The organism is Aciduliprofundum sp. MAR08-339, from assembly GCF_000327505.1.
GTDB lineage: Archaea > Thermoplasmatota > Thermoplasmata > Thermoplasmatales > Aciduliprofundaceae > Aciduliprofundum.
Genome location: NC_019942.1, coordinates 731,920 through 1,184,589 on the forward strand (window position 1 = coordinate 731,920; position 452,670 = coordinate 1,184,589).

At 44.6% G+C, this 452,670-nt stretch carries 479 protein-coding genes, 15 tRNA genes, 1 rRNA gene and 1 other RNA gene (2 of these 496 cut by a window edge); 284 read left to right on the plus strand and 212 right to left on the minus strand.

The window, feature by feature from the left end; all coding sequences use genetic code 11:
- A protein-coding gene (locus ACIM339_RS03990) for an Nre family DNA repair protein (protein WP_015283326.1) crosses the window boundary here: on the minus strand, positions 1-533 show its 5' end (the start). Its footprint begins 646 nt before the window's first position; the window shows 533 of its 1,179 coding nt (coding positions 1-533); it begins with the start codon at positions 531-533; its stop codon lies beyond the left edge, outside the window.
- 76 nt (positions 534-609) lie between these two features.
- Here ACIM339_RS03990 and ACIM339_RS03995 point away from each other — a divergent pair, with 76 nt between their 5' ends.
- The 4 genes from ACIM339_RS03995 to ACIM339_RS04010 all read left to right on the plus strand — a co-directional run bounded on the left by ACIM339_RS03995 (position 610) and on the right by ACIM339_RS04010 (position 2,515).
- Positions 610-777, plus strand: coding sequence for a preprotein translocase subunit Sec61beta (locus tag ACIM339_RS03995; protein ID WP_015283327.1), 168 nt, complete (start codon positions 610-612; stop codon positions 775-777).
- The gene (locus tag ACIM339_RS04000; protein ID WP_015283328.1) at positions 774-1,571 is read left to right on the plus strand and encodes a DNA-3-methyladenine glycosylase; all 798 of its coding nucleotides are present in this window, start codon (positions 774-776) and stop codon (positions 1,569-1,571) included. The genes ACIM339_RS03995 and ACIM339_RS04000 overlap by 4 nt, the downstream gene beginning before the upstream one ends.
- A gap of 67 nt (positions 1,572-1,638) precedes the next feature.
- The gene (locus ACIM339_RS04005) at positions 1,639-1,974 is read left to right on the plus strand and encodes a carboxymuconolactone decarboxylase family protein (RefSeq protein WP_015283329.1); all 336 of its coding nucleotides are present in this window, start codon (positions 1,639-1,641) and stop codon (positions 1,972-1,974) included.
- A 31-nt stretch (positions 1,975-2,005) separates the two neighbouring features.
- Positions 2,006-2,515: an HDIG domain-containing metalloprotein gene (locus ACIM339_RS04010; RefSeq protein WP_015283330.1), complete on the plus strand. Its 510-nt coding sequence runs from the start codon at positions 2,006-2,008 to the stop codon at positions 2,513-2,515.
- Here the strand turns inward: ACIM339_RS04010 and ACIM339_RS04015 are convergent.
- On the minus strand, positions 2,512-3,378 hold the full coding sequence (locus tag ACIM339_RS04015; RefSeq protein WP_015283331.1) for an alpha/beta hydrolase: 867 nt from the start codon (positions 3,376-3,378) through the stop codon (positions 2,512-2,514). The two genes, ACIM339_RS04010 and ACIM339_RS04015, sit on opposite strands and share 4 nt — an antisense overlap.
- 72 nt (positions 3,379-3,450) lie before the next feature.
- On the opposite strand from ACIM339_RS04015, the gene ACIM339_RS04020 reads away from it, so the two are divergent.
- A complete protein-coding gene (locus tag ACIM339_RS04020) occupies positions 3,451-4,086 on the plus strand; it encodes a protein-L-isoaspartate(D-aspartate) O-methyltransferase (protein WP_015283332.1) in 636 nt (211 codons plus the stop codon).
- On the opposite strand, the gene ACIM339_RS04025 is transcribed toward ACIM339_RS04020, so the two are convergent.
- The 3 genes from ACIM339_RS04025 to ACIM339_RS04035 are packed head-to-tail and all read right to left on the minus strand — an operon-like array spanning position 4,083 to position 6,034.
- Positions 4,083-4,703: an HAD family hydrolase gene (locus ACIM339_RS04025; RefSeq protein WP_015283333.1), complete on the minus strand. Its 621-nt coding sequence runs from the start codon at positions 4,701-4,703 to the stop codon at positions 4,083-4,085. The two genes, ACIM339_RS04020 and ACIM339_RS04025, sit on opposite strands and share 4 nt — an antisense overlap.
- Positions 4,704-4,737: 34 nt before the next feature.
- Positions 4,738-5,463, minus strand: a complete 726-nt coding sequence (locus ACIM339_RS04030) for an SDR family NAD(P)-dependent oxidoreductase (RefSeq protein ID WP_015283334.1) — start codon at positions 5,461-5,463, stop codon at positions 4,738-4,740.
- 13 nt (positions 5,464-5,476) lie between these two features.
- A complete protein-coding gene (locus ACIM339_RS04035; protein WP_015283335.1) occupies positions 5,477-6,034 on the minus strand; it encodes a CBS domain-containing protein in 558 nt (185 codons plus the stop codon).
- A gap of 99 nt (positions 6,035-6,133) precedes the next feature.
- Between ACIM339_RS04035 and ACIM339_RS04040 the strand changes: the two genes are divergently transcribed.
- On the plus strand, positions 6,134-6,667 hold the full coding sequence (locus tag ACIM339_RS04040) for a hypothetical protein (protein WP_015283336.1): 534 nt from the start codon (positions 6,134-6,136) through the stop codon (positions 6,665-6,667).
- Here the strand turns inward: ACIM339_RS04040 and ACIM339_RS04045 are convergent.
- The 3 genes from ACIM339_RS04045 to ACIM339_RS04055 are packed head-to-tail and all read right to left on the minus strand — an operon-like array spanning position 6,650 to position 9,427.
- Positions 6,650-6,967, minus strand: a complete 318-nt coding sequence (locus ACIM339_RS04045; protein ID WP_015283337.1) for an ASCH domain-containing protein — start codon at positions 6,965-6,967, stop codon at positions 6,650-6,652. The genes ACIM339_RS04040 and ACIM339_RS04045 overlap by 18 nt on opposite strands.
- Positions 6,924-9,134 carry a tRNA(Met) cytidine acetyltransferase TmcA gene (locus ACIM339_RS04050; RefSeq protein WP_015283338.1) on the minus strand — a complete coding sequence of 737 codons (2,211 nt, stop codon included), beginning with the start codon at positions 9,132-9,134 and terminating at the stop codon, positions 6,924-6,926. The genes ACIM339_RS04045 and ACIM339_RS04050 overlap by 44 nt, the downstream gene beginning before the upstream one ends.
- Positions 9,131-9,427, minus strand: a complete 297-nt coding sequence (locus tag ACIM339_RS04055) for a translation initiation factor (protein WP_015283339.1) — start codon at positions 9,425-9,427, stop codon at positions 9,131-9,133. The genes ACIM339_RS04050 and ACIM339_RS04055 overlap by 4 nt, the downstream gene beginning before the upstream one ends.
- A gap of 156 nt (positions 9,428-9,583) precedes the next feature.
- Between ACIM339_RS04055 and ACIM339_RS04060 the strand changes: the two genes are divergently transcribed.
- Genes ACIM339_RS04060 through ACIM339_RS04070 form a run of 3 tightly spaced genes read left to right on the plus strand, consistent with a single transcriptional unit; the run spans position 9,584 to position 12,183 of the window.
- Complete coding sequence (locus ACIM339_RS04060) at positions 9,584-10,297, plus strand: tRNA (adenine-N1)-methyltransferase (protein ID WP_015283340.1); 714 nt, start codon at positions 9,584-9,586, stop codon at positions 10,295-10,297.
- Between the two features lie 38 nt (positions 10,298-10,335).
- Entirely contained in the window at positions 10,336-11,109 is a 774-nt protein-coding gene (locus ACIM339_RS04065) for a cell division GTPase (protein WP_015283341.1), read from the plus strand.
- Between the two features lie 33 nt (positions 11,110-11,142).
- Positions 11,143-12,183: a dipeptide epimerase gene (locus ACIM339_RS04070; RefSeq protein ID WP_015283342.1), complete on the plus strand. Its 1,041-nt coding sequence runs from the start codon at positions 11,143-11,145 to the stop codon at positions 12,181-12,183.
- On the opposite strand, the gene ACIM339_RS04075 is transcribed toward ACIM339_RS04070, so the two are convergent.
- Positions 12,176-12,925 (minus strand): hypothetical protein, encoded by a 750-nt coding sequence (locus ACIM339_RS04075; RefSeq protein WP_015283343.1) that lies wholly within the window; start codon positions 12,923-12,925, stop codon positions 12,176-12,178. The two genes, ACIM339_RS04070 and ACIM339_RS04075, sit on opposite strands and share 8 nt — an antisense overlap.
- A 79-nt stretch (positions 12,926-13,004) precedes the next feature.
- On the opposite strand from ACIM339_RS04075, the gene ACIM339_RS04080 reads away from it, so the two are divergent.
- A complete protein-coding gene (locus ACIM339_RS04080; RefSeq protein WP_015283344.1) occupies positions 13,005-14,021 on the plus strand; it encodes a DUF1611 domain-containing protein in 1,017 nt (338 codons plus the stop codon).
- 112 nt (positions 14,022-14,133) lie between these two features.
- A complete protein-coding gene (locus ACIM339_RS04085; RefSeq protein WP_015283345.1) occupies positions 14,134-14,994 on the plus strand; it encodes a ribose-phosphate diphosphokinase in 861 nt (286 codons plus the stop codon).
- Positions 14,995-14,997: 3 nt separating this feature from the next.
- Here ACIM339_RS04085 and ACIM339_RS04090 read toward each other — a convergent pair whose 3' ends face one another.
- The gene (locus tag ACIM339_RS04090) at positions 14,998-15,696 is read right to left on the minus strand and encodes a hypothetical protein (protein WP_015283346.1); all 699 of its coding nucleotides are present in this window, start codon (positions 15,694-15,696) and stop codon (positions 14,998-15,000) included.
- A gap of 74 nt (positions 15,697-15,770) precedes the next feature.
- On the opposite strand from ACIM339_RS04090, the gene sdaAB reads away from it, so the two are divergent.
- Both sdaAB and sdaAA read left to right on the plus strand, forming a co-directional pair.
- Positions 15,771-16,433 carry an L-serine ammonia-lyase, iron-sulfur-dependent subunit beta gene (gene sdaAB, locus ACIM339_RS04095; protein WP_015283347.1) on the plus strand — a complete coding sequence of 221 codons (663 nt, stop codon included), beginning with the start codon at positions 15,771-15,773 and terminating at the stop codon, positions 16,431-16,433.
- Complete coding sequence (gene sdaAA, locus ACIM339_RS04100; protein ID WP_048103773.1) at positions 16,423-17,280, plus strand: L-serine ammonia-lyase, iron-sulfur-dependent, subunit alpha; 858 nt, start codon at positions 16,423-16,425, stop codon at positions 17,278-17,280. The genes sdaAB and sdaAA overlap by 11 nt, the downstream gene beginning before the upstream one ends.
- On the opposite strand, the gene ACIM339_RS04105 is transcribed toward sdaAA, so the two are convergent.
- On the minus strand, positions 17,274-19,688 hold the full coding sequence (locus ACIM339_RS04105) for a plasma-membrane proton-efflux P-type ATPase (protein ID WP_015283349.1): 2,415 nt from the start codon (positions 19,686-19,688) through the stop codon (positions 17,274-17,276). The genes sdaAA and ACIM339_RS04105 overlap by 7 nt on opposite strands.
- A 67-nt stretch (positions 19,689-19,755) precedes the next feature.
- Here ACIM339_RS04105 and ACIM339_RS04110 point away from each other — a divergent pair, with 67 nt between their 5' ends.
- On the plus strand, positions 19,756-20,493 hold the full coding sequence (locus ACIM339_RS04110; RefSeq protein ID WP_015283350.1) for an NAD-dependent deacylase: 738 nt from the start codon (positions 19,756-19,758) through the stop codon (positions 20,491-20,493).
- Here ACIM339_RS04110 and ACIM339_RS04115 read toward each other — a convergent pair.
- Both ACIM339_RS04115 and ACIM339_RS04120 read right to left on the minus strand, forming a co-directional pair.
- Positions 20,444-21,289, minus strand: a complete 846-nt coding sequence (locus tag ACIM339_RS04115; protein WP_015283351.1) for a DMT family transporter — start codon at positions 21,287-21,289, stop codon at positions 20,444-20,446. The genes ACIM339_RS04110 and ACIM339_RS04115 overlap by 50 nt on opposite strands.
- Positions 21,282-21,812, minus strand: coding sequence for a 3-isopropylmalate dehydratase small subunit (locus ACIM339_RS04120; RefSeq protein ID WP_015283352.1), 531 nt, complete (start codon positions 21,810-21,812; stop codon positions 21,282-21,284). The genes ACIM339_RS04115 and ACIM339_RS04120 overlap by 8 nt, the downstream gene beginning before the upstream one ends.
- A gap of 164 nt (positions 21,813-21,976) precedes the next feature.
- Between ACIM339_RS04120 and ACIM339_RS04125 the strand changes: the two genes are divergently transcribed.
- The gene (locus ACIM339_RS04125) at positions 21,977-27,043 is read left to right on the plus strand and encodes an ATP-dependent helicase (RefSeq protein WP_015283353.1); all 5,067 of its coding nucleotides are present in this window, start codon (positions 21,977-21,979) and stop codon (positions 27,041-27,043) included.
- A gap of 144 nt (positions 27,044-27,187) precedes the next feature.
- On the opposite strand, the gene ACIM339_RS04130 is transcribed toward ACIM339_RS04125, so the two are convergent.
- Positions 27,188-29,011 (minus strand): ATP-dependent DNA helicase, encoded by a 1,824-nt coding sequence (locus ACIM339_RS04130; RefSeq protein ID WP_015283354.1) that lies wholly within the window; start codon positions 29,009-29,011, stop codon positions 27,188-27,190.
- A 74-nt stretch (positions 29,012-29,085) separates the two neighbouring features.
- On the opposite strand from ACIM339_RS04130, the gene ACIM339_RS04135 reads away from it, so the two are divergent.
- The 4 genes from ACIM339_RS04135 to ACIM339_RS04150 are packed head-to-tail and all read left to right on the plus strand — an operon-like array spanning position 29,086 to position 31,826.
- Positions 29,086-29,835 carry a tetratricopeptide repeat protein gene (locus ACIM339_RS04135; protein WP_015283355.1) on the plus strand — a complete coding sequence of 250 codons (750 nt, stop codon included), beginning with the start codon at positions 29,086-29,088 and terminating at the stop codon, positions 29,833-29,835.
- Positions 29,825-30,313 carry a GtrA family protein gene (locus ACIM339_RS04140; protein WP_015283356.1) on the plus strand — a complete coding sequence of 163 codons (489 nt, stop codon included), beginning with the start codon at positions 29,825-29,827 and terminating at the stop codon, positions 30,311-30,313. The genes ACIM339_RS04135 and ACIM339_RS04140 overlap by 11 nt, the downstream gene beginning before the upstream one ends.
- Positions 30,243-31,091 carry a ketopantoate reductase family protein gene (locus ACIM339_RS04145; protein ID WP_048103775.1) on the plus strand — a complete coding sequence of 283 codons (849 nt, stop codon included), beginning with the start codon at positions 30,243-30,245 and terminating at the stop codon, positions 31,089-31,091. The genes ACIM339_RS04140 and ACIM339_RS04145 overlap by 71 nt, the downstream gene beginning before the upstream one ends.
- A gap of 36 nt (positions 31,092-31,127) precedes the next feature.
- Entirely contained in the window at positions 31,128-31,826 is a 699-nt protein-coding gene (locus ACIM339_RS04150; protein ID WP_015283358.1) for a GtrA family protein, read from the plus strand.
- Between the two features lie 2 nt (positions 31,827-31,828).
- Here ACIM339_RS04150 and ACIM339_RS04155 read toward each other — a convergent pair.
- From ACIM339_RS04155 to ACIM339_RS04165, 4 genes are all read right to left on the minus strand, one after another.
- Positions 31,829-31,910: transfer RNA gene (locus tag ACIM339_RS04155), tRNA-Ser, on the minus strand.
- Positions 31,911-31,976: 66 nt separating this feature from the next.
- A complete protein-coding gene (locus ACIM339_RS07830) occupies positions 31,977-32,219 on the minus strand; it encodes a DUF4405 domain-containing protein (protein WP_015283359.1) in 243 nt (80 codons plus the stop codon).
- A gap of 9 nt (positions 32,220-32,228) precedes the next feature.
- Positions 32,229-32,924: a DUF2202 domain-containing protein gene (locus ACIM339_RS04160; RefSeq protein WP_015283360.1), complete on the minus strand. Its 696-nt coding sequence runs from the start codon at positions 32,922-32,924 to the stop codon at positions 32,229-32,231.
- An 86-nt stretch (positions 32,925-33,010) separates the two neighbouring features.
- A tRNA-Thr gene (locus tag ACIM339_RS04165) sits at positions 33,011-33,138 on the minus strand.
- Between the two features lie 88 nt (positions 33,139-33,226).
- On the opposite strand from ACIM339_RS04165, the gene ACIM339_RS04170 reads away from it, so the two are divergent.
- Together ACIM339_RS04170 and ACIM339_RS04175 are read left to right on the plus strand one after the other, a co-directional pair.
- Positions 33,227-33,311, plus strand: a tRNA-Ser gene (locus ACIM339_RS04170).
- 52 nt (positions 33,312-33,363) lie between these two features.
- Positions 33,364-34,326, plus strand: coding sequence for a replication factor C small subunit (locus ACIM339_RS04175; RefSeq protein WP_015283361.1), 963 nt, complete (start codon positions 33,364-33,366; stop codon positions 34,324-34,326).
- Here ACIM339_RS04175 and ACIM339_RS04180 read toward each other — a convergent pair.
- Complete coding sequence (locus ACIM339_RS04180) at positions 34,295-35,629, minus strand: phosphomannomutase (RefSeq protein ID WP_015283362.1); 1,335 nt, start codon at positions 35,627-35,629, stop codon at positions 34,295-34,297. The two genes, ACIM339_RS04175 and ACIM339_RS04180, sit on opposite strands and share 32 nt — an antisense overlap.
- Before the next feature lie 46 nt (positions 35,630-35,675).
- Here ACIM339_RS04180 and ACIM339_RS04185 point away from each other — a divergent pair, with 46 nt between their 5' ends.
- From ACIM339_RS04185 to ACIM339_RS04220, 9 genes are all read left to right on the plus strand, one after another.
- Entirely contained in the window at positions 35,676-37,136 is a 1,461-nt protein-coding gene (locus ACIM339_RS04185; protein ID WP_015283363.1) for a phenylalanine--tRNA ligase subunit alpha, read from the plus strand.
- Between the two features lie 35 nt (positions 37,137-37,171).
- A tRNA-Tyr gene (locus ACIM339_RS07935) sits at positions 37,172-37,290 on the plus strand.
- Positions 37,291-37,358: 68 nt separating this feature from the next.
- Entirely contained in the window at positions 37,359-38,096 is a 738-nt protein-coding gene (gene psmA / locus ACIM339_RS04190; protein ID WP_015283364.1) for an archaeal proteasome endopeptidase complex subunit alpha, read from the plus strand.
- A gap of 2 nt (positions 38,097-38,098) precedes the next feature.
- Positions 38,099-38,797: a ribosome assembly factor SBDS gene (locus ACIM339_RS04195; RefSeq protein WP_015283365.1), complete on the plus strand. Its 699-nt coding sequence runs from the start codon at positions 38,099-38,101 to the stop codon at positions 38,795-38,797.
- 5 nt (positions 38,798-38,802) lie between these two features.
- Positions 38,803-39,495, plus strand: coding sequence for an exosome complex RNA-binding protein Rrp4 (gene rrp4, locus ACIM339_RS04200; RefSeq protein WP_015283366.1), 693 nt, complete (start codon positions 38,803-38,805; stop codon positions 39,493-39,495).
- A complete protein-coding gene (rrp41, locus tag ACIM339_RS04205; protein WP_048103779.1) occupies positions 39,476-40,219 on the plus strand; it encodes an exosome complex exonuclease Rrp41 in 744 nt (247 codons plus the stop codon). The genes rrp4 and rrp41 overlap by 20 nt, the downstream gene beginning before the upstream one ends.
- On the plus strand, positions 40,212-41,024 hold the full coding sequence (gene rrp42, locus ACIM339_RS04210; protein WP_015283368.1) for an exosome complex protein Rrp42: 813 nt from the start codon (positions 40,212-40,214) through the stop codon (positions 41,022-41,024). The genes rrp41 and rrp42 overlap by 8 nt, the downstream gene beginning before the upstream one ends.
- Positions 41,008-41,262, plus strand: a complete 255-nt coding sequence (locus ACIM339_RS04215; protein ID WP_015283369.1) for a 50S ribosomal protein L37ae — start codon at positions 41,008-41,010, stop codon at positions 41,260-41,262. Before rrp42 ends, ACIM339_RS04215 begins: the two co-directional genes overlap by 17 nt.
- Positions 41,255-41,386 (plus strand): DNA-directed RNA polymerase subunit P, encoded by a 132-nt coding sequence (locus ACIM339_RS04220; RefSeq protein WP_048103781.1) that lies wholly within the window; start codon positions 41,255-41,257, stop codon positions 41,384-41,386. The genes ACIM339_RS04215 and ACIM339_RS04220 overlap by 8 nt, the downstream gene beginning before the upstream one ends.
- On the opposite strand, the gene ACIM339_RS04225 is transcribed toward ACIM339_RS04220, so the two are convergent.
- Both ACIM339_RS04225 and ACIM339_RS04230 read right to left on the minus strand, forming a co-directional pair.
- The gene (locus ACIM339_RS04225; RefSeq protein ID WP_015283370.1) at positions 41,379-41,822 is read right to left on the minus strand and encodes a GNAT family N-acetyltransferase; all 444 of its coding nucleotides are present in this window, start codon (positions 41,820-41,822) and stop codon (positions 41,379-41,381) included. The two genes, ACIM339_RS04220 and ACIM339_RS04225, sit on opposite strands and share 8 nt — an antisense overlap.
- Positions 41,803-42,222, minus strand: a complete 420-nt coding sequence (locus ACIM339_RS04230; protein WP_015283371.1) for a helix-turn-helix transcriptional regulator — start codon at positions 42,220-42,222, stop codon at positions 41,803-41,805. The genes ACIM339_RS04225 and ACIM339_RS04230 overlap by 20 nt, the downstream gene beginning before the upstream one ends.
- A 120-nt stretch (positions 42,223-42,342) precedes the next feature.
- On the opposite strand from ACIM339_RS04230, the gene ACIM339_RS04235 reads away from it, so the two are divergent.
- From ACIM339_RS04235 to ACIM339_RS04265, 8 genes are all read left to right on the plus strand, one after another.
- A complete protein-coding gene (locus ACIM339_RS04235; RefSeq protein WP_015283372.1) occupies positions 42,343-43,230 on the plus strand; it encodes a hypothetical protein in 888 nt (295 codons plus the stop codon).
- Entirely contained in the window at positions 43,227-43,403 is a 177-nt protein-coding gene (locus ACIM339_RS07980) for a LiaI-LiaF-like domain-containing protein (RefSeq protein WP_015283373.1), read from the plus strand. The genes ACIM339_RS04235 and ACIM339_RS07980 overlap by 4 nt, the downstream gene beginning before the upstream one ends.
- A 155-nt stretch (positions 43,404-43,558) precedes the next feature.
- The gene (locus tag ACIM339_RS04240) at positions 43,559-44,542 is read left to right on the plus strand and encodes an arsenic resistance protein (protein ID WP_015283374.1); all 984 of its coding nucleotides are present in this window, start codon (positions 43,559-43,561) and stop codon (positions 44,540-44,542) included.
- A gap of 17 nt (positions 44,543-44,559) precedes the next feature.
- A complete protein-coding gene (locus ACIM339_RS04245) occupies positions 44,560-45,585 on the plus strand; it encodes a M20 family metallopeptidase (protein WP_015283375.1) in 1,026 nt (341 codons plus the stop codon).
- Positions 45,570-46,091, plus strand: coding sequence for an EbsA family protein (locus ACIM339_RS04250; RefSeq protein ID WP_162007686.1), 522 nt, complete (start codon positions 45,570-45,572; stop codon positions 46,089-46,091). The genes ACIM339_RS04245 and ACIM339_RS04250 overlap by 16 nt, the downstream gene beginning before the upstream one ends.
- Complete coding sequence (locus ACIM339_RS04255; RefSeq protein WP_337954310.1) at positions 46,075-46,656, plus strand: DUF4125 family protein; 582 nt, start codon at positions 46,075-46,077, stop codon at positions 46,654-46,656. Before ACIM339_RS04250 ends, ACIM339_RS04255 begins: the two co-directional genes overlap by 17 nt.
- Before the next feature lie 40 nt (positions 46,657-46,696).
- Positions 46,697-49,123: a trans-4-hydroxy-L-proline dehydratase gene (hypD, locus tag ACIM339_RS04260; protein WP_015283378.1), complete on the plus strand. Its 2,427-nt coding sequence runs from the start codon at positions 46,697-46,699 to the stop codon at positions 49,121-49,123.
- A complete protein-coding gene (locus tag ACIM339_RS04265; protein ID WP_015283379.1) occupies positions 49,120-50,031 on the plus strand; it encodes a glycyl-radical enzyme activating protein in 912 nt (303 codons plus the stop codon). The genes hypD (ACIM339_RS04260) and ACIM339_RS04265 overlap by 4 nt, the downstream gene beginning before the upstream one ends.
- 1 nt (position 50,032) lies before the next feature.
- On the opposite strand, the gene ACIM339_RS04270 is transcribed toward ACIM339_RS04265, so the two are convergent.
- Entirely contained in the window at positions 50,033-51,145 is a 1,113-nt protein-coding gene (locus ACIM339_RS04270; protein WP_015283380.1) for an isocitrate/isopropylmalate dehydrogenase family protein, read from the minus strand.
- 48 nt (positions 51,146-51,193) lie between these two features.
- Positions 51,194-52,504, minus strand: a complete 1,311-nt coding sequence (locus ACIM339_RS04275) for a transglutaminase-like domain-containing protein (protein WP_048103783.1) — start codon at positions 52,502-52,504, stop codon at positions 51,194-51,196.
- A gap of 70 nt (positions 52,505-52,574) precedes the next feature.
- Here ACIM339_RS04275 and ACIM339_RS04280 point away from each other — a divergent pair, with 70 nt between their 5' ends.
- Complete coding sequence (locus ACIM339_RS04280; RefSeq protein WP_015283382.1) at positions 52,575-53,429, plus strand: DUF89 domain-containing protein; 855 nt, start codon at positions 52,575-52,577, stop codon at positions 53,427-53,429.
- Positions 53,430-53,495: 66 nt separating this feature from the next.
- Positions 53,496-54,860: a hypothetical protein gene (locus ACIM339_RS04285; RefSeq protein ID WP_015283383.1), complete on the plus strand. Its 1,365-nt coding sequence runs from the start codon at positions 53,496-53,498 to the stop codon at positions 54,858-54,860.
- Here ACIM339_RS04285 and ACIM339_RS04290 read toward each other — a convergent pair.
- The 3 genes from ACIM339_RS04290 to ACIM339_RS04295 are packed head-to-tail and all read right to left on the minus strand — an operon-like array spanning position 54,857 to position 56,100.
- Entirely contained in the window at positions 54,857-55,570 is a 714-nt protein-coding gene (locus ACIM339_RS04290) for a creatininase family protein (protein ID WP_015283384.1), read from the minus strand. The genes ACIM339_RS04285 and ACIM339_RS04290 overlap by 4 nt on opposite strands.
- Positions 55,548-55,706, minus strand: a complete 159-nt coding sequence (locus tag ACIM339_RS07985; RefSeq protein ID WP_015283385.1) for a hypothetical protein — start codon at positions 55,704-55,706, stop codon at positions 55,548-55,550. Before ACIM339_RS07985 ends, ACIM339_RS04290 begins: the two co-directional genes overlap by 23 nt.
- A gap of 58 nt (positions 55,707-55,764) precedes the next feature.
- Positions 55,765-56,100, minus strand: coding sequence for a CopG family ribbon-helix-helix protein (locus tag ACIM339_RS04295; protein WP_015283386.1), 336 nt, complete (start codon positions 56,098-56,100; stop codon positions 55,765-55,767).
- 173 nt (positions 56,101-56,273) lie between these two features.
- Here ACIM339_RS04295 and ACIM339_RS07755 point away from each other — a divergent pair, with 173 nt between their 5' ends.
- From ACIM339_RS07755 to argF, 3 genes are all read left to right on the plus strand, one after another.
- Positions 56,274-56,717 carry a GNAT family N-acetyltransferase gene (locus ACIM339_RS07755; RefSeq protein WP_015283387.1) on the plus strand — a complete coding sequence of 148 codons (444 nt, stop codon included), beginning with the start codon at positions 56,274-56,276 and terminating at the stop codon, positions 56,715-56,717.
- Between the two features lie 28 nt (positions 56,718-56,745).
- Positions 56,746-57,056, plus strand: an RNA gene (ffs, locus tag ACIM339_RS07835) — signal recognition particle sRNA.
- Positions 57,057-57,118: 62 nt separating this feature from the next.
- Positions 57,119-58,039: an ornithine carbamoyltransferase gene (argF, locus tag ACIM339_RS04305; RefSeq protein ID WP_015283388.1), complete on the plus strand. Its 921-nt coding sequence runs from the start codon at positions 57,119-57,121 to the stop codon at positions 58,037-58,039.
- Here the strand turns inward: argF and mutL are convergent, their stop codons facing one another.
- A complete protein-coding gene (gene mutL, locus ACIM339_RS04310) occupies positions 58,040-59,719 on the minus strand; it encodes a DNA mismatch repair endonuclease MutL (protein WP_015283389.1) in 1,680 nt (559 codons plus the stop codon).
- Between the two features lie 76 nt (positions 59,720-59,795).
- Here mutL and deoC point away from each other — a divergent pair, with 76 nt between their 5' ends.
- From deoC to ACIM339_RS04330, 4 genes are all read left to right on the plus strand, one after another.
- Positions 59,796-60,461: a deoxyribose-phosphate aldolase gene (gene deoC / locus ACIM339_RS04315; protein ID WP_015283390.1), complete on the plus strand. Its 666-nt coding sequence runs from the start codon at positions 59,796-59,798 to the stop codon at positions 60,459-60,461.
- A 1-nt stretch (position 60,462) separates the two neighbouring features.
- The gene (locus ACIM339_RS04320) at positions 60,463-60,954 is read left to right on the plus strand and encodes a hypothetical protein (protein WP_015283391.1); all 492 of its coding nucleotides are present in this window, start codon (positions 60,463-60,465) and stop codon (positions 60,952-60,954) included.
- Positions 60,955-60,988: 34 nt separating this feature from the next.
- Positions 60,989-64,066, plus strand: coding sequence for an isoleucine--tRNA ligase (gene ileS / locus ACIM339_RS04325; RefSeq protein ID WP_015283392.1), 3,078 nt, complete (start codon positions 60,989-60,991; stop codon positions 64,064-64,066).
- Positions 64,067-64,165: 99 nt separating this feature from the next.
- Positions 64,166-65,497: a cyclic 2,3-diphosphoglycerate synthase gene (locus ACIM339_RS04330; protein ID WP_015283393.1), complete on the plus strand. Its 1,332-nt coding sequence runs from the start codon at positions 64,166-64,168 to the stop codon at positions 65,495-65,497.
- 4 nt (positions 65,498-65,501) lie between these two features.
- On the opposite strand, the gene trm14 is transcribed toward ACIM339_RS04330, so the two are convergent.
- The 5 genes from trm14 to ACIM339_RS07765 form a co-directional block, all read right to left on the minus strand.
- Entirely contained in the window at positions 65,502-66,572 is a 1,071-nt protein-coding gene (gene trm14 / locus ACIM339_RS04335) for a tRNA (guanine(6)-N2)-methyltransferase (protein ID WP_015283394.1), read from the minus strand.
- A gap of 415 nt (positions 66,573-66,987) precedes the next feature.
- Complete coding sequence (locus tag ACIM339_RS07990) at positions 66,988-67,137, minus strand: hypothetical protein (protein WP_015283395.1); 150 nt, start codon at positions 67,135-67,137, stop codon at positions 66,988-66,990.
- Positions 67,138-67,162: 25 nt separating this feature from the next.
- The gene (locus ACIM339_RS07760) at positions 67,163-67,552 is read right to left on the minus strand and encodes a hypothetical protein (RefSeq protein ID WP_015283396.1); all 390 of its coding nucleotides are present in this window, start codon (positions 67,550-67,552) and stop codon (positions 67,163-67,165) included.
- A 71-nt stretch (positions 67,553-67,623) separates the two neighbouring features.
- Positions 67,624-68,460, minus strand: a complete 837-nt coding sequence (locus tag ACIM339_RS04345) for a hypothetical protein (protein WP_015283397.1) — start codon at positions 68,458-68,460, stop codon at positions 67,624-67,626.
- Between the two features lie 365 nt (positions 68,461-68,825).
- Positions 68,826-69,335 (minus strand): CPBP family intramembrane glutamic endopeptidase, encoded by a 510-nt coding sequence (locus ACIM339_RS07765; RefSeq protein ID WP_015283399.1) that lies wholly within the window; start codon positions 69,333-69,335, stop codon positions 68,826-68,828.
- Between the two features lie 206 nt (positions 69,336-69,541).
- Between ACIM339_RS07765 and ACIM339_RS04355 the strand changes: the two genes are divergently transcribed.
- From ACIM339_RS04355 to ACIM339_RS04365, 3 genes are read left to right on the plus strand one after another with little or no spacing between them, the layout of a single operon-like run.
- Positions 69,542-70,177, plus strand: a complete 636-nt coding sequence (locus ACIM339_RS04355) for a fibrillarin-like rRNA/tRNA 2'-O-methyltransferase (protein ID WP_015283400.1) — start codon at positions 69,542-69,544, stop codon at positions 70,175-70,177.
- 5 nt (positions 70,178-70,182) lie between these two features.
- Positions 70,183-70,896 (plus strand): small multi-drug export protein, encoded by a 714-nt coding sequence (locus ACIM339_RS04360; protein ID WP_048104037.1) that lies wholly within the window; start codon positions 70,183-70,185, stop codon positions 70,894-70,896.
- Positions 70,844-71,803 carry an NAD-dependent epimerase/dehydratase family protein gene (locus tag ACIM339_RS04365; RefSeq protein ID WP_015283402.1) on the plus strand — a complete coding sequence of 320 codons (960 nt, stop codon included), beginning with the start codon at positions 70,844-70,846 and terminating at the stop codon, positions 71,801-71,803. The genes ACIM339_RS04360 and ACIM339_RS04365 overlap by 53 nt, the downstream gene beginning before the upstream one ends.
- Here the strand turns inward: ACIM339_RS04365 and ACIM339_RS04370 are convergent.
- Positions 71,786-72,094 (minus strand): helix-turn-helix domain-containing protein, encoded by a 309-nt coding sequence (locus ACIM339_RS04370; protein WP_337954311.1) that lies wholly within the window; start codon positions 72,092-72,094, stop codon positions 71,786-71,788. The genes ACIM339_RS04365 and ACIM339_RS04370 overlap by 18 nt on opposite strands.
- A gap of 227 nt (positions 72,095-72,321) precedes the next feature.
- Here ACIM339_RS04370 and ACIM339_RS04375 point away from each other — a divergent pair, with 227 nt between their 5' ends.
- From ACIM339_RS04375 to ACIM339_RS04390, 4 genes are all read left to right on the plus strand, one after another.
- A complete protein-coding gene (locus ACIM339_RS04375; protein WP_015283404.1) occupies positions 72,322-72,663 on the plus strand; it encodes a winged helix-turn-helix domain-containing protein in 342 nt (113 codons plus the stop codon).
- On the plus strand, positions 72,638-75,526 hold the full coding sequence (locus ACIM339_RS04380) for a hypothetical protein (RefSeq protein ID WP_162007687.1): 2,889 nt from the start codon (positions 72,638-72,640) through the stop codon (positions 75,524-75,526). The genes ACIM339_RS04375 and ACIM339_RS04380 overlap by 26 nt, the downstream gene beginning before the upstream one ends.
- A gap of 149 nt (positions 75,527-75,675) precedes the next feature.
- Positions 75,676-76,296 (plus strand): archaellin/type IV pilin N-terminal domain-containing protein, encoded by a 621-nt coding sequence (locus ACIM339_RS04385; RefSeq protein WP_015283406.1) that lies wholly within the window; start codon positions 75,676-75,678, stop codon positions 76,294-76,296.
- Between the two features lie 69 nt (positions 76,297-76,365).
- Positions 76,366-77,385, plus strand: coding sequence for a FlaD/FlaE family flagellar protein (locus tag ACIM339_RS04390; RefSeq protein ID WP_015283407.1), 1,020 nt, complete (start codon positions 76,366-76,368; stop codon positions 77,383-77,385).
- Between the two features lie 15 nt (positions 77,386-77,400).
- Here ACIM339_RS04390 and ACIM339_RS04395 read toward each other — a convergent pair whose 3' ends face one another.
- Together ACIM339_RS04395 and ACIM339_RS04400 are read right to left on the minus strand one after the other, a co-directional pair.
- A complete protein-coding gene (locus tag ACIM339_RS04395; protein WP_015283408.1) occupies positions 77,401-77,679 on the minus strand; it encodes a winged helix-turn-helix domain-containing protein in 279 nt (92 codons plus the stop codon).
- Positions 77,660-78,202: a hypothetical protein gene (locus tag ACIM339_RS04400; RefSeq protein WP_015283409.1), complete on the minus strand. Its 543-nt coding sequence runs from the start codon at positions 78,200-78,202 to the stop codon at positions 77,660-77,662. The genes ACIM339_RS04395 and ACIM339_RS04400 overlap by 20 nt, the downstream gene beginning before the upstream one ends.
- Positions 78,203-79,885: 1,683 nt before the next feature.
- On the opposite strand from ACIM339_RS04400, the gene ACIM339_RS07995 reads away from it, so the two are divergent.
- A complete protein-coding gene (locus ACIM339_RS07995; RefSeq protein ID WP_201764059.1) occupies positions 79,886-82,735 on the plus strand; it encodes a hypothetical protein in 2,850 nt (949 codons plus the stop codon).
- A 44-nt stretch (positions 82,736-82,779) separates the two neighbouring features.
- Here ACIM339_RS07995 and ACIM339_RS04410 read toward each other — a convergent pair whose 3' ends face one another.
- Together ACIM339_RS04410 and ACIM339_RS08000 are read right to left on the minus strand one after the other, a co-directional pair.
- Positions 82,780-84,729 (minus strand): hypothetical protein, encoded by a 1,950-nt coding sequence (locus ACIM339_RS04410; protein WP_015283411.1) that lies wholly within the window; start codon positions 84,727-84,729, stop codon positions 82,780-82,782.
- A 47-nt stretch (positions 84,730-84,776) separates the two neighbouring features.
- On the minus strand, positions 84,777-84,917 hold the full coding sequence (locus tag ACIM339_RS08000; RefSeq protein ID WP_201764060.1) for a hypothetical protein: 141 nt from the start codon (positions 84,915-84,917) through the stop codon (positions 84,777-84,779).
- 83 nt (positions 84,918-85,000) lie between these two features.
- Between ACIM339_RS08000 and ACIM339_RS04415 the strand changes: the two genes are divergently transcribed.
- Positions 85,001-85,579: a zinc ribbon domain-containing protein gene (locus ACIM339_RS04415; RefSeq protein WP_015283413.1), complete on the plus strand. Its 579-nt coding sequence runs from the start codon at positions 85,001-85,003 to the stop codon at positions 85,577-85,579.
- On the plus strand, positions 85,569-86,609 hold the full coding sequence (locus ACIM339_RS04420) for a zinc ribbon domain-containing protein (RefSeq protein ID WP_015283414.1): 1,041 nt from the start codon (positions 85,569-85,571) through the stop codon (positions 86,607-86,609). The genes ACIM339_RS04415 and ACIM339_RS04420 overlap by 11 nt, the downstream gene beginning before the upstream one ends.
- Position 86,610: 1 nt before the next feature.
- On the opposite strand, the gene ACIM339_RS04425 is transcribed toward ACIM339_RS04420, so the two are convergent.
- Positions 86,611-86,695: transfer RNA gene (locus ACIM339_RS04425), tRNA-Leu, on the minus strand.
- Positions 86,696-87,386: 691 nt separating this feature from the next.
- Positions 87,387-87,851 carry an NOB1 family endonuclease gene (locus ACIM339_RS04430; RefSeq protein ID WP_015283415.1) on the minus strand — a complete coding sequence of 155 codons (465 nt, stop codon included), beginning with the start codon at positions 87,849-87,851 and terminating at the stop codon, positions 87,387-87,389.
- A 78-nt stretch (positions 87,852-87,929) separates the two neighbouring features.
- Here ACIM339_RS04430 and ACIM339_RS04435 point away from each other — a divergent pair, with 78 nt between their 5' ends.
- Together ACIM339_RS04435 and ACIM339_RS04440 are read left to right on the plus strand one after the other, a co-directional pair.
- On the plus strand, positions 87,930-89,186 hold the full coding sequence (locus ACIM339_RS04435; protein WP_015283416.1) for a 3-isopropylmalate dehydratase large subunit: 1,257 nt from the start codon (positions 87,930-87,932) through the stop codon (positions 89,184-89,186).
- Positions 89,187-89,675: a 3-isopropylmalate dehydratase small subunit gene (locus tag ACIM339_RS04440; RefSeq protein WP_015283417.1), complete on the plus strand. Its 489-nt coding sequence runs from the start codon at positions 89,187-89,189 to the stop codon at positions 89,673-89,675. It begins immediately after the preceding gene.
- A 4-nt stretch (positions 89,676-89,679) separates the two neighbouring features.
- Here the strand turns inward: ACIM339_RS04440 and ACIM339_RS04445 are convergent, their stop codons facing one another.
- Complete coding sequence (locus tag ACIM339_RS04445; RefSeq protein ID WP_015283418.1) at positions 89,680-91,131, minus strand: phospholipase D-like domain-containing protein; 1,452 nt, start codon at positions 91,129-91,131, stop codon at positions 89,680-89,682.
- A 72-nt stretch (positions 91,132-91,203) separates the two neighbouring features.
- Between ACIM339_RS04445 and ACIM339_RS04450 the strand changes: the two genes are divergently transcribed.
- From ACIM339_RS04450 to ACIM339_RS04470, 5 genes are all read left to right on the plus strand, one after another.
- A complete protein-coding gene (locus ACIM339_RS04450) occupies positions 91,204-91,608 on the plus strand; it encodes a metal-dependent transcriptional regulator (protein WP_048104043.1) in 405 nt (134 codons plus the stop codon).
- Positions 91,605-92,354, plus strand: coding sequence for a metal ABC transporter ATP-binding protein (locus tag ACIM339_RS04455; RefSeq protein WP_015283420.1), 750 nt, complete (start codon positions 91,605-91,607; stop codon positions 92,352-92,354). The genes ACIM339_RS04450 and ACIM339_RS04455 overlap by 4 nt, the downstream gene beginning before the upstream one ends.
- Positions 92,344-93,138 carry a metal ABC transporter permease gene (locus tag ACIM339_RS04460; protein WP_015283421.1) on the plus strand — a complete coding sequence of 265 codons (795 nt, stop codon included), beginning with the start codon at positions 92,344-92,346 and terminating at the stop codon, positions 93,136-93,138. The genes ACIM339_RS04455 and ACIM339_RS04460 overlap by 11 nt, the downstream gene beginning before the upstream one ends.
- Positions 93,139-93,201: 63 nt before the next feature.
- Positions 93,202-93,834 (plus strand): archaeal proteasome endopeptidase complex subunit beta, encoded by a 633-nt coding sequence (gene psmB / locus ACIM339_RS04465; RefSeq protein ID WP_048104045.1) that lies wholly within the window; start codon positions 93,202-93,204, stop codon positions 93,832-93,834.
- A gap of 4 nt (positions 93,835-93,838) precedes the next feature.
- Positions 93,839-95,782 (plus strand): beta-CASP ribonuclease aCPSF1, encoded by a 1,944-nt coding sequence (locus ACIM339_RS04470; RefSeq protein WP_015283423.1) that lies wholly within the window; start codon positions 93,839-93,841, stop codon positions 95,780-95,782.
- Here ACIM339_RS04470 and ACIM339_RS04475 read toward each other — a convergent pair.
- The 5 genes from ACIM339_RS04475 to ACIM339_RS04495 form a co-directional block, all read right to left on the minus strand.
- Positions 95,775-96,677 (minus strand): class I SAM-dependent methyltransferase family protein, encoded by a 903-nt coding sequence (locus ACIM339_RS04475; RefSeq protein WP_337954312.1) that lies wholly within the window; start codon positions 96,675-96,677, stop codon positions 95,775-95,777. The two genes, ACIM339_RS04470 and ACIM339_RS04475, sit on opposite strands and share 8 nt — an antisense overlap.
- Before the next feature lie 23 nt (positions 96,678-96,700).
- The gene (locus tag ACIM339_RS04480) at positions 96,701-101,404 is read right to left on the minus strand and encodes a PAS domain S-box protein (protein ID WP_015283425.1); all 4,704 of its coding nucleotides are present in this window, start codon (positions 101,402-101,404) and stop codon (positions 96,701-96,703) included.
- 62 nt (positions 101,405-101,466) lie between these two features.
- Positions 101,467-102,048 carry a type-4 uracil-DNA glycosylase gene (gene udg / locus ACIM339_RS04485; protein ID WP_015283426.1) on the minus strand — a complete coding sequence of 194 codons (582 nt, stop codon included), beginning with the start codon at positions 102,046-102,048 and terminating at the stop codon, positions 101,467-101,469.
- Positions 102,049-102,087: 39 nt separating this feature from the next.
- Positions 102,088-102,387: a metal-sulfur cluster assembly factor gene (locus ACIM339_RS04490; RefSeq protein ID WP_015283427.1), complete on the minus strand. Its 300-nt coding sequence runs from the start codon at positions 102,385-102,387 to the stop codon at positions 102,088-102,090.
- Between the two features lie 57 nt (positions 102,388-102,444).
- On the minus strand, positions 102,445-103,191 hold the full coding sequence (locus tag ACIM339_RS04495; RefSeq protein ID WP_015283428.1) for a sulfite exporter TauE/SafE family protein: 747 nt from the start codon (positions 103,189-103,191) through the stop codon (positions 102,445-102,447).
- A 205-nt stretch (positions 103,192-103,396) separates the two neighbouring features.
- Here ACIM339_RS04495 and ACIM339_RS04500 point away from each other — a divergent pair, with 205 nt between their 5' ends.
- Genes ACIM339_RS04500 through ACIM339_RS04510 form a run of 3 tightly spaced genes read left to right on the plus strand, consistent with a single transcriptional unit; the run spans position 103,397 to position 107,778 of the window.
- Positions 103,397-104,713: a DUF438 domain-containing protein gene (locus ACIM339_RS04500; protein WP_015283429.1), complete on the plus strand. Its 1,317-nt coding sequence runs from the start codon at positions 103,397-103,399 to the stop codon at positions 104,711-104,713.
- A gap of 5 nt (positions 104,714-104,718) precedes the next feature.
- On the plus strand, positions 104,719-105,795 hold the full coding sequence (locus ACIM339_RS04505; protein ID WP_048104047.1) for a Xaa-Pro peptidase family protein: 1,077 nt from the start codon (positions 104,719-104,721) through the stop codon (positions 105,793-105,795).
- The gene (locus ACIM339_RS04510; protein WP_015283431.1) at positions 105,796-107,778 is read left to right on the plus strand and encodes a copper-translocating P-type ATPase; all 1,983 of its coding nucleotides are present in this window, start codon (positions 105,796-105,798) and stop codon (positions 107,776-107,778) included.
- Here ACIM339_RS04510 and ACIM339_RS04515 read toward each other — a convergent pair.
- From ACIM339_RS04515 to ACIM339_RS04530, 4 genes are read right to left on the minus strand one after another with little or no spacing between them, the layout of a single operon-like run.
- Entirely contained in the window at positions 107,753-108,781 is a 1,029-nt protein-coding gene (locus ACIM339_RS04515) for a hypothetical protein (RefSeq protein ID WP_015283432.1), read from the minus strand. The two genes, ACIM339_RS04510 and ACIM339_RS04515, sit on opposite strands and share 26 nt — an antisense overlap.
- 50 nt (positions 108,782-108,831) lie before the next feature.
- Complete coding sequence (locus ACIM339_RS04520) at positions 108,832-109,737, minus strand: cation diffusion facilitator family transporter (RefSeq protein ID WP_015283433.1); 906 nt, start codon at positions 109,735-109,737, stop codon at positions 108,832-108,834.
- Entirely contained in the window at positions 109,738-109,971 is a 234-nt protein-coding gene (locus ACIM339_RS04525; protein WP_015283434.1) for a MoaD/ThiS family protein, read from the minus strand.
- The gene (locus tag ACIM339_RS04530) at positions 109,968-110,618 is read right to left on the minus strand and encodes a HesA/MoeB/ThiF family protein (RefSeq protein WP_015283435.1); all 651 of its coding nucleotides are present in this window, start codon (positions 110,616-110,618) and stop codon (positions 109,968-109,970) included. Before ACIM339_RS04530 ends, ACIM339_RS04525 begins: the two co-directional genes overlap by 4 nt.
- Before the next feature lie 56 nt (positions 110,619-110,674).
- On the opposite strand from ACIM339_RS04530, the gene thiE reads away from it, so the two are divergent.
- Positions 110,675-111,295 carry a thiamine phosphate synthase gene (thiE, locus tag ACIM339_RS04535; protein WP_162007716.1) on the plus strand — a complete coding sequence of 207 codons (621 nt, stop codon included), beginning with the start codon at positions 110,675-110,677 and terminating at the stop codon, positions 111,293-111,295.
- Between the two features lies 1 nt (position 111,296).
- Here the strand turns inward: thiE and ACIM339_RS04540 are convergent, their stop codons facing one another.
- The 4 genes from ACIM339_RS04540 to ACIM339_RS04555 are packed head-to-tail and all read right to left on the minus strand — an operon-like array spanning position 111,297 to position 113,411.
- Positions 111,297-111,701, minus strand: a complete 405-nt coding sequence (locus ACIM339_RS04540; RefSeq protein ID WP_015283437.1) for an OsmC family protein — start codon at positions 111,699-111,701, stop codon at positions 111,297-111,299.
- Positions 111,702-111,738: 37 nt separating this feature from the next.
- Positions 111,739-112,101, minus strand: coding sequence for a molybdenum cofactor biosynthesis protein MoaE (locus tag ACIM339_RS04545; protein ID WP_015283438.1), 363 nt, complete (start codon positions 112,099-112,101; stop codon positions 111,739-111,741).
- On the minus strand, positions 112,070-112,891 hold the full coding sequence (locus ACIM339_RS04550; RefSeq protein WP_015283439.1) for an rRNA biogenesis protein: 822 nt from the start codon (positions 112,889-112,891) through the stop codon (positions 112,070-112,072). Before ACIM339_RS04550 ends, ACIM339_RS04545 begins: the two co-directional genes overlap by 32 nt.
- Positions 112,884-113,411 (minus strand): zinc ribbon domain-containing protein, encoded by a 528-nt coding sequence (locus tag ACIM339_RS04555; protein ID WP_015283440.1) that lies wholly within the window; start codon positions 113,409-113,411, stop codon positions 112,884-112,886. The genes ACIM339_RS04550 and ACIM339_RS04555 overlap by 8 nt, the downstream gene beginning before the upstream one ends.
- 463 nt (positions 113,412-113,874) lie before the next feature.
- Between ACIM339_RS04555 and ACIM339_RS04560 the strand changes: the two genes are divergently transcribed.
- Both ACIM339_RS04560 and ACIM339_RS04565 read left to right on the plus strand, forming a co-directional pair.
- Positions 113,875-114,318: a helix-turn-helix transcriptional regulator gene (locus ACIM339_RS04560; protein WP_015283441.1), complete on the plus strand. Its 444-nt coding sequence runs from the start codon at positions 113,875-113,877 to the stop codon at positions 114,316-114,318.
- A 5-nt stretch (positions 114,319-114,323) separates the two neighbouring features.
- Entirely contained in the window at positions 114,324-114,674 is a 351-nt protein-coding gene (locus ACIM339_RS04565) for a hypothetical protein (RefSeq protein WP_015283442.1), read from the plus strand.
- A gap of 203 nt (positions 114,675-114,877) precedes the next feature.
- On the opposite strand, the gene ACIM339_RS04575 is transcribed toward ACIM339_RS04565, so the two are convergent.
- The 3 genes from ACIM339_RS04575 to ACIM339_RS04585 are packed head-to-tail and all read right to left on the minus strand — an operon-like array spanning position 114,878 to position 117,396.
- The gene (locus ACIM339_RS04575) at positions 114,878-115,801 is read right to left on the minus strand and encodes a DNA methyltransferase (RefSeq protein WP_015283444.1); all 924 of its coding nucleotides are present in this window, start codon (positions 115,799-115,801) and stop codon (positions 114,878-114,880) included.
- Complete coding sequence (locus ACIM339_RS04580) at positions 115,798-116,616, minus strand: bifunctional 5,10-methylenetetrahydrofolate dehydrogenase/5,10-methenyltetrahydrofolate cyclohydrolase (protein WP_015283445.1); 819 nt, start codon at positions 116,614-116,616, stop codon at positions 115,798-115,800. The genes ACIM339_RS04575 and ACIM339_RS04580 overlap by 4 nt, the downstream gene beginning before the upstream one ends.
- A gap of 39 nt (positions 116,617-116,655) precedes the next feature.
- The gene (locus ACIM339_RS04585; protein ID WP_015283446.1) at positions 116,656-117,396 is read right to left on the minus strand and encodes a glycerophosphodiester phosphodiesterase family protein; all 741 of its coding nucleotides are present in this window, start codon (positions 117,394-117,396) and stop codon (positions 116,656-116,658) included.
- A gap of 88 nt (positions 117,397-117,484) precedes the next feature.
- Between ACIM339_RS04585 and ACIM339_RS04590 the strand changes: the two genes are divergently transcribed.
- On the plus strand, positions 117,485-118,618 hold the full coding sequence (locus ACIM339_RS04590; RefSeq protein ID WP_015283447.1) for a M48 family metallopeptidase: 1,134 nt from the start codon (positions 117,485-117,487) through the stop codon (positions 118,616-118,618).
- 1 nt (position 118,619) lies between these two features.
- Here the strand turns inward: ACIM339_RS04590 and ACIM339_RS04595 are convergent, their stop codons facing one another.
- Positions 118,620-119,126, minus strand: coding sequence for a CBS domain-containing protein (locus ACIM339_RS04595; protein WP_015283448.1), 507 nt, complete (start codon positions 119,124-119,126; stop codon positions 118,620-118,622).
- 82 nt (positions 119,127-119,208) lie between these two features.
- Between ACIM339_RS04595 and ACIM339_RS04600 the strand changes: the two genes are divergently transcribed.
- Positions 119,209-119,730, plus strand: coding sequence for a Holliday junction resolvase (locus ACIM339_RS04600; protein ID WP_048104053.1), 522 nt, complete (start codon positions 119,209-119,211; stop codon positions 119,728-119,730).
- On the opposite strand, the gene ACIM339_RS04605 is transcribed toward ACIM339_RS04600, so the two are convergent.
- Positions 119,721-120,725: a calcium/sodium antiporter gene (locus tag ACIM339_RS04605; RefSeq protein WP_015283450.1), complete on the minus strand. Its 1,005-nt coding sequence runs from the start codon at positions 120,723-120,725 to the stop codon at positions 119,721-119,723. The genes ACIM339_RS04600 and ACIM339_RS04605 overlap by 10 nt on opposite strands.
- Before the next feature lie 98 nt (positions 120,726-120,823).
- Here ACIM339_RS04605 and ACIM339_RS04610 point away from each other — a divergent pair, with 98 nt between their 5' ends.
- Positions 120,824-121,156, plus strand: coding sequence for a roadblock/LC7 domain-containing protein (locus ACIM339_RS04610; protein ID WP_015283451.1), 333 nt, complete (start codon positions 120,824-120,826; stop codon positions 121,154-121,156).
- Here ACIM339_RS04610 and ACIM339_RS04615 read toward each other — a convergent pair.
- Entirely contained in the window at positions 121,153-121,803 is a 651-nt protein-coding gene (locus ACIM339_RS04615) for a PHP domain-containing protein (RefSeq protein ID WP_015283452.1), read from the minus strand. The two genes, ACIM339_RS04610 and ACIM339_RS04615, sit on opposite strands and share 4 nt — an antisense overlap.
- A complete protein-coding gene (metG, locus tag ACIM339_RS04620) occupies positions 121,800-124,004 on the minus strand; it encodes a methionine--tRNA ligase (protein ID WP_015283453.1) in 2,205 nt (734 codons plus the stop codon). Before metG ends, ACIM339_RS04615 begins: the two co-directional genes overlap by 4 nt.
- A gap of 69 nt (positions 124,005-124,073) precedes the next feature.
- Between metG and ACIM339_RS04625 the strand changes: the two genes are divergently transcribed.
- Positions 124,074-125,027, plus strand: a complete 954-nt coding sequence (locus ACIM339_RS04625; protein WP_015283454.1) for a GTPase — start codon at positions 124,074-124,076, stop codon at positions 125,025-125,027.
- Between the two features lie 174 nt (positions 125,028-125,201).
- A complete protein-coding gene (locus tag ACIM339_RS04630; protein ID WP_015283455.1) occupies positions 125,202-126,875 on the plus strand; it encodes a glutamate--tRNA ligase in 1,674 nt (557 codons plus the stop codon).
- On the opposite strand, the gene ACIM339_RS04635 is transcribed toward ACIM339_RS04630, so the two are convergent.
- Positions 126,876-127,121 (minus strand): PRC-barrel domain-containing protein, encoded by a 246-nt coding sequence (locus tag ACIM339_RS04635; RefSeq protein WP_015283456.1) that lies wholly within the window; start codon positions 127,119-127,121, stop codon positions 126,876-126,878. It lies immediately after the preceding gene.
- Between the two features lie 112 nt (positions 127,122-127,233).
- On the opposite strand from ACIM339_RS04635, the gene ACIM339_RS04640 reads away from it, so the two are divergent.
- The 17 genes from ACIM339_RS04640 (at position 127,234) to ACIM339_RS04720 (ending at position 141,761) form a co-directional block, all read left to right on the plus strand.
- Complete coding sequence (locus ACIM339_RS04640) at positions 127,234-128,670, plus strand: FAD-dependent oxidoreductase (protein WP_015283457.1); 1,437 nt, start codon at positions 127,234-127,236, stop codon at positions 128,668-128,670.
- Positions 128,663-129,166: a 4Fe-4S dicluster domain-containing protein gene (locus tag ACIM339_RS04645; RefSeq protein WP_015283458.1), complete on the plus strand. Its 504-nt coding sequence runs from the start codon at positions 128,663-128,665 to the stop codon at positions 129,164-129,166. Before ACIM339_RS04640 ends, ACIM339_RS04645 begins: the two co-directional genes overlap by 8 nt.
- The gene (locus ACIM339_RS04650; RefSeq protein WP_015283459.1) at positions 129,163-129,444 is read left to right on the plus strand and encodes a (2Fe-2S)-binding protein; all 282 of its coding nucleotides are present in this window, start codon (positions 129,163-129,165) and stop codon (positions 129,442-129,444) included. Before ACIM339_RS04645 ends, ACIM339_RS04650 begins: the two co-directional genes overlap by 4 nt.
- Positions 129,431-130,585, plus strand: coding sequence for an FAD-binding oxidoreductase (locus ACIM339_RS04655; RefSeq protein WP_015283460.1), 1,155 nt, complete (start codon positions 129,431-129,433; stop codon positions 130,583-130,585). Before ACIM339_RS04650 ends, ACIM339_RS04655 begins: the two co-directional genes overlap by 14 nt.
- Before the next feature lie 111 nt (positions 130,586-130,696).
- On the plus strand, positions 130,697-131,554 hold the full coding sequence (locus tag ACIM339_RS04660) for a hypothetical protein (protein WP_015283461.1): 858 nt from the start codon (positions 130,697-130,699) through the stop codon (positions 131,552-131,554).
- Between the two features lie 38 nt (positions 131,555-131,592).
- On the plus strand, positions 131,593-132,027 hold the full coding sequence (locus ACIM339_RS04665; RefSeq protein WP_015283462.1) for a hypothetical protein: 435 nt from the start codon (positions 131,593-131,595) through the stop codon (positions 132,025-132,027).
- 83 nt (positions 132,028-132,110) lie between these two features.
- Positions 132,111-132,941, plus strand: a complete 831-nt coding sequence (locus ACIM339_RS04670; RefSeq protein ID WP_015283463.1) for a sulfide/dihydroorotate dehydrogenase-like FAD/NAD-binding protein — start codon at positions 132,111-132,113, stop codon at positions 132,939-132,941.
- Positions 132,942-134,372 carry an NADPH-dependent glutamate synthase gene (gltA, locus tag ACIM339_RS04675; protein WP_015283464.1) on the plus strand — a complete coding sequence of 477 codons (1,431 nt, stop codon included), beginning with the start codon at positions 132,942-132,944 and terminating at the stop codon, positions 134,370-134,372.
- 133 nt (positions 134,373-134,505) lie between these two features.
- On the plus strand, positions 134,506-135,525 hold the full coding sequence (locus ACIM339_RS04680) for a 4Fe-4S dicluster domain-containing protein (RefSeq protein ID WP_048103792.1): 1,020 nt from the start codon (positions 134,506-134,508) through the stop codon (positions 135,523-135,525).
- On the plus strand, positions 135,522-136,337 hold the full coding sequence (locus tag ACIM339_RS04685) for an FAD/NAD(P)-binding protein (protein WP_015283466.1): 816 nt from the start codon (positions 135,522-135,524) through the stop codon (positions 136,335-136,337). Before ACIM339_RS04680 ends, ACIM339_RS04685 begins: the two co-directional genes overlap by 4 nt.
- Positions 136,334-137,080 (plus strand): NADH:ubiquinone oxidoreductase, encoded by a 747-nt coding sequence (locus ACIM339_RS04690; RefSeq protein WP_048103794.1) that lies wholly within the window; start codon positions 136,334-136,336, stop codon positions 137,078-137,080. Before ACIM339_RS04685 ends, ACIM339_RS04690 begins: the two co-directional genes overlap by 4 nt.
- Positions 137,062-138,354 (plus strand): Ni/Fe hydrogenase subunit alpha, encoded by a 1,293-nt coding sequence (locus ACIM339_RS04695; RefSeq protein ID WP_015283468.1) that lies wholly within the window; start codon positions 137,062-137,064, stop codon positions 138,352-138,354. The genes ACIM339_RS04690 and ACIM339_RS04695 overlap by 19 nt, the downstream gene beginning before the upstream one ends.
- A 14-nt stretch (positions 138,355-138,368) precedes the next feature.
- Complete coding sequence (locus ACIM339_RS04700; protein ID WP_015283469.1) at positions 138,369-139,145, plus strand: inositol monophosphatase family protein; 777 nt, start codon at positions 138,369-138,371, stop codon at positions 139,143-139,145.
- On the plus strand, positions 139,145-139,933 hold the full coding sequence (locus tag ACIM339_RS04705) for an NAD(+) kinase (protein ID WP_015283470.1): 789 nt from the start codon (positions 139,145-139,147) through the stop codon (positions 139,931-139,933). The genes ACIM339_RS04700 and ACIM339_RS04705 overlap by 1 nt, the downstream gene beginning before the upstream one ends.
- The gene (locus ACIM339_RS04710; RefSeq protein WP_015283471.1) at positions 139,930-140,301 is read left to right on the plus strand and encodes a Mov34/MPN/PAD-1 family protein; all 372 of its coding nucleotides are present in this window, start codon (positions 139,930-139,932) and stop codon (positions 140,299-140,301) included. The genes ACIM339_RS04705 and ACIM339_RS04710 overlap by 4 nt, the downstream gene beginning before the upstream one ends.
- 26 nt (positions 140,302-140,327) lie before the next feature.
- Positions 140,328-140,939 (plus strand): RNA-binding protein, encoded by a 612-nt coding sequence (locus ACIM339_RS04715; RefSeq protein ID WP_015283472.1) that lies wholly within the window; start codon positions 140,328-140,330, stop codon positions 140,937-140,939.
- Positions 140,940-140,963: 24 nt separating this feature from the next.
- Positions 140,964-141,761 carry a DNA integrity scanning protein DisA nucleotide-binding domain protein gene (locus ACIM339_RS04720; RefSeq protein ID WP_015283473.1) on the plus strand — a complete coding sequence of 266 codons (798 nt, stop codon included), beginning with the start codon at positions 140,964-140,966 and terminating at the stop codon, positions 141,759-141,761.
- Here ACIM339_RS04720 and rpsJ read toward each other — a convergent pair.
- From rpsJ to ACIM339_RS04745, 5 genes are read right to left on the minus strand one after another with little or no spacing between them, the layout of a single operon-like run.
- Entirely contained in the window at positions 141,758-142,072 is a 315-nt protein-coding gene (rpsJ, locus tag ACIM339_RS04725; RefSeq protein ID WP_015283474.1) for a 30S ribosomal protein S10, read from the minus strand. The two genes, ACIM339_RS04720 and rpsJ, sit on opposite strands and share 4 nt — an antisense overlap.
- A 26-nt stretch (positions 142,073-142,098) precedes the next feature.
- On the minus strand, positions 142,099-143,373 hold the full coding sequence (tuf, locus tag ACIM339_RS04730; protein WP_015283475.1) for a translation elongation factor EF-1 subunit alpha: 1,275 nt from the start codon (positions 143,371-143,373) through the stop codon (positions 142,099-142,101).
- A gap of 55 nt (positions 143,374-143,428) precedes the next feature.
- A complete protein-coding gene (locus ACIM339_RS04735) occupies positions 143,429-145,633 on the minus strand; it encodes an elongation factor EF-2 (protein WP_015283476.1) in 2,205 nt (734 codons plus the stop codon).
- A gap of 11 nt (positions 145,634-145,644) precedes the next feature.
- A complete protein-coding gene (locus ACIM339_RS04740) occupies positions 145,645-146,208 on the minus strand; it encodes a 30S ribosomal protein S7 (RefSeq protein WP_015283477.1) in 564 nt (187 codons plus the stop codon).
- A gap of 5 nt (positions 146,209-146,213) precedes the next feature.
- Positions 146,214-146,642: a 30S ribosomal protein S12 gene (locus ACIM339_RS04745; protein WP_015283478.1), complete on the minus strand. Its 429-nt coding sequence runs from the start codon at positions 146,640-146,642 to the stop codon at positions 146,214-146,216.
- Positions 146,643-146,751: 109 nt separating this feature from the next.
- Here ACIM339_RS04745 and ACIM339_RS04750 point away from each other — a divergent pair, with 109 nt between their 5' ends.
- Both ACIM339_RS04750 and ACIM339_RS04755 read left to right on the plus strand, forming a co-directional pair.
- Positions 146,752-147,822 carry an RsmB/NOP family class I SAM-dependent RNA methyltransferase gene (locus tag ACIM339_RS04750; protein WP_015283479.1) on the plus strand — a complete coding sequence of 357 codons (1,071 nt, stop codon included), beginning with the start codon at positions 146,752-146,754 and terminating at the stop codon, positions 147,820-147,822.
- Positions 147,823-147,856: 34 nt separating this feature from the next.
- The gene (locus ACIM339_RS04755) at positions 147,857-148,444 is read left to right on the plus strand and encodes a DUF835 domain-containing protein (protein WP_015283480.1); all 588 of its coding nucleotides are present in this window, start codon (positions 147,857-147,859) and stop codon (positions 148,442-148,444) included.
- On the opposite strand, the gene ACIM339_RS04760 is transcribed toward ACIM339_RS04755, so the two are convergent.
- Positions 148,437-148,958, minus strand: a complete 522-nt coding sequence (locus tag ACIM339_RS04760; RefSeq protein ID WP_015283481.1) for a 50S ribosomal protein L16 — start codon at positions 148,956-148,958, stop codon at positions 148,437-148,439. The genes ACIM339_RS04755 and ACIM339_RS04760 overlap by 8 nt on opposite strands.
- Positions 148,959-149,046: 88 nt before the next feature.
- Here ACIM339_RS04760 and ACIM339_RS04765 point away from each other — a divergent pair, with 88 nt between their 5' ends.
- Together ACIM339_RS04765 and ACIM339_RS04770 are read left to right on the plus strand one after the other, a co-directional pair.
- Positions 149,047-149,511 (plus strand): GbsR/MarR family transcriptional regulator, encoded by a 465-nt coding sequence (locus ACIM339_RS04765; RefSeq protein ID WP_015283482.1) that lies wholly within the window; start codon positions 149,047-149,049, stop codon positions 149,509-149,511.
- Positions 149,512-151,083 carry a radical SAM protein gene (locus ACIM339_RS04770; protein WP_015283483.1) on the plus strand — a complete coding sequence of 524 codons (1,572 nt, stop codon included), beginning with the start codon at positions 149,512-149,514 and terminating at the stop codon, positions 151,081-151,083. It abuts the gene before it with no gap.
- Here the strand turns inward: ACIM339_RS04770 and ACIM339_RS04775 are convergent.
- Positions 151,080-152,969, minus strand: a complete 1,890-nt coding sequence (locus tag ACIM339_RS04775; protein WP_015283484.1) for a molybdopterin-dependent oxidoreductase — start codon at positions 152,967-152,969, stop codon at positions 151,080-151,082. The two genes, ACIM339_RS04770 and ACIM339_RS04775, sit on opposite strands and share 4 nt — an antisense overlap.
- Positions 152,970-153,064: 95 nt before the next feature.
- On the opposite strand from ACIM339_RS04775, the gene ACIM339_RS04780 reads away from it, so the two are divergent.
- A complete protein-coding gene (locus tag ACIM339_RS04780; RefSeq protein WP_015283485.1) occupies positions 153,065-153,574 on the plus strand; it encodes a type 1 glutamine amidotransferase domain-containing protein in 510 nt (169 codons plus the stop codon).
- A gap of 29 nt (positions 153,575-153,603) precedes the next feature.
- Positions 153,604-154,908 carry a serine hydroxymethyltransferase gene (gene glyA / locus ACIM339_RS04785; protein WP_015283486.1) on the plus strand — a complete coding sequence of 435 codons (1,305 nt, stop codon included), beginning with the start codon at positions 153,604-153,606 and terminating at the stop codon, positions 154,906-154,908.
- Here glyA and ACIM339_RS04790 read toward each other — a convergent pair.
- The 5 genes from ACIM339_RS04790 to ACIM339_RS04810 all read right to left on the minus strand — a co-directional run bounded on the left by ACIM339_RS04790 (position 154,901) and on the right by ACIM339_RS04810 (position 157,888).
- Positions 154,901-155,461, minus strand: a complete 561-nt coding sequence (locus tag ACIM339_RS04790) for a 2-oxoacid:acceptor oxidoreductase family protein (protein WP_015283487.1) — start codon at positions 155,459-155,461, stop codon at positions 154,901-154,903. The two genes, glyA and ACIM339_RS04790, sit on opposite strands and share 8 nt — an antisense overlap.
- A complete protein-coding gene (locus ACIM339_RS04795; RefSeq protein ID WP_015283488.1) occupies positions 155,458-156,294 on the minus strand; it encodes a thiamine pyrophosphate-dependent enzyme in 837 nt (278 codons plus the stop codon). Before ACIM339_RS04795 ends, ACIM339_RS04790 begins: the two co-directional genes overlap by 4 nt.
- A complete protein-coding gene (locus ACIM339_RS04800) occupies positions 156,294-157,412 on the minus strand; it encodes a 2-oxoacid:acceptor oxidoreductase subunit alpha (RefSeq protein WP_015283489.1) in 1,119 nt (372 codons plus the stop codon). Before ACIM339_RS04800 ends, ACIM339_RS04795 begins: the two co-directional genes overlap by 1 nt.
- Complete coding sequence (locus ACIM339_RS04805; RefSeq protein WP_015283490.1) at positions 157,409-157,660, minus strand: 4Fe-4S dicluster domain-containing protein; 252 nt, start codon at positions 157,658-157,660, stop codon at positions 157,409-157,411. The genes ACIM339_RS04800 and ACIM339_RS04805 overlap by 4 nt, the downstream gene beginning before the upstream one ends.
- Before the next feature lie 154 nt (positions 157,661-157,814).
- Positions 157,815-157,888, minus strand: a tRNA-Val gene (locus tag ACIM339_RS04810).
- Between the two features lie 99 nt (positions 157,889-157,987).
- Here ACIM339_RS04810 and ACIM339_RS04815 point away from each other — a divergent pair.
- Positions 157,988-164,467, plus strand: a complete 6,480-nt coding sequence (locus tag ACIM339_RS04815) for a CARDB domain-containing protein (protein WP_015283491.1) — start codon at positions 157,988-157,990, stop codon at positions 164,465-164,467.
- 3 nt (positions 164,468-164,470) lie between these two features.
- Here the strand turns inward: ACIM339_RS04815 and pyk are convergent, their stop codons facing one another.
- From pyk to ACIM339_RS04845, 6 genes are read right to left on the minus strand one after another with little or no spacing between them, the layout of a single operon-like run.
- On the minus strand, positions 164,471-166,108 hold the full coding sequence (pyk, locus tag ACIM339_RS04820; protein ID WP_015283492.1) for a pyruvate kinase: 1,638 nt from the start codon (positions 166,106-166,108) through the stop codon (positions 164,471-164,473).
- 25 nt (positions 166,109-166,133) lie between these two features.
- Positions 166,134-166,388, minus strand: a complete 255-nt coding sequence (locus ACIM339_RS04825) for a hypothetical protein (RefSeq protein WP_015283493.1) — start codon at positions 166,386-166,388, stop codon at positions 166,134-166,136.
- A complete protein-coding gene (locus ACIM339_RS04830) occupies positions 166,385-167,071 on the minus strand; it encodes an amino acid ABC transporter permease (protein WP_015283494.1) in 687 nt (228 codons plus the stop codon). Before ACIM339_RS04830 ends, ACIM339_RS04825 begins: the two co-directional genes overlap by 4 nt.
- Positions 167,068-167,829 (minus strand): amino acid ABC transporter ATP-binding protein, encoded by a 762-nt coding sequence (locus ACIM339_RS04835; RefSeq protein WP_015283495.1) that lies wholly within the window; start codon positions 167,827-167,829, stop codon positions 167,068-167,070. The genes ACIM339_RS04830 and ACIM339_RS04835 overlap by 4 nt, the downstream gene beginning before the upstream one ends.
- Positions 167,822-168,493 carry an amino acid ABC transporter permease gene (locus ACIM339_RS04840; protein WP_015283496.1) on the minus strand — a complete coding sequence of 224 codons (672 nt, stop codon included), beginning with the start codon at positions 168,491-168,493 and terminating at the stop codon, positions 167,822-167,824. The genes ACIM339_RS04835 and ACIM339_RS04840 overlap by 8 nt, the downstream gene beginning before the upstream one ends.
- A gap of 14 nt (positions 168,494-168,507) precedes the next feature.
- Positions 168,508-169,287: a basic amino acid ABC transporter substrate-binding protein gene (locus tag ACIM339_RS04845; protein ID WP_015283497.1), complete on the minus strand. Its 780-nt coding sequence runs from the start codon at positions 169,285-169,287 to the stop codon at positions 168,508-168,510.
- A 100-nt stretch (positions 169,288-169,387) separates the two neighbouring features.
- On the opposite strand from ACIM339_RS04845, the gene ACIM339_RS04850 reads away from it, so the two are divergent.
- From ACIM339_RS04850 to ACIM339_RS04865, 4 genes are read left to right on the plus strand one after another with little or no spacing between them, the layout of a single operon-like run.
- Positions 169,388-170,245: a KaiC domain-containing protein gene (locus ACIM339_RS04850; RefSeq protein ID WP_015283498.1), complete on the plus strand. Its 858-nt coding sequence runs from the start codon at positions 169,388-169,390 to the stop codon at positions 170,243-170,245.
- A 1-nt stretch (position 170,246) separates the two neighbouring features.
- Positions 170,247-170,849: a regulatory domain protein gene (locus ACIM339_RS04855; protein ID WP_015283499.1), complete on the plus strand. Its 603-nt coding sequence runs from the start codon at positions 170,247-170,249 to the stop codon at positions 170,847-170,849.
- Positions 170,850-170,873: 24 nt separating this feature from the next.
- Positions 170,874-173,966: a reverse gyrase gene (rgy, locus tag ACIM339_RS04860; protein WP_015283500.1), complete on the plus strand. Its 3,093-nt coding sequence runs from the start codon at positions 170,874-170,876 to the stop codon at positions 173,964-173,966.
- Between the two features lie 27 nt (positions 173,967-173,993).
- Positions 173,994-174,416, plus strand: a complete 423-nt coding sequence (locus tag ACIM339_RS04865) for a hypothetical protein (protein ID WP_015283501.1) — start codon at positions 173,994-173,996, stop codon at positions 174,414-174,416.
- Here ACIM339_RS04865 and ACIM339_RS04870 read toward each other — a convergent pair.
- Genes ACIM339_RS04870 through rnhB form a run of 4 tightly spaced genes read right to left on the minus strand, consistent with a single transcriptional unit; the run spans position 174,413 to position 177,974 of the window.
- Complete coding sequence (locus ACIM339_RS04870) at positions 174,413-174,724, minus strand: transcription factor S (protein ID WP_048103797.1); 312 nt, start codon at positions 174,722-174,724, stop codon at positions 174,413-174,415. The genes ACIM339_RS04865 and ACIM339_RS04870 overlap by 4 nt on opposite strands.
- 27 nt (positions 174,725-174,751) lie before the next feature.
- On the minus strand, positions 174,752-175,366 hold the full coding sequence (locus tag ACIM339_RS04875; protein WP_015283503.1) for a class I SAM-dependent methyltransferase: 615 nt from the start codon (positions 175,364-175,366) through the stop codon (positions 174,752-174,754).
- Between the two features lie 2 nt (positions 175,367-175,368).
- On the minus strand, positions 175,369-177,336 hold the full coding sequence (locus tag ACIM339_RS04880) for an IGHMBP2 family helicase (RefSeq protein ID WP_048103798.1): 1,968 nt from the start codon (positions 177,334-177,336) through the stop codon (positions 175,369-175,371).
- On the minus strand, positions 177,333-177,974 hold the full coding sequence (rnhB, locus tag ACIM339_RS04885; protein WP_015283505.1) for a ribonuclease HII: 642 nt from the start codon (positions 177,972-177,974) through the stop codon (positions 177,333-177,335). The genes ACIM339_RS04880 and rnhB overlap by 4 nt, the downstream gene beginning before the upstream one ends.
- Positions 177,975-178,043: 69 nt before the next feature.
- Between rnhB and ACIM339_RS04890 the strand changes: the two genes are divergently transcribed.
- A complete protein-coding gene (locus tag ACIM339_RS04890; protein ID WP_015283506.1) occupies positions 178,044-178,706 on the plus strand; it encodes a class I SAM-dependent methyltransferase in 663 nt (220 codons plus the stop codon).
- Here the strand turns inward: ACIM339_RS04890 and ACIM339_RS04895 are convergent.
- Positions 178,689-179,834: a GTP-binding protein gene (locus ACIM339_RS04895; RefSeq protein ID WP_015283507.1), complete on the minus strand. Its 1,146-nt coding sequence runs from the start codon at positions 179,832-179,834 to the stop codon at positions 178,689-178,691. The genes ACIM339_RS04890 and ACIM339_RS04895 overlap by 18 nt on opposite strands.
- Positions 179,835-179,922: 88 nt before the next feature.
- Here ACIM339_RS04895 and ACIM339_RS04900 point away from each other — a divergent pair, with 88 nt between their 5' ends.
- Complete coding sequence (locus ACIM339_RS04900; RefSeq protein ID WP_015283508.1) at positions 179,923-181,203, plus strand: NAD(P)/FAD-dependent oxidoreductase; 1,281 nt, start codon at positions 179,923-179,925, stop codon at positions 181,201-181,203.
- Here ACIM339_RS04900 and ACIM339_RS04905 read toward each other — a convergent pair.
- Positions 181,200-181,445 carry a hypothetical protein gene (locus ACIM339_RS04905; protein WP_015283509.1) on the minus strand — a complete coding sequence of 82 codons (246 nt, stop codon included), beginning with the start codon at positions 181,443-181,445 and terminating at the stop codon, positions 181,200-181,202. The two genes, ACIM339_RS04900 and ACIM339_RS04905, sit on opposite strands and share 4 nt — an antisense overlap.
- 80 nt (positions 181,446-181,525) lie before the next feature.
- Between ACIM339_RS04905 and ACIM339_RS04910 the strand changes: the two genes are divergently transcribed.
- The gene (locus tag ACIM339_RS04910; protein WP_015283510.1) at positions 181,526-182,038 is read left to right on the plus strand and encodes a gamma carbonic anhydrase family protein; all 513 of its coding nucleotides are present in this window, start codon (positions 181,526-181,528) and stop codon (positions 182,036-182,038) included.
- Here the strand turns inward: ACIM339_RS04910 and ACIM339_RS04915 are convergent.
- Entirely contained in the window at positions 182,028-182,366 is a 339-nt protein-coding gene (locus ACIM339_RS04915) for a hypothetical protein (RefSeq protein ID WP_015283511.1), read from the minus strand. The genes ACIM339_RS04910 and ACIM339_RS04915 overlap by 11 nt on opposite strands.
- Positions 182,367-182,468: 102 nt before the next feature.
- Here ACIM339_RS04915 and ACIM339_RS04920 point away from each other — a divergent pair, with 102 nt between their 5' ends.
- The 5 genes from ACIM339_RS04920 (at position 182,469) to ACIM339_RS04940 (ending at position 187,862) form a co-directional block, all read left to right on the plus strand.
- Positions 182,469-183,233 (plus strand): sulfide-dependent adenosine diphosphate thiazole synthase, encoded by a 765-nt coding sequence (locus ACIM339_RS04920; protein ID WP_015283512.1) that lies wholly within the window; start codon positions 182,469-182,471, stop codon positions 183,231-183,233.
- Positions 183,234-183,309: 76 nt separating this feature from the next.
- Entirely contained in the window at positions 183,310-184,422 is a 1,113-nt protein-coding gene (gene ftsZ, locus ACIM339_RS04925; RefSeq protein ID WP_015283513.1) for a cell division protein FtsZ, read from the plus strand.
- Positions 184,409-185,035, plus strand: a complete 627-nt coding sequence (locus ACIM339_RS04930; RefSeq protein WP_015283514.1) for a DUF973 family protein — start codon at positions 184,409-184,411, stop codon at positions 185,033-185,035. Before ftsZ ends, ACIM339_RS04930 begins: the two co-directional genes overlap by 14 nt.
- Before the next feature lie 44 nt (positions 185,036-185,079).
- A complete protein-coding gene (locus tag ACIM339_RS04935) occupies positions 185,080-186,534 on the plus strand; it encodes an RtcB family protein (protein ID WP_015283515.1) in 1,455 nt (484 codons plus the stop codon).
- A gap of 116 nt (positions 186,535-186,650) precedes the next feature.
- Positions 186,651-187,862, plus strand: coding sequence for an ammonium transporter (locus ACIM339_RS04940; protein ID WP_015283516.1), 1,212 nt, complete (start codon positions 186,651-186,653; stop codon positions 187,860-187,862).
- Positions 187,863-187,890: 28 nt separating this feature from the next.
- On the opposite strand, the gene ACIM339_RS04945 is transcribed toward ACIM339_RS04940, so the two are convergent.
- Entirely contained in the window at positions 187,891-188,214 is a 324-nt protein-coding gene (locus ACIM339_RS04945; RefSeq protein WP_048103804.1) for a hypothetical protein, read from the minus strand.
- A 58-nt stretch (positions 188,215-188,272) separates the two neighbouring features.
- Here ACIM339_RS04945 and ACIM339_RS04950 point away from each other — a divergent pair, with 58 nt between their 5' ends.
- From ACIM339_RS04950 to citF, 3 genes are read left to right on the plus strand one after another with little or no spacing between them, the layout of a single operon-like run.
- Positions 188,273-188,518, plus strand: a complete 246-nt coding sequence (locus ACIM339_RS04950; protein WP_015283518.1) for a citrate lyase acyl carrier protein — start codon at positions 188,273-188,275, stop codon at positions 188,516-188,518.
- Positions 188,515-189,363, plus strand: coding sequence for a CoA ester lyase (locus tag ACIM339_RS04955; RefSeq protein WP_015283519.1), 849 nt, complete (start codon positions 188,515-188,517; stop codon positions 189,361-189,363). The genes ACIM339_RS04950 and ACIM339_RS04955 overlap by 4 nt, the downstream gene beginning before the upstream one ends.
- Positions 189,364-190,899, plus strand: coding sequence for a citrate lyase subunit alpha (gene citF / locus ACIM339_RS04960; protein ID WP_015283520.1), 1,536 nt, complete (start codon positions 189,364-189,366; stop codon positions 190,897-190,899).
- A 37-nt stretch (positions 190,900-190,936) separates the two neighbouring features.
- On the opposite strand, the gene rrf is transcribed toward citF, so the two are convergent.
- The 7 genes from rrf to ACIM339_RS04995 form a co-directional block, all read right to left on the minus strand.
- A 5S ribosomal RNA gene (gene rrf, locus ACIM339_RS04965) occupies positions 190,937-191,059 on the minus strand.
- Positions 191,060-191,096: 37 nt separating this feature from the next.
- Entirely contained in the window at positions 191,097-191,654 is a 558-nt protein-coding gene (locus ACIM339_RS04970) for a TATA-box-binding protein (protein WP_394295528.1), read from the minus strand.
- Positions 191,655-191,720: 66 nt separating this feature from the next.
- Positions 191,721-191,793: transfer RNA gene (locus ACIM339_RS04975), tRNA-Pro, on the minus strand.
- A gap of 9 nt (positions 191,794-191,802) precedes the next feature.
- Positions 191,803-192,024, minus strand: a complete 222-nt coding sequence (locus ACIM339_RS04980) for a DNA-directed RNA polymerase subunit N (protein WP_048103808.1) — start codon at positions 192,022-192,024, stop codon at positions 191,803-191,805.
- A gap of 5 nt (positions 192,025-192,029) precedes the next feature.
- Complete coding sequence (locus tag ACIM339_RS04985) at positions 192,030-192,428, minus strand: 30S ribosomal protein S9 (protein WP_015283523.1); 399 nt, start codon at positions 192,426-192,428, stop codon at positions 192,030-192,032.
- Between the two features lie 4 nt (positions 192,429-192,432).
- The gene (locus tag ACIM339_RS04990) at positions 192,433-192,849 is read right to left on the minus strand and encodes a 50S ribosomal protein L13 (RefSeq protein WP_048103809.1); all 417 of its coding nucleotides are present in this window, start codon (positions 192,847-192,849) and stop codon (positions 192,433-192,435) included.
- Positions 192,850-192,854: 5 nt separating this feature from the next.
- Positions 192,855-193,208: a 50S ribosomal protein L18e gene (locus tag ACIM339_RS04995; RefSeq protein WP_048104068.1), complete on the minus strand. Its 354-nt coding sequence runs from the start codon at positions 193,206-193,208 to the stop codon at positions 192,855-192,857.
- Positions 193,209-193,411: 203 nt separating this feature from the next.
- On the opposite strand from ACIM339_RS04995, the gene ACIM339_RS05000 reads away from it, so the two are divergent.
- The 4 genes from ACIM339_RS05000 to leuS are packed head-to-tail and all read left to right on the plus strand — an operon-like array spanning position 193,412 to position 200,247.
- Positions 193,412-194,461: a TAXI family TRAP transporter solute-binding subunit gene (locus tag ACIM339_RS05000; RefSeq protein ID WP_015283526.1), complete on the plus strand. Its 1,050-nt coding sequence runs from the start codon at positions 193,412-193,414 to the stop codon at positions 194,459-194,461.
- A 6-nt stretch (positions 194,462-194,467) separates the two neighbouring features.
- Positions 194,468-194,914, plus strand: coding sequence for a DUF1850 domain-containing protein (locus ACIM339_RS05005; RefSeq protein ID WP_015283527.1), 447 nt, complete (start codon positions 194,468-194,470; stop codon positions 194,912-194,914).
- A gap of 13 nt (positions 194,915-194,927) precedes the next feature.
- Positions 194,928-197,363: a TRAP transporter fused permease subunit gene (locus ACIM339_RS05010; RefSeq protein ID WP_015283528.1), complete on the plus strand. Its 2,436-nt coding sequence runs from the start codon at positions 194,928-194,930 to the stop codon at positions 197,361-197,363.
- Between the two features lie 58 nt (positions 197,364-197,421).
- Entirely contained in the window at positions 197,422-200,247 is a 2,826-nt protein-coding gene (gene leuS, locus ACIM339_RS05015) for a leucine--tRNA ligase (RefSeq protein WP_015283529.1), read from the plus strand.
- Between the two features lies 1 nt (position 200,248).
- On the opposite strand, the gene ACIM339_RS05020 is transcribed toward leuS, so the two are convergent.
- Positions 200,249-200,320: transfer RNA gene (locus tag ACIM339_RS05020), tRNA-Cys, on the minus strand.
- 83 nt (positions 200,321-200,403) lie between these two features.
- Between ACIM339_RS05020 and ACIM339_RS05025 the strand changes: the two genes are divergently transcribed.
- Positions 200,404-200,955, plus strand: coding sequence for an undecaprenyl-diphosphatase (locus ACIM339_RS05025; RefSeq protein WP_015283530.1), 552 nt, complete (start codon positions 200,404-200,406; stop codon positions 200,953-200,955).
- Here the strand turns inward: ACIM339_RS05025 and guaD are convergent.
- On the minus strand, positions 200,943-202,148 hold the full coding sequence (gene guaD, locus ACIM339_RS05030; RefSeq protein ID WP_015283531.1) for a guanine deaminase: 1,206 nt from the start codon (positions 202,146-202,148) through the stop codon (positions 200,943-200,945). The genes ACIM339_RS05025 and guaD overlap by 13 nt on opposite strands.
- A gap of 99 nt (positions 202,149-202,247) precedes the next feature.
- On the opposite strand from guaD, the gene ACIM339_RS05035 reads away from it, so the two are divergent.
- From ACIM339_RS05035 to ACIM339_RS05050, 4 genes are all read left to right on the plus strand, one after another.
- Positions 202,248-203,405, plus strand: coding sequence for a citrate/2-methylcitrate synthase (locus tag ACIM339_RS05035; protein ID WP_015283532.1), 1,158 nt, complete (start codon positions 202,248-202,250; stop codon positions 203,403-203,405).
- Positions 203,406-203,410: 5 nt separating this feature from the next.
- Complete coding sequence (locus tag ACIM339_RS05040; RefSeq protein ID WP_015283533.1) at positions 203,411-204,670, plus strand: 3-isopropylmalate dehydratase large subunit; 1,260 nt, start codon at positions 203,411-203,413, stop codon at positions 204,668-204,670.
- 19 nt (positions 204,671-204,689) lie between these two features.
- Positions 204,690-205,187, plus strand: a complete 498-nt coding sequence (locus ACIM339_RS05045) for a 3-isopropylmalate dehydratase small subunit (protein ID WP_048104075.1) — start codon at positions 204,690-204,692, stop codon at positions 205,185-205,187.
- A 66-nt stretch (positions 205,188-205,253) separates the two neighbouring features.
- Positions 205,254-205,886 carry a PLDc N-terminal domain-containing protein gene (locus tag ACIM339_RS05050; RefSeq protein ID WP_015283535.1) on the plus strand — a complete coding sequence of 211 codons (633 nt, stop codon included), beginning with the start codon at positions 205,254-205,256 and terminating at the stop codon, positions 205,884-205,886.
- Positions 205,887-205,908: 22 nt separating this feature from the next.
- On the opposite strand, the gene ACIM339_RS05055 is transcribed toward ACIM339_RS05050, so the two are convergent.
- Genes ACIM339_RS05055 through ACIM339_RS05065 form a run of 3 tightly spaced genes read right to left on the minus strand, consistent with a single transcriptional unit; the run spans position 205,909 to position 212,279 of the window.
- A complete protein-coding gene (locus ACIM339_RS05055; RefSeq protein ID WP_015283536.1) occupies positions 205,909-207,108 on the minus strand; it encodes an isocitrate/isopropylmalate dehydrogenase family protein in 1,200 nt (399 codons plus the stop codon).
- Between the two features lie 39 nt (positions 207,109-207,147).
- The gene (locus tag ACIM339_RS05060; RefSeq protein WP_015283537.1) at positions 207,148-208,083 is read right to left on the minus strand and encodes a hypothetical protein; all 936 of its coding nucleotides are present in this window, start codon (positions 208,081-208,083) and stop codon (positions 207,148-207,150) included.
- A 41-nt stretch (positions 208,084-208,124) separates the two neighbouring features.
- Entirely contained in the window at positions 208,125-212,279 is a 4,155-nt protein-coding gene (locus ACIM339_RS05065) for a protease pro-enzyme activation domain-containing protein (protein ID WP_015283538.1), read from the minus strand.
- A 94-nt stretch (positions 212,280-212,373) separates the two neighbouring features.
- Between ACIM339_RS05065 and ACIM339_RS05070 the strand changes: the two genes are divergently transcribed.
- The 3 genes from ACIM339_RS05070 to ACIM339_RS05080 are packed head-to-tail and all read left to right on the plus strand — an operon-like array spanning position 212,374 to position 214,942.
- A complete protein-coding gene (locus ACIM339_RS05070; RefSeq protein ID WP_015283539.1) occupies positions 212,374-213,639 on the plus strand; it encodes a hydroxymethylglutaryl-CoA reductase, degradative in 1,266 nt (421 codons plus the stop codon).
- Positions 213,629-214,159, plus strand: coding sequence for an NUDIX hydrolase (locus ACIM339_RS05075; protein WP_015283540.1), 531 nt, complete (start codon positions 213,629-213,631; stop codon positions 214,157-214,159). Before ACIM339_RS05070 ends, ACIM339_RS05075 begins: the two co-directional genes overlap by 11 nt.
- A 9-nt stretch (positions 214,160-214,168) precedes the next feature.
- Entirely contained in the window at positions 214,169-214,942 is a 774-nt protein-coding gene (locus tag ACIM339_RS05080; protein ID WP_162007689.1) for a tetratricopeptide repeat protein, read from the plus strand.
- Here ACIM339_RS05080 and ACIM339_RS05085 read toward each other — a convergent pair.
- Positions 214,937-215,404 (minus strand): DUF2240 family protein, encoded by a 468-nt coding sequence (locus tag ACIM339_RS05085; RefSeq protein ID WP_015283542.1) that lies wholly within the window; start codon positions 215,402-215,404, stop codon positions 214,937-214,939. The genes ACIM339_RS05080 and ACIM339_RS05085 overlap by 6 nt on opposite strands.
- Positions 215,392-215,847: a hypothetical protein gene (locus tag ACIM339_RS05090; protein ID WP_337954313.1), complete on the minus strand. Its 456-nt coding sequence runs from the start codon at positions 215,845-215,847 to the stop codon at positions 215,392-215,394. The genes ACIM339_RS05085 and ACIM339_RS05090 overlap by 13 nt, the downstream gene beginning before the upstream one ends.
- Before the next feature lie 58 nt (positions 215,848-215,905).
- Here ACIM339_RS05090 and ACIM339_RS05095 point away from each other — a divergent pair, with 58 nt between their 5' ends.
- From ACIM339_RS05095 to ACIM339_RS05105, 3 genes are read left to right on the plus strand one after another with little or no spacing between them, the layout of a single operon-like run.
- Positions 215,906-216,829 (plus strand): thiamine-monophosphate kinase, encoded by a 924-nt coding sequence (locus tag ACIM339_RS05095; protein WP_015283544.1) that lies wholly within the window; start codon positions 215,906-215,908, stop codon positions 216,827-216,829.
- Positions 216,786-217,787, plus strand: a complete 1,002-nt coding sequence (amrS, locus tag ACIM339_RS05100) for an AmmeMemoRadiSam system radical SAM enzyme (protein ID WP_015283545.1) — start codon at positions 216,786-216,788, stop codon at positions 217,785-217,787. Before ACIM339_RS05095 ends, amrS begins: the two co-directional genes overlap by 44 nt.
- A 49-nt stretch (positions 217,788-217,836) precedes the next feature.
- Positions 217,837-219,258 carry an MATE family efflux transporter gene (locus tag ACIM339_RS05105; protein WP_015283546.1) on the plus strand — a complete coding sequence of 474 codons (1,422 nt, stop codon included), beginning with the start codon at positions 217,837-217,839 and terminating at the stop codon, positions 219,256-219,258.
- Here the strand turns inward: ACIM339_RS05105 and ACIM339_RS05110 are convergent.
- From ACIM339_RS05110 to ACIM339_RS05120, 3 genes are read right to left on the minus strand one after another with little or no spacing between them, the layout of a single operon-like run.
- On the minus strand, positions 219,227-220,156 hold the full coding sequence (locus ACIM339_RS05110; RefSeq protein WP_015283547.1) for a Xaa-Pro peptidase family protein: 930 nt from the start codon (positions 220,154-220,156) through the stop codon (positions 219,227-219,229). The two genes, ACIM339_RS05105 and ACIM339_RS05110, sit on opposite strands and share 32 nt — an antisense overlap.
- The gene (locus tag ACIM339_RS05115; protein WP_015283548.1) at positions 220,146-221,162 is read right to left on the minus strand and encodes a PIN domain-containing protein; all 1,017 of its coding nucleotides are present in this window, start codon (positions 221,160-221,162) and stop codon (positions 220,146-220,148) included. The genes ACIM339_RS05110 and ACIM339_RS05115 overlap by 11 nt, the downstream gene beginning before the upstream one ends.
- Positions 221,159-221,578 (minus strand): hypothetical protein, encoded by a 420-nt coding sequence (locus ACIM339_RS05120; protein ID WP_015283549.1) that lies wholly within the window; start codon positions 221,576-221,578, stop codon positions 221,159-221,161. The genes ACIM339_RS05115 and ACIM339_RS05120 overlap by 4 nt, the downstream gene beginning before the upstream one ends.
- A 72-nt stretch (positions 221,579-221,650) precedes the next feature.
- Between ACIM339_RS05120 and ACIM339_RS05125 the strand changes: the two genes are divergently transcribed.
- The 5 genes from ACIM339_RS05125 to ACIM339_RS05145 are packed head-to-tail and all read left to right on the plus strand — an operon-like array spanning position 221,651 to position 228,401.
- A complete protein-coding gene (locus ACIM339_RS05125; protein ID WP_015283550.1) occupies positions 221,651-222,280 on the plus strand; it encodes a radical SAM protein in 630 nt (209 codons plus the stop codon).
- 1 nt (position 222,281) lies between these two features.
- Positions 222,282-222,887 carry a TIGR00296 family protein gene (locus ACIM339_RS05130; RefSeq protein WP_015283551.1) on the plus strand — a complete coding sequence of 202 codons (606 nt, stop codon included), beginning with the start codon at positions 222,282-222,284 and terminating at the stop codon, positions 222,885-222,887.
- Entirely contained in the window at positions 222,877-224,082 is a 1,206-nt protein-coding gene (locus ACIM339_RS05135) for a dihydroorotase (RefSeq protein WP_015283552.1), read from the plus strand. The genes ACIM339_RS05130 and ACIM339_RS05135 overlap by 11 nt, the downstream gene beginning before the upstream one ends.
- A gap of 24 nt (positions 224,083-224,106) precedes the next feature.
- Positions 224,107-226,749, plus strand: coding sequence for an alanine--tRNA ligase (gene alaS / locus ACIM339_RS05140; protein WP_015283553.1), 2,643 nt, complete (start codon positions 224,107-224,109; stop codon positions 226,747-226,749).
- The gene (locus tag ACIM339_RS05145; RefSeq protein ID WP_015283554.1) at positions 226,746-228,401 is read left to right on the plus strand and encodes a site-2 protease family protein; all 1,656 of its coding nucleotides are present in this window, start codon (positions 226,746-226,748) and stop codon (positions 228,399-228,401) included. Before alaS ends, ACIM339_RS05145 begins: the two co-directional genes overlap by 4 nt.
- On the opposite strand, the gene ACIM339_RS05150 is transcribed toward ACIM339_RS05145, so the two are convergent.
- The 5 genes from ACIM339_RS05150 to ACIM339_RS05170 are packed head-to-tail and all read right to left on the minus strand — an operon-like array spanning position 228,364 to position 234,137.
- Positions 228,364-229,062, minus strand: coding sequence for a DUF72 domain-containing protein (locus ACIM339_RS05150; protein WP_015283555.1), 699 nt, complete (start codon positions 229,060-229,062; stop codon positions 228,364-228,366). The genes ACIM339_RS05145 and ACIM339_RS05150 overlap by 38 nt on opposite strands.
- Positions 229,063-229,096: 34 nt before the next feature.
- Positions 229,097-230,797, minus strand: coding sequence for a DUF2070 family protein (locus ACIM339_RS05155; RefSeq protein ID WP_015283556.1), 1,701 nt, complete (start codon positions 230,795-230,797; stop codon positions 229,097-229,099).
- 23 nt (positions 230,798-230,820) lie between these two features.
- Positions 230,821-231,843, minus strand: a complete 1,023-nt coding sequence (locus tag ACIM339_RS05160) for a flippase-like domain-containing protein (RefSeq protein WP_015283557.1) — start codon at positions 231,841-231,843, stop codon at positions 230,821-230,823.
- Positions 231,834-232,892, minus strand: coding sequence for a glycosyltransferase (locus ACIM339_RS05165; RefSeq protein WP_015283558.1), 1,059 nt, complete (start codon positions 232,890-232,892; stop codon positions 231,834-231,836). Before ACIM339_RS05165 ends, ACIM339_RS05160 begins: the two co-directional genes overlap by 10 nt.
- A 36-nt stretch (positions 232,893-232,928) precedes the next feature.
- Positions 232,929-234,137 (minus strand): M20 family metallo-hydrolase, encoded by a 1,209-nt coding sequence (locus tag ACIM339_RS05170; RefSeq protein ID WP_015283559.1) that lies wholly within the window; start codon positions 234,135-234,137, stop codon positions 232,929-232,931.
- A gap of 79 nt (positions 234,138-234,216) precedes the next feature.
- Between ACIM339_RS05170 and ACIM339_RS05175 the strand changes: the two genes are divergently transcribed.
- From ACIM339_RS05175 to ACIM339_RS05190, 4 genes are read left to right on the plus strand one after another with little or no spacing between them, the layout of a single operon-like run.
- Positions 234,217-234,768, plus strand: a complete 552-nt coding sequence (locus ACIM339_RS05175; RefSeq protein ID WP_048104083.1) for a pyruvate ferredoxin oxidoreductase subunit gamma — start codon at positions 234,217-234,219, stop codon at positions 234,766-234,768.
- Between the two features lies 1 nt (position 234,769).
- Complete coding sequence (locus ACIM339_RS05180) at positions 234,770-235,087, plus strand: 4Fe-4S binding protein (RefSeq protein WP_015283561.1); 318 nt, start codon at positions 234,770-234,772, stop codon at positions 235,085-235,087.
- Positions 235,088-236,287 carry a pyruvate synthase subunit PorA gene (gene porA, locus ACIM339_RS05185; protein WP_015283562.1) on the plus strand — a complete coding sequence of 400 codons (1,200 nt, stop codon included), beginning with the start codon at positions 235,088-235,090 and terminating at the stop codon, positions 236,285-236,287. It abuts the gene before it with no gap.
- A complete protein-coding gene (locus ACIM339_RS05190) occupies positions 236,284-237,177 on the plus strand; it encodes a thiamine pyrophosphate-dependent enzyme (protein WP_015283563.1) in 894 nt (297 codons plus the stop codon). Before porA ends, ACIM339_RS05190 begins: the two co-directional genes overlap by 4 nt.
- On the opposite strand, the gene mfnA is transcribed toward ACIM339_RS05190, so the two are convergent.
- Both mfnA and glnA read right to left on the minus strand, forming a co-directional pair.
- The gene (mfnA, locus tag ACIM339_RS05195) at positions 237,165-238,286 is read right to left on the minus strand and encodes a tyrosine decarboxylase MfnA (protein WP_048104085.1); all 1,122 of its coding nucleotides are present in this window, start codon (positions 238,284-238,286) and stop codon (positions 237,165-237,167) included. The two genes, ACIM339_RS05190 and mfnA, sit on opposite strands and share 13 nt — an antisense overlap.
- 39 nt (positions 238,287-238,325) lie before the next feature.
- A complete protein-coding gene (gene glnA / locus ACIM339_RS05200) occupies positions 238,326-239,639 on the minus strand; it encodes a type I glutamate--ammonia ligase (RefSeq protein WP_015283565.1) in 1,314 nt (437 codons plus the stop codon).
- Between the two features lie 110 nt (positions 239,640-239,749).
- Here glnA and ACIM339_RS05205 point away from each other — a divergent pair, with 110 nt between their 5' ends.
- On the plus strand, positions 239,750-240,952 hold the full coding sequence (locus tag ACIM339_RS05205) for a PLP-dependent aminotransferase family protein (RefSeq protein ID WP_015283566.1): 1,203 nt from the start codon (positions 239,750-239,752) through the stop codon (positions 240,950-240,952).
- Here ACIM339_RS05205 and ACIM339_RS05210 read toward each other — a convergent pair.
- The 5 genes from ACIM339_RS05210 to glpK are packed head-to-tail and all read right to left on the minus strand — an operon-like array spanning position 240,949 to position 246,906.
- Positions 240,949-241,974, minus strand: coding sequence for a M42 family metallopeptidase (locus tag ACIM339_RS05210; protein ID WP_015283567.1), 1,026 nt, complete (start codon positions 241,972-241,974; stop codon positions 240,949-240,951). The two genes, ACIM339_RS05205 and ACIM339_RS05210, sit on opposite strands and share 4 nt — an antisense overlap.
- Positions 241,949-243,115: an alanyl-tRNA editing protein gene (locus ACIM339_RS05215; protein ID WP_015283568.1), complete on the minus strand. Its 1,167-nt coding sequence runs from the start codon at positions 243,113-243,115 to the stop codon at positions 241,949-241,951. The genes ACIM339_RS05210 and ACIM339_RS05215 overlap by 26 nt, the downstream gene beginning before the upstream one ends.
- A gap of 30 nt (positions 243,116-243,145) precedes the next feature.
- Positions 243,146-244,792, minus strand: coding sequence for a hypothetical protein (locus ACIM339_RS05220; RefSeq protein WP_015283569.1), 1,647 nt, complete (start codon positions 244,790-244,792; stop codon positions 243,146-243,148).
- Positions 244,793-244,845: 53 nt separating this feature from the next.
- Complete coding sequence (locus tag ACIM339_RS05225; protein WP_015283570.1) at positions 244,846-245,403, minus strand: V4R domain-containing protein; 558 nt, start codon at positions 245,401-245,403, stop codon at positions 244,846-244,848.
- Between the two features lie 45 nt (positions 245,404-245,448).
- A complete protein-coding gene (gene glpK, locus ACIM339_RS05230; RefSeq protein ID WP_015283571.1) occupies positions 245,449-246,906 on the minus strand; it encodes a glycerol kinase GlpK in 1,458 nt (485 codons plus the stop codon).
- A gap of 92 nt (positions 246,907-246,998) precedes the next feature.
- Between glpK and ACIM339_RS05235 the strand changes: the two genes are divergently transcribed.
- From ACIM339_RS05235 to ACIM339_RS05250, 4 genes are read left to right on the plus strand one after another with little or no spacing between them, the layout of a single operon-like run.
- Complete coding sequence (locus tag ACIM339_RS05235; RefSeq protein WP_048103815.1) at positions 246,999-247,490, plus strand: adenosine-specific kinase; 492 nt, start codon at positions 246,999-247,001, stop codon at positions 247,488-247,490.
- Positions 247,491-247,495: 5 nt separating this feature from the next.
- Complete coding sequence (locus ACIM339_RS05240; RefSeq protein WP_015283573.1) at positions 247,496-248,206, plus strand: class I SAM-dependent methyltransferase; 711 nt, start codon at positions 247,496-247,498, stop codon at positions 248,204-248,206.
- A 4-nt stretch (positions 248,207-248,210) separates the two neighbouring features.
- Complete coding sequence (locus ACIM339_RS05245) at positions 248,211-248,591, plus strand: toprim domain-containing protein (RefSeq protein WP_015283574.1); 381 nt, start codon at positions 248,211-248,213, stop codon at positions 248,589-248,591.
- Positions 248,592-248,624: 33 nt separating this feature from the next.
- The gene (locus tag ACIM339_RS05250) at positions 248,625-249,935 is read left to right on the plus strand and encodes a tryptophan--tRNA ligase (protein WP_015283575.1); all 1,311 of its coding nucleotides are present in this window, start codon (positions 248,625-248,627) and stop codon (positions 249,933-249,935) included.
- 173 nt (positions 249,936-250,108) lie between these two features.
- Here ACIM339_RS05250 and rnz read toward each other — a convergent pair whose 3' ends face one another.
- Both rnz and ACIM339_RS05260 read right to left on the minus strand, forming a co-directional pair.
- A complete protein-coding gene (rnz, locus tag ACIM339_RS05255; protein WP_015283577.1) occupies positions 250,109-251,026 on the minus strand; it encodes a ribonuclease Z in 918 nt (305 codons plus the stop codon).
- 38 nt (positions 251,027-251,064) lie between these two features.
- A complete protein-coding gene (locus tag ACIM339_RS05260; protein ID WP_015283578.1) occupies positions 251,065-251,847 on the minus strand; it encodes a DUF2268 domain-containing putative Zn-dependent protease in 783 nt (260 codons plus the stop codon).
- Between the two features lie 90 nt (positions 251,848-251,937).
- Between ACIM339_RS05260 and ACIM339_RS05265 the strand changes: the two genes are divergently transcribed.
- From ACIM339_RS05265 to ACIM339_RS05295, 7 genes are all read left to right on the plus strand, one after another.
- Positions 251,938-252,010 (plus strand) — tRNA-Val (locus ACIM339_RS05265).
- A gap of 96 nt (positions 252,011-252,106) precedes the next feature.
- Positions 252,107-253,588, plus strand: coding sequence for an NAD(P)/FAD-dependent oxidoreductase (locus ACIM339_RS05270; protein WP_015283579.1), 1,482 nt, complete (start codon positions 252,107-252,109; stop codon positions 253,586-253,588).
- Positions 253,585-254,817 (plus strand): NAD(P)/FAD-dependent oxidoreductase, encoded by a 1,233-nt coding sequence (locus tag ACIM339_RS05275; RefSeq protein ID WP_015283580.1) that lies wholly within the window; start codon positions 253,585-253,587, stop codon positions 254,815-254,817. The genes ACIM339_RS05270 and ACIM339_RS05275 overlap by 4 nt, the downstream gene beginning before the upstream one ends.
- Positions 254,814-255,179, plus strand: coding sequence for a DUF1667 domain-containing protein (locus ACIM339_RS05280; protein WP_015283581.1), 366 nt, complete (start codon positions 254,814-254,816; stop codon positions 255,177-255,179). Before ACIM339_RS05275 ends, ACIM339_RS05280 begins: the two co-directional genes overlap by 4 nt.
- A gap of 35 nt (positions 255,180-255,214) precedes the next feature.
- Entirely contained in the window at positions 255,215-257,068 is a 1,854-nt protein-coding gene (locus ACIM339_RS05285) for a S9 family peptidase (protein WP_015283582.1), read from the plus strand.
- Between the two features lie 32 nt (positions 257,069-257,100).
- On the plus strand, positions 257,101-257,340 hold the full coding sequence (locus tag ACIM339_RS05290) for a DUF3303 family protein (RefSeq protein ID WP_015283583.1): 240 nt from the start codon (positions 257,101-257,103) through the stop codon (positions 257,338-257,340).
- Complete coding sequence (locus ACIM339_RS05295; protein WP_015283584.1) at positions 257,337-257,753, plus strand: secondary thiamine-phosphate synthase enzyme YjbQ; 417 nt, start codon at positions 257,337-257,339, stop codon at positions 257,751-257,753. Before ACIM339_RS05290 ends, ACIM339_RS05295 begins: the two co-directional genes overlap by 4 nt.
- Here the strand turns inward: ACIM339_RS05295 and ACIM339_RS05300 are convergent.
- Positions 257,740-258,288 (minus strand): transcriptional regulator, encoded by a 549-nt coding sequence (locus tag ACIM339_RS05300; RefSeq protein WP_015283585.1) that lies wholly within the window; start codon positions 258,286-258,288, stop codon positions 257,740-257,742. The two genes, ACIM339_RS05295 and ACIM339_RS05300, sit on opposite strands and share 14 nt — an antisense overlap.
- 6 nt (positions 258,289-258,294) lie before the next feature.
- A complete protein-coding gene (locus ACIM339_RS05305; RefSeq protein ID WP_015283586.1) occupies positions 258,295-259,047 on the minus strand; it encodes a tRNA pseudouridine synthase A in 753 nt (250 codons plus the stop codon).
- Between the two features lie 46 nt (positions 259,048-259,093).
- On the opposite strand from ACIM339_RS05305, the gene ACIM339_RS05310 reads away from it, so the two are divergent.
- Positions 259,094-259,597: an HIT domain-containing protein gene (locus ACIM339_RS05310; protein ID WP_015283587.1), complete on the plus strand. Its 504-nt coding sequence runs from the start codon at positions 259,094-259,096 to the stop codon at positions 259,595-259,597.
- On the opposite strand, the gene ACIM339_RS05315 is transcribed toward ACIM339_RS05310, so the two are convergent.
- The gene (locus ACIM339_RS05315; RefSeq protein ID WP_048103819.1) at positions 259,572-259,793 is read right to left on the minus strand and encodes a YhbY family RNA-binding protein; all 222 of its coding nucleotides are present in this window, start codon (positions 259,791-259,793) and stop codon (positions 259,572-259,574) included. The genes ACIM339_RS05310 and ACIM339_RS05315 overlap by 26 nt on opposite strands.
- A 67-nt stretch (positions 259,794-259,860) precedes the next feature.
- On the opposite strand from ACIM339_RS05315, the gene hutU reads away from it, so the two are divergent.
- The 32 genes from hutU (at position 259,861) to ACIM339_RS07940 (ending at position 278,407) form a co-directional block, all read left to right on the plus strand.
- Entirely contained in the window at positions 259,861-261,513 is a 1,653-nt protein-coding gene (gene hutU / locus ACIM339_RS05320) for a urocanate hydratase (RefSeq protein WP_048103821.1), read from the plus strand.
- A gap of 40 nt (positions 261,514-261,553) precedes the next feature.
- Positions 261,554-262,126, plus strand: a complete 573-nt coding sequence (locus tag ACIM339_RS05325; protein WP_015283590.1) for a hypothetical protein — start codon at positions 261,554-261,556, stop codon at positions 262,124-262,126.
- Positions 262,127-262,296: 170 nt separating this feature from the next.
- Positions 262,297-263,319 (plus strand): 50S ribosomal protein L3, encoded by a 1,023-nt coding sequence (locus tag ACIM339_RS05330; RefSeq protein WP_015283591.1) that lies wholly within the window; start codon positions 262,297-262,299, stop codon positions 263,317-263,319.
- A gap of 3 nt (positions 263,320-263,322) precedes the next feature.
- The gene (rpl4p, locus tag ACIM339_RS05335; protein ID WP_015283592.1) at positions 263,323-264,087 is read left to right on the plus strand and encodes a 50S ribosomal protein L4; all 765 of its coding nucleotides are present in this window, start codon (positions 263,323-263,325) and stop codon (positions 264,085-264,087) included.
- Positions 264,084-264,347 carry a 50S ribosomal protein L23 gene (locus ACIM339_RS05340; protein ID WP_015283593.1) on the plus strand — a complete coding sequence of 88 codons (264 nt, stop codon included), beginning with the start codon at positions 264,084-264,086 and terminating at the stop codon, positions 264,345-264,347. Before rpl4p ends, ACIM339_RS05340 begins: the two co-directional genes overlap by 4 nt.
- A gap of 10 nt (positions 264,348-264,357) precedes the next feature.
- The gene (locus tag ACIM339_RS05345; protein WP_015283594.1) at positions 264,358-265,062 is read left to right on the plus strand and encodes a 50S ribosomal protein L2; all 705 of its coding nucleotides are present in this window, start codon (positions 264,358-264,360) and stop codon (positions 265,060-265,062) included.
- Between the two features lie 4 nt (positions 265,063-265,066).
- On the plus strand, positions 265,067-265,525 hold the full coding sequence (locus ACIM339_RS05350) for a 30S ribosomal protein S19 (RefSeq protein WP_015283595.1): 459 nt from the start codon (positions 265,067-265,069) through the stop codon (positions 265,523-265,525).
- A gap of 10 nt (positions 265,526-265,535) precedes the next feature.
- Positions 265,536-265,991 (plus strand): 50S ribosomal protein L22, encoded by a 456-nt coding sequence (locus tag ACIM339_RS05355; RefSeq protein WP_015283596.1) that lies wholly within the window; start codon positions 265,536-265,538, stop codon positions 265,989-265,991.
- Positions 265,992-265,993: 2 nt separating this feature from the next.
- Positions 265,994-266,713 carry a 30S ribosomal protein S3 gene (locus tag ACIM339_RS05360; RefSeq protein ID WP_015283597.1) on the plus strand — a complete coding sequence of 240 codons (720 nt, stop codon included), beginning with the start codon at positions 265,994-265,996 and terminating at the stop codon, positions 266,711-266,713.
- A complete protein-coding gene (rpmC, locus tag ACIM339_RS05365) occupies positions 266,667-266,861 on the plus strand; it encodes a 50S ribosomal protein L29 (RefSeq protein ID WP_015283598.1) in 195 nt (64 codons plus the stop codon). Before ACIM339_RS05360 ends, rpmC begins: the two co-directional genes overlap by 47 nt.
- Complete coding sequence (locus ACIM339_RS05370) at positions 266,858-267,139, plus strand: ribonuclease P protein subunit (RefSeq protein WP_015283599.1); 282 nt, start codon at positions 266,858-266,860, stop codon at positions 267,137-267,139. Before rpmC ends, ACIM339_RS05370 begins: the two co-directional genes overlap by 4 nt.
- Positions 267,136-267,462, plus strand: a complete 327-nt coding sequence (locus tag ACIM339_RS05375) for a 30S ribosomal protein S17 (RefSeq protein WP_015283600.1) — start codon at positions 267,136-267,138, stop codon at positions 267,460-267,462. The genes ACIM339_RS05370 and ACIM339_RS05375 overlap by 4 nt, the downstream gene beginning before the upstream one ends.
- Positions 267,463-267,467: 5 nt before the next feature.
- Positions 267,468-267,866, plus strand: a complete 399-nt coding sequence (locus ACIM339_RS05380; protein WP_015283601.1) for a 50S ribosomal protein L14 — start codon at positions 267,468-267,470, stop codon at positions 267,864-267,866.
- 10 nt (positions 267,867-267,876) lie between these two features.
- Entirely contained in the window at positions 267,877-268,362 is a 486-nt protein-coding gene (rplX, locus tag ACIM339_RS05385; RefSeq protein ID WP_015283602.1) for a 50S ribosomal protein L24, read from the plus strand.
- The gene (locus ACIM339_RS05390) at positions 268,355-269,065 is read left to right on the plus strand and encodes a 30S ribosomal protein S4e (RefSeq protein ID WP_015283603.1); all 711 of its coding nucleotides are present in this window, start codon (positions 268,355-268,357) and stop codon (positions 269,063-269,065) included. Before rplX ends, ACIM339_RS05390 begins: the two co-directional genes overlap by 8 nt.
- Positions 269,062-269,598: a 50S ribosomal protein L5 gene (locus ACIM339_RS05395; RefSeq protein ID WP_048103825.1), complete on the plus strand. Its 537-nt coding sequence runs from the start codon at positions 269,062-269,064 to the stop codon at positions 269,596-269,598. The genes ACIM339_RS05390 and ACIM339_RS05395 overlap by 4 nt, the downstream gene beginning before the upstream one ends.
- Entirely contained in the window at positions 269,598-269,759 is a 162-nt protein-coding gene (locus ACIM339_RS05400; protein WP_015283605.1) for a 30S ribosomal protein S14, read from the plus strand. Before ACIM339_RS05395 ends, ACIM339_RS05400 begins: the two co-directional genes overlap by 1 nt.
- Before the next feature lie 11 nt (positions 269,760-269,770).
- On the plus strand, positions 269,771-270,160 hold the full coding sequence (locus ACIM339_RS05405; RefSeq protein WP_015283606.1) for a 30S ribosomal protein S8: 390 nt from the start codon (positions 269,771-269,773) through the stop codon (positions 270,158-270,160).
- A gap of 10 nt (positions 270,161-270,170) precedes the next feature.
- Positions 270,171-270,707: a 50S ribosomal protein L6 gene (locus ACIM339_RS05410; protein WP_015283607.1), complete on the plus strand. Its 537-nt coding sequence runs from the start codon at positions 270,171-270,173 to the stop codon at positions 270,705-270,707.
- Positions 270,708-270,713: 6 nt separating this feature from the next.
- Positions 270,714-271,127, plus strand: coding sequence for a 50S ribosomal protein L32e (locus ACIM339_RS05415; RefSeq protein WP_015283608.1), 414 nt, complete (start codon positions 270,714-270,716; stop codon positions 271,125-271,127).
- 2 nt (positions 271,128-271,129) lie between these two features.
- Positions 271,130-271,582 (plus strand): 50S ribosomal protein L19e, encoded by a 453-nt coding sequence (locus ACIM339_RS05420; protein ID WP_015283609.1) that lies wholly within the window; start codon positions 271,130-271,132, stop codon positions 271,580-271,582.
- A 2-nt stretch (positions 271,583-271,584) separates the two neighbouring features.
- On the plus strand, positions 271,585-272,085 hold the full coding sequence (locus ACIM339_RS05425) for a 50S ribosomal protein L18 (protein WP_015283610.1): 501 nt from the start codon (positions 271,585-271,587) through the stop codon (positions 272,083-272,085).
- A gap of 2 nt (positions 272,086-272,087) precedes the next feature.
- Positions 272,088-272,741, plus strand: a complete 654-nt coding sequence (locus ACIM339_RS05430) for a 30S ribosomal protein S5 (protein WP_015283611.1) — start codon at positions 272,088-272,090, stop codon at positions 272,739-272,741.
- The gene (locus tag ACIM339_RS05435) at positions 272,719-273,195 is read left to right on the plus strand and encodes a 50S ribosomal protein L30 (protein ID WP_015283612.1); all 477 of its coding nucleotides are present in this window, start codon (positions 272,719-272,721) and stop codon (positions 273,193-273,195) included. The genes ACIM339_RS05430 and ACIM339_RS05435 overlap by 23 nt, the downstream gene beginning before the upstream one ends.
- Entirely contained in the window at positions 273,196-273,621 is a 426-nt protein-coding gene (locus ACIM339_RS05440; RefSeq protein ID WP_015283613.1) for an uL15m family ribosomal protein, read from the plus strand.
- Positions 273,614-275,410 carry a preprotein translocase subunit SecY gene (gene secY / locus ACIM339_RS05445; protein WP_015283614.1) on the plus strand — a complete coding sequence of 599 codons (1,797 nt, stop codon included), beginning with the start codon at positions 273,614-273,616 and terminating at the stop codon, positions 275,408-275,410. The genes ACIM339_RS05440 and secY overlap by 8 nt, the downstream gene beginning before the upstream one ends.
- A 5-nt stretch (positions 275,411-275,415) precedes the next feature.
- Positions 275,416-275,961: an adenylate kinase gene (locus tag ACIM339_RS05450; protein ID WP_015283615.1), complete on the plus strand. Its 546-nt coding sequence runs from the start codon at positions 275,416-275,418 to the stop codon at positions 275,959-275,961.
- Complete coding sequence (locus ACIM339_RS05455) at positions 275,958-276,638, plus strand: DUF106 domain-containing protein (protein WP_015283616.1); 681 nt, start codon at positions 275,958-275,960, stop codon at positions 276,636-276,638. The genes ACIM339_RS05450 and ACIM339_RS05455 overlap by 4 nt, the downstream gene beginning before the upstream one ends.
- Positions 276,635-277,174, plus strand: a complete 540-nt coding sequence (gene cmk, locus ACIM339_RS05460; RefSeq protein ID WP_015283617.1) for a (d)CMP kinase — start codon at positions 276,635-276,637, stop codon at positions 277,172-277,174. Before ACIM339_RS05455 ends, cmk begins: the two co-directional genes overlap by 4 nt.
- Entirely contained in the window at positions 277,158-278,042 is an 885-nt protein-coding gene (locus ACIM339_RS05465) for an RNA-guided pseudouridylation complex pseudouridine synthase subunit Cbf5 (protein ID WP_048104091.1), read from the plus strand. Before cmk ends, ACIM339_RS05465 begins: the two co-directional genes overlap by 17 nt.
- Positions 278,028-278,101 (plus strand) — tRNA-Arg (locus ACIM339_RS05470). Before ACIM339_RS05465 ends, ACIM339_RS05470 begins: the two co-directional genes overlap by 15 nt.
- Positions 278,102-278,257: 156 nt before the next feature.
- Complete coding sequence (locus ACIM339_RS07940; protein WP_162007691.1) at positions 278,258-278,407, plus strand: hypothetical protein; 150 nt, start codon at positions 278,258-278,260, stop codon at positions 278,405-278,407.
- Here ACIM339_RS07940 and ACIM339_RS05475 read toward each other — a convergent pair.
- The 6 genes from ACIM339_RS05475 to ACIM339_RS05500 all read right to left on the minus strand — a co-directional run bounded on the left by ACIM339_RS05475 (position 278,389) and on the right by ACIM339_RS05500 (position 281,530).
- Positions 278,389-278,461: transfer RNA gene (locus tag ACIM339_RS05475), tRNA-Gly, on the minus strand. The genes ACIM339_RS07940 and ACIM339_RS05475 overlap by 19 nt on opposite strands.
- Positions 278,462-278,489: 28 nt before the next feature.
- Positions 278,490-279,164 carry an aspartate/glutamate racemase family protein gene (locus ACIM339_RS05480; RefSeq protein ID WP_015283618.1) on the minus strand — a complete coding sequence of 225 codons (675 nt, stop codon included), beginning with the start codon at positions 279,162-279,164 and terminating at the stop codon, positions 278,490-278,492.
- Positions 279,165-279,252: 88 nt separating this feature from the next.
- Positions 279,253-279,336: transfer RNA gene (locus tag ACIM339_RS05485), tRNA-Ser, on the minus strand.
- Positions 279,337-279,385: 49 nt separating this feature from the next.
- The gene (locus ACIM339_RS05490; RefSeq protein ID WP_015283619.1) at positions 279,386-280,288 is read right to left on the minus strand and encodes a hypothetical protein; all 903 of its coding nucleotides are present in this window, start codon (positions 280,286-280,288) and stop codon (positions 279,386-279,388) included.
- 4 nt (positions 280,289-280,292) lie between these two features.
- A complete protein-coding gene (locus ACIM339_RS05495; protein WP_015283620.1) occupies positions 280,293-280,670 on the minus strand; it encodes a hypothetical protein in 378 nt (125 codons plus the stop codon).
- 35 nt (positions 280,671-280,705) lie between these two features.
- Complete coding sequence (locus tag ACIM339_RS05500; protein WP_015283621.1) at positions 280,706-281,530, minus strand: isoaspartyl peptidase/L-asparaginase; 825 nt, start codon at positions 281,528-281,530, stop codon at positions 280,706-280,708.
- 235 nt (positions 281,531-281,765) lie between these two features.
- Here ACIM339_RS05500 and ACIM339_RS05505 point away from each other — a divergent pair, with 235 nt between their 5' ends.
- The 15 genes from ACIM339_RS05505 to ACIM339_RS05575 all read left to right on the plus strand — a co-directional run bounded on the left by ACIM339_RS05505 (position 281,766) and on the right by ACIM339_RS05575 (position 300,059).
- Entirely contained in the window at positions 281,766-282,167 is a 402-nt protein-coding gene (locus tag ACIM339_RS05505) for a 4Fe-4S dicluster domain-containing protein (RefSeq protein WP_015283622.1), read from the plus strand.
- 9 nt (positions 282,168-282,176) lie between these two features.
- Positions 282,177-283,067: a CoB--CoM heterodisulfide reductase iron-sulfur subunit B family protein gene (locus ACIM339_RS05510; RefSeq protein WP_015283623.1), complete on the plus strand. Its 891-nt coding sequence runs from the start codon at positions 282,177-282,179 to the stop codon at positions 283,065-283,067.
- On the plus strand, positions 283,058-286,375 hold the full coding sequence (locus tag ACIM339_RS05515; RefSeq protein WP_015283624.1) for an FAD-dependent oxidoreductase: 3,318 nt from the start codon (positions 283,058-283,060) through the stop codon (positions 286,373-286,375). Before ACIM339_RS05510 ends, ACIM339_RS05515 begins: the two co-directional genes overlap by 10 nt.
- Positions 286,376-288,919, plus strand: coding sequence for a 4Fe-4S dicluster domain-containing protein (locus ACIM339_RS05520; protein ID WP_015283625.1), 2,544 nt, complete (start codon positions 286,376-286,378; stop codon positions 288,917-288,919). It abuts the gene before it with no gap.
- Positions 288,916-289,362 (plus strand): hydrogenase iron-sulfur subunit, encoded by a 447-nt coding sequence (locus ACIM339_RS05525; protein ID WP_015283626.1) that lies wholly within the window; start codon positions 288,916-288,918, stop codon positions 289,360-289,362. Before ACIM339_RS05520 ends, ACIM339_RS05525 begins: the two co-directional genes overlap by 4 nt.
- Positions 289,346-290,422 (plus strand): 4Fe-4S ferredoxin, encoded by a 1,077-nt coding sequence (locus tag ACIM339_RS05530; RefSeq protein WP_337954314.1) that lies wholly within the window; start codon positions 289,346-289,348, stop codon positions 290,420-290,422. Before ACIM339_RS05525 ends, ACIM339_RS05530 begins: the two co-directional genes overlap by 17 nt.
- Positions 290,422-291,243 carry a 4Fe-4S dicluster domain-containing protein gene (locus tag ACIM339_RS05535; RefSeq protein WP_015283628.1) on the plus strand — a complete coding sequence of 274 codons (822 nt, stop codon included), beginning with the start codon at positions 290,422-290,424 and terminating at the stop codon, positions 291,241-291,243. The genes ACIM339_RS05530 and ACIM339_RS05535 overlap by 1 nt, the downstream gene beginning before the upstream one ends.
- Before the next feature lies 1 nt (position 291,244).
- Positions 291,245-292,945 (plus strand): FAD-binding protein, encoded by a 1,701-nt coding sequence (locus ACIM339_RS05540; RefSeq protein ID WP_015283629.1) that lies wholly within the window; start codon positions 291,245-291,247, stop codon positions 292,943-292,945.
- Between the two features lie 5 nt (positions 292,946-292,950).
- Positions 292,951-293,724, plus strand: coding sequence for a (Fe-S)-binding protein (locus tag ACIM339_RS05545; RefSeq protein ID WP_015283630.1), 774 nt, complete (start codon positions 292,951-292,953; stop codon positions 293,722-293,724).
- Positions 293,725-295,008 carry an LUD domain-containing protein gene (locus ACIM339_RS05550; protein ID WP_015283631.1) on the plus strand — a complete coding sequence of 428 codons (1,284 nt, stop codon included), beginning with the start codon at positions 293,725-293,727 and terminating at the stop codon, positions 295,006-295,008.
- Positions 295,009-295,057: 49 nt separating this feature from the next.
- Complete coding sequence (locus ACIM339_RS05555) at positions 295,058-296,368, plus strand: NADP-dependent malic enzyme (protein WP_048103827.1); 1,311 nt, start codon at positions 295,058-295,060, stop codon at positions 296,366-296,368.
- A 2-nt stretch (positions 296,369-296,370) separates the two neighbouring features.
- Complete coding sequence (sucC, locus tag ACIM339_RS05560) at positions 296,371-297,477, plus strand: ADP-forming succinate--CoA ligase subunit beta (protein ID WP_015283633.1); 1,107 nt, start codon at positions 296,371-296,373, stop codon at positions 297,475-297,477.
- Positions 297,474-298,340 (plus strand): succinate--CoA ligase subunit alpha, encoded by an 867-nt coding sequence (gene sucD, locus ACIM339_RS05565; RefSeq protein WP_015283634.1) that lies wholly within the window; start codon positions 297,474-297,476, stop codon positions 298,338-298,340. The genes sucC and sucD overlap by 4 nt, the downstream gene beginning before the upstream one ends.
- A 294-nt stretch (positions 298,341-298,634) precedes the next feature.
- On the plus strand, positions 298,635-299,486 hold the full coding sequence (locus tag ACIM339_RS05570) for a fumarate hydratase (RefSeq protein ID WP_015283635.1): 852 nt from the start codon (positions 298,635-298,637) through the stop codon (positions 299,484-299,486).
- A complete protein-coding gene (locus tag ACIM339_RS05575) occupies positions 299,487-300,059 on the plus strand; it encodes a FumA C-terminus/TtdB family hydratase beta subunit (protein ID WP_015283636.1) in 573 nt (190 codons plus the stop codon).
- A gap of 13 nt (positions 300,060-300,072) precedes the next feature.
- On the opposite strand, the gene ACIM339_RS05580 is transcribed toward ACIM339_RS05575, so the two are convergent.
- From ACIM339_RS05580 to cbiM, 4 genes are read right to left on the minus strand one after another with little or no spacing between them, the layout of a single operon-like run.
- The gene (locus ACIM339_RS05580; protein ID WP_015283637.1) at positions 300,073-300,777 is read right to left on the minus strand and encodes an energy-coupling factor ABC transporter ATP-binding protein; all 705 of its coding nucleotides are present in this window, start codon (positions 300,775-300,777) and stop codon (positions 300,073-300,075) included.
- A complete protein-coding gene (gene cbiQ / locus ACIM339_RS05585) occupies positions 300,750-301,550 on the minus strand; it encodes a cobalt ECF transporter T component CbiQ (RefSeq protein ID WP_015283638.1) in 801 nt (266 codons plus the stop codon). The genes ACIM339_RS05580 and cbiQ overlap by 28 nt, the downstream gene beginning before the upstream one ends.
- Positions 301,525-301,851 carry a hypothetical protein gene (locus ACIM339_RS05590; protein WP_015283639.1) on the minus strand — a complete coding sequence of 109 codons (327 nt, stop codon included), beginning with the start codon at positions 301,849-301,851 and terminating at the stop codon, positions 301,525-301,527. Before ACIM339_RS05590 ends, cbiQ begins: the two co-directional genes overlap by 26 nt.
- Positions 301,835-302,533, minus strand: a complete 699-nt coding sequence (gene cbiM / locus ACIM339_RS05595) for a cobalt transporter CbiM (protein ID WP_015283640.1) — start codon at positions 302,531-302,533, stop codon at positions 301,835-301,837. Before cbiM ends, ACIM339_RS05590 begins: the two co-directional genes overlap by 17 nt.
- A gap of 137 nt (positions 302,534-302,670) precedes the next feature.
- Here cbiM and ACIM339_RS05600 point away from each other — a divergent pair, with 137 nt between their 5' ends.
- On the plus strand, positions 302,671-303,384 hold the full coding sequence (locus tag ACIM339_RS05600; RefSeq protein ID WP_048103829.1) for a hypothetical protein: 714 nt from the start codon (positions 302,671-302,673) through the stop codon (positions 303,382-303,384).
- Here ACIM339_RS05600 and nikR read toward each other — a convergent pair whose 3' ends face one another.
- Positions 303,385-303,789 carry a nickel-responsive transcriptional regulator NikR gene (gene nikR / locus ACIM339_RS05605; RefSeq protein WP_015283642.1) on the minus strand — a complete coding sequence of 135 codons (405 nt, stop codon included), beginning with the start codon at positions 303,787-303,789 and terminating at the stop codon, positions 303,385-303,387. It abuts the gene before it with no gap.
- 164 nt (positions 303,790-303,953) lie between these two features.
- Between nikR and ACIM339_RS05610 the strand changes: the two genes are divergently transcribed.
- The 14 genes from ACIM339_RS05610 to ACIM339_RS05675 are packed head-to-tail and all read left to right on the plus strand — an operon-like array spanning position 303,954 to position 312,002.
- Complete coding sequence (locus tag ACIM339_RS05610) at positions 303,954-304,478, plus strand: Na+/H+ antiporter subunit E (protein WP_015283643.1); 525 nt, start codon at positions 303,954-303,956, stop codon at positions 304,476-304,478.
- Positions 304,471-304,728: a cation:proton antiporter gene (locus ACIM339_RS05615; RefSeq protein WP_015283644.1), complete on the plus strand. Its 258-nt coding sequence runs from the start codon at positions 304,471-304,473 to the stop codon at positions 304,726-304,728. Before ACIM339_RS05610 ends, ACIM339_RS05615 begins: the two co-directional genes overlap by 8 nt.
- Positions 304,729-305,082, plus strand: a complete 354-nt coding sequence (gene mnhG, locus ACIM339_RS05620; RefSeq protein WP_015283645.1) for a monovalent cation/H(+) antiporter subunit G — start codon at positions 304,729-304,731, stop codon at positions 305,080-305,082.
- Positions 305,079-305,333, plus strand: coding sequence for a DUF4040 domain-containing protein (locus tag ACIM339_RS05625; RefSeq protein ID WP_015283646.1), 255 nt, complete (start codon positions 305,079-305,081; stop codon positions 305,331-305,333). The genes mnhG and ACIM339_RS05625 overlap by 4 nt, the downstream gene beginning before the upstream one ends.
- Positions 305,330-305,635 carry a hydrogen gas-evolving membrane-bound hydrogenase subunit E gene (mbhE, locus tag ACIM339_RS05630; protein WP_015283647.1) on the plus strand — a complete coding sequence of 102 codons (306 nt, stop codon included), beginning with the start codon at positions 305,330-305,332 and terminating at the stop codon, positions 305,633-305,635. Before ACIM339_RS05625 ends, mbhE begins: the two co-directional genes overlap by 4 nt.
- Positions 305,632-306,099 carry a Na(+)/H(+) antiporter subunit B gene (locus ACIM339_RS05635; protein WP_015283648.1) on the plus strand — a complete coding sequence of 156 codons (468 nt, stop codon included), beginning with the start codon at positions 305,632-305,634 and terminating at the stop codon, positions 306,097-306,099. The genes mbhE and ACIM339_RS05635 overlap by 4 nt, the downstream gene beginning before the upstream one ends.
- Positions 306,089-306,433, plus strand: a complete 345-nt coding sequence (locus ACIM339_RS05640) for a sodium:proton antiporter (protein ID WP_015283649.1) — start codon at positions 306,089-306,091, stop codon at positions 306,431-306,433. The genes ACIM339_RS05635 and ACIM339_RS05640 overlap by 11 nt, the downstream gene beginning before the upstream one ends.
- Entirely contained in the window at positions 306,430-308,007 is a 1,578-nt protein-coding gene (locus ACIM339_RS05645; RefSeq protein WP_015283650.1) for a proton-conducting transporter membrane subunit, read from the plus strand. Before ACIM339_RS05640 ends, ACIM339_RS05645 begins: the two co-directional genes overlap by 4 nt.
- Positions 308,004-308,354, plus strand: a complete 351-nt coding sequence (locus tag ACIM339_RS05650; RefSeq protein ID WP_015283651.1) for a hypothetical protein — start codon at positions 308,004-308,006, stop codon at positions 308,352-308,354. Before ACIM339_RS05645 ends, ACIM339_RS05650 begins: the two co-directional genes overlap by 4 nt.
- Positions 308,351-308,791 (plus strand): NADH-quinone oxidoreductase subunit B family protein, encoded by a 441-nt coding sequence (locus ACIM339_RS05655; RefSeq protein WP_015283652.1) that lies wholly within the window; start codon positions 308,351-308,353, stop codon positions 308,789-308,791. Before ACIM339_RS05650 ends, ACIM339_RS05655 begins: the two co-directional genes overlap by 4 nt.
- A complete protein-coding gene (locus ACIM339_RS05660) occupies positions 308,781-309,311 on the plus strand; it encodes an NADH-quinone oxidoreductase subunit C (RefSeq protein WP_015283653.1) in 531 nt (176 codons plus the stop codon). The genes ACIM339_RS05655 and ACIM339_RS05660 overlap by 11 nt, the downstream gene beginning before the upstream one ends.
- A complete protein-coding gene (locus ACIM339_RS05665; RefSeq protein WP_015283654.1) occupies positions 309,304-310,539 on the plus strand; it encodes a nickel-dependent hydrogenase large subunit in 1,236 nt (411 codons plus the stop codon). The genes ACIM339_RS05660 and ACIM339_RS05665 overlap by 8 nt, the downstream gene beginning before the upstream one ends.
- Positions 310,529-311,545, plus strand: coding sequence for a respiratory chain complex I subunit 1 family protein (locus ACIM339_RS05670; RefSeq protein ID WP_015283655.1), 1,017 nt, complete (start codon positions 310,529-310,531; stop codon positions 311,543-311,545). Before ACIM339_RS05665 ends, ACIM339_RS05670 begins: the two co-directional genes overlap by 11 nt.
- Positions 311,546-311,555: 10 nt before the next feature.
- Positions 311,556-312,002 carry a 4Fe-4S binding protein gene (locus ACIM339_RS05675; protein WP_015283656.1) on the plus strand — a complete coding sequence of 149 codons (447 nt, stop codon included), beginning with the start codon at positions 311,556-311,558 and terminating at the stop codon, positions 312,000-312,002.
- Here the strand turns inward: ACIM339_RS05675 and ACIM339_RS05680 are convergent.
- From ACIM339_RS05680 to ACIM339_RS05720, 9 genes are all read right to left on the minus strand, one after another.
- On the minus strand, positions 311,999-312,721 hold the full coding sequence (locus ACIM339_RS05680; protein ID WP_015283657.1) for an Mrp/NBP35 family ATP-binding protein: 723 nt from the start codon (positions 312,719-312,721) through the stop codon (positions 311,999-312,001). The two genes, ACIM339_RS05675 and ACIM339_RS05680, sit on opposite strands and share 4 nt — an antisense overlap.
- 2 nt (positions 312,722-312,723) lie before the next feature.
- Positions 312,724-313,131: a hydrogenase nickel incorporation protein HypA gene (gene hypA, locus ACIM339_RS05685; RefSeq protein ID WP_015283658.1), complete on the minus strand. Its 408-nt coding sequence runs from the start codon at positions 313,129-313,131 to the stop codon at positions 312,724-312,726.
- A gap of 11 nt (positions 313,132-313,142) precedes the next feature.
- Positions 313,143-314,162, minus strand: a complete 1,020-nt coding sequence (gene hypE / locus ACIM339_RS05690) for a hydrogenase expression/formation protein HypE (protein WP_162007692.1) — start codon at positions 314,160-314,162, stop codon at positions 313,143-313,145.
- Positions 314,149-316,440: a carbamoyltransferase HypF gene (hypF, locus tag ACIM339_RS05695; protein WP_015283660.1), complete on the minus strand. Its 2,292-nt coding sequence runs from the start codon at positions 316,438-316,440 to the stop codon at positions 314,149-314,151. Before hypF ends, hypE begins: the two co-directional genes overlap by 14 nt.
- 4 nt (positions 316,441-316,444) lie before the next feature.
- Positions 316,445-317,542, minus strand: a complete 1,098-nt coding sequence (gene hypD, locus ACIM339_RS05700; protein ID WP_015283661.1) for a hydrogenase formation protein HypD — start codon at positions 317,540-317,542, stop codon at positions 316,445-316,447.
- A complete protein-coding gene (locus ACIM339_RS05705; protein WP_015283662.1) occupies positions 317,490-317,729 on the minus strand; it encodes a HypC/HybG/HupF family hydrogenase formation chaperone in 240 nt (79 codons plus the stop codon). Before ACIM339_RS05705 ends, hypD (ACIM339_RS05700) begins: the two co-directional genes overlap by 53 nt.
- A 344-nt stretch (positions 317,730-318,073) precedes the next feature.
- The gene (gene hycI, locus ACIM339_RS05710; protein ID WP_015283663.1) at positions 318,074-318,511 is read right to left on the minus strand and encodes a hydrogenase maturation peptidase HycI; all 438 of its coding nucleotides are present in this window, start codon (positions 318,509-318,511) and stop codon (positions 318,074-318,076) included.
- Positions 318,512-318,515: 4 nt separating this feature from the next.
- Complete coding sequence (locus ACIM339_RS05715) at positions 318,516-319,427, minus strand: SufD family Fe-S cluster assembly protein (RefSeq protein WP_015283664.1); 912 nt, start codon at positions 319,425-319,427, stop codon at positions 318,516-318,518.
- Positions 319,408-320,103, minus strand: a complete 696-nt coding sequence (locus ACIM339_RS05720) for an ATP-binding cassette domain-containing protein (RefSeq protein ID WP_015283665.1) — start codon at positions 320,101-320,103, stop codon at positions 319,408-319,410. Before ACIM339_RS05720 ends, ACIM339_RS05715 begins: the two co-directional genes overlap by 20 nt.
- A gap of 148 nt (positions 320,104-320,251) precedes the next feature.
- Here ACIM339_RS05720 and ACIM339_RS05725 point away from each other — a divergent pair, with 148 nt between their 5' ends.
- The 8 genes from ACIM339_RS05725 to ACIM339_RS05760 all read left to right on the plus strand — a co-directional run bounded on the left by ACIM339_RS05725 (position 320,252) and on the right by ACIM339_RS05760 (position 327,499).
- On the plus strand, positions 320,252-320,635 hold the full coding sequence (locus tag ACIM339_RS05725) for a cobalamin B12-binding domain-containing protein (RefSeq protein ID WP_015283666.1): 384 nt from the start codon (positions 320,252-320,254) through the stop codon (positions 320,633-320,635).
- The gene (gene meaB, locus ACIM339_RS05730; protein ID WP_015283667.1) at positions 320,623-321,573 is read left to right on the plus strand and encodes a methylmalonyl Co-A mutase-associated GTPase MeaB; all 951 of its coding nucleotides are present in this window, start codon (positions 320,623-320,625) and stop codon (positions 321,571-321,573) included. The genes ACIM339_RS05725 and meaB overlap by 13 nt, the downstream gene beginning before the upstream one ends.
- On the plus strand, positions 321,557-321,946 hold the full coding sequence (mce, locus tag ACIM339_RS05735; RefSeq protein WP_015283668.1) for a methylmalonyl-CoA epimerase: 390 nt from the start codon (positions 321,557-321,559) through the stop codon (positions 321,944-321,946). The genes meaB and mce overlap by 17 nt, the downstream gene beginning before the upstream one ends.
- 2 nt (positions 321,947-321,948) lie before the next feature.
- Positions 321,949-323,628, plus strand: a complete 1,680-nt coding sequence (locus ACIM339_RS05740; RefSeq protein ID WP_015283669.1) for a methylmalonyl-CoA mutase — start codon at positions 321,949-321,951, stop codon at positions 323,626-323,628.
- 77 nt (positions 323,629-323,705) lie between these two features.
- The gene (locus ACIM339_RS05745; protein WP_015283670.1) at positions 323,706-325,232 is read left to right on the plus strand and encodes an acyl-CoA carboxylase subunit beta; all 1,527 of its coding nucleotides are present in this window, start codon (positions 323,706-323,708) and stop codon (positions 325,230-325,232) included.
- A gap of 8 nt (positions 325,233-325,240) precedes the next feature.
- A complete protein-coding gene (locus tag ACIM339_RS05750) occupies positions 325,241-326,005 on the plus strand; it encodes an OadG family protein (protein ID WP_052309860.1) in 765 nt (254 codons plus the stop codon).
- Positions 326,002-326,382 (plus strand): biotin/lipoyl-containing protein, encoded by a 381-nt coding sequence (locus ACIM339_RS05755; RefSeq protein WP_015283672.1) that lies wholly within the window; start codon positions 326,002-326,004, stop codon positions 326,380-326,382. The genes ACIM339_RS05750 and ACIM339_RS05755 overlap by 4 nt, the downstream gene beginning before the upstream one ends.
- A 7-nt stretch (positions 326,383-326,389) precedes the next feature.
- A complete protein-coding gene (locus ACIM339_RS05760) occupies positions 326,390-327,499 on the plus strand; it encodes a sodium ion-translocating decarboxylase subunit beta (RefSeq protein WP_015283673.1) in 1,110 nt (369 codons plus the stop codon).
- Here the strand turns inward: ACIM339_RS05760 and ACIM339_RS05765 are convergent.
- Complete coding sequence (locus ACIM339_RS05765; RefSeq protein ID WP_015283674.1) at positions 327,480-327,860, minus strand: YkgJ family cysteine cluster protein; 381 nt, start codon at positions 327,858-327,860, stop codon at positions 327,480-327,482. The genes ACIM339_RS05760 and ACIM339_RS05765 overlap by 20 nt on opposite strands.
- A gap of 72 nt (positions 327,861-327,932) precedes the next feature.
- Here ACIM339_RS05765 and ACIM339_RS05770 point away from each other — a divergent pair, with 72 nt between their 5' ends.
- Positions 327,933-328,556: a metallophosphoesterase gene (locus ACIM339_RS05770; protein WP_015283675.1), complete on the plus strand. Its 624-nt coding sequence runs from the start codon at positions 327,933-327,935 to the stop codon at positions 328,554-328,556.
- Positions 328,557-328,606: 50 nt separating this feature from the next.
- Positions 328,607-329,248, plus strand: coding sequence for a zinc ribbon domain-containing protein (locus ACIM339_RS05775; RefSeq protein WP_015283676.1), 642 nt, complete (start codon positions 328,607-328,609; stop codon positions 329,246-329,248).
- Here ACIM339_RS05775 and ACIM339_RS05780 read toward each other — a convergent pair.
- Genes ACIM339_RS05780 through ACIM339_RS05800 form a run of 5 tightly spaced genes read right to left on the minus strand, consistent with a single transcriptional unit; the run spans position 329,215 to position 333,211 of the window.
- Entirely contained in the window at positions 329,215-329,979 is a 765-nt protein-coding gene (locus tag ACIM339_RS05780; protein ID WP_015283677.1) for a 4-phosphopantoate--beta-alanine ligase, read from the minus strand. The genes ACIM339_RS05775 and ACIM339_RS05780 overlap by 34 nt on opposite strands.
- Positions 329,980-329,993: 14 nt before the next feature.
- Complete coding sequence (locus ACIM339_RS05785) at positions 329,994-331,265, minus strand: DHH family phosphoesterase (RefSeq protein ID WP_015283678.1); 1,272 nt, start codon at positions 331,263-331,265, stop codon at positions 329,994-329,996.
- Positions 331,265-331,720 (minus strand): 30S ribosomal protein S15, encoded by a 456-nt coding sequence (locus ACIM339_RS05790; RefSeq protein ID WP_015283679.1) that lies wholly within the window; start codon positions 331,718-331,720, stop codon positions 331,265-331,267. Before ACIM339_RS05790 ends, ACIM339_RS05785 begins: the two co-directional genes overlap by 1 nt.
- A 58-nt stretch (positions 331,721-331,778) precedes the next feature.
- The gene (locus ACIM339_RS05795; protein ID WP_015283680.1) at positions 331,779-332,282 is read right to left on the minus strand and encodes a DUF429 domain-containing protein; all 504 of its coding nucleotides are present in this window, start codon (positions 332,280-332,282) and stop codon (positions 331,779-331,781) included.
- Entirely contained in the window at positions 332,279-333,211 is a 933-nt protein-coding gene (locus ACIM339_RS05800; protein WP_015283681.1) for a hypothetical protein, read from the minus strand. Before ACIM339_RS05800 ends, ACIM339_RS05795 begins: the two co-directional genes overlap by 4 nt.
- A 207-nt stretch (positions 333,212-333,418) precedes the next feature.
- On the opposite strand from ACIM339_RS05800, the gene smc reads away from it, so the two are divergent.
- Positions 333,419-336,955 (plus strand): chromosome segregation protein SMC, encoded by a 3,537-nt coding sequence (gene smc, locus ACIM339_RS05805; protein ID WP_015283682.1) that lies wholly within the window; start codon positions 333,419-333,421, stop codon positions 336,953-336,955.
- Entirely contained in the window at positions 336,945-337,796 is an 852-nt protein-coding gene (locus ACIM339_RS05810) for a segregation/condensation protein A (protein WP_048103836.1), read from the plus strand. The genes smc and ACIM339_RS05810 overlap by 11 nt, the downstream gene beginning before the upstream one ends.
- Here the strand turns inward: ACIM339_RS05810 and ACIM339_RS05815 are convergent.
- Entirely contained in the window at positions 337,789-338,070 is a 282-nt protein-coding gene (locus ACIM339_RS05815) for a DNA-directed RNA polymerase subunit L (protein WP_015283684.1), read from the minus strand. The genes ACIM339_RS05810 and ACIM339_RS05815 overlap by 8 nt on opposite strands.
- Before the next feature lie 94 nt (positions 338,071-338,164).
- Here ACIM339_RS05815 and ACIM339_RS05820 point away from each other — a divergent pair, with 94 nt between their 5' ends.
- Genes ACIM339_RS05820 through ACIM339_RS05830 form a run of 3 tightly spaced genes read left to right on the plus strand, consistent with a single transcriptional unit; the run spans position 338,165 to position 341,192 of the window.
- A complete protein-coding gene (locus ACIM339_RS05820) occupies positions 338,165-339,352 on the plus strand; it encodes a proteasome-activating nucleotidase (RefSeq protein WP_015283685.1) in 1,188 nt (395 codons plus the stop codon).
- A 26-nt stretch (positions 339,353-339,378) separates the two neighbouring features.
- Complete coding sequence (locus ACIM339_RS05825; RefSeq protein ID WP_015283686.1) at positions 339,379-340,866, plus strand: ATP-binding protein; 1,488 nt, start codon at positions 339,379-339,381, stop codon at positions 340,864-340,866.
- A 38-nt stretch (positions 340,867-340,904) separates the two neighbouring features.
- Positions 340,905-341,192, plus strand: coding sequence for a DUF357 domain-containing protein (locus tag ACIM339_RS05830; RefSeq protein ID WP_015283687.1), 288 nt, complete (start codon positions 340,905-340,907; stop codon positions 341,190-341,192).
- Here the strand turns inward: ACIM339_RS05830 and ACIM339_RS05835 are convergent, their stop codons facing one another.
- From ACIM339_RS05835 to ACIM339_RS05850, 5 genes are read right to left on the minus strand one after another with little or no spacing between them, the layout of a single operon-like run.
- Entirely contained in the window at positions 341,193-342,587 is a 1,395-nt protein-coding gene (locus ACIM339_RS05835; protein WP_015283688.1) for a hypothetical protein, read from the minus strand. It lies immediately after the preceding gene.
- On the minus strand, positions 342,584-342,832 hold the full coding sequence (locus ACIM339_RS05840) for a hypothetical protein (RefSeq protein ID WP_015283689.1): 249 nt from the start codon (positions 342,830-342,832) through the stop codon (positions 342,584-342,586). The genes ACIM339_RS05835 and ACIM339_RS05840 overlap by 4 nt, the downstream gene beginning before the upstream one ends.
- Before the next feature lie 37 nt (positions 342,833-342,869).
- A complete protein-coding gene (gene purF, locus ACIM339_RS05845) occupies positions 342,870-344,279 on the minus strand; it encodes an amidophosphoribosyltransferase (protein ID WP_015283690.1) in 1,410 nt (469 codons plus the stop codon).
- Positions 344,254-344,421, minus strand: coding sequence for a 50S ribosomal protein L37e (locus ACIM339_RS07845; RefSeq protein WP_015283691.1), 168 nt, complete (start codon positions 344,419-344,421; stop codon positions 344,254-344,256). The genes purF and ACIM339_RS07845 overlap by 26 nt, the downstream gene beginning before the upstream one ends.
- Positions 344,422-344,432: 11 nt before the next feature.
- Positions 344,433-344,660: an LSM domain-containing protein gene (locus tag ACIM339_RS05850; protein ID WP_015283692.1), complete on the minus strand. Its 228-nt coding sequence runs from the start codon at positions 344,658-344,660 to the stop codon at positions 344,433-344,435.
- Positions 344,661-344,756: 96 nt separating this feature from the next.
- Between ACIM339_RS05850 and ACIM339_RS05855 the strand changes: the two genes are divergently transcribed.
- Positions 344,757-344,829 (plus strand) — tRNA-Gly (locus ACIM339_RS05855).
- 104 nt (positions 344,830-344,933) lie between these two features.
- Here ACIM339_RS05855 and ACIM339_RS05860 read toward each other — a convergent pair.
- On the minus strand, positions 344,934-345,356 hold the full coding sequence (locus tag ACIM339_RS05860) for an archease (RefSeq protein WP_015283693.1): 423 nt from the start codon (positions 345,354-345,356) through the stop codon (positions 344,934-344,936).
- A gap of 88 nt (positions 345,357-345,444) precedes the next feature.
- On the opposite strand from ACIM339_RS05860, the gene prf1 reads away from it, so the two are divergent.
- On the plus strand, positions 345,445-346,665 hold the full coding sequence (prf1, locus tag ACIM339_RS05865) for a peptide chain release factor aRF-1 (protein WP_015283694.1): 1,221 nt from the start codon (positions 345,445-345,447) through the stop codon (positions 346,663-346,665).
- Here prf1 and ACIM339_RS05870 read toward each other — a convergent pair whose 3' ends face one another.
- Genes ACIM339_RS05870 through ACIM339_RS05880 form a run of 3 tightly spaced genes read right to left on the minus strand, consistent with a single transcriptional unit; the run spans position 346,666 to position 349,841 of the window.
- Entirely contained in the window at positions 346,666-346,908 is a 243-nt protein-coding gene (locus tag ACIM339_RS05870) for a PRC-barrel domain-containing protein (protein WP_015283695.1), read from the minus strand.
- A gap of 9 nt (positions 346,909-346,917) precedes the next feature.
- A complete protein-coding gene (locus ACIM339_RS05875) occupies positions 346,918-349,134 on the minus strand; it encodes a CDC48 family AAA ATPase (protein ID WP_015283696.1) in 2,217 nt (738 codons plus the stop codon).
- Positions 349,135-349,169: 35 nt separating this feature from the next.
- Positions 349,170-349,841 carry a TIGR00266 family protein gene (locus ACIM339_RS05880; RefSeq protein ID WP_015283697.1) on the minus strand — a complete coding sequence of 224 codons (672 nt, stop codon included), beginning with the start codon at positions 349,839-349,841 and terminating at the stop codon, positions 349,170-349,172.
- A gap of 84 nt (positions 349,842-349,925) precedes the next feature.
- Here ACIM339_RS05880 and ACIM339_RS05885 point away from each other — a divergent pair, with 84 nt between their 5' ends.
- Positions 349,926-350,594, plus strand: a complete 669-nt coding sequence (locus tag ACIM339_RS05885) for a metallophosphoesterase (RefSeq protein WP_015283698.1) — start codon at positions 349,926-349,928, stop codon at positions 350,592-350,594.
- On the opposite strand, the gene ACIM339_RS05890 is transcribed toward ACIM339_RS05885, so the two are convergent.
- Both ACIM339_RS05890 and ACIM339_RS05895 read right to left on the minus strand, forming a co-directional pair.
- Positions 350,588-351,322: a hypothetical protein gene (locus ACIM339_RS05890; protein ID WP_015283699.1), complete on the minus strand. Its 735-nt coding sequence runs from the start codon at positions 351,320-351,322 to the stop codon at positions 350,588-350,590. The genes ACIM339_RS05885 and ACIM339_RS05890 overlap by 7 nt on opposite strands.
- Positions 351,323-351,354: 32 nt before the next feature.
- The gene (locus ACIM339_RS05895) at positions 351,355-351,915 is read right to left on the minus strand and encodes a CDP-2,3-bis-(O-geranylgeranyl)-sn-glycerol synthase (RefSeq protein WP_015283700.1); all 561 of its coding nucleotides are present in this window, start codon (positions 351,913-351,915) and stop codon (positions 351,355-351,357) included.
- Between the two features lie 71 nt (positions 351,916-351,986).
- On the opposite strand from ACIM339_RS05895, the gene ACIM339_RS05900 reads away from it, so the two are divergent.
- From ACIM339_RS05900 to ACIM339_RS05905, 3 genes are all read left to right on the plus strand, one after another.
- Positions 351,987-352,061 (plus strand) — tRNA-Arg (locus ACIM339_RS05900).
- 54 nt (positions 352,062-352,115) lie between these two features.
- Positions 352,116-352,223, plus strand: coding sequence for a 50S ribosomal protein L41e (locus ACIM339_RS07850; protein WP_081440616.1), 108 nt, complete (start codon positions 352,116-352,118; stop codon positions 352,221-352,223).
- Positions 352,224-352,305: 82 nt separating this feature from the next.
- Positions 352,306-352,443 (plus strand) — tRNA-Trp (locus ACIM339_RS05905).
- Between the two features lie 264 nt (positions 352,444-352,707).
- Here ACIM339_RS05905 and ACIM339_RS05910 read toward each other — a convergent pair.
- The 9 genes from ACIM339_RS05910 to ACIM339_RS05950 form a co-directional block, all read right to left on the minus strand.
- Positions 352,708-353,868 carry a hypothetical protein gene (locus ACIM339_RS05910; RefSeq protein WP_015283701.1) on the minus strand — a complete coding sequence of 387 codons (1,161 nt, stop codon included), beginning with the start codon at positions 353,866-353,868 and terminating at the stop codon, positions 352,708-352,710.
- Positions 353,869-354,853: 985 nt separating this feature from the next.
- On the minus strand, positions 354,854-358,078 hold the full coding sequence (locus ACIM339_RS05915) for a DEAD/DEAH box helicase family protein (protein WP_015283702.1): 3,225 nt from the start codon (positions 358,076-358,078) through the stop codon (positions 354,854-354,856).
- Positions 358,079-358,084: 6 nt separating this feature from the next.
- Positions 358,085-361,084 carry a DNA methyltransferase gene (locus ACIM339_RS08005; protein WP_015283703.1) on the minus strand — a complete coding sequence of 1,000 codons (3,000 nt, stop codon included), beginning with the start codon at positions 361,082-361,084 and terminating at the stop codon, positions 358,085-358,087.
- A 1-nt stretch (position 361,085) separates the two neighbouring features.
- Positions 361,086-363,860 carry an ATP-dependent DNA helicase gene (locus ACIM339_RS05925; protein ID WP_015283704.1) on the minus strand — a complete coding sequence of 925 codons (2,775 nt, stop codon included), beginning with the start codon at positions 363,858-363,860 and terminating at the stop codon, positions 361,086-361,088.
- 166 nt (positions 363,861-364,026) lie between these two features.
- Positions 364,027-364,317 (minus strand): hypothetical protein, encoded by a 291-nt coding sequence (locus ACIM339_RS05930; protein WP_015283705.1) that lies wholly within the window; start codon positions 364,315-364,317, stop codon positions 364,027-364,029.
- Positions 364,318-364,474: 157 nt separating this feature from the next.
- Entirely contained in the window at positions 364,475-366,058 is a 1,584-nt protein-coding gene (locus tag ACIM339_RS05935; RefSeq protein ID WP_015283707.1) for a DEAD/DEAH box helicase, read from the minus strand.
- Positions 366,055-367,344: a BREX system ATP-binding domain-containing protein gene (locus ACIM339_RS05940; protein ID WP_015283708.1), complete on the minus strand. Its 1,290-nt coding sequence runs from the start codon at positions 367,342-367,344 to the stop codon at positions 366,055-366,057. Before ACIM339_RS05940 ends, ACIM339_RS05935 begins: the two co-directional genes overlap by 4 nt.
- A gap of 9 nt (positions 367,345-367,353) precedes the next feature.
- Positions 367,354-368,583, minus strand: a complete 1,230-nt coding sequence (locus tag ACIM339_RS05945) for a BREX system ATP-binding domain-containing protein (protein ID WP_015283709.1) — start codon at positions 368,581-368,583, stop codon at positions 367,354-367,356.
- Positions 368,580-369,425 carry a hypothetical protein gene (locus ACIM339_RS05950; RefSeq protein ID WP_015283710.1) on the minus strand — a complete coding sequence of 282 codons (846 nt, stop codon included), beginning with the start codon at positions 369,423-369,425 and terminating at the stop codon, positions 368,580-368,582. Before ACIM339_RS05950 ends, ACIM339_RS05945 begins: the two co-directional genes overlap by 4 nt.
- A 271-nt stretch (positions 369,426-369,696) precedes the next feature.
- Between ACIM339_RS05950 and ACIM339_RS05955 the strand changes: the two genes are divergently transcribed.
- The 3 genes from ACIM339_RS05955 to ACIM339_RS05970 all read left to right on the plus strand — a co-directional run bounded on the left by ACIM339_RS05955 (position 369,697) and on the right by ACIM339_RS05970 (position 371,678).
- Positions 369,697-369,987, plus strand: a complete 291-nt coding sequence (locus tag ACIM339_RS05955; RefSeq protein WP_015283711.1) for a hypothetical protein — start codon at positions 369,697-369,699, stop codon at positions 369,985-369,987.
- Positions 369,984-370,301, plus strand: a complete 318-nt coding sequence (locus ACIM339_RS05960) for a hypothetical protein (protein ID WP_048103840.1) — start codon at positions 369,984-369,986, stop codon at positions 370,299-370,301. The genes ACIM339_RS05955 and ACIM339_RS05960 overlap by 4 nt, the downstream gene beginning before the upstream one ends.
- A gap of 873 nt (positions 370,302-371,174) precedes the next feature.
- Positions 371,175-371,678: a hypothetical protein gene (locus ACIM339_RS05970; protein WP_048103843.1), complete on the plus strand. Its 504-nt coding sequence runs from the start codon at positions 371,175-371,177 to the stop codon at positions 371,676-371,678.
- Between the two features lie 182 nt (positions 371,679-371,860).
- On the opposite strand, the gene ACIM339_RS05975 is transcribed toward ACIM339_RS05970, so the two are convergent.
- The gene (locus ACIM339_RS05975; protein ID WP_015283714.1) at positions 371,861-372,790 is read right to left on the minus strand and encodes a hypothetical protein; all 930 of its coding nucleotides are present in this window, start codon (positions 372,788-372,790) and stop codon (positions 371,861-371,863) included.
- Positions 372,791-372,940: 150 nt separating this feature from the next.
- On the opposite strand from ACIM339_RS05975, the gene ACIM339_RS05980 reads away from it, so the two are divergent.
- On the plus strand, positions 372,941-373,162 hold the full coding sequence (locus tag ACIM339_RS05980) for a hypothetical protein (protein WP_015283715.1): 222 nt from the start codon (positions 372,941-372,943) through the stop codon (positions 373,160-373,162).
- A 13-nt stretch (positions 373,163-373,175) separates the two neighbouring features.
- On the opposite strand, the gene ACIM339_RS05985 is transcribed toward ACIM339_RS05980, so the two are convergent.
- Positions 373,176-373,388: a hypothetical protein gene (locus ACIM339_RS05985; protein ID WP_015283716.1), complete on the minus strand. Its 213-nt coding sequence runs from the start codon at positions 373,386-373,388 to the stop codon at positions 373,176-373,178.
- A 54-nt stretch (positions 373,389-373,442) separates the two neighbouring features.
- On the minus strand, positions 373,443-374,165 hold the full coding sequence (locus tag ACIM339_RS05990) for an SDR family NAD(P)-dependent oxidoreductase (protein WP_015283717.1): 723 nt from the start codon (positions 374,163-374,165) through the stop codon (positions 373,443-373,445).
- A gap of 115 nt (positions 374,166-374,280) precedes the next feature.
- Here ACIM339_RS05990 and ACIM339_RS05995 point away from each other — a divergent pair, with 115 nt between their 5' ends.
- The 6 genes from ACIM339_RS05995 (at position 374,281) to ACIM339_RS06020 (ending at position 378,799) form a co-directional block, all read left to right on the plus strand.
- The gene (locus ACIM339_RS05995; RefSeq protein ID WP_048104103.1) at positions 374,281-374,931 is read left to right on the plus strand and encodes a thioredoxin family protein; all 651 of its coding nucleotides are present in this window, start codon (positions 374,281-374,283) and stop codon (positions 374,929-374,931) included.
- Between the two features lie 5 nt (positions 374,932-374,936).
- Positions 374,937-375,887 (plus strand): NAD(P)/FAD-dependent oxidoreductase, encoded by a 951-nt coding sequence (locus ACIM339_RS06000; RefSeq protein ID WP_015283719.1) that lies wholly within the window; start codon positions 374,937-374,939, stop codon positions 375,885-375,887.
- Between the two features lie 67 nt (positions 375,888-375,954).
- On the plus strand, positions 375,955-376,263 hold the full coding sequence (gene eif1A, locus ACIM339_RS06005) for a translation initiation factor eIF-1A (RefSeq protein ID WP_015283720.1): 309 nt from the start codon (positions 375,955-375,957) through the stop codon (positions 376,261-376,263).
- Entirely contained in the window at positions 376,260-377,024 is a 765-nt protein-coding gene (locus ACIM339_RS06010) for a serine protein kinase RIO (protein WP_015283721.1), read from the plus strand. Before eif1A ends, ACIM339_RS06010 begins: the two co-directional genes overlap by 4 nt.
- A complete protein-coding gene (locus ACIM339_RS06015; RefSeq protein ID WP_015283722.1) occupies positions 377,025-377,573 on the plus strand; it encodes a pre-rRNA-processing protein PNO1 in 549 nt (182 codons plus the stop codon).
- Positions 377,574-377,578: 5 nt separating this feature from the next.
- On the plus strand, positions 377,579-378,799 hold the full coding sequence (locus tag ACIM339_RS06020) for a cation:proton antiporter (protein WP_015283723.1): 1,221 nt from the start codon (positions 377,579-377,581) through the stop codon (positions 378,797-378,799).
- Here the strand turns inward: ACIM339_RS06020 and ACIM339_RS06025 are convergent.
- The 3 genes from ACIM339_RS06025 to ACIM339_RS06035 are packed head-to-tail and all read right to left on the minus strand — an operon-like array spanning position 378,783 to position 380,213.
- Positions 378,783-379,355, minus strand: a complete 573-nt coding sequence (locus ACIM339_RS06025) for a DUF99 family protein (protein ID WP_015283724.1) — start codon at positions 379,353-379,355, stop codon at positions 378,783-378,785. The genes ACIM339_RS06020 and ACIM339_RS06025 overlap by 17 nt on opposite strands.
- Entirely contained in the window at positions 379,352-379,705 is a 354-nt protein-coding gene (pth2, locus tag ACIM339_RS06030; protein WP_015283725.1) for a peptidyl-tRNA hydrolase Pth2, read from the minus strand. Before pth2 ends, ACIM339_RS06025 begins: the two co-directional genes overlap by 4 nt.
- Positions 379,695-380,213 (minus strand): DUF1616 domain-containing protein, encoded by a 519-nt coding sequence (locus ACIM339_RS06035; protein WP_015283726.1) that lies wholly within the window; start codon positions 380,211-380,213, stop codon positions 379,695-379,697. The genes pth2 and ACIM339_RS06035 overlap by 11 nt, the downstream gene beginning before the upstream one ends.
- 73 nt (positions 380,214-380,286) lie before the next feature.
- Between ACIM339_RS06035 and ACIM339_RS06040 the strand changes: the two genes are divergently transcribed.
- Both ACIM339_RS06040 and thsB read left to right on the plus strand, forming a co-directional pair.
- Complete coding sequence (locus ACIM339_RS06040) at positions 380,287-381,867, plus strand: radical SAM protein (protein WP_015283727.1); 1,581 nt, start codon at positions 380,287-380,289, stop codon at positions 381,865-381,867.
- Positions 381,868-381,917: 50 nt separating this feature from the next.
- Complete coding sequence (gene thsB, locus ACIM339_RS06045; RefSeq protein ID WP_015283728.1) at positions 381,918-383,579, plus strand: thermosome subunit beta; 1,662 nt, start codon at positions 381,918-381,920, stop codon at positions 383,577-383,579.
- Between the two features lie 23 nt (positions 383,580-383,602).
- Here the strand turns inward: thsB and ACIM339_RS06050 are convergent, their stop codons facing one another.
- From ACIM339_RS06050 to ACIM339_RS06060, 3 genes are read right to left on the minus strand one after another with little or no spacing between them, the layout of a single operon-like run.
- Positions 383,603-384,547 (minus strand): Fe-S-cluster redox enzyme, encoded by a 945-nt coding sequence (locus ACIM339_RS06050; protein ID WP_015283729.1) that lies wholly within the window; start codon positions 384,545-384,547, stop codon positions 383,603-383,605.
- On the minus strand, positions 384,522-385,328 hold the full coding sequence (locus ACIM339_RS06055; RefSeq protein WP_015283730.1) for an NAD(P)/FAD-dependent oxidoreductase: 807 nt from the start codon (positions 385,326-385,328) through the stop codon (positions 384,522-384,524). Before ACIM339_RS06055 ends, ACIM339_RS06050 begins: the two co-directional genes overlap by 26 nt.
- Positions 385,307-385,939, minus strand: coding sequence for an isochorismatase family protein (locus tag ACIM339_RS06060; RefSeq protein WP_015283731.1), 633 nt, complete (start codon positions 385,937-385,939; stop codon positions 385,307-385,309). Before ACIM339_RS06060 ends, ACIM339_RS06055 begins: the two co-directional genes overlap by 22 nt.
- 75 nt (positions 385,940-386,014) lie before the next feature.
- Here ACIM339_RS06060 and hutI point away from each other — a divergent pair, with 75 nt between their 5' ends.
- Positions 386,015-387,238, plus strand: a complete 1,224-nt coding sequence (gene hutI, locus ACIM339_RS06065) for an imidazolonepropionase (RefSeq protein ID WP_015283732.1) — start codon at positions 386,015-386,017, stop codon at positions 387,236-387,238.
- Entirely contained in the window at positions 387,219-387,653 is a 435-nt protein-coding gene (gene rimI / locus ACIM339_RS06070; protein ID WP_015283733.1) for a ribosomal protein S18-alanine N-acetyltransferase, read from the plus strand. Before hutI ends, rimI begins: the two co-directional genes overlap by 20 nt.
- Before the next feature lie 5 nt (positions 387,654-387,658).
- Here the strand turns inward: rimI and ACIM339_RS06075 are convergent, their stop codons facing one another.
- Positions 387,659-388,855: a methionine adenosyltransferase gene (locus tag ACIM339_RS06075; RefSeq protein WP_015283734.1), complete on the minus strand. Its 1,197-nt coding sequence runs from the start codon at positions 388,853-388,855 to the stop codon at positions 387,659-387,661.
- 49 nt (positions 388,856-388,904) lie between these two features.
- Positions 388,905-389,903, minus strand: a complete 999-nt coding sequence (queA, locus tag ACIM339_RS06080; RefSeq protein ID WP_015283735.1) for a tRNA preQ1(34) S-adenosylmethionine ribosyltransferase-isomerase QueA — start codon at positions 389,901-389,903, stop codon at positions 388,905-388,907.
- Between the two features lie 75 nt (positions 389,904-389,978).
- On the opposite strand from queA, the gene moaC reads away from it, so the two are divergent.
- Both moaC and ACIM339_RS06090 read left to right on the plus strand, forming a co-directional pair.
- Positions 389,979-390,413 (plus strand): cyclic pyranopterin monophosphate synthase MoaC, encoded by a 435-nt coding sequence (gene moaC, locus ACIM339_RS06085; protein WP_015283736.1) that lies wholly within the window; start codon positions 389,979-389,981, stop codon positions 390,411-390,413.
- A 1-nt stretch (position 390,414) separates the two neighbouring features.
- Positions 390,415-390,909 (plus strand): molybdenum cofactor biosynthesis protein B, encoded by a 495-nt coding sequence (locus ACIM339_RS06090; protein WP_015283737.1) that lies wholly within the window; start codon positions 390,415-390,417, stop codon positions 390,907-390,909.
- 4 nt (positions 390,910-390,913) lie between these two features.
- On the opposite strand, the gene ACIM339_RS06095 is transcribed toward ACIM339_RS06090, so the two are convergent.
- Genes ACIM339_RS06095 through ACIM339_RS06110 form a run of 4 tightly spaced genes read right to left on the minus strand, consistent with a single transcriptional unit; the run spans position 390,914 to position 395,004 of the window.
- Positions 390,914-392,329 (minus strand): aminopeptidase, encoded by a 1,416-nt coding sequence (locus ACIM339_RS06095; protein WP_083872016.1) that lies wholly within the window; start codon positions 392,327-392,329, stop codon positions 390,914-390,916.
- A 56-nt stretch (positions 392,330-392,385) separates the two neighbouring features.
- The gene (locus ACIM339_RS06100; protein ID WP_015283739.1) at positions 392,386-393,201 is read right to left on the minus strand and encodes an MEMO1 family protein; all 816 of its coding nucleotides are present in this window, start codon (positions 393,199-393,201) and stop codon (positions 392,386-392,388) included.
- Positions 393,198-393,797, minus strand: coding sequence for a 30S ribosomal protein S2 (gene rpsB / locus ACIM339_RS06105; RefSeq protein ID WP_015283740.1), 600 nt, complete (start codon positions 393,795-393,797; stop codon positions 393,198-393,200). The genes ACIM339_RS06100 and rpsB overlap by 4 nt, the downstream gene beginning before the upstream one ends.
- Position 393,798: 1 nt before the next feature.
- The gene (locus ACIM339_RS06110) at positions 393,799-395,004 is read right to left on the minus strand and encodes a phosphopyruvate hydratase (protein ID WP_048104109.1); all 1,206 of its coding nucleotides are present in this window, start codon (positions 395,002-395,004) and stop codon (positions 393,799-393,801) included.
- Positions 395,005-395,089: 85 nt separating this feature from the next.
- Between ACIM339_RS06110 and ACIM339_RS06115 the strand changes: the two genes are divergently transcribed.
- Complete coding sequence (locus ACIM339_RS06115) at positions 395,090-395,488, plus strand: hypothetical protein (RefSeq protein ID WP_015283742.1); 399 nt, start codon at positions 395,090-395,092, stop codon at positions 395,486-395,488.
- Here the strand turns inward: ACIM339_RS06115 and ACIM339_RS06120 are convergent.
- A complete protein-coding gene (locus tag ACIM339_RS06120; protein WP_015283743.1) occupies positions 395,481-397,319 on the minus strand; it encodes a threonine--tRNA ligase in 1,839 nt (612 codons plus the stop codon). The two genes, ACIM339_RS06115 and ACIM339_RS06120, sit on opposite strands and share 8 nt — an antisense overlap.
- 82 nt (positions 397,320-397,401) lie before the next feature.
- Between ACIM339_RS06120 and ACIM339_RS06125 the strand changes: the two genes are divergently transcribed.
- The 3 genes from ACIM339_RS06125 to ACIM339_RS06135 are packed head-to-tail and all read left to right on the plus strand — an operon-like array spanning position 397,402 to position 398,738.
- Entirely contained in the window at positions 397,402-397,845 is a 444-nt protein-coding gene (locus ACIM339_RS06125) for a DUF2721 domain-containing protein (protein ID WP_015283744.1), read from the plus strand.
- Between the two features lie 24 nt (positions 397,846-397,869).
- Positions 397,870-398,256 carry a hypothetical protein gene (locus ACIM339_RS06130; protein ID WP_015283745.1) on the plus strand — a complete coding sequence of 129 codons (387 nt, stop codon included), beginning with the start codon at positions 397,870-397,872 and terminating at the stop codon, positions 398,254-398,256.
- Entirely contained in the window at positions 398,253-398,738 is a 486-nt protein-coding gene (locus tag ACIM339_RS06135) for a CBS domain-containing protein (protein ID WP_015283746.1), read from the plus strand. Before ACIM339_RS06130 ends, ACIM339_RS06135 begins: the two co-directional genes overlap by 4 nt.
- On the opposite strand, the gene ACIM339_RS06140 is transcribed toward ACIM339_RS06135, so the two are convergent.
- Genes ACIM339_RS06140 through ACIM339_RS06150 form a run of 3 tightly spaced genes read right to left on the minus strand, consistent with a single transcriptional unit; the run spans position 398,718 to position 401,075 of the window.
- Complete coding sequence (locus ACIM339_RS06140) at positions 398,718-399,545, minus strand: A24 family peptidase C-terminal domain-containing protein (RefSeq protein WP_015283747.1); 828 nt, start codon at positions 399,543-399,545, stop codon at positions 398,718-398,720. The genes ACIM339_RS06135 and ACIM339_RS06140 overlap by 21 nt on opposite strands.
- A gap of 52 nt (positions 399,546-399,597) precedes the next feature.
- Positions 399,598-400,356 (minus strand): PD-(D/E)XK nuclease family protein, encoded by a 759-nt coding sequence (locus ACIM339_RS06145; RefSeq protein ID WP_083872017.1) that lies wholly within the window; start codon positions 400,354-400,356, stop codon positions 399,598-399,600.
- Complete coding sequence (locus tag ACIM339_RS06150) at positions 400,338-401,075, minus strand: hydroxymethylpyrimidine/phosphomethylpyrimidine kinase (RefSeq protein WP_015283749.1); 738 nt, start codon at positions 401,073-401,075, stop codon at positions 400,338-400,340. Before ACIM339_RS06150 ends, ACIM339_RS06145 begins: the two co-directional genes overlap by 19 nt.
- Positions 401,076-401,150: 75 nt before the next feature.
- On the opposite strand from ACIM339_RS06150, the gene ACIM339_RS07855 reads away from it, so the two are divergent.
- Positions 401,151-401,300 carry a 50S ribosomal protein L40e gene (locus tag ACIM339_RS07855; RefSeq protein WP_015283750.1) on the plus strand — a complete coding sequence of 50 codons (150 nt, stop codon included), beginning with the start codon at positions 401,151-401,153 and terminating at the stop codon, positions 401,298-401,300.
- On the opposite strand, the gene ACIM339_RS06155 is transcribed toward ACIM339_RS07855, so the two are convergent.
- From ACIM339_RS06155 to ACIM339_RS06215, 13 genes are all read right to left on the minus strand, one after another.
- Entirely contained in the window at positions 401,269-401,874 is a 606-nt protein-coding gene (locus tag ACIM339_RS06155) for a pyroglutamyl-peptidase I (protein WP_015283751.1), read from the minus strand. The genes ACIM339_RS07855 and ACIM339_RS06155 overlap by 32 nt on opposite strands.
- Positions 401,852-403,039 carry a nicotinate phosphoribosyltransferase gene (locus tag ACIM339_RS06160; protein ID WP_015283752.1) on the minus strand — a complete coding sequence of 396 codons (1,188 nt, stop codon included), beginning with the start codon at positions 403,037-403,039 and terminating at the stop codon, positions 401,852-401,854. Before ACIM339_RS06160 ends, ACIM339_RS06155 begins: the two co-directional genes overlap by 23 nt.
- Entirely contained in the window at positions 403,036-403,554 is a 519-nt protein-coding gene (locus ACIM339_RS06165) for a cysteine hydrolase family protein (protein ID WP_015283753.1), read from the minus strand. Before ACIM339_RS06165 ends, ACIM339_RS06160 begins: the two co-directional genes overlap by 4 nt.
- A gap of 35 nt (positions 403,555-403,589) precedes the next feature.
- Positions 403,590-404,003 carry a PPC domain-containing DNA-binding protein gene (locus tag ACIM339_RS06170; protein ID WP_015283754.1) on the minus strand — a complete coding sequence of 138 codons (414 nt, stop codon included), beginning with the start codon at positions 404,001-404,003 and terminating at the stop codon, positions 403,590-403,592.
- Between the two features lie 40 nt (positions 404,004-404,043).
- Positions 404,044-406,380, minus strand: a complete 2,337-nt coding sequence (locus tag ACIM339_RS06175) for a DNA-directed DNA polymerase (protein ID WP_015283755.1) — start codon at positions 406,378-406,380, stop codon at positions 404,044-404,046.
- Between the two features lie 37 nt (positions 406,381-406,417).
- The gene (gene flaJ / locus ACIM339_RS06180; RefSeq protein WP_015283756.1) at positions 406,418-408,082 is read right to left on the minus strand and encodes an archaellar assembly protein FlaJ; all 1,665 of its coding nucleotides are present in this window, start codon (positions 408,080-408,082) and stop codon (positions 406,418-406,420) included.
- Between the two features lie 5 nt (positions 408,083-408,087).
- A complete protein-coding gene (locus tag ACIM339_RS06185; protein WP_015283757.1) occupies positions 408,088-409,731 on the minus strand; it encodes a type II/IV secretion system ATPase subunit in 1,644 nt (547 codons plus the stop codon).
- Positions 409,732-409,741: 10 nt separating this feature from the next.
- On the minus strand, positions 409,742-410,431 hold the full coding sequence (locus ACIM339_RS06190; RefSeq protein ID WP_015283758.1) for an ATPase domain-containing protein: 690 nt from the start codon (positions 410,429-410,431) through the stop codon (positions 409,742-409,744).
- Positions 410,432-410,434: 3 nt separating this feature from the next.
- On the minus strand, positions 410,435-410,857 hold the full coding sequence (locus ACIM339_RS06195) for a flagellar protein G (protein ID WP_015283759.1): 423 nt from the start codon (positions 410,855-410,857) through the stop codon (positions 410,435-410,437).
- 9 nt (positions 410,858-410,866) lie between these two features.
- On the minus strand, positions 410,867-411,937 hold the full coding sequence (locus tag ACIM339_RS06200) for a flagellar protein F (RefSeq protein WP_015283760.1): 1,071 nt from the start codon (positions 411,935-411,937) through the stop codon (positions 410,867-410,869).
- The gene (locus ACIM339_RS06205; RefSeq protein WP_015283761.1) at positions 411,938-412,576 is read right to left on the minus strand and encodes a flagellin; all 639 of its coding nucleotides are present in this window, start codon (positions 412,574-412,576) and stop codon (positions 411,938-411,940) included.
- A 205-nt stretch (positions 412,577-412,781) separates the two neighbouring features.
- Complete coding sequence (mvk, locus tag ACIM339_RS06210; protein ID WP_015283762.1) at positions 412,782-413,711, minus strand: mevalonate kinase; 930 nt, start codon at positions 413,709-413,711, stop codon at positions 412,782-412,784.
- 37 nt (positions 413,712-413,748) lie between these two features.
- Positions 413,749-414,744 carry a M42 family peptidase gene (locus ACIM339_RS06215; protein WP_015283763.1) on the minus strand — a complete coding sequence of 332 codons (996 nt, stop codon included), beginning with the start codon at positions 414,742-414,744 and terminating at the stop codon, positions 413,749-413,751.
- An 82-nt stretch (positions 414,745-414,826) separates the two neighbouring features.
- Here ACIM339_RS06215 and ACIM339_RS06220 point away from each other — a divergent pair, with 82 nt between their 5' ends.
- Both ACIM339_RS06220 and ACIM339_RS06225 read left to right on the plus strand, forming a co-directional pair.
- Positions 414,827-415,270, plus strand: coding sequence for a helix-turn-helix domain-containing protein (locus ACIM339_RS06220; RefSeq protein WP_015283764.1), 444 nt, complete (start codon positions 414,827-414,829; stop codon positions 415,268-415,270).
- A complete protein-coding gene (locus tag ACIM339_RS06225; RefSeq protein WP_015283765.1) occupies positions 415,263-415,526 on the plus strand; it encodes a hypothetical protein in 264 nt (87 codons plus the stop codon). The genes ACIM339_RS06220 and ACIM339_RS06225 overlap by 8 nt, the downstream gene beginning before the upstream one ends.
- On the opposite strand, the gene thpR is transcribed toward ACIM339_RS06225, so the two are convergent.
- Positions 415,517-416,032 (minus strand): RNA 2',3'-cyclic phosphodiesterase, encoded by a 516-nt coding sequence (gene thpR / locus ACIM339_RS06230; RefSeq protein WP_015283766.1) that lies wholly within the window; start codon positions 416,030-416,032, stop codon positions 415,517-415,519. The two genes, ACIM339_RS06225 and thpR, sit on opposite strands and share 10 nt — an antisense overlap.
- Positions 416,033-416,115: 83 nt before the next feature.
- On the opposite strand from thpR, the gene gcvH reads away from it, so the two are divergent.
- Both gcvH and ACIM339_RS06240 read left to right on the plus strand, forming a co-directional pair.
- Entirely contained in the window at positions 416,116-416,499 is a 384-nt protein-coding gene (gcvH, locus tag ACIM339_RS06235; RefSeq protein WP_048103852.1) for a glycine cleavage system protein GcvH, read from the plus strand.
- Complete coding sequence (locus ACIM339_RS06240) at positions 416,496-417,083, plus strand: RlmE family RNA methyltransferase (RefSeq protein ID WP_015283768.1); 588 nt, start codon at positions 416,496-416,498, stop codon at positions 417,081-417,083. Before gcvH ends, ACIM339_RS06240 begins: the two co-directional genes overlap by 4 nt.
- Here ACIM339_RS06240 and ACIM339_RS06245 read toward each other — a convergent pair.
- The 6 genes from ACIM339_RS06245 to ACIM339_RS06270 all read right to left on the minus strand — a co-directional run bounded on the left by ACIM339_RS06245 (position 417,041) and on the right by ACIM339_RS06270 (position 423,909).
- Positions 417,041-417,682, minus strand: coding sequence for a hypothetical protein (locus ACIM339_RS06245; protein ID WP_015283769.1), 642 nt, complete (start codon positions 417,680-417,682; stop codon positions 417,041-417,043). The two genes, ACIM339_RS06240 and ACIM339_RS06245, sit on opposite strands and share 43 nt — an antisense overlap.
- On the minus strand, positions 417,679-418,605 hold the full coding sequence (locus ACIM339_RS06250) for a transcriptional regulator (protein WP_015283770.1): 927 nt from the start codon (positions 418,603-418,605) through the stop codon (positions 417,679-417,681). The genes ACIM339_RS06245 and ACIM339_RS06250 overlap by 4 nt, the downstream gene beginning before the upstream one ends.
- A 23-nt stretch (positions 418,606-418,628) precedes the next feature.
- Positions 418,629-419,591: a phosphoribulokinase gene (locus ACIM339_RS06255; protein ID WP_015283771.1), complete on the minus strand. Its 963-nt coding sequence runs from the start codon at positions 419,589-419,591 to the stop codon at positions 418,629-418,631.
- Positions 419,592-419,622: 31 nt separating this feature from the next.
- Positions 419,623-420,003, minus strand: a complete 381-nt coding sequence (locus ACIM339_RS06260; RefSeq protein WP_015283772.1) for a DUF61 family protein — start codon at positions 420,001-420,003, stop codon at positions 419,623-419,625.
- A complete protein-coding gene (gene pdxS / locus ACIM339_RS06265) occupies positions 419,997-421,007 on the minus strand; it encodes a pyridoxal 5'-phosphate synthase lyase subunit PdxS (protein WP_015283773.1) in 1,011 nt (336 codons plus the stop codon). The genes ACIM339_RS06260 and pdxS overlap by 7 nt, the downstream gene beginning before the upstream one ends.
- A 70-nt stretch (positions 421,008-421,077) precedes the next feature.
- Positions 421,078-423,909 carry a right-handed parallel beta-helix repeat-containing protein gene (locus ACIM339_RS06270; RefSeq protein WP_015283774.1) on the minus strand — a complete coding sequence of 944 codons (2,832 nt, stop codon included), beginning with the start codon at positions 423,907-423,909 and terminating at the stop codon, positions 421,078-421,080.
- Positions 423,910-424,010: 101 nt separating this feature from the next.
- On the opposite strand from ACIM339_RS06270, the gene ACIM339_RS06275 reads away from it, so the two are divergent.
- From ACIM339_RS06275 to dnaJ, 3 genes are read left to right on the plus strand one after another with little or no spacing between them, the layout of a single operon-like run.
- The gene (locus tag ACIM339_RS06275) at positions 424,011-424,535 is read left to right on the plus strand and encodes a nucleotide exchange factor GrpE (protein ID WP_015283775.1); all 525 of its coding nucleotides are present in this window, start codon (positions 424,011-424,013) and stop codon (positions 424,533-424,535) included.
- Positions 424,528-426,309, plus strand: a complete 1,782-nt coding sequence (gene dnaK, locus ACIM339_RS06280; protein ID WP_015283776.1) for a molecular chaperone DnaK — start codon at positions 424,528-424,530, stop codon at positions 426,307-426,309. Before ACIM339_RS06275 ends, dnaK begins: the two co-directional genes overlap by 8 nt.
- 5 nt (positions 426,310-426,314) lie before the next feature.
- A complete protein-coding gene (dnaJ, locus tag ACIM339_RS06285; protein WP_015283777.1) occupies positions 426,315-427,427 on the plus strand; it encodes a molecular chaperone DnaJ in 1,113 nt (370 codons plus the stop codon).
- A 20-nt stretch (positions 427,428-427,447) separates the two neighbouring features.
- On the opposite strand, the gene ACIM339_RS06290 is transcribed toward dnaJ, so the two are convergent.
- Positions 427,448-428,542, minus strand: a complete 1,095-nt coding sequence (locus ACIM339_RS06290; RefSeq protein WP_015283778.1) for an SLC13 family permease — start codon at positions 428,540-428,542, stop codon at positions 427,448-427,450.
- A gap of 79 nt (positions 428,543-428,621) precedes the next feature.
- Here ACIM339_RS06290 and ACIM339_RS06295 point away from each other — a divergent pair, with 79 nt between their 5' ends.
- The 12 genes from ACIM339_RS06295 (at position 428,622) to ACIM339_RS06355 (ending at position 441,684) form a co-directional block, all read left to right on the plus strand.
- Positions 428,622-429,188 (plus strand): aldolase, encoded by a 567-nt coding sequence (locus ACIM339_RS06295; RefSeq protein ID WP_015283779.1) that lies wholly within the window; start codon positions 428,622-428,624, stop codon positions 429,186-429,188.
- A 481-nt stretch (positions 429,189-429,669) separates the two neighbouring features.
- Positions 429,670-430,554 (plus strand): coiled-coil protein, encoded by an 885-nt coding sequence (locus ACIM339_RS06305; protein WP_015283781.1) that lies wholly within the window; start codon positions 429,670-429,672, stop codon positions 430,552-430,554.
- On the plus strand, positions 430,551-431,372 hold the full coding sequence (locus ACIM339_RS06310) for an MBL fold metallo-hydrolase (RefSeq protein WP_015283782.1): 822 nt from the start codon (positions 430,551-430,553) through the stop codon (positions 431,370-431,372). Before ACIM339_RS06305 ends, ACIM339_RS06310 begins: the two co-directional genes overlap by 4 nt.
- 227 nt (positions 431,373-431,599) lie before the next feature.
- Entirely contained in the window at positions 431,600-432,271 is a 672-nt protein-coding gene (locus ACIM339_RS06315; protein WP_048103854.1) for a YggS family pyridoxal phosphate-dependent enzyme, read from the plus strand.
- Positions 432,272-432,299: 28 nt separating this feature from the next.
- Positions 432,300-432,611 (plus strand): hypothetical protein, encoded by a 312-nt coding sequence (locus tag ACIM339_RS06320; protein WP_015283784.1) that lies wholly within the window; start codon positions 432,300-432,302, stop codon positions 432,609-432,611.
- Positions 432,612-432,616: 5 nt separating this feature from the next.
- On the plus strand, positions 432,617-434,758 hold the full coding sequence (locus ACIM339_RS06325; protein ID WP_015283785.1) for a V-type ATP synthase subunit I: 2,142 nt from the start codon (positions 432,617-432,619) through the stop codon (positions 434,756-434,758).
- Positions 434,758-436,569, plus strand: coding sequence for a F0F1-type ATP synthase subunit c/vacuolar-type H+-ATPase subunit K (locus ACIM339_RS06330; RefSeq protein ID WP_015283786.1), 1,812 nt, complete (start codon positions 434,758-434,760; stop codon positions 436,567-436,569). Before ACIM339_RS06325 ends, ACIM339_RS06330 begins: the two co-directional genes overlap by 1 nt.
- Positions 436,570-437,154, plus strand: a complete 585-nt coding sequence (locus tag ACIM339_RS06335; protein WP_015283787.1) for a V-type ATP synthase subunit E — start codon at positions 436,570-436,572, stop codon at positions 437,152-437,154.
- Positions 437,147-438,235 (plus strand): V-type ATPase subunit, encoded by a 1,089-nt coding sequence (locus tag ACIM339_RS06340; RefSeq protein WP_015283788.1) that lies wholly within the window; start codon positions 437,147-437,149, stop codon positions 438,233-438,235. The genes ACIM339_RS06335 and ACIM339_RS06340 overlap by 8 nt, the downstream gene beginning before the upstream one ends.
- Positions 438,232-438,549, plus strand: a complete 318-nt coding sequence (locus tag ACIM339_RS06345; RefSeq protein ID WP_015283789.1) for a V-type ATP synthase subunit F — start codon at positions 438,232-438,234, stop codon at positions 438,547-438,549. The genes ACIM339_RS06340 and ACIM339_RS06345 overlap by 4 nt, the downstream gene beginning before the upstream one ends.
- A 6-nt stretch (positions 438,550-438,555) precedes the next feature.
- Entirely contained in the window at positions 438,556-440,304 is a 1,749-nt protein-coding gene (locus ACIM339_RS06350) for an ATP synthase subunit A (RefSeq protein WP_015283790.1), read from the plus strand.
- The gene (locus ACIM339_RS06355; RefSeq protein WP_015283791.1) at positions 440,305-441,684 is read left to right on the plus strand and encodes a V-type ATP synthase subunit B; all 1,380 of its coding nucleotides are present in this window, start codon (positions 440,305-440,307) and stop codon (positions 441,682-441,684) included.
- Here the strand turns inward: ACIM339_RS06355 and ACIM339_RS06360 are convergent.
- From ACIM339_RS06360 to rpl18a, 4 genes are read right to left on the minus strand one after another with little or no spacing between them, the layout of a single operon-like run.
- Positions 441,674-442,555: a PLP-dependent cysteine synthase family protein gene (locus tag ACIM339_RS06360; protein WP_015283792.1), complete on the minus strand. Its 882-nt coding sequence runs from the start codon at positions 442,553-442,555 to the stop codon at positions 441,674-441,676. The genes ACIM339_RS06355 and ACIM339_RS06360 overlap by 11 nt on opposite strands.
- A 1-nt stretch (position 442,556) precedes the next feature.
- On the minus strand, positions 442,557-443,480 hold the full coding sequence (gene ftsY, locus ACIM339_RS06365; RefSeq protein ID WP_015283793.1) for a signal recognition particle-docking protein FtsY: 924 nt from the start codon (positions 443,478-443,480) through the stop codon (positions 442,557-442,559).
- On the minus strand, positions 443,464-443,898 hold the full coding sequence (gene pfdA / locus ACIM339_RS06370; RefSeq protein WP_015283794.1) for a prefoldin subunit alpha: 435 nt from the start codon (positions 443,896-443,898) through the stop codon (positions 443,464-443,466). Before pfdA ends, ftsY begins: the two co-directional genes overlap by 17 nt.
- A complete protein-coding gene (gene rpl18a / locus ACIM339_RS06375) occupies positions 443,891-444,127 on the minus strand; it encodes a 50S ribosomal protein L18Ae (RefSeq protein ID WP_015283795.1) in 237 nt (78 codons plus the stop codon). The genes pfdA and rpl18a overlap by 8 nt, the downstream gene beginning before the upstream one ends.
- 100 nt (positions 444,128-444,227) lie before the next feature.
- Here rpl18a and ACIM339_RS08010 point away from each other — a divergent pair, with 100 nt between their 5' ends.
- The 10 genes from ACIM339_RS08010 to ACIM339_RS06420 all read left to right on the plus strand — a co-directional run.
- The gene (locus ACIM339_RS08010; protein WP_015283796.1) at positions 444,228-444,389 is read left to right on the plus strand and encodes a hypothetical protein; all 162 of its coding nucleotides are present in this window, start codon (positions 444,228-444,230) and stop codon (positions 444,387-444,389) included.
- Between the two features lie 91 nt (positions 444,390-444,480).
- Positions 444,481-446,172 carry an ABC transporter substrate-binding protein gene (locus ACIM339_RS06380; RefSeq protein WP_015283797.1) on the plus strand — a complete coding sequence of 564 codons (1,692 nt, stop codon included), beginning with the start codon at positions 444,481-444,483 and terminating at the stop codon, positions 446,170-446,172.
- 56 nt (positions 446,173-446,228) lie between these two features.
- Positions 446,229-447,236 carry an ABC transporter permease gene (locus tag ACIM339_RS06385; RefSeq protein WP_015283798.1) on the plus strand — a complete coding sequence of 336 codons (1,008 nt, stop codon included), beginning with the start codon at positions 446,229-446,231 and terminating at the stop codon, positions 447,234-447,236.
- Between the two features lie 34 nt (positions 447,237-447,270).
- Positions 447,271-448,158 (plus strand): ABC transporter permease, encoded by an 888-nt coding sequence (locus ACIM339_RS06390; protein ID WP_162007722.1) that lies wholly within the window; start codon positions 447,271-447,273, stop codon positions 448,156-448,158.
- A 5-nt stretch (positions 448,159-448,163) separates the two neighbouring features.
- Positions 448,164-449,201 carry an ABC transporter ATP-binding protein gene (locus ACIM339_RS06395; protein WP_015283800.1) on the plus strand — a complete coding sequence of 346 codons (1,038 nt, stop codon included), beginning with the start codon at positions 448,164-448,166 and terminating at the stop codon, positions 449,199-449,201.
- Positions 449,194-450,264, plus strand: coding sequence for an ABC transporter ATP-binding protein (locus ACIM339_RS06400; protein ID WP_015283801.1), 1,071 nt, complete (start codon positions 449,194-449,196; stop codon positions 450,262-450,264). Before ACIM339_RS06395 ends, ACIM339_RS06400 begins: the two co-directional genes overlap by 8 nt.
- A gap of 4 nt (positions 450,265-450,268) precedes the next feature.
- Complete coding sequence (locus ACIM339_RS06405; RefSeq protein WP_048104112.1) at positions 450,269-450,703, plus strand: hypothetical protein; 435 nt, start codon at positions 450,269-450,271, stop codon at positions 450,701-450,703.
- Between the two features lie 123 nt (positions 450,704-450,826).
- Positions 450,827-451,957, plus strand: a complete 1,131-nt coding sequence (locus ACIM339_RS06410; protein WP_015283803.1) for a class I SAM-dependent methyltransferase — start codon at positions 450,827-450,829, stop codon at positions 451,955-451,957.
- A gap of 128 nt (positions 451,958-452,085) precedes the next feature.
- Positions 452,086-452,535 carry an OB-fold nucleic acid binding domain-containing protein gene (locus ACIM339_RS06415; RefSeq protein WP_015283804.1) on the plus strand — a complete coding sequence of 150 codons (450 nt, stop codon included), beginning with the start codon at positions 452,086-452,088 and terminating at the stop codon, positions 452,533-452,535.
- A gap of 43 nt (positions 452,536-452,578) precedes the next feature.
- Positions 452,579-452,670, plus strand: partial view of a hypothetical protein gene (locus ACIM339_RS06420; RefSeq protein WP_015283805.1) — the 5' end (the start) only. 487 nt of this gene lie beyond the right edge of the window; only the first 92 of its 579 coding nucleotides appear in the window; the start codon lies at positions 452,579-452,581; its stop codon lies off the right edge, out of view.

A 452,670-nucleotide genomic window follows, 5' to 3' on the forward strand; every position in this document is an offset into this window, starting at 1 on the left:
ATTGCCAGTTCTGCTTTTAGACGCTCTTCCACAACCATGTCCACCCTTTTAGGTATAGATGGGTTATCAACTATGTCAATTCTCCTGGGCTCAACTCTCGGTCCTGTGGGGTGGAAAAAATCGTCAAGATTGGCACCACCGTAGAATTTTTCAATCCAGATTTCTGTATCCACGGGCTTCTGGGACATGGCTATCTCCTGTGAAGTTTCCACAATCTTATCCACCCTTCTCACGTGGACCCTTCTTGATGTTCTCAAAAGGGTGGATGTTTGAGATATTATCTCATCAAGGCTCCTACCGTAGAGTTCACGAGTGGAGGAGAATACCTTGCCGTTCTCGGACACAAGGGGCCCCGCATATACGTTTGGATACCCAAACCTGCCCACAAATACGCTGGGTGGAGAGGGTCCAAAAATTGAGTCTGAACTGATTTTCAGTCTCGGCATTATGCTCTTTGCACTCTCGAGTATCGGGCATTTCGGCAACCCGCACCAAAGACGCCCCTTGCATCTAACGCACAGATCTCCGAACACATGGTGCTATAATCACCGCTGGATTTATTATTTTCCACACCGAAAACTTTAAGTTTATGCCAGAAATACGCAAAGCATGGCGAAGAAGAATAAGGGCTCAGGGTTTCAATCTGCAGCAGGTTTGATTCGTTATTTTGAAGAGGAAAAGACCAAGGGTCCCAAGATAGATCCCAAACTTGTGGTTTATATGGCCATAATTTTTGCCCTGATTGTTGAACTTGCCAAGGTGTACTGGCCAGCATGATATACATTCTGAATTCTCTGGATAGGTGGGAGAAACCCTACGGAATAGATACCGTTGTTGACTTTTCCAGTGGAACTCTGGATTTTGAGAAATTATTGCGTATGGATATGGAGTCTCGCATTGGTGTATTTCGTCCTTTAGATAAATTGATAAATGCGCTGCTTGACATAAACTACCCCATCATTTACCTTGGGGAGGATGAGCACCTTCATCCATCCTACAGATTTTTGCCTCTTCCCGAGGTTTTCTTTCAAAGAGATGCGAGGGATGTTGCCATTGATCTTCTCGGAAAGATCATTCTTCGCCGTGTAGATGGCAGGCTTCTTATGGGAAAAATTTTGGAGACGGAGGCGTATTATGGACCTGAGGATCCAGCCTCCCGGGCTTACAGGGGTATGAAGAATTACAACAGAGGAATGTGGCTTCCAGGTGGGCATATCTTTGTTTATATGGTGCATGCAAACTGGATGTTCAACATAACCACGGATAAGGGGGAGGCGCAGGCTGTGCTCATAAGGGCCGTTGAGCCTCTGATGGGGCTTGATTACATGTACAAAAGGCGTGGAAGAAAACTTAAGGAACTGTGCAACGGTCCAGGAAAATGGACCCAAGCGTTTGGGATAGTTAGAAAAATGAATGAAAAACCCCTGGGCGGGGAAATTGTGGTTGTTGAATCACCCTGGCGGGGATTTGATATCAAATCCTCACACAGAATCGGTGTGAGGGCTGATCTTGGTGAGCCCCTTCGATTTTTCATTCCCTCCAAGTTTGTATCGAATAACAAAATTTTTTAGTTGCAATCTTTCAAATTTTTACGAAAAACATAAATATTGTTTTTGCATATCGTTAAATGGTGATGGTATGGAACCGGAAAAAACTCTGGAGGAAATAAACGCGTATCTTGAGAAGTTGGCCAAGAATTATCCTCAGGAAACTGGTGCATTCATGTCCTTTTTGCGTCGCACAATTCAGGAAAAGGCCCTGGATTCAAAGACCAAGGAACTCATAGCCCTTGCCTTAGGCATAGCGGCTGGATGCGAGTGGTGTATAGTGCTCCATACAAAGAATGCTCTTGAGGCAGGAGCAAAGCCTGAAGAGCTCATAGAAGCAGGATATGTGGCTGTTCTCATGGCCGGTGGACCTGCGTTGATGCATCTCATACCGCTGATGAAGGCCATTGAGGAGTTCAAAAAGTAAATCCTTTTATCCCTCTTTTTTATTTACCACTATGAAAATTGAAGAGATTTTTCCAGAAGTGAACGAGATAAAGGATGCGGAGCTCAGGGAGAAGGTCATAAAGGTGTGGGAGTACGCAATTGAGCGTGGAGGATGGAAGGACTTTCCATTGGAGAATATTCCATTTACACTTCTAATAGAAACAGAGAGAAACCTGGTGGAGCATACACGCATGGTGACAAGGATGGCCATGGCCGTTGCCAGAGAGCGTGGAGATGTGCGAATGGATTACATAATTGCTGGTGGGCTCCTGCACGATGTGGCTAAACTTCTTGAATTTGAGCACCGAGATGGGAAAGTCGTGAAGAGTGAGTATGGGAAGAGGATAAGGCATCCTGTGGGAGGAGCAATGCTTGCGGAGAAATTTGATTTGCCATATGAGATTGCACATATAATCGCGGCCCACTCAAAGGAGGGAGAGTTCGTAACAAGAATTCCAGAAGCTGTGATAATACATCACTGCGATTTCATAGATTTCCACATTGAAAAGGGAAAACTCTAAAGGGCTCTCACGAAGCCCTCAATTTTTTGAAAGAGGGTTTCTTCGTATCCGTGAAAACTATGATCTCCGGGCATAATCTCGATTCTCAGATTCCTGCCTTTGTAGGCATTCCTCAATTTTGAGGCGTACCATTCCACACCTCTGGGAAAATATGGATCCTCAGTGCCAAGAAATATCTGCATGGGCAATTTGACCTGCGAGAATATTTCGAGACCCTCGTAGTTGAACATCCTTGCCTCATAATTTTCACGGGATGCAAAGCTAAGAAAGCGAGAGGCACTCCAGATCTCTCCTGTCTTCTCATAGAGGGGGATGAGCAGTTTATCTCCATCACCTTTGGATTGCATCTCCCATGCCATTTCAACAAATTTTTCAAAATCCTCTCCAAGGGAGTTTTTCCAAATTTCATAATCTTCGGCTGGGGATACGTGGATTAGGCTTTTGACCCTTGAATCCCCGCTTTTCCATGCGTAGTAAAGTATCTTCTGGCAGCCCGTACTGTGGCCTATGAGGTGGAAGCGTTTGAAACCGAGGGAACTCAGAAAGTCAATGGCTGCCCCGATATCCTTCTCCAAATCTTCAAATCTTTCAAATGCCGTGCCCATGGTGTGATGTTCCCCCCGCATATCTCTGAAATCCTTAACGATATCCGCCCCACGGATATTGAAGGAGAAAAATGATATACCCATTTTGGAGAGTTCTCTAGCACCTTTGAGGAAACCCATCTTGTAGAAATTCCCGCCCATTCCGTGAATGAAGAGCACGATATCGTCTTTTCCATATTCCATCAGGAATCCAGCAGTTTTCATATCGTCCCTCGTTTTGAAAAAAACCAGTTTTCCATCAAAGGTCTCAAGGCTCATACTGCCTAATTGGCTCCAAATATAATACATTTTGCGACGATAAGTTTTTTAGGTTTTTTCCCATTTATTCCTGTGAACAACGAGGCAATGGTTCATACACTGGAAATGCACGGATACATAAAGAGCAGGAGAGTGAAAGATGCATTTTTGAAAGTTGATAGAGCGAATTTTGTGCCTGAGGAGCACAGGAGCCACGCGTATTTTGACGATCCCATTCCCATAGGGCACGCTCAAACCATAAGTGCTCCCAGTATGGTGGCTGTTATGCTTGAACTTCTTGATGTGTTTGAAGGGGCAAAGGTTCTTGAAGTTGGTACAGGTTCAGGGTATAATGCCTGTCTTATGGGATGCATAGGTGCGGAGGTTTACAGCATTGAGAGAATACCCGAGTTAAGGAAGCTGGCAAAGAAAAATATGGAAAATTGCCCCTGCAAGGATAATGTGCATCTTCTGTTGGGAGATGGCTCTGTGGGTTACGAAGAGGAGGCACCCTATGACAGGATAATAGTTACCTGTGGTGCTCCTGACATTCCGGAACCACTAAAGGAGCAGTTAAAATGCGGAGGCATCATGGTTATACCCGTGGGTGGCACATTCTTTCAGGAGCTCTACGTGCTTAGAAAGGAGAGGCATGGATGGAGAAAAAGGGTTTGGGGTGATGTGGCCTTTGTGCCCCTGGTGGGAAGGTACGGGCACAGGTGGGCTTAATTTCCTTCCAAAATTCTTTTAAGTTCATCTGGGTTATGAACTATGTAATCTGGCTCATATCTTTCAAGAAATTCCTCGCTTCTGAATCCCCATGTGACCGCCACGCTATTAATTTTCGCATTTTTTGCGGCCATAATGTCCATTTCAGTATCACCCACCATGAACACCCTGTCCCTGCGTTTGCAGTCAGCCATATGAATGATTTTGAATATCCCCTCGGCGCAGGGTTTCTTTTTCTCAATGTCATCTGCACCCACGATTATTGGAAAATGCTCAAGCAATCCTAAATAAGATAGGTCGTAAATTGCGGTTTTTCTTTTCTTTGAGGTGAGTATTGCCCTTCTGAAATTTCCATTCAGGATGCCTTCCATTCCTGGAAACAGCCTTATCTTCCTCTCCCTATCGGAATAGTAAACTTTGGCAATTTCCCTTTCAACACGCTCATCGTACTCACCAAGCAATTTTTCAAGTAGTTCGCGAAGGGGAAGTCCTATGTACCTCTCCATGCGCTCCCTATCCAGTTTTAATCCTAGGTTTTCAAATGCCTTTGAGAAAACGGAAAATATCTCGTCCTTGGTGTCTATGAGGGTGCCGTCAAGATCAAATATCACGAGCATCGCTGGCTTATGTGGATTTAGTAATTAAACTCTTTCATCTCATGTAAAGCCCGCCATTAACATCAATAGTGGCCCCTGTTATGTAGGATGAATTCTCGCTGATCAGGAATGCAACGACCTCGGCGACCTCCTCAGGCCTGCCAATGCGTCCCAGTGGAATTTCATGTGCCCTTTCATTCAACTGTTCAGGGGTGTAATTTGAAATCATATCCGTTTCTATGGTGCCGGGTGCCACGGCGTTCACCCTTATCCCGGGGGCAAGTTGTAGTGCAAGGGAGTGCATGAGCCCAAGAATTCCCGCCTTGCTGGCACTGTAGGCAACGCTGCTGCTTGAGCCCTTGAACGCCAGTTGAGATGAGACAAAAACAATGGAGCCAGAGGACATGTGTGGAAGTGCCGCCTTGACGAGGTAGAATGCACCGTTCAGATTTATGTCCATTGTTTTCTGCCAGTCCTCAATGCCCATATCGTAAATCTTTCTTCTAATGTATATGCCGGCGTTGGCAACCAGTCCGTAGATGGGACCAAAACTTGATGTGAAATCCTCAATCATATTTCTGGTCTCTTCAAAGGAGGCAACATTGGCCTGGTAGGCGATTGCCTCACCCCTACCGGTGGAGTTTATTTGCTCAACCACCTGAAGAGCATCTCTCTCGGAATTGTTGTAATTTACCAGCACCCTATATCCTCTTTTTCCAAGTTCAAGCGCTATGGAGCGACCTATGCCCCTTGAAGCACCGGTGACAATCACATTCTTCATATGTATCCCCCAATCATTTCATGGAATCAAGGCACTCAGGACACACCAGCATACCGTTGTACATGGTTAGCCTCAGGGAGTACTGTCCGCACACCTCGCATTTTCCTGCGAGATACTCCTGTGTCCTTTCCTCATCGGAATTTTCGGAGTGTATCTTTGCGTATTCTTGGGCGAGGGCTATGAGATCTGGGGATATGCGCGTTATATCATTTTCTGATAGTATGCCCACTATTTTCTCCCCCTTTATGACCGGCAATTTTCTTATCTTTCTCTTCGTCATAATCTTCGCAGCATCCTCAAGACGCTCGTTATGTGGTATCATTATGACGGGGCTGCTCATTATCTCCCTGAGTTCTGTGTCTAGTGGCAGTCCTTCGGCCACAACCTTGGTAACAAAATCTCTATCCGTTACTATTCCCACAATTCTTTTATTCTCCTCGATTAACAGGGTGCTTATGGAGAGTTCACGTAGTATCCTTGCCCCCTCTTCAACGCTCAACTCTCCAGATACGATTTTTGGATTTTTGGACATTACCTCTTCAACTGTTATGCTCTTCATAGCCCTCGCCATGAAAATATAGGACTTTGTGGTTTAAATAATTTTTGAGCAAAATTCCATCACCGAGTTTTGAGCAGGAAAATTTATATTTCATAAGGTGCACCTTATCCTATGGACGGGAAAGTTGATGAGAAGATCCTGATAAAATACGGCCTCACAGCGATGGATTTTGCCTACCTTACCGATGAGCAGAAGGCCATATTTGAGATGGAAATCGCAAGGAAGAAGGTGAATTTGAGAGTTATGGCTATGCTCAAAAGGTTCGCCTCAGTGAGCAAGAGTGTTGAGGGAATAACCTCTTACTTGAAGGGATACGATATGGATACCCGCGCAATGCAATGGATAAGGGAGATGTACTCGGCCACACCACCATCCAGTGGGGAATACAAACTGATTGAGAGTGTGATTCTCAATTACACGAAGGTTCAGATATGGCTTGGAAATTTTTTCTCTCTGGTGAATTCTTTCAATCACAGCATGAATCTTCGTAGATTGAGTTCAGCTGAAAAAACCTTGAAGAAGATGGAACTGGAGATTGCTAAGGGAAGGAGAGTATTCAAGGAATTCAACGCATCTCTTAAGAATCTGAAAAACCACGTGATGGGTGAGCGGGAAGAGGAGAAGACCCTACTTTACTTCACTTAACTCAAAGATGATCTGGGTGAATATCTGCTCATCTTCAAATTTTCCGTAGAATTTTTCAAGGGCCATCCTCAATTCATCCCTGCTTTTGAACCCATCAATTTCCGTATCCTCCTCGCTTATCTCCCTGAACCTTTTGAAGTTCACATCCATTATGGTGGCCACTCCAATCTCCCTATCACCGCAGCGAATGATCACCTTCTCTCCTGGCCTGTAATCCTTAATGCCCAATCTCAATGTTGCCCTTTTCTCCCCTTTTCTAATTTTCTCCGTGAAATCTTCGCTGAAATTCAAGTACCTCATCTCTGTACCTCCCTCCAATGAATTTGCGCATTATCTCCCTCAACTCAATAACCACGTACGTGCCCCCCTTTCCAATAAGATGCCCGATTTCTTCCCAAGGCCTGTGTTGCAGAACCTTACCTGTGAGGATGATCTCCTGCTCCTCGTTCAATTTTGGTCTCTCTCTCAGGAAGAAATATGTGGCTGCAATTTTGTAAATAACGTCAATGGTGACCTCATAGTTTCCCGGGCCCCAAGAATAGACGATCAACCTGCGCCAATCCACATCATCAAGTTCAAGGTCCCTTGTTCTTGGGAGAGAGGTTAGAACCATTCTTGCTATGCTCGGTTCCATATTCCTGTGTATCTCGCTGAGACTGGCTATGAACTTCTCTCCGAACTTCTCCCTTGCCCTCAGCACAGATTCTTCCAGCACCTCATTTTTTGGATGTATTATCACTATGGAGTACTCTCCCGTGCTCTCGTTTATCTTGGGGGATATGTGAACCGGATAAAATTCGTTCTTTATCCAGAAATTCAGAAGTTTTTCGGTGGCTCCGAATGATGAGCCAATCCAGTCGGCCTGCTCTTCCTTGATGTGCCTGAGCATTGCACTTCCTATGCCCATGTTCATAAACCGTGGATGCGTGGCAATTCTCACAATCCTGTAGCCAAAGTACTTGCCAAAATCCTTCATTCTGTGGTGCTTTATCATCACGTCCGGAACTATATTGCCGGGGGGTGTCACTCCGAAGTACATCTCATCAGCAAAGTTCTCAATATTCCCCTCTCTGGCGAGTTGAACAGAGCATATAACATGGTCCTTGTATTCAAGAGTTCTTATTTCGTGGTTGGGGGCATCACAAAGTATGCCGAAATCATTGGGGTTATTTCTGTAATGGGCAAGCACGAATATCCCGTAGTACTCCCTGAGTTTTCTCTCATCCTTCATTAGGTCTTCAATGGTGTATTTTCTGTACTCCAATTTATCCAGTTCCACTTTTTCAAGGTCTGGGGGCTCAGAATCCAGAAGCAAAGTATCAAAGAGCCATCTCTCAATTGGATCGCCCTCTGCGTACCTTATAGGTTCTTGCATCTCAATGAGCATAAGGTTTCTAACTCTTTTTTTCACCGCATTCATGAACCTAATGGAGAAAGAACGCCCCGTGCCCTCGTACCCGTGTATTGTTGTGGAATATATGATCCTCTTTGCTTTGAGGTATCTTAAAAGGAGGGGCACTGGAATGCCCGCAGCTTCATCCACAATAAGCAAATCGTAATTCTTGGGCTCCACGTTTGCGGGTTCCACGTACTCAATTTTGAAGTCTCTACCAACAATGCTCTTTCTCCTCTTCCTGATCTTCAAATTTCTAACCCGGGTGGCCATTTCAAAGAATCTGAAGATTTCTCCCACGTTTGATAGGTCCGGTGCAGTCACACCTATTTTTTTGAATTTTCCCGCGAGGAATCCTGCGGTTATGCCAAGAACACTGCTCTTTCCCCTGCCCCTATCTGCCGTTATAACCATAACTCCGTGCTTTCCAAGTCTCTCTGCTCCCTGCAGCACCCTTATCTGATCCTGTGTCATGCACATCTCGTATGCCTCTATTGGCAATCTTGCGTTCTTTGGGATTTTAACCTCGCTCTTCCCTTTCTCGCACTTCAAATGCCCATATTTCCTTATCCTTCCATTCTCCACTATGGCTATGCCTTCGTGCTCTCTCAATTTTCTGATGACCCATCTGACGAAGTTGCCCTTCACATCATCCATTGTGTATGGGGGAGTAAGTATGACCTCGTGGAAGAAATTCTGTGTTCTGGGCCAGAGTTCAAAGGGCGGGGTGAGAAGCACAATAAGTCCACCTCCGTTCACGATTCCTACCAGTTTTCCAAGATCGTTGGGTATGAAGGAGTGGTGGAGATCAAGTGCCAGGAAATCGTAATTGGTGCCCATGTACCTGTCTGAATTTTTCAGTTCTTCAACCTCTGCAGGCACATGAAAATCGATGTTCTTTGTGAAAACTATCTTTGTGTCCACAGAAATATTTTCCAGGATTTTTCTCAAAATTTCAATGCCCCCCTCCCTGTCATCGGCCAGCACAAGAAGCCTTCTCTGATTGCATTTTCTTGCCTCGTCCAAAAGGGATAGGGCCAGATTTACGATCTCCTCCGTGTTTGCGGGATTCATTCTATGATCTCAACAACGTATCCCTGGGATTCTAAAAATTTCCTTGCCCTCTCTCGCTGGTCTCCCTGCAACTCAATGCGTCCGTCCTTCACAGTACCACCAGATGCGGTCTTCTTCCTCAAAGTCCTTGCCATCTCCTTCAGGTCCACATCCCTCGGATCAAACCCCTCTATTATGGTCACCGTTTTTCCGTATCTGCGCTTGTCCGTGTATATCTTTATCACTTGCTGCTCCTTGGAAATTTCCTCCAAGGCAAACAGCTCATCCGGAAGTCCAGTTATAACCTTTTTCATTACAAATCCTCAAAATGAAATCCCTTATTTATAAGTTTCGTCTGGAGGATTCGTGCTTTGTTATTTCCCAAATTACTTTGCACTCACATTTGCGCAATGGTTCCTTAAAAAATTTATGGAGAAACAAATTTAATTCTCGGTGCATATATCCTTCCCATGTACACGCTCCTAGACGGGAAGAGAAGGTATATTGCAAAAAAGAATGGAATGTACCACGTGGGAGATTTTGCCGTCCTGAAGGATTTGAATGAGGGGGAGATCAAGATAGGCACTAGAAAGTTCTATGTGCTCAGAAGTAATCTTTATGATTATGTTGAAACTATAAACAGGAAGGCGCAGATAATCTCGCTCAAAGATTCATCCTACATAATAGCCCGATGTGGGATACGCTCGGGTATGCGTGTGGTGGAAGCAGGTGCGGGATCTGGGGCCATGAGCATTGCCCTCCTTTACTTTGTCCATCCAGATGGAAAGGTGTACACCTACGAACTCCGCGAGGATTTTGCAAAAATTGCAAGGAAAAATGTGGAGCGTGTAGGTCTGGAGGAGAACTGGGAATTGAAGATTGGAGATGTGAGGTATGATGTTAAAGAGCGGAATTTGGATGCGTTCATTTTGGACATACCCGATCCTTGGAACGCGATTGACATGGCATACAGGAGTCTCCGGCCATCAGGATGTGTGACAGCGTATGTACCCACCTACAACCAGCTTGAAAGGGTTTATAGAGAGATGCTCTCACTGAATTTTGTGGATTTAGAGGCGTGTGAGATCATAAAGAGAAACATCGTTGTGGGAGAACTTGGAACTAGGCCGGATAACGTGGAGGTGGCTCATACGGGATTTATGGTATTTGCCCGAAAACTGTGAAAGGTTTAATACTTCAAATTCCATAAAGGTTGGTGGATATGCTTGCGTTGATTGGATGCGGCGGTGCAGGTTCAAAGTTTGCCTCCTACGTTGCCAGGTACACTGGGGTAAGGGCAACAACAATAAATGAGCATGCTGCAGACATTGTTGTGGACAAGAAAAAGGTGGAAGCCTATGCCACAGTGGATAAAAAACTGATAAGTATGGCCTTTCCATGGCTTGCCAGGATTAACAGCCCGTATATTTTTGTTCTTGCAGGGCTTGGAGGAAATCTGGGCACAAATCTTGTCAGAATTATTGGAAAAACGAAAAGAAGATCAAAGTTGATTGGGTTATTCACCTTGCCATTCTCCTCCGAGAACAGGGTCAGGAGAGAAACCGCGCAAGGTGTTCTTGCGGATATTGAAATGTATTACGATATGTACTTCGTGCTTGACAATGATGGCCTTGTGAATTACTATTCCAACATACCAATTACTGCGGCAATGAGCATACCCACGGAGGTTATGAGGCACATAGTTCTCGATTTCAGAAATATGCTCATAAAGAACATGATGAGCGTTCCCCTTAAAGGAAAACTGGGAATTGGAATAGGATTTGGAGCGGGAAAGAACAGGATGGAGGTTGCCATAGAGGATGCCCTTGACTCTCCTTGGATCGATGGGGGAAGGAGAATAATGCTGTTCAGTGGGGATATAGAACTTGAGGATGCAAAGGTTGCCTCAAGAAATTATAACCCCATATTTGTGGATGTGTATCGCACCCCTGAGTATGGTGATGAGGTTAAGGTCACCATTATGACCCTCCCATAGGAAAGTTTATCTTTTGCAAGCCCATGCATATTTATGGAAATAATAAGTTTGGATTGGAAAATTTTGGAAATTCCACTGAAAAAACCTTTTAAGATTGCCTTTGAAACGATGGACACATACAGGGGCGTGGTTGTGAAACTATGCACCGAGGAATTTTGTGGGTATGGAGAGGCAGTCCCTGCGCCCAGAATAACGGGGGATACCGTTGATTCTGTGGTTTCTGCCCTGAAAAGGTTCAAGCCCATTGTGATCGGGGAGGATGCGTCTGCCATTGGAAGAATAATGGATTCTCTAAACTCATCAATTCTTGGTTCACCCAGTGCCAAAGCAGCAATAGATTTTGCGCTTTTTGACATTATTTCGCAGAAAGCAGGTGTGCCATTGAAGAACCTTCTTGGAGGAAGAAGGGATAGGATTGAGACTTCCTTGACGGTGGATATTGGGGATCTGGAGTATACACTTGAACATGCCAGAAAACTCATTGATGAGGGAGCTAAAATTTTAAAGGTAAAAATTGGGCTCAATCCGAGGGAGGATGTTGAACGCATTCGTGCCTTACGCAAGATGACCGATGTTAAGATTCGTGTTGATGGAAATCAGGGCTATGATCTGAAAACAGCCATAAGGGTGCTCAGGGAGATAGAAAGGTACGAGATCGAGTTTGCGGAGCAGCCAATCCCCGCAAGCGAGGTTGAGAATCTTAAAATTCTTAGGGAGAGCGTTGAAATTCCTATAGTTGCCGATGAGAGTGTTCACAGGTCCAGGGATGTGCTTCGCCTTATCGGAAAGGTTGATGGCATAAATATAAAGTTGATGAAGAGTGGAGGCATTCTTGAAGCACTGAGGATGGCATCCATAGCCCGGGCGGCGGGGATGAAGATAATGGTTGGATGCATGATAGAGACCCAGGTGGGCATATCCGCAGGCACTCATTTTGCCCTTGGCATTGGGGCAGATTACGCAGATCTCGATGGGTACTGGGACCTTGCAAAGCAGCCCTACATTGGCATGGAGTATGAGGATGGGTACAACCTGGTTAGGGAGGTACCGGGTCTTGGCATAGAGGTCAGGTAATTTTTCTTCTCTTCATATGGTAGGAGTGGGGAATGAGCGGATTGGTTTTTGCCTCGTAGATGAATATGTGGGGGTGCCTTCCCTTGAGGTATTCCACGTAGGCCACCCATTCGTAAATGAGCAGGCGGTACAGTTTTTCAATGTCTCCTTTTATATCTTCGTAATCCTCTCGGGATAGATTTTCAAAATTTGAAATTCTACGAAGTTCTTCTGTTACGTGCAGAAGATTCCATAGAAGTTCGGTGAAGGTCTCGTGCTCAATTATTGCTGGATTATCCAGAAGGTTTATGGCAAAATCCTTGTTTTCCAGCAGAAATTTCCTTAGTTCGTAAAGGTTTATTTTCTCCAGTGCAATCTCAAATCTCTTATTTTCAAGTTTTTGTCTGATCCTATCAAAATCTTCGTTTCCGAAATTTTCAAGGTTCATCATCTCCCTGGCGATGCTCTCTATGCATTCATCGTACTTTGAGAGGTATCTCAGCAGATCTTTTCCTATTTCCGCAAAGAAACTTCCAACCACAATGTTGAGTTTTTCAATCCTCTCCGTTCTCTCTCTACGAACCATCAATTTGTTCAGTACCAGGGTGACCAGCAAAACGGATATGGGCAGGAATCCTAGTTGGGCCAGAAGGTACCTCTCTATGAAATTCAGATCCCTAAAAAGAAAATAGTTTAGCACGTAGAATCCAAGTGCACTTATGATCAGCAGAATGCCCAGTTTCGCTTCAAAACTCAAACGCATCCATGGACCATATTCAACCTTGTTTTTATAGTTTGCGAATGGGCAAATTCATTATATACCCGATACCCGATTATCCACCATGAGGCTGGCAATACTGGCCCACGATACCTTTGTGGGATATGGAGGGAAAACAGCGAGGGGTGTGTATTTTTACTCGCCCAATGAGATTGTTGCCATAGTTGACAGGAGCCATGCTGGTATGGATGCTGCCCAGTTGTTCCCTGGGAGAAGGCACGTGCCCATATACGCGAGTTTGAAGGAAGTTAAGGATGATTTTGACGTTCTCATCGTTGGCTACTCTCCCATCGGGGGCAAACTTCCAGAGTTTTTCAGGGAGGAGATAAGGATAGCTCTTGTGAGGGGCAAGACGGTGATTTCCGGGCTTCACGATTTCCTGAGCGAGGATCGGGAGTTTAGTAAACTTGCTGAGGAGTATGGGGCAAGGATATGGGACGTGCGCAAGCCCCCAGAGAATTTGCGTGTTGCAGATGGAAGTGGAAGAGGAGCACCAACGGTGCTCGTGGCGGGTACAGATTGCAGTGTGGGAAAAATGATAACCACCGTTGAACTATACAAGGAATCCAAGTTGCGAGGGTTGAACTCTGCCTTCGTTGCCACGGGTCAGACCGGCATAATGGTCGGCTGTGATGAAGGTGTTGTTATTGACAGGGTTCCCGGAGATTTTATGGCGGGTGCCGTGGAGGACATGGTGAACAGGCTACGTGATAGAGATTTGATATTCGTTGAGGGTCAGGCAGATTTGACCCATCCCGCTTACAGTGGAGTGACACTGGCAATACTGCATGGTTCCTATGCCAAGAAGATTATACTTGCCCATGACCCTACCAGAAGGGATCATCACCACTATGATGGATATCCAATCCAGCCCCTTGAGAGGAGCATAGAACTCTATGAGAAACTGGCAGAACCCATATCGGGGGGCAAGGTGATAGGGATAGCCATCGATGGGGAGCACATGAGTGATGAGGAGATTGAGACATACAAGGAGAAGGTTGAGAGCGAACTGGGTCTGCCTGCTGAAGACGTGCTGCGTTTTGGGGCAGGCGAGTTCTTTGATAAGATGTTCAAATTTTAATTCTTCTCCATTTTATGCCTGAAATGGGCGTAAAGGGCATCAAACTGTGCATTCTGCCCCCTATGCTCTGTTTTTGGAAAAATATTTTAAATTGAAGGTTCATAACCCCCATATGAAGGTTGTTGCAGGCAGTGCATCCCTGGGTCTTGGGGAAAAGGTTGCCCGTGAACTGGGTTTTGATTTTGTGAGACCCCACGTTGAGAGATTTCCTGATGGGGAGCTGTACGTGCGTATAGATGATGATCTTGATGATGAGGTTTTGCTGATACAAACAACACATCCAAATAAGAAAATAATAGAGTTATTTTTACTGCAGGATGCACTGAGGGAGATGGGAGTAAAGAGGATCATAACTGTAGTTCCATATTTTGGTTACTCTCGGCAGGACAAAATCTTCAGGCCTGGAGAGGCTATAAGTGCCCGGGTTATGGCAAGGCACATAGGTATGAATTCGGATTATTTCATAGGAATGGATCTTCACTCCGAGAACGTTTTGCAGTGGTTTGATATTCCCACCATGCACCTGCATGCAACCAAGCCAATTGCAGAGTGGCTCAAGTCAAAGGGTGTTGATATGGTCATATCCCCTGATAAGGGAGGATACAAGAGGGCCCGATACGTGGCCAATGAAATGGATGTGGAATTTGATTATCTTGAAAAAACACGATTGAGTGGCACGGAGGTTATCATAAAGCCTAAGAACTTGGATGCTGATGGAAAGACGGTGGGCATAGTGGATGACATAATATCTACGGGAGGCACCATAGCAAGGGCAGCCGAGCAACTTCGTGAGCAGGGGGCAAAGAGAATATACGCCGTCTGCACCCACGGGCTTTTCATAGGCCGTGCCATGGAGAATATGAAGAGAGTGAACGACTTTGCAGCCACGGATACAATTGAAAGTGTGCATAGTAAAATAACCGTTGCGAGTGTGATAGCAAAAGCCATTGGAAAACTCTCTTCAATGCAATAAACTCTATCCGAGTACGTCCACAAGTTTCATGATTTTCCTTACCTTATCCGCATTGGATTTTGTTATGCCCATAATTTTTACTGTGCCGGCTGTGCTGCGATAATTGGAGTTTGTTATTTTAATTTTTAATTGGCCCATTTCAACCATGCCCCTTCCCACCTGAGCATCTGGAAATTTGCTCTCCAATCTCCGTATGACCTCCCCTCTCAGATCAGGGATATCGTATATCCTTTTCACTCCCTTTTCAATGGTATAACCTCTGATTCTAAGGTGGAGAACGTAAAATCCAAATATAATTGAGCCCACTCCCGTGAAGTACAGGAAGATTTTTAAGCCCAGATAATTCATACCAGAAGCCCTATGGATGATCATTACTCCTAAAGCCATAAATTCTGCAGAGATGAAGTATGACAGGTACACTATGGCGTTTGTATGGTTGTCCGGTTTCCATCCCTCCAGTTTTCTCTCTTTAAAATATGGGTAGAGTAGGAGTAAATAGTAGAGGAGAAGAATTGCCCAGAAAGAATAATACTCCAAGGAGAGAGATGTGATGTATTCATCTGTTGTGATAAATAGCATAACGTAAGGAAACAGGAGGGCAAGGATAGCAGCGAAGAGTATCACCCTGAATTTCCAGGTGAAGTACCATAAATCCCTGTTTTCAATGGGCAGAGAATCCAGTAGCTCACCGTATGAATTCATCCCTCACCAATCTCCCTGATCGTTTATAATTTTTTTGGAAATAATTTTAATAGCCGGAAACCCTATGCACCCATATGTCCCTGCTGGATGTTGTGGGTCCCGTGATGGTTGGACCCTCAAGTTCCCACACCCTTGGAGCACTTCGCATTGCTAGATTTGTGCACAAGTTCGTGGGAGGTGTTCCCGATAGGGTCATCTTTCACCTTCACGGCTCCTTTGCAGATACCGGATTTGGACACGGAACCGATAAGGCCCTAATTGCTGGTATTATGGGTATGCGTCCAGACGATGAGAGGATAAGGAATGCCCTGGATATTGCAAGATCCATCGGTCTCAGGTATGAATTTGAGAGCAGCGACTTGGGTGATGTGCATCCAAACACCATTCTCATAACAACATTCAAGGATGGACATACGTGGGAGATAATGGGCTCATCCATAGGCGGTGGAGAAATAAGAATAACCAGGATAAATGATTGTGAGTGCTCCCTGTCTTGGGAGTACCACACCATGGTGATGGTCATAAGGGATCTCCCAGGAACAGTGGGGGGAATTCTGGAGGATTTGAAGGTCAATATTTCAAATCTTTACGTTAAGAGAACTGATGCCCTTCACAGGATCGCTGTGGCTATAATTGAAACAGATGAGGAACCATCTGAAAGGTGCAGGAGGGAGATTATGAGCAATCCGTATGTGCTTGAATTTTACTACATAGGTCGTGATGAAGATGCGTTTTGAAGATTTTGTGAAAAAATGGAAGGATGGCAGGGCCTTACCCGATGTAATACTTGAGCAGGAAATGATAGAGACCGGTGTGCCTGTGGAACTTCTGAGGGAGGAGATGAGGAAGCTTCTCAATGTGATGCTCGAGGAGGCTGAGAAGCAGTATGGTAAGAAGCAGAAAACCCTTGCAGGGCTAACGGGAGAGAACGGATTTAAGTTATCCCTTAGTTCTCCAAGGTTTGTGAGTGAATTTTCCCACACGGCGATGGTTGTTGCCCTGTCTCTGGCGGAAAGCAACGCCTCCATGGGCCGGGTTGTTGCCTGCCCCACAGGTGGTGCTTGTGGTGTTGTTCCTGGTATTCTCTATGCACTCAAAAAGCATCTTGGAGCCAGAGAAGAAGCCCTGTTAAATGCATTTATAGTGGGAGGGGGCGTTGGTTGGGTAATTGAAAAGAATGCCACCATCTCTGGTGCAGAGGGTGGATGCCAGGCGGAGATAGGGACCGCAGCGGCCATGGCATCCTCTGCTCTAACTTATTTTGTATCTCAGGATGCTGTGAAATGCTCCCATGCAGCCGCGTTAAGCATAAAATCCCTAATGGGATTGGTATGCGATCCGGTTGGGGGATTTGTTGAGGTACCCTGTGTAAAGCGCAATGGGGTTGCTGTTAATGTGGCAATATCCACCGCCGAGATGGCAATTGCAGGTATAGAAAGCGTGATTCCCTTTGATGAGGTTGTGGAAGCAATGCATCGTGTTGGAAAGAATCTTCCTGAGAGTTTGAGAGAAACGGGTATGGGAGGTATAGCCGCAACTCCAACCGCTAGGAGAATAATCAGGGAACTCAGTAAAAATCAGTAGAGGGTGTGAATGTATTTCAGGGTCCAGGCCTTAACCTGATCAAGAATGAACATCCACAGGAGGGCATAGCCCCATACGAGTCCTATGAGCCACCAGTTTATGGGCGTTATGAAGATGCCGAAGGCCGCAATGAGGGTGGCTATTGCCTTTGTGGCAACCGCTGACCAGAAAAGCAATCCTCCGGGATATGGTTTGCTCCACAGAAATTTCTCACTTCTCGTGATGAATATTGTGAGATGTCCAGCCACGGCTAATTTGAGAAATATGAACGTTTGAATTGCTCCCAACCCAAGCATAAGAACATCCTTGGCTATGTAAAATAGCAGGAATGAACTGATCACCCCTGTGAATCCTAGTACGGAGGAGAGGAATATGACCTTGTGCATATCCCATTTAACCGGCCTATTGTGCACATTCACGTTGTCGTAGGCAATTGCCAAAATGGGCACATCGTTTAGAAGGGCTATCAGAACTATCATAACTGCAGTTATTGGATAAAAATTGAAGACAAGGATGGATAGGGCTATGAAAAATAGAACTCGAACTGTCTCCGTTATTCTGTATACCACATAACTCTCCATCCTTGCGAATATCCTTCTTGCTTCCTTTATGGCATCTGCTATTACCATCAATCCCGGTTCGAGAAGTGCAACCGCCGCTGCCGCTCTTGCAGCGTCCGTTGCCCCAGAAACCGCTATACCGCAATCGGCCTTTTTTAGTGCAGGTGCATCATTAACACCATCTCCCGTCATCGCTACCAGGTGCCCCTCCTTTTGCAGGGCATTAACAATATCGTACTTGTCCTCCGGAAAAACCTCTGCAAATATGTCTGCCTTTTCTATGATGTGCCCTATCTCTCGTCCCTCCATCTTTTTCTTTCTGAGTTCCTCCATGGATATGGCATTTTTACCTATTCCAAGCATCTCCCCTATGTGTTTGGCTATGGAGGCATGGTCTCCCGTTACCATCTTCACCTTCACACCCAGAGCTTTTATGGTTTTTATTGCCCTGGGAGCATCGGGTCTCGGCGGGTCAAAGAGGGGTATTATTCCCACAAAATCCCAATGATCATTGAAATTTACAGCGACGCCCAGTGTTCTGAACCCGTGCTTTGCATAACCCTCAACTATTTTTTCCACCCTTTTCTTGTCCTCCTCATCCATTTTGCACAGGGAAATTATAACCTGGGGCGCACCTTTGGATACCTTGAAGTTTTTAACCCCTGAGATTTCAGCCTCGGTTCTCTTACTTACAGGGTCAAAGGGAACAAAGTTGCTCTGTCTGTAATCTTTGAACTTTTCTTCCAGTTTGTAATCCTTAAGAGCCTTGAGAATGGCAAGATCTATTGGATCCTGATCCTCCTCCCTGGAGGCCAGCGCTCCGTAAAATATGACATCCTCCCTTGAGTAATTTCCAAAGGCCACAGCCTTACCTGTGGTGAGGTTGTTCTTTGTTAGCGTGCCCGTTTTGTCTGAGCAGAGGATATCCACTCCAGCAAGTTCATCAATGGCTGTGAGTTTCCTTACGATGGCATGCTTTTTGGCCAGATTAAAAGCACCAACGGCCATGGTTATTGATAGTACGGCGGGCAACGCTGCGGGAATTGCCGCCACAGTGAGCACGAGGCTGAATCTTAGGGTATCCAGTATACTCTCCTGTCTGTAGAGTGCAACGAAGAATACAATGGACACCAGAATTATGGCGAGAAGTATGAGGTAGTTTCCAACGCGCAGTACCATTTTCTGGAAAGTGCTAACAGTCTTTGCCTCCTCAACGAGTTTTACGGTTTTACCAAAATAGGTGTGAAGCCCCGTGGCAACCACAATGCCCGTCATTTCTCCCTTTTTCACGAGGGAACTTGAAAATATTATGTCTCCCTTTTTCTTGGTTACGGGCAAAGATTCGCCTGTCAGGGCAGATTGGTCCACCGAGAGAAATGAACCTTCAATGAGCTTTATGTCTGCAGGTACTATATCACCCATCCTTATGCGCACCATGTCTCCGGGAACAAGGTACTTCCCGGGTATGACCTTCCACCTCCCATCCCGTAGTACGCGGGCTCTAACGGCCATTTTGTTCTGTAGGTACTTGATCACGTCTTCTGCCTTCTTCTCCTCCCAGAACCCCACAATAGCGTTCAGGATGAGCAGGGAAAAGATTATCCAGAAATCTTCCCAGTGATGCACCAAAATGGACAGGGCAGCCGCAATTTCAATCATCCAAGGAATCGGGCCCCAGAAGTACGAGAGAAATTTGATAATCGGGTTAACCCTTTTTTCCGGTATTTCGTTGAGTCCATATCTTTTTAACCTTCTCCTTGCCTCCTCCTCTGACAGTCCATTTTTTGATGTTTTCAATACATCCATTACCTTCTCAACATCCATTGATTTGTAATTAACATCGTGCATCCGCTCACCTTCCTAAATGCAATGTTCTCAAGGTTAATATTTTTAACGTTTGTGGAGATAGGGAATTATGTGTCACCAAGGGTTAATAGAGATTCTTCTGGATGCTAAAAAAATAGTTGCTCTGACAGGAGCGGGCATAAGTGCTGAGAGTGGCATACCAACCTTCCGTGGCTCTGGAGGGCTGTGGGAGGGCTATCCCGTGGAGAAGGTTGCAACGGTGGAGGGATTTGAGAGAGATCCTGAACTTGTTTGGAGATTCTACGATGAGATGAGGATCAACATAGCAAGGGCTGAGCCCAACGAGGCCCATATGGTTCTGGCAAAGATGGAGAATCACTACGATTTATGGGTCATAACTCAGAACATAGATGGTCTGCATACGAGGGCAGGAAGCAGAAATGTGATTGAACTGCATGGAAACATATGGCGCACAAAATGCACGGAGTGTGGGAGGGTTGATTACAATTATGATGTGCCTTTAAGGGAGATACCTCCAAAATGCGGGAAATGTGGAGGTTTATTGAGGCCTGATGTTGTTTGGTTCGGTGAGCCAGTCTACGATGCGGATAAAGCGTACAAACTATCGGAGGAGTGCGACGTGATGTTTGTCATAGGCACCTCCGCTCAGGTTTATCCGGCGGCTTACCTGCCACGGGTGGCCTGGAGTCATGGAGCCAAAATTGTTGAGATAAACTTAGAGAAAACACCCGTGAGCAGATACGCAGATTTTGTGATCCGCAAGCCTGCAACCGTGGCTATGAGGGAGATCTATCAAGGGCTACTAGGAGCATTCCAAGGAGAATGAGAATAGCTCCGACCATTCCCCGCGTTGTGAGTCCCTCCCCCAGTAAAATGTATGAAAAGATACCAGCAAAAACGGGCTCTGTTGTGTATATTATCGCAGCCTGGGATGAGGGTAAAACCCTCTGGGAGTGTGTTTGTGCCAGAATCGCAATGCCTGTTGCAAATATGCCCGTGAATATCACACCAAAGAGCATCAGTGGGCTCCACTCAATCTGAAATCCCTCAAGGCCCCACCCTCCCGCGGAAAACAGGGCCACAAATCCCAGTTCTATTATGGTCAGTTCCGTGGGATCGTGTAGTCTGCTGTACTTTGCAACCAGGACCACTTGCACGGCATAGGCGATGGCGCATAGGAGTGTCAGGAAATCCCCAAAGTTCATTCCACCACTCATGTTTGATAGCAGATAGAGTCCCAACAAAGAAAGAAGTATGGCCGCGGCAACCTTCAGTGATATTTTTTCCTTCAGCAGGAATATGGCAAAAATGGGTGTGAACACCACGTACAGACCCGTGATGAACCCGGAGTGGGATGAGGATGTGTACTTAAGCCCTATGGTTTGGAACATATAACCCAGAAAAAGGAATATGGAGAGTACTAATCCTGGGAGCAGTTCCTCCCTTTTTACCCTCAAATTCTTCAAAAGGAAAAGGGCAAGAAGCGCAAATCCCAAGAGAAATCTGAGGGTGATGAAACCCATTGGTGTTATGTATTCCAGGGAAGCCTTTACAAGGGGAAATGTGGCACCCCACACCACAGATACGAGGAAGAGAGATATTATGGCAGTGACTCTACGCATTTTCCAACCGCTTTCCGTACTCAAATATTCCTCCAGCGTCGTATATGTCCAGGGCCACCTTTGACATGGGTTTTGCCTTGAAAACGAGTTTTCCGTCCCTGAGTATCTCCCCCGTTTCCAGGTTTATCTCAACCGTATCTCCTGAGCTTAGACCCGAGTTGAATATTCCTGGGGCCTCTATGAGTGGCAGGCCTGAGTTTATCACGTTTCTCTTGTATATGGCTCCAAATGACTCTCCTATTATTGCCGATATTCCGAGGGCTATGAAACAATCCACAGCCTGCTGCCTTGAAGAGCCGGCTCCAAAATTGCGTCCAACCACTAGAATATCCCCCGGCTTCGCCTTCTTTGGAAAATCCTCCCATCCAGGTAGGTTTGAGAATGCGTAATTGCCCATCTCCTTCATGTCGGTGATGTAGAGATACCTGTTGTGGAAAATCATATCCGTGTCAATATTGTCAATCCTTTTTCCATCCTTGTCGGTGATGAGCCAGATTCTCCCTTTTATTTTTCTTGGTTTCATGGATAAGCAAATTCCCATCTTCTAAATAAATTTTCCTCAACCGAGATTTTTATTCCCATCATCAATCCAGTGCTCTCCCGGGACGATGGTTGCACCTCTTATTTCTTCCAACGGCAAAACTTATATGCCTTTATACGCTAATCCTAAAATTCTGAGGGTATCATATGCACAGGGCAGTTAAACAGTACAGTATGGAGGAGGTACTATCGCTTTTTGATCCCATTATTCGGGAGTGGTTCAGTTCAAAGTACACAACACTCACGGAGCCCCAGAGTTATGCAATACCTCTCATACACAGCGGTAAGAATGTTCTCGTATCAAGCCCCACTGGAAGCGGAAAAACCTTAACCGCGTTCATATCGGTAATCAACGAACTTTTTTTGCTTGCTAAGGATGATAAACTTGAGGATAAGGTCTACTGCGTGTACATATCACCACTGAAAGCCCTTGCAAACGACATACACAGAAATCTGGAAATTCCTCTTGCCGAGATAAATTCCCTTGCGAAGAGTAAGGGAATGAAGATTCCAAAGATTCGCGTTGCAGTGCGTTCAGGTGACACGAGCACATCAGAGAGGCAGAAGATGCTTCGCAAGCCACCCCACATATTCATCACCACTCCAGAATCCCTGGCTCTGGTTCTCACGGCTCCCAAATTCAGGGAGAGGTTCAGGGATGTGCGCTATGTGATTGTGGACGAGATTCACGAGCTGGCCAACAACAAAAGGGGGGTAATGCTCTCCCTAAACCTTGAGCGTCTGGGTTATCTCGCAGGAGAGTTTCAGCGCATAGGGTTGAGTGCAACTCAGGCACCAATTGAGGAGATTGCAAAGTTTCTGGGTGGCTATGCTGGAGATAAGCCAAGGGACGTGCATATTGTTGAAGTTGAGGCCAGAAAAAAACTGGATTTGAAGGTTCTCACTCCCGTGGAGGACCTGACCATGGTTCCCTACGAGGTTGCCAACGAGAAAATGTACGATATGCTTGTGGATATAATCAACAGGCATCGCACAACACTCATATTCACAAACACCAGGAGCGGCACAGAGCATGTTGCCTATAAACTGAAGGAGAGGGGGGTGGATAAACTTGAGGCACATCATGGCTCCCTGAGCAAGGAGACGAGACTGCGGGTCGAGAGGGCCCTTAAAAATGGGGAGTTGAAGGCGGTGATATCCTCCACATCTCTTGAACTGGGAATAGATATTGGCTACATTGATGTGGTTGTGCAAATAGGCTCGCCCAAGAGCATAGCCAAGGGACTGCAGAGAATCGGGCGCAGTGGTCATGCCTATGGAGCCACCGCCAAGGGCAGATTTCTCGTGTTTGACAATGATGATTTGATTGAATGCACTACCCTTGTAAAATGCGCCTACGATGGAAAGATTGACAGGGTTAGCATTCCGAAGAACTCACTTGATGTTCTGGCTCAGACCATTGTTGGAATGAGCATAGAGAAAAGGTGGAGTGTGGATGAAGCGTATCGACTAATCAGGGGCTCATACTGCTATCATGATTTATCCCTTGAGAAGTTTCTGGATGTGCTCAGGTACCTTGGGGGACATGTGCTTGGCGATACCGTTTACTCCAAGATCTGGTTTGATGAGGAGGACATGGTATTTGGACGCAAGAGGAGCAGTCGCATGATTTACTTCATGAACATGGGTACAATCCCCGATGAGGCGGATTACCTTGTTATGGATAATACCTCAAAGAGGTTGGGCACCCTCAGTGAGAAATTTGTGGAGCGCCTCAGAAAGGGTGATGTCTTTGTCCTCGGTGCGAGAAGTTATGAGGTTTTGAGCATACGCACGGGAAAGGTCATAGTCAAGGATGCAACCGGAAAGCGCCCAACGGTACCCTCCTGGGTGGGAGAGATGCTGCCCAGATCCTTTGATTTGAGCATTGAGGTTGGGAAATTCAGGGAGTTTGTGGAGAGGAGCATAAGGGATAATGGTGAGAGAAAAACCATTGAGATCCTTATGAAGGATTACTACCTCGATTACAAGGGTGCGAGAAGCGTGGTATCGTATATAAAGCAGGGTATGCACCACATCGTTCCCACCCATAGGAGGGTGGTCATAGAGGGTTATGTTGGCCTCTCAGGAAAGCACAACATAATATTTCATTATCCCTTTGGAAGGAGGGTTAACGATGCCCTCTCAAGGGCATACGCCTACAAACTCACGGAGAAATACGGGGTAAATGTGGGAATAAGCATAACGGACGATGCATTTATGCTGACCCTGAAGAGAAGGGTGAAACTTGATGAAATGAAGAGCATTTTGTCCTCCGATGAACTTGAGGATACCCTTCGCCGGGCTATATTCAACACGGAACTTTTCAAGCAGAGGTTCAGGCATGTGGCATCCCGTTCGTTTATGGTTCTTCGCCGTTACAAGGGCCGGGATATATCGGTGGCAAGGCAGCAGTTGAGAAGTGACAAAATTCTAAAACTTCTAAGCGAGATTGAGAAGTTCCCCGTGATGGAGGAAACATTTAACGAGATATTCAATATAGTCATGGATCTACCCAACGCTCTCAAAGTTCTGAAAGATATTGAAAATGGAAAAATTGAATTGGAGGTCATACCTTACAGTGATGCACCCAGTGTATTTGCCCATTCAATTATCCTGTCGGGTATCTCTGACATTGTGCTTATGGAGGATAGGAGCGCTCTGCTCAAGGAGCTGCACATGAAATTACTTGAAAGGGTCATTCCAAAGGAAGAACTTGCCTCCATGTTTGATGAGGCACAGGTGATGGCTCATTTTCAGAACAAGTTCAAGATCCGGACACCGGAAGATATCATTGAGTTCCTCAAACTTGCCCCAGGTGCGGATGTGCTGCGCCGCAGGGGCATCAATGTGTTTGAGTTCTCCGAAATGCAGGTTGATGAGTTGAGGAGTAAAATTGAAGAGTACATTTGGGATGGGAGCATTGTCTCAGTTTACACGACCCGTCTTCTCTGGACCACCGAGGAAAACTATCCTATATTTTCAACCCTTTACGCCAGGGAACCAAGGAGTACAATTGAGTTTGAGGGGATAAAAAGGGCCGAGGATATATCCAAGGAAAAAGGTCTCCGGGTACAGGAAGTTCTTGAGGTTTTGCACGATATGGAAAAGGCCTATTTGGTGGGAAGGAGAGTCCGTGGTAAGGAGACATGGTGGTACATGAGAGAGCCCCTGCAAATAAATAGAGAATACGCCCTTGAAATGCTTATAAAAAAACTCCTGTACTTCCGTGCGCCGCTCACATTTGAGGAGATTGTATACTCCTTGCACATCTCGGAGGATGAAGTTCAAAAGGCCTTGAAGTACCTTGTTGAGGAGGGTGAGGTTGTCAGGGGCAATTTCTTGATAGGCTATGGAGAGCAGTACATGCTTCGTGACGATTATGAGTCCCTTAGGAAAGAATCTGGAATGTGCAGAGAGGCTCTGCAATCATACAGATTTGGTAAAATTGTGAGGGATATGAGCCTTGATGAATTTTTTGACAGATTCTTGGTTGCATTTAGCGAAGATTCACTCAGAGCCCGGGGCTGCTATGATGATTTTCAGAATACCCTGCGTGAGGGAAAGGTGATTTATGGGAGATTCATGGGTGGCAAACTCTGCTATACGAATTTAAAGAATGCTCCTCTTTTGATCTCTGTTTACAGAAGGGAAAAATTGAGTGAAAATGAGGAGAAGGTGCTTTCCCAAATTGCATTGCTTGGAAGCAGGGCCACCTACGCCAAGATAAAGGAGATGAGCAATCTTTATCCCCACGAGGTTAAGAGGATAATTGAAAAATTGGAAAACAACCTTTACATTTACAGAAAGGTGGTCTTCAACAAGGCTCCCCAGTCCTATCCCTTTGGAATAATGAAAATGGATCCTCGGGGTGATGAATCCGAGTTCTTCCAGAGAATTGTGAGGGGATATGGGCCCTTGACTAAAAAGGATATTGAGAATCTCACCTTCCTGGATCCCAAGGACCATCTGGGCATGTTCAAGAAGGTAAGTTCGGATGGAAAACTGTACTACCATATGGATGATGATTTCTCGCTCCGGGGCAAAGGCTCTTGTATTTTACCTTCAACGGATCCCTACGTTTACACTAGATTGAACGAGATATACGATAGGTTCGGTGAGGTTTTGAGCAATGTTTACGTAAAGGATGGAAAAATACTATCAATTTTGGATATGAAGAGGCATGCCGATTTTATCCTTGTCAAGGAGACCTATGGGGATAAGGAACTTTACGAAAAATTGAGGGATGAGGGAATAGTGCTAACTTCTGAGAATCCTGAGAGCAGTGGGTACAGAAAGATAGGTGATTATTACATTTCAGGTGATGTTGATGCGCGGGTAATTGAACCTGAGAAGATGCTGAGGTACCTCCTCTGGAAGAATCGTGTTATTGCGGGAAGAAAATTGAAAACCACGCTGGACGTATCAAAACTACTTATGGGGCTTCACAACGATTTTGAAACAATTCGCGCCTACAGACCCATTTCCATTGATAAATATTTCCGCTCGGAATTGTTGTATGAGTCTGTGGATTTAATGGGGCATACAATTTATGCGGTTCCCGAGCATATATCCATATTTCAGGCCATAAGGCAGGAGGAGATCGATGAGGATATGCGCGTTGTTCTGAGCATATTGCAGAAGTTCAAGAAGATGAATTTCCAGAGTTTACTGGAGGAATCTCCCCTAGGGAGGGAGAGAACATCTAGAGCCGTTGACTCCCTCTACCATGCCAATTATGTGGCAAAATATCCTGGTGGTTATATTCTTGTGGAATCAAAATACTCAAGGGAGTATGCCATTGAGAAGTTCATAGATAACCTTATCAAGGCCTTTGGTCTAATAAGTCCAGAAATCGTTGAAATATTGAGTGCGAATCATATTTCCCCATGGGAGGCTGTTAAAGTTCTCGATAATCGCCCACTGGTAAAGGGTGCGTATCTCAACGATGGAAAGATCTACAGATTACCGGGCAACGATCTCCAGGAAATGGATTTTGTGGAGATATACGATAGCACAATAATTCTTGAGCCGAGGGATCCCCTGGTGCATATCCTGCAGCTGTTTCTTCCCATAGAATTTTCAGGATTCGTTGTCATAAAGGAGGGTAAATTTGCTGGGGTGGTTAAGGCAATTATGAGAAAAAAAGGCCCAAGGATTCAGAAATTCAGCAGTGATGATGCCAGAGATGCATTTTTGAGATTTTTCTCATAGCTGGGAAATTGTGAAAATAACGGCATTTGTTATCAAATAGCACGGCGAATGTTTTAAATACAACATACGCATATCCATTTACAGGTATACGAATTGTATACACTCATCAATCACATATCACGATGACGCCCCTCCTCCCCTTTTTCATTTCCTGAAAAAATTCTCAATTTCCTCTTTTATGTTCTCTGCCTTTTGCATGGGTATCTCCCTTCTGAAAGAGGCCGCTCTCTTATCCAGGATTATTGCGATTCCCCTGTCCTTTGGACCTCTTATTAAACGGCCAATTGCCTGTCTCATCTTTATCAAAGCAGGTGTTCTAAATGTGTATTCCCATCCGTTTCCAAATTTCGAATCGTAGTACATTTCAAGGGTCCTGAGTTTGGGGGTTGGTTTTGGATAGGGAATTCCCACTATTGCCACGATTTCAAGCTGCTCCCCTGGAAAATCGAGTCCCTCAAATACCCGTCCACCAATCACTGATAAAAGTGTTCCTCCCTCGCTCCTGAATTTCTCAATCATACCGTGCAATCTGTACGTTTTCATTCCCCTCTCTTCGGCCATAACCTCCATACCTATCAGTTCCCTTATCTTTGAGAGAATTGAATAGGAGGGGAAGAATATGGCGGTGTTTCTTCCCATGGATATTATTTCCTCAATGTATTCCGCGTACCTCTCGATGTGTTTTTCAACCTCTCCGTACTTTGTGGTCACGTCGTCCACATAAAGCACCTTTAAATTCTCCCTTGGAAAGGGCCAGGGGTACCTCTTAACCATGGTTTTCTCAGGAAGCCCCACAAGATTTCTGTACTCTTCAAGTTGCAGGGTGCCCGAAAGGTGAATGGAGGAATGCACCCCCAACAGAACCTCGGTAACCAGGCTAGGATCCATTGAATAAATTTCAAGGGAAGGATTGCTACTCCATCTAACGAGCCTTACGTATTCGTAGGAATAGCTTCTCTTCCAGAGGTGTAGAAATGAGCCTGCGTGGTGAATGTGGGATCTTGGAAGTTTCCTTTTTTTGATTCTCTCTTCCCTTACCATCTCTCCATAATAAATGAGGTTTTTTGCAAGTTCTTCAATACTGTTTATGCCCGTTCCAAGAAGCAGGGATAGCGAATCTTCAAATGCATAATCTGGTATTATCCCCTCCTCATCCTGCACGAATTTCTCCATGCTGTATATTGCCTCTTTCAAAAACTCGGCCAAGTCGGCGAGATTATGCCCAAGTACCTGGGGATTTCCGAACTCAAGGGCTTCCCTTTCCATACTCTCCAGCGATTTAACTGATAGTTCCATGCTCTGGAGTTCCCTTGCAAATTCAGGGATGTTGTGGGCCTCGTCCACGATCAGTATCATCTCCTGAAGGGAGACTCCCATCTTATCCAGTATGCTTCTTCTTATGAATGGGTAAAAAAAGTAGATGTAGGGAAAAACCACAACAGTGGCCTCCTGAATGGAATCCTTAAGGGCCTCATAGGGGCATATTTCCATCTCCTTTCCAATGAGGAAAATTTCCTCCGCAGGGTGCCCCTCCATTATTATTTTTCTAAGTTTTTCACCCCGCTCAATGTAGTTACTGAAATATGGGCATGCCTCATCTTTTCCGCTGAGAACATCCTTTTTAAGTTTGCCGCATAGTAAGGCGAGTTCCTCTGGAGTGCCGTCCTTCATATCTTCTCTTTCTCTTGATAGGGGGCATAGGTGGGATCTTCCCTGCATTGCCACAACACTAACTCCGAGTTTCTTTGCCTCTTTTATCACCTGCTGCTCCTGAGAATTTGTATGCACGAGATACAGTATCTTCATACCGTGTTTAAGGGCATATTTTACAGAGGGATATAGGGTTGCTATGGTTTTTCCGGAGCCTGTTGGAGCCTCGAAAACCATGTGAAAAGAATTCTCCAGTGCGTTTTCAATGTCCCTTACAATTGTGCGCTGCACTTTCCTGAACTCATATGGGAATTCCACAGAAAGAATAAAAAGATGGCGCTTATAAAACTTCCCCAGCAATACTTTTTTATGGGATTAGGTGATGTATCTTCATGGAGCAATGGGAAGAGGACGTTCAAAAATACCTTCAGATGGGGCTTTATCAGCCAGCGCTTGAACTCATAGAGGAAGTTCTGAAAAAGGGGCGGGATAAAAAGGCCCTCACCTACAAGGCCTATATATTAAGGTCCATGGACGATGACGAAGGGGCCCTTGAGATTGTGGATGAACTGCTTAAAGAGGGCGAGGATGAGGATCTCCTGCTTTTAAAGGGAATGATTCTCTTTGATAATGAGAACTACAAAGATGCGGCCAAGTACTTCCGCAGGGTGACTGAAATGGACCCTGAAAATATAGATGCATGGTACAATCTCGCATCCTGCTATGATGCCCAGGAAAAATATGACATTTCTGAGAAGTACTACTCAAAATTGGTGGAGATCAATCCGGAGGATGCCGAGGCATGGAACAACCTCGCGGTTTCCCAGCTCTTTCAGGAGAAGTACGAGAAAGCCCTTGAATCCGCAGAGCATGCGCTCCAAATTGAAGATGATTACGATAACGCTTGGTACAACAAGGGTCTGGCGTTACACTATCTTGAAAGGTATAAGGAGGCAATAAAAGCTTTTAAAAAATGCATAGATATTTCGGACGACCCGGATGCCTGGTACGCCATGGGTATTTCCTATGCCAATATGGATATGATTGAAGAGGCAAAGCGTGCCCTGAGGGAGGCGCTGAGAAGAAGTCCTGATGATGATGAGATTCGAGAAGCCCTAGAGGGTCTGGAGAATGGACAGTAAAAATGAATTGATCACCTTCATAAAATTTACCCTTGTGGGAATTTTAGGTGCAGGGGTTGGCTCGCTGATTATAATGGAGGCAACTCATAGATTACCTCCAGAGGCCAGTCCATACGCATTTATACTGCCTTATCTCCTGTCCGTGGAGGCCGGAATTTTGGTAACATTCTATCCCAATGATGTTTGGGTTTTCAGGAAAGAGAAATATAAACTGACCATGTGGCAGAGGTTGGTGGCATATCATATTGCACTTTTCGGCGGTTTTGTTGTTCAGACCCTTGTGTTTGGCGTATTGTTGATTCTATCCTTACCCATTAAAATTGCCTATTTTGGTGGAGTTGGTGGTGCAGCCCTGTGGAACTATCTGGTGAGCAGGAAGGCCGTGTTCGCTGAGGAGGGAGGTAGGGATGAAAATAGCGGTATTCGGAGCAGGATCTCTGGGAAGCGTCTTGGGAGCAATACTCTCCAGAAAAAATGATGTTCTTCTCATAACAAGAGGAGAGCATTTAAGGGCCATACAGGAGAATGGATTGCGGGTTGAGGGCATGGTCAATGATTTATTTCACATTGATGCACTGGACCATTACCCTGGTGGTTTTGATCTCCTCATTTTGACGGTAAAGGCCTACCAAACAGAGAGTGCGGCGGAGGAGATAAAAAAGCAGTATGATGGAGAGCCAGTGATAACATTTCAGAATGGTGTTGGTGTTGTTGATATTCTAAAAAAATATGGTTTTGATGTAATACCTGGAGTTACGACCATGGGCGCAACCAGAACCCTGCCAGGTGTGGTTATGTATGCCGGATACGGCGATACTTTTATTGGAGAGGAAAATGGAAGGTTTAGTGAGAGAGTTATTCATTTTGCTGAAAATTTTACAGAATGTGGGTTGAGGGTTGAGGTTGTTAACGATATAATGGAAAGAAGGTGGGTTAAAGCAGCCATAAACGCCTGTATAAATCCTTTAACCGCCATAATGCGTGTTCCCAACGGAAAACTTGCTGATAAAGAGCTTGTTGAGATAGTAAAATGCGTGGCTGATGAGTGCTCCGCAGTTCTTTCCGATATGGGCATTTATGCGGATGTGTTCTCGCTCGCCATGGATGTAATTGAAAAAACCGCTAAAAATCGGTCCAGTATGCTGCAGGATATTGAGATGGGTAGAAAGACGGAGATAGATTTTATCACCGGACCATTTATTCAGGGTATGTGCAATAAAATGCTTTACCACATGGTCAAATTTATGGAAAAATGATAAAAAATTATAAACCAAGGATCAATGTGGGATTAGATGGATATTGAAGATAAGGTCAGAAAAAAACTGGAAAATTGCGATCTTGTTCTGGTTTACAGGGAGAGTATCAAGAGCAGAATCATTATGATGCTCGTTAAAACAATTTTTCCAGGGATCCAGTACAATCCCCTATCTCCTGTCTTTGGGTATCACGGCGAGGTTTATGGCACCGAGAAGGATGAAAATCTAACAAAAATTTTGCTGGACGGGAAATTCAAAAATGTATGTGTGATTGATGAGAATGTAAAGGGAAACAAAAGGCGTGTGCGGGATTTTCTCAGGATGATGAGAGAGTATGGGGCATTTTTTGTGTTCGTAAAGTACGGTTTAACGGGAGTTTCAGGCGTTCTGATAAACATGGTGTTTTTCTTTTTGTTCTTCAAAATTTTGGATTTTCCCGATATACCCTCATTGGTCTTGGCCATTGAATTAAGCATCATAATTACCTTTCTTATGAACAATTACTGGGTATTTTCCAGCAGGATTTACTCGCGCTCTGTCTGGTGGAGGATGGCCGCCTACCATTTCACGCTTATTATGGGCATAATCATAAATGTGGGGACCTACTGGCTTCTCAAGACGATGGGCATACATTACATGCTCGCCGATTTTGTTGGCATAGTACTTGCAAGTTTGTGGAACTTCTATTTAACCAACGCCCATGTGTTCTTTGCAAAGTATCAGAAACAAAAGTGATGCGCGGGGAGGGGGATTCGAACCCCCGCGGGCAACAGCCCAATGGCTTAGCAGGCCATCGCCGTACCGCTCGGCCATCCCCGCCTGAGGGTAAATGTGGAATTTGGTATATTAAATTATTCTTTTCTTCTTCTTGCAAGGATTCTCATCTCACTTGCATACATTCCAAAATTTAAGGCAATGTGGATGAATATCAGAGCACTCATTATAAAGGCGGTGTATGTGTATAAGAGTGAGAGCATCCCTGGTTAATCCAAAAAATGACCACGAAGTCTCCCTTGCCAGCCTTCCGCTCGGAGAGATGTAAAGACCCACACCTGTGAAAAAGACAACAAAAAATGAAATGAAGAGGAAGGTGGATGTTGTTGCCCTCGCGTATACAATTTTTCCCATACTACCACCTCACGGATTTTCACCGCTAATTATTCTGTCGTACTCTTCCTTGCCCAGGTACACAGGTTGATACTCGTAGTTATACATCCTTTTCAATGTGGAAACGAACGCTCTCAGATGGTTCCCTGAGCCGTTGGTGAGGTTTGTGTAAACATATTTTATGTCCTGATTGTCCGTTTTATTGAGCCAGTGCTGTATATCCACTATATCAAGTTCTTCAATATTGGCACCCACTATAAGTGCACTCTTTTCAGATTCGTTTACCCTTTCCACAAGTTTCCAGTAGAGTGCCTGTATCGTTGAGTTTTTAAATACACCTTCTGGCTCGTTTTTTGCAGGATCAGTTATGTTGTACTTCTCAAGGAGCACAGAGACCATATATGTGTGAGTGCTCTCAGATTTGGCAATGTTCTTAAATATTCTCGTTCCATACTTGTGGTATGCATAAATGTACACATCATGGGCCATTTTTTCCTCTTCTCGCATGTACTGCAATCCCTGGATCTCCTCCTTGCTGAGATTCTGGTAAGGCAGGGAATATACATATTCTTTTATTGAGGTCCATTTATGCTCAGGAGTACCTCCGGAAGGATTGCTTTCCTGCGTATTCTCTGCACCAGGCTGTGAGATTACGTAGTATGCACCTGCCCCCACAGCAACTATTGCCAGAACAATGGCAATTCCGTACATCAAAGCCTTTTTCATTCGATCACCTGACAGAAAATCCAGAGGTATATATATGTCCTTTATGGTACAACAGTCGAAGAGTAGTACAATCATCGAATAATAAGAGCCACCGGGGGGATTCGAACCCCCGACCTGCTGATTTCCCGGTGCCCTCTCTTTCCGATGAAGCGCTTTCTCTTTAGAGAAAGGGCTCTTACAAGTCAGCCGCTCTTCCGGGCTAAGCTACGGTGGCACTGGGATAGGAGATATTTTTCTCATATTAAATTTTTCTTTTACACACTCCAGAAAAAATAAAATAAGGGAAGCGGATTTACCACGGGGCCGGGGTTGCCGAGTGGTAAGGCGCAGGCCTGGAGAGCCTGTACTCCGTTAAGGGGTGCGAGGGTTCAAATCCCTCCCCCGGCGTTTTTTGAACAACGGGCAAAATTATTTAATTTCCCAACCCATAACGGCAAATATGGAAGATGTTTGGGTTGAGAAGTACAGGCCCAAAAACCTTGATGAGGTTGTGGGGCAGAAGGAGATTGTAGAGCGTCTCAAATCCTATGTGAAGGCAAAGAGTATGCCCCATCTTCTTTTTGCAGGTCCTGCAGGAACGGGAAAAACTACGTGTGCAATAGCCCTCGCAAGGGAGTTGTTTGGGGATAACTGGAGGTCCAGTTTTCACGAGTTGAATGCAAGTGACGAGCGAGGCATAGGGATTGTCCGAACAAAGATAAAGGAGTACGCGAGAACTGCCGCGCCCAACGATGTTGGCTTTAAAATAATTTTTCTCGATGAGGCGGATGCCCTGACTCCTGACGCTCAGGCAGCCCTAAGGCGTACCATGGAAATGTACTCTCGCACCTGCCGTTTCATTCTCTCTTGCAATTACTCCTCAAAAATAATCGAGCCCATTCAATCCCGATGTGCCGTTTTCAGGTTCACACCTCTGAAGGCTGAGGATATAAAAAAGAGGTTGAGATACATAGCGGAGAACGAAGGCAAGGAAATCACGGATGATGCCCTTGATGCCATAGTTTACATTTCATCTGGGGATATGCGCAAGGCCATAAACATTCTCCAGATGTCCGCGGCCATATCGGATACCATCGATGAGGGTACAGTTTACAAGGCTACAGGCATTGCAAAGAGGGAGGATGTTGAGGAAGTGGTAAAAAAGGCATTGGGTGGGGATTTCATATCTGCCAGAAACAAGTTGAACAAACTCCTTGTGGAGCTGGGCCTCTCTGGAGAGGATGTAATAAAGCAGATTCACCGTGTGATTTACGATTTGCCCATTGATGACAGGCTCAAGGTTGAACTACTTGATAGAACGGGAGAGATAGAGTTCAGAATGGTTGAGGGGGCCAACGAGCGTATCCAGCTTGATGCTCTCCTGGCCTATTTCACCCTTGCAGGGAGAAGAGAAAATCTCTGACCAAGCGAAGCCCAAAGTTCACAAGTTCCCTTGCCCTCTCCTCTGATGAGGCATCGGAGAAAACCCGTATCACATCCTCAGTGCCTGATGCCCTTATGAGGAGCCAGGAATCTTCGTAAATAAGTTTAACTCCATCGATCCTTAGTATTTTTTCCACACCTATTGGCGGGTTCTTTTCAAGAAAATCACCTATTCTCTCAACGACTTTTCTCTTCATCTCCCTTTCAACTGGGAATTTTTCCTTTATCTGGTAATATCTCGGAAATTCCTGTAGAAGTGAATCCAGAGTTGAACCTGTTGAGTTCATAATCCTGAGAATCTTCAGGGTGGTCAGTACCGAATCACCCCATAGGGTTGAGGGAGGGAATATATATTTCCCGGTCTCCTCGTAGCCAAAATCTGCGTTGTATTGCAGTATGTGCTCTGCGATCTCAGGAGGCCCCACCGGGCAGTATATTACCTTAAAGCCTCTATCATTGGCCACTTTTTCAATGAGTTTGGATGAATTTATTGGAGTGACAATTTTTTTTCTTGCATAGTGCGAAGCCAGTAGTGCACCTATTGAATCCTCAGAATAAACATTACCTGAGGAGGCGAAGAGAACACGGTCTGCATCCACATCAGTTCCGATTGCCAGGTCAAAGTCATTGGATAATTTTGCCAACTCTACAAGATTTTCCCTTCTGGGCTCCGATGGTCTGTTGGGTACGGGCCTTCTATCGCAGTTTATGCATCTCACAGCAAAGCCCAGGTCCTCAAAAATTCTGTTTATGATACCAGCCCCCGCACCGTTGGCAGGATCAATAAGTATTTTGTATCCATCAAGCCCCCTTGCCTCCCCTTCCACGAACTTCATATAATTTTCAAGGGCATCATCGTAAATTGGCTCCTTTATCCTGTCCCACGGCACAAGTTTGTAATCCTTTCTTTCGTATATTTCTTCAATTTTTTTCGATTTGTCCCAGTACATATCTCTTCCAAGTTCGTCCACAGCCACAATTCCTATTATATGGGGTGGTGTGTGTGAGCCCGTGACTATGATTCCCCCGTCCATAAAATCTGCCACGTATCTTGCAAAGATGGGAAGGGGTATGATCCCAAGGAGGTGCACTTCCGCTCCTGCTCCAAGCAAACCAGATACCAGGGCGTCTTCAATCATCTTTGCTCCATAACGATTATCCCGGGCCACGGCAATCTTTCCCGAAAATGAAGAGCCATAGGCCAGCCCTATCTCAGCTGCCAGTTGTGGAGTTATGTCTTTATTTGTGACACCCCTTATCCCGGCAGTGCCGAAGAGTTTCATAGGTGGAGTATTGCAAATTATTTAAAGAAGTTGCCCATGCACTAGTATGGAACTCAGTAACCTCGAAAAGCGTGTTCTCCTTGCCATCAAAGAAGCGGGCAAAGATGAGGTAAGCACCGATGAAATATTGGAAATCGGAAAATTCTCGCAGATGGTTGAGGTTATGAACGCGCTCTCCTGGCTCAGGGTAAAGGGACTCGTTAAAATAAGGGAGAAGATGGATGTGGAGTACTGCCTCAACAGGGATGAGGAATTGCCAGAGGTTCAGATATATGAAATTCTGAAGGAGAGGAGGGAGTTAGAAATAAGGGAACTGTTCAAGATCCTTCCCAAGAACGTTGTGACCGTTGGAATGGGGCATCTAAGGAAAATGGGGATCCCTCTTGAAAATGGAAAACTCAAGTTTGTGAATGTTGATGATGAGATTGAGAAAAGGAAAAACCTTTTGAGCTTGCTGAGGGAGCGGTGCTTGAAGGAGGGTGAGGTTGACCTTGAGATAATTAAGGATCTTCTTCGCAGAAAGGGGCTTATAAAGAAGAAGGAGCGCATAATAAGGTACGTCTCTCTGACGAATCTCGGAAGGAAGATTCTGGATGAGGGAATTGAGATAAAGGAGGAAATCACGCAACTCACTCCTGAATTGATTCAGACGGGAAAATGGAGAGATTACGAGTTGAAGCGTTATGATGTGGGCCTATTCGCCCCGAGGATGTACTCTGCCAAGCCACATCCCCTAACGCAAATAATAGAGAAGATTCGCAGGATATTCCTTATGATGGGCTTTGACGAGGTTCAGGGTGAGTATGTGGTCAGTGCCTTCTGGGATATGGATGCCCTTTTCATTCCGCAGGACCATCCTGCCAGGGAGATGCAGGACACCTTCTACCTTAAGAAGCCTGCAAGGATTCCAATTGAGGATCGTGGATATATGCTCAAGGTAAAGGATATGCACGAAAATGGGGGAGGTATAAGCCGTGGCTGGCGGTATGAATGGAGTGAGGAAATTGCAGAGAGGGCAATGCTCCGTACCCATACAACGGTGAATTCCATAAGGTATCTTTACGAGCATCGCAAGCCTCCTGTGCGTATGTTCTCCATCGGACGGGTATTCCGAAGGGAGAATATGGACTCCACACATCTTCCCGAGTTCACCCAGATAGAGGGCATATACATGGACGAGGATGCCAATTTTCAGGTCCTTCTGGGCATTCTCAAGGAATTCTACTCCCTCATGGGCTTTCCAACCATAAGATTTCGTCCCTCCTATTTTCCCTATACGGAGCCCAGCCTTGAGGTGGAGGTGTATTACAACGACCAGTGGCTAGAACTGGGGGGTGCGGGCATATTTCGCCCGGAGGTCACAGAGCCCCTGGGCATAGAGTATCCTGTACTTGCATGGGGCCTCGGATTGGAGAGGCTGGCAATGATAATCCTTGGTCTCAAGGACATAAGGGACCTTTACATAAGTGACATTGACTGGCTACGCAATCAGCCCTTGCTAAGATAAAATCTTAAATACCCCTTTTTATTTCTCCCATTTGACCCGGCTTAGCTCAGTCTGGCTAGAGCGGCGGACTGTAGTTGGGATGCATCCGAGGGCGGATGCAAAACGCCGCTCAGCAGAGATCCGCAGGTCCCCGGTTCGAATCCGGGAGCCGGGACTTATATTTGGGCATAAAGTTTTATAATGAGTGCGTATATTCCATTCAAAGTTGAGAGGTGATAGAAGATGCAACCAGCGCAGATGGCGTATGATAGGGCAATAACAGTGTTTAGTCCCGATGGAAGATTGTTTCAGGTTGAGTATGCTCGAGCAGCCGTTAAGAGGGGTACCACCACTGTGGGATTGAAGTTCAAGGATGGGGTTATCCTGATGGCGGATAAGAGGATAAGAAGCAGACTGCTTGAGCCCAAGAGCATGGAGAAGATATTTGTGATTGATGACCATATCGGGTGTGCCACCTCCGGCTTGGTAGGGGATGCCAGAGTTCTCGTGGATTATGCCCGTTTAGTTGCTCAGATCGAGCGTGTAACCTATGGGGAGGGTATATCCGTTGAACACCTGGTAAAGCGCGTAAGTGATTACAAGCAGCAGTACACCCAATATGGTGGTGTGAGACCCTTCGGGGCATCCCTCCTGATAGCCGGTGTTGATGATAGGGGGATTTACCTTATGGAGACGGATCCAAGCGGCACCATAATGGGTTATAAGGCCGACTGTATTGGAGGAGGTCGCGAAACGGTGATGGAGTTATTTGAAAATGAGTATCGTGAGGATATGGATTTCCATGAAGCACTGATGCTCGGTCTTAAGGCCATAGACATGGTCAACGAGGAGGAGGTCAATCCCATAACGCTTGAAATCGGTTACATAAAGAAGGGTGAGAATTTTACTTTGATGAGCGATGATGAAGTTGCCAAATATGTTGAAGAGTATAAGAAGAGCAAGGAAAGTAAAGAGGAGTGAAAATGGTAAGGCTTGAGGATGCCATCATTGCACGTTACGAGCATGCCGGCCACAGATTTGAGATTCTTGTTGACCCGGATGCCATAGACGACATAAAATCGGGGAAGATAACAAACATCGTGGATTACATGGTCATAGATGAGATTTTTAAGGATGCGCATAAAGGAGATAGGGCAAGTGAGGAACTTGTGAAGGAGGTATTTGGCACCACCGATGTGAATGAGGTTGCAAGGCAGATAATACTAAAGGGTCAGGTGCAATTAACCACAGAGCAGAGACGCAAGATGCTTGAGGATAAGAAAAGGAGAATAATAATGGAAATTGCGAGAAATGCCATAAATCCGCAAACTGGAGCACCGCATCCTCCACAGCGTATTGAATTGGCCATGGAGGAGGCCAAGGTACATATAGATCCCCTCAAGTCTGTGGAAGCCCAAGTTCCTATTGTGTTGAAGGCCCTAAGGCCCATAATTCCAATTCGGTTTGAAAAATTAAAAATAGCCGTCAAGGTTAGTGGAGATATGTACGGAAAGATTTACGGTGAATTGAGCAAGATGGGTACCCTACTTCAAGAGGAGTGGCAGAAGGATGGTTCCTGGATAGGTGTGGTTGAGATACCCGCCGGCATGCAAGGAGAGTTTCTTGATATGCTTAATAAGAAAACCCATGGTAACGTTCAGACCAAGATTTTAAGGAGGTAATGAATATGGAAGGAAAGGTTGGAATACGAAAAATTGTTGTTCCGGGAGAGGAAATTGATGAGAATGGTAAGCCCGGCAACGGGGTTTTTGTGGAGAATGGCAAGATGTACTCTGCCTATCTGGGCATTGTGGATCTCCGTGCCGGGTATGTTAATGTTATACCTCTCTCTGGATGCTACATACCGAAAAAAGGAGACAAAGTGATAGGAAAGATAATAGACCTTGCGCCTATGAACTGGGTTGTGGATATAAACGCGCCCTACTACGCGCCTCTGCATGTTAATGATGTGCCGTGGCGTGTTGATTTTGGAGATACAGGGAGATACCTCAGCATAGGTGACGTTGTACTTGCAAAGGTCAGCAATGTGAACGAACTTGGACAGGTGTGGATAACCCTGAAAGAACCCGGATTGCGCAAACTGGAGGGGGGACACATAATAAAGATCTCTCCATTCAAGGTGCCTCGGGTGATAGGTAAGGGTGGTTCAATGATTCAGATGTTGAAGGAGTACACAGGGTGCCGCATATATGTTGGACAGAACGGAGTTATATGGATCTCCGGCTCTCCCGAGGGAATTGTAACAGTGATAAAGGCAATACGAATGATAGAGAGTGAAGCCCACACATACGGACTGACAGATCGTGTTAAAGAATTTTTGGAGGAAAATAGAGGTGATAATGATGGGAATGAAGAGTGATATCAGGCTCATAGATGATAATGGACTTCGCATAGATGGCAGACTACCCAATCAACTGCGCCCGATAAAGATGGAAGTTGGTGTGCTTGAAAGGGCTGATGGCTCCGCTTATATAGAGTGGGGTGGAAACAAGATAATGGCTGCCGTGTACGGGCCCCACGAGGCCTATCCAAAGCATGTTCAGGAGGCTGACAGAGCGATTGTGCGCGCAAGGTACAGTATGGCTCCATTTAGTGTGGACGAACGCAAGAGGCCGGGCCCTGACAGGAGGAGCATAGAATTAAGCAAGGTCATAAGTGAGGCACTTACAAGCGTAATCTTTGTGGAGAAATATCCGAGAACAAGCATAGATGTGTACATTGAAGTTCTTCAGGCGGACGCTGGTACGAGGGTCGCAGGCATAACTGTTGCCTCTCTTGCACTTGCAGATGCGGGCATTCCTATGCGAGATTTGATTGTTGGATGTGCTGCTGGCAAGGTGGATGATGTGGTTGTTCTTGATCTAAACAAGGAAGAGGACAATTACGGCCAGGCTGACGTTCCAATGGCCATTCTACCACGCACAGGAGAGATAGCACTTCTTCAGATGGATGGAGATCTGACATACGAGGAACTCACAACAGCCATGGAGATGGCAATGGATGCAGCCAAGAAGATACATGAGATGCAGGTTGAAGCGCTCAAGAGGAAGTATATAAACGAGGAGGTGAGTGATGATGAGTAACTCAAAATTCACCGCTGGTGTTGTGCCAGAGATGCAGAGAAAGTACATACACAAACTGGCATCACAGGGTACCCGTGTTGATGGGCGGAATTTTGACGAGATCAGAGAGTTAAAAATAGTTAGGGGTAAAATACCAAGAGCCGAAGGTTCAGCTCTTGTTGAGCTGGGACGTACCAAGGTTCTTGTTGGTGTTAAAATAGAGCCAGGTACTCCTTTTCCGGACACTCCTGCTCAGGGGATTCTCACGACCAATGCAGAACTTTCACCAATGGCCTCTCCCACATTTGAGCCGGGTCCCCCTGGAGAGGAGGCAATAGAACTCGCCCGTGTGGTGGATCGCGGTATTCGTGAGGGCCATGCCATTGATCTTGAGAAACTGGTTATAGAGGAAGGAGAGCAAGTATGGGTGGTGTTTATCGACATTCATGTGCTTGACTATGATGGAAATCTCTTTGATGCCTCAGGGTATGGAGCTTTAGCAGCACTTACCGAGGCCACAGTTCCAGCCGCGAAACACGAATTGGGTGAGGATTTCAAGTTGCCCGTGCAGCATTACCCCGTGCCGGTTACATTTGCAAAGATTGGAAACTGGCTTGTGGCGGATCCAAATCTGGATGAGGAGAGCATAGCATCCGCGAGATTGACAGTAACCACAAATGAAGAGGGCAAGATAAACGCCATGCAAAAGGGCCTGAGTGGGACATTCACCTACGAGGAGGTGCAGAAAGCTATAAATATGAGCATGGATATCGGCCGAAAGGTCAGGGATATAATTCTGGGTGATTCAAATGGCCAAGAGGACTAAGAAGGTTGGCATCGCGGGGCGCTTCGGCCCCAGGTACGGCATATCTTTGCGTTATAGATGGGCAGACATAATGAAGGAGAAGGAGAAAAAGCATCTATGCCCAAGATGTCATCGCTATTCAGTCAAGAGGCTCTCCACCGGAATATGGGTATGCACCCATTGTGGCTTGAAATTTGCTGGAGGTGCCTATACCCCTGATGTCTATAAGGAATGGAGAAGGGTGAGGGTTAATGTATAGGTGCATAAGATGTGGAAAGCCATTAACCAGCGAGTTGGGAGTGCAACAGCTGGAGTGTGAATGTGGAAGCAGGATGTTCTACAAAGAGCGCCCAAATATGAAAAAGGTTGTGTACGCTATTTAACCATTCTCACCCACTTTTCAGCTTTTTCTTTTCTTTTAAATCCCAATTTCTCGTAAAATTTTATCGCCTTCTCGTTCCCTTCTCCAACCCACAGTTCAATCCTTGAAGGTTTAAGTTCCTCCATTGCTCTCTCAATCAATTTTTTTCCTATGCCCTCATGTCTGTGTGTTGGAAGCACAACTATCTCGTGTATTGCCCCCACATGAGAATGCTCAAACTTGCTGTACCAGAACCTATTGCAGAAGATGAAGCCCACAATTTTATCATTATCCTCAGCTACGAAGAAGCATTCTGGATCCTCTTCGTACAGATCTTCAATGTACTTTCTGGCCCTATCTATGTCCCTCTCCCCGTATTCTTCAAGACCTTTGTAGGCTTCCATAAGTATTTGCGGCAGATACTGCAAATCTTCCCTCTTACCCTTCCTTATCTTCATTTTCGATCACCCAGGAGAACCTTTTCTCCATATCTTTTCTGGCTCTCAAGTACTCATTTTCAGTTATCTTTCCATCCACCAGCATCCTATCCAGGGTAAGCAACTCCTCCTTATATCTGTTTTTTATTGCCAATATGTGGTTCTCCACCAACTCTTCAAAATTTTGAAAGAAATCCTCCCCCTCTGAGGTGATGCGATAAAAAACCATGGGCCTTCTACCCATCTTTATTCTTTTGTCCACCATCCCGTATAGGTATAGTATTGAAAGATGCTTATCCACACCCTGCCTAGTTATACTCAACTTTTCTGCAATTTCCTCAGGATGCTTTTCCTCCCTTAACATTCTCAGAATCTTTATGCGCACTGGAGTGAGTACATCGGTAAATTGCTCCGTATTCATAGTTTTCCATAGGACAAAATCATATATCAACTTTTAAGTTGAAAAATCAAATACAAGGTGGAAGTTTTAACAAAAAACTTTTATAAAAATTATTAAATATCCTGAATTCATGGAGGTCTTATGGAAGATGAATTCATAAGAAAACTGAGGGAAAAATACGAGAGGGGCGAGATAAGCCGTGAGACCTATGAGGATATTTTGGCCAGATACGAGGAAGAGAGCGGAAAGGAGGAAGGGCCTGAAGAATCGCGCATCTTTTCTGAAGAGAGTGTGGCCGATATTGTGGACAGGGCCATGGAGACGGCAATGAAGGGCGTTGAATCTGCGATGAAAGATTTGGAAATGGATATGGAAAAAACTTCTTCTAGGAAAAAGGGAAACAGGAGTTATAAATGTGCAGGCTCCTGCGTTCTTGGTCCTGGTAGGTACGATTACATATCCGCTGCAGGGAGTTTGAAAATAACAGGAGATGTAATTGCCGAAAGGATCTCTGTATCTGGAGCGCTCAAGTCTGAGGGGAATATAGAGGCAGAGATGCTAAGGTGCTCTGGATCTGCAAATATAGAAGGATATGTTATCTCAGAAAATTTAAACGCTGCCGGTGTTTTTAAGGCAAAGGATTTATCGGGAGAGAATATAAAGATTTCAGGTAGTGTATCTTCTGGCAAATTAAAGGGCGAGAGCATTCGTATTGGGGGAGTCATAGATGCAGAACAGTTAGAGGGAGAGGAAATAAAGATAAAACTCAGTAAAAAGAAGAGTAGGATAGGAGAAATTTATGGAGAAGAGATAAGGATTGAATGCGAGCGCGGGTTCTTTAGAAAATGGTCCGGTAAGCTGGAAGTGAGAAAAATTGAAGGAGAAGAGATACACATTGAAAGTGTTGTGGCAGACCTTGTGAAAGGTGAGGAGGTTATTGTGGATGATGGCTGCGTCATTGAAACACTGGAAGCAAAGGAAATGAAGATAAGCAAGAACGCCAGGGTTAAAAATGTGGTGAGAAAATGATGCATGGCATTGATACGGGGAGAATAATTGGAGGAATTTTTCTGATTTTGATAGGTGTGCTCTGGCTTCTGGATATGCTCGGGTTTATCAAATTCAACATCTGCATAATCGGGCCATTGCTTCTAATCGCCTCAGGATTTGCCCTGCTTATCAAGAGAGATGATTGGTGGTGAGCATGAGCGTGGTTGCGAAAAATGTGGGATTTCACCGCAGATGATGCGGGTTATAATCGGAATAATCAGGTTCACCAAGACGATGAAATTGGGAATGGAGTGATGCACCATTTATGTCCAGAAATAATTAAATAAGAAGAAAAGAATGCGGTTTCATGCTGGAAATTCTGCTCCACATAAAGAAGCGACTTTACCTCTACGTTACCCTGATTTTTATTCTCGCCCTGATTGCAGGGCAGTTATGGGATTTCGAGCACATGAACATCATGCCCATAAGCATCCTGGCAGTTTTCATGATGCTCTACCCCATGCTCACGGGTATGGAGATAGAGAAGGTGAAAAAGGCGGGGAGAAATTATAAGTTGATAATCACCACGCTCATATTTGCATACTTCATAGCATCTCTAACCGCATTCTTTCTCTCCCGTACCGCGCTTGTTAATTATCCTGATTTAGCTCTTGCGCTGGTGCTGGTTGGCGCCATTCCATGCTCCAACATGCTGATAGGATGGAGCGGCATAGCGGATGCCAGCGTTCCAGACGCTCTCGTAATAGCTGTGGCAGGGCTTCTTCTCATTCCTTTCATCTCTCCCCTACTCATCTATATAAGCGGAGGAATCTTCGCAGAAATAAATCTCATGCAGCTCATAGTGATTCTCCTCCTCTACATACTCGTACCTCTCTTCTTTGGAGCATTTACGAGAAGGACAATAATAAAAAAACGTGGCAGGGAGTACTTCATGTCAATAAAAAAGTATCTTCCCGGGGTCTCTGCGCTTGGAATACTTCTCATCGTTTTCTTCTCAGTGGCAAAGGTTTCTCAGAAGGTCCTTGGGGAGCCACAGGTCTTTCTCCTTGTTTTAGGCACCCTGGTACTTTATTACATCATCCAGACAGCGCTTTCTGTGCTCGCAGCCAAGATGCTTCATCTCCATTATTCCCAGGGAATGATCCTTATTCTGGGTGCCACGGCGAGCTCGCAGGCCATCTCTCTCTCCCTCGCCGCAACGGTGTTTCCCTCGTTAACGGTATTTGCCCTTTCATTTAAGCCAATCATACAGGTATTTTACATTATGCTCCTGATATATGGATTGGGTCCATGGCTTCGTAGATTTTTGGGAGAAAAGGTTAAAGAATAGGATGGAGATACACACCTATGGATCTCAAAATTGAGGAACTCGTTGAGCTTGCAAAAATCAGAAGTGAGACGGGATACGAATCTAAAATTCTTGGGTTTATTGAGGAGAGACTGGATGCTATGGGCATGGAGTACGAGCGCATGCCCGTGGATGAGGAGAGGTACAACATAATAGTGAATCCTGAGGAAAAATTCATGGTGAATGCGCATGTTGATACTGTGGGCGATTACTTCCCGCCAGAGGTTGAAGGCACGATTCTATGGGGTAGAGGAGTTATGGATGACAAGGCAGGAGTTTTAATAATGCTCAAGCTAATTGAAGAATTCAGAGATAAGCTCCCAGTTTCTTACGTGTTCTTCGTGGACGAGGAAGAGGAGGGAAAGGGCTCAAAGAAATACGCTGAGAAGTACGCGCATGATTTCGCCATAACAATGGAGCCCACATCCCTGCGGGTTTGCACCGCTGAAGCGGGAAGCCTTGAGCTTGAGTTTGAGTTCTGGGGTGAGGCCATGCACGGCTCATGCGCGGAGGAGGATAAAAATGCAATATGGCACGGGGTGAATTTCCTCTCGTCTCTTCGGAGAATGAAGTTTTTGAAGGCGGAGCACACTCTTCTTGGCTCTCCCGCCATAAATGTTGAGATGTTCGATGGGGGTGATTATCTTTTAGCAGTGCCGGAAAGCGCCAAGGCACTGGTGGATTTCGTGTATCTTCCTGGTCAAACGGCGGTGGAGATAATTGACGAGGTGAACCGCCTGAGCAGGAAGTACAATGTGAATCACATGATTTACGATCTTTCGCCTCCATTTGAGATATCGTATAGGAACAGGAGAGTGAAAGAGTTTATGAAGTATGCTGAACTCGGGGGATTCAGGAGCTGGAGCGACGCTCAGAATTTAGTGGAGAAGGGCACGCCCACTGTGGTCTTTGGCCCGGGAGAGCTGAGAAACGCTCACACACAGAATGAGCATGTGGATATGAAAGATGTGGAGAAAGCGTATGAAATATTGGCGAAGGTGCTGAAAGATTGGAGCAGAGGATGAGCATGAATATTCAGGGAAATATCCTTCACGAGGAACGCATTCATTTTTATCTTGTGTCCCTTATTTTCATACCTTTGATTTTCATTTTCTCTGCAATTCTGCTCTATCAAATCTTTGTGGCTCCTATTGGTTCAAAGCCTGCTCCTAACTGGTTCTTTTTGCTAATGATAATAATTTTTCTCATATTTGAGCTAGGTTTTCATTCTTATTATTTGATAATCACATCAGATCAACTTATTGTAGGATTTCCTATGTATAAAAAATATATTCCATGGAATAAAATCAAAGATGCAAAAATAGACACAAAAAATGCATGGAGATATGGAGGTTATGGAATAAGGGTTGTGAGCAAAAAAGGTAAAAAAACCTTAGTAATAATTATACCCGGTACAAAAAAATTGACTCTCAAGTTAAAAGATTTAAAATGGGATTCCATAGTTGTCTCTGTGAAAAATGTAGATAATGCTCTTAATTATATAAGACAGGAGATTGAAATTCATAAATAAAAAAGGGTGTAAAACAGAAATGAATAAAGATGAGCTACTTGAAAAAATAGTAAAATTAGAATATCAAATGTTTGAGCAACTAAAAACTAATAATGAGGAATGCAAAAGAAAAAATACATTTTTTCTTATGAGAAAGGCTAGGTTTTATCCACTCTCTGAAAAAACTTTAAATATGTACCTTGAGGATTTGAAAGAGGCTGAAGTGAGGGGCGAGAATCCCTTACTTATGAAGTATAGGTGCATGGAGATGGGAATATTCAGAGCAGGAGAGATGATTGAAGATATTGTAAAAATTGAGAGTGAATGGATGGCGGAATTAATGAAAAAATATCCGCATGTATTTGCCAAAAGAATAGAGGATTTTGAGAGGTATCTTAGATGCGAACTTCTCACATTTTCCGTTGAAACCCTTAAGGGTTATTATGGAGATGTCAGAAATATGAAAAGGATGGGAGTGAACATGGCCGAATTGTCCTACGAATATCTTTTCAGAAAGATGGGATACGGGAGCATAAGGGAGGTGAATGAATCCAGAGAAAAAGGATTAAATAGTGGAGTTATATGAGATTTCTATATAAGGAGGTGTAGATTTGACAGAGGCAATAATGCAAGCATCGCCCCTTGCGAGGAGGGAAATGGAGAAAAGGAGGAAGGTTATAAAGCCCGTGAATGAGAGAATTGCAAGGCTGAGGGAGGAAAGTGTGAATTCGGAGGTAAGGATTTCCTCCGAGAGGGGCAGGTTAATAACAGAGTTTTATAAGAGGGGTATGGGTAAGGGGAAATCAATACCTGTTCAGCGGGCCATGGCATTTAGATACATTATGGAGAATGTGAGTTTGCCGGTGGAGGATGGGCAGCTAATTGTAGGTATTAGGGGCACGGGTCCCAATGAGGTGCCAACTTATCCTGAGATAAATGTGCATACCCTTGAGGATCTTGAAATTCTGGATAAGAGAGAAAATATGCCATATAAGGTTGATGAAAAAACTAAGAAATTGTACAAAGAAGAAATTATACCCTTCTGGAATGGAAGGGCCATGAGGGATATCATTTTTGATAATTTACCTGAAGAATGGATTGATGCATATGAATCTGGCATATGGACTGAGTTTATGGAGCAGCGCTCACCTGGGCATACAGCCGGGGGAGACAGGATATTCAAAATGGGTATTGAGGATATAAAGAGAGAGATAAAGGAAGTTATGGAGAATCTTGATCCCCATGCACCGGATTATTATGAGATGAGGGAAGAACTCAAGGCCATGGAAATAGTGGCTGATGCCATTGTTATTTATGCCCATCGCTATGCTGAGAAATTAGAGGATATGGCAAAGAAGGAGAAAAATGAGGAGAGAAAAAAAGAACTGGAGCGGATAGCGGAGATATGCAGATGGGTTCCTGAGCATGCTCCCAGGGATTTCTGGGAGGCTCTGCAACATTACTGGTTCATTCATGTTGGCATAACCTATGAGACAAACCCCTGGGATTCCTTCAGCCCTGGTAGGATAGATCAGAATCTCTATCCATTTTACAGTAAGGATTTGAAGGAGGGAAAGATAACAAGGGAGAGGGCCAAGGAACTTTTAGAGGCCCTATGGCTAAAATTCAACAACCAACCCGCGGTTCCCAAGGTTGGGGTAACGGCAGAGGAGAGTTTCACCTATAACGACTTCTCAAAATGGAACATTGGGGGCCTAAGGGAGGATGGCTCCGATGGCGTAAATGAACTATCCTATCTAATTCTGGAGATTCTCAACGAGATGAGAACCCTCCAACCAAATACATCGGTGCTCATAAGTGACAAAAATCCAGATAGGTTTCTTATTGAGGCCCTTAAGGTTGTGGGTCCTGGGTTTGGAGAGCCGCCCCTTTTCAATTACGATGAACTCATAGTGAGGCTTCTAAGACAGGGGAAGAGCCTGGAGGATGCTAGAAATGGAGGTGTTAGTGGATGCGTTGAAAGTGGTGCCTTTGGTAAGGAAGCCTACATTTTAACGGGTTATTTCAACCTTCCAAAGATATTAGAAATCACGCTTAACAACGGGTATGACCCGAGAACTGGAAAGAAGATAGGAATGGAAACTGGTGATCTAAAGAACTTCAGAACCTTTGAGGAACTATGGAATGCTTTCTTGAAGCAGATCAAATATTTCCTGGACATAAAGATGAGGGGTAACGATATTATAGAGAGCCTCTATGCAAGATATTTACCCGTGCCATTTTTATCTTTATGGATAGAGGACTGTGTGAAAAATGCCAGGGACTACAATGCAGGGGGGGCAAGATACAACACCCAGTACATCCAAGTTGTTGGTCTGGGCACAGTCACAGATTCCCTTGCATCCCTGAAGTACAATGTTTTTGATAATAGAATCTTCAATATGGATTCTGTTTTGAAAGCCTTAAAAAATAATTACGAGGGGTATGAGATAATGCGCCAGAGATTCCTGCATCGCACTCCCAAATATGGAAATGATGATGATTACGCCGATGAGATTGCAAAGAGAATAGTGGATGTTGTGGTTGATATGATAGAGAGTTATCCCCTTTCCCCTGTGAGAAAGGCATCTAGGAGAGCGTATTTTCTACCAACAACTGTCCATGTGTATTTTGGAAAGGTAACAGGAGCAACTCCAGATGGAAGATTGGCAGGTTACCCAGTTTCGGAGGGCATCTCTCCCGTACAGGGTATGGATAAGAAGGGCATAGTGGCAGTTTTCAGATCCGTTATCAAGTGTGATTGGGCTAAAACGGGAGGGGCACTTCTCAATCAAAAATTAACTGGAGACCTGCTCGAAAATGAGGAGAACATAAGGAAACTTGCCTATCTGATAAGAAACTTTTTCCGATGGGGAGGTCATCATGTTCAGTTCAATGTTGTGAGTAGTGAGGTGCTAAAAGAGGCTCAAGAAAGGCCAGTGGATTTTCAGGATCTGATGGTGAGGGTTGCAGGATACAGCGATTATTTTGTAAATCTCCCCGAAGGATTACAGGATGAAATAATAAAAAGGACGGAGCACGAGGATGTATGAAGAGCGTTGAGGGAATAATCTTTGATATTAAGAGATACGCCATTCATGATGGTCCAGGAATAAGAACAACGGTATTTATGAAGGGATGCCCGCTGAGATGCATATGGTGTCACAATCCTGAGAGTCAGAAAAAAGATTTTGAGATCATGTACTTTGAATACAAATGTATCCATTGTCATACCTGTCAGATGGTTTGCCCTGAAAGGGTCATATATTTTGATGAGAATGAGGTGCAACATTTTGACAGGGGAAAATGCACATACTGTGGCATATGTACTGATAACTGCCCCACCGGAGCACTTGAGTTTGTGGGAAGAATAATTACGGTTGATGAATTGATGATGGAAATTGAAAAGGATCTCACCATATTTGATTCATCAGGTGGAGGGGTGACATTTTCTGGAGGGGAACCCCTTATGCAGCCCGTATTCTTAAGAGAATCGCTTAAAAGGTTGAAGGAGATGCATGTGCATACCGCTTTAGATACCTCAGGGTATGCCTCCAGAGATATAATAGAATCCATAATGGATTATGTTGATGTTTTTCTCTACGATATCAAATTGTATCAGGATGAAGAGCACATAAAGTATACGAGCGTATCAAATAAAATAATAAAGGAAAACCTCAAATTCTTAGCCGAATCTGGAAAGAATGTAGTTCTCAGGTTTCCCGTAATTCCAACAATCACCGACAGGGAGGAGAATGTAGATGCCTGGATTGAGTTCATAAAGAATCTTCGAAGTATAAAGGAAATAGATCTTTTACCGTATCACGATGTTGCTGAAAAATTCAAAAGGCTTGGGAGGAAATATGAAATGGATGTCCATAATTCTCCTTCCCAAGAAACCATGGAGAAAATAAAAGAAAAATTTGAGGAAATTGGTTTATTTGTGAAGATAGGGGGATGAGTTACTGTTCTGCGTACTTCTTTGCTATCTCCCTTGCCATATCTAGGGTAGATGCATTTCCACCCATATCGTATGTCCTTACCTTTCCTTCTTCAACCACAATTTCAATCGCTCTTTCCAGCCGGGCGGCTTTTTCTTTCTCTCCGAGATAATCCAGCATCATTCGCACTGCTCGAATCGTGGCAATGGGATTCACCTTGTAAAGACCCGCGTATTTAGGCGCTGAGCCGTGCACAGGCTCAAACACTGCATAATTGTCTCCTATGTTGCCGGATGCAGCGAATCCTAAGCCCCCTACGAGCTGAGATGCCAGATCGGAGAGAACATCTCCGAATAGATTTGAGGTCACGATTACATCGTACTTCTCTGGATTCTTTATGAGCCACATGGCCTGCGCATCTATGTTAGTTTCCCACATTTCAATTTCAGGATACTCTTTATGTATTTCCCTTGCCACTCTCACAAACAGCCCGCTGGTCTCACGCAGCACATTCGGCTTCTCAGCCACGGTGACATTTTTCAGATTGTTCTCCTTTGCAAACTCAAATGCCGCTCTTATTATTCTCTCCGCTCCCTTTCTTGAGATTATGCGAAGGGATATCGCCTTATCCACGCCGATGAACTTCTGGTAGCGGGGATGCGTCTTGAATGCATTTTCAATCTCTTCAGGCACGGGATAGTACTCCACGCCGCTGTAAAGCCCCTCGGTGTTTTCCCTGAATACGGTAATATTTATCCCTTCTCTGTAATTGAGAGGATTGCCCTTGTACGCCTTTGCAGGACGCACATTGGCGTAGAGGTCAAACATCTGCCTCAGTTTCACAATGGGGCTGTAGTACTGCAATCCCTTGCCCTGCAACTCAGGTGCCAGTTCTTTTTGCGCCTCCTCTTTGGGTTTTGAGGTTATCGCTCCAAACAATGCGCAGTCAGTCTGCTTTAAAAGCTCCACGGTTCTATCAGGCAGTGGATTTCCCTCCCTGCGCCAGAACTCCCAGCCTATGTCTCCGTATAGATACTCTGCATCCAGAGCTATTTCATCAAGCACTATCATCGCCGCCTCAATAACTTCCTTTCCAACACCATCTCCGGGCAAAACGGCAATTTTGTAACTCATTTTTTCATCCTCCACCTAGTAATCGCAATGAAATATTTAAAGGGTATCTCATATCCTTCTGAACTCCTTAACGAAAATCTCCGTGGTGAACTCATCAAAGTAAATGTTCCTTCTTTTGTTCTCTATCTCTCCCCTCTGATTATCCACAGGATCAGATCTCCAGAAGTTCTTTTCAGGTGTGAACTCAACCATAAAATCATCGTTGGCAATCATACGAAATGCATCTAAATTTCCAAAGTAGAATTTGTTTCTCTTTCTACCATGTCTCCTGAAATTGCCAAAGGATGCATCCACAGGAAGCCAGGTATTATTCACATATACCTGAGCCCAATCATGGGGACTTGCGAATTTTGGAGTTATAAACCATCCACTCTGCCATTTTGCCGGGATTCCTACCGCTCTGCACAGGGTGATAAAAAGAAGGGCAAACATACCACAATCTCCACGCAGAGATGTGGCCACATATTCACCTATGTTATCATACATACAGTACTCTCTTACATAGGTGTAGTTGGTGTTTTTGGTAATCCACTCATATATTTTCAGTGCCTTCTCATAATCATCCTTGCACCCATCCACTATTTTCCATACAAGATCCCTTATGTACGGGGTAAATACCACATGTGGCAATTTTTCATTTTTATTCTTATCAATATTGGCATATCCTTCAATTCCCCCTTTCACTTCAGAAATTGTATATTCAAACTCCACAAAGAACTCTTTTTCATATCCTTCAAGGTATATGGTTCTCTGGGCTGCATCATTTTCCGCCAAATAATATTTTGGATGGGATGTCTTGATCAATCTCACCCTCTCTATTTGAAAATTCTCCTTGGGAAATGGGAGCCATACCCTGTAATTTCCTTTTCTTTTTACCTTGACCTTTATACCACCAACAATCTTGTATTTTCTCAAATCCCCATTCAAAATTCTTCCCATAGCTTCATCTATTATCATCCTTGCATATTTACTTGCATCATCCTTTATAATTCCTCTTCTGGCAATTTTGGGATTTAAGAAAAACAGGTTCTCCACGAATCTTTCATAGAACCTCTCTTCACCCTCCACATACGCTCTATCCACAATCCCCTCGCTTATCCATTCATCCAGCTCCTCCTCCCGGAACTCTTTAATTTTCTCACCCAAAATCTTCAGGGCATCCCCCCTATTCCATGGATAATCCTTTCTCATTCTTCTCATTCTCTCCAGTTCATATTCTAGGCGGAGTTTTAAGATGGGATGAATATCCCTTTTTTCGATTTCTCTTATTATCTTCTCAGCACCTTCATAATTACCAAGGGTAATTTCCTTTTTCACCTCCACTGGCAGGGGTACCACCAAAAAGGATAGGTCATTCATGAATAGCATATTCCATCATTCCTTTTTAACTCTTCCGCCAAATTTAATATGTGGAATGGCATGCCCATCCATGCGACCTCAGCCGGAATGCCTCGCCTGTATATTTCGCCGTGCAGTTTTTGAGGCAAATCTCGTGGATTCAGAGAAGGCCATGCCACTTGTCAAGTCTCTCCTAAATCTCCTATGCGAGGAATTTGATGAGAACAAGCCATCCATCAAGGTTTGGACCAAGGTGCATAAAAGGGTAAACGAAGTTCTCGGCACGGATGATCCCTATGGGGACCTGAAAAAAAGGGCAAATGAAATTGCCATGCAGCTTTTTCCCAGGGCCCTTGAATATTATGAAAACTCGGAGGATAAATTGAGAGCCGCAGAACTTCTGGCCATAATAGGCAATGTGCTTGATTTTGGAGTTGGTATAAACTCCCCGGAGGAATTCGAGGATGTGTTTAACAGATTAATTGAGGAAGGAATAGGATACGATAATACCGATGAACTTCGCAAATATCTTAAGGGACATGTGGTTTACATCACTGATAATTGTGGAGAAATTGTGTTTGACAAGATCCTCATAAGGGAGATAAGAAAATATGTGGATAAAATTACCCTCCTCGTTCGTGGCAAACCAATTCTATCGGATGCCACAAGGGAGGATGCCATTACCGTTGGATTGGATAAGGAAGTGGATGAAATCCGTGATACTGGGATGTTCGCTGTGGGTGTCGATATGGATCGAGCCTCAGACGAATTGAAGAATCTACTTTATTCTGCAGATTTGATAATAGCCAAGGGTATGGGAAATTATGAAGCTTTGAGCGAGAGCGATTTGAAGCCAATTGCATATTTGCTCCGCACAAAATGCGAACCGGTGGCGAGGGATATCGGTGTGCCCAAAGGGACGAATGTGGTAAAGGTTAAAGTGTGAATGCATTGGAATGCAATGAAATCTATAAATATGTTGAAAACCATAATCCTTTGGTGAGGTGAGTATATGAGGGGATTAAGATCGCCGGAAGGTTTTGTTGGAAATTCAAGAAGATGGGAAGGGAAAAAGGGCTCCAAGAAAATGTTTCTGACTGTTGCAGTTATTTCCATACTGCTCTTTGGATCTCTTGTGGTGTTTCTTGGAAGCTCTCTGTCCACAGCGAATAATGCGGGGTATGTGCCATTGAAGAATAGCGAGAAAATGCTTGGAAATGGAGGTTCTACTCCATACATATGCTATGGAAACGGAACCTTCGTAACTCTATGGTTTGGGAAGGATTCTTCGGGTAACTGGATGCTCAATGCTACTCAGATGGATGTTTATGGAAATATATTGAAAACCACAACGATCACCTCCGATATAGCGCTCTACAATAGCAAGCCAAGTGGCATGGGGCCGAGGATGGCCTATGATCCATATTATAAGATATTCTTTATGATATGGTACAGCAGCAACAAATCCTTGGATGGGTTGGTTTTGAATGATACACTGGTCCCGCAGGGCTCTCCAGTTGTGCTCAATTCTACTGTGAGTGTTAATTATCATGGCTTCGGTCTCACGTATATCGGGGAATCAAAGTTTCTGGTCTCTTGGAGCGATAACAAGTATGACAATTACTATAGGATTGTTGAGTATGTAAATGACTCTCTTGTTCTTGGAAACATAGAAAAAGTATCCTCGGATGCTCAGCATTCCCATTTAAACAACATGGTTGCCTATGATCCTCTAACGGGGAATATAATGGTCATCTGGAGAAATTCCACAGGGAAGAGTGGGGTTTACAACATAACTGGAAAGATATTCAATGGCAGTATGGATATAGTTAAAAATGATTTTACAATAGCCAATGGATACAAGGAAGGCATGAGCTATGACATGCCAAATATTGCAGCGGGTGATGGAAGATTTATGGTGATATATGGAAACAGGAGTTCTCCTTACGATGTGTATGGTGTAATAATAAATGCCTCCAATGGAGAAATAATGAAAACCTTCCTTATAGGTCAGTCCTATGTTGGTTTGAAGTACTACGGAATGGGTATTGCTTACAATGGCAGTGGGGGATTCATGGTTGCATGGCCCAATAGCAATAAGAACATTGAGGCGACACTCTATTCTTGCAACGGTACCAAGGTGGCGGATATGTTGGTAACAAACACATCCCACAGTGAAGAGGCACCCATGGTTGCTGCCGGATTCATACCAACAAGAGCAAGTAACGTTGTGTACCAGTTTGTATGGTATGATTATACATCCAGTACTGTGAACACGGCCAACTATTCAGAATCTGCGCTTGTTCCAGAGTTCACAGCTCTTGTACCCGTGCTTGCAGTTCTCATAGTTGCTATTGCGGTGAGAAGAAGACATTAAACCTCAAAATTCTCTTTTATTATTTTTAAGAGTTCTTCCAGAATGATATTGTTGAGTTTCTCTCCAAGTTCTTTGCTTGCACCTTGCGGGTTGCTGAATGTTGCGTATGGCACAAACTCCCTGTAATCGGGAGTGACCATGTATTTGCCCACGGGCATTTTTTCAAATTTGTAATTCTCCTTGACCAACTCTGGGCGAATTGCCATAACACGCGAGGTTTCTAATACACCCGCGTGGCCATCGTCCTCAGGAACTAATTTTCCGCGGTACTGGTAGGCTATGTAATAATCTGATAGGAGCATGATCTTCACTCCATTTCCTGCCATTTCCTCACATGCAAGTCTCAGTGCGGCCATATGATTTGTGCTCGCATGCCCAGAGAGCACGATGATTTTTCTACCACCGTGTTTTACAACCTCCTTCAGTATATCAAGGACCAGGTTTTTGAGCGTTTCAAACCCTACTGAAATTGTTCCCGGAAATGAGCTCAGTCCCTTAGTCCAGCCGTAGTGAATGGGTGGAAGAATTATGGCGTTCATTCTTTTTGCAATCTCCTCTGCAAGCCAGAGGGGCTGAATCATATCCGTGTTTAGGGGAAGATGGTATCCATGGGCCTCCACACTTCCAATTGGAAGTATTATCACAGGTTCAGATTTGAGCAATTCCTCAATTTCTGGATATGTGTATTCATCCCAGTACAGCCTCTTCACCTACCTTCACCTCTTGAATATGCATCTCCTGGTTTACGGGCTCCTCTATCCATGTTGTTAGTCCATGCTCCTCGCAGTAGTATATGTTCAATTTTTCGTTGTACTTCGCCTTTTTTCCACATATAACGCATATCATTTTTATCACCTCTTGAACCTGAGGCCAGGGATAAACCCTGGCCAGCGCATCCCATCCCCTAAATTAGTGATGATTCGTCCAGTGCGTTTATTAATTCCTCTTTCCAATTTCTGCGATACTCCATCTTCTTTACTCTAAGCCATAGGGATACGGACTCGCTTATCACATGCTCCCTATCCAGGGCATAGCCCTTCTCCACAAACAGGTCCACCTGATTTAGGAGATTTCTCGGTATGCGAATGCACACACGCACTCTATGCCACTCCTCCTCCTTTTCCCTCACGTAATCTTCCAGCAACTGGCGCATAATCTCAGATACCGTCTTTCCTTCCCTCTCCGCAAGGTCCTCGATCTTGACCTTAAGTTCGTCGGGTACTCTGGCTGCTATAATCATATTCCTCACGTTTGACAATTGTTTAACAAGATGTAATGCAATCACCCATATATTTTACTTTTGGTAAAACACATGATAAAATCAATTTACGTTTTAATATCTTTGTAAACAGCGAGAATTTATGCATTTGATGTGTGGGAAATTGTTATATAGAATGCTCCGGTTTTACAGGTATGGAAGGCTTTGTGGTACGGGATTTCAGACTTGAGGATTACGATGCGGTCATAAATATATGGCGTGAAACAAGCCTCTACAGTGAGGAGCGGGGAGATGACCTAAACACCATACAAAGAACCATAGCTCATGGTGGAAAGTTGCTTGTTTTGGAGAAAGCGGGTGAGGTTCTGGGCACCTCTTGGCTTACCACCGATGGAAGGAGGTTATTCATTCAGTACTTTGCCATCCGCCCGGATTATCAGGGTTTTGGGCTTTCCCATCTTCTTATGAGGGCCTCCCTTGACTATGCAAGGCGGCTGGGTTTGCAGGTTAAACTTGAGGTTCACAGGAACAATAAAGTGGCGAGGGCGCTTTACGAGGGATACGGATTCAAACCTTTGGGGGATTACGATGTTTACATTCTCCGTGATCCCGCTTCACTCGGAAATGGAAAACATTAATATACCCGTGGAGATTAATCGGAACTGGTGCCAGGCTAGGCCGGGGGGTTAGGCGTCCCCTGTTACCCGAAATCGTCTATATGCGGGGGCGACAGCCGGGGGCGGTGTAACCAGGTCCGCCTCAGACCATGCGGTCCTGTTGAAGTCCTGTCCTCCGGGGTCGCGGGTGTGCCGCGAGCTTTCGGAGGAAAGCTGCGCGGCACTTTGCCACGGGAACCCCGCCAGGCCCGGAAGGGAGCAGCGGTACCGTGGACCGTTGGCGCTCGGAGGGTAGCGGGGCGGAGGGACCGTATGGGCCCCTGGGTCGGATTCTGGGCATCCACCCCGGTGTGCCTGGCACCCTATGCTTAATTTTAAATATTCATATGAGTTATAGCAATTGTTCTCTTGAGGTGAGCCCTATGAAGAAGGATCTGATTTCAATAGTTGACATAAAAGATGAACTGGAAGAGATAATAGACCTGGCCATAGAAATGAAGCGTCGTCACAGGATGGTTGAAGTTTATGAACCTTTGAAGGACAAGAGTATGGCCATGATTTTTGAAAAGCCATCAACAAGGACAAGGGTATCCTTCGAGGTTGCCATGACCCAGCTTGGAGGTCATGCGCTGTACCTCTCTCCCCGCGATATGCAATTGGGGCGTGGGGAGACGATTGCGGATACAGCTAAGGTACTTTCAAGGTATGTGGATGCAATAGTTTATCGCGCTTACAAGCACGAGATGATGCTGGAACTTGCTGAGAATGCAAGCGTGCCTGTGATAAACGCCCTGGATGATCTTGAACATCCCTGTCAGATTGTTGCCGATTTGATGACTATCAAAGAGAAGAAGGGAGGATTTAGGGGTTTGAAGCTTGCCTATGTTGGTGATGGCAACAATGTGGCCCACTCTCTAATGCTGGGTGCTGCCATAGTGGGCATGGATTTCTACATTGCCTGTCCTGAGGGATACGAGCCCCATAAGGAAATTGTTGGAGAGGCAAGGAAAATAGCCAACGAGACTGGAGCAAGGATTGTGGTCACCCATGATCCAGTTGAGGCCGTTAAAGATGCCGATGTTGTTTACACAGATGTGTGGGTGAGCATGGGAGATGAGGCGGAGAAGGAGATTCGTCTTAAGGTGTTTAGGCCCTATCAGGTGAATGAAGATCTCGTGAAGCATGCAAAGAGCAACTACATATTCATGCACTGCCTACCTGCACATCGCGGATATGAGGTTACCGATGAAGTCATTGATTCCCGCAACAGCGTGGTATTTGACGAGGCAGAGAACAGACTGCACGCTCAGAAGGCAATTCTCGTACGTCTCATCAAACCATAATCACTCCTTCCTTTTGAACATTTTTTCAAGGTCTTCATTTTTGAATTTTATTATTGTGGGTCTTCCGTGGGGACACGTGTACGGGTTTTCACATCTGAAAAGTTCGCTTATGAGTTTTTCCATCTCAAAAATTGAAAGTTCCTGATGCGCTTTTATTGCACCCTTGCAGGATATGAGCTTTAGTATCTCATCTCTCCTTTTGTCAATGGCTACTGGGCCCATGGCTGCAATTTCAAGGATGGCCTCCTTGGCATCTTCACTTGTGAGTATGGGTGGTACTGCTCGAACGATAATTGACTCATCTCCGAAATTTTCTATTTCAAACCCGTATTCTCTCAGGGCATCTTTCATCTCAAGTAGAGCATCGTGGTCCTTGCGCTCCAGATGCAGAACTATGGGCTCAAGCAATTCCTGCATTTTTCCCCTTTGGACGTCCTTCAAAAACCTCTCGTAGCGGATCCTTTCATGGGCCGCATGCTGGTCCACTATGAGCAATCCCTCTTGGGATTTCAGGATTATGTACGTTCCATCCACCTGACCTAGGACCTCCACCGGCAGGGTTCTCATCTCAAGAAGATAATCTTCTATGCGCTTTGCCTTCTTTGGCTCTTCCACATCAAAGATCAGCTGTCTCTGGGGCTGAACCTTCAGATTCACTTGAACATTCCTCATCTCATGCTGTTCGGTTGGTATGTGCTCCACGCCTGTTAGGGCCTCCCATATCATGGAGGAAATTTCTTTCTTGACTTTTTTCTCATCTTTGAATTTTACAAAGAGTTTTGCCGGATGTACATTCACATCCACATCTTCAGGAGGTACTTGTATTTTCAAAACCGCATGTGGGTAGGAATCCCGGAATAGCATTGTTCCGTAACCCTCAATTATGGCATCTTCCAGCATTTTGCTTTTCACGTACCTCCCATTGATGAACGTTATTATTTTGCCCTTGTCCCTTCTTGTATGGTAGGGCTGCGATATTAGACCGATGATTCTCATATTTCCATCCTTGCGTATCTCAATCATGTCCCTCGCTATCTCCCTATCCCACAGGTGAGATATGCGAGCCCTTAAATCGCTTGGGGGTAGGTTCAAAATCTCCCTCCCATCCTTTGTGAGTTTGAACTGCACATTCTCGTACGCTAGGGCATACCTCTCCACAACGCTGTATATGCTTCTTGACTCTGCCCCCTCACTTTTCAGAAACTTTCTTCTTGCAGGTGTGTTGAAGAACAGATTCTGGACGAGTACGGTTGTTCCCTGAGGTGCTCCTGTGTCCTCTACGTATTTCAGCTCTCCCCCCTTCACATATAGTTTTGTTCCCACAATTTCGTCTTTTCTTCTTGTGATTATTGTCATTTTTGAAACAGCGGCTATGCTAGGTAGAGCCTCTCCCCTGAATCCGAGGGTGCTTATCCTGTTCAGATCCTCCTCGCTTGAGATTTTGCTTGTAGCGTGCCTCTTTATTGCCAGGAGTGCATCCTCTCTGCTCATTCCCTCCCCGTTGTCCGTTACACGAATCTCCTCTATCCCCCCTCCCCTGATCTGCACCGCTATTCTATTTGCTCCGGCATCTATGCTGTTTTCAATCAATTCCTTGACCACGCTGGCTGGGCGCTCAACAACCTCACCTGCTGCGATTTTCTCCACCAGGGGTTGGGGGAGAACCTTGATCCTTGGCACGAAAAATGCATGGGTTAATGGGATAAAAATTATTGGGATGCGAAAAACTTTAATTTGAAATACAGATATTCTCTGTATGGAGCGTCAAGAACTGGCAAAATATATTGATCACACAAATCTCAAGGCATTTGCCACCAGGGAGGATATAAAGAAACTGTGTGGTGAGGCAAAAAAATACGGGTTCTATGCCGTGTGTGTGAATCCTTACCGGGTTAAGGATGCCAGGGAATTTTTGAGGAACACGGATATAAAGGTTGCCAGCGTGGTCGGCTTTCCGTTGGGTGCCACGTTCACCGAGACCAAGGTTCAGGAGGCACTGATGGCCGTGCACAACGGGGCTGATGAGATTGATATGGTCATGAACATAGGTGCAATGAAGGATGGCGATTACGACACCGTTGAACGTGATATAAGGGAGGTTGTTGAGGCGGTACATCCCATGGGTGTGAAGGTCAAGGTTATAATTGAGACGTGCTATCTTACAGACGAGGAAAAAAGGAAGGCATGTGAACTTGCCAAGAGTGCGGGGGCAGATTTTGTCAAGACCTCCACTGGATTTGGAAGCGCAGGCGCAAGGGTTGAAGATGTTCGTCTCATGCGCAGCGTGGTTGGTTCTGACATGGGTGTGAAGGCAGCAGGCGGAATACACAGTGCCAGGGAGGCTGTTGCAATGATTGAGGCCGGAGCCTCTAGGATCGGAGCGAGCAGAAGTGTGGATATAATTGAAACGCTGGAGGAATGATATGAAAGCAAAGATCATTGGAGGTCTCGCACTCATTCTTCTCTCCCTATTCCTTTTCGTGCTTGATTTTTCCAGAATGGGTGCGATCATTCTTCAGTTGTTTGCCATTTTGAATATTGTTTCACCCTTCCTCTCCGGCAAGAAAATTGCGGGGTATGTTCATGATTTTCAAATTGTCAGGAGGGAGGGTAGAAGAACCAGTCCCATGGTATTGGTGTACCTCTGGCTCTTTGTATGGCTTGTCTTTTTAATGCTCTACATAATCTCAACAATCATGCTCTCTTACGCGATAAAATACATCATAGCCTCAGCCCGCGCAGATTACATGGGTATTTTCTACTCTCTATTTATGCTCATCGGCACCTACCTGTTTTTCTTGGGACGCCACGCAAATTCGGGGATGGTGACCAGATGGGGCAGGATGGTGGAGAGAACTGAGAATCTTGGAAAATCCCACATTGAAAGGGTGAAACGCAGAATACCGCGGTTTTAGAAATATTTATAATGTTTTCCTCAATCCCACCCATATGGAGATAAAGAGCATCAGGGATTTTCCAAAACTTGAAGAGCGCATATTGGATGATTGGGAGCGAAACAATATTTTTGAGAAGTTGAGAATGAAAAATAGGGGAAATGAACGGTTCATATTTCTTGAAGGGCCACCAACGGCCAACGGCATGCCCCACATAGGGCATGCTTTAACACGTGCTGTGAAGGATCTCATCTTGCGTTACAAAGCCATGAACGGATACGATGTTGAACCCTGGATAGGGGGGTGGGACTGCCATGGCCTGCCTGTGGAGATTGAGGTTGAGAAGAAACTGGGCATAAATTCAAAGAAGGAGATTGAAAAGTACGGAATTAAGAGGTTCAATAAACTGTGCAAGGAAAGCGTGTTCAAGTACAGGGATGAATGGATCAAGATGACAAAGCGCATAGGGTTCTGGATTGATATGGATAACGCATATGTGACCATGGAAAATTATTACATTGAGAGTGTTTGGTGGGCTCTGAAAAAAATATACGAGAAGGGGTTGCTTGTGAAGGATTACAAAGTTGTGCCCTACTGTCCGAGGTGCGGAACGCCTCTGAGTAGTCACGAGGTTGCCCAGGGATACAAGGAAACTAAGGATCCATCCGTTTATGTGAAATTCAAGGTTGCGGATGAGGATGCCTATTTCCTGGTATGGACCACAACACCTTGGACCCTGCCATCAAATCTCCTTCTTGCGGTGGGAAAGGATATTGATTACGCTCTGGTTGAGTATGAGGGTGAGAAATACTACATTGCAAAGGCTCGGATTCCTGCAGTGCTTGGGGAGGCAAGGATAATAAGGGAGATGAAAGGCTCTGAGCTGATTGGTAAGAGATATGAGCGTCTCATACCCTTTGTGCCTGTTGATTTTGATGCCTTCTATGTCACATGGGGAGATTTTGTTAGCACGGAGGATGGTACTGGGATAGTTCACATTGCTCCCGCATTCGGCGAGGATGATTATTTGGTCTGCAAGAGGGAGGGCGTGCCTTTAATCAAGCCCGTGAATGAAGAGGGCCGGTTCACAGATACCCCGTGGAAGGGAAAATTTGTTAAGGATGCAGATCCGGAGATAATGGCATGGCTGAAGGAGCAGGGTAAACTGTTCAAAAAGGGCACTGTAAAGCACACGTACCCATTTTGCTGGAGATGTGGCACACCACTTCTTTACTATGCCCTGGACACATGGTACATAAAAATGAGCAATCTTCGGGAAGAACTTTTGAAGAATAATGAGAAGGTGAACTGGAAACCCGGGCATCTCAAGTATGGAAGGTTTGGGAATTTCCTGAATGATGTTAAGGACTGGGCTCTCTCTAGGAACAGGTACTGGGGCACACCTCTGCCAGTGTGGAGGTGTGAGGATGGTCATATCTACATGCCCGAGAGCATTGAGGATCTCCTCAACCATGCGGATCCCAGTTCAGTGCCCGATGACTTTGAACCGCACCGCCCATGGGTTGATGAAATAGAGGTTAAATGTCCAGTTTGTGGAAAGCCAATGAAAAGGGAGCCCTATCTTATTGATGTGTGGTTTGATTCTGGAAGTGCATTCTTTGCACAGTTCCATTACCCTTACGAGAACCGGGATGAATTCAAAAAATCGTATCCTGTGGATTTCATAACCGAGGCACTTGATCAGACCCGTGGCTGGTTCTACACACTGATGGCCATATCCACCGCTGTTTTTGGAGATGCCCCGTATCGTAATGTGCTCACCCTTGGCCTTATCCTTGATGAGGATGGAGAGAAAATGAGTAAGAGCAAAGGGAACGCGGTTGATCCGATGCAGATCATGGAAAGTGTGGGTGCAGATGCGGTGCGTTTTTATTTCTATTCCACTCCTGTGTGGAAGAGCCGTCGCTTCTCTGAGAATTTGGTACGCGAATACGCTCAGAAGACCTTAATGACCCTCTGGAACGTGTACGTATTCTTCAAGAACAATGCGGAACTGGATGGTTTCAATCCTGATAAAATTGGGAAAGTATCCTTTGAACTTGACAGGTGGCTCATATCACGTTTGAACTCAACAATCGGGGAGGTCAGGAAAAGCCTTGATTCCCTTGAGATTCACAAGGCTACCAAGGCTCTGGAAAGGTTCATAGACGAACTCAGCAACTGGTACCTACGGCGCTCCAGACGCCGTTTCTGGAAGGAGGAGATGGGAGAGGATAAGATTTCAGCGTATACTGCCCTTTACAACACCTTGAAGAGCATATCAAGGGTTATGGCTCCGTTCACCCCGTTCTTTGCCGATTTTATGTACAAGAATCTATGGGGCGAAAAGGAGAGCGTGCACCTTGAACCCTATCCGGAGGTGGATCCTCGGGCACTTGATTTGAAACTTGAGGAGGAGATGAACATAGCCATAAAAGTTGCAGAGGCTGGAAGAAGGGCTAGGCAGCTGAGCAACATAAAACTCAGGCAACCTCTAGCATCAATGACCGTGGTTGCAGATGAAAAATATGGAAATGTGGTGAGGAAGTTCAGGGAAGTTCTTATGGAAGAGGTCAATGTGAAGGATGTGAGAATCCTGTCATCGGCGGAAGGAATGGTGAATGTTGAAATCAGGCCCAATTACCGTGTGCTCGGCCCGAAATTGAAGGGAGATATGAAGAAGGTTATTGCATCTCTAAAATCCATGCCCGTGGAAGATGTGGTGAGGAAGATAAAAGGTGGTGGCATTGAGATAATGGGATACTTACTCACATCCGAAGATGTGGAGATTGTGGAAAAACCTACAGAGGGTATTCTGGCAGTGGAGGTTGAGGGTCTGCCCATGGCCGTTTATCTTGATACCCATGTGACCAGAGAACTTCGCCTAGAGGGGCTGGCGAGAGAGGTTGTACGTAGGATACAGTCAATGCGCAAGGATATGGATCTGGAGTATGCCCAGAAGATAAGGACGTTCTACGTTGCGGATGGTGAATTGAAGGATGCTATTGAAATGCACAGGGATTACATAATGAGGGAGACCCAAAGTACATCTCTTGAAGAGGGAGAGGTGGAGGGTTATAGGAAGGATTGGAAGATAGAGGGTATGAAGATAACCCTAACAATTCTCCCATAATTTTAGAATTTTTTTGAAACATCTCGTATTGTCAAAAATATTCAAAAATCGGCAATATTAATATAAGTCCTTATCATGTGGGATATGAGGTGATTGAAAATGGTGAAGAGAAAGGTTCTGATTCTGGGAGCGGCAGGCAGGGATTTCCACAATTTCAACGTGTTTTTCAGGAACAATCCGGATTATGAGGTTGTTGCATTTACTGCCACGCAGATACCTGACATTGAGGGAAGGGTTTATCCACCGGAGCTTGCAGGAGAACTTTATCCGAATGGTATACCAATCCTTGCGGAGGAGGATATGGAGAAAATAATAAAGGAAAAGGGTGTGGATGTGGTTGTATTTGCATACTCCGATGTGCCTCATGAGCATGTTATGCATCTTGCCTCAAGGGCCCACGCGGCAGGTGCAGATTTCTGGCTTCTCGGACCTGAGAGTACAATGATAAAATCAAGCAAGCCTGTCATTGCGGTAACAGCCGTACGCACTGGTAGTGGTAAGAGCCAGACCTCACGCAGGGTTTTCAAACTACTTTGTGATCGCGGGCTGAAGGTTGTGTCCATAAGACATCCCATGCCATACGGGGATCTTGTGAAGCAGCGCGTTCAGAGATTTGCATCCTACGAGGATCTTGACAAGTATGAATGCACAATAGAGGAGAGGGAGGAGTACGAGCCCTACATAGATATGGGTGGAGTTGTGTATGCAGGCGTTGATTACGAGGCAATTCTTCGGGAGGCTGAAAAGGAGGCAGATGTGATAATATGGGATGGCGGAAACAACGATTTCCCGTTTTATAAGCCAGATCTGTGGATTGTCGTGGCTGATCCCCACAGACCGGGGCACGAGATGAAGTATCACCCCGGTGAGACCAATTTCAGAGCTGCAGATGTTATTATAATTAACAAGATGGAAACTGCAAACAGGGATGATATACAGAAGGTCATAGATGATATAAGGATTGCAAATCCAAATGCCACGGTCATTGAGGCAGCCTCTCCACTCTTTGTGGATAATCCTGAATTGATAAAGGGTAAAAAGGTGCTCGTGGTTGAGGATGGCCCCACATTGACCCATGGAGGAATGCGCTACGGAGCAGGATACGTGGCTGCAAAGAGGTTCGGAGCAAAGGAGATAATAGATCCAAGACCATACGCAGTGGGCTCAATAATTGACACATATAAGAAGTATACTCATCTTGATGTTATACTGCCTGCCATGGGCTACGGGGAGAAGCAGATGAAGGAACTGGAGGAGACAATAAACAACGCCGATGCAGATGTCGTGGTAAGTGGCACACCCATTGATCTCAATCGCGTGGTTAAGGTTAATAAGCCCATAGTGCGTGTTCGCTATGAACTGGACGAGATAGGCAAGCCAGATCTGGAGGATATAATAAACGATTTTCTCAAGAAACATAACCTCTCCTAATTTTTTATATTTTGAATCTGTAAATTTTAGTGTGCAAATCTCCGTACATGATCTCCCTTTTCTCCAGCACATCAAAATACACTTCAAATTTTTTGTATGGAATGATGAGCGTTAAAATTGCGCCTGAAAAATGTTCCTCCAACTCTCTGGCAAAATTTTCATACAATCTGAATATCTTTTTTTTGGAACCTATTCTCAATCCGAATGGCGGGTTTGTGATTATATGTTCTGTTCCTCTCACATACTCGTGCAGTTTTTCAGCATCACCCAAAATGCAATTTGCCTTAACAGCAGAGTGCTCTAGATTCTTTATGCAGCCCCTCACATGTTTTTCGAATCTTTCCACTCCAATTAGATTCAACTTTTTATTCTTCATTTCCCTATCCACAGAATGCTTTATTTCTTTCCACCTTTCCTCATCGTAAATTGGAAGTTTTTTGAACGAGAAGTCTCTCCACTTATTTGGAATTCCATTGTAATTGTGATAAGCCTCTATAAGAATTGTCCCAGAGCCGCAGAATGGATCCACAAGCCTCTCTCCACTCCATCCTGCGAATCTGAGCATCAGAGATGCCAGCACTGGATTTATGGGTGCAGGATGCTGATACACGCGATATCCTCGTCTGTGCAAACTCTCTCCCGTGGTATCCATGGTGAAGAAAAAATCCTCATCTTCAAGCCAGGTGAGGAATGTTACATCTGGGTCATCTAGATTCACCTTCGCCTCTGGGCATTTCTTCAGTATCTCCTCTCCAACAACAGCGTTTATGTCCATACTTGTGAACTCATGCTTTCCTTTCCTTTTACTCCTTACAGCGAATGTCCTTTTTATGCAGAAATCTGAGTTTTTTATTATTTCCCTTATGTCATTGAGATTCTCAATCCGACCCATGCCTAGGAGCAATGTAATTCTAAAAACTCCCTTGGAGACGTAGTTTAACTTATAGATCAAATCTTCATCCCCGACGAAAAGAACTTTTCCTCTTTCAGCCTTTTTAATTTCTCCACCAAATTTTTTAATTTCTTTGGATGCGATATCTTCCAAGCCCATTACAGTTGTGGATAGGTAAATCACGGGTAAAGAAGGTAATACTGCATAAAAATCTTATGATTTTTGGAATATTCACTTGGATATATGCTCACTGAAATATTTGCATACTTTTTCCCATACAAAAATTCTTATGTTAAGTTGAGGTAGTTTTGGTTCTTCCACAATTTTTCCCAGTACAGAATACACCCATCATAACTCTGATTTGAGATGATGCACATATGGCAGTTCTTGATAAACCACAGTTCTCTCTCCTACCGAAACATCTTCAACAGGAATAGCATGATACCTCTTATGCGGCGGGAAACTTATGACATAATACCAGCCCCATATCCCGTTTAAAAGAAAAAAATACGATTAGAAATGTTGTTACAATCACCATCTCCCCATTCTACTCTTTGTGCCTTCGGTGATTAGAAGTCTTATTTAATAAAAACTGCTCTCATTCTTTTTCAACTTCAACCTTTTCTATTTTGACAATTTTGTTTTCTTTGAGCCATTTAACATAGATTTCTATGAATCTTAACGTGTCCTCAAAGTTACGCTTTTTTATTTCCTCCAACTCCTTCATATCTATTTCTGGAAGTTCCATTCCAGATACCTCCTTACGGCATTTACTATATTAAATTTTCAATTTCACTTTTTGGAAATTTCATTTCGACATTTGGTATTATTTTATTTTTCAATGAGAATCTCAGAGCATATCCTGAAATCAAATAGTCTTGATAGGCATTTTTAGGATTATCTGTTATTATGCACCAAAAATCTTTATTCAATTCTTTCCACATATCTAGGAATTTCTCATACTCAAATCTCTCCACGATCACATCAGTATCTTCAGATAAACGGCTTCTGCCAAAAAGTATTGCCACATAGACAGATACAACAACATATTTTATTCCAAGTTTATTTAAAATTTTTGTGAATTGCAGAATGAGATCATCAAGTTCTCCGCGTTCCTTGGTGAAGGAATAACGATAACCTCCGAGAACCACATTTACATTCATATTTCCAATATACCATGTTTTTTGCTATATAAATAATGGTGCTTCCGGCATAAGGGTAAAATTTCTTCAACTCACGCACCTCCTTCAGGCACGATATAAATCACAACCGATGTGCTCAATCTGTGCACATCCTGCCAGCCAGAACCAAGCCATCCCTGCACATACTTTCCGTATTCAAGGATGGCCGTGAATGTGATACTGTGATTTTTTCCACTATTTGTGGAATCATAAAGCGAGATCTGAAAACTGTTTGAGAAGCCACCATCTTTTATATCCTTAGCATCTTTATTTATTCCTCTTATCTGGTGCAGTGTCCACAGTTCATAGTCCATTCTGTCGTAAACGGGACCGTATGGAGTGGGATAAGTGCCCACATCCGCCGTGAAATAGAGATTCTTCGCAGCGAAGTAATGATCATCAAAACTCGGAGTGCGAACATCATCATCGCTTGGCTCGTATTTGAATATCAATTCTTTCACTCTGTAATCTCCACCTAACTTCGTGAAAGAGAGATAAAACATTGTATGTACTTCGTCCGCACCATGTGGATAGTAAGAATAATCCTTAACAACCACCGCAATCTCCACCCTGAAATCCCCGTTGCTTTTCTCGCTGCCTATCGTCTGGTTTATTGGGAGATAATAAGTCTCGGTTATTTTCCTATGTAAAGTATAAGTTGAGTTTAGATTCAATATATCCACTTCAGACATGGTGAACTCCTTCTGCGGTTTCCAGTACTTCTCTGGCGGTGGAGCAGTCAAAAGCAGTGCCACATACACACCAATGAGAATCGCAATCACAACGAGAGTTGCCACGATTGCAATCTTTCCTCTCCTTCCTATTTTCCTCTTTGGTGATTTTGTTCCTGCTTCCTTTATTTGCTCCTTTATTTCCTCAATCTCACTCATCCTTTCACCCCCATACGAGATCTCCAAAACCACCGGTGTTTACAGTTCCATGCACATTCCACAATCCAGCCATATTGGTATCTCCACAATATGCCATAACAGTGAAGATTATAGTGTGGGATTGGATGTGGGAATAGGAAATAATCAAGCAAGAGTCAGGATAATTCCTTTTCCTACTCATTCACATTTTTCCTCCTGTATTTTTCCAAACTCTTAGATGAATTTAAATATAAAAATCTTTTCTGTATGTTGTTCTGCCGCATAAATGGAGAGTTCCATGGATGTATTCTCAAATTTGCGAGAAGATGGAAATTCACCAAATGTAAGGAGATGGCTTGTCCTCTCTCAACCCTCTTAAGCTCGCATCACCCTTTTCTCACGCCAATAATGTTGAATTCCCCGTGCACGATAATTGCAGGAATTATGGAATTGGAGTATGCTCTTAACCATCCAGCAATGATGCCCAGGATTAATGAGGAGAGCAGTATGGAGATTATGACATTTTTGGGTGCATTTTTGAATGGTGCGTAATGAATGATGGAGAATAAAACTGCGGGAACGAGGATCGCAATGAGGGATGATGTGTGCAATATCAAATATCCTTCAAGAAGGCCCCTGTAGAGAATCTCCTCGCTTATAGGAGCGAGTATGATGAAGAGCAAGATCCTCAACCACAGTTTTTCAGGAACGAAGTTCTCAGGCGGCTTGTAGGATACCCTCTCACCCTCCAAATTTGTTAAATAAGGTACCAGAATGGCCAGAGGAGTGAATAACAGTGCAAGGCCCAAGGCCTTCAATGAGGGTACTGAACCAAATACATTCACCTGCACCATATATGCCAGTATCAGTGTGGTTGCTAGGGATATTACCTGCATTATCGCGCCCGAGATCCAGATTTTATTGATTTTTTTTCTTGGAAGATACAAATGAGGCTATGATGGAGGAGAAAAAGAGTGGCACTGCCCACAGGACTGAGAAAATAAGAATGCATTACCAATCCATAAATGTCCATATTAAAATCTTCTATAAAAATTCCTGGGAAAGAGGGAAGTATTATATATGTTCTTGAGATAATTTGCCTATGCGGAAGTCCAGATACCCAGGGGTTTACACCGATGGAAGGCATTTCTATACACGCTCCAAGTACGGAGAGAGCGTTTACGGTGAGAAAATATTGGAGGAAGGGGGCAGATATTTCAGGAGATGGGAGCCTATGAGAAGCAAGTTGAGCGCGGCAATGCACCTTCATCTTGAGAATTTTCCCTTCAAAGATTCAAAAATACTTTATCTCGGGGCGGCCACGGGCACTACGGTGAGTCACCTTTCGGACATTGCGGATATGATCTGGGCTGTGGAGATATCTCCCATGGCTATGAACAAATTGGTGCACCTCGCTGAGAGAAGGGATAATATTGTGCCCCTGCTCAACGATGCTCGCTACCCCGAGAAATATGCAATGTTCGTTGAGAGACCCGAGGTGCTTTATCAGGATATATCCCAGAGGGATCAGGTGAACATATTTATCAAGAATATGGATTACTTCGCCCCTAAATACGGGTTTTTGATGCTCAAAACAAGGACCATTGACATAAGAAAAAAGCCCAAGGAAATTCTGCAAGATACTGTAAAGAAGGTGGGTAAATTCTTCAGTGTTGAAGAGATACTTAACATTTCCAGATATCAGAAGGACCACTACGCACTGGTGCTCAGGAAGTGAGTGCCTTGAATACTGATAAAATGGGAAAACTTGTTGTTCGTCTTTACCATTTTCTATTTCCAATATATGGTGGTACTCTCTTCGTTATAACTCTCTATTTTCTCATTCCCTCTCTATTCATAAAGGTGGGTACGATTCTATTTCTTTATCTCGTACCTCCCGCCGGAAAGGAGAGCATGGTTCCAGCCCTTGTTGTCGTTTTTTCTCCACTTTACGGTGCATGGAGCATCCTCATAGCGGCTGCGCTCATAACAATAATAGATTCCCTTGTGGCCTGGTGGACCATCTGGAACTGGGATTTGCTCAAGTACATACCCCTGGTGGGTACCTATGTGAAGAAGATTGAGAAAATAGGAGAGAAAAAATGGAGAAACCATCCGGTGATGAGAAAATTTGCCTATGCTGGTCTGGCGGCCTTTGTTGCCATACCGTTTCAAGGTTCGGGGGGCTTCACGGCCGCGATAATTGGAAGGTTGCTGGGTATGCACGAGTACAGGGTTCTTCTCTCAATTGTTGTTGGTTCTTTTGCGGGAAGTTCTATAATCGGGATACTTGCATTTTTCTCCATTCTGAGTTTCAGGCACTGGGGAATATTTGCCATAGGGGGAATAATTATATTTGTGGCCGTAATTATCATTGTGTACCTTTGGTTGAGAGGTGAAAAGAATGAAGATAATGGTGACTGGTGGAGCAGGATTCATAGGAAGTCACATCGTTGATAGACTTGTGAATAGTGGGGAGTATGTGGTTGTTTACGACAACCTGAGTTCTGGAAAGATGGAGTTTATAGAGCAGCACATCGGTAAAGAGAATTTCAAATTTGTGAAGGCAGATCTTCTGGATTTTGATACCCTGAAAAAGGAAATGCACGGTGTGGACTTGGTATACCATGTGGCGGCCAATCCCGATGTGCGTCTCGGTTCAAGCGATACTCATGTGCATATTGAGCAGAATGTTATGGCCACCTACAATGTTCTGGAAGCAATGCGTCTCAATGGTGTGAGGGACATAGTATTCACCTCCACCTCCACAGTATACGGCGAGGCATCAGTTATTCCCACCCCTGAAGATTACGGTCCTCTGATACCAATTTCTCTGTATGGGGCATCAAAACTCGGGGCGGAGGCCTTCATAACTTCCTATGCGCACACTTTTGATATGCGTGCAGTTATCTATAGATTTGCGAACATTGTTGGTCCAAGGAGCACTCATGGTGTGATTTACGATTTCATAATGAAACTGAGCAGAAATCCAGAAGAACTGGAGATACTGGGTGATGGTATCCAGACAAAATCGTACCTGTACATAGAGGATTGTGTGGACGCAATACTGTTTGGCTATAAGAACAGGAAAAATGATGTTGAAATCTTTAACATTGGGAGCGAAGACTGGGTCAATGTGCGTAAGATTGCTGACATAATTGTGGAGGAAATGTGCCTCAAAGATGTCAAATACAGGTTTACGGGAGGCAAAAGAGGATGGAAGGGAGATGTTCCAAAGATGCTTTTATCCATAGAGAAAATAAAATCCTACGGCTGGAAACCAAAATACAACAGCGAGGAAAGTGTGAGGCTTACCGCAAGGAGTTTGATAAAAGAGTTGAATGGATCAGATGGCGGGTGTTAGTATATCCTTCTCTATTATTTCTGGTTCCTGCCACTTTATGTGCAGTTTGATCTTCAATTTATCTCTGTGATAACTTACTTCAAAATTCTCAACCTGAGAGCGGTAAAGTTTGTATCTCTTTCCATCCGAAGTGAGCCTTGTCTCCTCAACCTTTATCAGACCCATGCTTTCAAGCTCTTTGATCTTCCTGTACGCGCTGGCCAGAGGAATGTCAAATCTGTATGCGATTTCCCTAACCGATACCGGTTTGATCGCCGAAGCCGCTAGGATTTTAAGGTTATATTCATCCATCAACACCATAGTTAATGCATGCTTATCCACCATATGCATCCCCAAAGCAAACAACCCTGCAACCATTTAAAAAATTTTCGGATCCATTTTCTCTTTGGATAATTATCAGAGAGTAATTACTTCTGCTAATATCCCATGAGAATATTTTTTGAGAATAAAGGCCGATAAGTATGGCTGATAACAAAGAATAAGTATTAATTTATAAAAATTTTTCCAAAAATTTAATAATGGAGTTGTGGAATTTTGAGACCATGAACTTGGAGGCCAAGAGCATGGTATCGGTGTTCATGGACAAGTATTCTTCGCAGATTCTCCTGGGTACATCAACTTCATCAAAGGGGATAAGGGAACTGAGCAGAGAGTACAATATACCCGTTACAGTGTGTTACAGGCGTATAAAAATGCTATTGGAGATGGGGCTTTTAAAGGAGGAAAGGGTGGGTAAGAGACTGAAGTACAGATCGAAAATAAACGATTTCAGTGCAGTTCTTGATTTTGAATCCAATAGGTTGAAAATAAACATGAGCGCAGATGGCGAGGAGTATGAGGTTGAGACCACTATCCTCTGAATTCAGCCGTTTTATCGCTCTATCTCTTATAATCCTCCTATTCTCACCCCTACTGAGTAGTGGCTCTGGCTCCCAAATTACAGGAATGGACAATACAGGGGCAACACTTATGAACGATATTGTTTGGAGATCCACAGCGAGGCTCACGTGGCTTGGAAATTCCACGCATCCAGATATAATGAGGAGTAGTGATGGAAATTACAACATTGTATGGCAGGACCACAGGAATGGTAACTGGGAGATATACTATTTGCGTGTTCGCCCAGATGGTTTCAAATTGGTTAATGATTCACGCATAACATATTTTTCAGGTGATGATATAAATCCGGTTCTGGGAGTATATGGTTCTCATATCTATATTGTGTGGCAGAGATACGTGGGAGGTCACTGGACAATCTATTTTTCAAGGCTATTATACAGTAACAGGAACATACTCATAGAAATTCATCCGGTTCCTATTACCAAGGTCAGCACCAATTGTATAAATCCAAGAATCGCTGTTGATTCAAAGGGTTACATTCATGTGGTCTGGCAGGAGTGGAACAACTCCAACTGGGAAGTTATGTACGATGAACTGAACCCGTACGGGCAGCCCGTGTTCCCGCCAGTGGATGTATCAAATACGGTGACTCCATCTCTACGGCCTCAGATAGTGGTTGATAACGATGATAATGTCCACGTATTCTGGATCGAGTACACTCCAACCCCTGGATACAGCGTATTCTACAGAAAGATAGGTTCAAATGGCAAGTTCCTTACAGAGTCCAGGAGGATAAGTGTTGTTTCTCCCAACAGTACAATTGATTCCTATTTTTACAATGATTCCCTTTACACCGTTTTCTCCTGCTCAAGAGAGCGCCTTGCCTACGAGGTTATATTTACCCGTCTTAGTTCTTCTGGATACACGGAGGTGGACGATACAAATCTGACTGTGGCTGACAGGATAGATTCAATAGATCCCCATGTGGCTGTAATACACAATCGCATGTTTGTTGTCTGGGATGATTATCCCCGAGGTGTGATAAGATTCTCCATATTCGATGAAAACGGGAATCCTATCGGGCAGGTTATGAACATAAGTTCCAGTGCCTCATTCTACCCATCAATATCGGTTAATGATAAAACCATCGGTATTGTATGGCAGAAGAAGGTTGGAAATGAAACATTTCTGTATTTCAGAAGTGCGGAGTTTCCGGATCTCAAGGTAAACAGTTTGAGTCTTAATGCACAGGGTGCAAATATAACAATTGAATCTCAACTCTCTTCAACAGTGCCTCTCAGAACAGAGTGCGGAATTTATCTTGATGGGAAGCTGGTCATTAATTCAACAGTATATGTAAGTGAAAGTACCATGATAAGGGAAACCTTAAAAGCCACTCCGGGATGGCATCAGGTCGAGGTTTACATAGACCCATTCAATAGGATAATTGAAAGCAATGAAAGCAACAATTTCATGGTTGGGAGAGTTTATGTAAAGCACTACTCTTTTAATTTGACAGTAAATCCCGTTTATGAGGCTCCTGCTGGAAGGTGGATAAATTTAAGTGCACTCGTCGAAAATACTGGAAACTGGCAGGATAATTACACGCTCAGATTGAGGTACAACCGCACACTTTTCAGGGTATCTCCCTCAATGCTTGTTTTGCATCTTGAAAGCGGGGAGAGCGAAATTGTGAATTTCACACTTTACACATTCAGGACGACAATAGTTGGAAATTATACCCTTAATTTAAGTGCCACATCCCTCACCACAGGGTGCGTTGAATACAGAAACGTGACGGTAAAGGTACTTCCCTACGTGAATTTCAAACTTGAGTATGTGCCCGTTTACTATGTTGTCCCGGGAAACAAAATTTCAATGGATTTTATAATTCAGAATACTGGCAACTGCAATGATACGTACATTATTCGGGTGGATGAGAGTAAGAACTGGCCAATGGTTTATGGTAATATGCAGGTTAATGTGAGTTATCGCTCTTCAGGGCATCTCAATTTGACTCTTCTTGTACCCAATGGAACCTATGGCTACACAAGGAACTTTGTGAATCTAACTGTAAAATCATCCAAATTGAACATAAGTATGAACGCCTCGGTGCTTGTGGTTGTTAAGCCTGTGCACAAGGCATCCGCCTACGTTGTTAGTATGGTGAGAAATGGAACCTATTACTACAGCATAAGGATAAAGGTTGTCAATACGGGCAATATGAAGGATTTATTCAACATAGTGCTTGGAGGCCAGGCATCCAAGAGAGCGTATGCATCACCCTCATCTCTGCTTCTGGCCCCTATGGAGAGTGCCATTGTTACAGTCAATTCCTATCTGCCCCCATATATGCCTGCGGGAAGCTATAAACTACTGGTACAGGTTTACTATCAAAACAGGTCCCTCGCGTCTGTGCCCATTCTCCTCACAGTTGAAGGGAACCATCAGTTTATAGTGAAGGTTCAGAAACTCTCAGAAGGTAAGAAAGTTGTCCTCTTTGCTACGGTTAGAAACGTTGGAAACACTCCGGAACTTGTGGAGATATTACCTCAACTGATGAAGAAAATAAATGCAACATGGGTGCTTGAGTACAAGGGTAAGAATTATACCAACATCACCACGGTCTACGTACCCCAAAATGCCACGGTGAATGTTACAATAACCCTGCATACGAAACTTCCAAATGGTATTTACAGGGTTGAGATCATATTCAGGTCTGCTTCCCATATAACCAAGAACGTCACCGTTGAATTCAGGGTTGGGGAGAAAAGTATCTGGGAAAAGATGAGTGATTTCATTATGGAGTACCTCACATACATAGTAATCGCAGTTGTGGTCATCGTGGGCATTGTGGTTTATATGATCAAGTTCCGTGAATGATCCTCCTATGATTTTCTTGGGTGAGAATTAAAAATTTTAATCATTTTTATAGAATTACAACTAAATATTTTTAAACCCCTTGAGGCATGTTTTCCCTGGAGCCTAAAAAAGGGCTCCACCGAAGAATAAGAGACCCGAGGTGATGGAGAATGAAGAAGGTATGGAATAAGAAAGAAAAAGGAGAAATGGGCATCGGCACCCTGATAATCTTCATAGCGATGATTATCGTGGCTGCCGTTGCCGCAACCGTACTCATACAGACAGCGTACCAGCTGCAGCAGCAGGCAGAGGAGACGGGCAACATAGCCATTCAGGATGTTGCCACAGGATTCAAGATAATACACATGGGCGGACAGGTTAATCTGAACTCAAACCCACCAAAGCTGAGTACTATTGAGATAAAGGTAGGCCTACTGGCAGGTAGTCCAGCGATAGACATGAAGAACGTGCTGATTGAAATAACCGATGGAAGCACGGATGTGACCTTGAATTACACGGCAAGAGATGTTCTTGTTGCCAATGCTACCTATGCTGCAACAGAATTCACAGCCAAAGTTCTCAGGGATATGCCTCCAACAAACTGGGCAACCCAGCACGTGATGACCCAGGGTGACATAGTGAAGATAATAATCAATGCCACGGCAGTTGGATTGAATTTGACCCCGCAGTCGCAGGTTACCCTGCAAATAATACCCAAGCATGGTGTGCCCACGTATGCCGCATTCATGGTTCCTGCAACACTGACCACAAAGTACGTTGACCTCTACTGATCTTCTTTATTTCTTTGTACCAGTGAACCAGGGTACTAGGAAACCTTGATGATCTAGGAGGTGATGAAGATGGCAGTGTTTGGAAAAAAGAAGAAAAAGGAGAAAAAGGCAAAGAACACCAAGAAGGCGAAGAAGACAGAGGAGGCAGAGGTTCCAGAGGTTCCGGAGTTACCGGAGGTAACCATAAATGAGGGAGAGCTGGAGAATGTGCTTGGAAATGTGCTTCAGGGATCCAATCTGGATGAGATAACCACCAAACTTGACGACATCGCTCGAAAGATGGACGAGTTCCAGGCTAAATTGGAGCGCCACGATTCAATAATCGGCTCTCTGGAGAATGAAATCAGTGAGATAAGAAAGGTGAACGAAGAGGTTCAGGATAACATCAAGCGCCTACTTGACATATACGAGGTTGTGTCCCAGAGAATCAATCCCTTCATAGACATGAGCGAGAAAAGGGAGATGCCAATAACACCCGATGCGGTGATACCCCCAGAGGAGCCCAGTGCTGTTCCACCGCCGGTGTTTGAGGAGTTCCCAAAGTCCATGCCAAAGGAAGAGATCCCAAGCGAGCCTATAATCCACGAAGAGGAACGTAGAGAACCCAGACATCCTGAGACAAAAGAAAAAGCAATGAGGACTGAAGAAGGGCCAATACTAAAGCACATAAAGAAGGATTACTACACCATCGTACTGCTCATGCGCTGGATAGAGTTCCTATTTGAACGTGTGAAGAGGGACAGAATCACACTGTTGCTGGACTACTACGTTGATATTGGCTGGATCAGCAAGGAAGTGAAATCTGAAATAATGGCATACGCAAGGGGTGAGGTGCAGGATGTCACCAAGTACTTCCCCGAAGAGGAACTCGAGGCGGAGATAGAGACTCCTGCAGGAACCATAAGGGCTCCCAAGCCCAGAATATATAAGAAAGTGGAAGATTGGAGATTGAGCGCAGAGGATCATCTGAAATCGCTGCTCTTCATAATGAAGATTGCAGGTGTAGAGGTGAACAAGGATCGGCTGAATTCCCTGGAACAGGAGATTGAAAAGTTCAAGAAATCCCTGTGGGAGTACCACGGGGTTTAATACTTTATCCTTTTTTTAGGGTTCAAAGCCGTACATTTCCATAAGCCTCTTGAATTTGCGCCATTCCTTGAGAAAATCTCTCCCGTTCTTCGTGATGCTGTATATGTTTTTCCCATTTCCATTTGTTTTTATGGATATCAAATCTTTCTTGAGTAGATTCTCCTCTATCTCCTTGAATGTGGAATAAGAAACGTTGGCCCTTCTGAGAATTACCGAGACTGTGCAGTGTTCCTCCTCAGATATTATTGAGAGAACGTCGAATACGACCCTGCTCTTAGATCTCTTCCTTTTCATAGGCTACCCTCAGTCCGGGGATGATGAACAGCAGAGTGCCTGCAACGAAAAATGCAATGAACCATATGCTAAGGTAGGTGTGATTGAACACTATTCCAAGAATCTGAATTATCACTCCCGCTTCAAAAAGGGCGGTGGATGAGAGCACAAGGGGAGAGGTTTTTTTCCTGTGTTTTATATCTTTAACGAGTTCAAAGAGATTGAAGGTGATGAAGTAAAAGGTGAACAGCACCGCAAGGGCATTTACTAGCACGGTGAGCATGGATAATCCCATAAAGAGTTCCTTCTGGATGTAGGCCCTGTACATGTTCAGGAAAAAAAGCATCTGAAAGATATACACAGTTATGAGAAAGTATTCTGTTGGATGCATAATGTAGACGATTATTGATGCGTAGAATAGGAACTGAAATAGATAAAGGGGTATGTACCTGCTCATACCGGTTCTTATCCTTATTGGAATAAGCAAGAGTGGTAGTGCGGATATTGCGGCTCCAATGCTGCTGGCCAGCAACAGATAATTCATCGGAACAATAATGGCTCTTATGTTTAAAGATTTTTCTCATTTTGCTTTATAATATTTCTGACATTGTGAATTGCTTGTATTTAAAACACCACCTTTTTTTGTCATACATAATGTCATACATAAATCCTGTGCGTACATTGAATAAGTATTTTTCTGCGTCTATTTGTAATTTTTAACATTATTGTATTTAAATGTTGTGGATGACAGAACCGAAAATGATTTATATGTATATCTACATATGGCCTATGTCAGGCATTCCCCTATAAGCCAATAGGAGGAGTGTAAACAAAAAAGGAGGATGGAAATATGAAAGACGAAAAAAAGAAAATTATGATGGCAAGTATAGTGACTCTTCTAGTGTTGCTTAGTATATTCGCAATAGTTCCGGCTAGTGTTTCTGCTGCTTCACAGTCTCCTACAGTGAAGGCAGGGACCACTGTGGGTACAGTAACACTGAGTCCTTCTAACGGGGCATTTCCAGGACAGATTGTGTATTATAAGTGGACAGGGGTGCCTACTGATCTCGTTCCGCCTGTATATGTGACTGTGTATATGAATGGTGCTGCGTATTCTACTCAGGTTGCGAGCTATGATAGTGTAAATGGTATTTTGACAGGCACTTTTACAATGCCCAATGATCAGCCCGGTACAACATTTGATGTATCATTCTCATATACAGATAGTGCTGGAAATTATGCAACCTCTACGGTGACGGGAACTGGGACTATGTATGTTGGTATGTCGCCTCAATCTAATGTCACAGCGAGTTCTGTATATCCTCAGGAGGGTAGTGCACAGTTTTCTGGTACTACTTCCCTTGGTGGTTGGACAGAGGGTACAATATCATCCAGCAGTAGTAATAGCATGGGCTGTTCTATGTGGGACTTTAATGTAACCAATCAGCTTTATCCTCACTACACGAACCTTTACAACTCTACTATGGCCCCAGATCAGTCTGTTGATATAAATGCTCAGGCAGCCTATGTAACTCCTGCAAATTTCACCCAGAATGTTGCTAGTCACAAGACAGTTGTAAATGTGACAACGGTTGACAAAGGTACTGCAATACTTTCCCTTCCTGCAACAGATGTGATCCCTTCTACATTTACGTTCAATAACGCAGGGAACCAGATAACTAAAATAAAAACAAGCTTCTATGTAAATTCTACAGTATCTGGAGTTTTGGTATCCTTCAAATTTACAGGGATTTATGCCTCTACTATTACGGCTCCGGGAACTTACACTATGCCAGGAACATTTGTTACTGTGTCTCCTGCTTCTCTTACTGAGCTTACCGGTCAGTTCTCGGCAAGCTATGATATTCATGACTTTGGGATATCAGGCAGTACTTATTATGTGAATTATACTCTGAGTATAACCTTTAGTGGTTCTTGGAGCTACGTAAGTGTTAACGCACAGTATCTCACTTCAACATATGTAAACAATACTGGGACTTCATCCACGTTTACGAACACAACCACTGTAAATCTTCAAGCAGGATATTCATTTGAAAGTAAATATGTAGGTCTCGAGAATCCAGGTATTACAGGGACTTATGTATTTTCCTTCTACAATAACACGCTGAACACATGGGTAAATGGAACCCAGTTTAGTTTCTCAAATAACACTACTGCACAAATTATAAATGGATTGGCGCCAATATATTTCAACAATACTATAAATATGATTGGTTTCAACAGAACTGTAACTGGTGCTATAAATATAAGCCTGACTACAAACTATTTTATCCAGGGAGTTTATGCAATAGCACCTGCAGTGTGGGATTTCAATATGACCTTGAATTTCTCTTTGATGTCTGATGATGGACTTATAATGGTCGATGGATATCTAATAAATGATACATATTGGGTTAAAACTCAGCAGTTAACATTGCAGGCAGTTGTTACACCCACTCATGATTTCGGTAACTGGAATCAGGAGTTCTATCCGTTGATTAATGCTACTTTGTCTACTTATCTTGGATATCCAAAGATTAACTATTTTGGCGTTGGGAAAGTTATGCCTACCTTTACCTATGAGGGTCAGCAGGCCACTCTTACTTTGGGTGCTACTGATGTGGTTGCTAATTTTGTAGCTCTACCGTCTACTGTGGGAACACCAAATTATTTCTATGGAGAGAGGGCGATCACTGGTCTTAATGAGACCTTGGAATATGGCTCTTATGTGGGTGCAGCAGATGTTAATGTTACTGTGACTGTGAATGCAGTATCTCCAGTGATATATGGTGTTACAAACACTGGTGTTTTGAATATAACATACAATGTAACAACGGCAGCCAACAATACGGGTATGGAAATAGTGCTAAATGAGAGTACTGCCCCCGCAGTTAATTTTGAATTTACAGTGGGTAGTGTGCCTATGGATTACACAAACATTCTGATGGCTAACTACTATAAACTATCACTCTATGAAATTGCTTGGTACCTTCATGATGCGAAGTTTATGGCATGTCTGTATGCAGTCTTCCCAGGGTACTCTGGAATGCTTGTATTTAATGGAACAGGTTCCAATAATGCGGTCAATACCCTCCTAACCATAGGGACATCTATTTCTGTGCCCGGAATTGTTAGTGGGTTAAGCGGATTCGCCAACAACTCCATGGGTGGCTGGTACAATGCGTCTCTCTATGTGAGTAGTAATAGTTACTATGCTCTCTATGGAGGAGTGTTTAAGGGTAATTATTATATCTATGCAGATTTCGGTGACATAAAGAAAAATTCAACGGAGTATCCATTCTTTGAGGGTTATCTCTATACAGATATTTCTACTGCACCAGTAGAACCAGCTCTTCCAGTAAATGAGATCTATGCTTTGGACGGAATGTACTATTCCTCAGGAATGGATATAACCGATTATATGCAGTATGTGAATATAACAAATGCTAATGTCTCAGGAATGCAGACTATAACTTGGAATGCCTATGGAATATCTAATACATACAGATGGTACACTGGTAACTTTGATATAATAATGACCACCTCGACATCTTGGTCCAATACCTTCTACAATGTGCCTCTTAACGTTACAGGTACTCTGCCCCTTGGTGCTGGATCTTCAGGAGCTACGGTAGATGTGTACTATAGTATTACAGTTGGTAGACCTTTGCAGAATGTTTCACTAACACCCATAATAAATAGTATCACAGGTGTTACAACTATGGCATCCATTGGGAATACTACTACCAGTGTGTATTATAACTTGTATTCTGTGATCAGCAATAGCACTTCACTGCTCCTCAATCTGCAAAACGGCGGAATGAATTCTTACAGTATGGCTCTTTCAGGATCTGCCCAACAGGAGATAAAACTACAGAATTATCAGCTGACTTTCTATGGTAATATAAATGGAGTGACATTCGTCACTGGGTCTGTACTGGTGAACAATGTGGGCTCCTACTTTGTAATGGGTACGGCCAACTCCATGTATGGCTCAGGAACTCTCACTGGATATGTAAATATCCTGCAACATACTCCATATGTTAGCTCATATGGAAATGGATACAACGATTTCAGGATGGTAGGATATTTCAATGTGCATCTGTATGCGGCTAATGGAACACAGGCGTACTTCCAGGTTGAATTGCCAGTTATAAATAACTTTGTCTATTCTCCGAGCAATCAGTATTATGTGTGGAGTGTGCCTTCAGAGTTCTCTTATACAACGGTTAAGGAATCCTCTAACTATGGAATGGTGGATTATGGAAATTACAAACTAGAGCAGGGCTCTGGTGCTATGGTTGTAACCCTTTCCAATGATCAGATAGCTACCATAGTTACTCAGCTGGGAGACGTGGTTAACGTATCCATATCACAGCTTAACGCCAAGATTGTGGGTCTCTGGAATACTGCTAACGAAACCTATGCACTATTGAATACTGCATATGGCCAGATGAGTGCCAAGCTAAGTGCGATTGATGCCAAGATCACAGACATAAGCAATGGAATGGCGACGATACAGACAGATATAGGCAACATACAGACCTCCTTGAGCAATCTGGATGCGAAGGTCACAGACATAAGCAATGGAATGGCGACGATACAGACAGATATAGGCAACATACAGACCTCCTTGAGCAATCTGGATGCGAAGATAACCAAGCTCCAGGGAGATGTTGCAACCATACAGACCACGCTTGGAACCGTGCAGGTTAAACTCAATGCCATAAATGCAACAGTGGTGAGCAACGCAAAGGGCATAAGCGATCTCAAAGGCAGCGTTGTTGAGATACAGACCACACTCGGTACCATAAAGGGTACGGTCACTGACATAAAGGATGGAGTTGCAACCATACAGACCAACTTGGGCACAGTGCAGACCGATGTGAACAGCATCAAGACCAACACTGCAAACACTGCAAACAGCGTGAACACCACACTCTACTGGGAGATCGGCGTGCTGATACTGGTCATCATAACCCTTGCACTGGTGGCCTACGTCATCGTACAGGTGAACAAGATAGCCAAGAAGAAAGAGAGCGTGGAAGAGGAAACAACTGAAGAAACAGAGGAGTAATCCTCTCTAACCTCTTTTTAATTTTTGTTTTGTGCATTTGAAATTTATTCAGTTTTTGTGGATATATTATTTGTATTATGAGGAATATGTGAATCTATGTAGGCCCAATCAACCACATACACTTCAACCCAGTCCGTGTTGTCTGCTGTAGCGTTTCTGAATATAAGTTTGAATGGTTCGTGGTGGAATTTCTCGTATCCTGCACGGCCCATGAATACTGGAGGTTGCAGAGGATTTTGAGAGTTGTTGTATCCAAATACGCCATTTTCGTACATCTCCTTGGTTATCACAACGTAGCCTATTTTTGGATAAGTGCCGTTCAATCCTTCCAGTTCATCAAGACAGTCGGTCCATTTGGTGGCATTCCATATCTTGTAATCGTACTCAAAGCTGGAAGGGAATCCGTATGCTTCCAGTATGGTGCCAAGCATATGGTTTGTCGCAACAGTGTAGTTTCTGTTTCCATTTTCAACTAGCCAGTTAATCCCACTCATGACAACTGAGGATACCCCTTCAGAGGTGGAGCGTTCTACCTTGTTTATGAATGAAAAAGCGGTTATTCCACTCATAACCAAAATAAAGGATAAAATGAACACGAATATTATCTGAAATACCCTGCCCATTGGCACCCTCTCCTCGTAAGTTATTGGCTCACTCACTGATTTTACTATTCCTGCAGGCATGGGAGTTGCAAGTTCAAGGGTATTCTCTCCAAACAGGCGGTGTGGTGTGTAAAACTGATTTTCCACAGATAGTTTTACTCTTCTCCTTACAGAAACCTTCTTGAACACTTTACTCTGAAGAATTGTCACGATCCCTATTGCTCCGACAATTGAAAGGGGTTCCATGAGATACTCTATGTGCCTCCAAGGCTCCAGAGAGGACCAGGTGATCAGTCCGAAGAGCAGTGAGGATACTATGGAAATCATCCATCCACCCACTATATGAAAAAGTTTTGGATATCTGTGCAGTCTTGTAAATCCGACACCTATAAATCCTATGGTTAGCATGAAGGGTATGGAGTAAAAAATGGCCACCATCGGGATCCAGTAGCCCCTAAGTCCAATCAGGGCGAGTGCCAGAAATATTGAGAATGATACGGTTAGGGAAATTGAGAACACCTTCAATATTTTCAGTGAATCCAGGCTATTTAGGATATTGCCTCTGTATTCGGCGTGGAATTTCGTAGAAATGAAGTACAATGCAATTATAATTGCGATACCAAGAGATGCAGTACCGTACCATGGAATTAGGTAATGGAAAGGAGAGGTCATGAAATATTTCATTCCCGGAACACGGAGAATCCAGTAGGCAATTGTTGTTATCGTGAAAAACACTATGAAGAGGAATGATTTTTTAACATCTCTTTTTTGAATGAATCCGTACATTCCCCCTAATGATGTTATGCCCGTGATGGATATTATGTATATGTAATTGGTTAGGTGATGGGACAGAAGCAGGGCTATTGAAAATGGTACCAAGTACAATATGTATTTATCCTCCTTGAGCCATTTTATGAAAAAATATAGGGAGAAGAGCATGAAGAAATGACCCACTGTGAGTAAATAGGGCATTGAGGTCTGGTACACATGTATCGGGTTGATTGCAAGCAATGCTGCAGATATTATACCTATCTTCCTGCTTCCTGTGAGTTCATATGCTATTAGGTACAGGGGAACCACACAGAGTCCTCCGATCACCGGCGGTACTTTAAGAAGGAGTTCCTGAGGAGGAAGACCTGTGAAAAGGTGAACCAGAAGTATTATGGAGTAGAGCATGGGAAATGACCCATATCCTGAAGAACCCCAGACTGCAGGATACTCGTAGAATGGATTCTTCTTTATTAGAAACTCAATTGTTATTGAGTAATAAATTCCAAAATCGGTACCCCATGCCGAATATATCCAGGCGGGAATTGAGCGAATTATTATGGCAAATGCGGTGATAAGCGCAAGATAAAACTTCCACCCACCCAGATACTTTTTTATATTCATCTCTCCCACCATTGCACTGGCATTATTTAAATATTTTTAAAATTGGATCACCTTTTATTTTGTTCCTCTTCAAATTCTCTTAGCTCTCTAATGAATTTTTTGATTCGTATTCTCATAATCTCGGCAAGGTACTCTTCTTCCAGATAAAGCGAGATGAATTTCACCTTGCTTTTTATTATCCTGCTCATCGTATTTTTTATAATTTCCACCTATTTAAGCTTTGTCCGGATAATTACAAAGTTTTAAATGTGATGATTTAATTGAGTTTACCGTGAATTCGGTAAAAATTGCTGTGCTTCTTGTATTTGTGTTGGGGATGACACTTGTGGTGCTGGGCGGCGTGTTTAATCCCTATACAGAGGTGGTAAATCTTCCGGAGGGAGGATTCAGGGGTATAGGATTTAGAATGTACGGAGGGGAGGTGGTGAGCTACAACCTCACATCATTTCATACATTCACCGTATACATAATGAGTAAATCCGAGTTTTACAAACTGCTTAACAATGGCACGTTTAACGGAAGTTATTACACTCAAACTGGGAGGGCTATGGAATTGAGTTTTTCTGTTCCCAAGACTGGAATATACTATATCGTAATAGCGAATTTCAATTCAAAAACTGCCATAGAAGTTGACCTAACGTTCAAGAAGACCCTGAACTGGCCTCTGGCTATTGCGGGCAGCTTAATTGTGATACTTTCTACGATTTCTCTTTTATTTGTGATTCATTTGGATACCAAGAAACCACCAAGGGATTCACAATGTCCAAACTGTAAGCGTGAGGTAAGCTCCCGATGGAGATTCTGCCCCTACTGCAGATACGAACTTGGGGGAGAGAAGGATGAAAATTAAGGCTGTATTACTCATCCTGCTTACCTTGCTCACCTCACTCACACCCATGATACACGCCGAGGGTTCAAATGTTCTTGGCTACCAGTGGGATTTCTATGGACAGCATTTTTCTCTTAGCATATTCATAAACGGTACTTCAAAGCCGGAGATAACCCACGAGGGCAATGTATGGAGTATTAGTATGTCCATCCCCTACTCCGATTACTCTTTTTATCACAGATATCCTGCTGGATACAGGATTGGAGATAATTATACTTACCTTGCCTATTTCCTCACACCAAATGATACCTATATGAAAGAACTGGCCAGCATGCTGGATTCCATAGCAAGGGAAAACGGATGGAACAGGTTAACAGAGGCAAATTTCATACTCTCCTTTGTGCAGAATGTTCCATATGTAAGTGATTTCAAGTCTACAGGATTTCTTGATTACTACAAGTTTCCCATTGAAACTCTTCTGGAAAGAGGTGGTGATTGTGAGGATAAGTCCCTGCTTCTGGCCACGATAATGTACATTCTTGACTACGATGTTGTGCTATTTGTTATGAAGGTTATATATGGGGGTGTTTATGGGCATGTGGCAGTTGGTCTCAATGTACGCGATCCATCAGGACCATTTAGGGTGTACCTGAGAGATTATTTTGTTTACAAAGAAACGAGGTACTACTATATGGAGTCCACAGGGTCAAACACCATGCTGCTGGATGGAGGTTCCATAAAATACGTTCATTACTGGACTGGCATATCGCCTGCAGAGGCGGGCGCTAAAATTGAAAATTTGACAGTCGTTCCTCTAAACACCAGGCATTATGATGGTTATTTTCCAAAGTATGGGTACGTGAAGGAGGTAAGAGAGCACTCTGGATTTGGATGGTATTTCTTATACGCTTCACTTCTCGCACTTTCGTTTTTAACTCTCTTTGCATATGCCCTCAGGAAAGAGAAAAAAAGGTGTCCTGTTTGTAATTACGAACTTGAACCCGATTTTGAGTACTGTCCAAACTGTGGTTACTGGCTGAGAAAACCCTAAATGCGGGGGGAGGGATTCGAACCCTCGAACCCCTACGGGACGGGACCCTAAATCCCGCACCTTTGACCTGGCTCGGTAACCCCCGCTTCCTAGGTATATCTCCCAAAATAATTTAATTCTTTTCTTTCTATGCCTTCATCAATAAAACAAAGGGAATGTGGAATTTTTAAATTTTTCCAAAATTGGAAAAGGTTTTGGAAGATTTTCCAAAAATGCCTTATTTTTTCTGTATTTTAATTGTTTTTATTCGGGAAATAGCTAAGATATGATCCTGCTGCAAAGTTAAAAAATATTATGTATTTAACTTATTTTTCAACGCATTATTTTTATTTCCAGTTTTTTCCAAAACATGGGTAAAACTCAGAGAAGCATGGAATTTTATCGTGGCTGGATAATATATAAAAATTCCCTCAAAAATCATTGGGTTGAGAGCGGTTGGAAGTAGTGTTTTACAGGGGTTGGAAATGGTTGAGAAAGGTTGAGAAAAAGTTGAGAAGAGTTGAGAAAAGTTGAGAAATTGGTTGGAACCGGTATTTTACAGAGGTTGAGAGCGGTTGAGAAAAGTTGAGAAAAAGTTGGAGTTCCAACCACATATTATACCCCTATATGTTCCATGATTTCCACCCATGGAAAAACACGTGCATTCTCATGTATAATACATGAGAATATACATGAGAAAAACCCAATTTTCTCATGGTGACATCGCCCAAGAAGTTGCGTGAAAAATTTCCGAGATATTTTTAATTCTCTCAACTTTTTTCATAACTTTCTCAACTTTCATCTTCTCTTTCCCGATTTTCTTACTCTATTCAACTCTCCTCCGCATACAGGGCATGAGGAGTAGTATTTTGAATAGTACCTTCCGCAGGATGTGCATCTCCACTTCCACCTGCGAATCTCTTTTATCTCATCCTGATGAATGCCCATAAATTCCAGGTTCAAATGAGAGGCAACATTCTGCATTGCGTAATCATCCGTAATCAGGGTTGCGTTAAGTTGCAGAGCAAGTGCTATGAGTTCAATGTCCACATTGCTCAAGGAATGAAAATCTCCTGTTTCCTTGGCGGCCTTGACCGCTAGTTTTGTGTTGTACCTTGAGGGTGAAACAACCTTTATTATGGGAAAATACACACCCTTGCTCTTGACTTCACTTTCAACACCTGGCGTGGTGTAGATCTCAACATCTCCAGGCGGAATGAATCCTTCGATCAGGGCGGAGGAGTCAATCACATATCTCTTCACACCCCTTTCAATGAGCCATGGGATTTAAGTTTTGTGAAATTTAAAATACATCATCTCCATATTGAATACGGTGATAGAATGGGGATGACACTCACCGAGAAGATTCTGGCAAAAAAGGCGGGAAAGAGAGAGGTCCGAGCAGGAGAGATTGTAACTGTGGAACCCACATGGGTCATGAGCCATGACAACTCCGCTGCAATTTTGCTTAAATTCAAGAAGACAGGTGTTGATAAAGTATGGGATCCGAGAAAAATCGTTATAATCCTTGACCACACAGTTCCTGCGCCAACCGCCGATTACGCGAACAACCACAAAAGCATACGGGGATTTGTGAAGGAGCAGGGCATTGAGAACTTCTGGGATATAAACACCGGAATCTGTCATCAGGTCATGGCAGAGAAGGGCTACGATCTCCCGGGAAGTGTCATAGTGGGTGCGGATTCACACACCACCACGCCCGGAGCATTCGGCGCCTTCGCCGCAGGCATCGGGAGAAGTGAGGTCGCTGCAATATGGGCAACGGGCAAAATATGGCTCCGCGTTCCAGAATCTTATGAAATCATCGTTAATGGAGAGATGCCAAAGGGCGTGTTTGCGAAGGATCTGGCTCTGCACATAATTGGAGATGTAACTGCAAGCGGAGCAGTTTACAAAGCAGTGGAATTCAAGGGCGAAACGATAAGAAATATGAGCATTGCATCGCGCATGGTTCTCACAAATATGAGCGCTGAGATGGGTGCAAAGAACGGAATAATAGAAGCAGATGAAAAAACTGAGAGGTATCTGCAGGGAAGAGCGAGGGGAGATTACGAGATAATGCATCCGGATGAGGATGCGGAATATGAAAGGAGATACGAGTACGACGCCTCCGATTTAGTTCCAAAAATCGCGTTTCCCCACACAGTGGATAATGTTCGTGACATAGATAAGGCGGAGGATATAGAGATAAATCAGGTATTTCTGGGCACCTGCACAAATGGCCGAGTGGAGGACTTGGAGATTGCGGCTAAGATTCTCAAGGGAAAGAGGGTCAATCCAAATGTGAGAATGCTCGTATTTCCCGCATCATGGGAGGTGTGGAAAGAGGCGGATGAGCGTGGAATTCTGAGGATTCTGGCCGATGCAGGCGCTGTGGTTATGAATCCCGGTTGCGGTCCGTGCCTCGGTGCGCATGCTGGCGTTCTTGCCGATGGAGAGAAATGCCTCAGCACAGCCAACAGGAATTTCAAGGGCAGAATGGGCAATCCAAATGCGGAGATTTATCTCGGCTCTCCTGCCACTGCCGCAGCAACGGCTCTTAAAGGCCGAATCACAGACCCAAGGGAGGTGTTGTGAATGGGAAGAGTGTGGAAATATGGAGATGATGTGAACACCGATGTGATATTCCCCGGCAAGTACACTTACAAGATAATGAGCGACGAGGAGATGGCCTCGCACGCGCTGGAGGATCTGGACCCCGATTTTGCCGAGAATGTTAAGCCTGGAGACGTTATCGTCGCGGGCAAGAACTGGGGATACGGATCCTCCAGAGAGCAGGCGGTGAAGTGCCTGAAAGCGGCAGGAATAAAGGCGATAATCGCCGAAAGTTTCGCAAGGATATACTACAGAAACTGCATCAATCTGGGGCTTCCGGCGATAACACTAAAAAAAGAGGACATTGAAAGATTCGATGCCGGCGATGAGGTTGAGTTGGACATAGAGAGGGGAATTATTGAGAACAAGACAAAGGACTTTGTAATTCATTTCCCACCCTTTGAAGGATACGTCATGGACATAATCCGTGCAGGAGGCATAATTGAGTACATAAGAAAACAGGGAAAATGAAACCTCATTTTCCTCTCTTTTTCCACACCGCCATGAGTATGAGCATTAGTGGGAGGATATAGGTGCTGAATTCTGGAACAGGCTCTCCTTGCACGTTCACGGTTATGTACATGGTGTAGTTTATGTGATGGTACTTTGAGTAGAAAGTTATGGCCACAATGTAGTTTCCGGATTCGTTGTTCAGCACGTGTATGTGCAGGTTTTCGGCTTTCCAGTCGTATACTGAACTTCTATTCCAGGAAGGATGCTGGTAGATTGAAGTGTTGAGTTTGCTTCTTGTCTGTATGTAAAAGGATGTATCGTTTATGTACCCACCATTGGCAAGATATACTGTGAGATTTACATCCTTCCCAGCCTGAGTCTCAATTTTCCAGTTATCCACAAAACCGTCTGGAATGTAGTAGGGAGCGTCTCCGTATTTCTTTATTGTTAGGAAGTATCCCGCAAAGAAGTTTGCCACCGATGCATTGTGGATTATTATTCCAACAGTGTGAGTCTCGTTATCCAAATATTCATAATCCCAGTTTGCATCTCCCACGTACACGGAATCATCTGCGATGACCAGTTTAAGATGTGTTGTGACAGACTTCGAATCGTACATTACGTCCACACCTTTATCTTTCAGATAGTTGTACGCATTCTCACTATCATGGTTATCAAGTATGACAGATGCAATATTCCTTTTGCTCACAATCCCATTGACCAGGGTATCAACCCGCTCCTCCGTGCTGTTGGGGTTTGAGTAATAGGCCATGGTGTACATGGCCACGTAGAGTCTCTGGCTTGCAGAATCTATGAGATTCCTTAACTCGTTGTAGGTGTACCCATCGTAGGTTGTCTCTATGCTCAATCCCTGAACGCTTTCATACACATGTCCAGCGCTGGGAGTTGAAGATGCATCGTTCCAGATGGACTGAAAATACCTCTCGTAAACATTGGCAATGCTCTGGTTGAATATCACAATTCCGTACTCGTTGTTCTTTCCAAGAGCGTTTGGACTCCAGTTGTGGGAGCCAAGATAAACCACCTCATCGTCTATGACAACAAGTTTTGTATGCAGAAATTTTGAAGAGCCATCTTCCTTTACGGCCACACCTCTTGATGATAGATAATTCGCCCCGTAATGGTTGGAGGAAATGTCTCCCTCATATACGACTTTCACGTCCACCCCTCTATTTTTTGCTTCTACAAGTGAATTAAGAAGTGTTTTCACTGGCTCGTAATCGCTTAGGAGGAGCATTGATATGTGCACGCTTTTCTTTGCGTTATCAATCAGGTGCTTTATTATGGGTGCGTATCCGTAGTTCTCAATGGGCACGACGAAAATACCTCCCTGGCTTCTTGTGTTTGCAGCATAATCCTGTTGAGTGTTCGTGGTGGGGGTAACTGCAACGTATGTGAGAGAGAGAAGCAGAACTACAACGTAGATGGCTGCAATTTTGTAAGATTTTCTCATTCTGCAGAGTATTTATGGATGCCATATAAACGTTTTCTTAAAATTTATAAACTCGTTAGGCATTACCTAACCGTGCTCACGGAGGCTGAATCAAGGTATATAATGGCGATTTACGACTCCTATAACAGGGGTGTGTGCGAGTTCGGGCCAAAGTACATTGCGAATATCATGAATGTCAAGAGGCCAACGGCCTATGAGATGCTTAACAGACTGAAGAACAAGGGAATTATAGCGAAGTGTGGAAAGAAGTACAAATTTACGGAGGAGGGCCTATCCATGGCCAGAAAGATCATAAGGACTCATAGAATAATTGAAACGATGCTCTATCGGGCTGGCGTGGAACTTGAGCGTGCCTGCAGTGTTGCATCCAGAATTCAAATGGGCGTTGATGAGGATGTGGTGGACACACTTTGCCATTATCTAGGTGATCCCAAAAGATGCCCCCATGGCAGGCCAATCCCTGAGGTGGATAAATGATTGAGGTGCAAAATCTTACCGTGAGATACGGAGAAAATGTGGCCGTTGAAAATGTGAGTTTCAGATTGAAGCACCCGTCTCTGCTTGCGATAATCGGACCCAACGGGGCAGGGAAGACCACGCTTCTCCGTGCTCTTCTTGGGCTTGTGGATTATGAGGGACACATAGAAATATTTGGAAAAAATCCAAAAGAGGCCAGGGAAATTGTGGGATATATGCCGCAGAGGGACAATGTGAATACAAATATTCCTCTCCGTGTGAAGGATGTGGTTCTGATGCCCCTTCTATCCAGACACCATTTTAAGGTGCTGCGGGAGAGCGTTAAAAAGGCAAAAAGGGCCCTAGAGGTGGTTGGTCTTGAAGATCTCTGGAATGAGAAGTTCTCATCTCTGAGTGGGGGACAGCAGCAGAGAGTTTTCCTTGCCCGCGCCCTTGCCAGGGATGCAAAGGTTCTGATCCTTGATGAACCTTTTTCGGCAACGGACGTGGCCACTAAGATGAGAATGACTGAGATCCTGCATCAATTGAAAAGGGACAAAACGATAATTCTCGTAACTCATGATTTGAATCCTCTTGCGGATTGCACCGATAATGTCCTCCTACTCAACAGGAGGATGGTGGCCTATGGCAGGGTTATGGATGTTGTCACGGAGGAGAATATGGAGAAACTCTATGGTGTGGCCGTGCCTGTGATTCGCGGGGAGAAGGTTTGCTATGTTATGGGGAGTGATGTGCATGTTCGTTGATATCTGGCTCCTTCGTGCTGTAATAGCGGTTTTCCTCATTGCCATTGTTTCGTCACTCATAGGAAGTTACTCTGTTTTTAGGGGCAGCACATTTCTTGTAAGTGGCATAGCCCATGGTGCACTTGCAGGGGCATCCCTTGGCATATTCCTCACCCTTTACCTGTTTCAGGCGAATTATCTCATAGTTGCTCTCTTATTTTCCATACTCTTTGCCCTTGCAATAGGATATGCATCCCACAGGAAGGAAAGCGTAGATGTTGCTGTGGGTGTGATGTTCGCTCTTTCTATGAGTCTCGCTATTCTCTTTCTCTCTCTCATAAAGGAATATGCTTCCATCGCCTGGGGACTCATCGTTGGGGATCTGCTTCTACTTTCCCAGGAGGATATTGAGATAATGACCGTCACCGTACTGGTAATAATCATTCTCTTTCTTCTATTTCACCGGAGAATAATCTTCTCCATATTTGATCCCGAGGGGGCACAGGCCATGGGATTGAGGCCCTTTCTCTATGAGAGTCTTCTCTTTGTGATGGTTGCCATGGGTGTAGTTGTGCTTCTCAAGGGCGTTGGAGCCATACTGGTTTACGCACTTCTCATTATCCCTGCTGCCGCTTCAAAGCGCATATCTTCAAGTGTATCCTCCACGCTTTTCTTTGCCTTTCTTATCTCGCTGGTTTCCGGATTGGGTGGTCTCGCTCTTTCCGTTTATACTCCTGTATCTCCAAGTGCGTATTCTGGCTTGATCGCAACAACCATATATTTCCTCACGATGTTCAGGAGGTAATGCTAAAAAGTTTTATATATGCCAAGGGAATTATACCCCCGTAAAATTTTGAAGGTGTTAGAGATGGAGAACGCTAAAACTGGAACTACCACGGTGGGAATTGTCACGAAGGATGGCGTTGTGCTTGGGACAGAGCACAGGGCCAGTATGGAAACATTCATTGCGCACAAGACAGCCCAGAAACTCTACAGGTTGGATTACAACATAGGTATGACGACCGCAGGGCTTGTTGGAGATCTGCAGGTGCTGGTGCGCTACATGAGGGCTGAGATCAACCTTTACCGCATAAGGAGAAAGATGTACATGCCTGTTGGAGCCGCTGCCACCTTGCTCTCAAACATTTTGAACGAGCGCAAGTTCTTCCCGTATTATGTTGGTCTCCTGGTTGGGGGCTTTGACGATAGAGGTTATCATGTTTATGCCATAGATGCTGCAGGAGGGGCCATAGAGGATAAGTATGCAAGCGTGGGTTCTGGCTCTCTCTTTGTTTATGGCGTGCTTGAGGACAGGTGGCATGATGACATAGGGCTGGATGAGGGAATTGAGCTCGTAATAAGGGGTATAAACGCTGCCATGCGCAGGGATGCGGCCAGTGGAGATGGCATATCCGTTGCCACCATAACCAAGGAGCGGGGCTTTGTTGAACTCAACCCTGAGGATATTGAGTCTCGAATGAAGGGGCTTGGATTGAAGTGATTTTATGCAGTGGGAGGATGTGCTAAAACAGGTTAAGGAGGCTGTTGGTGAACTCGCTCCCCAGGTTGAGATAACGGATATTGACCTTGAGGGGCCCCTGGTTGTTGTTTATACCAGGGATATGGAGTTCTTTGCGGACCATCCGGATATTGTAAAAAAAATTGCCCAGACTGTGAGAAGGAGGATATTCATCAGGCCCGATCCTGTTCTGTTGATGGATGAGGCCCAGGCTAGGGAGGAAATAAGAAGCATAGTGCCCGAAGAGGCGGGAATAAAGGATATATACTTTGAGCCCGAAACGGGAGAGGTTATAATTGAAGCGGATGCTCCCGGGGTTGTTATTGGTAAGGATGGTCAGCTTCTGAATGAAATAAAAAAGAGGGTTAAATGGGCTCCCCGGGTGGTTCGTGCCCCTCCCCTTGAATCCCGCATTGTGAAGGAGATGCGCGAGTACCTGAAACTCGTTCGCGAGGAGAGGCGCGAGATTCTTAGAAATATCGGTAAGAGAATAAACAGACCTCCATTGAGTGGAGAGCAATGGGTTAGGGTGGAGGCTCTTGGAGGATATCGGGAAGTGGGGCGCAGTGCCACACTGCTCATGACCCGTACCAGCAGAGTGCTTGTGGACTGTGGCCTTGATGTGGCTGCTGTGAATCAGGAAGGGCCGTGGAGCGGGGCTCCGTACCTCTACGTGCCTGAGGTTTGGGACCAGAGCGATCCTGAAAATCCGTTCAAGCACATTGATGCTGTTGTTGTCACCCATGCCCATCTTGACCATGTTGGACTGGTGCCCCTTCTCTTCAAGTACAACTACGATGGGGCAGTTTACATGACCGCTCCCACAAGGGATCTTGCGGCAATGCTTCTCATAGATTACGTGAAGGTGGCACAGTCTGAGGGGAAGAAGGTACCCTATGAATCAAAGCACATAAAGGAGATGATAAAGCACACGATAACTCTCAAATATGGGGAAACAACGGATATTGCGCCAGATATAAGACTCACCTTTCACAATGCAGGCCATATACTTGGCTCTGCAATTTCACATTTTCACATAGGTAACGGGCTTTACAACGTGGTTATAACGGGAGATATAAAATTCGAGCGTTCCTGGCTTTTCAACGCTGCCCACAACAGGTTTCCGAGGGTCGAGACCGTTATCATGGAGAGCACTTACGGAGGAAGGGAGGATTATCAGCCATCTAGAAGGGAGGCTGCTGAACGTTTGAAGGATATTGTTTCGCGCACCTTCGAACGCGGTGGAAAGATTTTAATTCCCGTCTTTGCTGTGGGACGCTCCCAGGAGGTCATGCTCGTTCTTGAGAGTTTTATGAGAAATGGAGAACTTCCGGAGATTCCCATATATCTGGATGGAATGATATGGGAGGCCACAACAATACACGCTGCGTATCCCGAGTACTTAAACAAGGATCTACGCGAACTCATATTCCAGAAGAAGGAGAATCCATTCCTGTCTCCAATATTCCACAGGGTTGAATCCTCGGAACGCAGGGAGGAGGTCATAAGTTCCTCGGATCCTGCTATTGTGCTATCCACTTCTGGTATGATGAATGGCGGTCCCGTTTTGGAGTACTTCAAGCACTGGGCAGACGATCCACGCAATACTCTGATCTTTGTGGGTTATCAGGCAGTTGGAACGTTGGGTAGAAGAATACAGAATGGCCTGAGCGAGGTTCTAATGAGCCTTGGAGGTAAGCCCATAACCATAAAGGTTGAGATGAATATCGAGACCATTGACGGGTTCTCAGGGCACTCGGACCGCAGGCAACTTGTGCAGTTTATTGGCTCAATGAACCCTAAGCCAGAGCGGATAATAACATGTCACGGGGAGGAAAGCAAATGCATAGATCTGGCCATTGGTCTGCATAAGAGGTATGGAATGGAAACAATGGCTCTCAAGAACCTTGAAGTTGTGCGACTCAAATGATTTTGATAATGAAAGCGAACATATCCTTGCTCGGAGAGTAGGCATGTACCCTTCTTTTTTCCTTTATTTTCAGTTTCACTCCCTCTTCTTCTGCCAGTTCCATGATCTCGTTCTCCCGTGAATTTTCCTTGGGCAGAATCTCGTAGTAGTGCACGATGGTGCCTGATTTTGATGCTTTGAATGCATCGGGCAGAAAATTGAAGGATGAGTGGGGCAGATTCATTATTATTCTGTCCGCCTCAATTTTCTTTGCAACCTCCCTTGCATCGCCTAAAATGGGTTCAATACCCTTAACCCTGTTGATTTTTATGTTCTCCCTTAGATAAGCAATGGCGTATGGATTTATGTCTGTGGCGTATATTTTCACATCCCTGTACTTGGCAATCATCACAGAAAACGGTCCACATCCTGCGAACATATCAAATATGGTCTCTCCATTTTTCACCATATGTACAACTCTCCACCTCTCCATTGCAAGGCGTGGGGAGAAATACACCTTAGACAGATCCGTTTTCAGGCGAATCCCGTATTCCCTGTGGATGGTGATCAGGTCATCTCCTTCAACTAGGTGCAGATCTCTTATCCTCTCCTCGCCCTTGACCCCGTAATCAATTGCTATCTTCCTTATGTTTTTCATATTTTTTATTTCCTCTATGATTTCCTGCAGATTTCCATCTCTGTGCTTTACGATGGCAACATCCCCAACAATGTCAAACGAGCCTATTTTTCTCCTTTTTTCGCGCTCTTCAAAATCGTCCTCGCATGGTTCAAAACCCTCAACCATGTCCTTTACAGGGATGATTACGAAATCTCCCTCCCTCTTCCATCTGAGTTCCTGGAGTAGGCCTTTTTTTGCCAGTATTTTCTTCGTCTCTTCCGCCTTGGATTTTGGCACTTTTATGCAGGGAGATCTCATTGTTAATCCTTAGGCAAACGTATTACAAAAACGCTTCCCTTTGGTTTGTTATCCTCCACATGTATGCTCCCATCGTGAAGATCAGTGATCATTTTCACAATGCTCAGCCCCAGGCCACTTCCCTTGTTTTGTGATAGTGTTTCAAAGGCGTTGAATATGATCTCCTTCTTCTCGTCAGGTATTCCCGGACCGTTGTCCTTCACCCGTATTTCCACGTACTCTCCAAGGTCCCTTGAGCTCACATCAACCGCTGTGGCTCCGTACTTGAATGCGTTGTCTATAAGATTAACAAAGACCTCGCGAATCAGGGGAAACGCCTTGATCTCAACCCTGTTCATGCTGATATTTATCTTTCCATTTGGGTATTTCTGGGAGAGCAGAGATGCCACATCCTCAATTTCCTTCTTTATGTCCATAACCACCTTTTCCTGTTCTATCTTTCCCGCACCCAACTTTGAGAATAGGCGCGCCTTTTCAATGATTCTTGAGGCCTCATCAAGGGCGTTTTGCATGGCATCAAGGTACGCATCGTTGAAATTCTCACGCAGAAGGTCAATGTAGCCGTTGAGCACTGCGAGAGGGTTCTTAAGATCATGGCTCACTATGTGAAGCATCAGTTCCTGCAAGTTCTTTGCCCTCTCAAGTTCCATTTGGTTTTCCAAACCCTTCAGAGCCACGGCCATGTTGTTGGCCAGCAGGTCTATGAGTTTTATCTCGTCCTCGGAAATTGAGTAGGGTTCATCTTTCTGCACATCGAGCACTCCGTATATGCGATCATCTATGGATATTGGTGTGGCATACTCACATTTTGCACCCTTGACCCCCTCAACGTAGAGATCATCCTCATCGGTGTTGGGCGAGTAGTAGGGTAAATTTTTTCTTGCAACCCAGGCGGTTATACCCCTCTTGCTATCCACCTCAATTCTGAATTTCGGGTTAATGTACCCCCTGCTCTTCACCATGACGAGTTCATTTCCCCTCAATTCCAATATTGCGGCATTGTAAAATCTCAGGATTTTGTATAGATTTTCAATTGCTATCTCGTATATCTCATCCCGTGTCTTTGCCATCTTTAGTTCTCTTGCCATCTCATCAAGTGCTATGAGCCTGTCTTCCATCTCCTTCATGTACGTTATGTCAATCATACTCACAAGATCTGCTCTTCCGCCTTCCCAGTTAATGAGTGAGGCGTGTATGTCCATCCATATTTCTCTTCCGTCCTTTGCCACGAGTTTTATGACATAGTGGTCGGGCGCGTCTCCATTCCTTATCCTTCTCTTGTAATTGTTGAGCACAATGTCCCTTGTATCGGGGTGTACAAATTCTAAGAAATCTCTGCCTATGACATCCTCTCTCCTGTATCCTGTGGATGCTTCAAATTCCTTGTTTATGTACATTATTTTCCTGTTCTGAATAACGAGCACCACATTAGCCATCTTATTGAATAGTTCTTTGTACCTTTCCTTCTCCCTGCGAAGTTGATCTTCCATCTCCTTGCGTTTCGTTATGTCCAAGATTATGCCTATGGAACCCTCTATATTGCCATTCTCGTCTCTTAGAGGAGAGGCGTTTATGAGCACATGGATTTTCTTTCCGTTCTTCCTTATGAGTTCCATCTCGTAATAATCGCTCAGGCCCTTTCCCCTTCTCTCCAACTTCTCCCTGAATATCCTTTTTCCATCCTCGGTTGTGAGGTCCATGACGCTCTTTCCTATGAGTTCTTCCTTGGAATAGCCCAGGATCTCAGCGAATTTATCATTCACAAAGTTTATGGTTCCATCCAGGGTGGTTGTGGATATGCCAACAATTGAGGTGTTTATGATGGCCTCAAATCTATCCTTTGCATTTTTCACCTCATGGAAAAGCTGGATGTTTTTGATCAATATTGCAAGGGCGTTGGAAATCGTGGACAAGTACTTCAAATCCTCCTCGCTGTACTTTTCGGCATCCATGTGCTGTAGGCTGATCACTCCAAATACCTCTTTCTCATATCGGAGAGGAAGCATGATAATTGATCTGGGGGGTTTCTCCTCAAGATCCTTTATTAGTTTGAACCCTGCTGGAAGTTTCTCCCTATCCAGATTTTTAATCACTATGGGCTTGCCTGTTTTTATTACCCATGAGGAGAGAGAATTTTTCGGGTCGTATTTGATCACGTAATCCTTTATGTTTTCATCTCCGTATCTCAAAATTTCGTATCTGATCTCTTCCCGTTTTTTGTCGTACAGGCCAATGTAGAACCACCTAAAATCAAATATGCCCTTTATTTCCTGATAAACGCTCTCCACAAGTTCACTTAACGTAGGAACTTTTCCTATGGTGGTGGATATGTTGTAAAGAGCGTTCAGCACAGCGTTTTTCTTACGAAGTTCGTTTTCCTCCCTCTTTTTATTTGTGATGTCAATCACAATGGCAATTGAGCCAATGGTTTTGCCTCTTTCGTCATGGAGGGGTACGGCGTTTATAAGGACATTAATCACTTTTCCATCCTTCTTCACAAGTTCATTCTCGTAATAGGATTTCTCACCCATTGACCTCTTTTTCAACTGCTCTTTGAATATCCTTTTACCGCGCTCTGTGGTGAGTTCTATGATGTTCTTGCTCTTCAACTCCTCCAGGGTGTATCCCAGCATTTGGGCCATTCTTTCATTTGCAAATATCAGATCTCCCTTTAAAGAAACTATTGCCACACCAACAAGGGCAGACTCAATAATACCCCTGTACCTCTCCATTGTGGATTTAAGTGTGGTGTAGAGTTGTGAGTTTATTATGGCGAGGGAGAGAGGTGCTCCAAGAATGCTCAGAAATTCAAGATCTCTCTGATCATATGTGTGGGGTTTGAAACTCTGGAGTATGAGTACCCCCACAACCCTGTCCCTGTAGGTTAGGGGTACTCCCAGCCAGGACTTTGGCATCTCCCCGATCTTGAACCACATTGCTGGGAGTCTGTCCTTTTCCTCATCCATGTTTCTTATGAGCAGTGGTGTTTTGTGAGAAATTATCCAGCCGGAAAGGGAGTTCTCATCGTCCATATCTATCTCTATGGGACCAAGGTCCTTGCCCCTGTGGAGCATTATCTCGTACCTTATTTTCTTCCTTTCCCAGTCCACAAATCCAATTGTGAAATCATCAAAATTCATTATTTTTTTCAGTTCATCCCTCACCCTGAGGGATAAGTCCTTGAGATCCGTAACATACCCCAAATTCAGGGAGAATCTGTGAACGGCAGCCAATTCTTCCATGTGTCTCTTTATGCGCTCCTCCATCTCCCTTCTCTCGGTCATATCCCTTATGATGGATAGGGCGTATTTTTTGCCCCCTATGTTGAACATGGTTATTCCAAGCTCAACAGGTATGATTTTTCCGTCCTTTCTCATAGCCTCAACTTCCATCTTCCTGTTGGAAAAATTGCCCCTTTCAAAACCTCTCTTTATCATGTTTGAGAACCCCTTTCCGGGCAGGTATTTTGGAGGAACGATGAGTTTCCAGAAGGGTTTATTTATGGTTTCGCTCATTTTGTACCCGAATATTCTCTCCGCAGCGGGATTCCAGTATTCAATCCTGCCCTCCTCATTTATCAGTATAACGGCATCAAAGGCCATCTCGCTTAGAATTCTGTACTTCTGCTCTTCCTCTACCCTGTGGGACAGATCCCTGGCTATGGCAATCACCCTCTCCTTTCCATCTATTTTGAGGAGCCCAAGGCTCAGCTCTATGGGCACAAGATACCCATTTTTGTGCCTGTTGAGGACTTCCAGCCTTGTTTCTCCCCTCTCCTTTAACTCTTTCACTATCTTCGGGAACCTGCCCATCTCCTCCTCGGGCACAATTGCCCTAATCCCCAGCTTTAGCAACTCCTCACGTGTGTATCCGAGCATGGAGGCTCCCGCCTCGTTAACATCAAGGAGCTTTCCATCAAGGGTCTCAATGAATATTCCGTCTCTGCTCATATCAAAGATCTTGCGGTAGTACTCTTCCCTTTTCTTTAGTTTATCCTCCAACCTTTTGCGCTCAGTCACATCCCTCTTTACAGCCACAAAATGCGTTATTTTTCCCTGCCCATTTTTTATGGGTACTATTGTCATCTCCTCCCAGTACAGGGTACCGTCTTTGCGCTTGTTGATCAGATTTCCCCTCCAGACCTTGCCGGAGAGGATTGTGTCCCACATCTCCTTGTAGAATTCTTTTGGGTGCTTTCCGCTTTTCAGGATCCTCGGATTCTTTCCGATTGCCTCCTCGTATTTGTATCCCGTTATCCTTGTGAATGCCGGATTCACATAGATTATCGTGCCATCTACATCCGTAACAACAAGCCCCTCATCCATGTGCAGCACGGCAGATTCCACAACCTTCAACCTGTCCAGGGTCTCGTAAAGCCAGCTCTTATCGATTAGCGTGACCACTATATTGTCTTTAACCCTTCGAGCCCTCAGATCTACGACAAGGTTCTTTTTAAATTTCTTTGAAAAAAGTAGGAAGGTGCCACGTCCCCAATCCACATTTCCGTCCTTCACATCTCCGAGTATTTTTTTGAGTTCTTCCAGTGAATCCTCTGGGAACCATGAGAGAAAATTTGAGCCTATGAGCCTCTCTTTATCCACCCCTCCTTTAAAGATTATCTCTCTATTCACATCTAAAATCTTGAAATTCTCATCCAGAATCACGATGCCGACCTTAACGGCATCGGCTAGTTGACCACATTTCATAATTACGGATTGCACAAAGATGTTATTAAATTTTTTGTATCTTTCTCTTTGGGGATAATTAATTATTGCCCGACTATCTCCTTTAAAATCTGAAAACTTCTGTACAGATCCTTTTTCAACTCCTGGTGGTAGAGGGCAGCAGCCGGGTGGTACATGGGCAGTATGAGAATCTTTCCCTCAAAGAGTCTTCCCTGAATCCTGGATATGGGCTGCATCTCAAACCCGAATTTTTCAAGTATGTACCTTGTGGCAAACCTGCCCAGGGGACAGATTATTCTCGGCTTCATGATCTCAATTTGCCTGTCCAGGTACGGTCCGCACATTCTTATCTCAAGATCAGTGGGATCCCTGTTGTTTGGGGGCCTGCACTTCACTATGTTTGTTATGTACACATCCCCCCTATCTAGCCCCACATTATTTAGGAGTTCGTCCAGGAATTTTCCGGCGGCACCCACAAAGGGTCTTCCCATCTCGTCCTCCCTTCTTCCCGGCGCCTCACCCACAAACATTATTTTCCTTTTGAATCCCCCCTCACCCGGAACGGCATGTTTTCTGGTTTTATGAAGTGGACATTTACTGCATTCCCTTATCTCCGCCTCTATTTTTTCAAGGGAATCTCCAAAACTGTCCAGGGTACTCTGCATCAAAAATAGGATTGTAAAGCGCCTATTAAAACTTTGCAATTACCAGCCGTAGATCTCTCGCAATTCCTTGCTCATCCTGTCCGGACTCCATGGCGGATCGAATGTGAGTTGCACTGTTATCTTTCCAACACCTTCAAGGTGCTTCAATCTCTCCTCCACCTGTGCTGGAAGCACGTTCATAAGGGGACATCCAGGCACGGTGAGGGTCATCTTAACGTAAACATCCTTGCCGTTATCCACGCGAACCTCGTAGATAAGTCCAAGATCAACCAAATTTGCGCCTATCTCGGGATCAACAATGTCCCGTAGTGCGTTCCATACTTCCTGTTCGGATACCATAATGCCACCATGGATGAATCATATTAAAGTATTTCTGGACAAATGTGTTTACTCTTATCAGATGGTGTTTGCGAGGATGTATGCAGCCAGGATGAAGACGAGGGCTGAGAATGAGTATTTCAATGTCTTTGTGGACAGTGATAGTGCTATCTTTGAGCCAGCAACTCCCCCGATGAGTCCACCTATTACAAATATCAGGGTCACATAATAATCTACAGGTCTTCCCTGGATATGGTAACTCAGCATTCCAGCCACTCCGTTTATGAATATTATAAACAGGGAAGTTCCTATCGCGTCGTGCATTTTCATATTTGCACCCCAGAGTAGGGCAGGTACTATAAGAAACCCTCCACCCACTCCGAGAAATCCCGAGAGCAGGCCAACAACTGTACCCAGGGTTAAAATGAGCCATACCTCGGTTCGATGCTCTCCCTCGTGCTGCACTTTGGCTGTTCTGAGCATGTTTATTCCTATGGCAATCATGAGGATTGCAAATAGAATGAGAAGCACGTTTCCGCTAACCAATCTATTCAGGCAGCTTCCAGCATACACGCCTGGTATGCTCGCTGCGCTCATGAGCAACGCAGTTCTGAAAATGACATGGCCCTCCCTCATATGGTGCAGGGAACTCACTAGGGCAGCTATTCCAACAGCGATAAGCGATGTGCCTATTGCAAGGTGCATCTCCATGCCAACCAGATACACAAGCAGCGGCACTCCGAGAACCGAGCCACCACCTCCCGTGAGCCCCAAGGCAACTCCGGATATGAGCCCAGCTATGAGCGCGGCAATAGATGTCTCCATGGGCAACTTCAAGGTGTGATTTGATAAATATGTTTGCGATGGACGTTTGCATCAATTCAACATCCTATCACAAGGGGGATCAAATGGTGACCTCTTCGCATTTCACATATCCAATTTTTCACCATGGAAACCTGGGGATAAATACTCATTATTGTCCAGAAAGATTTAAAAATGAGTAAAAAATCTCAAATCAAGGTGATTGAAAATGTCAGAGTTACTGGATAATAGAGAAACAAAAAAAGAAAAGCTCAAGGAGATGCTCCGCAAACTGCACGGCGGCGAGGATGAGGAGAAGGTGAAGGAGGAATTCAAGGACGTTTTGCGCTCCATCTCACCGCTGGAAATTCCGCTCATTGAGCAGGAGCTGGTTAAGGAGGGCATATCGCCGAGGGAGATTGCGAGGATGTGCGACATACACGTGGAGATATTCCGCGAGAGCGTGAGCGGTGCGGAGAGAGAGATAAAAGAGATGCCCGAGGGACATCCGCTCCGCAATCTCTACGAGGAGAACGTTGAGATAATAAAAGATGCGGAGATTCTCAACCTCTACGCCACATCGCTCGGCAATGTGGAAGGCAACGCTAAAGATAGCACTTTGAATATGCTTGAGGGCATTGCTCGCGGGTTGAAAGCCATTGGCTACACCCATTACGAGCGGGAGGAGATGATCGTATTTCCGTATCTGGAGAGAAGAGGCTTAACGGCGGTGCCCGCAGTGCTGTGGCGCAAGCACGATGAAATCCGCGGAGAGATGAACAAACTTCTGAGAGGCATAGCCGAGAAGAAGTATGAGGAGATAAGCGAGATTGCACAGGACCTGGCAAATCGGCTCATTGACATGGTGTTCAGGGAGAACAATATCCTTTATCCGACACTCAAGGTGCTGCTCAGCGAGGGAGAGTTCAAGGCGATAAGGATGCAGGACGACGAAATAGGGTATTACAAAATCAAGCCAAAGGAGTGGAACCCTGATGTGCGGGAGATAATGCCCTACGAGGTGCGCGATGAAATCACGGCGGAGCAATTAATGAACCTGCCCCAGCACCTGATTCAGGAGATGAAGAAGAACATGGGCGCCATAGCCTTCAAACCCGATAAAAAAGAGCTGATTCGTGATGGAGATGTGAAACTTGAGGACGGATACATGCTTCCGAAGGAGATTTCAGCGATGCTCGCGACCATGCCCGCGGATATCACATTCATTGACGCCGAGGACCGTGTGAGGTTCTTCTCTGGCGGGGAGAGAATATTCACTCGCACCAAGAGCGTTCTTGGAAGGCACGTGCAGCTGTGTCACCCGCCAAAGAGCGTGCATATAGTGAACAAAATCCTGCAGGCGTTCAAAAAAGGAGAGAGAAATAAAGCGGAATTCTGGATTGACATGCGCGGAAGGAAAATATTAATACAGTACTTTGCCGTTAGAGATGGAGAGGGAAAATACATGGGCACTCTGGAATTCACTCAGGACATAACAGACATTAGAGAAATAGAAGGAGAGAAAAGGTTGCTGGACTGGAAGTGATGAAAATGCGCGGGCCGAAGGATATGTTTGAGAGGAGATTGCGAAAGTTTCAGGAATTGCTCAGGAAGAACAATATTGGCGGTGCGGTGATTCGTGCGCTATCTACATTCACCTACTTCACGGGCACAAGATGGCTTAGGCCCTCGCTCCTCATTCCCGCGGAGGGTGAGCCCATGGTCTTCGTGGTCGAGGGCGAGGCGGAGGAATTCAAAAGAAGGTCATGGATAGAGGATGTGCAGGAATATCAGGATGCAGAATCTCTCATGGGCGGGGTGGTCTCGTGGATTCGCGGAAACGGATACAAGCGCGTAGGTTTGGAGTTTTCCGTGGAGAGGGATGCGTATTTACTATTTCTCAAAGTGTTTCAGAGATTGAACCCGGAGGTTGAAGTTGTGGACATTCTTGACCTCACCTTCCAGCTTAGAATGATAAAGGACCAGTGGGAACTGAATAACATAAAAAAGGCTGGAAAAATAGCTGAGAAAGGAATGGATTTCGCCTCGGAGCTAATCGCTCCGGGGATGAGCGAATTGCAAATTGCCTCGGAGATTTCGCATCTCCTGATGAAGGAGGGCAGCGAGGACCCGAAGGTCTATGTTTCCACCACGCCCAGAGTGCACGCGGAGCCGTTCAGAGATGCGTACGTGAAAGATAATGGAGTGGTCACCGTTGTTATCGGTGCCGATTACAACAACTACTACGCGAACATGGCCAGAACATTTTTGGTGGGCGAAGTGAAAAATGAGGTAAAAAGGGCGATGGAAGTGAAAAAAATTGCCTATGATGTTGCGATAAAGAGCACAAAGCCCGGAATTACGTTCAGCGCGGTGGAAAAGAAGATTTACGAAGTGTATCGCCACGAGCGTCTGGACGATTACTATGTGAAGGGCTACACGCATGGAGTGGGGCTTCTCATTGAAGAGCCACCCATAACCACAATCGTGGTGGGACACAGATTCTGGAAGATAGAAGAGGGCATGGTTCTCGCCATAGTGCACCCGCCGCTCATGCTTCTCGAAGGTGCAATAAAGCACGAGGACACGTTTATAGTAGGCAAGAATAATATGGAGAGAGTGACATAAATGGAAGGTATGAAAGAGAATGATATGGAACATAAACACACACACAGCCAACATCACAGGCGTATGATGGAGGATTTCAAAATAAGGTTTGTTGTATCAACCATTCTCACATTGCCCATTCTTTTGCTTTCTCCACTCATTCAGAGCTTTCTGGGATTTACTTTTACCTTTCCAGGGGACATGTATATACTGTTCTTATTCTCGGCAATAGTTTACTTTTACGGTGGAAAACCGTTTCTTGTGGGAATGTGGAAAGAGACAAAACAAAAAAATCCCGGGATGATGACTCTTATTGCCATTGCCATCTCTGTTGCTTTCTTTTACAGTGCTACCGTGACCTTCGGTCTCCGTGGAAAAACATTTTATTGGGAGCTTGCAACACTAATAGACATAATGCTTCTCGGACATTACATTGAAATGCGCTCGGTTATTGGAGCATCCAGAGCATTAGAAGAACTCGTGAAACTTATGCCCACCATAGCCCATCTTGTGGTGGATGGAGAAGTAATGGACATACCTGTTGAGAAACTCCAGAAGGGGGACATAGTAATAGTAAAGCCCGGAGAGAAGGTACCCTCTGATGGAAAAATTGTGGAGGGGGAAACGAGTATTGATGAGTCAATGCTCACAGGTGAATCCAAGCCCGTATACAGAAAAGAGGGAGACATGGTAATAGGAGCCTCAATAAATCTGGATGGAGTAATAAAGGTACGAATTGAAAAGACTGGAAAGGATACATATCTTATGCAGGTTCTAAAGCTGGTTAAAGATGCTCAGGAAACGAGATCAAAAACGCAGAATCTTGCAAACAGAGCTGCAAGATGGCTTACATTCATAGCAGTAACTGCGGGTTTTATCACTTTGGGTATATGGCTATATCTTGGCTATTCATTTGAGTTTGCTCTGGAAAGGATGGTGACGGTAATGGTCATCACGTGTCCCCATGCACTTGGTCTTGCTGTACCACTTGTTGTCGCTGTATCAACCGCAATATCCGCCAAAAAGGGCATACTTATAAGGGACAGAGACGCATTCGAGAAGAGCAGAGAAGTAGATGCGGTAGTGTTTGATAAAACAGGAACTCTGACTGAGGGAAAATTTGAGGTAACGGATATTATACCCATAAACTCCACAGAAGTGAGCATATTATCATACGCCGCATCTCTTGAATCTGGCTCAACGCACCCAATTGCAACAGGGATAGTTAATGAGGCAAGAAAAAGAGGGATTGTAATTCCTGAGGCCTCAGAATCAAAGATAATCCCCGGAAAGGGTGTTTCTGGAAAAATAGGGGAACTGGATGTAATTATTGCAAGTCCAAATTACGCAAAATCAATGTTTGAATGGCATGAAACCCCAGAATTGAAAAGGGTGTTGAGTCAGGGTAAAACAGTTGTGATTGTTACAGTTGAAAAAAAGGTAATTGGAGCCATAGCTCTTGCGGATAAGGTGAGAGAAGAATCGAAGGAAGCGGTTAAAAATCTTCAAAATATGGGTATCAAGGTGTACATGCTCACCGGAGACAACGAGAAGGTTGCAAAGTGGGTTTCAGAAGAGCTTGGTCTGGATGGTTATTTTGCAGAGGTGCTGCCCCATGAAAAATCAGAGAAGATAAAAGAGTTACAAAAGAATCACATTGTGGCAATGGTGGGTGATGGTATCAACGATGCACCTGCATTAATACAGGCGAATGTAGGCCTGGCTATAGGTGCAGGTACAGATGTGGCTGTTGAAAGCGCAGATGTTGTGCTTGTGAAAAATGACCCAAGAGATGTAAAAACCACCATTGGTCTGGCAAGAAAAACGTACAAGAAGATGTTGCAGAACCTTGCATGGGCCACAGGGTACAATACATTTGCGATTCCTCTGGCGGCGGGTGTGCTTTATGGATATGGTGTACTATTAAGCCCAGCTGCTGGCGCACTGCTAATGAGTCTGAGCACGGTTATAGTAGCCATCAATGCGAGGCTCTTAAAGGCCTAAACAAAAATTCTTTTACTATTTTTGCCAGCGCATTAAGAAACACAAAAATTCCTATTGTAGTTCCAGTTGCCCATGCAACTACCACAAGAGAAATTGAACGGGGAAGAGCATATGCAAATACTGCAACCAACGGTCCAAATAATATAAATGATACCCATGGAAAATGGAACGATTGTACATACCTCTCATAGGAAGGGGTCCGTAGCTCCAGATATATTAGCAACCCAAATATCAGATACGCAATCCACATTCCAAACTGTCCATCAACTGGAGGCAATCCTTCTGGATAAAGTTTAGTTGTGAGTGTGACATACAGAATAGAAAACAATACAAAGACCACAAACAACTCTCTTTTTGTAAGCATCATTTCACGAAGGTTTCTTTTGTTCCTGTGTTTCCAAGATACACCCAAAAGAAGAACAATGACCCCCCATGATCCTATAACGGAAACAAGAGAGTCAATACGTGATGGAGAATTTACTGCTTCATTTATACCGCAGAACAGTGCAAATAGGACAAACAATGGATAGAAAAGTTTTCTTTTTCCAAGATATATAATTCTCTCGGAGATTGAAGATATTATTTCTCTGGATCCAGTAAGGGTGGTCTCTCCAATTAGAATTGGTAGAGTTAGTGAAAGAAGAGGGTGCCACAGGAAAATAAGCAGAGCAAATGGAATAATCGATATACCAAGAATCTTTGGTTCCACACCCCATCCAGGACTCCATAGCATCTTTGTCACGTATGATTCCTCAAAAAGTCCCATCAACTGACCGGATATATAAAGTGTAGGCAAATCCACAGGGGATTTTTTGAGCGCAATATGTGAAAATATCACAACGCTTAGAGTGTAAAATGGGTAGGTGAAAAGAAGACCACTAATAGTGAAAAAAGGATATGGTGTAGATGCAGTGACCACCTCGGCAAAGAAAGTTGATATTGCCCCAACTATGAGCCAGAAAGAGTATTTTTCCCACTTTGAAGCAAAATCTGCGGTCGACATACATTAGGTATCGGCTTTAGAATTTATTAACATTTTCCAAAAATAGAAGTTTAAGAATTATCATAGCAATAAACACTAGGCTCGTGCATGCTTGATGATAGCGGCTCCATATGGATCACAACATGCGAATTAGGGATCTCTTTTTTTATTTCCAATTCTACTTTTGAAGCAATTTCATGAGCGTGATTTAAAGTTATATTAGAACCGAGGTAAATGTGCAGGGTTATGTAAAACATGTTACCATAGTCATGAACCACCACATTGTGAACATTCAGCACACCTTCAATTCTGCTTGCTATATTTACGATAATTTTAGACATATCCTTTCTACTCTTCCCAACTATATTCTCTCCACTTTTCCATGCTATTTTCGACCCAATATAAATCAAAAGAATCGCTATTCCCCCACCCACCACAGTATCAGCATACTGATATCCATAATCAGCCAGTACTACTGCAATTATCACCGCCACTGTAGATAGAGCATCGGTATGATGATGCCATGCATCTGCCTCAAGAGACAGGCTATCTATGTTCTTTGCGATTTTCCATGCAAATATTGCCATCGCTTCTTTTGTAACTATTGTTAACACCATAACAAATATCATTAAAAACCCTACATCCACAGCAACTGGATGAATAAAACGTTCATAGGATTCAATTAACATATCTACACCTGCAAAAATCAGTATTATTGCTACCACAAATGATGCAAGATACTCCGCCCGCCCAAGTCCAAAGGGATAATTTTTCCTATCTACCCGTGAGGAGAGGTAGAAACCCACCATTACTGCAATTGAAGTGCTCAAATCGGATAAGGTATGAAAAGCATCAGACATAATTGAGACACTATTGGTTAAAGTAGCAATGTACAACTTCACCAGAAATATACCCAGGTTTCCAAATATTCCCACCAATGCGCCCGTATATCCCTTTTTCAATCGATATTCCATCATTCAACCCCCGCTTATCATGGGATACACAGAAACCTCGTGGGCAATGGGCATGTCCTCTTGGGCGTATTTACCATCAATTGAAACTTCAATTTCCTCGTTTTTGAGCACAGGATATTTATTGCGAAGCATTTTGATGAGCTCTTTCACCGTCGCCCCATCACGAATTTCAATTTCCTCGGAGAACTTGCCAATCTCCATCGCAAATCTGCCGAAGTATCGTATGCGCACCTTCACAGTTTCACCTCCAGGAAATTGGTGCTCAGAGCATCGTAGATGAGCAGACGATTGCGAAGAAGATCTCCCTTGCCTGATAGGTATTTTATGACCTCCAGAGCCTGAAGAGAAGCCGTAAAAGCGGCCGTTGCAGCGAGAACCTGCGGCTCTCTCTGTGGAAAATTTGAAATAAAATCCTCAAGCCTTTTTGTGGTGGAATCTATAAAGGTGAGCATGCCCATATAACCTTCCACGGCACCGAAAACAAATGGTGCGTTATGGGATAACGCGAATTCCTGAGCAATTAATCGGGATTCAATGTTATCAAGGCCGTCCACCAAGATATCCACCCTATGGGGTATATCTACCTCCCCTATTTTCCCATCCAGAGGAACCACATCCACTTGGGGATTCAGTTCTCTCAGCCTTCTTGCGGCCACATACACTTTTTTCTTTCCAAGATCATCCATACGATATAAAACCTGTCTGTTCAGATTGCTCTCCTCAACATTGTCATGATCCACGAGTATTATTTTTCCCACACCTGCCAGGGCGAGATTCAGGGATGAGAACCCTCCAAGTCCCCCAACACCTGCAATAAGGATGCTTGCCCTACCTAAATTCTCCTGTGGGATGAGTTCACTCTGCCTGGAATATCTATCCTTCATATCGCTTCATAGGGAAATTATTAATTAATGTTTTTCATAATCTCCTGTAGATGGTTGTGCGCTGGAGGGATAAACTGAAATTGTACGTCATCACCGATGCCCGTTTTGCAGATGAGATAAGGGGCACAGAGCTTGCTCTGGAAGGGGGAGCCACAGCCATACAGTTGAGAATGAAAAATGCCACCACAAGAAGGATGGTTGAGGTTGGGGAAAAAATAAGGAAATTGACGGATGAATACGATGCTCTTTTCATTGTGAATGATCGTGTGGATGTTGCCCTAGCCACCGGGGCAGATGGAGTGCATCTTGGAAGAGAGGATATGCCCGTTGAAGTTGCACGTGAAATTGTGGGGGATATGATAATAGGGGTGTCTGCCTCAACTGTGGAAGAGGCTGTGGGGGCAGAAAAGATGGGTGCCGATTACATAGGTGCGGGAAGCGTTTTTCCCACCAAGACAAAGGAGAATGCCAGATACATCGGTCTTGACGGACTTTCTAAGATTGTTAAGAGCGTAAACGTACCTGTGGTGGCCATTGGTGGCATAACCATTGAGAACTTGCCCATGGTACTTGATAGGGGTGTTCAGGGGGTGGCCATCGTATCGGCCATAATGGGTGACGAGAATATTGAGAGGGCTGCGAGGGAATTCAGAAAAGTTATAGATGAGAGGATATGATTTATTCAATATCCCCTATTATTTCGTAACTTCTAGTAATTTCCGTGCTCTTTGAAAGCATTGCACTTATGGAGCAGTACTTCTCTTCTGACAATTTTATGGCCCTCTTAACACTCTCCTCTCTAACATCTCCAACAACAACGTATTTTATGTGGATTTTTGTGTATATTTTAGGATAGTCCTTTGCTCTTTCGTAGTCAATGTACACGTTCACTTCCTTAACTTTCTCACGCATCTTCTGAAGAATCATAAGAACGTCAATTCCTGTGCAACCACCAAGGCTTGCGAGGAGGGCCTTCATAGGGGTCATTGCCTTTTCATTTCCGGAGAGGATAAGGGCGTTGCTCTCATCTTCGGCGGTTATAAGCAAATCGTTATGAACCCTAACACGCATCTCATTTGCCATGGGTTAAAATGCAATGAATATTAAATAATTGCCATGCTCAGAACTCTTTACGTCTCACAGGCTCAAGTTCCTTTATCCTGTCTATTCCATACCTGCAGGCCTCAAACCCCTCCTTCCTGTGCACTGAGGATATGACAACAGCAGCCAGAAGATCTCCCACCCTTAAATCTCCAACGCTGTGATACAGCACCACATTCTCTATGGGAAATTTTGTTTTTATTTCATTCTCAATTTTTTTCATAATTTTCTCACTCTCTTGAGTTTTCTCCGCAGTCATACCATGTACCGTTTTTCCGTGGGCAAATTCGCGTACGTATCCAAAATAGACCACAATGCTCCCCATTCGTTTTCCTGCGAGATTCAGAATCTCATCTTCTCTTTTGTTTCCTATGAGAATCATTCTTTATCTCCTCCACGCGTACCTGCAGTTCTTCTTTGAGCACATCTCCAACGAATTTGCCCCCATAGTAATCCACCCTGGCTGCTATGGCGATCTTGGATGCCAGGGTTCTGGAGATTTTGCCCCTCACTTTCTTTGGAGAGTTCCTCACAATTGGAACGCGAAATATTATGCCATGCTTTGGACATTTTGTACCTGATTTAAGATGCCTGAAAAAAGCCTCTTCAGCACCCAAAACCTGTATCGTGCTTGCCGGCAGTTTTGAGAGTCTTTCAAGTCCTCCCGCAGATGCTATGAGCCTTGCAGCCGTTATTGTGCCCACGAGATGGGAGAGGTTTGGGCATAGGGAATTTGCAAGGAACTCAATATTCTTTGAAATCTCATCTCTCAGAATTTCCAGTCTCTTTATTTCTTCCTGCAGAATGTTGGCAACCTCTTGATCCTCTCCCTTTATCTCTCTTATCTTATCCCATTCAATAAGCCGCTCGGTTAACAGATTGAGAGTTGAAACGATATCGTCGTAGGTGTTGAGCATCTCTATGAGTATGTAATCCTCACCCAGGGAGTTCTTCATCTCCATCCTTGCCAGTTCTATGGCTGTATCTATCATCTCTCTTCTGGATTTTATCTCACCCTCAAACCTTACTTCTCCATCGTCCAATTCCTTTATATCTGAGAGGTCACCCATTCTGATTCTTTTTAGAATTTCAGCCCTTTTATCCTTCGGAAAAAGGATTTTTGCGACTGTTTTTCCATTTTCAATTTTGAACGCCCCGTACCATTTAATCACTATCAATGAGCCTCACCCCGAACCAGAGAAATTCGTCGTTGAGTTCTTCAATGTAGCTCCTCACCACACCCTCCTCTATCAGGTAAACAAGTGCATCTCTTATTATGCCAATATCATATTCTTTCAAATCTTCGTGGAGATACCTTGCCATCTCTGTGAGCCCCTCATCATCAAGGTTCTTACCCTTCTTAATCGTGACCCTCAGATGTCCGCGCATTCTTATCTCTGCCTTTATTATCCTTCCTATTTTGAGGTGCAGGGAATCATAATATATCGCCTTTCCAGTTCCCAGGAAATCCCCGTAGTACCAGCCGCAGTGGGGACACATGTAAAGGGGAATATCGCTCTCGGCATCTACAAGCATGAGTTTACCCTTGCCGCAGTGCCTGCAGGTCAGATCCTCTGAAATCTCCACCTTTGGTTTCTCAAAAACCACATAATCCTCAAGTTTAGCACCGCAAAAGGGACAGAAATTCGCATTATCGCTTAACTTGGCACCGCAGTTCGGGCAGTACTTCATAATCGCCTTATGAAGTGCGGGGATTTAATTCTATCGGCGAGAAATATTCTTCGAAAAATAGGGGGATGAAAGCCGACAATCTTATGTGGTATTGTGCATTGTTATTATATGTGTCTAAGTAATATATATCAATAAGTAGTACAAAAGAATTGAGAGAGTTCTTTATAAGATGGAGAAAAATGAGACATACGGGAATAAATAAGGAGGTTGGGAAGGAAATAGGGATATGATTATTGAGAAGTTAGAAGTTCAGGCTCTATCTGAATAAAGAAATTGAAAAATATTTTTAGTAGCCTATACCTGTTAGGCTGATACTAATTTTTTTGCTCTAGTATTGTAAAGAATAATTGTAAAGAATAGTATAAACTCTTAGAACTTATGGAATTGTTAGGGATAATATATTACAAAAATATTGTAATTCCTGCTCAAAACCTATAAATATAGAGATCACTATAGAAGATATGTGGATGATATTGAGAGAAGAATTGAGAGGATTGAAGATCTTATATCTCGTTACCTTGATAATGAATATTTTCAATATATAAGGCATATTTTAGCATCCTATATACGATTGATAAATATTTATATGGAGTATGGTAAAATTAGCCCTTCCATAATTTTTCCTGAGCTTAAAGATCCGATTTCACGGGAAATAATAGAAATTTTATTTTCGTATGGAAAGTTGAACACTTCTCAGATAACAGAAGAACTGAGAAAAACTAGAGGAAAAGCCTCTCGTCGTGTTGTGAGGCAGAAACTCAACGAGCTTTTAGAGCTTGCTATGGTTGAATGTGAGGAAAGAAAGAATGAGAGATTATATTCCATCTCTGAATATGCCATAAGGAAATGGTTAAAAGTGCTCGGAATAAATATAAAGGAGGAGAAGGATAGAGATAATATGAGGTGATAGGTATGGAAGGGAAAAAATATGAAGAGGAAAACGACGAGCGAGATGTGGAGGAATTTAAGGAGGTTATGAATACCCTGAGAGAAACACTCCCTGCGCTTATAAAAGAGATAGTGGAGGCCCTGTACTCATCCCAGAATGCGGAGGAATTTGGCAAACAAGTTGCCAATTTCTACAAGAGCATGGTTGAGGCTGGAATGAGCGAGGATCAGGCGTTTCAACTAACTCAGGAATATATGAGAAGTAGGGATGTTAGTACACTGATAAACAAGGTTATGGGCGAAGGGAAATACTTCTCCCATCGAAAGGAGAAAAATGTTGAAATAGAAGAAGAGGATGTGAAAAGAGAGGAATGAGATGGGACGTCGCGAAATCCTCCTTTTAATTGCGTATATTCCAATTTTAGTCCTCTCCCTCATTTTTTCTTATTTTGGATACAGTTTAGCCATTAAAAGATACCGCAAAGAGTTTTACAGGGCTCTAAGAAGGAATGGAATTTCGCGAAAAATTGCCACGAGGATAGTCAGAGAGTTGAAATTTATGACGATAAAGGAATTTCTCAGGCATGGAAATATGCGAAATATCTGGTGAGAGACCTATGAACCCGGTAAGGATATAATTCTTTTAAATCAAAAAATCTCTGCCCGATTTTTATGGCTCTTTCATCTGGAAGGGCGATAACAACCTTATTAGTCACCCTGGAAAAGGACTCAAAGGCCCTGCTGTAAAGTTCGTATATCTCTTCGCCTCCTGTGGATGATGATCTACCATAGGGTGGATCGGTAACGATGGCATCGTAATGTCCATTTATATTTCCAACATCCTTAATCTCCAGTTCTGCATGCAATCCAAATTTCCCTAGATTGGTTCTCGCAGCCTCTATCATCCTCAACTCTATATCCGAGCCATAAATTTTCATGCCCACCAGTCCAGCTTCTATGAGAATGCTTCCAGTTCCGCAGAAGGGATCGAGAATTTTATCCCCCTTTTTCACCCTCGCTAGGTTCACCATAAACCTTGCCAGGCGTGGATGCATGGTGATGGGATAGGATATAGGAAGGTTTTTACTTCTCCTTGACTCAAAATTTTCGCTCTCAAGGTGTATTATTTCCAACCCAACGTGCAATTTTTCTCCCCTGTAAACCACAACCAAATTTTTCGGATTTTTAAGATTTACCCTTCCCTTTATTCCCCTGGCAAGGACGGGAATGATCTCTTCACTTCCCCCACCCCTGACTCTTATGGCGTAATTCTCCAATTGCATTTTCAGATTTGGAATCTCCTTGCCGGAGTAAATGTGTTTTGAGACCCTTCTCAATAGTCCGGCACGATGCATGGGGGAAAAATCCTCCGCGTCCACTATTCCAACTGGGTAATCCACATTAAGTATTCTGTAATCCTTCCCCTCACCTTCCATTATCCCCCTGAACTCGGCCATGGGAAGATCATCCCTATCTCCCCAGAACTCAAGGATGAGTTTCATATTGCTCCCTGCAGTTTCGCTGCTTTAACCAGATTTTCCACCAGGCAGGCGTTGGTGACCGTGCCCACACCTCCAGGGACAGGAGTTATATGGGCTTTATCTTTCAGGGCGTCAAAATCCGCATCTCCAACGATTTTTCCATTCACAACGTTTATGCCTACATCAATTACTATGGCATCCTCTTTCACCATATCCTCCTTCAGGAATCCCGGCCTTCCCACAGCAACCACCACGATATCCGCGTTTCTTGCCTTCTCCTTTAGATTCTTCGTTTTTGAATGGGCAATGGTGGGTGTTGCATCCCTGTTGAGGAGCATGAGAGCAAGAGGCTTGCCCACCACTGGAGTTCTGTTTATTATGAGAACATCCTTGCCTCGGAGTTCTGTGATTTTTTCGAGAATTCTGATAACTGCCCGTGGGGTGTTGGGCACAAGCACCTCTTCTCCCAGTAGGAGTTTCCCGTAGTTCACCGGGCTTATTCCATCCACATCCTTAACCGGTGAAATGGCGCTTCTGACATTCATCTCGCTAATCTCCTTTGGAAGGGGAAAATTCACCATTATCCCGTGTACATCTCTCTCGCCGTTCAGATCCTCAATTAAGGACAGGACATCTCTCTCGGAGGCATCCTGCAAATGGTGAATCTTTCCGTCAAATCCAAGTTTGCGGAGAAGTTTCAGATTAGATCTCGCATACACAAGCGAGGCATCATCATTTCCAACAACTATGTTATGGAGCCAGAGTTTCTTACCTCCTGCCTCCTCCTTTGCTCTCTCTCTAATCTCCTTGGCTATGGATTTACATTCTATGATCATGGGTTCCTTTAAACATTGAAAGGATTAAAATTTTTTGAACTATGAAAGCAGGGATCTCATTCTCTCCACATCGTCTGTTATCACTATATCCACGAGGGGGGCTATTTTCAGAATGTTATTGTCCTTGTAGAAAAGTGCGTCCCTGTCTGCCCAGATAACAATGTGAAGTCCGAGTGCTTTGAATTGCAGGATTGCCTGCTTAAATTGCTCCATAGTAAATATCTCAAGTGCATCGATGGGTATGTTTACCGAGTAAAGGTTCAGTTCCCTTGCAAGTTCGGGGACCCTTGGTATTGTTTTTTCGTCCTCAATGAGCAACCCCAGGATTATATTTTTATTAATCTCCCGAGCCTTCCTCAATGCATCAATGTTGAAGGAAGAAACCATAACTCTATCCTCAATTCCGTATTTTTCTATAAGGGCTATGACTTTTTCAACGGTGTCAATATCCTTTATCTCAACGTTTATAAGCGTTTTTTCAGGCATTGAATCGAATATCTCACCCAGGGTTGGCACGTTCTGCCCCATTCCCAGATCTATTTTTTTCAGATCGGCAAGGGTGCTATCTTTGATTTTTTTTGCAACATCTGCAACTCTTTTGAAATCCTCATCATGCGCCACAACCAGTTTTTCATCCTTTGTGAGCCAGACATCAAGTTCAATTCCATCTGCCCCATGCATCACGGCCTCCAAAAAGGAAAGTACGGTGTTCTCTGGATACTTCTGTCTGAATCCCCTGTGCCCAAGAATCAGGATTTTTTCAGATTCCCATCTGCTCATGTTCTCACCGGATGTGAATGCATCTTGTATCCTTAAATTTTTGCGTGCTGGCGAAAATTTAAATAATGATTCTGCAATCCATTTTCGTATGGATCGAAATTTACTTGCTTTGTTGATCCTTGATACCCTCACGGTGGTGATAGGGTGGGCAATATACCTGTCGAATGTTCCTCCCGATACGGCTTTATTCCTATTTTCATCTCAGACCATTCTCATACTGGGTTTCATATCCCTGGGCATGACCTTCTTTTACTCCTTCTTTGCTGGAGGTAGAAGTATATACTTCTGGCCCGCAGTTGCGGTGATTGTTATAGGCGCGGTGGTTGTATTTTTCAACTGGTTTGCCGGGGGAATTTTGATACTTGCAGCGATTCTACTTCTGATTTTCAGCAGAGCGGAGGGTGTTGGAAATCGTTTGGGCATTTTTCTCGTGTTCCTGGGATTTTCAATATTGGCTCTCCTTCCCCCAATTGAGGCCATGCTAAATCTCTCATTTTCCTCACTTGATATTGTGGTAATTGTCATATCTGCAGCATTGATTCTCGTAGGGCTCATGATATCCCTCAGAAGGGGAATTGCCATAGAATCGTACCTAGGTTACATAGCCCTATCCCTTGCTTTTTTTCTGCTTCCGCCATACCATGAGGTTTTAAGGATAAAGAGCAACGGTGCCTACGGTATTTACGACATGGCAATAATAGTGATTTCCACGATCCTGTTCTCCATATTCCTATTTGCGTCCCTCTATGCCCTGAAGAAGCAGGATTGGGTGAGTAAGGAGATTGAAAGGGGATATGATGAGTTGAGGAGGGGTAACTGGGAGAGGGCATATTCTGTGTTCAAAACTCTTCACAAGAGGGGTCAGATATATTCATCGGTGTTCAACGGTATGGGCGTTGCACTTATGCATATGAAGAGATTTGATGAAAGCGAAAAATACTTAAGAGAGGCGCTGAGAATCAGGGAAAGTGATGAGTATAGAACTAATCTTGGAAATCTTTATTACAGGAAGGGAGATATAAATAAAGCCATGGAAGTTTATAAATCAGTACTCAAGAGGAACCCCGACTGCTACCTTGCCCTCAACAATCTTGGCAGGTGCCTCATGCGCAAAGGGAAAATAGACGAGGCGAGACGCTACCTGGAGAGGGCAATGGAGGTAAATCCAAATGGAACACAGGCAAAGCGGAACTATTCAATGCTGGAAAATAATGAGGAATAAATCAATCCTTGGTTATTCTGTACCACTTTAGCACCTTTCTGAACTGGATTATTAAGCTCTTTATGGTGATCTCTCCAATGAGGTTTCCATGTTCGTCAATCACTGGCAATCTTCTGAGCCGATAAGAGCGCATCTTATCAAGTACGTCTTCAATCTTATCCTTTGGATGTGCCACTATGAGTTTCTTGCACATCAGATCTTCCGCACTTTTAACGTTTCCTAGAAGAAGGGAGGAAAGGTCTATGCCTCCTATCACGTATGGCTGTATCCTCTTTGGTGCCATTATGTTAAGCAGGTCTTTTTCAGTTATTACCCCCACAACCTTGGTGCTTCCCTTTTTTTCCATAATCCAGACATGTCTTCTGGCGGACATGATGGAGAGTACCTCCTCAATGGATGCATCCTTTGGAAGCATTGGCATGTTCCATAGGTCCTTGGTCATAATATGCTCCACGGGAACACGATAGAAATTTTTCAAAACGTACTGGAGGTCTCTGTGATCATCCATGGTCAATCATCGCTAAACAGGTATATAAAGTTATGGTAAAAAATCTTTTTATTCTTTTTGCAGATTGGGTATGGGTGATTCTTTGGGTAAAAAAGGCTCCATATACGAGCGCGAGTTGAAGGGTATACTCTCAGGCGATAGTAAGTACATATTTAAATTCAGTAGATCTCTGAGTGAGGATGAGTTCAGATGGTATAGAAGTTCAATTGAAAGACCATTCATGGTAATTCGTGCTGCCGGCTCTCTTGGGGTGGATCTCATAGCCATAAGGGATGATTATTCCTTTCCAATAGAGGTAAAATCCGCATCCTCCCGAAAGATAGTGTTCACCCACTCAAGTGCGAGGGCCCAGGAACAGGCGGAAATATTTCTCAAGGAATGCGAAAGAGCCAGGATACTTGGTATATATGCATACCGACTCAAAGGTTTCAGAGGAGATCCATGGCGTGTGTTCTCTCTCCCTGTGAATGGACTAACCGGCAGGATGAGGTTACTGTCCGAAACGGTGCCCACTATACCGCTAACTCGTGGGGGCAATTTTGTGCTCAGATGGGACGAGGGTATGCCTCTAAGCAAGTTTCTATCCTATGTGAATCAGGGATAGAGTATGAGAAAAGAGAAGAATACTGCATAGAGAATGATGAGAATTGCCCCCTCTAATCTTCTTATTTTTTTCTTCATGCACATGAGCGCTGCGGCGATCGTGAATATTACAAGGAAAATGAGATTGTTTATGATATCTGAGTTGGGCACCCTTATTGGGTTTAAAAGGGAAGATCCTCCCAGAACTATCAGGGTATTGAATATATTGCTTCCAATAACGTTTCCCACTGCTATTCCGTACTTTTTCTTTAAGGATGCTGCTATGCTTGTTGCCATTTCTGGAAGAGATGTGCCTATTGCAATTGCGGTGATTGCTATTATTATTTCAGGTATGTGCATTACCACGGCTATGTTCACAGCGGATTTTATGACCACCTCCGCACCCCATACTATTCCAGCAGCACCGGAGAGCACGTAGATCCACGACCACAGCCATGAATGCTCAATTTTGACCTCCCCAATCTCTTCATTGCGTCCTTTTATTTCCCAGATGTAGAGTGCGTAAATTGCGATAAATAGAATTCCCATCCACCAGAGAAGGGCATGAAATAGGAGTACGAGGAAGGCGAGAATGCCTGTAACAAGTACAAGAACACCGGCATCCTTCTTTATGTGCTTTGAAAGGGACAGGGGCATCATTATTGCAGCCAGACCTAGCACTAGGCCTATGTTGGCTATATTGCTTCCCACGGCGTTTCCCCAGGATGTTATGGGATGTCCGGTATAGGATGCGATTGTTGAAACTGCGAATTCTGGTAGGGAGGTTGCCAGAGCCACTAGGGTCAGTCCGATTGTGTGCTCGCTCACATTTTTGTGTGCTGCTATGCTTGCAGCCCCATCCACAAAATAGTCACTTCCCTTAACGAGCAGGTATATCCCTATGATGAAATTTACCGTGAGAATAGGTATAGACTTCAAATTGCCAAGCATAATGAGGTAGGCAGGTAATGAGAGGAGAATGATGGATATGTACACCAACGCTCCGGTATTTTTCATTTTGGTACCTTAAATTCCATTATGTATATTAAATTTGATACTCTCTGGGCGTAAATTTCTCAGAAAAATATTTATATCTAAGAGTATATGGCATCCTAATGGTACGTACGAGAAAGGAGCTTCTTGATGAAATCAGAAGTATGGGGGGCGTTGAGAAGGTGGCGCTTATAAGTAGAACAGGTATGTTTATTGATGGTGATAATTTTGAGGAATCAGATACCTTCTCCGCAATGAGCGCTATAATTCTCGGGGCTGCAGAAACAGCCTCTGTGGGAGTGGGTTTGGTTAAGAGGGTGGTAGCCCATTTTGAGGATGGAAAAAAGTTTATCGTAGTACCGGCAGGTAAGAAGGGCGTACTTGTTATACTTGCCAGCGAGGATGTTTATGAGAATTTGAAGGGAATAGTGAGGGAATTTGATAACTTGATCTAAATTCTTTTGAATCCCCTGCCCATCCACTCGCCAACCGCCTTCTTCACGTACCTAACGGTCTCCCATGCACTTCTTGATCTTCCAAAGATTTTCACCCTCTTCTTCAGTATGGCCTCTATCACATCCTCCTCGTCTGCGGCATCCACGATTATCCCTGCCTTTCCTATCTCATCTGGAAAGTGGGCATCACTTCCAGCGGTGTATGGCTTTTTCAAACACTCCACCAGATTTTTTGCTCTTTCATTTGACTTCCTTTTGCATCGTCCATTGAATATTTCAATGGCATCAAATTCGAAATTCCTCGCATTCTCATCCCCGATTCCGGACCAGAAACGGTATGGGTGCGCTGCCACAGCTATTCCCCCGCAATCGTGTATCCTATCTATCGTTTCCTCAATGCCCATATCCCTTGGAATCTTGCAATCCAGCCCGTAGGCGAGAACGTGACCTTCTGTGGTTGAAATTTCAATTCCGCGAACAACAGGCAGGATTCCAATTTTTTTTGCTTCGATTGCGCCCCTTATCTCGTTATGATCCGTTATGGCTATGCCTCCCAGCCCAATCTTTTTTGCTATTTTTAGAACATCCTTTATGGGCACCTTTCCATCGGGGGAGTATATGGTGTGAATATGCATGTCTATCCTCATCTTATTTTTCCTCCGGGCTTAACATACCTCACCGGGCCTATGGGTACATCACCCACATGCAGGATCAGCGGTTTCTTGTCGTGGAACACAACGCCTTGCTTTCCTGCCCAGCTCTCCGCCGGTCTGTAATCTATGGGATACTCGCCCTTGCCCACAGCCACGACTTTTCCATCCCTCTTTATGATGTCCGCTACCTCCATCTTCATCTTCTGAAACTTCTTGAACTTCAAAATGCCCTTGGGATTCGAATGAACACCGTTTGCCTGCACCCTCGCTCCAGGCTCCACATCTCCCAGGGGTGTCAGAAAGCCCACGGTGTTATCATCCTCTCCCGCGAGAAGCATACCCTCGCTCCTTACTCCTCTGAAGTTTGCAGGCTCAAGATTGCACACAACGATGAGTTTCTTTCCCAGAAGTTCCTCCTTTTTGTAAAATCTCTTCAACCCTGCTATCAGCGTTCTCTTCTCATCGCCCAGGTCTATACGAAGTACGTACAATTTATCCGCATTTGGATGGTCCTCCACGCTTTCCACAAGAGCAACGCGCAGGTCAATCTGCTCCCACTTCTCGTATCTTTCCTCATCTCTCTTTATCTTCTCAAATAGCACCTCTGGCTTGTTCAACTTTCTTCCCTCCTGCATATTTTTTATGGCCTCAACGTATTTATGCTCAAATATGGAGTCCTCATTGCCCAAATAGTGCCAGATTTTCTCTGCGGTGAACGGCAAGAAGGGTGCTCCAAGAATTGCCAGAGCCTGTACGATCTGCAACGAGATGTTTATGGCAGTGGCGCACCTCTCCTTGTTTTCCTTGCATAGGGCCCATGGTGCCTTGCGATCAAAGTACACATTTCCAAATCTGGCGAGGTTCATCCACTCCTTGAACGCCTTCTTGAGTTCCACGTTCTCAAGGTATTTTTGCATATTTTTCAGGGTCTGCATTATGGTCTTTATGGCCTCCCTATCAACTTCATCCACCTCGCCCCTGGGTGGTACCTCTCCAAAATTGCGATATGCGAAAATCAAGGCACGATGCACGAAGTTTGCAAATTTATCAATTAACTCCTCATTCACCTTCTGCACAAAATCGTCCCAGGTGAAGTCTGAGTCACGATTCTCAGGCATATTTATTATGCCGTAGAATCTTATGATATCTGGATGGAATGCATCAAGCAGTTCCGGCATCCATACACCGATACCACGGCTCTTTGAGAACTTCTCTCCTGAGAAGCGCAGGTATTCGTTGGCCACCACGTTATATGGCAGGTTCAGCTCTCCATGGGCCATGAGCATCGCGGGCCATATTATTGTGTGAAACGGAATGTTGTCCTTGCCGAGGAAGTAATAGTGTCGTACGTCCCTATCCATCCAGAAGGCACGCCAGCTCTTGCCCGTGCGCTTGGCCCACTCAACGCTTGCGGATAGATACCCTATCACAGCATCAAACCACACATAAATGCGCTTGTTCTCAAATCCCTTAAGTGGAACCTCAACGCCCCATTCTATGTCCCTAGTTATGGCTCTGTCCTTGAGCCCTCCCTTTATGAAATTTCTGGTGAAATTAAGAACATTGCTTCTCCAGTAGGTTTTATCGGCAAGCCAGCCGAGAAGCCTTTTTTCCAGTTTGGAAAGTGAGAAAAATACATGCTCAGTTTCGCGAAATTCTGGGGTGGTCCCGCATATTGCACATCTTGGATTTATCAGATCCTTTGGATCCAGGGTTCGACCGCAGTTATCACACTGATCGCCCCTGGCGTTCTCGTAACCGCAGTAGGGGCATGTGCCTACCACATACCTGTCAGGTAGGAATCTGTGGCATGAGGGGCAGTAGGGAAGGAGCATCTTACCCCTGTACAGATATCCATTTTCGTACAGTCTAAGGAAGAATCTCTTCACCACATCCCTGTGAGCAGGATCCGATGTGCGGAAGAAGAGATCAAAGGATATGCCCATCCTCTCCATAACCTCTGAATTTATTTTGTGATACCTGTCGGCCACCTCCTGAGGGCTCACACCCTCCTTCTCCGCAGTTAGGGTTATGGGCGTGCCATGCTGGTCGCTTCCGGAGACCATGAGGACTTCGTTACCCTGCATTCTCTGGTACCTCGCAAATATGTCCGCAGGTAGATACGCTCCGACAATATGGCCAAGATGAACGGGACCGTTGGCGTAGGGCCAGGCAACTCCTATGAATATTCGCATAGGGCTGTATAACCTCTCAAATATTTAATTTTTCCATATGCTATTTATACTTGAACCCTATGCCATATTGTGTATCGGGACATACCCACAGTCCTCACAGCGGAGGAGATAATTGACAAGATGTTTCGGCGTGCAAAGAAGGTAGAAGTTCCCTTAATCCGCAACAGGCTCAGGTTTCACAAGAATCTGAGCATTGCCAAGATTTATACGGCCAGGGATGTTGCAGTAAGCACGCTTGGCAGATATGTGGAGGCATTTCCGTACATAAACAAGATGCATCCATTTTATCGCACCCTTCTGGATCTTCTCGTGGACAAGAACCAGTACAAGAAATCTCTGGCATCTCTCGTTTGGGCCATTGATAGGATAAACTCCTTCGCGGATAAGTACGCCCGTAAGATAAAGGGTGTTGGCAAGGTGGAAGATGCCATAAAGTTCCGCAAGGATTTTTATGGGAGAGCCACCTCCATAATAAAGCAAATTGCCCCAAAATTGAGGTATCTCTCTGAGGTAAGGGAGATAATGAAGAAACTGCCTGATGTAAACCCAGAGATGCCCACGGTGGTCATCGCCGGCTATCCCAATGTGGGAAAATCCATGCTTGTGGAGAAACTCAGCACCGCAAAGCCGGAGATAGCGGCGTATCCGTTCACAACCAAGGGAATTGTGGTGGGTCATATGGATTTGAGTGGCAGAAGGATACAGATAATTGATACTCCCGGCGTTTTGGACAGGCCCTTGGAAAGGAGGAATAAAATAGAGAGGCAGGCCATCCTGGCCCTGGAGCATCTCGCTGATATCATCGTTTTCGTTCTTGACCCTTCTGAGACCTGCGGGTACAAACTTGAGGAGCAGGAAAATCTCCTGAATGAGGTGCGCATGAGTTTTTCCGTACCCGTAATCGTGGTGGAGAACAAAAGGGATATTTACGAGAGGGAAACCGAGAACTTGAAGATATCTGCCAGTACGGGGGAGGGGCTGGATGCATTAGTTGATAGGATGCTGGGGATTTTGAAGGGGTGATGTTGATAACGAAGTTTTTATTCGCATAACCCCCTACATCAGAGTTATTCGGAAGTTTTGCCTCATATACCCACATTGAAAAAAGTTATGGGATTTGAAAATAAAAATCTTACTTCAGAGAATAATAACTGAGTGTTTCGCAAACCTTTATACCCTTCTCCCATATCCTCTTTTATGGATTTGCGCGAACTCATACTCAAATACGCCCTGCAGAATGCCATACTTCACGATGGCAGGGCAAATTACAAGGCCGTGATGGGAAAGATAATGGCTGAGAATTCAGAACTGCGAAAGAGGGCAAAGGAACTAATTCCAGAGGTTCAGAGAATAGTGGCAGAGGTAAATTCATTAGATATTGAGGAGCAGCACAGGAAACTGGAGGAGATCGCTCCTGAACTGCTGGAGAGGAAAAAGAAGGAGGAGAAGAAGGAACTTGAGGATCTACCATATGTGAATGGTCCTGTGAGGATGCGCCTGGCACCAAGCCCCTCTGGTCCGATGCATCTCGGGCAATCAAGGATGGCGATACTGAACGATGAGTATGTGAAGAGATATGGAGGCACACTATTCTTGAGAATTGAGGACACAAATCCCCACAACATATTGCCGGAAGCGTACGATATGATCCCCGAGGATCTGGAATGGCTTGGGGTGAATATTCATGAAATTGTCATCCAGAGTGACAGGTTTGAGATGTATTACGATTACGCGAGAAAACTGCTTGAAATGGGTAAAGCGTACATTACCACCGTGCCTGCGGATGAATGGAGAAAACTGAAAGTGGAGGGAAAACCCACACCTGATAGGGAGCTGAGCGTGGAGGAGCAACTTGAGAGATGGGAGATGATGCTTGGCGGCGAGTACGACGAGGGTGAAGCGGTTTATGTTGTTAAGACCGATTTGCAGCATCCCAATCCTGCCATAAGGGATTGGGCCGCGTTCAGAATAGTGAAGGATGTGGAGCATCCCAGAATAGGAAATAAATACATCGTGTATCCGCTCATGAACTTCTCCGTGGCAGTTGATGACCATGAACTTGCGCTCACCCATGTGCTACGGGGTAAGGACCACCTGAACAACACATATCGCCAGGCATATCTCTATGATTATTTCGGATGGAAGAAACCCGTGTACATTCATTACGGATGGGTAACAATGAAGGATACCATCCTCAAAACCTCCCTGATAAAGGAGGGGATAAAAAAAGGGGAGTTTTCGGGCTGGGACGATCCACGCCTCGGAACCCTGAGGGCCCTGGCAAAGCGCGGAATTCGGCCTGAGGCAATACGCAGGTACTGGATCCAGGTTGGCCTCAAGGAGGTGGATATTGAGTTTTCCTGGGACACGCTCTACGCTTACAATCGTGAGATAGTTGATCCTCTGGCCAAGAGGTACTTCTTTGTTTGGGCTCCTCTGAAGGTTGAGATCAAGGGGGTTGAGGCTCTGCGGGGAAAGGCACCATTGCATCCTAGCAAGGATTTTGGATTTCGTCATTATCATTTGACCTCCCCAATCAAAATTTTCATCACAAAGATTGATTGGGACAGGATTGAGGATGGGGAGAGTTTCCGACTTAAGGATCTATGCAATGTTAGAAAGGAGGGAAATTTCTTGGCATATGTGGGCAATGATCTGAGCATTGTAAAGAAAGGCGCAAGGATCATACACTGGGTCCCTGCGGATTCACCACCTTGCAGGGTGTATATGCCAAATGGCACTGTTATGAAGGGTTACGTGGAAAAGGATGCTAAAAATGCGGTGGGAGAGGTTGTGCAGTTTGAAAGATTTGGATTCACCAAAATTTACGAAGAAAATGGAGAAATTGTGGGCTATTTTGCCCACAGGTGATCATGTCACATTTATGTATGATGGAAACTTCTTCAGAAGAATAACATCACCCACTGCCTTTACCCAGCGGTAGGGCACCACAACGGGTACACCATCCTCAACAAGAAGTGGGTTGCTCTTTTCCACATATAGCCCGTATATGATCTGGTCGTTCACATCCAGCAGGACATCCTTTATCGTGCCGAGAAGATAACCCTTATCCGTGTAGATTTCCAGACCTATAAGTTCAGTTGCCTCCGTCATCATTTTAATCCCCAAGGAGTATTATCTTGCTATTATTTAAATCTTCTCACCTCCTATTTTTAGGAGAACAAAAAACTAAATAAATGGAAACTATCCCCATTTCATAGGTGATCAAATGAGACTCGAAGAGCATCCAGTTTTAGATTTTAGCAGAAGAAGAGGCAAAAAGGTCACAATTTATTTTGAGGGACAGCCAATAGAAGCCTATGAGGGCGAGCCCATTGCTGAGGCCCTGCATGCTGCGGGTATAAGGGTTCTGAACTACAGCACCGAAAAACTCAGACCCAGGGGACTATTCTGTGCCATCGGAAAATGCTCTTCATGCCTTATGGTGGTTGATGGGATACCCAATGTGCGCACCTGCATTACCCTTGTCAGGGACGGAATGCGCGTGGAAAGGCAGCGTGGGAGACAGCCTTTGCCCAGGGACTACAAGCCACCCATGTGGAAGGATGCAGAGAAGCATGAGGCAGATATTGTGATAATTGGAGGTGGCCCCGCCGGACTGATGGCAGCCATAAAGGCTGCTGAAAATGGGGCAAAGGTATCCCTGCTGGATGAGAATCCGGTTCTTGGTGGGCAGCTGGTGAAGCAGACCCACAAATTCTTTGGAAAACGTGCCCAGTTTGCTGGAGTGCGCGGTGTGAAGATTGCGGAGATTCTTGAAAGGGAAGCGAGAGAGAAGGGTGTGGATATACATCTTGAGACCTCCGCAATAGGCATATTTCAGGATGGTAATCGCAGATTAGTTGCAGCCATAAAGGATAACAAGAAACTCATGGAGTTTTCCGGCAGGGCAGTTATCGTTGCCACCGGTGCCATGGAGAAGATGATTCCATTTGAGAACAACGATTTGCCCGGTGTTTACGGTGCGGGTGCAATTCAAACCCTGATGAACACCTATGGCATCGAACCGGGCAAAAAGGTGCTCATTGTGGGTGCTGGTAATGTGGGTGTGATTCTTGCCTACCAGTTGAAGCAGGCGGGCGTGGATGTGGTTGCCATAGTGGAGGCCATGCCCCGGGTTGGTGCGTATTTTGTTCATGCGGCTAAGGTTCGCAGATTGGGAATACCGATTTACACCCGTCATACGATTCTTCGTGCTGAGGGCAACGAGAAGGTTGAGCGTGCTGTCATAGCGCAGATAGATGACCACTGGCAGCCCATACCGGGTACAGAGAAGGTTTACGATGTGGATGTCATTGCCCTTTCTGTTGGATTGAGACCCAGCATTGAACTTCTGCATCAGGCTGGAGCTCAGATAACATACGCAAGGGAACTTGGAGGCTATGTTGTACGCCACGATGAGCGCATGGAGACCACTGTTCGTGGCATATTTGTTGCGGGAGATTCCTCTGGCATAGAAGAGGCCACAACGGCAATGCTTGAGGGCAAGATTGCAGGTCTATCTGCGGCGCTCCTTGTAGGTAAAGCATCTCCAAAAATTTACGAGGAGATAGAGAAAGCCCATGCGGATCTTGAAGAATTCCGCAGCGGTCCGTTTGGAAAGCATATTCTTGAGGGATTGAAGAAGGTGATGATAAATGAGTGAAGAGTATCTTGAAAGGGGTTATTTAACCCTTGAAGAGTTGAAGAATTATGTTGAGTTGCCAAGCGAAGAGAGACTTGAGGGAAAGCGTCCCGTGGCGGTGCCAGAATGTCCTCAGAGAATACCATGCACGCCCTGCAAGGAAATATGCCCGGTGAATGCCATAAGGATGGACAATCCCAACGATGTTCCCGTAGTGAATTACGATAAGTGCATAGGATGTTCTCTCTGTGTTCAGATATGCCCGGGACTCGCATTCTTCATGATCCAGTACAGGGGCGACAGGGCCCGCGTTACCATGCCTCACGAGATGCTCCCCATGCCAAAAAGAGGTGATGAGGTCATACTTCTAAACCGCAGGGGTGAGGAAGTAGGCAAGGGTAAGGTTGTTCTTGTTATTCCGCGGGAGAAGAGTGTTGGGGATACATCTGTTGTAACCGTTGAGATGCCCAGGGAACTTGCCTGGGAGGTTCGGGCCATAAAGGTGGTGGTGGAATGAGTGATAAAAGCAAGATCATAATTTGCAGATGCAACGATGTTACTCAAAAGGATATAGAGGACCTGATAGACCAGGGCATCACAGACATAGAGCTTATAAAGAGAATAACCCACATAGGGATGGGTCCATGTCAGGGACGCACATGTTTGCCCCTGGTGGCTGCAATAATTGCCAGAAAAACTGGTAAGAGCTATGATGAGATAGGTATACCTGCAACGCGCATACCTGTAAGGCCCGTGGCCATGGGAGTACTGGTGGGTGATGATGATGAAGAGTAAGGCTGAAATTGTCATAGTGGGCGGGGGAATCATTGGTCTATACACGGCCTTCGAACTTACGAAATTGGGTGTAACGGACATTGTCATATTTGAGAAAAATTACATTGGCTCGGGATCAACATTCCGTTGTGGTACGGGAATAAGACAGCAGTTCGGGGATGAGGTGAACATCCAGATGATGAAGAGAAGTGTGGAAAAATGGGTTTCTCTGGGAGAAGAGATGGAGTTCCCAAAATTCAAGATGGCCCAGACTGGGTACCTGTTCCTGCTCTACGATGAGGATGAGGTTAGGAGATTTAAAAAGAATGTCCAACTTCAAAATTCATTTGGAGTACCTTCCAAAATAATCACACCGGAGGAGGCAAGGGAAATCGTGCCTGGTCTTGATATAAGTGAGGTTATAGCCGCTTCATGGAACCCCACTGATGGTAAGGCAAACCCATTCTTGGCAGTTTACGGACTTGCCAGAGCCCTTAGGAAAAGGGGAGTTGAAATTCACGAGTACACTGAGGTTAAGGACATACTCGTTAAGGATTCTCAGATAGAGGGTGTTAAAACGAGCAGGGGAGAAGTCAAGACCAATGTGGTGATAAATGCCACCAATGCATGGGCAAAGATTCTCAATGAGAAATTAGGAGTAAGAATACCCATTGAACCCTACAAGCATCAGGGCATAGTTAGTGAACCTTTCAAACAAGGAGAGATAAAGCCCATGGTGGTATCGTTCAAGTATGGTGGTGCATATCTCACGCAGAAGGCCAACGGTGGAATAATTGGAGGAATAGCCCTAAAGTATGGTCCAATGTGGGACTTGACACCCACCTATGAGTTTTTGAGAGAAGTGTCTAAGAATTTCACCCGCATAATTCCAGCGCTGAAACACATATCAATAATAAGGCAGTGGGGCGGGTACTATGCGGAAACTCCAGATCACAATGCAGTGATTGGCAGGATAAAAGGGGTTGATGGGTACTATCTTGCAGCAGGATTTTCGGGCCATGGATTTATGCTTGCTCCATCGGTGGCTGAGGGTATGGCCGAGCTTGTGGTGAAGGGAACTACGAGCAAACCCTTCTGGTTCTACGATCCCTACAGGTTTGAGCGTGGAGAGCTCAGAGAGCAGGCAGTTCAGATGGGGTAGGTATTTTTATAATATTACCTCTTTTCCCTTTTATCCTATATGGGTGGTTGTTGTGGATTGAAATTTCTAAAATGGTAAAGTATATTTATGTGTGTGATGTATTCTCCATCTATGACAAGGCATATAGAGGATATAAGGGATGTTTTTCTTATTATGGCAGTATTTTCCATGCTTTTCCTTTATATGGCTCCCGGGGTACATGGCAGTGCAATGGCTGGTTATGATGTAAAATCCACTTACTCTCTTACCCCCCAGGCCCATGGGGATGCAAAGGAGATAGGTTATAAGGTGGTATTTCTATCTGATAAGTATGGCAACAATCTTGCCATATATATTCACGCATACCTGTTACCCACAGAAGGACCACTAAATTACAGTTATCCAAATCAGCATGAGGCGGCTATTATATACACAATCACCGTGCGGCAATCTCCTGCAGGAAATGATGGTTGGGGTTTGAAGGATGGAAATTCTGATCATCATACTGTCATTATAGAATTTAATAATCCAAAAAGTGGTGATAGGGTAGTTGATTTTTCAGAGGGAAAAATACCCGCAAATCCAATAAAAGAAGATAATGAGGGCACGATCACCTATGGATTTGCACTTTCCTGGAGCGAATCTGCCCTAGTACCTGGCGTAGAGGCACATCTTGACGAGAATGCATATGTTTCATGGAGCATACCTGTGTATCGGTATGTTCTCAAGCCTCTTAAATTAACAGCTCATGATCTTGTTGCAGCGGGTGATGTGAACTCTGCCAGTCTCTTTAATCATAAAACATACTTTGCTGCCAGAACCTACACAGCAGGGGTATCTGTTGAATATCCATACTTGGACTCTGAGTCACAGAGTGTTCATATTTATGTGAAAGGAAACTTCCATCAATGGGTATGGTTTGGTAAAGATAGCAGTGTATCTTGGTCTTACACCTGGGTGGTCATTCATGGAGGTCATACCCTAACATAATCTTTATATCTTCTTTTGGTATTATAAGGGTGATATAAATGGGAATGAAAATAAAGCATGTAATAGTCATAGGCATAGTGGTTGCAGTCCTCCTGGCTGGATACCTCCTTTATCCCAGAAATTCATCACCGAATAAACCTCCCCCTTTGGAAAACATAGGAAATCTCTACAAGAGTTACAATGTAACGGGATCTGGGGAAATCAAGGTGAACATAAGCGGAAAATGGCGTCTTGCTGGAATACTTGTAACTTACATTCCGGAGGAGATTGACTCTGGATATGTAAAACTTATCAGTCCAACGGGTGTTGATATTATAGATATTGGTCTTAAGCATCGTGAAGGGATAACAATTCCAGAGAAAAATGGAACTTTTTATAATGTGAACTTTTATCATTTTGCTGGATTGTGCACCATAGAATACCACATAGTTGGAAGTGGGGTGGTAGACATAGAGGTTAGGTATATGTTGTAGGGAACTCTTAGTAAATTTTTTCATATTTATGTCCAATTTAGGAAATTATTAAATCCCCCATTGCAATTCTCCCACGATGCCCTATGTTTGAGATAGTGGATAAGAAGGTACTGGCTCCAAATATAAAGTGGATTCGCGTGAAGGCTCCACTGGTTGTTGAGAATGCCCGGGCCGGGCAGTTCATAGTGCTCAGATTGCACGAGAGGGGGGAGCGTATTCCCCTTACCCTGTTCAAATGGCATAAGGAGGATGGCACGATTGAACTCGTATTTCAGGAGGTTGGAAAGACCACATATGAACTCGGTTCATACGAGCCCGGAGATAAGATAATGGACATTGTCGGACCCCTTGGAAAACCCACTCACATAGAGAATTACGGTACCGCTGTCGTGGTTAGTGGTGGTGTGGGTGCACCCATTGGCTATGCTGTAACCCGTGCGCTGAAAGAGGCAGGAAACCATGTGGTCAGCATAATAGGATTCAGGAACAGGCAGTACGTCATTCTTGAGGATGAGTTCAAGAAGGTAAGTGATGAACTGCTAATCACCACTGATGATGGTAGTTATGTTCGCAAGGGCTTCACCACGGATGTTCTTAAGGAATATCTTGAAAATGGTGGCAGGGCAGATTACGTTTTCACAGTTGGGCCGGTCATAATGATGAAACTCATTGCCAAGATCACGAAGGAATACGGGATAAAGACGGATGCGAGTTTGAACCCCATAATGGTTGATGGAACCGGGATGTGCGGTGCATGCCGTGTCACAGTGGGCGGTGAGATCAAATTTGCCTGTGTGGATGGCCCGGATTTCGATGCACATCAGGTTGATTTTGACGAACTCTTGATGCGTCTCACCGAGTACAAGAGGGAGGAGAGGGAGGCACTTGATAGATACGTGAAGGGGGTGCATTAAATGGCGAAGCAGATAAAGAAGGAGAGAATAAAGGTTCCTGAACAGGATCCCAAGGCAAGGATCCATAACTTCAACGAGGTTGCACTTGGATACACATTCGAACTTGCGAAGGAAGAGGCTTCCCGCTGTCTTCAATGTCCATACAATTTTGCCCCCTGTATAAAGGGCTGTCCCGTGAATGTGAACATTCCTGGATTCATAAAGAAGATTCTTGAAGAGGACATCAAGGGTGCTCTTGAGGTCATACACAAAACAAATTCTCTTCCAGGTATAACCGGTCGTGTGTGTCCACAGGAGGAGCAGTGTGAGATGAACTGCGTTATGGGTAAATTGGGCGATAAAATAAACATTGGCAAGTTGGAGAGATTCGTTGCAGATTATGCGAGAGAGCATGGAATAATGCCTGAGACGGAGATAGCACCAAAAAATGGAAAGCGTGTGGCCATAGTTGGTTCAGGTCCAGCGGGATTGACTGCCGCTTCTGACCTTATAAAGATGGGCTATGATGTGACAGTTTTTGAAGCGCTGCACGAGCCGGGTGGAGTTCTAATTTATGGCATACCTGAGTTCAGATTGCCCAAGGACATTGTCCATTATGAGGTAAAATACCTGAAAATGCTGGGGGCAAAGATAGAGACCAACGTTGTGATAGGAAAGACAAAGAGCCTTTACGATCTTGCCAAGGAATACGATGCCGTGTTCTTGGGTACCGGTGCAGGTACTCCCAAATTCCTTAATATACCAGGAGTGAACTGTAAGGGTATATACAGTGCCAATGAGTTTCTCACGAGAATAAATCTCATGAAGGCTTTCAAGTTCCCCGAGTACGATACACCAATCCGCAAGGGTAAGAAACTTGCAGTTATTGGTGCCGGAAATGTGGCTATGGATGCGGCTAGAAGCGCATTGCGTGTTGGCTACGAGGAGGTTTATATACTTTACAGGAGAACCAGGGAATACATGACCGCCAGGGAAGAAGAGATCCACCACGCTGAGGAAGAGGGTGTGAAATTCATGTTCCTTGTAAGTCCCGTGGCCTTCATAGGTGATGAGGATTGCAACGTGAAGGTTGTTAAACTCATAATGAATCGCCTGGGAGAGCCGGATTCCTCTGGTAGAAGAAGGCCTGAACCCATACCAGGAACGGAGTTTGGCTTAGAAGTGGATGCAGTGGTTTTCGCCATTGGCCAGAAACCAAACAAGGTACTCTATCAGGAGGTTCCAGAGCTGAAGACCACAAGGTGGGGCACACTTGTTGTGGATGAAAACTACCGAACCACGATGCCAGGGGTCTTTGCGGGAGGGGATGCCGTGCGTGGCGAAGCCACAGTGGTTCTAGCCATGGGTGATGGTAAGCGTGCAGCCAAGGCAATTGATGAATACATAAAAACAGGAGAGTGGCCCAAGGAAATAGAACCACACAACTTTTAATATTTTTGTTTGACTTTATTTTAACCCTTTTTGATTTTGTTTTCCATGCTTTTTTAGGTGAATGAAAGAATAGGTAAACTTTATTAAGAAAAAGGGGATAATCTTAACTAAATTAGTAAAAATGGTGACGATTATGTTGATAAAAATTGCGAAAAATAAAATAAACGATCTTCTGGGCTCTTTTATGAGGGAGTATGCTCTATATGCGCCTGTTGAAGATGGTGTGAGTAAATTTGAAAAAATAAGTGATATATTGCAGATATGCTTCTCTCCAAATCGTACAGATATATCGTTGAAACCAATATTTTTTCCGCCAGAGCAGAAATTTTTCCGATGGGAAAAGAGAAATGATAAATACGAGATTTATGATGTACTTGATGGTTTTGAGAAAAAGGTAATATTCGGTGCAAGGGGATGTGATGTTGCATCATTGCGCATCCTTGATATGTACATGAAGGGTGAGTTTTCTGATCCCTATTATTCTAGGAGAAGGGAAGGTACGATTATTATTGGTATAACTTGCGATTATCCCCGCGAATCCTGTTTCTGCACAGCCTTTGGTGGTATGATACCCCGAGATTATGATCTATGGCTCACAGATATCGGTGCATATTATTATGTGGATGTTGGCAGTGAAATGGGTAGAAAACTGGCAAAACTTGAATTCTTTGAGGAGGCAACTCCGAAGGACGAAATGAAGAAAAGGAGAAAAATAGAGAGGGTAGAAATGGAGATAGAGCGAAGAACAAGGATAAATCTGTGCGAGATAAAAAGATGCTCCCAAGAGATAAAGAAAAAGGCATATGATGATATATGGAAGGAGCTGGCGGATATATGTGTTGCATGTGGAAGATGCAATTTTATATGTCCCACTTGCCACTGTTTTGATGTGCGGGATATAACGAATTTGGATGGAAGTATGGGAGAGAGAATCCGTGTATGGGATTCCTGTCACCTTTTTGAATATGCCCGCACCTCTGCGGAAAATTTCAGGAGGGAGAGGCATGCCCGTGTCCGATATAGGGTTTACGATAAATTTGTTTTTCCTGTGATGAGATATGGCACTTATGCATGCACAGGATGTGGAAGATGCACAGATGCCTGTCATGCTGGGATAAATATTAGGGATATTCTGAGGAGGCTGGTTGAATGAGCAATCCATATATCCCGAAGGTTGTACCCATTCTGGATGTTAAGAACGAAACTCCAAATACCAAGACATTTACAGTCAATGCAGGTATCTCCTATACCCCGGGACAATTTGTGGAATTAAGTGTATTCGGCTATGGTGAGGCACCTATATCAATATCTGGTGGGAGGGACGGAAAAATAGATCTCACAATAAGGGCAGTTGGAAATGTGACAAATAAAATTCATAGGATGCATCCTGGAAACTATATTGGTATCCGCGGACCCTTTGGAAATGGATGGCCTGTGAATAAGGCAAAGGGTAAGAACCTGCTTATCGTAGCTGGAGGCATAGGACTTGCACCTTTGAAACCCGTGGTGGAATATGTTTGCTTACATCGTGATGAGTTCAAGGATGTCACATTGCTATATGGAGCGAGAAGACCCTCCCTCATGCTCTTCAAGTATAAATTTGAGGAGTTAAAAAAATGGATGGATCTTCTTTTGACCGTGGATGAGGCAGAACCTGGCTGGAAAGGGCATGTGGGTGTGGTCACAACGCTCTGTGATAAGATCAGACATGTGGCGGGCACCGTAACGTTCATGTGTGGCCCGCCCATAATGATGAAATACACCTCCATGGTCCTTATTGAACTGGGTTTTCCACCAAGTGAGATGTATTTATCCTTGGAGAGAAATATGAAATGTGGCATAGGTATCTGCGGTCACTGTGCCGTTGGAGGTGTCTACGTGTGTCGTGATGGACCTGTGTTCTCTCTGAATAAGGCTTTGAGATTCATTGAGAAACCACATGAGGTTCAGGGGGTGTTAGATTGAAAATAGGAATATTCTCCCTTTCATGCTGTGAGGGCTGTTCTGTGCAATTTTTGAATCTTGAAAATGAGATTCTGGAGATTCTTAAGTACATGGGGATAGGGAATTTCAGACTTGCAAAGGAGATAAATGAATGGCCTGTGGATATAGCATTTATAGAGGGCACACCTACAAACGGTGAGGAGATAAGTAAACTGCTAAGGATAAGAAGAGATAGTAAAATTCTCGTAGCTTTAGGAGTTTGTGCCGCTACAGGAGGTGTGCCTGCACTTGTGAATACAATGGAGAAGAGAGATGCAATAATGGTTTACGATGGAATGCCACCCAAGATGCCTGTGGATCCAAAGCCTCTTGAGTATTATGTGGATGTTGATTACACATTGTATGGATGTCCATTCTCTATAGATGAATTGAAGGCCCTTTTAACATCTGTGATCATGGGTAAAAGATTCAGAAACAAGAGATACAGTGTGTGCGTGGAATGCTCTTTAAGGGAAAATGGGTGTCTTCTGGAGGAGGGATATTTATGTATGGGTCCAATAACCAGGGCGGGGTGTAACGCGTTGTGTACCTCTAATGGTACCGTTTGTTTGGGATGTCGTGGTCCATACGAGGATGCAAATATAAAGGGGCATATAAAAATTCTCAGGGATATGGGATTTTCAAAGGACGAGATTATTGAGGCCTATTCCATTTTTTCCTATGAGAAATTGAAGGAGGTAATTGGATGGCTGAAAGAAGAATAAAAATTGAAGAGATAACGAAAATTGAAGGACATGCAAATCTGACTGTTGAGATTGAGAATGATGAATTGAAACGTGTTATATTCGGTGTCCATGAGGGTTCCCGTTATTTTGAAGCATTTATGATCGGTAGAACCTATCGTTATCTGCCTGAGTTATCTGGTAGGATATGCGGAATATGCACGGTGGCTCATGAAATTGCAAGTGTCCGTGCTGTTGAAGATGCTTTGGGGATTGAAGTTTCTGAAGAGGTTAAAAAGATAAGAAAACTCATGCTTATAAGCTCCCATATTCAGAGCCACATTCTGCATCTGTATTTCCTTGCGCTTCCCGATTATGTAGGTGTTGAGAGTGTCATAGAGCTTGCTGGCAAGGATTTGGATCTTGTTAAAAAAGCATTTGAACTTAAAGAGGCAAGCAATTATATGACCTCCTTACTGGGAGGCCGTGCTGTACAACCATGTACAGTTATTCCGGGAAGGATGCCAAAGAGAATAGATAGGGGTACAATTGAAAGATATTTGAGAAAGATGAAGGAAATTTATCCATATCTGATGGAGACCGCAGAGTTATTCCTCTCGCTGGAGTATCCTTCCTATGACGGGGAGAGTGAATACTTGACACTATGGAATGGGAAAAATATACCTCTTTACGAGGGAAAATTGAAAACAATGGAAAATGTATTCGATGCCCATGAGTATGGCGAACATCTTAAGGAATATGTGGTGGATTACTCCACTGCCAAGAGATCCCTTTTGGATGGAAGGGATTACATGGTGGGTGCCCTTGCAAGATTGAACCTGAATCCATATCTCAGAGACGAATCAAGGGAAATTGCGGATAAATACGGGTACAAATTCCCATCAAATAGGGTGGCATGGATAAACGCTGCCCAGGCTTTGGAGAATGTGCATTATGCCCTTGAAGCCATAGAAATTGCAGAGGATTTGAGGGAATATGAACCATCTAGGGTGGAAATACCACGCATGGATGGTGAGGGTGTGGGTGCAATAGAAGCCCCTCGTGGATTGCTGATTCATCATTACAGAATAAAAAGAGGGAAATGTGAGTATGTAAACATAATAACTCCAACTGCAATGAATACGGAGAGTATTGAGAGAAATCTCAAGGGCTACCTATCCGAGATAGTAAACGAGGAAGATGAGGTTCTAAAGATGGAGGCTGAAAAGATTATACGGGCGTATGATCCCTGCATCTCATGCTCGGTGCATGTTATTAGAATAGAAAACGTTGATAAAAAACCAAATACAAGTTGAACCATGCCTCTTTGATGAGCGAAGATATGAAAAGTATAAAAAGGCTGGCGTCGGTGGCAGCAAAAAGAGTAGTTGAAGTGCTTGAAGAATATGGTCCAAATGCGGCTGACATCGTGAAAACTGGGGCTTATGGATTACCCTCATCCAGGGTTGATGTTGAGGCAGAAAGCGCAATAATTAATATGGTTGAAGAGGAGGACATGCCTTATAACATATTCACCGAAGAAGCAGGATTCATTGATAGGAACTATAAAAGCACAATAATCGTGGATCCCCTTGATGGCTCTTACAATGCGGAGGCTGGTCTACCATACTATTCGGTTTCCATAGCTGTAGCCCAAAGAGGAATTGAGGATGTGAGGGCAGGAATAGTGAAAAATGTAGTTACAGGTGATGAGTATTATGCTATTAAGGATGGAGGGGCCTTTAAAAATTTAGATAAAATACATGTTGATGGTGGAAAAAATCTGTTTGTTATTTACCTCGGCAACAGGGCAAATCCGAAGTCTTTTGAAATTGCCAAGAAAGTTCGGCGGGTACGTAGTTTGGGATCTGCTGCCCTTGAGATGTGCCTTGTGGCAGAGGGCATTGCGGATGCCTTTATTTATAATTTTAAAAGCGCTGGGGTGCTTCGCATAGTTGACATTGCAGCAGCTTATCTGATTGTCAAGGAGGCAGGTGGGCTTGTTTTGGATGCAAATGGTATGAAGCTGCTGAGAATGAATATTGGAGTTGAGGATCGCAGAAATGTAATTGCCCTTGCCAAGCCCGAAATTATGGGGGTGTTTTAATGAAATTTGCTCTCATAGCGAATCCGGAGAAGAGGGAATGTGTGGAGATTGCGCGGAGGATCTACGATAAAATACATCCGGAGGTTGATACCCATACGGGAAATGCCCTGGGCGTGGAGGGCATACCCATGGAAAGAATTGAGGCGGATATTATAATCACCGTTGGGGGAGATGGGACAATACTTCTAGCTCTTCAGAGGGCCAGGGGAATGATTCTTGGTATAAATATGGGTCTTCTTGGATTTTTGACAGAGATAGGACCTGATGAGTTTGATCTTGCTATGGAGAAGATTGAAAGGGGCGAATACTTCGTTGATAGGAGAATGAGAATAATGGTTAAATTGAACGGAAAGCGTCTTTACGATTGCACAAATGAGGTTGTTATTCACACCTCTGAAATTGCAAAGTTAAGGAGCTATTCCGTGTTTTACGAGAATGAACTTCTGGACGAATTCAGGGCTGATGGCCTGATAGTTGCCACGCCCACAGGGTCCACATCCTATGCCCTTAGCGCAGGAGGACCTATAATGTATCCAAATCTTGAGGATATAGTTCTCACACCAATTGCTCCATTCAAAAGATATCCCCGCTCATTCGTACTTCCTGCTGGAAAAATAAAGGTAAGACTCAAAGATGAACGAACAAATCTGCTCGTTCTTGATGGGCAGTACAGTATTGAGATAGGTGGCGATGATCTTATAGAAATTGAAAAATCCGAAAAATATGCGGAATTTGTCAGGTTCAGAAACTCTCCAATAAGCAGGATCAGGGAAACTCTTCTTGGGTGATTCCCTTGTGGAAAATAAAGAAGGAAGTTCTAAAACTCATAATGGAATCCTCAAAATCCTCATATCCCAACGAGTTTGGAGCCTTTCTCCGGGCAAAACACAAAATAATCTACGAGATAATTCTACTTCCCGGCACAATTTCCGGGGGAAGAAGCGTGCTCTACAATCTTCTTATGAAACCCATTGACTTCACCATAGTTGGCTCCGTGCATTCTCATCCTTCAGGTGTACCCTTGCCATCTCAGGCGGATCTGGATATGTTCTCTCGCACGGGAGATGTTCATATAATAGTGGCTTATCCATTCACCCTTTCTTCCTGGAAGGCATACAACAGGATGGGAGAGGAAATTGAAGTGAAAATAATTTGAAATATTATGATGAAATTGGGGGGTTTATGAGTCTTGAGGAAATCGGAGATCTGATTGAAGAGGAACTTGACGATAAGGATTCTGTAAGGGAGATTGGAATAAAATCAGCCAGGGTGATAATAAGGCTTTCCTCGCAATCAATAATCATGATGCATCGCGGTGAGAATGTGGATGAAATTGTGAGAAAACTGAAGGAAGAGGTGTGGCATCTAAAAAGCCTCCTTGTGAATCAGTATCCTGATCTCCTTTATTCAGGGTTTGTGCAAAATGCTCTTCAGGAGTACTGTGAGGCCATGGTGTTTCGGTCTATTTTGAGGGATGAACCAATACCGAGTCATAGGGAACTGGGGGTAAATCCTGAGGCCTACATCATGGGGATGGGAGATGTTGTTGGAGAACTGCGACGTGAGGTGCTGGAATCTCTAAGGAATGAGAATTTTTCTACGGCTGAAAAATACCTTTCTCTGATGGAAAGCATTTACGAGATGCTTATGCGTTTCAATTATCCTTCGGGGCTTGTTCCTCTCAAACCGAAGCAGGACACTGCCAGATCCCTGATTGAGAAAACGAGAAGTGAGATAACAATTGCGCTTATGACAAACCGCATTGCCAGAAAGATAGAGCATAAGAAAAATTAAATATCTGCACTATTTTGATACTCTGTGCAGGAACCTACAAAGATAGTGGTTATGGGAGATGATCCTGAGCGTGCTGCGGAGAAGTTTGAAAATGCAGATCTTATTCTCGTGTACCCCAAGAACAGGAGACCAACGGTGCAATTTCTGCTTAAAAAGAATGTTAAAAGTGTGTTTTCCGATTATTCTTTTTTCCCTGATATTGAAACTCTAAATATAATTAGGGACACCATCCTGTACCTTTTCAATTCATCACTCATCACTTCAAAGGATCGTGTGCTCTTCGTTTTTGAGAAGGAAGGTGAGAGTCATCACCTTTTCTTTGATATGACGAAATTAAAAATGCTATCCCTTCTGGACACGCTCTCCGATCGTCTTGAACGGGATATTGTTGAAAATGTGCTAAAACTCTCAATGCAAATTGTTAAGAAGGGTCGAGAGGGTTCTCCAGCAGGTGCCCTGTTCATTATTGGGGATACAAATAATGTAATGCGGTATGTTGTGCAGAAGATAGCCAATCCTATGAGCGGAATAGATAAAAATCTCAGAAATTTGCTCAATGAAGAGAATTTTGATACTTTGCGGGAGTTTGCCATAATGGATGGAGCAACAATTGTGGACGATAGGGGGTACGTTGTATCTGCTGGTGCATACGTGAAAAATCTGGTTTTGGATGAGTGGATTCTTGATGGGTACGGCGGCAGGCATCTGGCAGCAAGGTCCATAACGAAACTAACAAAGGCGATAAGTTTTGCAGTATCAAGCGAGGGTACAATAAGGGTTTACAGGGATGGAAAAATGATATACGAGTTGAATAATTTTTAGGATTTTAACTCAATCTCTATGTGTATCCCATCAGGGATCTGGATGCGCATGAGTTGTCTTAGGGCGCGTTCATCAGCATCTATGTCTATGAGCCTCTTATGCACGCGCATTTCCCAGCGCTCCCATGTCTCGCTACCCTCTCCATCGGGAGCCTTCCTTATGGGTACCACCAGCCTCTTTGTGGGAAGGGGTATTGGTCCGTGCAGCTCCACACCCGTTCTTTCCGCGATTTTTTTAATCTGATTACAAACTTCATCTACCTTTTTGTGGTCTGTACCGCTTAGCCTTATCCTGGCCTTATATACTGCCATATATCTCACCAAAAATTAAAAAGGGATTAGAAGGTTTTCTTCTCCACTTCTATGCACTGGCCTGCGGCAACGGTCTGACCCATATCTCTAACTGCAAACCTGCCGAGCTGTGGAATCTCCTTGACGGGCTCTATAACCATGGGTCTTGTTGGTACTATCTTGACCACGGCGATATCTCCCGTCTTCAGGAAGTCTGGATGATCCTGCTTCGTTTGACCAGTGCGTGGATCAAGGGTCCTTATGAGCTCTTCAAATCTGCAGGCCACCTGTGCAGTATGGGCGTGGAACACCGGCGTGTAACCGGGTGCTATAACGCTTGGATGGTTGAGAACCACAATCTGCGCGGTAAAACTCTTTGCCACCGTTGGCGGATTGCTTGTATGACCGCACACGTCTCCTCTCTTGATATCCTTCTTACCTATGCCGCGGACGTTGAATCCTATGTTGTCTCCTGGATAGGCCTCTTTCATTGGTTCATGATGCATCTCAATGCTCTTCACCTCGCCGCTCTTGTTTGCTGGCATGAATGTTACCTTGTCACCAACCTTCAGCACACCTGTTTCAACGCGTCCAACAGGCACGGTACCTATACCAGTGATGCTGTAAACATCCTGTACCGGTATGCGGAGCGGCTTATCGGTTGGCTTTGGAGGAACCTTCAGTTGATTGAGCAGATCCAGAAGCGTGGGGCCCTTCCACCATGGCATGTTCTCGCTCTTCTTCATTATGTTATCGCCCTTGTATGCAGATATTGGTACAACAGGTACATCCTTCCAGCCCACTGCAGCAAGAAGTTTCTCAACCTCAGCCTTGACTTCGTTGAATCTCTTCTCGTCGTAGGGTGGCTTTGTGGCATCCATCTTGTTTATTGCGACTATCATCTGGGGCACGCCCAGAGTTCTTGCAAGGAATATGTGCTCCTTGGTCTGCTCCATCACACCCTCTGGAGCGGCAACAATAAGCACAGCAGCATCTGCCTGTGATGTGCCCGTGATCATATTCTTGACGAAGTCCCTGTGACCGGGAGCGTCGATGATCGTGAAGTAGTACTTATCAGTTTCGAACTTCCTGTGTGCAACATCAATGGTAAGACCCCTTTCTCTCTCCTCCTTCAATCTGTCCATAACGAAGGCGAATTCGAATGTGGCCTTACCGAGTTTCTCTGCCTCCTGTCTGTACTGGTCAATGACCCTCTGATCAATCTCTCCGTGCTCGTAGAGCAGCCTGCCCACTGTTGTGGATTTACCGTGGTCAACGTGTCCGATGAACACGATATTCATGTGGGGTTTGTTGCTTGCCATTTTTCATACCTCCTTTTCTTTTTCCCATATATGCATTATATATAAATCCTTTTCCTCACAACTCAGCGTAATACTTCTCATCGTAGGGCTCGGGTTTGAGGCCCTTCCTCTCACGTATCTGCCTCACTATCTGTGGCTGCAGATCTCTCGGCACACGCTCGTATCCGGCATTCTCGGTGCTCCACAGAACTCTTCCTCCAGTTGCACTTCTTATTGCGGAGGCGAAGCCAAACATTTCAGCCACAGGAGCCTTTGCATGTATTATGGTCTGGTACTCCTCCTGCTCCATGTCCACTATAACTCCGCGTCTCTGCTGAATTTCCCTGGTAACTGCCCCCACCAGTTCCATGGGCACGTTGATGTAGATCTTCTGAATGGGCTCGAGAAGCACGCGATTGCCCTGGCACATGGCTCCATATATGGCGTTCCTCACCGCAGGTATTACCTGTGCCGGACCACGGTGTATGCTATCTTCGTGCAGCTTTGCGTCAACAAGTTTCACCTTGAGTCCGTAAACCTTCTCGTTTGCAAGTGGACCCCTATCAACCGCCTCAAAGAACGCCTGTTTCACCAGTTCCATGGTCTCGTTGAGATACTGCACACCCCAGGTCATATCAAGCAGTATGTTAGGACCGCGAATAGCCTCAACCTTCTTTGCCTCATCCCTATTCATTCCCAGTTCTTCAAGTTTCTTGGCAAGGTCCTTCCTGTTCTTTATCCTGTCCATCTCCTCAATCTCTCCATCAACGATGGCCTGTACCACACTCTCTTCAAGTGGTTCCACCTCAATGTAGAATTTGTTGTGTTTGTTCGGGCTCTTTCCTTCAAATGGTCCTCCCTTATGGTCAACGGTTTCGCGATAAACCACAATGGGTGGTGAGGTTATGACCTCGACCTTGTACTCATGGGTGATGCGGTAAATTGTAACTTCCAAATGCAACTCGCCCATACCGCTGAGCAGATGCTCTCCCGTTTCTTGGTTTATTTCAACCCTTAAACTTGGATCTGCCTTGGATATTGAGCGGAGAACATCTATGAGGCGTGGGAGATCCTTGGTGTGCTTTGCCTCTATGGCCACGGTCACCACAGGCTCGCTGTAATGCTTCATGGGCTCAAAGGGCTCCACATCAGGAATGCTTGAAACCGTTGAACCTGCAATTGCATCCTTGAGTCCTATTATTGCTGGAATGTTTCCCGCATCAAGTTCATCCACTGGTATTCTGTCCGGACCAACCATCATCGAGAGCTGCTGGATGCGGTATTTGCGATTTCCCATACCTGCAATATACAGTTCCTGCCCCTTCCTCAGGGTGCCACTGAACAGGCGACCCACGGCCACCTCACCAGCATGTGGGTCTATAACAATTTTGGTGATCATCATACCCACAGGCCCCTTGGGATCGCAGTTGATCATGGCCTGGCCCAGTGGTGTGTTTATGTCCCCCTTCCATATTTTTGGAATCCTGTATTTTTGAGCCTCCTTTGGATTTGGAAGGTGCTGAATGACCATATCAAGAACTATGCGATGGAGAGGTGCCTTCTTGGCCAGGGTCTTTGTTTCACCCTTCTCAAGGTGATCAAAAACATCCTTGAATGATATACCTGTCTTCTTCATGAATGGCACACTTATGGCCCAGTTGTGATATGCTGAGCCGAATGCCACAGTGCCATCTTCAACGCGAACCATCCATTTATCTTTGAACTCCTCAGGGGCATACCTTCTTATGAGTTTATTTACCTCTTTTATTATTTTCTCAAATCTTGCCATCATCTGCTGAGCGTCAAGTTTCAACTCGTTTATAAGCCTGTCAACCTTGTTTATGAAGAGCACGGGCCTGACACGCTCTTTAAGGGCCTGCCTAAGCACCGTTTCCGTCTGGGGCATGACACCTTCAACGGCGCACACCACCAAAATAACGCCATCCACAGCGCGCATTGCTCGGGTAACATCACCACCAAAATCAACGTGTCCGGGGGTGTCGAGAAGATTTATGAGGTACTCTTTTCCCTCGTATTCGTGAACCATGCTTGCAGCCGCCGTGTTTATGGTGATTCCCCTCGCCTGCTCCTGCTCATCAAAATCCAGAACGAGCTGCTTTCCGGCGAGTTCCTCGCTCATCATTCCCGCTCCCGCTATAAGGTTGTCGCTGAGTGTGGTCTTTCCGTGGTCAATGTGAGCCACGGTGCCTATGTTGCGTATCAGTTCAACGTTTCGCATTATCTGCATTGCCTTCTTTATATTGTCTTCCTTCCTTCCCATTCACACCACCTTTATCTTGCAGAGGCAGCAACGCGCTCAATTTCCTCCTTCTTTGAGACAGCGAAACTGCTCACATCGTTCCTTGCTGCTTTGATTATCTCATCGGCAAGGCACTCTTCAATACTTTTTGAATTTTTAAATGAGGAGTTCACAGCTCCTAGCGCTATGTTGCGCAGGGCAATATCCAATCTTCTGGAGGGTGCGACATCCACGGCCTTTGGCACCGCAATACCCGCCATCTTGAGCCTTGTGACCTCCTCTCTGGGTGCGGCATTTTGAATTGCATCCACAAGTACCTGTACTGGATTTTGCTTCGTTCTTTTTTCTATGAGTTCAAATGTTTTCTTTACCACGTTGTAGGCGCTCATCTTCTTTCCTGTGTACTTCTCTGTGCGCATCAGATTGTTTATGAGTCTCTCCACAATGTTCACACTTGCCTTTCCAAGATGCCTTTTCACATGTCTCCCATGGGTGTGGAGAACAAGCCTTGCATCAAGATTTATGTACCTTGCCAGTCCCGGATCCTTAACAACAACCTCCTTTGGATCGTACTTACCAAAAATGAGAAAATCCATCTAAATCACCTCACAGGTTTCTCCTTGCGACCGCGTACAAGTTCAAGAAGTGATATTCCGTTTACCTTGATTACCTTGTAACGCACTCCAGGGATATCTCCCTTTGAACGTCCCAATCTCCCTCCAATTCCCTCTATAACAACCTCGTCGTGTTCGTCTATGAAATTTATTGCTCCATTTCCTGGAGCGAATGCAGTTACAACGCGACCGTTTTTGATTAGTTGGACTTTAACGCATTTCCTTATGGCGGAGTTGGGCTGCTTTGCCTCAATACCCACCTTCTCAATCACAATCCCGCGAGCCTGTGGACTCCCCTCCAGTGGATCACTCTTCTCCTTGAGTCTCAGGACCCTGCGCTTATAGTATCTATCGCTCCATCGGAACTTTTTGCGATCTTCTTCCAGTTTTCTTGCTGTGTATAATCCATTGGCCATTTTGCATCACCTTGAGTATGGCACCTAAACGGATGCCTATATAAAAAATTTATCTCAACGCCTTTGAATCTTTAGCAAAATTTTTACCCCATGGCTTATTCTTCCAAACGTGAACAAGATTGATCGCATCGCTGCAAGGATCATCTCCAAGTACCTTCGCAAGGGAAACATGGCACGGGCCATGCGGGACATTCTGCCTCGCTCTGGATTGAGTTTTGAAGAGAGGGAGGAAGTTGCAAAAATTGTTCACAGCATCGTTCGGTACATCCTCTACTACGATTTTCTTCTTGAGAGGATGAACTTGGATAAGAGTCCAAAAAATTACATAGCCCTCTACCACAGGAACATTGATGTGGATGCACCCAAACATGTGAAATATTCCCTCTCCCCTGAACTCGCCTCAGTCACACCCGATGAATTCCTAAGAATAATAAACAGGGAGCCTGAGACGACCCTGTGCATCAATCTACCAAGAATTTCAAGAAAGGAGGCCATTGAGAAACTGAAGGAGGAGGGATTTGAGGCAGAGCCATACGTGCCGGAAAGTGCAGTGATCACAAATTCTGCTGCTCGCTACTCTTCGCTGGTAAAGGGAGGCCTGGCCATGGTTCAGGATGCATCGAGTCAGATGGTTGCTAAAATAGCTGCATCCCTGGGCAGTGATATCCTTGATTACTGTGCAGGTAGTGGGGGAAAAACTCTGGCAATGCATGCCCTCTTCCCAAAAAAGGTTTACTATGCCTATGATATAAACAGGAGAAAATTGGATTCATTGGAAAAGAGGACATCTGTATGGGGTATGAATGTGAGGGTATTTTTTGATGGTGTTAATGGGCAATTCTCCGTGGTGCTCGTGGACGCACCCTGCAGTGGAGTGGGTGCCGCCGCGAGAAATCCCGAGGCAAAGTATCAAAATGAGTTTGATAAATTCTCCAATTTACAGGTGAGCATATTGAACGAGGCCAAGAAGTTTGTGCAGAGTGGAGGTTATCTTGTTTACGTTGTGTGCTCATACACACCCCAGGAGACTGAGGATGTGGTGATGAGATTTTTGAATGAAAATAAAAGGTTCAAGGTTGAAAAAAGAAATTTTGAGGGCAAATATTTCAAACTGGGTCGATTTGGAGCGTACATCCTGGTAGGAGATGTGTTTTACATGGCAATTCTGCGCAGGGAGTAGCAATTTATTTATAGTTGCGTTGGGATTTGATTTTATGCACGATGATATCATCAGAGAACTCAGAGCCGCATTAAAAAAGGACGATGCCTCTCTCCGCAAGGATGTGGAGCGCATAGTTAGGAAGTACGGAAAAAGGAGAAAGAAGGGGACCTTTGAGATCAAGGCCGGTCATGCCTACTACATCAATGAGAAGGTGCCCGGGCATGCTCGCAGGATTTTTATGCAGGTTATTGAAAGGGGGCTATCCGGACTTTATATAACACGGGAAAATCCAGAAAACCTTGATTTTTATGAGATGGACAATGCCAAAATTATCTGGTTGAGCAGCATAAAGGGTACGAATCGTGTGAGCCCGGCAGATTTAACTAAGATTCAGGCTCTTGTGGTGAATTTCATCAAGGAACAGGAGAGGAGCGTTATCGTGATTGAGGGCATAGAAACCATGATCACCAACACCTCATTCTTGAAGGTGCTTCACCTTCTCCAAAGGTTGAGGGACGCGGTGAGTGAGAAAAGGGGCATCCTGATAATATCCCTAGATATGGAAACCCTGAACCCTCAGGATAAGGCGCTGTTTAAAAAGGAGATAATAAACGAAATCCCACTGAAAAGGCCTATTTAGCCACTCCCTCGTACTCTTTCACTACAATGCTGCAGGGGGCGGGCAGTTTGTAAGATGCCTCTTTAAGTGCTTTTTTTGCCCTTTCAAGATGCTGCGGGTTTACCCTGGCAGTCATTATTACCTGACCCTCGCGAACCCTCGCAGCCGTTCCAACAGGCTTACCGAATGCGAGGCTCATACCGGAGGATATACGATCAGCACCCGCTCCAGTTGCCATTTTGTGCTCCCTGAGTACATGATGAGGATACACACGGATCCAGAGATAATAGTTGGCTGTACCTATCCTGCCAAGATACTTGTTGGCAATTATACGAGCCGCCTCCAGGGCGGTGTGTCTGATCTGGCATGCCTCATTTATCACAAGATTAACCTCAAGGGTAAAATCATTCTTTGCCTCCACATTGCCCATTTCAAAATGAACTATTTTTGGATTGGGGACTCCTCCCATGTACTCCCTTCTTGTGTAAGCGGGACCGTCGATGTTGTGATACATTCTCCCCGGTTTTCTCACCATTCATATCACCTTTAGGCGTGATTAGGGAATTCATATTTATATTTTTGGTAGGGAAAAGATTTATATATTTCACAACTTTCACTATTTTGTGAAAGTTGAGAGCAGTGTTATAAGGAATGTTCGAGAATCACTGGCCAAGATATTTGATAAGGCAGGTATAAGGGAAGTTGATGCCAATGTGCTTGCCGAACTGCTGATCAGAGATAGGGATATGGATGTGCAGGAAATCGCAGAGAATCTTGGATACAGCTTATCCGGTGTTACTGGGAGTCTGCACAGATTAATGCGGTTGCACCTCATAGTGAGAAAGAAGGAGGGGAAGAGGTATCTGTACAGGTCTGAAAGTAATGTGCTCTCCGTATTTCTTCGCCTGCTGGAGGACATATACAACCATGATCTTCCAAGGGTCATGAGGTTGGTGAAGGAAAAGGTTGGTGACCTGAAGGGTGAGGAGGAGAGAATTGTAAGGGAACTGGATAAAAAACTGGAGAAGGCTGCTGAGTATTTGGGAACTCTCATCGAACTCCTTGAGGATTACTCGGAGGTGGTGTGAATGAGGATAGTGCTCACAGCGGATGAAACCTTAACAAGCACTTACAGGCATATACCACTATTGGATTTCTTGGGATGTGCGCCTATTGAGCGGGTACCTAAGCCAATTTACAATCTGCTGGACACGCAGGTTCCAGATGATAATGGTAGACTGACCTTTGCTCCCTATGGACTTCGCAAGGTTGAAGCCTCTTTGCTCCGTGATGGATTCTCTCCCAGCGATGTTGTTGTGGCTCATCCTCTCCATGTTGAGAGATTCATAGACGAGAAAACTACCATAGTTGGGATAAACACCATGGATCCCTATGGGCTGGGGCCCGTAACGATGATGTTCACAGATGGGGGTAAGCTAACATCGTACACTAAGTACAAATTCATATCACTTTTGAGGAGAATTAGAGATTATCGTGAAAGGAAGGGCCTTAAATTTAAGATAGAGGTTGGAGGCCCAGGTGCCTGGCAACTTGAAGCAAGGCCTAAGTTGACAGAAGAACTGGGCGTTGACCACGTGGTGATTGGAGAGACCGAGCATGTGATTGCAGACATTTTCAGGGATATTGAGTCGGGAAATGCTGAGAAAATAATAACAATAAAAACCTGGCCAAAACTGGAGGAAATACCCAACATAGTCAATCCATCCTTTAAGGGAATGATAGAGGTCATGCGTGGCTGTGGCCGTGGATGCAGGTTCTGCTCTCCAAATTTAAGGACTGCAAGATTCTATCCAATTGAGAAGATTCTTGCGGAACTGGAGGTGAATGTCAGGGCGGGACAAAAAACAGCATGGTTACACAGCGAGGACATATTCAACTATATGGTTGAGGACCGCAAGAATTTTTATCCCAATGAGGATGCGGTGATAGGTTTGTTTGAGGAGGTGCTGAAGAGGGTTGAGTATGCAAATCCAACCCACGGTACCGCTGCGGGAGCCTTGGCCGCACCCAGAATTCTGAAGAAGGTTGCAGAGTTAAATCACGCAGGGCTGAATAAATGGGTGGGCATACAGGTGGGATTTGAAACGGCCTCTCCAGAGCTTATAAGGAAGATTGCAAACAACAAGATGAAGCCCTTCACTCCGGAGGAATGGCCATGGGTTTTGCTGAATGGAACATACGCATTTAACAAATTTTTCTGGTTTCCAGCGTACACCAGCATAGTGGGGCTTCCATGGGAAACAGAGGAGGATGAGATCGATACCGCTAGACTCATAATCACTATGGAGAAGAAACTCAGAGAAAAGCTGGGTGAGCAGGCGCATTTCACAGTCACGCCCTTAGCATTTGTGCCAATGGCTGCTCTGAAGGGAGAGGAAGGATTTGATGTTACGGAGAACCTAACCCCTGGAAGGGTTCTGCACATCTATCACGCGTGGAGGCATCTGGCCTGGGAGGTTGATCATGGATTGAAAAGGGTGACCAAGGGAAATCCAGCCTTTCTGCTCTTCTCTCCCCTGGCCAAATTCGGTTCAAGAATGCTCGTGCACAGCATAAGGAAATGGGCACTAAAGCATGGGATAGATGTGGATAAGCCCCTGGAGCCCATGGACCTTAGAATTGAGGAAATTGAAATTTAAATTTTCTCCACATCTACCCATACGCTGTGGAGAACTGTCGCACCACCATATTTTTCATTTTCCCTGCCTGTTGTGAGGTAATTGGCGTTCCATCCAAGTATGGAGGGCCAGAATGCCTTGTATAGAAGCACTATGCCCCTTTGAATGTCCTTGCTTACCAGTGCCCTTGTTCTAACCTCCCCGTACTCATTGAAAATTCTTACCATATCTCCATTTTTTATTTTCCTTTCTTCGGCATCTTTCGGGTTTATGTGAAGATTCTCATCTGCATAGCCATAGGTGTTGTGGTACTGTGATGATACGGTGAATAGATATGTGGGTGTGATGAGTTTCAATCCCCTGCTCTTCAATTTTTCAAATTTTGGAAATGCGGGCAGCCCTCTTTTAATGGCTCTTTTTGAGAGTAGTTCTATCTTTCCACTATCCGTAAGGGGCTCGTAGGAGTGCATCTGTATCTTCATAACCTTTTCACTTTTGAGTTTTTCAAAATCTACTCCAATATTCCGAAGCACTTTTTCAGCTATTTCCTCCTCATCCTCGTAGAGGTAGGGTTCCTCTGCTCCCATCTCTCTCGCTATGAGTTTTGCCACCTCGGCATTGCTTTTTCCATAGGCATTTATGACCTTTTCATTTATTGCAATGTACCTGTGATAGTATGAGTCTGCGATATCAAACCTTTCAAAGAAGGTATTTGCGGGAAGCACTATGTCTGAGAACCTTGCAGTGTCCGTGAAGAATATGTCATGAAGTGCGATGAAAACATCGCTTTTGAGTATGGCCTCTCTCAATTTTTTCTGCTCTGGAAGCGTTGCAAGAGGATTTGTGCCGTATATGAATATGAATTTTATCTTCCCCTCTTCTATGTAATCTGCCAGTTCTAACTGGGTTATTTTATATCCCTTTTTCCTTCTTAAAAACTCTCCACGTACATATTCTTTGGGCAGGATCCTGTTGCTGTATATGAATCCCCTCTTCTTTCCCACAAGTGCAGGTAAAATGGATATGGCACGAACCGCTTCACCTCCATTTTGAGTTCTCTGGAACCCGTATCCTATGTGTATAACTCCTCTTTTTTCTGCGTATTCTTCAGCGAATTCCCTTATTTTTCTGGTTGAAATTCCCGTCTCCCTTGATATAAGGGACATCTTTATTCCTTCCAGATAATTCTTGAACCTCTCAAATCCGATGGTATTTTCCCTTACGAATTCCTCATTGTACAGTTCTTCTTCAATTATTATCTTTTCAACTCCCAGGGCAAATAGCACGTCTGTTTCTGGCCTTAGCATAAAGAATTTATCTGCCCTTTTTGCCGTGGCGCTGCGCACCACGTCCACGCTCCAGATTTCCAGACCCAATCTCTTGGCTAGGAAGAATCCATGCATATTGGTCCACGCAGCGTTTATACCCCAGTAAACTATGAGTTTCTCATTTTTCAAATCCTCAGGGTCCATGCCCTGAGCGGTACCGTATATATCTTTTAGAGCCTCCTCTCCAGCCCGATCGCAGATCACATCATCCACAATGCTCGCATTTAGATAATTGAACAATCTGTGTGGAAAATTGGCATTTATGAGACCCCTATCTCCGTAATAATAGTAGAGGAGTATCGCCTTGCTCCCTTGATTTCTTTGAACCTCTTTCATTTTTCTTGCGATTTTTGAAACTGCTTCTTCCCAAGAGATTCTCCTGAAATCTTCGGTGGGCTTGGCACCTGCTCTTTCAAGGGGGCTTTTAATTCTATCCCCGCTGTGAAACCATTTTGGCAGCAGGGCCCCCTTTGGACATAGAAAATTGTGTGTCACCTTGTTTGCAGGATTTGCCCTTACTTTTATTTTACTATCTTTAACCTCAGTTAAAAGGGCACAGGTATCGTAACAATCTCGCATGCACACGTTGTGTTTCTCCACACAATGCAATATGCTTGGGACATAAATAATTATCTCACTGCAAAGGTTAAATATTGCAAGATAATTTTGAAATTATGAAGGCGCTAATCCTTGCGGAAAACGATTTTGAGGATCTTGAACTCTTCTATCCCTATCATCGCCTGAAGGAAGAGGGCATTGATGTCAAGGTGGCATCATCCCAGAAGGAACTCAGGGGTAAGCATGGATACTCTTTAAAGGCGGATATGCATTACGAGGATGTGAATCCCCGGGAATTTGATATTCTAATAATTCCAGGAGGCAAATCCCCCGAGAGGGTGAGGCTGCAGCACAGGGCCGTTGAGATAACTCGGCATTTCTTTGCAGAGAATAAGCCCATTGCCATAATATGCCATGGTGTGCAGGTTCTCATATCTGCGGGTGTGGTGAAGGGAAGGAGAATTGCCTGCTGGTACGGGGTGAAGGATGATTTAATAGCAGCAGGAGGAGAGTTTGTCGATGGTGTGTCTGTGGATGAAAATCTTGTATCTGCGAGACACCCCGGAGATCTGGCAGAATGGATGAAAAGGTTCATCTCTCTGCTCAAAGATAAAAAGTTATTATAAATCCTCGCCATGTCCGATGGGTGAATGATATGAGCTCTTTGGATGATGCAATGAAAATTAGAGAGTTGGTGAAAAAGCATACTGAATGGTTTCGAGATTCGTTGCCAATGATAGCCTCTGAAAACCTGATAAGTCCCATGGCCATGGAGTTTTTGATCTCCGATCTGCACAATAGATACGCGGAGGGCCTTCCTGGAAAGAGGTACTATCAGGGCAACATATATGTGGATCAGATTGAGGATCTCACAACCGAGCTTGCCAAAAAGCTTTTCAATGTTGATTATGCAGATGTCCGTCCAATAAGCGGAACCAATGCAAATCAGGCGGTTTTATTTGCCCTTACAAAGCCCGGTGATGTAATCACAGGTCCTCCTCTGCAGGGTGGAGCCCATATAAGCAGTGCAAAATTCGGTGCTGTTGGAATGCGGGGAGTCACGAAGATTGAATATCCATTTGATGTTGAGGAGATGAACATTGATGTTGATCTCAGTGCAAAATTGATCAGGATTGTGAAGCCCAAGGTGGCCCTGTTTGGCATGAGCGTTTTCCTCTTTCCCGCACCCCTGAAGGAATTACAGGACGCCTTTCAGGAGGCTGGCACAACGGTTTGGTACGATGGAGCCCATGTTCTTGGTCTCATTGCGGGTGGGCAGTTTCAGGATCCTCTTCGAGAGGGCGCCCATGTGATGACTGGAAGCACCCATAAAACCTTGCCTGGACCCCAGAGGGGAATGATCCTTGCAAACCCCCCTGGAGATGAGGAGAAGAGAGAGAAGTTTTGGAAGAAAATTCAGCGTGGTGTGTTTCCCGGCGTGATAAGCAATCATCACCTGCACCATATGGCTGCCTTGGCAATAACACTTGCAGAGCACATTGAGTTTGGAAGGAGGTATGCAGAACAAGTTGTGAGAAATGCTCAAACCCTGGCGCAGGAACTTTACGAACTCGGTTTCAAGGTTCTTGGAGAAAAGAATGGATTTACAAGATCGCATACTGTGCTTGTGGATGTTGTTGCCCAGGGTGGCGGACGCAAGGTGGCCGAGGATCTTGAGAAGGCAAACATAATCTGCAATTATAACCTTCTGCCCTATGATGATCCCAAGAAGCCAAGGAATCCCAGCGGGATACGCCTTGGAGTGCAGGAACTCACACGCATAGGAATGAAGGAAGGCGAGATGAAATACGTGGCTGAATTAATAAAGCGTGTTGCTGTGGAAGGAGATATTGAAGGGGTCAAAAACGATGTAAAAGAATTGAAAAAGGAGTTCAACACTATCCACTATTGTTTTAAGGAAGGTGTTGAAGCCTACAGGTTCTTAGAACTCTTCAGCTGAGCTCCACAACCCCATTCTTTATTTTTTCTCCGTAGTCGTAGCCTTTCAGGAACGCTCTTTCGTTAAGTTCAAGGAATCTCTTGGGTATGCGCTCTTCTATTGATTTCCACATTGCGTTCTTTGATACAACGCCGGTTATTGCTGTGAAGAACCCAAGCATAACAATGTTGGCCACTATGGGATTTCCAATTTCCTCTGCGAATCTTGTAGCGGGTATCTTGTAAATTTTGAAGTCTTTTGCTTTATCATCTGGTTTTACGAGGTCCTCGTCAATTATAAGCATTCCTCCCTTTTTCAATTTATGCAAATAGTCCCTGTATGCGCTCTGACTCATCAACACCAGATAGTCTGCCTCCAGTACCTGTGGATATGTGATTTTCTCGTCAGATATTATTACCTCGCTTGTGCTTGCTCCTCCCCTCGCCTCTGCACTGTAATCCTGGGTGAAAGCACTCTCTTTTCCATCGTATATGGAGGCGGCCTTTGCAGTTATGTATCCAGCAGTTATTATCCCCTGACCTCCAAGTCCTCCAAACTTAATTTCCAGCCTCATTTTTGAGCCCTCCTTATTATATCCTCATACCTTTCCTCATATGTGGGTATGCCCTGAACGTCTCTGAAAACACCCACAACTATCTTTCCGTTGTAGGTCAGTTCAAGTTCTTCAAAGGAAGCATCATCTTTCCTTACCGAGTTCTTCTGGAAATAGTGCATCATCTCAAGGGGAGTTTTCATGTCGTTTCTCCTTCCATACACCGTTGGGCACTGGGATATTATCTCTATGACCCTGAATCCCTTGCGGTGCAGGGCGTTGTATATTGAGTTTTGAATCTGCATAACGTGGTATGTGGTCCATCTTGCAACGTAGGGAGCCCCTAGAGATATTGCCAGATGTGGTATGTTGAAGGGCCTGTCAGGGTTTCCGTAGGGTGTGGTTGTTGTGTAGGCTCCTGTGGGTGTTGTGGGACCATGCTGTCCTCCGGTCATCCCGTACGTGAAGTTATTAACGGCAATTATCAGAAGATCATGGTTTCTGCGAGCAGCATTCACAAAGTGATTTCCCCCGATGGCGAAGAGGTCCCCATCACCGCTGAAAACCACAACGTTTAGATCAGGCCTGGCGAATTTTATACCCACGGCGAAGGGTATTCCCCTTCCATGGGTGGTATGGAAAGAATCCACATTCACGTATCCCGCGGCACGACCTGTGCATCCTATACCCGAAACCACAACAAGTTTATTGGGATCCATCTTGCTCCTGATAAATGCCCTCAAAAATGCGTTCATGACAATACCAATTCCGCATCCTGGGCACCACACATGGGGTAACCTATCAGTACGGAGAAGTTCTTCCTCCTGCATTCTCATTTCTTCCATGGGGTTCATTACAATCGCCTCCTTATTGCGCGGAGAATCTCCTCGGGTTTGTGGATCTCTCCTCCCATCTTGGGGAGAAGTTCAACATTCTTGGTGTATTCTCTTACCTTGTGGTATATTTGACCGTAATTTATCTCCGCCACAATGTATGGTACATCGTACTTCTCTATGAATTTGTATGGAAACGGCCAGATGGTTATGAGACGTAGCATTCCTGCCTTTATTCCTTCCTTTCTTGCAAGATCCACCGCATATCTTACAGACCTCGATTCGCTGCCCATCGCTATTATTATTACATCCGCATCGTCGGTTTTGTACTCTTCAACCTTCCAGATCTCCTCGGCATGTTTTCTTATCTTATCGTTCAACCTTTTAACAAGTTTTTCTTGGGCCTGGGGTGTGAGTTCAGGGTATCCCTTCTCGTTGTGGGTCAACCCGGAGGCGTGGATCTTGTATCCATCTCCTATCCTGGGCATTGGGGGAATTAGATCCTCGTCAGCCTCGTAGATCAACGTTTCTTCAGGAGGTTTGGTTGGTCTCTTTCTTTCAATTCTTACTATTTCATCCTCGGGAGGTACGTGAATCTTTTCGTACATGTGCGCTAGCATTGCGTCTATGAGGAAAATAACAGGCACACGGTATTTTTCCGCATAGTTGAAAGCATCTATCATAAGATCAAAGGTTTCCTGCACGCTGTCTGGGTAAAGGGATATAATTTCATAACTTCCATGTGAGCCCCACTTTGCCTGCATGAGATCTCCCTGTCCTATGAGTGTGGGTAACCCCGTGGAAGGTGCGCCGCGCATGGCATTTACCACCACGAGAGGTACTTCGGTCATGGCTGCCAGACCTATGTTCTCGTTCATAAGAGAAACTCCGGGACCTGCAGTGGCTGTCATGACCTTCTTTCCAGTCCATGAAGCGCCTATTATCGCTGCAATTGAGCCTATTTCGTCTTCCATCTCGATGAACTTGCCCCCTTCCTGGGGAAGACGAAGGGCCATACGCTCAGCAATCTCACTGCTTGGGGTGATCGGATAGCCCGCGTAGAATCTGCAACCCGCTGCTATAGCCCCCTCTGCTGCGGCTATATCTCCACTCCAGAAATAGTAACCCGGTTTGATCATTTTATCTCCTCCACAATAATTGCAAAATCGGGACAATACAGTTCACATAGGTGGCAAGCAATACATACCTTATTTGGCTCTTTCTCCACAAGTTTTGGTGGATGATATCCCTTTTCGTTGAGTTTTTCTGATACCTCAAGAACCTTTGTGGGACAGTACTCAATGCAATACCAGCAACCCTTGCATCTTCTCTCATCAATGGTTACTTTGCCTCTCTTTTTTGGAGGCTTTGGTTTTTGCTCACTCAATTTCACATCCTCCTAATGTTTTTAAAGAGGTATAACGGGATATATAAAAAAACTTGCGGTTTGCCTAATCAATATCTTTGATTTTGAATATGGTACTCCATAAATGTTTTTTCTTACAAGGGAAGAGAGATGAGGAAATAAGAGGTATCTCCAGTGGGCCCGCCCGGATTCGAACCGGGGACCTCCACCGTGTCAGGGTGACGTCATAACCTCCTAGACCACGGGCCCCATTTGGGATTATAGATGTTGGGTATTTTAATCTTATGCTGTAAAATGATGGTACATACCCCATAAAGTTTAAATAAGAAACTTTCCAATAGGCCAATTATGAATGTGAAGGGGAGAGTCTATAAAAAAATATTCAAGAAGGAGAAAGGCGTATCTGAAGTTCTCGGAAGCATACTTGTATTGCTCATAACGGTAATGCTGTTTTCAACAGTTTTCTATTATGTGGGTACCATGCCAACACCCCAGCCCAAGATTTATGCCCAGTTTGATGCTACGTTACACATAGTACCCAACGGTACTGGAGGATATTGCTTGAATATCACAGTGAGGAATGTTGGGGGAGAAAGTTTGGTGGATTGGAGAACAATGTTTATTGTTGTAATTGATTTCACAGCCAAGCAGCATATGTTATCTGAACCTCATTTTTCAAAACAGCCCTTTGATAAGGATGGAAAGTTCTCTCAGGGTGAGAGTTTTTACTACAATTCTTCTTGGGATGGATGGAACTGGCCCCATTTGGAAGATACGAAATACTTAGATGTTGGAATCACCCTTATGGATAAAAACACAGGAAGCATAATATGGTCATCAAAGCTTCAGGGCAGAACGAGTTTACCCCCCGTACTCGTTGGCGTCACAACCACCCCATCCATACCAATTCTGGGTAAGCCAGCAACATTCAAGGCAATTATTTTCAATCCAAATACAGGAGGAGATGTTGGAACCTACAATGTAACCCTTGATTTTTCCCAAACGATACTGAAATACAGCATTGAAGGATCTCCAATAAAACCAATGAACTACTCCGGAAATAATGCATTCACCACCCTCGTAAGGTTCAAAACAAATGATTCTCTGAACATTTTGAGGCCCTACAAGATTAAGGTATGGGTGAACAATGGATATAGTAACATAAGCTACTCAACAAACATCTATGTCAGCAGAGGGACTGGAAATAAAAATCCTGATCTCTATATAGATTCAAAGCTTGTAACCCTTTCAACGCTGTCTCCAACCCATGGAAATAATGTTCAGGTATCCGTAACCGTTGAAAATCTTGGGGGTACGGGGGCAAAGTTCCAGTTAAGGGTCCTGGATCAGTATCCAGGATACAGAAGTGCATCAAATCCCTCGGGAGAAATTACAATAAAGACTAATCTTGGATCCTCGGAATATCTACCTGATAGGGATACGACCTACACAATAGCCGCCGCAGGCCAGACAACAATCTCCTTTATCTGGGAGGATGTAGGGGCCAATTCTCAGGGAAATAATGTGGTTTCCAAAGTTTCGGGAACGCACCATTTGATATTCCAGATCATAAACATCACCCCTGTGGAAAATCCAAATAAATATCCGGACACGGCATCTGTAAGCCTCACTGTGTTACCAAGCATACTTCTGGTGGATGACGATGGATATGCCGAGGGATCTCCTTGGGATACAAGCAGGTACTACAAGTATTACCTTGATACTGCTGGATACAAGTACACTGTGGATAAGAGTAGCATTGATATTGGGCAGTTGAAAAGGGATGTTGATTCTCATGATCTGGTAATATGGGAAACTGGATACAAGGAAAATCCAATCACGTCAGCTCAGGCATCCATACTTGAAGATTTCGTATTCAACAGGGGTGGCTCCCTTTGGCTAATAAGCCAAGAGATCAGCCAGGGGAATTTACGAACCATTTTAGCGGATTCCTATCTCACACCAAAGAGTACCAACATGGGGAACATAAAAGGCATAGAGAATCCTGCAATAAATCTGACACTCTCAAATGGAAGTTTGATAATGGATGACCTAATGAATAGGGATCATGCCCCAAACGGGAACGATACCATTTACCTCTCAAATATGGGATCTTATAAGAAGTTCATAGAGGCAAAGGAAGAAGGGTCCACGGGGAACCGGTATTTTCCAGTAGGTATATACAAGGATTCCTCCTCTACTGGAGGAGGGAAAATAGTGTATCTTGGATTTGAACTTTCAAGGGTCAAGCATTACTATGCTCAAGATTTCATCGCTTACAGGATTCTGAAATGGCTTGCCAATATTTCGGGTAGAGCTGGAAATGACCTGGCTGTTGAGGATATGATAATAGAGCCCAGAAATCCGCTTTACAAGGAGCCTGTGCATATTAGCGTTGTGGTTTCAAACAATGGGGGCACAGCACTATCCAGCGAGGTTTTGCTTGAGGTTGACGGAGCGCCATCACTTAACATAAATACCACCAATCCAAATTCAACAGGGGTGATACCTCCAGATGGCGGCTTTGTTGTCGTTAACTTTACTTGGATTCCAACCCAACCCGGTAAGCATGTGCTCACAGCCATAGTGGATCCATACAACACAATAGAGGAGACAAACGAGGAAAATAATGTCATAAATACAGAAATAGTTGATACAAACGTTTTTGTGCATTATTCAACTCTCATAGTTTACAACAGTTCTCAAACAAATTCTATTAACGAGAAAAATGCTCTTGTGGTAACGTTGCAGCATCTAGGATACAGGTACAAGGTCATTGATTCGCATTCAGCAAATCTACCCTACGGCTACGATGATGGAACATATTTTGCACAATATAACCTGGTCATATGGGCAGATGGAAAAATAGGAAAAGGTGACATAAAGGCCATTATAGATTCCATGAGCAACAATCCCAATACGGGGCAACTCTTCATTGGAAATGACATAATGGCGTATATTGATGATAGTTCAAAATTGAAGAATTATCTTGAAATTACCTCAATAAATCTCGTGAATGTGAATAAAAAAAGTGTAATATACGGCATAAACAATGTTAAGAGTGAAACAAATGGGATGACTCTTATCCTGCAATCCACCACCATGTACAACATAACAGCCACAGGTGCACAGGGATTATTCCATCTAACAAAATCCACTGATACTGGGTATATGACACTGGAAAAACTGGCTTCTCAATACTCAAACACAATATCGGGATATGGATATGGAATAGTCTCCAAAACACCCGTGAGTGGAAGCAAGTTTGGCATAATCCCGTTCAAATTAGAGAACATAGCGGGAATATTTGGACTGAAGGCTGCAAATATTGCAAAGCCCTATGATCCAGCTCCGCAGGGTCAGGCATGGCTGATGTATCGTCTCTTCAGATGGTTTGGATATGTGAAAGACACTCCTGAGTTTGCCACATTTACCTCGGACATACAGATAATCTATGGAGGAAATAATCCAAATCTACCTCCCATAATTGGACGCTCTTATATGCTGAGAACCAAAGTATACAATTACGGCTCCGTTGGAGCCAGTGCAGTTGTGCGATTCTACGATGATTATGAATGGATAGGAAGTAAAACAGTATACGTGCCTGCAAATAATTATGCTCAGGTGGAGATACAGTGGACTCCCATGTTTGCAGGGCCAGCCAGGCATATAAGGGTAATTGTTGATCCTCTAAATGAGGTAACCGAGACTCAATTTAATGGTACATCTAATAATGGAAAGGAAATATTCAACTTCAACAATGAGGCTATAAAGACGGTTACGGTTTACTATTTCTGGGATAATATGGAAAATGGAGCAGGAAACTGGGTGCACGAGGCTACTGTCATGGATATAAACGGGGAGAGCCCCCTGAATTTTGTAAATAGGAAAGATGTGAGTACAAATGTGATAGGTGATTGGGACTGGAGTTTGAGCGGTAGCACAGACAGCAACGGAAATTATCACCAAGATGAAAATACTTTTTACACAAATGATACAAAAGTACTGAATTTCACTGGTGGTGCACATCATTCTGCTCCTAATGCATTCTGGATGCCTGAAGCTCCAAGAATTAACAAGAGAAAACCCATTGATGTGATATTTGTGATCGATACCTCTGGAAGTATGAATAGTGTGGTTAGGGGTGCCACAGTAGGAGATGTAAATGGAGATGGTAAAGCGAATACAAGGATAGACGTGGCCATACAAGCAGCGCTAGATGCTATAAAACTACTTGGACCAAATGATAGAGTGGCCATCTTCTCATTTGATACTCTTGGAAATAAATGGTGGAAGCCTACACTCAAATTTACTTACGTTACAAAGGAGAATCTCCCAACTATAGAAGATACTCTAACAGGTCTTAGGGCTTCTGGAGGCACGCCTTTATACGATACCTTGTCATGGGCTGTGTATTATATGGACAAAAAATCCGCTGACAATGTTAACAGAGAGAATGCAGTAAGAGGTATACTTGTTTTAACGGATGGACTCAGTAATTCAGACATAAGGGGTGTCAGAGACGGAAGGCAATTTTATTATGCACCAGGTACGGGATATGATGAAGAAGAGACGGGAGTTATTGAAAATTATGTTAAATACAAATCCAGTGGATTGCTTAAAATACCCTATAATCTTATAGCTATATCCATAGCCCCAGATGGCTGGGATGGTAGATTATTCCCCATAGGTAATTCATCCCAAGGAAGAATATCTATGGGATTATTTGAAAATGATCCCGTGGTTATCCAAGAGGTATTTACTATGTTTGTACAACTTCTAATGCAGCAAACAACCGGTGGCTTGAGAGCCACACCTCCGATAGGATCTTATAAAAATGATCTTAATCTACAGGGAAGTCTAACTATCCAAGGATTGGGTGCAGTTGTCTTTTCTGATGGATTCAGGAATTACACAAATTATCCTGGAGATGCAAGTACCCCCGGATTTCTTGGGAAATGGAAAGAGAGTGGATTTACCATAGCTTCAACAAATGATGGAAATTACTATTATAAAGGACAGTCAGACGGAGCGAGCGATGAGTACTGGGTTGCACAAACAGATACCTCCGGTGCATATCTCCAACATACGGTGTATCCTTCCAAGGTGCTTAAATACCATTATCCAGGTACATACACAATTAAAGGTGCTGAAATAAGATTTTGGGTTGGAGATCATGGTGATGTAGGGGGGTACTTTTTTTATCCGGATGGTTCTAAGGCCACAATCAACATTTATATAGATGGTCAATTAATATCCTCAGAGAAATTTGATGATTCGTCAGGGAATAATCCAGAGGAATACTTTACTGTGCAGCTACCGGTAAGTGTGTATTCTTCCGGTGGATCATTTGACTTCAAGATAGAAATTTCTTCCATCTCAGGTACTATCGGAATTGACGACGTCATGGTTGTGTATTACATTGATTACACACCACCCACCTCCAACTCTGGGGGTGGAGGTACAATACCTAGTGACTATTCAAGTGTGGTAAATACAGCCACAAATTACACCTATCTCATAACTCCACCTGTGGATGTAAGTGGTGCTCAGAAAGTCTTGTTGAGTTTCTGGACCAAGTACTGGATGACTCAGGGTACGAACGGTGGAATAATGTATATGTGGGGTTCAAATGATGAAACATCTTGGACATGGGATCAGACTCACAGGTATTACATTATGCCCAGTCAATCTTATACGGGAAATCTGGATCCTAGGTACTTTGACTCAAACTGGGCCAATAATGTGATTACCAGTGGTGGTCCGGTTATAAATGGACGGCAAAACGGAATGGCAGATGCGACCTATACTGGCTCAGGTACAACAGGTTTGCCTATGTGGTGTTTCAATGGTAGAAGTGGCTCTGGTACATTTGGCTGGGATTATATAGAAGTTGATCTAACCCATTACATCCGGGAATCCGGATTCAAGTATATACGAATAGTGTTCATGCTTGTTCAGTTTGGTGGTGTTGGACCAAATAGTGGCTGGAACCCTGCAATGGGCTGGTACCTGGATGATGTGAAAATAAGTGTGACTTCAGATGGAAATAGAGATCTTTGGCAACTTCATAATTTTGGAGGTACCGGAGCAGAGAAGGCCCATTCCGGAGATTACGCTTGGGCGTATGGAGAGTCAAATAGTAATTGGGCATTACCTAAGGGAGTGGACTCATCGCTGATCACAAAACAGATAGACCTTACAAATGCTAGAACTGCCAGACTTTCATTCTGGATAAGGTTCAATTTGAATTCTGCGGCCGGTGTTCCACCTGCCACGGTGCGTGTAGAAGTGAGCGATGACAACGGCATGACGTGGCAATCAATAACCTATGGTGTGCGTATAGGGTGGGGTGCTAGTGGCACTGGAAGTATGGCAGGAACAAGTGCAAATAACAACTATGGCTGGGTCAACTCTGGAACCTTGGCAAGAATTAACTGCGATCTGAGTGGCTGGGCCGGAAAAAGCATTATGATAAGATTCCGTGTGGTGACAAATGCCACAGAGTATCCAACATATGCAAATAGCAATGATCCTTATGGGGTATTCATAGATGATGTCGTGGTATCCGGAGAGGGCTATGCTTCAACTATACCTGTATCTCAAAGTGATTATCTATGGGATGGGGGCACCTTAACAAACGTAAAATCACCGCATAAAATACCAAATAAACAGAGCAATAATATCAAAGATAAAAACATAGAAATTAACATACATCTCAGAGGTGAGAGACCCGATCACCATCACGTAGGACCAATTGAAATGATGCACGCTCTGCCTATTATACAGCCATTTCTCATTAGAATTGCAGTTGTCAGAAATTTTTAAGATTTATTTCCATATTATTCCCCTTTTTGGGTCTAAGGTAACCTCTTCGTTTTCAACGTTCAAAGTCCCCGTACCGGCCAGAATTGATATGCCCCTGCGGGAAATTTCCCTCAATAGAGAAGGATCGTAAGTATCTGATTCCACGACAATACCTCGCACATTTTCAGGTTGTTCAGAGGAATCAATATTTGACAGAAGAACTATATCGCATTTTCTAGGAATTCTGCATATCTTACCATGAACGATTTTCTCACCGAATCCATTGCCTCTGGCAATCACCTCCCCAACAAGCTGGACCCAGACAAAGTTTGTGGTTCCTGAAACGCTTCTTGGCTCACCCCCTGCAATTACTATTACATCACCCCTCTTCACATACCCCCTTTCCTCGGCAACGTTCAGGGCCTTTCTAACCATTTCATCGGAGTACTCAAAACTTTCAATCAAATAGGGTGTGACTCCCCAGTTGAGGGCGAGTGCATGAACCACCTCAGGAAAGGGCGACGCTGCAAGTATGGGCGTTGATGGTCTGTGTCGTGATACCAACCTTGCTGTCTTACCGGATCTGGTCAGGACCAGAAGAGCATCTGCATCTATCTCCATGGCAAGAAGTACCGCAGCATTGCTAACGCTCTCCGATAGGGTACCTCTAAGCTCTATTAGTGACTTCTTTTCGGCAAGAGAATCAGCCTTCTCAGCAACCTTGGAGAGAATTCTGACAGACTCTATTGGGTACTTACCCACAGCAGTTTCTCCGGATAGCATCAGTGCATCGGCCCCATCAAGTATCGCGTTGGCTATATCCGAGATCTCTGCTCTTGTTGGGTGAGGATTTCTGATCATGCTCTCAAGTATCTGTGTAGCTATTATTCCTGGCTTTCCATGCTGAATGGCCATCTCAAGAAGGTATTTTTGAACACGGGGAAGATTTTCTAGGGGTATTTCCGTTCCGAGATCTCCTCGGGCCACCATTATACCATCACTAATTTCGATTATGTCCTCTATGTTATCCACACCCTCCTGATTTTCTATTTTGGCTATGATTTTGGAATGCATATTTAAATCCTTCATAAAAGATTTCAATTCCACTATGTCCCTGGAATTTCTCACAAAGGATGCTGCCACAAAATCAACATTTTTCATCTTCCTCAAAAATAGCTTGTCTCTTTCTTGCAAGTATTCAATCGGTAGGTGAACCCCTGGAACATTCACACCCATCTTGGGCCCAATTATGCCCCCGATTAGGACCTCAGCATGGATTATGGGATCAATTTTAACAACCCTCATCACAATATCTCCATCGTGTATGAGAACCCTATTACCTGGGGTGAGAACATCATATACCTCAGGATGATTCAATTCAATATCTCCATCATCCCCAATGGTTACCGTATCTCCCACTATCACAAAATTTTTGGAACACGCGCTAACTCTAAGTTCAGGTCCCTTTATGTCCAGCATGGTGGCGGTTATCTTCCCGGATTTCTCAGAAGCTTCAAGAAACTCTTTATACATATCCAAATGCCCCTCAACCGAGCCATGGGCTGTGTTGAAACGTGCAACATCACACCCGCTTTTTATCAGCTCATCCATCTTTCCCTCGACTGCAGGGCCGAGTGTGGAGATTATCTTCGTTTTTCTCATAGAGACAAAATAACATTCTTTAAATTTAATTTTTGGGCAGCATCAATTTTATCTCCGCCAGATTATCTCCCTCGGCCCTCTCAATCAGTATATCCTTGGCTCCTGTGATTTCCGCTATTTTTTTGAGTGAGGAGTAAGATGCCTTGACCATCCTGTTTACCTTCAGATGCACTATGTACTCTCCAAAGAAGTTCTCATATATTTGGATAACCTCAAACAGGTTATCGTCCTGCTTTCCGAGTTCCCTGTTTAGTTTTACAACGGCATCTTCGGGGTTCATAGCGCACCCCTCTTAACGGTTGTAACGCCGGGAATGTATATTTTCTTTTCAACAGTGCGCATTATCTGTGTGATAATTATTGAAAAACCAAGGTATAGCACAGCAATTACAAGATATACTTGAGCGTACATAAACGTTGCTGCAGCTACAAGTTTTGCCTGATACATCATTTCAGGTACCGCAAGGAGCATGGCCAGAGAAGAATATTTTAGCAGGTATATTATTTCGTTGGTCCAGCTTGGTAGCATAATCCGGAAGGCTTGGGGAAATATTATTCTTGTTATAATCTGCCACTTTGACATTCCAAGTACTATCCCAGCTTCAGCCTGACCAACATCAATTGATTTGAATGCGCCTCTTATATACTCCGCCTGATAGGCACCGCTGTTGATCATCATCCCGAGAGACGCAGCCCAGAAAACATTCATAACGAAATTTGGGAAGTACTGTCTTAGAAGAAGGGGTAATCCGAAACCTATGAGATAGAGTTGAAGAAGCATGGGTGTCCCTCTTATGAGTTCTATGTATCCAACAGCCACCCACTTTGAAAATCGTCTGCCGTATGTTCTTGCTACTGCTAGGGGAAACCCCAAGATAAATCCACCAGTAAGCCCAAGGGCAGTGAGTTCCAATGTCACAATTATGCCCTGAGAAATCTGGGAAAGAATATAGGCCCAGCTCACTGTGATTCACCTCTTGAGTAAAGCTCAAATATCCTCCCCAAGAAATCCTTTGTTTCCTTTTTCTTGGGATTATAGATGATCTCCTTGGGGGGACCCTTTTCCCATATAACTCCATCGTAAAAAAAGAGTACCTCATCCGCCACGGTGAGAGCAAATCCGATCTCATGGGTTACCACAAGCATTGTCACATGGTTTTTAGCGAGATTTCTCATAACATCCAGAACTTCTCCCACAAGCTGCGGATCTAGGGCAGATGTGGGCTCATCAAAGAGAATTATTTCAGGGTCCATTGCCAGAGCCCTTGCTATTGCAACTCTCTGTTGCTGTCCCCCTGATAGTTCTGCTGGATATTTCTCTGCGTGTTCCTTTAGTTTTACTGCCTCAAGGGCCTTGTAGGCTCTCTCTGTGGCATCCTCGTCATTCATCTTCTTTACTACTTTTAGGCCGATTTTCACGTTGTCCAGCGCAGTTAAGTGCTTGAAAAGATTGAAATGCTGAAAAACAAAACCTATCTTTGACCTTATCTTCCTTATATCCACATCCTTGGACATTATGTTTACTCCGTTAAAGTATATGGCTCCTTCATCCGGTTCAACCAATCTGTTCAGACATCTCAGCATAGTGCTCTTACCTGCACCGCTGGGGCCAATCACTACCTTTGTCTCTCCCCTTTTTATGGAAAGATTAACACCCTTTATTACCTGATTGCTACCAAATTTTTTCTTCAGGTTCACTACCCTAAGAACCTCTTCAGGCACGAAGCACACCCCCTACACCCTTGATTTGGTATTTCTTGCCCAGATAACTTGATAAATAACCCACCGAGAGAACCATTATAAGGTAGAGTAATCCGGCCAATCCATAGTAAAGAAATGGTTGCAGGGTTACAGTTACAAGTTGATTCGCTCTTGCAGTTAATTCAATAATTCCGATGGCCAGAGCAATGGATGTGTCCTTGAGAACTATTGTATATTCATTCATCCAGGCCGGGAGTGAGAATCTAAGCGCCTGTGGAAGCACTATGTGTATTATTATATCCCACTTGTTCATGCCTAGAGCCTGCGCTGCTTCAATCTGCCCTTCATCTACAGCCTGAATACCGCTTCTGAATATCTGGGACTGGTACGCAGAGGATCTTATTCCAAGACCCAACACTGCGGTTAAAAATGGGGACATTCCTATACCGATCATTATTGGTATGGAGAAGAACAGAATAAAGTATATGGCCAGAAGTGGAATACCGCGGATTATGTTCTCATATCCCATGGAAATGTATTTTATTACTTTTCCTCCGTAGGTTTCTCCAATCGCCACTAGCAGCCCTATCAGGAGTCCGAGGAAAATAGAAAAAAATGAAAGTATGATGGTTATCTTTGCCCCATCTAGGAGCATTCCCAAGGCAGTAGCAAGGGAGATCTCCATGGGTCATTCATCCCTCAGGAGTTGGAGCCGAAGTATTTCTCTACGAGCTTATCCCACTCTGGAGAGTTCATTATCTGTGTCAGTGCATTGTTGATTTCATTGAGAAGTTTGGTATTTCCCTTTTTCACCGCAATGCCGTAGACTTCACCTGTGTCAAAGGTGTGAATTATCTTCACGTCATATTTATGAGTGAAACTCTGGGCTACCGGAGTGTCAACCACGATAACATCAATCTGTCCATTTACCAGCGCCTGTAGTGCCTCAACGTAGCTCGGATAGCTCTTTATCGTGGCGTTGTCCTTTCCCACATGCTTCATCACATATATCTCTCCGGTTGTTCCTGTCTGAACCCCTATTTTCATCCCCCTGAGATCGTCTGGTGAGTTAACCACTATGTTAGAATCCTTTCTCACAACCACGGCCTGATCAGCATGCCAGTACGGTTTGCTGAAATCCACGACCTTTTCCCTGGCAGGGGTTATTGTCATGCCTGCTATTGCTACCTCAATTGTTCCTGCCTGAAGTGCGGGAATCAGAGAATCAAATTCCATATCCTTAACTTCTACTTTGTCGTAGCCTATTTTATGGGCAATCATTGTTATTAGGTCTATGTCAAAACCTACAACCTTGTGTGTGTTGGGGTCCACATACTCAAATGGAGGAAATCCCGACGCGGTACCGACAACCAAAACCTTTTCTTTGGGTTTTGAGGGTTGCATGGCATAGTACGCTGCAACTCCTGCAATTATTAGAATCACTACCACTATTATGGCGATCAAACCATTCTTGCTCATCCTGTCCACCTCCTGAATTAATGTGAAACAACGTATATAAGAATTTCCCATACTTCAAATTAGCGTAAATTTTATATAGAAGAATATTTTTATTTTAACTATGAAACACGAGGAACTAGTCTACGAACTGGCGGAGTTGAGGGATAAGGCGCCAAGGATATTCGGCATACCCACGGGTACGAAACTTGATGAGATGTTCTATACTGTGCAATACGATGAGAAAAAGGATACTTATGTGAAGAAGCCCCTTGGTGGAATCCCTCATCTGGCCGTGATAAATGTCACGGGCATACCCGATACCGGCAAGTCTCTTCTTGCTGAGCAATTTGCAGTTTATCAGGCTGCAAGAAATTATCCCGTTTTATTCGTTACCGTTGAGTCACCTGCAAATTTTCTCTATTCTGCCCTGAAGCAGAAGGCCCAGGTGCTCGGGCTTGATTTTGAGAGCTTGGAAAGGAATATGATAATCATAGACGCATCCCAGAATGTGGAGTTGAGAGAGGATGTGGGTGTCCTGCTTGATACGATGGCCTACGCCATAAAGAAGAAGAACACGAAGAATGTGGTCATAGACAGCATCACAGGCCTATATGAGCATCGTGAGGTGCTTGCGAGGCAGATTGTGCGTCAGATTTTCAACTTTCTGAAGAAATGGAACCAAACAGCGCTGCTCGTATCCCAGAAGAGGTCTTCACAGAGCAGTGAGACTGCAGAGGCTGCCGGCGGTCTAGCTGTGGCGCACATTGTGGATGGCACCATAGTTATGGATAAAGAGGTCATAATGAGCAAGTGGGCTGCCTCTCTCTACAAGAGGAAAATTGGAGAGGTTGTGCGCACGATACGCATAGACGGGTGCCGCCTGGTGCCCCATGCATCTGAGACATACTTATTTGAAATAACTGACACGGGATTGATAGATATAAAGGAACCGTTGGGCAAGGTTGCAGGAGGTGATTGAGATGGAAGTCTTAGGCAGACCTGTCAAGGAGGGTAATATAGATGCACTGGCCGAGAGGATATTCCACGAGAGCATACGAATTCTGGGTGGACTGAAGAACTTGGTTGAGTACAGAAATCTAACATGGCTACCAAGTTTGGCTGAGGCTGCCTATGTGGTCGCGCTAAAGAACGAGGCCATAAAGACAAACAGAGAGATTGCAGAGTACCTGGGCATAACGGAGCAAACGGTGAAAAACATTCTCAGTGCAGACGAGGAGAGTGTGAAGGCATATCTTGAGGGAGAGAGGAGGGAGAAGGAGCATATTGCTGGAGGACTTGCAAAACTGGCGTACAGGGCAATAAGGGAGAAGAGGGACAATCTTGATGAGCGTATTGAGGCCATGGAGGAGGGTGCTCGCTCTCTTGGGGTGGACTGGGCTGTGCATGTCCTTTCAAAGATAAAGGGTCTTGATTTTCCAGTTGAGAAGGAACTCCTGCTTGATAGATCGAAAGGGTACAGGATAAATGGGATTGCAATGGAGGACATACTTCAAAAATTGAACTATCCAATAGAGAACCCCGCACAATTGCTTCACGAGATCCGCAAGGCCATCAAAGGTTAAATACCCCCAAGCACATTTCTTTTTATGATTCCTGTCGTGTATGGAGAGCTTTGCCCCATCTGCAGGGGAGATTTGACATGGGAAGAGATTGAAAATGGCAGGTGCTTCCATAAGAATACTCCTCTGAATAAAAACTATCTGGAGGAGAAATACAAGAAATTTGAAGAATTCTTTTTAAAAACTTTGGGCTCAAGGCCCAGGGCAATGCAGAGAATGTGGGCAAGACGCGTTCTTTCAGGCGATTCCTTTGCGGCCATAGCACCCACCGGGATAGGTAAGAGTTTGTTCGGAATCATGATGGCCGCCTACCTCGCCAGTGAGGGAAAAAAGACATATATAATCGTGCCCACCACGCTCATTCTGAAGGAGTTTGTTGAAAAGTTGCATTCACTCGGAGTTGATGACTTTGCTCACTATCACGGAAGGATGGGGAGGGGTGAAAAGGAAGAGATGGAAAACAGAATAAAGAGGGGAGATTTCAAAATTCTCATCACCACAACGGCGTACCTTGGAAGGAGATATGCCACGCTCAGGGGTAAAAGGTTCCATTTCATATTTGTTGATGATGTTGACTCCCTGCTGAAGGGCTCAAGGAACCTTGAGAAGATTCTTGGCATTATGCACAGAAAGGGGATTCTCATGGTTTCAACCGCCACCGGAACCAGGGGATACAACACGAAAATTCTGAGAGAGCATCTAAACTTTGATGTGGGCAACATTCGTAACGCGGTGAGAAATGTGGATGACATAACAGCCCCGAAGGAAAGATTAGAGTATATCCTGAATGTGATGGGACCTGGAGCACTCATTTTCGCACCTACTGCTCAGGAAGCAAGGAGAATAGCATCTTTAATTCCCCGCTCAGGCATCGTTTTGGCCGAGAGCAAGGAATCCTACGAGAGATTCAGAGAGGGCGAACTTGATTTTCTTGTGGGTGTGGCGACTCCCTACGGCTCACTCATAAGGGGCCTGGACATGCCAGAGCGGGTAAGATATGTGATTTTCTATGGAATACCCAGATTCAAAATAGGTTTGGATGATGTTGATGCTCTGGGTGAAAGAATTCTCATAACAGTCGCTCATCTCCTTCGGGAAAAGAACCCCCTGCTTAGAAAAGCCCTTGAAAAAAATGATATTTATGAGATTAGAGTGGAAATCAAAAAAATTCTGCAACGGGGGGCCCTTCAGGGTAGGGGGTTTGTTTACAGGGATGGTCACATAATTTTTCCCGATTTGAAGACCTACATTCAGGGCTCTGGGCGTGCTTCCCGTCTTTACGCAGGGGGACTTACCAAGGGAGCATCCTTTGTACTTGATGATCCAGATTTGCTTGAAATTCTATCTGCTCGCGCAGAGATTTACGGCATAGAGTTCTCGCCCATTGACGAGATTGACCTGGAAAAATTGAAAGAGGAAATTGATAGGGATAGGAAGAAGGTAAGGGAACAAGGATATGAAAGTGAGATAATAAGACCTGCACTTTTCGTGGTTGAGAGCCCGAACAAGGCGAGGCACATTGCACACTTCTTTGGCAAGCCAAATTTGAGGATAATAGGCAACGCAATAGTTTACGAGGTTGCCATAGGTAACAGGGTTCTAACCATAGCGCCTTCCCTTGGTCACACAGTTGATTTAACAACCTCTCGCGGATACCATGGTGTTGAGGTTGGAAAGCATTTTGTCCCTATTTATGCACCCATAAGAAAGTGCCGGGACTGTGGCTATCAATTCACGGAAGGCACCAAATGCCCGGTCTGCGGTTCAAAAAACATATACCATGCCGGGATGCAAATAGAGGTTCTTAGAAAACTTGCCCAGGAGTGTGAGGAGGTTATAGTAGGCACGGACCCGGATACGGAGGGTGAGAAAATCGCTTGGGACTTGAGAAATCTGCTTGCCCCATTTGCAAAATACATAAAGAGGGCAGAGTTCCATGAGGTCACCAAGAGGGCTATTATCCAAGCAACAGAGAGTGTGCGGGATTTCAATGAAAACCTTGTGAAAGCACAGATTGTCAGGAGGATTGAAGATAGGTGGATTGGATTTGAGCTTTCCCATATCCTATGGAGAGAATTCGGAGAGCGCAATCTATCTGCAGGTAGGGCCCAGACCCCGGTGCTTGGCTGGGTGATTGATAGGTACGATAAATCCAAGGAGGTGAGGGTGGAGTATTTCCTGAAGGGCACGGATGTGAAGGTTCCCTGGACCAGGGACGTTCTCGGCGTTGTGGAGAGGATTGGAGAGGAGGTCAAGAATTATGCTGTGTCCCCATACACCACGGACGAGGTTCTGAAGGATGCAAACACGATTTTAAATCTTGGTGCCGGGGATAGTATGAGAATTCTGCAGGAACTTTTTGAGATGGGTCTCATAACCTATCATCGCACGGATTCAACCCATGTTTCTCCAGAAGGTATGAAAATTGCAAGGAAATACCTGGGAGAGGATTTCAGAGGTCGGTCATGGAGTAAAGAGGGGGCCCATGAATGCATAAGACCCACAAGAGCACTAAGTTCTGAGGATCTGAAGAGGTATGTTAAGGAGGGTGTATTTACCTACAAACTTAGTGAAGAGCATGTGGCAATTTACGATCTCATATTTAGGAGATTCATGGCCTCCCAGAGCGATGGGGAGATAAGGATCATGAGGTACAGAATAAGTGCAGAGAACAAGGAGATAGAGTTTCCCCTGATTGTGGATGCCACGGGAACATCGGTGGAACTCTATCCTTTTAGGGTGAAAAAATACGCGCCTCTACCGGAGGGAAGGGTGAAAATTGAAGTTGAGAGAAGAAAAATAAAATTAAGGCCCTACACGCAGGCAGATCTGATAAGGTTGATGAGAGACAGGGGTATAGGAAGACCCAGCACCTACGCAACAATAATTTCCAAGTTGTTTCTCAGAAGGTATGTGATTGAAAGAAATGTTCTCATTCCCACGGAAAGAGGCAGGCAAGTTTACGAATTTCTGAGGGATAATTATGGAGAATTCATAAGTGAAGAGAGAACAAGGAATCTTGAAAGGAAAATGGATGATCTGGAAAATGGAAGAAGGGATTATGAAGAACTGCTTGGAGAATTATATCGGGAGATGCAAACCCTTTCAACGGGAAAATAGATAAGTGTTGAGGCCATGGGTGCATCTATGATAAAGATGTTCAGAATCGATGGTATTGAGGCCAAGAGGTTCATAGAGCCAGAAAACGCGCCTAGGGAGATAAGAATTGACAATAACAGCAGCATAATATCCATAACCCAGGTTGATGTGAAAAACGCCAAGGTTGATTTCAAGTTTACCATAACCTATTCCGGCATAGGGGTTATAATCTTTGATGGTGTGGTGATTTACGAGGGAAATGTTAAGGAATTGATGAAAGAGTGGAAAAACGACCATAGGATGCCAGATGATGTTGCTCAGGAGATACACGGTACGATAATAAACAATTGTGTTATTGAGGGAGTTCTCATAGCCAAGGAAATACGCCTGCCACCTCCGATACCGCCTCCCGCCCAGGCCATGCAGCAAAAACCGAAGGGTAAAAAATCGGATGTTGTGGGATACGCCTAATACTCCCTCCACCGGTGCCCGCATTTGGGGCATATGTAGAACCTTGTTTCCGGCTCATCGGCTGCACGGGTCTGTTGAAGCATCCAGTGGGCACCTACATGCCCGCATTTGGGGCACATCACGCTCTCATCGTAGGGTAGGGCTTTGAGCTCCTCCTGGGAGGATATGACGATCATCTCCTTCTCCTTTGCCTCTGCCACAATTTCCTTCTTTTCCTCATTTTCAATCGGAATCTCGTAGCCGCAGTTTGAGCAGACCCATTTTCCATCCTTGGGATGCATTAAAGAGCCGCACTTGGGACAGAACATCATAGGTGAGGCATAATCTCATTATTCTTAAACATTTTGAATTTTCACACCCTCAATAGCCACGAAACTGGCGTCTTCTCTGTATCCATCAACCACGTTCAGGGAAATATCCTCTCCCAGAAGGGTACTTCTTACCCTAACGATGAAGAAAAGGTTTTCAAGAAGAGATTCAACCTCCTCCATGGTGTAAAAGTGTGCATTTTTGAACCTTTCGTCACCCTCCTCTCCAATTCTTGTGTACTTCCTTCCAAAGTGGGAGTTGCGGGGTATGAAGCCTATTACAAGTCCGCCGTTATTTACCAGAACTCTGTGTGCCTCTTCCACAACCTTTTTGGCATTCCTAAGGAATGGGAGCGTGGTGGATATGAGAACAGCGTAAAAACTCTCATCCTTGTACGGCAGATTCTCTCCAATACCCCTAATCACATCTATCCCCCTTTTTCTGGCTAGTTCAAGCATACCTTGATCAGGGTCTATGCCATACGTTATGCCAAGGGCCTGAGAGAATCTTCCCGTGCCTACACCTATTTCCAGCTTGGGATTCGGGTATTTTTCAATCATGGGTCTCAGGGCCTTCACCTCAGCCTCAAAGATTTCTCGGTGTCTGTCGTACCAAGAATCGTACTCTTTCGGGTCAAACATGCTTAGCAATCGTCTTTCATCTTTAAAACCTTTCCCCTATGCTCGATGTAATCTATTAAGGAGTCATATACCGGATGTGCTCTCAGGGTTTTGGAGTTTCCAACTATTATTAGTTTTCTCTTTGCCCGGGTGATCGCAACGTTCAATCTTCTCAAATCTGTCAGAAATCCGAGTTCTCCCCGGTCGTTTGCCCTCACGAAGGATATGACAATAACCTCCTTCTCCCTACCCTGAAAACCGTCAACGGATTTTATCTCCAAATCTTCATTTGGGATAATGGATTTCAGCAGATCAACCTGATCGTCGTAGGGGGTTATGATTCCTATGTGTTTTTCTTTCAGCCCGATTTTCAGAAGGCAGTTCACAATTCTCGTGACACACCTTGCCTCACCTGGGTTCTGATAGGAAGTTGAGCCCCTTCTCTGCTCCTCCTCAGTCTCCAGATCCACAAAGATGATCACCTCTTCGGGGTTGCATATATCCCGCATCTCACTTATTCTGGATGGGTCAATACCCACATCCGCGATTGTTCTGTCTTTCACAGTTCTATGCGCTTCAAGCAGGCCCCTGTAAAACATATTGGAAGGGAACTCCATTATTTTCTCGTTCATCCTGTACTGGATGCGCAGGGTTATGGATGCCTGGGGGTATATCTTTATGAGCCTCTCAAACAGGGTGAGTTGCAGAGCCTTTGCGTCATAGCTCATTACTGTGGGTGGCAGTTGCTTGTGGTCTCCCGCCATTAATATTCTTGTGCCCTTGAGCATGGGGATGAGGCAGGAAGGTTCAACGGCCTGGGTTGCCTCGTCTATAACCACAAAATCAAATTTCAAATCTCTCAGCATCTCACCTCCCGCCGTGGAATTTGTTGTGCATATCACGTCCGCATTATCAAGAACCCTGATTATTGCCCGCTCCTCCATTTTCTTTGCCCTTTTTACGTACTCATCTATCCTTCTCTGAATCTTGATCCACTGGGCCATACCCTTCATTACCTCAACAGGCACACCCCTGTAACTTCTTGATGCATTGGCAAGGTACACGATTTCGTCATCTCCCATTCCCCTGCGCCACTGGGGCGTGGGCTTTGTGTACCTGCTCTGCTCCTCCCTCATTCCATCTATCCTCTCCCAGAGTTCCATGGCCTTTCTGTACTCAATGTCCCTTGATACGATGTAATCCAGCGTGTGCTCTATTATGCTTTTGCTTATCCTTGCAGGATGTCCGATGCGTACCACATTCACCTTGTGGGCAAGTTTTTCCACGAGATTGTCCACAGCCACGTTTGAATCTGCAGTCGCTAGGACCTTGAAGCCACGCCTGACCATTTGCACAATTCCTTCGGCCAGAGTGGTGGTTTTTCCAGTTCCAGGTGGTCCATGGATCAGAAATAGTTCAGAGCCTATGGATCTTCTCACGGCCCTGCGTTGAAACTCGTTTAGGCGAGTATTTTCAAAATTGACCTGCTCCTCATGTATCTCCAAATTGGCCCTTCCAAGAATAATCCCACGAAGGCGAAGATACTCTTCCCTTTTGATGGAATTTACAGCCTCAAGCATTCTCTGGAAGGTTATATCGTTGGCGTAGAGGTCCACCCTAACATTTTTTCCGTAAACGAATTTGGGTGGAGTTTTTGAAAAAGAGAGCACTATGTAGCGGGAGCCCTTTTCGTAAACGGTGGCCTGGGGATTCTTTGGAGTGACCTTGCCTGCGCTGACTATGACCACATCACCAACCATGAGCTCGTTCTTGGGCATGTCCTTGCGTGAAAATTTTACAAGATACGCACCACCAAGCCCCCTGCCAATGAACTTGCCACGGAGGTTCAGAATAGCCCTGCCGAGTCTCTCCCTCTTCTTTCCTGTGAGCCTCTTTATCTCCTCCCAGTGGCGGCGCATCTCCTCTTCCCTTTCTATATTTATGAGCCTTACAAAATGGGAAATGTAATCCTCCACAGTTTCAAATTTCAACTGAAATCACCCAGATTACTCTGCCTCTTTTTATTCAAAAATCTCCTTGCACTCTTCCACGAGCGGCGCACATTGGGGGGCAGATCACCATGCTCGTTGAAATACTCTTCCAGATATTCCTTTGTTCTTCTGTCAGCCGGGTAGCCAGAGCCGAAGTCTCCCATCTTCTTTTTAAGTTCTTCAATTATCCTGTCTCTTTCAACCTTGGCTATTATGGAAGCGGCACTGACCTCGGGATAGAGCAAGTCTGCCTTGTGCTTTGAGATTATATTCACATCCTTTCTGACCTTCAGGGCGATCTCCCTAGCAAAACGCTCTTCGTCAACGTCTGCTGCATCCACGTACACCACCTCATCGTTCATTTTTGAGATTATTCTGGCAAAGAGTTCAACCTCTATATCGTTTAGGGTCATCTCTCTACGAAGGGAATCAATTTCCTCGGGCTCAACAACGAGCACAATGATCTGGGAGGCAATTTTTCTTATCTCCTTGGCAAGTTTCTCCCTCCTCTTTGGGCTTAGCTTCTTTGAATCCTTAACTCCGAGGCCTATGAGGGCATCGCGTGATGCACAAACTCCGGCTACAACCATGGGTCCTATCACGGGTCCCCTGCCCGCCTCATCCACTCCACAGCTCATATAGCGCCATATGCACGGGGATATTAAATATTTGGGAAAGGTTAAATAGAGGCATATTTTTTCTATTTCATGGGTAATCCGAAGGTCAGCGTTGTTATAACTGGATTTGAGGCAAGGTTCTACGATGAGATCCTGGATTTGATAACCCTATTTCAGTACGGAAGATTCATTCGCAATTTGCTATACAATTATACCCATATTGAGAGGGGCTACAGGGTTGCAGAGTTGGGGGTTGGTAACGGAAGAAACGCGATAATACTCAGCGATAGGGTTGGGGAGGATGGAAGAATTGTTGGATTTGATATATCGGATGATATGCTGAAGAAGGCGCGGAGGAAAACTTCCGGAAAGAAGAACATTGAAATTGTAAAACACGATATTCGTGAGAGTTTCACCCCTGAGTACCGGCAGTATTTTGATGTGGCACTGATAGTTCTTGCGTTCCATGGATTCACCCCGGGGGATAGAGGTAGAATATTTGAAAATGTGAGGAGCATACTGAAAGAGGGTGGTAAATTCTACATTTTTGATTACAACCAGATGGATTTTAGTAGGGCACCTTGGTACTTCAAGATTCTCATTGACAAATTTGAATGCCCCCTGGCTGAGGAATTTCTGGGTTACGATCTTGAGGGTGAGGCGAGAAAACACGGATTCACGCTCACCGGGAAACACGAGTTTGTGAAAAAACTCTTCCAGTATGCTGAATTCACTTTATCTTCTGATGACTAAGCGAACAACATCCTCGTCCTCAAGTTTGTGGTCCAATCCCACATGCTGTCCGGGGAACTTCACACTACGGCCCCAGACCATGGCGTATCTGAACTTCCTGACAAAATCTCTGTGGAGCGCGTTGCACACATCCTCAATTGTGCTCTCCCTTTTGAGTATCAGTGGTGCATCATAGTCAACCTTGCCACTCTGGGGCTTGAGGTAGATGCGAATCAGGCCAGATTCCTGAAAAATTCTCTCCTTCAATTTTTCAATTCCATGGCCATTTTTGGCCGATATGAACAGAGGTTTCCATTTTTCCAGTTTCTCATTTATTTCTTTAATTAATTTTTCATCCGCCAGATCAATCTTGTTCACCAGGAGTAGGGCCGGAACATAGGCCCTGTTTCCAGATAGAAAATCCATCAACCTTTCCGGATTTATGTCCTCCTTTATTAGCACATCGGCATTTATGTACCCGAATTCCCTTAGGATTGCGGCAATATCCTCCCTATCCATGCTCAGGGGTATCGTGGATGCTATGTTTATTCCCCCACGGTCCTTTTTCTTTACGGTTATTTGAGGTGGTTTTTGGTTTATGCGTATCCCGAAATTGTGCAGTTCTCTCATCACAGTTTCAAGGTATTCCACGGTGAATATATCAACCATAAGCATTATCAGATCCGAGTTTCTGGCAATGCTCAGTATTTCCCTTCCATTTCCGCGGCCGTATGATGCCCCCTCTATGAGCCCGGGCATGTCCAGAATTTGAATTTCAGCACCCCTGTACTTTAAAATTCCAGGGTGCACTTCCAGGGTTGTGAATGCATAATCACCTACCTCGCTCTTGGCATTGGTAAGTAGGTTGAAAAGCATGCTCTTTCCAACACTTGGTGGCCCGATTAGGGAGACCATGGCATCTCCACTCTTCTTCACGCCCTTCTTTGTTTGCGCCCTTTGCTTTTTCTTCCTCTCCTCCAGTTCCTTCCTTAGATAAGCTATTCTCGCCTTGAGGCGCAGTATGTGCTTTTCCGTTGCCTTGTTGTACTGCGTTCTCTTTATCTCCTCCTCGAGTTCCTTGATTCTCTGCTCAATGTCCACAACTCCGCATTTATCCCCAAAATATAATTTTTTTCTTCTCTTGTCCATTTGCGCCCCTCTCTTTTTACTATTTTTCGTAATTATTTAACGAAATAAATCAAAAAAATTAATAAATTCGTAATGCATTACCCCAATCATGATAGTGATAATTGGATTGGGTACTGGAGGAATTTACGCTGCAAGGTGGATCAGCAGATTCAACAGAAAAGAGGAAATAACAATAATTGAGAGGAGAAGTTACGAGACTTACTCACCATGCTCCATACCTCTTGTGGTTGAGGGTGCCATAGACGTTAAGGAAATAATTCATCCATTTCCACGAACTCCCCGCATAAATCTGCTTCTTGAGCATGAAGTAGTGGAGATAGACCCTGAAAAAAAGAAGGTGCTTTACAGGAAGGTGGGATATGGGAAAGTAAGGGAAATCAAGTATGAAAAGCTCATCTACGGAGCGGGTGCTCGTCCGGCTGTACCACCAATTCCCGGTGTGGATAAAGAGGGAGTTTTCACTGTGCGCACGGTTGAAGATGCCCTTGCCATAAAGGAGTGGATAAAGGGATGTAAAAGGGCCCTTGTTATAGGTGCCGGGGCCATTGGGATGGAGATGGCCTATGCGCTGAGAAAGAGAGGCTTTGAAGTGACTATTGTGGAAATGCTTGAGCATCCGTTTCCCAGGGCCTTGGATGAGGATATGGCCAATATAGTTAAGGAGCGTCTTGGGTCCATGGGCATAGAGTGCCATTGCAGTAGCAGGGTTGAGAGGATAACGGGAGGGGATAAGGTTGAGGGTGCAATTGTGAATGGAGAGCCTGTTGAGGCAGATATGGTCATACTGAGTGTGGGTGTGAGACCCAACACTGAACTTCTGCGTGGTAAGGTTAAAATGGACGATAGAGGCTATGTGCTTGTAAATGAGAGAATGCAAACATCAGATCCAGATATATACGCGGTGGGTGATTGCGTTCGCACCCCCTATGGGATTCTGCAACTTGCAACAATTGCTGCCCGTGAGGGAATAGTGGCGGGCATAAATGCTGCTGGGGGAAACGCCATATACACCAAGCACACGGGGGCATTTGTATCGGCCATGGGAAATTTTGAAGTGGCCTGCGTTGGTGGAAGAAGTGAAATATATGGAAGGGGGCACTCAACAGTGACACCGTATTCAAAACATGACGTTTATGTGAAGATATTCTCTGATAAGCAGGGAAACATTGTGGGTGCTCAGGCAGTTGGGTATCAAGCATCCAAGAAAATAGATATTGTATCCGCCCTTATGCGTGGAGGTGGGAAAATATGGGATCTGGCATTCATGGAGCATGCCTACTGTCCTGCATCTGCCCATCTCTACGACGTGATAAACATCGCTGCAAACAACGCAATGAGGAGAATAAAAATTGAAAAGTACGAGGTTTAACCGGTTACTCGGATTATATCCATCAAAAACTCATCAAATTTTTTGCTCAGTACATCCAGCTTTTTCTTGAAATCCTCTATTGAGTCTTCCTCCTTTATTATGGAGAGCACATCTGCAAGGTCGCTCACGTAAACCTTGATCTTTTTCAGATCCTCCAGTGCGCTTTCATCACCATCGTCTATCCTTGCCAGTATGTCAAGAAGGGATTCCTCTATTGTATCAAACAGGTCTTCCACGTTCATAGGCGGGGATTATTCAAGAATTATTTAAGGGTATCCTTGCCCTTGCGTATTATTTTAATTTGTAAATCCATTTACCCCCCATGAACGTGATAAGACCGAGAATTCATAAATCCGCGTACATTGCACCCACAGCTGTGATCATAGGAGATGTTGAGATTGCCGAAGGTGCCAGTGTCTGGGATGGTGCAGTTTTGCGAGGGGATGTGGCACCCATAAAGATCGGAAGGAACTCGAATGTGCAGGATAACGCCGTTTTTCATGGGGATTATGGGCAGCCAACTATTGTTGGAGAGAATGTGACTATAGGTCATATGGCAGTTGTGCATGCCGCCAAGATCGGGAACAACGTGATAGTTGGAATCCATGCAGTTATCCTGAACGGCGCGGAGATAGGCGATGGAAGTGTTATAGGGGCAGGTGCCGTTGTAACACCTGGAACAAAGATACCTCCAAAGAGCCTTGTACTTGGAATCCCTGGCAAGGTGGTCCGGCAGGGCGATGATGTGGAAAGGATGGCCGTTGAGAATGGGAAAATTTATCAGAGAATAAGGGACGAGCATTTAAGTGGAAAATACGCAAGGTTCATACCTTGATAAGTTCCTGATATTTCAGGATGAAATCGTCAAAACCGAAGGGTGGGGTGAAGGAAGCATCCACTCTCTCCCTTACCTTTTTCTCCATATCATCATCTCCGCTTATCCATATTATTTTTGTATCTCTACTCAAAATTCTTATTAAATTTGTTATGTCCACGTCGTTTGGGTCATTGGATAGGATCAGGGCTATTGTGGGGTTGTGGTGCCTGTAAACATCTATGATGTCCTCTGGAGTGTTGGCAAATATGAGACGCTTTCCTCTGAAGATTATGGGGTACAGTTTCCGCATAGATAGCCCGTGCTCCACTATCAGTATCTCTCCCATATTTCTTACTCACATCCCTCCTTTTTAAGTATTTTCGTATCCTTACCTAAGGATATAATCAAAAAAGAAAATTGTTTATAATGCCACACAATACCCATCTCCATGCTTGATGAGGTTGAAATCACAAAGAAAATTGTAGAATCATACATGCAAGATTTGCTCTCATACACATCGGTGGATGTTGCGATAGTGGGTGCAGGCCCCTCTGGACTGACCGCCGCATACTATCTTGCAAAATCAGGAATGAAGGTTGCAATTTTTGACAGGAAGTTGAGCATCGGTGGCGGAATGTGGGGCGGAGGTATGATGTTCAACAAGATAGTTGTTCAGGAGGATGCCAGGCACATACTGGACGATTTCAGTATAAATTACGAAAGGATGGGTGAGTACTATGTGGCGGATTCTGTGCACTCCGTTACGGCCCTTACCTATCATGCAACAAGGGCTGGGGCAAAGATATTCAATTTAATAGGTGCAGAGGATGTGATAATAAAGAACAATCGCGTATCCGGACTTGTTATAAATTGGAGCGTTATTGGAGATTTGCCAATAGATCCTCTGTCCGTTTATGCCAGATATGTTGTTGACGCCACGGGTCATGAGAGTGAAGTTGTCAAAACCCTTGTCAGGAAAAACAACATAAAGCTGAATACTCCCTCGGGTGAGATTGAAGGTGAACACAGTATGGACGCGGAAATTGCAGAACGTGCTGTAGTGGAAAACACCAAGGAGATATATCCTGGAATTTTCGTTGCGGGTATGGCTGCCAATGCCGTGTTTGGCTCACCCAGAATGGGTCCAATATTTGGAGGTATGCTTCTGAGCGGAAAGAAGGTGGCGGAGGAGATAATCAGGAGGTTACAGTAATACACTGCTACGCAGGATTTTAAACTATCTAAAACTTTTTATATGTAGAATTGCATACACATTTAGGGTGATATTTATGAAGTCTCTCATTAAGGAAGCATTGGCCCGTGCAGAAGTGAAGGCCACGGAACCTCAGGGAATTGTTATAGAATCTCAGGAGGATAAAGAGTTAGAGGAAGTGCTCAAGAGTTTGAGGACAAATATCAAGATTGTCGGCTGCGGAGGCGGAGGGAGCAATACAATAAGCCGCATAATGGAAGAGGGTATATATGGAAACGTTGAACTGATCGCTGCGAATACGGATGCCCAGCATCTTCTCATAACAAAGGCCCACAGAAAGGTGCTTCTTGGAAAGAGGGCCACCAGGGGGCTTGGAGCGGGTGCTTTACCCCAGATGGGCATGGAGGCCGCCAGGGAGGCTGAGGATAAGATACGAGAACTCCTCCAGGGTGCAGACATGGTTTTCATAACCTGCGGCCTGGGCGGAGGAACGGGTACTGGAAGCGCCCCAGTTGTGGCACAGATTGCAAAGGAACTCGGGGCCCTTACCATTGCAATATGTTCCCTACCTTTCAAGGCAGAAGGCAAGATGAGGGCCGAGAATGCAGAATGGGGTCTTGACAAATTGAGGGAAACTGCAGATACTGTTATAACGATTCCAAACGATAGGTTGCTGGAACTCGTGCCTAGATTGCCGCTCAATCAGGCTTTTAAATTTGCGGATGAGGTTCTCATGCGTGCCATAAAGGGATTAACCGAGATGATAACCAAGCCAGGTCTGGTGAATCTGGACTTCAACGATCTCAAGACCGTAATGAAGGGTGGCGGTGTTGCAATGATCGGACTCGGAGAGAGTGAGGGTGCAGGAGAGGAGCGTGCCCTTGAAGCTCTTGAGGATGCCATCAATTCTCCACTTCTTGAGGTTGATATATCAACTGCCACAGGTGTGCTTGTGAATGTTGTGGGCAGTGCAGATATGACAATAAGCGAGGCAGAGCGTGCGGTGGAGGAACTGCATAAGAAGGTGGCAAAGAACGCCCGTATTATCTGGGGATGTGCCATTGATCCCACGTATGAGCGGCGCATCTCGGTGCTTGTGGTTGCCACAGGGGTAAAGAGCAAACAGATTCTGGGTAAGGTCACCGAAGAAGAACTCAAGGCGCAGTACGGTGTAGATGTTATCCGCTGAGAGTAAGGAAAGGAAAGCGTTGCATTATTTCTCCCTATCTTTTTTGATAAACTTTATTTTTGGGATTGTTGGATGGATTGTATCCTTCACGACAATTGGCTTCGTGCTCTTCTCCCCGATGCCTCCGAATCAACCGGTTCACATTTTCTCTCCCTCATCTTTTATACCCATTCTAATCGTTAATGGAATAGGAGTGATCCTCTCCATCTATTATCTCTGGCACGGTTTTGATTTGATGGAGAAAATCCTGCCAGACATATCTCTTGGAAAAACAGGGTCCATTTTGCTAATTTTTTCAATATTCGTTTATCCTTCTTTACTTTCGGTCTTTATCATCGGCCCAGCATTTCCCGATCCCCTTGGTCCAATAATGGTACTATTCTTCATCGCGGGCACCCTGGGGGTTGTTGGGCTGATAGGGTTCATAATGGTTCTCATAGGTATTTATCGTATAGGCGATCATTACAACAGCACGATCATAAAGGTCGGTGCGATACTGATGATATTCATAGGTATTGTGGGAGCTATTCTTCTCTTCATAGGATTCAAGGATCTTGAAAACAACCCGCGTGGAAAGAAAGCCATAGTTCTTCCACCCCCACCTCCATGGTGATAAGTTTAAATAGGATTTCTCAATCTTCAATCCGGTGATGGATTATGTGGAACGGTCCACTTAAAAAACTGGATTCTTTTAGATGGGAGATACCGAAGGACTATAAGCCGGGGATGAACGTGCCCGGTATAATATTTGCCTCCCAGCATATGATAGAGCAGATCAAAAAGGATAACGCCCCTGAGCAGGTTGCCAATGTGGCCACGCTTCCAGGAATAATAAAGGCTAGTATGGCTATGCCTGATATACACTGGGGCTATGGATTTCCAATAGGAGGCGTGGCGGCTTTTGATGCCGAGGAAGGCATAATATCCCCTGGTGGAGTGGGATATGATATAAACTGTGGAGTGCGACTTTTGAGAACGGATCTGGAGGAAAAGGATGTGCGTCCCAAGTTGAAGGAACTTGTGGATACAATATTTGTGAATGTTCCCTCTGGCGTGGGTGAGAAGGGCAAACTGCGGCTCACATTTCAGGAATTGAACAAGGTGTTGGATTATGGAGCAAAGTGGGCCGTGGAGAATGGATACGGATGGAGCGAGGACTTGGATCGCCTGGAAGAAGGGGGAAGCATAAAATATGCAGATCACACCAAGGTCAGTGAGAAGGCAAAAAAGAGAGGTGCGCCTCAGCTTGGCACTCTTGGTGCGGGAAACCATTTTCTGGAGGTGCAGATGGTTGATAAGATCTACATTCCAGATATAGCCAAAAAATTCGGAATAACCCATGAGGGACAGATAATGGTGATGATACACACAGGTTCCCGTGGGCTAGGGCATCAGGTTGCAAGTGACTACATTCGTGTCATGGAGGGTGCATCAAGAAAGTATGGGATAAAACTCGCAGATTCCCAGCTTGCATGCGCTCCTGTGAAGAGCAAGGAGGCAGAGGATTATTTTGCAGCCATGAGTGCGGCAGCCAATTTCGGTTTTACCAACAGGCAACTGATAATGCACTGGGTGCGTGAATCCTTTGGTAAGGTGTTCGGTGAGGATCCGGAGGACCTTGGAATGCATCTTGTTTACGGTGTGGCCCATAACATTGCGAAACTCGAGGAGCATACTGTTGACGGAAAGAGGGTAAAGGTTTATGTGCATCGCAAGGGGGCAACCAGAGCATTTGCAGCCGGCAGGCCTGAATTGACGGATGTCTACAGGGATGTGGGACAGCCCGTGCTGATTCCAGGAGATATGGGCACTGCCTCCTACGTGCTTGTGGGCACTCAGAGAGCCATGGAGGAGACCTTCGGCTCCACATGTCATGGTGCTGGAAGGGTTATGAGCAGACACGCTGCACTTCGCAGATTCCGTGGTGAACAGGTTAAAAGGGAACTGTGGGAGAAGAAACGCATATACGTGCGCAGTGCGAGCAACAGGGTGGCCGCCGAGGAGGCGCCGGGTGCTTACAAGAACGTGGACGATGTGGTAAAAGCAGTTGAAGGCGCCGGTATATCAAGAATCGTCGCAAGAATGGTACCCCTCGGCGTTGTTAAGGGATGAACGTACATCTAAAATATCCCTTTTTTAAAATTATTTGGCTTATCGTATAAATATATTTGAAGAAGCATAAATTTAATAATGCTCCTTACATTTCCCTTTTATCACAGGTGATAACAATGGGATTTAATCCAGGCGATACGGGATTTATGCTCGTGGCTACGAGCTTAGTGATGCTAATGACCCCCGGACTTGCGTTTTTCTACGGAGGACTTGTGGGAAGAAAAAATGTTCTGACAATAATGGCTGAAAGCTTTGTATCCTTGGGCTGGACCACAATACTTTGGGTTTTGTTTGGATTTAGTATGGCCTTTGGCTATGGACCTGGTGGCATAATAGGTAACTGGCAGTACGTTCTTTTGAACGGTATAAATATGAACACACCATCTCCTGTAAATCCAGGAGTTCCTATGTGGGTTTTCGTTGCTTATCAGATGATGTTCGCCATAATAACACCTGCTCTGATAACTGGTGCCTTTGCAGATAGAGTTAGATTCAGAGCTTGGATGATATTCTTGACTCTCTGGCTTATCTTTGTGTACTTCCCGCTAGTCCACATGGTGTGGGGTGGTGGGCTATTTGCACAGTGGGGTGTCCATGACTTTGCAGGAGGTATTGTGGTTCATGCATCAGCAGGTTTTGCAGCTCTTGCATCCGTATTTTATGTTGGCAGGAGAAAAATCATCCACAAAGGCCCTCACAGCATTCCACTTGTGGCACTTGGTACAGCTCTTCTCTGGTTCGGATGGTATGGTTTCAATGCCGGGAGCGAGTTCGGTGTGAACAGCATAACAAGCATTGCATTTCTAAACACTGATGTGGCCGCTTCCTTCGCTGCCATAACATGGTTGATACTCTCCGTAATAATCGAAGGAAAGCCCAAAATACTGGGAATGCTAACAGGTGCTGTGGCTGGACTTGCAACCATAACTCCCATGGCAGGATACGTGACCGTTCAAGTGGCCATGCTAACAGGAATTGTGGCTTCAATTGTGGCCTATGCAGCAGTATCCTACAAGAATAGAAAAGGATGGGATGATACCCTGGATGTTTGGGGTGTCCATGGAATAGGTGGATTCACGGGAGTGATTCTACTTGGACTTTTCTCTACCATGGCAGTTAATCCAGGAGGAGCAAACGGTCTCTTTTACGGTAATCCACACTTCTTCCTAGTGGAACTTGCAGCGGTTAGCATAACTGCAATCTACGCATTCCTCTTTACCTATGGGGCACTCTGGCTTATAAACAAGATAACTCCTGTGCGTGTACCCCTGGAAGAGGAAAAAGAGGGCCTTGACGAAGCAGAGATTGGTGAAAGGGCCTATATGTAATCCATACATCTCTTTCTTTTTTAATTTTTTAAAAATATGAAACAACAAGTCCCTTCCATCCCAGGGCCATGGAGATTAGGGATGCTGCAAGAGAGGACATTCTCATGGCTGTTTTGGATGCAAAGCCTCCCAGCAGAGCTGAGGATCTAAAGCCCTGATAGGCATTTCTGTATGGACTCATTCCAAAAGTCGCACTACCTGCCAGAAGGAGTCCGATTATAAGGGATACCCATGGAGACAAGCAGAGAAATAAGGCTCCAATTGTGAAGAACCTGAGCAAAAATCTTCTCCTTTTTCTCTTTTCCTTTAGAGTTTCTCCATTGTATCGTCCATGAGATTCAATCAGTTTCAAACTGTTTAAACATTCACGATGAGCAATAATTTTTATACCTTCTTTCCATCACACAATTATGATTGAAGCAGGCACTCGCGAAAAGGGGGATGTGTTTGTAATGATAGAACCCAACGATAAGCGAGAAATAATTGTAAAAAGCAAACTTCAACGGCTTTACGGAGAGGCCATAGAGCGCACCGTAGATGAACTCACAAAAGAGCTGAAGGCAAGAATTGTGGTGGAAGACTTGGGAGCACTGGACTGGGTTATTCGCGCCAGATTGGAATCTGCAATAAGAAAATTTGGGGGTGAAACTCTATGAAACTCCGTCGCACAAGATTATACATTCCAGGTAACAATCCACATCTTGTGGAGAATGCAGGCTTGTATGGTGCGGATGCCGTGATCCTTGATCTGGAAGATTCTGTGCCCATCACCCAGAAATTCGATGCCCGGATACTGGTGAAATATTCTCTCCAGAATGTGGATTTTGGCACCAGTGAAAAATGGGTTCGCATAAATGGACCGGACACTCCATACTGGAGGAGGGATCTTCAGGAAGTTCTTCCATACTGCGAAATCATAAATATTCCTAAGGTTGAAAGTCTGGAAACCCTAAGCGTTGTGGATGAGGAAATGAGCAGGATAGAGAGCTCTCTGGGTATTGAACCCAGGAAAGTTGTTCCCATAATAGAAACGGTTTCCGGCCTTTTAAATGCCAAGGAAATCGCCTCACATCCACGCGTGGTGGCCCTGGCATGGGGGGGTGAAGATCTAACCGCCGATTTAGGCATTCCCAGGAAAAAGGCATTGATCCTGGATCATGTCCGTGCTCAGATTGTTTTTGCAGCCAAGGCCCATAAAAAACAGGCCCTTGACACAGTGTTCAGCAATGTTCGTGATATGGATGCCCTGTTTGAGTACGCCCAGCGTGCCAGATACATGGGATTTGATGGAATTGGCGTGATACATCCCAATCAAATAGAAATTGTGCACCGTGCATTCAGACCAACGGAGGATGAGGTTGAGGAGGCAAGGAAAATAATAGAGGCGGCAAAAGAGGCCGAGAGGGAGGGTAAGGCTGTGATAGCCTTAAACGGAAGGATGATAGACCCACCCGTGGTTGAAAGGGCAAAGAAGATACTTGCCTTTGCGGAGGTGGAGTGAATGCCAATCAACGCTGTTGGTCGTGAGGTTCCAAGCGAGATAAACGGGCAGAGATTCAAGCCCTTTGCAGGAGATCTTAAAACTCCCCCTGAGGGCAGGAGAGCAGGCTCGCTGGTGCGAATGGCGCCCCGTGACAGAGACAAGGTTGTAAATTCTCTGGAAGAGGTAATAAAGAAAGTTGGCCTTGAGGATGGAATGACCGTCAGTTTTCACCATCATCTCCGCAATGGAGATTTTGTGGTGAACATGGTCATGCGAACAATCCAGAAGATGGGCATAAAAAACATTAGGATTTTTCCAACTGCACTTTTCCCGGTGCACGAGCCCCTTGTTCCCATGCTCTCCGACGGGACTATTAGGAGAATAGAGGGAAGCATGAACGGTCCGCTGGGAGAGGCAACGAGCTATGGTGCAATGCGCGAAACTGCGGTTCTTAGATCTCATAGCGGAAGAGTGCGAGCCATGGAAACCGGCGAAGTGCATGTGGACGTGGCGTTCATAGCAGCACCCACCGCCGATAAATACGGGAATCTCAATGGTGTGGAAGGGCCATCTGCATGCGGACCTCTCGCGTACGGGATGGTTGATGCATACCATGCGGATCACACCGTTGCAATAACGGATAATCTCGTACCCTATCCAGCGCATCCAATAAGCATATTCCAGCACCAGATTGATTACGTGGTTCCCGTGGATAAGATAGGAGACCCGCAGGGCATAATGTCCGGAACGCTGAGAATAACCACATCTCCCTCGCGCCTGAAGATTGCAAGGTATGCCCTTGAGGTGATTGATCGCGTTGCACTCAGAGATGGCTTCTCATTTCAGGCGGGAGCTGGCGGAATCTCCCTCGCCGTTACTAAATTCTTAGGAGACCTCATGCGCAAGCGTGGAATAAGAGCATCCTTCATAAATGGAGGCGTGACGAAGTACGTGGTTGACATGCTCCACGAGGGCCTTGTGGATGTGGTGTTTGACGGACAGGCCTTTGATCTGGATGCTGTTAAATCGCTCAAGGAGGACATGAATCACATAGAAACTCCCCTCGCTATGTATGGCAATCCCTATTCCTCAGGGGGCATAGTGAACATGCTGGATGTCGGAGTTTTAGGCGCCACGGAGGTGGATGTGGATTTCAACGTGAATGTGAACACGCACAGCGATGGTTTGCTACTGCATGGCATAGGTGGGCATCAGGAGGTTGCCGCAGGCTCTGCTCTAACTATAGTAACCGTGCCCCTTTACAGATACCGCGTTCCCGTTATAAAGGAAAGGGTTACAACGGTGACCACTCCGGGAGAGGTCATTGACGTGGTTGTTACTGAGCATGGAATCGCCGTGAATCCGAAGAGAGATGATATAATTGAAGCGATGCGCGGCTCAAAGGTGCCCGTTTACGATATTCAGGATTTGCAGAAGAAGGCGGAGAGGATATGCGGCAAGCCTGAGGAACCTAAAACCTCGGATGAGATAATCGCAGCGATACTGTGGAGAGATGGCACGGTCATAGATGTGGTTTACAAGGTCAAAAAATGATTTTTCCCTTTTTTAGTTTTTGGAAAATTTTTAAAGGTGGTGACAGCGAACCGTGCTTCCCGGGAGCTCGCGCATCCCAGTACGCACACGGTACGTGGGCGGGCTTAACTGCCGGGTTCGGAATGAGACCGGGTGTTTCCCCGCCGCTATGACCGTCACCAACCCGTGTATATCGGGGAGATATTTAATCCTTTCGCTTATATCAATCCCACACTCTCAAGCTCTTTTTTGAGTTTCTTTATGGCCTCTACTATTTCTTCCTTCTTCTTTGCTCCCGTGCACACAACTTTCCCGGAACCGAAGAGGAGAAGCACCACCTTTGGCTCTTCAATGCGATAAACGAGCCCGGGGAACTGCTCTGGTTCGTATTCCACATTCTCAAGTCCCAAGGACATGGCTATATCTGTCAGATTGAGTTCCACACCGAGGTCATACACGGCCACTATGTTCTGTACCACTATTTTTGGATTATCGTAAACCTCTATGCCTGCAGCCTTGAGTTTGTCTACCAAAATCTTTATGGTTTTTTCTACCTTTTCAATATCCTTTGCCCCCGTGCAGTTAACCTTTCCGCTGCGGAATATGAGCACGGCTGTTTTGGGCTCCGGCAATCTGTAAATAAGTCCCGGGAACTGCTCTGGTTCGTACTCAGCCCCATCCAAGGCGAGGGCAATCTTGCTCAAATCAAGTTTATCCGCCAATGAGGTAGAAGCCACTATATTCTCTATCTGCACCTTCTCCATTTCATCCTCCATCTAAACCACCTTTAAATAGGGTATGGATAGGTTATATATAAACACTTCACAAAATAAAATGGGGAGTGGGGCCGCCGAGATTTGAACTCGGGTCGCCACCGCCCCAGGGTGGTAGGATGCCAAGCTACCCTACGGCCCCATGCTTGGCTCAGTCAAAGGCCATGGTGTCGTCTATGAGATCCACATGGCTCAGAATCATCCTGCGGCAGCAGTATCTGCGTACCCCTATCTCGTCAAATATTTTCTGAATCTCCTCTGGAGTAGGCTCCCTGTTCTCAGTCTCCCTTATCAGGTTCACCTTGTTCACGAAGGCGATATAATCAGAGGCGATCACACGGCCGCAGGAGAAACATCTCACAGGTATGATCACATGAATCACCTGTAAGATTTCTGCCTGCGTTTTCTTGCACCGCGACCCAGTGGTAGTTTGGGCAACTTACGGCGCACATCATTCACCAGCAGGGTTCTATCATAACTCTTGTATATCTTCTCAATCTCGGGATCGTTGAAGTACTTTAATATTGCCCGGGCTACAGCAGTTCTGGATGCCTCTGCCTGACCCATAACGCCTCCGCCCTTGACCCTTATGTCAACGTCCACGTTGTTGACCTTCTCACCTATGAGAGCCACAGGCTCCATAATGGTTAATCTTGCAAGTTCGGGCTCGTAAATTTCAAGGGGTACATGATTAACGCGAATTCTGCCCTTACCCTCTCGAACAACGGCGCGGGCAATTGCAGTTTTTCTCTTTCCGCTTGCAATGGCAACCTTCATCATATCACCTCAACTTGGCACCCAACTGAATGGATAGATCCTTGAGCGTTATAAAACCTTCAAGTTTATTATTCTTTGCATCTTCAAGCACTTCAAATTCTCTGCTCTTCAGTTCCTTTGGAACGCCCATATAAACCTTCAATCTCCTGTACGCTTCCTTTCCATGGGATTTTTTGATTGGGAGCATACCCTTTACCGTCCTTCTCAGAATCCTATCGGGCATCCTTGGATAATGGGGTCCTTTTCTAACACTCCCTATGTTTCTCCTTTCCTTGTACTTCTCTATTATGAATGATTTGTTCCCAACGATAACTGCCTTCTCTGCGTTCACTATGATTATTTCCTCTCCGTTGAGCAATCTCTTGGCCACTATGCTGGCCAGCCTGCCCAAAACGGCATTATCTGCATCAATGATCGCCATCACCATCACCCCATGATCCTAACATTGGAGCCCGTGGGATTTTTCTTCATAAGCTCCTTTATCGTCATGGTCTTTCCACCAATGCTCTCAATTTTTTCCTTGGCGCCCTTTGAAAACTTCCATGCGGCCACGGTGACCTTCTTTGTTATAACTCCTGATCCCAGAACCTTTCCGGGAACGAGAATCACATCACCCTCGTTGGCGTAACGCTCAATGCGGCTCACATTTACCTCCGGCCAGACACGCAAAGGTCTTTCAAGACGCTCTGCAATGTCTCGCCAGATAGGCGCGTTCTTCTTTTTCGCCTGTATCCTCAGCTCCGTAAGGAGCTTTACCAGTTCAGGATTATTTTTCGCCATATCTGACTCCTCCGACATTGCGATTATGCTCGCCATGCCCATACCCTTTATAAATTTTTCTTAGTGATGGGTAAGTGAGTTCAGGAAAATATGAGAAAGGGGTGTTTGAAAACTTGTAGATTTCTTGTTTTCCGTGCAATTGGTCATAGGTGTCCCGAAAACTTTTTATAATTCGGTAACTATGCGCTTTGGAGGGGTTACCCATGGAAAAGAAATGGTTGATAGCAAGTATAGTGATAATAGTGGTTGTACTACTGATTGCAGGGGGGGCATACTATGCTCTACAGTCCTCACCTAAGCAGAAAACAAAGATAACGATCTACACGGGAGGAACTGCGGGAGTTTATTTCCCGCTGGGGTCGAAGTATGCGGAATTGCTGAACAAGTACAGCAAGGATATTGAGGCCACAGCAGTTACGAGTGGTGCAAGCGTGACAAACGCCAAGGCCATTGGTGAGGGAAAAGCCCAAGCTGTTATTTTGCAGAACGATGTTGCCTATTATGCATACAACGGGAAGTACATGTTTGCAGGAAATCCTGTAAAGAACCTGAGGGGCGTGGCAGCCCTGTATCCTGAGACTGTGCAGTTTGTTGTACGTGCAGACAGTGGGATAAATACACTTAAGGATCTTGCAGGTAAGAGGGTCGCCATAGGGGCGCCTGGTAGCGGTACAGCGGTGGCAGCGGAGCAGATTTTGAAGACGGTTGGAGTATGGGACAGCATAAACAAGGTAAATCAGAAGTTCAGTGAGGCGGCGCAGAGTTTGAAGCTTGGGCAGGTTGATGCAGCCGTAATAGTTTCTGGAGCGCCCACACCTGCGGTGAATCAGATTGCTGTGCAGACACCTGTGAAGGTTCTACCGATATCGGACGCGACTCTAAATGCGCTGCATTCAGAGGGATACATATTCTACGTGAGGCAGGTTCTTCCGAAGGACACCTACAATGGGATGAGTGCAGACACGCCCACGGTGGCAGTTAAGGCCATGCTTGCCGTGACTTCAAGTCTTCCGGACAACATAGTGAAGGAGATGGCTAAGATACTGTTTGACCATGTGGATGCATTGAGGGCCGTGCACCAGAAGGCTAAGTACATAAGTCTCGACACCGCACTGGATGGAATGAGCATACCTCTGCACCCTGGGGCTGTGCAGTACTATCAGGACAAGGGTATAACTGTGCCCGGCAACCTTCAAGGAGTTATAATGGGAGAGATTATGGCTCCTGTGTCAAGTCGTGGGGTTGTAGGGTGAGTTCCCTTGAAAAAACTCTTTTATTTTTTTATTGTTCTGATTCCGATTCTCGCTATAATTCTTTATCCCACAAACGTTCTGGTAATCAGCGATGGTAACACATCGCATACTTTTATAATAGGAGGAGACGGGCTCAATGTCACCATTTATTACATTCACAGTGTGGAGAGAAGCCCCGTTTATGAGATGTTAAGGGTGAATGGTAGTGGAATATATGTGGTTGAGATGAAATGGCAGGATTTCGGGGCAGGCCTGCCTGAGGATATTCAAAAACTTCAGAATGGTTATTATGTTAAGTACGTGGACATTTATATTGGAAAGAACTTCAGTTACTGGTTCATTCCTTTAAATCACGCCCACATATGGGTCAATGGCGTGCTTGTTTACGCTCCACATTCTGATACTCTCCTACATTTCAATGTGGAGAGAACCGTACTTGTATCTGTGGTATAAGGGGGTTTGAAAAATGGAAAATGCGCGTGAAGATGTGGAAAATGAAGAGATTGCGGAAGAGGTTCAGGAGTTGGAAGAGGAGGTTTTGGAAGAAGAGGAACCCGAAGAAAGGGTTGAAAAAATTGAGAAAATAGGAAAGATCCTTGAGAGAACCAGAACCCTGCCGCCCAAACTGGATCTGATAATAAGGATTGCAGCAATCCTGATTGGAGTGTACGAAATACTGTTCATATTCAACTTCAATCTAACGCTCTACGATTTTTTCGCAAGAATGGGTATGGATATTGGGTTCCTCAAGATAACCTTTCAAACAAAGCAGAGTGAGGCCTTCGTTCTGGCCATGATTCTCCTTATAACATTCTTGCTCTACCCCAGTAGGAAAACGAAGAAGGAGTTTAGTAGGGTTCCAATATACGATTACATTCTTGCTATTCTAGGGCTGGTGGCAACATTTTATCTCTTCTTTGTGTATCCACAGTATGCAGAGTATGCCAACGTGTACATGCGCGATGTTGTTTTTGGCATTCTTGCCATCGCACTCGTCCTTGAGGCTACCAGAAGGAGCATGGGCTGGGTTTTGCCTGTTGTGGTGCTTGCGTTCCTTGCCTACGGATTCTACCTGATAAACTTTGATGTGATAAGATTCGTACAGCAGTTGTACTTTGATGAGGGTATATTTGGTATACCCTTCTTTGTGATGACGATATACGTTTTTGCCTTCATATTCTTTGGAGCGTTTCTGCTAAGAATTGGTGTGAGTGATTACATCACAGAGTTTATGATAGCCATATTTGGCAGAAGACCTGGAGGACCTGCAAAATCTGCTGTTATATCCAGTGCATTGATGGGCACAGTAAGTGGCTCCAGCGTGGCAAATGTGCTCACCACGGGAACTTTTACTATACCTCTGATGAAAAAGGCTGGCTATCCCAAGGAGATAGCGGGTGCCGTTGAGCCCGTATCTTCAACAGGTGGACAGTTGATGCCCCCAATAATGGGTGCGGCGGCTTTCATAATGGCAGAGTTTCTGGGATTACCTTACAACTTGATAATAATTGCAGCCGTAGTTCCTGCTTTTGTGTATTATGCAGGAGTTTATCTCTTCATAGATCTGGAGACAAAGCGCCTCGGTCTCAAGGCACTGCCCCGGGAAAGGTTTGAATCGCTCAAGTATTTCATCAGGAAATCATACATCCTGCTGCCCATACTGGTTATCACAGTTGCCCTGGTCTGGGGTATAGCGCCCCACATATCGGCTATATCCTCCCTGGGAGTGGCCATATGGGTGGCTTGGATCTCAAAGGATGACATTGAGGGAAATGAGTTTCTATACGTTGGTATAGTGCTTTTAACCACACTTCTAATGTTCGCAACAAAAGCCTATGCTCTTATGACTGTGTACGCCCTTCTCATAATTGCTGTTGCACTTATAGCGCTATCATTCAAGCGTGATAACAGATTTGTAAAGAGAAATGAGAAACTCTACATAACCCTGTCCTTTGTGCTTCTTGTGGCCGTTGTTAAATTTGTGGGGATGACAAATGAGCAACTTCTTCTCATGACAGGAGTTCTTGGCATAGTGTTCTCCCTGATAGTGGGGTATGCTTCTAAGAGTCCAGAGGGTAAGAAAATGTACTCTGCAACCTACGAATCCATGATTGATGCAGGTAAGACAAGTACGACGGTGATGCTTGCGGCAGCCTCTGCAGGTCTCATCCAGGGAGTTCTCACAATGACAGGTCTAATAACATCCATAGGTTATACCCTGATTGGAATCACGGGAGGAAATCTTTTCCTGCTCCTCATACTTGCCATGATATTCAGCCTTATTCTAGGAATGGGTGTGCCGACCACCGCAAATTACATCATAACATCACTTGTTGCTGCCCCGGCAATATTCCAGATTGTCAGTAGCACACCCCCATACAATTCAACGGTTCCTGGCTTTGCAACACCCATTGCACTGCTCGCGGCCCACTTCTTCGTGTTCTATTTCGGTATACTTGCCGACATCACCCCACCTGTGGCTCTGGCATCCTACGCGGGCTCAACTCTGGCCGGAGGTGATTTCTGGAAAACATCAAAAAATGCTGTGAAATACGCACTTGCAGGCTACATAGGTCCATACATATATTTCACTCATCCGGAGATGTTCCTCATCACGGTACCTCATTGGACAGTGGGAGCGGTTCTGTCTGTGATATACGCGATCGCAGCCACCCTACTTGTCATGTTCATCATGGCCATTGCATTTACAGGATGGTTCAGGAAGAAGCTGAGGTTTGAAGTGAGGATAGCTCTGGCCATTCTGGGACTTTCCAGTGTTACTCTGAATTACGCGGTGATAGGAGTTTCATTTGCTGTGGTCCTGATTCTCTGGCTCTTTGGAAATAGGCTACCCATAGGTGCAAGGGAAAAACAGCCAAAAAAGAAAAAGGTAGAGGTGTAATTTTCCCAATTTTTTCTTTTTAAAGCAAATATTTATTTAAGGAATCACATTAAGCCCCATGGATTTTGCGGAAATAGAGCGCAAGTGGCAGAGGAGATGGCAGGAGGATAATATATTCGAACCCAGGGTGGAGAAGGGAAGGAAGAAGTTTTTCATAACCGTGCCGTATCCATACATGTCCGGATCGCTTCACATCGGTCATGGAAGAACATTCACCACAGGGGATATAATAGCAAGGTTCAAGAGATTGCGAGGGTACAATGTGCTCTTTCCCATGGCATTCCATGTGACTGGCACACCGGTTCTCGCCATAGCGGATGCCATTCGCAGCGGGGATGAGAGGGTCATTAATCTTTACAGGGAGTATGTGCGCATATACGAGGATGATGAAGAAAGGGTTGAGAAGATAGTCCGATCATTCGTGGAGCCTGAGAACATAGCAAGGTACTTTGCTGAAAAGACTCAGCAGGATTTCATAGGGATGGGTTACAGCATTGACTGGCGCAGGAAGTTCCACACGGCAGAGCCAATATACAATAAATTCGTTGAGTGGCAGTTCAAAAAACTCTATGATAAGGGTGTGATAAAAAAGGGGGCATATCCCATAACATACAGCCCAGTGGATGGAAATCCCGTGGGGGAGGATGATATTGAGGATGGAGATGTGAATAAAGTCACGATAATGGAATTTACAGCCATAAAATTCGGGTTTGAAGATGGGTACCTTGTGGCAGCCACGCTAAGGCCCGAGACGATATTTGGTGTGACAAACCTCTGGATCAACCCCCATGCTGAGTACTGCGAAGTACTCGTGGATGGGGAGAAATGGTGGATTTCCAAGGAGGCGGCCGAGAAATTGCATTATCAGAAAGAAAATGTGAAAACGGGAAAATGTGTGAAAGGAGAGTATTTTGTTGGTAAAACCGTTGTGGAGCCTTCAGAAGGACGAGAAGTGCCAGTTTTGCCTGCAGAATTTGTGGACCCTGATAATGCCACGGGCGTTGTTTATTCCGTGCCTGCCCACGCTCCCTACGATTACCGTGCCCTTGAGGATCTGAAGAAGAATGATAATATGCTTTTAAAATACGGGCTCAACTCGGAGGAGATAAGGAAAATAGAGCCGATTAAAATAATTGATATTGAGGGTTATGATATACCTGCAAAGGATATATGCGAGAGAATGAGCATAAAGGACCAGAATGATCCTAGGCTTGAGGAAGCCACGCAAATAATCTACAAGGATGAATTCTATTCCGGCGTTCTAAATGATAAATGCGGAAAGTTTGCAGGTATAAAGATAAACGAGATAAAGGATGAGGTTAAAAACTGGCTTAAGGATATGGGTAAGGCGGATGTTTTCTACGAAACCTCAAGAAAGGCAGTGACACGAAACGGACACAAGGTCATCGTGGCTGTTCTCCAGGATCAGTGGTTCATAGACTACACGCCAGAATGGTGGAAGGATGCAGGGCATAGAGCAGTGGATAAAATGCTATTTTACCCGGAAAAATACAGGGATATAATGCATGGCATAATTGACTGGCTTGAAAAGAGGCCATGCGCCCGCAAGAGAGGGCTTGGCACCAGGTTCCCGTGGAACAGGGAGTGGATTATAGAGAGTTTGAGCGATTCAACGATATATATGGCAATGTACACAATAGTTCACATCCTAAGGAGGGAGAATATAGGGCCTGAGCGGTTGGGTGAAGAGTTTTTTGACTATGTTTTCCTTGGCAGGGGTTCAGCCTCAGAAGTTTCAAAAATAACGGGAATAGATGAAAAAATTGTGGAGGAGATGCGCTCTGAGTTCCTTTACTGGTATCCAAATGATCAAAGGCACACTGCTCCCCCGCATCTCAGCAATCATCTCGCATTTTTCATAATGCACCATGTTGCCATATTCCCAGAGGAGCACTGGCCCGGTGGGATCACATTGAACGGACTTATGATTCGCGAAGGAGCAAAGATTTCAAAGAGCAAGGGCAACGTGATCCCTCTTGCCCATGTGGCCGATAAGTATGGTGTGGATCTCTTCAGGCTCTATTGCGCCCTGAACGCGGATCTTGACAGCGTGGTGGACTGGAGGGAGAGCGAGATCGCCTCTCTCAGGAGAAGATTTGTGCAGTTTGTGAATCTTGCGGAAGAGAGCATAGAGGTTGAAGATTTGAAAGAACTTAATAGAATGGACAGGTGGCTACTATCCAGATTCTACAGGCTCTTCAGGGAAAGTGTCGCGCTCTTTGAGAATTTCAGGATAAGGGATGCGATGCTTAATATGTTAATTCATTTTGTGAATGATATCAAGTACTACGAGAGGAGGGAGGGCCCAGAGCGCAGGAGAAGGATGGTTCGGAGAATTCTTGGGGACTGGCTTCTTATACTCTCCCCAGTAATACCCCATATATGCGAGGAACTCTGGCACAGGCTTGGGCATGAGAGTTATATCTCCCTTGAAACCCTCCCACCAATAAGGGAAGATTACATTGATGATGTTGTTGAGGCTGAAGAAGAGTACATACGTTCTATTCTTGCAGATATCAAGGAAATTGTGGAGGTTGCTAGGATAAAGCCAAGCAAGATATACATTTATACCGCAGAGCGGTGGAAGTGGGAGATATTCAATGCACTTAAAGATTCAACTCCCAGGGAGGCCATGAAAATTGCAATGCGAATTCGTAAGGGCAAAGAGACAGCAGATTTTGTTAAGAGATTGCTTAAAGAGCATCTGGAATACAGGGAAATAGATGAGATTCGTGTTTTAAAGGAATCAAGTGAGTATTTGCAAAAAGAGACAGGGGCAGAGATAATAATAAATGCAGAGTACGACCCAAAGAAGAAGAGACGGTTCTCACTTCCATTGAAACCTGCAATTTATATTGAATGAGAGGGCAGGTCGGGATTCGAACCCGAGTGAACGGGATCTGCAGTCCCGCGCATAACCTCTCTGCCACCTGCCCGTTATTTAGAGGGATATGATTCGGGTTTATTAGGTTTTCTCCCCTGTGGGAAATGATAAATAGGACATTGCATATTCTCAACCATGGGTCTTGAATCTATAAACATTCACTGGTTCAAAATCATAAACTCCCTGGCTGGAAAAAATCCTTATCTGGATGCTTTTATGATACTCTTTGCTCAGTATATGATTTTCATCGTGCCCATTTACCTGATATATCTCTTTTTCAGAAAAAATGGTGAAGATAGAAAATTTGCAGTTTTTGTTTTCATATCCATTGTTTTATCTTTGGGAGTTTCCATGACCATAAGCCATTTCTACTACCATCCACGGCCATTTGCAATGGGTCTGGGCACGACTCTGATATCTCACTCTACCGATAGTTCATTTCCCAGTGACCATACTACGTTAATATTTTCATTTGCCTTGCCATTTCTGTACCTCAAAAGATACAGGGAGGGTGCTGTTTTCCTAACCATTTCCGTGCTCATAGGCTATGCGAGGATATTCTGCGGTGTGCACTTTCCCTTTGACATAATCGGAGGTTTTCTCGTGGCATTGGCGGTATCCTACATTCTGTTTCTTTTCAGAACTCCTATCTTCAGGTGCGTATCCAGAATGCCCTATCTTTCGTAGACAGTTTTTCCAGAGATGTAAGTTGCCTGCACATTGCCACATCTTCCCAGGTAGATGAGGTGAGAGAGCAGATCCATGGTTTCCATATATTCATCTGGGGCCTTTAAAACCACAAAATCTGCCCATTTTCCAGGTTCAAGGGAGCCGGTTACATTTCCAAGATTTAGAGATTCAGCTCCCCCAAGCGTTATGTGGTAAAAGGCCTCCTCGGGGGATATTTTATTGGCGTAGGAGGCATCTCTTGCAACTTCAAGCATTGAAAAATAGGGGCCGGCAGCGATATCCGAGCCAAATCCAACCCTTATGCCATACCTTCTCATTTTCTCTATACTCATTATTCCGCTGTGCAGGAAGAAGTTTGAAGATGGACAGTGAGATATTTTCACATTTCTATCTTTCAAAATTTTCAATTCCAAGTCTGATAAATGCACTCCATGGGCCAGTATGGTGCTATCCCCCAGCAATCCCGCATGATCGTAAACGGAGGCATAATTACCATACTCGGGATGCATTTTCTTGATCATATCAATCTCACCAGCCTGCTCGGATATGTGGGTCTGTACGTAAAGCCCGAGATTCCTGGCCAGATTTCCGAGCATGCGCATTAGTTCTATACTGCATGAAACTGCAAATCTGGGGGTGACTGCGTAGAAAACTCTCTCTCTGTATCCATTCCATTTTTTTGCAAGTTCTACCACATCCTTTTTTGCATTTTCCACGGTGGTTTTTATTTCATCTGGTACGTTCATATCCATCAGCACTTGACCCATTATGAAGCGCATACCAATCTTTGCCCCCTCTTCAAACGCAATATTCGTTGCCTCCTTAAAAGGAGAGGAGAATATTGCAGCTGTTGTGGTGCCGTTTTTAACGAGGGCTGAGAAGAATTTTGATGCCCTGTCCCTTGCATAATCCTCATCTGAAAACCTTGCCTCTGCGGGAAACACGTATTTTTCAAGCCATCCGAGGAGTTCCGGGTTCCATCTTGCACGCACATCCATTTGGGGTAGATGGGTATGTGTGTCCACAAATCCAGGGAGGATCACATGATCTCTGTAATCCACTGCGTGCTCCTGTCTCTCCCTTGTTATATCTTTAACTTTTCCGTTTTCCACAACCAAATATGCATCTTCAAGATCCCTAAGTTCTCCACGCCAGTATGTTATTATCCTTGAGCGGTATGCTCTCTTCATTCCATGGCGAATTGCGGTGGTTAATTTAATACTTTTTGCGAAAACCCAAAATCTAAAATAGAAGAAATCAATATGTGCTTTGCTAAGGGAGATGATATTATGGGAGTTTTGAAAGATACAGGAGCAATAGAGTATTCAAAGGGTTTGGAAGGTGTTATTGCCGCACTGTCCTCAATAAGCGCAATTGATGGCAATGAGGGAAAATTGATCTACAGAGGCATTCCCATTGAGATGCTTGCCAAGTATTCCTCCTACGAGGAAACAGCATATCTCCTTCTGTATGGAGATCTGCCTACGAGGGAGGAACTGGATGAATTCTCGTCCCAGATGAGGGAACTTAGAATTCTTCCCAAGAAAGTTGAGGACTGTGTTAAGGAACTGCCTCCAAATCCTCACCCTATGGACATTCTCAAGGTAGCTGTGGCCCACGCCGGGCTCTACGATCCTGACCAGTATAGATGCTGTCGCGAGGGCGTGATGCGCAAGGTCATACGCATAATTGCCCAGATTCCAACAATCATTGCATACTACCACAGGGCCCGTACCGGTCAGGAGATCGTGCCACCTGATCAGAATTTAGGTCATGCTGCCAATTTTCTCTACATGCTTCATGGAAAAAAGCCGGACGAGGAAGAGGCCAGAATCTTTGACATAGCACTTATCTTGCATGCGGAGCATGGGCTCAACGCGTCCACATTTGCAGCCATGGTAACTGCTTCCACGCTTTCTGATATAAATTCAGCGATAGTATCTGCCATCGGAGCTCTCAAGGGGCCTCTCCACGGAGGAGCCAATGAAAGGGTTTTGAAAATGCTTGATGAGATAGGCTCACCTGATAAGGCGGAGGAATATGTGCTCAACGCTCTGAAAGAGAAGCGCCGCATAATGGGATTTGGGCATAGGGTTTATAAGACATATGATCCACGCGCCAGAATTCTTAAGGAGTATGCAGAGTATCTCTCTGATAAATACAACGACAGGAAGTACATATCCATAGGTGAGAAGATTGAGGAGATAATGATTCGCGAGCTGGGAAATAAGGGCATATTTCCCAATGTGGATTTCTACTCGGGAATCGTTTATCAGTTCCTTGGAATTCCCCGTGATCTTTTCACACCTGTTTTCGCCATGGCCCGCTCGGTGGGCTGGGCCGCGCATGTTTGCGAGTACACTCAAAACAACAGAATTTTCAGACCGAGGGCTTACTATACCGGACCGGATTATGTTGAGTATGTACCCATAGAAAATAGGAGGTAATGCGTATGGGAAAGACAATGGCTGAGAAGATAATTGGAGAGCATGCAGGGAAGGAAGTGAAGGCTGGAGAAATCGTGGTTGCGAAAGTGGATGTGGCAATGGTGCAGGATGGCACAGGTCCACTGAGCGTGGATGTGCTGAAGAAGATGGGAATGGAAAAGGTGTTTGATAAGAACAACACCATTCTGTTTCTTGACCATGCAACTCCTTCGCCCCGCAAGGAGCTGAGCAACGCACACAAAATTCTGAGGAATTTCTCTGAGAAAACGGGCGCGTATCTCTCCGATGTGGGAGAGGGTGTGTGCCATCAGCGCCTTGTGGAATCATGGGCCTCCCCGGGACAGCTGATAGTGGGTGCGGATTCGCATACCTGCACATCCGGAGCGCTGGGCGCGTTTGCCACGGGAATGGGCAGCACGGATGTTGCCATAGCCTTCGCCCTCGGGAAGGTGTGGCTCCGAGTTCCCGAGACTCATCTGTTCCGCATAACAGGAGAGTTTCCGAAGGGAGTGTACTCCAAAGATTTGATTCTGCACATAATTGGAACAATTGGAGCGGATGGAGCAACGTACAAGGCGATGGAATTCGTGGGACCAACCATTGACAGGATGAGTATGGAATCAAGGTTCACCATCACGAACATGGCCATTGAAGCTGGAGGCAAGACAGGAATGATTCCTCCCGATTCCACAACGAAGGAATACCTTGAGAAAATGGGAAGGGGCGAGAAGTACAGGGAGATAAAGAGCGATGATGACGCGGAGTTTGAGAAAGAATACGAGTTTGATGTTAGCGAACTTGAGCCCACGGTTTCATTCCCGCACACCGTTGACAACACGAGAACCATAACCGAGGCGAAGAAAATGGATATAAGAATTGATCAGGTTTACATAGGCACATGCACAAACGGGCGCATTGAGGATCTTCGTATCGCCGCCAATATTTTGGATGGAAACAAGGTGAATAAGAAAACGAGGTTGATAGTCATTCCGGCATCCCGCAGGGTTTATATACAGGCCTTGAAAGAAGGATTGCTTGAGAAATTCGTTGAAGCGGGCGCGGCCATTGAATCCCCCGGTTGTGGGCCATGCGTGGGCATACATAAAGGTGTTCTTGCGGACGGAGAGAGGGTGTTGAGCACGCAGAACCGCAACTTCAAAGGGAGAATGGGCAATCCAAATGCGGAGATTTATCTCGGTTCTCCTGCCACTGCGGCTGCAACTGCAATTGAAGGAAAAATAGCGGATCCTCGTGATTATCTGTGAGGTGATAGAAATGGAGAAGATAATTAAAGGAAGAGTCTGGAAGTTTGGCGATGACATTTCCACGGATCACATCGCTCCTGGGCGCTATTTCCATCTTCGCACCAATCTTCCCGAACTGGCGAAGCATGTGCTTGAAGATGCAGATCCTGAGTTTCCGAAGAAGGTCAAGCCGGGAGACATAATCGTCGCAGGAAACAACTTCGGATTGGGGAGCAGCAGAGAGCACGCGCCGCGCATAATCAAGCTAGCGGGAGTGAGCTGTGTGATTGCAAAGAGCTTTGCAAGGATATTCTATCGCAACGCGTTCAACATTGGCCTGCCACTTTTGGTTGCGGATACAGACAAAATTGACGAGGGCGATGAACTTGAAATAGACCTTGAAAACGGAGTAATAAAGGATCTTACCAAGGGAATTGAGCTGCAGAGCACTCCAATTCCACCGTTCATGATGCGACTCCTTGAAGATGGGGGCATCGTGGAGCACATAATGAAGCACGGGGATTTTAAGGTGGATTAAATTTTAATCTTATCCACAAAGTTTTTATTTTTTGATTTCTAACCTTATTTGTGGGAGGAGGCAATTGTGAATGGAAAATCGAGTAGTATGGTTGTTGTGGTGAGCCTTATTTTTTTGGCTCTATTAGTGACACCAGTGGCACTTGGAGAGGATGTGAACAGTGATTCTGGTAATGTGAGCATCTCCGAAAACCAGTACTGGTACCATCTAATTGGCCTGCCAAATGGTGGCGGCATAAGGTACACAATAAAGGCAACTGGATCTGTGAATGCCTACCTTTTGGATGAAAACAATTTTCAGAAATATGCAGCCGGGCAGAGATTCGTTTATATATCGGGCGGCTCCGTTTTGAGTGTTCAAAATGCAAATGTACAGTACTATGTGAACAGTTCTGCAGGGGGTAAGTATTATCTCGTGGTGGAAAGCGCAGCCCCAAGTTCTGTCAGTTTCAGTTATTCCCTGAAATATGGAAAGGATGTTGAACTGTCCATCGGTGAGTTTCTGGGAAGTCTGGGAGGAAAGACCTGTATCTTGGGCATGCTATTTTTTGTGGTATGGCTCTTGGTGCTGATATGGGTTTACAGAGATGCAAAGCGTCGTGGAAAAAGCGGACTGGTATGGTTTCTGGTGGTTCTCATACTGAACATAATTGGGCTCATCATCTGGCTTATAGTCAGACCAAAAAACAGAGTCCGCTAATTTTTTTTATTTTTTAAAAAATTTAAGAGGAGGTGTATTTCTTCCACCTTTCTTCCAGTTTTGGATCCTTCAAAGTTTCCATAACGTAATTTGCAAGTTCCTCGCCCGTTGCTCCATCGCTGCGCCCAGTTACTACAATTTTCTTCTCGTAGACCGTGCATATGTCTATGGCCATATTCAGGCGCCGTGCCTCTTCCACATAACCAATATGCTCAAGCATCATTGCACCAGCTTTGATCATGCTCATGGGACTCGCATACTTTGCCCTTCCTTCCTTCACCATGCGCAGTGCAGTCCCATGTATGGCTTCAAACATCGCATATCTCTTTCCGATATTTGCGCTGCCAGCTGTGCCAACGCCACCCTGAATCTGGGCGGCCTCATCCGTGAGTATGTCCCCGTACAGATTTGGAAGCACAATCACATCAAACTGTGAGCGCCTCGCCGGGTCAATGAGCTTTGCGGTCATTATGTCTATGAACCAGTCATCCCATTCCACATCTGGATAGTCCTTTGCAACACGCTCTGCCACATCCAGGAAAAGTCCATCCGTTTTCTTGACCACATTTGCCTTTGTTACCACAGTCACCTTCTTGCGGTTGTTCTTCTTCGCATACTCAAATGCGAGGCGAATTATGCGCTCTGCTCCGGGAGCGGTTATCACCTTGAAATCCATGGCTAGATCGTTGCCTATCATGATTCCTTTTGATCCGAGCATGTAAGCACCCTCCGTGTTCTCCCTGAAAAACACCCAGTCAATGCCCAGTTCTGGTACACGCACCGGACGAACATTGGCAAATAGATCCAGGGCTCGACGAATTGCCACATTGGCGCTTTCAATATTTGGCCACGGATCACCCTTCTTGGGAGTGGTTGTGGGACCCTTTAAAAGAACGTGACATTTTTTGATCTCTTCAAGTACATCATCTGGCACGGCCTGCATGTGCTTCACTCGATTCTCAATTGTGAGTCCCTCAATCTTCCTGAACTCTATTTTTCCCGTGGCAATTTCGTCTTTCAGAAGAAACTCAAGAACGCGCTGTGTTTGCTCTGTGATGTATGGTCCTATTCCGTCACCTCCTGCAACTCCTATCACTATTTTTGGAAGCTTTGAATAATCAATCCAGTCCCCCTCGTTTCTTATCCTCTGCACCCTTTCAAGTTGTTCTCTAAGCAAACTTTCAAAGTGTTCCACCGCTGCCTTGATTTCCTGCTCATGCATACTATCACCAATTTCAATAATAGGATTCAGTAATTAAACTTACCGCTTTTTATCGGAACTCGTAAAATTGTATCTTTTAAAGTATACGTATAGAACTGCAATGTAAGTGCCCCATCCCAGCGGTAATTCGGCAAGGTGGCCCATGGTGGCCAGAGCAAAATCCATAAAAAGTAGCCAGAATGAGAGGGCACCCAGCATAAGGGTATGGATAATTTTCTGTGGTTGATTTACCTGAATAACGTAAAAAAGAATGGCGATAGGTATGCCTAAAATTATCGGTACCTCTGGAGGAATGGAGGTATGGGGAATAAGCACGAATATTATGAACAACGCTGTTGAGTATGCTATCCCGAGGAGAAGGGCTTTTTTCTCAGAGATCTCAGGTGGTCCGGGCAGTTTGAATTTTGTCCCCATAATTATGAATGAGATGGCAAGCATTGCCGTCAGGGAATATGGGATTAATGGTGGATGATAATTATCCAGAATCTGATTCATTACTATTCCCATGCCCAGGTACATTGATAGAAGTAATATGGCGCTTTTTCTCTCGAGTAAAGTTGTGTTTCTGAGTTCTGGAAACAAGAGTTCAAAAAGTATTATGGGTACCCATATGCTCATAAACGCATGAAAAACAGTGAGCCATGCTGCCCATACGGTGTTTATGCCCATAATTCTTCCGTATCTTCCAAGTATTCCAAGATCGGGCCATGCAGGATCAAACCAAGATTTTATAAACACACCCTCCTCTAAAATGCCATAGGCAAATCCCAGCATCATGATTCCACCGGGAGTTTTGTTTTTTCGGACCCACAGTTCGCGAAACAGGAGTACTCCAGAGCCGTAAAACGCCCAGAGTGATGGAAACGATAATGGCTCAGAAATCAACTGATGTGGTGGGGTTGAACCGCTGAGTACCTCCGCAAAGAGTGGTGATAAAAGTGAAAGTATCAGTATGGCCTTGGTCTCTTTTTTCACAAAAGGATATGAATGGGAAGATATTTAAAATGTGTGAGAAATTATTTTTTCCTCCTAAGAAGAAGCACTGCAATTGCCAGGAACGCTGTTAGTGCGAAGAAACTCAGTTCTGGTACTGCCTGCAGAGTTACATCTATCTGAAGATTTGTTGTGGTACTGCTCATCGTGCCTGAATTTGTTCCTTTCATTCCAGCAGTCTCTGCGTCCACATTTATGGTATCTCCTCCCATACAGTTATGGGTGTAAACTTCGTAATATCCATTGGTATCCGTTGTTGTTTGATAGGTTATACCCAGAGTTGTGTCATTTATCCAAACAGTTGCTCCGCTTACAGGATTGCCCGACGAATCCTTTACATAGCCGTAGATGTGATACTGTGGAATTCCCGCCTTAACCTGAATGTCGTCGAAGTAGAAACCGGGATAATTATGAACGGACTCATCGCTTTCAAAGTAGAAAATGAAGCGAACTTTATGACCAAGAAGATTTCTGTTCACTTTTGTATCATTTATTGCACTGGTGTTGAAGGTTTTAAGTACCCATCCTCCGGAGTTGCCTCCGAAAATATACGTGTCATTTAATCCCTGATCAGATGCACATATTCCGTCATACTGAGAAGCATTGTTGTTTGGATCAAGAAGCCACCATGTAGAGCCTGTGTTGTTTTCGAAGGCTATGGTTACTCCATCCCACATTCCGCTGGAATCGGCTTCAAGGTCATACCATGCATAGAATGAAAGAGTGACCCAAGATGCGTTTGTGAAATCCATCCAGGGTGTCATTAAAACCTGTACCTGTTCATCTACACCATAATATCCATTTAACACTGTGCCTATCAAATCACTTCCAGAGTGCGCAGATGTGGGTCCTACATTGCTGGGTGAACCCCACTGCCATATGCTTGGTTCACTGTTTCCTGTGCTATAATTCCAAGCCACGGTGTGCCAGTTATATAGATACTGCCCGTTATCACTGGTCTCGAAATCATTTGTACCGTTGAGGGTGAAACTGTATATGCTACTCCATACGCTTGTTGTACCATTGGTCATATAAATCTTGAAATAATACCTGATTCCTGGGGTTAGATTTTCTATTGCCACCTCGTGGTATATGCTCGCACTGCTCTCTTCCGGTGTCTGCATATTCATACGGTTCGGACCAATACCGTATTCTATGTAAGTTTTCACGCTCTCGGAAGTGGTGTAATTTATAACTGCATCCAGGTGAGAATAAATGTGTATTGCGGTGATATATATCGTTGCTACGGTTGTCGTTGTGGTAACACTATCACTCTTGCTTGAATTACCCTCACTAACTGCTGTAACTGTTACAGACTGAGAATCCCCATTGTTCGCGGTGCTTGGAGCGGTGACTGTTAGAGTAACATTTGTAGTTGCTCCTGCATTTAGTGTGACTGAATTTTCTGAAAGTGATGCAGACCACCCAGTTGCCACCGAAGATGTACTCAGATCAAAGGTATCTTGAAGAGTTCCAATGTTCTTCACCGTTATGGTGTATGTGGCGGAGCTGCCCGGCTGCACGGTGGCAGATGTTGGATTTACGGAGAGTGAAACACCATATCCATTTACAGTTATGGAGGTAAATGCGGAGTTGTTTGTCTCGTTTTTCTCTGCTATTATATTGTCTGGGTCTGCGTAGGCGATTAAAGTATGTGTTCCAACATGCCCGCTTGTATCCCACGCAATCTGCACGCTTGCGCTTGCCCCTGCTGCCAGCGTGCCCACCGAGACATTTCCAATATGTGTACTTTCAGACACATTGTCGTAGTAGAAGCCAACATACACGTTGTTTGCATCCACATTACCCACATTCTTTACCGTTGCGTATATGGTAACACTCTTTCCTTCATCAACAGTACTTGCCGAAGTAGATATTGATGTGATTGTAAGGTCCGGTGCATTTGCAGAATTTATCGTTAATGTGAGCTGCACACTCTGTGTTAAATTTCCCCAACGGCCTGTGGTGTGGTTGTATGAATAGGCAGAGAAGGTTAGGGTATATGTACCTGTGGGTGTGGATGGTTGTGTGGCCACGTTCAAGGTGACCGATGCAGCAGTGCCATTACCGGCCGGATGCACATATCCCACCGATGTGCTTGCAGTTGCACCAGAAGGTAGGCCACTCACCGTGAAATGTCCCACATCGCATGTCCACATGTATGGAAATGCCACATTTATCGTGTAGGAGGCAGTCTGTCCCTGGGATATGGTGGCCGAGGATGTGGAAGCCCTGAGTACAAATCCAATATCGTGTACAAATTCCCAGGCATTTATAACTCCCCACCCTGATGCAAGGTCCCAGCCAGTGCGGGCATCGTAGGCAGTTTCTCCATTGTGGTACCCGCTGGGCGTTTCTGTTACATCAAAGAAGGGCGGTGAAGAACTGTACTTCCCGTTGTTGTAAAAATCATTTCCAAGCTGATATATTGTTGGCAGAAGATATCCAAATCCATGATTCGAAACCCCGTACTGCACACCGACATAAGCGGCCATCTCTGCAATCATTCCGGCAGTTACAGGACATGCTACTGAGGTACCAGCCACAGCACTCCACTGCAATCCGCTGCTGCTACTGGTGTAGATGAAGGTGTGATTACCCATCGCAGATATGTCCGCAGTGGCCCTTCCAGTGCTTCCCGTGTTACTTATTACACTCCCCACGAAATCCTTCTGGAACCAAGGTTCTGAATATGAAGAGCTCACACCGCTCTGCGTGCCCCAGTGATCTCCAGCACTATTTGTGCTTGAAATATCGTACCACACTATCTCACTGCTTCTGGGGTCAGTAAGGTTAGTATTGTAGCCCATTGTAGCTTCATCATCAAGAGTGGTAATATCATACCCATTGGGAAATGGTGTGGTGCCACCAACCGCTATAACACCAAATGATGAATGAGCATCTGTGGAGGGATAACTAGGAGAATCAGTATCACCATCATCACCACTTGAAGCAAGGACTGTGACTCCCATTGCGTTCAGCGCTTTAATATCATTATCTGTTTCGGCAGGGCCAGAAGCATCTCCCCCACCCCATGAATTGCTCACGGCCACCAACTGAGCTGATGTATCAGATGCAAGTGTATTTGCTATATAATCGTATTCATTGTCCGGAAAATTACTTTCAGATGGTCCCCCACTACTTCCTCCTGGACCATAGACACAGTAAGCATCCACACCTGGCGCCAGTGTTCCTACCATTTCGAGATCAAGTTCATTCTCCACGGACACCTGACCATCAGTATTACTCCCCGGAGCTACTGTTCCGCTTGTGCCATGGTAATGGACTGTGGAATTCACACCGAGATTTTGAATCCAGGAGGGAATCACATGAGCATAGTAATAACCTACTGCACTCGGATCAAAGGGCGCGTATTGATTTCCACTGCTATCGGCACCCTCCCAGAGAACAGTAGCCACGCGGAGTCCGGTAGCAAATATGTGCTTACTGCTTTCCGTCCCTGAAGCGGAATCATTATACAACTCATAAACATGGTACATTCTGGCAACATCTGCTCCAGTGAGATAATCTATACCGGAGGAGGATTTGAAATAGTTGAGATGATAGGCTGTGGCATTGTTGAGTCCATCAATTCCAAATATGTATGGTATGAAATTACTTGGAAATTCTATGGGTTTTGATATGGCAAAATACTCTTTTCTTAGATGCTTTCCATCTCCTCTATAAATGCCAAACTGGGTGTGAAATACTCTCTGTATTTTTCCCATGGTATCGTATATAGTTATTGAATTCCTGAGGGGATATGTATACTGAATGTGTAACCCTTCCTTTTTCAACCATTTTAAAATTGAGTTGTAAACTATCTTGGAGGGGGCATATCTATTTTTGAATTCTTTCCAAGAGAGAAAATGGTGATATTGAGGGGATCTTGGATTGTTTATGAGCCATAATGTCTTGTTCAGATCATCATCGTTTCTCCATTTGAGGGCTATGGTCACATATATTTTATGCCCAGAATTTGGAGATCCTATGTAATTTTCAGGTTTTGCTAGATTTGCATTAAACCCTTTTGTGTAGATAACCATTTTTCCGGGGGATATTTCTCTCCTGCTGTTCAACATCTGTGGATTATTGACCGATGTGGCTATATTCACAATGACCAGTAACAGGATAATGGCAAATACGAACAATCTTTTCTTCCCACCCAACAAACCCATATGAATCACCTTATAAACCTAATAAATGAAAGAGTCTTATTAATAACTTTCGCAACCAAAAAAGGTTTAATAGAGAACAGCCAATAACCTATCTATGAAATCCTCGCGCATATCCGGATTCTACAAGTTGCCTGTGGAAGAGCGCCTTAGAATTGTAAAGGAATTCGCAGATCTAAGTGATGATGAGACGAACTTTCTTCTGAATGGGCACCTTCCCCTGGACCTGGCGGACAGGATGATTGAGAATGTGATAGGCATGACTGAGCTTCCAATGGGCATAGCCACGAATTTTCTAATCAACGGAAAGGACTATATCATTCCTATGGCCATTGAGGAGCCGAGCGTTGTGGCCGCTGCGAGCCACGCGGCGAAGCTTGCGAGACCCGGAGGCGGATTCTTCACGTCCTCCACAGAACCAATAATGATCTCTCAGATTCAGGTTGTGGGACTTGAGAATCCGCACTTTGCGAAGATGCAGGTTCTTGAGCATAAAGAGGAGTTGATGCGCATAGCGAATGAGCAGGATCCCGTGCTTGTTAAAGTGGGCGGCGGGTGCAGGGACATTACCGCGAGGGTTCTTGACTCAAAGATGGGCCCGATGCTCATTATCCATATTCATGTGGATGTCAGAGATGCCATGGGTGCAAATGCAGTGAACACCATGGCAGAAGCTCTGGCTCCGTACATAGAGGACATAACTGGTGGAAAGGTGTACCTCAGGATTCTAAGCAACCTCGCAATATATCGCCTTGCAAGGGCGAGGGCAGTGTGGAAAAAAGAGGTAATTGGAGAGGATACGGTGAAGGGCATACTCTACGCTTACGAGTTTGCACGTGTGGATCCGTTCAGAGCTGCCACGCACAACAAGGGCATAATGAACGGCATTGATGCTGTTCTGATCGCCACGAGCAACGACTGGCGTGCGGTGGAGGCGGGAGCGCATGCGTACGCTGCAATGAACGGAACTTACACTAGCATGAGCCACTACGAGATGGACTCAGAGGGAAATCTTGTGGGGAGCATTGAGATACCCATCGCTGTGGGAACAATTGGCGGCGCAACGAGCACGCACCCCAAGGCCAAGATTGCAAGGAAGATATTGGGAGTTAAAGGCGCGAGAGAGTTCTCCGAGGTTCTTGCCGCGGTGGGCTTAGCGCAGAACTTTGCAGCGCTGCGAGCCCTCGCCACGGAAGGAATTCAGAGGGGGCATATGAGCCTGCATGCGAGGAACATTGCTGTCATGGCCGGTGCAAAGGGAGAGGAGATTGACATCGTCGCCGAGAAGCTTGTGGAAGAGAGAAAGGTACGAGTGGATAGAGCGAGGGAGATACTGGAGGAACTGAGAAAAAATGAACATTGAGAGGAGTGAGATCGTTTTTAAAGGCAATTTCCTACGTATTAGAAGGGACTACAATGGAAATGCAATATGGGAAAGTGTTGAAATTGGAAAGCATACGAAAACTGCGGTGGTGATTGCACTCACGGAAAATAAAGAAATCCTGCTGGAGAAGCATTACAGGTTTCCTTTGAACATGTATGTTATTGAACTTCCAGCGGGACTGGTTGACGATGAGGATCCTGAGGAATGCGCCCGACGGGAACTTTTAGAGGAAACAGGGTATAGGGCAGAGGAACTGGTTTTCCTTTTCAAGGGGGTGATCTGTCAGGGCCTCACAAGAATGGAAGCCTACTATTTTTACGCACCCGATGTGAAAATGGCTGCAAGGCAAAATCTTGAGCCTACGGAGGAGATAGAGGTGATAAAAGTTCCATTGGTACATGTGGATGAGTATCTCTTTTCTCTTCCGGAGGATCTTATTCTTGGAGCCAACGTGCTAAGTGGGATTTACGCCTTGAAAAGATATCTTGGAAAGTGTTAAATTGTATAAATGCTTGGACTGCTCATGGGAGATGCGCTGAAATACTTCAACAGGGAAAATTACCGCAGGGCTCTTGAACTTTTTCTCGATGAGTTGGAAAACTCCACAAACAGGGAAGAAATCGCCTACAATGCTAATCTTGCAGGGCTATGTGTTTATTTTCTCCATTATCCAAGAGAGTCCCTTAAGTATTTTCAGGTGGCCCTTGACAACACTGATGGTATCGAGAATCAAAAAGTCCAGGAAAATGTTGAGGAGGTCAAAAGGTTCATTGAGCGGGTTGAGAACGATATTGAAGAACTTGAGAGTAAGCTTGAAGTTGAGGAGGATAAGAAGCAGAGGGGCATAATTTTGAGCAATCTTGGTCTCTTACATTATTTTTTGGGTATGAGGGAGGAGGCCGAGAAAAATTTTGGGGAGGCGGAGATAATATTTCGTAATCTGAGGGATAACGTGGCCCTTGGTGCAGTGTATTCGAATTTTGCCTTGCTTTATGATGACATGAGACAGCTGGACTATCTTTATAGAGCCCTTGACCTGTTTGAGAAGGAGGGACATATAAGGGCTCAGGTTGAGACGCTTTATCATCTCGCCATGTACTACCTTGAAGATGACTATGTTGATGAGGCTCTTCACTTCATCAAAAAGGCATTATCCATGCTTGAAAAAGTCGGAGACGATGAACTGAAGAAAAAGATCTATGAGGTGGCTGCAGACATATACATGGAGAAGGGAGATGTGGAAAAGGCCTTGAAATTCACCGAGAGTGCATCCAATTTATAATTCCATTATCCTTTTCTCTACCTCCTGGTAGAATTCAGAGCAGTCCATCTCGTTTTCCTTGCAGTAAATTAGGGCTGCCACTTCAATGCTCACATACTTCATTCTGTTTTTGATTTCGTTTATTTCCATAAGTATATCCCTTCTGCTCCTCTTGAGGTTGAATGTGAGATGATCCATTATCCTTGTGAAAATGTCCGGTTTTGTGAAATACTTGGCAACATCCTCCTCGGTAACCTTGAAATCAAGAGGCAGGATCAATCCCTTCATCTCAAAGGTCGGCTCATAGTGCTCATTCTTCCTCTCAATGAGATGAGTATCCACGGCAACCTTGAACAGTGCCCGTGCAGAATTTGGAGAGACCCACTTCATATCGTAGGACAGGGTGTTTACAAAGTCCTCCTCCTTTATTTCCCTTCCCTTTCTCTTCACCACGAATGCAACTACCCTCTTCAGATCCTCCATGGGCAAATTTCACCTCCTTTTAGCACATAGGTATTGGCATGCACAAGTGGGGCCATGCGCACGGAGGTTATAACCTCTTTGCCTCCCATGCTCAGAAATCTCCCGATATCCTCAATATTGTATGATTTTAAAACTGTATTCTCAGTGAGTTCTATCGCCCTTGTTATCTCCTTCCACCTTGTGAAATAGGGTGTGATCACTGCCTTGTTGCCTCCAATCACGAGCACATCCATAACATCGTAGTGCCTTCTTGGAGCGGCATCTATCCACATCTCAAAGAGTCCCGATAACTCATCGTAGACCTTGAAGTTAATCTCCCCACCATTGTGGGAGTCCACGTCTATGAGATAGAGCAAATCTTCATCGAAGGATTCCACGAAATCATCAATTCTCTTTCCGTCAATTTTCCCATGAACTACTGCATGCATTTTCAAGCATTTCACGGGGAAGTATGTTTGTATGGAGTAAAAACTTTATCGTTGCAAGGGCATGCATAGGGTGATGCAGTTGAAGGATATGGGTGAGAGAAGGGCCATAGACGGGATATGGAAAATCTTGAAAAAGAAGCAAGCCTATGATGATTGCGTTTACATAAAAATGGGGAATCTTTATCAACTTTACACTGTGGATTTCATTGGAGAGGGCGTACATTTCATGAGAGAGTGGAACCCTGAGAAAGTTGGGGCTTTTTTTGCATCCATAAATTTAAGTGATATTGCCGCAATGGGGGGGCTGCCAGATTTATTTATGGCATCCATGTCATTCCCGCAGGATTTGGACTGGGACTATGTTGAATCCTTCGTTTTGGGAATGAACAGTGTTTTGCAGGGATTTGGTGTGCCCTATTATGGTGGAGATTTCAAAGAGTCAAAAAGCGTCGGGATGAGCGGCTTTGCGGTGGGCCACGTGGAGGCCAACAGAATATTAAGAAGGAACACAGTAAGTAAGGGCGAAAGGGTTTTTGTGACTGGAGAACTTGGAAAGCAGGCAGCAGGATATTTTCTCTGGAAAAACGGGCATGATGAGGGCATTGAGTATTTGTTAGACGTCCATCCCAGGATAGAGGAGGGTAGGAGGATCTCGGAGTTGGGAAGTGCGTGCATGGATCTATCAGACGGCTTGCTTGCATCTGTTAAATTTATGGGAAATGAAAAATATGGATTGGAAATATATTTTGATAAGATTCCCATACACAAACTTGCCTATGAGGTTTCAGAGGATTATGGCCTGCCTTTGGAGTACCTTGCAACAATGTTCGGTGGCGAGTACGAACTCGTATATACTGCCAAACGTGGTGTGGTTGGCACGGAGATTGGGGAGGTTGTTGAGAGGGAGAATGCAGGGATATGGAAGGAAAATAAAAAATTTGAAGGTGAGGGTTATGCTCATTTTAGCCAGACACTGGGAAAAATTGGAAGACAATAAGGTTCGGTGCAATCTGTGCCCACATAGATGCGTGCTCAGTGATGGGCAGGTTGGTGTTTGCAGGGTCAGGAAGAATATTGGAGGTAAGCTTTACACGCTAAATTATGGCAGCGTATCCTCAATAGCGGTGGATCCCATAGAGAAAAAACCCCTATTTCATTTCAAGCCCACCTCTGAGGTTCTATCGGTGGCCACGGTGGGCTGCAATATGCGGTGCAAACACTGTCAGAACTGGGAAATAAGTCAGATCGGACTTGAGTTTCCCTACATAAGGGAGATGAGCCCGGAGGAGCTCATGCAGGTGGCCCGGGATTATGAGGGTATAGCATTTACATACAACGAGCCAACAATATGGCATGAATACACCCTTGATGTTGCAAAAATGGCAAAGCGGGAGGGACTCTACACTGTTTATGTTACCAATGGATACATATGCAAGAAGCCATTTGAGGAAATCTCCAGGTACCTTGATGCAATGAACATAGATGTAAAGGCATTCAACGATGAATTCTACAGAAAAATTGCGGGAGCAAGACTTCAACCCGTGCTTGACACTGTTGAAAGGGCTCATCGCATGGGGATTCATGTTGAACTTACCTATCTTATAATTCCAACGTTGAACGATGGAGAAGGTGAGATAAGAAAATTTGCAGAGTGGGTGCAAGGAGTGAGTCCTGAGATACCCGTTCATTTCTCACGATTCTTTCCCATGTACAGACTCACGGATAAGCCACCCACACCGGTTAGAACTCTTCACAGAGCCTACGAGATTGCAAAGGAGGCTGGGCTGGAATACGTTTATCTTGGCAACACTTGGGAACCTGAGTACGAAAGCACCTACTGCCCGAAGTGCGGAAATCTTCTCATAGAGCGTGTTTATTACAACACCAGAATTCTCGGACTGACGGATGATGGAAAATGCGAGAAATGCGGGGCAAAGATAAATGTTAGATTATAATTGCATTTATACGCAAACATTAAAATAAGTTTTATCCTTTCAGGGCTTTGTGGCACTGCGGTTGAGCAGAGAGGAGATACTCGAAGGCGGAGTTATACGCACCATGTTCCTTCTAGGCTGGCCCATGATGCTGAGCAGCCTTCTGCAAACCCTTTACAACCTTGCCGATATGTTTTGGCTGGGGCGTCTACCTCAGGAGGAGGCGAAGATTGCCGTGGCGGCCATAAATTTTACATGGCCCGTGGTTTTTTTCTTCATATCCTTTGCAGGGGGTCTTGGAAGGGGAGGTATACCCATAATCTCCCAGTATATCGGTTCAGATGATAGGGAGCAGGCAAATCATTACACGGGCCAGATTTTTGGCATAGTTATAGTTCTTGCAACAATAATGGCACTCATAGGCTCGATTTTTTCCTACCCCATATTTGAGCTCATCGGGGCAAAGGGAAATCTTCTTCAAACATCTGCCCTCTACGGATCCATAATATTCCTGGGACTCCCATTCATGTTCGTTGTTATGGGGGGCGGGGGGGTAATATCTGCGGAGGGTGATACGGTAACACCCCTCATAATAAGTGGAGTCTCGGTGATTATAAACATAATTTTAGACCCAATACTCATATTTGGCCTGCTGGGATTTCCAAGAATGGGTGTATTTGGTGCGGCAACTGCAACTGTGATAGCAAGAATGATAGCAGCAGCGTGGCTTTTGTACCTTCTATTCAAGGGTAGGCTCAGGTTGAAACCAAAACTCAGGGATTTCTTACCAAAGTGGGAGAGCGTGAAATTCATACTTCGCATAGGCCTCCCTTCAAGTTTTAGTATGAGCGCAATGGCCCTTGGATTTGTCATCATTCAAAGTATCTTAGCCCACCTTCCCAACTACGATGTGGCAATTGCCACTTACGGAGTTGCAAACCGTATTGTAAATATGATGTTCGTGGTTGTCAACGGCCTGGCCTCCTCGGTGAGCATAATGCTTGGTCAGGCTCTTGGGGCAGATTTAACTTCTAGGGCCAAGAAAATTGCCCAGACAGGTATATTTTTTATGTTTTACCTTCTTCTAATCGCATCCGGCATAATTTATGTGTTTAGAGAACCCATTATTGCCTTCTTTGTGCCCAACAATCCTGATATAATAAAAAGTGCAGGAGTTTTTCTCTCTATAGTTCTGATAGGGATACCCTATTTTGGGATATTCAGGATAGTAAGTTCCATCCTAACGGGCTCCGGGCACACGTTCCAGAGTTTTGTGCTCAGCGTTTCCCGCCTCTGGGGAATAAGAATTCCCCTTGCTGCTTACTTTGCCCTATCCATTGGCGTGGGCATGGGAATGGTGGGCGTGTGGTTTGCCATGGCCATATCTAACATGGTATCTGCGGGAATAGGGGCAATTTTCTACTTCAAAGGAGACTGGCTTAAAAAAATAATAAAGAAGCCTAAATCAAGAACACGGGTCCCCCTTTCCTGACAAGGATGTTTCTCTTTACCCTTATCACGCCGTCCTTGAGGTATATTGATGGTACAATGGTCATTATCATGTTCTCCTCAACCACACAATCGCCGGGTGCAAAGGGCTGATAGAACCCCGCAGAGGGTACGGCACTGTAGTGTGGAAAATTGCCTATGCTTCTTATTCTACCATCAAGGGTGTTGCATGAAATTCCCGGTTCTATTAGTTTCCCCAGGGCCTCGTACATTGAGTTTATCCTTTCCAGTGATTCAATCCACTCATTTCTCTCTCCTGTAAATATTACCCGGGAAAAATTCATGGGATAGCCCTGGAAAAATGGAGTACTGTCTATGTAAAGAATTCCATCCTTTTCAACCTTTCCGGAATGGGTGTGCGGCATGGGATACCTGCTCTTGGCTCCGAAGGCAACTATGCTTGGATGCTGAAATCCTTCAATGCCATTTTTGAGCAGTTTAGATTCCAGAATTGCCTTTACCTCGCTCAGATCCATACCTATTGAAACAGCGTTCCAGAATTCGCCCAGTGCAAGATTTATGCGCTTATTTATGATTTTTATTATTTCAATTTCCTCCTCAAAGGGTTTTCGCATAGCCCTTTTCAGTATTTTCTCTCCATTTTTGAACTTGAAATTTAAATTACCAGTTCTTGAGTATGGACTTACAAAGTACTCTCCCTTCAAATCCGGCGTTTCGTAAATTACCTCATAGTCCTCTTTCAGTTCGTCTTCAATCTGCTCCTCCATAAGTGGATGCGCGTAGAGCGTGATTTCCTCATCCACCACCAGATGCGTGAACGCTCTCGTACTCACGATCTTTGGCGCTTCAGGGTCATCGGGGAAGAAAACAAACCTGCCGTAGGAACCAATCAATCTTGCCCGCATCTCCCTATAATTCATCAATCACACCTCTACACACCCTTATTTCCCTTGTCAGATACTCGTCCACGTTGTAGATTTTCATTCTTTCATTCATATAATCATCTACCTCTTTGCCCCTCCATTCTGCGAGTATTACGGTATCGTTGATCTTCAAAATCCCAAAATTGGTTATCATGTCGTAGAATAAATTTGAAATTTTCAAAGGATCAACGGTATCCACGTCGAGTCTGTGGGGCAGTTTGTAATAGATGGAACTCAGTCCCTGTGCCTGGGCATGGAATACCATGTCCTTATCTGCGGTTATGAGCACCACCTCTCCATGAAAATTCTCAGCAAACTCTCCATACTGTTTTGCAATCTCTCTATCTCTTATCTCCTTGTCCCTCGTATCCGTGCTTTCCCCTGTCCGAAGTGCATCAAGCACATCGAAAAGGTAGTAAATTTCGTTCATGGCATTCTTTGCCTTTCTTGATTCCTTCACGCTTCCGTTTGCAAACTCGTGTAGTATGGAGTGGTAGGGTAAACTCTCAAAGTGGTAGAGCATTTTTCCCGTGTACTTTGTATGGATCCTCGCATCCACCTCATCAACCACTATCTGGCTTATCACGTACTCAAACTCCTTTCCAAGGCGCCTTGATACCACCCGATAATATGCAATATTGGTATCAATACCTATGAACACAGGCCTTATGTAAACCTTTTTGTTCTTCATTGATTCGCGCAGTATTTTGAATTCTTCCCTTATTTCATCTTCGTTTTCAAAATCAACGATGGCTGAGGATAGAAAGGAATCAAGGAGATCGTAGTAATCTGGTAGATCCCTGCGCAGAAACTCACCCTTTGCGTATTTCTTCCTTGCATTGTCCATATCACCCTGGGTGAGAAGGTTCTCAACTTTGAAATTCTCAAGGTTCAGTGTGAAAAGAGGAATCTGGAAGGGAGGATACTCGATCCTTGCCTCTCTAATTCCGCGCACAACGAATTCGTTGAGAAGCACATGTATTTCCTCCTTGGATATGATCATCTCTCCACCTCCGAGAATTCCTGAAGGGAAAGTGGACGCATCATGAAGGGGTACCCGGAGAATCTCATATCCTTTAGTAGAAGGTACACTATTTTCACGTTTCGAATGTCTATGAGAGCCAGAAGCATGCTCTTTCTTGCACCTGTGATGTCTATAGTATCTCCATTTTCCAATAGGTCCTTTATAATCTTCTTCATTTCCTCCACAGAATCATCAATTTTTACCCTCTGTATGCTCACACTCTTTCCATTCTCTTTGTAAAGCACCTTTATTTTTTCCTCAAGTTTTTCTGCCATACTTGCATCCGTGTGGAAGATGAGAATCTTTTTGGGAAATGCATTTTTTAGTTTTGTGTAGGCGTATATGGAGTTGAACGCAGGCCATACCTCACGGGATACGAAAGTTATGTACTTCACATTTGCATTAATACCTTTGAGATATTTATACGTATGGAAAAAGATTTAAGATAGGGCACAATTCCATCATCAATGAAAATAAACGAGATGTTCCTGAGCATTCAGGGAGAGGGCACATACATCGGAGTGCCAATGTTCTTTATACGCCTCACCGGATGCAATCTGAGATGCGAGTGGTGCGATACAAAATATGCGTTCTACGAGGGAGAAGATATGGGCATTGAAGAGATAATGCAGAGGGTGAGAAAGGCAGGTGTGGAATGGGTCTGCATAACTGGAGGTGAGCCACTTCTTCAGGATGATGTGTACAAATTAATTGATGCCCTTTTGAAGGAGGGCCACAGGGTTCTCTTGGAAACAAATGGCTCCATATCCATTGAGAATTTACCCACAGAGGAGAATTTGGTGGTCTCTCTGGATATAAAGACTCCCTCATCAAGGATGGAGAATGCCATGAGATTTGAGAACCTTGACTACCTCGGCCCGAAGGACTTTGTAAAATTTGTGATTGCCGATGAGAGGGATTTTGAGTATGCAAAGGGGATCATTGAGAGGTATAAAATAGAGCAGGATATTGTTTTCCAGCCTGTGGGCGGTACCGATTTGAAATGGCTTGTGGAGAAGGTTCTGAATTCCCGTATGAATGTCCGTGTGCTTCCCCAGCTTCACAAGATAATATGGGGTGAGCAAAGAGGTGTTTGAAATGATGTACACCGATGAGGAGGGAATATTCGTCGTGAAAACCGCGAGGAGGGTTGTAGAGGAGTATCTGAATAGAAGGCGCGTTCCTGAAATTGAGTTTCCAAAAAAATTTGAGGAGAAAGGGGGAGTTTTTACGACAATATCCACCTATCCCGATAGAAATCTTCGGGGATGCATAGGCTTCCCAGAGCCCATATTTCCACTTAAAAAAGCGCTGGTGGAATCCGCCCTTGCAGCAGCGTTTCAGGATCCCAGATTTCCGCCGCTTACAAGAGATGAACTGAATAGCGTGGTTTTTGAAGTATCGCTTTTAACTCCTCCGGAGGAGATCAGGGTGAAAAGTAGAAAAGAGTTGCTAAACATGGTGGTCATAGGAAGGCATGGGCTCATAGCCGAAAGGGGATTTTACCGTGGCTTGCTGCTTCCCCAGGTTCCGGTTGAGTGGAACTGGGATGTGGAAGAGTTCCTCTCTCAGACCTGTTGGAAGGCTGGATTGCCCCCGGATTGCTGGCTTGACGAGAGCACCAAAATCTACGCATTTTCTGCCGAGATATTTGAGGAAGAGGAACCATGGGGCAGAATAAGGAGGAAGGAAATTGGAGATTGAGGGAAGAATTTACCATCGGGGAGAGATAATAGATGCTGCGCTTGAAATTGATGGGGGAAGGATAAAAAGAGTGAAAAAATACATTACGGGAGCGAAGAGAATAAGGGGCGTTATCTTTCCAGGAGCTATTGATCTTCACGCTCATTTCCGTGAGCCGGGATACGAGCACAAGGAGGATTTCTACACGGGTACCATGAGTGCCGCATTTGGAGGGATCACATTTGTCATGGATATGCCCAACACAAACCCTCCTGTTTCGGATGCTGAAAGTTTCAACGAAAAACTCAGGACTGTAAGCAGAAAGGCAAATGTTGATTTTTCCCTTTATTTTCTTCTCAACGAAAATGCCCAAATTCTGAGAGAGCACAATGCCGCCTTCAAGCTATACATGGGCGAGACAACGGGTGCAAAGGGTTCAGAGGTGACTTACGTGCCCCATTCGTTTATCTCCGTGCACGCCGAACTGAATGAATGCATAAAAAAGGAGAGCACGAATTTGAGGGAGCATGACCTTGCAAGACCTGAGAGTTGCGAGGTTCGTGCAGTGAAAACCCTTCTTGGAATGGGTAAATTTCACATTGCCCATGTGAGTTCTGTGGATACGGTGGACATGTGCAAGGTTGGAAGGTTCACATGCGAGGTTACACCCCATCATCTACTTCTGCACAGGGATATGCCTCTGGGCTCCTTTGGCAAGGTTAACCCTCCACTCAGAGCCAGATGGATAGCTGAGAGATTATGGGAAGAGTTGCTGATTGGCAGGATAGACATCGTGGCAAGTGACCACGCTCCGCACACAGTTGAGGAGAAGGAAGAAGAATTCTCAAGCGCTCCTGCAGGTATTCCCGAGGTGGAAACCTACGTGCCAATTTTTATGAGGCTAATGAGAATGGAAAAAATTCCCCTGCGCAGAATGGTTGAAGTTCTAATGGAGAAGCCTGCAGAGCTCATCGGGATAGGTAAGGGAAAGATTGAAAAGGGTTACGATGCGGACCTGATTGCTATGAATTTCAAAGATGTGAGGAGAGTGAGAAGCAGGGATCTGCACTACAAGTGTGGGTGGACACCCTATGAGGGGTTTGAAGCGATATATCCCCATACAGTGATTGTTGGAGGAGAGTACGTGATTGAGGACGGTGAATTTGTTGGCGAAAGGATGGGGAAATTTGTGAAGATAGAGGGGAATAAATTTTAATATATTGGCTCATTTGCCAAATCTATGCTTGAGAGGGAACTGAATCTGCAGTTCTTCCATGAAAATGGCTGGAAGAGGTACAGATGCAAGAAGTGTGGTTCTTACTTCTGGAGCAGAGAGCCTAGGGACACATGCACGGAGGCACCCTGTGGAGAGTACAAATTTTTGGAAGAGCCAATTTTCAACCGGGAGTACTCCATTGAAGAGATGCGATCCGCATTCATAAATTTCTTCAAGAGAAGGGGGCACGAGCCAATACCACGTTATCCCGTGGTGGCAAGGTGGAGGGATGATGTCTTCCTGGTCAATGCATCCATTTACGATTTCCAGCCTCACGTAACCTCTGGCCTGGCACCTCCACCTGCAAATCCTCTGGTTATCTCACAGCCATGCATAAGGATGGTTGATGTTGATTCTGTGGGCAAGACCGGAAGGCATCTGACCGGATTTGAGATGATGGCACACCATGCATTCAACTATCCAGATAAATGGGTTTACTGGAAGGATGAGACTGTGGAGTACGCCCTCAAACTCATTGAAGAACTGGGGGGAAATGCGGATGAGGTTGTGCTCAAGGAGCATCCCTGGATCGGAGGGGGCAACGCAGGTGCCAGTTTTGAGGTCATTTATGGAGGTTTAGAGCTTGCAACCCTGGTATTTATGAATCTCAGGGAGGACGAAAGGGGCGAGGTTGAGATTGATGGAGTTCGCTATTCCGAAATGCCCGTCAAGGTTGTGGACACGGGATACGGCCTTGAAAGGTTCGTCTGGGCCTCGAAGGGCACGCCCACAATCTACGATGCGATTTATCCTGATATGATCGAGGAGTTAATGGGGAGATTGAATATTGAGAGGAACGAGCGCAGAGATATGATACTGAAGCAATTTGCCCTGATCTCACCACGCATAGAAATTGAAGATGAAGGGACCCTTGTGAATGAGGTGTTAAAGGCATCGAATTCCAGCATCAGAGAGTACAAGGAATTCATCGTACCTCTTCAGAAAATATATGCCATAGTGGATTACACCAGAAGTCTGGCATTTATGCTCACGGATGGAATAGTGCCATCAAATGCCCAGGCGGGTTATCTTGCAAGGTTGCTGATAAGAAGAACCTTGAAACTCCTGTATGATTTGGGCAATCCCGCTAGAATTGGAGAACTCGTGGAAATGCACGTACACAGGTTCTCCGATATAATGGATACGAGCATGCTTCCCATTGTTCTGGAAGAACTTGAACTTGAAGAGTCCCGCTACAGAAAAACAATGTCCAAGGGTGTGGAGATAGTAAAGAGGCATGTGAAGAAGAAGGGAAGAATAGATGTGGATGATCTCATCCTCTTTTACGATTCCCATGGCCTCTTGCCCGATATCGTTAAGAGTGTGGCCGAAGACCTGGGTGTGGAGGTTGAAGTTCCAAGGGATTTTCACGGGCTTGTTGCAAGTAGGCATGAGAGGGCTGCTAGGAAGAAGAAGATTGAAAGGAGTTACGATTTGCCCGCCACACGCAAGTTATATTACGAGGATCCTTATTTGAGGGAATTTGAGGGTGATGTCATTTATTCCAAGGATGGTGAGATCGTTCTCGATTCAACAGCCTTTTATCCAGAGGGGGGTGGCCAGCCATCGGACAGGGGGTATGTGGAGTATGGGGGAAAGCAGTACCATGTCAAGGATGTCCAGAAGTACGGAGATGTGGTTGTACACTTCATAGAGGGGCATATTCCTGTGGGAGTAAGGGTCAGGGGCTTTATTGATTGGGAGCGTAGAGAAAGGTTGATGAGGAATCATACCGCCGAGCATGTTCTTCTTGCTGCGTGCCGCAGGGTTCTTGGAAAGCATGTGTGGCAGCACGGCACCCAGAAGGACGTGCATGAGTGCAGGTTCGACATAGCCCATTACAAACCCATAACCCGTGAGGAGATAAGGAGAATTGAAGAGGAGGCCATGCGCATAATAACCTCATGCATACCGGTTGAAGCGAAGTTTATGAATCGCACTGAGGCTGAGAGGAGGTATGGATTTGTGCTCTATGAAGGAGGAATTCCCCCTGGCAGGGAGATAAGGGTTGTTAGAATCGGAAATTTCGATGTTGAGGCATGCGGAGGTACTCATGTTAGCAACACGGGTGAAATAGGATTTCTAAAGATTATGCGTACCGAACGCATTCAGGATGGTGTTAGCAGGATAATCTACACCTCCGGGTTGAGTGCCCTTGAGCATACCCACCATGTTGAGGATATTCTGCATAGAAGCGCAGAGGTTCTGGGTGTACAGTGGGAGAAACTGCCCGAGAGTGTGGAGAGATTCTTCAATGAATGGAAGGATCAGAGGAAGACCATTGATAGGCTGAAGAGGGAAAGAATGGAGTCCATAAGGAGGGAATTTGAAGACAGGGAGATCATTGCTGAACTTCTTCCTCTTGAGATGAAGGAACTCGCTATTCTGGCCCGCGAACTTGCCAGTGTGGGAAAAAGAGGAGTGCTTATAGGAGAGGATGGGAGTTTTGTGGTATTCGGTGTAAATGCCAGGAATATTGCCGGGAAAATTGCAGAATCCATGCAAGGTAGGGGTGGGGGTAAGAATGATTTTGTCCAGGGAAAGGGCAAAAGGGAGATGGTCAGAGAAGGATTAAATAAGGCGAGAGAATTGCTGGGGTTGAAATGATCAATCCAGAGGTGGAAGAGGTAAATCTCATCGTGAGAAGGTACCTGAACGTTTACGATTTCAGAATCACACCGGACCATCTTGAATTCTACTTCACCCCTGGAGATGAGAACGAATTTGAAAAGAATTTTGAGAAGTTGAGGTTGGAACTCAAGAAAAGGCAGATGGTTCCCATAGTGAGAAAGGAAACAGGAGAATATGTTCTTGTGGTCATAAGAACACCTCCAAGAAAATTTCTGGGTCTGTGGGTGAACATAGTCCTCCTTCTGGCCACCCTTGCATCGACGATATGGGTGGGTATGGGTTACTACGTAACATACTATGGCCCATCAACAACATTAAATGAAATAGTGGGTGGTTTTGTTTACTTTGCCCTACCTCTTATGACCATTCTCGGTGTGCATGAAATGGGACATTATTTTGCTGCCAGAAGGCACAATGTTATGGTATCCCTACCCTTCTTCATACCTGCACCCACTCTGCTGGGTACATTGGGAGCCTTCATATCCGTAAGAGAACCCATTCCCGATAAGAAGGCACTTGTGGATATTGGACTGGCAGGGCCCATAGCCGGGTTCATAGTGGCAATTCCTGTAACTTTACTGGGTATGTACTTGGGTACCCTCAATCCTCCGACGATTAACATAACGGAGACAAACAGGTATATCCTGCTCAATGTTCCAATAATCTACAATGTGCTTTCCTATTTTATGCCCTCTCCAGAGTTCATACATCCCATGGCCATGGCTGGATGGGTCGGATTTGTGGTCACCGCCATAAATCTATTTCCCATAGGACAACTGGACGGTGGACATGTGGCTCGGGCGATTGCTGGGGATAATACAAAGTACGTGAGTTATGCCTTTGCTGCAATTCTCTTCATACTTGGAATTTGGTATCCTGGGTGGATAATCTTTGCCCTTCTGGTAGTTTTTCTGGGTTTGAATCATCCACCACCCCTCAACGACATCACGAAACTGGATAAAAAGAGATGGGCTCTGGCAATTTCTGGATTTCTACTTCTTGCAGTTACCTTTGTTCCGGTGCCTATGCAAATGGTTACACTACACGAGGATATGCAGCTTTCCGTAAATTTAAATGGTGAAATTTTGGTTGAAAACCTTGAAAATTCAACAACTCTGCATATTATGGTGGTTAACAATGGTGAGATGAAGGAGAATACGACTGTAACCGTAAGGGGTGATTTTTACATATCAAATTCAACTTACAATTTTGTATTGGATCCAGGTGGAAGCTGGAATGGTAGCGTGGTCTTGAAATTGAAGGAAAGTGGGGTACATGGGATAACGGTATCCCTTTTAACCAGAAGTGGTTATGTAAGAGAATGGCACAGGGATTTGCTGTGCTTGAATGAAAGCAGAACTCTGCATTTTGAGCCAGAATCTGTGCATTCTTTCTCCTTCAACACCACTTTGGTCAACAATGGGAATATCTCCACAGTACAGTTTATGACCTTAAATGGTGTTTATTTCAACATAACAAGTTCCTCTTTACCAATACTGGAAAATGGAACCATGGTTATACCTGAGAATTCATCTGCCGCTTTACATTTTGTGGTCATGGGAAAAACCACCATTCTTGCTGTGGATTTGCTCAATTACCAGGCTGCTTGGATTCAAGTAAGAGTTTAAATCTTTTTGCATCTTCCCACATATGGGTGTTGTTGAACATAATGTAGTCTTCATTCTTTACCAGTTCCATTAATTTGTTCAGGTCCTCATCCGAGTACCTGTAACTATAACCGCCTATGCCGTGGAGTCGGTAGTAGGAAAACTCTCCCCATACACTCCTGTTTTTGAATGGGTCAACCACATGAATTAGATCCGCCTCCTTGCATATTTTCTTCACAATATCTAAATCCCATTTACCCCTTTGCTCCCATCCATATGTGGCTATCCTTTCCACATTATCAAAGAAATTGAGTATGTTTTCCATATTGCCCTTATTCTGCCTGAAACTTGCAGGGCTCTGAAATACTATTACCTTGGCCCTTAGAATTCTCGCAATCTCCGCAAAATTCTTCCATGAGAGCATAACATCCTCGTTGCTTTTGAAATAACCAAAATCTCCCAGAGGCCCCTTGTATCTGCGATATGTTGGACTTGACGGTGGATGCGTGATTGTTTGGGGTGCTTTAAGTGTGAAAATAAAATCTTTTGGTGTATTCTCCCTCCATCTTTGGGCAAGAGATTTTGATATTTGTGTGTAAAATGTTTTCTGGATCTCAACAACCTTGAACTCCTCAAAGTATTTTTTCTTTGCAACTGGAAATCCGCATGTGCCTATGTACATATGTTTCAATTTTGATCCCCTATTAATAATTTTTCTAAATGCACAGGAATGAGAGCAGTGCCCCCAAAAATCCGCCCACCATTATAAGGGGCATAGCAAATTTTATGGTATTGATTGCACTCTTGGTTATATTTGTCATCTCCTCCAGTTGTCCTCTTCGAGCCATTCTCAGTTTCACCATCTCTGTGTGCATGCTGACTTCAACCTCCTCGGCGTTGGAAAGTGCATCATTCACAGCATCCTTTACCATTTTTATTATTTCGTTCCAGTCATCCTTGTCCCCAACAGGGTTAAGGTCCATAATGTTGTAATTTACAATGTGATTGTCTGTGGAAAAAACCTCAATCTCGTCAAGGACATCTCCAAAGGATTCTATAATTTTGTTTCTCAATCCCTTTTTGACATTGTTTCCATCGAGAAGAATGTACCCTATTCTCTTCCCATTATGGATAAATACGGCCACCTTTATCCCATCAGGCCCAAAACTTTTGCTTTTGAATGATCTCTGGGCATAACCCACGACTATGGGAGCATCTGCTTCAAGGTTTTTTATTCTCTTTGCAATTGCATCCACATCACCATGGGTCAGGGTCAGTGGAAAGGCGTTCTTGTCAAAATTGTTATGGGCATCCACTATTGCAGCATCATCGTAAAAATTCAGAAGTTTTTTTCTGAGTATTAGCCCCGCTTTTAGATCCACATCATCAAATATATCCCTTGTTGGAAGCAGCGCCACCAGAAGATACCTTCCAAAAAGATGGGCGAGTACCTCTAAATTGCCAAATTCAAATCTCAGAGCATCACTCATTTTCCTGCATCGATTTTTTGCGTTGAGTGAATTTTTAACCACATTTGCAATCTTCTTAATATCCTTCTCGTCAGCCACATTGTTATCGTGGGTGGTCGTTGTGTGGAATATCATCAGGTTATCAAACCCCGTGAATCTTTTCAATTTTTTTGTTATATCGCTGCCACCCACCTCTCCAAAGGGGCCCGGATGGATGTAGGGGAACAGGAAAATTATTTTTGGTGTATCTCCTTTCCAAAAAACCATTGAGGATACAGGTACTGTTCTTTCAGTGTATATGTTTTCAAAGAATCTGTTTATTGAATGGAGATGTTCTCTTTCACCGTTTGAAAGGTAGTTTATGAAGGATGCTATGAACCAGAGGGGATCCTCACTGAACTCCCTTACAAATTTGGCAACGGAAATGCGAAGAATGAAGAGCGAGGAAATCAGATAAATTCCGGAAGCTATGGTGTATGAAATAGTGAAATTTCTTGCAGTGAACAGGGCAATTACTCCGTATATCATGTTGTAATTGAGAGAGGTTATTATCCCCAAGACAGGTCTTTTTCTCATAAATACAAAGTAAACGAAGGTTCTGAGAAACACGGCGGATGAGAATGCGAGCAGCAGGGAAAACTCAAATGAAAAAAACCTCTGAAATATCAGTATTTGAATGAGTACCTCTATGAAGATGAGCAGGTTCAATGTGAGTATTCTTTTGCCCGGAAAATAGGTTCTTCCAATCTTGATCATAGCATAGTCAAGAAAATTAACCAGAACGTATGGAACACCGAATATGAGCAGCGCCTTCCATATGTCCCAGTATATGAGATAGGAGGAGAGGAGAGTAAAGATTATTGAAAGGGTTATGGTGACCTCATACCTGGGAGTCGTTATTATATGTCTCCGCAACGAGAGTATGTACTTTTCTCCCTCTTGACCCATTTGAATTCCCCAATATTGCGCATTTATTTACCTTTTGCGATGTAGTGAAGGGTGAAGACAAGTCCTACCCCGAGATTCATATAGAATGTGAGAATTCTCCACACAACTATCAGGGGACCAAGAAACTCGGAAGGAACCCTCTGACCATAGAGGAAATATGCCGAAAACTCTGCAAGACCGCTCCCTCCAGGGGATACAGGGATCATGGTGATGAGAACTATTATCATCTGAAATGTGTAGGATATGAGCCACATCGGATCCTGTCCGAAGCCCATAAGGAGCACAGAGGGTATTGTAAATCCACAGGTCCACATGAGAGCCGTTGCCCCCATTGCAGCCACAAAGTGCAATTTTTTTCTTTTGAATATGGTTATTGTGCTCTCTGAGAAGGTGACAAATTCCTTTTCCATTTTTTTGAGTGTGTTCCATCTCTTGGCGTCCTCCTTTATTATGAACCTCAGAATCTTGTCAAGTTTATGTATTTTCTTTTTGAACCTGTGCGGGTGAGTTACCAGAAACATTGTAAAAAGGCCTGCGAGACCAAGAAGCACGGCCGATGCGATCATGAAATATTTTACCCCTGCAAGGTCTATTGAAAGCCCCACAAGGAGGAGAAGAATGGGAAGAGAGATTCCGAAGAAGAGGAAATCTATTAGGCGCTCTCCCACGGTGAGAGCAGTTGCGTCTCCTACGGAGGTGTTACCCCATGTCATATTATCCTGGGAGAGCATGTATATCCTCATGGGTTCTCCACCCATGGACGATGGAGTGACTGCGGCCATAAACTGACTTACCATGACTATGCGAAATGCCTTTCTTAAGCATATCCCTATGTCCAGAGCGGAGGCAAGGATTTTTATCCTAATGGCCCAGAACGTCCAGGCGAAAACGTTGAGGATTATTGCGTACAGAATTATCAGGGGATTAAGGCTCAAAATTATGTTTCCGGCCTGCTTGGTATAACTGAGCATGAATATTATGGCCAGGGATGTGGCGCTTATAACGATGGATATGATGAGCCATTTTCTGTACTTTTTCACATCCATTGGAAGATCACCCTCATGGCGTTTTCCACGGATTTTGAAACATCGTAATTACCCTTGAATCCTCTGTAATTCTTTGCCCTTTCAACCATCTCTCCAAGGTTTATTTTATCCTGGGTGGTGTACCCGGCTATACCGGTATTTTCGAGGTACCGTGCAAGGTACTCCTGTTCAGGTTGTCCTGGAGTGGGTACGAACATTGCCTTTCCCCCAATCACATACAGATCCATAATGGTTGAGTACCCTGAGCGGGATATCACGATTTTGCTTCTGTTCATAATCTCCTCTCTTTTCTCCATGCTAAGGTAGGGAAATATGCGTACGTCATTCCTTTTCTCTCCATCCTCTGGTCTGCCGAGAGTAACAACTACATTTCCTTCAATACTGTCCAGACTTTCAAATACCCTCTTTTCGAATATGCTTCTCTGAGGTTCTGGACCTGAAATGGATATTAGCACGTCAATATCCCTTTTCATGTTTCTGTACCTGAATGGAGAGAGGGGTCCTATGTACTCAATTTTATCCTTCTCCATCATCTTCAAATTGTGGGACATCTCCCCCGATAGGGAATTTTCTCTGAAATCCGGAACGAGAATTCTTTTGAAAAATCTGGTGATGTACCTGTTGTAAATGGTTATTCCGAATCTCAGCAACTTGAGCGGAACCATGATGCGCAGTTGGTGAATTATGAGGAAGGATGGAACGTTTCTGTGAAACACATCAAATCTGCTATCGGATATTATGAGATCAAAATTCTCTCTCTCATGCAAGTTTACAAATTCTCTGTGTGAACCAAGCATCGTACTGAGAATTTTGTTTGAGTGCATGAAAAAATAGGGGATGAACTGATGAGCCTTTTCAGGATACTGTATCGGAAAATCTGGAATTTGATAGAGTTTCAGATGTCCCATCTCTTTTCTGAGCATCTGCGCAGCCCTGCCGTAGGATACAAGCACAATCTCGTGACCCTCCTCTTCCAATTTTTTTATGAGTGGAAGACTTCTGGTCACGTGTCCGATCCCAAGAGAGCATATGCCAAACGCAATCTTCACAAAATGGAAAAAAGAGGGATTGTATTAAATGTTTTCTTAACTCAATGCAAGGTATATGAAAACCTTTGCATCGTTTATGCAATTATCAACGCGGCAGTACTCGTTTGGTTGGTGCTCCACGTCGTCTGCGGTCATCCACACAACTGCGGGTATGCCAACTCTGCGGAAAAATGCTGCTACTGTGCCCCCTCCGATTCCTCCAGCAACAGGCTCTATACCCCTGAGTTCTCTAAGCGCCTTCATCAATTTTTGCACAATTTCGCTGTTCACATCCGTAGGGGGTGCTGCCTGAGATGCCTGCACTATCTCCACATTTATTTTGACATTCTCTTTCTTTTCATACTCTTCCGCAATTTTCCTCACATCCCCTATAACATCTTCAATTTTGTAATGGGGAAGCACACGGAAATCAAAGTAAATCACATCCGTGCCGGGTATCGTGTTTATATTATCCACATTCCTCTCCTTCTTGGTTATCTCAAATGTGGAGATTGGAGGTTCAAATGTGCTATCCTCATCTGCATACTTTTTGTGCAGGTACTCATCCACCGCAAGGGCAAATTTCATGGCCGCCCGGTGTGCGTTCACACCTGTATGGGGCATTGATGCGTGGGCCTGCTTTCCAATGGTAACAATTTTTATCCACGCCGCGCTTTTCTCCGCGATTTCCACAAACGAGCCATCTGGAGCACCTCCATCCGGCACAACAACAAGGTCATTGGGCTTGAATATGCCCTTATCCATGAGAAATTCTGCCCCGTATCTGCTTCCAGCCTCCTCATCTGCAACATAGGCAAGCCCTATGTTGTACTTTGGTCTCATTCCTGCCTTCCGCATGGCCTTTGCTGCAAAATATGAAGATACTATCGCCTGGCCATCATCGAGGGTTCCGCGCCCGTATATCTTTCCGTCCTTCAAAATCGGGTCATAGGGGTCATGCTCCCAGAGAGATAGGTCCCCCTCTGGTACGGTATCCATGTGACCTATGAGCCACAGGGTTCTGCTTCTATCCTCCCCGTATATTATACCAATCAGATTTGGTCTCTTTATTCCGTTTTCATCAAGGGTATCGTAGCGCTCAACCTCGTCGCATATCTCCCTAAGTTTTTTTTCAAGCCAATCTGCTCTTTTTTCCTCACCCTCTCCACCACCTGCAGGGTTCACAGCCTTTATTCTGTTCATTTCAATTGTGAACTGGATCAACTCTTCTCTCATACTTTCAAGTTTTTCAAACACCTTTTCCATCATGGGTGGGATAATTGCGCACAATAAGATTAAGGTTTTCATGGTAAGATTTAAGGTAGAGGAGTGTATAACCCCCACCATGTACGAGGTAAGATTCCATGGAAGAGGTGGTCAGGGAGCCGTTACAGCGGCTAATATCCTGGCCATAGCAGCTGTGAAGCAGGGATTCTACGCTCAATCGTTTCCATACTTCGGTGTGGAGCGGAGAGGAGCGCCCGTGCAGGCATTTACAAGAATAGATGACAAAAAGATTGACATAAGAATGAACGTGTACAATCCGGATGCGGTGGTTGTGCTTGATCCATCGCTCATGGACGTCATTGACGTTACCGAGGGACTTAAGGAGGGGGGAATAATTGTGATAAACACCTCCAAAAAACCTGAAGAGTTTGAACTAAAAAACTTCAAGATTGCCACTGTGAACGCAACGGAGATTGCACTGAGGCATCATCTTGGTTCACAGGCAGCACCTATTGTGAACACATCTATTCTGGGTGCCTACGCAAGGGCGGTAGGAAATGTGAAGGTGGAGTACGTTGTGGAGGCAATTCGTGAGAACGCTCCTGCAAAGAAGGAGGAAAACGCTCTGGCTGCCAAGGAAGCCTATGAGCAAACTGTTTTGGGGTGGTAAAATGGAGATAATAACAAGAGGAGCCGTAATTCCTGAACCTGGAAATTCGGTTGAGAACAAGACGGGAACCTGGAGGGTATTCAAGCCCGTAATAAACTACGATAAATGCATTCGGTGCCTTATATGCTGGCAGTTCTGCCCGGAGCCGGCGATATGGAGGCACGATGATGAAGAGACAAAGATGAACACTCCTGCACCCAAGGAAGCCCTAAAGCGACTGCCCGTTGTGGAGATTGACTACGATTACTGCAAGGGGTGTGGAATATGCTATAACGAATGTCCTGTTAAGGCAATAGATTTTGTGAAGGAGGAGAAGTAAATGAAGGCGATGATTAGAGGAAACGAATCAATAGCGTACGCCTTTAAACTGGCAAGGGTAAAGGTGATACCTGCATACCCAATAACGCCATCCACGCTTGTACCTGAGAAGATAAGCGAGTTCATAGCCAACGGTGAGATGGATGCCGAGTTTGTGACTGTGGAGAGCGAGCACAGCGCCATAAGCGCGGCCATAGGGGCAAGTGCCCATGGTGTTCGTGTGGGTACTGCCACTGCATCCCAGGGTCTGGCTCTCATGCATGAGGTACTGTTCATTGCCAGTGGAATGAGACTTCCAATCGTGATGGGCATAGGAAATCGTGCCCTCAGCGCTCCCATCAACATATGGTGCGATCATCAGGATATGATGTCCCAGCGTGATACGGGATGGATGCAATTCTACGCGGAGAGCAATCAGGAGGGTTTGGACCTCGGACTTATGGCATTCAAGATCGCCGAGGATGAGCGTATTCTCCTGCCAGCCATGGTTGGTATTGATGCCTTCGTTCTCACGCATACCGTCGAGCCCGTGGAGCTGCCGGAGCAGAGGGATGTGGATGATTTCATAGGTGAGTTTGTGCCCCATTATGTAACCCTTGATCCTGAGAAGCCGGCCACCCTTGGAGCATTTGGATTTCCTGAGTACTTCATGGAGTTTAAGTACGGACAGTGGATTGCCATGGAGAGGGCAAAGAAGGTCATAGATGAGGTGTTCAGCGAATTTGAGGAGAGATTTGGCAGGACTTACAAGAAGGTCTATCCAGAGTTCATGGAGGATGCGGACATTGTTCTCATAACTATGGGTTCAATGACCTCAACCACCCGAGAATTTGTGAAAAGGCTTCGTGCTCAGGGCAAGAAGGTTGGGCTTCTGAAGATCACCACATTCAGACCATTCCCGAAGGAGGAGCTGAAAGAACTTCTCAAGGGTGTGAAGGTTGCTGCAGTGCTTGAACGCAACATATCCTTCGGATTCGGAGGTGCCGTTTATGCGGAAGTTGGAGCTGCATTTGCAAACATGGAGAGCAAGCCCAAGATTGTGGATTTCATTGTGGGTCTTGGAGGAAGGGACATAACATTCAAAACGCTAAATGAGGTCTACGAGATTGCAGAGAAGGCAGCCAAGGGAGAGAAGGTGGACGAGGTGAACTGGATTGATGTAAATAAGGAGGCCGTGCTTAAAGCGGAGGGATTACTATGAGTTACGAAAAGGAAGAATTTTTCGCACCTGGTCATGGAATGTGCGCTGGATGCGCCGCTCCCATAATTGTGAAATGGGTACTCAAATATGCAGGTCCAAATACCATAGTGGTTAATGCCACAGGATGCTTGGAGGTGGCTACAACAGCATATCCGCGCACATCCTGGCGTGTACCATGGCTCCATGTGGCCTTTGAAAATGCTGCGGCTGCCGCCAGCGGAGTAGAGGCTGCGGCGAGAGCCAGAGGTGAGAAACTAAATATAATTGCCTTTGGCGGGGATGGTGGAACTGCCGACATAGGGTTCCAGGCTCTCAGCGGAATGGTTGAGAGAGGGCACAACGTGCTCTACGTGCTCTATGATAATGAGGCGTATATGAACACTGGAATCCAGCGTAGTGGCGCCACACCTTGGGGAGCATGGACCACCACCAGCAAGGTCGGGCAGGCAAATCCTATAGGCAAATTGGAGCCCAAGAAACCAATTGCAAGAATAATTGCAGCACATAATGCCAAGTACGTTGCAACGGCAAATCCTGCAATATTCAACGATTTTAAGAAGAAGGTTCAGAAGGCACTCAGTTACGAGGGTCCTCGCTTCCTACATGTGATATCCTCCTGCACAACTGGATGGAGGCATGACCCGAGTAAGACAATAGAGATAATGAAACTTGCAACGGATACTGGTATATTTCCACTCTGGGAAGTTGAGGACGGAGACCTTGAGAACATGCGCATAACATACAAGCCAAAGAAATTCAAGCCTGTGGAGGAGTACCTCAAGCCCCAGGGCAGGTTCAGGCACCTGCTCAAGAACCCAGAGTACGTTAAGATGTTGCAGGAACAGGTTGATGCATGGTGGGCCAAGTACGGGCACCACTATAAACCATAATCTCTTTTTATATTTTTGAGTTCTTCCAAGAACCTCTCAATAACTTCTCTGGTTACGTGGGGCATAACCACTATTCTTACCGTGCTGTATTTTGGGTTTGTTGATATTCCCCATCCTCTTGTAAGGAGGATCTCTTTTGCTTTCCTTACATCTTTTAGCCCAATGTTCACGATGTTCATCTCCGGTTTGAAGGGCACATCAAAACCCTCTTCCTCGGCTCTTTTTACCATGTATTCTGCTCTATCCATGCATTCTTTCACCACTTTTCTATACCCTTCCCATCTGAAATGCAGTATTGCTGCGTAGGCGGCAGCCACACTTCCACTCTGCCTTGTGCCAAGGAGCGTGTCACTCTTTCCCCCCATCAGGTACGGAGCATCCACCGCAATTCTCTCAAATAAATTCTCCCTCGCAACCAGCCCGCCAGCGGGGTATGGTGCCATGCCCATCTTGTGGGGGTCAATTGTTACGCTCATCACATTCTCCACATCAAATCCGAATTTTTTATCTGTGTGGCCCAACTCACGCAAAAATGGGATCACGTAGCCTCCAAAGGCAGCATCCACATGCAAATAGCATCCCTCATCGCATAATTTCGATACCTCTTCAATTGGATCAATGAGGCCCAGGGGTGTTGTGCCCGCGGTTAGAACTACAATGTCTCCTCTTCTCAATTCCGATGACAGTGCGTCTATATCCATTATGCCATTCTTCACTTCCAATCTCTTTAAGGGTATTTTGAGCAATTTTGCAGCCTTTGTTACTGAAAAATGTGCATCTTCGGTTGTCAGAATCCTGCTGTATCCCATCTCCCGTGCGGCCCATAGGGCTGTTATGTTTGCCTCTGTGCCCCCGCTCACAATACGCCCGTAAAAATCCTCACTGCCAGAAGTCAATTTAAGTAGGAATTTCACAACCTCTCTCTCCAGTTCAGCAGTTCCGGGATAGAGCCCTGCATTGCCCAGATTTGCCTGGTAAAATTTGAAAAACGATTTTAAAACCACATCCGGGGGCTTTGTGTACATGGAGCCTAGAATCCTACCCTCTTCGTAGTGCATATCCCTGCTGTAGTACCCGTCCAGTAGATTTTCTATTTCCTCATCATCCATCTCCCTCAGCATGCGCTTGTAGGATTAATAAATTTGCAGTTAAAGTATTGGCAGTAGATTCTTTATCTCCCACTCCGTAACCTGGGCCCTGTATTCGCTCCACTCCTTGCGCTTCACATATAGAAAATGATTGAATACGTGCTCTCCAAGGACTTCTCGCATAAACTCGCTTCTGCTCAGGTGGTGCAATGCCTCGCCCAAACTCTCGGGCAGGGATTTTATTCCCAGTTCTTCTCTTTTTTCTGGACTCATCGCAAATATGTTCTGCTCAACGGGTTCGGGAGGCTCTACTCTTTTTGCTATTCCGTCAAGGCCGGCTGCAAGCATCACGGCAAATTGCAGATACGGATTTCCAGCAGGATCAGGATTTCTCAGTTCTATCCTTGTCTTCATGCCTCTCCCTGCGGGTACTCGTATTAGTGCACTTCTGTTTAGATTGGCCCAGGAAATGTAAACGGGTGCCTCGTATCCGGGCACAAGGCGCTTGTATGAATTCACCCACGAGTTCAGTATGGCGGTGGTCTCATCTGCATGCTTGAGCAATCCGCCAATGTAGTGAAGGGCCACATCGCTCAGTTCCCATGGCCCATTTGGGTCGTAGAACCTGTTTTCATTGCAATCTCTGCTTAAAAGACTCTGATGCACATGCATTCCGGTGCCGTTAACCCCGAATACCGGTTTTGGCATAAATGTGGCGTATAGCCCGTATTTGAGGGCAACCCTCTTTATCATAGCCTTCAGTGTTAGAATCCTGTCGGCTATGGTCAGAGCGTATCCGTATCTCAGATCAATCTCGTGCTGTCCTGGAGCCACTTCGTGATGTGCTGCCTCAGGCATGTAATCTATGTCTGCAAATATCCCTATTATCTCCTTGCGCACCTCCTCACCCTGATCAACAGGGCCAAAATCAAAATAACCACCGTAGTCGTTTGGCTCCAGAGTTGGCTTTCCGTCTCTCATCTTGAACAGAAAAAATTCAAACTCTGGCCCTGTGACGAATTTGAAATTCATACTCTCTGCCTTTTTCAGTGCTCTCTGAAGCACGTACCTCGGATCGCCATCAAATCTCTTGCCGTTTGGCAAATATATGTCACATATGATAGTTGCCGTTTTGGGATCATCGGGCAGAATTTGAAACGTTTTTGCATCTGGAACCGCACGCATATCACTCTCGTCAATGGTGGCGTATCCTGCAATGCTGGAACCGTCAAAGAGTATTCCCTCGCTTAGAGCCTTCTCAAGCATTATGTGAGGTATCATAACGCTCTTTACCTGCCCCAGAATGTCCATGAATTGCAGGTGTATGTACTTCACACTCCTCTCCTTCACCATTTTTAAAATCTCTTGCTGCATATGAAACAATGATTATCCAAGATTTAAAACTTTCTTTTACCAGATTTGGTAAAATTGAACATGGAATAAAGTTAATATCGCACGCACACATTACCCTCTGGTGGTAAAAAATGTGGGATGAAGAATTCTCGGAGATCGCAAAACGCCTTAAAGCATCGGAGATTAGAGAACTGCTTAAAGTTACCCAGGAGCCTGATATAATCTCGCTGGCCGGGGGTTTGCCAAGCCCCAAGGCCTTTCCCGTTGAAATAATCGGGGAAATCGTCTCCAATATGCTTGAAAAGCATGGGGATAAGATGCTTCAATACGGTTCAACCGAGGGTGTTAACACTTTCAGAGATACTCTCGTTGATTTTCTCACCTCACGCTACGGGTTCAATAATCTAAAAAGAGACAATATTCTCATCACAACGGGCTCTCAGCAGGGTCTCTATCTACTCGCCAAGGTATTTATCGATCCCGGAGATTATGTGATCATTGAAGCGCCAACCTATGTGGGAGTTCTCACGGCGTTCCAGTCCTATCAGCCGCGGTACGTATCCATTGAGATGGATGATGATGGAATGAGAATGGATATGCTTGAGGATGCACTTAAGAGATTGAAGGGTGAGGGAATAAGGCCCAAGATGATTTATACGATCCCAACTTTCCAGAATCCAGCGGGCGTGACCATGTCCGAGGACAGAAGAAAGAGACTTCTGGAACTGGCGGAGGAGTACAACCTTCTCGTTGTTGAGGATGCTCCCTACGAGGAACTCCGTTTCTCCGGTGAGCCTGTTCCCCAGATCAAGCGATTTGACCGCGAACACAGGGTTGTGTACCTCGGCACGTTCTCAAAGACCCTCAGCCCGGGAATGAGGGTTGCCTATATGGTGGCCCACGAGGAGATAATTCACAAGGCCGTGCTTGCAAAGCAGGGCATAGACCTGTGTACCAGTCCGTTCCTGCAGTATGTGGCTCAGGAGTACATCAGGGGTGGCTATTTTGAGAAACACATACCCAACATAATCAAATTGTACAGAGAAAAGAGAAATGTGATGCTGGATGCCCTTGAGGATTATTTCCCGGATGGCGTTAGATGGACTAGGCCCGATGGTGGAATGTTCCTTTGGGTAACTTTGCCTGAAGGAATGGATGCTGAAAAACTGTTCAAGAAGGCCATTGAGAAAAGGGTGGCATTTGTCATAGGTGCAGCGTTCTTCCCAAACAGGGACCACAGAAATACCCTGAGATTGAATTTCACCTATCCATCAGAGGAAGAAATAAAGGAGGGTGTGAGGAGACTTGGCCAGGCGATAAAGGAAACCCTCTAATTCCCATTTATTATTTTTTCCAGAAGGCTAATTGTGTTTTTTATATCTGCAATGTGGCACATCTCCACTGGACTGTGTGTGTATTTTACGGGTATGCATATGGGCAGCGCCCTGAGACCATGATTAAAAGCAACCGCAGCGTCTGTACTTCCACCTGTTATCGCCACCTGAACAGGTATTCCGTTGTTCCTTGCTATTTTAAGAACCTTATCCCTGAGTAACTCTGATGATGCGCCCCGTCTGTCAAAGAATCTTATTGCAGGCCCCTCTCCTATTTTCACAGGACTCAGGTGGAAGGGTACGCCTGGCATCATGCCGCTTGTCATTGTATCTATGGCGTAAACTTCATCAAAATCCATACGGGAGGTTATGGCACTTGCACCCCTCAATCCAGTCTCCTCCTGAACGGTCCAGATGAAAGTAACCTTGTTCCGGAGATTTTTCCCCTTTAGAATCTGGATGAGATAGTAGAGAATTGCGCAGCCAACCCTGTCATCTATTCCCCTTGTAACGATGTAATCTCCCATTCTAACAAAATCCTTCTTCCATCTTCCAGGCATTACAGGTCCCACTCCAATTTCTATGGCCTCCTCGTAACTCTTTGCTCCTATATCTATGGCCAGCTCTTTCCATGTTGGATTTTTCTTTTTATCTTCGGATGTGCTTAGATGAGGAGGAATCAATCCAATTACACCGTAAACTATTCCCCGGGGAGTGAATATCTCAACCACCCTCCCGTAGAGCATTCTGTCATCCACTCCACCCACGGGGGTAAAACGCACATAGCCGTCCTTTTCAATGTGCGTGGTTACAAATCCTATCTCGTCCATATGTGCCATTATGGCTATATGCTTCTCACCCTCACCAAGGGTCACGTAAACGTTGCCCACAGCATCCATCTGTGGCTTCAGGTCCTTCAACTTTTCGAGGAGATAGTTCCGTATTGGGCTTTCAAATCCGCTCACTCCGGGAAGCATTACAAAATCTCTGAGTATATCAACTATATCCATTTTCATCACCATGCAATTGTAATGCCTTTTCGCATATAATATTTTTCAGAATTTTCGTAAACTCATCAGGGTTTGGAACGCTTCCGCTCAGAAAATTGCCCTTTCCACCGCCTCTACCACCCATGCTCTCAATGAGATTCATATACTCTTCCCTTGCCCAGGAATGCGCTGGATTGAAGGCCATGCATACCACGTTGTTTATTGCATAAATAATTACAGCGTCCCTATGATTTGCAAGTTCCATGGCTCTTCTCTGAATGATCTTGTGATCCCCGTAGGGGAATATCTGGTGATAAATTTCCACATCTCCGCAAAGATCCATTGAAAACTCCCTGCTCTTGCTCAGCTCTCGCAGGGCGTTGAGCATCTTTTTACTCTCCTCCTCCATATTTTCCACATATTTTTCCACACTCTCCATGCTCAGGTTTCTCTTCCACATTATTCTCCTTAGAGTTTGAGACACTCTGAAATGATAATTTTTTGCTCTTTCCCCTATGACGAATTTAACCTCTTTTTTCTTTCCCATTCTGATCCATGTTATGGCAAAATCTCCTATTTCTGAAAGGTTTTGGATATGCACACCCTTGCATGCTGATAGGTCATGCCCCTCAATCTCTATCACCCTTATGGCATCTTCCTTTATTCTTTCAATTTTGATTCTTAATTGGGGATAGTCCTTTATCTCCTCTCTGCTTATCCAGAATGCCCTAACTTTTCTTCCCTCTTCAATGAGCCTTCTTGTATCCCTCTCCGCCTGCAGGATATCCTCAACATCAATCTCTCCCGTGAATATTATGGAGGATTCCTCGCCCAAATTTATTTTGCCCATCCGTGCTCCCATATTTTCCAGAAATCTGAAGAATGTGTGCTCTGCAGTGTGGGAGCGCATGAGCAGGTACCTTCTCTCCCAGTTTAGATCTATCTGTAACTCTTCGCTCTTGCATTCTCCGTCGATTTCATGCCAGAGATTGCCAATGTGCCTTATTTTGAAATTTCTCCCTCCGCATATGGCTGTGCCCTCATCCGCTGGCTGCCCACCCCCTCCGGGGTACAGGATGGTATTGTTTAGGAGAATTCTGTTGCTCTCAACCTTGAGAACCTTGAATTTTGCACTCTTCAAATAAGGGTTCTGGTAGTAAAGGTACTGAAGCATATGGGTAAAACAAAAAGATATAAAAAATAGTTATGGAGAGCGCCGCTTTTTGAGAACTGCCGCGACTATCGCGATGATCACCAATACAACCACCAGCACTGCGATTCCTATGACTGTGGGCATAAGCCAGGGATTCTCTGGTGTGTTGAGTATTCCAGCTCCTCCGCCCTTAACATTTTTCATGGAATCAATTTCTTTCTGCGCATTGCTGTATGTTATTGCCTGTGTGTCAAATTTCTTGGTGCCTATCTGTACGCCCCCTCCAACTATGAACTTCTTGGATGGGGAGTAGAAGTACCAGAAATCAAAGTTTGGGATGCTATTCTCCTTCGGTATGTTGAGATGTACGATGTACACATTCTCTCCTCCATACTCCATTGTACCACTTATCCGCATGGGCGCAACGGTTATTCTTGTGCTCTTGTTTATTGTGCCATTGGAGAACCCGGGTATGTGTGTGTTGAAGGTTTGCAGATTTATGGGGAATGTCAGGTTTAGCACATTTTCCAGAATCTTCTTGTATTTTTCCTGAAGCCCAACTATGGTTATGGTTCCATAATATTTGCCCCTTGTCACCATTGTTATATTTTCCCTGCTTTTTGGAATAAGCGGTAAGGAAGGATTGTAAGTGGTTGTGGTGTTCTCCTGCACTTCTGCCAGGATGGTGAAATTGAAGTTGTCATACAGGGGGAGCGATTTGACCTCGTTCAGCAGTTTTTCGTATCTGGGCACGATTACGGGCACATAAAAGTCCCAATCAAGGCTCGCGGACCACTCTTGGGGCATAAGCGAGACGGAGAAATGGTATGAGTGCCCCTTGAAGGAGGTTTTGAATCCCAGTTCTACGGGAGAGAACTGATTGAAGAAACTCGGATTTATATGGAGGCATAGGTAGTCTCCCGTGTCCAGGTAACCATCGTGATTCTGGTCAATCACATTCACACTCACAAGACTGGAGTTAACATACACATCGGAAGTTTTTATGGTTGAATTTATGGGAATTCCATCGAGTGTCTCGTTGAGATAGGTTTTAAGGCATATGTTGGTGAGGTTGCTCATTGAAGAGATGTAGTTTAGGTCCATTCTTATGCTCAGATCCTGGTATCTCACAGCCTTTGACTCTATCATGGGATAGAGAATCAGGGAGAGAGGTATGTTCTTTCCTTTAAAATGCAATCTGAAATAATTGTAGGAGTTTGAGATTATCTTGGATACGTTACCGGGTGTGCTTTCAATAACAGTGCCGTTGGATAGGTGCTTGGTAATGAGGCTCACCATGGCAGATATGTTCAAATTCTTTGGCTCCACGCTCCCGTTGATCACCTGGGAAACATTTGTGGCGTAGGGAAAGACTCCATTGGCGTAGAAGGAAAGGTTTGCATTGGTGTATTCTCCACCTTCATATTCAATTCCATTGCCCGTGGCCATCATTGCCTCTGCCATTCTGAAAGTCCCGTTTAGAGAGGAATCGTATGAGTTGATCTGGTATGTGGAGTTCATATGGTTGAACTTTGAAACGAGCATATCGGTTAAAACCTTAACGTAGGGCTGTAACTGGTCCTTCAAATTCACGTTTAGTTTGAAACCCCATTTCTGGTTCTCCTGGGCGATCGCGGTGCTTGCAAGTATGCTGAGGGATAAAATTACCACCAGCCCAATACTTAGTAACCTCTTCATTTCAATCACCTGTCCATGGTATATATGCGGTTCCTCATAAAACTTCTGGATTTTTATTCTTTTCTCTCAATTAAAAATTCGCAGTACTCATATCCCTGCGCCTTGCATTTCACTTCCTTTCCTTCGTATTTTGATTTTTCTATCTCCTCAACAATTCCTGTCAGAACCCCTCTCATGAAATGGCATACTGGCTTATCGCCCTTGCCCTCGTTCTCTATGTAACTATCTGCCTCAAAAGAATCGTATAAAATCATTCGGTAATTATCACCTTCCTTAAATGAGTCACCAATGGCCCATCCAAAATACCAGCCCACGGCTGCCAGAACATCGTACATACTTATATCATCTATATCATCATTTATTGAGTTCGCATATTCCCTGACGAGTCTCTTACCTATTCTCTTTCCTCCTCTGTAAAGTACGAAATCTCCCACACCACCGAACAATTCCTCCATATCTTTCTTGAGTTCGTACGGAAAATAGCGTGTAGATAAAAGCACGTATCTATTCCCGTAGAATTCTATCTGAAGATTTTCAGAGCAGCATCTACCATTCTTGCCCAATTTTTTAAGGGTTTCCTTTGCCCTCCTCTCAATTTCCTCTTTTTTCATCTATCTCCCCAGAATATTTAGGGTTCCATACTATTTAAAACCTTCTCAATCAATTACCCAACCAAGGGACCTTGAAACGGCTCTTTTCCACCTTGCGTACAGTTTTTCCCTTTCTGCCTCATTCATTTTGGGAACAAATTTCCTATCCACCTCCCACAGTTTCTCAAGCGTTTGCATATCCCATACATCCTCTTGCAATCCTGCCATAAACGCCACCCCCATGCTGGTACTTTCTCTGTTAACAGGTCTGAGAAGGGGTACGCCGAGAATATCCGCCTGGAACTGCATGAGGAAGTTGTTTATGCTCGCTCCCCCATCAACACGAAGTTCCCTAACAAATATGTGTCTTTTGATCTCTTCAACCACATCCCTTGTCAGATAGGCAATGGCTTCCAGAGTTGCCCGTACAATGTGCTTTTTTCTTGTTCCCCTAGTTATTCCTATTATGATACCTCTTGCGTATGGATCCCAGTACGGGGAACCTAGACCTGAAAAGGCGGGTACGAAATAAAGATCTTCGTTGCTTCCTAGGGATCTTGCAAGTTCTTCCGTTTCCTCGTAAGATTCAATGAGACCCAGATCTCGGATCCATTTAAGGGCCGCTCCTGTTATGAATATGCTACCCTCAAGTGCATAGTTCATTTTATTTCCAATTTTCCAAGCTATGGTGCTGAGCAGGTTCCTTGAGTTTGGCACACTCTCACCCGTGTTGATCAGCAGGAAATTTCCGGTACCGTACGTCACTTTGAGCATTCCCTCCCTGAAACATGCCTGGCCGAACAGTGCAGCCTGCTGATCTCCAAGCACTCCAGAAACTGGTGCGTTTCCAAGGAATTCCTTGGCATGTCCGTAATCATCTGCAGAATTCAATACTTCAGGTAAAATCTCCTCGGGAATTTTAAATATTTCAAGAAGTTCATCATCCCACTGGCCCCTTTTTATGTTGAACAGCATGGTGCGCGATGCATTGGAATAATCCGTTGCGTGCTTCCCTGTGAGTTTGTAAATTAGATATGAGTCCACAGTACCGAACATAAGTTCTCCCTTCTTTGCCCGCTCCCTAGCCCCTTGCACATTATCCAGGATCCATCTTATTTTACTGGCTGAAAAGTACGCATCTCCAATGAGTCCGGTTTTCTCCCTTATCAGATCACCATACTCTTTTTTCACCCTTTCCATGAATTCTGCCGTTCTCCTGCACTGCCACACTATTGCGTTGTATACAGGCTTTCCGTTCCTGTCCCAGATTATGGTTGTCTCTCTCTGATTTGTTATGCCTATCGCAGCAACATCTCCCGGCTCCAATTTTGCCTTTTTTATTGCCTCTCTGGCGGCGAGGATCTGTGCGTTCCATATTTCCTCTGGATTGTGCTCAACCCATCCCGGGCGTGGATAGTACTGGGGAAACTCACGGCTTGCCGAGGAAATGATCTTTCCCTCCTCGCTGATTATAAAGGCCTTTGCGTTTGTGGTACCTTCGTCCAGAGAAAGAATGTATGGCATCCTATCACCATACGGTTAATGCTCTTGGTGGATATATGATTTTTCTGGGACAATCCGCAAAATTAAAAATGGAATAAGGCATAATGAGAAATATGGGCGTGGAGATAAAGGTTGTGGATATCAAGAAACCCAGCAACGAGATAAATGTGATCATCGGATACACGCATTTCATAAAGAGCACTGAAGATATATACGAGGCGCTGGTTACCAGTATGCCGGGCATAAAGTTCGGGTTTGCCTTCTGCGAAGCATCGGGCCCGAGATTGGTCAGGTACGAGGGTACGGATGAAGAACTTGTGAAATACGCCATTGAGAATGCGAGGAAAATTGGAGCAGGACACTCCTTCATAATAATGCTACGCAACGCTTATCCCATAAACGTGCTCAACACGCTGAAAAATGTGCAGGAGATCACGCACATAATTGTGGCAAGTGCAAACCCCCTGCAGGTGATAGTGGCAGAGACTGAGCAGGGAAGGGCAATAATAGGCGTTGTGGATGGCTACTCTCCCCTTGGAGTTGAAGATGAAGAGAGAAGGAGGGAGAGAAAGGAGTTTCTGCGTAAGATTGGTTACAAGTTGTGATCCCCATGGACTTCTACGATGTTGAGGCGGATCTTTACGATCTGTTCTATTTTGATTTTCAGGATGATATTGAGATATACCGCAAGTACGCAAAGGAATGCGACTCCCTGCTTGAACTCATGTGCGGTACAGGGCGCATACTCTATTATCTTGATCATCCAAATATGTGGGGCATAGACTCCAACGAAAAGATGCTCGCACGTGCCAGGGAGAATCTCAAGGGCAAGAATGTGAAATTGGTAAAGGGAGATGTGCTGAATTTTTCCATTCCCGAGAGATTCTGCCTTGTGCTCATAGGACTCAACTCTCTCACAATGTTCCCCAAGGAGGAGAGGTTGAAGATTTTAAAAAATGCAAATGCGCATTTGGAGAGTGGTGGAAGAATAATTGTGGACATATTCAATCCCTTTGAGATGGTTGAGGGAATTGTGCACCATGGGGACACTATATTTAGGGATGATAGGATATATTCCAGATTCTTCGTTCCTGTAAAATACGGAAATCGCTGGAAACTGCTCTATTTTTACGATACTGTGGAAAACGAGATTCTGAGAAGAAGGTTTGCTGAGATGTACATCTACCCCATTGAGAAGGAGGAAATCGTGAGAGAGTTGGAGGATGTGGGATTTGAAATAGAGGACGTTTATGGAGATTATGAAATGAACGAGTTTGACGAGTATTCCGAAAGGATAATTGTTGTGGGAGTTAAGAGGTAATGGAATGAGAAACGGGATATCGCAGGAGAGCATGGAAAAGATTGAGAGCATCCTTGAGGATATGAGAGTGGAGAATGTGCAAACACCTATCCTTGTTGAGGGAAAGAGAGACAGGGAGGCGCTTAGAACTCTCGGAATGGAAGGGGAAATAATAACCGTTAACATGGGTAAATCCCTTTCTGATCTTGCGGATTTCATAGCATCACGCCATTTTAAAGTCATAATTCTGACTGACTGGGACAGGAAGGGTAGTTATCTTGCGGGGAAATTATTCACACTCCTGCGTGACAACGATGTGATCTGCAATATGGAGTACCGCAGAAAACTTGGGTTCTATGTTGGTGCGCACATCTCCAGTGTGGAGGAACTTGCCTCGCTTTTCTGAAAAATTTATTTAAATGCAAAGCCTTCCCCACCCATGGAATTCATAAATCCATGGTCTTCGCAGCAGTACAAGGACTATGCAAAACTCCGAGACCAGTTTGGCATTGAGCCCTTTGATTTTGAACTTCCAGATGCACCGCGACTTTTCCGCAGGGGTGTTATTTTCGGGCACAGAGGCTTTGATTATATATACGATGCCATAAGGAATGGGGAGAGTTTTGCGGTGCTCACAGGACTTATGCCCTCAGGACGCATGCATTTTGGGCACAAGATGACCATTGATCAGGTCCGTTATTACCAGGATTTAGGTGCAGATGTTCACATAGCCGTGGCGGACATAGAGGCCTATGCTTCGCGGGGAATATCGCTGGAGAAGGCGAGGAAAATAGCCCTTGAGGAGTATGTTCCCAGTTACATAGCCCTCGGCCTGAAACCTGGTAAGACGGAGGTGTATTTTCAGTCTAAGAGGCAAGAGGTAAAGGATATAGCTTGGAAACTTGCCAGGAAGGTGAATATGAGTGAATTTCTGGCCATATACGGGTTTGGCGGAGAAACGAATATGAGCCATATTTTCTCCCCCTTGATTCAGGTGGGGGATATACTCCATGTGCAACTTGAAAAATTCGGAGGAGCGAGGCCCACCGTGGTACCCGTGGGTGTGGATCAGGATCCCCATATGCGTCTGACCCGGGATATTGTGGCGAGGTGGAGGATGTTCTCCATATCCCCTCAGGGGGAAGAGGGCATGGGAATTTTCTACAAGGGTGAGGATGTGGAGGGAAAATTGAAAGAGTTGGCTCTGCATCTTGAATCTGCGGGTTTTTCAGATTTTAAGATCAATGTCCCCTACAGGGCCCTTTACGTGAGAGATGCGGATGAGAGGGACATGCTGAAGATAAACAAGATCCTAATCAGGTACGAGCAGGGATTTAATGAGAATACATTCTACCCTCCGGCCGCCACGTATCACCGCCTAATGACAGGACTCACCGGTGGAAAGATGTCCTCCTCAGTGCCAGAGAGTGCGATATTCCTCACAGATGATCCTGAGGATGCAAGAAAGAAGGTTCTCCGCGCAAAAACGGGTGGTGGAGCAACTCTGGAGGAGCACAGGAAGCATGGAGGAAACCCAGACGTGTGTACGGTTTACGAGTTATTTGTCTACCACCTTCTGGATGACGATAAGTATCTGAAGGAGGTTCACGACACCTGTAGCTCTGGAGAGAGGGTATGTGGTCCCTGCAAGAGGGAGGCTGCCGATATAATATCTCAGTGGCTAAGAGATTTTCAGGAAAGAAGGGAGCAGGCTAAGGAAGAGGTAAATGATATGGTTTCATGGGAATGAAAGTGTGCATATAAATCCTTAAATATACGGATTGCATACATCTTCAAAAGAGATGGTGTGCAGATGGGATGGGAAAGGGAATTTAAAATAGGAAATGGAATGGTGGCGTTTGTGGGTGGAGACAGAATAGTGGTTAAAGTTGGGGCAAAGGAGTATTTGCTTTACTCGGAAGATTAGCCCTTCTTTACCTTCACGATAAACTCGTCCAGATCGTTTACCACAAAGCTATTTGGGAATATCTTCTTTGCTTCATTCTCGATTGTCGTTGGATCTTTGTACCTGGGGCTTATGTGCACAAGAAGCAGGGTGTCCACATTTGCCCTCTTTGCTATCCTGGCTGCCTGCCTTGCGGAAGAGTGTCCGTACTCGTTTGCCTTATCTTCCAGGGAGGATTCTGTGGTTGCCTCATGGATCAGAACACTTGCATCTCTGGCAAAATTGATCATCTCATCCATCGGTGCGGTATCCCCAGAATACACTATCTTTCTTCCTATTCTAGTTCCATTGCTCACATCTTCAATTCTTATTGTTTTTCCCCGATACTCTATCTCCCCTTCTCTCCTCAGTTTTTCCAGGATCTTGCTGTTGAGTTTCATGGATTTTGCCTTGTTTCTGTCGATTCTTGGCATGTCCTTCTCCTTTATGGAGTAAGCCAGGGATGGTACGGGATGCTTTGTTCTTAGGGTTGAAATAGTGTAATCTCCAAAATCAAGAATCTCGTTTCCTTCAAGTTCGTAAAGTTTTACTGGAAATGTGGTTGAATAATAGCCGATGGAGAAGTAGCGTGTGAGTATATCCACCGTCCTCTCAGGCCCATATATTTCAAGGGGCTCCTTCCTGTCGTTAAGAGCCATAGTCTGAATAAGTCCAGCCAAGCCGAGAAAATGATCCCCGTGATAATGGGTTATAAATATGCGCTTTATCTTCATAAAACTCATGTTTGTGCGCATCATCTGCCTCTGGGTTCCTTCTCCACAATCAAAGAGCAGAACCTCACTGTCTATCTGCACTCCTATGCTCATTACATTTCTCTCGGGTGAGGGCCAGGAGCCTCCGGTGCCGAAGAACACTATGCGAATTGTGGATGCCATAATGGATACCTCATCGCTTGGGGCGTATTAAATTTTACTCATAGATGAATGGAGGAATATTGAGTTCTACTTAGAGTGCATATATCCGACTTTTTAAGTAGTTTCCACACAACGAGGGAACCAATGATGTACCCCTCTCTTTTCCCGTAGAACATGGATATTGTTTCAGGAGTGATTTTAATCTCTTTCATCTTTTTGAATCGGGATATGATGTATTTCTCATTTTCCATAACTTTATCCCATTCCCCCTTGCGCATGGGTATGCATTTCCACGTATCTTCCTTTGCATCTCCGTTGAATATGCAGGAGAAAACAACTCCCAGGCCTTCAAATAATGCGAGATCCTCGAAGGTCATCTGGTATGGGGAATAAATTCCTGCTGGTATCATAACCCTCTGAAGACGAACTATATGGGCATACTCGTGAGGGAGAAAGATATTAAGATTCATGATCTCCATGGACTCTCCAACCCCAAAAAATATGAATGCTCCAAGATTTTTTGAGTACTGGGTTATTATCATATAATCATCCACAGGCACTGGCAGGAAAAATACATTGAAATCCTCCTTTGTAGGACAAATTTTCATTGATTTTTCAATTATTTCCTTTATTTCACATCTCCTCTTTTCATATTCGCATAGATTTTCAACTATTCTTTTTATATTTCTATCTGTGGCGAAAATATGCCTTGGATTTTTTCCCTGCATTTTTCCAATGGACGCTTCATAGATGTCTTTGTACTCTTCGTATATTGATCCCCATGGATCTTCCAGATCAAGGTTCTCTTGAATCTCCCTGCATGGGAGGTGTATTTTATACATACCTCACCTATTGGGCAGAATTACTTAAATTTTCTTCACATAAGAAGATGGCCACAAAATTTAAAAACAAAATACCCATTCCCATTCACAGGGCCCGTGGTCTAGTGGTTATGACGTCCGCCTCACACGCGGGAGGTCCCCGGTTCGAATCCGGGCGGGCCCATTTCCTCTCTGTTTCTTCTTTTGGGGGGAAATTAGCGTAAGTTCTGCGAATTGTTTAATATTGATGAATCCATAATCCCCTGCTCTGGTGAGTTTGATGACGAGGGTAATTATAATTGGTGCGGGTATCGTAGGAATGAGCATAGCACGTGAACTGAGTCAGTATGAACTGGATATAGTTGTAATTGAGAAAAACTCCGATGTGGGATGGGGTATAAGCAAGGCAAATACGGCCCTGATCCATGGGGGTTACGATGATGACCCTGAGAGGTATCCCGTGCGTGCAAGATTGTGCGTACGGGGAAATGAAATATGGCACAGGTGGGTAGAAGAACTTCAGATTCCCCATGTGTGGAATGGGGCGCTTGTGATTGCAAGCAGTGAAGAGGAGAGGAGAGAGCTTGGTGTTCTTCTCAGGAGGGGTGAGATTAACGGAGTTGAGGGAATGAAGATCATTGAGGATGAGATTTTCACCATGGAGCGAAATTTGAATGAGAATGCCTTGGCGGCTCTATGGATTCCCAGTGTGGGGCAGATTGCTCCGATACCTGCAGTTATAGCCCTTGCAGAGAATTCCGTTGATAATGGAGTGAAAATAATGCTCGATACTGAGGTCAAAGGCATAGGAATTGAAAATGGATGCGTGAGTGGTGTGGAAACAAATAAGGGATTTGTGGAGGGAGACATCATAATAAACGCCGCTGGACTTTACGCCGATGAAATATCTAGGATGGCCGGTGTGGATTATTTCACAATTCATCCTCGAAAGGGTGAGTACTGGCTATTTGATGATTCTGCAGGTCCAAAACCAAAGCATGTGCTCTTTCCAGCACCCACAAAAAAGAGCAAGGGAGTGGTGGTCACAACCGAGATCTCGGGGCATCTCATGATAGGACCCAACGCACATGATTTATCTCCCGAGGAAAAGGAGGATTTGAGCAATACAAGGGAGGGTCTGGAGGAGGTTTGGGAAAAGGCGAGAAAAATCTGGCCGAGATTACCTCCAAGGAGCAAGGTGATACGCACCTTTGCTGGCCTAAGGCCTGAGACTGAAGGGGCTGATTTCATAATAAGGAGCGAGGAGGTGCGTGGTTTCATAAATGTGGCGGGAATACGCTCTCCAGGGCTAACAGCCGCACCTGCCATAGCCAGGGAGGTCTCTGAGATACTTGAAGGAGATCTGGACATATCGCTTGTGAGAAAGAAGAAGTGGAACCCACATCGCAGGGAGATAACGCATTTCTTCATGATGAACGATGAGGGCATATCTTTAAAAATAAGGGAGAATGCGGCCTATGGTAGAATAATCTGCAAGTGCAACAAGGTGAGTGAAGGAGACATTCTTGAAGCCATTGGGAGAATGAAAAAAATAGGTGTGCAGGTTCCCAGCGTGGATTCTGTTAAGTTCAGAACTAAGGCGACAACGGGCACATGCCAAGGTGGATTTTGCAGGCCCAAGATTGTGGAAATTCTTTCCAGGGAGTACAATGTGCCCATGTGGGATGTAACTCTAAAGGGTAAGGGGACAGAGATAGCGGTTGGAGACGTTAAGGTGCTTCGCAGGGGGGCGAGAGCATGAAATACGATCTTGTTATTGTGGGGGGTGGCCCTGCTGGGCTATCTGCGGGTATAAGGGCAAGTGAGGATGGATTGAAGGTCTTGATTCTGGAGGAGAGGGAGTACCTTGGAGGTATACTTCCCCAGTGTGTGCACCCTGGATTTGGATTGCACTATTTCAGGGAGGATCTCACAGGTCCAGAATTTGCCCACAGGCTCGTTGAAAAAATAAAGAATTTGAATGTTGATTTCATTCTTGAATCCACAGTTTTGGATATCTCTGTGGATGGAAAATTTAAGGTGGTGAAGTTTGTTTCTCCACGGGGACTGGAATATGTGCAGACACACGCCATAATTTACGCTGCTGGAGCAAGGGAGAGGCACAGATTTGAGGTTGGAATTTACGGAGATCGTGTGGCAGGGGTATTCACTGCAGGAGAGGCTCAGACCTTAATGGATATTTACGGAATTATGCCGGGAAGGGATGTTGTTATAGTCGGTTCCGGAGATGTTGGGCTGATCATGGCCAGAAGATTTGCCCTTGAAGGGGCCAGGGTTGGGGCGGTGATTGAACCGATGCCCTATCCAGGTGGTCTTGCAAGAAATGTTGTGCAGTGCTTGGAGGATTTCAACATACCCCTCTATCTATCCCACAGGGTTCTTGAGATCAGGGGTAGGAAAAGGGTTGAGTATGTCAAGGTTGCACGGGTTGATGAAGGGTTGAAGCCGATAGAGGGTACGGAGTTTGATATTCCCTGCGATACTGTTGTGATTTCTGCAGGACTTGTACCCCGTACAAAATTGCTGAAGAAAATGGGGATCAGGATGGATCCATTTAGTGGTGGTCCGGTGGTTGATGGAAATTTGGAGACAACCGTGCCGGGTGTTTTTGTTGCAGGTAATGCCCTTATGATAAATGACCTTGTGGATTACGTGGTTGAGCAGGGTGAACTGGCCGCTCAATCTGCGGTAAAATACATAAATGGTGGAGTTAAGAAGGAGAGAAAAATACCGATTATTCCAGGAAATAATGTGCGTTTTGCAGTTCCACATTACGTCCTTCCGGGGGAAGATTTAATATTATATGCGCGTGTTAAGAGACCCGTTGAAGATTCACTTCTTGTGATAAAGGAAATCGGACTTCGCAGAAGATATCCCGTTCTAAAACCCTCTGAGATGGTCAGAATCAAACTTTCCGGTGTGGATGTTGGGGACGATGTTAAGGGTCTTACTCTGGAGGTGCAGGAATGAAGAAACTCTACAAATTTACCTGCATAGTTTGTCCCCTTGGATGCTATATTGAAGCGGAGGTGGATGGACAAAATGTGCGTGTTAGGGGCTGCCGTTGTGCCCGTGGTGAGAATTGGGCTAAGCAGGAAATTCTTGAACCAAAACGTGTCGTTATGAGTGTTGTGAGGGTGAAAAATGGAAGATATCCTGTGGTTTCGGTTAAAACTGACGCACCTGTGCCTAAGGAGAAAATAGAGGATGTGATGTACTACATTGCCAATGTGGAGATTTCCGCTCCCGTGAGGATAGGAGATGTTCTTGCTGAGAACATGTTGGGTCTCGGAGTAAATTTAGTTGCCACAAGGAGTGTAGAAGAGAAGTAATTATACATTAAATCCATATACCCCCGGTGAGGAATATGAGATGGAAAGAAGATTCGTTCACGAGGTTTTCATATCTGCAGGATGTGAGCATAACCAGGGATGGAACCCTTGTTGCCTATGTTCTTAGAAAGGCGAATATGAAGGAAAATAAGTACGAAAACACAGTGGTTATAGAGACTCTTTTGGAAGGTGGGCGGAAGTACGTGGAAGATGCCACAATGCCCAAATTCTCCCCGGATGGAAAGAAGATGCTCTACCTCCGCGTAGATGAGGATAAGAAGAAAAGCGATCTCTACCTCCTTGACCTTGATAGTATGACATCAAAAAGGCTCATTGAGGCAAAGAACATAGTGGGCGTTGACTGGCACCGAGAATCAAGAAAAATTTTGATTCTCTATTCAAAGAAGTTGGAGGATGAGGACCTGTACTATGATGACTCAATTCCCGTATGGTTCAACGGAAAGGGATTCAGAGACGGCGAGAAGAATGTTATTCAGATATACGACACCGAGGGAGAGGTGGCAATTGAAGAATTTGAAGACAGGTATGTGGAAAACGCCATGTGGTTCGGAGATGAAATAATATACACAGTTTCTCGCCGTGAAAATCCGTTCAAGTCATTTGATATCATCGCGTATAGGGGTAAGAAGAAAAAGATTTTTGAAAACGTGTCCTTTCATCCTGTGGCCACCAACGGAAAGCAGATTCTCATGCTTGGAAAGAGAAAGATGGACCACATTTCAGAGCACTCATACCTTCTCATATACGATGGGAAGGAAGTGAGAGAGATAACATCCAGGTACGGGCTTGAGAACTTCTCAGGTAAACTGGATTCTTCCGGAAATGTGTATGCACTCACAGCAGATGCGGGAAGCGTTGTGCTTGAGAAGTTTGAAAATGGAGAGAGGGAAAGAATAGTGGGCAGTGGTTGGTACGTTTACTCCTTTGATGTGAGTGATGATGGTAAGATTGCCATCTTGATGATGAGTGATACAAGATTGGGTGAGTTGTACATTTATGATGGAAAGTTGAAAAAATACACATCCTACAATGACGAGATCCTCAAAAAATTAAGGCCCAGAAAGCATGTGCACTTCACCTATGAGAGTTTTGACGGCAAGAAACTTGATGGGTGGTACATAAAGCCCAGGGGTGCTGGAAAGAGGAAGATGCCTGCCATACTTTTTGTGCATGGCGGTCCCAAGGGTATGTACGGGTATTATTTCCATTACAACGCGCAACTGATGGCGGATCGGGGCTTCTATGTGATCTTTACAAATCCCCGTGGCTCAACCGGTTACTCTGAGGATTTTGCCCTTGAGGTTCTGAATCGTACGGGTCTTGAGGACTTTCAGGACATACTTGCAGGCCTTGACTGGGTTATTGAGCATGAGAGTATCGATGAGGGTAAGGTGGGTATAACGGGCATAAGTTATGGAGGGTATATGACAAACTGGGCTGTGACGCAGAGCGATAGATTCAAGGCGGCCATAAGTGAGAATGGAATCTCCTACTGGCTGAGCTCCTACGCATTTTCGGACATAGGTCTGTGGTTTGATAGGGAAGTGATAGGCGAAGACCCGCTCAGCAACGATAATTACAGAAAACTGAGTCCTCTATTCTATGCGGAATCTGTGAATACTCCAATTTTGCTCATTCACAGTCTTGAGGACTACAGATGCCCCCTGGATCAGAGTCTTATGTTCTACCATGTGCTGAAGTCTCTGGGGAAGGAAGCCTACATTGTTATATTCAAGCAAGGTGAGCATGGGCACAGTGTTCGGGGCAAGCCCAGGCACAGGTTGAAGAGGTACAGGATTTTTGTGGATTTCTTTGTTAAAAAGATAAAGGAAGAAAAGGAATTCAAAATAGAGCCGCTCCTGAAGTAAAGCTTATATCCCCTTTCTTTTTTCCTTTTTCTATGATATTCGTGATGTTTGCCACCGCCGCGCCGGAGCGATTTGCGGATTTATTTCATCTTGTGAGAAATGCGAAGGTTCCAGACGGGATAAAAATTCTAGAGAAACTTGAGGTTTTTGGAAAGCCCGATGTTGTGGTGGTGTTTGAAGCACCAAATGAGGAACTTGCAGCAAAATTTATTGAGCAGTTTGGAAGGGTTAGCACGGTAACCACCCATCTTGCCATGAAGGTGGTTAAATGAATTACTACGAGGAAATCGGGTTGACTACGGCAGGCGAGGTGGATATAATAGACATAACCCCAATGGTACAATCCATAGTTGACAGATCAGGAATAAGGAACGGAATGGCGCTGGTTTTTGTGATAGGATCCACAGGAGCGGTAACAACCATCGAGTACGAACCGGGGCTAAAAAAGGATCTACCCGCCGCACTTGAAAGGTTATTTCCCAAGAGTATTCCCTATGAGCATGAAAAAACATGGCACGATGGAAATGGCCACTCTCATATACGTGCCTCTTTTCTAAAACCCGATCTGTGCGTGCCCATAGTTGATGGAACCCTTGTACTTGGCACATGGCAGCAGATTGTATTTGTTGAACTTGATGTTAAAGAGAGAAAAAGGCGCGTAGCTGTGCAGGTTATGGGCGATTAGCCTTTACTATTTTTCTCACTTCCTCTATATCTCTCTCATCAATTTTCAGGAGTATTAGAAGGAGGGTTAATTTCCTCAAGATTCCCCAATCAACATCCTTCTCCAATTTTTCGATATCTTCTATTGAGAGTTCATCAAGACGCACAAGAAAGTCAAAAAGAGCATCCAGATCCGTAACTTCGTAGCCAATGGAGTGAAGGGTCTCTGCAAGTATTTCAACCCTTTTCTTGTTCATCTTCTTTATTGCCTCATCCTTCACGTAACTCTCTGGGGCAAGAAATATCGTTCTGGCGGTCCTTCCGTAGATCTTCTCTGGAACGTTATGAATCCTGCGCTCGCCTGTAACTTTCACAAATCCAGCCCTTTCCAGTTTTTTAATGTGTCTGAAAATTGTGGATACATCCTTATTGAGAATGGATGCAAGTTCGGATATGGTCATATCGCGGAAGCGCAGGAGCCGTAGAATCTTGGTCCTTGTGTCTTCAATTATTATTTTGATCTTCTCTGGATCGTCGACAATCTCAATTTCTTTCATTGTTTGTTAAATAAAATTAAACGATTTATAGTTTTCCCCGCCCAAATACAAGTAAACCATACCTGCAAGGTAGTTTATCACCATCTTCTCTCTGAGTCTTCTGGAAAATCCTATGTGCTCGAATGGGAATGGATATCTCACATCCATAAGTACAAGTGGCTCTGGAGGTGCAATTCCAAAATTCATTCTTTTTTCAAATATTTCCTCTCCGAACTCCATACCAGAGGCGTATTTCACCATGGCTGCCACCAAGCGCCTTATGAGATTCCACAGATAGTTTCGTGCGAAGAAATCGATGTATATCATATTTCCCTCCTTTTTCACACTTATTTTATCAATCCTTACCACCGTGTTTTTCCTTGCCCTTGTGAAGTTTTTGAAATCGTGCTCACCTTCAAACATCCTGGCAGCATACTTTAATTTCTTCAAATCGTAGTTGAAATCAAAAAGATGGTATCTGTACCACCTTTTCTCTGCATGGCGGGGGTTTAGGTTATGAAGGGAAAATGAATGAAAGTAGATTCTATCCAGATTTGAGTTGAGTATTCCGATTACTTTTCTGGGCTCCATATTCGTGTGGATGAGAATCACATTCCCCAGGGCACTCACTCCCCTATCCGTTCGCGATGCACTCTTCAGATCCTCGGCTATGCCATTTTCCCTGAGCACCCTTAAAATCTCACCCTCCACAGTGGGTACATCTGGCTGCCTCTGGTACCCGTAGAATTTTGTTCCATCGTACGCGAATTTGAGAAGCATATACGCATATCGACACATTTTTAATAATCCTTTTCCATTACTCCATATGGAAAGACTGTGGGCCCCATGGCGGATAGAGTATGTGCGTATGGAAAAAATGGAAGGGTGCATATTTTGCAAGTTTCCCAGGGATAACAGGGATGAGGAAAATCTCATTTTGTATCGTGGTAAATATGCGTTCATAATAATGAACAACTATCCCTACAACCCTGGCCATGTTATGGTTGCTCCCTACAGGCATGTGGGGAATCTTGAAGATTTGAGTGACGAGGAAGTTTTGGAGATGCATCACCTAACCTCTCTGGCAATAAGGGCGATAAAAAATGCGATGAACCCGGGAGGATTCAACATTGGAATAAACATAGGGCGCGTGGCAGGTGCTGGTATTGAGGGGCATGTGCATGTGCATATTGTGCCAAGATGGAATGGCGATACCAATTTCATGCCCGTGCTCGCGGACACAAAGGTGATCGTACAGGGAATAAGGGAAAATTACAGTGAGTTGAGGAAGGAGTTGGAAAAAATCATCTCTTCTTCAGAACGGCCGTGAAGCCACGGATCTCCAAGATATCTGCGTTGGACCTCTCTGCAAGATTTTTTATTTTCTCCCTGAAGTTATCCCTGTCTGCGTTTTGAAGGAATTTTATCTTTATTATCTTTCTCTTTTTTAGTTGCGCTTTTATTTCATTGATAACTCCTTCTGTTATACCATCTTTTCCTATCTGCACGGTGGCCTTTATCTCCATATTCACCCCAATGGTTGCTTGGTTAAAAATGTTGCCACAATTTTTTTATTACACATAACCATGGTGAATTATGCGAGAGATTAGAGCCCCTAGAGGCACTAAATTGAATGCAAAATCGTGGCAGACGGAGGCACCTCTTCGCCTTTTGATGAACAATCTTGATCCCGAAGTTGCAAAGGACCCTGCGCATCTCATAGTGTATGGTGGCACGGGCAGAGCTGCTAGGAGCTGGGAGGCTTTTGACGCGATTGTGCGCACACTGAAAGAGATGGAGACCGATGAGACGCTCCTTGTGCAGAGCGGCAAACCCGTGGCGGTGTTCAAGACGCATGAATGGGCACCGAGAGTGCTTATTGCTAATTCCAACCTGGTGCCCAAATGGGCCAACTGGGAGTACTTCCGCGAATTGGAAGAAAGGGGATTGATAATGTATGGGCAGATGACCGCTGGCTCATGGATCTATATCGGTACACAGGGCATACTTCAGGGAACATATGAAACGCTCTACGCAGTGGCTCGCAAGGAATACGGACAGCATGACCTGACAGGCAAATGGGTTCTTTCCTCTGGACTTGGAGAAATGGGCGGAGCGCAGCCACTGGCAATCACCATGAACAATGGTGTGGGCATAATCGTTGAGGTGAATAAGTGGGCTATTGACCGCCGCCTCAACGGAGGATATCTGGACACATGGACCGATGACCTTGACGAAGCCCTCAAGATGAAGGATGAAGCTTTGAAGGAGGGAAAACCCCTGAGTATAGGATTGCTGGGTAATGCCGCGGAGATATACCCCGAGCTTATGCGCAGAGGCATTGTACCGGATGTTGTCACAGATCAGACGGCGGCTCATGATCCTCTTAACGGGTATATCCCCGCTGGGTACTCTGTGGAGGAGGCCGCCGAACTCAGGGAAAATGATCCCGAGAAGTACCTTGAGGAGGTTCAGAAATCTTTGAGAAAGCATGTTCCCGCGATGATATGGTTCAAGGAGCATGGGGCCAAGGTGTTTGATTATGGAAACAATATAAGGGCTCAGGCAAAGGAGGCAGGAGTGGAGGATGCCTTTAAGATTCCTGGCTATGTGCCCGAGTACATTCGTCCTCTATTCTCTGAGGGCTCGGGACCATTCCGCTGGGTGGCTCTAAGCGGAAATCCTGATGATATATTTGAGACGGATAACGCAATTCGCAAGTTGTTCCCTGATAACAAGCATGTGATACAGTGGCTTGACAAGGCGGAGGAGCATGTGAAATGGCAGGGTCTTCCAGCTAGGATTCTCTGGCTGAATTACGGCGAGAGAGAGAAGGCAGGACTCGCATTTAACGAGCTTGTGCGTGAGGGTGTTGTGGATGCACCCATTGCAATTGGCAGAGATCATCATGATACAGGTAGCGTTGCCTCTCCATACAGGGAGACGGAGAGAATGAAGGATGGAAGCGATGCCATCGCTGACTGGCCAATCCTGAATGCGATGCTCAATGTTGCCTCAGGTGCCACATGGGTATCGTTCCACCATGGCGGTGGTGTGGGAATTGGCTATTCCCTCCACGCTGGTATGGTCATCGTGGCGGACGGAACCAAACTCGCTGAGCAAAAGTTATCAAGAGTGCTCAACAACGATCCTGGGCTGGGTGTGGTCCGCCATGCAGACGCTGGCTATGAGATAGCGATACGCACCGCCAAGGAGAAGGGAATCTGGATGCCAATGCTCGAGTGATTTCCACAATGTTAATATAACCTAAACTCTTTTTTTCTTTATGGATTTAAGATGCAATGAAGAACTTCGATATGTTCCATGCCCTGTTTGTGGGTTACCCGTGGTTGAAGGGCAATGCAAAGCGGGACACCCGTACTATGTGCACACGCTCTCACTCTCCGAACTTCCCGAATTTCTCGCAAGGAAGGACATCGGAGAGTTCAGGGAATGGGAGTGCTGCGTGCTGGAAAAGAGCGACTCCTATCTCCCCATAGAAGAGCAGCTCATCACCATAGAGATCCGCCCTTCATACGAGAAGCTCATACCAGTGAAAAGCACAGCAATATCAGTGTACATCGATGAGCGCTACACGAACAGAGACATGATCCGCTCAGCCATACAGATGATCGTGGCCGAGTTTCTGTATAGACCAGAGTGCAGAAATCCCGTGCACGTGGTGAAAAAATGGTACCCAAAAGAGCACAGAATACGCATGAGGTTCACGGTGCGCATCTCACCGCAGATGGCTGAGAAACTCAGAGAAGCAGCGCAGTATTTCGGGCTGAAGTACTCGCACATGATTGAGGCCTATGCCCGCATGTGGTGGGTCGATGAGGTCGAGGAAAGGATTTAATTCTATCGTTCAGCATTTTATTCTACATCTCCGAATTCTTTATATACAAAATATCTTTATGGTGGGCCAAAGAAGTTAGCCAGACGCTAAGGGCGTAATGGCCCGCGATCCTGCCCAAAGAATGGTTTTGGGTAAGGAGACGGCGTCACGGCTGCTGCGAGGTGAAATGTATGGGAAGTTCGCATCATCCTAGAAGAGGCTCTATGGCGTATTATCCACGCAAGCGAGCGGCGAGTCCAGTACCGCGCATTAGGACCTGGCCCGACATAGAGGATGGGCCACGTATACAGGGATTTGCAGGCTATAAGGCTGGAATGACTCATGTGTTCACGGTGGATTGGAGAAAGCACACAACCACCGCTGGCCAGGAGATATGGACACCGGTAACTGTCATTGAGGTCCCTCCAATGAAGGTTGCAGGCGTTAGGTTTTACGAGCGCACGATATACGGGCTCAGGAGCATAGGCGAGGTTTGGGACGAGAATCTGGATAGGGAGTTATCAAGGAGATTCCCATTGCCAAAAGAATACAGCGAAGAAGTGGCCCTTTCCAGAATAAAGGGGGATATTGAGGACATCCGTCTGATAGTGCATACCCAACCTAGACTTGTGAGTGGTATTCCCAAGAAGGCCCCCGACATAATGGAGATTCGGGTTGGAGGAGGCACTGTTGAGGAGAGGAAGGATTACGCTCTCAATCTTCTGGGTAAGGAAATAAAATTCTCCGATTTCAAGAGTGAGGGTAAATTTGTTGATGTTGTTGCAATCACCAAGGGTAAGGGATTTCAGGGTCATGTGAAGAGATTCGGCGTGAAATTGCTGCATCAGAAGAACAGGAAGCACCGCAGAATGATTGGTACTCTTGGCCCATGGCACCCAGACTGGGTTCGCTACACGGTACCTCAGGCTGGGCAGATGGGCTATCATCAGAGAACGGAGTACAACAAGAGGATTATAAAATACGTGGATTTCGTGGAGGAGAATGGCGAAAGGAAGTTGGCCATGGATATAACCCCTGAGGGCGGATTTCCCCATTACGGCGAGGTTCGCAACCCCTATGTGCTCATTCATGGCTCTGTGCCCGGGCCTGCCAAAAGGTTGATAAGATTCCGCGATCCTGTGAGGCAGGTTCTTGAGGATGTTGAGAGCATTGAGATTACCTATGTGTCATTGCAATCCAAACAGGGGGTGTGATGAATGCGTGTCAATGTTTACACAGTTGAGGGCGGTGTGAAAAGGCAGATAACCCTTCCCAAGGCCTTCAATTATCCTTACAGGCCTGATCTAATAAAGGAGGCCGTTCGCGTATTCCAACTGAATAGGGTGCAGCCCCATGGTGTTGATCCCATGGCGGGTATGAGGCGCGTGGCCGAATCTTGGGGTCCTGGGCATGGGATATCCAAGATGGTTCCCAGGGTTGGCCACACATCCCGTGGTGCTATAATCCCGAGCACTGTGGGTGGAAGAGCAGGTCACCCTCCCACAACTGAGAAGGTCTGGAAGAGAAAGATGAATGTCAAGATGAGGAGATTGGCCAAGTACAGTGCCTTGAGCATGACGGCAAACAAGGTCATGGTTGCAAAAAGGGGTCATAGATTCAATCCGGATATCACACTTCCGCTTGTGGTGGAAGATGAGTTTGAGAAGATTTCAACCACGAAGGAGGCAATACGTGCCCTTAAGAATTTTGGAGTTTATGAGGATGTTGAAAGGGCAGGTGAGAGGCGCATCCGTGGTGGAAAGGGCAAGAGACGTGGCAGAAGATACAAAATAAAGAAAAGTGTTCTCATCGTGGTGTCAAATAAGGAAAACGTTGAGAAGGGCTTTAGGAATCTGCCAGGTGTGGATGTTGTCACTCCCAGGGAGCTGAATGCCGAGGTTCTTGCCCCTGGTACTCATGCCGGGCGTCTTACCATATTCACGGAGAGTGCCATAAAGGAGATCAGGAGGTGGGTTAAATGACATTTCATCCGACCAAGGTCATTATCAAGCCCTATGTCACGGAAAAAACGCTATTGCTTATAGAGAAGGAGAACAAACTGACATTTATAATCAGAAGGGATGCCACAAAGGCTCAGGTTAAAAATGCGGTTGAGCGCCTTTTTGAAGTGGAGGTTGAGCAGGTTAACACTTATATCACAAAGTACGGCAAGAAAGCCATCGTTAAGTTGAAGAAAGGCTACAGCGCCGAGGAAGTCGGCATGAGGTTGGGTATATTCTAAGGTGGTGTAAATGGGTAAGAGAATAATTCCACAGAGAAGAGGTCGCGGAACCTCTCGATACCGTGCTCCCAGTCATAGGTACGCAGGTAAGCCTGTAAATCCGAAGGTTGATAGTGCGGTGGGGATTGTGAGGGAAATATTCCACGATCCAGGTCACACAACTCCGCTTGCAGAGGTTGTTCTTGATAATGGTGAAAAGTACCTTATGCTTGCCCATCTGGGTATGTACGAGGGTCAGGAAATTCAGATTGGTGAAGGTGCAGAGATCAGGCCCGGAAACATTCTACCACTGGGCAGCATACCGGAGGGTGTGCCCATATACAACATAGAGGCCCAGCCCGGAGATGGTGGTAAGTACATTCGCTCCGGTGGTTCCTACGCTCAAATTGTTACCCATGGTCTAAAGACCACGGTTCAGATGCCATCCGGAGAGTTCAAACTCTTTGACCCAAGATGCAGGGCCACCATAGGCATAGTTGCAGGTGGTGGGCGCAAGGAAAAACCCATGCTCAAGGCTGGAAAGGTTTATCATGCATGGCGCTCAAAGGCCAGAAAGTATGTTCAGGTTCGCGGTGTTGCAATGAATGCTGTGAACCATCCCCATGGAGGAGGGAACCATCAGCATGTTGGTAGACCCAGCACTGTGAGCAGGAATGCTCCACCTGGGCGTAAGGTTGGAAGATTATCACCCAAAAAGAAGAAGAGGAAGAGGTGAGTAGATGGCTAAAATGAGAAAAATCAGCGCCAAGGCGGCTAGAAGGAGAAAGAGGAAGACGAGAAAACTGGTAATGGGGAGAATGAAAGAGTTCTCCTACAGGGGGTATTCTCTTGAAGAGCTGCAGAGGATGAGTTGGGACGAATTTGCCGAACTCCTTCCCGCCAGGGCTAGAAGAACTTTGAAACGTGGATGGGATGAAGAGCGCATGAAGGCTGTACGCAAGATAATCAACTCGGATGGTAAAGTTGTTAGGACACATCGGAGGGATCTCATAATTCTTCCACAGTTCGTTGGAAAGCGTGTTGCTGTCCATAATGGTAAGGAATTTGTTGAAGTTGACATCAAGCCAGAGATGATAGGTCATTATCTTGGAGAGTTTGCACTTACAAGGAAGGAGGTTAAGCACAGCGGTCCAGGTGTGGGAGCAACCCGCAGTTCCAAGTTCGTGCCGCTGAAGTGAGGTGAGAGTGATGCCTTACAGTATGAAGGTTGAAGGTGACAAATACGCAAAATCCTTTGGCAGGGATCTGCCCATATCGCTGAAGGATTCGGTAAATCTTTGCCGTGCCCTGAAGGGTATGAGGTTGGAGGATGCCAAGGATTACCTTGAGGATATAATAAAGAAAAAACGTGCAGTGCCGTATTTCAGGTACCTTGATTCTGTATCTCATCGCCGTGGTATTGGTCCTGGCAGGTATCCTGTAAAGGAGGCGAAGTATATATTGAAAGTGCTTGAAAATGCGGAGGCAAATGCCGAGGATAAGGATCTTGACACAGATAATCTCTACATTATGCACATTGCAGCCAATAAGGGTGAAGTCTATAAGAGGTACGTTCCTCGGGCCATGGGCCGTTCTGTGGAGCTTCGCAGAGAGCGCGTTCATATTGAGGTGATCCTTGAGGAAAGGACTCCTGAGGAGGAATAATTATGGATGAGAGAAAATTTGTGAAGGAGAGCGTTAATCGCCTGCTTATGAAGGAGTACCTTATGAAGGAAACCGCCATGGCGGGATTTGGGGGGCTTGAGATACAGCGTACGCCCCTGGGTACCAGAATAGTCCTTGAGGTTGAGCGCCCAGGAATGGTTATAGGAAGGAAAGGTGCCAAAATAAAGGAACTCACCGATAGGCTTCAGCAGGATTTTGGTGTTGAGAATCCAACCATTGAGGTAAAAGAGAGTGATAATCCCTACCTGAATGCTCAGATAATGGCTCAAAAACTTGCAATGGCCCTTGAGCGTGGCTGGCATTTCAGACGTGCCGGGCACTCAACACTGAGGCGCATAATGGAAGCTGGGGCCAAGGGTGCCCAGATCATAATCGCAGGAAAATTGACTGGAGATAGGGCCAGAACGGAAAAGTTCATGGCGGGCACCATAAAGTACAATGGAAAGCCTGTGGAACTTGTTAGATTCGGATATGCCACTGCAAAGACCAAGCCCGGTATAATTGGAGTTACTGTTAAGATAATGCCACCGGATGCAAAATTGCCCGATGAGATCAACATTATCCCTCCAAGCGAAGAGGAGCCAGTGCAGGAAGTTCAGATGGAACAGAAGGAGGAAAATGAAAGTAAGGATGTTAAGGAAGAGGTGAAGGAAAATGCCCAAGGAACTGAAGGCAAGGCAGATAAGGGAAATGAGTCCTGAAGAGCGAGTCAAAAAATTGGGAGAACTTCGCGAGGAACTCATGCATGAGCTTGGAGTGAGCGCCATGGGTGGAGCTCCACCCAATCCTGGAAAGATAAAGAGTTTGAGAAAGCAAATTGCAAGGATACTCACGGTGATGAACGAATGAGAACAAGGAAAAATATTGCCATGCATGAGTTGATAGGTCTCCAAGCGGAGGTTAAGGATTCAACCAATCCAAATCAGATTGGACTCTCCGGAAGGATAGTTGATGAGACCTACCACATGCTGGTTATTGAAAAGAATGGGAAGAGGAAGATGATAACGAAGAAAGGAGCGAGATTTGGAGTATGGCTCACCGATGAGTATGTTACGCTAAATGGAGATAGAATAAATTACAGGCCTCATGAAAGAATTAAAAAACTTATGAGGAGGAGAATAAAATGATAAGGGATATTGGAGTTGATGCAAAGCCGCCAGAAAAGGAGTGCAATGACCCATTTTGCCCTTGGCATGGCCATCTGAAGGTCAGAGGGCAGATCGTAGAGGGTGTGGTCATATCCGATAAGATGAATAACACTGTGGTTGTTGAGAGGGAATATCTTCGCTATGTGCCCAAGTATGAGAGATATGAGAAGAGGCGCAGCAGGTACCATGTGCACAATCCACCCTGTATAGATGCCAAGGTTGGTGATCATGTGCGATTTATGGAGTGCAGACCCCTCAGCAAGACTGTAAGTTTCGTCATCATTGAGAAGATTGAGAGGTGATTTAAGTGAAGGGAATTGCTGGCAGACAGACTCGTGGATTGCCCACAGGGGCAAGATTGATATGTGCGGATAATACCGGTGCGAAGGAAGTTGAAATAATTCAGGTTCTCAAATATCATAGTGTTGCAAGAAAATACCCCTCTGCGGGAGTTGGAGATATGGTGATTGTCAGCGTTAAGAAGGGCAGTCCAGATATGCGTAAGAAGGTTTTTCCTGCAGTCATAGTGAGACAGCGCAGGCCATTCAGAAGGGCAGACGGCACATGGGTTCAGTTCGAGGATAATGCTGCGGTTATAGTGACTCCCACAGGTGAAACCAAGGGCTCCGAAATAAAGGGTCCTGTGGCGAGAGAAGCGGCTGAAAGATGGCCGAGAATAGCTGCAATAGCCAGCATAATTGTGTGAGGTGTTGATTATGGTATCATATTTACCAAGGAAGCAAAGAAAAATGCTGTACCAGGCTCCTAAGCATAGGAGGCAGAAGATGATGAAGGCGCATCTCAGTGACGAACTATTTGGAAAATACGGACTTAGAAGCCTTACTGTGAGAAAGGGTGATGTTGTGCGTGTTATGCGTGGTAAGTTCAAGGGTCATGAGGGGAAGGTCGTGGAGGTAAATCTCAAGAACATGCGCGTTGCAGTTGAGGGAGTTACCGTTCGTAAGGTGGATAACAAGGCAGTCCAGTACTGGATTCACCCATCAAATCTCATGCTTGTCAAACTGGATCTCAGCGATCCGAGGAGAAAGGATAAGATTTTCAAACTTGCCGAACAGAAGAGGGGAGTTTCCTTGGAGGAACTTGAGGCAGGTATTGAGGAAGAGACTGTAGAAGAGGCCGTTGATGAAGAAGTGGAGAATGAGGAAGAGGAAAATGAAGAAGAGGTGAATGAGAATGAGTGATCATGTTAAGAGACTTGCGGCGCCCAGGGTGTGGCCCATTGTGAGGAAGAAATACACCTTTGCTCCCAAGATCTCTCCGGGTCCACATCCCGCTGAAAGGGCAGTGCCCATGCTCATCGTTCTTAGGGACATGCTTAAACTGGCCAACAACAGAAGGGAAGCCAAGAAGATTCTCAACTCCAGGAAGATAAAGGTGGACGGGCGTGTGGTCACAGATATAAAGTTTCCCATAGGGTTTATGGATGTTATAACCATTGATGATATGGATAAGAATTACAGGGCGGTTTACGATATTTACGGCAATCTGCGTATAGTTGAGATACCCAAGGACAATGCAGAATGGAAACTCGTGAGGATAGAAGACAAGCATATTGTTCCTGGAGGCAAGATACAGCTCAATTTGCATGATGGCAGAAACATACTTCTTGATGAGAACAAGTACCACACCAAGGATGTTCTCAAAATAAAGGTTCCAACTCAGGAGATAATTGCCCACTATCCGATGGCTGAGGGAAGCGTAGCTATTATAATTGGTGGAAAGCATCGCGGTAGAGTTGCCCACATAAAGGAATATGTCGTTGTCAGAGGTCCCCAGGATAATATGGTCAAGTTTGAGGAAGGATTTGAGGTTAATAGTCGCAACGTCTTTGTTATTGGCGTAGGCAAGCCAGAGATCACTATACCAGAGGTGAGCGCCCTATGAAGGAGGAGAAGATGAAGAACCCAATGAGGGACATAGTCATAGACAAGGTAGTCATTAATATGGGTGTTGGAGAGGCAGGCGAGAAACTTCGCAGGGCACAGAAGGTCATAGATCTGCTCACCCACAGAAAACCTGTGCAGGCGGAGGCAAAGAAGACCATAAGGGACTTCAACATAAGAAAGGGCTTACCCATCGGGCTAAAGGTTACCCTTCGGGGAAAGGAGGCCGAAGACTTCCTTCGCCGTGCCCTGTGGGTTAAAGACTTCAAGGTTCCAAATTACTCATTTGATTCAAACGGGAATCTTAATTTTGGTATATCAGATTACACGGAGTTTGAGGGAATGAAATACGATCCAGAGATAGGCATATTCGGTATGGACATAAGTGTGGTTTTCAGAAGAAGGGGCGGCTACAGAATTGCAAGAAGGAGAATCAAAAAGAAGAAGATACCGATTAGGCACAGAGTCACTCGGGAGGAGACCATGCAGTTCATGCGTGAGAACTTCAATCTCAACATTCTGGAGGTGGAATGATGGTTCGTGTCAAGCTCAGACCAAAGAAGAAGTTTGGACGAAGCGAGGGATGTGTTCGCTGTGGAAGGAAGAGAGGGTTGATAAGGAGATATGGTCTAAGACTCTGTAGGCAATGCTTCCGAGAGGTTGCCTACGAGCTTGGATTCAGAAAGTATTCTTGAGGTGATGAAAAATGCAGAATGATCCACTGAGTGATGCTCTGTCGCGTATAAACAACGCGGCCATGGCGGGCAGGAGAGAGGTGATAATAAGGCCAGCATCCAAGTTGATAGGCAGGGTGCTTAAGATTATGCAGGACCATGCTTACATTGAGGAATTTGAATACATAGAGAATGGGCGGGGAGGTATCTTCAAGGTTAGACTTGGGCCTTCCATAAACAAATGTGGAGCCATAAAGCCAAGGTTCTCCGTAAAGCGTGATGAGATGGAAAAATTCGAGTCCAGATATCTTCCAGCCCAGGATTTCGGCATATTGATAGTGACCACAAACAAGGGTGTGATGACCCATACAGATGCAAAGAAGATGGGAGTTGGAGGAAAACTCCTGGCCTATGTGTACTGAGGTGATATAGATGCCCGTTGCAGATATTGTTAAGCATGAAATCGAAGTTCCCGAGGGAGTTGATGTTAGGCTCGAGGGATTCAACCTTCATGTCAAGGGTCCTCTGGGCGAGATGACCAGAGAATTCAAGCATACAAGGGTGAAGATGAGCATTCAGGATGGCAAGGTTGTGGTATACTGCCCCTTACCTAAGAAGAAGGAATACGCTATGGCCGGCACCTGGAAGGCTCATGTGCAGAATATGATAAAGGGTGTTACCGAAGGATTTGAGTATCATCTGAAGATTCTCTACGCTCACTTCCCCATGAAGGTTACAGTGAAGGGTGATAAGGTCGTTATAGAAAACTTCCTTGGTGAAAGGGCTCCGAGATATGCAGATATATTTGGAGACTCCAAGGTTGAGGTTAAGGGAGATACAATAATTGTGAAAAGCATAAATAAGGAGCATGCGGGACAGACCGCCGCAAATATAGAGAGGGCCACAAGGGTGAAGAATAGGGATCCTCGTGTGTTCCAGGATGGAATATACATTGTAAAGAAGGGGTGAAATAAAATGGTCAAGTTGAAGCCAAAACTGAGTGATGAGGAAAGACGACTTCTCAAAATTCGCAATGAACTGAATCGTAAGCGCCCTTGGTTCAGGAGGCAGGAATGGTTTAGGTACAAGAGATTGGGTGATGCCTGGCGCAGACCAAAGGGTAAGCACTCCAAGATGAGGGAGCATAAGGGTTATCGTCCTCCTGTGGTTGATTCGGGTTATCGTGGCCCCAAGAAGGTTCGTGGTCTCCACCCATCTGGGTTCAGGGAGGTACTCGTTTACAATCCAAGGGAACTTGAAGGTATAAATCCAGAGAGGGAGGCTATAAGAATAGCGAGCAGAGTGGGTGTCAGAAAGAGAATGGAAATAGAAAAGAAGGCCAAGGAGATGAACATTAGGGTGCTCAATCCGATGCTCAGGGGTGATTGAAGATGGATGTTAAGTTTCAGCGAAGACTTGCGGCTGACATATTGAAATGCGGAGAAGAGCGTGTTTGGATGGACCCCAATGCCCTTGATGAGATAAAGGAAGCGGTGACTCGAGAGGATATCAAGATGCTCATAAAAAGAGGGCTCATAAAGAAGAAACAGAAACGTGGCACCTCCCGTGTGAGGGCCAATTATATAAAGGCCCAGAAAGAGAAAGGCCTGAGAAAGGGTCCAGGTTCCAGAAAGGGTAAAAAATATGCAAGGTATCCTCGTAAGAGGAGGTGGATCAAGACAATAAGGCCAATAAGGGCTACCCTGAAGGATCTCCGTGATTCTGGGAAAATTGACAGGCACACATACAGGCGCTTTTACAGGCTCGCGAAGGGTGGCACGTTTAAGAGCAGAAATCACCTTCTCATACATCTCAAGTCTGAGGGCTATCTCAAGGAGGAATGAAAATGGCAAGAAATGCAGTATATAGGGTCAAGATGCGCAGAAGGCGGGAAGGTAAGACGGATTACAGGAAGAGGCTTGCCTATCTCAAATCCGGCAAGCCCAGAGCCGTTGTAAGGAAAACTCTGCGCTATGTGATTGTTCAGATTGTTGGATACCATGAGGATGGAGATAGGATTCTTGTGGGTGTAACATCAGCCCATCTGAAAAATTACGGGTGGACAGGGTCGTTTAAGAACACTCCTGCTGCGTATCTCACAGGATTTCTGGCAGGCAAACTTGCTCTAAAGAGGGGTATTGATGAAGCCATTTTGGATATTGGATTGCAGAGTCCTGTAAAGGGATCAAGGGTATTTGCTGCTCTAAAGGGAATGGTTGATGCGGGCCTTGATATTCCTCACAGCGATGAGATTTATCCTGATGATTCAAGGATTAGGGGAGAACACATATCAGAGGATGTGGCAAAGATGTTTGATGAAGTTAAAGCCAAGATAATGGAGGTATGAAAATGGACTGGGAACCAAAAACAAGGCTTGGAAAACTCGTTTACGAGGGAAAGATCACCAACATGTCCCAGGCATTGAGAAGCAATTTGCCTCTAAGAGAGCCTGAGATAGTGGATGTACTTCTTCCTGACCTCAAGGAGGAAGTGATTGATGTTCGTATGGTTCAGAGAATGACTGATAGCGGTAGAAGAACAAAGTTCTCGGTTATGGTTGCTGTTGGAAATGGTGATGGTTTTGTGGGTATTGGCAAGGCAAAGGCCAAGGAGGTAGGTGCAGCCATAAGAAAGGCAATTGAGGTTGCAAAATTGAACATAATTGAGATAAAGAGAGGCTGCGGTTCTTGGGAATGCGGTTGCGGTATGCCACATTCTATACCTTTCAAGGTAACTGGCAAATGCGGATCTGTCCGTGTAACTCTCAAACCTGCACCAAAGGGTGTTGGTCTTGCGGTGGGGGATGTTGCAAAGACCATATTGACTTTGGCAGGAGTTAAGGATGTTTGGGGCTTTACCCAGGGCCATACGAAGACGACTGTTAATTACGCTGTGGCAACCTTTGATGCACTTAAGCAAACCACGATTGTTAGGGTAAATCCGAGATTGATAATGCCAATCTACAAAGGAGGTGTGGAAGATGTACGCAGTGGTCAGAGTTAGAGGCCGTACAGGTGTTAGGAAGGATATCGCAGACACTCTGAAAATGCTCAATTTAACTCGTATAAATCACTGTGTTCTTGTACCAGATACTCCTGCATATCGGGGTATGCTTCAGAAGGTCAAGGACTATGTGACATGGGGTGAGATTGACGAGGAGACTTTGCTGAAATTGATTCGTCTAAAAGGCCGTCTGTATGGGGACAAACCCATAACGGATGAATATGTGAAGGAGACCATGGGCTTTGATGATCTTGAGACTCTTGTTAGGGCCATTATAGAGGGAAAGGTGCTTTACAAGGACATTCCCAATGTAAAACCTGTTTTCAGGTTGCATCCTCCATTGAAGGGCTGGGAGAAGACCAAGAGGCACTTTACAGAAGGGGGTGCACTTGGATACAGGGGAGACAGAATCAATGCCCTGATCAATAGAATGTTTGGACCGGGGGTGGAATGAATGGCAAGGAAGAAATCAAGAAAAATGAGAGGCTCAAATACCTACGGCCATGGGCGCAAGGGTAGAAGAGGCGCTGGTCGCAAGGGTGGCCGAGGATACGCAGGTCTTGGTAAACATCATTGGAGTTTTGCCCTAAAACATCCGGAGTTTCTGTGGGGTAACCATGGATTCACCTCCCATCATCCAAAGGAGGAAATTGAAACTATAAATATAGGGGTGCTCAACGAGAATTTAGATGCCCTCGTGAAGCAAGGTATTGCGAAGTTGAACGAGGATGTTTACGAAGTTGACCTAAGTGCCCTGGGTATAAAGAAACTTCTTGGAAGTGGAAAGGTCACCAAGAAGATCAGGGTTAAGGTTAAATATGCATCTTCTAATGCCGTAGAAAAAATAGAAGATGTGGGTGGTGAAGTGATCTATGAGTGAAGAAATACCCCGAAAGAAGGGACTGGCTCTGCCGGTTATAATTTCCTGGATTGTCTTTGCTTACCTTTACTTCTCAATAGTTGGCTGGAAACTGCTGAGCATCCAGGATATGTGGAACATAGTGACCAAACAGTGGGTGAGTTTTCTCATATTCTCTCTTTGGTCAGTCCCTCTGTTCTATTTGGGGTATTTGGTTATTTCATACAACGGCGATAAAAGCAAGTTGTATGGCTTGAAACCTGTGCTGGAATATCTGCCAATGATCCGCAAGCCCAAGGGTCATGTGCAGTTCAAGCATAAATTGATGTGGACGTTCATCACCCTTCTGATTTACTTCTCGCTCACGAATATTTACATCTATGGGCTTGATAAGGCAAAGACAATTGATCTCTTCGCATCTTTTCGAGCCATAATGGCTGGTGCTTCAGGCTCTCTTGTGCATCTTGGTATAGGTCCAATAGTAACGGCGAGCATCATAATGCAGTTGTTTGTGGGAGCAAAAATATTCAACATAGATCTTACCAACGATGAGGATAAGGCCATATATCAGAGCACCCAGAAATTGCTGGTTATAATAATGATCTTCGTGGAGGCAATTCCTCAGGTTTTTGGCTATCTACAGCCTTCCAATACCTTTGTGAAGGGCCTCAATGCCTTTGCCCCAGGATATGGGATGTTCTTGGCCCAGTTAATAATAGTTTTGCAGCTCTTCTTCGGCTCGTACCTTGTCTTTCTTATGGATGAAGTGGTATCAAAATGGGGTATAGGTTCCGGTATATCCCTCTTCATTGCGGCAGGAGTTTCTGAAGCCATATTCACAGGTATTGTTTCTTGGATTCCTCCACAGCCCAACTCTCCCCTTAGCCTCAACAATCCGCCCAGCGGTACTATACCAAAGACAATTTACATACTCACCCATAGCAGTGCAGCCCAGCTTTATGGTGGAAGAATTGAATCCATTCTTTTTGCGCCTCCAAATCCAATAATCGCACTTATAGGAACAACAATAATATTCCTCCTGGTTGCCTACGTGCAGAGTGTTAAAATTGAGTTGCCATTGGCCCATGAACGTGCCAGAGGCGCCAGGGGTAGGTATCCTATCAAGTTGATGTACTCCTCAAACATACCCGTCATATTGACATCGGCTCTACTTGCAAATGTTGCAATGTGGTCCATTCTGTTCTGGACCAATCCCACTTTGAGTCATGTCCCCATCCTGGGACACAATCCATGGATCGGTGCCTACCCAACAGCTCAGCAGGCGGCAGAATGGGGAATAAAAACAACCACTCCAATAGGCGGTATAGCGTATTATCTGAATAGAATCAGGGGTCTCAACTACTGGTTGCTGCCTCTCATCAATCCCCAGGCCTATCACTATGTATTCACATATCAAACCTACTGGATGCTTGTGGGTAATGTGGTAATCTTCACGTCCTTTATGATAGGGATGAGCATCATATTCGCCAAGTTCTGGATTGAAACTGCAAATATGAACGCAAAGGCCATTGCAAAGCAGATTCAATCCAGTGGCATGCAGATCCCTGGATTCAGGAGAAGCCCCGCCGTTCTTGAAAAGATTCTGAATAAGTACATCCCTGCGGTTACCATATTCAGCGGAGCTGCTGTGGGTGCCCTTGCGGCATTTGCTGACTTGATTGGTACAGTGGGTAACACCTCTGGTACAGGTGTTCTGCTTACCGTCGGTATACTGATTCAGCTCTATGAGGCAATGGGCAGGGAGCAGTTGATGGAGATGCATCCTGTGATAAGGCAGTTCTTCGAGTGATTAAAATGAGAGTGGTGGCAGCAGGTGTGCCTGGTGTGGGTAAGACGAGCATACTGGAAGAGGTTGCAAAGAGGGCAAATTATCCTATCGTGAACTTTGGCACACTTATGTTTGAGATGGCAAAGGAAGAGGGATTGGTTGAGCATAGAGACCAGATGCGAAAACTTCCAATAGAGATTCAGAGAGATCTTCAAAAGAGGGCAGCAGAGCGCATATCTGGGATGTCCGATGTTATCGTTGATACTCATTTCACAATAAAAACTCCCTCTGGTTATTTTCCAGGACTCCCCCGATGGGTTCTTGAAGCAATGAATCCTGAGATGCTCGTGGTGATAGAGGCATCTCCTGAGGAAATTTACGGCAGGAGAATGAAGGATGCTACTAGGGATAGGGATGTCGAGGGTGTGGATGAGATAAATGAGCATCTGCAGGTAAATAGATATAGTGCCTTTGCATGCTCCATGTATACTGGTGCCACGGTGTTGATATTGAAAAATAATGATGGTCAACTGGATAGGGCTGTTGAGAGGTTTATGGAGGCCTTGAGATGACCGAATCTCAGGAGCCCATTGTGCCAAAAACCCAGTCGAGCATGAGCGGAATGTACATGATGTTTACGTTCCTCATGCTTATGATTCTCTTTATCCCAAGTTTGAGATATGCGCTTGGTAATGTGGCGGGAGTAGTATTGGAACCGCTTTTTTCCTTTGATTACATGTATCCTCTCTATACCTTCCTTGCCACGGGGATTCTGGTAACCCTGATCAACACCTGGGCTCGCCATCATTTCACGGACTGGATAAATATGGCTCGTATCCAGGTAAAAATGAAGGCCTTCAACAAAGTTTACAGAGAGGCCATGCAAAAGCAGGATCTCAACAAACTTGAAAAACTGAGAAAACTCCAAACCAAGTATATGGCGGAAAATATGAGCATTCAGAGCAACAGTATGAAGGCAACGATGTTCACCATGTTCATCGTGATTGCGATATTCACCTGGCTCTGGTTATTTCTCCAGGCGAAGGTAAGTTATACCCTCATAGCCATACCTTGGAGCAATGTTATTGAACTTAACAAGGTCCAGTATCTGTTTCCAAACTGGCTTCTCATATACTCTGCTCTCACGATGCCCCTAAGCTGGGTGGTGACATATATCTTCAAGTTTTTCGAGTTCAGAAAGAGGTTGGAAAAACTTGGTGTCGAGCCCGTCTCTGAGGCGGTGGAATGAGAATAACCATAAGTGGTCCTCCGGGAAGTGGAAAAACAACAGTTGCAAAGGTTTTGGCGAGTAGATTGGGTTACGAATTGATTTCAGGTGGTGAGATTTTCAGAGAGATGGCAAGGGAAATGGGTATGGATCTTGTTGAATTCAGCAGATATGCAGAGAAAAACTGGGAAATTGATAGGCGCTTGGACGCTAGGCTAGTAGAACTTTCAAGAAGTAAGGAAAATGTGGTCATTGATTCCCGTTTGAGTGGATGGCTCATGCATATCAATGGTATTCCTGCCTACAAGGTATATGTGGACGCCTCTCTTGACGTTCGCGTTTCAAGGATTAGAAAAAGGGAGGGTGGGGATGAGGAATCTGTTAAAAGAGCCACGGTTCTCCGGGAGAGCAGTGAGAAGAAACGGTATTTGGAGATTTATGGCATAGATTTTGATGATTTATCAATTTACGATCTCGTTGTGAATAGCGATTCTCTTACCCCTGAAGAGATAGTGGATATGATTCTGGAGGGGATTGGATATGGAGCGCACAGTTGAAGAACTTCTAAGTTTTGGAGTTGTTGTTATTGATAAACCTAAGGGACCCACCAGTCATCAGGTAAGCGCGTGGGTTAGAGATATACTTCATGTTCACAAAACTGGTCATGCTGGTACCCTTGATCCAAAGGTTACCGGAGTACTGCCCATTGGTATAGGAAGGGCCACGAAGATAATCAATCTTCTCCATCTGGTACCCAAGGAGTATGTTGGTGTTATGCGTTTTCACGGTGATTTCTCTGAAAAGAAATTGCTCAATGTGATGCAAGAGTTTGAGGGGGAGATATATCAGACCCCTCCATTGCGGTCTGCAGTTGCAAGAAAATTGAGAAAGCGCAGGGTTTACTCTCTTGAGATTCTGGATACTGAGGGTCGTGATGTTCTTTTCAGGGCCAGGGTGGAGTCTGGAACATACATACGAACACTTTGTAACGATATTGGGGAGGCCATGTGCATAGGGGCCCATATGGAGGATCTGAGACGGATCTCCACGGGACATTTTAAGGAAGAGGATGCACATACGCTTCAGGATTTGCTGGATGCATATGTTTTTTGGAAGGAAGAAGGAGAGGAAAAATACATAAGGAATATTGTAAAATTGGGAGAGGAGATTGTATCCTTTCTTCCAAGGGTGGTTGTTAAGGATTCTGCTGTGGATGCACTTGCTCATGGTGCTCCACTTTACAATCCTGGAGTATTGAGGATGGATGAATTTAATAAGGGGGACTACATTGCAGTGTACACGGATCAGGGCGAACTTGTATCAGTTTCAAGGGCGTTGCTGGAAAATGACATTGTGGCTGAACCATCCAGGGTAATAATGGATCCTGGAAGGTATCCCAGAAAATGGAAAGGGCCCGTAGGCTAGTCAGGATAGACTGTGGGTCTTCGGAATCCACGACCCGGGTTCGAATCCCGGCGGGCCCGCTTTTTTCTCTCAATTCTTAGGATTCGCATGGAATGGCATGACATTCTTAGGAATGGGAGGACATCCTGAAGATACGTGTTGTACTGGCTATATGGATTGTATTTGCTCAAGAATATTCATAGCATGGCTCTTTGTGAGGAGGGTGTGATAGGTATATGCTTGAAAGACTCATCGAGTTGTGCAAGAGAGTAGGGGTAAAGGGTGGTAGATTAATTCTTGCAGATGAAGAAATTCTGCTGACTAGGAGGAAAATACGCATAATACATGAGCTTTTTCAAAAGGTTAGTGCGGGTGCCGGGATTTGAACCCGGGGCAAAGCCGTGGCAGGGCCTCGTGTTACCAGGCTACACCACACCCGCATCCCGAGGGTAATAAATGTTTTTATATTTAAGGTTTTAGCGCCTCATTGATGATTGCATTGACGTGGATCCTTGCTGTATCCAGGAGTGGAACTGAAGTATCTCCCTCGTGCAGAGCAATGGGCAATTCTGTGCATCCGAGTATGGCTGCATCAATCTCGCCCCTGTAAGATTCAATGAGTTCCACAAGGTAACCCTTGCTCTTGGTGTTTCCAAAGGATAGCTCTTCAAAGATTACTCTGTCCACCTCATCAATCTCCCTGGAATTGGGGACTAGAACTTCAAGGCCATGGTTTATAAGCCCTAGGATGTAAAATTCGGAGGTCATCGTTATTTTTGTGCCCAGAAGTAAAAGTTTTCTGAGGTTTCTTCTCTTTGCCTCCTCTGCCACCGCATCTATTATGCTTACCATCTTCACCCTACTCTCTTTCTGCAGTTCGGGAAATATTATGTGCGGCGTATTAGCTGACAGAGCAATGATCTCAGCGCCTGCATTTTCAAGCGCCCTTATTCCCTCCATGATATACTCTTTTTTCTTTCTCCAGTCCGGCAACTCCCTGAATTTTTTAAAGTTCAAACTGAATATCACTATTTCTGGGTAGAAGTTCTTTTCAAATCTTTTCCTTGAAATTTCCACAAAATTCCTGTAGTAGTACATTGTGGATTCTGGGGTGGTGCCCCCAATTATGCCTATTCTTTTCATGGAGGGGACATAGCTCTGTGGAATATCATAGTTGCGGTTGTAAAAAGGAAGGGGTTTGAGAGTAAGAACTCCTAGTATGGGCGGACAGCGCCGAGGGGGAGATTTGAACTCCCGAGGCCTTGTGGCCAGTGGATCTCGAATCCACCGCCTTGCCGGGCTAGGCTACCTCGGCTCTGAAGGTGGATTGCCAAAGTGAATTTAACCTTTTCTAAAATGAAAATCTATATTTTTGCTCTAAGAGATGCTAGGTCCTTTAGCAATTCCTCCTTCTGCTGTGTAAGTTCTTTAATCCTCTGGTTCAGGAATTTTATCTCATCCTGAAGGTTCTCCACTTCCTTTTGGTACTCTCTGATCTTCTTCTCTTTACTCTGGGCCTCTTCCAGTATCCTATCCACCTCTTTTCTGCGAGCATCAAGTTTTTCCTCCCTCTCCGCAAGCATTCTCGCATATCCTGCCAGCTCCCTCTCCTTGTTGAGCAAGTTATTTTCCCACTCTTTGAGTTTTGCCTCTTCCTCAGATAACTGTGTTCTTTTCTTAATCTCCAGTTCGTTCAACTCCTTCATAAGGAGTGCTTTTTTCCTCTCCAGTTCCATAAGCTCCTCTTCCTTTCTTTCGATGTTTCTGGCTCTTATTTCCAGTGTATTTTTCAGACTTTCCAAGGCTCTCCCTCTCTTCTCCAGTTCCTCCTCAATACCCTTCCTCTCCTCATCCCACTTTGTGCGTTCCTCTTCCCATTTTACAACAAGGGTATTGAAAGAATTCAGCTTTTCATCCAGACTCTTTATAACTTCTTGGGTTTTGGAGAGCAAATCGTTCAGGTTTTTCTCCCTCTCCTCAATTTTTTCCTCCTCGACACTCAAACTTTTCTGGATTTTTGTGAGTGAATCCACCAGCTGGCCCATTTTATTCGCTTTGTCAAGCATTTCAGAGATTTTTTTCTCCCTCTCCTCAAGATTTTTCTCCCTTTCATCCACCCTTTCGTATCTCTCTGTAAGTTCTTCTATTTTTTGAAGGGCCTCATCCATTTTTTTGTTTAGGGCAGAATATTTTTTAAATATGTTTTCTGTATCTCTCTCAAGTTCCTCTTCCTGAGACTTTTTCCCCATACCAAAGAGCTTACCCATTTTTTCACCTCCTTACGTTATCCTCAAGTTCTAACAGCATCATACGTATCTTGGCCATGTAAGCCTTTAAATATTCCTCAAAGGAGTCAAGGCGCTTGTTCACATCCACAAGTTTATCCATCTTTTTCAAATTTTCATCTATGGATTTTTCAAGGTTTTCGCCTATTTTATTTGCCGTATCTTCAAAATTTGATAATATTTGAAAAGATGCAGTGTTCAGCTTAGTTGGAAAAGTGTCGATCAACTCCTCAATGTCATCCAATTTTTTTAATTTTTTCTCAATATTATCTGCCCTTTTTGATAGTTTTTCAATCCTTTCGCTTAATGTGGAAACTTCCCTTCTCAGAGAATTTATCTCGTTGATCAAATCGCTCTTGCCCATGGGTGGAAATAGATGCCAAAGAATTTAAATTTTACCTAACTTTTTCTAATTGAATATGGCATTGTGAGATTTGAAATTGCGCATTCTTCATCTTTGCTGACTGCAATAACACCAACGGGTATATCTCCAAATTTATCAATTTCATCCCTGCATGTCTCATTGAGGGGTCTGGTTCCAATGGAGTTGTATATGCTGATAGAGAGCATTCTCTTTATTATCTCCTCTCCAATTCCGGTGGCAACCACGGCGCCCTTTTCACCGCAGTATATCCCTGCACCTGGGATTGGCGAATCACCGACCCTACCTCGAAGTGTAAGACTCGTTCCTCCTGTGGATACGGCCGCTGCAAATTTCCTGTTTATCCTTGCAACCGCGCCTACGGTGTCCCCCAGAAATTCCAGGAGAAATTGGGGGTGGTAATACTCAGGGATCTCTCCGTTTTTCAATTTTTTTAGAACCCTTTCCCTCTTCTCTCTGGCCCTATCCGTTGCTGGGTCATAGTGAACGTATCCCATTCTTCTTGCAAAATTTATTGCACCATCACCTGCAAGTATGAGATGAGGAGATCTCAGCATAACATCTCTAGCCACAAGCACTGGATTTTTCACAAACTCTATGTTTATAACAGCCCCAAAGTTGCCTGGGATCATAACTGCAGCATCCATCTGAATGGATCCATCAATGCGCATGTTTGATCCTGTACCTGCGTTGAAAAGAGGATCATCCTCCATTAGAGTTACAGCCTTCACAACAGCGTCAAGGGCATCCCTCTCCAGAAACGCTATTTTTGCGAAGTCATCAACCTTGCTCTTCAATTCCTTTTTATTTGATGCACCACCGTGGAGTATTATGGCATCCATATGAGGTCATATGCTTCCGACATTATAATTTTTCCATGGACAAATAATTGCGAATGTTTTATTTTTGCAACTATATTTAATCACGATTTTTGGTGTATCTGTTAAGCAATATTGCGATATTCGTTCAATACGGATTGAAAATAAAATCTTCTGGTTTATTTTTTCAACATTTCACAAAAACTCTAAATATGAAGAGAATCATCAGGGGTCATATTCCCTGTATGGAGGCCTCAGGATGAAATACACGATAAAGGAAGACCCCCACAATGACGAAAGGGTCAAGGAAATTATAGAGATAAGCGGTGAAAATATTTTCGCCTGCTATCAATGTGGCCGTTGTTCTTCTGGATGTCCCATGGCGGAGTTCATGGATGTGCTGCCCAACCAGGTGTTTATGTTTTTGCAGGAGGGAGATGTGGATACCCTGTTGAATGCCAAGAGTCCCTGGATATGCGCCGCGTGCTTCACCTGCACCGTGCGTTGTCCTGTGGGGCTTGATCTTGCGGCTGTGATGGAAGCGATACGCGAGTTACAACTCAGGAAAAATTACGATTACGTGGATCCCTACAAGGTGGAAGAGCGCGATGAACTTCCGCCAATCGCACTGGTGAGCAACTTCAGAAAATTCACGCCTTGAGGTGAAAAAATGGAATTGAAGAAAATTATGTTTTATCCGGGATGCACACTGAAGGGAGTGGCAAAGAATCTTGAAGATAGCACGGTGGAAAGCGCCCGCGTTCTCGGCTACGATTTCATAGAACTTCCAGGTTGGACCTGCTGCGGAGCCGTATATGGATTGGCTCAGGACAGCGTGAAATTCACCATTGCAAATGTTCGCAATCTGATAAAGGCTCAGAATTATGCAAATGAAATTGGGGACAATCGCCTTGTTGCGGTCTGTTCAATGTGCTACAATAACCTGAGAAGGGCGCACATAGATGTGATGAAGAATCGTGATAAACTGAACACCCTTGATCTCTTCATGGACGAGGAGGCAAATTATGAGGGCAACATTGATGTGAAGCATTACCTGACCTTCCTGAAGGAGGAGGGATTTGACAAAATTGCAGAGAAGGTGAATAACCCTCTGAAAGGGCTGAGAGTTGCTCCTTACTATGGCTGCCTTCTCCTGCGCCCTGATGAGATTGCAATTGACAATCGTGAGGATCCGCACATTCTTGAAGAGTTACTGGAAATTTTAGGTGCGGAGGTTGTGGATTATCCCCTCAAAAACGAATGCTGCGGCTCATATCACACTGTGGACAAGAGGGAGATTGTGGCGGAGAGAACTTACAAACTGGTAAATGTGGCCCGGGAAACGGGTGCGGATGTGATTGCCACTTCCTGCCCTCTATGCTTCTTTAACCTTGACAGGAGGCAGGAAATAGCAAAGAATAAACATTCCGATTTTGAGTTCATGCCCATTGTTTATTTCACGCAACTTATGGCCATTGCATTCGGAATTAAGGATGATAAGGTGCTTCATTTTGAGCAGCATTACATATCTCCCAAGGAGGTGCTTTCAAGATGGCTATGAAGAGAATTGGTGTGTTCATATGCCACTGTGGCCGTAACATTGCGGGTACTGTTGATGTGAAACGGGTTGCGGAGGAAATCGGTAAGAGAGAGGATGTGGCCTTCTCCACCACCTATGTTTTCATGTGCTCACAGCCTGGCCAGAAACTGATTGAGGATTCAATAAAGAAGTACAATTTAGATGGTGTAGTGGTTGCAAACTGCTCTCCTACCCTTCACGAGAGGACAATGCGTAACGCGGCAGCGAGAGCGGGACTGAATCCTTACCGCGTGGAAATTGCAAACATAAGAGAGTGGGCTGCCTGGCCCCACGAGGACAATCCTGAGGCGGCGACTAGGAAGGCAATACGCATAATAAACGCCACCATTGAGAAACTCAAAGCGAATGCCTCTCTGCATCCTATTGAGGTATCCGTTAAGAAGCGTGCCTTGGTGATTGGAGGTGGAGTAGCCGGAATGCAGGCTGCTCTGGATCTCGCAGATGCAGGGATTGAAACTGTGGTGGTTGAGAAAGAACCATCCTTGGGGGGAAATATGATAAGGTTGAGCGAAACATTCCCAACTTTGGATTGTCCGCAGTGTATTCTCACACCGAAGATGAACGATGTGGGTGGTCATCCGAATATAAAGTTGTACACCTACAGTGAGGTTGAAGAGGTTGAGGGGTATCTGGGCAATTTCAAGGTTAAGATAAAAAGAAAATCACCGTTCATTGACTGGAATAAATGTACGGGATGCGGGGAATGCGCCAAAGTTTGCCCCACGGTGCTTCCAAGCGATTTTGATTTGAAGATGGCAACACGCAAGGCAACCCACATTCCCTTTGAGCAGGCAGTTCCATTCAAGTACACCATAACTTACAATGGAGTGCCGCCCTGTAACGCTGCCTGTCCTCTGCATTTGGATGCTCAGGGCTATGTGGCTGCTGCAAAGGCAGGAAGATTTGATCGCTCCATTGATGTTGTGTGGGAGAAACTTCCTTTTGCGGGGATTGCTGGAAGAATATGTACGCACCCATGCGAATCAGCCTGCTCCCGCGGTGATATTGACAAGCCTGTGGGAATAAGGGAGATAAAGAGATTTGTTGCCGACTGGGCTGTCAAGAATCGCAGAAAGTACATCTTGCATGTTAAGGAGGAGCGTGATAAAAGCGTTGCCATAATCGGGGCCGGTGCTGCAGGTCTTATGGCCGCCCATGATTTGAGGGAGATGGGATACAAGGTTACCGTGTACGATAAACTCCCTGTGATCGGAGGTATGCTTGCTGTAGGTATTCCTCCATACAGGCTTCCGCAAGATGTTATAGATTACGAGGTGCAGCCCCTGATAGATGCGGGCGTGGAATTTGTTTTGAACTATGAGGTTAACGCGGATAATTTTGAAGAGATCAGAAAGAAGCACGATGCAGTTATAATCGCGATAGGTACTCACAAGGAGAGGCACCTGGACATTCCAGGAGAGGACAAGGCAATGCACGCGCTGGAATTCCTGAAGAAGGTGAATCTGGGAGAGAGGATGGACATAAAGGGCAAGAAGGTCATAGTTGTTGGTGGTGGAAACAGCGCCGTTGATGCCGCACGCACCGCTCTTCGCCTTGGAGCGGATGTCACCATTGCTTACAGAAGAACCCGTCAGGAGATGCCCGCCATTCCTGAGGAGATGGTGGATGCAGAGGAAGAGGGTGTGAAATTTGAATTCCTAGTTAGCCCGGCAGAGATACTGGACGGCAAGATAAGGATGGAGAGAATGAAACTGGGTGAGAAGGATTCCAGTGGAAGACGCAGGCCCGTGCCAACTGGAGAATTTGTGGAACTTCCGGCGGATATAGTGATCCTTGCCGTTGGAGAGTTGCCTGATGCATCCTTTGCCGAGAAATTGGGCATTGAAACTGAAAGAAATCGCATAAAGGTGAATGAGTTCATGCAAACCTCCCTGCCCAATGTTTTTGCCGCGGGAGATGCGGTGACAGGGGCATGGGATTGGGTACACGCCGCTGCCTATGGAAGATGGGCTGCAAAGAATGTGGCTCACTTCCTGCAGGGTGAGGAGATGGAGAAAGTGCAGATAGAGATGCACTCAAATCTGCGCGGATACAAGGAACTCGCCTATCCTGCCAAGAGGCACGATACCAAGAAGCTTGATATGGAGGAAAGGCGCAGCACGTTCAAGGAGTTCAATCTTGGATACAGTGATGAGGATGTTGTTGATGAGGCAAAGCGCTGCCTTGGATGCGGTGGCTGTGCAAAATGCGGCCTTTGCGTGGAGGTCTGCGAGGCGAATGCCATAGATCTTCATATGAAGGACTGGTATGTGGAGGAGGAGGTTGGCTCAATAATTGTGGCCACTGGCTTTGAGGTAATGCCCGCTGAAGCATTTCCCGAATTGGGTGGCAAGTATCCGGATGTTATTACATCTTTGCAATTTGAGCGTCTTCTTGCCCCATCAGGTCCTACTGCAGGTGTTCCAAAAAGACCTTCTGACGGGAAGATTCCCAAGAGCATAGTGTTTGTGCACTGCGTGGGCTCAAGGGATCCACAGAGTGGAGTGCCTTACTGCTCAAGAATATGCTGTATGTACACCATCAAGCAGGCAATGCTAGTCAAACACGCGTTCCCAGATATAGCGGTTTACGATTTCTACATTGATATCAGATCCAATGGCAAGGGATACGAGGAGTTCTACCACCGTGCAAAGGAGGAGTATGGGGTGAACTTCATACGCGGCAAGGTCTCCAAGGTTTACAAGGTTGGAGATAGATACCGTGTGCAGGGTGTGGATACGCTTACGGGAAGGATAATTGAGGTTGATGCAGACATGGTCATTCTGGCCACCGCTGCCAAGGGTTCGTCCACGGTTAAAAAACTGGCGAAGAAGTTGCGCATCCCGTACGATGAGTGGGGCTGGCTTAAAGAGACGCATCTCAAACTCAAGCCCCTGGAGACTCCAGTGGGCGGAGTGTTCATTGCTGGTGCTGCTCAGTTCATAAAGGATATAACGGATAGCGTCTCGCAGGGCAGCGGTGCCGCTGCGAAAGCCATGGCTCTTCTCTCCAAGCCGCAGCTGGAGAAGGAACCACTCCTAGCGAAGGTTGACCCTGAGATTTGCGCCGGGTGCGGAAGATGCAAGGATCAGTGCGCCTACGGAGCCATAACAATAGATCCCATACGGCATGTTTCCGTTGTCAACGAGGCACTGTGCGAAGGTTGCGGTGCCTGCAGCGCCAACTGTCCAACCACTGCAATTCAGGTGGTGAACTTCAAGAAGGGACAGGTGATTCGTGCTGTTGACATACTCGCGGAGGTGTTCTAAATGGGGAAGGTTTTGATTTACGGTACGACTCTCGCCACATATCGCGCTGCTGCGAATTTTGCGAGGGCTGGCCACAAGGTTATTCTCCTCAATCGCGGTGAGTTCCTCTGGCACAAGTTCACGCAGATGCAGTGGCAGATGCCGAGAGACATTGCGAATGGTTATTCAAAGGCGCTACTGCTCAACGCCGCCAACATGACTGGAAATATCGAGGTTTTCAACAACTCGGAGCTTCTGGCGGTGGAAGGTGGCCCCGGAAACTTCAAGGTGAGATTCAAGCACAGACCTGCGAGTGTGAATGAGTTCAGGTGTATTGGCTGCGATATATGCCATGAGAAATGCGATGTGAAGTTCATACCCATGCCCCTTGGCCCGGGGATGAGGATAATAAAGAACGCGGAAGAATGTGAGGATGTCTGTCCGGCGAAGGCAATACAAATCCCCAAGGAGGAGGAGCGGGAAGAGAAGGTGGAAGCTGTCATTCTCTCGCCAGAATACGAGCCAGATGGAATTGAAAAATACGGTGGCAATTTGAAGAATGTGATGAACTTCCGTGATTTTGCGTGGATGTTCAGAGGTAAGGGCGTGCATAAGGAATTTCTGAAGAGGGAAGATGGTAAGTATCCAAAGAGCATTGGCTTCTTCACCCCTGCGGGCTTTGATGGCTATCTCGGCTCATACGAGGAGCAGGTCATACTTTTCAGAGAAGCACTGGCAATGAAAGAGATGGATTCTTCGCTGGATGTTCACATATTCGCGAAAGAATTGCGCATGTACGGGCACAATCAGATGCGCCTTTACGATGAGGCGTTGGCTAAAGGTATAAAGGTTCACATAATTGACGATATAAGCGTGGTGGAGGATGGAGACGGAGTGAAGGTCAATGATGTTCATCTGGACCTATTTGCGGTGCTTCCGGGACAGAAGATTCCCGATGAGTGGATTGAGCTGGCAAAAAGAGCGGGGATTGAAACCGAACACGGATTTGCGAAGACGAAGCCATTCACCTTTGAGACAACAAGGGACGGTGTGTTTGCACTGGGCGAGTTCGTCAAGCCCGTGGGAAGCACCGAAGCCATATACCAAGGCACTGCAATAGTTCCCCAGGTGGAGAAGTACCTCTCTGAGGGAAAGATTCCCGAGATGCCAAAGGGAGAGTTCAAGCAGGATGACTTTGAGCCGAAGGTTGGCGTGTTTATCTGCGAGTGCGCTGCGAAGGAATTCAACATTGATGTGAACGCTGATTTTGTCATAAAGAAGGATTTCCTCTGCTTGAGGGGCGAGGAAATTGTGAAGGATATAAAGGAGAATGGAATGAACCGCGTGGTGTTTGGTGCGTGCTCTCCCGCGCTCAGAGGTGCTATGCTGGAGATGCTCGCCGCAAAGGCGGGAATTGCACCCTCTTATGTGGAGCTGGTTCAGCTTAGGGAGTATGCATCAAGGGTTGGCGCAGATTCTAGGAAGGCGAATGCCATGCTCAACGGCGCAATAGCTAAGGCGAGGAGAGATGTTCTCGTTGAGGTGCCTGTGGAAAATACGGTTAAAAGTGTTGCGATAATCGGCGGAGATGTTGCCGCGCTTATGGCGGCGGATTATCTCATTGACAAAATCCCGCTGGTTTACATAATCACCGAGGAATTTGACGAGCCCATTCTTGCAACTGGTGTGAAGGAGAACACGCTGAATATGAGGGACGAGGAACTCAAAGAGTGGTACGAATCTCTGAAGAAGAGAGTCCTGAGCAGAGCAAAGTGGATAAAGGGAAATGTGGAGAGCATTGAGGGCTCGCTGGGCAACTTCTCCCTTAAGGTTGGAGAGGAAAGAGTGGATGCAGGAGTTCTGATAATCGCTCCCGGCGCGGATGTGGTGGGCGATGGAAATCACATTGTTTCAAGAATGAACGGAGACACGCTTCATGCACCCGTCTCTGCAATCTACGCTAAGAGAGAGGGAAAAGATGCAACATACGATTTGATGAAATCCTACTCTCTCATGGACCTCAATCCCCCAAATGCAAAACGGGGCGAGGGAGAGCCCCTTGCGTATGTGAAGCCAAGAGAGGTGAACAAGAAAATTGCGGAGATGCTTGGCCTTCGTCTGGACAAGGAGGGTTTCTTCTTCTTCGCCGAGGAGCCAAGGTACTGGATTGAGAGGGTCAGCAATCAGTTTATGCACTTTGAGGATTCCTTTGCAGGAGTGTTCATAGCCGGTCTTGCGCACAGGCCCATGAGCATTGAGGAGGAGATGGAAGAGGCTGGATTCGCAGCTCAGAGTGCAAAGATGCTAATGCGCGATATACCCAGTCCTGCAGGAAAATTCGTAAGTGTCACAAACCCGCGCAAATGTGCGGGATGCGGAATATGCGTGGACGCCTGTTTCACCGGCTCCCGATACATTGATGAGGAGGATCACATAGCCAAGGTCAGACCTGCACTCTGCGTAGGGTGCGGGGCATGCGCGAACGTCTGCCCCAGCGGGGCGGCGATAATAAGGGCATACAGCCCAACAGGAGTGTTTGAAATGTTAAAGGAGGTAGTAAAATGAGCGAAAAGAAGTTTGACCCAGTGATTGTTGGCTTTTTCTGCAACTGGTGCACATCCGCAGCGGCGGATCTTGCGGGAACATCGCGATTGCACTATCCGGCGAGCATAAGACCGATAAGGGTTATGTGCTCGTCAACGGTGGACCCTGTGTACTTGATTCGTGCCCTGCAGGAGGGTGCCGATGCCACGATTCTCGGAGGGTGTCACCCTGGAGATTGTCACTACATAACGGGCAACTACAAAGCGAGGAGAAGAGTGGCAATAGTGAAAACAGTGCTTAAATCCCTGGAATTTGATGATGATCGCGTTCTTCTGGAGTGGATATCCGGAAGTGAGGGTCCCAAGTTTGCAAGGGTTATGAATGAATACACAGAGTACATAAAGAAGAAGGGTCCCTCAGATTTCAAGTATCTTGACTCACTTGGAGGTGAAAAGATTGAGTGAAAACGATATGCTCAAAAAATTCATAGTGGATGCCTTTGAGAAAGGTCTCATTGAGGCGGTTATGGCTCCTGCAGCCACAAAGGACTCTTACACCTACGCACTCGTAACTAAAAAGGAGGATGTGGAGAAATTAACACCCATTGCACCTGTGATGCAGTGGAACGGTGCGGATATGATCAGGCGCATAACAAAGTTGAAGAAGAGTGAGAAAAAGTTGCTTGCCATACTCAGACCATGTGAGGCGAGAACATACAAAGAGCTTGTCAAATTCAATCAGATCAATCCTGAGAACATAATCGTGCTGAGTTACGATTGCCCTGGAACGATTCATGCACGCAAGTTCAAATTCGAACTCAATAAGCCTGAGGATCTCATTGATGAGATAAAGAAGGGTGGAAAGAGCGATAAGATTCGCGATTCCTGCAAGGTTTGCGAGTATCCATCGCCCATCCCTGGTGTTGGGGATATTGGTTTGGGACTTGTTAACACAGAGGAGCCTGTGTTTTTCTCTCTGAGTGATAAGGGCAAAGAATTTCTGGCAGGTATGGGAATTGAAGAGGGCTCTCGTGACAACGGGGCCTGGGTTGAAGAGCATAGAAAGCGTAGGGCGAAGTGGCTTGAAGAGGAACGCATCCGCAATGGCCGTGAGGGTCTTGAAGATTTCCTATCCTCGTGCCTGAACTGCCACAACTGCAAGGACATGTGCCCCATCTGCTTCTGCAAAGAGTGTTTCTTTGAGGACCACAGCGTGTTTGACTACGAGTCCAACAAGTTCTACAACTGGGCAGATGACAAGGACGGAATTCGCCTGCCCACGGATAAATCGCTTTTCCATATCGGCAGGTTGATTCACATGGGTACCTCGTGCATTGGCTGCGGCCTGTGCCAGCAGGCATGCCCCATGGACATTCCTCTTTATCGCCTGTTCGGCATAGTGGGCAATGACCTGCAGAAGGTGTTCAACTATAAGCCGGGCGTGAACGATGACCTCCCTCCCGTTATGGATTTCCGTGAGGATGAACTTCATGAATTCGAGGGTCTCCTGGGGGGTGAGGAGTGATGGGAAAGAAGGTTGAATTGCTTGATGTGGATAGCGAGAAGGTTATGAATGAGATCCGCAAGGCTGCTTCGCCTCCAGAAGAGGTGAAGCACTGGGTTACCATATATGTGATGGGCAAGCCATATCGCGTACCTGCAGGATTGACCATAATGAAAGCTCTGGAATATGCGGGATACAGGTACATAAGAGGTGCAGGTTGCCGTGCTGGATTCTGCGGTGCGTGTGCCACCATATATCGGAAGAAGGGTGAGTATCGTTTTAGAACCGCCCTTGCGTGCCAGACGACGGTGGAGGATGGGATGTACCTGGCCCAGGTTCCCTTTGTGCCCGCCAACAAGGCCACATACAATATAGACGAGATAGAGCCCACGCCCACCACTCTGCTTGAATATTATCCAGAGATTGCAAGGTGCGTCTCGTGCAACACCTGTACCAAGGCTTGTCCGCAGGAACTTGATGTTATGTACTACATTCAGTACGGTATCCGTGGCGATATAAAGAAAGTTGCCGAATTGAGCTTTGACTGTATTCAGTGCGGGTTGTGCACATTACGCTGTCCCGCCGAGATACAGCATTATCACATGGCTCAGTTTGCTCGCAGGCTGTACGGCAAGTACTATATGAAGAGATCTCCGTTCTTGAAGAGGAGGTTAAAGGAGATTGAGTCAGGAATGTACGAGAAGGCCTTTGAGCAGATAAAGAAATGGAGGGAGGAAAACCCCGACAGGGTTAAGGAACTTTACAGATACATAATTAATAATGGAAGGGAGAAGGAAAAGAAACTGATTGAAAATCCACTTGCAAGGTTGGGAGAGGATTAAAATGGCTGATTTGAAAATGATTAGAGGATACCCGGAGTATATGCGTGAGAGCATAGAGATGGTGGAAAAGACTAGGGATGAGAGGATAAAGAACAAGGAGAAGGAGATAGAATTTGCCCTTACAATGGAAGAGCGCGAGGAGGTTTTAAACAAATTCCATCCGGATTATGCACCAGGTGGCAAGAGAGAGTTGAGGGTTGGACCAAACCGCGGAGATATTGTGCCAAATGAGGTGGCCGATATACTTGAGGCATGGCCCGCGTTGAATCCAGAGGATGTGGATTTGAACGACATTGATTACGACGTGGATATCCTCATAATAGGTGGAGGAGGCGCTGGAACAGTAGCAGCTCTCTGGGCCAACTATGAGGGAATTCCTGCTGAAAACATACTTATTGCCACAAAACTGAGACATGGGGATGCCAATTCAATGATGGCTCAGGGAGGTATTCAGGCTGCAGATCGTCCGTGGGATTCTCCTGTGATACATTATCTGGATGTTCTTGGTGGTGGCCACTTTGCTAACAAGCACGAATTGGTTAAGGCACTCACGGAGGATGCACCATTCATAATAAAGTGGCATGAGGAACTGGGAGTTATGTACGATAAGGACGAAAATGGAAATTTCATTGAGAGGTGGGGCGGAGGTACCTCAAGAATGAGATTGCACTCTGCCAAGGATTACACTGGAATGGAAATAATGAGGGTGATTCGAGATGAGGCTAGGAACCGCGATATTCCCGTGCTTGAATTCTCCCCCGGCGTTGAACTCATAACCACTGAGGACGGTGAGATAGGAGGTGCAATACTCTGGAATATGGAAACCAAGGAGTACTACGTTGTCAGAGCGAAGGCAACAGTTCTTGCCACAGGTGGCTGGGGCAGATTGCACATTCGCGGTTTTCCAACAACAAATCATTATGGAGCAACTGCAGATGGCCTTGTCATGGCCTATCGCGCCGGGGCAAGGTTGAGGGATCTGGAGTCTGTGCAGTATCATCCTACCGGTGCGGCCTATCCTGAGCAGATAGTTGGACTACTCATAACTGAAAAGGTTCGTGCAATGGGTGCCACCCCTGTGAATAAGTACGGGCAGGCATTCGTGTTTCCCATGGAGCCAAGGGATGTTGAAGCGGCCATGTTCATAAGAGAGTGCTATGGAAAGGGTAACTGTGTTGTAACTCCAACGGGTATGCGTGGTGTATGGCTTGACTCGCCCATGATCGAAGAACTCAGGGGCGAGGGTGCAATTCGTAAGAATCTTGATGCAATGTACCGTATGTACAAGAGATTTGGCATAGACATGACCAAGGACCCGATTCTTGTGTTCCCCACGCTCCACTATCAGAATGGAGGAGTGGAAATAAATGCGGATGCTCAGGTGATAAGGGCAGATGGAAGCCCGTACCCAAGATTCTTCGCAGGTGGCGAAGTTGAGGGCGGAGTGCATGGAAAGAACCGCCTGATGGGTAACTCTCTCCTTGACTATAATGTATTCGGAAGGAGAGCTGGAATAAGCGCTGCTAAGGTTGCCCGTAACTCAGGCAAACCTGGAAAGTTAACTCTGAAGCATGTGAAACTTTTCACAGAGGAGGTTAGAAAGATAAATGTGCCTCCTGAGCGCAGAAGCCCGATACTCCTGCCCGATTACCGCGGAAAGAGGGTACTGGCTAGGAAAATAGATTTGCCTGTACTGGAGTGATAAGAATGAGGATAATGCTTCATGGATGGGACACTTCCCACAAGTTGGGTGTGCCGGAGATATGCGATGCTTCCAAGTCCATAGTGACAAAGATGGGGCACGAGTTCGTGCCAAATGAAAGTAAGGTCATATGTGCGGAGGCCATAGGATTTTTGGGCTACGATAATCTAACCGATGATTTTGCCAAGGCAACGGTTAAGGAGATCGAGGAGAAGGTTAGCAAATACGACATCGATCTCATTCTCACATCCTACGCTGCCCCCTATGTGGCCTGGAGTAAGGAGTTAAATGGATTTCTGGTAAAGAGAGGGTATGAATTACCCGTACCTATTGAGCACATATCTACATTCCTATACAAGAACTTGGATAAACTCAAGTTCAGGGAACTGCCAATGAAGATCTTGCTGCATGATGGCTGTACCCTCGGTCGAAAGTACGGTGTGGTTGAGCCACCACGAAAGGTCTTGGAGAAGATACCAAAACTGGAGTATCTGAATTTTGACCATCCTGAACTGTATGTTAAAGAGCGCAACCTGAAACCGTGGGATATATCTGCCTGTCCTGGAGGATGGCTTGATTTCACCATGCCAGAACTTATGCCCTACGTGGCAAGTAACGTTGTTCGTGAGTACGCGTTGCCAAGGGATGTGGATGCTATAGTGACCACCTGTGGCAATGGATATCACGCTTTCAAGGCAGGAATAAAGCACTCTGGATTTAACATCAAGGCATATAGCTATACCAATCTTGTGGACATGGCCCTTGAGGGGGTGGAGTGAATGATAGATGATGTTTATGAAGAATACGTGAATCGCATCGTGGAATACGGTGCAAAGAGTGAGAAGGTTCGCATAGCATTATCCCGTGCGATAAATGCCTTTGAAAATAATCGCCGCAACGCTTTGAGTCTGTTTCCAAATTCCGTTGAAACTGCGGAAGAGGTTAGAAAAATCAAGGAATACTCCATTGAGCATATGGACGAACTGATAAAGAAGGCATGTGAGAGCATTGAACGTAATCACGGTCACTGCTATTATGCGAAAACCAAGGAGGAAGCCCTGCAGATATTCAAGGAACTCGTAGGCAGTGGAAAACTCATAGTTAAGAGCAAGAGTCTAACAAGCGAGGAGATACATCTTCGCGAATTTCTGGAAGAATTGGGTAACGAGGTTTATGAAACTGATCTGGGCGAGTTCATAGTGCAACTGATGGGCACGAGGCCAACACATATTCTTGCACCTGCCATCAATGTGCCCCGAGAGGATGTTGCGAAGGTACTCAGCAAATTTATGAAGGATAAGGGCATAATTGAGAAGGATCTTGACGAGCAGGATATACCTAAGATGGTTGAGACGGTGCGCAAGTTTCTGAGGGATAAGTACTTTAAGGCAGATATTGGAATAAACGGAGCCAATGCTCTTGCCGCAGATACGGGCACGATGTTCATAATTGAGAATGAGGGAAACGCAAGGTTGAGCATTGGAGCTCCCCCCGTGCAAATAGCGATCGTGGGCGTGGAAAAAATCGTGCCCACAATTGAAGATGCATTCAAGGTCACGGAGGTTACCTGGAGGTATGCCAATTACACAGTGCCGGCATATGTGAACCTCGTGTCAGGACCGAGCAAGACCGGAGATATTGAGAAGGTCATAACTTATGGGGCACATGGTCCAAAGGAGCTCCATGTGATTCTCCTTGATAACGGCCGAACGAAGATGCACGAGGCGGGTTATGATGAAGCCCTCTATTGCCTGCGTTGCGGTACCTGTCTCTACGAGTGCCCGGTTTATGCGGTAACCGCTGGATTCTTCGGGCAGCAGTACATGGGTGGAATAGGTGCCATATGGGATGCGTTCACCACTGTTGGTCTTGAGAAGGCCAGTCCCATAGCATACACATGCACCCGCTGCGGCAAGTGCAAGGTTATGTGCCCCCTGAATATTGATATTCCTGGAATGATATCAAAACTGCGCAATGATGCTCGCAAGCAGGGCTATGTGCCCAAGATTGTTAGGGAATTTGCCCAGGAAATAGAAGAATTCATACAGGAGTCCAAAGAATAATGGGAAATTATGTGGAGTTGAAAAATCATGCGGTGTAATGGTGATACAAATGGCAGATGATATTGGAAACAAGGCCTTGGAAAGGCATGAGGTGTATAGGGGCAAGATTCAGATGTTACCAAAGGTACCTGTCAGGGGCCGTGGAGACCTTAGCATATGGTACACCCCCGGGGTGGCCGAGCCCTGCAAGGCCATTAAGGAGGACCCGGAAAAGGTTTACGAATACACCAACAAGGGCAACACCGTGGCTGTTGTGAGTGATGCCACCCGCATCCTTGGGCTTGGAGATATTGGGCCTCTTGCCGGCTTGCCAGTGATGGAAGGTAAATCACTTCTCTTTAAGCATTTTGGAGGTGTGGATGCGGTACCAATAATGCTGGATACGAAGAACCCTGATAAGTTCATTGAAACTGTGAAACTGATAGCACCATCCTTTGGAGGCATAAATCTTGAGGATATCTCCTCTCCGAAGTGCTTCTACATTCTGGACAGGTTGCGCAAGGAGCTGGACATTCCGGTATGGCACGATGATCAGCAGGGTACTGCAACTGTTGTGCTTGCAGCTGTCCTCAATGCCCTTAAGATCGTGGGCAAGAAACTTGAGGATGTGGTTATAGCATCATTCGGTGCTGGGGCTGCTGGATATGCAGTTATGCGTCTTCTTGTGGAAGCGGGTGTGAATCCCGGAAATATAAGAGTTGTTGAGATGGTGAATCGAGAACCCACTGTGCTGCATCAGCATATGGATCTTGCCAGGCTTTTCCCCTACAGGGGATGTCTTCTCCGAAAAACAAACAGGGATAATGTGATGGGTGGTCCTGAAGAAGCATTAAGAGATGCAGATATTCTTATATCCTTTACTAGACCCGGACCAGGTGTGATAAAGAAAGAGTGGATAAAGTTGATGAATGACGATGCCATAGTTTTTCCTCTGGCCAACCCTGTTCCTGAGATTCTACCTGGGGATGCCAAGGAGGCTGGAGCCAGAATAGTGGGTACAGGTAGATCTGATTATCCGAATCAGATCAATAATTCTCTCGGATTTCCAGGTATATTCAGAGGCGCTTTAGATGTTCATGCCACGACAATAACGGATGGTATGGCTGTTGCTGCAGCCCACGAATTGGCAAAGGTTGGAGAAGAGGAAGGTTTGAGTGAGGATCACGTTCTGCCCACAATGGATGACTGGGATGTGTTTGCCAGGGAAGCTGCAGCAGTGGCCATTGCCGCCTTGGAGGAGGGTGTGGCTAGGAAGTATGTTACGTGGGATGAGGAGTATGAAAGGGCGAGAAAGATTATCAAACTCTCCCGTGATAGTTTAAAGATCCTGATGGATAATGGGATAATAAAGGAGGTATGAAAATGAATCTGTACGAGTATCAAGGAAAGGCGCTGTTTAGGAAATTCGGAGTGCCCACTCCCGAGGGCTATGTGGTATTCAAGCCCGAGGAGATAGGGGAAGTGAACAGGGACGTGGTCATAAAAGCTCAGGTCCTCACGGGTGGCCGTGGCAAGAGTGGAGGAGTGAAATTTGCCTCCACCGCGGATGAGGCGAGAAAACTTGCCGAGGAAATTCTTTCTATGGAGATCAAGGGGCACAAAGTGCATGCGGTGCTTGTGGAAGAAAAACTCAAAATTGAAAAGGAGTACTACCTGAGCATACTCATTGACAGGAGCACCAGATCTCCGCTCATAATGGCTTCTCCTGAGGGCGGGGTGGAAATAGAGAGCGTGCCCGATGAGAAGATTTACAAGTACAGAGTGAATCCTGAGATTGGGGTGCAGCCATTCGTAGGAAGGATTCTCTCCAAGAAGATGGGTTTCACAGGCGATATGGCAAAGCAGTTTACGGCCATACTCATGAACCTCTATAAATTATTCAGAGAGTATGATGCTGAACTTGTGGAAATAAATCCCCTTGTGCTGAGTGTGGGTAAGCTTATAGCGGCCGATTCCAAGGTAGTAATTGATTCTGACTCGCTCTATCGCCATAAAGACCTGGAGGAGAATGCCGAGGAGAAAACTCCTCTGGAACTCGAGGCAAATCGCGCTGGATACGCCTTCGTTGAACTGGATGGAAATATTGGAGTGATAGCGAATGGAGCAGGACTAACCATGGCCACTCTTGATACACTGCTTCTCTACGGGCTCAAGCCCAGGAACTTCCTTGATCTGGGCGGAACTGATAGTGTGGATATTACCAAGAATGCATTTACCTACGTGCTAAAAGCCAATCCAGAGGCCATTCTGGTGAATATATTTGGAGGTGTGACAAAATGCGATACTGTGGCGCAGGGGATAATAGCGGCAAAGGAGGAATTCAAAATAGATATGCCCATTGTTGTGCGCCTTAGCGGTGTGCATGAGGAAGAGGGAAGAAAGATGCTGGCTGATGCGGGCATTCACGCATTTGCTGATATGAGGCATGCGATTGAAAAGCTCAAGAAGGTTATGGAGGGATCAGAATGAGCGTCATAATTGATAAGGATACCAGGATCATTGTGCAGGGAATAACCGGGCATCAGGGCAGGTTTCACAGTGGAGAGATGATAAAATTCGGAGCAAGGGTTGTGGCGGGTGTCACACCGGGCAAAGGTGGTCAGGAGGTAAATGGTGTGCCAGTTTACGATACCGTGGAGGAGGCCATGGTGCATAAGCCCGAGGCAACGATGATAACAGTTCCCGCCAGATTTGTGAAGGATGCGGCATTTGAGGCCATGTACCATGGAATTCGTGTGATATACATACTGACGGAGAAAGTTCCGTTGCATGATGCCCTCGATATTGTGACATACGCTCGCAGTCATGGGCATGTTGTTATAGGTCCAAACGGGCCAGGTATCACTATACCCGGTAAGACTAAGATGGGCATAATGCCAAACCACATATTCCGCGAGGGCCATGTTGCTGTAGCCTCAAGGAGCGGAACTCTCACATACGAGATTGTAAATGCCCTTACCCTTAACGGCTATGGCCAGAGCGTTGTTATTGGCCTGGGTGGAGATAGAATCACTGGTCTGAATTTCGTTGATGTCCTTGAAATGTTTGAGAATGACGAGGATACAGAGGCGATAGTGCTTGTGGGCGAAATTGGAGGCACAGCGGAGGAAGAGGCGGCAGAGTATATCAAGAAGAATGTGAGCAAGCCCGTTGTGGCTTACATTGCAGGCCGCTCCGCTCCACCAGGCAAGAGAATGGGCCATGCAGGAGCGATAATCACGAGAGGAAGAGGTACAGCAGAGAGTAAAATAAAAGCGTTCAACGAGGCCGGGGTGCCTGTGGCTGAGTTCCCATGGGAAATACCCAACGCTCTGAAGAAGGTCTATAAATAATCCATCTTTCAATTTTTCAATTTTTTAAATCTATCGGCCCGGAATTTTCTGTGATTTGGCCTCGATACTCAACTGTTTTATACTATGCCAAACCTATGAAAATCGGGGGAAGAGTGGTTAGATGGAAAAGTCCATAGTTGTGATAGTATTTCTCTTTCTTATGTTTTTCCTGCAAAATTCTGATAACCATTGTTCTGCTGGTCTTTCTACGAAAGAGGAAAAAATGATCTTTTTCTCTTTCATTTTTCGCAATACATTTTTAACCTCAGAAACCATGCACTAAGGGGTGATAATATGATTGACGAAATTGTTGAAGCCATAAGGAGGGCCGAGACGCAGCTCTCCGAGGACACCGTTGAAGCCCTCAAAAAGGCATACAAGAGGGAGAGCAACGAGATGGCGAGAACACAGTTGAAGGCGATTATAGAGAACTTCACTGTTGCCAAGAATGAGTCCCTGCCAATGTGCCAAGACACAGGATTGCAGACATTTTTCATAGATATGGGCTACGACTTTCCATACAGGGCGGAGTTGAAGAACTCCATAATCGAGGCTGTTAGAAGGGCAACCAAGGAGGTCCCTCTTCGCCCAAACGCTGTACATCCCTTTCTTCATAAGAACTCAGGCGACAACACAGGGAGATACGTGCCCTACATCCACTGGGAACTTCGTGAGGGCGATGATGCTGTAATTTATGTAATCCCCAAGGGTGGTGGTAGCGAGAATATGAGCGGTCTTTACATGCTGCCCCCTGGTGTGGGAATTAAGGGAATAAAGAAAACGGTGATAGAGCACGTATTCAAATCCGGTGGCAAGCCATGTCCACCAACGATAATTGGTGTTGGCATTGGAGGCGGTGCCGATCTTGCCTTAACTCTTGCGAAGAAGGCCGCGATTTTAAGGCCAATAGGGCAGAGACACGAAGAGGAGTTTGTCGCCCAACTTGAGGAGGAACTTTATGAAATGGCCAATAAACTGGGAATAGGTCCAATGGGTCTTGGTGGAGATACAACGGTGCTTGATGTTCATGTGGAGTACGCGCACAGGCATCCAGCCACGCTTCCTCTTGGAATTGTGACGCAGTGCTGGGCAAATCGCAAGAGAAAGGTTATTATAGACTCAAATGGAAAGGTGGAGGTGGTCTGAATGGAGTATCATGAGAAAACACCCATCACAGATGCGAGGAAATACAAGGTTGGGGATGTTATATACATCACAGGAGAGGTAATTCTCGCAAGGGACGAAGCACATAAAAAACTCCTTGAGGAGGGTGCACCCATTGACCTTGAAGGATCCGTTATTTACCACTGCGGGCCTGTTGTCACAAAGAAAAACGGAGAATGGAAGGTTGTTGCAGCCGGTCCAACCACGAGCATAAGAATGGAGATATTTGAGGACGAATTCATTAAGAGGTTCCATCCTGCGATAATCGTAGGTAAGGGTGGAATGGGCGAGCGCACTCTGAAGGCATTAAAGGAACATGGTGCTGTGTATGCAGCCTACACTGGCGGATGCGGTGCTCTTGCGGCCGAGAGAATAAAGAGTGTGAAAGAAGTGCATTTTCTAGAAGAACTCGGAATTCCGGAGGCTGTATGGGTATTCCGCGTGGAGGAATTCGGTCCTCTTGTGGTGACAATGGACTCCCACGGTAACAGCATATACGATGAGATCGATGAGAAGGCTAAGAAAAATTTGGATGAAATTCTTGCCAAAATTTAATCTTCTTTTATTTTTATACAAGTCCTAAGGATTCCATGTACTTCGCGTCTTCGACTATTTTTGGATTCCCATCGTAGATAATTTCTCCATTCTTCAATCCAATGATTCTTGTTGCATATGCAATTTCGCTGAAAAGATGGGTTGCTATAACAATAGTTTTCCCCTTATTTTTCAATTCCTCTATCAGGTTTTTGAACTCCCTTCTTCCCTTTGCGTCCATATTCGCAGTAGGTTCATCGAGAAGTATGAACTCTGGAGAGTATGATAGTACCGTTGCTATGGATGCCCTTTTCTTCTCACCTTCGCTTAATTCGTAGGGATGTCTGTTGCGAAGGTGCCAAACATTCATTCTTTTCATAGCGTTCTCTACCATCTTTCTGTTGTATTTCTCCTTCAGATGTTTAGGGGCGAATGCCACATCATCAAATACCGTTGGTGAGAATAGTTGTACATCAGAATCCTGAAACACAATTCCAATTTTTTTACGTAATTCGGTATCTTTGGTAGCCTTATCATCTATTTCTTTTCCGAATATTGTTGCTTTCCCCTTGCTTGGTACGTATAGAGCTGCAAGAATGAGAAGTAAAGTACTTTTTCCAGCGCCATTCTCTCCTATTAGGTATAAAACCTCCCCCTTGCTTATGCGTATATTTATGTTATGAAGGATCTCTCCATTCCCATAGTTGAAACTCACATCTTCAAGTTTGGCAATCTCCATAGTAACCCTCCGTTTATGCTTATAAGAATGATCGCCAGAAAGATGAATATTAATAGGTAAGGCCAGTTAATTTCAAAGTTTCTATCTCTTGTATATGAATACTCTCCTGAAAATCCCCGTGCCTTCATAGAGAGAAATATTTTTTCTTCCATCTTGTAGGTTTTTATGAATAGATTACCTACAAGTGGGGCGTAAAGTTTCCAAGACTCTATGGATTTTTCTTTACCGATCACTCTGCTCTTTATTGATAGTAATGTGTCTTCTAGAATTCTTGTGAAGAAAAATATATATCTGAAGGTCAAGAATAGAATCATTATGAACGTATTGGGCAATTTAAGTGATTTTAGGGAATACATTATATCGTCCCATCTTGTGGTTTTCGTTACAAGTGCCACGGCAGTAACGGCTATCAAGGTTCTAACAGTTAGATAAAGTGCGGCCTTTATACCCTCTTGAGTTATTCTTAAAAAATAAAAACTCCATATTTGTGTCCCGGGAGTTATAAAAATCGCAGGGATGGCTATTATTCCGGTGAACAGGGGTATGAATAGCCATGTTTTGAACACGCTTCTTTCCAGTATCAAGCTTTCCATGATTAAGAATGATAACAATAAAAAGAGTGTAAATAGGGAGTGCATGACTAGCATAAGGATGATCACTATTATCATAGTCAGGATTTTGGTTTCAGCACTTATTTTGTTTAGTGGGGAGTTGGAACCGTTGAACTTTTCTATTGACTGTATGCTTTTAAGTGTTGCTTCCACGAATCTCACGGATTATCTCCCCCAGTTTTATAACTCCCAGAGTTACTGTTATAACCATGAATACGCCTACAAACGCTGAAATTATGTATCCAAAGGATGCCATCACCATAGAGTCCCATCCAGGCACATTGTAGTCCTGAAGCGGAGCTCCACCACTGTATTTCTGAGGTACCCATGTTTTGTTTCCTATTGTGACCTCACTCCACTCTCCCCATGCATCACCGTAGTTCCATGTTAGTAGTATGCCAATTGGAGATATTACACACAGAATCAGAATTATAAGCACAGCCTTTTTAAGCCACGACCGCATTTTTATCACCCTTCAAGGTGAGCTTTGGCAGGTTTAAGAGGTTAGGAGCTCGTTTTTTCATGTAATAAATAACTGTACCGGTTACAACTGCTTCGACGGGCCCAGCGGTGATCAAATGGGCCAAGAGCATCGCTGGTATTGAAACTGTAAATGGAAACGGGCAGTACCCGGGAGCAATGAACGGTTGTATTCCTAGTTCTAAACCAACCATAAAGGCGGCAGTATTTATTCCGATGTATCCCCCTATTGCTGCAGATAGGGCCATACTCCAAGCGTTTTTTTCTTTCATCATCCTCAGCAAGAGTCTGTACACATAGTATCCCACGAAGGGCATAACAACCCCCATGTTGAAGCAGTTGGCTGCATAGCTTGTTAGTCCCCCATCTCCGAAGAAAAATGCTTGTATCAGCAGGGCTACACTTATTGCAATCACAGATGCCCAGGGACCAAGAAGAATGGCAATCAAAACAGCTCCTACCATATGGGCAGTGGTTCCGTTTGGAACTGGCCAGTTAAACATCATCACAAGAAATGCGAAGGCGGAGAGCATTGATAGCATGGGCACACTTTTTTCGTTCAGTTTTTTTGCAGAGATTCTGAAGGCCGTGTACCATATTGGTATCATCACTATATAAAAGAACGCGCATGTGGCGGGTCCTAAATATCCATCCGGTATATGCATGGTATCACCTTTTTATTTTATAGTAACATTAATGGCATATTAATATTTAATTTTTGCTACGAAACATTGAAACTTTAATTTTATACCGATAAGTTTAAATTCTCCCATAGTAATGCGCCCATCTGGGGTGAAAATCTATGAATTCAAAGGAGGTTGTCATGAGGTGTGACTGTGATTGGAAAACATTTGTAAATATCGCTAAAAAGCCGGAATTTTTGCTTTATTATTTTCCATATTGTAAGGGTTGTGCTCTTAAGGATAATATAGTACATGTTGAATTTGATGTTAAAAAATTTATCTTTGATTTCAAGTTTGATTTTGACATAAAGGTTGAGATTTCTTATCCTTTCTTAAGATATGTAATGAAAGGAAAGAAGGGAACTTTAGTGATAGCGTTTAAAATGAACGAGAAGAAAAAAAATATGGTCATATATGTATCCTGGGAGGGTTTTGGCGAGAGATTGATGGATAGGCAACTGAAGGAATTTGCAGAGGGGATTCGAAACTCTCTCAGATACATCATTGATGAGTTCGTGCATACCAAGTTTTTAATAAAAGAGAAAAAGAGGGGTGGGATGAGGGTTACTGATATAGATCCTACCAAAATGCCCCCAATTGTTAAATATTTTTATACAACGGCAGACTCTCGAAGTTTTGTGATTTTGGGTGCGGGTGAAACCGGGGATTTTTTCAGGATATATATTAAGGATGGCGTGGTTGAAAAATGTAGGTATATTAAGGGCAATGAAAAATTTGAAATGAAAATAGATAAAGAGATCACGGAGCTAAACTGGGAGGATTTCAAGGATATGAAGCCTAGGGGAGATTATTTTATGAAAATAGAGGAATGATCAGGGTTCCACGGAGGTCAGGTGAAATCTTACATTTTTAACACCCTTCAGGCTATTTAATTTATCTGCTATTTCTTTTATAATGGTGGATTTACCATGTACTATGACCACCTCAAGGCAATTTCTCTCATCAATATGCACGTGAATTGCTGCCCTTATCTCCTCCACATAGTGGTGCTGTATGTGTGTTATCTTCTCGCTGATACCTCTTACCTCGTGGTCGTAAACTACACTTATTGTTCCAAATACCTCCTCTTCTCCCTTTGAAATGCTTTCGTCTATCAACGCGTTTCTTATCAAATCTCTAATTGCTTCGGAGCGTCCAACATACCCCTTTTGTGATATGTATTCATCAAATTTTTTGAGTAATTCATCATCGATTGACACGCCAAATCTTCTCAACATATTAATGGATATGCAAAAGGATATAAAATTATTTCTAGAGTGATATTCATTGCGCTTTTTCCACCTCCTATTTTAACGATATTCGCAAAATAAATTTTAATTTTTATTCATAAAAAAACGAAAAACATATATTTATAATTGCAATTATCTTACATGGTGATTAAATGATTGCATTCATAATCACAACAGTCGTTGCATTCGTTATATATCTCGTCCTAACGGCAGGTAGTGGCCATTTTATGATGTTCTGGGCGCCTTCTGAAATAGTTATGGGAATTTTCTTGAGTTTGATAGTAGGGGCAATCACAAAAAATTATCTATGCAAATCAGGAAATTACAGGATGTTGAATCCTGCAAGGTGGCTACTGTTCATAGTTTACGGAATAGGTCCATTTTTCTGGGCCATGGCCAAGGCAAATCTGGATGTGGCTTACAGGGTTATAACGGGAAAGATTAGACCTGGAATAGTTAAAATAGATCCAAAATTGAATACAGATTTTGCCGTTACTTTTCTTGCAAATTCAATAACTTTAACTCCCGGAACTCTGACCGTGGATGTTGATGATGACAATGTGCTTTATGTGCACTGGATAAACGTGCCGTATGGAGAGGAGAAAAAAGAATATGCGAGCATTGGGAAGGTATGCGGATCGTTTCCAAGATGGGCAAGGAGGGTTGCAGATGATTGATATATGGTTTTTAACAGGATTTGTAATTATCGTATGGATACTCCTGTCCCTACTGCGAGTAATTTTTGGTCCAACAGCGGCTGATAGGGTGGTTGCGCTTGATACGATAAACACGCTGATAGTTGCTGTTATGGTGGTTTTGTCCGTGGCATACAGGGAGCTTATCTATGTGGACATAGCCATCGTATACGCACTTCTATCCTTTGTTTCCACGCTCTACATTGCAAAATACCTGGAGGGGGGGATTTAAATGTGGACCTCTTATCTCATTTATGTTTTCATTGCGATAGGTTTGACCTTTAACGGGCTTGGAGTCGTAGGTCTTCTTCGTTTTCCCGACGTGTATACGAGATTGCATGCGGCAACGAAGGCAACCACATTTGGATCTATATTTACATCTCTTGGTGTGGTGACATGGGCTTTTACCCAGCTGTATTTGAGCGGAAACTCATGGAATTTGACCCTTGCACTCCACTCCCTAATTGCAATTGCTGCATTGCTTTTAACCAATCCTGTTGGTGCTCATGCCATTGCCCGCGCCGCATATAAAAGTGGAGTGAAACCGAAATATGCGGTTGTGGACCGGCTGGAGGTGGGGAAATGATGTTTGAAATTCTCATTCAGATTTTGATACTTGTGGGATTGGTAATTACTGCATATATATCCATCCATTTCAAGGACCTTCTAGCCTGTGCTGTTGCCCTTGGTGCATTTTCTTTTCTACTGTCTCTTGAATTCTACGTTCTTCAGGCTCCCGATGTGGCAATAGCAGAAGCGGGGATAGGTGCGGGCTTGACCACGGCGATTTTCATACTTGCCATAAGAGGAACATCCAGATGGGAGGTGGAAGGATGAGGAGAATTCTACTTTGCTTGGTGTTTGTCATTTTCTCTCTATCACTCCTATACGTGGCCATTAACCCAGCCGATTTCGGAATGCCAGGGGATGGGCATTTGGTGTTTGGAAAACCCAGGTTCGAGGACATGGATAATTATTTCCTCCACAATGGTCAGAATCAGACAGGGGCAAATAACATTGTTACAAGTATAGTTTTTGATTACAGAGGTTTTGATACATTGGGCGAAGCGTCTGTCCTGTTCACCGCAGTACTTGCTGTTGGAATGGTTCTAAGGGCTTTAAGGAGGGATGCCAAATGATGAGCAAAATTGTACGTACACAGGCCAATTTCCTTTATGTCTTTATTATGATATTCGGTTTTTACATAGTCGCTCATGGACATTTAACTCCTGGAGGCGGTTTTCAAGGTGGTGCGGTGATAGCCACCGGTATAGCTCTTATTGTGGTCTCTTATAACTATAATCAGATTAAAAAATGGATAAAAAAGACGCATTTGACCGCTGCAGAGGCGATAGGTTTACTTGCTTTCATAATCACAGCCTTTATGGGTATAGGGACCTCTTTCTTCTACAACTGGCTTGCGAATACGGGTTTTCTATTTGGAGATAGGGTTTCATATGGTCCAAATCCAGGATATCTGAATACTGCTGGTACATTGCCAATAATGAATCTTGCTGTTGGAATTGAGGTACTTGGAGGTCTAAGTGTGATAGTAATTTACTATTTACACTATCTTAAGGAGGTGGATAAAAATGCTGTTTAATATCGTTTATATAACTGTTGCTGTGATCATCATAACAGGGCTATATGCAGCGCTGTTCAAAAGGAATTTGATAAAAGTTGTTATTGGTTTGGATCTTATTGAAAGTGGTGTTAATCTCTTTCTGGTATCCTTGGGATATAAAAACGGAGGAATTGCTCCCATATTTACAAATGCCCCAAATACAAAAATGGTACTTCCTACACCTCAGGCCCTAACACTTACATCCATAGTGATCGGCGTGGCCACCACAGCTATGCTGCTTGCCTTTTGCGTGATAATTTACAGGCATTATGGGACCCTGGATGCGAGGAAGGTAAGGAGGTTGAAAGGATGATATGGGATGCTGTTGTGCAGAATTCTCCCGCCCTCATAATTGCAGTTCCAATGCTTGCAGCATTTATCACACCGGTCATATCCAGGTTCAGTGCTCGTTTAAGAAATGTATGGGTCCTATCAGCACTTATTTTTACAGAAATTTTGGTACTCCTGCTTCTCTATCAAGTCTACAATTTTGGTACTCAGGTATATGTGTTTGGAGCCTCTCCTTACAATCTGACAGTACCTCCTGACTCTGGAGGAATTCCGATAAGAATTATATTTGAAGTGGATTCAATGAGCATTTTTATGGCTTTCACCGCATCAACGGTTGCCTTGGCTGGAGCCATATACTCAACTTCCTGTGAGAAAGAGCAAACGGGACAGGATAAATATTACGCGCTTCTTCTTTTAATGACCGTGGGTATGCTTGGAATGATGCTAACAGGAGATCTTTTCAACTTCTTTGTTTTTCTCGAGATAAATTCCCTTGCTTCCGCGGCTCTGGTGGCATATCGTGTAGATAAAGGTATTGCCGTTGAGGCTGCGTTTAAATATGCCGTTGTGAGCACCCTGGGAGGTCTTATGGTCCTATTTGCCATAGGTTTACTCTATGGGCAGTACGACGCTCTAAATATAGCAATGGTTGCACATAGAATGCAGGCAACAGGCTTTACGGATTTGGATAAAATTGCCATGGCACTTTTAACGGTGAGCCTTGCAATGAAGGCAGGAGCGATACCCATGCATTTCTGGGTGCCTGACGGATATGGGAAATCTCCTGGAGCAATAACTGCCATGTTGGTTACGGCATCACAATCATCTCTTTATGGACTATTCAGAATGTGCTTTACTGTTTTCGGTCTTTCGGCCAATACATATACCCTTGGATGGTTTCTTATTGTGCTTGGAATCCTTAGCATGTTTGTTGGAGTAACCATGGCGCTTATACAGCACGATATAAAGAGGCTTATGGCTTATCATGCTATCTCTCAGACCGGATATATGCTCTTGGGTGTGGGAGTTGGTCTAGCCACACTGGGGACCGCAGCATTTCATCAATACGGTCTAGCAGCAATGGAAGGGGGAATTTTCCATATAATAAACCACGCCATGTACAAAGGGCTACTGTTTTTAACTGCTGGCGCTATAATTTACAGGGTAGGCACATCAGATTTGAATAAGATGGGTGGTTTGGGCCATACAATGAAGTACACGATGATATTCTTTATGATAGGAGCTCTTGCCATTGCTGGAATTCCTCCATTCAATGGTTTTGCGTCTAAACTTCTGATATACGAATCTGTTTACATGTTCAATCCGCTGCTCTCCATAATTGCAATGGTTGTGAGCATTCTCACTCTTGCATCCTTTGTAAAGGTTTTTCACTCGGCCTTTATGGGCCCTAAAGTGTATGATGTTAAGGAGGTTCCACGCCCCATGCTTATAGCCATGGGCATTTTGACGTTCTTCATCATACTATTCGGAATATCCCCAAACATTGCCATACATTATCTGGTTGCTCCTGCAGCGCATGCACTCTCTAATCCCGTTGGATACATAACACGTGTACTTGGAGGTGGGACGCCATGAATATGGATTTTCTCACTCCCTATGGCTATTGGGCCCCATTGCTCTGGCTCTTGGTGATTTTGATTGCACTGCTGATTTCCTATTTGATATGGATTAGAGGCAATCAGAGATGTAAGAGAGGAACCGATCAGACAAAGCCATTTCTCTCAGGATATGAACCTGAGTCATTTGGGAATTCAAGGGTTCAGGCTTCAAATATATACTGGGGTTTCATCACATCTCTCAAAAAATATTATGAAGTTTTAAGGAAAATGCATACGGGAGATGTTAGAGATTATATTGGCTGGTACATAGGAGTTCTTGCCGTGATGATTATACTGTACGCGTTGTGGGGTGGTGCCCCATGATTCCCACAAAGAGTTTTGATAGATCTCTCTGGGTTTTCCATGTAAACACTGGTTCCTGTAATGGATGTGACATAGAGATCCTTGCAGCACTGACGCCCAGATACGATGTGGAAAGGTTCGGTATTAAACTTGTGGGTTCTCCCAGGCATGCGGATGCTCTTCTGGTAACCGGACCTGTTACAAGAGATATGGAAGACAAACTAAAGAGAATATACGAGCAAGTTCCGGATCCAAAGGTTGTAATTGTAATTGGATCCTGCGGCATAAGCGGAGGCGTGTTTCACGAATCCTATAATCTAATTGGCCCTGTGGATAAGGTAATTCCTGTGGATGTCTACGTTCCAGGGTGCCCTCCCAGGCCAGAGGCTATAATAGACGGTGTGGTGAAGGCATGGCTTAAACTGGAGAGACTCAGGGGTGAGAGTAATGGACACTGAAAAATTTGTAAATATGATTGATGAAAGGTTTAATGCCAAGGTTGCAGTTAAAGAAATACCCTGCGGAACAAAGAAAATAAAGAGAACCAGCATATTTGTGGACATATCTACGGAGGATTTTATGAAATTTGTTAAGTTTCTTTTTGAAATTCAGGATCATCCTCATTTCGCTGTGATATCTGCCACGAATCTTGGCGAGAGCATCGAACTACTCTATCATTTCACAGTTGATTATGGGAAACAGCACCAGGAAAAAACCATATCCGTTAGGGTTGAACTACCAAAGAATGACTTAAAAATTCAAACTATTACTGAGTTAATTCCAGGCGCATTGATATCTGAAAGGGAGATTCATGAGATGGTTGGGGTGGAATTTTTGGGACTCAAGGATACAAGGCACTTCTTCCTTCCAGAAAACTGGCCAGGTGGGAAATATCCCTGGCGTAGAGATGAAACCTTCCCACAAGATATGCTGAACAAATTGTATGAAACCTGGAAGGAAGGTGATGCCGATGAGTGAGAACTCTTACACCATTCCCATTGGACCCCTCCATCCCGCTATTCATGAGCCCATAACCCTTAAGATAGAGGTGGAGGGTGAGAGAATAGTTGGTGTGGATGTTTTCTGCTCGCAGGTGCATCGCGGAATAGAGTGGATTGGAATGAACAGAAACAATGCCATACAGAGCATTTATCTTTCAGAGCGGGTTTGTGGAATATGCAACGTTTGCCATCCGCTCTGCATGGTGCAGGCTGTTGAGGATGCCATTGAACTCTATCCACCTGAGCGTGCAGATTATATAAGAACCATAGTTGCAGAACTTGAACGCATACATTCACATCTTCTCTGGGCAGGCGTGGCAGCCCATGAAATTGGATTTGATACAGTTTTTCATTACACTTGGGCCCTTAGAGAAAATGTGATGGACCTTATTGAGTATATCACGGGGAACCGTGTTACCAAGGCAATAATGATGATTGGAGGTGTTCGCAGGGATATCACAGAGGATGGTGCGAGGAAAATTAAGAATGGTATGAGGTTTTATCTTGAGAAGTTCTCCAAGATTAAAAACATGTATCTTAAGGACAGAACAATAAAGATGAGAACAAGGGATGTAGGGATTCTTACCAAAGATGATGCTCTCAAACTCTGCGCAGTTGGTCCTGTAGCCCGTGCTTCTGGAGTACCTAAGGATGTTCGCCAGGATTTTCCCTACGCAGCCTATGCTGATTATGGTGTAAAGGCTATGACTTCCAATATCTACAACGGAGAAGTACATGGAGATGTGTATGATCGTATAATAGTGCGCCTTTTAGAGGTGAAACAGAGTGTTGAGATTATAAACTGGGCCATTGAGAACATGCCCTCTGGACCAATCCTGGCAGAGAAGAATCTGGTAAAATTAAAAATGATGATTAAGAAGGCAGAGGGAGAGGGTATAGGCAGGGTTGAAGCACCCAGGGGAGAGGATATTCACTATGTGAGACTTGAGAAGAACAAAGAGCCATTCTTATCTTGGAAAATTAGGGCGCCTACCTATAACAATGTTCTGCCATGGAGTCCAATGCTTTTAGGTGCTCAGATAGCGGATGTGCCAATAGTTGCGGCAAGTACGGATCCATGTATGTCTTGTTTGAACAGAGTCACCGTTGTTAATGAGCGTGGAAAGGAGTATGAGATCACAAAGGAGTATATGCATGAATTAAGTGTTAAAAAGACGAGGAGGTTGATGCGCAATGCCCATTAACATAATAGAGGTGCTGTGGTACATAGTGGCTACTTGTGGCATTGCCCTTTTTGCCATACCCTTTGGATTGCTTACAAAGGGTATTGATAGAAAACTTGCAGCCCATATGCAGTGGAGAGTGGGTCCTCCTGTGTGGCAACCCTTCTGGGATGTGAAAAAATTACTGCAGAAAGAGAGCATAGTTCCGGATGATGCCATCTCATGGCTCTACAACTCAGCTCCAATAATCACCCTAGCCTCAACATTAGTTATTTTGCTCTATATACCATTGGGTCCATTCGGTCCAGTTCTTCAGGGCCATGGAGACGTTATACTTGTGCTCTACCTTCTTACTATTCCTTCCCTCGCGATGGTTGCAGGGGGCTTTGCATCGGCCTCTCCATTTGCCTCCATAGGTGCCCAGAGAGAAATGGTGCTTATGATGTCCTATGAGTTTCCAATGGCAGTAACTGTAATTGCCCTTGCTTGGAAAATAGCCTCGCTCTATCCTGGGGAGAGAGTATTTTCACTGGCTGTATTTGCAGAGCATCCTGTATGGAGTATAATGGGGCCATTGGGATGGATAGGTGCAGCGATTCTCCTTGGTGTTCTACTCTTGGTCACAACGGGAGAGATAACAAAGGTTCCATTTGATATTGCCGAGGCAGAAACTGAGATAGCGGAGGGTTTATTTGTGGAGTATTCTGGTAGAAATCTTGGCCTATTCTATCTTGCAGATGCTGTGAAAACAGTGGTTATGTCATCTCTCATAGTTGCCATATTCTTTCCTTACAATTTATCTCCATTGCTGAGCGGTTATGTTTCACTTCCCATGTGGGTATGGGGTGTTGTGGATTTCCTGTTTTTCCTTCTGAAATTGGAAATAGTGATCTTCTTTTGCATGACATTTGTACGAGTATCCGTTGCAAGATTCAAGGTGAATCAGGTAGTTAAAATTTACTGGGGATATCTCACGCTTGCATCGTTGATTGCTTTGGTTTTTATCGCTCTTGATGTGATGTTGTGAGGTGATGAAAATGATGTTTTTTGAGGTTTTAAAATTGTTATTCAAAAAGCCATTTACAAACAAGTTCCCTGCAAAGTACGCTCCCAAAAACACCAGCAAATTTATTGAAGGTGTACGGAGTAATGAGATAAAGATAAATCCTCCCGTCTCAACACCACCAAATTTCCGAGGAAAACTGGAGTACGATATCGATCAATGTGTTGGATGTGGACTTTGTGCCCAGGTATGTCCTTCCAAAGCCATAGAAATTGTTAGGGATAAAAAATGGATAATAATGCATTGTAAAGATGGAGCGAAACTGGCTGCACCTTTAAAAATAAAAATATATGTTTCCCGTTGCGTTTTTTGCGGTCAATGTGTCGAGATATGTCCCAGGAAATGCCTTAAGATGACCGAGGAATTCCTGTTGGCTGATGAGGATAAATTGTCCAAGAACCTGGTTGTTCCTGGAGATTAAATTCTTTCAACTATTTTTTTTAGTTCTTGGGCAAACTCTGAGTTTAGGAGTTGCTCAACATTGCCTATAATGTAATCTATGTTGGGTATTAACCTTATTTTTCCAAGATATCTTATGGAATGCTTCTTTGCCAATTCTTTGAGAAATTCTTTATCTCTGGCCATATTTTCTATTAAACCAAGCACTTTTACATTCTGTTCTTTCAGAACTTCAAGAACCTTATTTACAACGTTCAGTGCCAAGGGCGAAGGTGTACCAACGAGTATGAATTCACCTCTCCTCAGGAATCTGAGCAGATCTAAAAATTGATCACCCATTCCTGGTGGCATGTCAATTATTAGGAAATCCAATGGCCCCCACCTGGTTATTGCCATAAGTTCTACAAGTGCATCGCTTATTTCCATACCCCGAAGAGGTGTGGGTTTATCCTGAGAGTAAAACACAATGCTCATAAATTTTATTCCAGATACCTCTGAGGGAATTACTCCCTTTTCTTCCTCTGGAAGAGTGGAGGTATCTGCGTTCAGAATTACGTGGTCGCTTGCCCCATGGAAATCCAGATCCAGAAGGCCAACCCTGTAATTTTTCTCCCGCAGCAATAGGGCCAGGGTTGTTGAGATCATGGATTTTCCAACGCCACCCTTTCCACTGACCACTGGGATAATTCTCTTCACATCTTTTGTTCTTTCTTCTATTGCCCTAATTCTTGGGTCTATCATACTCATTCCTCCACAACTATCTCCCTTATGTAAACTCCCCTACCCTTAACAACTTCAAAATCCCTGCTTCCACAACTCGGACAGGCTAGGAACGCATGTACAACCTCAGGTACGAAGTGTATGTCCTCCCTTATTTCCTCATTCATATTGGAACTGACATCCTTTAATTTCCACACATATCCGCAATTTCTGCACTTAAATATTGCTTCTTCCTCCTCAAATCTGAATTCCGCTTCCTCTGCCATTGTCCCATTTTTCATTTCTTTCAACGCAAACTCTACGATTTCCTGCTCCACATCCTGCAACTCTCCAAGCACAATGGTAACTCTCTTTATTCTCTTTGCTCTGTGCTGCTCTGCAAATTCCAAGACCGTTTTCATTATTCCATCTGCAAGGGCCCACTCATGCATTTTTTCACCTCCTAACACACCCTCGGTACAGGATCGCCCATGGGCCTTTCAAGGAATCTTCTTCCTCCAATGCCCGTTTTCAGTATGACCTTTCCTGGAAAATCTTTGGTGACTCTGCCTATAATATTTGCATTTTTCCCATTTTTACATTTTTTCATCGCGTCCAGTGCATCCTGAGCAAACTTGGATGGCACAATCATCACAACCTTTCCCTCGTTGGCCATAATGTAAGGTGATATGCCCAGCATCTCTCCAGCTGCACGTACGGCAGGATCCATTGGAACGGCTCTCTCTTCTATTTCAATACCCACATTGGCTTTCATTGCCATCTCGTTAAGCGCTTCGCTCAAACCTCCGCGGGTTGGGTCCTTCATAGCGTGAATGTTTTCCCATCCTATTGCATTTGCCACGCTCTCTACAACATTCCAGATTGGAGATGTATCACTCTTCAATTTCGTTTCAAATTCTAAACCCTCTCTCTTACTCATTATTGCAAATCCATGCTCACCAATTCCTCCGTTTATGAGAACTGCGTCACCCACTCTTGCTCCGGAATCCCGCACGACATGCTCTGCAACTCCTATTCCCGCAGTTATGGCATATATGCCTATTTGATCTTCCACAACTTTTGTATCTCCTGTAATTATCGGTACGGGGACGCTGGTGGACACCATGTTCATTGATTTTAGGATTTTTTTAAGAGAGTCCTTTTCAAAGCCATTTTCAAGGATGAGAGAGACAGCAATCGCCATGGGTTTTGCCCCCATAACTGCGAGATCATTCACCGTTCCACTTATGGCCAGTTTTCCAAGATCACCTCCAGGAAAGAATACTGGCTGCACTGTATGGCCATCAATGGTGAAAACAATCTCTTGCGAGCCGAGAGAAATGGTTGCTCCATCATCCAAATCGTCCAAAGAGACGCTGCCTGCCTTTTTTAGAGAGAAGGTGGATAGAATCACATCTCTTATCAACTTGTCCATCAACTCTCCACCTGCTCCCTCCATTAAGGTTATCCTACTCAATTTCATCCCTCCTTAAATTTCCATTCAGGTACAATCCACCCAAGTAAGCCTGTCCCGCACTTATACCGTTATCACCCCGGGGAATGTTCTTGGTTACCAGGAATTTTAGGTTTGAATTCTCTACAATCCTTCTCATCGTGGATATTATGATCTGATTATATGCAACTCCACCTGAAACTCCAATACTTTTTATACCCATCTCTTCTGCTTGTCTTATGGCTTCCCTGGCAAATGCTCTGCCAATGGCTGTTTGAACACTGTATGCTGCATCCTCACCTGGTAAATCGAGAATCTGTGGGATAATGGTGTGGAGTTTTATCTCCCCATCCACCTCTACCTCAATGTTCATGTCTTTACCCCCCATTGCAAAGCTTTCAAGTTTCATTGCGGGTTCTCCCTCATAGGTTCTCCTGTATGCCAGATTTAAAAGTACAGAGATTGCATCTAGAAATCTACCGGTGGATGATGTTTCGGGGGTGTTTATTCTTTTTTCAATCTGGTGAAATACGATGTTAAATTCTTCCTTGTGCTTGAAGGTATCAATGGCCTTGGGGCATGTCTTTTGAATTATATTTTCTATTTCCTCAGGTTTGTATATCTTGGAAAGCAGTCCAATTAGTGATCTCAGTGGGTAATAGGCTGCTAAATCTCCTCCAGGAATTGGGTAATAGGAAATGTGTGCAAGCCTCTTTATGTTACTTTGGGTGATTGAAAATATCTCACCACCCCAGATCTTTCCATCCGAACCATAACCAACCGCATCAATTGCAATTCCTATCATCTCCTCAACGCCGTATTCAAGCATTACTGATGCAATGTGTGCCTTATGGTGCTGCACTCTAAGCAGCTCAACATTTTCCTTTTCTGATAGATCCTTCCCAAATCTTGAGGTGTGATAAAGAGGATGTGAGTCTACAACGATTAGTTCTGGGGAGTCAAGTGAGATGAGTTTTCTCAGTTTCTCAATGGACTCCTTCATGAATTCCAGAACTTCCACCTTTGATGTATTTCCTATGTATTGGCTGGGATATACCTTCCCGTTTTTTATTATGGAGACCGAATTCATCAGCTCAGCCCCAAGCGCAATCCCGTTGTACCTGTAGCAACTTCCAACCGGAAGGGGTACGAATCCGCGGGAGCGCCGTATGATTGCTCTCTTTCCATCAACAAATCTTACAACGCTATCATCAACTCTGTTCACAATTTTTCGGTTGTGTATGAGAAAGTAATCTACCACATCTCTTATCTCCACAATCCTTTCATTATCCTTTACCATAGGAAAATCCGGATAATTGGCAGAAGTCATAACGTACACCGGGGTTTTTGAATAATGAAACATTATATGGTGTACAGGGGCATAGGGGAGCATAACTCCAATCGTGTGAAGTCCAGGAGACAGGGAATCGGGTAACGGAAAAGGTCTCCTTTTCCTGAGCAATATAATTGGACGACGATAACTTCTCATTTCCTCAAATTCATTTTTACTCACTATGGCAAAACTCTTTATTACCGCCATATCCTTTGCCATTATTGCAAATGGTTGCTGGGGTCTTCTCACCCTCTTCCTCAGAGTTTCTATGACTTCGTCATCATTAGCATTGCACGCTATGTGAAATCCTCCTATTCCCTTGATGGCGATTATTTGCCCCTCATCAATCAATCTGGATGCATTTTTAAGGGGATCACCTTTTAGTTTATTTCCATCCCTATCCACCAGAGTATAATTTGGACCACAGGCTGGACAGCACACAGGTTCCGCGTGATATCTCCTGTCCATAGGGTTTTCGTATTCCTCTTTGCACTCCTTGCACATGGGAAATTCGCTCATGGATGTATTTTCTCTATCATATGGAAGTGATTCAATTATTGAAAATCTTGGCCCGCAATTGGTGCAAACTATAAATGGGTACAGGTACCTTCTATCTGTCGGATCAAAAAGTTCTTTAAGGCAATCCTCGCATATTGCAATATCCGGCGGAATGATTGAATCACCACCTTGCTTTTCAGAGGAGCTATTTTGTATGGTGAATGTATTAAAACCCTTTGGGGATATGGTTTTCACCTCTATCTTCTCTACCCTTGCAAGAGGTGGCGCCTTTAACTTCAACTGATTTATGAAATTTTCAATATCATTCCCGGCACCTTCAACAACAATCTCCACCCCAGCATCCCCCAAATTTTTTACATATCCCTTTAGAGAATTTTCATTTGCGAGTCTGTAAACAAAGGGACGAAATCCTACGCCTTGAACAATGCCATTTACACTTATTTTCACACATTTCATGGGCTCACCCGAAAAGAGAGCCATACTTGTAAAATATCTGACATGTGCCTTCGTAGGAAACCATGCATGGACCCACAGGCGAGGATGAGGTGCAAACCTTTCCAAATAATGGGCATTCGTCGGGTAGTATGAGCCCTCTCAGCACCTCCCCGCATCTGCACCCCCTTTCAAGGTCTTCCATTTCCGGGATATCCACATCCAACTGGGTTCTTATCTCCATGTCCTCATATTCTTTTCTCAGAACAAGACCACTTTTTGGAATTGTTCCTAGAGCCCTCCACTTTGCGTCTTGTGTTGAGAAGAACTTTTTTATGGCTTTCTGAGCAGTTAAGTTTCCGGCATAATTTACAACCCTTGTGTACTCATTTTCTATTGCTACACGTTCCTCATTGAGCATTTTAAGAAGCATAAGAACTGATAATAGGATATCCTCTGGTTCAAATCCGGAGATTACCTGGGGTATGCCGTATCTATCCGTTATGTGCTTCCACCCGATAATTCCTATAATGGCAGATACATGCCCTGGGGTGATAAGTCCATCAAATTTTGACCCCTGTTTCAGAAGATATTCAACGGCGGGAGGTGTGAGACGATGTACCGAGTATATTTTGAAATTTTCAATATTTTTGTCCCATACTTCTTGGATTATGCCTGCAGTTGGGGCTGTGGTGGTTTCAAATCCGGGCGAGAAATGAACCACCATTTTGTCTGTTTTGAGTGCCATTTTGTAGGCGTCGTGAATTGAATAGACTATTCTAACGTCGTGGCCCACTGCACGGAAATCTGCAAAACTACCGATTGGGGTTGGAATTCGGTACATATCACCAAAGGTTGTTATTATTATCTCTTTTCTTTTTGCAATTTCCATCATACGTACTATATCTTCAACGGGCGTAATGCATACGGGACACCCTGGTCCCGCGAAAATTCTTACATTCTTCGGTAGAAGGGTTCTTATTCCTCCACGATTTATGGTATCCTCGTGGGTACCACAGACATCCATGAATCTGACCTCTCTGCCTATTTTTGATGCCTCTTTTTTTATTTTATCAATGATAGTATTGATCTTCACTCTCATCCCCCAGTATGAATTCCCAAGCATCTATGCTTTTTAAAGCCTCATCTTTTTTCAATTTTTCAATGGCAAATCCTGTGTGAACTATCACATAATCTCCTATTCTAACGTCAGGAACGAAATCTATACGGGCCTCTTTTTTTATTCCACCATAATCCACAATGGCCACATTTCCCTCGATTTTTACAATCTTTCCAGGTATGGCAAGACACATCGCTACTATATCGCATTTTGCCTAATAAATGTTGCGATAGTCGTTTTTTAAATTTTAAATTTCGTAAAAATGGTGGAAAATTACTTTTCATCAGTGGGCAAATGCTTAAATGAAAATATGCAAGAAGATTGGATTATCAATGTGATGTAAAGTGAATTGATTTTGAGAAATATTTATATTTTTAAAACTAATATCGTATTTAATAAGCAATAAAATGGAATAATTAATTACAAGAATCGAAGCAGATGGAAAAATTATCGTTTATGTTGATGAGGAAGGTATCATAGATATTGTGAACCAGGCCCATGAAAAGATGAGACGGGAAGTAAAATATAAAAAGAAAATCACAATGATTTTATCAAATTCAAATTTTCGCTTTGAAGTATTTTAATTAACTGATCTGCACCTCTCCTCACTTCAGTGCTAAGCTGAACTCCGAACTCCATTGTTTTAGGCTGTATCCCTATGAGAATGCTATTTCCTACGAAATCATTAATGTAAGTTAGAAAGAATGAAAGCGGCATACCATGGGTGCTGAATGCCACATTTGGAATTTTCTCGATAGGTACTAAGCGAAACTCTCCGGGAGATAATCCCATCAACGCAGCATCCACCAGTACCAAAGTTTCAGGCTTAATCCTCTTTATCTCACCTGTGAAATCCTCCGGTACCTGACCTGCTATTATCACATACCAATCATCCCTGTGAAAATTCCTAGCCACGTAAATTCCTACAGCGTCGTCTCCCCTGAGTTCGTTGCCCACACCCATAAGGATTTTCATCCACTCACCTCAAAAGTCCTTGGACTATGAAGTCCGTGGCCTCCTCCTCTGAAAGTCCTCTGCATAGGAGGGTTATTATCTGCTTTTTATCAACCCGACCTATTGCAGCCTCATGAGTAAGTTTTGCAGTAGGATTCTGGACGTTTACTATTGGATAAGCCATGGCTGTGGCCTCATCCATTAATATCTCTGTGCAGTCTATGTGCCCTCTGGATTCGATTCCGAGTCCCGTTATTTCAGAGTTCACCACACTTTTTGATCTTTCAGTCAGCACATTTCTCGTTTTTACTATCCCCCTTGATTCACAACCCTCCAGTGTTATTTTTTCGTTTAGAACTATGTAATCATCCTTCTTTCCAAGTATCTTGGCAATAACATTTGCTGAAGATTCCGTACCCACATGAATGTCTGTGGATGAGTTTAATTTACCGGCCCTTCCATGTGTGACAGTGAAACTCAGATCGAATTTTGATTTTATACCCGTATTCACGTGTACTTTGGAATCTATTTTTATGTCCCCTTCCTGAGAATGAATATGATTTTCCTCGTATTTTACCAGTGCCCCATGTCCTATTTGAAACTGGATATTTGATTTGTGAACAACCTTTTCTGCATTTGGAAATACGCAATGGGAAATAAAGTGCACCTTTGAATTATCCTTTACGGTTATCCTTGCATTGACACTCTGCTTTCCAGTTTTGTTCAGTATTGCAAAGCAGATATGTACGGGTCTTTCAAGGCTTTTTTCAACCAGGATATCTATAACTGTATGGTCCTCCAATTCTTCTGTATTTATGATTATGCCATCTGCCAGTTTCATTTTAATAAGTTTGTTTTTGTGTATGAGCAATCTTGGGGTATTTTCATCCGTTATCCCAGCGTATCTTGATAGATTATCAAGAACATTCGTTCTCATCACCCCTGTTCATATTTTCAAAAAATCTTTTCACAAGTTTGGGGTCCCCGGATTTTATTATCTTTCCGTTACTGAGCACATGGGCCATATCTCCCAGGTTTACAAGTTCTTTGTTATGAGTTATCAGAATCACCGTTGCTCCATTTTTCTTCAGGGTATACACCGCCTCTTCAATTTTTCCATAGGAAAGCATATCTATACCACTATCTGGTTCATCAAGTATTGCTACTCTGGGTTTCATAAGTAAAACTGATGCGAGTTCTATTCTCTTTCTCTCACCACCGCTTAGGGTATCGTCCATTCTCTTTTTCAGGATCTCAATTGGAAGTCCAACGAGATTTAGGGTGGAAAACAACGAATTTAGGCTTTTTTCTTTTGATGAGATCAGCAGGTAGTCCTTTATAATTATACCCTCAAATCTTGCCGGCTCCTGAAAACAGAGTGTTATGCCCAGTTTGGCACGCTCAGCGATGCCCATATGATCTATTCTTCTTCCATCCAATTCTATTTTTCCCGTAGTGGGGTATATTCCCATGATTCCTCCTGCAAGCGTGCTCTTTCCCGAACCATTAATTCCAAGTATCACATGAATCTCGGAATCTTTAAACTCAATATTTATCCCTTTTATTATCTCCATGTCTCCACGATACACTCTTAGATTTTTCACCAAAAGCATGTACAGGGTTTTATGAAGCAACTTATTAAAATTTTTCTCCACATATCTGTGTATCGTATTTGGGATTAAAAAATAAAACAAAATAAAAACGAATTATGGAAATAAAATGAAGAAAAATTTAAATTTAATGTTGTAATATCGTATAACGATGGGAAAGAGAATTCTCATAGCAAAGGTGGGCTTAGACGGTCACGATCGTGGAGCCAAGGTGGTTGCAAGGGCATTAAAGAACGCAGGATATGAGGTGATTTATACTGGAATCAGGCAGAGTCCTGAGCAGGTTGTGGCCACTGCAATACAGGAAGATGTTGATCTTATAGGTTTAAGCTGTCTATCCGGTGCGCATCTTCAACTTTTCAGGCGTGTTATTGAGTTGATGAAAGAGAAGGGTGTGGATATCCCCGTTTTTTGTGGTGGTACGATACCTCCAGATGACGTGGATGCTCTGAAGAAGATGGGAATCAAAGAGGTTTTTGGACCAGGTACATCTCTTAAGTTTATAGTTGAGAAGGTGGGAGAATGGGTGAAGTAAGTGAGATTCTGGAAAGGGTGAGGTCTGGGGATAGAGTTGCACTTTCAAAATTAATAACAATGATGGAGAAGGATGCGGATCTTAGGAAGGAAGTGATAGGAAAGATATATGGGTGTCCGGTGAAGGGTAAGATCATATGCTTCACAGGTCCTCCGGGAGTGGGAAAGAGCACATTAATAGATCATGTTATTTCCCTCCTGGTTGAAAGGGGTAAGAAGGTTGGAGTGATCCTTGTTGATCCAAGATCCCCCTACACCGGTGGAGCGATACTGGGCGACAGAATAAGAATGCAGAGACACGCAACAAACCCAAATGTCTTCATTAGAAGCATAAGTTGTGCAGATAATCCGGAGGGCATATCGAGGTCTGTTAAGGATATTCTCAAGATTCTCGCCCTTGCAGGAATGAATTACATAATTGTGGAAACCGTGGGCACGGGGCAGATTGCAGTGGAGGTATCGTACATCTGCCATACCACTGTGCTGGTTCTCATGCCAAATATGGGTGACGACATACAGATGATGAAGGCAGGGATAATTGAGAGTGCGGATATATATGTCATTAACAAGTGTGATATAAACGGAGCGGATCTTACGGAGGCTTATTTGAGGGATAACGTGGAACCCAGAAATGGGTGGAAGCCACCAATAGTGAGAACAATAGGGTATAACAGGGCTACTGTGATACCACTTCTTGATAAGATTGAGGAGCACTTGAGTATGGAGAATCCAATGTATGTTGATAAGATAAGGGGATTGCTTAGAACTATGTTTCTGGACCATGTGGATGATCTTGCAATTGAATTCCTCAATGGAAACGAGTCCTTTGATGCCTATGTGAAGAAGGTGGCAGAATGCCAGTGTGATTATTATAGTGCAGTAGAGAATCTTTATGAAATCTTTAAAAAGGAGGTGCTCTGCAATGATAAAGAAGATTGATCATGTTGCAATAGCGGTTAAAAATTTGGAAGAGGGCGTGAAAATATGGAAGGATATGGGGTTTGAAGTGGAATATGAGAATGTGGATGAGCAGGGAGTAAGGGTTGGGATAATCCATCTTGGCAATGCTAGAATAGAGGTTCTGGAGCCAATTAAAGATAATTCTCCAATCAATAAGTTTTTAGAGAAAAGGGGCGAAGGGTTACATCATCTTGCCGTTGAGGTGGAAAACATTGAAAAATCTCTGAAATCTTTAAAAGAGATGGGATACAGGCTTATTGATGAAGAGCCCAGGCTCGGAGCAGAAGGTAAGAAAATAGCATTTGTTCACCCCAAGAGCACCAGATTTCTTCTTGAACTGGTGGAGGGATAAGTGTGAATGTGGAAAAAATAATCAGGGAAAGGGAGCGTTGGGAAAGTACAACTCTAAAAAAATTCCTTGAGAAGAGGAATGAGTGGAAAAAATTTGTGCTGGATTTTGATGTTGGGATTGATAGGCTATACACACCGGTAAATCTTAAGGATTGGGACTATCTCGAAAAATTGGGATTTCCTGGAGAGTATCCCTTCACCAGGGGCGTTTATCCCACAATGTACCGTGGTCGGCTGTGGACAATGAGGCAATATGCGGGTTTCGGAACCGCGGAGGAGACAAACAAAAGGTACAAGTTTCTGCTGGAGCAGGGACAAACGGGACTCAGTGTGGCATTTGATCTCCCCACTCAAGTGGGATACGATTCCGATGATCCCATGGCTTTGGGGGAAGTGGGCAAGGTGGGTGTTGCCATAGATACCATTGAGGATATGCGAATCCTGTTTGATGGGATACCGCTGGACAAAATAAGCACATCAATGACCATAAATTCCACGGCGGCAATACTTTTAAGCATGTATCAAATTGTTGGGGAGGAAAACGGCATCTCTCCCGGTATATTGAGGGGAACAATTCAGAATGATATACTTAAGGAATACATAGCCAGAGGCACATATATATTTCCACCTCAACCATCAATGCGCATGGTGGCGGATACCATTGTATACTGTGCTGAAAAAATACCAAAGTGGAATCCCATAAGCATCTCAGGGTATCACATTCGCGAGGCTGGAAGCACTGCGGTTCAGGAGGTGGCATTCACAATAGGTGATGGTATCGAGTATGTTCGATGGATTACCCGTAGAGGTGTGGATGTTGATAAGTTTGCTCCCCGCCTTTCCTTCTTCTTTGCAGCGCACAATAATTTCTTTGAAGAGATTGCCAAGTTCAGAGCCGCCAGAAGGATATGGGCAAAGGTTATGCGTGAAAGGTTTGGCGCGAAAAATCCCAAGTCAATGATGATGCGTTTTCACACCCAAACCGGAGGTTCCACCCTTACTGCCCAGCAGCCCTTTAACAACATAGTTCGTGTGGCAATTCAGGCACTTGCTGCTGTTCTCGGAGGGACTCAGAGTTTACATACAAATTCCTATGATGAGGCACTAGCACTACCAACCCGCAAATCTGTGGAAATTGCCTTGCGTACGCAGCAGATTATAGCGTATGAAAGTGGCGTGGTGGATACCATCGATCCAATGGGCGGTTCCTACTATGTTGAATGGCTTACGGATACGATTGAGGAGGAAGTGTGGAAATATCTGGATAGGATTGAAGAAATGGGTGGAATGACCAGAGCCATAGAGGTCGGATATGTGCAGAAGGAGATAGCAGATTCAGCCTACCGGATGCAGATGGATATTGAAAATGGAGACCGTATTGTAGTGGGTGTTAATAGATTTGTAGATGAAAAAGAGGAGGTGAGTATCGAGATAATGAGGGTTTGTGAAGAAATGTGTATGAGGCAAATAGAGCGACTTCGTAGGTTTAGGGTGAACAGGGATAGCAGTAGGGTAGAAAGGGCTTTAAATGAACTAAGCAGGATTGCGGAGATGGAAGAATCCAACGAAACCAATATTGTGCCATATATTTATCAATGTGTGAAGAGCAATGCCACCCTTGGTGAGATTGTATCCGCACTCAAGGAAGTGTACGGAGAGTACCGTGCTCCAACGGTGATATGATGCGCAAGTATAATATACTTGGAGCATTTACTATCGTCGAAACTCGTTAAACCGATTGACGGAAGTGAGGGATTATTATGCTAGAAGAAAAAAGAAAAAAAGCCATGCAGGGTGGCGGAGAAGAGCGCATAAGAAAACAGCATGAAAAGGGTAAACTCACGGCCAGAGAGAGAATAGAGAAACTCCTTGATCCCGGAACATTTGTTGAGATAGGAATGTTTGCCCAGTCTCGTGCCACTGATTTTGGAATGGACAAAAAGAGGGTACTGGGAGACGGAGTTGTCACAGGCTATGGTACCATAAATGGAAAACTTGTATTTGTGTACGCTCAGGATTTCACAGTTCTCGGTGGCTCCTTGGGAGAGATGCATGCTCAGAAAATAACCACGATCATGGATCTGGCGTTGAAAAACGGAGCACCGATAATTGGCATAAACGATTCAGGGGGAGCAAGGATTCAGGAGGGTGTCGATTCTCTTAAGGGATATGGAGAGATATTCTTCAGGAACACCATGGCCAGTGGAGTTGTGCCGCAGATTGCGGTGATAATGGGTCCAAGTGCAGGTGGTGCGGTATACTCACCGGCGATAATGGATTTTGTAATAATGGTGGACAAGACGGCTCACATGTTCATAACTGGACCTCAGGTAATAAAGGCTGTCACTGGGGAAGATGTTGATTTCGAGACCCTTGGTGGTGCTCTTGTGCACAATCAGAAGAGTGGAAACGCTCATCTTTTTGCCAGAAACGAAGATGAGGCCCTTAACATGGTGAAGATTCTCCTCAGTTATCTGCCTTCAAATAACATGGAAGACCCTCCAGAGGTGGATGTTGGTGATCCTCCAGACAGGATCGAGTACTCTCTGGACAGGATCATACCTGAGGATCCAAAGAGGTCCTACGATGTGAAGGATGTTATAGATCTCATTGTGGATCGGGGTACATTCTTTGAAATACATCCCTTCTTTGCGGAGAACATTGTTGTGGGATTTGCCAGGATGGCGGGCAAGACAGTTGGAATAGTTGCAAATCAACCGAAGGTGTTTGCAGGGGTTCTTGATATAAATGCAAGTGATAAGGCGGCGAGGTTCATAAGATTCTGTGACGCATTCAACATACCAATCATTACCCTTGTTGATGTGCCCGGATACATGCCCGGTGTGGAGCAGGAGCATGGCGGTATAATCAGGCATGGTGCTAAATTGCTTTACGCGTACAGTGAGGCAACTGTGCCCAAAATAACAGTGATAATGCGGAAGGCATATGGAGGAGCCTACATAGGTATGGGCTCAAAGCATCTTCGCACGGATGTGGTTTATGCGTGGCCCACCGCCGAGATTGCGGTTATGGGTCCTGAGGGTGCGGTGAACATAGTGTTCAGAAGGGAGATAAACAGTGCGGAGAACCCAGATAAAAAAAGGCAAGAGCTCATAAAAGAGTACAGGGATAAATTTGCCAACCCCTATGTGGCCGCATCCCGCTTGTACGTGGACGATGTAATATACCCCCATGAGACCAGACCGAGGATTATTCAGGCGCTCAGAATGCTGGAGAACAAGATGGAAGATAGACCCTCAAAGAAGCACGGGAACATACCTCTGTAGGTGATGTGTTGAGGGCCATTATCTGTATATCTCTCATTATTATTCTGACCTTTGCCTACGCCTCTGGAGAGAGCGTGAACACAGACTGGAATGTCAGTTACAGGGCGGATCATTTTAGGGTTTCATCACAGGGAGGATGGATCAGTATAACCTTGGAAAACGGGTTTGCTTCCCTTACAACGATACTTTCAAACATAACCACACATCCCGAAGAGGGCGCCAGGGTAAGTGTAAACGTTCAAATTCATATCTCCCCCTCCACGCTAATGTCCGGGATGAAAATAATCATAGGAAACGATACTGTGTTCAAAAGTGTGCTGACAGACGGGAATAAAACTGTAGAGTTTTATCTTCTTAAAAGTTACAATGCTACCGAACGCTTTGCAGTGATTTTCTATGACTTTGGTGGCTCAATGGATGTGAAAATGAGCCCAATTCATGTTGAAAAATCCAAAAACGGCCTGAACGAGGGGATCCTTCTCTCCGGAATCGGCATGGGTGTGGTATTCTCCGTTCTGGGAATTCTTGCAGTGGTGATGTACTCATTTGCAAGATTCATGGGTGATGAGGAAAAGAATAATAAGGATGAAAAGCCTTCAAAGAAGATTGATACGAGTTCAAGGAGTGTGGAAGAAATGGATGAAGAGGTAATAGCTGCTATAACAGGTGCCATAAGCCTGTATCTGGGTGGCAGAAGGTTCAGGATAATAAGTGTTAAACCATCTCCCTGGAAATATTATGGGAGAATGGCGGGAATGAGGCGATTGAGATGAAGAGGAAGTTTAAGGTTGTTGTTAACGGTAGAGAGTACACCGTTGAAGTGGAGGAGCTGGGTGAACCTTCAACGTCCAATGTGCAACCCGTGTCCATCACACCTGCAAGTGTTCCGGTAAATACCTCCCCCAAATCAAAGGAGAATGTTTCTACTGAAACGGTTGAGGGTGCGGTGACTGCTCCGATGCCAGGTAAGATACTGGATATCAGAGTCAAGGTTGGAGATCCTGTGAAAAAAGGAGAGGTGCTTCTGATCCTGGAGGCAATGAAAATGGAGAATGAGATAGTATCGCCCAAGAACGGTAAGGTAAGAGAGATTATGGTTAATGTGGGAGATACCGTGGATAGGGGTGCACCCTTGATAGTTATAGAGTGAGGTCAACATGTTCGGAGTGCTGGGGGAACTTCTTGGTTTCCTCTCTCTAAACTGGAAGGAAGCTGTTATGATCATAGTCGGATTGCTCTTCATTACCTTGGGAATAAAGTATAAAATGGAGCCATTGCTTCTTATCCCCATAGGCTTCAGTGCGGTAATAGTTAACCTGCCTCTGAGTGGACTGACTGAGGCGCCTCATGGATTCCTCTACCTTGTTTACAAGTATTTGATAAGTACAGAGGCCATTCCGCTCCTCATATTTTTAGGTATAGGTGCAATGACTGATTTCGAGCCTCTGCTTGCCAACCCAAAGACCTTTCTTCTTGGGGCAGCAGCTCAGATTGGAATTTACTGTGCCATGCTTGCTGCCCTTATTTTCGGATTTAATATAAATCAGGCAGCGGCCATAGGTATAATTGGAGGGGCGGATGGGCCCACCACAATCTACACGGCTACAAAACTTGCTCCAGATATTCTGGGTGCCGTTGCGGTGGCTGCCTATTCGTACATGTCCATGGTTCCGCTCATTCAGCCGCCTGTAATAAGGGCTCTCACCACTAAAAAGGAAAGAAGTGTCGTTATGAAGCCTCTGAGAAGGGTTGGAAAGAGAGAAAAAATTCTTTTTCCTATAGTTACAACAATTGTTGTTGGGCTGTTAGTTCCAACTGCCCTGCCTTTGATCGGAATGCTCATGTTTGGAAATCTTCTGAGAGAGTGCGGAGTCACTGAGAGATTGTCAAAAACTGTACAAAATGAGTTAATAAACATTGCCACCATATTTTTGGGACTAGGTGTGGGTTATATGATGACGGCCAGTAGATTTTTAACCATACAAACTGTTGAGATTCTTCTACTTGGTGTGTTTGCATTTGCAACAGCAACTGCCGGCGGGGTGTTGCTGGGTAAACTCTTCTACATACTCTCCCACGGTAAGATAAACCCCATAATTGGAGCGGCCGGAGTGAGCGCGGTGCCCATGAGCGCACGCGTGGTTCAGAGATTGGGTTCAAGGGAGAATCCTGGCAATTTTCTGCTCATGCATGCCATGGGTCCAAATGTGGCGGGTGTTATTGGATCTGCCATAGCGGCTGGGGTGTTCATTGCTTATCTGCTTTGAGTCTCATCTCCCTCTCCCTAAGAATTCTTAAAACCAGATCTTTCAGTTTTTCTGGATTTTCAAGTTTGAATTTCTCCCTGTACGGGCAATCCTCATCCCTCATTATATTGTCCATCTCTGGATCGTAGATGAAAGGATAAAACCTGCAACCCTCCGGTCTTTGCTCGTATATCATACACAGTCCCCGCTCATCTAGAAACACGCATTTTCCGTTCTTGTTTTTGAGGTAAAAGAATCCGTCCTCCTCATAGTAGAAATCTTTGTATCCCAGCGCTTTTATTCTTTTTACATCCTCCTCCGTGAGCATCATCTCCGTATTGTGGCAGCATGCGGAGCATCTGTATTTAATGCAGGGTAGCATTGATAATGGATATAACTTGAAAACTTAATCTTTTTTACGTGAAATTTTTAATCTTTAACATAATATCCCGTTATGAAGCTCTTGGCACTGGCTGATATTCACGGCTCTTGGAACGCACTCTACATGATTGATGAACTTTCCCAGGAATATGAATTCGACGCGGTGCTGATTGCCGGGGATATAACCAATTTCGGTCCTGCTGATTTTGCCCTTGAATTTTTGAATCATATTGAGAGGCCTGTGCTCGCGGTTCCTGGTAACTGCGATCCACCAGATGTGCTCGATGCCATAGAAAAAAGCAGAGCTGAAAATTTGCATGATAGAGCCGTTGTGCTTGGGAATCAAAAATTCATCGGGCTCGGTGGCACAAATGGAAGGGGCTTCACCATGGGCATAACATTCTCTGAGGATTATGCCTACAGTGTTTTCAGGAATTGCAGAGGGTGTGTATTTTTAACTCACCAGCCGCCCTTGGGCATACTTGACGATGTTGGGGGCAGACACATAGGAAGCAGGGGTATAAGAGATGCCGTTTTTGAGGCAAAGCCCAAGCTGGTTGTATCGGGGCATGTGCACGAGGCCAGAGGTTATAGATTCATAAAGGATATCCTCTTTGTCAATCCAGGACCTGCCAAGGACGGATACGCTGCTATTATCAATTTGCAGGGCATGAATGTTGAAATGATAGAAAAATAGGCAAAAATTTAATATTTAATGAGGATAATATCCATCAAGGAGGTATGACTATGGCTGAGGATGAAGATTTGGGCACCCTTAACCTGTGGGAGCAGGTTCAGAACTACTTAGCAAAGATTCAGAAGAGAGAGAAGGAAGTTAATGAACGCGCCCGCCAGCTGGATGAACGGGAGAAAAAACTCAAGGAGAGGGAAGAAAGGATTGCGGATCTTGAAAAGAAGGTTCAGGAGAAGGAGAAGTTGCTTGACAGGAAGAGCTCAGAGCTGGAAAATTATGCAAAGAAACTGGAAGAGGAGAAAAGCAAATACCAGCAGATGATAAAAGAACTTCAAAAGAGGGTTGCTGCTGTAACCTCTGCGGAGAGCGCGTTGAAGGAGTACGAAAAGACCCTGAAGACAACGAAGGATGAAATTGAGAAAAAACTTGGAGAGATATCGGCTTTGTACCGTGGCCTAACTGACCTCAGGGAAAAGATGATCCAAACCCTTGAATCCCTTGCCGGTGGTGAGGTTAAGGTTGAGGTTAAGGAAGCTCCTGGCACAAAGGAGGAGAAAAAGGAAGAATTTGAAGTTGTGATCGTGGATGGAGAGGAGTTTATCAAATGCCCACAGTGCGGAACCCTGAATTCTAAGGATGCAATAATGTGCTATAACTGCGGTTATGTCTTCAAGCCTGAAGAGTTGGAAAAGTGATATGCCAACATCTCCAGCCTATTTTTTATGTGATTTAAGCTCTGTGCGAGGATATCCCTATTATCGTATTCCTCGAGCACTCTACGTGCTCTCTCTTCGTTCATACCATCTGCAAATTTTATCATATTTTTGATTGCCCTTGTGAGTTCGTCCACGATGGTGATATCTGCAGTTTGGGCAGTTCTGGATAGTGGATTCAGATCTATGGTGATGACGAATTTTCCCATGTCCTTAAGTGCCTTTGTACGATCTCCATCTTCAAGGGGCACAAGCACTACATCTGCTGAATATATACCCTCCCTTGTGCATAGTGCCCTTGCATGTTCAAGGTTCGGAATCCTTGCATCTGGTTCAGCCCCTAGAATACTTGCACCCAGTTTTTCAAACTCGTTCACGATTTTCCTTATTCTTTCCTCGGTGCGATAGAAAAGGTTTACCTCAATTTTTGTGTTTAAGGCTCTAGCAAATTGAATCACATCCGGAGCTGCCAGGGCTGTTACATTTCCATTCACAGAGATCACGGGGTTTTCTGCAAGGAACAATCTTGCCACTGCGGCCTCCTCTGCTCTCAATGCAAAATTCTCGCTTCTCTCACCGATGAGGTAATCGAAGGTTTCCCCCCTTCCGTGGGCTATCAGACCTGCATGGGCAACTATCCCCTTTTTAAAACCTTCTATTATCCTTTCCCTCTTCATTAGGGATTCGTACCTCGGATGGCTTTTCGGTATCATAGATCGCCAATGCTTCAGGAGGATAAACTTTTTTCTATCTCGGTGTTTAGTTCCTTGATAAAGTTCTCCTCTGTGCCCTTTGGAATGGTAGCCCCTGCAGCAATGTCGTGGCCCCCGCCATTGCCACCAAATTTCTGGGAAAGTTTGCGCATCAAATCTCCCAGATGAACTTTTTTTACTATTTTCTGGGTGCCCCTTGCTGATATGTGGACCATGTTGTCAGAGTATATCCCAAGCGTGACCTTTCTATCGTCAAGTATGTAAAGGGAACCTATGGTTGCCAGAGAGGATGCGAGATAACTGTTGTTTACGAAGAAGTACTGGAGATGGGACAACTCAAATAGGTTATCCAGCATAGAATATATCCCTTCAATAACCCTGCTCTTGTATTCCTTTCTGAGAACTTCCATTTTTTCTTTTGCGCTTTCATCACCCAGTACGTAGCTAAGGGCAATGCTCTGATTATCGGTACGGGCTGAAGAATCGATGAGCTCTGTGAGGTACCTTATGCTTGTTCCATCCACGCCCACATCCATATCAATTATTTTTCTCCCAATTGTTGAAACCTTGCTGTGCTTCAGTAGATTCATTGTAAGTGCAGAGACCAATTTTGTTCTCTCCCTCTCTGATAGTTCTTCAAAATCTTTCGTTGGAGGTATTTTTATTTTTCTCAGGAATTCTTCGATGGCCTCTTGGTTTCCAGATAGCCCGAAAAAGAAGGGCTCTGTGGAGTAAAGAATGGAATCAACCACGTTTCCGTGGAGTACCACAACATCTTCCACCCTCAGGCCCAGTTTTTCAAATATTTCTCTGTTAATTCCAGTGAACCCTCCCAGATGCTGTTTATCGCCAAACACCCCTGCAAGGAAGAATTTTGCCATACTTGGATCATCCGCAAGCATGTATGATAGTGTGCTGGCGCAGGCGTCATGGGAGCCGTTGTACCCGTCAAGATGCGGGTTCACGTGTATGATGTTTTCATTGTCTCCTGGTGGCTTGTGGTGGTCCAGCACAATCACATTTCCCTCAAGAGAATCAATAAGTCCAGAACCGAGATCCGTCATTATGACGTACTCTTCGTCCTGGATAATTTTCAAAATAGTGTCCTTTTCCACATTGCGAAAGAATGAGATGTGAAATCTCTTGCCTCTTTTTAAAAGGTATCTGGCCACAATCCCCCCTGAGCAAACACCATCAACGTCGTAGTGGGTGATAATCCTAAAATTATCACCCTCTTCAATGAGTTTTCGGGCTCTTTTTAACCTCTCTTGAATGACAGAGGACATCACTTCACCAGGAGCTCAGCCTCTTTCAGGCTGTATTTCCAGTCCTGTGGTAACTTCCCAACACGCTTGTAGTACTTCTCCAGGCGTCTTATCTTTGCCTCTACAAGTTGCAGGCCCCTCTTGTTTCCCAGATCTTTTGGATGTGATGCAAGATGGTTGTTTAACTTTACAGCCTTTCTCATAAGGGCCATTAAATCATCTGGAATTTGAGGGGCAAGCCCATTTTCCTGAAGTATTTTACCTATACTCATTCCGGTAACAAGTTTTACGTCGGGCACCCCGTATTCGTCCCTCAGAATGGTGCCAATCATGGCCTGGGAGTGCCCCTCTCTGCTCAGTTCTATAACCTTCTCTATGATCTCATCTTTGCTCATATCCACCCAATCGGGCTTCTCGGTTCTGAAAGGCCTTCTTGATCCGGATCTTCCCTTCCTTCTAGCGTGAATCCTGCCCATAAATTTCACCTTTGGGTGGCTAATATTATCAAATACTTAAAGATTTTCTTCTATGCATTTATTCTGGAATAACCACACCATCCACCGTTCTGGACTTTCCGAGAAGATGCAGGTACGCTGTATATGCTGCTATTATGGCATCCACTTCGTGCTTGTTCCTAGCACCATCAACTGAGAAATCTTTGAAGTAGGAGAGCATTTCCATCTTATTTCTTTTGTAAAATCCGAGAATCTTTGCGGTTGCCGTTGGAAACACCTCAATCACCTTAAATCCCTTTTTTTCAAAATCTTCCTTTAATTTCAAGCCTCTTCTCGCAAGAAGTCTGATTGAGGGAATCTTGAGACTCATGGCCCCATATCTTTTCAGATATCTCTCTGCGTAACGATCTTTGAGGGTTAGAGGAGCATCTATTGCTATGACACTCGGGTTAATATGAACAATGAAGTTCAATATTTCAAAATCATAAAAAAGTGTGAGGGTTTTAATTTTCGAACCATCCATTATGGCGATTCCCGTTGGATTTCTCTCCTTTGCAGCTAGATCTATTCCTATTATTCTCACAGAAATGCAATTGAATGCTCCCTATTTACGCTTTTCTTTTTTATGAGACTTTCCACATTCTTTGGAGTGTCCATTTCGTGTACCACAAACTTGCTCTCCCTTTCATCCTGGAATGGCCTAACTTTTTTCCTTTTCCTCGCGTGTTTTGTTGTTTTTCTTTGCTTACTAACAGGTTGATTAATGGGATATTCGTAAGGGTACGGGGGCTGTTGTGCAGGAGGGTATTGGGGGTACTGGGGAGACCCGTACTGCTGTGGGTACTGTGGGAAATTTTGAGGTTGCGGCTGAACTTGGGGATGCATGGGCTGTGGGGCGTAGCCATACATTGGCTGTGGCGTATAATGGCCAATGGGCTCTGGATTTGGGACATATTCGCGAGGGGCTCTGCGTCTAGGAGTGTCCATCTCTTCTTCATCTTCAACACTTTCCACATCTCTTTCCCTCTCTATTTTGAATGGTTTTATCTTTTTCTTCGGTCTCACTACCTCTCTGTATATGCCCCTTTCAAGTATGATCTGTCTGCTAACAGCTCCTCCTATGAAGGCAAAGGAAAGCATGATAAAAAATGATGGAGGTGCATAGTAAATATAATGCTCAATGTAGGTGCCCACATTCATGGCCACCCTTGTGCTAACCTGTAGGTATTGAATAAAGGGAAGTGCAGCAGTGGATGTGAGCAAGGTTCCACCAAAGTATGTTTTCACAGCGGGAGGCATGTTTATGAGCCCCTCATTTATGGCATGTACTGCCATGAAGTAAAGTGCTATTGGCACGGCCATTGCTATTAGCCCCTTTATGGGTCCTCCTGCCTTCCTTCCTGTTATGTACCCTATTATTATGGGCCCCAATATGGGAATCCACCAGAGGGTGGAGAGAAGAGCGATAGAGTATATCACGGCTGATCCCATGTTGTAAGGGTATTTTTTCATATCAACCACCATCAGACATTTGTCATATAATTGTATGACAAAATGGTATTTAAACCTTTTGCGAATAATTACATATTTTAAGCATTATTCTCGGAAGATGCTGGAAGATTTAAGAGAAACATTTAAATACTATTGTGATGTTATCTGTCATGAATCTGACATGATATGTTATCATGTCAGACAAAATATTTGCCAGAAGGTGATGGGATGTATCTTAAAGCCATTGAGCTTGAAAATTTCAAATCATTCGGCAGAAGGACAAGATTGGAGTTTAAAAAGGGTTTTACAGCCATAAGTGGTCCCAACGGAAGTGGTAAAAGCAACATAACTGATGCCATACTCTTCGTTCTGGGACCGAAATCCTCCAAGAAGATAAGGGCTCAGAGGCTTACTGACCTGATATACAATGGGGGCAAGAATGGGAGGCCTGCTGATTACTGCAAGGTTAGTTTGATTTTTGATAACCGTGACCGTGTTTTGCCCATCGATGAGGATGAGGTAAAGCTCACAAGGTACATAAAAAGGGCCAACAACGAGGAGGGATACAACAGTTATTTTTACATAAACGGCGATCGTGCCAGGCTTCAGGATTTCAATTCCATTCTTATGCATGCAAAGATCAGTGCAGATGGATATAATTTTGTGCAGCAGGGAGATGTGACGAGCATAGTCAAGATGACTCCCACAGAGCGGAGGATCATTTTGGATGATATTGCGGGCATAACAAAGTTCGATAGCGATATCAAGAAGGCTGAGGATGATAGACGCATAACGGAGGAGAACATGGGTCGCATCGAGGTGCGGCTGGATGAGATAAAGAGGAACATGGAAAAATTGGAGAGAGATAGGCAAATTGCACTGCGTTACAGGGAACTGGAAGAGAAGATGCTGGAGACAAATGCAAAAATTGCCTATTCGGCTATGAAGGAGGCCGAAATGTCCATCCAATCTCTCAGAAGGCAGTTGGATGGGATAACGGAGAATATAAATAATCTAAGGAAGGAGATAAATGCCAGAGAAGAGGAGGAGAGGGAGGTTGAAAGGAAAATTGACGAAATAGACAGGAAGATCAAGGCCATGGGAATGGAAGAGATATCCAAGATGAGCAAAAAAATTGAGGATTTGAAGATAAAATATGCTGAGGTCAAGATGGACAAGGAGAACAAGGAGTACCGTGTTGAGGAGATGAGGGATGAGATAAAAAATCTTGAAACTCTCCTTGCCCAGATCAGGAAGGATAAAAAATCAAAAATTGATGAGTTAAATGTCCTCAGGAGTGATAGGGATTCCATAAAGAAGGAATATGAGGGCAAGTTTAGGGAGTTGAAGACCAAGGAGCAGAATCTTGGTCAGGCCAACAGGAAATTCAAGGAACTGCAGAACGAGGTCACTAAAATAGAGGGGGAGATCAAAAATTTGAGAAAGGTTTATGCCTCAAAGGTTGATGAGGAGAATAGGATAAAGGGGGAGATCAGCAGGATAAGGGGAGAAATAGCATCCAAGGAGGAGAGTATAAAGGATGTTGAAGCAGCCATAAGGGATGCAGAGTGGAGGATCTCCCAGTTCAAGAACGAGACAAGAGATTTTGAGAAGGAGAAAAAATCCTTGGAGAAGCGGTACTACGATCTCAGCAACGAAGAATCCAGGCTTTCAAAGGAGTTGCAACAGAAGGAAAAACTCGTCACCCAGCTTACAGCCGAGTACGAGAAGGTAAAGGCTAGGATGGAAGGAAGCGAAGATTCTCTGAGCAGGGCTGTTATGGCCATTCTCGCTGCAAGGGATAGGGGAGAGTTGAGGGGAATATACGGCACCATAGCCGAACTCGGAAATGTGGATGATAAATACGCTCTTGCCATTGAGATTGCCGCTGGAACCAGGATGATGAGCATAGTTTGTGAGAATGATGATGCTGCTGCCAGGGCCATAGAGTACCTGAAGAAGAACAGGCTTGGAAGGGCCATATTCTTGCCTCTCAACAAGATGCTCCGTGGAAGGCCCAGGGGCAAGGCAATACTCGCTGCCAGAGATTCTCATGCCTTGGGATTTGCCATGGACCTAATAAGTTTTGACAAGAAATTTGAGGCAGCATTCTGGTACGTGTTTGGAGACACCGTTATTGTGGACAATCTTGACAATGCTCGTAGATTGATGGGCGGTGTGCGTCTTGTCACTCTTGATGGGCAACTCATAGAGGCAAGCGGTGCCATGGTAGGAGGAAGTGTGGAGAGGAGAAAGAAGATAAGCATGGGCAATCTGGAGGAAATTGGACGCAAATTAAGGGAAGCGATGAGCGAGCGTGATGAAATCAGATCAAGACTGGAGAGTTTGAGAGAGGAACTTGAAGATGTGATAAGAAAAATAAGAGAGTTGAAGGCCCAGGATAACAGCTCCCAGATTGCAATATGGAACGAGGAGAGGAAGAGAAACCAGGAAAAACTCAAAATCTTGCGCTCGCAGGTGAAGAAACTTGAGGATGAAATCCAGAATTACGAGAAGATTCTTGAAAGTGTGAGGGCTGAAGAGGAGGAGATAAAGGGGAAGATTGAAGGAATGGAGAAGATGGAATCCAAGATGCGGGAAGAGATGCAGAGACTCATTCCCGAGAACGTATCTTCTGAGATCAATGCACTCCGGGATGAGGTAGAATCCCTAAGGGTGAAATTGGAGAGCACTGAGAAGGAGATCGTGCGTGTTGAGGGGGAGGTAAAGACCCTTCAATCCAGGGAGGACGATGCCCTTGCAGATAAGAAGAAGAAAGAGAGTGGCATAGAGAACCTGCTCAATGAGATAAGGAACCTTGAGATGCAAATGGAAAATTTGAAGGTTGAGCGTCGCAAACTTGAAGAGATTTTAGAGAGGGAGAAGAGCAAGGTCCAGGGATTGGTGGACGAGCGTGATGCTCTGGTGAAGAGGATAGAGAGTATAAAGGAGGAAATTGCCCAGAAGAAGTGGGATATAGAGGTGAATGAGGGACTTAAAATTCATGTGATTGCAAATCTGAAAACCCAGGAGGCAAATTATGAGGAGGCGAAGAAGGATTACGAGAGTTACGGAATAGAGGTACACAGCGTCGAGACCGTGGCGAGGCTCAAGAACATCCTCAAGGATTTGCAATCTCAGATGCTTTCTCTAGGTCCTGTGAATATGAGGAGCATTGAGGAGTATGAGGAGGAACGGAAGAGATACGAGACCTTGAGGGAGGAGTACAACAGGTTGAAGGAAGAGAGGAAGAATCTACTCAATCTTGTCAAGGAACTCAATGGGAAGAAGAAGGATGGGTTGATGAAGGTATTCAACGCCATAAACGAGAACTTCAAGAAGATATACAAGGAGGTAAGCAACGGTGGAGATGCGGAACTTGTGCTTGAGAACCCAGATGATCCATTCAAAGGAGGTCTGATAATACGCGTGAAGCCTGTGGGTAAGAAGTTCGTACTTCTTGACTCTCTGAGCGGTGGAGAGAAGAGTCTGACTGCCCTTGCCTTCATATTTGCAATTCAGCAGTACGATCCATCTCCATTTTACGTGCTTGACGAGGTTGACATGTTCTTGGACGGTGTGAACGCAGAGATGGTTGGAAGGATAATAAAGAGAAACTCAGCCACGGCCCAGTTCATCGTCATATCCCTCAGAAAGGCCACATTGAAATTTGCAGATTATGTCATAGGTGTGACTCACAGGGGAGATGGTCTCTCCCGTGTATTCATTCAGAAGGTTCCGGAGGTGGAAGAAGGTGCAGCATGAACTCACAGATCATCTTATGTACTACAAAGCGCTTTTAGACGAGGACATTGATATTGATTATTACATCCACATGGCCCGTACCCTGGAGGAGGGCATACATATATCCGCGAAGAATCCTGTGGACAAGGCGGTGGCCATAGCATTTGAACTTGTTCTTGATGAAAAACTCGACCCTTGGAAAATAGACCTCATGAAATTCACAAAGCTCTACCTTGAAAGGATAAGGAAGGAGAGGGAAATAGATTTCATCATCGCTGGCAGGATAATATACATGGCGTGGAATGTACTGATGAAGAAGAGCAAGGATGTGCTTGAAGAGGCCGAAAGAGAGATGTACTATGTGGACGAGGATTTCTTCGATATTGATGTGGGTGCCTTTGAATTTGATGAGGAAGAATTTGTGGAGCCAAGTATTGAGATAAAGGAACCTGTGAGACGTGAGGAAGAGCGCCCCGTTAGTTTGATGGAACTCATTCAGGCCATAAACGAAGCAAGAAGGGAAGTAGAGATAAAGAAAAGACAGCGCAAGATTCGTGAAAAGTTCAAGTTCAATCTGGATGAGAAGGTTCATCGTGAGGATCTGGAGGAGGAGATAAAGGAGGTTTGGGCCAGGTTGAGTGAGGTTCATGGTGAGGAGATTTCTCTCAGTATGGTATACGATGGAACAAGGGAGGATTTCATCAAGGTTTTTCTCTCTCTTCTATTCCTTGAGAAATTTGATAAGGTGGAACTGCATCAGGATGTGCCTTACGGGGAGATAACCATAAAAATACTGATACCGGAGGAGCTGAGAAACATAGAGTTTATAAATCCTCCAGAAATAAGTTTGGAAACTATTTAACCCTTTCAAACTCTTTTTCCATTTCCTCAAAAATCTTTTCCAATCTCTTTGCAGCCCTCTTTATTGCCGCCTGGGGCTTTCCACTTTTCACCCTTATTTTAAGGGTGGGATTTTCAAGGTATGGGTGCTCATAGTGGTAAATGGCCTGCTCAACCATGTCATCCCTGTTGAGTTCCTCAACCAGGGGAATCAAAAGGGTTCTGTCCGCGTTCACAACTTCCAGAACCATCTCGTTTTTCTCCTTTGAAATTATCCTGAACTCCATTTCCTTCATATTGTGGGTTAAATTTCGCTATTATTTAATTATTCCGCCCCTGTCGCATAAGTTTAAAATACCAAGAAGCCAATATGGAAAACGGTGCTTGAATATGCCTAAGGATTTCGTGGATAGCGGTGACATAATCGATTATGATTACGATAAGGAGGAACTGCAGAGGCAGGTGCGGATTCTGGAGGATGAAAAACGTTATCTTGAGGCAGAACTGCGTAGATTGCAGGGCGAGATTGAGCGTCTCCGAAAGGAGATAAACCGTATGAAGACCCCTCCCCTTCTTGTGGGAACCATTGAGGATGTTATTGATGATAACAAGATCGTTGTGAGAAGCAGTGCAGGTCCAACATTCATTGTTAACGTATCCTCCTATGTGCCCAGGGAATCCATAAAACCAGGTGCCAAGGTTGCACTAAACAAGCAGACCTTTGCCATAGTCCATATGATTCCTGAATCCTACGATCCATCCATTGCTGCGGCTGAAATAATTGAGAAGCCAAACGTGACATACGATGATATTGGAGGGTTGGATAAGCAGATTAGAGAGATCCGGGAGGCGGTGGAACTTCCCCTTCTGAAGCCAGAGCTCTATAAGAAGGTCGGTATTGAGCCGCCAAAGGGTGTGCTTCTGGCAGGCCCTCCGGGCACGGGAAAAACCCTGCTCGCCAAGGCGGTGGCCCACCATACCCACGCAACGTTTATCCGCACTGTGGGGAGCGAGTTGGTACGTAAGTACATTGGGGAGGGAGCAAAACTTGTGCGAGAACTGTTTGATCTTGCGAGGAAAAAGGCGCCGAGCATAGTTTTCATTGACGAGATAGATGCAATAGGTGCCAGGCGCCTTGATATGGCCACATCCGGGGATAGGGAAGTGCAGCGTACCCTCATGCAACTTCTGGCGGAACTTGACGGATTTGAGCCCCTGGATAATGTGAAGATAATCGCAGCCACAAACAGACCTGATATACTTGATGAGGCTCTACTCAGGCCCGGAAGGTTTGACAGGATCATTCAGGTGCCCTATCCCGATTACGATGCCCGTGTTGAGATTCTCAAGATCCACACGAGGCGCATGAACCTTAAGGATGTGGACCTTGAGAGAGTTGCCAAGAAGACAGATGGGTTCAGTGGCGCTGATCTCAAGGTAATATGTATGGAGGCGGGAATGTTCGCCATCCGCGATGAGCGGGACTACGTTACCCATGATGACTTTGAGAAGGCAATAAGAAAATTCCTTCACGCGGATGAGATGAGAAAAGAAGCACCGGGTGAGATGTTCGCATAAACAGAATTGCCAGAAGGGATGGATAAATGAGCGCGATAGATGTTAATACGGCAAGTGGGGAATATACGAATAATGGGCTTAAAAAGGTTGGAATAATCTACGGCGATGTGGGTACCACTGAGTTTCTATGCCATGTGACTGGAAATCTGGAGCAGGGGGATTACGTTCAGGTGTACCACGAACGTTTTGGTTGGGTTCTTGGAAAGGTTGATGAGATAAAGAGGAAAACCAATCTTACCCTTGAAAAGGCTGTTAGAATGGCCAATGAGGATCTGAAGATAAATGAGGTTGTCTCTGCCATGGTGGTTGTTATAGGCTATCGTGATGAGCGTGGACTTCTTCAATTTCCGCGCACGCCCTTCAATGTGGGCAGTGTGGTTTACAAGGCCGAGGAAGAGTTCATAAAGAGGGTAATTGGCATCAAGGATATAAGTGAAAAGGGAGCATATATTGGACGTCTCTACAGGTACAGAAAGATCCCCATTTACCTGGACATAAACGTTTTGGTGCAGAAGCATGTGAGCATACTTGCAAAGACAGGAGCGGGCAAGAGCTACTTCACAGGAGTGCTTCTTGAAGAACTTCTTAAGCACAATGTAACGGCTGTGGTCATTGATCCCCACGGAGAGTACATTTCCCTCAGCACTCCTGGAAAGAAAACGAAGATGCATGGAGTATTCGGCGTTACACCCCGTGGTTACGCATCAAAAATAAAGGTATTCTCCCCGGATGTGCAGCTTAACAAGGGTAAGCCTTTAAAGTTCACCCTTGCATCCATGAGTCCCCGTGAACTGTTGAATCTGATGAACCTTGATGCTAGGCAGTACCTAATACCTCTCCGCAAGGCAATGGATTTGCTAAAGACCTCCAAGCAGTATTTCAACATACGTGATGTTATTCGCATTCTTGAAAGTGAAGAGAATAACTCTCTTGCACCCCTCATAGCCCAGCTTGAGTACCTTGATGAGATGGGTGTGTTTGACAGGAAAGGAACAAGGTTGGGAGATATTGTGCAGCAGGGGAAACTCTCAATAATAAATCTGAGGGGAGTGCCCCCGGATATTCAGGAACTGGTTGTTCAGAGGCTCTCCATGGCGCTGTTTGAGTTGAGAAAGAGGAACAAGATCCCACCACTTATGCTTGTTATTGAAGAGGCTCACAATTATGCGCCCCAGCAGGGAACGGCCTCATCCACAAAAATTTTAAGAACAATTGCCTCGGAGGGCCGGAAATTCGGGCTAGGGCTCTGCATAATATCCCAGAGACCTGCCAAGGTGGACAAGAATATTCTATCCCAGTGCAACACGCAGATTATTCTCCGCGTGACCAATCCAAACGATCTCCGCGCAATTGGCAACTCGGTTGAGGGCCTGACTAAGGGCTCACTTGAGGAGATACAGCGCTTGCCCGTGGGTGTGGCCCTGGTGACAGGTGGAAATATTCCCATGCCTCTGTTTGTGGAAATTAGACCTCGGGAAACTAAACATGGTGGAGAGAGCGTGAAGGTGGTTTGAGGCATCATCTTTTTATCCATTTGTCCATATCCTCATCTATGGAAATAGACGATAAGACCCTTCATCATTATTTTGAAATAACGAGGAAGGCGTACGAAAAGGTCAGGATCTCCGTGCCTGAGAACTCTCATCTTTACCCCATAGCCAGGGATTTTCTGGGCATGGCCAGGGCCTACATAGAGGATGCAGAGTACTTTCGAAAAAAGGGAGATTATGTAAGGGCCCTGGGAGCAATTTATTACGCCCATGGCTGGCTAGATGCGGGAGCCAGATTGGGTATTTTTGATGTTGAAGATGACCACACTCTGTTCACGCTTGCAAGGTGATTAAACCTGTCCCACTGCCAGGAATTTATCTTTTTTTCTTATAACTATACCCTTCTGCACAAGTTCCTCAAATATCCTTTCTGCATTTCTGAATATCCCCCTCTCCTCCAGTTTTCTTTCAAAGTAGAAGAAGTCCCAGCCCTCTGGACGGAGAACGTTGAGTTCCCATAGGATTCGGTTTATGGCTCTTTCAAATCTCCTTTTCTCGCTGAGTGCAGATATCTCACTCCTGAGCCTATCCTGTAATGCATCCTCTATTCTCTCAAAAAGAATGGTGTAGATATTCAGCACCTTTCCCAGGGGATCACCCATGCCCAGTCTCTCCCAGGAGTTTATCAACCTTCCGATGTGCTCCCCAAATCCGTTCACATCAGAAATGTCCATAAGTATTCCCATCTTCATAGCCTCTGAGAGCAGGGGAAATTCGGAGTCAATCTTTCTCATAATTCTCTCCTTCATCGGGATTATTGCATTTATGTCTATTTCTGGCTGAATAACATGCCTGTGCAGTACGTAGGTGGCTATGTCAAGGGAGTATTCGCGAAGTTCAGAATCATCCACCTGCACCTCTTCCCTATAAGGTATGAAGGCAAGTTCTGCAGAGTTGATCAGATTTTCCATTTTTACTGTGGCATCTGTTATTGCACTCTTCTCCCATTCCCTCCCTCTCCGGGTCTCGTAAAACTTTGCCGCTTTGCTGCTCTTCATCTTCTCGTACTTTATTCTCAGAGCGCTTCTGATGCTCACCTTCAGCGGCTCTTCGTATATCAGTTCCACCCTCATTGAATTCTTCGTTAAAATGGGGTTGAGCCCCTTTACAATGCTCTCAATATCCTTAAAATTTGAAGCGTAATTCTCGGATAGGGGGGTGAGAAGCGATACTGTGCATCCTCCAATTCTCGTTAGATAATTACCAGACGACATAAAGAAGGAAAGCATCACATCCCTGGTGGATTCTGCGAATGCCATGTCAAATACGTTGTATATTTTCCCACCGTCCAAGGAGGGAGCGTCACCGATCAGATACTTCTCCACCTGCATTTTTCTCGCATCTTCCACAAGCAGAAATCTTCCGTGGAGTGGAGAAAACTGGGATAGGTCGTATACCCTTCCCTCCACAAAACCGAATGAAAAGTTGAGTTTTACCCAGTGGGGTATGAGAACTGGCATAACTGGGTAACCATTTTGTGGAAATGGGGTTATGCCCTTGATTGTAAAATCACCAATCTTGGGAGACAGGGACCTCCAGAGAAGGTCTCTTATGTGCTGTGCATTCGGAACTCTGACTATGAAACCTTCAAAGCTGCGATGCTCTCCAATTTTCAAAGTACCTCCCAAAAATTTCGATTTGAGTTTTTCCGGAAGAGGAGTTGGTAGAATGTAATCCTCTATCATCTGTACACGCTGTACTTGTAAAGCAGGTCTATCAATCTTTTCGCCAGTTTTTCGTCTATAACACCTTCATCCTTCTTCTTCAGAATGTACTCCTTTGCTTCCCTTATTCCCTGATTTGATGCCTTTGCGTATATGCTACCCTTGAGAGAACCCTGCACACCCTCGGGAAGCTCCTTGAGTGCCTGACCCAGCATGTAGCGAAACTCGAAGTCCTTTCTCATATTCAGTTTTCTTATCTTCTTCACGGCATACCCATGGTCTACGGGATAATATAAGTTGTGGTCAGAACTCCTCAAGATCGCTCTGGAACCTTATCTTCTCTCCATCAATGGGTACCGGGTACTCTCCCGTCAGGCACCCTAGGCAGATATCCTCCCTTGGCAGTCCTATCGCCTTCACGAGCCCATCAATGCTTATGTATCCAAGAGAGTCTGCTCCTATGACCCTTCTTATCTCTTCCACACTCTTTCCGGCGGCTATGAATTGCTCACGCGTTTTCATATCAATGCCAAGATAGCAGGGTGCGATTATGGGAGGGGAGCCTATGCGGACATGCACTTCCTTTGCTCCTGCATCCTTCAGCATCCTCACGATTTTTCGCATGGTGTTTCCCCGTACTATGCTATCGTCCACAAGCACAATTCTCTTTCCATCCACAACAGATTTAACGGGACTGAGTTTCATATTTATTTCCATCACCCTTGTTTCCTGGGATGGAAGAATGAAGGTGCGCTCCACGTATCTGTTCTTCATAAGTCCCTCTGCGTAGGGGATACCGCTTCCTTCAGAGAATCCCAGGGCATGGGCTCTTCCGGAATCGGGAACGGGAACAACCACATCTGCATTTGCGGGATGTTCCTTTGCAAGAATATGCCCAATTCTGCGACGTACATCGTAAACCAGTTGCCCATCAATTATGCTATCGGCCCTTGCAAAGTAAACATACTCAAACATGCAGTGAGCGTAATGTTGTTTCCTGAATACATGGTGGCTTACAAAACCATCTTCTCTTATCTCAACAATCTCTCCCGGCTGCACATCTCTGGTGAATGTGCCACCTATGGCATGGAACGCGGTGCTTTCAGATGCAACCCCGAATCCTCCGTTTATCTCCCCCAGTGCAAGTGGCCTGATTCCAAAGGGGTCCCGAATGGCAAACAGGCGGCTGTCTATGAGAATGACAAGGGAGAAGGATCCCTTAAGCATCCGAACCATGTTCTTCAAACTCTCAATTACATCGTGCTTGCTCAACTCGTAGGCAAGTAATCTGGCTATGATTTCGCTGTCTGCCTTTGTCACAAATGCAGAACCTGCCCTTCCCAAAAAATCCTGCAGTTCCCGGACATTCACTATTTCCCCATTGTGCGCCACTGCGATCCTGTACTCCTTCGTGTAAATTTTTATGGGCTGGGCGTTCTCCTCTATTGAACCTCCTGTGGTGGAGTACCTTACATGCCCAATACCCACTTTACCTCTCAGATGATTCAGAATCTGAGAATTGAAAACCTCGTGAACTAGTCCCATCCCCCTGTGTATAAGAATATCCTCGTTGGCGTATGTGGCTATGCCCGCGCTCTCCTGACCCCTATGTTGAAGAGCGCGAAGGGAAAAATAAAGCAGTTGAGAAACATCAAATTTGGAAACAAAACCTGCTATCCCGCAGTACTCATTTCTTCTTTTTAGCCCACGCATAGGAGCGCATTCTTGGGGCAGGATAGCCACAGTGGGAGCACCTCTTTGTATGCACGTTATAGGTTTTGTGTCCGCATCTTCTGCACACTATGTGTGTGGGCGTTCTGTTTCGCTTACCCTTTGATGCTGTACCTTTCGTCATTTTTGCTCACCTCAAGGTGGAGATATGTAAATTACATTATCTCCTCTCACGATCACAACGTTATGCACGCCTTTGGATTCTCCATTTATTATTTCTTCCACATTTTTCAGCACGAGATTGAGATGCTGGTCGTATCCATCCAGCACTCCACGATACTCTTTATTGCCCTTCATCGCGACAAGCACGGGCTTGTTGAGGCTTTCGTGGAGAACATGCAGAGGTTTCAGTTGTTCTGTCATCTTTACCACTACGCCCCTTTATTTAATTCCCATATTTAAATTTTGGCTTGGGCGCAACGCCAAATTTATATATCCCCTCATTATTTCCGTTTTTGGGCAGGCGTAGTGTAGTCTGGCAGCACAAGGGCCTTCCAAGCCCTTAGCCCGGGTTCAAATCCCGGCGCCTGCACTATTTCAAAACCCTTACTTTTAGTAAATTTGTTTTTATGTAGATCCCAATTCACAAGCAACGGGTAAGGCTAGGTATGCTCGCATCATCAAATAATTTTTTAATTATATGTCAAACAGAACCTTGGCACATCCCCTTTCCGGATCTACTTTCAATTCATGATAGGTGACGGCCTTTATCTCAGTCTTTATTCCATGCTTTTTCTTCCTGTACGGTTCGCCCCAGCAGGTTGCATCCAGACGATATCCGTCCTTGAGTTTTTTTATTCTCACATCAAATTTTCCCATAACGAAGAGTTCTGTGGAGAATACGTAGAGCAGTTCGGAGAGCCAGTCAACCATGAGATCCTCCAGGGTTGGTGATGATACGGATACCCTGTACCTCCCCGCATGTTGAATTCTTTCAGCATTTAAAATTATGTCAAACATTGCGTACGCGGCCTTCTCAAAGAGTTCTTCCAGTGTTTTCCCACGCACGATTATGCCCACGTCTGCTGTGTGGTCAAAGATTTCATAATCGTATTCCACACCGGGAAAAGCGAAATGTAGAATTTAAATTTTTCTTAGGGCTAATATTTATTAGAGAGAACCATTTCCCCAATTAAGGTGTGGAAAAATGGACAGCGAGGAGGCACGGAAAAAATACGAGTTTCGGAGGTATCTGGAGGAACTTGAGAAATACGAGGGTAGAGGCACCGAGCTCATATCCGTTTACGTACCTCCAAAGCGCCCCATTTCGGATGTGATAGCATACCTGCGGGATGAGTATGGAACCTCGGCAAATATAAAGAGCAAAACCACACGAAAGAATGTTATGAGCGCAATTGAGAGCATAATGTCTCGCTTGAAGTACTTCAAGATGCCCCCTCCAAACGGTCTGGTGGTTTTTGTGGGACATGTCATAAAGCGAGGGGATCAGACCGAGATGGTTTCATACGTTTTTGAGCCTCCAGAGCCAGTGCAGTCCTTTATTTATAAATGTGATTCTAAATTCTATCTTGAGCCCCTGAAGGCAATGCTGGGGGATAAGGACATATACGGGCTTCTGGTCATAGACAGGAAGGAAGCCACCATTGGATTTCTGAAGGGCACCAGAATTGAGGTTGTGAAGCATCTGGATAGCATGGTTCCCAGCAAGCATCACCAGGGAGGGCAGTCATCGCGAAGATTTGAGAGACTCATAGAACTTGCCGTGCACGAATTTTTCAAGAAGGTTGGAGACAAGGCCAACGAGGTATTCCTCGCCGAAGAAAGGCTCAAGGGCATACTTGTCGGTGGTCCAGGAGGCACGAAGGATAGTTTTCTAAAGGGTGATTACCTGCATCATGAACTTAAAAAGAAGATAATTGAGGTTTTTGATGTGGGTTATACAGACGAGTATGGACTACATGAACTCGTGGAAAAGGCATCAACCACGCTGAAAAACCTTGAGGTTTTCCGTGAGAGGCAATTGCTTCAGAGATTTTTCAAGGAGATCAGAAAGCCCGATGGGGGACTGGCTCTTTACGGAGAGATGGAAGTTCGTGAGGCTCTTGAGCGTGGTGCTGTGGATGTGCTTCTTATCTCCGATAGTTTGAGAAGATACAGGGTTACCTGGAAATGCCCCCAGTGTGGGTATGAAATAAAGGAAACTGTGAAGGGCGCGATTCCAGAAAAAACATGTCCAAACTGCGGTTCAGTAATGGACACGGTGGAAAAAAAGGACCTGATAGAGGAGTACTACGATATAGCAGAGCAGTTCAACACTCAGGTTGAACTCATCTCCGATGAAAGTGAAGAGGGAAAAATATTTTCAAAGGCTTTTGGTGGTATAGCCGCAATACTGCGCTATCGCTGATTATTTTTTAAGGGTAAGTACAACCACATCCCGTACAGAGCGCATTGTCTGGAACGGCATTATCAACCTGCCCTGGGCATCCTTTTTGAATCCCCTTGCATCAAAATCTTCAGCGGGAATTATCAGCATGTGCATTATTTTGCCCGTCTCCGTGTCTATCACGAAATTGTCAATGGTTCCGAGAATCATCCCGTCATCCGTCATGGCAGTTTTTCCTCTCAATTCCGTTACGAACTTCTTCATATTACCACCTCACGAGTAGTAGCCCAAATCCTCCTTTTTGGTTTTAACACCCTTACTCAACTCTAACCCAATGTTTTCGTAGTATTTTATTGTTTCTTTGTCCAGAGAGGGATGTACTATTTTCAGCGCCTCTTCAAAGTGTTTCATGCCAACCTTTTCACTATCTTCCCTTATGGCAGCCATTCCAGCCTCCCTGCACAGATTTTCCAGATCCGCTCCCGTGTAGAATTCCGTCTCTCCTGCAATTTTCTCCAGTGATACATCTTCGGAAAGGGGCATGTTGCGGGTATGAACCTTTAAAATTTCAAGCCTAGCCTTCTCATCTGGAGGGGGTATGTAGACTATCCTGTCTATTCTTCCGGGCCTGAGTAATGCAGGGTCCACAATATCTGGGCGATTCGTAGCCGCAATGACAACCACACCCTCCATTTTTGTGAGCCCGTCCATGGAGGTTAGAAGTTGATTCACAATTCTCTCGGTCACGCCGGAACCCGCGTAGTAACCGCGGCGGGGGGCAATGGAGTCTATCTCATCGAGAAAGACTATGCAGGGTGAGGATTGCTTTGCCTTTTTGAAGATCTCCCTTATGGCCTTCTCACTCTCGCCAACCCACTTGCTCATGACCTCTGGCCCCTTTATGCTTATGAAATTTGCCTCACTCTCGGTGGCGACTGCCTTGGCCAGCAGGGTTTTTCCTGTGCCCGGGGGACCGTAGAGAAGCACACCCTTGGAGGGTCTTATCCCCATCTCCTTGAATTTCTGTGGCTCCTTTAGGGGCAGTTCAATGGCCTCCTTCAGTACCCTTTTTGCCTCCTCCAGATCACCTATCTCATCCCAGTGGACGGAGGGTATTTCGATCATAACCTCACGCAGAACACTGGGCTCTATCTCCTTAAGTGCCTCTTTGAAATCCTCCCTCTTTACCTTCATATTTTCAAGGATCTCGGTGGGTACGGGCTTATCCAGATCTATCTGGGGAAGGTATCTGCGAAGCGCTTTCATGGCAGCCTCCCTTGCAAGCGCAGCAAGATCTGCACCCACAAATCCGTGGGTGAGCTCTGCAAGTTCTTCAAGCAGCTTATCTCTATCTTCAGGAGTGCCCTCAATTGGCATACCTCTTGTGTGAATTTGAAGAATCTCCTTTCTTCCCTTCTTGTCAGGTATACCAATTTCAATTTCTCTGTCAAACCTGCCAGGCCTGCGCAGGGCGGGGTCTATGGCATCTATCCTGTTTGTTGCTCCTATAACAATTATGTGCCCCCTCCTGCTCAAACCATCCATAAGTGTTAGAAGCTGGGCAACCACCCTTCTCTCAACCTCACCTGTTACCTCCTCCCTCTTTGGAGCGATACTGTCAATCTCGTCAATGAATATTATGCTTGGTGCATTTTTCTGAGCCTTTTGGAAGATATCCCTCAACCTTTGCTCACTCTGTCCATAGAACTTGCTCATTATCTCAGGCCCGTTTATGGCGTAAAAATTCGCATTGCTTTCATTGGCCACTGCCTTTGCTATGAGAGTTTTTCCCGTGCCCGGGGGACCGTAGAGAAGCACACCCTTGGGAGGCTCAATTCCCAATCTTTCAAACAGTTCTGGATGTTTCAGAGGTAACTCGATCATCTCTCGAACCTTCTGAAGTTCGCTCTCCAGTCCTCCTATGTCCTCGTAGGTAACGTGCTCAAGCTCCTCCTCCATCTCGGTGGGTGGTTCCTCTCTCACCTCTATGACTGTCTGTACTCCCACCTGAACAACCTTCTTTCCCGGCAGGGTTTTTACAACCTGAAAAAGTATGCCTGTGCGCCCCATGAGGGTTATGTTAGGTACAACTATCTCATCCCCCTCAACCAGGGGTCTTTTGAGCAGAACCCTTCTTATAAACTCGCCTATGCCCTCCCCGAATCTGAGTCTCTGGTTTTTCCCGATAAGTGGAGCAATCACAATTTTTTCGGCCTCAACGGGTTCGGCCTTTCTGACGCGAACCTTATCACCAACGGTGACCTTGGCATTGCGTCTTATGTGTCCATCTATCCTTATTATTCCGCGGCCCTCATCCTCCTGCTTGGCCCTGAAAACCCTCGCGACTGTTACCCGTTTTCCTTCAATCTCTATTACATCACCTACCTCCAGACCAAGCATGAGGCGTGATGAGGTATCCAACCTCGCTCTTCCGAGACCGACATCCATCTGTGGAGCCTCTGCAACTCTGAGTATGAGTTCCTTTTCCATGGGGCACGCAAACTCCGAAGAGTTAATAAACTTTTTCAATCGTTGTTCTTGGGCATGTACCTGTACAGGATATTTGCGAAAACTGGCAGATTTCTGGACTGTATGAACACCCTTCCTGGGCCCTCAAACTCGGTGAGCAGGTACTCTCCACCGAAAAGGAAGGATTTCAACTTTCCAAATTTGCGCAATCTGAATTGCATTCCGGCGTCAAAGGCTGCCAGATGAATGTTGTCTATCAGCAGATGCTCTCCGGGTTTCAGCTCAATCACATCCACACCACCGAAGGTTGCAAGCCACACCTTTCCGATGCCTTCAAGTTTGAACCAGAACATTCCACCGGGCGTGAATATGCCTCTGAATCCTGTGAATTTCACTCCAAACTGCAACCCTGTGCTGGCAAGATAGTTCGTGTCTGAAACGTACAGGGGTTTTGACACATCAATTTCCATGATGTCTCCCGGCAATCCGGGTGCAAATACAACGTAACCCTCGCTGCCCTCCGCATAGTATGTGTTCATAAAAAGTGTTTGCTTGGTCAGTATCTTCCGCGCAAGTCCCTTCAAAAATCCTCCACCTGTGGTTGTTTTAACCCCTATGTTTGAGGACATGTACACCATGGCTCCGGCCTCGGCGGTCACACTCTCTCCGGGGGAGAGATGAACCTTCAGTTCTGCAAATGCAGGTTTGTGCAAAATCTCGCTCTTCATTTTTATCCCCGTAACCCATGAGAATTGGCCTATTAATCTTTTTCCAACGTTAATTTTATTTTAACCCTGGGCATGGCTTTCATGATGCTCGCTCTTATTTCGGACATACATGGCAATCTTCCAGCCCTCAAGGTTGTGCTTGAAGAGATTGGAGAGGCCGATTTGATTCTCTGTGCAGGGGATGTTGTTGGGTACAATCCATGGCCCAATGAGGTGATATGGGAGATAAGGAAAAGAGATATTCAATGTATCCGTGGAAACCATGATCGTGCCGTCATATACGATGATTATTCCCGTTTCAATACCTATGCAGCCATGGCAGGGGCGTGGACCCGGAGTGTACTCACCAGGGTGAACCTTGAGTATCTTTACTCCCTTAAGGACAGTATGCTTGTTGAATATGAGGGAAGGAGAATTGCAGTTCACCACGGGGCACCATTTGACGAGGATTACTACGTGTACCCTGAGGATGCCGGTGAGAGTTTGCTTCGGTACGAGAATCCCGATATGCTCGTGCTGGGCCACACCCATGTACCCTTCGTTAAGAAATTTGAAAATGGGGTTATAATAAACCCTGGAAGTGTGGGACAGCCAAGGGATGGAGATCCCAGAGCGTCCTTTGCCATCGTGGACCTTGATAATGGGGTCTACGAGATAAGGCGGGTGGAGTATCCAATAGACGAGGTTTACAATGCCATTATTGAAAATGATCTGCCACCCATTTTGGGAGAGAGGCTTTACCTAGGCTACTGATTTTTCTTTTTCATCTTCTCTTTGACTCTCCTTTCAAGGTACCTGTACTTGCCCTTGAGTTGATATGCGTATTCCTCCTTTTTTCCTATCTTTCCCTCCTCGTGTAAATAGGTGTAAAATGCTGCTATTCCCACAAGGGTTGTTATTCCAATGAGCACGTAGAGTATCCAGAGTAAACTGCTCTTAACGCTGAAGGAAGAATCGGGTATTATGCCATCCACCCTCTCGCCGAGCACCTGTGAGAGATAGTTTAGGTTAATGGTGTGGTTCTCAGTTGCCCGGTTCCATTCTTCCTTGGAGAAATACCCGGGAGACCACATTTTGTACGTGGTCCCGTTGTATTTGAAGAACAGGGAAAATCTCACAAAGTACACGCCATCGGGAGTGCCTGAGAAGGTTTTAATGTGAAATGCTACAGGTATGATTTCTTTTGAATTGATATCTCCAAGATTTATTGTGTAGTTAACACTACCGGATTCTTCTATAACAGGAGGATCCTTTATTTTCCATATGCTCTTTGCCTCCTGCTCGGTGGCCCACATGTAAATTGTTACGTGCAGCACACAGTTTTTCATAGTAGCAACGTACCTGTTCTCTATTGTGAAATTGAACTTTCCGGTATGGCCGGGCTCAATCACGGGAGTGGTAAAATTATCAAAATTGGGTACATGAGCAGGAGAACTCACGTAGGTGAGCATAAGAGCCAGGAGTATAACGGTGAATCTCATTTAAATCCCTATATTTTGCATAATTTTAAACTTTACCATGGCACAGACTTCTTTCCCATCTTGTACGCTGCAATATTCACGCCCCTGTGTATCAGAGGGGTCAGGACGAGTATTGTGAGCAATGCGGGAATGTTGCCAAATGCAAACATGAAGAAAGATGGGTAAAAGATCCAAACCAGAAACCAGGCAACGAATACGAAGGTGAGTTGATCCAGTAGAAATGCTCTTCCTCCGCTTTCTATTCCCAACCTCCTTTTTATGAACGAGCCCGTTGCATCTCCAAGCATGGCTCCAAATGCCAGGCAGAGAATTATGCCAATGGCTTTAAGTATGCTCTCAGAGAATGGGGGAAAATAGGGCTGGGGAAGGAACTTGGCGAGAACATTGAGAATTATCCCAAGGAAGAATCCCGTGAGCGAGCCACCTAAAAACCCGCGCCATGTTTTACCTTTTCCCAAGATTCTCCTCCCATCTATGAAATTTTTTCCTAGGTCCATGGGGATTTTTCCCCTGAATAGTACGGCTGCCGAATTTGGTACGTAGGCGGGGAGCATGAACCATAGGGCTGCAATTATCTCTGCAAGTACGTTCATCGGCATGGCAATGCATATGCTCAAAATAAATTTTTGGTAAAAATTAAATAAGGCGTGCTTATTAGGGGATTGGGCGCGTGGCCTAGCATGGATAGGGCGCTGGCCTTCTAAGTCAGTGGTCGCGGGTTCGAATCCCGCCGCGCCCGTTTTTGTGGGCAAAATTTATATTTGAGTTCAATTTACCGAGGGTTGGTGTCACAATGAAGCGAAGTTCAAGAAGCTGGAAAAAACGGGGAAAGATGCGCTGGAAGTGGAGAAAGAAGAGAATGCGCCGTCTTATGAGGCAGAGGCGGGCAAACAAGAGCTGATACTCTTTTCATTTCTTGCTCCTCTGATTTGTCCATCTTTAATGGTAAATTTTATATCTTTGCTGAAATTACCCGTAATTGCGGGGGCATGGGGTAGTCAGGCATCCTGGTGGGCTCCAGTTAGATGATGACAAGCGGGTCAGCTGAAAAATGATGAGTAACTGGAGCGCTGACCCACAGGAGAGACCCGCGGACCTGGGTTCGAATCCCAGTGCCCCCACTTCCTGGTAAACATTTTTCAAAATTGATAAAAATCGTTTTCTTTGAGTATGGCTGTCTTTTCTTGCAAAACCGGGGGCATCCGCCCCCTATAAAGTTTTCGGTGTTAGGTGTCAAAAATCGCTAAAATTTTAATGGGTTCGGGGGCACAGTAATACAATTATGATCACTAGAAATATTTCAATGATAGATTCTACAGGATAAAACTCCATTATAATTTATACTATTTTGTACCATTTCAATCTTGAAATTTTGTAGTTCTCTATTACTCAGAGGTTTTACGGGAGGAATCGTATATCACTTTGCCCTCATCATCGTAAACCACAACACTTTCATACTCATCCGCAAATTTAGAAAGTTCCTCTGCATTTTTGATAGCCTCCTCCTTGGAAGGATAATCGCCAATTATATCCGCTGTGAGGCTCCAGGAGTCTAGAAGGACCACCCGAAACATTCCCTGGGGAATCTCGTATCTTACTTTATCTACTCCATCCGACAGAAACTCCTCATACTCCTTCTCTTTTTCCTTTACTGTTGGAGGATGAAGCTCGCTCTTTGGTTCTCTGGGAGGTTCTTTTCTATAGACAGCTTTTATCTCCGCATTTCTGTCCACAACAGCAACCAAGGCAAGATCCTCAGGTCCTTTTTCAAATTCATTTCTAGCAAACTCTAGGGCCTCTTCAAGATTATCGTAAAGTTCTATGCTCGAATTCCTTTGAGATCCATCCTCATCCGCATAGAAGGAAAACACCACGTACTTCCATTCATCGTCTTCATCCATTTCTATTCCGACTGGGCTATCTCCAAGTCCAGATGTGGAGAGAAACATATTACCGTCAAGCATTTCTACCCATGCCTTGAATCCCTTGTACTCGTGCTCCTCTTCAATAATCTCATAATCATCAATAACCACACTTTCGTAGTGTTTACCAGCATCCACCACCTTTCCCTTGGAATCGTGGATTTCAAAACTCTCAGGGTTAAGAGGCACCTTCTCAAGATACTCCGCAAGGAAATGCGAAGCATCTCCCATGGATTTGAATCCTTTGATCATAAAGTAAAAGGGAATTAGGGGATTAGCTATTTCAAGAATCCAGTAACTCATTCCCGGTGGCACACTATTCTCTCTCAAGGCACACATTATCATGCGAATAAGGTTTCCTTCCCTATCATAGACATCGAGGGTATATCCATGCATTAGCCCAAAACTCTTCATATAACTATATAGGGATGCAATGGCATCCTCCTTACTCTCAAACATACCAAGAAGAAATCCAGAGTACTCATGGGTATCATTATCTTCTCCACCTTCTAACCTTGAGACAAAGACAAGATAGTTGATCTTCGAATTTCTCTGTTTCTCCTCCTCGTGGATTATTTTTTCCCAATCGCTTATCATATTGGGATCTTCCACCTCTTTCTTCACACTAATCTCTATTTTGGGCCTTATTTAAACATTGTTCCGAAGTATCTGCATTATTGAGATAAAGTATGGAAAATTTTATCGAAGATTCAAATATTTATTGGAATTTTATAAGGTATCATTTAAGATTTATTTTATCTTTATTTTCTGAGTTTATAACTTTTATTTACAGATTCAAATATTAGTAGAGGCAATGGGAATCAAAAAAGATAACCTACAAAATGTCCAATTATGTTGGTAGGGTTTTCAGATGTAGGAGGAGCCAAAAATGCAGGAAATGCACAAAAAAGGAAAATAAATACCAGAGAATAAATAATAGAAGTTATTATTCTGGTATAAAACTTCATCTCAGCATATTTTCTTTTTATAGATAGATAATGCATATTTTATATTATTTATCTATATTATTTATCTGTAAGATTAACCAGAGAATAGAAATAGAGAATAGAAGTGAGAGGCATTGCCCATCTACTAATTGCTGGGTAATACCTCATTATTAAAATTGTAAAATTTACGGAGAGTACTATTATAGGGAAGTAGTAATTAAGAGTTGAAATATAGTTTTTCTTTATATATTGATAATATACATAAACGAAGTATCCTATAAACGCAGTTACTAAACCAGAAAATCCAAGGACGTTTAGAGATGAGTGATGAAATACAACTATGGATGTGCATGAGACTACAAAAGGAGTGACGAGAAAAATAATAACAAATATAATTTTTCTCTCTCTCGAAAGAATTGCATTTCATTCTTCTTATTTAAAAAGGTTAAAATTATTATTTAGAGGTAGTATAGCATGATTAGAAACTGAAAAATCGCTTCGGATTAAGGCAGAGGAAGAGAATACTCTGAAAAATATTGATCTCTGCGCTGTGTGTGAGGACTTTGAAAAGCTAGAACAAAATAAAATCTAAATGAGGTAAGAGTGAATAGGGAGATAATAGCAACACTGAGTGTGTATTTTGCATCAATATGGTAACTTTATTACTTTATAAATGGAGAGATGATTTTCTCCACAGCTTTAATTTTATCTTCCATAAATAAAATATGAGAATTCTCAAGCTGATCTTTGGACATATTAAACATGTATTTTAGAGTGTCATAAGGTGTGACGGATATGATGTAAGAATTAAGTGTTATATTTCTCTCATATTTTTCATTTAATTTTTTCTCTAACTCCTTTAGTTTTCTATGAAGTTCAATTTTTTCTTTATCTCTCTCGCTAAAATGTGCAAGTCCATGAGGCTCCACAAAAATAATATGTTCTATATCTTTTCTTTTAATCCACACTATGAAATCTGGGTAAAATCCATAATTTTCAAAGAACCCAATTCCCTTTCCTCGGGTTCTATTTCTAAGTACGTATACGTATATGTCCTTTTTCTGCAATTGATTACTTATGGAAGACAAATATATTTTCAAGTATTCTATGAATTTTTCCTCTCCTTCATTGAGGCCTTTCGGAATTATTGTAATCTCCGGATGATCTTTTAAAAGAGGTTGATACAAATGCACATCAATGTAAACATTTTTTATTATGTTGTCGTACTCTCCATATAGAGGCTCGAAATCCTCATTTTCCAGTAAATCTACTAACTCCTTAAATTTTTGGAGATCTTTTAATTTAATTTTGATAGTGTACTTGTCTATGAGCAGCTCTTTATCACCTGAGCTTAGATAATCATACTTTAAGTTACTTGTTTCCCACATCATTTTATGTTTCATATAGTATTTATACACATATTTTTTTAATATTCTTATGGTCAAATCTTCAAGATATTCCAAATCTTCCATTTTAGCAGGCATCACTTTCCTTGGATCTGGCAAGTACAAATCATAAATGAATTTTCCATTTACCTCTGGCATCAGTATATCCTTTAGAGCATCCTTTGATACTTTAAGATTATAGAGACCTCTTTCCATTTTGTATTCTACTATTTCCCTGTATATGTAATTCCAATTTAATAAATCCAGATATCCGGGATCTATGTGCGAACTTATGTCTTTACTTTGAGCTAAAAGTGCCTTCTCCTCTTTGCTGCTGAGAATAGTTGCCCTTGGCCTGAGATCTAAGTTTATTTTAATATGCTCATCTTTTTCTAACTTCAAAAAGGCACTTTTTCTGAAATCAACTTTAGATGGTAACTTAGGAATGGTGAGCTTCTGAGATCCTTTTTCAATAATCTCATGAATTTTTGTTGGTATGAAAAATTCTCTTTGAGGTTCTGTAGGCACGCCTTCTTTCTCCAGGTATCCTTTAAACACTTCCATATAATTTGCCTGTATGCCGAATATGTTCAAAGTTTCTAATATGGATATGTGTTCTGGATGTGCTACATTGGGTATTGCAGTGCTTCTTTTCAGCATTTTGTTGTAGCCTTTGAGCCTCACGCCTCTGCCAAACAACTGAATCACAAGGGGCCCCTCTGTTTTACCCATGTTTATGAGTCCCATTGTGGATACCCTCCAACTATTCCAACCTTCCACAAATTTTCGCGCTCCTATTAATATGTCAATGCTGGAGTTTTCTATACCTTCAAATAGGGAATTTGTGGTATCATCTCTTTCCACAACCATACCATATTCTTCTGCGTTATCTTTTATGAATTTCAGGAACCCCTCTTTATCTCCAATGTTGATGACTCCGAAGTATTTTCCAAAAGGACCTATTTTCAATCCAATTTCTCCCTCAGCATTTTTTATGTTTACCAGATGAAGAGCATCTTTTGTGCTTATTTTGAAAATCTTTCTTTTCATATCTTCATAAATCTTCCTAGCACTTATTTCCCCTCCCCTCAAAAATGGAAAATTGGTCTCAGGGTAAGTTCTCGCAAAAACATCATTACCTTCTTTATCCAAAATTCCGGACCTTCCTTGTAGTACTCTCTCTATAGTTCTAATGGCCCAACTCTCATCATTGATGAATTTATTTATGAATTTTACCACTTTTAAAATATCAGAAACCGTTTTCCTGTCTTCTTTATTACCAAATATGTCTAATCCCTTCTTTTTTGATTCTTTTTTTCTATTCTTTGGTTGCACGGTACTTCCAATGAATACCCAGAGTGGCCGTTCAATATGGTACTTCTTTCTGTAACCCTCGTTAGAGCTATATACTTCTACCTGCTCGTAAAAAGATAGAGCATTTGCAAGAAGAAATGTGTACTGCAAATCCTCCGTAAGTGTTCTTGTGTTTATTATCCGGTAATCCTTCCCATATCCATCTCCGTAAAAATATTTGTAGGAATAATCGAATATTATGGATTTTGCATAACTCTGTAAGAGTTCATCCCCTGGAGAGATATTTTTCAATGCTTGGCCGAATGTGGCACTATACTCAAATCTGAAACCATTCTTAGATAAATCTTCTCTGTATTTTTTCCACGCGTCTCCACCGGCACCTTTATGTGCCTCATCGGCAAACACAATATTTTTGGAAGTCACACTCTTTGTGGATATGCTTACCCCTTCACCCTTCTTGTTTTCCACAAACTTGGTTATTTCAATGATTTTAACTGGAGGATAATCTCCAGAGAAAGAAGTGCCGCTCTCTTCTATGAAATAAACTGCGGGTATGCTGCTGAGCTCCAATTCCTTTTTGTGCTGTGCCGATAGCCCGGCATTTGGAGTTATTAGAATGATGTTCTCATAATTAATTTTGTGAGGGCCTTTGTTGTATTTCAAAAATTGAAGGTAGTTTATGTGCATAATTATGGTTTTACCGCTACCAGTGGCCATCCAGAATGCTAGAGTGCGGAGATCTTGTGGAGTGAAACCATACAGATTCGCTTCATCATCGTATTTGCGTTTGTTTTTCCATCCAAACTGTGTAATTTCGTTCATCAGTTGAATTGGGTCTTGGAAATATCTGTCTAAGAATATCTCCGTAAAGAGTACAGCCAAGTACTGAAAATACTTCAAGTTTATTTGAAAATCCCTTTTAGCATTTATGTGTTTCAAATACCCATATATGTTCGCATCGTAATCATCCATTTTATCCCTGATACGCGGGTCAAGATTTTTTAATGACAAGATGCGGTGATACATATAACTGTGACCTTCCTCATCATAGCCATCTTCCACATCCTCAAATTGCTTCTTCAACTCCTTAAATGAATCATATCCAAATAGGGAGCACATGTAATGGTTGAGCACCAGGTAATCATCAAGTCTTTTGGAATTCGTAGTTTTATTTTTTCCCCTGGGCATTGATTATCACGCTCCCAGCAACTTCATAAATTCCGTTTCAATGGGAATTGCATTTTCCACATAGCTGTCTCCATTCACATAAATGTAATCCGGCTCAGTATCTGCAATTTCATTCATTTTTTCCTCAATGTGGTTTTTGTCCTTCTCCAAGTCCAAATTTTCCGTGTTTCTCCACACAATAACTGTCAAGGATCCATCGCTCTTGGTGCCCACAACCCACACGTATTTTCTGTCCTCAAATCTCTCCACGAAGTATTTTTTCACATGCAAACCGAGCAGATAATTGAATGTTTCCGCCAAATCCACATTCTCATCCTTCTCCATACCATTCTCCAGAATTCTCAGTTTGTAGGAGAATGGTTTCTGGAATTTGTCAATGTTGAGCCGGCTCATACTTCCACGTGTACCGTACTCAAGCATGTGGAATATGTAATCCTCAAATTCTGCGAGTTTTGCCTGCCTACCCTCCTCATTGGCAAACACAATGTTGTTCAGGGTGTCCTCGTACTGCTCCAGGGTGTGGTATTTGAAGAAGCCACTGCCACTCCAATTAATATCATTACTTAGATGTGATCTCCTTCTCTTCCCTAATATATTAAATTCTTTATCTCCATACAAAACTATTTTTAATCTACCCAACAAGCCCAGTTTTTTCTCACTGTTATCATGGTAAAACTCACTAAAATATTCTTCTAACTCAATTCCAATCCATTTTCTTCTCAATTTATGTGATACTACCAAAGTAGTTCCAGATCCAGCAAAGAAGTCCATTACTAGATCTCCTTTTTCTGTAGTAGATTGGAGTATCCTTCTTAATAAATTCTCAGGTTTTTGTGTATTAAAACTTACATTCTCAGTTGTTCTTAATTCTGATTGCGTAAAATGGTAAATATCGTTCCATATATCACCAATAGGGTAAACTTTTTCCTTTACTTCTAACTTTTGAAGAACAAGATTTCCTTTATCGTTATATTTCTCTACGAAAAATTCAAAATCTTCAAGTCTTTGACCTCTCTTAGTCCCCTCTTTAGTGTAAGAAATCAAATCCAACCAGCCTATTGGTAATTTTGTTGTGTTTCTATTTGGCTTCCACAGTTTGATAAATTTGTAATCATTTATATATGAGCATTGAAATATTGTATCATGCTGTCTTACATATTTTTCTCCAAAACTTTTGTAGCTAAATAGTCCACTCTCATCATCTTTTGTTGCATTGGTATTCCAAATAATTTCGTTAATAACTGGAAACATTGAATTTACTAAATATCTTCCTAAATAATTAGCGTTCCAATCCAAATGGATAAAAAATGATCCGGTTTCTCTCATAAACTCTCTTGCTAATTTTATTCTGTCTATTAACAATGTAAGCCAAGATGAAGTTTGGTAATTATCTTTATAAATGAAGTCTTTTCCTGTTTTAAATGGTGGATCAATGTAAATCGTCTGCACCTTCTCGTAGTATTTATTCAAAAGCAAATTCAACGCCTGCCAGTTTTCACTTTTAATCAAAACTCCATCCAAAATATCATCCAGATAGTTGTTTTTGCTCAGAGCCACCAGCAAATTCCACTTGAATTCCTCATCAAAGTACTTAGTATCTATAGGTAACTTTTTCCACACATTTCCCTCCAGAGTGCGCTTTTCAATGAGATCCTCTTTTCTACTTACTTCCACGCCAAATAATTCTTTCCATTCTTCAATCTGCTTTTCATTATTCAATATATCATCAATTATACCTTCCAGAAATTCCTCACCTGCAAACTCTTTTATTTTATCCAGAGTGATCACATACTCAGTTTTTAGCACAAACTTCTTCTTCTCCCACAGCATTTTCTCAAAATCTTCAATTTCGGCCAGGAATTCAATTATTTTCTGGCTCAAATTTCTGAACACCTTTACTCTTCTCATGAGTTTTCGCAATTCATTCTCGTCCATACTCTCAATGCTCTCCATATTCAGCATCTCATTCTTTATGTAGAAATCAAGCTCGGTCAGGAAAAATTTTTTCAGATTTTTGTGTATGAAATAATCCTTGGTGTTCTTGGCCACATATTGCGCTATGCGTGCTTCCAAAACCGTTCTATCGCTTTCTTCACCGGATTTCTTCACAAACTTCTTGTTCAACTGCTTCTTAATATCAGGATGATTGTTCTCCTGCAACCATTCATTTATCCTTTTTACAGCATCTTCTTGCAGAGTGGTTTTTACGGTTGTTTTGTTGGTTCTATCACCAAATCCAAATCTTTGGTACTCTTCATTTGTTAATTCCCTGAACTCAAAGTATATGTTCACACTCTTACCCTTCACTTCCATAAAATCCTCTGCAGAGAGAATGAAATACTTGTCCTTTCCCTTCACATTATTTTTATCAATATGCGCCTCCCTCAACTTGAAATTTATTTCGTAAGCACCGGCACGAAATGTGTATTTCTGGAAGTACTCGGTTGTTTTCACATAGTACTGATCTTTATTTGCCCAGTAAAGCATCACTTCTTCCCCATTGTAAGGCACTATGTAATCGTTGGATTTTGTGTATCTTCTTATGGGAATCAAATCTCCATCTTGATAATATCTATCAAAAAACTCGTAAATCCTGCTGAAAATCTCTCTTTTATCTGCTGTCACATTTTCCACATTTTTCAAAGCTTTCTGTTTCTCCTTATACTTCTTTACGATAGGCACATTTTCAAACATTGGATTTATGTTACCATCTTCATCAAACACACCCTCGCCTAGATTCTCCACAACTTCCCTCCTCAAATCTTTTAATTCCTTCTCCAAATCTTTTGCATCCTGTTTGTAGAGCTCTTTGAATTCCTCCTCAACAGCATTTATTAAATCGTTTTCTATGAAATTCCTTATTTCTTCCCTTTTGAAATTCATTATTTTGTAGATGCCAAAATCCAAATCTTCCACATCAAATCTGAAAAGATTCAAAAGCAAATCTTTGAGTTTTCTCTCCATGTTTTCTTCTTCCTTCTTCAAATTTTCCACATTACCATACATCTTACTCACCTTCATCACCCATTCTGAATTTACATATGTCCCGGTAATCGCAATTTTCACAGAAATCACCGGGGTTGGGGTTATAGTTCTGATTTTGAATTTGAGATAGTAAATTCTCCGTATATATTTTTGCATTGCGGAGAGTATCTTGGCTCACGTCAATCTCATCTATTTCTCCTTCACCTAAATATACAACGCTTCCCCTTCCCACATTATATCCGAGCCCTTTGAGCCCTAAGGCATATAAACGTACCTGAAGGGCCACATGCTCCGGTTTGGTAACTTTTGTGGATGTTTTGTATTCCCTCACCTCCACAACATCACCCTTATCTATGATTACATCCACTTTACCTGCTATTGTGGAATTTTTGCTGGGAAATTCCAATCTGTATTCCACCTCTGCCACAGAGGAAATGTCTTCCATATGATCTGCCACATAATTCACAAGAATATTCTCCGCACTTTTCTTTAGTTTTTGAGCTTTATATTTCGGTGCATAAGGTAAGTAGAATCCTTTATCTACAGCCTCTAATATTGCACTTAATGGATTATACCCTTCTTTATGGAGTTCTACAGCTCTGCGTAAGGAGTAATGAAGTGCATTCCCATATCCCAGTTCCTCTGCAAGTGGAGCTTGATAGTTCCATACATGTCTTAATCTGTAAAAGTAGGGGCACTTCACATAATCCACTATTTCACCTGCCTCAAATGTGGATACCTCGATCTCACCGGTAACCACTGAAGGTGAATCAGTATCTATTTTGAATTTATCTTCTGCTCTTAAAATCTCCAAATTTCTGGGATTATCTTCCAGGACCTCCCGTAGGAAGCAGCTGATAGTTGCCTTCTTAACATTATATTTCTCAAAAAAGCTTAGCACCAATGTACTTTTTGCTCTTGTTGCAGCCACATAAAACAATCTTCTTTCATCTTCCATTTTTGTATCGTATCTACGTGCAGGGAATAGATCCCTGTCTATGAGCCACATTCTCTTTTCCGCTATATGTGAAGAGGGAAATCTTCTACTCACTAATGATGGTATGAACACAACATGCCATTCAAGACCTTTTGCTTGGTGAATTGTGGTTACCTGCACAGCATCCACTGCTCTGATGTCCTCACTTGGTTGCTCCTCATAGGCTGTGGATGCATATGTTATAATGTACCATATTAATCCCTTTAGCAAAGAATTGTTCCATTTAAGTTTGTTCCCCCCCAATCTCACAGCATTCTCATAATCTCCCAGTAAAACGCTAAATCTTCCAAGATTTGCCATTATGGCAGCATGGAGTTTGTTAGAGGGTTCCAAATCCTTAAACTTGAGAATGTTAAGAACCTCATGATAAACCTCTTGGAAGTTATGGTATTTGCCATTTAACACATCCTCCCTCCAGATCTCTAATTTTTCTTTAACCTGATCTTTTTCATCTAAATCCAACAATTTTGTGGCACTTATCCAATCATTCAATGCAGAGTCTAATAGTTCTTCATTTTCCACTTTACCGTGGTAATCATACCAAAATCCCTCATCCCAGAGCCAGCAGAATAACTTGCCTAGAGCCAAGGCCTCCTCCCTTCTAAATAAACCAATAGTCCCTCCTACGATGTATGGGATGTCCCTACTTTTTAGTTCTTGGATAATGGGATCGCCTGAGGTAGTCACACTTCTTAGAAGAATACCAAAATCTGAATACCTCATATTCTTCTCACTTACTAAATTCTCTATCTGATCTACAATCCATTTTGCTTCCTCTTTTGGAGTTTTTGCTTTTGCCACATACACATGTCCATCTTCATCTTTCACAGGTGTCATTTCATCAAATTTCCTTTTTTCAAATCTGTTAGCAATTTTATTTCCTACTTCTACTATTCTTTTGGTGCTCCTCCTATTTTCAGGAATAACTATAGTTTCCGCATCTGGATATATTTCCGTGAATCTTTCAAAACACTCATCATCCGAACCTCTCCACTGATAAATGGTTTGTCTTGGATCTCCTACAACCATAATGCTAGCATTTTTTCCAACTAATTTTATTAGCTCCTCTTGGGCATGATTTATATCCTGATACTCATCCACAATGAGATACTTCACCATGGGTAATCTTTCCGGATTTTCCTTTATATTTTTAACTGCAAGATAAATGAGGCGTCCAAATGTAAGTTTGTGGTACTCATCTAAAGTACTTTCATATTTTTCAAACACATGGTAAAATTCTGGATTTTTCTTGGATAACTTGTCTCTTGGAATAATCTCATCATACACAACATTTACTGCCTCTAGGAATTTTTTGCACTTGTCTCCATAATTTTGTCCCCTTAGTTTATTCACTCCTATTCCCCAACCTCTCTTCATAACAAAAGCCATCTCTTGTTTATCGTCCATAACATCGTAATTTCCATATCCGAAATAATCTTGAAGTATGCGAAGGGCGTAGCTGTGGATTGTCCCAATATACATTTTGCCTAACTTATGGGCGTATTCTTCGCCTTTTATATCAATTATGCGGGAGTATATTCTGGATTTCATAGATTGTGCGGCCTTCTCCGTAAATGTAAATGCTACGATGGTATCTGGTTCAACATTTTTGCATAACAATAAATACAGAATTCTTCTTGTTAGAGTTTCTGTTTTACCAGCTCCTGCACCTGCTAAAATACGTATATGTTTTGCACTGCTCTCTACGGCACTTTTTTGAGCAGGAGACAAAGGAGAATTTTGGAAGGGTCCATTGATAATCATATTATAAATTTCATCTGAACAAATTTCATTCACCATTACTAATTAGTATGAAAGGATGATTAATAAATTTTTCCACATACTATTAAAAACCATGGGTTAAACCTTAAAAATCCCCTTTTTGCCTTACAATTTTTGGTGGCTAAATAGAAACAATGTTACTTGGTAGAATATTGAGAGCTAAAAAGCATACCCTAGTAATTATTCATTTCTCAGACCTTAACAAATTAACAATATTCTCCATATGATCTTTACTGAAAAAAATAGTTGCAGGTTTTCCGGCGATATCGATTTCTATCTCATATCCCATATTTGTTGGTCTATTTGGGACATACTCAGCCGTATATTCATCATTCTTTATCTTTTCAGCGAGGATCAATATATTAGTTAAATCATATCCTCCAACTTTCATACGGGTATGACAATTAGGACACAAGGAGAGCGCATTAAACTTACTATCGGCCCAAGTATGTTTTCCTCTCACCTCATTATACATATGTACAGCCGTATTTAATCCTTTCTAACCCCATCGCCCGCAATTTCGGACAACGTTTTGCGGACATATGAAGTTGGTGAACTAAGTGAGCCAATTTGGGCGGATGTGCGAAGCACCATAGCCGTATGTCCGCGGTTAGGCGAAGCGGTTGCAACAATCATTTTATACCCCCCATTTTGTCTCGTATATTTTTGGGCAAGAAATAGTAAAAATATCCTTTTGCATTATGACTTTTGAACTTTGCTGGAAGTGCTTTAGATTTTTCAGATTTTACGTAAATCTTATCACCTGATACGTGAACAACCTTCCAAACTTTCCCAGCAAGCACGAAAATATCATCAATAGGATATTGTACTTCACCAACGATTTGCTTAGAGCTAACATCGACAACTTTTAATGTTTTGGTAGATGGAATATTTGAGTGAATTTTACCCCTTTCGCCCCAATCCATCAGTTTAGTTGTTGCATACCACTTATCATATCTTTTCTCTATCCATCCTTTTGTTTCTAAATGACTCAATATGTCTTTTAGATCACCTTCTGAACAAAATCCGTTAAAAAGTTCAATAAAATAATCGCTTTCTAATCCGCTTGGATTTGCATAAAGAGATGAGAATATTTGTTGGACAACTACAGATAAATCGGGTGAATATTCTACTGGTTCCACCAACCCTTCAATTGCTACCTTAAACATCCTCTCAAACATTGCTCTCTCCTCTTCAGAACTAAATATAGCAAAAACCCTACATTTCTGTGTACGACGATTGCCCCTTCCAATCCGCTGAAGCAACGATGAGATACTCCAAGGGATCTCAGCAAGCACAATAGCATCTATGTCTCCGATGTCAATACCAACTTCAAGTGTCATGGTAGCGACGCAAACTCCATATTGGGTCTCTTTCATAAAACTCTCTGCTTCCTTCCGAATTTGCTTGCTTAAACTTCCATGATGAACAACGACTATATCGTTACCCCATAATCTTTTACATTCTTTTGCAACATTCTCTACATTAGCCCTCTTATTGCAGAAAATTAATAACTTCTTTAATTTCTCTTCTCTCGCGTAATCAAAAACTTCTCTGAGTGATTTTACAAGAGTATATTTAATTTCTCGTTTAGCGGAGGCTATAATAACTTCAAAGTCTTTTAAATACCTGCTACCCACGCTTTCAGGGTCGGCAATTGTGGCAGATAGTGCATACATGTTAAAATCTGTCTCTGCGATATATTCTAATCTCCTTAAAAGTAATCTTAGCTGGTCACCTCTATAGGTATTATCAATGAGGTGTATCTCATCTAATATTACTGCTTTTAAATTCTTAAAACTTGAAGGATATCTGCATATTAAAGAGTCCAAGGATTCGGGAGTAGTTATCAAAAAATCTGGAAGTTTATCTGGATTAAACTGTGGCTTGTCGCCAGTTTTTAATGATAGCGAGACATTAAGTTCCTCCAATTGCTCTTTCAGTCGATAATACATATCATTTACTAATGCTCTGGTAGGACAAACATAAAGTATTGACAAACCTTTCCAGTTTTCATTAAGCAATCTCTCGATTAATGGTGCTACAACGGCTTCTGTTTTTCCACTTGCTGTAGAGGATACTATGATGGCATTTTTTCTTTTTAAAATCAGAGGGATTGCTTTTTCTTGGATAGGAAGTAATTTTCCGAATCTACCAAAGAAAGTCGTCCATGTTCGTTTTAATTTCAACTTTAATTCTTTTTGAGCAGTTATCATCTTAGTAACTCCTCCATTGATTTATTTGGATAAAAACGTATAAGATCAAGAACCTCCACAACTCCTTTTATAAATTTGCGAGTTTTGTCGTTGGGTATCTTATCAAATAATAGTTCCGAGTTATAGTTTATACTGATGTCTTCATATGCATCTTTGTAATATTTAATTATTTTATTTAATAGCTCTTTAAATGCATCATTGCTAATTACACCAATGTCGATCTTATTTTTATAATCCCATATAGGTGTAAAAGCAAATAAAACTTTTAAATGGGACGGTAGCTTCCAAGCAAACCTAATCGGATTATTTCTTGGAAAACCACAATAAGTTAATCCCGTATTTTTTCCTTTCAAGTTTTCTATTTTCTCAGTTAAAAGTAAATTGAAGTTATTTGACAAAAGTATAATTCCTTTAATAAAGTTCATCCCTTTTTCAGACTGATATTTGTAGTCATACTCACTTATATTCTCTGCTTCATCAAATAATATTAAAAAACCTCTCATTTTTAGAATTTCATATGCTGCCCATGAGATTCCATTCAAAATATAACAATATATATTAGCTGCCGTCCCAGATTTATATAGAGATGGACGATACCAATTATATTCTCCCTCAATCCATTCCCAGATAATTTCTTCACTTAATCGTTGATATAACCAAGTATTTCTCTTTTTAAATTCGTCAATGAGCTTTTTAAAATATATGTGGTTTTCCAAATATGGGGATTTGTTACTGTTTATCACTTCTCTTATAAAATCACGAAATCCTAGATATTTACCATTCTTCTTCCATTTGATGTTCTTTATAATCTGCTGATATATTTGATACGGTCTGAAAAATGGATTTTCATTACGACCTATTTCCACGAGTGAAACCATCCAATTATTATTAAGAGAAATAGAATATATATATTCTAGAAGATGTGTTTTTCCAGAACCATAATCACCCCGGATTATAAATGTCCCATCCTGTTCATTATTAAGCCACTTTTTTATTTCGTTTATTTCTTCTTCACGTCCAAATGTAAATTCCTCCACGTATTCATGAGGAACGATACCCAATCTTAAAGCTTCAATTATTTGTCTTGCTTTAAATTGTTTTTCAGAAAGCACTCGTTTTGTATGTTTATGTTTAACCAGAATAGGGGCTTCTGATAAGAATCTAACTTCATCTTTTCTTACCCATCTCCTAATTCCATCCTCGAATTCTACATATAGCTCAAATCCCCCATATCTCTCCCGCAGTATTTTTCCTTTTCCGTAAGTTCTGTGCTCTATCAACTGCATATCACATCCCTATCCCATACCTATGTCTTCAGGTGTAACGGTTTTTCCCGTTTTGCGTAATTTATGGAAGGTTTTAATTATGTCCTGGACAAATAGCCTTTTATATCCAATTTCCAGCTTTCTCTTATAAGCTGCTTCAGCAATGTTCTTTATTGTTTCCTTAAGCACATTGTCATCAAATTTTATACTATAGGCTATTTCATAGATTCTGGCTAATTTTTGACCTATCTCTTTTAAAAGTTCAACGGGTTCAATCGGGATGTTATCAAGGTATATTTTAACTCCAGTTGGGTTTATTTCTGTATCAAAAATCGTAGCAACTCTCTGTCGTAAAGCTTCATAAATTTGTGAATGCCCTTCAAGAAAATTTTCATCAGGTACTGCATAGAACCACATAGTATTCTTGAAATTGGCATGTCCGCATTCATCTATTAGCTCCCTTAAATTATTTAAAAGAAGACCTTTTTGTTTAGAAGACATGCTTGGTGTTTGCTCGGCTTCGTCCATTAAAACAATAACTCCCGAATACCCTATTTCTCGTATCCACTGGACAAGAGATCGAATCATTTTAAAAGCGGTGCTTTTGTCTATCTTTTCAAAAATTTTAAAGTCTTTCAACATATTTTTAGGAGGGTTTTCGCCTTTCAACCACTGCATTATTAGCGTAAAATCTTCTTCACGTTTTTCAGATAAAGCTATAAACGCCTCCTTCACAGCATTTCTAAAGCTTGTGCTTTCATAAGGTCCTAATGATGATGCGTAGGTATGTAGTTCCCTTAATACAGCGTCACCAGACAATCTTTTTGAGAGCTCTTGGTATTTCTCACCATACCACTTTTTTATAACGGCTTCTATGCCTCTATCGTAGCCAGTCAAAAGTTTTTTGGGCTTTTGTGGATAAACTAAGTTTGTCACTATGGATTTATACACTTGCTCTAATTTGTGAAATGGTGTTTGTTCAGGACTCAGCATTATGAAAGATGTTATGTAATTGTAATTCCAAGCCCTTTCTCTGATACTATATAAAAAATGTGTTTTTCCACCACCATATATGCCAATTACCATTTTAAATGCTGAACCACCCTCTCTTATGAAACTTCTAAGATATTCCTCATCTATCGTATCCAAATAGATGTCCAGTCCCGCTGTAAAAAACTGGAATCCGTACTCTGGCGGATTTCCTTGACCTCCCACTATCTCTATAATCTTTCTTGCTACATTGGGATCTATATCGTTCATGTTCTCACCTCCCTAAACTTAATGTGTGATATATAATTACCATCGCCTTTTTCATTGGATGGGATCCAGAGGAAGTCAGATTTTTTTCTGGTGTATGCTCGTGTAGCGGTGATAAGGTTTAATTCCATATCATTAAGTCTTCTTTCTTTCAATCTATATAAGTCATAACTAAAGAAAACGCGACCATACTCCTTGTAATTGTTTTTTGTTGGATTTATTTTAAACTTTTTATCTTGGATGAGAAATGCATACTCAAAAAGAATATCAGAAATTGGTATTTGGTCGCCTATTTTTTTATTTTGACGATATGCAGAAATCCTGTATGCCTCATATACTTTTGATAGAAATTCATTATCATTAAAATGTCGTTGAGTAAGTTTCTTATGTATAGTGCTTAATTTTTTAACTACTTCTTCTGGAGCTAATTTACATGTAGCTAATTTCTCTTGCTGTGGGCCATACCATATCAAAACTTTAAAGTTTTCTAAATCTACTTCAAGCGTATAAAAAGATACCTTAAGCAAGGGGTAATGACCCCTTAGTTCAAAACCCATTTTCCTCATGTCTTCTTCTAATTTTTGTCCAAAAGTATTTTTTGCTTCCTCTTCCCACTCAGCAACTCTTGATTTAATCGATTGGACATCCTCTTCTATTCTTTCTTTTACGAAATCTTCTAATTTGCTTTGTTTTAGTGTTTTTTCAATCTTGAGCACCTCTTGTTTTATTTTATGCAGATTGGTTAGTGGATCACTTTGATACTTATCGATATTCTTAACAAATTTTAATAGATTTTGAAGATTGGCCTTTTCTTTGGATAATATTTTTAAGATTTCCTCATCCATCTTTTATCACCTTCTTATTGTTTAATGTAACCGTTTCGCCTAACTTCTGTTGTACGAACTCTTTATTCTCATAACCTCCCACACCAGAGTTATTCGGGAGTTTTATCGCGCTACAACGCATCAACGAAGATATAAACATATAGGATAAAAACCTTGCTCCGAAGGATCTATTTACAAATTTCAAGAATGGGGCAGAGATGTCCCACGAGTACCGCATACCTCTGAAATTTCGGAGATAACTTTATATACCCTCTCGTAAAAGTGCAATAAAATGCTCCCCGAAAATCTCATGGGCAAGGATGTTGAAGTCAGCGTTGGGGATATGATTTACACCGGGAGAGTTGCAGATGTTGATGATGAGGCACTTTTCGTGGAGGATGGCGGGGAGAAATACATAATCCCCTGGCAAAATGTGCTCTACATCGCCGAGAAGAGAGATGCGTACATGGACTATGCACTGCGCAGGGAGATAAGGCATAAAAAACTTGTTTATGTGGCAATATGTTTTGCCATGATGGCCGGGGGCGCTTTGGTAGGGCTTCTTGTGAGGTGGTTATCTTGAATTACAGGGAGAAGTATGGTGACTCTAAGGTTCTCATAGAGCTTGATGACTCCACGCTTATATACGGAGTTATATCCGAGGAAGATCCTGCATTCATCCTTGTTGATAACTCTCTTGAAATCACGCCAGATGGAAAGGCATACTCGCACAGCAAAACGGTGGTGAAGCGGGACAGAATAAAGAGTGTTGAGAATCCCAAGATTGATGAAATTCGTGGGATTGCAGCCGAGCGCAGGACAGATGATTATACGGTGTTAATTTTATCTGCTTTCTTTGGAGCGGCAATTCTGTTTCTTATTTTGGGGTTTGGATAAATGATAGAATCTTCGCAGTAATAATTATATACACCCATCATTGTTTTGTTAGTTGTACTACTGGAGGCGAAAATATGGATTTAAGAGAGGGTATGATAAAAAAAGTGAAAGAGAATGGGATTAGTTCCTGAACCTCCCAACCTCGTACCCGGCCAGGGCTGTTATATCCATGCATCTACCCTGTGTTAGAATCTGGAACATGGTAGGATGAAAATTTTGGAAGTTTAGAAAAAGTTGAGAAAATCGAAAATGTCCCGGAAATTTTTCACGCAACTTCTTGGGTAGTATCACTATGATGAGAGGAGGATTTTCCATGTATACATGTATATATAGAGATGCCCCATGGGGCATCTCTATTATAATATATACATGAGAATGCACGTGTTTTTCCTATAGGAAATCATGGAAATATGGGAGTAATATGAGGTTTAGACCTAAACTTTTTCTAAACTTTTCTAAACCATCTCAAAAACCTGTAAAATACTACTTCCAACCAATTTCTAAACTTTTTCTAAACCTTTCTAAATTTTCCTAAACTTTTCTAAACCGCTCTAAACTTTCGTGTAATACTACTTCCAACCGCTCTCAACCCGCTGATTTTTGAGGGGATTTTTATATATTACTCAGCCACGATAAAATTCCATGTTTCTCTGATTTTCAACCATATTTTGGAAAAAATTTGAAATAAAAATAATGCGTTGAAAAATAAGTTAAATACAGAAAATTTTGAATTTTGCAGTAGCATAGAATCAGTACCATTATACAAAATTAAAATTCGGAAAAATACAGGAAAAATATGGAAATTTTGGAAAATCTCCCAAAATCTTTTCCAATTTTGGAAAAATTTAAAAATATTGCATTTTAGTGGTGAGTATGGGAAGGTTGAACATGCGTGATGAAGTATGGCGATATGTGAAGGAGGGATACATGCTCAGAGAGTCACCAAAATGGTACGGAGGATACGGATATTTCTATTTCATCTATCCTGGAGAAAAGACCGATAGGAAGAATTTGCGCATAAAAATCACAAAGAAAGCTCTGGAGGATTTGGAGAGGGATATAAAGGCGGAGATAAAAAAGAGGCATGGGAGAATCTACTATATCGAGCCAGATAGAAGGGGTGGGAGATATGAATTGAGGTTGACCCTAAAAAAGGTAATGAGGCGCGTGGATGAAAAAACATTTGAGAAACTGTTTCAACTTGGAGGTAGAGGGGTGAATCTTGATGTGCTAATCTATGATTTGGGACTGAGCACACTTTTTCTCCTTCTGCCCCGAGTTAATCTAAATGAGGAAGATATACTGGATTCTGAGAAGGTTGTGAATGCTGTGATGAAGCAACTGCTTACACTTATTGAGGAGACGCAGAAAAATTGAAAGGGAAAAATTATGCTTTATAAAGTGAAGATGAGAATTTATGATTTGTAAATGATGCTTCAGGAGAACTTTGTAGTGTGGAAATCAATCCACATCACCAAACTCGTATATTATATAGAAATCAATTGAAGGAGCAAAAGAAAAATATGGGTTGGATAAAGTTTGGAATGCAATAAATGCGGCTACTCAAAAGGATCCATTTGCCAGTTTCTCGCTGCCATAACTATATCTATTTTCTCGATGTCAGCCACCAGGATTGCCCATATATATCCGGGATCGTTCTCAAATTTTTCTATGGATTGGAACACTATTTCCTCCTCATCTCCTTCAATTATTTCATATTCAAAGTTTTGATGGTTCATATCTAGGTATCCGACTAGAAAACCTCTTTTGTTGGTTATGTTTACTATCGTGTAAAAATCATCTATATTTATATGCAGATACTTCTCGTCTGATGTTTCTTCTAGCCACACGGTGAATACATCCTGGCTATCCTTCTTGATGGATGGATCTTCATCAAAAATATTTTCATCGGGTATCATGGAGTCTTCATCATCGAATATAGGAAAATCATCTAAGTATGTTGGTAATTCATCCTCAAAGCTATCTTCGGATAGCATGTCTGGAAGGTTACCTGCATATTCTTTCTCCGTATCCACCACATCGCCATACTCATTCTCTATTACATAACCTCCGTCGTTTTCATGTATTACAAAATTCAAAATGCTTGAGAGGCACATATCGGCTTCTGGAATGGTATCAAAGGTGTTTATTATGTACTCCGTACTGTCAACGATTTTTACAACCTTGTACCGTCTTCCTTTGATATTCAAAGGATGCGTGGTTGTGTGTCTCTGGAGGGTGGCCATTTTCTTCAGCACATTGCCTTTAGAATCTACCAGGAGTATAACTATGCTGGAAGATATTCCAAAACTGGAAACTATGGAATGTACGACTCTCCACAGTTCTTCTGGATCATTGTTCTCTATTTGAAGGGAAATCCTTTTTTCATCTATATTTATAAACAGTGCCCGGTTTGTGTATAGCTTTTCAGAATTTCCTTTCAGAAAAGCCTCTATCCGTTCCTTACCCAACTCGTTTTCTCCGTTCATAGTGGTTGGTGCTTCTACTATAATTTTAATTTATCGCCGAACTATTTTCATGCAGGTTGGAGCCCCACCAAAATTTGCCCAAGTTTGGGTATTGCGTTTATATGTTGGAGTGATAAGACAAACCTAAAGAAATTTAGGAGGTTGATGAAGATGGGTAGCTATACCAAAGGTATAATTGGTACGGGTGTGGGCTTGGCCTTGCTAGTGTTCTCTCCCAAGATTGGAGGGTATCTTTACTCCAAGTTTGAGGCCATGGGTGGCATAACCATTCCCTTTGTGGGTGCAGATATTACCAGCATGATTTTTCATGCGGTATTCAGCTTCATAGTAATCCTCGTGGGGCTTGAGATAATACTGGTCAGCTGGAAATGATAAGAGATCTTAATCATTTGAACTGTCTCCATATCTCCGTCTCCACACCTCTGATTATTCTTGCAGCGATGTAGGAGAGGTAGAAAAGTATGGTGAATCCGACAAAGAAGTATACGGTAAAGCACACGGTGAAGCCCATAGGTGTTCTGTTTGCAACTGCCAAAATAAAAAATGCGATGGCTATGAAGAGAGACACACCCATTGAGATTTTCAATCCACGATTCATGGATAGCCATTTGTAACTGGAAAATATAAACTTTTTTACGAAATATGAAAAAATTCAAAGCATGTACCTGCCTCCGTTTATGTCCACCACTGTGCCGTTCATGTAATCGTTTTCGAGCAGGAATACCACCGCGTGGGCTATCTCCTCAGGCCTGGCCACTCTTCCGAGGGGTGTGAGTTTTGAGAGCTGTTCCTTCTTCTCCTCACTCAAAAGATCCGTATCCACAGGTCCTGGAGCAACAGCATTCACCAGTATATTGGGTGCAAGCTGGGATGCGAGTGCAAACGTGAGCCCGATTATTCCTGCCTTGGAAGATGCATAGTGCACCCCAACAGTCCCTCCGTTCCTGCCGGCTATTGAAGCCAGATTTACTATTTTTCCCTTCTTTATATACTTTACCGCTTCCTGGGTTACAATGAATGCACCCTTAAGGTTCACGTTGAGCACGTGATCCCACTCTTCATCATCTATCTCGCTGAATTTGTGCTTATCTCCAAGTACGCCCGCGTTGTTGACTAGGATATCAATCCTGCCAAAATGATCAACTATCCTCTTCACACCTTCTTTAACCTCATTCCTGTTTGATACATCAAACTGGACGGTCATTGCCCTAACCCCATATCTCTCAGCCAGGCCCTTTGTTCTCTCGGCATCTTCATCATTTTTCCTGTAATTTATGGCCACATTGCATCCCCTCTCTGCCAGTGCCAGCGTTATGGCCCTTCCAATTCCTCTATCTCCCCCGGTTACGAGGGCGACCTTCCCTTTCAGATCCACTCTCTCACCTCCAGGTTGATATTTCTTTCAGACTTAAAATTTTTACGTGAATTCCCCATTTTTGTACCGCAAATATTTTTATATGAGCGCTCATACCCACAAAAAGGTGGTTATGATGGGATATATAAGGGATGAAGATAAAAAATATCTGAAGGGAGAGTTCGATAAAAACTTGAAAAAGGATGTTTACCTCCTCGTGTTTGTGGGTGATAACTGTCAGTACTGCAGCGTGGCTTCTGCCATTGCCCAGGAGGTTGCTGAACTGCACCCACTGATTCATTTTGAGGAGCACAGAGTTGGGGATGATCTTGCTCAGGAATACGGTCTTGAGCACGCTCCAACCGTTGTGATCACCGATAAGGATAGGTATGGTGGCCGCATAAGGTATGTGGGCCTCCCCTCTGGATACGAGTTCTCTTCGATGATCGAGGACATCGTTGATGTGTCACGCAGAACCGCAGAGGTCAGCGAGGAGGTCAGAATGAAACTTGAGAAGATAGATAAACCTGTTATAATTCAGATATTTGTCACTCCCACCTGCCCGTACTGTCCCAGGGCGGTGCGCACGGCCCACAGATTTGCCATATTGAATGAGAATGTGACTGGCGAGATGGTTGAGGCCATGGAGTTCCCCGAGTGGGCCGATAGGTGGAAGGTTATGAGCGTGCCCCATATCGTTATAAATGAGGATGTGCAGTTCATAGGTGCGTATCCTGATGAGCAGTACATAGATTACGTTGTTCAGGCCTATGAGAAGACGAGGTGAGGCCCATGAATTTTGGATTTGTGCTTCCCACGGGGGCCAGGGAAAGCAAGGATGTGGACCTTGCCATAATTGGAGGCGGTCCTGCGGGTCTAAGCGCGGGAATATACGCTACCCGTGCGGGACTTGAAGCCATAATAATCGATAAGGGCAATGCCGGAGGCCTTGCAGAGGAGGCACCGTTTGTGGAGAACTACCTCGGATTCAAGGGAATAAAGGGAGAGGAACTTGTCAAAGAGTTTAAGGAGCATGCTATGGACTATCTTGAGATTTCTGAGAGAAACGAGGTGAGGGATATAACAAGGGATGGTGAGGTATTCCACATAAAGGCAGAGAAGGGAGAGTACAATGCCAGGTCAATAATATTCGCCACGGGAACGACCCACAAAACCCTGGGTGTGCCTGGTGAGAGGGAGTTTTTCGGAAAGGGGGTATCCTACTGCGTTACCTGCGATGGATATTTCTTTAGAGGCAAGAAGGTGGCAGTTATAGGCGGTGGCAATTCGGGAGCAATAGCGGCCATATACCTCAAGGATATTGGTGTTGAACCTGTGGTGCTTGAGTACATGCCCCATTACATGTGCGAAAAGGCATACCAGAATATAATTGATGAGAGGGGCATATCCTACCTCACAAACGTCCAGGTCACCTCCATTGAGGGAAGCGATAATGTTGAAAGGGTTGTTTACAAGGATCGGGCCACTGGGGAAGAGCATAGTGTGGAGGTTGATGGAGTATTCATATACGTGGGTCTGATACCCATAAGCGATCTCGCCAAGAAACTCGGAGTTGAAACGGATTCAAGGGGCTACATAAAGGTGGATTTGAATATGCGCACAAATGTGCCACGCATCTATGCTGCTGGAGATGTGACGGGCCATGCGGGGCAGATAATCATAGCCGCAGGGCAGGGAGCTCTGGCAGCCTTGAGCGCATATGAGGATTTAATGCTTCATTAATTTTTTTCAAAAATAATTCCGATAAATTTATATAGATGTTGGATAATTGCTTGAAAGGTGATAATGCGTGAGTGAAGAGGTAACGAGAGTTCCGCTGCCCGATCGGAACAAGGGTGAGATGTTTGGCATAGTTGACAAAATATTGGGCGGTTCCAGGATGATAGTTATGTGCGCAGATGGCAAGTCCAGAATGGCTCGCATACCCGGGAAGATAAAGAGGAGAATGTGGATCAAGGAGGGGGATCTTGTAGTAATAAGGCCATGGGATTTTCAGGATGAGAAGGCCGATGTTATTTACCGTTATACAAGAACTCAGGCAAGTTATCTGAGCAGAAACGGAAAGCTTCCTGAGCTTCTGGATGTGTTCGGGAAATGAGAGAGGATATTGAGGATTTTCTCTATGAGAAGATTCTACCGTACCGCAGGGAAAAAAGGGAAAAGGGAATGGAGGATAGGAAAACCTACGATGGTGTATTTGACAGGCGTACTCTTCTTGCATTTTACAAACTTCTCAAGAGGGGCACCATAAAGGAGGTTGAATTTCCCATATCCACAGGTAAGGAGGGTGATGTTTTCAGGGGCATAGGCAAGGAGGGATACATTGCCATAAAGGTTTACAGGATGACCACCGCAAATTATCGTGGGCTTTCAAGGTTCATAGATGGAGATGACCGATTTGCCCACCTTCACAAGACGAAGGACACCATAATCCTTATCTGGGCCCAGAAGGAGTTCAGGAATTTGAAGGATTACAGAGATGGGGGGGTGAATGTACCCGGACCAGTTGACAGGTGGAAGAACATAATAGTTATGGACTACATAGGCGATGATAGCATGCCCGCACCGCTCCTGAAGGATGTGATGGAAAGTGTTAAAAAGGAGATGGTATACGAGATAATTCAAGAGATGAAGAAAATGTACGATGTGGGCCTGGTTCATGGGGATCTGAGCGAGTACAACATCCTTGTATGGGGTGATAGGCCATACATAATAGATGTGGCTCAGGCGGTACCGCTTGATCACCCATTGGCGGATGAACTCCTGCTCAGGGATATGAAGAATATGGTCCGTGTGTTCAAAAAATTGGGTGTGAATATGAGCGTTAAAGAACTGGCCCGTGAGGTAGGAGTGGTATAAATGATGTACGTAAAAATTCCAAAATCGAGAATAGGCGCTTTGATCGGAAAGAATGGGGAAGTAAAGAAAAGAGTTGAGAGCATATCGGGGGTAAAGATGGAGATAGATTCCAGAGAGGGGGATGTGGTGATAGATGAATCCTCAGGTGATCCGCTTATGGCCCTGAAGGTAAGAGATTTCGTTATGGCGGTGGGGCGCGGATTTTCTCCAGAGCGTGCATGGCGCATATTCAACGAAGATGTTTACTTTGAGGTAATTGATATCAAAGAGTTTGCAGGAAAGAGAGAGAGCAGGATCCGTGTTCTCAGGGGCAGAATAATAGGTAAAAATGGGAAGACAAGGAGAATAATAGAAGAGCTGAGCGGTGCATCCCTTTCCATCTACGGTTACTCCGTGGCCATAATTGGAAGTTATACCCAGATTGAAACGGCCAAGCATGCAGTTGAGATGCTCCTTCGTGGAAGCAAGCATGCAACAATCTATCACTATCTTGAGAAGAAAAGGCGCGAGAACAAATACCGCGCACTGGATTACTATTATATCCAGTGATTTTAATGAGCATAAACGACTTTCTCTTCTCTCTGATTCTCCTCATCTTTCTTGGCCGTGTACTCGGTTTGCTCTTCGTTAGGTACAAGTTTCAGAGCATGATTGGCGAAGTTCTCGGCGGGGTACTCTTGAGTCCCCTATTTCTCGGGTTTCTCTATCCCAATGAAATTCTGAGGATATTCAGTCAGTTTGGTATAATTATGATCATGCTTCTCTCTGGCTTGCTCACAGATTTTCGTGCATTCAATGAGCACAAGTACAAGAGCATACTGATAGGTGTACTGGGTGTTGTTTTTTCAATGGCCATAATTTTTGCGATTTTACATATTTTCGGCGTGAGTTTGGAAGCATCTCTTTTTATAAGCGTTATCCTGTCAAACACGGCTGTGGAGGTCTGTGCCAACATACTGATCAAGAGCAAAGTTTCGAAGGACATTCAGGCCGTCATAATGGGGGCCAGCTTTGTTGACGATATAGTGGCTGTTTTTCTTATTGGGGTTGTGGGCTCTATTACCCTTGGCTCTGAGATAACCCTGGCATCAATACTCGTTCTGTCATTAAGCGTAATAGCGTTTTTGGTCGTTTTCCTTATACTTGTGCCCTATCTCCTTGAACGCTATCAGGTGATAGATAAACTGATCGGCAGTGGCCCGCAACGGGAGAAGGTTCTTTTGACCTTTACCATACTCTTTTCTCTGCTTCTTGGTCTGATAGCCCAGTACACTGGGCTCCAGGTTGTAATTGGTGCCTATATAGCGGGTCTGATAATTGGAAAATGGGGCTCTAAGGTTGGGCCAATGCTGCGGAGACGGGTTGCCTACGAAGATCTTATTGGGGATATTGAGCCATTTTCCCATGCCCTTTTTACACCTCTGTTCTTCGGATATGTGGGCCTGAGTCTGGGTAACGTGCTTGCAGAGTTTGGCATCACCTGGGAGATGGGATTGTTGGTGATTACCCTGACTATCGGGGCACTCGCAGGTAAATGGCTTGGTTGTGGAACTGGGGCATATCTCTCAAAAATTGATATGAAGGAATCCCATTTTGTTGGTATTGCAATGGGTGGTCGTGGGGCATTGGAGTTGGTGCTTCTATCTCTGGGATATCAGAATGGAATAATCAACGGAGCCCTATTTGCCTCAGTGGTGCTCGTGACTTTGCTCACGGTGATAATAACGCCCATTCTTCTGTCCATCTACGAGAAAAGGCTCATGGCTTCCCTTTAGATTCACCAAAGTGCAGGGCAGAGGCGATGAGGTGTGCAACTCTCAAAGGCTCTGGAATTGCGCCACGGAGGGTGAACGAGCTAATTACTCTCCTTGCCTCATCCATGGAAATACCCGCACGCTGCACATATATCTCAAATTCTCCATTTTGGATCATTTCAATTTTGTGCTTTCTCAACAAATTCATTCTGTATTCCCAGTCCTCAAAATGCTTTCTAAGTGCATATTCTATGGCTCTCAAATCTGGATTTTTTCTGGATATCACAATTACGGGGACTTCTCTTTCTCTCCATATTCTTTCTATGTCAACTATGTTGAACCCGCCGAAGGTTATGCCCTGCAGAAAGACCACCTTTATCTGTCTCCCGTACTTTGAGTTAAGCATGTCAATGATTGAATCGGTTGAATCAAGGGCATCCACCCCTATTTTCCTTCTCAGCATGCCTTCAAGGTAGTTTGGGGCTCTCAAAACCACGCCGATAAGATCAACCTCACCCGGAATGTGGGGAACGAAATAGGAATCGTCTATACCGAGAGCCCTTATGTGTTTCTTCATAACAGGGGTAAATTGCCCGTGACCTTATTAATTGTTTCCTCTGGGGCAGGGCCTATCCCAAGGCATGTGATCGTTCCGGGGGGCACTTCGGTGAGTCCCGCATCTTTTATTAGAGATGTCACGATCCCAAGTGTTTTCGCCTTGAATTCAAGTTCATAGAGGTCCCGAAGAGTCTTTGCCTTCACAACAACCTTCTTCTGTCCCTCCCTCACCCATTCTTCCAGATACGGGTTTTTCTGCTTCTTGGATTTTAAGGTGCATTCTACGGCCGCATGGGCCACCTGAACCGCTAGTTTGCCGCACGAGAGTTTGAGATCCTCCCTTACCACAATCACCATTTTATATTTCATCCACAACACCTTTTAGTTCATCAATTTGCATATCCAGATTTCTTATCTCTTCAAGTACCTTCTTGCGTCTTTCTTCGTAGCGATCCTTTCTTCTTGGGTTGATTCTTATGAGCCTCTCAATTTCCTCAAGTTCTTTTATTTTTTTCTTTCTCTCCTTTAAAAGCGTGTCTAAGAGCACTAGCTTGTCGTGCTTATCCTCCTTCTCGAGGCCTATCATCCTTCTTATGGTTGGATATCCTCCACGGTAGAATCCCACCACGAAGAATATTACTGTGAGGTTTATCAGAGCGATCCATATGTATTTGGCATAAAAAAGAGCCGAGTAGCCCAAAACGTATCCTACAAGGATGGATATAACTATGCTCATTCCCATTCCCAGGCCTATTCTGTAGAGCTGATCGTATTCCAGATCCAACTCACCTCTCTTGGGGAAGAGCATGTTTATGAATGTGTATCCTGGAAGGAAGAACAGCATTAGCACAGCGGCGATCACCTGAAGTACGCCCATCCATTGAATATATGTCCATAATATTTAAATGTTTTAAGGGAGGGCTTAAATATGCAGTTATCATTCTTTCTCCGTGAAGGTCGTGATTCTTGATGGCTATGTGGACGAGCCCTCAATTCTAGGTGTGCCTCCCTACATCTCACCCTATGTTCGGGAACTCGCGGGTGTGTGCAACGAGCTTGGGGTTGAATGGGAGTACATCACCATCGATGATTGGAGGAGTGGAAGGAGAGTAAGGGGAGATATGCTCGTTCTCATAGGTGGCGCCGTGGTGCCCGGAAAGTACCTGCGCACCTATCCTGCCTCGCTCAGGGAGATAAGGGAGATATTCTCCTCCTTCAAGGATCTTAAAATCTTTGGGGGCAGTGTTGCGAGATTTGAGAGGCCCAATGTGGGCGCTGATATTCTTGCATTGGGGGATGTGGATGCCCTTCTCTATGATGTCCTTACAGATAATTTCACGCACCACAGGTTTCACGGGCTTGATGAGTGGAATCGCTGGTTAAAACTTGGCGCAGAGGTTGTCACGAGGCACCCTGATTATCCAGAACCCCTTGTAGTGGAGATAGAGACCTTTCGTGGATGTCCCAGATATTTGAGTGGTGGATGTTCATTCTGCATAGAGCCATTGTATGGAAAACCAATTTTCAGAAGCCAGGAGGATATTGTGGAGGAGATGCAACTCCTTGCATCTCTCGGAGTGAGGAATTTCAGAATTGGCGGGCAGACATGCATATACTCCTACCGCGCACACGGTGTGGGAAAGAAGGAGATTCCAGAGCCAAATGTGGGAGCCTTAGAGAGTTTATTCAAGAAAGCGAGCAGGGTGTCCCACAGGGTTCTGCATGTGGATAATGCCAATCCTGCGGTAATTGCGTCCTATCCTGAGAAGGGAGAGAAGATAACTGAAATTCTAGTAAAATACACCACTCCCGGCAATGTTGTGGCCTTTGGAATGGAAAGCGCAGATCCCCAAGTAATTGAGAAAAACAATCTGAATTCCACACCTGATGATGTTATGGAAGCCATAAAAATAGTCAACGAGATGGGTGCTGAAAGGGGCGAAAATGGCATGCCAAGACTTCTTCCCGGGCTGAATTTCATATGCGGGCTATGGGGAGAGAGGAAAGAGACATATTCCATGAATTTCAGATTTCTGAAGGATGTGCTTGAGAGGGGATACCTGTTGCGCAGGATAAACATAAGGCAGGTGGCCTCCATCCGCAACGATTTCAGGATGAAGTACAGGCACGAGTGCTGGAAGTTCCGCAATGAGGTCAGAAGGAATATAGATGCCCCCATGCTCAGAAGAATTGTTCCAAAAGGCACGGTGCTCAGGGATGTGTACCTTGAAATGCAGAGGGGAAACTACACCTATGGAAGACAGCCTGGATCATATCCCATCATAGTGGTGCTTCCATACAGGGCAAGGATGAACAGATATGTGGATGTGAAGATATTCGATTATGGAGAGAGAAGCTTAACAGGTGTGGAGTACCCTCTAAATGTGAACGAGGTCCCATACTCAACCCTAAAGGCCCTGCCCGGAGTGGGGGAGAAAAAGGCGGCTGAGATCGTGCGCAGGAGACCGTTTAAGAGTATGAGAGAATTGCAAGAAATTTTTGGAGAGGCCGACGAGTACTTCGCCCTGTGAGCGTTATCTTTATATAGAAGAACTATCTTACCGAGTTTGAGGTGATAAAGATGATGGGAGGACAAGTACCTATTCTCGTGCTCAAGGAAGGCACTGAGAGAGAGACTGGCAGAGGAGCACAGAAGAAGAACATTGAGGTTGCAAAGGCAATAGCAGATGCAGTACGCACCACACTCGGTCCAAAGGGTATGGACAAGATGCTTGTGGATAGCCTTGGAGATATAGTGATCACAAATGACGGTGCAACCATACTCAAGGAGATAGATGTGGCACACCCAACTGCCAAGATGATGGTTGAAGTGGCAAAGGTTCAGGATACCGAGGTTGGAGATGGAACCACAAGCGCTGTTGTGCTTTCAGGTGAACTTCTCCACAAGGCTGAGGAGCTCCTTGATCAGAATGTTCATCCAACAATCATAACCAACGGTTACAGGCTTGCAGCTGAGAAGGCTTTGGAACTTCTCCCTGAGCTTGGCATAAAGGTTGATAGCGATGAACTTCTCAAGGAGATAGCCATGACCGCAATGACTGGCAAGAATGTGGCTGAGGCCAAGGAGTACCTTGCTGATATCGCAGTAAAGGCCGTCAAGTCCATTGCGGAGGAGAAGGACGGCAAGACAGTTGTGAATGTTGATAACATTAAGGTGGAGAAGAAGCAGGGAGGAGGCATAAAGGATACTGAACTCATTGATGGCGTGATCCTTGATAAGGAGAAGGTTCATCCACGCATGCCCAAGGTTGTGAAGAACGCCAAGATTGCCCTTATCAATACCGGATTTGAGGTAAAGAAGACCGAGATAAGTGCTAAGATTGAGATCACAGACCCAACTCAGATACAGGCGTTCCTTGACCAGGAGCAGGAAGAGATAAAGAAGATGGTTGACAAGGTTAAGGAAGTTGGAGCAAATGTCGTATTCTGCCAGAAGGCCATAGATGATATCGCGCAGCACTACATGGCAAAATATGGCATATACGCAGTACGCCGTGTTAAGAAGAGCGATATGAGCAAACTGGCCAAGGCAACAGGCGCCAAGATAATAACCAATCTGGACGACCTAACTCCTGAGGATCTTGGATATGCAGAGATAGTTGAGGAGAGGAAGATAGGTGAAGACAATATGACCTTCGTGCGCGGATGCAGGAATCCAAAGAGCGTGAGCATACTCATACGCGGAGGAACCGAGCACGTTGTGGATGAGGCTGAGAGAGCGCTGCACGATGCTCTGAAGGTTGTTGGAGTTGCTCTGGAGGATGGCTACGCTGTTGCAGGTGGTGGAGCCACTGAAATTGAACTGGCACTGAAGCTCCGCGAGTATGCTCCCAGCGTGGGTGGCAGAGAGCAGCTGGCAATCGAGAAGTTTGCAGACGCTCTTGAAATAATACCCAGAACCCTTGCAGAGAATGCAGGTCTGGATGCAATAGATATAATAATGAAACTCAAGGCAGAGCATCAGGCAGGGAAGAAATATGCAGGCATAGATGTCTTTGAGGGCAAGATCGTTGACATGGTGGAGAGGAAGGTCATAGAGCCTATGCGCGTTAAGAAGCAGGCCATTGAGAGTGCCACAGAAGTGGCCACAATGATACTTCGCATAGACGACGTCATAGCCTCCAAGAAGAGCGAGACACCCAAAGGACCTCAGGGAGGACCTGGCGGACCTGGAGGAATGGGCGGCATGGGCGGCATGGGCGGAATGCCCGGTATGATGTAAATCCCCAATTTTTTACTTTTTTATCAGATATCTATTTTCAGATCCTGGGCGAATGTGTACGATTTAAGGAGTTTTGGCTTATCTTTTAGGTATCGAAGTATGAACATGCCGCAGTTAGAGCCTATTTCATTTTCTTTTGTATCTCCTATGGAGATTATGACCCTGTACCCGAATTTTTTAAGTTTTTCCAAGAATTCCCTGTGATTCTCAGGAAGACCGTTTTTGAGATTCACATCGTTGGTGATTCCGTTTAGAGATGAGCTCACGGTAGGGTTGATGGGGGTTATCTTTATCAGAAAGTGCTCTGGTGAAAAATAATGGTGTACAATATCAGCGCTCACCGGATTTTCCTTTGCAAGTGCAAAATTCAGCGTGATTTTCAAGCCACCATCGTCGTAGAATCTGTCTCCGTATTCTGCAATTTTTTCAAAATCCCATTTTTTGACGGGAATCAGTGAATCTCTCACTCTATCATCTGTGGTGTGTATTGAGAACTGGAGCTGAAAGTTATGCGGATACTTTTCTTTTTTCAGAGAAAGCAGTTTTTCGAAAAATGCATCAACGCCAACAGGAGCCACTGTGGACAGTGAGGGAAAGAAATTGTCATATCTATCTCCCAGATCTCTCATCACGTCTATTACTGCGGGATTGAAACTTGGCTCCCCCATCCTTGCAAACTGCACCTTGAATTTCTTTGTTTTGGGCTCATTTCCAAATCTCCTCCTTATGGGGTATTCAATCTGCTCCATTATTTCCTCATACGTTAATTTGCCTCTGTAAAACAGGCCTGCATCGCACATTTTGCATCCTACAGGACAGCCGTTTAGAGAGGAGACGATCAAAACCCATTTCTCCTCCGGATTGTATGTGGGTGTGGATTCAACAAACTCCACGATATTTCCCCGGCTCGTCTTTCCTATATATACCCTTGCAACTCGTTCATCACCAATCTCGGCAAGAATCTCCATACTTCTCACACCTCCATATTTTCATCGCTGCCCTGATCCCGTCCGCTATTGCAAGTGAACTCTGGCGGTATATTCCGTTCCTTGCATCTCCCACAATGAACATCCTATCGGAGGTAATGTGACGGACTATATCTATATTTGGAACCCTTCCAATGGCCACCAGAATAACATCAACATCAAAAATGCCTGCAGAGGTTACGGCCCTGCTTCCGTTCCATGAGTGAAGCACTCCCCTAACCAGCCTTACCCTGGGATTTTTTTGCACTTCTTCCTGCAATGATGGTATTGCCTTAAGCTCGCTGCGATGCAGAACGATAGCCTCTCCAATCTCAGAGGCACTGAGCGCGTAATCCAGTGCGATATCGCCCCCACCAATTATCATTACTCTCCTCTCATCCTCAATATCGGTTATGTGGTATTTAGCCCCAGGAATATCCAGTTTCTTCGGCTTGGTGCCCGTGGCCACGATAAGGTAAGAAAACACGTACTCTCCCTCCCGGGTATGAATAATGAATTTTTCATTCTTTTCCACCCTTAGAACCTCCTCTTTTTTTATATCTATCCTGTATCTTCTTGCATAATCTTCAAGGATTTTAACGAACTCTCTGCCAGAAATTCCGTCTGGATAGAGCATTGAGTTATCAATTCTGTACGCGTTTTCAACCAAGCCTCCAATTTTCCTCTTTTCAAATACAGTTGTTGATATGCCATACCTGGTGAGCTGCACAGCGGCGCTTATGCCCGATGGGCCCGCCCCTATTATTCCCACCTTTTTAGCCATGATTTCACCTCTTCAAGCGTGGGCACGGGAGCGAAACCGTGGGAAATTGCCCTTATTGTTCCCTCATGAAGCTCGGAATTCTGCGTGACCGTGCCATCGATGGGAAATATCACATAGAGTCCATGAACGAACGCGGATCTTGCGGAGGTTTCACAGCACAGATGAGTCATCACTCCAGTGATGATTACCGTATTCACATTTTTCTCCCTCAAAATATTTTCAAGGTCTGTGCGGTAAAACGCATCGTAGGTTCTCTTCTCAACAATCTCATCTCCATACTCTCTCATCTCATTAATTATTTCCGTGTCGTGATTGCAGGGCATGGTATCGCCCCACCATCCTTCCATGATGTCTCCACCATGGCAGTGTCTTGTCATTATTATCGGAATCTCAAGGCCCTTTGCGAATGAATAGAAATCCCGCAGTCTCTGTATCAGCCGTGGGGCGCTGGGCAGGTATGCCTTTTTATCTCGCTCTAAAAAATAGCGCTGCAGGTCTATGCCAAGAACGGCGATTCCTTTCGGATTTATCCATTCCAATTTTCTGGGCCTGAAATATCTTTTTCTCATACTTTCAATGAACGATGGGGTGAGATAATCCTCCCTGTGCATGACCGGCCATGGCGGTGCGAGATTAAGATTTTTTCCGACGCACCATTTTTATACTCTCTTCCCATATCCACCAATATGCTTCTCATCAAGAACGCTTCGCAGCTTCTCACCCTGCATGGGGGAATAAGAAGGGGAAGTTACGATCTGGGGATAATAGAAAATGGAGCAGTGCTTATAGACGGTGACAGAATTGTGGAGGTGGGTGAAACAGGAGAACTGAAGGGAAGTTCTGAGCAGGAAATAGATGCATCGGGCAGGGTTGTGATGCCCGGTTTTGTGGACCCTCACACCCATCTTGTGTTTGCAGGAACGCGAGAGAACGAGCTGTACTTGAAATTGCAGGGTTACTCCTATCTTGAAATTTTAAAGATGGGTGGTGGAATCCTGCGCACCGTTAGGGCCACGAGAAACGCCACAAAAGAAGAACTTATGTATGAGATGCGAAGGCGCTTGGACTACATGCTCCGGAACGGCACCACCACGGCAGAGGCAAAGAGCGGGTACGGATTGAATTTTGAGACGGAGAAGAAGATGCTTGAGGTTATAAATGAAGTAGAGCATCCCATGGACCTAGTACCCACATTTCTGGGAGCGCATGCGGTACCTCCTGAATTCAATAATGGGGGAGAGTACATAGAGTATCTCAAATCCATAATTCCTGAGATTGCACCTTATGCGAAATTCATTGATGTATTCTGCGAGAAAGGAGTTTTCAGTGCTGAGGAATCAATGGAGTATCTTGAAGAGGGCAAAAAATACGGGCTTGTGCCGAAGATACACGCAGATGAGATTGAGGATATAGGATGCACGCGTGTTGCTGTGGATGTCGGAGCCATCTCTGCGGATCATCTTGTGAAAACCAGCGAGGAGAGCTTAGAAAATATGAGAAGAAGTGAGATAATAGCCACGTTGCTTCCCGCCACACCTTACATGCTTTTAAGCAAGGAATACGCCCCTGCCAGAAAATTCATAGATGCGGAAATACCTGTTGCACTTGCCACTGATCTGAATCCAAATGCGTACACGGAGAGCATGCAGATGGTGATCTCTCTCGCCATAACACAGATGCGTATGCTTCCGGAAGAGGCAATTGCGGCCAGCACAATAAATGCTGCAGCAGCCATAGGAATGGAAAGCGAAATAGGGAGCATTGAGCCAGGCAAGCAGGCAGACATAATAATTATGGACGCTAAAAATTACCAGCAAATTGGCTATCATTTTGGCGTGAATCTAGTGGATAAGGTTATAAAAAAAGGCCGCATCGTCTGGAGGAAAGGTGATGATATACTTCATACGTAAGTTTCAGGAGGAGGATCTGCTGGATGTGCTCAACATAGCCAACGAATCTCTGACGGAAAATTACATCCCTGAGCTTTTTTTGGATATACACAGGATCTGGCCAGAGGGATTTCTTGTAGCGGTGGCTAGAGATGTGGTGGGCTTCATAGCGGGGATAAAGCAGAGGACAGGGGCCAGAATTCTTCTTCTTGCGGTTAGGAGTGGGTTCAGAAATAGGGGCATAGGCTCTGCTCTTATGAAGAGGTTTATCACAATATGTAAATCTGAAGGCATGCTATCCGTGAGACTGGAGGTACGCACAAAAAATCTTAGGGCAATTGAATTTTATAAAAAGTTTGGATTTAACATAATTTCCTATGTGCCAAATTACTACACAAATGGTGATGATGCCTATATAATGTGGAGGGAAATATGAAGAAATTAGAAGACGTTTATCTTCCCTTCCACCAGCATCTCTGTTATCTTTGATATGTTTGCAAGCCATTCGTCTGCAATGTTTCTGAACTCCTCCTTGTACCTGTTTAGATTCACACCCTCCGCTGGTATTATCTGTATGCTTGCCACCTGGGGCTCATCCACGGGCTTGCCGATCTGTGAAACTATGCGTACATTTACCTCCTTTACATCTCCACCGCCTGCCTTTGCTATGTCCTCTGCAATTTTGAATGCCAGGATATTGTACAATTTGCCCACATGGGTCACGGGATTCTTTCCCGCAGAAGCCTCCATGCTCATTGGCCTGTAGGGGGTTATCAATCCGTTTACCCTATTGCCACGACCGACAGAGCCATCGTCCCCGTTTTCCATGCTCAATCCGGTCACAGTGAGGTAGAAAACCTCCTCATCAAGGAGATCTCCAGTGTTTATGAAGTAATTCACTTCCTTATCTGTGAATTTGAGCGCAAAATCAGTTAAAATATCCTTGAGTTCATCCTTAACATTAAGGTAGTGATCCTTATCAGGGGTGTGTTTTCCCACAAAGGCAGCAGCCACTGTTATATTTATTTTCTTCCCTTTTCTGAACCCCATAACCTTTATGTCTTCGCCTATCTCAGGTAGTTTATCCTTAAGAGGTCCGTTTATGTACCTCTCTGTCTCGTAAACTATCTTTTCAAGATCGCTCATGGGTGCATAGCCCACGCCGAAGGATGTATCATTTGCCAGATATTTTTGCGTATCGTATAATCCGCGTAGGTCCACAGAGCCCTGGCCGATCATGCAATCTATGATCACATCCTCCTCAATGTCCAGATTGCGGTAATGTTTCTTGAGAAAATCCGCTGCAGCCTTCTTTGCTATGGTCCTGTAGGGTATTCTCTCACCGTTTACCATGGTGGTTGCTCTTCCTGAGAGGAGTATGTAAACGGGTTCCAAAACCTGACCACCACCAAATTTGGGCTTAGCCTGCCCACCCACAATCTCTGCCTGATCAGTGTTGTGATGCAGAATCCTTCCAAAATGCTCAAGATAATATTTTGACAGAGCCCTGCTTATACTCTCGGCAATGCCATCTGCCACACTATCTGGATGTCCTATTCCTTTTCTCTCTACGATTTCCACATCCCTCTCTTCAACAGGGGTTGATGTGAATTCCTCTACAACAATGTTTCTTGCCATAGTAATGGAAATCTTTAATAATACTAAAAATTTTTTGTAGTTTTAAGCGCTACATTTTGAAAATGAGCATTGCATCTCCGAAGCTGTAAAATCTATATCTTTTCTCCACAGCGACCCTGTACGCTTGCATAATCCGATCGTAGCCACCGAAGGCTGTCACAAGCATTATGAGGGAAGATCTGGGTACATGGAAATTTGTTATTAGAGCATCCACCCCTGCCTGAAACTTGTAACCGGGGTAGATGAATATATTGGTGTATCCCTGGGATGCGTAAATCTTTCCTTCCACTGCGGAGCTTTCAAGGGCTCTCATAACCGTTGTGCCCACCGCGAATAACCTTCCGCTGCGGTTGTTTATCATGTCCGCAACTTCATCGCTGACCACATAGTACTCCTCGTCCACCCTATGCATTCTTATGTCTTCCGTTTTAACAGGTTTGAAAGTGCCGTAACTCACATGCAGTGTTATGTATCCCACTTTCACACCCTTCTCCTCTATCTTTTTTAGAAGTTCCGGTGTGAAGTGCAATCCTGCGGTGGGTGCCGCCACTGCCCCATCCTTCCTCGCAAACACTGTCTGATACTTTTTATCCGCCTCTGGAACCTTCTTCTTTATGTACGGAGGCAGTGGAACCTCGCCCCTCTTCCTTGCAAGTTCCATTATGTCTCCGCTGAATTCAATGTCACACATGCCCTCATCTTTCCTGTGCACAACTCCTTTTATATCCTCAAATATGAGCACAGTGCCTGGGCGGATCTTCTTCCCCTTGACCAGGCAGCGATAGAAATTCTCATCTATTCTCTCCAAAATAAGGATCTCAACCTTTCCGCCAGTATCTTTTATCCCCTTGAGTCTTGCCCTTATAACACGGGTATCGTTGAGTATGAGCACATCTTCCCTTTCCATGTACTCGGGTAAATCGTAGAAGAACCTGTGCTCTATGCCCTCATGCAGAACCATAAGGCGGGCGTGGTCCCTTGGCTCTACGGGCTCTTGGGCTATCAGTTCCTCAGGCAGGTGGAAATTGTATTTTTGCAGGGAGTACATCGAGATAGCATTCCATAATCATTGATTAAATTTGCTGTGGGCAAAATTAAATAATATAAAAGAAGATACGCTCATATGGGCATGGTTGACATAAGCGAGAAAAAAGAGGTGCTTCGCATCGCCAGGGCCAGGGGCACGATAGTGCTTAAGAGTACCACTGTGGATGTTATAAAAAAGGGCGAGGTGAAAAAGGGAGATGTGTTTGAAACAGCAAAGGTTGCGGGAATGCTGGCGGTGAAGAACACACCGAGCATTATACCGCACTGCCATCCGATTCCGGTGGAGAGCGTGGAGTTCAAATTCAACATGCATGGAAATCGCATTGATGTGGAGTGCGAGGTGAAGGCCCATTACAAGACGGGCGTGGAGATGGAGGCCCTCACTGGAGTGAGTGTAGCGCTGCTGACAATCTGGGACATGGTGAAGTACCTTGAAAAGGACGAGCATGGTCAGTATCCAATGACTCAGATTCTCGGAATTGAGGTTGTGGAGAAGAGAAAGGGTGAGTGAGATGGGTGTGAAAGAGCACAAGAAACATTCTTACAGGCTCAAAATTGGAGTCATCACAGTGAGTTCAACCCGCAATGAGGAAACCGACGAATCTGGAAAGATAATAATGGATGAAGTGGAGAAGCATGGGCATGAGGTGTGCGAGTACGCGGTTGTCAAAGATTCAAAGTTGGAGATCCTTCATGCCCTTTTGAATTTCCTTCCAAAATGCGATGCTATAGTCCTGAATGGGGGCACTGGCATGAGCAGAAAGGATGTTACTGTGGATTCCATAGAAGGTATTCTGGATAAAAAATTACCCGGTTTTGGAGAAATCTTCAGATTGAAGAGTTATGAAGAAATAGGCACTGCTGCCATGATGTCCCGTGCCCTTGCAGGAGTGTGCTGTGGAAAGTTGATATTTGCAATTCCCGGCTCTAAGGGTGCCGCGAAAACAGGATGCCAAGTCATATTCAGTGAGATAAACCATATGTGGTACGAAATAAATAGAGATTAAAAAATTATTGAGAGAGGAAGACCTTGTAGGCGAGGTAGGAGCTCCATACATCCATCTTGCTCACCAGTTCAAATGGTGAGTGCATGCCTATGACGCCTGGACCCATGTCCACCACATCCATTCCATACTTGGCGAAGAACTTGGCTATTGTGCCACCTCCACCTTCGTCCACCTTGCCCAGCTCAGCAAGCTGGTAGGGCACTTTGTTATTCTGGAAGAGTGTTAAAATCTCGTGCATGAACTCTGCGGTTGCCTCACTTGAGCCATACTTTCCTCCATGGCCAGTGTATTTGGATATGACAACTCCATAGCCGGCCTTGGCTGCGTTCTGTACGTCGTGCACACTCTTGAATATGGGGTTAATGGCAGCGCTTACATCTGCGCTTATGGCCTTTGTCCTGTAAAGTATCTCAAGGAATTCAGGATAGGTGTAGTTTGGCTTTATCATGGCGAGGACCTTGGCAAGCACATACTCAAGAAAATTGCTCTGTGCTCCGACGTTTCCGTCACTTCCTATTTCCTCCTTATCGTAAAAGAATGCTATGCTCGTGTAGGTGGGATTTTTAACCTCAAGTATGGCACGGAATGAGGTATAGGCGCAAATCCTATCGTCCTGCCCATAGGCACCCACAAGACCCCTGTCAAAGCCAACATCCCTGGGATCTTCTGCAGGTACGATTTCAAGATCTGCAGAGTTGAAGTCCTCCTCAACTATGCCGTATTTCTCGTTGAGGTACTGAAGAACGTGCATCTTTACCTTCTGCTTTATCTCCTTATCCTCTATGGGTATGTTGCCAACCACAAGCTGCAGTTCCTCTCCCCTTATGCCATCAAACAGCTTTCTCTCTCCCTGTACCTTTCTCGCAAGGTGTGGAAGCAGATCAGGTATCACGAAAACGGGATCTCTTGGATCCTCGCCGATCCTCAGATTTATTCTCTTTCCATCCTTCGTATACACAATGCCGTGGATAGCAAGAGGTCTGGAAACCCACTGGTACTTCTTTATACCACCATAATAATGGGTTTTTAAAAGTGCCAGGGAGGAATCTGCATCTTCCCACAGTGGATTGGGTTTCACATCTATGCGGGGAGCATCAATGTGAGATACAACAAGCCTGAATCCATCAAGGGGCTTTTTACCCACAACACCAAGAGCCAGGGCTTTCTCCCTGTTTACAACATAGAACTTATCTCCAGGAACAAGTTGATTATTTTTTGACAGGTCCTTGAACCCATACTTTTCTGCAATGGTGAGAAGGTACTCCACAGTCTCTCTCTCCGTCTTTGCTTCCTTTAAGAATTTCTTGTACTCCTCAGCAAATTTCATTGCTTCTTTGATATCCTTTTTTTTCAGGGTGAGCCACATGCTCTCCCTCTTCATAGAAAGTTTATCCTCCAGATTATCCTTTTTCTTTGCCATAGTATCACCTCTTGCATCGTAATGCATTAGCCCGATTTAAAATTTTTCCAAGGTTTTTATTTTTCAACCTTAATTGCAGCGTAACCAACAACATCCTGCATAGGCTGTACATCGCCGCTTGTTGCATATTTTAGAAGTGTGGCCTTTCCTCCTGTGGCTGTGAGCATTGCCGTTATTGGGCCATATCCGCACATGGTTATACTGTGCTTGGCAATCACGTCGTAAAGACCCCTTGTATCGCCCTTCAAGATTTTCTCAATTGCAAGTGCATCTTTTCTGTACGCATTCTGTCTTGGAATGTAGTGGGAGAAATCTGATGATGCTATGACCACGACATCCTTACCCTCTATGGCATCCTTTATTATTTTCCCGAGTTCAACGGCTATTTCGTACTCTTGAATGAGCATGGAAATGGGAACGAATTTTATCTCTCTCTTGAAAAACTGTAAAAATGGAAGTTGAACCTCTATGCTGTGCTCGTATCTATGTGCGTAATCATCAATATCCACCATTTCCCTTGCTATCTCCTTTGCCAGTTCCCTATCAATCTGAACCCTTCCAAGGGGGGTAATGAAATCTTCAAGGGTCACTGCCACACCTGATCCAATTCCATAGTGGTTTGGCCCGATTATTATGAATGTATCCGGAAAACCGTCCTTGGCCAACGCGGCGTAAAAATGTGCTGCCACAGGTCCTGAAAATATATAACCAGCATGGGGAACCACGCCACCGATGATCTTTCTGGGCCCATCTGGTGAGAGAGAAGGAACCTCTCCAGGCCCAAGAGGATGGATAAAAAGTTGATTGAGCATTATCTGCAGTTCTTTCTTCTCACCCGGGTAAAATTGGCCGGCAACTGCAGGATACCTCATAGGGGTGCCTCAAAGTCCTCAATGGTGTACTTGAATTCTTCGTTGCTCTTTATTTCTCCCCTTTCCTTGAGGATCTCTCTTGCGAGAAGCCAGTATATGAGAGCGAGAGCTCTGCGACCCTTGTTATTCGTTGGTATTACGAGATCTACATAACTTGTACGGTTGTTTGCATCGCATAGGGCAACAATCGGTATCTTGGATTTAACAGCCTCCTTGAGGGCCTGAGTGTCCGCCGCAGGGTCGTTTATGAGAATGACCTTGGGTTCCATGTATCCTGGAAGTTTTGGATTTGTGAGTATGCCTGGGATGAATCTACCAGGTACGACCTTCGCTCCACCTATGGCCTCTGCAAATTTTATGGACGGTTTCTGTCCATACTGTCTCTGGGACACAACAAGGATATCCTCAGGTGCATATCTGGCCAGGAACTTTGCTGCCAGGCGTATCCTTTCATCTGTCTTAGTTATATCCAGTAGGTATAGGCCATCGTTGCGAACCTTGTATATGAATTTTATCATATCCCTGTTCTTCACCTGGGTACCTATATGCACGCCCGCCGTGAAGTACGTGTTTTCATCTATCAGCAATTCCACCATATCACTCACCTTTTATCTCCTCTTCAATCCTTATCATCTCGTTCAGTTTGGCTATCCTCTCTCCCCCTATTGCACCAGTCTTTATAAACTCTACGCCGAACGCCACACCTATGTGCACTATGGTAGTATCACATGTCTCACCACTCCTGTGGGAGATCATCGTGGCATATCCATTCTCCTTTGCGAATTTTATCGCCTTAACGGTATCTGTGAGCGTGCCTATCTGATTGGGCTTTATGAGCACCGTGTTGGCAGCGCCCTTGGAGATTCCTATCTTTATGCGCTCAACATTCGTCACAAATATGTCATCACCCACAATGTATGCGAGATGTCCTATTCTCCTTGTCAATTCTGCGAAACTCTCAAAATCTTCCTCGTCAAAGGGATCCTCTATTATGTAAACTCCGTAATCTTTAACGATGTCCTCAACGAAATCTATTTGCTCTTCTGGAGTGAGTGCCCTGCTTCTGTAATGGTACTTTCCGTTGTGGAAGAATGAAGATGCGGCAAAATCCAGCGCGGGTTTTATGTTTACCCCTGTACTCTCACTTGCCTCCTTTACTGATTCAACAACAAGTTCTATGGCCTCAATGTCGTCCATGGGTGCTATCCAGGCTTTCTCGTCCCCCAATCCAAGGGAGATGTTTGGAAACCTTTCCCTGAGTTTTTTACCCACTATTTTATGCACTTCCGCGTTGGCAAACACATTATCCTTGGCGCTTTCCCCCAAACTCACTGCAAGCATCTCCTGAATTGTTGTGCCTCCAACAGCGTGTTTCCCTCCGCCTAAAACATTACCCACGGGCTTTGGAATGCTTCTCGCGAAGGCACCACCAAGGTACTGGTAGAAGGGCAGGCCGAGAGAATTCGCGGCTGCCTTGGCTATGGCAAGAGATACGGCAGTGGCCACATTACCACCAAGCATCGAAAAATTTTCCGTACCATCAATCTCATGGAGTATGGCATCAACATCCTCCTGCTGGGTTGAATCCATACCTATGAGATTGTCCATTCTCTCCTTGAAATATTTTATTCCAGCGTCTATGCCCCCCGCGGGATATGCCTTGACCTCATGCTTCCCTGTTGATTTGCCTGCAGGAGCGGCAGCGCGACCGTAGCCATTGAGGGTGTATACCTCAACCTCCACGGTGGCATTTCCACGTGAATCCAGAATTTTGCGCAATACTATATCCTCTATCAGCGTCATATTTAGCACCTCTTTTAAAGGGGCTATGCCCATAAGATATTTAAAGTTTCCAAAAATTATTTTTATTTCACGTGCATTCTTATTTATGGATTTGATGAGCACAAACGCCAAGGGGAAAAATGTTCGTGGCAAGAAACTGCTTCTCTACGGCTCATGCCTTGATGAAAGCCCCGAGTATCTTGAAAAATTCAAAGATTACACAAAACTTGCATTTTGCCCCGAGAGGGAGCACATAAACATGGCATTTTACAAACTTATGGCTATGCTCTCCGTTGCAGAGGAACTTGTGGTAATTACCACAGATGGCTCTCCACACTGCGTGCAGATGCATTACATAGCCGAGGAGGTTCTGAGGTATTCTGCCAAGAAATTTCCACTTCGCCATTTTGTCGTGAACAATGGAAAGATTATTGAAGTATCTTCTGAGGATGTCAAGATATCGCGGTACCTTTCAAAAATAAAAAAATTGAGGGACTCTACCTGAATTTTGGTCTCTGGGAGAGCAGCGGGGGTAATGGCAACCTTCTCTTTGGATATCCATCGGTTTTCTCCTTCAATATGTTCAAGAGTTCATCTCTGCTCATCTCTTCCACCCCTTCTCCGCGTATTCTAACCGTGAGCGTATTTCTTTCCTTTTCCCTCTCACCTATGACTACTATGTATGGAATCCACTCTTTCTCCGCATCCCTTATCTTGCGGGACACGCTCAGATCACGATCGTCCACATCCACCCTGAATCCCTGCTGCGTGAAGAAATCCATTTCCTGAATTGAGCATCCCAGGAAATCGTCCTTAACTGGGATTATGCGCACCTGTGTTGGGCTCAACCACACGGGAAGCATGGGTTTCTTTCCCTTCTTCGCATCCATATCTGCCTTCTCCAGCATGGCGTAAAGCACGCGCTCAACGGCTCCGCTCGGGGAGCAGTGGAGTATGTACGGATGTCTTTCCTCTCCATTCTCGTCGTAGTAGGTTATTCCATATCTCTTTGCATTCTCCACATCTATTTGCACGGTGCTCAAGGCGGCCGCCTTATTGAGTGAGTCAACGAAGTTGAACTCAAATTTGAGAACGAAATAGAAGAATCTCTCATCCCACATCTGTACAAGCACGGGCCTGTTTACAAGACGTACAAGTTCCTTTATAAACTCCTTGTTCTTATCGTAAAATTCCCGGGTGAATCGTATGGCCACCTCATAATCTCCCAGTTCAAGCCCGAAATCCCTCAGCACCTCTATGGCCATCTCATACTGTTTTTTGAACTCCTCCATGGCCTGGGGCATGTCAGCAGAGAGGGTATGCATATCGGGCATGGTGAAGGCTCTAAGTCTTCTTAGCCCTGATAGCTCTCCCTTCTGCTCCCTTCTGAACGCATATTTTGCCATCTCATAGAGTTTTAGGGGTAGATTTCTGTAGGATATTGTGGCATCATGCATCATAAGAAACTGACCGAAGCAGGCGGCGAATCTGAGGAAATACTTATCTTTACCACTCAGAACTATGTACTGCCTTGCAGGGAAGCGATTGAGATAGGATTTCAAGGAAGGATGGTTAAAATCGTACATTATGGGGGTTTCAACCTGCATGGCACCGTAATCCAGCACCTTTCCCTCAACGTACTCCTCAATTAGTCCCTTTATCAATTTTCCCTTGGGATAATACCGCATGTTGCCGGAGTCGCTTCCAGGCTCGTAGTCTGCAAGTTCTAGGGCCTGCATGAGTTTCACATGAGGTGGTATCTCCTTGACTGCTCTTGTACCAGATATTTCGTAATCCACAAATTTTTTCAGGTTTGGATACTTGGAGTAGTCAAAGTTATCCACATCGTGCAGATCTCCATTTTTATCCATTATGTACCAGTAAGTTGTTCTTTTTTCTGCCTTGAGGGCTTCGCTCTCCTCCTCCTTTGCCTCTCCACGGATCTCCTTGCTCAACTCACTCAATGGATGGCCCTTGCAGGATATGACAAAACTCTTGTACCATCCAAAGGGTGCACGGTGCACCTCATACTGATCTTTTAGCATGTTTTCCAGTTCTTTTAGAACCTTTATTGCCTCAGCTGGCCCTGCGAGTTTGCTGCTCAGATGCGCGTAGGGATATAGCACGATGCGCTCAACGTTAAGTTTCTTGGCCACGTCAACAATTTCGTTCTTTGCACGCTCAACAATACCTGCATCGCCCTCCTCCATGGAGATAAATGCCACGAGACACTCCTCGTACCTTTCCCTTTTCTTTTCAATTTCCTCAGCATCCTTCATCGCCTTGCTCTTTGACTCAAACTCTATGTAGTCCGCATGAATGAAGAGAATACGCATAGATGGGGATTTTTGTTAAGGTATAAAAGAGTTTTTGCCCCAGTTTGAGAATGTTTATAATTGAAGATGTCTATATGCTCTTATGGATACAATTCAGATACTTCAGGGTGCCCTTGCTCCCATACTTCTCATCTCCGCGGTTGGGCTTCTGCTTCTGGGACTTGGAAACAGAATTGGGAGAATAATTGACAGAATAAGAAAATTCTCTGAGGAGGTTCGCAGGGGAGAGGTTGGAGAAGAGCGCATGCGAATCATCCAGGTTCAAAAAAGCACCCTTGTGAAGCGTCTCAAACTATGTAGAAATGCCATGCTATATTACTATCTTGCCATACTGTTCACCTCCATATCTTCCATAATGTCCTTTGCCCAGTTTTTCAATCACGTATTTGGATACCTTGCAGTATGGGCCCTTGCCTTCGCCTTAAGCGCCCTGTTCATAGGCATAATTTACGCACTCTATGAGGTTATATTTACCTACACGGCGGTGTTGAAGGAGGCATCATTCTACTTGGATGAAAATCGTTAAATACTCCATTGGGGATTTAGAATCATGAAAATTTGGAATAGCCACATCATCATGGAGAAGAGCGTTAAATGGAAAGATCTTGAACAGGTTTGGGGGGATATGCTAAATTTGTTTTTTGAGGAGACAAGGCAGTTCCGGGACGAACCGGAGCAGAGGGAGATCATAATTCATGAGAACATGGTGGACATAGGGCACGATCGTAAGCCCGAGGGGTTTAACAGGGAAGGGAAAATGAGAATAGTTGTTCCAATGAGTGATAGGAGGGAGTTTTTCATATATCGGGGAGTTTACAGCGATGATGTGCGCATAGTGACAGAGAAGATAAGCAAGTTTCTGGCTGAGAAAGGTGTGAAGCACAGGGTTGAGTGGAACGATATGCTCCTGTTCCAAATGAAGAAGAGGCGTAGATGATGCAAATTGGCGAGATAATGAACAGGAACGTTATAACCCTGCGACCGGATATGACGATCAAAGAGGCATCCGAAATTTTCGCAAAGAATGGGATAAGTGGTGCGCCTGTTGTAGATGAAAATGGAAAATTGCTCGGTATACTCACCATAAAGGATATACTGAAGACTGTGAAGAGTGGGATGGAGAGCGTTGGTCTTTACGTCTTTCCAACCCCCTTCGATTTTATGGAAATAATACCCTTTGAAATTCCTGAGGGGCAGGTCAATGTCCTGAAGGAACTTTCCTCCATAAGGGTTGGAGATGTTATGGAGAAAAGGGTCCATTATGCGGAACCCGATATGGATATTTACGATGCTCTGAACATCCTGGTGAAAAAGGAAATTTCAAGATTGCCTGTGGTTAAGGACGGAATGGTTGTGGGCATTGTAACGCGCAGTGATCTCCTACGGGCCATTGCCGGTTCAGATGAAGTTTCCAAGTAGGTAGGCCGCAAAAAGCCCGGTGGTTATGAATATGATGAATGGGATTTTTGGCTGAACCCAAACCTTGAGCCTCCCAATCTTCTTCAGATTTTCTATATCCTCTGGGCTGTGTTCCTTTGGATGCACGTATAGCACATGCTCTCCGTTCACAATCCTTTCCATAAGCCAGACCTGTTTCTTGCTAACATCTTCTATGGGTATTCTGTATCCTATGAACATCTCTGGGAATCCGATATCCCCGCGAATTATGTTGCGAATGAAAATTGCAAATATGAAAATCAGAGAGGCAATGGCGGCGTAAAGAAGTGTGAGAAACGCAAATGGAAATGTGAGTTGCACAATGTCCACGTAGTTTGGCACAAAAACGGGGAACGAGAGGAAAAATGGATATGTGGGCTGGAGAATGGCGACACTCATAAGAGCACGGGCATCTGCCCTTCCGCGGATAACTTTAATGGCGTGCAATCCCCTGAAAACCAGCAGCATTATGAACATAACAATTATCACTGGATCTGCCTTTAGAGTTATTGAATATGCGAAAAGTGCTATGGCAAGGGTCCAGAGGGCGTACTGAATGACCCGTTCCTCCTTCTCCCACTCAAAGAACCACTCGTAGAAAATTATTATTGAAGGTATGATTGCGATTATGGATGCTAGAGAGTGATATTGATACAGGTCTATCCCAAATGCGAAGAATCCAAGTATGAACCAAACCATGGGAGATATAAGCCTCTCCTTCCAGTCACTGTAAGAGGCGTATAGGAAGAACGGTATGGCTATGATGAACCTGAGCAAATCAAGATACATAGTTTGAAAATATCCAAAGAGTACAAAAAATTTGCCACCCAATTTTCAAATTTTAAGATTCACATATTGTCCTGAATGGACAGAATCTGCAATACTCTCCAGGAGTGGCTTCGAACTCGTGTTTAATTATTTTATTGGCTGTTTGGGAAATATCTTTTCTCATATCCCATATTTCATTGTGCGTGAATCGGAAGGTTTTTATTTTTCCGTGTTGAAGATAAAAGAGTTTCGCCGTTGGAATTATCCCTTTGTTAAGGTAAAAAATAATAGAGTAGAAAAGAACCTGATTTCTATCGGAATCGTTCACCTTCCCTGTTTTCAGGTCTATTATCTCGTACTCGGAAACCATGTCAAATCTGCCAAAGATCAGAAAATCTTCAAGGCGGCTGTAGAGCCACTGCTCAGTTTTATAATCCCCTGCATTTATCTCTTCAATCAAATTCTGGATGTTTTTGAGCATGGTGTTAATTCTCTTTACATAATCCTCCTCGCTGCTCCACAGAAGAAGTGAGTTGTTGAGGGACAAATAATAATGCTGCATCTCATCCACACTTTCAAAATCATCTCTGAGACTTCGGGCATCAATAAGATGGTTATTCTCCTTTATGTTTTTCCATAGGCCCTCAGCATCCAAAGCCATGGGTGGATTTTGGAGCATCCTGTAAAATACTTCGTGCATCAACTTCCCTATCTCGGTATCGGCCGTTTTTGGAGTCACAACGGGTATTGTTTTTGAGTAATGATACCAAAGTGGGCATTTTTTGAAAAGGGCATACTGGCTGTAACTTAGTCTCAGGGTGTTAATGCGTATCCCCCCATATCAACCGAACTCTCAATCTCATCCTGCATGAATTTTCTAACGCTTTCAACCGCCTCCTTCATATTCTTTCCTGCTGCAATCTCTGCAAGGAGCGCTGAGGAGTAAATGCACCCTGTTCCATGCACATTCTTTTTTATCAGGGCCATTGAGGTTGAATGCATAAAATCTGGGCCAAAGAGATAATCGGAGCCATCGAGATGTCCGCCCTTAATAACAACGTACCCTCCGTAGATATCCTGAAGGATGTACCCGATCTTTATAATATCAATTGGCTCTTCAATTTTCTTTCCAGAAAGCTGCTCCGCCTCTGGAACATTTGGAGTTATCACATCGGCCCTTCTGAGAAGGTTAATTATATCCTCCCTTCTGTTAAGTGTATACCCGTTTTTTGCACTTAGAAGTGGGTCAAACACCATGAACCAGTCATACTCGTTTGCAAGCTCTACAATCATATTTGCTGTATCTTTACTTCCCACGAGTCCCACCTTCACATATTTTATTTTGAAAGAATCCAATAGCGCGTCAATTTGTTTTCTAACATTCTGTGAAGAGAGCACACTCATGCCGTAAAATCCCTGCGTGTTTTGATAGGTTATTGAAGTTGTGGCCCCAAGCCCATAAAATCCAAATTTTCTGAACGTGATTATATCCCGTGTTACACCTGCACCGGTGGTAGGATCAAATCCTGCTATGCTCAGGAGATATCTCATACAGTTGCAAACTCCTCAGACTATAAAAACTTGTGTACGAAAAGAATTAAATATCTCTTCTCCATACTCCGCACCATGACCTTTCAGGAGGCAGTAAACAGGCTGCTTAACAAAAAAATTTGCATGAAATGCTACGCTCGAAATCCGCCAAACGCCACTAGATGTAGAAGGTGTGGCAGTCACGACCTCAGGCCTAAGGCCAAGGAGAGGAGAGGCGGTAAATAACATCCAAAATTATTTTTGCAGCCATTTTCATTGTTTCATATTCTACATAGGGTACCCTTCTCTTCAGTGCCATTTTCTCTGTGGATGGGAGATGCACGAATCCCACAGGTATGCTCTTCCCCATCTTCCTGGCGTAATATAGCAGGGAGTAAAACAGGGTGTTGCAAACATACGTACCGGCGGTATAAGATATGTACGCTGGAATGCCATTCTCGTGCAAAGCATCTAGAATTCTATAAACTGGAAGAGTGGAAGAGTAGGCATCCTCTCCGTCATCGAAGATTTTCATTCTGAAAGGTTTAAATCCTGAGTTGTCTGGTGTTGAAGAATCCATGATGTTTACGGCGATTTTTTCTATGGAAATTTGAGGCCTTCCATCGGCGAGTCCGAATGATATAACCGCCTCTGGATTCTGCCCTATTATTTTTCTCGCATATTCCTTTGCCTCTTCAAATTTAACAGGGACGATTTCAGCCCTGACCTCCTTGTATTCCTCCTCAAGATATTTTGCTATCCTCTCTGATGGGTTGCTCTTGAACTTTGCAAATGGCTCAAATCCCGTCACTATGAACATTCATATCCCTCAACTGTCGAAGCACATAATCCCTTATCTCATCCACTGATGGATACTTGCCCACGGGCTCTCCATTGATGAGCACGGGCTTGAGCATGCTTTCCAACTCTCCACCGCATTCTGGGCAGGATTCTAATTTTTCATCCTTGTATGTTACAAAGAATTTTCCGCATTTTCTGCATCTGTAAACGTTCTTTCTTCCGCTGAATTTACCCTTTTTGGCCATGGGCCTCCCCTCTATCTCCACAATATCCATTGCGTAGTCAATTGTTTTTGCGTTGCTGAGCGAGGTGCCAACTCCAAACCCACTTGCTCCCGCCTCCTTCAACCTTGCCACGCTATCTTCATCAAGTCCCCCTGATACGAATATGCCCACATTCCTATAACCTCGAATATCCAGTTCCCAGCGGACCTCTCGAATTATGTCCTCGAATCTTCCACGGCGGGAGGAGGGAGTGTCCAGCCGAACGGCGGCCAGGTCCTTGAGGATTTCGGCCGCTTTTATGGATTCAAATTTCTCATCACCGAATGTGTCTATAAGTGCTATTCTGGGTACTCCCTCTTCTACGAATTCGTCAAATTTCTTCCAAGCCTCCTCCTCTCCCAGGGTTAATATGAGTGCGTGGGGCATCGTACCGCTCGGTCTCTTTCCAATATGCTCTGCCCCGATTATGCTTGATACCCCATCGCAGCCTCCTATGTACGAACTTCTGTCAATCAGGGGTGCTATGGAGGGATGCATTCTCCTGACACCGAAGGAGAGCACGGGAGAATCCCCTGCCGCAAGGCGAATCCTTGCAGCCTTTGTGGCAATGCCCGAGGCCTGGCATATGAATCCAAGAATGGGAGTCTCGTAGATTGCAAACTCCATGTAATTACCCTCCACCGCCATAACCGGAATGGGTAGTCCGCGTGCATCCCTTCTCGGAAATATGGTGCCCTCTGGAAGGGCGTATAGATTCACAGGTTTACCCTTTAAAAGTTCGACTACCTCATCAAGTCCTGCGAAAACAACCCAGTCGTAGGGAGGATTTGAAACGGTGAATTCTGCGTAAACGTTTCTTTTTATCCCGTTTTTCTCAAGTATTTCTCTTGTTCTGATGAAGTACACGTCAGTTGTTCTACCTTCAAGGATATCCCTCTCACTTGCCATATGAAACTTCATAATTGCTCACTCTCCTCGATTCTTGCACCGTAAATGCGCTCCATATATTTTAAAGCCCTCTCATGCTCCTCCTCGGAGGTGCCTGCGCAGGCATCCTTTATTATGTGTACCTTGAATCCCCTAGCAAAAGCACCGAATGCCGTGTGCTGCACACATATATCTGTGGCAACCCCACAAATATGAACCTCCTCCACGCCTGCATCTATCAAAATTCTCTCAAGATCCGTGAATAAAAAGCCATCGTAGGTGTTTTTCTCTATGACCACATCGCCATCCTTAGGCTCTATTTCTTTCACAATCTCTGAGCCCCATGTTCCCTCCATAGCATGCTGGCCCCAGATACTCAACTCCGCATCTCCTTTACTGTGAGAATCTTTCAGGTAAATGACCATGCCATCATTTCTGAACTTTTCAATGAGTTTGGCCACAACGGGTACTATGCTCTTCGCCTTTGCACTTCCAAATTTACCATCAACGAAATCGTGGATCATATCCACAACCAAGAGGGCTCGCATGGATGAATAATTTATCCCAATTACTTAAACCTTGCCTATTCCAATCTCCACAGGCTAAGATTTCCTTGGGGCACTCTCTCCAGATTCCCTCCAGCGAGTTCTTCAATGTAGAGTTCTGCAACAAATACCCTTCCTTTTATGAGGTGCCCTCCTCTAACATTTCCCTTTTCGTCTCCGAGTATGACGTGAACATGGGCAAAGGGCTCACCATCCATCAAACTTATGTTTCCGGCAGCCATCAGAAGCTCGTGCACGCCCTTTATTTCTATTTCCTCGTACCTGCCAAGTTCAATGCTGTAATATCCTATTTTTGCGTTTTTCAGTGAGCCAATGGCCTGGAGAATGCCAGTTTTTATTTCATTTTTCTCTGCAAATTGATTTATGAATCCAAGCAAATCCTCATCCTCAGGAACTCTAAGCATAAACGTTCTTCCCTTTTTGAAATTCATCCTCTCACCGGGAATAATATGCTCTCGCGCTATAAAGAATTTACTCAAAATCAAACAGGGTTTTCCTCTTCCTCTCAAACCTCGTCAGGCTGGCCTGCTTGCTTCCCGTGAGTAAGTTCTCCTCGTCCACACCGAACACTTCGGTTATTCTTGCAAGGGTCTCTGCCACTCTTCTAGCGTAGTACTTGTAATCTGGTCTTTTATTGAATTCCTTTCCTGGGATGTAGGGTTCAACCTCCTGCTTTGAGCCGCGGGCGTTCACGACTATCCAGGCCACCTTCATACCTGGGATGAATTCATGTCCCATTTTGATCAGTTTTTTGGCAGCCTGAACGTTTGCCATGCTCTCTGGATTCTTGTAGGATTTAAAATCTCGCACAGTACGGGAAATCACAAGGCTCTCAATGGGGACCTTGCCTGAACGGGCCTCTGTCACTATGCTTCTGGCCATTTCAATGGCACCTTCAATATCTCCATCAAGGATTTTTTCAAACACGGCTCGCTGTGCCTCGCTCTGCAGATCGAAGGAATCTGTGCGGCGAATCTCATAACCTCTAACAATCATCTCACCCCTGCTATCCTCAGGCCAGATTATCCTGCCAACGTATCTCTTCTTGGCACCATGGGAGAAGAATGGTTCAAGGATCTTCTCAAATTCAAGCACCAGGGATTCCCTATTTGAGATCTCTTCTGCCTTCTTTTTTCCAAATTCTATGGTTTTTTCAAGATTCTCGTAGGGGGACTGAAAGAACACACTGTCCGTGTCTCCGTAAACCACCCTTATCCCCTCATTTTCCAGTTCTCCTATTATTCTTTTTATGGTTTCTCTGGCAAACGCTGTTATGCTCGCCCCTATATCTGGATTTGTGAACCTGTAAAAGGATGATGCAAGAACCCCGTAGAAGGTGTTCATAAGTATTTTCACAGCTTTTTGCAGGCCATCATAGTACCTGCGTTCCTCGTCATTTTTTGCCTCTCTCATCATTCTCTTCAGGGTATCCCTCTTATCCATTAACTCCTTGAGAATTTTTGGAATTAGCCCCTCTCTTCTCTCCTTGGAGAGAAATCTCACACCCGTGGGGCTAACTATCTCCCCTTCCCTGCTGAGTGTGGTGAAGCATATGTTGTACTTGATTATGATGCTTGGGTACATGCTCTTGAAATCAAGAACGCATACCCAGTGGTAGAGTCCCGGCTCTATGGTGTGTACATAGCCTCCTTCAATCTTACCCCTCTTCCTCTCCTGACCCTGAAGGGGTACACCTATGCCGTGCCTATCTGCCTCCCTTATGAGCAGAGAATCAACCCATGTGGAGGTGCCTGAATGAATGACATCATCCAGCGGAAATTTTGTAACTGTGGCAAGGTCAAGATACTTGTCAATTATCCCTATCTTCATAAGAATTCTTAAAGCCAGTTCTGCATCCTTTTTGCAGTACTCCATGACCTTCTCCTTGTCTTTTTTCCATTCCTCGTCTATGTTTGTTCTATCAACATCCAATTTACCCTCGCCAAAGAGGTGCATTGCCACCGCCTGCAAAGTTTCCTGCTTTAACCGTAGTTCCTTCTTTACGGCCCACCATGCGTCTTCAATTACCCTTCCATGCACCCTCCAGAACTGTCCAACCACTCGCTGAGGCTTTGACCCGTCTCTGCCTATTGAGAACTCCATACCGTACTTCTTGTACCTGTCACTTAGAAGTTCAAGATCGTAACCGTCAATGTTGTAGCCCGTTATCACGTCGGGATCCTCGTTCTTTATGACCTCTATGAATTTCCAGAGTATCTCCTCCTCGTCTCCCTCTATTCCGTATTTTCTTATCTTTCCGTCCCAAACTGCCACGCCTATGGTGAAAATCCTCCCATCAATCATGGAGTTTTCAATGTCAAAACTCAAAATTTTCAGGGGGGGCTTAAAATCATCAATGTTTTCAAAACTCTCAGCATCTACAACGATCTCCGCGGTGTATTTTGAACTCTCAATCTCCCTGCCATGGATGCGCACGCATGAGCCAAGGTCAAAATCGTAAATGAAGCGCTGGTGAAATGGTATATCGGCAGCGAGAACATCGCAGAATTCCAGAGCCTCACGGCGATAATGCGGAGTTTTCCATGGTGATTGCAGGGTTACCTTTACGCACTGGCGCACCTTCCCCCTGTGCCAGAGTTTAACCTCCTCCATTCTGTGAATCTCTGGGTCCTTTGAGAATCTCTCAAGTATTGTTGCGGGTGGCTCCACAAGGTAGAAATAGGGCCTGAAACCGTGGTATCTTGCCACTATGCTCCTTCCCTCTCTCGTCTTTCCGTACAACTCCACAACGACCCCATCGTCCTCCTTTGAGTAGGAGGCGGTGAGCAGTCTGACATCCCAGTACACGTTTTAAATATTGCATGGGGGAATATAATGGTTGCGATTAGAATGTCAGAACCTTTCCAACTGCCCAGTTGGTAACGTATGCAACTATAATGCCGACCCATACCAGCATGGAGAAGTGGAGGTATATGCTGTGCCTATGCGAACCGCTCACTATTTTTATGATCATGGAGGAAACGAGCGCATGAATTACGAGAAGAAGCAGAAACACAACGCTTGCAGCCTGGAGCGGGAAATGAGCGGATAGAAGGGGAATGTGTATGTACTTCTGCAGATTCACGGGGTAGTATTTTATCATATTGGCCATCATCTTCATGAGATTGAGTGTTGTGTAGAGTGTAAATGCCATGCCAACCATCAGACCGTAGAGTATGCCCGTCAGATTTGCAGCGGACTGGTACCTTTTTTTACGCAACCCTATCATACGCACGTATGACTCGCTTATGATCTTTGAAATTTTTCTAGGGTTTCCCCCCATATCCAGGCCTGTAACGAACATATCTGTGAACTTGGAAATCAGATTGCTTCCCGTCTCACCGGCAAAGTATCTCCACGCCATTTTCTTATCAATTCTTGTGAGCAATCTCTTGTAAAGTGTATCTATGTACTTTGTGAGTTTCCCAAAATCATGCTTTCGCAGCCTTTCCATAGCGGTCACATCACTGCCCTTTGCCTCTATGTAACTTCCAACTGCCCTTATGAATGCGTCGTAATTTGTATCACAGTTTATCAAGTCACTCTCTGCGGTGTGCACCAGGTATCCCGGGTAGAACAGTGGAAGTATGGATATTGCCACGACTATGGGGAGGGGCAGGTTCAGGAAGTAGGTGATGAGGAAAAGAAGGGCCACCATGAGATAGGCGAAGGGAATAACCTTGAGAAGTTTCATCTCGTGGGGTGAACGGACATCCTTCCTGTTGTGCCATACATCGTCCTCCGGCAGGCGTATTTTTATGGCGTAAAGCATAACAGCCTCAACTGTTATGAACGCCAGAAGCATGAGGTAGAGGTAGATTGTCATATCTCCCGTGGTGAACATGGGCAGTATGGTTACAAATACGGCGAAGAAGAGCATGGATATCAGCATCGCTACAAAAGTTTCCTTGTAAACATCCATCTGGTTCAGGGCAGCCTCGTACTTGACGGCATAGGTTTCAAGAACCACCGCACGCTCCTTTTCAAGGAAGACTTCAAAATCCTCGCCGGCATCTGCACTGTGTGCAATCCTGTCCAGAAAATCTGCGAGTTCAACGCTGGGGCATCTCTTGGCAACTATCCTTGTGGCGTCCGGTAAACTCATGTTCCAGTACTCCATCAGATGGTAAATCTTTGCAATCTCATCGCTCAGGGCACCGTATTCTTTCACCTCCGAGAGTATTCTGAATATTTCCTTACGGGGCAACCTGGTGGAAGCCAGAACGGCCATTCTTGTTATGAACAGATGCAGGTACTTCTCAATCTCTTTCTTTCTCTTCTCTCCCTTCAGGAGGGGAAAGAGCATGATGGTTAGAATTCCGAATGCGGGTATGGTGTACAGAACCAGGGAGAATGGGAAAATGTTGAAAAATTTGAACGAGATTGATAGATAGAGGGTGATGAATAGGGTGGTGAATAGTATGGGTAAAGCGTACATCAGGATGTATTTTCTCCACGGGATGTCGAATGAGGTGTAGAGCCTTGCCACTTTCTCCCTTATTCCTGCCATTTTAATCACACCGTAAAGGGTAATTTTTCCACACCGTACTTCTGGAAATCCACTATGATCTTTACAACGTCTCTGTAGCGGAATATGTTGTGCTCAATCATCTTGCGAATTATCTTTGCTCTGAGGAAAAGGTCATCGTATACTTTCCTGGGATCAGCATAGCCGAGAAGTGGAGCTATTTTTTCCTCCAGTATGTATGAGTTGTTGAGTCCCCTGAATATGTGCTCATCACGAAGTGGGTCCCAAACAAACACGGCCTTTGTCATAACTCCCCCAAGTTCTGCCGAATAACCAAGGATCTCCTCCACAGAGAGAACTCTTCTAAGGGTTCTACCTTTCAAATAAACGGCCTGCTGGAACACACCTATGTTTAGATTATCCATGAACGTTACAGGCACGTTTATCGGAGGAGAACTCAGCCTCTGGATCATCCTTTTTATGGACGATGCGTGAAACGTTGCCATAACGGGATGTCCAGTTTGCATGGCCTGAAATGCAACATTACCTTCGGCACCTCTTATCTCACCTACAATTATGTAATTGGGCCTGCTCCTCAGAGCGGCTTTCAAAAGATCGAACATCTCAACCCGTGATTCTTTTGGTCCAGCCTCCCTTGTGAGCAATCTCTGCCATATCTCGTGTGGCACATGCACCTCTGGCGTATCTTCTGCTGTGAAAACCTTGTAGTTGTACTTGATGAACGGAATTATTGCATTTAACGTTGTTGTCTTACCGCTTGCAGTCTCCCCGGAGATAAATAGGCTTTTTCCGAACTCTATGGCCATCCATAGATAGGCTGCTATCTCAGCACTGAATGTTCCCCATTTTACCAGTTGCGTCACGCTCAGAGGCTCTGCGGCGAATTTTCTTATTGTGAATGAGGCGCCCTTTATGCTTACATCATCCGCATAAATTATATTTATTCTTGATCCATCTGGCAGGGCACCATCCACTATGGGACGCCCGGTGCTCACCGGTCTACCCATTCTCTCACTCATACCTCTAAGATACGAGTCAAGTTCATCGTAACTTGTAAAATGCACATTTGTCTCCATGGTTTCAAATACCTTGTGGATAAGGTGCACTGGCTCTATCCCTATTGCGTGAATATCCTCTATGTATGGGTCCCTGAGAAGGGGTTCAAGAGGACCACTTTCTATTATATCCCTCTTTAAGTAATACTCAATCTTATCGTACTCCTCCTGCGTGACGGGAATCTTTACCTTTCTGAACATGCTCAGAAATCCCTTCTTCTCTTCAAAGGGTACAGGCTCCTCAACGATCACCGTGGAATCCTTTAGCAGTCTCTCTATTTGCCTCTCAAATTCTTCCTTGGTTTTATGGGGGGGTTCGTATCCTGCCTTTATGAATATGAGCTCTCTCACCTTGTAGTACTTTATCTTCTCCTCTTCGCTCATTTCTGGCTGCACCACAATATACTTTCTATCTCCTCTCCTCCCATATATGTGGATGAAGATTGGGTCTCCAACAGGGTATATGAGGTTGACCCAGTCAAGGTCCTTCATATCCCTTGATAATTGCTCGTAGAACTCTGGAGTTTCGTTGAGTTCCCTTCTGACCCTCTCAATGTACCTTCCAAGATGCGGGTTTCTCTTTATTGCTAGGGCTACCTTGGTTCCCATTGCCATGGGCATCACCTCATGATATTGCCATTATCTCGAGAATTATTCCAGTACCCGCCTCAACCCTAAAAGCGATTGTATTTTCAATTCTTCCAGCAGCATTGGTGTACCTTCTTATGAATGCTATTCTGTTCACCATGCTTCCTATCTTGTTTATGGAGGTCTCTATATACACATTGGCGGCAGCCCTGAATGGGGCAAGTATCTCTTCGCGCATCACCCCCTTCTCCACGTTCAAAATTATGGTTCTATCAAGAGCCATAAGTCTCTTGAAGAAGGATAGCAACTGAACTGAGCGTGATTCAACATTTAAACTTGCTTTCACAAGCGAAGAAAGAGTGTCAATTATGATTATGTCCGTCTTGAAAAGTGCTGGAGAGGACATCAATCTTCCAAGGAAGTCCTTGCGATCGCGCATATTTCCTATGATTGGGTAAACAGGTACAAACACGAGTCTATTGCGAAGCAGAAAATTTGCTATTGGATAGTTCAGGGAGTACATCTGCTTTATGAAGTCCCTCACCGTGAGCTCTGTGGAGATTATTGTGACCGTATGCCCATTCATCAGGAACCCGTAGGCGAATCTCTGTGTCAATGCACTCTTTCCACTGCCGTTCTCCCCCTCTATGAGCACCAGAGACCCCTCCGGAAATCCTCCTCCCAGACGCGAATGCAGTTCATCCCTCTCAATTTTTATCTTGTACATTTTTCACACCCTGAAGTAGAACGTATCTGATAATCCGTTTTCAAGCACAACCTTCACAACGTGAGTCCCAGGTACAAGATCCACATTTATTGTGAGGACTATTGTCTCTCCAGGTAGCCATGTATCCTGGCTCACAGTGTAATTATCTTGGGCAGTACCATCGATAAGCACTGTTATGTGGCTTGTGCTAAGTGGAACTTTTCCCGTGTTTTTCAGGTATAGGACGAGTGGATTGTTACTCATTCTCGTAGGGTCGTTTATTATTTTGAACTCTCCTGAAAGCTGGTTTGCGATCATATCTCCCCTATTTTCTATGCCGTTTGATATGTTGAGAACTGCGCTAGCTGCTATGCCAACGAAACTGGCAGCGATTACCACGGAGGCAATGAAGAATATTATGTGGGTTGCACTTGTGCTAAGACCCATAGCATCACCTCACAGATACCCGTAAACCTCATTTCCATATTCATCAACAATCTTCACCCTATAGCCCATGTTCATACCGAGAACTCCCTGTGCACTGATGTAGATTTTTCCGTATATATCTATGTTTTCTGCCAGAGAAGTCAGGGGAATTTCTCCTGCAAATGTCCCGTTTTCATAAATTAAAATTTCGTTGTGATTATTCAGAACGAAAATGTATGAGCCCTGCATGTGCTCATCTGCCCCTATTTTTGTTGCATTTGTGATCCTCCAATCTGTGAATCTCGTAATGTAGTATCCATCGTAGGTATACTCATAGATCTCATTTCCCTCCAGAACGTACAGGTACTTTCCAACAGTAACATCCCTTGCATTCACTAGGGCAACCTCACTTTCCAAATTCCCCGTGGAGTCGAATATGTATAGGGTGTCATTGGATATCCCGTAAACGTAATTTTCCGTGGCTGTTATGGCTATTATGCTGAGGTTTGCGGCAAAAGACTTTATGTAATTTCCTGAAAAATCATACATCTCTATTTCTGTGGAATTAAGCACATAGAGATAAGAGCCGCAGGCCACGTCCAGTGGAGATTGAATATTCACACTCCACACTCTCACTCCAAGAAAGGAGTATGCCGTTATGGACGTTTCATTCAGAACATAGATTTTATCCCTCTCCGCGGTTGCTATTACATGGTCTCCAACATCAATTTTGAACTGCACCTCGTGGGATGTCCCAAGGGTATAATTTGTGCTTATGTCAAAATTCTCTAGATTTCCGGGAAACCAGTAGGGTGAGTTGAAGGTAAAGTTCATCATTGTACCATTCACAATTATTGACATATCGCTGGTGTTCAGGGTTAATGGTCCACGATTGATGGCATAGATCTCAATTTTTGAGGAATTGTAAACCACCCTATCCATTTCAATCACGTTCTTTGCACTCTCCATAAGCGTGCTTCTGTTTTCCATGCCCTGATTTGTTATAGTGTATGAGTAGATTATACTGCTGAGTACTGTTGCAAACATTATAAGCGAAGCCGTGAACAGTATGCCATATGCTGCTGTTGTGCTCAATCCCATTCACATCAACTCCACGTATCTTGATATGTATGGTGAGGGAGTAGTTATTTCCTTCAAGGTAGAAACCCCATGTTTAGGAATGATCTTTATGCTCAGATACGTCTGCGGCTCCAGGTTAAGTCCGTTGGCGGTGGCGTTGAAGGATAGGGATACAATGTCTCCAGAGGTGAGAACATCGTTTTCAAGGGTTTGAGGAGGCAGATCCCTTACAATTTCCATGCCAAATACGCCTGCACCTCCTATTGGATTTGGACCCCCATCAAATTCCACACTGCTGCTGTAAACGAGGTTTACCGAGGTGTTTCCATCACTCACAATAATTATGACATCCTTCAGGTTGATCGGTGGACTACCCGAAATCGGGGTTATCATTATGCTCACCCAGTCTATAACATCGTGATATGGAGCCGTGGTGCCCCATGTATTGTTGTACCTGTAGCCGCCAATGGATATTATCTTCACTCCGGTGGACACATCCTGTATTGCAACGTTTCCAGTGTCTTCCGCCTGCTGCTGAAGTTGATAGGAGATCTGTATCAGCACCACAGCCGTCACTGCGGATACTATGATCATGGCGATGAAGATTATCAACGAACCAATACCGAATTCTCCCTGTTCTCTATTCATCACCCTCTTCATATTTCACATCACCTCTGATTATCACCTCCCAGGTGATTTTTGGTGAGGGAGAGCATGGCGCTCTCCCGAGAGAGGCCCGAGGTTAAACTGCTATCACCTGCGGGCATTCAGGACCTCTCTCAAAATAAGAAGAATATGGGGTATTAAAAAATTTTTCACTGAAATTTATAATTTGTTAAACATAACAGATATCCAATAGTGATTTTCAAAAATGATTTTCAACTCTAAACCCTTCCTTGCTGATGCTCACCTTATAGGCCCGACCGCCAACCTCCTCAATGGCCCGTGCAACTTCGTCCTGCTCATCGGTGAGTGCTATTATGGAACCCCCTCCCCCGGCACCGGTGAGCTTCGCTCCGTAGGAGTGTTTCATTGCAACGTTTATCATTTTCTTTAGCATTGGATGGCTCACTCCAAGTATCGTTAGGAGTTTGTTATCCTGGGTCATGAGCTCTCCAATGCGCTCATAATCCTCGTCCTGCAGGGGGCTCAAAGCTTCCAGGGTTATCCTTCCAATTTCCCTTATCACATCCCTGGCGAATGAGTTCCATGAGTAGAATCTCCGTACCTTTTCAACCATCTCCCTCGTGGAGCCCTTTATGCCTGAGAATCCAACAACTAAGCGAAGAGAGGGTATTTTGACATGGTGTATGTACCAGACAACTCCGTTTTTCTCTACTTTCCACAGGTAATTTTCTCTCTTTACCTTGTGAACGAGTATCCCTTGCCCATGCGTCACTGTGCTGGTATCAATGGGACTTGCCCTCCCCTGAGTTCTGTACTCTACCTCAAAACCCATCTTCGCAATCTTCTCCTCATCAATCTCCTTTTTCATCGCCAAGAGTGCTGTCAGTGTGGCTACGGTTATGGATGCAGAGGAACCCATACCGGATGCGGAGGGTATTTGGCTCTTTGTTCTTATACTCAGAGGTTCACCCTCCCAGCAGAGGTCAATGGCGTTTTTTATGTAGGCATGGTATCTGGAGTTCATAGGATATCCATTCACACTGTACTCTTCGCTTTTTTCCGCATGCACATAGGTTCTCATATCTATGGCCACTGCTATGGCTGGCTCTCCGTAAACCACAGCATGCTCTCCGAACAATATTACCTTGGCCGGGGCAGAAGCAATCACAAAAAGAATAATGGGATTAGAATGATAAACATTTCTCTCATAGTGTGAGGTCAACCTTCCCTATATCTTTTAGGGCCATTTTAATTATATTGACCGTGTTTTCCAGGTCTCTCTTATCGATCATCTCCACGCTGGAGTGCATGTACCTGAGCGGTATGGAAAGAACGAGAGTTGCCACACCCTCTCTTGAGAGCTGTATTATGTCAGCATCAGTACCGCTTCTTGATGGATTGGGCTCTATTTGGAATGGTAATTCTGTGTGTGTGAAATGATGAACGAGTTTTGGATGGGCAGTGGGTCCGACACCTATTGTGGGACCCTTTCCAAGCACGATTGGCACCTCTTCACTTCCAATTCCTGGCATCTTGGCATGGGTCACATCTATAGCTATGCCTATATCTGGATTTAACCGAAATCCCGAGATCCTCGCTCCACGGAGTCCCACCTCTTCCTGGACAGTTGCAACAAAATAGAGAGTGGCATCACTTTCCACATTCTCCATTGTTTTGAGAAGGGCGTATATTCCAGCCCTATCGTCCAGGGCTGTGGCCACGATCCTGTTCCCCATTTCCAAGTAATTTGGAACAAAACTTCCAACGGAACCTATTGGTGCAAGTTGCTCTGCCTCATTCCTGCTCTCAACCCCTATGTCCACGCGAAGATCCTTTATCTCCTTTTTCTCGGCCTTTTTCTCAATATGCGGAGGCTTCTCACCTATTACACCGTACACAAAGCCATCTTTCCCCCTGATTCTCACGATCCTCGAACGGAGGGTTATGGGATTTACGCCACCCATGGGAGAGATCACAAGATAGCCATCTTCTGTGATTCCACTGACCATGAATCCTATCTGATCCATGTGGGCTGCGAGCATGACCTTCCTCTCACCACCGTGCTTTACTCCTATCACATTGCCTAGCATGTCCACATGTACCTCGTCCGCATATTCTTCCATATGCTCTTTTACGATGGCTCTGATTTCATCCTCAAATCCGGGCACTCCAAACGCTTTTACAAGTTTTTCAAGAAGCATATTGGGCCAATGCACTGCCGTATTTTAAACCTTCTTCCTGGGATTGGGAAAATTAAATAAACCTAAAACTATTACTATGTTTATGTTCGAGATGAATATAACCCTGCTGACCCCGATGGTTCACGAGAGAAATCTGGATTATGTTCTTCTCACATTTCTCAGTTCTATAGGGTATATGCCCAGGGTTGATCCTCAGCGGGATTTTGAAAGAGCTATTAAGAGCGTGCCTTACAGGCTTTTTAAGGAGTGTTTTCTTCTTCATCCGGACCGGGAGTGGAGTGTTGAAGAGTTACTCGCATATCTGGACACAACGAGAACCACGCTTTACAGGCATCTCAACAAGCTGAAATCTCTGGACATACTGGATGAGCGGCAGGATGGAATGAACAAGATGTACCGTCTCAGGTACGGAGATCTGGCCCGTGCCTGGAACTTTGTGGAGGCGAATGTGAAACTTGCAATGGAAAATTACAGAATAATGGTGGAGCACATATCAAAACTTGCGGAGGGTGGTAGGTATGAATAAACTGACAATAGGGTCAAAATGTGTGGTGTACTCGCTAACAGCGCACAACAGCATAATGAAGAGCAGTGGAACATTCAAGGGGTTCGTGGCCGTTGGTGAAGACACATCCCTGTGGCTTGAACTTGATGAGAGCCATGGAGAGATGAAGGGAAAGACGAGACTCATACCAATAGGCTCCATCGCGGCCATAGATGTGATTGAATTTGCAGAGGAAGAGGAGGAAGAGGACGAGGGAGAAAAACTGTACTACAGTTGAATTGTGGCAAGATCCTCATAAACGGGACCATTTGGAGTCAACGTACTCTTTTTTATTTTTATCTCCTTAACCTCCATTTCGGCAAATCTCATGTTTTTGAACTTTTCCAGATTCCTTATGGTTATCCTTCCCTTAGCCCTGGCAACCGTAAGATGGGGCACGTAACTTTTCTCCCTCTGAAATCCTATCTTTCTCAGTTTTTCGTCTATGCACCTTGCCATTCTCTCAATGGGCTCGTAGTTATCCACACCTATCCACACAACCCTCACGTAACGCTCATTTGGAAAGAAACCAACACCCCTGAGGGTTATCTTGAAACTTCCCACCTTGCAGTCTTCCACAATTTGCCGTACCATTTCAAATGTTTTTTCGTCTATCTCTCCCAGGAATTTCAGGGTTATGTGCACGTTTTCCCTCTCAACCAGTTTCACGCGACCATCTATGCTATTCTGCAAACTCTCCATCTCCTTGGTGAATGGTACCTCAATTGCTATGAAACTTCGCATAGATGCAAATGGCATTTGAAATTAAAAATCTTGTCATCGCAATGTTTTTTACCCTTCAAGCATTTAACCCATCGGTGATAGGTATGAAGATTCCTGAAGATTTGAAATACACAAAGACCCACGAATGGGCGAAGGTTGAAGGAAATAAGGCGAGGATAGGTATAACCGATGTGGCCCAGGAGCAACTTCACGATATTGTGTATGTGGAACTTCCCGAAGTGGGTGACGAATTTTCAAAGGAGGATACCATTGGCGTCATAGAGTCTGTGAAGGCGGCCAGCGATATATATGCCCCCCTCTCTGGAAAGGTTGTGGCGGTAAACAATGCCGTTGTGGATAGCCCAGAACTGCTTAATCAGGATCCATACGAGAACTGGCTAATTGAAATAGAGATAAAGAATCCTGATGAGATTAAAGAACTTCTAAGTGCGGAAGAGTACAAGAAAGTGGTAGAGGAAGAGAGTTGAAAAACAGAGATTTTTATTACTGGGAGGCGAAACGGCGCGGCTACAGGAGCCGCGCATCTTTCAAACTTTTGCAGATTAACGATAGGTTTTACATAATTCGTCCTGGTTATAGGGTTCTGGATCTTGGTGCCTCTCCCGGGGGCTGGAGCCAGGTGGCTTTAAAGCTCGTTGGAGAGGAGGGTATGGTCATAGGGGTTGATGTGAAACCCATAAAGGTGTCTGGTGTGAAATTCGTGCGTGGCAACGTTTATGATGAGGATATTGTGCAGAGAATAATGAGATACACGGATTACGTGGATGTTGTGATTTCCGATATGGCTCCGAACATTTCCGGTGTGGCTTCATGGGATCATGCGAGATCGGTGGACCTGGCAGAGCGTGCATTGTTCATTGCGGAGAAAATGCTTCGAGAGCGAGGGCACCTTCTGGTGAAGGTATTTCAGGGAGACATGCTTGAGGGATTCAGGAGGAAATGCAAAAAGAGATTTGAACTGGTAAAGGTTCATAAGCCAAGGGCTTCAAACAGGGCGAGCCCTGAAGTTTACGTGGTGTGTAAGAGATTCAAATTATCAAGCACACCGTGAAGGCGCTCAAGTTCAATGATGATCATTATTTTTTTCTCGCATCTCTCTTTTAGAAGTTCCTTTATCCTCCTGCTCATATATTTTTCTCTCTCGTTCTCAATTTTCCGGTACTGGGGAATCTTATTCACCTCTTTGTCCCACATCAATACAAACTCCTCAGGAGTTTCAGCCTCAAATTTTTTACGCCAGATCTTCCGCTTCCTGAAATTGAAGTGCATCAGATGGAATATGTCAATTGTGTTCACGTAAAGATCTGAAAATTCTTCGTCCGGCATGTCAATGGGAATCATATCCACTCCGTCTTTTCTGGAGAGAGCAAAGGCCTCAAGGTATGTGGGTACCGGAAGCCCGACCTCTCCGTATCTTTCCAGTTTTAGTCCGTAGATAACCTCATAATCCTCAGGTTCAATATCAAATGGCTCTTTAAGATACCTTTCAAGGCCCTTCATCTCCTCCGGTGAGATGCCTAGGAACATAACCTCAGGCTTGAACTCGGTAAAAAGATTGCGCAGTTTTTCACGTTCGCTAACGAGCCCCTTAATTGTTCCCCAGAAGAGAAGCTCCCTGCTCTCCAGTATGAATTTGTACACTCTCTTCATAGGACACTCCTTTCCCTGACTATGCTCTTTATTTCCTCTTTTCTCTCGCTTTCCATAAGTTCGTCCTTCTGTATAAGAGGTATGCCCTCAATCTCCTCGTATCTAGCCCTATCCACTATGATAAATGCGTTCTTTTCAAGTATTCGTGTCATTATTCTAAGATTCATTGCCTTGTGCCTTATTCTTCTCTCGTTCTTTCCTATACCCGTTAGAAATATATCCTCTTCATCCTTGCTCAGAGCCTCAAAGGGGCATTTTAGGGTCAAGAACACATCGTATCCCAGTTCCATGAGTTTTCTGTAAATCTCATCCACATTGTCCATTTTTGGATATCTCTCCTCCTCAAGGCGTGTGAGGTCCATAATGTTTATCGGTTCAATAAGCGGGACCTTCAGGTACTCTTCAAGTCTCAACGCGCTGTCTATGGTTGCACTCATTCCCTCCTCATAGAGCTGTATGGCCTTTCGGCTAACTCCTGCAACATTTGCAAGCTCCCCTAATGATATGCCCCTAGCCTCCCTTATCTTTTTCAATAGCCAGCCGTTTATATTCACATAGAACCCACCGGGAGAAGCATAAACCATTGGATACTCACCATTCGTTATGAAGTTCTTGAAAGTATTGAAGGAGAGAATGGGTATACCGTGACGAGAGTAAACCACATCGTCCAGTATGTTGCCCATGGCGCTTCTCTTGCCTATCACTATGGGTGCTGCCTTGAGTTCCTTGCCGAGAATCTTCAGTTCTCTGGCAACTTCCGAGCGCAGAGCATCTATGTTTATCAGCGCTTTGAGGATTAAAATTATGTCTTCCCTTCTTGCTATCATGTCAAAACTTATGCTTTTCAGTATGGGCTCTCCAATCTCAAACTCTTCCCGTCGCAGTAGTTGCCGAATATCCCTGAGAAGCTTGTCTTTCTCCATTCTATCTTACGATTACGCTTTTACTATAAATTTTTTTCTCCCACCCTCTCCAGTTCTTGGAATATGTTGTTCATAAGTTCCACAAAGTACCATGCCACCATGAGCTGGGCTATCTGTATTCCGTTAACGTACTCACTTCTATCAATTATGAAGTTCTCAAATCCTGTGTACTCCATTATCCTTCTTTCCAAGGAGTCAATGGCATTGTGTGGGATAAGCCCGTCAAATATTATGCGAGATACCTTCTTCATGTAGTAAAAATCATCGCGATATGAAATCATCATCGGTTTTTGTGAGGTATTTATAAGGGAGGATATGCTTAATGGTATCTGTATTCCGCTTAGAGGGAAATCAAGGCGTTTCATTATGGTTTCCACAAGGTACGAGTTCTCCTCGTTGAATCGGGAGATATCTATTTTTATCACAATATCAGCGTATATCTTCTGGAAATCAATGTAACGTTTGTAGAAAGGCTCTCTTTCTCTTATTTCCTTTATGACATCCCGCTCCTCATATCCACGCTCTTTCACATCTCTCTTGATCTTCCATCTCCATTTGATCTCCCGTGATGGGTCCACATAGATTTTCAGGTCTATGTACCTGCGCAGTTCATCGTAGAGTGTGTGCAGTCCCTCCACAATGACTATCTTCTTTGGCTCGAAAACCTCAGGGGGATCAAATTTTCCCGTGCTATGGTTGTAAACAGGTTTTATGACGGGTTCACCCCTTTGCAGTGTTTTCAAATGCTCCCCCGCAAGTTTCAGGTTGTTTATCTTTGGATCCAGCGGAAGATGCCCTGTGCGCCTTCTCGTCTCCCTGTCTTCCGTGTGATAATCATCAAGAGAAAAGAAGGATACGAGTTCTTTTCCGAGAAGATTTGCAATGCTCTTCGTTAAAGTGCTCTTTCCGCTGCCCGAATCTCCAGCAACGCCGATTATAAGCGAACCTTCGTATTCCTCAAGCCTTTTTCGAAACTCTCCCAGCATTGTGGAATTAATGTAAAACGAGAATAAAAATTTATGGCAGGATCACACTTTGCACAATGCCCAAGCATGTACGCTCCAATTTTCTTATTCTGTACTTGGCGAGCCAGTATTTCTCTCCTCTTTTTGATAATTCAATTCCAAGTGCGTTTAGAATTTCAACATCCTTGGAGGAGGTTATGTATCCCTCGTATGAGCCGGCAGGAATGAAAAATGTTACGGGCAAAAAAATGTCAGATAGGGGAAGAGTACATCCCCTCGCTATCCTTGCTATGCACTCTTTGCTCACGGGAATCTTCATGCTTCCCTCCCTTATGAGCGGATCTTCAAGCAGTTCCCTTATACACACCCTCTTTCTTATTATTTCCCGATTTATCTGCATTATTTCATGCTGCAGTATGTTCTCAATTACCATCCTCTCTCCTGAAGTCTCTCGTTGAGTTGGGAAATCTCCTGTCCGTACATTCCCTTTAGACCCTTGGACACTTCCGCTATGGTTTCCGGTTCATCGTAATGCATAACTGCCTCAACTATGGCTCTTGCCATCTCTTCGGGATTGGGGGATTTGAATATTCCTGAGCCCACAAAAACTCCATCTGCACCAAGGTTCATCATCAGGGCAGCATCTGCAGGGGTGGCAATTCCTCCGGCAGCAAAGTTTACAACCGGTAAGCGCTGAAGTTTCCTTATCTCAATTAACTCCTTGTACAGGCCTTCAATTATGTCATTTAGGGTGTATTTTCCAAAAACGGGCTCATGGGGATCCACTTCTGGAAGCATCCCGTTGAACTCCTTCACCTGTTTCAGCAGTTTCTCATAAGGTTCTGCATACTTTTTTGCTATCTTGTAGATTTCTGCCTCGTTCTTGTATTTTAACTCTTCAATGCCCCTGTTTACCAGGCGCATGTGTCTCACGGCTTCAATGACATTGCCAGTGCCTGCCTCTCCCTTGGTTCTTATCATGGCTGCTCCTTCCCATATTCTCCTTACGGCCTCTCCAAGGTTCCTGGCACCGCAGACAAAGGGTATGGTGAAATCTCTCTTATCTATGTGATAAAATGGATCTGCTGGTGTCAATACCTCGCTTTCGTCAATCATATCAACTCCAAGTGCCTGAAGGGCAAGGGCCTCGTTAATATGCCCTATCCTTACCTTTGCCATCACGGGTATGCTAACAGCATCCATTATCTCCTGAATCTTGTTGGGATCCGCCATTCTTGCAACTCCACCAGCGGCACGGATATCCGCTGGAACACGCTCCAGAGCCATTACGGCCACGGCTCCAGCATCTTCAGCTATGGCAGCCTGCTCTGCATTTGTAACATCCATTATAACTCCACCTTTCTGCATCTTGGCGAATCCCCTCTTTATTAAATCGCTTCCATATCTTATATTCTCCAGATTGAGATTAAATGGCATTTTTCTCACCTCAATTCCGCCATGCCACGCATCTTTATTTAGGTTTCGTTAAAAAATAAAGAAGGAAAAATTACCTTTTCCTTCTGACAAAATAAACAACAAGGACGATAAGGAAGACGAGTAAAATTCCGTTTAATTCTGGTATGGGAACCATGGGCTCAGCTCTTGGCAGATAATCCTTCGCGATGCCTCCGTCAATCACGTAGGGGTCATCCACGAATCCATCTCCGTTTCTATCCGGCGCAGTCCAGTCGCACCAGAAGTTACCCCCTGCCGTAGAGTTCCAGTAGTTTTTGTGATAGGAATCCGATGTGGCATCGTAGGCCTGCACATGCGATGCGCTGTAATTCTCCGTGGCGCCGTTGTTGTAGTAGAAAGAGTTGTCTGTAATGAGTATATTGTTTGCGTAGGGATTCATTATTGCTACGCCATAACCGCCGTTTTCCAGTATGAGATTTTCCTCCATGTATATATCGTATGAGTAATCATACTGGGAATATGTGTCATTTATCAGCACTCCCTCATTGCTGTTGTGTGCGATACCATTTCCTATCAAATAAAGATCCCATGAAGTATCAATATATGCGCCCACGGCGTTGTAGCTCAGAGTGTTGTTGATTACGGTGACGCTGGAGGATATGTAAATGTTCAATCCGTAGTGGCTGTTGTGGAACATGGTGCTGTTTTTGATTGTAGTATCTTGGATATTGTACAGGTGCACACCGTCCCCATCGTTCCATGATACTTCAGTGTTTACAATCCATGCATCAGCCCACGTACTAGCCCCTCTAACCGACACACCGTGGTCATGATTCCCAGTGATTTTGCTGTTGTTAATGATGGAAGTATGTGGGTAGTACAGATAAACGCCGCCCATGGAATTCCCGTAAATTTCGCTCCAGTTAAGCGTCAGCTCTCGGACAAAGTATCCATATATCCCCGAGTATGCATTGGAGGAGATGTTGCATCTGAGTATGCTGTTGTAACTACCCCACACATAAATTCCATCCTTTCCGTTGTGCTTTACTTTTGAGTCCACTATGCTCGTGTGATTTGCGAGATTCTCAAATCTTATTCCGTACCCGCTGTTATTTTCCACTGTGGCATTTTCAATCTCCACATACTCCGAGTAATTCAAAGAAATTCCACTTTCGCTGTTGTGATGCGCATAGCCCCAAACCACGCTGGAGTTGTCCGATTTTTCAAACAGCACACCAATATCGCTGTGGTGGAAAGAGGAATGAAGAAAATTCACCCACGATGATTTATACGCAACTGCGCCAACATGGCTGTCATAAAAGCCCAGATAGTGGAAATTCACAACGGATGAGGATGTTACATTCACCCCCTCGGTGCTGTTTGCCACATGCCCGGCAATCACAAGTACTGTGTGCGACGAAATAATATTCATTCCATGATCGTTATCGTCCAGAAGATTTCCATTGAGATAAATGTGCAAGGAGGAACTTATCTCCACCCCTATCGCATTGCCAGAGATGCGATTTTTATTGATGTAGAACTCCTCAGAGTTACCCACGCCCAATCCCACGGTGCTTCCATTCCGGAAGGTGTTGTATGTCACATTCACCCTGTTTCCTGTCAAAAATGCACCGTACTGCGTGTTTTCTATGAATTCATTGCCATTTACAGAAGTGTCGTTTATCAACTGTGCATCAATGCCGTAGGAATTGCCCAAGAATTCATTATTTTCCAGCGTCAGATTATCCGAATTGCTTGTCCCGATTCCACGGGTGTTGTGCCAGAGAATATTCCCCGAAATTTCATCCAGAGTTGAAGCATGCGCAAAGATACCGTACGCTAAATAGGAGCAGTTGTTCCCAGTAATGCTCACAGAATCGGAATCATCCACATAGATTCCATCCCTTGTGAATGCGCTTCCATCTCCGCGGCAGGTGTTGTTTTTAACCTCCACATAAGGGGATGTTTTCAGGTATATGCCCTCGTAACTCTTGTGCACATAATTCTCGGAGATATGATTGTAAGATGATGAGCTGAGATAAATCCCGTACATGCCGCGAATATCATTTCCTCGCAGATATGCGTTCCGAGACAGATAGAGGTAAATCCCGTAATCTCCACCAGATACAGTGTTATTTGAGATTGTGTTTGTGTATATGCTACTCTCCACGTGAATGCCATGGCTTGAATCCGTAATGGTGTTGTTGTGAATTGTTGAGTATCTCACGCTGTAAACATCAATACCTGAACTGCTGGAATTGTCCACAGTGTTATTCAAAATAATCACATTGCTGGAATAACTCACATATATACCATTCGCCTGCTGGCCGGAGACATCGTTACCCTCTATTTTTGCATTATCCGAATCCTCAACTCTAATGCCATTGTCCACCAGAGTATTGTCCAGAATCTCCACATCCGAAGATTTCACATATATCCCGGAGTTTCCATTTGAGTTAGTGGTTGTGCCTTCCGCCAGAATGTTCTGGGAATTGTAAATGTAAATCCCGGAATACTGATTATCATCGCTCTCCACATCTCTTATGGTTCCGTTGGCGGCGTTCCAGATTATTATTCCTCCGCCGGAGCCATAGGCGAATCCCCACACAAATTGAGCATTCTTCACGAGACAGTTCTCAATTCTGAAATAAGCGCTCGTGTTCCCAATGTAAATCCCCGCCGGTTTGCCTGATGCGTCAATCTCCCATCCAGAAATAACATAGGGATCGTTCTCAGTTCCGGAACCATATCTAACCCCGTGGACGGAATCAAAATCACTGTCTCCATCTATCCTTATTATCCCTCTCTGTGTATAGGCAAGTGGGTCTTCAATCATGCCCTCCTCTGCACTGCCATAGGGAAACAAAAAAGCCATTCCCGAAAGCAGCAACAAAATTGCAATCCCAAATGTATATACATTCATCAAAGCCCTCCTCCAAACCCTCCATCGGATCTATATCATTTAAACTTTTCTCATCTTCTCTGCTCAGAAACAATTATATAGAAGGCCCAGTTAGGACGTTTGTGAGAGTGTCAGAAAAGGAGGAAAATCTGGAACAAAACGGGAAATATAAAGGATCTGTTGAGAATTCCAAGAATGAGAATCTTGAAAGACTCCTAAGAGAGAGGGACGAGTTTCGTGATAAGTATCTTCGCAAACTGGCGGAGATGGATAACTATCGAAAGATGATGGAGCGGGAAATGGCCATGAAACTGGAAAACTGTCGGGCTGAAATTATTAAAGAATTTCTTGAGCCCTATGAGAGCCTTCAGAGGGCCATACAGATGCTACCTGAGAGGTACAGAGGGGGTGTTGAACTCATAATGAGACAGATGGAAAAGACCCTTAAAAATCTGGGTGTAGAAGAGATTTATGCCAAGGGGGAAAAATTTGACCCTATGCTTCACGATGCAATAGGTGTGGTGGATGGCGAGGATGATGATATTGTTGTTGAGGTATATCAGAAGGGATATAGAATGAACGATAAGATTCTGCGCCATGCCAAGGTTTTAGTTTCAAAAAAGAAGGAGGTAGAGAAAGATGAGTGAGAAGATTTTGGGAATAGATCTGGGAACGAGCAATTCCGCTGCGGCCGTTTACATCAACGGCTCGGTGAAGATGATACCCAGCGCCGAGGGTAACACCCTTTACGGTAAGGCGTTTCCATCGTATGTTGCCTTCACCAAGGATGGACAGCTCTTGGTAGGAGAACCGGCAAGAAGACAGGCGCTCACCAATCCGGAGGGCACTGTTTACGCGTTCAAGCGCAAGATGGGCACAGATTACAAATACAAAATATACGGCAAAGAATACACTCCTCAGCAGCTCAGCGCGTTCCTTCTGCAGAAGATAAAGAGGGACGCTGAGGCGTTTCTCGGCGAGGAGATCAAGAAGGCAGTTATCACCGTTCCCGCTTATTTCAACGACAACCAGAGGCAGGCAACCAAGGACGCGGGCGAGATTGCAGGCCTTGAGGTGGTGCGCATAATAAACGAGCCCACCGCCGCAGCTCTTGCTTATGGAATAGACAAGGAGGACGAGGAACTGAAGATCATGGTTTTTGATTTCGGCGGTGGCACTCTGGATGTGACGATAATGGAGTACGGAGGTGGAGTGTTTGAGGTTTTGAGCACCGCTGGAGATACAAATTTGGGTGGCACTGACATGGATAACGCAATAATCAACTGGCTTGTGGAGGAGTTCAAGAAGCAGGAGGGTGTAGATCTAAGTGACGATAAAAACGCATATATCCGTCTGAAGGAGGCGGCTGAGAAGGCAAAGATTGAACTCTCAAGTGTTTTGCAGACGGATATCAACTTGCCGTACATAACAGTGGTGAACGGTGAGCCGAAGCATCTCAATGTTACCCTGACAAGGGCAAAACTGGAGGAGCTTGTACGTCCCCTTGTGGAGAAATGTGGCAGAAGCATTGAAGCCGCGTTGAAGAATGCCGGTATATCAAAGGAAGAGGTTGATAAGATAATTCTCGTTGGCGGTCCAACTAGGATGCCCATCGTGCAGAAGTACGTGGAGGATTATATGGGCAAAAAAATTGAAAGGGGAATAGACCCAATGGAGTGCGTTGCCACCGGGGCTGCGATACAGGGCGGTGTTCTCTCTGGCGAGGTGAAGGACATAGTGCTTCTGGACGTCACACCATTAACTCTCGGCGTGGAGGTTCTTGGGGGCTTGGTTGAGCCCATTATTCCTGCAAACACCACAATCCCTGTGAGAAAGTCAAAGATTTTCACCACCGCCGCGGACAATCAGACCATGGTAACCATTCACATTGTTCAGGGCGAGCGCCCGATGGCGAAGGACAACGTCTCCCTCGGAATGTTCAACCTCACGGGCATTCCTCCCGCGCCGAGAGGCATTCCACAGATTGAGGTCACGTTTGACATAGATGCAAATGGAATACTTCACGTAAGTGCAAAGGATCTGGGCACTGGAAAGCAGACGGGAATAACAATCAGTGCCTCATCAAAACTGTCCGATGAGGAAATTGAAAAAATGAAGAGAGAAGCGGAAAGATTTGCGGAGGAAGATAGAAAGAGAAGGGAGGAGATACAGAACAGGAATAATCTTGAACAGCTGATCTATGCAACCAAGCGCTCGCTGGAGGAGTACGGAGAGAAGATTCCCGAGGATGTTAAGAGGGACATTGAAGATGAGGTCAGGAAGGCAGAGGAGTCCCTGAGTAAGGGTACACCTGAAGAAATAAAGGAAGAACTTGAAACACTTTCAAAGAAGATTGAGAAAATAGGGCAGGCAATATACCAGCAGGGAGATCAAGGTAAGGGTGAATCCGCTGAGAAGTGACATCAATGGGCAAGGATTACTATGAGATACTTGGCGTTTCAAGAAACGCCAGCAAGGAAGAGATAAAGAGGGCATACAGAAAACTGGCAAAGAGGTATCATCCTGATCTCAATCCAGAGAACAGGGAGGAGGCGGAGGAGAAATTCAAGGAGATCAGCGAGGCCTACGAGGTTTTAATGGATGATGAGAAACGAGCCATATACGATAGGTATGGTGAGGATGGATTGAAGGGAAGAGTATTTGGACAGGGCGGATTTTCTTGGAACGATTTTACCCATTTTTCTGATCTCAATGACATATTTCAGGGATTTGACGAGTTTCTACGCAATATTTTTGGATTTTCCTACGGCAGTGAGAGGCACAGGGGCAGGGATATATCGGCCAGGGTTAGCATATCCCTTAACGAGGTTGTAACTGGAACGGAGAGGGAGGTAAGGGTTAAGACCCATTTAACCTGTCCTGTGTGTCATGGTACGGGGGCCTCTCCAGGTTCGCGACCAAGAACATGTCCGGCCTGCGGAGGCACTGGTCAGAGGAGAAAGGTCCATCAAATGGGACCTGTTCAGTTCGTCTCGGTATCCACCTGTGATGTTTGCCATGGCAAGGGTGTGATCATAGACAAGCCCTGCTCAGAGTGCAGGGGAACCGGATTTGTTCTGGGCGAGAAAACATACAGGGTGAGCATACCCCCCGGAATGGAGGATGGGGGAGTTATTAAACTTTCCGGAAAGGGAGAGCCATCTCCAGATGGGGGGCCACCGGGGGATCTCTATGTGCATGTGTCCGTTGATATGCCAGACTGGGTATGGCGAGAGGGTCTCGATCTGCATACACGCATAAAGATTCCCTATCCAGTGGCGGTTTTGGGAGGCGAGGTTGAGATAAGGACCCTTGAGGGCTTGGAGAAATTGAAGATTCCACCGGGAACGGAGAGCGGAAGCACCTTTGTGCTCAAGGGAAAAGGTTTACCTCCAAAGGGCGGAGGAAAAAGGAAAAACATGGTTGTGCACATTGAAATAGAGGTTCCAAAAAAGCTTAGCAAGAGGGGTAGAGAATTGGTAATGGAGTTGGGGAAGGAATTGAATGCAGAGACCAAGAATAGATGGTTCTCAAGGTGACCAATGATGACTTCTTGGTTCTAAAGAACTCCAATGAGCATGACAATCAAGAGTGTTATGATAAAATAGGGTAGCGAGTACTTGTGAAATTGAAGCATCCACCTTCTATCCTTCACGAATCTCAGGGCTATCAGGTTTGCCAGGGATGCTATAATGGTGCCGTTACCTCCAATGTTTACTCCGTATATCAATTCCTTGAAATCCGTGGTGAAATTTCCAAGGAGAATCGCGGAGGGTACGTTGCTCATAAACTGGGAGAATAGAGCTCCATAGAGAAACGCATTTACACCGCTCATCTTTTGGGCACTCAGAAAATTGTTGATAATGGATATATGGCCCAGCGCGTTGAAATCTATGAAGAAGAGAAGGAATATGATTAGCAATGCCCAATCCACATGCATATAGGATTTTTTTCCGTAAATCAGATAAACCAAGAATACCAAGGGAATGAGATACATCTCAAGACGCAGATCCATAAAGACCACGAGCAAAATCAAAAGTGAAATTGAAATGATTCCCAGGGACCTGTCTTTTTCCCACAGCTCCTGCACATTCAATTTTTTCATGCATTTTGTGGGAAAGGAGAAAAATGCAAAGATTAGAAGAACCACAAGCATAAGTGTGCTTAGGGGTAACAGATAGTATATGAACTCTAAAAATCCAACACCCCATATCTGCCATAGATACAGGTTTTGGGGGTTTCCTATCGGGGTCAGGGCAGATCCGGCGTTGACTGCAAGTGCCTCAAAAATGATCATCTTTCTTATGTCCTTTGCTATATATTTTTGTAGGGAGAGGGTTAGAGGAACAAGCACGAGAAGTGTCACATCGTTGGTCACAATCATTGATAGGAAGAAGGAGATTATTATGAGAATGACTGCGAGATTCCTCTCCTTTTTGACCTTTCCGATCATTTTTGATGCAACGATGTCAAGGTATCCACTATCCCTCATCGTGGTGGTTATCAGAAACAGGGCTGCCAGAGTGAGCCAGGTATTCCAATTGATAAAGTAGGGGTATTGGGAAATTAGGTTTGGAGCGATGAGCGTGATGATCAGCAAAAGCAGGAGTGATGCGATTAGAGTGTAATCCTTTTTCAAGGATTTAAATTCCATCGCATGGTATATGTTTTTGAAGCAAATAAAATCATCTGTGTTCCCAAAAATTAAAAATCCCCGATATCATGTCCTTTTTATGTGGCAGGAAATAGCCAAATTTGGGCGCAAGCTTGTGGAGCAGGGCCTCGTGAGTTCACATTTCGGCAATATAAGCGTAAGAGTTGGGGATTATATGTACATAACGCGCTCTGGAAGCATGCTTGATGAGATAACCAAGGATGATGTTGTTCGTGTTTCTGTGTACGAGCCCACATCGCTGGATCTCATTGCATCCTCGGAGGTCACGGCCCACAGGATGATATACCAGAACACATCCGCGCTTGCCATAATTCATGACCACTCTCCCTTTGCCGTTGTGGAGTCCCTAATCCACAGGGAAATGGGAAGGGATAGAATTGTGCCAATAGATTCTGAGGGTTCTTATTTCCTGCATGACATACCAATAGTGGATGGTGGCATAGGTACTGAGAGGATGGCAAGGAATCTAGCGGAGGCATTGCAGCAGAGAAAGGCGGCGGTGGTGTACTCCCATGGGGTTTTTGCCCGTGGAAGCATACTTGAGGATGCCTATGTGGTAGCAAGTATGGTGGAGCACTCCTGCAAGATGCTCTACTATTTTGATATGTTGAAGAGCCACAAGTGAAAGTATGTGGGAAGAACTACTGATGATGTTTGCATTTACTTTCTTTGTACTCTTCATTCCCATTTTTTTATTCGTATTTTTTATGCCTGCAATTTTCGTACATCTTCACCCGTGGATTTGTAATAGAAGTATTAAGGATTTTGAGTATCCTGCAGGTCTGCGTTGGTATGTCAATTGGATCTATAGAGTATCCCATTATAGATGCAAGGTTCCTAGAGACTATTTCAACATGGTATGGTTTATCTATTCGCTTTTTGCAACGTTGATTGTAGCCTACTTTCCTTTATTAATAGTCTTGGGCAGAACGTGGATAGTGTGTTTAGTTTTTGCAATTCCCCTGCTTATTGCAGGGTACATTACATTGTATAGATGGGTGGACCACTCTCTCAAGAGGAAATATCTGTTGATAGGAGATAAATAAGGTGCTATTTGAACGAAATTATTATATTCTTTTTCCCTTATCCCGTGGCAGTGATTTCCTATGCCTGAACTTTTGGAAGAGTTGGAAGCAAGATACGAGAAGAGAAAGCGCGAGATGGAACTGCACAGGATGCTCAGAGATAAGCATAACAAAGAGGCCAGGGAATGGGCAGATAAGAGAGACGAGCTTAACAAGCAGGTAAAAGAGATGCTTGCGGAAGCAAAGGAGCATAAGGCCAAAAGGGACGAACTTAACGAGAAGGTTAAGGAACTGAAAGAGAAGCGCAAGGAGTGGAATGAGAAGGCCAAGGAACTTGCAACCAAGTTCAAAGAGGCACGTTCAAAGTACATGCCGAGGAAGGATCTGCCCAATATCGGCAAGTTGAGAAAGAGGTTGAAGGAACTTGAGTTCAAGCAGCAGACAATGGTTCTTACGCCTGAGAAGGAGAGAGAGCTTGTGGAATTGATAGATTCCCTTTACAAGAAAATCACAGAGTACGAGAAAATAATAGAGGATGAAACAAAGAAAAACAAGGAACTCAACGAGTTACGTGTCAAACTTCAAGAGGCTAGGGCAAACGCTGAGAAGTACCATCAGGAGATAGAGAAACTCGTGGCGGAGGCACAGGAGCATCACAACAAGATGGTGGAGCTATTTGAGAAGATTGATGAGTTGCGCAAGCAGGCAGATGAGGCCCATAGATTGTTCCTTGAGAACAAGAAAATCGCCGATGAGGAGCATGAAGAGTTCATACAGGCTGCCAGAGATGTGCGTGACTTTGAGAAGATTCTTGCAGGTTTGAGGCAGAAGAGAATTGCAAGCAAGAAGAAGCAGGAGAAAACCGAGATAAAGAAGAAGGCTGAGGAAATTTACGAGAGATTCAAGCGTGGAGAGCCACTTACCACGGAGGACATACTGATACTGCAGAAAGCTGGGTTGTTATGAAAATATACCCGGTTGCCTCGGACTCTTTGGGAGTTCGCTCATTATCTCTTTTTATTGAATCTCGCATAAATATTTTTATAGATCCATCTGCTGCCCTCGGTCCCTACAGGTATGGATTGCCACCCAAGCCTCCCGAAATTGAAGCGTTGGCAAGATACAAGGAGGAGATAAGGAGGTTGGCGAATGAAACCGATGTGTTTGTGATATCCCATTATCACTATGATCACTACGATCCAGATGAGGAGTTTTACACGGGAAAAATCGTTCTTGCAAAGCACTGGAAAGAGAAGATAAATTACAGCCAGAAAAAGAGGGCATATGTGTTTCACGAGAAATTTGCGGATAAATGTGATCTGCGCTATGTGGATGGAGGGAGATACGAGTTTGAAGGCGTGAACATAAAATTCTCACAGCCATTCCCCCACGGAAACGAGAGAACCCGCCTTGGATTTGTGATAATGACCACGGTGGATGATGGAGATATGTGTGTTCTCCATGCCTCCGATGTCGAAGGCCCCATTGTGGAGGAGGCAGCGGATTATATAATCTCTGAAAATCCGGATATTGCCGTAATCGATGGTCCGGCCACGTATTTCTTGGGATATCGCTTTTCCCATGTGGATCTTGAGAGGAGCATAAAAAATCTTGTTAGGATAGCTGAGAATGTGCCCAGAGTGATTCTTGATCATCATCTTCTCAGGGATCTGAAGTACAGGGAAAGGTTGAATGAAGTTTACGAGTATGATAACGTGCTTACATTTGCGGAGTTCAAAGGCGAGCCAATAAACATGCTGGAGGCACACAGGAAGGATCTGTGAGATTCTCATCAAATGCTCGGCATGAGCTTTTTGTGTGTCAGTACCAATGGCATCCGTCTTAATTTTCACAGCAACGAATATTTGTTAAAAATCACCCTGGGCGAATTGAATAAAAAAGTTAATAAATGAGAGGTAAAATTTCAAACTGCCCTCAGAATTCACGATGACCCACCCTCCCCCTTTTTTATTTGGAAATTTTTAATATGGAGTTTTGAGATATGGGGCACATGGGCATTTCTGAGAATGTTATGAACATACTTAAATCCCTCCCTCCGGGAGTCAGACTTCTTGCCGCCACAAAATCAAGGAGTGTGGATGAGATTCAAGAGGCCATTGATGCAGGTGTGGATCTTATAGGAGAGAACTATGTGCAGGAGGCTGCAAAAAAATTTGAAAAAATAGGAAGGAGGGTTGAATGGCATTTCATAGGACATCTGCAGAAAAACAAGGTTAAAAAAGCCCTGCAAATTTTTGACGTTATAGAAACTGTTGATTCTCTGGATATCGCCAGGGAGATAAATAAGAGAGCAGAGAGTATGGGAAAAATAGCCTTTGTAATGATCGAAATAAATTCAGCCAGAGAGCCACAGAAATTTGGAGTCATGCCCGAAAATGCTCTTGACCTTGCAGATGAGATTTTCTCTTTAGAGAATTTACAGCTCATAGGTGTAATGACCATGGGCCCAACTGTGAGCAAGCCGGAGGATATACGACCCTATTTTAGCCTCACAAGGAAGATATTTGACGAACTCAGGTACATTTACGGAGATGAGCAAATTCGTTACCTTTCCATGGGTATGACAGATACATGGCGCATTGGTGTCCAAGAAGGGGCAAATATAGTCCGCATAGGTACGGGTATATTCGGTCCAAGGGGTGAGCAAGGAAAATTATTATAAATGTAAATGCAATTTCCCGCTGAGTTTTATGATTCAGGACGAGATTAAAAGAATCAGAGAGGCCGAGAGTGACGCACTTCGCAGGATAGAGGAGGCAGAGAAGGACAGTAAGGAACGAATAGAACAGGCAAAGAAGGAGATAAGAAGGAGCATAGAGATAGAGCGTGAGGAGATTTTGAAGGCCATAGAGGAGTGGAAAAGGAACGCGGAAGAAGAGGGCAGGAAAGAGGCAGAGCGTATAATCTCGGAGTACAGGGAGAAGGTGAAGGAGATTGAAGCCATAGAGGAGTCCAAGATAAAAGAAGTGGCCTCAAAGGTTCTTGGAGAGATATTTGGGTGAAATGCATGCTGTTTCCATCAAAGATGGTGGAAGTCGAAATTCTCGTGCACAATTCCGTTAAATACAATGTGCTAAAGACAATGCAGAGGAACGGATTTATGCATATAACCCAGCACAACGTTGAGGGCCTTGAAAATGCTGCCCCATCCGATGTTGCCACGGAGATTGTTGATTATGAGTTTCGGGTTGGCAAGTTAATTGAGATTCTGAATATAGCAAAGGAGAGAAAGAAGACCGGTCTTCTTGCGTCCCTGCAGACAGAGCCACCGGAGAGATTTCCAGCAAGGCCAAGGGATAGAGAGGAGATTTTGAAGGATGCTGAGTCCACACTTCGAAAAATAGAACCCCAGATTTTAACACTCTATTCCAGATGGGAGGGCGTAAATGGAGAGATTGAGAGAATAAAGATCCAGAGATTGCAGGTTGAGAAGTTGAAGAACATACCAATAGATATCTCTTATCTTGGGGAAGGTCCCTACGCTTACATTGTTGCAGGTACGGCAAAAAATCTGGAGCGTCTTGAGAAACTAAAGAAGGAGGGAAAAATTGCGCTGTGGAGCTTCACGGAAGGCAAGAAGAAGGATGTTACATATACCATTGTTTTGGCATCTCACATGAAGGATAAGAAGGACGTAGAATCTGCCCTTAGATTTGCCGGATTCTCTGAATTTGAACTTGGAGGGTGGAGTGGCTTACCAAATGAGGTTCTCAAAGCCATGGATAAAAAGATTGGGGAGCTCAGGAAGGAAAGGGATAAAATAAGAAATGAGTTGGGAGTTTTCAGAAGAAAGTACTACCCCTACCTATCTGTGTTAAAGGATGACCTCTACAATGAGAAGGTAAAGGAGGAAATTCACTCGAAGTTTGGGAGGACTCATTACACCACGCTTGTAAGGGGATTCATCCCGAAGAAGGATTTTGATAGGGCCAAGAATGCTATAGAATCCGTATCTCGCGGGTTGGCCTATATAAAATGGAGAGATGCCCAGGGAGACGATGTTCCTGTAAAATACAATAATGCTAAAATCTTCAGGCCGTTTCAGGCCTTTGTGGACATGTACTCTACTCCGAAGTACGGGCATATTGACCCAACTGTTATAATCGCACCCCTCTTTGTTATATACTTTGGCCTGACTCTGGGAGATGCCGGATACGGTATGATAATGGCCGTTCTCGGCTTCATAATGTGGAAGCCCCTTGGCAAGTACAACTGGACCAACAGAACTCTTGGCTCCATACTCTTCGTTTCCGGGCTATCTGCAGTGGTGTTTGGTCTCTTGCAGGGGGGAATATTTGGCCCGTTGAACGAATCAAATCCCCTATACCCGCTTGTGCACTACAAGCCGGTGCTGGATCCTATGCAGGATCCAATAACCCTTCTTGTGATATCGCTTATTGTTGGTGTTTTCCAGCTAAGCCTTGGGCTTGCGCTCGGTGCGTTTCACCATCTCAAGGATAAGAATTATGCGGAATTCCTACAGGCTGAGGTTTCATGGTTTGTCCTGTTCCCGGCTGGGGGCGCCTTAATAGGGTATTATTTTGGATGGTGGCCTCTTCAGGGTACATATCTAACCTTGGCATGGATTTTCACCGTAATTGGCCTGTTCCTATTTCTGCCGGGAGTGGCAAGCAAGATGGTGGATAGAAAAGCATCCATAAATGGACTCTTCTTCTTTGACATTACGGGCATGATTGGTGATTGGCTCTCATACTCCCGCCTGCTTGCCCTTGATCTAGCCACATCAGGTCTCGCATTGACAATAAACATTCTTGCAGGTATAATATGGAGCATGACCAAGGGTGCAAGCAGCATGGTTTGCTGTCTACCTGTGCTTCTTGCAGGTGTTGCTCTTGCATTGCTTTGGATGAGGAAAAAGGATCCTATGAAGAAGGGCATAATAATCCTGCTTCTCATATTCGGCATAGTTGGAATGGTGAATCTCCACGCTGCAATATGGTTATTTGTTGGAATATTCCTCGTGGTTGGGCATATAGGAAACTCAATGCTTCAGGCCCTAGGCTCCTTTGTTCACTCCCTACGTTTGCAGTATGTGGAGTTCTTCTCAAAGTTCTATGAGGGTGATGGCGTGAAATTCGAACCTTTTAGAGAGATTAGGAAGCACAGCCGTTTGGAGGTGAAAGAATAATGAAAAAAGTCATTCCGCTTGTGTTTCTGGGCGCGATACTCCTGCTCCTTGCGGGCTCCCTGCCCGCACATGCGCAGGGTGTTGAACCCACTGTGGCGTATGAGATGAATGGTAAACTTGTTGAAAAACCGTTGAGCGAGGTAAATTCCTCCGGCGCATTTGAAATAGGCAAGGAGTACACATTTAAGTGGAGTTCCAGTGTAACATGGATATTGAGCAATGGCAAACAGAATCTCACTGCAACTGGTGAAACTTTCAAATTCATGCCGGAGGGTAGTGGAACCTACAAATTAACGGTCATTGAAAATTCAACCCAATACACATACACATTTGTGGTGGGTGAGGGTCCTCTTGGAGGCTACCTAGCTTTGATAGGTGCTGGACTTGCTGTCGGGTTATCTGCCATTGGCTCCGGTGTTGGGGTTGGAATCACGGGAGCGAGCGGTGCGGCTGCGATAGGGAGCAACCCCAAGAGCAAGTTTGGAAGAATTCTCATATTTCAGGCATTTCCACAGACCCAGGCAATTTACGGTTTTCTCATAGCGATAATCATAATGATGGGAATTGGTGCGTTCTCAGGTAATATTGAAAATGTGCCCATATCAATAGGTCTTGCCGCCATAGGTGCTGGCATATCTGTGGGCCTCGCCGGATTGAGTGCCATTGGTCAGGGTATAGTTGCTGGCACGGGTATAGGCACAACGCAGCATGATAGGGTCTCCTATGGTAAGGCGGTTGTGTTCTCCATTCTTCCAGAGACACAGGCAATTTACGGTCTACTTATAGCCATACTCATACTTTACGGCTCAGGTATGTTCGGTGGCGGTGTTAAGCACTACTCCATCGGGGTTGGTCTTGCAGCCATTGGTGCCGGTCTTGCCATGGGAGTTAGCGGTCTCACGGCCATAGGTCAGGGCATAGCTGCTTCAAGTTCCTGCGCAGCCACGGCTGAGAATCCAAAGGCATTTACGAAGGGTATGATCTTCTCCGTCATTGCAGAAACACCGAGTATCACCGCTTTGATCATCGCTATAGTTGTTCTGAGCGCCACCGGTTTACTGAGTGGTGGAAACTTTATGGGTGGGGATGCCGCCATGTTTGTTGGTCTTGCAGCCATCGGTGCAGGTCTCGCTGTTGGTTTTGCCGGTCTAAGCGGTATAGGTCTTGGAATTGCCGCTGGAAGCAGCGTGTATGCAAGTATGCGTGAGAAAGCATCCTTCGGTAAGATCATGGTGTTTGCCATAATGCCAGAAACCCAGGTTATTTACGGATTGCTTGTTGCCATATTCATTGTCAATGGAGCGGGGTTGTTCGGTTCAACTCCACAGGTATTCCCTCTGGGAGTTGGTCTTGCAGCCATCGGTGCCGGTCTCGCAATAGGGGTCAGTGGTATGACCGCCATAGGTCAGGGTATTGCTGCGGGAAGCGGTGCTGCTGCATCCACTGAGAAGCCAAGTGCATTTTCAAAATCCATAATATTTTCCGTTCTTCCTGAGACGCAGAGTATATACGCTCTCATAGTGTCCATAATAATACTCTATGCCGTTGGCCTGCTTGGTGGAGGTATGCAGATACCGAAATCCATGGCCATGTTTGTGGGTATAGGGGCCATAGGTGCCGGTCTTGCGATAGGATTTGCAGGCCTGAGCGGTATAGGCCAGGGTATAACTGCCGCAATGGGTGTGGGTGCATTCACCCGTAGACCAGAGAGTTTCGGAAAGAGTATGATGCTATCCGTGATGAGCGAGACATTCGCAATATTTGGACTTCTGGTAGCCATACTGCTGCTTATGGCCATAGGGGTGTTCTAAATGGACGCCATTGAAAATATAATAAAGAGAATCCGCGAGGATGCAGATTGGAAGATCAAGGAGTACTACGAGAAAGCGGAGAGGGAAATAGAAAAGATAAAAAATGCAGAGCAGGGAAAATGGGAAAGGGAAAAGGAGAAACTCGAATCCTCCGGAAAAAGAGAGGCTGAAACGATAAAGCAGATGCACATATCCAAGGCGCACCTGGATGGCAAGAAGATGCTAATGAATGCTAGGGAATGGATAATACATATGATCATTGAAGAAATGCTCATGAATTTCAGGGATTATGTGGATTATAGGAAATACATTGAGAACTCCATAAAGGATGCTGCCGATTTGCTGGGCAATAGATTCGAAATTCTGTGTAAAAAAGAAGATATTGGGCTAATTGAAGGTATGGTTAAGGATATGGGTCTTCAGGTGAATGTGCAAGAGGGTGATGTAGAGTACGGTGGGTTTCTGGCAGTGAGCACTGATGGATTGAAGAATGTGGATTACTCTGCTAGGGCATTTGTTGATAGGAATATGGGGGATATTAGGAAGAAGATATATTTGAGGCTATTCGGTGAAGAACATGCTTGATTCCACGGCAATAATCCTGGCAATTACGATTTCGTTTCTCGCCATCTTTGTTACAATAGCCTTCCTTATGGGCTTTTTCAGAAAGATGCTGAATATCGGGGCCTACATGGGCCCCAATGCGACCATATTCGCCATAGGTGCAAAATACACTGAGAAAGAAAACATTGAAAAGCTGCTCAACTACACGAATTTGACTGAGGTTATATCAGACATAGGAAAGGAGGGCTATAACATTGAGGATTTGAAGAAGTACGACATTGAGTTGGAGAAGAGCATGCTTGCCATGGTGCAGAGAGTAGTGGAAATGTTACCGGACGAGGGTAAGAGCTTTGCTGAAGCCTATATGCTTAAATACGATGCAAATATGATCAAGAGGATTCTGAGGGCCAAGTATGCAGGGGTGTCAAAGAATAGAATCTATGAGGAAGTTTATGAAGGTCGCTTTATATCAAAATTGATAATTCAGCACATGGTTGAGGCTACCAGTATGGAGGATGCAATAACGGCCTTAGATGCCACGCCCTTTGCCGAAGTAATAAAGGTATGGAACGAATCCAACGATATCTACAAGGTGGATGTTGCCCTTGATCGGATAGTCCTGAAAAACCTCGTAGAGTCTAAGAGAATGCTCGATGAGAACTCAATGGAACCCATAAACATAGTTATCCCAATGTTTGTGGATGTATTCAACATAAAGACCATAGTCCGAGCCAAGAGTGCGGGTATTGAGGACATAGGAAACCTGCTTCTTGACGGGGGCTACCAGTTGAGTGACTGGAAGGTTCGAAGTATGGCAAATGCAAGAACTCTTGATGAGGCTCTTTCCCAACTTGAAGGCACAGATTACGCATTTTTGAGGGATGTTGAAGATCCATTCATTGTAGAACTTGAACTGGATAAGATGCTTCTCAGGAAGGTCAATGAGATTGGTTTAACCTTTGCCACCACAGCCGGGCCGCTCATAATGTTCCTAGTATCCAAGGAGTATGAGGTGAGAAATCTGAAAGGGATCATTAAGGGTTTTATGGAGGATTTGCCCAAGGACAGGATCAGGGGCTTGCTGGTGGGTGATGTGGCATGAAGATACTTGTTATTGGAGACAGGGATATGGTCAACGGGTTCCAGCTTGCAGGCATAAAGGATGTCTATGAGGCAAATGACCCCTGGAAAATCAAGGAAATCCTTGATGATGTTAAATTTATGAAAGATGTGGCAATTGTCATAATATCCAGAAGAATGGCCCAGGAGATTAGGGATTTTCTGGATGAATGGAAAAGGGAAAAAGGCATATACCCCATAATATTGGAAATTCCCGATAAGAAAGGTGGAGAGTTTGAAGATCCTATGAGGAGTCTGGTTAAGAGAGCCATAGGTGTGGATATATTGAAGAGGTGAAAGAAAATGGGAAAGATAATTAGAGTAGCAGGTCCAGTGGTCGTTGCGGATGGAATGAAGGGCAGTGAAATGTACGAAGTGGTGCATGTTGGCGAAGAGGGACTGATAGGTGAGATAATAGGATTGTACGGAGATACCGCTACAATCCAGGTTTACGAGGAAACTTCAGGCATAAGGCCAGGAGAGCCCGTCAAACGCACAGGAGCTCCCCTGTCGGTCATGCTCGGACCGGGTATAATATCTCAGATTTACGATGGTATCCAGCGTCCATTGCCTCAAATAAAGGATATGATGGGCGATTTCATAAAGAGGGGTGCAAGTGCATCCCCATTGGATACCAATAAAAAATGGCATTTTGTACCCAGAGTAAAGAAGGGCGATAGGGTGACCGGTGGAGATATACTCGGCACCGTGCAGGAGACAAAAATTGTAGAGCATCGCATAATGGTACCTCCTGAAAAAGAAGGTAAGATTGAATGGATTGCGGAGGAGGGCGATTACACAATAGAAGAGCCAATTGCAAGGATAAATGGAGAGGATATAAAGATGTATCAGCGCTGGCCAGTGCGCAGACAGAGACCCTTCCGTGAGAAAATGGACCCAATTCAGCTGCTGGTAACTGGACAGAGGGTTCTGGATACATTCTTCCCAATAGCCAAGGGCGGTACGGCTGCAATACCCGGAGGATTCGGAACGGGGAAAACGGTGACACAGCATCAACTTGCCAAGTGGAGCGATGCGGATATTGTTGTGTATGTGGGTTGTGGAGAGCGCGGCAACGAGATGACCGAAGTGCTTGAAGATTTTCCCAAACTCAAGGATCCTCGCAGTGGAGAGCCCCTTATGAATCGTACAGTTTTAATCGCGAACACATCAAATATGCCGGTGGCTGCAAGGGAAGCATCAATTTATACGGGAATTACCATCGCAGAGTACTTCAGGGATATGGGCTACCATGTTGCTCTGATGGCTGATTCCACATCCCGCTGGGCCGAGGCTTTAAGGGAAATATCTGGAAGGTTGGAAGAAATGCCGGGAGAGGAAGGTTATCCTGCCTATCTCGCATCGCGTCTTGCTGAATTCTACGAGCGTGCCGGCTATGTTGAGGTTCTCGGCTCTGAAAAGAAGTATGGCTCTGTCACTGTGGTGGGTGCCGTATCCCCTCCAGGTGGTGATTTCTCCGAGCCTGTCACGCAGAACACTCTCCGCATAGTCAAGGTGTTTTGGGCCCTTGATGCAGACCTTGCCCACAAAAGGCATTTTCCGTCAATACACTGGCTTCGCTCATATTCTCTTTACCTCAATTCTGTTCGCCACTGGTGGGAGAATAACATTGCCAAGGACTGGTACGATCTGCGTCGTGAGGCCATGGGCATATTGCAGAGGGAAGCGGAGCTGCAGGAAATAGTTCAACTGGTGGGTCCAGATGCCCTGCCTGCAAAGGAGCAGGCATTGCTGGAGACAGCCCGTTCAATAAGGGAGGACTTTCTGCAGCAGAATGCTTTCCATGATGTTGATACCTATTGTCCCGCTGATAAGCAGTACTTGATGCTCAAATTGATACTGAAGTTCCATAAACTAATAACGGACGCCGTTGAGCTTGGTGTGAGCATGGATAAGATCAGAAAATTGAGCATTAAGGAAGACCTTGCCTATATGGGTAGAATACCCAACGAGACCTACAAGGATGAGTTCAAAAACATTGAGGCAAAGATGGAAAATGAGATAGAGAATCTCATAAAAGAGGTGAAGTAAATGGAGGTTGAATACCGCACAATTAGAGAAATTAAAGGTCCTTTGCTCATTGTGGAAAATACCAAGGACGTTGCCTACGGCGAAGTGGTCAAGATTCGCGGTCCAGACGGTAAGGAACGTCTCGGTCAGGTGCTTGAAGCAAGGGAAAATATGGCTGTTGTTCAGGTTTTTGAAGGTACCAGAGGTCTGGATGTTAAATCCACATCCGTGAAATTTTTGGGCGATACCCTGAAAATAGGTGTTTCTTTGGATATGCTCGGCCGCGTGTTTGACGGCACGGGTAGGCCCATTGATGGAGGCCCCGATATCATACCTGAGGAGATGAGAGACATAAATGGGTACCCCATTAATCCAGCTGCGAGGGAGTATCCAAGGGAATTCATACAGACTGGTATATCCACCATTGATGGAATGAACACATTGGTTAGGGGCCAAAAATTGCCCATATTCAGCGGTTCAGGTATGCCCCACAATGAAATAGCGGCCCAGATTGCAAGGCAGGCGAAATTGAGAGGTAAGGGTGAAAAATTTGCGGTTGTGTTCGTTGCCATGGGTATAACTGCTGAGGAGGCAAATTTCTTCCGCAAGGAGTTTGAACGCACGGGTGCGCTTGAGCGTACGGTTCTGTTCCTCAATTTAGCCAATGATCCTGCTATAGAGCGTATTGTTATACCGAGGATGGGATTGACAGTGGCCGAATATCTTGCCTACGATAGGGATATGCATGTTCTCGTCATCTTGACGGATATGACCAACTACTGCGAGGCTTTGAGAGAAATATCTGCTGCCCGTGAGGAGGTTCCTGGTCGTCGCGGTTATCCTGGCTACATGTACACTGATCTTGCTACCATATATGAACGCGCAGGAAGAATAAGGGGGAAGAAGGGAAGCATTACCCAGATACCCATACTCACAATGCCAGATGATGACATGACCCATCCAATTCCGGATCTCACAGGATACATAACGGAGGGGCAGATTGTGCTTAGCAGAGCTCTGCACCGTCGTGGAATATATCCCCCCATAAATCCCCTCCTTTCACTTTCAAGGCTTATGAAGGAGGGCATTGGCGAAGGTAGAACCCGAGAGGACCATGCAGGTGTGGCAAACCAGTTGTACGCTGCATACGCAGAGGGTCTAAGATTGAGGGACCTTGTTGCTGTGGTGGGTGAAGAGGCCCTTGGTGAGGAGGACAGAATATTGCTTAAATTTGCCGATGCATTCGAGGAGAGATTCATAACTCAAGGAAGGGATGAGGATAGAAGTATAGAGGATACTCTGGGCATAGCATGGAATCTCCTTGCCCTGCTTCCAAAAAGTTATCTTAAGAAGATAGACAGAAAGTACATTGAAAAGTATTTGCCGAAGGTTACAAAATGAGGTCCATAAGGGAAGAGTAGCGTACTATGGAATCAGCAACTATGGTTGCAACCTTACAATCTCTTTCTTTTGATATTTTTAAAGCGTGGTAGTAATTGGCTCCGGAGGTGAATCCACCAGGAATTCCCGCAGAGAGGAGGGCCTTTACTCCCTTTATACTCATCTCAGAATCCACAACGACTATCTCGTCTATTATATTTTCATCAAAGGCCATTTTCAGAAGTTCTGTGAATGAATGGTATGAAAAACCTTCAAGAATAGGAGCATCCTCCTCAACCTCATCAAACAGTTCTTTTTGAAGTTCAGAGCCTTTTGGTATGAGGAGTACGATTTTTATTTTTTCATTTCTCTCTTTGAGGTATTTTCCTATTCCGTAAATGGTGCCACCTGTTCCCGCACCCATGACAAAGCAATCAAGGTCCTCCGCCTGTGAGAGTAATTCAGGGCCAGTTGTTTCGTAATGGGCCCTGAAATTTGCCCTATTCTTTGTTTGTTCAAGATAAAACCCATTTATTTCCTCTGCCAATTTTTCCGCAAGTATATGCCCATCCTCTTCAGGAGGCACGATTATTGTCTCTGCTCCAAGGGCCCTTATCATGTTCACCTTTTCCTTGGAGGTTCCCTGAGGAACGAAAATTACAGGCTTGTATCCGAAAAATTTGGAAGCCCATGCGACTGAAATGCCAGTATTTCCTGAGGTGTATTCAATTACAGGAGTGCCCTTCGCATATCCTTTATTCTCAACGTCTCTGAGCATGTACAGCGCAATTCTATCTTTGTGACTTCCCGTGGGATTCAGGTACTCCAGTTTGAGATACACATTATCAATTTTAACAAGTGGGGTATTACCCACGAGATCTTTGATCTCCATGCTAATCACCGAAAACCCTTTTCAAGAACCAGTTAACATCAAATTTCATCAAATCCTCATAGTTCTGTCCGTTTCCAAAAAATATTATGGGTTTTTTGAGTTCGTATGCTATGCTGATGGCAGCCCCACCCTTCGCATCTGCGTCTATCTTTGTAAGTATTATGGCATCTACTCCCACTTCCCTATCGAAAATCTTTGCCTGCTCGATGGCATCGTTTCCGGCAAGAGAATCTCCAACAAATATTGTTAGATGGGGTTTTGCCACACGCTTTATCTTTTTCATTTCTTCCATTAGGTTCCTATTGGTCTGCATTCTTCCAGCGGTGTCTATCAGCACAAAGTCCTTTCTTTTTGCCTTTGCATGTTTAATTGCATCGTAGGCCACCGCGGCTGGGTCCCCTCCCGCTTGGTGCTTTATCACCTTCACTCCAAGGTTCTTTCCGTGCACATCCAGTTGTTCAATAGCTCCGGCTCGGAATGTATCCGCAGCTGCCAGCACCACAGTGTGGTTCTTGTCCATAAGGTACTTTGCAATCTTTGCTATCACTGTGGTTTTTCCTGTGCCATTTACACCGAGAAACATGATCACCGTTGGCCTAGGGGAATTTTCCACAAAGGAGTCAAAATCAAAATCTGTACGAAATATGTCCCCTATGGAGTTTTTAAGGGTGTCTTCCACAATTTTTCCTAGATCTGCACGGAGTTTGACCTTCTTTCCCACGAGGGCCCTTTTCAGATCCCCCTTTATCTTCTCAATGACATCAACAGCGACATCTGCCTCCATCAGCGCTATTTCGATATCCCACAGAAAATCCTCAATTTTCTCCTCTGTGATCTTCTTCCCCAATCCGGATGTGAATTCCTCGTCCATGCTCTGGGCTTTTTTCCTTATGAACCCAAGTTTTTCCTTAAGGCCCCTGAACATTTTGCCTCTCCTCTACATACTTCGCGTAGTCCTGCTCAACCTTTGCGCTTAGAATCGCATAATTCTCCTGGAGCTTTTTGATATCTGTAGAGAGCTTGAGTTCCAAGTTTTCCAGATCTTTCCTGCGCTCGTCTATTCTCTCAATGATTTTTTCCAGTGGCATTTCGGTGTAAATCTCGTTGCCTATTGTGACGAGCCCCTTTTTCTCTTCAACCTTTGCAGATATGAGCACCCCTGCGCCTATAGGCACAAGAATCTCCTCGTCTTCCATGTTCAGATATCCCTCCAGAGTCTCCTTTGCCCTTTTATGCTCTCTGATGGAATTTTCAAGGGCCTCAATCTGTTTCTGCAGGTTGGTTATCTGAGCCTTCAGAATCTCAAGTGTGGCCAGATTTCTCTCCAGCTCCTCCTCATTCATTTTCATCACGCATCAGGTATCTTACCATGGGATCGTGGGATTCCTCTGGATTTATCTCCTTTATCTCTTTTATGTCAATGAGTCTTCTCTTTATTCCATACTTGCTGCCCACTATTGAGTATATTTTTTCCTTGGCTGCCTCCTCTTCATAGGCCACAACATCCTTCGTGAACTTGAACCACTTCTTGCCCTTTGGTGAGTATAGACCTGCAACACGGTACACTTTCATGCTATCACCTCTACCCCCATGGCATACTAAATTAATAATTTGCGCTCCGGCAAGGAAAAGTTTATATGCTGAATGTTATCCACCTTTAAGAGGTGATACAATGAGCAAACTTGCAGATGTTGAAATTGTGCGCGAGGGCGATATATTTTATGCTCGTATAATGCTCCCCGATGGGTCTGTAACGAAGATAGAGAGTGAGAGTTTTGAGGAGATTCTCAACCAGGTTGCCACTGAGTTGCAAGACAGATTCGGCTTTTTATAAATTTTATTTTGGAACAATTATCAAATATCAAAAAATTTATATATCTGCGTTTTAATTATCTCTACGCCCAAAAAGTATGGGAGGTAGTTAAATGAAGAAGAGTGCAATATATGGAATAATTGCTGTGGTGGTGATAATAATTGTGGTGGTCGCCGCGTGGGCGGTGATGACAGCGCCACCCAGCAAGACAAAACCCCAAGTGAAGAACCCCGATACCTTTGTGTGGGACACAATAGGTGACCCACAGACATTGGATCCAGCAGAAGCGTACGATACGGCCTCGGGTGTAGTGATACAGAATGTTTATCAGACACTGGTTACCTATCATGGCACGGATACCAAGACCATATACCCGCTTCTTGCAACACACTGGACTGTGGATAAAACTGGAAAGAACTGGACATTCTATCTCAGAAAGGATGTGAAGTTCTCCAATGGTGATCCATTCAATGCTACAGCAGTTAAATTCTCCTTCGATCGCGTTCTTATAATGAATTCTCCGCAGACCGGTGTGTCTTGGATTTTGAGCCAGTTTATGTACACCTACAACGCCACTGCCAAGAAGTGGAACAGCCCAGATGGAAAGAGCAGTGTGCAGGTTGTGGGTCCATACACTGTGGAGTTCCATCTCAGAGAGGCCTATGGTGGTTTCTTGCCAGCCATAGCGTTCACCGTGGCATCCATCGTTGATCCAAAGGTCGTGAATGCTCACGGCGGAGTTGTTCCAAATAAGGATAATAGCTGGATGAGCCAGAACATGGTTGGAACCGGCCCGTACAAGCTCGTGGAGTGGCAGCACAATGCCTTTATAAAGCTTGAGTGGAACCCCAATTACTGGGGTGGCTGGAGTGGACATCATGTCAAGTACATAATAATAAGGAACATACCCTCACTGGCAACCAGGGAGCAGGAACTTGTGAAGGGAGATGCGGATATGGCCTACATTCCTGTGAATCACCTTAATGATACAATTCTGACCAATGACAAGTACATCAAGATAGATACTGGCGGACTCACGTTTGATGTGGATATGATCGAAATGAACTGCAGAAAGACCTACCAGAACGAGACAAATCCACTTTACTACAAGGAGGTCAGGCAGGCCATATCCTACGCTGTGCCATACGATACTATCATAAAGGAGGTGTACAAGGGCTATGCAATAAGGCTTCAGGGCCCAATACCAAAGGGTATGCCCGGTCACGACAACAACCTGTTTATGTACCCCTATGATATAAAGAAGGCTCAGCAGTTGATGAACGATGCAAGGCAGAAATACGGACTTCCACAGACCATCAAGTTAACCATACTCTACAACCAGGGTAACGCGGTTCGAGCCCACATAGCCGAAATTCTCAAGGGTTCATTGCTGAACATAGGCATACAGTTAACCATTCAGGAACTCTCATGGCCAACTCTCCTGGACAAGATGGATAGGGGAGATTACAGCATGATCATAGTTGGCTGGGCACCGGATTACAACGATCCTGATGACTACGCATTCCCATTCCTTGGCTCTGCCGCCATAGGTGGAGATACCTATGAGACCGGATGGCACAATGCCACTGTTGATAAACTGCTTCTGGAGGCAAAGTACTGTGTGAATCAGACCAAGAGAGAGCAGCTCTATTATGAAATCCAGAAGATAGCAATGGAGGACCCATCCTTCATCTATATCGCTCAGAACAAGCACGTTGCAGTTTACAGAACTTGGCTTCAGGGTTACTACTACAATCCAGTGATGATGCTGAACTTCTACAGCCTGTACAAGGCTTATTCCTAAACCCTTTCTTCTTTTTATCCTAAATTTTTAAGTATTGGTTAGGTATTCTCCTTTCAATGAAACTCTGGCAATATATTGTTAGAAGACTAATACTGCTTTTCCCGGTTATAATCGGTGTGACTCTGATAACATTTGCCGTGTCTTTTGTAATCCCTGCGAATCCTGCAAGAGCTTGGGCAGGTCCAAAGGCACCACCTTCAACTGTTGAGGAGATAAAGGAAAAATACCATCTAAACGATCCTTTGTATGTTCAGTACTATTATTACATCACAGGGGTGTTTACGGGTAACTGGGGATACTCTCATTCTCAAAAGAGGCCTGTAGCTGCATGTCTTGCAGATTTCTTTCCTGCAACCTTTGAATTAACTTTATGGGCGATGATGATAGCTATTCCTACTGGAATATATCTGGGTGTTGTTTCGGCAGTAAAGAGAAACAAAATTCCTGACCATCTTTCAAGGATATTTGCCCTGAGCGGAGTTTCTATGCCAATATTCTGGCTTGGTTTGCTGTTGATCCTTCTGTTCTATACATATCTGGGCTGGTTCCCTGCAAGTGGGAGAGGAATTCCACCATCACATATTTACACTGGACTTTACATCTTGGATAGCATACTTTCCTTGGACTGGACATCCTTGGTATCGGATGTATGGCACATAATACTTCCTGCAGTTACTTTGTCATATGCAACTCTTGCAGTGATAACAAGGATGACTCGATCTAGTATGCTTGAGGTCCTGAGACTTGATTACATAAAAACAGCCAAGGCAAAGGGCCTATCCGATAAGGTTGTGATATACAGACATGCGCTGAGAAATGCTCTGATTCCAACCCTAACAGTGTCTGGTCTTGCCTTTGCTGGGTTGCTTGGAGGTGCAGTTCTCACTGAAACAATTTTCGCGTGGCCTGGAATGGGTAGATACGCCTATCAAGCTATATCTTCCCTTGATTACCCTGCGATTATGGGAGTGACATTACTCATGGCTATAATCTTTGTGATTGGCAATTTGATAGTTGATATAATGTACGCATACCTTGATCCAAGAATAAAGTTGGGAGAGTGATAGTGTGGCAGAGATTAGCACCACAAAAAAATTTATGAAGGAGCACGAATCCCAAATCAAAGAGTTCAAATATACTTTGCATCTTATGAGGAGAAGCCCACTAACTCTTGTGGGTCTCGGGCTTCTGATTTTTATATTTCTCGTTGCAATATTTGCACCCTGGATTGCTCCGTATCATCCTGAGAATGTGGGCGGTCAGCAGTACTGGCCTTACAATTTCTCCCAAGCACTTCAGCCCCCTAGTTGGAAACATCCTTTCGGGACAGATGATATGGGTCACGACCTGTACAGTATGGTCATCTACGGCACTCGAGAGGCACTTTACATAGGGTTTATTGTGGTAATGGTGGCTATGCTCATAGGAGTTCTCCTTGGAGCCTACGCGGGATACATAGGAGGATGGTTTGATGAGATCATGATGAGAATCTGTGACATGTTCTTTGCATTTCCAGGTCTTGTGCTTGCCATGGCCATAACTGCTGCTCTGGGCCCCGGACTTCAAAATGTCATGTACGCTTTGATGATCGTGTGGTGGCCCGGATATACTAGGATAGTGAGGGGTCAGGTGCTCTCTGTAAAGCAGAATCAGTATGTGGAGGCTGCCAGGGCAATTGGAATAAGCAGATTCAAGATCATATGGAAGCATGTGATACCAAATTCTTTACCTCCAATTCTGGTTCAGGCCACGATGGACCTCGGAAACGTGATTTTGACCGCCGCGGGCCTAGCGTTTCTTGGGTTGGGTGCAGCGGCCTATACTGCTGACTGGGGAGTAATGGTCAGTCAGGGAAGAACCTGGCTTGTTGCTGGATACTGGTGGTGGTCAACATTTCCAGGGTTGGCCATATTCGTTACAGTGCTTGCTTTCAATCTGTTTGGTGATGGACTCAGAGATATCCTAGATCCGAGGTTGAGGAGGTGAATTCGATGGATGATGATATTCTGCTAAAGGTAGAGAACCTTCACACATATTTTTACACCTACGAGGGTGTAGTGAAAGCCGTTGATGGTGTATCCTTCTATGTTAAAAAGGGTGAAATATTCGGGCTTGTTGGAGAGACCGGGTGCGGAAAATCCGTAACTGCACTTTCCATCATAGGACTCATAGATGAGCCGGGGAAAATTGAAAGTGGTAAAATCATATTCAATGGCAAGAATCTTCTGGAGCTTCCTGAAGATGAAAAGAGGAAGATAAGGGGTAAGGGGATTTCAATGATATTTCAGGAGCCCATGACCGCCCTGAATCCTGTTTATACAATTGGGGACCAGATCCTTGAAATAATAATGCTCCACAAATATGGCATAGAGAATCTCAAAAAGGCCCCAAAAGATCTAAAGAAGAAGGAAAGAAAAACGGTTATAGATATGCTGAGACTGGTTCGGATGCCCGATCCTGAAAGGGCTATAGACAGTTATCCCCATGAGTTGAGTGGTGGTATGCGTCAGAGGGCCATGATTGCAATGATGCTCGCAACTGAACCATCCTTACTTATAGCAGATGAGCCTACCACGGCTCTAGATGTGACCGTACAGGCACAGATTTTGAATATCCTTCTGGATATGAGGGAAAAACTTGGAATATCCATAATCTTGATAACCCATGATCTCAGTGTAGTGGCCGACGTGTGCGATAGGGTTGGTGTGATGTACGCGGGAAATATAGTGGAAGTGGGAGATGTTTATACCATATTCAAGAGACCTATACATCCGTATACGCGAGGTCTTATGCAGGCAATACCAAGTATTGCGGAGAAGAGGGAGGAGTTGCATTATATAAGGGGATCAGTACCAAACTTGATATATCCCCCTCCTGGATGCAGGTTCCACCCAAGATGCGAATATGCAAAGGATATATGTAAGAGAGAGAAGCCACAACTTGTAGAGGTCGAGCCAGGGCACTTTGTAGCCTGCCATTTTGCAAATCAATTTTTTGCAAATTCAAAGGAAGGTGATGGTGATGAATGATGACACAATAATTCAGATTTACGGACTTAAAAAATATTTCCCAGTTAAGGGGGGCATTTTTGGGAAGGTTATTGCCAATGTCAAGGCGGTTGATAATGTGAGCATAGAGATCAAGAGGGGAGAGACCTTTGGTATTGTGGGTGAAAGCGGATGTGGCAAAACCACACTTGGAAGAACCATTTTGCGTCTGATTAAGGCCGATGATGGCATGGTATTCTTTGATCTGCCACGGGATCTTCAGGGCAGGGTGAGAGAACTTGTAGGGAAGAGAGATGAAAGATCCAAGAAGGAACTGCTGGAAATAAGAAAGAAGTACGATCTAAATATGAAGAAGGATAAGGAAATGATGCATTACAGGAAAAAAATGCAAATAGTTTTCCAGGATCCTCAATCTTCTCTGGATCCGAGAATGACCATAAAGAAGATTCTTGCTGAACCCTTGCTCACCCATAAAATCGTTCCTCCCAGCAAGGTAGAAAGCAGAATTATAGAACTGCTCGAACTTGTTGGACTAAAAAAGGAGCATCTTCACAGATTCCCCCATGAGTTCAGTGGAGGCCAGAGACAGAGAATAGGAATAGCCAGGGCTTTGTCTCTGAATCCAGATTTCATCGTGCTCGATGAACCCACATCTGCCCTTGATGTCTCCGTTCAGGCCCAGATTTTAAATCTTCTTAAAAAATTACAGAAGGATTTCAAACTTACATATATGTTCATAACTCACGATCTCAGTGTGGCAAGGCATATGAGTCATAGAATCGGAGTTATGTACGTTGGAAAACTTGTGGAACTCGCACCAGCAGATGAACTGTTCAATGATCCATTACATCCCTACACAAAGTTACTTTTGGAGTCAATTCCTCTGCCTGATCCAACAAAGAGAAAGAGAGAAAGAAAACTTTTCACAGGCGAGGTTCCAAGTGCGGTCAATCCTCCAAAGGGCTGCCGTTTCCATCCCAGGTGCAGTTATTTCATGGCGGGAGTCTGTGATAAACTTGAGCCACCGATGATCGAGGTCAAGAAAGGCCACTATGTTGCTTGCCATATGTACACTAAGGGATAAAGAAATGGACAGGGAACTCAGAAGAAAGGTAATAAAACTCATATTTACGATACTTGGCTACCTCATGGCAATGATGTTCCTTCTCGGAGGGATAGTTTATCTTCTTATTCATTTATGGTTTTCAGGATTGATAATGCTCACAATCTCGGTTGTCCTGTTTTACTCAACCATGTATTTTTATATGGGTACTTCCGTATATGTGATCTTTGAAGATTCTGTTTATGTACCGCGTCTTTACAGGTATGGGGTGGTAAAAAAGAAGGATTTGATGGAATTGAAGAAGGTTAAAAAAGTCGTTGAACACAGGGGATTTTTCAGGGAAGGATTCTACTTTTATGTGTCTGAAAATGGGTACTATTTTATCAAGCGCTCCGTGTTCTGGGAGGTTCGAGAGAAATTAAATCCAGATGTGAAAATAGTGTGGATTTCTAAAAATTAAATTTTTACTTTTATATTTTTAGTCATTTATGGGTTATTTAATCAACTTTATAAAGTTATTATGTTTATTAAGTTATCTAAAACTTGACGATGGTTTTATTTTTGTGCTCTCCATGAGCCAAATGTGAGCAAGGAGAAAGCCGTAGAGTACGCTGTAAGACTGATAAAAAGAGGTTATCGAAAGAAAAGTGTAATTGAAAAACTTGAGGCTCGTGGATTTAATCCTGAGGAAATCTACGAAATTGCAAGATGCAGGCTTCGTATCAAAGACAAATTTTCCAAGAAAAAGCTGTATTTTGATACCTATGGACTGAGGTATTCCACACCGGAGATTATAGGTCTTTACAGGGCAAGGAGAATCAAAGGATACACAATAGCGGATGTGAGTTGCGGTGTGGGAATGCAGGCCATTTTTCTTGCGAGGACTAATAGAGAAGTGCTGTGCGTTGACATTGACGGAAGGAGAATTGAGTATGCAAAAAGAAACGCTGGGGCTTATGGTGTGAATAATATGAGATTCTTAGTGGGAGATTGCTTCAGCCAAGAGGTGCAATCCATAGCCAAGAAATACGATATAATTTACTCTGATCCTGCAAGAAAAGAGGAGGAAAAAGAAAGAAAATTGGAGAACCTTATGCCTTCCCCCTTGAAAATAATTGAGAAATATGGGGAAAGAAATTATGTGTTCGATTTACCCCCTCAAATTTCTCAGGACAAGATACCAGAAGGTTGGGAAAAGGAGTACATATCCCTCAATGGCAGGATAAGAAGATTAACCACTTACATCGGTGAGTTATACCAGCACGACAGAAGAGCAGTAGCCCTCCCCTCAGGAGCCGAAATTCACTCTGATGAACTTTTAGAGTTTACTAAAAAAATGGAGTTTAGTGATTATGTTTACATAGTTGACGAATCAATTTATTACGCCCGGCTACTTGGCTCATTGGAGAGGAGATATCCAATTTGGTATTTGCAGGTGGGAAAGAGAAGAACCCTTGCCTCCTCAAGTAATCTTTTGAAATCTGGATTTCTAAAACCATTTAAAGTTATATTTTTCTCAGATGATATTCAGGAGATAATAAAATTTCTGAGATTGGAAAACTATGGGAAGGTAACACTTCGTCTCAGTGTTGATCCCGATAAATACTGGGAACTGAGAACTGAAATTGAAAGGAATCTTGATGGGAATGATAAAGCATCCCTTTTTAAAATAGGCGAGAATTATGTGGTTGGAATCCAATGCAACATAACATAGGTTATGTTTCATAGATGTATGGACCTCACAGATTGTATTAATTTGCATTTGAAGCCCCCCAGTTAAAACTCAAAAATGCCATTTCGTGAAGTCGTTAGATTTATCATGTTCCTTTCCATATACCAAGCATGGACGTTGACTCACTCTACCATCTTGTGGAGGACCTGATGGGTTACGATAGATTCCTTTACGAGATAAAGAGCAGAAGAGAAAAATACGGTGGACTCCTGACTGATGAGGCCATTGCATATCTCATAGTTGATGAACTCGGGAGGAATCCAGGAAACAAAATGAAAATTGTTGATCTATACGATGGCATAAACGCCACCGTGGAGGCGGAGATAGTTGGAATGGGGGAGATTGAAACCCGAAAAAACGGAGCGATGCGCATTCTGAAGATAGATATACGTGACGATACAGGCACATGTCAACTCGTTCTTTGGAATGATGAGATTGAAAGAATAGGAAAAAATTTGAAGGTCGGTATGAGGATAAAAATAATAAACGGCTATGTGCGGGACAATATGTATGGACTTCAGATTTCCCTTGGAAGATGGGGTATGATTTTGGTTATATAGTAACTATTGTATCGGTTTAATGTTTATAAGGTAAGTGATTAATATGATGGCCAGAAAAGAAGCACTGGAAAAATACGAAAGGGCAAAAAGTAAGGGTTTGGTAGATAGGGATATAATCCCTCTACTCGACAAAAT

Excerpts from the sequence above, each read along its gene's own strand:
- purF (WP_015283690.1), bottom strand. The coding sequence starts at position 344,279 with ATGCGTGGGCTAAAAAGAAGAAATGAGTACTGCGGGATAGCAGGTTTT.
- ACIM339_RS04955 (WP_015283519.1), top strand. The coding sequence starts at position 188,515 with ATGAAACTCCGTCGCACAAGATTATACATTCCAGGTAACAATCCACAT.
- ACIM339_RS05405 (WP_015283606.1), top strand. The coding sequence starts at position 269,771 with ATGCAGAATGATCCACTGAGTGATGCTCTGTCGCGTATAAACAACGCG.
- ACIM339_RS05465 (WP_048104091.1), top strand. The coding sequence starts at position 277,158 with ATGGAGCGCACAGTTGAAGAACTTCTAAGTTTTGGAGTTGTTGTTATT.
- rpl18a (WP_015283795.1), bottom strand. The coding sequence starts at position 444,127 with ATGAAAGTGTACCGTGTTGCAGGTCTATACTCACCAAAGGGCAAGAAG.
- sucC (WP_015283633.1), top strand. The coding sequence starts at position 296,371 with ATGAATCTGTACGAGTATCAAGGAAAGGCGCTGTTTAGGAAATTCGGA.
- ACIM339_RS06395 (WP_015283800.1), top strand. The coding sequence starts at position 448,164 with ATGGATGATGATATTCTGCTAAAGGTAGAGAACCTTCACACATATTTT.
- ACIM339_RS06305 (WP_015283781.1), top strand. The coding sequence starts at position 429,670 with ATGCCTGAACTTTTGGAAGAGTTGGAAGCAAGATACGAGAAGAGAAAG.
- guaD (WP_015283531.1), bottom strand. The coding sequence starts at position 202,148 with ATGAAGAGAGCATACCGCTCAAGGATAATAACATACTGGCGTGGAGAA.
- ACIM339_RS05550 (WP_015283631.1), top strand. The coding sequence starts at position 293,725 with ATGATAGATGATGTTTATGAAGAATACGTGAATCGCATCGTGGAATAC.
- ACIM339_RS05610 (WP_015283643.1), top strand. The coding sequence starts at position 303,954 with ATGATTGCATTCATAATCACAACAGTCGTTGCATTCGTTATATATCTC.
- ACIM339_RS06415 (WP_015283804.1), top strand. The coding sequence starts at position 452,086 with ATGGACGTTGACTCACTCTACCATCTTGTGGAGGACCTGATGGGTTAC.
- ACIM339_RS04150 (WP_015283358.1), top strand. The coding sequence starts at position 31,128 with ATGGATATTGAAGATAAGGTCAGAAAAAAACTGGAAAATTGCGATCTT.
- ACIM339_RS05430 (WP_015283611.1), top strand. The coding sequence starts at position 272,088 with ATGGACTGGGAACCAAAAACAAGGCTTGGAAAACTCGTTTACGAGGGA.
- ACIM339_RS04140 (WP_015283356.1), top strand. The coding sequence starts at position 29,825 with ATGGACAGTAAAAATGAATTGATCACCTTCATAAAATTTACCCTTGTG.
- ACIM339_RS05035 (WP_015283532.1), top strand. The coding sequence starts at position 202,248 with ATGGGAGTTTTGAAAGATACAGGAGCAATAGAGTATTCAAAGGGTTTG.
- ACIM339_RS05870 (WP_015283695.1), bottom strand. The coding sequence starts at position 346,908 with ATGAAGAAGTTCGTAACGGAATTGAGAGGAAAAACTGCCATGACGGAT.
- ACIM339_RS04510 (WP_015283431.1), top strand. The coding sequence starts at position 105,796 with ATGGAAGGTATGAAAGAGAATGATATGGAACATAAACACACACACAGC.
- ACIM339_RS06405 (WP_048104112.1), top strand. The coding sequence starts at position 450,269 with ATGGACAGGGAACTCAGAAGAAAGGTAATAAAACTCATATTTACGATA.
- ACIM339_RS04195 (WP_015283365.1), top strand. The coding sequence starts at position 38,099 with ATGGTAAGGCTTGAGGATGCCATCATTGCACGTTACGAGCATGCCGGC.
- sdaAA (WP_048103773.1), top strand. The coding sequence starts at position 16,423 with ATGCGTTTTGAAGATTTTGTGAAAAAATGGAAGGATGGCAGGGCCTTA.
- ACIM339_RS06035 (WP_015283726.1), bottom strand. The coding sequence starts at position 380,213 with ATGGGCGTACTTCAGGTGATCGCCGCTGTGCTAATGCTGTTCTTCCTT.
- ACIM339_RS05310 (WP_015283587.1), top strand. The coding sequence starts at position 259,094 with ATGGAAAGACTGTGGGCCCCATGGCGGATAGAGTATGTGCGTATGGAA.
- ACIM339_RS04355 (WP_015283400.1), top strand. The coding sequence starts at position 69,542 with ATGCGGAAGTCCAGATACCCAGGGGTTTACACCGATGGAAGGCATTTC.
- glnA (WP_015283565.1), bottom strand. The coding sequence starts at position 239,639 with ATGCAGCAAGAGATTTTAAAAATGGTGAAGGAGAGGAGTGTGAAGTAC.
- ACIM339_RS05440 (WP_015283613.1), top strand. The coding sequence starts at position 273,196 with ATGGCAAGGAAGAAATCAAGAAAAATGAGAGGCTCAAATACCTACGGC.
- ACIM339_RS05955 (WP_015283711.1), top strand. The coding sequence starts at position 369,697 with ATGCTCCCCGAAAATCTCATGGGCAAGGATGTTGAAGTCAGCGTTGGG.
- ACIM339_RS04515 (WP_015283432.1), bottom strand. The coding sequence starts at position 108,781 with ATGTCGACCGCAGATTTTGCTTCAAAGTGGGAAAAATACTCTTTCTGG.
- ACIM339_RS04530 (WP_015283435.1), bottom strand. The coding sequence starts at position 110,618 with ATGAAGGATAGATATTCCAGGCAGAGTGAACTCATCCCACAGGAGAAT.
- rrp4 (WP_015283366.1), top strand. The coding sequence starts at position 38,803 with ATGGAAGGAAAGGTTGGAATACGAAAAATTGTTGTTCCGGGAGAGGAA.
- ACIM339_RS04640 (WP_015283457.1), top strand. The coding sequence starts at position 127,234 with ATGAGACTCGAAGAGCATCCAGTTTTAGATTTTAGCAGAAGAAGAGGC.
- ACIM339_RS05455 (WP_015283616.1), top strand. The coding sequence starts at position 275,958 with ATGACCGAATCTCAGGAGCCCATTGTGCCAAAAACCCAGTCGAGCATG.
- ACIM339_RS04705 (WP_015283470.1), top strand. The coding sequence starts at position 139,145 with ATGAAATTTGCTCTCATAGCGAATCCGGAGAAGAGGGAATGTGTGGAG.
- ACIM339_RS04120 (WP_015283352.1), bottom strand. The coding sequence starts at position 21,812 with ATGAAACCAAGAAAAATAAAAGGGAGAATCTGGCTCATCACCGACAAG.
- ACIM339_RS05555 (WP_048103827.1), top strand. The coding sequence starts at position 295,058 with ATGGCAGATGATATTGGAAACAAGGCCTTGGAAAGGCATGAGGTGTAT.
- ACIM339_RS05145 (WP_015283554.1), top strand. The coding sequence starts at position 226,746 with ATGATCAATCCAGAGGTGGAAGAGGTAAATCTCATCGTGAGAAGGTAC.
- ACIM339_RS05245 (WP_015283574.1), top strand. The coding sequence starts at position 248,211 with ATGAGAAACGGGATATCGCAGGAGAGCATGGAAAAGATTGAGAGCATC.
- ACIM339_RS04580 (WP_015283445.1), bottom strand. The coding sequence starts at position 116,616 with ATGATCATAGAATGTAAATCCATAGCCAAGGAGATTAGAGAGAGAGCA.
- ACIM339_RS06025 (WP_015283724.1), bottom strand. The coding sequence starts at position 379,355 with ATGAAGAAACACATAAGGGCTCTCGGTATAGACGATTCCTATTTCGTT.
- ACIM339_RS05205 (WP_015283566.1), top strand. The coding sequence starts at position 239,750 with ATGTGGGATGAAGAATTCTCGGAGATCGCAAAACGCCTTAAAGCATCG.
- ACIM339_RS05085 (WP_015283542.1), bottom strand. The coding sequence starts at position 215,404 with ATGGAGGATCTGAAGAGGGTAGTTGCATTCGTGGTGAAGAGAAAGGGA.
- ACIM339_RS04410 (WP_015283411.1), bottom strand. The coding sequence starts at position 84,729 with ATGAATATAAAAAAGTATCTGGGTGGGTGGAAGTTTTATCTTGCGCTT.
- ACIM339_RS05650 (WP_015283651.1), top strand. The coding sequence starts at position 308,004 with ATGAATATGGATTTTCTCACTCCCTATGGCTATTGGGCCCCATTGCTC.
- ACIM339_RS04905 (WP_015283509.1), bottom strand. The coding sequence starts at position 181,445 with ATGAACGTGGAAGACCTGTTTGATACAATAGAGGAATCCCTTCTTGAC.
- ACIM339_RS05820 (WP_015283685.1), top strand. The coding sequence starts at position 338,165 with ATGCCTAAGGATTTCGTGGATAGCGGTGACATAATCGATTATGATTAC.
- ACIM339_RS04585 (WP_015283446.1), bottom strand. The coding sequence starts at position 117,396 with ATGAGCAGATGGGAATCTGAAAAAATCCTGATTCTTGGGCACAGGGGA.
- ACIM339_RS06090 (WP_015283737.1), top strand. The coding sequence starts at position 390,415 with ATGGGTGTGAAAGAGCACAAGAAACATTCTTACAGGCTCAAAATTGGA.
- ACIM339_RS05540 (WP_015283629.1), top strand. The coding sequence starts at position 291,245 with ATGGCTGATTTGAAAATGATTAGAGGATACCCGGAGTATATGCGTGAG.
- ACIM339_RS06345 (WP_015283789.1), top strand. The coding sequence starts at position 438,232 with ATGAAGATACTTGTTATTGGAGACAGGGATATGGTCAACGGGTTCCAG.
- moaC (WP_015283736.1), top strand. The coding sequence starts at position 389,979 with ATGGGCATGGTTGACATAAGCGAGAAAAAAGAGGTGCTTCGCATCGCC.
- glyA (WP_015283486.1), top strand. The coding sequence starts at position 153,604 with ATGAGCTCTTTGGATGATGCAATGAAAATTAGAGAGTTGGTGAAAAAG.
- ACIM339_RS06340 (WP_015283788.1), top strand. The coding sequence starts at position 437,147 with ATGCTTGATTCCACGGCAATAATCCTGGCAATTACGATTTCGTTTCTC.
- ACIM339_RS04555 (WP_015283440.1), bottom strand. The coding sequence starts at position 113,411 with ATGAAGTACTGCCCGAACTGCGGTGCCAAGTTAAGCGATAATGCGAAT.
- ACIM339_RS05110 (WP_015283547.1), bottom strand. The coding sequence starts at position 220,156 with ATGAATTATAGGGAGATGCGGGCAAGATTGATTGGTTCCTACGGCAGG.
- ACIM339_RS05995 (WP_048104103.1), top strand. The coding sequence starts at position 374,281 with ATGGGATATATAAGGGATGAAGATAAAAAATATCTGAAGGGAGAGTTC.
- ACIM339_RS06260 (WP_015283772.1), bottom strand. The coding sequence starts at position 420,003 with ATGGTAATTGAGAACATACTGCAGCATGAAATAATGCAGATAAATCGG.
- hypD (WP_015283661.1), bottom strand. The coding sequence starts at position 317,542 with ATGCTTGGGAATTCATACTGGGGGATGAGAGTGAAGATCAATACTATC.
- ACIM339_RS05180 (WP_015283561.1), top strand. The coding sequence starts at position 234,770 with ATGGAGATAATAACAAGAGGAGCCGTAATTCCTGAACCTGGAAATTCG.
- ACIM339_RS04050 (WP_015283338.1), bottom strand. The coding sequence starts at position 9,134 with ATGAATCCCGCAAACACGGAGGAGATCGTAAATCTGGCCCTATCCCTT.
- ACIM339_RS04440 (WP_015283417.1), top strand. The coding sequence starts at position 89,187 with ATGGGAAGAGTGTGGAAATATGGAGATGATGTGAACACCGATGTGATA.
- rimI (WP_015283733.1), top strand. The coding sequence starts at position 387,219 with ATGATATACTTCATACGTAAGTTTCAGGAGGAGGATCTGCTGGATGTG.
- ACIM339_RS06350 (WP_015283790.1), top strand. The coding sequence starts at position 438,556 with ATGGGAAAGATAATTAGAGTAGCAGGTCCAGTGGTCGTTGCGGATGGA.
- ACIM339_RS05615 (WP_015283644.1), top strand. The coding sequence starts at position 304,471 with ATGATTGATATATGGTTTTTAACAGGATTTGTAATTATCGTATGGATA.
- ACIM339_RS05155 (WP_015283556.1), bottom strand. The coding sequence starts at position 230,797 with ATGGGTCAAGAGGGAGAAAAGTACATACTCTCGTTGCGGAGACATATA.
- ACIM339_RS04400 (WP_015283409.1), bottom strand. The coding sequence starts at position 78,202 with ATGAATTATCTGTTGCTGGCCAGCAGCATTGGAGCCGCAATATCCGCA.
- ACIM339_RS05645 (WP_015283650.1), top strand. The coding sequence starts at position 306,430 with ATGATATGGGATGCTGTTGTGCAGAATTCTCCCGCCCTCATAATTGCA.
- ACIM339_RS05780 (WP_015283677.1), bottom strand. The coding sequence starts at position 329,979 with ATGATACCGAAAAGCCATCCGAGGTACGAATCCCTAATGAAGAGGGAA.
- ACIM339_RS04265 (WP_015283379.1), top strand. The coding sequence starts at position 49,120 with ATGAAGAGCGTTGAGGGAATAATCTTTGATATTAAGAGATACGCCATT.
- ACIM339_RS05835 (WP_015283688.1), bottom strand. The coding sequence starts at position 342,587 with ATGATAGAGGATTACATTCTACCAACTCCTCTTCCGGAAAAACTCAAA.
- ACIM339_RS05980 (WP_015283715.1), top strand. The coding sequence starts at position 372,941 with ATGGGTAGCTATACCAAAGGTATAATTGGTACGGGTGTGGGCTTGGCC.
- ACIM339_RS06115 (WP_015283742.1), top strand. The coding sequence starts at position 395,090 with ATGGATTTGATGAGCACAAACGCCAAGGGGAAAAATGTTCGTGGCAAG.
- ACIM339_RS07830 (WP_015283359.1), bottom strand. The coding sequence starts at position 32,219 with ATGGGAAAAATTGTATACGCGAGGGCAACAACATCCACCTTCCTCTTC.
- ACIM339_RS05225 (WP_015283570.1), bottom strand. The coding sequence starts at position 245,403 with ATGAAAAAAGAGGAAATTGAGAGGAGGGCAAAGGAAACCCTTAAAAAA.
- ACIM339_RS04735 (WP_015283476.1), bottom strand. The coding sequence starts at position 145,633 with ATGGGAAGGAAGGAAGACAATATAAAGAAGGCAATGCAGATAATGCGA.
- ACIM339_RS04715 (WP_015283472.1), top strand. The coding sequence starts at position 140,328 with ATGAGTCTTGAGGAAATCGGAGATCTGATTGAAGAGGAACTTGACGAT.
- rnz (WP_015283577.1), bottom strand. The coding sequence starts at position 251,026 with ATGGCATCCACAATTCGCATAGTGTTCTTCGGCACCGGAGGCTCCTGG.
- ACIM339_RS04595 (WP_015283448.1), bottom strand. The coding sequence starts at position 119,126 with ATGGATGATCACAGAGACCTCCAGTACGTTTTGAAAAATTTCTATCGT.
- ACIM339_RS06170 (WP_015283754.1), bottom strand. The coding sequence starts at position 404,003 with ATGAATTTCAAAAAGGGAAGAACGTTTATGCTTAGAGTTCCTGAGGAT.
- ACIM339_RS05350 (WP_015283595.1), top strand. The coding sequence starts at position 265,067 with ATGGCTAAAATGAGAAAAATCAGCGCCAAGGCGGCTAGAAGGAGAAAG.
- ACIM339_RS06315 (WP_048103854.1), top strand. The coding sequence starts at position 431,600 with ATGGGCATTTCTGAGAATGTTATGAACATACTTAAATCCCTCCCTCCG.
- ACIM339_RS05660 (WP_015283653.1), top strand. The coding sequence starts at position 308,781 with ATGGACACTGAAAAATTTGTAAATATGATTGATGAAAGGTTTAATGCC.
- ACIM339_RS05765 (WP_015283674.1), bottom strand. The coding sequence starts at position 327,860 with ATGCTACCCTGCATTAAATACAGATGCTCCGCATGCTGCCACAATACG.
- ACIM339_RS04060 (WP_015283340.1), top strand. The coding sequence starts at position 9,584 with ATGTACACGCTCCTAGACGGGAAGAGAAGGTATATTGCAAAAAAGAAT.
- ACIM339_RS06325 (WP_015283785.1), top strand. The coding sequence starts at position 432,617 with ATGCTGTTTCCATCAAAGATGGTGGAAGTCGAAATTCTCGTGCACAAT.
- pdxS (WP_015283773.1), bottom strand. The coding sequence starts at position 421,007 with ATGCCATTTAATCTCAATCTGGAGAATATAAGATATGGAAGCGATTTA.
- ACIM339_RS05115 (WP_015283548.1), bottom strand. The coding sequence starts at position 221,162 with ATGATCATATCCAAGGAGGAAATACATGTGCTTCTCAACGAATTCGTT.
- ACIM339_RS05170 (WP_015283559.1), bottom strand. The coding sequence starts at position 234,137 with ATGGAAAAGGTGTTTGAAAAACTTGAAAGTATGAGAGAAGAGTTGATC.
- ACIM339_RS05190 (WP_015283563.1), top strand. The coding sequence starts at position 236,284 with ATGAGTTACGAAAAGGAAGAATTTTTCGCACCTGGTCATGGAATGTGC.
- ACIM339_RS06190 (WP_015283758.1), bottom strand. The coding sequence starts at position 410,431 with ATGTACAAGATAAAAATTGAGAGGGATGAACTGCATTCGCGTCTGGGA.
- ACIM339_RS04995 (WP_048104068.1), bottom strand. The coding sequence starts at position 193,208 with ATGGCGAAAAATAATCCTGAACTGGTAAAGCTCCTTACGGAGCTGAGG.
- ACIM339_RS07760 (WP_015283396.1), bottom strand. The coding sequence starts at position 67,552 with ATGAATGTAAATGTGGTTCTCGGAGGTTATCGTTATTCCTTCACCAAG.
- ACIM339_RS05830 (WP_015283687.1), top strand. The coding sequence starts at position 340,905 with ATGGAAATAGACGATAAGACCCTTCATCATTATTTTGAAATAACGAGG.
- ACIM339_RS04610 (WP_015283451.1), top strand. The coding sequence starts at position 120,824 with ATGGTACGTACGAGAAAGGAGCTTCTTGATGAAATCAGAAGTATGGGG.
- ACIM339_RS05395 (WP_048103825.1), top strand. The coding sequence starts at position 269,062 with ATGAAGGAGGAGAAGATGAAGAACCCAATGAGGGACATAGTCATAGAC.
- hypE (WP_162007692.1), bottom strand. The coding sequence starts at position 314,162 with ATGAAATTGAGTAGGATAACCTTAATGGAGGGAGCAGGTGGAGAGTTG.
- ACIM339_RS05640 (WP_015283649.1), top strand. The coding sequence starts at position 306,089 with ATGCTGTTTAATATCGTTTATATAACTGTTGCTGTGATCATCATAACA.
- ACIM339_RS04700 (WP_015283469.1), top strand. The coding sequence starts at position 138,369 with ATGAGCGAAGATATGAAAAGTATAAAAAGGCTGGCGTCGGTGGCAGCA.
- ACIM339_RS04295 (WP_015283386.1), bottom strand. The coding sequence starts at position 56,100 with ATGATTATAGCAGCCAGAGTACCCGACGAACTTAAGGTCAAGATCGAG.
- ACIM339_RS04125 (WP_015283353.1), top strand. The coding sequence starts at position 21,977 with ATGCACAGGGCAGTTAAACAGTACAGTATGGAGGAGGTACTATCGCTT.
- ACIM339_RS05305 (WP_015283586.1), bottom strand. The coding sequence starts at position 259,047 with ATGCTTCTCAAATTCGCGTACGATGGAACAAAATTCTACGGGTACCAG.
- ACIM339_RS04590 (WP_015283447.1), top strand. The coding sequence starts at position 117,485 with ATGGATCGAAATTTACTTGCTTTGTTGATCCTTGATACCCTCACGGTG.
- ftsY (WP_015283793.1), bottom strand. The coding sequence starts at position 443,480 with ATGTTCAGGGGCCTTAAGGAAAAACTTGGGTTCATAAGGAAAAAAGCC.
- ACIM339_RS06010 (WP_015283721.1), top strand. The coding sequence starts at position 376,260 with ATGAGAGAGGATATTGAGGATTTTCTCTATGAGAAGATTCTACCGTAC.
- ACIM339_RS04320 (WP_015283391.1), top strand. The coding sequence starts at position 60,463 with ATGAAAGCAAAGATCATTGGAGGTCTCGCACTCATTCTTCTCTCCCTA.
- ACIM339_RS04655 (WP_015283460.1), top strand. The coding sequence starts at position 129,431 with ATGATGAAGAGTAAGGCTGAAATTGTCATAGTGGGCGGGGGAATCATT.
- ACIM339_RS05625 (WP_015283646.1), top strand. The coding sequence starts at position 305,079 with ATGATGTTTGAAATTCTCATTCAGATTTTGATACTTGTGGGATTGGTA.
- ACIM339_RS04240 (WP_015283374.1), top strand. The coding sequence starts at position 43,559 with ATGCTGGAAATTCTGCTCCACATAAAGAAGCGACTTTACCTCTACGTT.
- ACIM339_RS04850 (WP_015283498.1), top strand. The coding sequence starts at position 169,388 with ATGAAACACGAGGAACTAGTCTACGAACTGGCGGAGTTGAGGGATAAG.
- hypA (WP_015283658.1), bottom strand. The coding sequence starts at position 313,131 with ATGCATGAGTGGGCCCTTGCAGATGGAATAATGAAAACGGTCTTGGAA.
- thsB (WP_015283728.1), top strand. The coding sequence starts at position 381,918 with ATGATGGGAGGACAAGTACCTATTCTCGTGCTCAAGGAAGGCACTGAG.
- psmA (WP_015283364.1), top strand. The coding sequence starts at position 37,359 with ATGCAACCAGCGCAGATGGCGTATGATAGGGCAATAACAGTGTTTAGT.
- ACIM339_RS05160 (WP_015283557.1), bottom strand. The coding sequence starts at position 231,843 with ATGGATGTGAAAAAGTACAGAAAATGGCTCATCATATCCATCGTTATA.
- mfnA (WP_048104085.1), bottom strand. The coding sequence starts at position 238,286 with ATGGATGATGAGGAAATAGAAAATCTACTGGACGGGTACTACAGCAGG.
- ACIM339_RS04920 (WP_015283512.1), top strand. The coding sequence starts at position 182,469 with ATGCTTGATGAGGTTGAAATCACAAAGAAAATTGTAGAATCATACATG.
- argF (WP_015283388.1), top strand. The coding sequence starts at position 57,119 with ATGAAGAAGGATCTGATTTCAATAGTTGACATAAAAGATGAACTGGAA.
- ACIM339_RS05935 (WP_015283707.1), bottom strand. The coding sequence starts at position 366,058 with ATGATAACTGCTCAAAAAGAATTAAAGTTGAAATTAAAACGAACATGG.
- ACIM339_RS05330 (WP_015283591.1), top strand. The coding sequence starts at position 262,297 with ATGGGAAGTTCGCATCATCCTAGAAGAGGCTCTATGGCGTATTATCCA.
- ACIM339_RS04420 (WP_015283414.1), top strand. The coding sequence starts at position 85,569 with ATGAAAATTAAGGCTGTATTACTCATCCTGCTTACCTTGCTCACCTCA.
- ACIM339_RS04345 (WP_015283397.1), bottom strand. The coding sequence starts at position 68,460 with ATGAGTGAGATTGAGGAAATAAAGGAGCAAATAAAGGAAGCAGGAACA.
- ACIM339_RS05970 (WP_048103843.1), top strand. The coding sequence starts at position 371,175 with ATGGGAAGGTTGAACATGCGTGATGAAGTATGGCGATATGTGAAGGAG.
- ACIM339_RS04780 (WP_015283485.1), top strand. The coding sequence starts at position 153,065 with ATGAAGGCGCTAATCCTTGCGGAAAACGATTTTGAGGATCTTGAACTC.
- ACIM339_RS05825 (WP_015283686.1), top strand. The coding sequence starts at position 339,379 with ATGAGCGCGATAGATGTTAATACGGCAAGTGGGGAATATACGAATAAT.
- ACIM339_RS05360 (WP_015283597.1), top strand. The coding sequence starts at position 265,994 with ATGGATGAGAGAAAATTTGTGAAGGAGAGCGTTAATCGCCTGCTTATG.
- ACIM339_RS05025 (WP_015283530.1), top strand. The coding sequence starts at position 200,404 with ATGGGTCTTGAATCTATAAACATTCACTGGTTCAAAATCATAAACTCC.
- ACIM339_RS05600 (WP_048103829.1), top strand. The coding sequence starts at position 302,671 with ATGAATTCAAAGGAGGTTGTCATGAGGTGTGACTGTGATTGGAAAACA.
- ACIM339_RS05450 (WP_015283615.1), top strand. The coding sequence starts at position 275,416 with ATGAGAGTGGTGGCAGCAGGTGTGCCTGGTGTGGGTAAGACGAGCATA.
- ACIM339_RS05275 (WP_015283580.1), top strand. The coding sequence starts at position 253,585 with ATGAAATACGATCTTGTTATTGTGGGGGGTGGCCCTGCTGGGCTATCT.
- ACIM339_RS04330 (WP_015283393.1), top strand. The coding sequence starts at position 64,166 with ATGGTGAAGAGAAAGGTTCTGATTCTGGGAGCGGCAGGCAGGGATTTC.
- ACIM339_RS05665 (WP_015283654.1), top strand. The coding sequence starts at position 309,304 with ATGAGTGAGAACTCTTACACCATTCCCATTGGACCCCTCCATCCCGCT.
- ACIM339_RS04215 (WP_015283369.1), top strand. The coding sequence starts at position 41,008 with ATGGCCAAGAGGACTAAGAAGGTTGGCATCGCGGGGCGCTTCGGCCCC.
- ACIM339_RS05490 (WP_015283619.1), bottom strand. The coding sequence starts at position 280,288 with ATGGGTAAGCTCTTTGGTATGGGGAAAAAGTCTCAGGAAGAGGAACTT.
- ACIM339_RS04040 (WP_015283336.1), top strand. The coding sequence starts at position 6,134 with ATGGACGGGAAAGTTGATGAGAAGATCCTGATAAAATACGGCCTCACA.
- ACIM339_RS04845 (WP_015283497.1), bottom strand. The coding sequence starts at position 169,287 with ATGAGCAAGAATGGTTTGATCGCCATAATAGTGGTAGTGATTCTAATA.
- ACIM339_RS06335 (WP_015283787.1), top strand. The coding sequence starts at position 436,570 with ATGGACGCCATTGAAAATATAATAAAGAGAATCCGCGAGGATGCAGAT.
- ACIM339_RS04105 (WP_015283349.1), bottom strand. The coding sequence starts at position 19,688 with ATGCACGATGTTAATTACAAATCAATGGATGTTGAGAAGGTAATGGAT.
- ACIM339_RS06160 (WP_015283752.1), bottom strand. The coding sequence starts at position 403,039 with ATGAAGTTTCATATGGCAAGTGAGAGGGATATCCTTGAAGGTAGAACA.
- ACIM339_RS04930 (WP_015283514.1), top strand. The coding sequence starts at position 184,409 with ATGTTATCCGCTGAGAGTAAGGAAAGGAAAGCGTTGCATTATTTCTCC.
- ACIM339_RS04615 (WP_015283452.1), bottom strand. The coding sequence starts at position 121,803 with ATGAGGATAGACATGCATATTCACACCATATACTCCCCCGATGGAAAG.
- ACIM339_RS06140 (WP_015283747.1), bottom strand. The coding sequence starts at position 399,545 with ATGTATCTTGATTTGCTCAGGTTCATCATAGCCATACCGTTCTTCCTA.
- ACIM339_RS05070 (WP_015283539.1), top strand. The coding sequence starts at position 212,374 with ATGAAATCCTCGCGCATATCCGGATTCTACAAGTTGCCTGTGGAAGAG.
- ACIM339_RS04800 (WP_015283489.1), bottom strand. The coding sequence starts at position 157,412 with ATGATCAAACCGGGTTACTATTTCTGGAGTGGAGATATAGCCGCAGCA.
- ACIM339_RS04035 (WP_015283335.1), bottom strand. The coding sequence starts at position 6,034 with ATGGCGAGGGCTATGAAGAGCATAACAGTTGAAGAGGTAATGTCCAAA.
- ACIM339_RS04990 (WP_048103809.1), bottom strand. The coding sequence starts at position 192,849 with ATGGCGATCATTGATGCAGATAATGCCGTTTTGGGCAGGCTGGCCAGC.
- ACIM339_RS06195 (WP_015283759.1), bottom strand. The coding sequence starts at position 410,857 with ATGGGTCTTAGCACAAGTGCAACCCACATAATATTCTTCATTGCCTCC.
- ACIM339_RS05315 (WP_048103819.1), bottom strand. The coding sequence starts at position 259,793 with ATGGAGATAAAGGCCACCGTGCAGATAGGAAAAGATGGTATAACAGAA.
- ACIM339_RS05545 (WP_015283630.1), top strand. The coding sequence starts at position 292,951 with ATGAGGATAATGCTTCATGGATGGGACACTTCCCACAAGTTGGGTGTG.
- ACIM339_RS04455 (WP_015283420.1), top strand. The coding sequence starts at position 91,605 with ATGATTGAGGTGCAAAATCTTACCGTGAGATACGGAGAAAATGTGGCC.
- ACIM339_RS05515 (WP_015283624.1), top strand. The coding sequence starts at position 283,058 with ATGGCTATGAAGAGAATTGGTGTGTTCATATGCCACTGTGGCCGTAAC.
- ACIM339_RS04770 (WP_015283483.1), top strand. The coding sequence starts at position 149,512 with ATGAGGATAGTGCTCACAGCGGATGAAACCTTAACAAGCACTTACAGG.
- gcvH (WP_048103852.1), top strand. The coding sequence starts at position 416,116 with ATGAAGATTCCTGAAGATTTGAAATACACAAAGACCCACGAATGGGCG.
- ACIM339_RS05150 (WP_015283555.1), bottom strand. The coding sequence starts at position 229,062 with ATGTACATAGGCACATGCGGATTTCCAGTTGCAAAGAAAAAATACTTT.
- nikR (WP_015283642.1), bottom strand. The coding sequence starts at position 303,789 with ATGTTGAGAAGATTTGGCGTGTCAATCGATGATGAATTACTCAAAAAA.
- ACIM339_RS06000 (WP_015283719.1), top strand. The coding sequence starts at position 374,937 with ATGAATTTTGGATTTGTGCTTCCCACGGGGGCCAGGGAAAGCAAGGAT.
- ACIM339_RS04650 (WP_015283459.1), top strand. The coding sequence starts at position 129,163 with ATGAGTGATAAAAGCAAGATCATAATTTGCAGATGCAACGATGTTACT.
- ACIM339_RS05355 (WP_015283596.1), top strand. The coding sequence starts at position 265,536 with ATGCCTTACAGTATGAAGGTTGAAGGTGACAAATACGCAAAATCCTTT.
- ACIM339_RS04460 (WP_015283421.1), top strand. The coding sequence starts at position 92,344 with ATGTTCGTTGATATCTGGCTCCTTCGTGCTGTAATAGCGGTTTTCCTC.
- ACIM339_RS04685 (WP_015283466.1), top strand. The coding sequence starts at position 135,522 with ATGAGCAATCCATATATCCCGAAGGTTGTACCCATTCTGGATGTTAAG.
- hypD (WP_015283378.1), top strand. The coding sequence starts at position 46,697 with ATGCAAGCATCGCCCCTTGCGAGGAGGGAAATGGAGAAAAGGAGGAAG.
- ACIM339_RS04275 (WP_048103783.1), bottom strand. The coding sequence starts at position 52,504 with ATGAATGACCTATCCTTTTTGGTGGTACCCCTGCCAGTGGAGGTGAAA.
- ACIM339_RS05720 (WP_015283665.1), bottom strand. The coding sequence starts at position 320,103 with ATGCTTTTGGTGAAAAATCTAAGAGTGTATCGTGGAGACATGGAGATA.
- ACIM339_RS05800 (WP_015283681.1), bottom strand. The coding sequence starts at position 333,211 with ATGAAAAAATACCCTTACAACATGGGATCAGCCGTGATATACTCTATC.
- cbiM (WP_015283640.1), bottom strand. The coding sequence starts at position 302,533 with ATGCATATACCGGATGGATATTTAGGACCCGCCACATGCGCGTTCTTT.
- udg (WP_015283426.1), bottom strand. The coding sequence starts at position 102,048 with ATGCAGAGTACCCTGGACAGTTTTGGAGATTCCCTTGAAAAAATAGAG.
- ACIM339_RS07755 (WP_015283387.1), top strand. The coding sequence starts at position 56,274 with ATGGAAGGCTTTGTGGTACGGGATTTCAGACTTGAGGATTACGATGCG.
- ACIM339_RS05010 (WP_015283528.1), top strand. The coding sequence starts at position 194,928 with ATGGAAAATGCGCGTGAAGATGTGGAAAATGAAGAGATTGCGGAAGAG.
- ACIM339_RS04500 (WP_015283429.1), top strand. The coding sequence starts at position 103,397 with ATGTCAGAGTTACTGGATAATAGAGAAACAAAAAAAGAAAAGCTCAAG.
- thpR (WP_015283766.1), bottom strand. The coding sequence starts at position 416,032 with ATGCGAAGTTTCATAGCAATTGAGGTACCATTCACCAAGGAGATGGAG.
- ACIM339_RS05240 (WP_015283573.1), top strand. The coding sequence starts at position 247,496 with ATGGACTTCTACGATGTTGAGGCGGATCTTTACGATCTGTTCTATTTT.
- ACIM339_RS04075 (WP_015283343.1), bottom strand. The coding sequence starts at position 12,925 with ATGCGTTTGAGTTTTGAAGCGAAACTGGGCATTCTGCTGATCATAAGT.
- ACIM339_RS05680 (WP_015283657.1), bottom strand. The coding sequence starts at position 312,721 with ATGATAGACCCAAGAATTAGGGCAATAGAAGAAAGAACAAAAGATGTG.
- ACIM339_RS04890 (WP_015283506.1), top strand. The coding sequence starts at position 178,044 with ATGGGTAATCCGAAGGTCAGCGTTGTTATAACTGGATTTGAGGCAAGG.
- rpl4p (WP_015283592.1), top strand. The coding sequence starts at position 263,323 with ATGCGTGTCAATGTTTACACAGTTGAGGGCGGTGTGAAAAGGCAGATA.
- ACIM339_RS04825 (WP_015283493.1), bottom strand. The coding sequence starts at position 166,388 with ATGAACCCCGAAGATGCCGTTGTAAAACTAAACAGGGAACTCGGAAAG.
- ACIM339_RS06110 (WP_048104109.1), bottom strand. The coding sequence starts at position 395,004 with ATGACGCTGATAGAGGATATAGTATTGCGCAAAATTCTGGATTCACGT.
- ACIM339_RS06245 (WP_015283769.1), bottom strand. The coding sequence starts at position 417,682 with ATGAAGAGAGTGTACAAATTCATACTGGAGAGCAGGGAGCTTCTCTTC.
- ACIM339_RS06100 (WP_015283739.1), bottom strand. The coding sequence starts at position 393,201 with ATGAGGTATCCTGCAGTTGCCGGCCAATTTTACCCGGGTGAGAAGAAA.
- ACIM339_RS04385 (WP_015283406.1), top strand. The coding sequence starts at position 75,676 with ATGAAGAAGGTATGGAATAAGAAAGAAAAAGGAGAAATGGGCATCGGC.
- ACIM339_RS05880 (WP_015283697.1), bottom strand. The coding sequence starts at position 349,841 with ATGAAGAGCGAGATTTTGCACAAACCTGCATTTGCAGAACTGAAGGTT.
- ACIM339_RS04985 (WP_015283523.1), bottom strand. The coding sequence starts at position 192,428 with ATGAAGGTTGCCATTGCAAGCGGAAAGAGAAAAACTGCAATTGCCCGC.
- ACIM339_RS06155 (WP_015283751.1), bottom strand. The coding sequence starts at position 401,874 with ATGTTCATAGTGACGGGATTTGAGCCATTTGCAAAGTTCAAGAGCAAC.
- ACIM339_RS05080 (WP_162007689.1), top strand. The coding sequence starts at position 214,169 with ATGCTTGGACTGCTCATGGGAGATGCGCTGAAATACTTCAACAGGGAA.
- ACIM339_RS05790 (WP_015283679.1), bottom strand. The coding sequence starts at position 331,720 with ATGGGCAGGATTCACGCTAGAAGGAAGGGAAGATCCGGATCAAGAAGG.
- ACIM339_RS05420 (WP_015283609.1), top strand. The coding sequence starts at position 271,130 with ATGGATGTTAAGTTTCAGCGAAGACTTGCGGCTGACATATTGAAATGC.
- ACIM339_RS04145 (WP_048103775.1), top strand. The coding sequence starts at position 30,243 with ATGAAAATAGCGGTATTCGGAGCAGGATCTCTGGGAAGCGTCTTGGGA.
- ACIM339_RS06205 (WP_015283761.1), bottom strand. The coding sequence starts at position 412,576 with ATGAAGAGGGTGATGAATAGAGAACAGGGAGAATTCGGTATTGGTTCG.
- ACIM339_RS04645 (WP_015283458.1), top strand. The coding sequence starts at position 128,663 with ATGAGTGAAGAGTATCTTGAAAGGGGTTATTTAACCCTTGAAGAGTTG.
- ACIM339_RS04935 (WP_015283515.1), top strand. The coding sequence starts at position 185,080 with ATGTGGAACGGTCCACTTAAAAAACTGGATTCTTTTAGATGGGAGATA.
- secY (WP_015283614.1), top strand. The coding sequence starts at position 273,614 with ATGAGTGAAGAAATACCCCGAAAGAAGGGACTGGCTCTGCCGGTTATA.
- ACIM339_RS04915 (WP_015283511.1), bottom strand. The coding sequence starts at position 182,366 with ATGGGAGAGATACTGATAGTGGAGCACGGGCTATCTATGCGGAAACTG.
- ACIM339_RS05570 (WP_015283635.1), top strand. The coding sequence starts at position 298,635 with ATGATTGACGAAATTGTTGAAGCCATAAGGAGGGCCGAGACGCAGCTC.
- ACIM339_RS04895 (WP_015283507.1), bottom strand. The coding sequence starts at position 179,834 with ATGGACAAGAGAAGAAAAAAATTATATTTTGGGGATAAATGCGGAGTT.
- ACIM339_RS04565 (WP_015283442.1), top strand. The coding sequence starts at position 114,324 with ATGGAAGGGAAAAAATATGAAGAGGAAAACGACGAGCGAGATGTGGAG.
- ACIM339_RS06355 (WP_015283791.1), top strand. The coding sequence starts at position 440,305 with ATGGAGGTTGAATACCGCACAATTAGAGAAATTAAAGGTCCTTTGCTC.
- ACIM339_RS03995 (WP_015283327.1), top strand. The coding sequence starts at position 610 with ATGGCGAAGAAGAATAAGGGCTCAGGGTTTCAATCTGCAGCAGGTTTG.
- ACIM339_RS06200 (WP_015283760.1), bottom strand. The coding sequence starts at position 411,937 with ATGGGATTGAGCACAACAGCAGCATATGGCATACTGTTCACGGCTTCG.
- ACIM339_RS04875 (WP_015283503.1), bottom strand. The coding sequence starts at position 175,366 with ATGTTTGACCCGAAAGAGTACGATTCTTGGTACGACAGACACCGAGAA.
- ACIM339_RS05940 (WP_015283708.1), bottom strand. The coding sequence starts at position 367,344 with ATGCAGTTGATAGAGCACAGAACTTACGGAAAAGGAAAAATACTGCGG.
- ACIM339_RS04280 (WP_015283382.1), top strand. The coding sequence starts at position 52,575 with ATGCGACCTCAGCCGGAATGCCTCGCCTGTATATTTCGCCGTGCAGTT.
- ACIM339_RS05575 (WP_015283636.1), top strand. The coding sequence starts at position 299,487 with ATGGAGTATCATGAGAAAACACCCATCACAGATGCGAGGAAATACAAG.
- ACIM339_RS05785 (WP_015283678.1), bottom strand. The coding sequence starts at position 331,265 with ATGTCCTCTGTCATTCAAGAGAGGTTAAAAAGAGCCCGAAAACTCATT.
- ACIM339_RS06075 (WP_015283734.1), bottom strand. The coding sequence starts at position 388,855 with ATGGCAAGAAACATTGTTGTAGAGGAATTCACATCAACCCCTGTTGAA.
- ACIM339_RS05875 (WP_015283696.1), bottom strand. The coding sequence starts at position 349,134 with ATGGAAAAGGAACTCATACTCAGAGTTGCAGAGGCTCCACAGATGGAT.
- ACIM339_RS05520 (WP_015283625.1), top strand. The coding sequence starts at position 286,376 with ATGGGGAAGGTTTTGATTTACGGTACGACTCTCGCCACATATCGCGCT.
- ACIM339_RS04520 (WP_015283433.1), bottom strand. The coding sequence starts at position 109,737 with ATGATGGAATATCGATTGAAAAAGGGATATACGGGCGCATTGGTGGGA.
- ACIM339_RS05340 (WP_015283593.1), top strand. The coding sequence starts at position 264,084 with ATGACATTTCATCCGACCAAGGTCATTATCAAGCCCTATGTCACGGAA.
- tuf (WP_015283475.1), bottom strand. The coding sequence starts at position 143,373 with ATGGCAAGCAACAAACCCCACATGAATATCGTGTTCATCGGACACGTT.
- ACIM339_RS06290 (WP_015283778.1), bottom strand. The coding sequence starts at position 428,542 with ATGGAATTTAAATCCTTGAAAAAGGATTACACTCTAATCGCATCACTC.
- ACIM339_RS04480 (WP_015283425.1), bottom strand. The coding sequence starts at position 101,404 with ATGAAATGTGGTCAACTAGCCGATGCCGTTAAGGTCGGCATCGTGATT.
- ACIM339_RS05725 (WP_015283666.1), top strand. The coding sequence starts at position 320,252 with ATGGGAAAGAGAATTCTCATAGCAAAGGTGGGCTTAGACGGTCACGAT.
- ACIM339_RS04575 (WP_015283444.1), bottom strand. The coding sequence starts at position 115,801 with ATGAAACTCATCCTTGAGTTCTGGGGAGATAGGGATGATCTTCCCATG.
- ACIM339_RS05400 (WP_015283605.1), top strand. The coding sequence starts at position 269,598 with ATGGTTCGTGTCAAGCTCAGACCAAAGAAGAAGTTTGGACGAAGCGAG.
- ACIM339_RS07850 (WP_081440616.1), top strand. The coding sequence starts at position 352,116 with ATGAAGCGAAGTTCAAGAAGCTGGAAAAAACGGGGAAAGATGCGCTGG.
- ACIM339_RS06165 (WP_015283753.1), bottom strand. The coding sequence starts at position 403,554 with ATGCGAGCCCTCTTGGTTGTGGATATGATCCACGATTTCGTTGATGGT.
- ACIM339_RS04065 (WP_015283341.1), top strand. The coding sequence starts at position 10,336 with ATGCTTGCGTTGATTGGATGCGGCGGTGCAGGTTCAAAGTTTGCCTCC.
- ACIM339_RS06400 (WP_015283801.1), top strand. The coding sequence starts at position 449,194 with ATGAATGATGACACAATAATTCAGATTTACGGACTTAAAAAATATTTC.
- ACIM339_RS05285 (WP_015283582.1), top strand. The coding sequence starts at position 255,215 with ATGAGATGGAAAGAAGATTCGTTCACGAGGTTTTCATATCTGCAGGAT.
- ACIM339_RS05250 (WP_015283575.1), top strand. The coding sequence starts at position 248,625 with ATGGAATTCATAAATCCATGGTCTTCGCAGCAGTACAAGGACTATGCA.
- ACIM339_RS04010 (WP_015283330.1), top strand. The coding sequence starts at position 2,006 with ATGAAAATTGAAGAGATTTTTCCAGAAGTGAACGAGATAAAGGATGCG.
- ACIM339_RS04245 (WP_015283375.1), top strand. The coding sequence starts at position 44,560 with ATGGATCTCAAAATTGAGGAACTCGTTGAGCTTGCAAAAATCAGAAGT.
- queA (WP_015283735.1), bottom strand. The coding sequence starts at position 389,903 with ATGTACTCCCTGCAAAAATACAATTTCCACCTGCCTGAGGAACTGATA.
- ACIM339_RS06020 (WP_015283723.1), top strand. The coding sequence starts at position 377,579 with ATGAGCATAAACGACTTTCTCTTCTCTCTGATTCTCCTCATCTTTCTT.
- psmB (WP_048104045.1), top strand. The coding sequence starts at position 93,202 with ATGGAGAACGCTAAAACTGGAACTACCACGGTGGGAATTGTCACGAAG.
- ileS (WP_015283392.1), top strand. The coding sequence starts at position 60,989 with ATGGAGATAAAGAGCATCAGGGATTTTCCAAAACTTGAAGAGCGCATA.
- ACIM339_RS04015 (WP_015283331.1), bottom strand. The coding sequence starts at position 3,378 with ATGAGCCTTGAGACCTTTGATGGAAAACTGGTTTTTTTCAAAACGAGG.
- mce (WP_015283668.1), top strand. The coding sequence starts at position 321,557 with ATGATAAAGAAGATTGATCATGTTGCAATAGCGGTTAAAAATTTGGAA.
- ACIM339_RS04080 (WP_015283344.1), top strand. The coding sequence starts at position 13,005 with ATGAGGCTGGCAATACTGGCCCACGATACCTTTGTGGGATATGGAGGG.
- ACIM339_RS06360 (WP_015283792.1), bottom strand. The coding sequence starts at position 442,555 with ATGGAGATCAAAGATCTCGTGGGTAATACCCCACTTGTTAAAATTGAT.
- ACIM339_RS04505 (WP_048104047.1), top strand. The coding sequence starts at position 104,719 with ATGCGCGGGCCGAAGGATATGTTTGAGAGGAGATTGCGAAAGTTTCAG.
- ACIM339_RS04755 (WP_015283480.1), top strand. The coding sequence starts at position 147,857 with ATGCACGATGATATCATCAGAGAACTCAGAGCCGCATTAAAAAAGGAC.
- ACIM339_RS04605 (WP_015283450.1), bottom strand. The coding sequence starts at position 120,725 with ATGAAAAATACCGGAGCGTTGGTGTACATATCCATCATTCTCCTCTCA.
- ACIM339_RS05895 (WP_015283700.1), bottom strand. The coding sequence starts at position 351,915 with ATGAACGTACTTGCAGAGATAATTGCAGCCCTATGGTTCATGCTCCCC.
- ACIM339_RS05975 (WP_015283714.1), bottom strand. The coding sequence starts at position 372,790 with ATGAACGGAGAAAACGAGTTGGGTAAGGAACGGATAGAGGCTTTTCTG.
- ACIM339_RS05415 (WP_015283608.1), top strand. The coding sequence starts at position 270,714 with ATGGTCAAGTTGAAGCCAAAACTGAGTGATGAGGAAAGACGACTTCTC.
- porA (WP_015283562.1), top strand. The coding sequence starts at position 235,088 with ATGAAGGCGATGATTAGAGGAAACGAATCAATAGCGTACGCCTTTAAA.
- hypF (WP_015283660.1), bottom strand. The coding sequence starts at position 316,440 with ATGAAATGTGTGAAAATAAGTGTAAATGGCATTGTTCAAGGCGTAGGA.
- ACIM339_RS08000 (WP_201764060.1), bottom strand. The coding sequence starts at position 84,917 with ATGAGCAGGATAATAAAAAGCAAGGTGAAATTCATCTCGCTTTATCTG.
- ACIM339_RS04090 (WP_015283346.1), bottom strand. The coding sequence starts at position 15,696 with ATGAATTCATACGGTGAGCTACTGGATTCTCTGCCCATTGAAAACAGG.
- ACIM339_RS04185 (WP_015283363.1), top strand. The coding sequence starts at position 35,676 with ATGGAACTCAGTAACCTCGAAAAGCGTGTTCTCCTTGCCATCAAAGAA.
- ACIM339_RS05055 (WP_015283536.1), bottom strand. The coding sequence starts at position 207,108 with ATGCATGAGCAGGAAATCAAGGCAGCGGTGGAACACTTTGAAAGTTTG.
- ACIM339_RS05375 (WP_015283600.1), top strand. The coding sequence starts at position 267,136 with ATGATAAGGGATATTGGAGTTGATGCAAAGCCGCCAGAAAAGGAGTGC.
- mbhE (WP_015283647.1), top strand. The coding sequence starts at position 305,330 with ATGAGGAGAATTCTACTTTGCTTGGTGTTTGTCATTTTCTCTCTATCA.
- ACIM339_RS04815 (WP_015283491.1), top strand. The coding sequence starts at position 157,988 with ATGAATGTGAAGGGGAGAGTCTATAAAAAAATATTCAAGAAGGAGAAA.
- ACIM339_RS04775 (WP_015283484.1), bottom strand. The coding sequence starts at position 152,969 with ATGCGAGATTGTTACGATACCTGTGCCCTTTTAACTGAGGTTAAAGAT.
- ACIM339_RS05950 (WP_015283710.1), bottom strand. The coding sequence starts at position 369,425 with ATGGATGAGGAAATCTTAAAAATATTATCCAAAGAAAAGGCCAATCTT.
- ACIM339_RS04135 (WP_015283355.1), top strand. The coding sequence starts at position 29,086 with ATGGAGCAATGGGAAGAGGACGTTCAAAAATACCTTCAGATGGGGCTT.
- ACIM339_RS05580 (WP_015283637.1), bottom strand. The coding sequence starts at position 300,777 with ATGGAGATTGCCAAACTTGAAGATGTGAGTTTCAACTATGGGAATGGA.
- meaB (WP_015283667.1), top strand. The coding sequence starts at position 320,623 with ATGGGTGAAGTAAGTGAGATTCTGGAAAGGGTGAGGTCTGGGGATAGA.
- ACIM339_RS04160 (WP_015283360.1), bottom strand. The coding sequence starts at position 32,924 with ATGAAAAAGGCTTTGATGTACGGAATTGCCATTGTTCTGGCAATAGTT.
- ACIM339_RS05075 (WP_015283540.1), top strand. The coding sequence starts at position 213,629 with ATGAACATTGAGAGGAGTGAGATCGTTTTTAAAGGCAATTTCCTACGT.
- ACIM339_RS04490 (WP_015283427.1), bottom strand. The coding sequence starts at position 102,387 with ATGGTATCCGAACAGGAAGTATGGAACGCACTACGGGACATTGTTGAT.
- ACIM339_RS07995 (WP_201764059.1), top strand. The coding sequence starts at position 79,886 with ATGATTGGTTTCAACAGAACTGTAACTGGTGCTATAAATATAAGCCTG.
- ACIM339_RS05220 (WP_015283569.1), bottom strand. The coding sequence starts at position 244,792 with ATGAAGAGGTTACTAAGTATTGGGCTGGTGGTAATTTTATCCCTCAGC.
- ACIM339_RS04630 (WP_015283455.1), top strand. The coding sequence starts at position 125,202 with ATGGATTTGCGCGAACTCATACTCAAATACGCCCTGCAGAATGCCATA.
- ACIM339_RS05590 (WP_015283639.1), bottom strand. The coding sequence starts at position 301,851 with ATGCGGTCGTGGCTTAAAAAGGCTGTGCTTATAATTCTGATTCTGTGT.
- ACIM339_RS04745 (WP_015283478.1), bottom strand. The coding sequence starts at position 146,642 with ATGGCCAATGGATTATACACAGCAAGAAAACTGGAAGAAGATCGCAAA.
- ACIM339_RS05715 (WP_015283664.1), bottom strand. The coding sequence starts at position 319,427 with ATGAGAACGAATGTTCTTGATAATCTATCAAGATACGCTGGGATAACG.
- ACIM339_RS05000 (WP_015283526.1), top strand. The coding sequence starts at position 193,412 with ATGGAAAAGAAATGGTTGATAGCAAGTATAGTGATAATAGTGGTTGTA.
- ACIM339_RS06255 (WP_015283771.1), bottom strand. The coding sequence starts at position 419,591 with ATGCTGGGAGAGTTTCGAAAAAGGCTTGAGGAATACGAAGGTTCGCTT.
- ACIM339_RS05505 (WP_015283622.1), top strand. The coding sequence starts at position 281,766 with ATGAAATACACGATAAAGGAAGACCCCCACAATGACGAAAGGGTCAAG.
- rrp41 (WP_048103779.1), top strand. The coding sequence starts at position 39,476 with ATGATGGGAATGAAGAGTGATATCAGGCTCATAGATGATAATGGACTT.
- ACIM339_RS07940 (WP_162007691.1), top strand. The coding sequence starts at position 278,258 with ATGCTTGAAAGACTCATCGAGTTGTGCAAGAGAGTAGGGGTAAAGGGT.
- ACIM339_RS04910 (WP_015283510.1), top strand. The coding sequence starts at position 181,526 with ATGAACGTGATAAGACCGAGAATTCATAAATCCGCGTACATTGCACCC.
- rpmC (WP_015283598.1), top strand. The coding sequence starts at position 266,667 with ATGCCCAAGGAACTGAAGGCAAGGCAGATAAGGGAAATGAGTCCTGAA.
- pyk (WP_015283492.1), bottom strand. The coding sequence starts at position 166,108 with ATGAGAAAAACGAAGATAATCTCCACACTCGGCCCTGCAGTCGAGGGA.
- ACIM339_RS05535 (WP_015283628.1), top strand. The coding sequence starts at position 290,422 with ATGGGAAAGAAGGTTGAATTGCTTGATGTGGATAGCGAGAAGGTTATG.
- rplX (WP_015283602.1), top strand. The coding sequence starts at position 267,877 with ATGGTATCATATTTACCAAGGAAGCAAAGAAAAATGCTGTACCAGGCT.
- ACIM339_RS06050 (WP_015283729.1), bottom strand. The coding sequence starts at position 384,547 with ATGGAGATTCTTGCCGAGATTGGTGATGAACGAGTTGCAAGGGTATAT.
- ACIM339_RS06220 (WP_015283764.1), top strand. The coding sequence starts at position 414,827 with ATGTTCGAGATGAATATAACCCTGCTGACCCCGATGGTTCACGAGAGA.
- mnhG (WP_015283645.1), top strand. The coding sequence starts at position 304,729 with ATGTGGACCTCTTATCTCATTTATGTTTTCATTGCGATAGGTTTGACC.
- ACIM339_RS04030 (WP_015283334.1), bottom strand. The coding sequence starts at position 5,463 with ATGAAGAATGTGATTGTCACCGGTGCTTCAAGGGGCATAGGTCGCTCC.
- ACIM339_RS04435 (WP_015283416.1), top strand. The coding sequence starts at position 87,930 with ATGGGGATGACACTCACCGAGAAGATTCTGGCAAAAAAGGCGGGAAAG.
- prf1 (WP_015283694.1), top strand. The coding sequence starts at position 345,445 with ATGGACAGCGAGGAGGCACGGAAAAAATACGAGTTTCGGAGGTATCTG.
- ACIM339_RS04760 (WP_015283481.1), bottom strand. The coding sequence starts at position 148,958 with ATGGTGAGAAAACCGGGGAGAATGTATCACAACATCGACGGTCCCGCT.
- gltA (WP_015283464.1), top strand. The coding sequence starts at position 132,942 with ATGGCGAAGCAGATAAAGAAGGAGAGAATAAAGGTTCCTGAACAGGAT.
- ACIM339_RS05210 (WP_015283567.1), bottom strand. The coding sequence starts at position 241,974 with ATGGTGATGAAAATGGATATAGTTGATATACTCAGAGATTTTGTAATG.
- ACIM339_RS04495 (WP_015283428.1), bottom strand. The coding sequence starts at position 103,191 with ATGGAGACATCTATTGCCGCGCTCATAGCTGGGCTCATATCCGGAGTT.
- ACIM339_RS04680 (WP_048103792.1), top strand. The coding sequence starts at position 134,506 with ATGTTGATAAAAATTGCGAAAAATAAAATAAACGATCTTCTGGGCTCT.
- ACIM339_RS05290 (WP_015283583.1), top strand. The coding sequence starts at position 257,101 with ATGATATTCGTGATGTTTGCCACCGCCGCGCCGGAGCGATTTGCGGAT.
- ACIM339_RS05500 (WP_015283621.1), bottom strand. The coding sequence starts at position 281,530 with ATGGATGCCATAATACTCCACGGTGGTGCATCAAATAAAAAGGAATTG.
- ACIM339_RS06250 (WP_015283770.1), bottom strand. The coding sequence starts at position 418,605 with ATGGAGAAAGACAAGCTTCTCAGGGATATTCGGCAACTACTGCGACGG.
- ACIM339_RS06120 (WP_015283743.1), bottom strand. The coding sequence starts at position 397,319 with ATGCGTATTCTCTTCATTCATGCGGACTACATAGAGTTTGAGTCAAAG.
- alaS (WP_015283553.1), top strand. The coding sequence starts at position 224,107 with ATGCTTGAGAGGGAACTGAATCTGCAGTTCTTCCATGAAAATGGCTGG.
- ACIM339_RS04395 (WP_015283408.1), bottom strand. The coding sequence starts at position 77,679 with ATGAAAAGGAAGAGATCTAAGAGCAGGGTCGTATTCGACGTTCTCTCA.
- ACIM339_RS04175 (WP_015283361.1), top strand. The coding sequence starts at position 33,364 with ATGGAAGATGTTTGGGTTGAGAAGTACAGGCCCAAAAACCTTGATGAG.
- ACIM339_RS05675 (WP_015283656.1), top strand. The coding sequence starts at position 311,556 with ATGATGTTTTTTGAGGTTTTAAAATTGTTATTCAAAAAGCCATTTACA.
- ACIM339_RS05760 (WP_015283673.1), top strand. The coding sequence starts at position 326,390 with ATGTTCGGAGTGCTGGGGGAACTTCTTGGTTTCCTCTCTCTAAACTGG.
- ACIM339_RS04370 (WP_337954311.1), bottom strand. The coding sequence starts at position 72,094 with ATGGATGAATATAACCTTAAAATCCTAGCGGCTTCGGCGATCAAACCG.
- ACIM339_RS05095 (WP_015283544.1), top strand. The coding sequence starts at position 215,906 with ATGCAGTTGAAGGATATGGGTGAGAGAAGGGCCATAGACGGGATATGG.
- deoC (WP_015283390.1), top strand. The coding sequence starts at position 59,796 with ATGGAGCGTCAAGAACTGGCAAAATATATTGATCACACAAATCTCAAG.
- ACIM339_RS06055 (WP_015283730.1), bottom strand. The coding sequence starts at position 385,328 with ATGGCTAAAAAGGTGGGAATAATAGGGGCGGGCCCATCGGGCATAAGC.
- ACIM339_RS05215 (WP_015283568.1), bottom strand. The coding sequence starts at position 243,115 with ATGCTTCAGTACCTTTACTACCAGAACCCTTATTTGAAGAGTGCAAAA.
- ACIM339_RS04635 (WP_015283456.1), bottom strand. The coding sequence starts at position 127,121 with ATGATGACGGAGGCAACTGAACTTATAGGTCTGGAAATCTACACGGAT.
- ACIM339_RS05270 (WP_015283579.1), top strand. The coding sequence starts at position 252,107 with ATGACGAGGGTAATTATAATTGGTGCGGGTATCGTAGGAATGAGCATA.
- ACIM339_RS04220 (WP_048103781.1), top strand. The coding sequence starts at position 41,255 with ATGTATAGGTGCATAAGATGTGGAAAGCCATTAACCAGCGAGTTGGGA.
- sucD (WP_015283634.1), top strand. The coding sequence starts at position 297,474 with ATGAGCGTCATAATTGATAAGGATACCAGGATCATTGTGCAGGGAATA.
- ACIM339_RS04900 (WP_015283508.1), top strand. The coding sequence starts at position 179,923 with ATGATAGTGATAATTGGATTGGGTACTGGAGGAATTTACGCTGCAAGG.
- ACIM339_RS07980 (WP_015283373.1), top strand. The coding sequence starts at position 43,227 with ATGATGCATGGCATTGATACGGGGAGAATAATTGGAGGAATTTTTCTG.
- ACIM339_RS05705 (WP_015283662.1), bottom strand. The coding sequence starts at position 317,729 with ATGTGTCTTGCCATACCTGGAAAGATTGTAAAAATCGAGGGAAATGTG.
- ACIM339_RS05655 (WP_015283652.1), top strand. The coding sequence starts at position 308,351 with ATGATTCCCACAAAGAGTTTTGATAGATCTCTCTGGGTTTTCCATGTA.
- ACIM339_RS04545 (WP_015283438.1), bottom strand. The coding sequence starts at position 112,101 with ATGATTCTCATAGGAAACAAAAGAGAAGATGAGATTCTGAATCTCGCA.
- ACIM339_RS06130 (WP_015283745.1), top strand. The coding sequence starts at position 397,870 with ATGAAAATTTGGAATAGCCACATCATCATGGAGAAGAGCGTTAAATGG.
- ACIM339_RS04660 (WP_015283461.1), top strand. The coding sequence starts at position 130,697 with ATGACAAGGCATATAGAGGATATAAGGGATGTTTTTCTTATTATGGCA.
- dnaJ (WP_015283777.1), top strand. The coding sequence starts at position 426,315 with ATGGGCAAGGATTACTATGAGATACTTGGCGTTTCAAGAAACGCCAGC.
- ACIM339_RS05480 (WP_015283618.1), bottom strand. The coding sequence starts at position 279,164 with ATGAAAAGAATAGGCATAATTGGGGGCACCACCCCAGAATCCACAATG.
- ACIM339_RS06060 (WP_015283731.1), bottom strand. The coding sequence starts at position 385,939 with ATGCACAGGGAGGATTATCTCACCCCATCGTTCATTGAAAGTATGAGA.
- ACIM339_RS06270 (WP_015283774.1), bottom strand. The coding sequence starts at position 423,909 with ATGAATGTATATACATTTGGGATTGCAATTTTGTTGCTGCTTTCGGGA.
- ACIM339_RS07765 (WP_015283399.1), bottom strand. The coding sequence starts at position 69,335 with ATGCAGGTAATATCCCTAGCAACCACACTGATACTGGCATATATGGTG.
- ACIM339_RS05130 (WP_015283551.1), top strand. The coding sequence starts at position 222,282 with ATGATGTACACCGATGAGGAGGGAATATTCGTCGTGAAAACCGCGAGG.
- ACIM339_RS05670 (WP_015283655.1), top strand. The coding sequence starts at position 310,529 with ATGCCCATTAACATAATAGAGGTGCTGTGGTACATAGTGGCTACTTGT.
- ACIM339_RS04235 (WP_015283372.1), top strand. The coding sequence starts at position 42,343 with ATGGAAGATGAATTCATAAGAAAACTGAGGGAAAAATACGAGAGGGGC.
- ACIM339_RS04005 (WP_015283329.1), top strand. The coding sequence starts at position 1,639 with ATGGAACCGGAAAAAACTCTGGAGGAAATAAACGCGTATCTTGAGAAG.
- ACIM339_RS06125 (WP_015283744.1), top strand. The coding sequence starts at position 397,402 with ATGGATACAATTCAGATACTTCAGGGTGCCCTTGCTCCCATACTTCTC.
- ACIM339_RS04540 (WP_015283437.1), bottom strand. The coding sequence starts at position 111,701 with ATGGCAAATGAGATGCGTGTTAGGGTTCATAACGATTTGCTTATAACC.
- citF (WP_015283520.1), top strand. The coding sequence starts at position 189,364 with ATGCCAATCAACGCTGTTGGTCGTGAGGTTCCAAGCGAGATAAACGGG.
- ACIM339_RS06095 (WP_083872016.1), bottom strand. The coding sequence starts at position 392,329 with ATGGCAAAGAAAAAGGATAATCTGGAGGATAAACTTTCTATGAAGAGG.
- ACIM339_RS05410 (WP_015283607.1), top strand. The coding sequence starts at position 270,171 with ATGCCCGTTGCAGATATTGTTAAGCATGAAATCGAAGTTCCCGAGGGA.
- ACIM339_RS05425 (WP_015283610.1), top strand. The coding sequence starts at position 271,585 with ATGGCAAGAAATGCAGTATATAGGGTCAAGATGCGCAGAAGGCGGGAA.
- ACIM339_RS05435 (WP_015283612.1), top strand. The coding sequence starts at position 272,719 with ATGTACGCAGTGGTCAGAGTTAGAGGCCGTACAGGTGTTAGGAAGGAT.
- ACIM339_RS04230 (WP_015283371.1), bottom strand. The coding sequence starts at position 42,222 with ATGAATACGGAGCAATTTACCGATGTACTCACTCCAGTGCGCATAAAG.
- ACIM339_RS04285 (WP_015283383.1), top strand. The coding sequence starts at position 53,496 with ATGAGGGGATTAAGATCGCCGGAAGGTTTTGTTGGAAATTCAAGAAGA.
- ACIM339_RS04225 (WP_015283370.1), bottom strand. The coding sequence starts at position 41,822 with ATGAAGATAAGGAAGGGTAAGAGGGAAGATTTGCAGTATCTGCCGCAA.
- ACIM339_RS04045 (WP_015283337.1), bottom strand. The coding sequence starts at position 6,967 with ATGAGGTACTTGAATTTCAGCGAAGATTTCACGGAGAAAATTAGAAAA.
- ACIM339_RS04375 (WP_015283404.1), top strand. The coding sequence starts at position 72,322 with ATGGAGTTGTGGAATTTTGAGACCATGAACTTGGAGGCCAAGAGCATG.
- ACIM339_RS07855 (WP_015283750.1), top strand. The coding sequence starts at position 401,151 with ATGACCTTTCAGGAGGCAGTAAACAGGCTGCTTAACAAAAAAATTTGC.
- ACIM339_RS07845 (WP_015283691.1), bottom strand. The coding sequence starts at position 344,421 with ATGACGAAAGGTACAGCATCAAAGGGTAAGCGAAACAGAACGCCCACA.
- ACIM339_RS05525 (WP_015283626.1), top strand. The coding sequence starts at position 288,916 with ATGAGCGAAAAGAAGTTTGACCCAGTGATTGTTGGCTTTTTCTGCAAC.
- glpK (WP_015283571.1), bottom strand. The coding sequence starts at position 246,906 with ATGCCATACATTCTTTCTCTGGACGAAGGTACCACAAACGCAAAGGCC.
- ACIM339_RS05495 (WP_015283620.1), bottom strand. The coding sequence starts at position 280,670 with ATGGGCAAGAGCGATTTGATCAACGAGATAAATTCTCTGAGAAGGGAA.
- ftsZ (WP_015283513.1), top strand. The coding sequence starts at position 183,310 with ATGAAGTCTCTCATTAAGGAAGCATTGGCCCGTGCAGAAGTGAAGGCC.
- ACIM339_RS05235 (WP_048103815.1), top strand. The coding sequence starts at position 246,999 with ATGGGCGTGGAGATAAAGGTTGTGGATATCAAGAAACCCAGCAACGAG.
- ACIM339_RS08010 (WP_015283796.1), top strand. The coding sequence starts at position 444,228 with ATGAGCAAACTTGCAGATGTTGAAATTGTGCGCGAGGGCGATATATTT.
- ACIM339_RS05260 (WP_015283578.1), bottom strand. The coding sequence starts at position 251,847 with ATGTATAAAATACACCTCCCATGCAGGGAGATTCAAGAGAACCTTGAT.
- ACIM339_RS05985 (WP_015283716.1), bottom strand. The coding sequence starts at position 373,388 with ATGAATCGTGGATTGAAAATCTCAATGGGTGTGTCTCTCTTCATAGCC.
- pfdA (WP_015283794.1), bottom strand. The coding sequence starts at position 443,898 with ATGAATGAGGAGGAGCTGGAGAGAAATCTGGCCACACTTGAGATTCTG.
- ACIM339_RS05345 (WP_015283594.1), top strand. The coding sequence starts at position 264,358 with ATGGGTAAGAGAATAATTCCACAGAGAAGAGGTCGCGGAACCTCTCGA.
- ACIM339_RS05775 (WP_015283676.1), top strand. The coding sequence starts at position 328,607 with ATGGCTGAGGATGAAGATTTGGGCACCCTTAACCTGTGGGAGCAGGTT.
- ACIM339_RS05925 (WP_015283704.1), bottom strand. The coding sequence starts at position 363,860 with ATGGTGAATGAAATTTGTTCAGATGAAATTTATAATATGATTATCAAT.
- ACIM339_RS04970 (WP_394295528.1), bottom strand. The coding sequence starts at position 191,654 with ATGGAGGATGAAATGGAGAAGGTGCAGATAGAGAATATAGTGGCTTCT.
- ACIM339_RS04855 (WP_015283499.1), top strand. The coding sequence starts at position 170,247 with ATGGAAGTCTTAGGCAGACCTGTCAAGGAGGGTAATATAGATGCACTG.
- ACIM339_RS04840 (WP_015283496.1), bottom strand. The coding sequence starts at position 168,493 with ATGGAGATCTCCCTTGCTACTGCCTTGGGAATGCTCCTAGATGGGGCA.
- ACIM339_RS05125 (WP_015283550.1), top strand. The coding sequence starts at position 221,651 with ATGAAAATAAACGAGATGTTCCTGAGCATTCAGGGAGAGGGCACATAC.
- ACIM339_RS04665 (WP_015283462.1), top strand. The coding sequence starts at position 131,593 with ATGGGAATGAAAATAAAGCATGTAATAGTCATAGGCATAGTGGTTGCA.
- ACIM339_RS05755 (WP_015283672.1), top strand. The coding sequence starts at position 326,002 with ATGAAGAGGAAGTTTAAGGTTGTTGTTAACGGTAGAGAGTACACCGTT.
- ACIM339_RS04795 (WP_015283488.1), bottom strand. The coding sequence starts at position 156,294 with ATGAACCCCATGGAAGAAATGAGAATGCAGGAGGAAGAACTTCTCCGT.
- leuS (WP_015283529.1), top strand. The coding sequence starts at position 197,422 with ATGGATTTTGCGGAAATAGAGCGCAAGTGGCAGAGGAGATGGCAGGAG.
- ACIM339_RS04470 (WP_015283423.1), top strand. The coding sequence starts at position 93,839 with ATGCAGTGGGAGGATGTGCTAAAACAGGTTAAGGAGGCTGTTGGTGAA.
- ACIM339_RS05295 (WP_015283584.1), top strand. The coding sequence starts at position 257,337 with ATGAATTACTACGAGGAAATCGGGTTGACTACGGCAGGCGAGGTGGAT.
- ACIM339_RS05300 (WP_015283585.1), bottom strand. The coding sequence starts at position 258,288 with ATGAAAGAAATTGAGATTGTCGACGATCCAGAGAAGATCAAAATAATA.
- ACIM339_RS04180 (WP_015283362.1), bottom strand. The coding sequence starts at position 35,629 with ATGAAACTCTTCGGCACTGCCGGGATAAGGGGTGTCACAAATAAAGAC.
- ACIM339_RS06225 (WP_015283765.1), top strand. The coding sequence starts at position 415,263 with ATGAATAAACTGACAATAGGGTCAAAATGTGTGGTGTACTCGCTAACA.
- ACIM339_RS06310 (WP_015283782.1), top strand. The coding sequence starts at position 430,551 with ATGAAAATATACCCGGTTGCCTCGGACTCTTTGGGAGTTCGCTCATTA.
- ACIM339_RS06135 (WP_015283746.1), top strand. The coding sequence starts at position 398,253 with ATGATGCAAATTGGCGAGATAATGAACAGGAACGTTATAACCCTGCGA.
- ACIM339_RS04870 (WP_048103797.1), bottom strand. The coding sequence starts at position 174,724 with ATGTTCTGTCCCAAGTGCGGCTCTTTAATGCATCCCAAGGATGGAAAA.
- ACIM339_RS04390 (WP_015283407.1), top strand. The coding sequence starts at position 76,366 with ATGGCAGTGTTTGGAAAAAAGAAGAAAAAGGAGAAAAAGGCAAAGAAC.
- ACIM339_RS05915 (WP_015283702.1), bottom strand. The coding sequence starts at position 358,078 with ATGCCCAGGGGAAAAAATAAAACTACGAATTCCAAAAGACTTGATGAT.
- flaJ (WP_015283756.1), bottom strand. The coding sequence starts at position 408,082 with ATGGCAGGAATAAGGGAGAAAGTGGCAAGGCTCTACACCTCATTCGAC.
- ACIM339_RS05945 (WP_015283709.1), bottom strand. The coding sequence starts at position 368,583 with ATGAACGATATAGATCCCAATGTAGCAAGAAAGATTATAGAGATAGTG.
- ACIM339_RS04380 (WP_162007687.1), top strand. The coding sequence starts at position 72,638 with ATGAGGTTGAGACCACTATCCTCTGAATTCAGCCGTTTTATCGCTCTA.
- hutI (WP_015283732.1), top strand. The coding sequence starts at position 386,015 with ATGCTTCTCATCAAGAACGCTTCGCAGCTTCTCACCCTGCATGGGGGA.
- ACIM339_RS05850 (WP_015283692.1), bottom strand. The coding sequence starts at position 344,660 with ATGACAGAACAACTGAAACCTCTGCATGTTCTCCACGAAAGCCTCAAC.
- ACIM339_RS05065 (WP_015283538.1), bottom strand. The coding sequence starts at position 212,279 with ATGGGTTTGTTGGGTGGGAAGAAAAGATTGTTCGTATTTGCCATTATC.
- rnhB (WP_015283505.1), bottom strand. The coding sequence starts at position 177,974 with ATGAGCTGTGGAGTGGATGAGGCGGGCAGGGGACCCGTGATAGGACCC.
- smc (WP_015283682.1), top strand. The coding sequence starts at position 333,419 with ATGTATCTTAAAGCCATTGAGCTTGAAAATTTCAAATCATTCGGCAGA.
- ACIM339_RS05390 (WP_015283603.1), top strand. The coding sequence starts at position 268,355 with ATGAGTGATCATGTTAAGAGACTTGCGGCGCCCAGGGTGTGGCCCATT.
- rpsJ (WP_015283474.1), bottom strand. The coding sequence starts at position 142,072 with ATGGCAGTATATAAGGCCAGGATAAGGCTAAGCGGTACAGACCACAAA.
- ACIM339_RS06390 (WP_162007722.1), top strand. The coding sequence starts at position 447,271 with ATGAAGGAGCACGAATCCCAAATCAAAGAGTTCAAATATACTTTGCAT.
- ACIM339_RS05885 (WP_015283698.1), top strand. The coding sequence starts at position 349,926 with ATGCTCGCTCTTATTTCGGACATACATGGCAATCTTCCAGCCCTCAAG.
- ACIM339_RS05510 (WP_015283623.1), top strand. The coding sequence starts at position 282,177 with ATGGAATTGAAGAAAATTATGTTTTATCCGGGATGCACACTGAAGGGA.
- ACIM339_RS06320 (WP_015283784.1), top strand. The coding sequence starts at position 432,300 with ATGATTCAGGACGAGATTAAAAGAATCAGAGAGGCCGAGAGTGACGCA.
- ACIM339_RS04445 (WP_015283418.1), bottom strand. The coding sequence starts at position 91,131 with ATGAGAAAATCTTACAAAATTGCAGCCATCTACGTTGTAGTTCTGCTT.
- ACIM339_RS06330 (WP_015283786.1), top strand. The coding sequence starts at position 434,758 with ATGAAAAAAGTCATTCCGCTTGTGTTTCTGGGCGCGATACTCCTGCTC.
- amrS (WP_015283545.1), top strand. The coding sequence starts at position 216,786 with ATGCTCATTTTAGCCAGACACTGGGAAAAATTGGAAGACAATAAGGTT.
- rrp42 (WP_015283368.1), top strand. The coding sequence starts at position 40,212 with ATGAGTAACTCAAAATTCACCGCTGGTGTTGTGCCAGAGATGCAGAGA.
- ACIM339_RS06185 (WP_015283757.1), bottom strand. The coding sequence starts at position 409,731 with ATGGCAATGGGAACCAAGGTAGCCCTAGCAATAAAGAGAAACCCGCAT.
- ACIM339_RS06215 (WP_015283763.1), bottom strand. The coding sequence starts at position 414,744 with ATGCTTCTTGAAAAACTTGTAAAAGCGTTTGGAGTGCCCGGATTTGAG.
- ACIM339_RS04070 (WP_015283342.1), top strand. The coding sequence starts at position 11,143 with ATGGAAATAATAAGTTTGGATTGGAAAATTTTGGAAATTCCACTGAAA.
- ACIM339_RS05890 (WP_015283699.1), bottom strand. The coding sequence starts at position 351,322 with ATGAGATTCACCGTTATACTCCTGGCTCTTATGCTCACCTACGTGAGT.
- ACIM339_RS05770 (WP_015283675.1), top strand. The coding sequence starts at position 327,933 with ATGAAGCTCTTGGCACTGGCTGATATTCACGGCTCTTGGAACGCACTC.
- ACIM339_RS05745 (WP_015283670.1), top strand. The coding sequence starts at position 323,706 with ATGCTAGAAGAAAAAAGAAAAAAAGCCATGCAGGGTGGCGGAGAAGAG.
- ACIM339_RS04365 (WP_015283402.1), top strand. The coding sequence starts at position 70,844 with ATGAAGATAATGGTGACTGGTGGAGCAGGATTCATAGGAAGTCACATC.
- hycI (WP_015283663.1), bottom strand. The coding sequence starts at position 318,511 with ATGAAAATCCTTATGGGTGTGGGCAACGAACTCAGGGGAGACGACGCT.
- ACIM339_RS04950 (WP_015283518.1), top strand. The coding sequence starts at position 188,273 with ATGATTGAAGCAGGCACTCGCGAAAAGGGGGATGTGTTTGTAATGATA.
- ACIM339_RS06380 (WP_015283797.1), top strand. The coding sequence starts at position 444,481 with ATGAAGAAGAGTGCAATATATGGAATAATTGCTGTGGTGGTGATAATA.
- ACIM339_RS04025 (WP_015283333.1), bottom strand. The coding sequence starts at position 4,703 with ATGCTCGTGATATTTGATCTTGACGGCACCCTCATAGACACCAAGGAC.
- ACIM339_RS05040 (WP_015283533.1), top strand. The coding sequence starts at position 203,411 with ATGGGAAAGACAATGGCTGAGAAGATAATTGGAGAGCATGCAGGGAAG.
- ACIM339_RS06295 (WP_015283779.1), top strand. The coding sequence starts at position 428,622 with ATGTGGCAGGAAATAGCCAAATTTGGGCGCAAGCTTGTGGAGCAGGGC.
- ACIM339_RS06015 (WP_015283722.1), top strand. The coding sequence starts at position 377,025 with ATGATGTACGTAAAAATTCCAAAATCGAGAATAGGCGCTTTGATCGGA.
- ACIM339_RS06385 (WP_015283798.1), top strand. The coding sequence starts at position 446,229 with ATGAAACTCTGGCAATATATTGTTAGAAGACTAATACTGCTTTTCCCG.
- ACIM339_RS04270 (WP_015283380.1), bottom strand. The coding sequence starts at position 51,145 with ATGAGTTACAAAATTGCCGTTTTGCCCGGAGATGGTGTTGGAAAGGAA.
- ACIM339_RS04110 (WP_015283350.1), top strand. The coding sequence starts at position 19,756 with ATGTGTCACCAAGGGTTAATAGAGATTCTTCTGGATGCTAAAAAAATA.
- ACIM339_RS04670 (WP_015283463.1), top strand. The coding sequence starts at position 132,111 with ATGTTTGAGATAGTGGATAAGAAGGTACTGGCTCCAAATATAAAGTGG.
- ACIM339_RS04055 (WP_015283339.1), bottom strand. The coding sequence starts at position 9,427 with ATGAAAAAGGTTATAACTGGACTTCCGGATGAGCTGTTTGCCTTGGAG.
- ACIM339_RS05635 (WP_015283648.1), top strand. The coding sequence starts at position 305,632 with ATGATGAGCAAAATTGTACGTACACAGGCCAATTTCCTTTATGTCTTT.
- ACIM339_RS07985 (WP_015283385.1), bottom strand. The coding sequence starts at position 55,706 with ATGATATGCGTTATATGTGGAAAAAAGGCGAAGTACAACGAAAAATTG.
- dnaK (WP_015283776.1), top strand. The coding sequence starts at position 424,528 with ATGAGTGAGAAGATTTTGGGAATAGATCTGGGAACGAGCAATTCCGCT.
- rgy (WP_015283500.1), top strand. The coding sequence starts at position 170,874 with ATGATTCCTGTCGTGTATGGAGAGCTTTGCCCCATCTGCAGGGGAGAT.
- pth2 (WP_015283725.1), bottom strand. The coding sequence starts at position 379,705 with ATGAAATATAAAATGGTGATTGTGGTAAGGGAGGATCTCAAACTCTCG.
- ACIM339_RS04940 (WP_015283516.1), top strand. The coding sequence starts at position 186,651 with ATGGGATTTAATCCAGGCGATACGGGATTTATGCTCGTGGCTACGAGC.
- rpsB (WP_015283740.1), bottom strand. The coding sequence starts at position 393,797 with ATGGTGGAATTGCTGATAGATGAAAACACGTACTTCACGGCGGGCGTG.
- ACIM339_RS04695 (WP_015283468.1), top strand. The coding sequence starts at position 137,062 with ATGGCTGAAAGAAGAATAAAAATTGAAGAGATAACGAAAATTGAAGGA.
- ACIM339_RS04085 (WP_015283345.1), top strand. The coding sequence starts at position 14,134 with ATGAAGGTTGTTGCAGGCAGTGCATCCCTGGGTCTTGGGGAAAAGGTT.
- ACIM339_RS04790 (WP_015283487.1), bottom strand. The coding sequence starts at position 155,461 with ATGAGGCTGGAAATTAAGTTTGGAGGACTTGGAGGTCAGGGGATAATA.
- ACIM339_RS05930 (WP_015283705.1), bottom strand. The coding sequence starts at position 364,317 with ATGTATAATGAGGTGAGAGGAAAACATACTTGGGCCGATAGTAAGTTT.
- ACIM339_RS04000 (WP_015283328.1), top strand. The coding sequence starts at position 774 with ATGATATACATTCTGAATTCTCTGGATAGGTGGGAGAAACCCTACGGA.
- ACIM339_RS05815 (WP_015283684.1), bottom strand. The coding sequence starts at position 338,070 with ATGAAGGAAATGGAGTTCAGGATAATTTCAAAGGAGAAAAACGAGATG.
- metG (WP_015283453.1), bottom strand. The coding sequence starts at position 124,004 with ATGCGAATATTCATAGGAGTTGCCTGGCCCTACGCCAACGGTCCCGTT.
- ACIM339_RS06150 (WP_015283749.1), bottom strand. The coding sequence starts at position 401,075 with ATGAGATATCTCCTGAGCATAGCAGGATTTGATCCTACCACCGGTGCA.
- ACIM339_RS08005 (WP_015283703.1), bottom strand. The coding sequence starts at position 361,084 with ATGTATGGTAATGTGGAAAATTTGAAGAAGGAAGAAGAAAACATGGAG.
- ACIM339_RS05280 (WP_015283581.1), top strand. The coding sequence starts at position 254,814 with ATGAAGAAACTCTACAAATTTACCTGCATAGTTTGTCCCCTTGGATGC.
- sdaAB (WP_015283347.1), top strand. The coding sequence starts at position 15,771 with ATGTCCCTGCTGGATGTTGTGGGTCCCGTGATGGTTGGACCCTCAAGT.
- ACIM339_RS07990 (WP_015283395.1), bottom strand. The coding sequence starts at position 67,137 with ATGGAACTTCCAGAAATAGATATGAAGGAGTTGGAGGAAATAAAAAAG.
- ACIM339_RS05325 (WP_015283590.1), top strand. The coding sequence starts at position 261,554 with ATGGATTTAAGATGCAATGAAGAACTTCGATATGTTCCATGCCCTGTT.
- cmk (WP_015283617.1), top strand. The coding sequence starts at position 276,635 with ATGAGAATAACCATAAGTGGTCCTCCGGGAAGTGGAAAAACAACAGTT.
- ACIM339_RS04740 (WP_015283477.1), bottom strand. The coding sequence starts at position 146,208 with ATGGATTTTCTCATTTTTGGTAAGTACGATCCAAAGGAGGTTGTTGTT.
- ACIM339_RS05370 (WP_015283599.1), top strand. The coding sequence starts at position 266,858 with ATGAGAACAAGGAAAAATATTGCCATGCATGAGTTGATAGGTCTCCAA.
- ACIM339_RS04115 (WP_015283351.1), bottom strand. The coding sequence starts at position 21,289 with ATGCGTAGAGTCACTGCCATAATATCTCTCTTCCTCGTATCTGTGGTG.
- ACIM339_RS05175 (WP_048104083.1), top strand. The coding sequence starts at position 234,217 with ATGTACGAGGTAAGATTCCATGGAAGAGGTGGTCAGGGAGCCGTTACA.
- ACIM339_RS04865 (WP_015283501.1), top strand. The coding sequence starts at position 173,994 with ATGATAAAGATGTTCAGAATCGATGGTATTGAGGCCAAGAGGTTCATA.